Annotated in this window: 393 protein-coding genes, 3 tRNA genes, 1 other RNA gene and 16 pseudogenes (2 of these 413 cut by a window edge); 229 read left to right on the top strand and 184 right to left on the bottom strand. The window is 62.1% G+C overall.

All coding sequences use genetic code 11. From position 1 onward, the window contains the following. The 3 genes from AC4LFW_RS20255 to ilvD form a co-directional block, all read left to right on the top strand. On the top strand, window positions 1-74 hold the 3' portion of the coding sequence (locus AC4LFW_RS20255) for a chemotaxis protein CheD (protein WP_491821516.1). It extends 457 nt beyond the left edge of the window; only the last 74 of its 531 coding nucleotides appear in the window; the start codon falls outside the window, past its left edge; it ends in the stop codon at window positions 72-74. Then, window positions 61-1,128: a protein-glutamate methylesterase/protein-glutamine glutaminase gene (locus AC4LFW_RS20250; RefSeq protein ID WP_491821514.1), complete on the top strand. Its 1,068-nt coding sequence runs from the start codon at window positions 61-63 to the stop codon at window positions 1,126-1,128. Before AC4LFW_RS20255 ends, AC4LFW_RS20250 begins: the two co-directional genes overlap by 14 nt. 299 nt (window positions 1,129-1,427) lie before the next feature. Continuing rightward, window positions 1,428-3,266 (top strand): dihydroxy-acid dehydratase, encoded by a 1,839-nt coding sequence (ilvD, locus tag AC4LFW_RS20245; RefSeq protein WP_491821512.1) that lies wholly within the window; start codon window positions 1,428-1,430, stop codon window positions 3,264-3,266. Window positions 3,267-3,366: 100 nt separating this feature from the next. On the opposite strand, the gene AC4LFW_RS20240 is transcribed toward ilvD, so the two are convergent. Next, complete coding sequence (locus AC4LFW_RS20240; protein ID WP_491821510.1) at window positions 3,367-4,497, bottom strand: NAD(P)/FAD-dependent oxidoreductase; 1,131 nt, start codon at window positions 4,495-4,497, stop codon at window positions 3,367-3,369. A 101-nt stretch (window positions 4,498-4,598) separates the two neighbouring features. On the opposite strand from AC4LFW_RS20240, the gene AC4LFW_RS20235 reads away from it, so the two are divergent. Then, window positions 4,599-5,054: a metallophosphoesterase family protein gene (locus tag AC4LFW_RS20235; RefSeq protein WP_491821508.1), complete on the top strand. Its 456-nt coding sequence runs from the start codon at window positions 4,599-4,601 to the stop codon at window positions 5,052-5,054. 4 nt (window positions 5,055-5,058) lie between these two features. On the opposite strand, the gene AC4LFW_RS20230 is transcribed toward AC4LFW_RS20235, so the two are convergent. Both AC4LFW_RS20230 and folA read right to left on the bottom strand, forming a co-directional pair. Further along, window positions 5,059-5,721: a YitT family protein gene (locus AC4LFW_RS20230; RefSeq protein ID WP_491821506.1), complete on the bottom strand. Its 663-nt coding sequence runs from the start codon at window positions 5,719-5,721 to the stop codon at window positions 5,059-5,061. A 90-nt stretch (window positions 5,722-5,811) separates the two neighbouring features. Continuing rightward, window positions 5,812-6,327 (bottom strand): type 3 dihydrofolate reductase, encoded by a 516-nt coding sequence (gene folA / locus AC4LFW_RS20225; protein WP_491821504.1) that lies wholly within the window; start codon window positions 6,325-6,327, stop codon window positions 5,812-5,814. Window positions 6,328-6,480: 153 nt separating this feature from the next. Here folA and AC4LFW_RS20220 point away from each other — a divergent pair, with 153 nt between their 5' ends. Further along, window positions 6,481-7,605 carry a glycerophosphodiester phosphodiesterase gene (locus tag AC4LFW_RS20220; RefSeq protein ID WP_491821502.1) on the top strand — a complete coding sequence of 375 codons (1,125 nt, stop codon included), beginning with the start codon at window positions 6,481-6,483 and terminating at the stop codon, window positions 7,603-7,605. 42 nt (window positions 7,606-7,647) lie between these two features. Here the strand turns inward: AC4LFW_RS20220 and AC4LFW_RS20215 are convergent, their stop codons facing one another. After that, window positions 7,648-7,893 (bottom strand): DUF4282 domain-containing protein, encoded by a 246-nt coding sequence (locus tag AC4LFW_RS20215; RefSeq protein WP_491821500.1) that lies wholly within the window; start codon window positions 7,891-7,893, stop codon window positions 7,648-7,650. A 211-nt stretch (window positions 7,894-8,104) separates the two neighbouring features. On the opposite strand from AC4LFW_RS20215, the gene AC4LFW_RS20210 reads away from it, so the two are divergent. Then, on the top strand, window positions 8,105-9,499 hold the full coding sequence (locus tag AC4LFW_RS20210; protein WP_491821498.1) for a DUF2868 domain-containing protein: 1,395 nt from the start codon (window positions 8,105-8,107) through the stop codon (window positions 9,497-9,499). Between the two features lie 324 nt (window positions 9,500-9,823). Further along, window positions 9,824-11,197 carry a GTPase/DUF3482 domain-containing protein gene (locus AC4LFW_RS20205; protein ID WP_491821496.1) on the top strand — a complete coding sequence of 458 codons (1,374 nt, stop codon included), beginning with the start codon at window positions 9,824-9,826 and terminating at the stop codon, window positions 11,195-11,197. On the opposite strand, the gene AC4LFW_RS20200 is transcribed toward AC4LFW_RS20205, so the two are convergent. Next, window positions 11,194-12,111, bottom strand: a complete 918-nt coding sequence (locus AC4LFW_RS20200) for a DMT family transporter (RefSeq protein WP_491821494.1) — start codon at window positions 12,109-12,111, stop codon at window positions 11,194-11,196. The genes AC4LFW_RS20205 and AC4LFW_RS20200 overlap by 4 nt on opposite strands. Window positions 12,112-12,199: 88 nt before the next feature. Here AC4LFW_RS20200 and AC4LFW_RS20195 point away from each other — a divergent pair, with 88 nt between their 5' ends. After that, window positions 12,200-13,114: a LysR family transcriptional regulator gene (locus tag AC4LFW_RS20195; protein WP_491821492.1), complete on the top strand. Its 915-nt coding sequence runs from the start codon at window positions 12,200-12,202 to the stop codon at window positions 13,112-13,114. A gap of 28 nt (window positions 13,115-13,142) precedes the next feature. Here AC4LFW_RS20195 and phoU read toward each other — a convergent pair whose 3' ends face one another. The 5 genes from phoU to AC4LFW_RS20170 all read right to left on the bottom strand — a co-directional run bounded on the left by phoU (window position 13,143) and on the right by AC4LFW_RS20170 (window position 20,085). After that, a complete protein-coding gene (phoU, locus tag AC4LFW_RS20190; RefSeq protein ID WP_255961467.1) occupies window positions 13,143-13,865 on the bottom strand; it encodes a phosphate signaling complex protein PhoU in 723 nt (240 codons plus the stop codon). Window positions 13,866-13,968: 103 nt separating this feature from the next. Then, window positions 13,969-14,799, bottom strand: coding sequence for a phosphate ABC transporter ATP-binding protein PstB (gene pstB / locus AC4LFW_RS20185; RefSeq protein ID WP_491821489.1), 831 nt, complete (start codon window positions 14,797-14,799; stop codon window positions 13,969-13,971). A 99-nt stretch (window positions 14,800-14,898) separates the two neighbouring features. Then, window positions 14,899-16,569, bottom strand: a complete 1,671-nt coding sequence (gene pstA, locus AC4LFW_RS20180; protein ID WP_491821487.1) for a phosphate ABC transporter permease PstA — start codon at window positions 16,567-16,569, stop codon at window positions 14,899-14,901. Between the two features lie 54 nt (window positions 16,570-16,623). Beyond that, a complete protein-coding gene (locus tag AC4LFW_RS20175; RefSeq protein ID WP_491821485.1) occupies window positions 16,624-18,900 on the bottom strand; it encodes an ABC transporter permease subunit in 2,277 nt (758 codons plus the stop codon). Between the two features lie 213 nt (window positions 18,901-19,113). After that, on the bottom strand, window positions 19,114-20,085 hold the full coding sequence (locus tag AC4LFW_RS20170) for a PstS family phosphate ABC transporter substrate-binding protein (protein ID WP_491821483.1): 972 nt from the start codon (window positions 20,083-20,085) through the stop codon (window positions 19,114-19,116). A 212-nt stretch (window positions 20,086-20,297) separates the two neighbouring features. Between AC4LFW_RS20170 and AC4LFW_RS20165 the strand changes: the two genes are divergently transcribed. Next, a complete protein-coding gene (locus AC4LFW_RS20165; RefSeq protein ID WP_491821481.1) occupies window positions 20,298-20,699 on the top strand; it encodes an acyl-CoA thioesterase in 402 nt (133 codons plus the stop codon). Between the two features lie 31 nt (window positions 20,700-20,730). Here the strand turns inward: AC4LFW_RS20165 and AC4LFW_RS20160 are convergent, their stop codons facing one another. Beyond that, window positions 20,731-21,912: a GGDEF domain-containing protein gene (locus AC4LFW_RS20160; protein ID WP_491821479.1), complete on the bottom strand. Its 1,182-nt coding sequence runs from the start codon at window positions 21,910-21,912 to the stop codon at window positions 20,731-20,733. A gap of 163 nt (window positions 21,913-22,075) precedes the next feature. On the opposite strand from AC4LFW_RS20160, the gene AC4LFW_RS20155 reads away from it, so the two are divergent. Beyond that, the gene (locus AC4LFW_RS20155; protein ID WP_491821477.1) at window positions 22,076-22,984 is read left to right on the top strand and encodes an AEC family transporter; all 909 of its coding nucleotides are present in this window, start codon (window positions 22,076-22,078) and stop codon (window positions 22,982-22,984) included. A 236-nt stretch (window positions 22,985-23,220) separates the two neighbouring features. Here the strand turns inward: AC4LFW_RS20155 and recD are convergent, their stop codons facing one another. From recD to recC, 3 genes are all read right to left on the bottom strand, one after another. After that, window positions 23,221-25,089: an exodeoxyribonuclease V subunit alpha gene (gene recD / locus AC4LFW_RS20150; RefSeq protein ID WP_491822209.1), complete on the bottom strand. Its 1,869-nt coding sequence runs from the start codon at window positions 25,087-25,089 to the stop codon at window positions 23,221-23,223. Window positions 25,090-25,094: 5 nt separating this feature from the next. Further along, entirely contained in the window at window positions 25,095-28,643 is a 3,549-nt protein-coding gene (gene recB, locus AC4LFW_RS20145; protein ID WP_491821475.1) for an exodeoxyribonuclease V subunit beta, read from the bottom strand. Between the two features lie 648 nt (window positions 28,644-29,291). After that, window positions 29,292-32,738: an exodeoxyribonuclease V subunit gamma gene (gene recC / locus AC4LFW_RS20140; protein ID WP_491822207.1), complete on the bottom strand. Its 3,447-nt coding sequence runs from the start codon at window positions 32,736-32,738 to the stop codon at window positions 29,292-29,294. Window positions 32,739-32,959: 221 nt separating this feature from the next. On the opposite strand from recC, the gene AC4LFW_RS20135 reads away from it, so the two are divergent. Both AC4LFW_RS20135 and AC4LFW_RS20130 read left to right on the top strand, forming a co-directional pair. Next, window positions 32,960-33,850, top strand: coding sequence for a cache domain-containing protein (locus AC4LFW_RS20135; protein WP_491821473.1), 891 nt, complete (start codon window positions 32,960-32,962; stop codon window positions 33,848-33,850). A gap of 141 nt (window positions 33,851-33,991) precedes the next feature. After that, the gene (locus AC4LFW_RS20130; RefSeq protein ID WP_491821471.1) at window positions 33,992-35,683 is read left to right on the top strand and encodes a Na/Pi cotransporter family protein; all 1,692 of its coding nucleotides are present in this window, start codon (window positions 33,992-33,994) and stop codon (window positions 35,681-35,683) included. Between the two features lie 87 nt (window positions 35,684-35,770). Here AC4LFW_RS20130 and AC4LFW_RS20125 read toward each other — a convergent pair whose 3' ends face one another. Together AC4LFW_RS20125 and AC4LFW_RS20120 are read right to left on the bottom strand one after the other, a co-directional pair. Further along, window positions 35,771-38,323 carry a TRAP transporter permease gene (locus AC4LFW_RS20125; protein WP_491821469.1) on the bottom strand — a complete coding sequence of 851 codons (2,553 nt, stop codon included), beginning with the start codon at window positions 38,321-38,323 and terminating at the stop codon, window positions 35,771-35,773. 125 nt (window positions 38,324-38,448) lie between these two features. Then, a complete protein-coding gene (locus tag AC4LFW_RS20120) occupies window positions 38,449-39,414 on the bottom strand; it encodes a TAXI family TRAP transporter solute-binding subunit (RefSeq protein WP_491821467.1) in 966 nt (321 codons plus the stop codon). Between the two features lie 509 nt (window positions 39,415-39,923). Between AC4LFW_RS20120 and AC4LFW_RS20115 the strand changes: the two genes are divergently transcribed. Together AC4LFW_RS20115 and AC4LFW_RS20110 are read left to right on the top strand one after the other, a co-directional pair. Beyond that, on the top strand, window positions 39,924-40,091 hold the full coding sequence (locus AC4LFW_RS20115) for a hypothetical protein (RefSeq protein ID WP_491821465.1): 168 nt from the start codon (window positions 39,924-39,926) through the stop codon (window positions 40,089-40,091). A 124-nt stretch (window positions 40,092-40,215) separates the two neighbouring features. Continuing rightward, on the top strand, window positions 40,216-41,802 hold the full coding sequence (locus AC4LFW_RS20110; RefSeq protein WP_491821463.1) for a methyl-accepting chemotaxis protein: 1,587 nt from the start codon (window positions 40,216-40,218) through the stop codon (window positions 41,800-41,802). 50 nt (window positions 41,803-41,852) lie between these two features. On the opposite strand, the gene AC4LFW_RS20105 is transcribed toward AC4LFW_RS20110, so the two are convergent. Both AC4LFW_RS20105 and AC4LFW_RS20100 read right to left on the bottom strand, forming a co-directional pair. Next, entirely contained in the window at window positions 41,853-43,265 is a 1,413-nt protein-coding gene (locus tag AC4LFW_RS20105) for a sensor histidine kinase (protein ID WP_491821461.1), read from the bottom strand. Further along, window positions 43,258-43,929, bottom strand: coding sequence for a response regulator (locus tag AC4LFW_RS20100; RefSeq protein WP_491821459.1), 672 nt, complete (start codon window positions 43,927-43,929; stop codon window positions 43,258-43,260). Before AC4LFW_RS20100 ends, AC4LFW_RS20105 begins: the two co-directional genes overlap by 8 nt. 179 nt (window positions 43,930-44,108) lie before the next feature. Here AC4LFW_RS20100 and AC4LFW_RS20095 point away from each other — a divergent pair, with 179 nt between their 5' ends. From AC4LFW_RS20095 to AC4LFW_RS20075, 5 genes are all read left to right on the top strand, one after another. After that, window positions 44,109-45,371, top strand: coding sequence for an OprD family porin (locus tag AC4LFW_RS20095; protein ID WP_491821457.1), 1,263 nt, complete (start codon window positions 44,109-44,111; stop codon window positions 45,369-45,371). 33 nt (window positions 45,372-45,404) lie between these two features. After that, on the top strand, window positions 45,405-46,379 hold the full coding sequence (locus AC4LFW_RS20090; protein ID WP_491821455.1) for a Bug family tripartite tricarboxylate transporter substrate binding protein: 975 nt from the start codon (window positions 45,405-45,407) through the stop codon (window positions 46,377-46,379). 62 nt (window positions 46,380-46,441) lie between these two features. After that, window positions 46,442-46,885, top strand: a complete 444-nt coding sequence (locus AC4LFW_RS20085; protein ID WP_491821453.1) for a tripartite tricarboxylate transporter TctB family protein — start codon at window positions 46,442-46,444, stop codon at window positions 46,883-46,885. 3 nt (window positions 46,886-46,888) lie between these two features. After that, on the top strand, window positions 46,889-48,403 hold the full coding sequence (locus AC4LFW_RS20080; RefSeq protein ID WP_491821451.1) for a tripartite tricarboxylate transporter permease: 1,515 nt from the start codon (window positions 46,889-46,891) through the stop codon (window positions 48,401-48,403). Window position 48,404: 1 nt separating this feature from the next. Further along, window positions 48,405-49,427 carry an AbrB family transcriptional regulator gene (locus AC4LFW_RS20075; RefSeq protein ID WP_491821449.1) on the top strand — a complete coding sequence of 341 codons (1,023 nt, stop codon included), beginning with the start codon at window positions 48,405-48,407 and terminating at the stop codon, window positions 49,425-49,427. Between the two features lie 54 nt (window positions 49,428-49,481). Here the strand turns inward: AC4LFW_RS20075 and AC4LFW_RS20070 are convergent, their stop codons facing one another. The 4 genes from AC4LFW_RS20070 to AC4LFW_RS20055 form a co-directional block, all read right to left on the bottom strand. Continuing rightward, complete coding sequence (locus AC4LFW_RS20070) at window positions 49,482-50,711, bottom strand: nucleoside recognition domain-containing protein (RefSeq protein ID WP_491821447.1); 1,230 nt, start codon at window positions 50,709-50,711, stop codon at window positions 49,482-49,484. Window positions 50,712-51,157: 446 nt separating this feature from the next. Continuing rightward, a complete protein-coding gene (locus tag AC4LFW_RS20065; RefSeq protein WP_019341907.1) occupies window positions 51,158-51,328 on the bottom strand; it encodes a DUF1328 domain-containing protein in 171 nt (56 codons plus the stop codon). A 73-nt stretch (window positions 51,329-51,401) separates the two neighbouring features. After that, a complete protein-coding gene (locus tag AC4LFW_RS20060; protein WP_491821445.1) occupies window positions 51,402-51,638 on the bottom strand; it encodes a hypothetical protein in 237 nt (78 codons plus the stop codon). 194 nt (window positions 51,639-51,832) lie between these two features. Beyond that, the gene (locus tag AC4LFW_RS20055; RefSeq protein ID WP_491821443.1) at window positions 51,833-52,267 is read right to left on the bottom strand and encodes a ferritin-like domain-containing protein; all 435 of its coding nucleotides are present in this window, start codon (window positions 52,265-52,267) and stop codon (window positions 51,833-51,835) included. Between the two features lie 303 nt (window positions 52,268-52,570). Between AC4LFW_RS20055 and algB the strand changes: the two genes are divergently transcribed. Genes algB through AC4LFW_RS20040 form a run of 3 tightly spaced genes read left to right on the top strand, consistent with a single transcriptional unit; the run spans window position 52,571 to window position 56,142 of the window. Further along, window positions 52,571-53,917: a sigma-54-dependent response regulator transcription factor AlgB gene (gene algB / locus AC4LFW_RS20050; RefSeq protein WP_491821441.1), complete on the top strand. Its 1,347-nt coding sequence runs from the start codon at window positions 52,571-52,573 to the stop codon at window positions 53,915-53,917. Continuing rightward, complete coding sequence (locus AC4LFW_RS20045; protein WP_491821439.1) at window positions 53,914-55,701, top strand: KinB sensor domain-containing domain; 1,788 nt, start codon at window positions 53,914-53,916, stop codon at window positions 55,699-55,701. Before algB ends, AC4LFW_RS20045 begins: the two co-directional genes overlap by 4 nt. Window positions 55,702-55,734: 33 nt before the next feature. Then, complete coding sequence (locus AC4LFW_RS20040) at window positions 55,735-56,142, top strand: DUF1330 domain-containing protein (protein WP_491821437.1); 408 nt, start codon at window positions 55,735-55,737, stop codon at window positions 56,140-56,142. A 9-nt stretch (window positions 56,143-56,151) separates the two neighbouring features. On the opposite strand, the gene AC4LFW_RS20035 is transcribed toward AC4LFW_RS20040, so the two are convergent. The 5 genes from AC4LFW_RS20035 to AC4LFW_RS20015 form a co-directional block, all read right to left on the bottom strand. After that, on the bottom strand, window positions 56,152-56,925 hold the full coding sequence (locus AC4LFW_RS20035; protein WP_491821435.1) for a peptidoglycan recognition protein family protein: 774 nt from the start codon (window positions 56,923-56,925) through the stop codon (window positions 56,152-56,154). 141 nt (window positions 56,926-57,066) lie between these two features. Continuing rightward, window positions 57,067-58,908 carry a GGDEF domain-containing protein gene (locus AC4LFW_RS20030; RefSeq protein WP_491821433.1) on the bottom strand — a complete coding sequence of 614 codons (1,842 nt, stop codon included), beginning with the start codon at window positions 58,906-58,908 and terminating at the stop codon, window positions 57,067-57,069. Continuing rightward, a complete protein-coding gene (locus tag AC4LFW_RS20025) occupies window positions 58,908-59,774 on the bottom strand; it encodes an endonuclease/exonuclease/phosphatase family protein (RefSeq protein WP_491821431.1) in 867 nt (288 codons plus the stop codon). Before AC4LFW_RS20025 ends, AC4LFW_RS20030 begins: the two co-directional genes overlap by 1 nt. A gap of 6 nt (window positions 59,775-59,780) precedes the next feature. After that, window positions 59,781-60,410, bottom strand: coding sequence for a thiol:disulfide interchange protein DsbA/DsbL (locus AC4LFW_RS20020; protein ID WP_491821429.1), 630 nt, complete (start codon window positions 60,408-60,410; stop codon window positions 59,781-59,783). 188 nt (window positions 60,411-60,598) lie between these two features. Continuing rightward, window positions 60,599-61,231 (bottom strand): c-type cytochrome, encoded by a 633-nt coding sequence (locus AC4LFW_RS20015; protein ID WP_491821427.1) that lies wholly within the window; start codon window positions 61,229-61,231, stop codon window positions 60,599-60,601. Window positions 61,232-61,504: 273 nt separating this feature from the next. Between AC4LFW_RS20015 and yihA the strand changes: the two genes are divergently transcribed. After that, a complete protein-coding gene (gene yihA / locus AC4LFW_RS20010) occupies window positions 61,505-62,146 on the top strand; it encodes a ribosome biogenesis GTP-binding protein YihA/YsxC (RefSeq protein ID WP_491821425.1) in 642 nt (213 codons plus the stop codon). Between the two features lie 174 nt (window positions 62,147-62,320). Here yihA and gcvP read toward each other — a convergent pair whose 3' ends face one another. From gcvP to AC4LFW_RS19965, 9 genes are all read right to left on the bottom strand, one after another. After that, a complete protein-coding gene (gcvP, locus tag AC4LFW_RS20005; RefSeq protein WP_491821423.1) occupies window positions 62,321-65,197 on the bottom strand; it encodes an aminomethyl-transferring glycine dehydrogenase in 2,877 nt (958 codons plus the stop codon). 104 nt (window positions 65,198-65,301) lie between these two features. Next, a complete protein-coding gene (gcvH, locus tag AC4LFW_RS20000) occupies window positions 65,302-65,691 on the bottom strand; it encodes a glycine cleavage system protein GcvH (RefSeq protein WP_491821422.1) in 390 nt (129 codons plus the stop codon). Between the two features lie 69 nt (window positions 65,692-65,760). Continuing rightward, window positions 65,761-66,843 carry a glycine cleavage system aminomethyltransferase GcvT gene (gene gcvT / locus AC4LFW_RS19995; protein WP_491821420.1) on the bottom strand — a complete coding sequence of 361 codons (1,083 nt, stop codon included), beginning with the start codon at window positions 66,841-66,843 and terminating at the stop codon, window positions 65,761-65,763. A 150-nt stretch (window positions 66,844-66,993) separates the two neighbouring features. Beyond that, on the bottom strand, window positions 66,994-68,610 hold the full coding sequence (locus AC4LFW_RS19990; RefSeq protein WP_491821418.1) for an ABC transporter permease: 1,617 nt from the start codon (window positions 68,608-68,610) through the stop codon (window positions 66,994-66,996). Between the two features lie 118 nt (window positions 68,611-68,728). Then, entirely contained in the window at window positions 68,729-69,730 is a 1,002-nt protein-coding gene (locus AC4LFW_RS19985; protein ID WP_491821416.1) for an extracellular solute-binding protein, read from the bottom strand. A gap of 99 nt (window positions 69,731-69,829) precedes the next feature. Beyond that, window positions 69,830-71,050 carry a 2-octaprenyl-3-methyl-6-methoxy-1,4-benzoquinol hydroxylase gene (locus tag AC4LFW_RS19980; RefSeq protein ID WP_491821414.1) on the bottom strand — a complete coding sequence of 407 codons (1,221 nt, stop codon included), beginning with the start codon at window positions 71,048-71,050 and terminating at the stop codon, window positions 69,830-69,832. A 136-nt stretch (window positions 71,051-71,186) separates the two neighbouring features. Then, a complete protein-coding gene (gene ubiH / locus AC4LFW_RS19975) occupies window positions 71,187-72,365 on the bottom strand; it encodes a 2-octaprenyl-6-methoxyphenyl hydroxylase (RefSeq protein ID WP_491821412.1) in 1,179 nt (392 codons plus the stop codon). A 3-nt stretch (window positions 72,366-72,368) separates the two neighbouring features. Beyond that, window positions 72,369-73,700, bottom strand: a complete 1,332-nt coding sequence (gene pepP / locus AC4LFW_RS19970; protein WP_491821410.1) for a Xaa-Pro aminopeptidase — start codon at window positions 73,698-73,700, stop codon at window positions 72,369-72,371. 13 nt (window positions 73,701-73,713) lie between these two features. Beyond that, window positions 73,714-74,268, bottom strand: coding sequence for a YecA/YgfB family protein (locus tag AC4LFW_RS19965; protein WP_491821408.1), 555 nt, complete (start codon window positions 74,266-74,268; stop codon window positions 73,714-73,716). Window positions 74,269-74,391: 123 nt separating this feature from the next. On the opposite strand from AC4LFW_RS19965, the gene AC4LFW_RS19960 reads away from it, so the two are divergent. From AC4LFW_RS19960 to AC4LFW_RS19945, 4 genes are all read left to right on the top strand, one after another. Beyond that, window positions 74,392-74,601, top strand: a complete 210-nt coding sequence (locus AC4LFW_RS19960; RefSeq protein ID WP_491821406.1) for a TIGR02449 family protein — start codon at window positions 74,392-74,394, stop codon at window positions 74,599-74,601. After that, complete coding sequence (locus tag AC4LFW_RS19955) at window positions 74,598-74,912, top strand: cell division protein ZapA (protein WP_491821404.1); 315 nt, start codon at window positions 74,598-74,600, stop codon at window positions 74,910-74,912. Before AC4LFW_RS19960 ends, AC4LFW_RS19955 begins: the two co-directional genes overlap by 4 nt. Before the next feature lie 33 nt (window positions 74,913-74,945). Next, window positions 74,946-75,124: non-coding RNA, 6S RNA (ssrS, locus tag AC4LFW_RS19950), on the top strand. 6 nt (window positions 75,125-75,130) lie between these two features. After that, window positions 75,131-75,733 (top strand): 5-formyltetrahydrofolate cyclo-ligase, encoded by a 603-nt coding sequence (locus AC4LFW_RS19945; RefSeq protein ID WP_491821402.1) that lies wholly within the window; start codon window positions 75,131-75,133, stop codon window positions 75,731-75,733. Window positions 75,734-75,782: 49 nt separating this feature from the next. Here the strand turns inward: AC4LFW_RS19945 and AC4LFW_RS19940 are convergent, their stop codons facing one another. Then, complete coding sequence (locus tag AC4LFW_RS19940; RefSeq protein WP_491821400.1) at window positions 75,783-75,932, bottom strand: hypothetical protein; 150 nt, start codon at window positions 75,930-75,932, stop codon at window positions 75,783-75,785. 194 nt (window positions 75,933-76,126) lie between these two features. Here AC4LFW_RS19940 and AC4LFW_RS19935 point away from each other — a divergent pair, with 194 nt between their 5' ends. Beyond that, complete coding sequence (locus AC4LFW_RS19935) at window positions 76,127-76,576, top strand: EVE domain-containing protein (RefSeq protein WP_491821398.1); 450 nt, start codon at window positions 76,127-76,129, stop codon at window positions 76,574-76,576. A gap of 30 nt (window positions 76,577-76,606) precedes the next feature. On the opposite strand, the gene AC4LFW_RS19930 is transcribed toward AC4LFW_RS19935, so the two are convergent. After that, complete coding sequence (locus AC4LFW_RS19930; protein ID WP_491821397.1) at window positions 76,607-77,014, bottom strand: flagellar basal body-associated protein FliL; 408 nt, start codon at window positions 77,012-77,014, stop codon at window positions 76,607-76,609. Window positions 77,015-77,196: 182 nt separating this feature from the next. Here AC4LFW_RS19930 and AC4LFW_RS19925 point away from each other — a divergent pair, with 182 nt between their 5' ends. After that, window positions 77,197-78,174, top strand: a complete 978-nt coding sequence (locus AC4LFW_RS19925; protein ID WP_491821395.1) for an NADPH:quinone oxidoreductase family protein — start codon at window positions 77,197-77,199, stop codon at window positions 78,172-78,174. Window positions 78,175-78,244: 70 nt separating this feature from the next. Here AC4LFW_RS19925 and secB read toward each other — a convergent pair whose 3' ends face one another. From secB to AC4LFW_RS19910, 3 genes are all read right to left on the bottom strand, one after another. Continuing rightward, window positions 78,245-78,739, bottom strand: coding sequence for a protein-export chaperone SecB (gene secB / locus AC4LFW_RS19920; RefSeq protein WP_491821393.1), 495 nt, complete (start codon window positions 78,737-78,739; stop codon window positions 78,245-78,247). Window positions 78,740-78,819: 80 nt separating this feature from the next. Beyond that, on the bottom strand, window positions 78,820-79,074 hold the full coding sequence (gene grxC, locus AC4LFW_RS19915) for a glutaredoxin 3 (RefSeq protein WP_491821391.1): 255 nt from the start codon (window positions 79,072-79,074) through the stop codon (window positions 78,820-78,822). Between the two features lie 2 nt (window positions 79,075-79,076). Further along, a complete protein-coding gene (locus AC4LFW_RS19910) occupies window positions 79,077-79,490 on the bottom strand; it encodes a rhodanese-like domain-containing protein (RefSeq protein ID WP_491821389.1) in 414 nt (137 codons plus the stop codon). 143 nt (window positions 79,491-79,633) lie between these two features. On the opposite strand from AC4LFW_RS19910, the gene gpmI reads away from it, so the two are divergent. The 4 genes from gpmI (at window position 79,634) to AC4LFW_RS19890 (ending at window position 84,798) form a co-directional block, all read left to right on the top strand. Further along, the gene (gpmI, locus tag AC4LFW_RS19905) at window positions 79,634-81,169 is read left to right on the top strand and encodes a 2,3-bisphosphoglycerate-independent phosphoglycerate mutase (RefSeq protein ID WP_491821387.1); all 1,536 of its coding nucleotides are present in this window, start codon (window positions 79,634-79,636) and stop codon (window positions 81,167-81,169) included. A 150-nt stretch (window positions 81,170-81,319) separates the two neighbouring features. Then, the gene (locus tag AC4LFW_RS19900) at window positions 81,320-82,582 is read left to right on the top strand and encodes a murein hydrolase activator EnvC family protein (protein WP_491821385.1); all 1,263 of its coding nucleotides are present in this window, start codon (window positions 81,320-81,322) and stop codon (window positions 82,580-82,582) included. A 41-nt stretch (window positions 82,583-82,623) separates the two neighbouring features. Next, window positions 82,624-83,961 carry a S41 family peptidase gene (locus AC4LFW_RS19895; protein WP_491821383.1) on the top strand — a complete coding sequence of 446 codons (1,338 nt, stop codon included), beginning with the start codon at window positions 82,624-82,626 and terminating at the stop codon, window positions 83,959-83,961. 3 nt (window positions 83,962-83,964) lie between these two features. Then, the gene (locus tag AC4LFW_RS19890) at window positions 83,965-84,798 is read left to right on the top strand and encodes a divergent polysaccharide deacetylase family protein (protein ID WP_491821381.1); all 834 of its coding nucleotides are present in this window, start codon (window positions 83,965-83,967) and stop codon (window positions 84,796-84,798) included. 12 nt (window positions 84,799-84,810) lie between these two features. On the opposite strand, the gene AC4LFW_RS19885 is transcribed toward AC4LFW_RS19890, so the two are convergent. The 6 genes from AC4LFW_RS19885 to hisB all read right to left on the bottom strand — a co-directional run bounded on the left by AC4LFW_RS19885 (window position 84,811) and on the right by hisB (window position 89,150). After that, on the bottom strand, window positions 84,811-85,560 hold the full coding sequence (locus tag AC4LFW_RS19885) for a substrate-binding periplasmic protein (RefSeq protein ID WP_491822205.1): 750 nt from the start codon (window positions 85,558-85,560) through the stop codon (window positions 84,811-84,813). Between the two features lie 464 nt (window positions 85,561-86,024). Then, on the bottom strand, window positions 86,025-86,795 hold the full coding sequence (hisF, locus tag AC4LFW_RS19880; RefSeq protein ID WP_491821379.1) for an imidazole glycerol phosphate synthase subunit HisF: 771 nt from the start codon (window positions 86,793-86,795) through the stop codon (window positions 86,025-86,027). Window positions 86,796-86,882: 87 nt separating this feature from the next. Continuing rightward, the gene (gene hisA, locus AC4LFW_RS19875; protein WP_491821377.1) at window positions 86,883-87,626 is read right to left on the bottom strand and encodes a 1-(5-phosphoribosyl)-5-[(5-phosphoribosylamino)methylideneamino]imidazole-4-carboxamide isomerase; all 744 of its coding nucleotides are present in this window, start codon (window positions 87,624-87,626) and stop codon (window positions 86,883-86,885) included. A gap of 35 nt (window positions 87,627-87,661) precedes the next feature. Next, entirely contained in the window at window positions 87,662-87,919 is a 258-nt protein-coding gene (locus AC4LFW_RS19870) for a DUF2164 domain-containing protein (RefSeq protein WP_491821375.1), read from the bottom strand. Continuing rightward, window positions 87,919-88,557: an imidazole glycerol phosphate synthase subunit HisH gene (gene hisH / locus AC4LFW_RS19865; protein ID WP_491821373.1), complete on the bottom strand. Its 639-nt coding sequence runs from the start codon at window positions 88,555-88,557 to the stop codon at window positions 87,919-87,921. Before hisH ends, AC4LFW_RS19870 begins: the two co-directional genes overlap by 1 nt. Then, window positions 88,557-89,150: an imidazoleglycerol-phosphate dehydratase HisB gene (gene hisB, locus AC4LFW_RS19860; protein ID WP_019341947.1), complete on the bottom strand. Its 594-nt coding sequence runs from the start codon at window positions 89,148-89,150 to the stop codon at window positions 88,557-88,559. The genes hisH and hisB overlap by 1 nt, the downstream gene beginning before the upstream one ends. A gap of 213 nt (window positions 89,151-89,363) precedes the next feature. Between hisB and panM the strand changes: the two genes are divergently transcribed. The 19 genes from panM to AC4LFW_RS19765 all read left to right on the top strand — a co-directional run bounded on the left by panM (window position 89,364) and on the right by AC4LFW_RS19765 (window position 111,417). Continuing rightward, window positions 89,364-89,762: an aspartate 1-decarboxylase autocleavage activator PanM gene (gene panM, locus AC4LFW_RS19855; protein ID WP_491821370.1), complete on the top strand. Its 399-nt coding sequence runs from the start codon at window positions 89,364-89,366 to the stop codon at window positions 89,760-89,762. 141 nt (window positions 89,763-89,903) lie between these two features. Beyond that, entirely contained in the window at window positions 89,904-92,126 is a 2,223-nt protein-coding gene (locus AC4LFW_RS19850; RefSeq protein ID WP_491821368.1) for an AsmA family protein, read from the top strand. Window positions 92,127-92,137: 11 nt separating this feature from the next. Next, entirely contained in the window at window positions 92,138-93,205 is a 1,068-nt protein-coding gene (gene mutY / locus AC4LFW_RS19845) for an A/G-specific adenine glycosylase (protein WP_491822203.1), read from the top strand. Then, window positions 93,202-93,474: an oxidative damage protection protein gene (locus AC4LFW_RS19840; RefSeq protein ID WP_491821366.1), complete on the top strand. Its 273-nt coding sequence runs from the start codon at window positions 93,202-93,204 to the stop codon at window positions 93,472-93,474. Before mutY ends, AC4LFW_RS19840 begins: the two co-directional genes overlap by 4 nt. A gap of 168 nt (window positions 93,475-93,642) precedes the next feature. Beyond that, window positions 93,643-93,718, top strand: a tRNA-Phe gene (locus tag AC4LFW_RS19835). A 341-nt stretch (window positions 93,719-94,059) separates the two neighbouring features. Next, window positions 94,060-94,425: a hypothetical protein gene (locus tag AC4LFW_RS19830; RefSeq protein ID WP_491821364.1), complete on the top strand. Its 366-nt coding sequence runs from the start codon at window positions 94,060-94,062 to the stop codon at window positions 94,423-94,425. Window positions 94,426-94,522: 97 nt separating this feature from the next. Continuing rightward, a complete protein-coding gene (locus AC4LFW_RS19825) occupies window positions 94,523-95,770 on the top strand; it encodes a TolC family protein (RefSeq protein ID WP_491821362.1) in 1,248 nt (415 codons plus the stop codon). Beyond that, the gene (locus AC4LFW_RS19820; protein WP_491821360.1) at window positions 95,767-97,248 is read left to right on the top strand and encodes an efflux RND transporter periplasmic adaptor subunit; all 1,482 of its coding nucleotides are present in this window, start codon (window positions 95,767-95,769) and stop codon (window positions 97,246-97,248) included. Before AC4LFW_RS19825 ends, AC4LFW_RS19820 begins: the two co-directional genes overlap by 4 nt. Then, window positions 97,245-100,415, top strand: coding sequence for an efflux RND transporter permease subunit (locus tag AC4LFW_RS19815; RefSeq protein ID WP_491821358.1), 3,171 nt, complete (start codon window positions 97,245-97,247; stop codon window positions 100,413-100,415). The genes AC4LFW_RS19820 and AC4LFW_RS19815 overlap by 4 nt, the downstream gene beginning before the upstream one ends. Beyond that, window positions 100,412-100,768, top strand: coding sequence for a copper-binding protein (locus AC4LFW_RS19810; protein WP_491821357.1), 357 nt, complete (start codon window positions 100,412-100,414; stop codon window positions 100,766-100,768). The genes AC4LFW_RS19815 and AC4LFW_RS19810 overlap by 4 nt, the downstream gene beginning before the upstream one ends. A 311-nt stretch (window positions 100,769-101,079) precedes the next feature. Next, window positions 101,080-101,358 carry a hypothetical protein gene (locus AC4LFW_RS19805; protein WP_491821355.1) on the top strand — a complete coding sequence of 93 codons (279 nt, stop codon included), beginning with the start codon at window positions 101,080-101,082 and terminating at the stop codon, window positions 101,356-101,358. Window positions 101,359-101,457: 99 nt separating this feature from the next. Further along, window positions 101,458-103,437 carry a sensor domain-containing diguanylate cyclase gene (locus tag AC4LFW_RS19800; RefSeq protein WP_491821353.1) on the top strand — a complete coding sequence of 660 codons (1,980 nt, stop codon included), beginning with the start codon at window positions 101,458-101,460 and terminating at the stop codon, window positions 103,435-103,437. A 301-nt stretch (window positions 103,438-103,738) separates the two neighbouring features. Further along, window positions 103,739-105,799 carry a BCCT family transporter gene (locus AC4LFW_RS19795; RefSeq protein WP_491821351.1) on the top strand — a complete coding sequence of 687 codons (2,061 nt, stop codon included), beginning with the start codon at window positions 103,739-103,741 and terminating at the stop codon, window positions 105,797-105,799. 285 nt (window positions 105,800-106,084) lie between these two features. Next, on the top strand, window positions 106,085-106,858 hold the full coding sequence (locus AC4LFW_RS19790; protein WP_491821349.1) for an ABC transporter ATP-binding protein: 774 nt from the start codon (window positions 106,085-106,087) through the stop codon (window positions 106,856-106,858). Between the two features lie 14 nt (window positions 106,859-106,872). Continuing rightward, complete coding sequence (locus AC4LFW_RS19785) at window positions 106,873-107,628, top strand: ABC transporter substrate-binding protein (RefSeq protein WP_491821347.1); 756 nt, start codon at window positions 106,873-106,875, stop codon at window positions 107,626-107,628. A 60-nt stretch (window positions 107,629-107,688) separates the two neighbouring features. Next, the gene (locus tag AC4LFW_RS19780) at window positions 107,689-108,384 is read left to right on the top strand and encodes an ABC transporter permease (protein WP_491821345.1); all 696 of its coding nucleotides are present in this window, start codon (window positions 107,689-107,691) and stop codon (window positions 108,382-108,384) included. Then, window positions 108,381-109,070 (top strand): ABC transporter permease, encoded by a 690-nt coding sequence (locus AC4LFW_RS19775; RefSeq protein WP_491821343.1) that lies wholly within the window; start codon window positions 108,381-108,383, stop codon window positions 109,068-109,070. Before AC4LFW_RS19780 ends, AC4LFW_RS19775 begins: the two co-directional genes overlap by 4 nt. 154 nt (window positions 109,071-109,224) lie before the next feature. Further along, on the top strand, window positions 109,225-110,121 hold the full coding sequence (locus AC4LFW_RS19770) for a D-hexose-6-phosphate mutarotase (RefSeq protein ID WP_491821341.1): 897 nt from the start codon (window positions 109,225-109,227) through the stop codon (window positions 110,119-110,121). A gap of 216 nt (window positions 110,122-110,337) precedes the next feature. After that, the gene (locus tag AC4LFW_RS19765; protein WP_491821339.1) at window positions 110,338-111,417 is read left to right on the top strand and encodes an FAD-dependent oxidoreductase; all 1,080 of its coding nucleotides are present in this window, start codon (window positions 110,338-110,340) and stop codon (window positions 111,415-111,417) included. 3 nt (window positions 111,418-111,420) lie between these two features. Here the strand turns inward: AC4LFW_RS19765 and AC4LFW_RS19760 are convergent, their stop codons facing one another. The 5 genes from AC4LFW_RS19760 to purE all read right to left on the bottom strand — a co-directional run bounded on the left by AC4LFW_RS19760 (window position 111,421) and on the right by purE (window position 114,619). Then, the gene (locus tag AC4LFW_RS19760) at window positions 111,421-112,092 is read right to left on the bottom strand and encodes a uracil-DNA glycosylase family protein (RefSeq protein WP_491822201.1); all 672 of its coding nucleotides are present in this window, start codon (window positions 112,090-112,092) and stop codon (window positions 111,421-111,423) included. A gap of 15 nt (window positions 112,093-112,107) precedes the next feature. Next, window positions 112,108-112,638, bottom strand: a complete 531-nt coding sequence (locus AC4LFW_RS19755; protein WP_491821337.1) for a DUF3299 domain-containing protein — start codon at window positions 112,636-112,638, stop codon at window positions 112,108-112,110. A gap of 49 nt (window positions 112,639-112,687) precedes the next feature. Beyond that, the gene (locus AC4LFW_RS19750) at window positions 112,688-112,939 is read right to left on the bottom strand and encodes a GlsB/YeaQ/YmgE family stress response membrane protein (RefSeq protein ID WP_491821335.1); all 252 of its coding nucleotides are present in this window, start codon (window positions 112,937-112,939) and stop codon (window positions 112,688-112,690) included. A 103-nt stretch (window positions 112,940-113,042) separates the two neighbouring features. Beyond that, window positions 113,043-114,128, bottom strand: a complete 1,086-nt coding sequence (locus tag AC4LFW_RS19745) for a 5-(carboxyamino)imidazole ribonucleotide synthase (RefSeq protein WP_491821333.1) — start codon at window positions 114,126-114,128, stop codon at window positions 113,043-113,045. Next, window positions 114,125-114,619, bottom strand: coding sequence for a 5-(carboxyamino)imidazole ribonucleotide mutase (gene purE, locus AC4LFW_RS19740; RefSeq protein ID WP_491822199.1), 495 nt, complete (start codon window positions 114,617-114,619; stop codon window positions 114,125-114,127). The genes AC4LFW_RS19745 and purE overlap by 4 nt, the downstream gene beginning before the upstream one ends. A gap of 239 nt (window positions 114,620-114,858) precedes the next feature. Here purE and adhP point away from each other — a divergent pair, with 239 nt between their 5' ends. Beyond that, a complete protein-coding gene (adhP, locus tag AC4LFW_RS19735) occupies window positions 114,859-115,887 on the top strand; it encodes an alcohol dehydrogenase AdhP (RefSeq protein WP_491821331.1) in 1,029 nt (342 codons plus the stop codon). Here the strand turns inward: adhP and AC4LFW_RS19730 are convergent. From AC4LFW_RS19730 to AC4LFW_RS19720, 3 genes are all read right to left on the bottom strand, one after another. Continuing rightward, window positions 115,884-116,999, bottom strand: a complete 1,116-nt coding sequence (locus AC4LFW_RS19730) for an HD domain-containing phosphohydrolase (RefSeq protein WP_491821329.1) — start codon at window positions 116,997-116,999, stop codon at window positions 115,884-115,886. The genes adhP and AC4LFW_RS19730 overlap by 4 nt on opposite strands. Beyond that, on the bottom strand, window positions 116,989-119,898 hold the full coding sequence (locus tag AC4LFW_RS19725; RefSeq protein ID WP_491821327.1) for an ATP-binding protein: 2,910 nt from the start codon (window positions 119,896-119,898) through the stop codon (window positions 116,989-116,991). The genes AC4LFW_RS19730 and AC4LFW_RS19725 overlap by 11 nt, the downstream gene beginning before the upstream one ends. Before the next feature lie 90 nt (window positions 119,899-119,988). After that, window positions 119,989-120,903, bottom strand: a complete 915-nt coding sequence (locus tag AC4LFW_RS19720) for a LysR substrate-binding domain-containing protein (RefSeq protein ID WP_491821325.1) — start codon at window positions 120,901-120,903, stop codon at window positions 119,989-119,991. A gap of 192 nt (window positions 120,904-121,095) precedes the next feature. On the opposite strand from AC4LFW_RS19720, the gene AC4LFW_RS19715 reads away from it, so the two are divergent. Both AC4LFW_RS19715 and AC4LFW_RS19710 read left to right on the top strand, forming a co-directional pair. Further along, window positions 121,096-122,520: an aspartate ammonia-lyase gene (locus tag AC4LFW_RS19715; protein ID WP_491821323.1), complete on the top strand. Its 1,425-nt coding sequence runs from the start codon at window positions 121,096-121,098 to the stop codon at window positions 122,518-122,520. A gap of 166 nt (window positions 122,521-122,686) precedes the next feature. Next, window positions 122,687-123,445, top strand: a complete 759-nt coding sequence (locus AC4LFW_RS19710) for a substrate-binding periplasmic protein (protein WP_491821321.1) — start codon at window positions 122,687-122,689, stop codon at window positions 123,443-123,445. A 98-nt stretch (window positions 123,446-123,543) separates the two neighbouring features. On the opposite strand, the gene AC4LFW_RS19705 is transcribed toward AC4LFW_RS19710, so the two are convergent. Next, window positions 123,544-124,365 carry a helix-turn-helix domain-containing protein gene (locus AC4LFW_RS19705; protein ID WP_491821319.1) on the bottom strand — a complete coding sequence of 274 codons (822 nt, stop codon included), beginning with the start codon at window positions 124,363-124,365 and terminating at the stop codon, window positions 123,544-123,546. 151 nt (window positions 124,366-124,516) lie between these two features. Here AC4LFW_RS19705 and AC4LFW_RS19700 point away from each other — a divergent pair, with 151 nt between their 5' ends. Together AC4LFW_RS19700 and AC4LFW_RS19695 are read left to right on the top strand one after the other, a co-directional pair. Continuing rightward, window positions 124,517-125,962 carry an alanine/glycine:cation symporter family protein gene (locus AC4LFW_RS19700; protein WP_491821317.1) on the top strand — a complete coding sequence of 482 codons (1,446 nt, stop codon included), beginning with the start codon at window positions 124,517-124,519 and terminating at the stop codon, window positions 125,960-125,962. A 59-nt stretch (window positions 125,963-126,021) separates the two neighbouring features. Beyond that, window positions 126,022-127,014: an asparaginase gene (locus AC4LFW_RS19695; RefSeq protein ID WP_491821315.1), complete on the top strand. Its 993-nt coding sequence runs from the start codon at window positions 126,022-126,024 to the stop codon at window positions 127,012-127,014. Between the two features lie 10 nt (window positions 127,015-127,024). Here AC4LFW_RS19695 and AC4LFW_RS19690 read toward each other — a convergent pair whose 3' ends face one another. The 3 genes from AC4LFW_RS19690 to nudE form a co-directional block, all read right to left on the bottom strand. After that, entirely contained in the window at window positions 127,025-129,883 is a 2,859-nt protein-coding gene (locus tag AC4LFW_RS19690) for an ATP-binding protein (RefSeq protein ID WP_491821313.1), read from the bottom strand. 119 nt (window positions 129,884-130,002) lie between these two features. Further along, the gene (gene cysQ, locus AC4LFW_RS19685) at window positions 130,003-130,818 is read right to left on the bottom strand and encodes a 3'(2'),5'-bisphosphate nucleotidase CysQ (RefSeq protein WP_491821311.1); all 816 of its coding nucleotides are present in this window, start codon (window positions 130,816-130,818) and stop codon (window positions 130,003-130,005) included. Next, a complete protein-coding gene (gene nudE, locus AC4LFW_RS19680; protein WP_491821309.1) occupies window positions 130,815-131,381 on the bottom strand; it encodes an ADP compounds hydrolase NudE in 567 nt (188 codons plus the stop codon). The genes cysQ and nudE overlap by 4 nt, the downstream gene beginning before the upstream one ends. Before the next feature lie 121 nt (window positions 131,382-131,502). On the opposite strand from nudE, the gene yrfG reads away from it, so the two are divergent. The 4 genes from yrfG (at window position 131,503) to AC4LFW_RS19660 (ending at window position 136,025) form a co-directional block, all read left to right on the top strand. Then, window positions 131,503-132,183 carry a GMP/IMP nucleotidase gene (gene yrfG / locus AC4LFW_RS19675; RefSeq protein WP_491821307.1) on the top strand — a complete coding sequence of 227 codons (681 nt, stop codon included), beginning with the start codon at window positions 131,503-131,505 and terminating at the stop codon, window positions 132,181-132,183. A gap of 176 nt (window positions 132,184-132,359) precedes the next feature. Further along, on the top strand, window positions 132,360-134,474 hold the full coding sequence (locus tag AC4LFW_RS19670) for a PAS domain-containing protein (RefSeq protein WP_491821305.1): 2,115 nt from the start codon (window positions 132,360-132,362) through the stop codon (window positions 134,472-134,474). Between the two features lie 111 nt (window positions 134,475-134,585). After that, window positions 134,586-135,422: a formate dehydrogenase accessory sulfurtransferase FdhD gene (gene fdhD, locus AC4LFW_RS19665; protein WP_491821303.1), complete on the top strand. Its 837-nt coding sequence runs from the start codon at window positions 134,586-134,588 to the stop codon at window positions 135,420-135,422. A gap of 144 nt (window positions 135,423-135,566) precedes the next feature. Next, on the top strand, window positions 135,567-136,025 hold the full coding sequence (locus tag AC4LFW_RS19660; protein WP_491821301.1) for a YMGG-like glycine zipper-containing protein: 459 nt from the start codon (window positions 135,567-135,569) through the stop codon (window positions 136,023-136,025). Between the two features lie 61 nt (window positions 136,026-136,086). Here the strand turns inward: AC4LFW_RS19660 and AC4LFW_RS19655 are convergent, their stop codons facing one another. The 4 genes from AC4LFW_RS19655 to AC4LFW_RS19640 all read right to left on the bottom strand — a co-directional run bounded on the left by AC4LFW_RS19655 (window position 136,087) and on the right by AC4LFW_RS19640 (window position 140,960). Beyond that, window positions 136,087-136,521, bottom strand: a complete 435-nt coding sequence (locus tag AC4LFW_RS19655; RefSeq protein WP_491821299.1) for an acyl-CoA thioesterase — start codon at window positions 136,519-136,521, stop codon at window positions 136,087-136,089. 23 nt (window positions 136,522-136,544) lie between these two features. Continuing rightward, window positions 136,545-137,708, bottom strand: coding sequence for an iron-containing alcohol dehydrogenase (locus tag AC4LFW_RS19650; protein ID WP_491821297.1), 1,164 nt, complete (start codon window positions 137,706-137,708; stop codon window positions 136,545-136,547). 220 nt (window positions 137,709-137,928) lie between these two features. Further along, window positions 137,929-139,719, bottom strand: a complete 1,791-nt coding sequence (locus AC4LFW_RS19645; protein ID WP_491821295.1) for an acyl-CoA dehydrogenase C-terminal domain-containing protein — start codon at window positions 139,717-139,719, stop codon at window positions 137,929-137,931. Window positions 139,720-139,721: 2 nt separating this feature from the next. Beyond that, entirely contained in the window at window positions 139,722-140,960 is a 1,239-nt protein-coding gene (locus AC4LFW_RS19640; protein WP_491821293.1) for a 3-hydroxyacyl-CoA dehydrogenase, read from the bottom strand. Window positions 140,961-141,061: 101 nt separating this feature from the next. Here AC4LFW_RS19640 and AC4LFW_RS19635 point away from each other — a divergent pair, with 101 nt between their 5' ends. Continuing rightward, window positions 141,062-141,994: a LysR family transcriptional regulator gene (locus AC4LFW_RS19635; protein ID WP_491821291.1), complete on the top strand. Its 933-nt coding sequence runs from the start codon at window positions 141,062-141,064 to the stop codon at window positions 141,992-141,994. Between the two features lie 1,146 nt (window positions 141,995-143,140). Here AC4LFW_RS19635 and AC4LFW_RS19630 read toward each other — a convergent pair. The 7 genes from AC4LFW_RS19630 to AC4LFW_RS19600 form a co-directional block, all read right to left on the bottom strand. Further along, window positions 143,141-144,358, bottom strand: coding sequence for an aldose 1-epimerase family protein (locus AC4LFW_RS19630; protein ID WP_491821289.1), 1,218 nt, complete (start codon window positions 144,356-144,358; stop codon window positions 143,141-143,143). A gap of 133 nt (window positions 144,359-144,491) precedes the next feature. Continuing rightward, the gene (locus AC4LFW_RS19625; RefSeq protein WP_491821287.1) at window positions 144,492-145,055 is read right to left on the bottom strand and encodes a histidine phosphatase family protein; all 564 of its coding nucleotides are present in this window, start codon (window positions 145,053-145,055) and stop codon (window positions 144,492-144,494) included. 146 nt (window positions 145,056-145,201) lie between these two features. After that, entirely contained in the window at window positions 145,202-145,624 is a 423-nt protein-coding gene (locus tag AC4LFW_RS19620) for an HPF/RaiA family ribosome-associated protein (RefSeq protein WP_491821285.1), read from the bottom strand. Window positions 145,625-145,719: 95 nt separating this feature from the next. Beyond that, a complete protein-coding gene (locus tag AC4LFW_RS19615) occupies window positions 145,720-147,048 on the bottom strand; it encodes an NTP/NDP exchange transporter (RefSeq protein ID WP_491822197.1) in 1,329 nt (442 codons plus the stop codon). A gap of 37 nt (window positions 147,049-147,085) precedes the next feature. Beyond that, a complete protein-coding gene (locus tag AC4LFW_RS19610; RefSeq protein WP_491821283.1) occupies window positions 147,086-148,003 on the bottom strand; it encodes an aldo/keto reductase in 918 nt (305 codons plus the stop codon). Window positions 148,004-148,172: 169 nt separating this feature from the next. Next, on the bottom strand, window positions 148,173-149,777 hold the full coding sequence (locus tag AC4LFW_RS19605; protein WP_491821281.1) for a methyl-accepting chemotaxis protein: 1,605 nt from the start codon (window positions 149,775-149,777) through the stop codon (window positions 148,173-148,175). Window positions 149,778-150,129: 352 nt separating this feature from the next. Next, entirely contained in the window at window positions 150,130-152,055 is a 1,926-nt protein-coding gene (locus AC4LFW_RS19600; protein ID WP_491821279.1) for a RecQ family ATP-dependent DNA helicase, read from the bottom strand. Window positions 152,056-152,365: 310 nt separating this feature from the next. Between AC4LFW_RS19600 and AC4LFW_RS19595 the strand changes: the two genes are divergently transcribed. Continuing rightward, window positions 152,366-152,614 (top strand): DUF2790 domain-containing protein, encoded by a 249-nt coding sequence (locus AC4LFW_RS19595; RefSeq protein ID WP_491821277.1) that lies wholly within the window; start codon window positions 152,366-152,368, stop codon window positions 152,612-152,614. 80 nt (window positions 152,615-152,694) lie between these two features. On the opposite strand, the gene AC4LFW_RS19590 is transcribed toward AC4LFW_RS19595, so the two are convergent. From AC4LFW_RS19590 to hslO, 3 genes are all read right to left on the bottom strand, one after another. Further along, window positions 152,695-153,297 carry a nitroreductase family protein gene (locus AC4LFW_RS19590; RefSeq protein ID WP_491821275.1) on the bottom strand — a complete coding sequence of 201 codons (603 nt, stop codon included), beginning with the start codon at window positions 153,295-153,297 and terminating at the stop codon, window positions 152,695-152,697. Window positions 153,298-153,570: 273 nt separating this feature from the next. Further along, entirely contained in the window at window positions 153,571-155,112 is a 1,542-nt protein-coding gene (locus AC4LFW_RS19585; protein ID WP_491821273.1) for a phosphoenolpyruvate carboxykinase, read from the bottom strand. A 156-nt stretch (window positions 155,113-155,268) separates the two neighbouring features. Then, on the bottom strand, window positions 155,269-156,156 hold the full coding sequence (gene hslO / locus AC4LFW_RS19580) for an Hsp33 family molecular chaperone HslO (RefSeq protein ID WP_491821271.1): 888 nt from the start codon (window positions 156,154-156,156) through the stop codon (window positions 155,269-155,271). Between the two features lie 296 nt (window positions 156,157-156,452). Between hslO and AC4LFW_RS19575 the strand changes: the two genes are divergently transcribed. The 16 genes from AC4LFW_RS19575 to AC4LFW_RS19500 are packed head-to-tail and all read left to right on the top strand — an operon-like array spanning window position 156,453 to window position 174,295. Next, a complete protein-coding gene (locus AC4LFW_RS19575) occupies window positions 156,453-157,811 on the top strand; it encodes a UDP-glucose dehydrogenase family protein (RefSeq protein WP_491821269.1) in 1,359 nt (452 codons plus the stop codon). Continuing rightward, on the top strand, window positions 157,808-158,872 hold the full coding sequence (locus AC4LFW_RS19570) for an NAD-dependent epimerase (protein ID WP_491821267.1): 1,065 nt from the start codon (window positions 157,808-157,810) through the stop codon (window positions 158,870-158,872). The genes AC4LFW_RS19575 and AC4LFW_RS19570 overlap by 4 nt, the downstream gene beginning before the upstream one ends. Further along, complete coding sequence (locus tag AC4LFW_RS19565; RefSeq protein WP_491822195.1) at window positions 158,872-159,639, top strand: sugar transferase; 768 nt, start codon at window positions 158,872-158,874, stop codon at window positions 159,637-159,639. The genes AC4LFW_RS19570 and AC4LFW_RS19565 overlap by 1 nt, the downstream gene beginning before the upstream one ends. Next, a complete protein-coding gene (locus AC4LFW_RS19560; RefSeq protein WP_491821265.1) occupies window positions 159,639-160,286 on the top strand; it encodes a CpsD/CapB family tyrosine-protein kinase in 648 nt (215 codons plus the stop codon). Before AC4LFW_RS19565 ends, AC4LFW_RS19560 begins: the two co-directional genes overlap by 1 nt. A gap of 9 nt (window positions 160,287-160,295) precedes the next feature. Continuing rightward, entirely contained in the window at window positions 160,296-161,297 is a 1,002-nt protein-coding gene (locus AC4LFW_RS19555; protein WP_491822193.1) for a polysaccharide biosynthesis/export family protein, read from the top strand. 14 nt (window positions 161,298-161,311) lie between these two features. Further along, window positions 161,312-162,904 carry a GumC family protein gene (locus AC4LFW_RS19550; protein ID WP_491822191.1) on the top strand — a complete coding sequence of 531 codons (1,593 nt, stop codon included), beginning with the start codon at window positions 161,312-161,314 and terminating at the stop codon, window positions 162,902-162,904. Next, window positions 162,877-163,986 (top strand): glycosyltransferase family 4 protein, encoded by a 1,110-nt coding sequence (locus tag AC4LFW_RS19545; RefSeq protein WP_491821263.1) that lies wholly within the window; start codon window positions 162,877-162,879, stop codon window positions 163,984-163,986. The genes AC4LFW_RS19550 and AC4LFW_RS19545 overlap by 28 nt, the downstream gene beginning before the upstream one ends. Beyond that, window positions 163,983-165,356: an O-antigen ligase family protein gene (locus tag AC4LFW_RS19540; protein WP_491821261.1), complete on the top strand. Its 1,374-nt coding sequence runs from the start codon at window positions 163,983-163,985 to the stop codon at window positions 165,354-165,356. The genes AC4LFW_RS19545 and AC4LFW_RS19540 overlap by 4 nt, the downstream gene beginning before the upstream one ends. Continuing rightward, the gene (locus tag AC4LFW_RS19535) at window positions 165,353-166,318 is read left to right on the top strand and encodes a glycosyltransferase family 2 protein (RefSeq protein WP_491821259.1); all 966 of its coding nucleotides are present in this window, start codon (window positions 165,353-165,355) and stop codon (window positions 166,316-166,318) included. The genes AC4LFW_RS19540 and AC4LFW_RS19535 overlap by 4 nt, the downstream gene beginning before the upstream one ends. Further along, window positions 166,311-167,447 (top strand): glycosyltransferase, encoded by a 1,137-nt coding sequence (locus AC4LFW_RS19530; RefSeq protein WP_491821257.1) that lies wholly within the window; start codon window positions 166,311-166,313, stop codon window positions 167,445-167,447. The genes AC4LFW_RS19535 and AC4LFW_RS19530 overlap by 8 nt, the downstream gene beginning before the upstream one ends. Before the next feature lie 3 nt (window positions 167,448-167,450). Beyond that, a complete protein-coding gene (locus AC4LFW_RS19525) occupies window positions 167,451-168,446 on the top strand; it encodes a polysaccharide deacetylase family protein (protein WP_491821255.1) in 996 nt (331 codons plus the stop codon). Continuing rightward, the gene (locus AC4LFW_RS19520; RefSeq protein ID WP_491821253.1) at window positions 168,443-169,753 is read left to right on the top strand and encodes a lipopolysaccharide biosynthesis protein; all 1,311 of its coding nucleotides are present in this window, start codon (window positions 168,443-168,445) and stop codon (window positions 169,751-169,753) included. Before AC4LFW_RS19525 ends, AC4LFW_RS19520 begins: the two co-directional genes overlap by 4 nt. Further along, window positions 169,750-171,675 (top strand): hypothetical protein, encoded by a 1,926-nt coding sequence (locus AC4LFW_RS19515; protein WP_491821251.1) that lies wholly within the window; start codon window positions 169,750-169,752, stop codon window positions 171,673-171,675. The genes AC4LFW_RS19520 and AC4LFW_RS19515 overlap by 4 nt, the downstream gene beginning before the upstream one ends. Next, window positions 171,672-172,376 carry a GNAT family N-acetyltransferase gene (locus tag AC4LFW_RS19510; RefSeq protein WP_491821249.1) on the top strand — a complete coding sequence of 235 codons (705 nt, stop codon included), beginning with the start codon at window positions 171,672-171,674 and terminating at the stop codon, window positions 172,374-172,376. Before AC4LFW_RS19515 ends, AC4LFW_RS19510 begins: the two co-directional genes overlap by 4 nt. Further along, window positions 172,373-173,524: a GNAT family N-acetyltransferase gene (locus tag AC4LFW_RS19505; RefSeq protein ID WP_491821247.1), complete on the top strand. Its 1,152-nt coding sequence runs from the start codon at window positions 172,373-172,375 to the stop codon at window positions 173,522-173,524. Before AC4LFW_RS19510 ends, AC4LFW_RS19505 begins: the two co-directional genes overlap by 4 nt. A 15-nt stretch (window positions 173,525-173,539) precedes the next feature. After that, the gene (locus AC4LFW_RS19500) at window positions 173,540-174,295 is read left to right on the top strand and encodes a carbohydrate deacetylase (RefSeq protein WP_491821245.1); all 756 of its coding nucleotides are present in this window, start codon (window positions 173,540-173,542) and stop codon (window positions 174,293-174,295) included. On the opposite strand, the gene AC4LFW_RS19495 is transcribed toward AC4LFW_RS19500, so the two are convergent. Continuing rightward, a complete protein-coding gene (locus tag AC4LFW_RS19495; protein ID WP_491821243.1) occupies window positions 174,296-174,691 on the bottom strand; it encodes an RNA-binding S4 domain-containing protein in 396 nt (131 codons plus the stop codon). Between the two features lie 100 nt (window positions 174,692-174,791). Here AC4LFW_RS19495 and rimB point away from each other — a divergent pair, with 100 nt between their 5' ends. Both rimB and rimK read left to right on the top strand, forming a co-directional pair. After that, window positions 174,792-175,259, top strand: coding sequence for a retropepsin-like aspartic endopeptidase RimB (rimB, locus tag AC4LFW_RS19490; protein WP_491821241.1), 468 nt, complete (start codon window positions 174,792-174,794; stop codon window positions 175,257-175,259). Continuing rightward, window positions 175,256-176,161 (top strand): 30S ribosomal protein S6--L-glutamate ligase, encoded by a 906-nt coding sequence (rimK, locus tag AC4LFW_RS19485; protein WP_407293592.1) that lies wholly within the window; start codon window positions 175,256-175,258, stop codon window positions 176,159-176,161. The genes rimB and rimK overlap by 4 nt, the downstream gene beginning before the upstream one ends. 103 nt (window positions 176,162-176,264) lie before the next feature. Here rimK and AC4LFW_RS19480 read toward each other — a convergent pair whose 3' ends face one another. Then, the gene (locus AC4LFW_RS19480; protein WP_491821239.1) at window positions 176,265-177,584 is read right to left on the bottom strand and encodes an ATP-binding protein; all 1,320 of its coding nucleotides are present in this window, start codon (window positions 177,582-177,584) and stop codon (window positions 176,265-176,267) included. A gap of 90 nt (window positions 177,585-177,674) precedes the next feature. Continuing rightward, window positions 177,675-178,412, bottom strand: a complete 738-nt coding sequence (gene ompR, locus AC4LFW_RS19475) for an osmolarity response regulator transcription factor OmpR (protein WP_491821237.1) — start codon at window positions 178,410-178,412, stop codon at window positions 177,675-177,677. 229 nt (window positions 178,413-178,641) lie between these two features. Between ompR and AC4LFW_RS19470 the strand changes: the two genes are divergently transcribed. From AC4LFW_RS19470 to gshA, 3 genes are all read left to right on the top strand, one after another. Further along, window positions 178,642-180,963 carry a Tex family protein gene (locus AC4LFW_RS19470; protein ID WP_491821235.1) on the top strand — a complete coding sequence of 774 codons (2,322 nt, stop codon included), beginning with the start codon at window positions 178,642-178,644 and terminating at the stop codon, window positions 180,961-180,963. Window position 180,964: 1 nt separating this feature from the next. Next, window positions 180,965-181,351, top strand: coding sequence for a PaaI family thioesterase (locus AC4LFW_RS19465; protein ID WP_491821233.1), 387 nt, complete (start codon window positions 180,965-180,967; stop codon window positions 181,349-181,351). A 131-nt stretch (window positions 181,352-181,482) separates the two neighbouring features. Beyond that, complete coding sequence (gshA, locus tag AC4LFW_RS19460) at window positions 181,483-183,063, top strand: glutamate--cysteine ligase (RefSeq protein WP_491821231.1); 1,581 nt, start codon at window positions 181,483-181,485, stop codon at window positions 183,061-183,063. Window positions 183,064-183,156: 93 nt separating this feature from the next. Here the strand turns inward: gshA and argA are convergent, their stop codons facing one another. The 4 genes from argA to AC4LFW_RS19440 all read right to left on the bottom strand — a co-directional run bounded on the left by argA (window position 183,157) and on the right by AC4LFW_RS19440 (window position 187,788). After that, window positions 183,157-184,458 carry an amino-acid N-acetyltransferase gene (gene argA / locus AC4LFW_RS19455; protein WP_491821229.1) on the bottom strand — a complete coding sequence of 434 codons (1,302 nt, stop codon included), beginning with the start codon at window positions 184,456-184,458 and terminating at the stop codon, window positions 183,157-183,159. 92 nt (window positions 184,459-184,550) lie between these two features. Further along, window positions 184,551-185,705 (bottom strand): acetylornithine deacetylase, encoded by a 1,155-nt coding sequence (argE, locus tag AC4LFW_RS19450; protein ID WP_491821228.1) that lies wholly within the window; start codon window positions 185,703-185,705, stop codon window positions 184,551-184,553. 99 nt (window positions 185,706-185,804) lie between these two features. Continuing rightward, window positions 185,805-187,070 (bottom strand): inorganic phosphate transporter, encoded by a 1,266-nt coding sequence (locus tag AC4LFW_RS19445; protein ID WP_491821226.1) that lies wholly within the window; start codon window positions 187,068-187,070, stop codon window positions 185,805-185,807. 40 nt (window positions 187,071-187,110) lie between these two features. Continuing rightward, window positions 187,111-187,788 carry a TIGR00153 family protein gene (locus AC4LFW_RS19440; protein ID WP_045423324.1) on the bottom strand — a complete coding sequence of 226 codons (678 nt, stop codon included), beginning with the start codon at window positions 187,786-187,788 and terminating at the stop codon, window positions 187,111-187,113. Between the two features lie 104 nt (window positions 187,789-187,892). Between AC4LFW_RS19440 and AC4LFW_RS19435 the strand changes: the two genes are divergently transcribed. Both AC4LFW_RS19435 and tfpB read left to right on the top strand, forming a co-directional pair. Then, entirely contained in the window at window positions 187,893-189,257 is a 1,365-nt protein-coding gene (locus AC4LFW_RS19435) for a CYTH domain-containing protein (RefSeq protein ID WP_491821224.1), read from the top strand. Between the two features lie 178 nt (window positions 189,258-189,435). After that, the gene (gene tfpB / locus AC4LFW_RS19430; protein WP_491821222.1) at window positions 189,436-191,220 is read left to right on the top strand and encodes a type IV pilus assembly ATPase TfpB; all 1,785 of its coding nucleotides are present in this window, start codon (window positions 189,436-189,438) and stop codon (window positions 191,218-191,220) included. Window positions 191,221-191,365: 145 nt separating this feature from the next. Here tfpB and AC4LFW_RS19425 read toward each other — a convergent pair whose 3' ends face one another. Beyond that, window positions 191,366-192,070, bottom strand: a complete 705-nt coding sequence (locus AC4LFW_RS19425) for a murein L,D-transpeptidase catalytic domain family protein (RefSeq protein ID WP_491821220.1) — start codon at window positions 192,068-192,070, stop codon at window positions 191,366-191,368. A 233-nt stretch (window positions 192,071-192,303) separates the two neighbouring features. Here AC4LFW_RS19425 and AC4LFW_RS19420 point away from each other — a divergent pair. From AC4LFW_RS19420 to AC4LFW_RS19405, 4 genes and pseudogenes are all read left to right on the top strand, one after another. Further along, window positions 192,304-193,960 (top strand): annotated as a pseudogene (locus tag AC4LFW_RS19420) (L,D-transpeptidase family protein). A 208-nt stretch (window positions 193,961-194,168) separates the two neighbouring features. After that, complete coding sequence (locus tag AC4LFW_RS19415; protein ID WP_491821218.1) at window positions 194,169-198,872, top strand: PAS domain S-box protein; 4,704 nt, start codon at window positions 194,169-194,171, stop codon at window positions 198,870-198,872. A 64-nt stretch (window positions 198,873-198,936) separates the two neighbouring features. After that, a complete protein-coding gene (locus AC4LFW_RS19410) occupies window positions 198,937-199,242 on the top strand; it encodes a DUF2388 domain-containing protein (protein WP_491821216.1) in 306 nt (101 codons plus the stop codon). 133 nt (window positions 199,243-199,375) lie between these two features. Then, a complete protein-coding gene (locus tag AC4LFW_RS19405; RefSeq protein WP_491821215.1) occupies window positions 199,376-199,801 on the top strand; it encodes an OsmC family protein in 426 nt (141 codons plus the stop codon). Between the two features lie 68 nt (window positions 199,802-199,869). Here AC4LFW_RS19405 and AC4LFW_RS19400 read toward each other — a convergent pair whose 3' ends face one another. After that, window positions 199,870-200,967: a TRAP transporter substrate-binding protein gene (locus AC4LFW_RS19400; protein ID WP_491821213.1), complete on the bottom strand. Its 1,098-nt coding sequence runs from the start codon at window positions 200,965-200,967 to the stop codon at window positions 199,870-199,872. A 195-nt stretch (window positions 200,968-201,162) separates the two neighbouring features. Between AC4LFW_RS19400 and AC4LFW_RS19395 the strand changes: the two genes are divergently transcribed. From AC4LFW_RS19395 to AC4LFW_RS19330, 14 genes are all read left to right on the top strand, one after another. Then, a complete protein-coding gene (locus AC4LFW_RS19395) occupies window positions 201,163-201,708 on the top strand; it encodes a TRAP transporter small permease subunit (RefSeq protein ID WP_491821212.1) in 546 nt (181 codons plus the stop codon). Beyond that, on the top strand, window positions 201,701-203,077 hold the full coding sequence (locus AC4LFW_RS19390) for a TRAP transporter large permease (protein WP_491821210.1): 1,377 nt from the start codon (window positions 201,701-201,703) through the stop codon (window positions 203,075-203,077). Before AC4LFW_RS19395 ends, AC4LFW_RS19390 begins: the two co-directional genes overlap by 8 nt. A gap of 90 nt (window positions 203,078-203,167) precedes the next feature. After that, on the top strand, window positions 203,168-204,379 hold the full coding sequence (locus tag AC4LFW_RS19385) for a methyltransferase (protein ID WP_491821208.1): 1,212 nt from the start codon (window positions 203,168-203,170) through the stop codon (window positions 204,377-204,379). 87 nt (window positions 204,380-204,466) lie between these two features. After that, window positions 204,467-204,542: transfer RNA gene (locus AC4LFW_RS19380), tRNA-Thr, on the top strand. 204 nt (window positions 204,543-204,746) lie between these two features. Continuing rightward, window positions 204,747-208,211, top strand: a complete 3,465-nt coding sequence (gene hsdR, locus AC4LFW_RS19375) for a type I restriction-modification system endonuclease (RefSeq protein ID WP_491821206.1) — start codon at window positions 204,747-204,749, stop codon at window positions 208,209-208,211. After that, entirely contained in the window at window positions 208,208-209,362 is a 1,155-nt protein-coding gene (locus AC4LFW_RS19370) for an Abi family protein (protein ID WP_491821204.1), read from the top strand. The genes hsdR and AC4LFW_RS19370 overlap by 4 nt, the downstream gene beginning before the upstream one ends. Before the next feature lie 22 nt (window positions 209,363-209,384). After that, window positions 209,385-209,840, top strand: coding sequence for a Fic family protein (locus AC4LFW_RS19365; protein ID WP_491821202.1), 456 nt, complete (start codon window positions 209,385-209,387; stop codon window positions 209,838-209,840). Between the two features lie 65 nt (window positions 209,841-209,905). Beyond that, a complete protein-coding gene (locus tag AC4LFW_RS19360; RefSeq protein ID WP_491821200.1) occupies window positions 209,906-211,525 on the top strand; it encodes a class I SAM-dependent DNA methyltransferase in 1,620 nt (539 codons plus the stop codon). Continuing rightward, a complete protein-coding gene (locus tag AC4LFW_RS19355) occupies window positions 211,522-212,880 on the top strand; it encodes a restriction endonuclease subunit S (RefSeq protein ID WP_491821199.1) in 1,359 nt (452 codons plus the stop codon). The genes AC4LFW_RS19360 and AC4LFW_RS19355 overlap by 4 nt, the downstream gene beginning before the upstream one ends. A gap of 17 nt (window positions 212,881-212,897) precedes the next feature. After that, window positions 212,898-213,146: a hypothetical protein gene (locus AC4LFW_RS19350; protein WP_491821197.1), complete on the top strand. Its 249-nt coding sequence runs from the start codon at window positions 212,898-212,900 to the stop codon at window positions 213,144-213,146. Window positions 213,147-213,173: 27 nt separating this feature from the next. Continuing rightward, complete coding sequence (locus tag AC4LFW_RS19345) at window positions 213,174-214,109, top strand: restriction endonuclease (RefSeq protein ID WP_491821195.1); 936 nt, start codon at window positions 213,174-213,176, stop codon at window positions 214,107-214,109. Between the two features lie 723 nt (window positions 214,110-214,832). Continuing rightward, a complete protein-coding gene (locus tag AC4LFW_RS19340; protein WP_491821194.1) occupies window positions 214,833-216,161 on the top strand; it encodes a flippase in 1,329 nt (442 codons plus the stop codon). Next, window positions 216,158-217,216 carry a nitroreductase family protein gene (locus AC4LFW_RS19335; protein ID WP_491821192.1) on the top strand — a complete coding sequence of 353 codons (1,059 nt, stop codon included), beginning with the start codon at window positions 216,158-216,160 and terminating at the stop codon, window positions 217,214-217,216. Before AC4LFW_RS19340 ends, AC4LFW_RS19335 begins: the two co-directional genes overlap by 4 nt. Window positions 217,217-217,224: 8 nt before the next feature. After that, window positions 217,225-218,397 (top strand): polysaccharide pyruvyl transferase family protein, encoded by a 1,173-nt coding sequence (locus AC4LFW_RS19330; RefSeq protein ID WP_491821190.1) that lies wholly within the window; start codon window positions 217,225-217,227, stop codon window positions 218,395-218,397. Between the two features lie 44 nt (window positions 218,398-218,441). On the opposite strand, the gene AC4LFW_RS19325 is transcribed toward AC4LFW_RS19330, so the two are convergent. From AC4LFW_RS19325 to coxB, 6 genes are read right to left on the bottom strand one after another with little or no spacing between them, the layout of a single operon-like run. Continuing rightward, window positions 218,442-219,050 carry a DedA family protein gene (locus AC4LFW_RS19325; RefSeq protein ID WP_491821188.1) on the bottom strand — a complete coding sequence of 203 codons (609 nt, stop codon included), beginning with the start codon at window positions 219,048-219,050 and terminating at the stop codon, window positions 218,442-218,444. Window positions 219,051-219,053: 3 nt separating this feature from the next. Beyond that, window positions 219,054-220,325, bottom strand: coding sequence for a c-type cytochrome (locus AC4LFW_RS19320; RefSeq protein WP_491821186.1), 1,272 nt, complete (start codon window positions 220,323-220,325; stop codon window positions 219,054-219,056). After that, window positions 220,306-220,935, bottom strand: coding sequence for a cytochrome c oxidase assembly protein (locus tag AC4LFW_RS19315; RefSeq protein ID WP_491821184.1), 630 nt, complete (start codon window positions 220,933-220,935; stop codon window positions 220,306-220,308). Before AC4LFW_RS19315 ends, AC4LFW_RS19320 begins: the two co-directional genes overlap by 20 nt. Beyond that, window positions 220,932-221,357 (bottom strand): hypothetical protein, encoded by a 426-nt coding sequence (locus AC4LFW_RS19310; RefSeq protein WP_491821183.1) that lies wholly within the window; start codon window positions 221,355-221,357, stop codon window positions 220,932-220,934. The genes AC4LFW_RS19315 and AC4LFW_RS19310 overlap by 4 nt, the downstream gene beginning before the upstream one ends. Next, window positions 221,354-223,882 carry a cytochrome c oxidase subunit I gene (ctaD, locus tag AC4LFW_RS19305; protein ID WP_491821181.1) on the bottom strand — a complete coding sequence of 843 codons (2,529 nt, stop codon included), beginning with the start codon at window positions 223,880-223,882 and terminating at the stop codon, window positions 221,354-221,356. The genes AC4LFW_RS19310 and ctaD overlap by 4 nt, the downstream gene beginning before the upstream one ends. Further along, on the bottom strand, window positions 223,879-224,889 hold the full coding sequence (gene coxB / locus AC4LFW_RS19300; protein ID WP_491821179.1) for a cytochrome c oxidase subunit II: 1,011 nt from the start codon (window positions 224,887-224,889) through the stop codon (window positions 223,879-223,881). Before coxB ends, ctaD begins: the two co-directional genes overlap by 4 nt. 146 nt (window positions 224,890-225,035) lie before the next feature. Here coxB and AC4LFW_RS19295 point away from each other — a divergent pair, with 146 nt between their 5' ends. Then, on the top strand, window positions 225,036-225,698 hold the full coding sequence (locus AC4LFW_RS19295; RefSeq protein WP_491821177.1) for a DUF2238 domain-containing protein: 663 nt from the start codon (window positions 225,036-225,038) through the stop codon (window positions 225,696-225,698). Between the two features lie 4 nt (window positions 225,699-225,702). Here AC4LFW_RS19295 and AC4LFW_RS19290 read toward each other — a convergent pair whose 3' ends face one another. Continuing rightward, on the bottom strand, window positions 225,703-226,110 hold the full coding sequence (locus AC4LFW_RS19290; RefSeq protein WP_491821176.1) for a VanZ family protein: 408 nt from the start codon (window positions 226,108-226,110) through the stop codon (window positions 225,703-225,705). 446 nt (window positions 226,111-226,556) lie between these two features. On the opposite strand from AC4LFW_RS19290, the gene AC4LFW_RS19285 reads away from it, so the two are divergent. The 7 genes from AC4LFW_RS19285 (at window position 226,557) to AC4LFW_RS19255 (ending at window position 234,983) form a co-directional block, all read left to right on the top strand. Then, window positions 226,557-227,585, top strand: coding sequence for an MlaE family ABC transporter permease (locus AC4LFW_RS19285; RefSeq protein WP_491822189.1), 1,029 nt, complete (start codon window positions 226,557-226,559; stop codon window positions 227,583-227,585). Next, window positions 227,582-228,370, top strand: a complete 789-nt coding sequence (locus tag AC4LFW_RS19280; RefSeq protein ID WP_491821174.1) for an ABC transporter ATP-binding protein — start codon at window positions 227,582-227,584, stop codon at window positions 228,368-228,370. Before AC4LFW_RS19285 ends, AC4LFW_RS19280 begins: the two co-directional genes overlap by 4 nt. A 1-nt stretch (window position 228,371) precedes the next feature. Beyond that, window positions 228,372-229,310 (top strand): MlaD family protein, encoded by a 939-nt coding sequence (locus AC4LFW_RS19275; RefSeq protein ID WP_491821172.1) that lies wholly within the window; start codon window positions 228,372-228,374, stop codon window positions 229,308-229,310. Further along, window positions 229,307-229,927 carry an ABC-type transport auxiliary lipoprotein family protein gene (locus AC4LFW_RS19270; protein ID WP_491821170.1) on the top strand — a complete coding sequence of 207 codons (621 nt, stop codon included), beginning with the start codon at window positions 229,307-229,309 and terminating at the stop codon, window positions 229,925-229,927. The genes AC4LFW_RS19275 and AC4LFW_RS19270 overlap by 4 nt, the downstream gene beginning before the upstream one ends. A gap of 112 nt (window positions 229,928-230,039) precedes the next feature. After that, on the top strand, window positions 230,040-231,116 hold the full coding sequence (locus tag AC4LFW_RS19265; protein WP_491821169.1) for an HlyD family secretion protein: 1,077 nt from the start codon (window positions 230,040-230,042) through the stop codon (window positions 231,114-231,116). Beyond that, on the top strand, window positions 231,113-233,854 hold the full coding sequence (gene rbbA / locus AC4LFW_RS19260; protein ID WP_491821167.1) for a ribosome-associated ATPase/putative transporter RbbA: 2,742 nt from the start codon (window positions 231,113-231,115) through the stop codon (window positions 233,852-233,854). Before AC4LFW_RS19265 ends, rbbA begins: the two co-directional genes overlap by 4 nt. A gap of 1 nt (window position 233,855) precedes the next feature. Then, the gene (locus AC4LFW_RS19255; RefSeq protein ID WP_491821166.1) at window positions 233,856-234,983 is read left to right on the top strand and encodes an ABC transporter permease; all 1,128 of its coding nucleotides are present in this window, start codon (window positions 233,856-233,858) and stop codon (window positions 234,981-234,983) included. A 22-nt stretch (window positions 234,984-235,005) separates the two neighbouring features. Here AC4LFW_RS19255 and AC4LFW_RS19250 read toward each other — a convergent pair whose 3' ends face one another. Further along, window positions 235,006-235,272, bottom strand: coding sequence for a hypothetical protein (locus AC4LFW_RS19250; RefSeq protein WP_491821165.1), 267 nt, complete (start codon window positions 235,270-235,272; stop codon window positions 235,006-235,008). A gap of 321 nt (window positions 235,273-235,593) precedes the next feature. Between AC4LFW_RS19250 and rfbB the strand changes: the two genes are divergently transcribed. From rfbB to AC4LFW_RS19195, 11 genes are all read left to right on the top strand, one after another. After that, window positions 235,594-236,664, top strand: coding sequence for a dTDP-glucose 4,6-dehydratase (gene rfbB / locus AC4LFW_RS19245; protein ID WP_491821163.1), 1,071 nt, complete (start codon window positions 235,594-235,596; stop codon window positions 236,662-236,664). Beyond that, on the top strand, window positions 236,661-237,533 hold the full coding sequence (gene rfbA, locus AC4LFW_RS19240) for a glucose-1-phosphate thymidylyltransferase RfbA (protein WP_491821162.1): 873 nt from the start codon (window positions 236,661-236,663) through the stop codon (window positions 237,531-237,533). Before rfbB ends, rfbA begins: the two co-directional genes overlap by 4 nt. After that, window positions 237,530-238,075, top strand: a complete 546-nt coding sequence (gene rfbC / locus AC4LFW_RS19235; protein WP_491821160.1) for a dTDP-4-dehydrorhamnose 3,5-epimerase — start codon at window positions 237,530-237,532, stop codon at window positions 238,073-238,075. Before rfbA ends, rfbC begins: the two co-directional genes overlap by 4 nt. Next, complete coding sequence (gene rfbD / locus AC4LFW_RS19230; RefSeq protein WP_491821158.1) at window positions 238,072-238,983, top strand: dTDP-4-dehydrorhamnose reductase; 912 nt, start codon at window positions 238,072-238,074, stop codon at window positions 238,981-238,983. The genes rfbC and rfbD overlap by 4 nt, the downstream gene beginning before the upstream one ends. A 105-nt stretch (window positions 238,984-239,088) precedes the next feature. Further along, the gene (locus AC4LFW_RS19225) at window positions 239,089-240,888 is read left to right on the top strand and encodes a sensor histidine kinase (protein WP_491821157.1); all 1,800 of its coding nucleotides are present in this window, start codon (window positions 239,089-239,091) and stop codon (window positions 240,886-240,888) included. A 1-nt stretch (window position 240,889) separates the two neighbouring features. Then, window positions 240,890-242,281 carry a sigma-54-dependent transcriptional regulator gene (locus AC4LFW_RS19220; RefSeq protein ID WP_491821156.1) on the top strand — a complete coding sequence of 464 codons (1,392 nt, stop codon included), beginning with the start codon at window positions 240,890-240,892 and terminating at the stop codon, window positions 242,279-242,281. Between the two features lie 379 nt (window positions 242,282-242,660). Then, entirely contained in the window at window positions 242,661-243,656 is a 996-nt protein-coding gene (gene dctP / locus AC4LFW_RS19215; RefSeq protein ID WP_491821154.1) for a C4-dicarboxylate TRAP substrate-binding protein DctP, read from the top strand. Window positions 243,657-243,895: 239 nt separating this feature from the next. Continuing rightward, entirely contained in the window at window positions 243,896-244,522 is a 627-nt protein-coding gene (locus AC4LFW_RS19210; protein ID WP_491821152.1) for a TRAP transporter small permease, read from the top strand. Next, on the top strand, window positions 244,522-245,802 hold the full coding sequence (gene dctM, locus AC4LFW_RS19205; RefSeq protein ID WP_491821150.1) for a C4-dicarboxylate TRAP transporter large permease protein DctM: 1,281 nt from the start codon (window positions 244,522-244,524) through the stop codon (window positions 245,800-245,802). The genes AC4LFW_RS19210 and dctM overlap by 1 nt, the downstream gene beginning before the upstream one ends. 263 nt (window positions 245,803-246,065) lie before the next feature. Then, entirely contained in the window at window positions 246,066-246,911 is an 846-nt protein-coding gene (gene yghU / locus AC4LFW_RS19200) for a glutathione-dependent disulfide-bond oxidoreductase (protein WP_491821149.1), read from the top strand. A gap of 396 nt (window positions 246,912-247,307) precedes the next feature. After that, the gene (locus AC4LFW_RS19195; RefSeq protein WP_491821147.1) at window positions 247,308-248,096 is read left to right on the top strand and encodes a hypothetical protein; all 789 of its coding nucleotides are present in this window, start codon (window positions 247,308-247,310) and stop codon (window positions 248,094-248,096) included. Window positions 248,097-248,178: 82 nt separating this feature from the next. On the opposite strand, the gene AC4LFW_RS19190 is transcribed toward AC4LFW_RS19195, so the two are convergent. The 3 genes from AC4LFW_RS19190 to AC4LFW_RS19180 form a co-directional block, all read right to left on the bottom strand. After that, window positions 248,179-248,670 carry a DUF4126 family protein gene (locus AC4LFW_RS19190; protein WP_491821146.1) on the bottom strand — a complete coding sequence of 164 codons (492 nt, stop codon included), beginning with the start codon at window positions 248,668-248,670 and terminating at the stop codon, window positions 248,179-248,181. A gap of 97 nt (window positions 248,671-248,767) precedes the next feature. Beyond that, window positions 248,768-249,451: a potassium channel family protein gene (locus tag AC4LFW_RS19185; RefSeq protein ID WP_491821144.1), complete on the bottom strand. Its 684-nt coding sequence runs from the start codon at window positions 249,449-249,451 to the stop codon at window positions 248,768-248,770. Then, window positions 249,441-250,772, bottom strand: a complete 1,332-nt coding sequence (locus tag AC4LFW_RS19180) for a TrkH family potassium uptake protein (RefSeq protein WP_491821142.1) — start codon at window positions 250,770-250,772, stop codon at window positions 249,441-249,443. Before AC4LFW_RS19180 ends, AC4LFW_RS19185 begins: the two co-directional genes overlap by 11 nt. A 309-nt stretch (window positions 250,773-251,081) precedes the next feature. On the opposite strand from AC4LFW_RS19180, the gene AC4LFW_RS19175 reads away from it, so the two are divergent. Further along, entirely contained in the window at window positions 251,082-252,899 is a 1,818-nt protein-coding gene (locus AC4LFW_RS19175; protein WP_491821140.1) for a bifunctional metallophosphatase/5'-nucleotidase, read from the top strand. A gap of 253 nt (window positions 252,900-253,152) precedes the next feature. Continuing rightward, window positions 253,153-254,304 (top strand): ATP-binding protein, encoded by a 1,152-nt coding sequence (locus AC4LFW_RS19170; RefSeq protein WP_491821138.1) that lies wholly within the window; start codon window positions 253,153-253,155, stop codon window positions 254,302-254,304. A gap of 92 nt (window positions 254,305-254,396) precedes the next feature. On the opposite strand, the gene AC4LFW_RS19165 is transcribed toward AC4LFW_RS19170, so the two are convergent. Then, the gene (locus AC4LFW_RS19165; RefSeq protein WP_491821137.1) at window positions 254,397-255,875 is read right to left on the bottom strand and encodes a YdgA family protein; all 1,479 of its coding nucleotides are present in this window, start codon (window positions 255,873-255,875) and stop codon (window positions 254,397-254,399) included. 734 nt (window positions 255,876-256,609) lie between these two features. Between AC4LFW_RS19165 and AC4LFW_RS19160 the strand changes: the two genes are divergently transcribed. Further along, window positions 256,610-257,134, top strand: coding sequence for an REP-associated tyrosine transposase (locus AC4LFW_RS19160; RefSeq protein ID WP_491821136.1), 525 nt, complete (start codon window positions 256,610-256,612; stop codon window positions 257,132-257,134). 189 nt (window positions 257,135-257,323) lie between these two features. On the opposite strand, the gene AC4LFW_RS19155 is transcribed toward AC4LFW_RS19160, so the two are convergent. From AC4LFW_RS19155 to AC4LFW_RS19140, 4 genes are all read right to left on the bottom strand, one after another. Continuing rightward, entirely contained in the window at window positions 257,324-257,950 is a 627-nt protein-coding gene (locus AC4LFW_RS19155) for a Type 1 glutamine amidotransferase-like domain-containing protein (protein WP_491821134.1), read from the bottom strand. Window positions 257,951-258,004: 54 nt separating this feature from the next. Then, window positions 258,005-258,640, bottom strand: coding sequence for a DUF2268 domain-containing putative Zn-dependent protease (locus AC4LFW_RS19150; protein WP_491821132.1), 636 nt, complete (start codon window positions 258,638-258,640; stop codon window positions 258,005-258,007). Between the two features lie 107 nt (window positions 258,641-258,747). Then, window positions 258,748-259,293: an AAA family ATPase gene (locus tag AC4LFW_RS19145; RefSeq protein WP_491821130.1), complete on the bottom strand. Its 546-nt coding sequence runs from the start codon at window positions 259,291-259,293 to the stop codon at window positions 258,748-258,750. A gap of 25 nt (window positions 259,294-259,318) precedes the next feature. After that, window positions 259,319-261,154 carry an ABC transporter ATP-binding protein gene (locus tag AC4LFW_RS19140; protein WP_491821128.1) on the bottom strand — a complete coding sequence of 612 codons (1,836 nt, stop codon included), beginning with the start codon at window positions 261,152-261,154 and terminating at the stop codon, window positions 259,319-259,321. A 346-nt stretch (window positions 261,155-261,500) separates the two neighbouring features. Here AC4LFW_RS19140 and AC4LFW_RS19135 point away from each other — a divergent pair, with 346 nt between their 5' ends. From AC4LFW_RS19135 to AC4LFW_RS19120, 4 genes are all read left to right on the top strand, one after another. Further along, the gene (locus AC4LFW_RS19135) at window positions 261,501-262,031 is read left to right on the top strand and encodes a TetR/AcrR family transcriptional regulator (RefSeq protein ID WP_491821126.1); all 531 of its coding nucleotides are present in this window, start codon (window positions 261,501-261,503) and stop codon (window positions 262,029-262,031) included. Further along, window positions 262,028-263,185, top strand: coding sequence for an MFS transporter (locus tag AC4LFW_RS19130; protein WP_491821124.1), 1,158 nt, complete (start codon window positions 262,028-262,030; stop codon window positions 263,183-263,185). The genes AC4LFW_RS19135 and AC4LFW_RS19130 overlap by 4 nt, the downstream gene beginning before the upstream one ends. Window positions 263,186-263,809: 624 nt before the next feature. Continuing rightward, window positions 263,810-264,139 (top strand): helix-turn-helix domain-containing protein, encoded by a 330-nt coding sequence (locus AC4LFW_RS19125; protein WP_491821122.1) that lies wholly within the window; start codon window positions 263,810-263,812, stop codon window positions 264,137-264,139. Continuing rightward, entirely contained in the window at window positions 264,139-265,449 is a 1,311-nt protein-coding gene (locus AC4LFW_RS19120; RefSeq protein ID WP_491821121.1) for a HipA domain-containing protein, read from the top strand. The genes AC4LFW_RS19125 and AC4LFW_RS19120 overlap by 1 nt, the downstream gene beginning before the upstream one ends. 951 nt (window positions 265,450-266,400) lie before the next feature. Here the strand turns inward: AC4LFW_RS19120 and AC4LFW_RS19115 are convergent. The 7 genes from AC4LFW_RS19115 to AC4LFW_RS19085 all read right to left on the bottom strand — a co-directional run bounded on the left by AC4LFW_RS19115 (window position 266,401) and on the right by AC4LFW_RS19085 (window position 273,156). Further along, on the bottom strand, window positions 266,401-266,967 hold the full coding sequence (locus AC4LFW_RS19115; protein WP_491821119.1) for a DUF1993 domain-containing protein: 567 nt from the start codon (window positions 266,965-266,967) through the stop codon (window positions 266,401-266,403). A 110-nt stretch (window positions 266,968-267,077) separates the two neighbouring features. Beyond that, on the bottom strand, window positions 267,078-267,461 hold the full coding sequence (locus AC4LFW_RS19110; protein WP_491821117.1) for an ACT domain-containing protein: 384 nt from the start codon (window positions 267,459-267,461) through the stop codon (window positions 267,078-267,080). Window positions 267,462-267,904: 443 nt separating this feature from the next. Continuing rightward, window positions 267,905-268,561, bottom strand: coding sequence for a DUF8453 domain-containing protein (locus AC4LFW_RS19105; RefSeq protein WP_491821116.1), 657 nt, complete (start codon window positions 268,559-268,561; stop codon window positions 267,905-267,907). Between the two features lie 126 nt (window positions 268,562-268,687). Then, the gene (locus tag AC4LFW_RS19100) at window positions 268,688-269,137 is read right to left on the bottom strand and encodes a hypothetical protein (RefSeq protein WP_491821114.1); all 450 of its coding nucleotides are present in this window, start codon (window positions 269,135-269,137) and stop codon (window positions 268,688-268,690) included. Between the two features lie 391 nt (window positions 269,138-269,528). After that, window positions 269,529-270,527, bottom strand: coding sequence for an NAD(P)H-quinone oxidoreductase (locus AC4LFW_RS19095; RefSeq protein ID WP_491821112.1), 999 nt, complete (start codon window positions 270,525-270,527; stop codon window positions 269,529-269,531). Window positions 270,528-270,739: 212 nt separating this feature from the next. Then, on the bottom strand, window positions 270,740-272,785 hold the full coding sequence (locus tag AC4LFW_RS19090) for an ATP-binding protein (RefSeq protein ID WP_491821110.1): 2,046 nt from the start codon (window positions 272,783-272,785) through the stop codon (window positions 270,740-270,742). Between the two features lie 173 nt (window positions 272,786-272,958). Beyond that, on the bottom strand, window positions 272,959-273,156 hold the full coding sequence (locus AC4LFW_RS19085; RefSeq protein ID WP_491821109.1) for a DUF2934 domain-containing protein: 198 nt from the start codon (window positions 273,154-273,156) through the stop codon (window positions 272,959-272,961). Between the two features lie 258 nt (window positions 273,157-273,414). Here AC4LFW_RS19085 and AC4LFW_RS19080 point away from each other — a divergent pair, with 258 nt between their 5' ends. Both AC4LFW_RS19080 and AC4LFW_RS19075 read left to right on the top strand, forming a co-directional pair. Then, the gene (locus AC4LFW_RS19080; RefSeq protein WP_491821107.1) at window positions 273,415-274,779 is read left to right on the top strand and encodes a GGDEF domain-containing protein; all 1,365 of its coding nucleotides are present in this window, start codon (window positions 273,415-273,417) and stop codon (window positions 274,777-274,779) included. 194 nt (window positions 274,780-274,973) lie between these two features. Then, window positions 274,974-276,746, top strand: coding sequence for a sensor domain-containing phosphodiesterase (locus AC4LFW_RS19075; RefSeq protein WP_491821106.1), 1,773 nt, complete (start codon window positions 274,974-274,976; stop codon window positions 276,744-276,746). A 252-nt stretch (window positions 276,747-276,998) separates the two neighbouring features. On the opposite strand, the gene AC4LFW_RS19070 is transcribed toward AC4LFW_RS19075, so the two are convergent. The 6 genes from AC4LFW_RS19070 to pbpG all read right to left on the bottom strand — a co-directional run bounded on the left by AC4LFW_RS19070 (window position 276,999) and on the right by pbpG (window position 284,685). Then, on the bottom strand, window positions 276,999-277,181 hold the full coding sequence (locus AC4LFW_RS19070; RefSeq protein WP_491821104.1) for a hypothetical protein: 183 nt from the start codon (window positions 277,179-277,181) through the stop codon (window positions 276,999-277,001). Between the two features lie 94 nt (window positions 277,182-277,275). Next, entirely contained in the window at window positions 277,276-279,345 is a 2,070-nt protein-coding gene (treS, locus tag AC4LFW_RS19065; RefSeq protein ID WP_491821102.1) for a maltose alpha-D-glucosyltransferase, read from the bottom strand. Between the two features lie 149 nt (window positions 279,346-279,494). Beyond that, the gene (locus tag AC4LFW_RS19060; RefSeq protein ID WP_491821100.1) at window positions 279,495-281,024 is read right to left on the bottom strand and encodes a PepSY domain-containing protein; all 1,530 of its coding nucleotides are present in this window, start codon (window positions 281,022-281,024) and stop codon (window positions 279,495-279,497) included. Window position 281,025: 1 nt separating this feature from the next. Then, window positions 281,026-283,062, bottom strand: coding sequence for a TonB-dependent receptor (locus tag AC4LFW_RS19055; RefSeq protein ID WP_491821098.1), 2,037 nt, complete (start codon window positions 283,060-283,062; stop codon window positions 281,026-281,028). Window positions 283,063-283,184: 122 nt separating this feature from the next. After that, on the bottom strand, window positions 283,185-283,565 hold the full coding sequence (locus tag AC4LFW_RS19050; protein WP_491821096.1) for a DUF2946 domain-containing protein: 381 nt from the start codon (window positions 283,563-283,565) through the stop codon (window positions 283,185-283,187). Window positions 283,566-283,743: 178 nt separating this feature from the next. Then, window positions 283,744-284,685 carry a D-alanyl-D-alanine endopeptidase gene (gene pbpG / locus AC4LFW_RS19045; RefSeq protein ID WP_491821094.1) on the bottom strand — a complete coding sequence of 314 codons (942 nt, stop codon included), beginning with the start codon at window positions 284,683-284,685 and terminating at the stop codon, window positions 283,744-283,746. Between the two features lie 402 nt (window positions 284,686-285,087). Here pbpG and AC4LFW_RS19040 point away from each other — a divergent pair, with 402 nt between their 5' ends. Together AC4LFW_RS19040 and AC4LFW_RS19035 are read left to right on the top strand one after the other, a co-directional pair. Further along, the gene (locus AC4LFW_RS19040) at window positions 285,088-285,399 is read left to right on the top strand and encodes a glycine zipper domain-containing protein (protein ID WP_491821092.1); all 312 of its coding nucleotides are present in this window, start codon (window positions 285,088-285,090) and stop codon (window positions 285,397-285,399) included. Window positions 285,400-285,412: 13 nt separating this feature from the next. Then, window positions 285,413-286,024 (top strand): NAD(P)-dependent oxidoreductase, encoded by a 612-nt coding sequence (locus tag AC4LFW_RS19035; protein WP_491821090.1) that lies wholly within the window; start codon window positions 285,413-285,415, stop codon window positions 286,022-286,024. A gap of 12 nt (window positions 286,025-286,036) precedes the next feature. On the opposite strand, the gene aroE is transcribed toward AC4LFW_RS19035, so the two are convergent. Both aroE and hemF read right to left on the bottom strand, forming a co-directional pair. After that, window positions 286,037-286,852, bottom strand: coding sequence for a shikimate dehydrogenase (gene aroE / locus AC4LFW_RS19030; protein ID WP_491821088.1), 816 nt, complete (start codon window positions 286,850-286,852; stop codon window positions 286,037-286,039). Window positions 286,853-286,922: 70 nt separating this feature from the next. Continuing rightward, window positions 286,923-287,840 (bottom strand): oxygen-dependent coproporphyrinogen oxidase, encoded by a 918-nt coding sequence (gene hemF / locus AC4LFW_RS19025; RefSeq protein ID WP_491821086.1) that lies wholly within the window; start codon window positions 287,838-287,840, stop codon window positions 286,923-286,925. A 154-nt stretch (window positions 287,841-287,994) separates the two neighbouring features. Here hemF and AC4LFW_RS19020 point away from each other — a divergent pair, with 154 nt between their 5' ends. Continuing rightward, window positions 287,995-288,972 carry a quinone oxidoreductase family protein gene (locus AC4LFW_RS19020; RefSeq protein WP_491821084.1) on the top strand — a complete coding sequence of 326 codons (978 nt, stop codon included), beginning with the start codon at window positions 287,995-287,997 and terminating at the stop codon, window positions 288,970-288,972. An 85-nt stretch (window positions 288,973-289,057) separates the two neighbouring features. On the opposite strand, the gene tsaC is transcribed toward AC4LFW_RS19020, so the two are convergent. The 3 genes from tsaC to AC4LFW_RS19005 form a co-directional block, all read right to left on the bottom strand. Beyond that, window positions 289,058-289,615: an L-threonylcarbamoyladenylate synthase type 1 TsaC gene (tsaC, locus tag AC4LFW_RS19015; protein WP_491821082.1), complete on the bottom strand. Its 558-nt coding sequence runs from the start codon at window positions 289,613-289,615 to the stop codon at window positions 289,058-289,060. A 63-nt stretch (window positions 289,616-289,678) separates the two neighbouring features. Then, window positions 289,679-290,770, bottom strand: coding sequence for a DNA-processing protein DprA (gene dprA, locus AC4LFW_RS19010; protein WP_491821080.1), 1,092 nt, complete (start codon window positions 290,768-290,770; stop codon window positions 289,679-289,681). 86 nt (window positions 290,771-290,856) lie between these two features. Further along, window positions 290,857-291,882 carry a LysM peptidoglycan-binding domain-containing protein gene (locus tag AC4LFW_RS19005; protein WP_491821079.1) on the bottom strand — a complete coding sequence of 342 codons (1,026 nt, stop codon included), beginning with the start codon at window positions 291,880-291,882 and terminating at the stop codon, window positions 290,857-290,859. A gap of 148 nt (window positions 291,883-292,030) precedes the next feature. Between AC4LFW_RS19005 and def the strand changes: the two genes are divergently transcribed. From def to AC4LFW_RS18960, 9 genes are all read left to right on the top strand, one after another. After that, a complete protein-coding gene (def, locus tag AC4LFW_RS19000) occupies window positions 292,031-292,537 on the top strand; it encodes a peptide deformylase (RefSeq protein ID WP_102837680.1) in 507 nt (168 codons plus the stop codon). A gap of 184 nt (window positions 292,538-292,721) precedes the next feature. Beyond that, window positions 292,722-293,666, top strand: coding sequence for a methionyl-tRNA formyltransferase (gene fmt, locus AC4LFW_RS18995; RefSeq protein WP_491821076.1), 945 nt, complete (start codon window positions 292,722-292,724; stop codon window positions 293,664-293,666). 5 nt (window positions 293,667-293,671) lie between these two features. Next, entirely contained in the window at window positions 293,672-294,994 is a 1,323-nt protein-coding gene (rsmB, locus tag AC4LFW_RS18990; protein ID WP_491822187.1) for a 16S rRNA (cytosine(967)-C(5))-methyltransferase RsmB, read from the top strand. Between the two features lie 71 nt (window positions 294,995-295,065). Further along, the gene (trkA, locus tag AC4LFW_RS18985) at window positions 295,066-296,439 is read left to right on the top strand and encodes a Trk system potassium transporter TrkA (protein WP_491821075.1); all 1,374 of its coding nucleotides are present in this window, start codon (window positions 295,066-295,068) and stop codon (window positions 296,437-296,439) included. A gap of 330 nt (window positions 296,440-296,769) precedes the next feature. Then, entirely contained in the window at window positions 296,770-297,624 is an 855-nt protein-coding gene (gene ehuB, locus AC4LFW_RS18980) for an ectoine/hydroxyectoine ABC transporter substrate-binding protein EhuB (protein WP_491821074.1), read from the top strand. A gap of 235 nt (window positions 297,625-297,859) precedes the next feature. Further along, window positions 297,860-298,519, top strand: a complete 660-nt coding sequence (ehuC, locus tag AC4LFW_RS18975; protein WP_491821073.1) for an ectoine/hydroxyectoine ABC transporter permease subunit EhuC — start codon at window positions 297,860-297,862, stop codon at window positions 298,517-298,519. Then, window positions 298,516-299,175 carry an ectoine/hydroxyectoine ABC transporter permease subunit EhuD gene (gene ehuD / locus AC4LFW_RS18970; RefSeq protein WP_491821072.1) on the top strand — a complete coding sequence of 220 codons (660 nt, stop codon included), beginning with the start codon at window positions 298,516-298,518 and terminating at the stop codon, window positions 299,173-299,175. The genes ehuC and ehuD overlap by 4 nt, the downstream gene beginning before the upstream one ends. After that, on the top strand, window positions 299,172-300,002 hold the full coding sequence (gene ehuA / locus AC4LFW_RS18965; protein WP_491821071.1) for an ectoine/hydroxyectoine ABC transporter ATP-binding protein EhuA: 831 nt from the start codon (window positions 299,172-299,174) through the stop codon (window positions 300,000-300,002). Before ehuD ends, ehuA begins: the two co-directional genes overlap by 4 nt. A gap of 61 nt (window positions 300,003-300,063) precedes the next feature. After that, complete coding sequence (locus tag AC4LFW_RS18960; protein ID WP_491821070.1) at window positions 300,064-300,381, top strand: tetratricopeptide repeat protein; 318 nt, start codon at window positions 300,064-300,066, stop codon at window positions 300,379-300,381. Between the two features lie 17 nt (window positions 300,382-300,398). On the opposite strand, the gene AC4LFW_RS18955 is transcribed toward AC4LFW_RS18960, so the two are convergent. The 3 genes from AC4LFW_RS18955 to AC4LFW_RS18945 all read right to left on the bottom strand — a co-directional run bounded on the left by AC4LFW_RS18955 (window position 300,399) and on the right by AC4LFW_RS18945 (window position 302,237). After that, window positions 300,399-300,674 carry a PilZ domain-containing protein gene (locus AC4LFW_RS18955; protein ID WP_491821069.1) on the bottom strand — a complete coding sequence of 92 codons (276 nt, stop codon included), beginning with the start codon at window positions 300,672-300,674 and terminating at the stop codon, window positions 300,399-300,401. Between the two features lie 32 nt (window positions 300,675-300,706). Beyond that, on the bottom strand, window positions 300,707-301,594 hold the full coding sequence (locus AC4LFW_RS18950; protein ID WP_491821068.1) for a lysophospholipid acyltransferase: 888 nt from the start codon (window positions 301,592-301,594) through the stop codon (window positions 300,707-300,709). 82 nt (window positions 301,595-301,676) lie between these two features. After that, window positions 301,677-302,237, bottom strand: a complete 561-nt coding sequence (locus tag AC4LFW_RS18945; protein WP_491821067.1) for a DNA-3-methyladenine glycosylase I — start codon at window positions 302,235-302,237, stop codon at window positions 301,677-301,679. A 129-nt stretch (window positions 302,238-302,366) separates the two neighbouring features. Between AC4LFW_RS18945 and glyQ the strand changes: the two genes are divergently transcribed. Genes glyQ through AC4LFW_RS18925 form a run of 4 tightly spaced genes read left to right on the top strand, consistent with a single transcriptional unit; the run spans window position 302,367 to window position 306,646 of the window. Next, window positions 302,367-303,314, top strand: coding sequence for a glycine--tRNA ligase subunit alpha (gene glyQ / locus AC4LFW_RS18940; protein ID WP_491821066.1), 948 nt, complete (start codon window positions 302,367-302,369; stop codon window positions 303,312-303,314). Beyond that, window positions 303,311-305,365 carry a glycine--tRNA ligase subunit beta gene (gene glyS / locus AC4LFW_RS18935; protein WP_491821065.1) on the top strand — a complete coding sequence of 685 codons (2,055 nt, stop codon included), beginning with the start codon at window positions 303,311-303,313 and terminating at the stop codon, window positions 305,363-305,365. The genes glyQ and glyS overlap by 4 nt, the downstream gene beginning before the upstream one ends. A gap of 4 nt (window positions 305,366-305,369) precedes the next feature. Next, window positions 305,370-305,912, top strand: a complete 543-nt coding sequence (gene gmhB / locus AC4LFW_RS18930; RefSeq protein WP_491821064.1) for a D-glycero-beta-D-manno-heptose 1,7-bisphosphate 7-phosphatase — start codon at window positions 305,370-305,372, stop codon at window positions 305,910-305,912. Further along, entirely contained in the window at window positions 305,909-306,646 is a 738-nt protein-coding gene (locus AC4LFW_RS18925) for a lysophospholipid acyltransferase family protein (protein ID WP_491821062.1), read from the top strand. The genes gmhB and AC4LFW_RS18925 overlap by 4 nt, the downstream gene beginning before the upstream one ends. Window positions 306,647-306,714: 68 nt before the next feature. Here AC4LFW_RS18925 and ahpF read toward each other — a convergent pair whose 3' ends face one another. The 5 genes from ahpF to dnaA form a co-directional block, all read right to left on the bottom strand. Next, a complete protein-coding gene (gene ahpF, locus AC4LFW_RS18920) occupies window positions 306,715-308,280 on the bottom strand; it encodes an alkyl hydroperoxide reductase subunit F (RefSeq protein ID WP_491821060.1) in 1,566 nt (521 codons plus the stop codon). A 308-nt stretch (window positions 308,281-308,588) separates the two neighbouring features. Further along, entirely contained in the window at window positions 308,589-311,003 is a 2,415-nt protein-coding gene (gene gyrB / locus AC4LFW_RS18915; RefSeq protein WP_491821059.1) for a DNA topoisomerase (ATP-hydrolyzing) subunit B, read from the bottom strand. Continuing rightward, window positions 311,000-312,112: a DNA replication/repair protein RecF gene (gene recF, locus AC4LFW_RS18910; RefSeq protein ID WP_491821057.1), complete on the bottom strand. Its 1,113-nt coding sequence runs from the start codon at window positions 312,110-312,112 to the stop codon at window positions 311,000-311,002. The genes gyrB and recF overlap by 4 nt, the downstream gene beginning before the upstream one ends. A gap of 10 nt (window positions 312,113-312,122) precedes the next feature. Continuing rightward, window positions 312,123-313,226 (bottom strand): DNA polymerase III subunit beta, encoded by a 1,104-nt coding sequence (gene dnaN, locus AC4LFW_RS18905; protein WP_491821055.1) that lies wholly within the window; start codon window positions 313,224-313,226, stop codon window positions 312,123-312,125. Between the two features lie 40 nt (window positions 313,227-313,266). Continuing rightward, entirely contained in the window at window positions 313,267-314,715 is a 1,449-nt protein-coding gene (gene dnaA, locus AC4LFW_RS18900) for a chromosomal replication initiator protein DnaA (RefSeq protein ID WP_491821053.1), read from the bottom strand. A gap of 510 nt (window positions 314,716-315,225) precedes the next feature. Between dnaA and rpmH the strand changes: the two genes are divergently transcribed. The 37 genes and pseudogenes from rpmH to AC4LFW_RS18715 all read left to right on the top strand — a co-directional run bounded on the left by rpmH (window position 315,226) and on the right by AC4LFW_RS18715 (window position 354,872). After that, window positions 315,226-315,360, top strand: coding sequence for a 50S ribosomal protein L34 (gene rpmH, locus AC4LFW_RS18895; RefSeq protein WP_019340723.1), 135 nt, complete (start codon window positions 315,226-315,228; stop codon window positions 315,358-315,360). A gap of 17 nt (window positions 315,361-315,377) precedes the next feature. Next, window positions 315,378-315,773 (top strand): ribonuclease P protein component, encoded by a 396-nt coding sequence (gene rnpA / locus AC4LFW_RS18890; RefSeq protein ID WP_491821050.1) that lies wholly within the window; start codon window positions 315,378-315,380, stop codon window positions 315,771-315,773. Next, entirely contained in the window at window positions 315,766-316,011 is a 246-nt protein-coding gene (yidD, locus tag AC4LFW_RS18885; RefSeq protein ID WP_491821048.1) for a membrane protein insertion efficiency factor YidD, read from the top strand. Before rnpA ends, yidD begins: the two co-directional genes overlap by 8 nt. Window positions 316,012-316,013: 2 nt before the next feature. After that, a complete protein-coding gene (gene yidC / locus AC4LFW_RS18880; protein ID WP_491821046.1) occupies window positions 316,014-317,690 on the top strand; it encodes a membrane protein insertase YidC in 1,677 nt (558 codons plus the stop codon). A 65-nt stretch (window positions 317,691-317,755) separates the two neighbouring features. Next, window positions 317,756-319,123 (top strand): tRNA uridine-5-carboxymethylaminomethyl(34) synthesis GTPase MnmE, encoded by a 1,368-nt coding sequence (gene mnmE, locus AC4LFW_RS18875; RefSeq protein WP_491821044.1) that lies wholly within the window; start codon window positions 317,756-317,758, stop codon window positions 319,121-319,123. 629 nt (window positions 319,124-319,752) lie between these two features. Next, window positions 319,753-321,645 (top strand): tRNA uridine-5-carboxymethylaminomethyl(34) synthesis enzyme MnmG, encoded by a 1,893-nt coding sequence (mnmG, locus tag AC4LFW_RS18870; protein ID WP_491821042.1) that lies wholly within the window; start codon window positions 319,753-319,755, stop codon window positions 321,643-321,645. Beyond that, window positions 321,645-322,292, top strand: coding sequence for a 16S rRNA (guanine(527)-N(7))-methyltransferase RsmG (rsmG, locus tag AC4LFW_RS18865; RefSeq protein ID WP_491821040.1), 648 nt, complete (start codon window positions 321,645-321,647; stop codon window positions 322,290-322,292). Before mnmG ends, rsmG begins: the two co-directional genes overlap by 1 nt. Before the next feature lie 19 nt (window positions 322,293-322,311). After that, window positions 322,312-323,100 carry a ParA family protein gene (locus AC4LFW_RS18860; protein ID WP_491821038.1) on the top strand — a complete coding sequence of 263 codons (789 nt, stop codon included), beginning with the start codon at window positions 322,312-322,314 and terminating at the stop codon, window positions 323,098-323,100. Between the two features lie 9 nt (window positions 323,101-323,109). Further along, window positions 323,110-323,982 carry a ParB/RepB/Spo0J family partition protein gene (locus AC4LFW_RS18855; protein ID WP_491821036.1) on the top strand — a complete coding sequence of 291 codons (873 nt, stop codon included), beginning with the start codon at window positions 323,110-323,112 and terminating at the stop codon, window positions 323,980-323,982. 134 nt (window positions 323,983-324,116) lie between these two features. After that, window positions 324,117-324,515 (top strand): F0F1 ATP synthase subunit I, encoded by a 399-nt coding sequence (locus AC4LFW_RS18850; RefSeq protein ID WP_491821034.1) that lies wholly within the window; start codon window positions 324,117-324,119, stop codon window positions 324,513-324,515. 14 nt (window positions 324,516-324,529) lie between these two features. Then, window positions 324,530-325,402, top strand: coding sequence for a F0F1 ATP synthase subunit A (atpB, locus tag AC4LFW_RS18845; RefSeq protein ID WP_491821032.1), 873 nt, complete (start codon window positions 324,530-324,532; stop codon window positions 325,400-325,402). Window positions 325,403-325,470: 68 nt separating this feature from the next. Next, window positions 325,471-325,698, top strand: a complete 228-nt coding sequence (gene atpE / locus AC4LFW_RS18840) for a F0F1 ATP synthase subunit C (protein ID WP_019340921.1) — start codon at window positions 325,471-325,473, stop codon at window positions 325,696-325,698. Between the two features lie 93 nt (window positions 325,699-325,791). Further along, window positions 325,792-326,262 (top strand): F0F1 ATP synthase subunit B, encoded by a 471-nt coding sequence (locus AC4LFW_RS18835; protein ID WP_491821030.1) that lies wholly within the window; start codon window positions 325,792-325,794, stop codon window positions 326,260-326,262. 12 nt (window positions 326,263-326,274) lie between these two features. Then, window positions 326,275-326,811, top strand: a complete 537-nt coding sequence (locus AC4LFW_RS18830; protein ID WP_491821028.1) for a F0F1 ATP synthase subunit delta — start codon at window positions 326,275-326,277, stop codon at window positions 326,809-326,811. A 15-nt stretch (window positions 326,812-326,826) separates the two neighbouring features. After that, complete coding sequence (gene atpA / locus AC4LFW_RS18825; RefSeq protein WP_491821026.1) at window positions 326,827-328,371, top strand: F0F1 ATP synthase subunit alpha; 1,545 nt, start codon at window positions 326,827-326,829, stop codon at window positions 328,369-328,371. A 50-nt stretch (window positions 328,372-328,421) separates the two neighbouring features. Further along, window positions 328,422-329,285, top strand: a complete 864-nt coding sequence (gene atpG, locus AC4LFW_RS18820) for a F0F1 ATP synthase subunit gamma (RefSeq protein ID WP_491821024.1) — start codon at window positions 328,422-328,424, stop codon at window positions 329,283-329,285. A 30-nt stretch (window positions 329,286-329,315) separates the two neighbouring features. Next, window positions 329,316-330,692, top strand: a complete 1,377-nt coding sequence (atpD, locus tag AC4LFW_RS18815; RefSeq protein ID WP_102837646.1) for a F0F1 ATP synthase subunit beta — start codon at window positions 329,316-329,318, stop codon at window positions 330,690-330,692. A gap of 80 nt (window positions 330,693-330,772) precedes the next feature. After that, the gene (locus tag AC4LFW_RS18810) at window positions 330,773-331,201 is read left to right on the top strand and encodes a F0F1 ATP synthase subunit epsilon (RefSeq protein ID WP_491821023.1); all 429 of its coding nucleotides are present in this window, start codon (window positions 330,773-330,775) and stop codon (window positions 331,199-331,201) included. 114 nt (window positions 331,202-331,315) lie between these two features. Continuing rightward, window positions 331,316-332,680: a bifunctional UDP-N-acetylglucosamine diphosphorylase/glucosamine-1-phosphate N-acetyltransferase GlmU gene (gene glmU, locus AC4LFW_RS18805; RefSeq protein WP_491821021.1), complete on the top strand. Its 1,365-nt coding sequence runs from the start codon at window positions 331,316-331,318 to the stop codon at window positions 332,678-332,680. A gap of 197 nt (window positions 332,681-332,877) precedes the next feature. Next, window positions 332,878-333,651 (top strand): DeoR/GlpR family DNA-binding transcription regulator, encoded by a 774-nt coding sequence (locus AC4LFW_RS18800; protein ID WP_491821019.1) that lies wholly within the window; start codon window positions 332,878-332,880, stop codon window positions 333,649-333,651. An 11-nt stretch (window positions 333,652-333,662) separates the two neighbouring features. Continuing rightward, a complete protein-coding gene (gene glmS / locus AC4LFW_RS18795) occupies window positions 333,663-335,513 on the top strand; it encodes a glutamine--fructose-6-phosphate transaminase (isomerizing) (RefSeq protein ID WP_491821017.1) in 1,851 nt (616 codons plus the stop codon). A 281-nt stretch (window positions 335,514-335,794) separates the two neighbouring features. Next, window positions 335,795-336,649 (top strand): TnsA endonuclease N-terminal domain-containing protein, encoded by an 855-nt coding sequence (locus AC4LFW_RS18790; RefSeq protein ID WP_036997997.1) that lies wholly within the window; start codon window positions 335,795-335,797, stop codon window positions 336,647-336,649. Beyond that, window positions 336,646-338,814, top strand: a complete 2,169-nt coding sequence (locus tag AC4LFW_RS18785) for a TnsB C-terminal domain-containing protein (protein ID WP_003290891.1) — start codon at window positions 336,646-336,648, stop codon at window positions 338,812-338,814. Before AC4LFW_RS18790 ends, AC4LFW_RS18785 begins: the two co-directional genes overlap by 4 nt. After that, entirely contained in the window at window positions 338,811-340,271 is a 1,461-nt protein-coding gene (locus AC4LFW_RS18780) for an AAA family ATPase (protein WP_003118400.1), read from the top strand. Before AC4LFW_RS18785 ends, AC4LFW_RS18780 begins: the two co-directional genes overlap by 4 nt. Before the next feature lie 15 nt (window positions 340,272-340,286). Beyond that, the gene (locus AC4LFW_RS18775; RefSeq protein ID WP_023121734.1) at window positions 340,287-341,951 is read left to right on the top strand and encodes a TnsD family Tn7-like transposition protein; all 1,665 of its coding nucleotides are present in this window, start codon (window positions 340,287-340,289) and stop codon (window positions 341,949-341,951) included. Window positions 341,952-342,245: 294 nt separating this feature from the next. Next, a complete protein-coding gene (locus AC4LFW_RS18770; RefSeq protein ID WP_023121733.1) occupies window positions 342,246-343,940 on the top strand; it encodes a TniQ family protein in 1,695 nt (564 codons plus the stop codon). Between the two features lie 458 nt (window positions 343,941-344,398). Continuing rightward, window positions 344,399-344,512: pseudogene (locus tag AC4LFW_RS18765) on the top strand (GlxA family transcriptional regulator); the annotation flags it as partial. 119 nt (window positions 344,513-344,631) lie between these two features. Further along, window positions 344,632-346,224, top strand: a complete 1,593-nt coding sequence (locus AC4LFW_RS18760; RefSeq protein ID WP_031668848.1) for a sigma-54 interaction domain-containing protein — start codon at window positions 344,632-344,634, stop codon at window positions 346,222-346,224. Window positions 346,225-346,437: 213 nt separating this feature from the next. Further along, on the top strand, window positions 346,438-346,986 hold the full coding sequence (locus AC4LFW_RS18755) for an OsmC family protein (RefSeq protein WP_023082837.1): 549 nt from the start codon (window positions 346,438-346,440) through the stop codon (window positions 346,984-346,986). Between the two features lie 22 nt (window positions 346,987-347,008). Then, window positions 347,009-348,148, top strand: a complete 1,140-nt coding sequence (locus tag AC4LFW_RS18750; protein ID WP_023082836.1) for an acyl-CoA dehydrogenase family protein — start codon at window positions 347,009-347,011, stop codon at window positions 348,146-348,148. Next, window positions 348,145-349,482 carry an FAD-dependent oxidoreductase gene (locus AC4LFW_RS18745; protein ID WP_023082835.1) on the top strand — a complete coding sequence of 446 codons (1,338 nt, stop codon included), beginning with the start codon at window positions 348,145-348,147 and terminating at the stop codon, window positions 349,480-349,482. Before AC4LFW_RS18750 ends, AC4LFW_RS18745 begins: the two co-directional genes overlap by 4 nt. Before the next feature lie 27 nt (window positions 349,483-349,509). Continuing rightward, on the top strand, window positions 349,510-350,916 hold the full coding sequence (locus AC4LFW_RS18740) for an ABC transporter substrate-binding protein (RefSeq protein ID WP_042924922.1): 1,407 nt from the start codon (window positions 349,510-349,512) through the stop codon (window positions 350,914-350,916). Further along, window positions 350,913-351,764 carry a nitrate ABC transporter permease gene (ntrB, locus tag AC4LFW_RS18735; RefSeq protein WP_004350202.1) on the top strand — a complete coding sequence of 284 codons (852 nt, stop codon included), beginning with the start codon at window positions 350,913-350,915 and terminating at the stop codon, window positions 351,762-351,764. Before AC4LFW_RS18740 ends, ntrB begins: the two co-directional genes overlap by 4 nt. Next, on the top strand, window positions 351,754-352,659 hold the full coding sequence (locus tag AC4LFW_RS18730; RefSeq protein ID WP_023082833.1) for an ABC transporter ATP-binding protein: 906 nt from the start codon (window positions 351,754-351,756) through the stop codon (window positions 352,657-352,659). Before ntrB ends, AC4LFW_RS18730 begins: the two co-directional genes overlap by 11 nt. 25 nt (window positions 352,660-352,684) lie before the next feature. Continuing rightward, window positions 352,685-353,134, top strand: a complete 450-nt coding sequence (cynS, locus tag AC4LFW_RS18725) for a cyanase (RefSeq protein ID WP_004350204.1) — start codon at window positions 352,685-352,687, stop codon at window positions 353,132-353,134. Between the two features lie 107 nt (window positions 353,135-353,241). Beyond that, window positions 353,242-354,063: a sulfite exporter TauE/SafE family protein gene (locus AC4LFW_RS18720; protein WP_023082831.1), complete on the top strand. Its 822-nt coding sequence runs from the start codon at window positions 353,242-353,244 to the stop codon at window positions 354,061-354,063. An 8-nt stretch (window positions 354,064-354,071) separates the two neighbouring features. Further along, a complete protein-coding gene (locus tag AC4LFW_RS18715; protein WP_249121686.1) occupies window positions 354,072-354,872 on the top strand; it encodes an MBL fold metallo-hydrolase in 801 nt (266 codons plus the stop codon). Between the two features lie 231 nt (window positions 354,873-355,103). On the opposite strand, the pseudogene AC4LFW_RS18710 reads toward AC4LFW_RS18715, so the two are convergent. The 5 genes and pseudogenes from AC4LFW_RS18710 to AC4LFW_RS18690 form a co-directional block, all read right to left on the bottom strand. Further along, window positions 355,104-355,610: pseudogene (locus tag AC4LFW_RS18710) on the bottom strand (nitroreductase family protein); the annotation flags it as partial. Further along, window positions 355,607-355,690 (bottom strand): annotated as a pseudogene (locus tag AC4LFW_RS18705) (integrase); the annotation flags it as partial. The pseudogenes AC4LFW_RS18705 and AC4LFW_RS18710, both read right to left, overlap by 4 nt. A gap of 18 nt (window positions 355,691-355,708) precedes the next feature. After that, window positions 355,709-356,859, bottom strand: a protein-coding gene (locus tag AC4LFW_RS18700) for an IS3 family transposase (protein WP_491821012.1) whose coding sequence is annotated in 2 segments (ribosomal slippage) — window positions 355,709-356,622 and window positions 356,622-356,859 — 1,152 coding nt in all. Because the reading frame shifts where the segments join, the coding sequence is not laid out codon by codon here. 62 nt (window positions 356,860-356,921) lie between these two features. Next, window positions 356,922-357,111: pseudogene (locus AC4LFW_RS18695) on the bottom strand (integrase); the annotation flags it as partial. 284 nt (window positions 357,112-357,395) lie between these two features. Next, on the bottom strand, window positions 357,396-358,616 hold the full coding sequence (locus tag AC4LFW_RS18690) for a hypothetical protein (RefSeq protein WP_491821011.1): 1,221 nt from the start codon (window positions 358,614-358,616) through the stop codon (window positions 357,396-357,398). Window positions 358,617-358,884: 268 nt separating this feature from the next. On the opposite strand from AC4LFW_RS18690, the gene AC4LFW_RS18685 reads away from it, so the two are divergent. Then, window positions 358,885-359,865, top strand: a complete 981-nt coding sequence (locus tag AC4LFW_RS18685; protein ID WP_248492605.1) for an IS5 family transposase — start codon at window positions 358,885-358,887, stop codon at window positions 359,863-359,865. Between the two features lie 136 nt (window positions 359,866-360,001). Here the strand turns inward: AC4LFW_RS18685 and AC4LFW_RS18680 are convergent, their stop codons facing one another. Together AC4LFW_RS18680 and AC4LFW_RS18675 are read right to left on the bottom strand one after the other, a co-directional pair. Then, window positions 360,002-360,139 (bottom strand): hypothetical protein, encoded by a 138-nt coding sequence (locus AC4LFW_RS18680; RefSeq protein ID WP_491821009.1) that lies wholly within the window; start codon window positions 360,137-360,139, stop codon window positions 360,002-360,004. Between the two features lie 26 nt (window positions 360,140-360,165). Next, window positions 360,166-360,645: a hypothetical protein gene (locus AC4LFW_RS18675; RefSeq protein WP_491821007.1), complete on the bottom strand. Its 480-nt coding sequence runs from the start codon at window positions 360,643-360,645 to the stop codon at window positions 360,166-360,168. A gap of 161 nt (window positions 360,646-360,806) precedes the next feature. On the opposite strand from AC4LFW_RS18675, the pseudogene AC4LFW_RS18670 reads away from it, so the two are divergent. From AC4LFW_RS18670 to AC4LFW_RS18660, 3 pseudogenes are all read left to right on the top strand, one after another. Further along, window positions 360,807-361,010 (top strand): annotated as a pseudogene (locus AC4LFW_RS18670) (integrase); the annotation flags it as partial. After that, window positions 361,009-361,443, top strand: a pseudogene (gene istB / locus AC4LFW_RS18665) (IS21-like element ISPst3 family helper ATPase IstB); the annotation flags it as partial. The pseudogenes AC4LFW_RS18670 and istB, both read left to right, overlap by 2 nt. A gap of 177 nt (window positions 361,444-361,620) precedes the next feature. Then, window positions 361,621-363,389, top strand: a pseudogene (locus tag AC4LFW_RS18660) (LTA synthase family protein); the annotation flags it as partial. A gap of 129 nt (window positions 363,390-363,518) precedes the next feature. Here AC4LFW_RS18660 and AC4LFW_RS18655 read toward each other — a convergent pair. Together AC4LFW_RS18655 and AC4LFW_RS18650 are read right to left on the bottom strand one after the other, a co-directional pair. Then, window positions 363,519-364,250, bottom strand: a pseudogene (locus AC4LFW_RS18655) (AMP-binding protein); the annotation flags it as partial. After that, the gene (locus AC4LFW_RS18650; RefSeq protein WP_125863943.1) at window positions 364,234-364,923 is read right to left on the bottom strand and encodes a thermostable hemolysin; all 690 of its coding nucleotides are present in this window, start codon (window positions 364,921-364,923) and stop codon (window positions 364,234-364,236) included. The gene AC4LFW_RS18650 and the pseudogene AC4LFW_RS18655, both read right to left, overlap by 17 nt. A gap of 192 nt (window positions 364,924-365,115) precedes the next feature. Between AC4LFW_RS18650 and AC4LFW_RS18645 the strand changes: the two genes are divergently transcribed. From AC4LFW_RS18645 to AC4LFW_RS18620, 6 genes are all read left to right on the top strand, one after another. Next, the gene (locus tag AC4LFW_RS18645; RefSeq protein WP_003302056.1) at window positions 365,116-365,799 is read left to right on the top strand and encodes a response regulator transcription factor; all 684 of its coding nucleotides are present in this window, start codon (window positions 365,116-365,118) and stop codon (window positions 365,797-365,799) included. Continuing rightward, window positions 365,789-367,066, top strand: a complete 1,278-nt coding sequence (locus AC4LFW_RS18640) for a sensor histidine kinase (RefSeq protein WP_313507455.1) — start codon at window positions 365,789-365,791, stop codon at window positions 367,064-367,066. The genes AC4LFW_RS18645 and AC4LFW_RS18640 overlap by 11 nt, the downstream gene beginning before the upstream one ends. Before the next feature lie 81 nt (window positions 367,067-367,147). Then, window positions 367,148-367,825, top strand: coding sequence for a class I SAM-dependent methyltransferase (locus AC4LFW_RS18635; RefSeq protein WP_014821490.1), 678 nt, complete (start codon window positions 367,148-367,150; stop codon window positions 367,823-367,825). A 2-nt stretch (window positions 367,826-367,827) separates the two neighbouring features. Then, window positions 367,828-368,547 (top strand): lipopolysaccharide kinase InaA family protein, encoded by a 720-nt coding sequence (locus AC4LFW_RS18630; protein WP_041754586.1) that lies wholly within the window; start codon window positions 367,828-367,830, stop codon window positions 368,545-368,547. Next, window positions 368,537-368,965 (top strand): diacylglycerol kinase, encoded by a 429-nt coding sequence (locus AC4LFW_RS18625; protein WP_014821488.1) that lies wholly within the window; start codon window positions 368,537-368,539, stop codon window positions 368,963-368,965. Before AC4LFW_RS18630 ends, AC4LFW_RS18625 begins: the two co-directional genes overlap by 11 nt. A gap of 10 nt (window positions 368,966-368,975) precedes the next feature. Then, window positions 368,976-371,126: an LTA synthase family protein gene (locus tag AC4LFW_RS18620; RefSeq protein WP_103455114.1), complete on the top strand. Its 2,151-nt coding sequence runs from the start codon at window positions 368,976-368,978 to the stop codon at window positions 371,124-371,126. Between the two features lie 13 nt (window positions 371,127-371,139). Here the strand turns inward: AC4LFW_RS18620 and AC4LFW_RS18615 are convergent, their stop codons facing one another. The 6 genes from AC4LFW_RS18615 to AC4LFW_RS18590 form a co-directional block, all read right to left on the bottom strand. After that, window positions 371,140-371,622, bottom strand: coding sequence for a hypothetical protein (locus tag AC4LFW_RS18615; RefSeq protein WP_034064863.1), 483 nt, complete (start codon window positions 371,620-371,622; stop codon window positions 371,140-371,142). 92 nt (window positions 371,623-371,714) lie between these two features. Next, on the bottom strand, window positions 371,715-372,179 hold the full coding sequence (locus tag AC4LFW_RS18610; protein WP_064481056.1) for a periplasmic heavy metal sensor: 465 nt from the start codon (window positions 372,177-372,179) through the stop codon (window positions 371,715-371,717). After that, window positions 372,176-372,604, bottom strand: coding sequence for an anti-sigma factor family protein (locus AC4LFW_RS18605; RefSeq protein WP_125863946.1), 429 nt, complete (start codon window positions 372,602-372,604; stop codon window positions 372,176-372,178). The genes AC4LFW_RS18610 and AC4LFW_RS18605 overlap by 4 nt, the downstream gene beginning before the upstream one ends. Continuing rightward, window positions 372,597-373,157 carry an RNA polymerase sigma factor gene (locus AC4LFW_RS18600; RefSeq protein WP_103455116.1) on the bottom strand — a complete coding sequence of 187 codons (561 nt, stop codon included), beginning with the start codon at window positions 373,155-373,157 and terminating at the stop codon, window positions 372,597-372,599. The genes AC4LFW_RS18605 and AC4LFW_RS18600 overlap by 8 nt, the downstream gene beginning before the upstream one ends. Before the next feature lie 149 nt (window positions 373,158-373,306). Continuing rightward, the gene (locus AC4LFW_RS18595; protein ID WP_103455117.1) at window positions 373,307-373,831 is read right to left on the bottom strand and encodes a diheme cytochrome c; all 525 of its coding nucleotides are present in this window, start codon (window positions 373,829-373,831) and stop codon (window positions 373,307-373,309) included. 10 nt (window positions 373,832-373,841) lie between these two features. Next, entirely contained in the window at window positions 373,842-374,249 is a 408-nt protein-coding gene (locus AC4LFW_RS18590) for a DUF1924 domain-containing protein (RefSeq protein WP_103455118.1), read from the bottom strand. A 140-nt stretch (window positions 374,250-374,389) separates the two neighbouring features. Here AC4LFW_RS18590 and AC4LFW_RS18585 point away from each other — a divergent pair, with 140 nt between their 5' ends. Next, a complete protein-coding gene (locus AC4LFW_RS18585; protein ID WP_003118424.1) occupies window positions 374,390-375,985 on the top strand; it encodes a 2Fe-2S iron-sulfur cluster-binding protein in 1,596 nt (531 codons plus the stop codon). Window positions 375,986-376,129: 144 nt separating this feature from the next. Next, window positions 376,130-376,363, top strand: coding sequence for a hypothetical protein (locus AC4LFW_RS18580; protein WP_031655603.1), 234 nt, complete (start codon window positions 376,130-376,132; stop codon window positions 376,361-376,363). On the opposite strand, the gene AC4LFW_RS18575 is transcribed toward AC4LFW_RS18580, so the two are convergent. The 7 genes and pseudogenes from AC4LFW_RS18575 to phnC all read right to left on the bottom strand — a co-directional run bounded on the left by AC4LFW_RS18575 (window position 376,356) and on the right by phnC (window position 381,630). Further along, complete coding sequence (locus AC4LFW_RS18575; protein ID WP_230357762.1) at window positions 376,356-376,715, bottom strand: MBL fold metallo-hydrolase; 360 nt, start codon at window positions 376,713-376,715, stop codon at window positions 376,356-376,358. The two genes, AC4LFW_RS18580 and AC4LFW_RS18575, sit on opposite strands and share 8 nt — an antisense overlap. 96 nt (window positions 376,716-376,811) lie before the next feature. Then, window positions 376,812-377,117 (bottom strand): annotated as a pseudogene (locus tag AC4LFW_RS18570) (IS5/IS1182 family transposase); the annotation flags it as partial. Window positions 377,118-377,224: 107 nt separating this feature from the next. Continuing rightward, a complete protein-coding gene (locus AC4LFW_RS18565; protein WP_003118428.1) occupies window positions 377,225-378,094 on the bottom strand; it encodes a LysR family transcriptional regulator in 870 nt (289 codons plus the stop codon). After that, window positions 378,088-379,098: a phosphonate dehydrogenase PtxD gene (gene ptxD / locus AC4LFW_RS18560; RefSeq protein ID WP_003118429.1), complete on the bottom strand. Its 1,011-nt coding sequence runs from the start codon at window positions 379,096-379,098 to the stop codon at window positions 378,088-378,090. Before ptxD ends, AC4LFW_RS18565 begins: the two co-directional genes overlap by 7 nt. 8 nt (window positions 379,099-379,106) lie before the next feature. Beyond that, on the bottom strand, window positions 379,107-379,934 hold the full coding sequence (gene phnE, locus AC4LFW_RS18555) for a phosphonate ABC transporter, permease protein PhnE (RefSeq protein ID WP_010466252.1): 828 nt from the start codon (window positions 379,932-379,934) through the stop codon (window positions 379,107-379,109). A gap of 8 nt (window positions 379,935-379,942) precedes the next feature. Continuing rightward, window positions 379,943-380,806, bottom strand: coding sequence for a phosphate/phosphite/phosphonate ABC transporter substrate-binding protein (phnD, locus tag AC4LFW_RS18550; RefSeq protein ID WP_010466255.1), 864 nt, complete (start codon window positions 380,804-380,806; stop codon window positions 379,943-379,945). Further along, the gene (gene phnC, locus AC4LFW_RS18545; protein ID WP_003118432.1) at window positions 380,803-381,630 is read right to left on the bottom strand and encodes a phosphonate ABC transporter ATP-binding protein; all 828 of its coding nucleotides are present in this window, start codon (window positions 381,628-381,630) and stop codon (window positions 380,803-380,805) included. The genes phnD and phnC overlap by 4 nt, the downstream gene beginning before the upstream one ends. Window positions 381,631-381,902: 272 nt before the next feature. Between phnC and AC4LFW_RS18540 the strand changes: the two are divergent. After that, a pseudogene (locus AC4LFW_RS18540) lies at window positions 381,903-382,241 on the top strand (tyrosine-type recombinase/integrase); the annotation flags it as partial. A 148-nt stretch (window positions 382,242-382,389) separates the two neighbouring features. Continuing rightward, on the top strand, window positions 382,390-385,275 hold the full coding sequence (locus AC4LFW_RS18535) for an AAA family ATPase (RefSeq protein ID WP_491821000.1): 2,886 nt from the start codon (window positions 382,390-382,392) through the stop codon (window positions 385,273-385,275). Window positions 385,276-385,337: 62 nt separating this feature from the next. Here AC4LFW_RS18535 and AC4LFW_RS18530 read toward each other — a convergent pair. Beyond that, window positions 385,338-385,643, bottom strand: a pseudogene (locus AC4LFW_RS18530) (tyrosine-type recombinase/integrase); the annotation flags it as partial. Here AC4LFW_RS18530 and tcmP point away from each other — a divergent pair. Both tcmP and AC4LFW_RS18520 read left to right on the top strand, forming a co-directional pair. Continuing rightward, window positions 385,641-386,444 (top strand): annotated as a pseudogene (tcmP, locus tag AC4LFW_RS18525) (three-Cys-motif partner protein TcmP); the annotation flags it as partial. The pseudogenes AC4LFW_RS18530 and tcmP overlap by 3 nt on opposite strands. A gap of 57 nt (window positions 386,445-386,501) precedes the next feature. Further along, window positions 386,502-387,134, top strand: a complete 633-nt coding sequence (locus AC4LFW_RS18520) for an HAD family hydrolase (RefSeq protein WP_003292660.1) — start codon at window positions 386,502-386,504, stop codon at window positions 387,132-387,134. 86 nt (window positions 387,135-387,220) lie between these two features. Here the strand turns inward: AC4LFW_RS18520 and AC4LFW_RS18515 are convergent, their stop codons facing one another. Then, complete coding sequence (locus tag AC4LFW_RS18515) at window positions 387,221-388,111, bottom strand: cation efflux transmembrane domain-containing protein (RefSeq protein ID WP_003292661.1); 891 nt, start codon at window positions 388,109-388,111, stop codon at window positions 387,221-387,223. A gap of 92 nt (window positions 388,112-388,203) precedes the next feature. On the opposite strand from AC4LFW_RS18515, the gene cadR reads away from it, so the two are divergent. Then, a complete protein-coding gene (gene cadR / locus AC4LFW_RS18510) occupies window positions 388,204-388,608 on the top strand; it encodes a Cd(II)/Pb(II)-responsive transcriptional regulator (protein ID WP_003292662.1) in 405 nt (134 codons plus the stop codon). A 122-nt stretch (window positions 388,609-388,730) separates the two neighbouring features. Here cadR and AC4LFW_RS18505 read toward each other — a convergent pair whose 3' ends face one another. The 3 genes from AC4LFW_RS18505 to AC4LFW_RS18495 all read right to left on the bottom strand — a co-directional run bounded on the left by AC4LFW_RS18505 (window position 388,731) and on the right by AC4LFW_RS18495 (window position 392,415). Then, on the bottom strand, window positions 388,731-390,104 hold the full coding sequence (locus AC4LFW_RS18505) for a heavy metal sensor histidine kinase (protein WP_491820997.1): 1,374 nt from the start codon (window positions 390,102-390,104) through the stop codon (window positions 388,731-388,733). Continuing rightward, the gene (locus AC4LFW_RS18500) at window positions 390,101-390,775 is read right to left on the bottom strand and encodes a heavy metal response regulator transcription factor (protein WP_008569962.1); all 675 of its coding nucleotides are present in this window, start codon (window positions 390,773-390,775) and stop codon (window positions 390,101-390,103) included. Before AC4LFW_RS18500 ends, AC4LFW_RS18505 begins: the two co-directional genes overlap by 4 nt. A gap of 320 nt (window positions 390,776-391,095) precedes the next feature. Next, window positions 391,096-392,415: an OprD family porin gene (locus AC4LFW_RS18495; protein ID WP_064481000.1), complete on the bottom strand. Its 1,320-nt coding sequence runs from the start codon at window positions 392,413-392,415 to the stop codon at window positions 391,096-391,098. A gap of 830 nt (window positions 392,416-393,245) precedes the next feature. Here AC4LFW_RS18495 and AC4LFW_RS18490 point away from each other — a divergent pair. The 4 genes and pseudogenes from AC4LFW_RS18490 to AC4LFW_RS18475 all read left to right on the top strand — a co-directional run. Beyond that, entirely contained in the window at window positions 393,246-394,553 is a 1,308-nt protein-coding gene (locus AC4LFW_RS18490; RefSeq protein WP_042925539.1) for a TolC family protein, read from the top strand. Between the two features lie 9 nt (window positions 394,554-394,562). Then, the gene (locus AC4LFW_RS18485; protein WP_491820994.1) at window positions 394,563-395,909 is read left to right on the top strand and encodes an efflux RND transporter periplasmic adaptor subunit; all 1,347 of its coding nucleotides are present in this window, start codon (window positions 394,563-394,565) and stop codon (window positions 395,907-395,909) included. 17 nt (window positions 395,910-395,926) lie between these two features. Further along, window positions 395,927-399,097, top strand: coding sequence for an efflux RND transporter permease subunit (locus tag AC4LFW_RS18480; protein ID WP_491820992.1), 3,171 nt, complete (start codon window positions 395,927-395,929; stop codon window positions 399,095-399,097). Window positions 399,098-399,366: 269 nt separating this feature from the next. Beyond that, window positions 399,367-399,530, top strand: a pseudogene (locus AC4LFW_RS18475) (IS3 family transposase); the annotation flags it as partial. A 210-nt stretch (window positions 399,531-399,740) separates the two neighbouring features. Here the strand turns inward: AC4LFW_RS18475 and AC4LFW_RS18470 are convergent. Then, window positions 399,741-400,070, bottom strand: a complete 330-nt coding sequence (locus tag AC4LFW_RS18470; protein ID WP_023444715.1) for a hypothetical protein — start codon at window positions 400,068-400,070, stop codon at window positions 399,741-399,743. A gap of 377 nt (window positions 400,071-400,447) precedes the next feature. On the opposite strand from AC4LFW_RS18470, the gene AC4LFW_RS18465 reads away from it, so the two are divergent. Next, window positions 400,448-401,368, top strand: a complete 921-nt coding sequence (locus tag AC4LFW_RS18465) for a cation diffusion facilitator family transporter (protein WP_008569956.1) — start codon at window positions 400,448-400,450, stop codon at window positions 401,366-401,368. A gap of 214 nt (window positions 401,369-401,582) precedes the next feature. On the opposite strand, the gene AC4LFW_RS18460 is transcribed toward AC4LFW_RS18465, so the two are convergent. Genes AC4LFW_RS18460 through AC4LFW_RS18450 form a run of 3 tightly spaced genes read right to left on the bottom strand, consistent with a single transcriptional unit; the run spans window position 401,583 to window position 403,160 of the window. Continuing rightward, window positions 401,583-402,044 carry a methyltransferase family protein gene (locus AC4LFW_RS18460; protein ID WP_003292672.1) on the bottom strand — a complete coding sequence of 154 codons (462 nt, stop codon included), beginning with the start codon at window positions 402,042-402,044 and terminating at the stop codon, window positions 401,583-401,585. A 4-nt stretch (window positions 402,045-402,048) separates the two neighbouring features. Continuing rightward, window positions 402,049-402,729, bottom strand: a complete 681-nt coding sequence (locus AC4LFW_RS18455; protein WP_008569955.1) for a DsbA family protein — start codon at window positions 402,727-402,729, stop codon at window positions 402,049-402,051. Continuing rightward, window positions 402,726-403,160: a disulfide bond formation protein B gene (locus AC4LFW_RS18450; RefSeq protein WP_003292674.1), complete on the bottom strand. Its 435-nt coding sequence runs from the start codon at window positions 403,158-403,160 to the stop codon at window positions 402,726-402,728. Before AC4LFW_RS18450 ends, AC4LFW_RS18455 begins: the two co-directional genes overlap by 4 nt. Window positions 403,161-403,369: 209 nt before the next feature. Between AC4LFW_RS18450 and AC4LFW_RS18445 the strand changes: the two genes are divergently transcribed. Beyond that, window positions 403,370-404,329 (top strand): arsenic resistance protein, encoded by a 960-nt coding sequence (locus AC4LFW_RS18445; protein WP_003292675.1) that lies wholly within the window; start codon window positions 403,370-403,372, stop codon window positions 404,327-404,329. Between the two features lie 25 nt (window positions 404,330-404,354). Here AC4LFW_RS18445 and tnpC read toward each other — a convergent pair whose 3' ends face one another. Further along, window positions 404,355-404,717 (bottom strand): Tn3 family transposase post-transcriptional regulator TnpC, encoded by a 363-nt coding sequence (gene tnpC, locus AC4LFW_RS18440; RefSeq protein ID WP_003292676.1) that lies wholly within the window; start codon window positions 404,715-404,717, stop codon window positions 404,355-404,357. Further along, the gene (locus AC4LFW_RS18435) at window positions 404,714-404,890 is read right to left on the bottom strand and encodes a hypothetical protein (RefSeq protein WP_003292677.1); all 177 of its coding nucleotides are present in this window, start codon (window positions 404,888-404,890) and stop codon (window positions 404,714-404,716) included. The genes tnpC and AC4LFW_RS18435 overlap by 4 nt, the downstream gene beginning before the upstream one ends. Before the next feature lie 63 nt (window positions 404,891-404,953). On the opposite strand from AC4LFW_RS18435, the gene AC4LFW_RS18430 reads away from it, so the two are divergent. Together AC4LFW_RS18430 and AC4LFW_RS18425 are read left to right on the top strand one after the other, a co-directional pair. Then, complete coding sequence (locus AC4LFW_RS18430) at window positions 404,954-405,202, top strand: hypothetical protein (RefSeq protein ID WP_101153433.1); 249 nt, start codon at window positions 404,954-404,956, stop codon at window positions 405,200-405,202. A gap of 349 nt (window positions 405,203-405,551) precedes the next feature. After that, entirely contained in the window at window positions 405,552-407,264 is a 1,713-nt protein-coding gene (locus AC4LFW_RS18425; protein ID WP_064481052.1) for a hypothetical protein, read from the top strand. 174 nt (window positions 407,265-407,438) lie between these two features. Here the strand turns inward: AC4LFW_RS18425 and AC4LFW_RS18420 are convergent, their stop codons facing one another. The 5 genes from AC4LFW_RS18420 to AC4LFW_RS18400 form a co-directional block, all read right to left on the bottom strand. Then, a complete protein-coding gene (locus AC4LFW_RS18420; protein WP_003118436.1) occupies window positions 407,439-408,242 on the bottom strand; it encodes an inositol monophosphatase family protein in 804 nt (267 codons plus the stop codon). Between the two features lie 477 nt (window positions 408,243-408,719). Continuing rightward, a complete protein-coding gene (locus AC4LFW_RS18415; protein ID WP_491820986.1) occupies window positions 408,720-409,262 on the bottom strand; it encodes a biliverdin-producing heme oxygenase in 543 nt (180 codons plus the stop codon). Beyond that, on the bottom strand, window positions 409,262-411,664 hold the full coding sequence (locus AC4LFW_RS18410; protein WP_491820984.1) for a hybrid sensor histidine kinase/response regulator: 2,403 nt from the start codon (window positions 411,662-411,664) through the stop codon (window positions 409,262-409,264). Before AC4LFW_RS18410 ends, AC4LFW_RS18415 begins: the two co-directional genes overlap by 1 nt. A gap of 61 nt (window positions 411,665-411,725) precedes the next feature. Then, window positions 411,726-412,211: a response regulator gene (locus tag AC4LFW_RS18405; RefSeq protein WP_491820982.1), complete on the bottom strand. Its 486-nt coding sequence runs from the start codon at window positions 412,209-412,211 to the stop codon at window positions 411,726-411,728. 13 nt (window positions 412,212-412,224) lie between these two features. Next, window positions 412,225-414,459: an ATP-binding protein gene (locus AC4LFW_RS18400; RefSeq protein ID WP_491822184.1), complete on the bottom strand. Its 2,235-nt coding sequence runs from the start codon at window positions 414,457-414,459 to the stop codon at window positions 412,225-412,227. A gap of 249 nt (window positions 414,460-414,708) precedes the next feature. Here AC4LFW_RS18400 and AC4LFW_RS18395 point away from each other — a divergent pair, with 249 nt between their 5' ends. Continuing rightward, entirely contained in the window at window positions 414,709-415,116 is a 408-nt protein-coding gene (locus AC4LFW_RS18395; RefSeq protein WP_491820980.1) for an SMI1/KNR4 family protein, read from the top strand. Window positions 415,117-415,171: 55 nt separating this feature from the next. Further along, window positions 415,172-415,546, top strand: coding sequence for a DUF3301 domain-containing protein (locus AC4LFW_RS18390; RefSeq protein ID WP_491820978.1), 375 nt, complete (start codon window positions 415,172-415,174; stop codon window positions 415,544-415,546). Window positions 415,547-415,560: 14 nt separating this feature from the next. Here the strand turns inward: AC4LFW_RS18390 and AC4LFW_RS18385 are convergent, their stop codons facing one another. Beyond that, window positions 415,561-416,523 carry a CobW family GTP-binding protein gene (locus tag AC4LFW_RS18385; protein WP_491820976.1) on the bottom strand — a complete coding sequence of 321 codons (963 nt, stop codon included), beginning with the start codon at window positions 416,521-416,523 and terminating at the stop codon, window positions 415,561-415,563. Between the two features lie 90 nt (window positions 416,524-416,613). On the opposite strand from AC4LFW_RS18385, the gene AC4LFW_RS18380 reads away from it, so the two are divergent. After that, the gene (locus AC4LFW_RS18380) at window positions 416,614-416,970 is read left to right on the top strand and encodes an NADH:ubiquinone oxidoreductase (RefSeq protein WP_491820974.1); all 357 of its coding nucleotides are present in this window, start codon (window positions 416,614-416,616) and stop codon (window positions 416,968-416,970) included. 46 nt (window positions 416,971-417,016) lie between these two features. Here the strand turns inward: AC4LFW_RS18380 and AC4LFW_RS18375 are convergent, their stop codons facing one another. Further along, window positions 417,017-417,541, bottom strand: coding sequence for a DUF3617 domain-containing protein (locus AC4LFW_RS18375; RefSeq protein WP_491820972.1), 525 nt, complete (start codon window positions 417,539-417,541; stop codon window positions 417,017-417,019). A 147-nt stretch (window positions 417,542-417,688) separates the two neighbouring features. Here AC4LFW_RS18375 and AC4LFW_RS18370 point away from each other — a divergent pair, with 147 nt between their 5' ends. The 4 genes from AC4LFW_RS18370 (at window position 417,689) to AC4LFW_RS18355 (ending at window position 423,002) form a co-directional block, all read left to right on the top strand. After that, window positions 417,689-418,204, top strand: coding sequence for a sigma-70 family RNA polymerase sigma factor (locus AC4LFW_RS18370; protein WP_491820970.1), 516 nt, complete (start codon window positions 417,689-417,691; stop codon window positions 418,202-418,204). Between the two features lie 3 nt (window positions 418,205-418,207). Beyond that, on the top strand, window positions 418,208-419,152 hold the full coding sequence (locus tag AC4LFW_RS18365; protein ID WP_491822182.1) for a FecR domain-containing protein: 945 nt from the start codon (window positions 418,208-418,210) through the stop codon (window positions 419,150-419,152). Window positions 419,153-419,258: 106 nt separating this feature from the next. Then, window positions 419,259-421,748: a TonB-dependent siderophore receptor gene (locus AC4LFW_RS18360; RefSeq protein WP_491820968.1), complete on the top strand. Its 2,490-nt coding sequence runs from the start codon at window positions 419,259-419,261 to the stop codon at window positions 421,746-421,748. A gap of 69 nt (window positions 421,749-421,817) precedes the next feature. Then, window positions 421,818-423,002, top strand: a complete 1,185-nt coding sequence (locus AC4LFW_RS18355) for a PepSY-associated TM helix domain-containing protein (RefSeq protein WP_491820966.1) — start codon at window positions 421,818-421,820, stop codon at window positions 423,000-423,002. A 166-nt stretch (window positions 423,003-423,168) separates the two neighbouring features. On the opposite strand, the gene AC4LFW_RS18350 is transcribed toward AC4LFW_RS18355, so the two are convergent. From AC4LFW_RS18350 to AC4LFW_RS18340, 3 genes are all read right to left on the bottom strand, one after another. Continuing rightward, on the bottom strand, window positions 423,169-423,570 hold the full coding sequence (locus tag AC4LFW_RS18350) for a DUF1850 domain-containing protein (RefSeq protein ID WP_491820964.1): 402 nt from the start codon (window positions 423,568-423,570) through the stop codon (window positions 423,169-423,171). Then, complete coding sequence (locus AC4LFW_RS18345) at window positions 423,567-425,600, bottom strand: TRAP transporter permease (RefSeq protein WP_491820962.1); 2,034 nt, start codon at window positions 425,598-425,600, stop codon at window positions 423,567-423,569. The genes AC4LFW_RS18350 and AC4LFW_RS18345 overlap by 4 nt, the downstream gene beginning before the upstream one ends. A gap of 172 nt (window positions 425,601-425,772) precedes the next feature. After that, window positions 425,773-426,726 carry a TAXI family TRAP transporter solute-binding subunit gene (locus tag AC4LFW_RS18340; RefSeq protein WP_491820960.1) on the bottom strand — a complete coding sequence of 318 codons (954 nt, stop codon included), beginning with the start codon at window positions 426,724-426,726 and terminating at the stop codon, window positions 425,773-425,775. Between the two features lie 382 nt (window positions 426,727-427,108). On the opposite strand from AC4LFW_RS18340, the gene AC4LFW_RS18335 reads away from it, so the two are divergent. Together AC4LFW_RS18335 and AC4LFW_RS18330 are read left to right on the top strand one after the other, a co-directional pair. Further along, entirely contained in the window at window positions 427,109-427,537 is a 429-nt protein-coding gene (locus AC4LFW_RS18335) for a DNA methylase (RefSeq protein ID WP_491820958.1), read from the top strand. A 79-nt stretch (window positions 427,538-427,616) separates the two neighbouring features. Continuing rightward, on the top strand, window positions 427,617-427,859 hold the full coding sequence (locus tag AC4LFW_RS18330; protein WP_491820956.1) for a hypothetical protein: 243 nt from the start codon (window positions 427,617-427,619) through the stop codon (window positions 427,857-427,859). Between the two features lie 4 nt (window positions 427,860-427,863). On the opposite strand, the gene phnN is transcribed toward AC4LFW_RS18330, so the two are convergent. Then, window positions 427,864-428,403 carry a phosphonate metabolism protein/1,5-bisphosphokinase (PRPP-forming) PhnN gene (gene phnN / locus AC4LFW_RS18325; RefSeq protein WP_491820954.1) on the bottom strand — a complete coding sequence of 180 codons (540 nt, stop codon included), beginning with the start codon at window positions 428,401-428,403 and terminating at the stop codon, window positions 427,864-427,866. 111 nt (window positions 428,404-428,514) lie between these two features. On the opposite strand from phnN, the gene AC4LFW_RS18320 reads away from it, so the two are divergent. Then, window positions 428,515-428,952 (top strand): YqaA family protein, encoded by a 438-nt coding sequence (locus AC4LFW_RS18320; protein WP_491820953.1) that lies wholly within the window; start codon window positions 428,515-428,517, stop codon window positions 428,950-428,952. A gap of 133 nt (window positions 428,953-429,085) precedes the next feature. Here the strand turns inward: AC4LFW_RS18320 and AC4LFW_RS18315 are convergent. Further along, window positions 429,086-429,208: pseudogene (locus tag AC4LFW_RS18315) on the bottom strand (LysR family transcriptional regulator); the annotation flags it as partial. Window positions 429,209-429,471: 263 nt separating this feature from the next. Between AC4LFW_RS18315 and AC4LFW_RS18310 the strand changes: the two are divergent. Continuing rightward, window positions 429,472-429,657 carry a hypothetical protein gene (locus tag AC4LFW_RS18310; protein WP_491820952.1) on the top strand — a complete coding sequence of 62 codons (186 nt, stop codon included), beginning with the start codon at window positions 429,472-429,474 and terminating at the stop codon, window positions 429,655-429,657. Window positions 429,658-430,192: 535 nt separating this feature from the next. Here AC4LFW_RS18310 and AC4LFW_RS18305 read toward each other — a convergent pair. Then, window positions 430,193-430,269 (bottom strand) — tRNA-Arg (locus tag AC4LFW_RS18305). Window positions 430,270-430,597: 328 nt separating this feature from the next. Here AC4LFW_RS18305 and gabD point away from each other — a divergent pair. From gabD to AC4LFW_RS18280, 5 genes are all read left to right on the top strand, one after another. Next, entirely contained in the window at window positions 430,598-432,046 is a 1,449-nt protein-coding gene (gabD, locus tag AC4LFW_RS18300; protein ID WP_491820950.1) for an NADP-dependent succinate-semialdehyde dehydrogenase, read from the top strand. 205 nt (window positions 432,047-432,251) lie between these two features. Next, complete coding sequence (locus AC4LFW_RS18295; RefSeq protein WP_491820949.1) at window positions 432,252-433,451, top strand: HDOD domain-containing protein; 1,200 nt, start codon at window positions 432,252-432,254, stop codon at window positions 433,449-433,451. A gap of 183 nt (window positions 433,452-433,634) precedes the next feature. Then, on the top strand, window positions 433,635-435,740 hold the full coding sequence (locus tag AC4LFW_RS18290; RefSeq protein WP_491820948.1) for a 3-hydroxyacyl-CoA dehydrogenase NAD-binding domain-containing protein: 2,106 nt from the start codon (window positions 433,635-433,637) through the stop codon (window positions 435,738-435,740). 43 nt (window positions 435,741-435,783) lie between these two features. After that, complete coding sequence (locus AC4LFW_RS18285) at window positions 435,784-436,980, top strand: acyl-CoA dehydrogenase family protein (protein ID WP_491820946.1); 1,197 nt, start codon at window positions 435,784-435,786, stop codon at window positions 436,978-436,980. A gap of 12 nt (window positions 436,981-436,992) precedes the next feature. Beyond that, entirely contained in the window at window positions 436,993-438,135 is a 1,143-nt protein-coding gene (locus AC4LFW_RS18280) for an acyl-CoA dehydrogenase family protein (RefSeq protein ID WP_491820944.1), read from the top strand. A 97-nt stretch (window positions 438,136-438,232) separates the two neighbouring features. On the opposite strand, the gene AC4LFW_RS18275 is transcribed toward AC4LFW_RS18280, so the two are convergent. The 5 genes from AC4LFW_RS18275 to AC4LFW_RS18255 form a co-directional block, all read right to left on the bottom strand. Then, entirely contained in the window at window positions 438,233-439,246 is a 1,014-nt protein-coding gene (locus AC4LFW_RS18275) for a hypothetical protein (protein WP_491820942.1), read from the bottom strand. Next, the gene (locus AC4LFW_RS18270; protein ID WP_491820941.1) at window positions 439,243-441,147 is read right to left on the bottom strand and encodes a hypothetical protein; all 1,905 of its coding nucleotides are present in this window, start codon (window positions 441,145-441,147) and stop codon (window positions 439,243-439,245) included. The genes AC4LFW_RS18275 and AC4LFW_RS18270 overlap by 4 nt, the downstream gene beginning before the upstream one ends. After that, window positions 441,147-442,028, bottom strand: a complete 882-nt coding sequence (locus AC4LFW_RS18265; RefSeq protein WP_491820940.1) for an SH3 domain-containing protein — start codon at window positions 442,026-442,028, stop codon at window positions 441,147-441,149. The genes AC4LFW_RS18270 and AC4LFW_RS18265 overlap by 1 nt, the downstream gene beginning before the upstream one ends. Window positions 442,029-442,354: 326 nt before the next feature. Continuing rightward, a complete protein-coding gene (locus tag AC4LFW_RS18260) occupies window positions 442,355-443,698 on the bottom strand; it encodes a spinster family MFS transporter (RefSeq protein WP_491820938.1) in 1,344 nt (447 codons plus the stop codon). Window positions 443,699-443,893: 195 nt separating this feature from the next. After that, entirely contained in the window at window positions 443,894-444,682 is a 789-nt protein-coding gene (locus AC4LFW_RS18255) for an IclR family transcriptional regulator (RefSeq protein ID WP_491820937.1), read from the bottom strand. A gap of 505 nt (window positions 444,683-445,187) precedes the next feature. On the opposite strand from AC4LFW_RS18255, the gene rpmB reads away from it, so the two are divergent. Next, window positions 445,188-445,424 (top strand): 50S ribosomal protein L28, encoded by a 237-nt coding sequence (gene rpmB / locus AC4LFW_RS18250; protein WP_019339373.1) that lies wholly within the window; start codon window positions 445,188-445,190, stop codon window positions 445,422-445,424. Window positions 445,425-445,435: 11 nt separating this feature from the next. Continuing rightward, the gene (gene rpmG, locus AC4LFW_RS18245; RefSeq protein WP_491820934.1) at window positions 445,436-445,591 is read left to right on the top strand and encodes a 50S ribosomal protein L33; all 156 of its coding nucleotides are present in this window, start codon (window positions 445,436-445,438) and stop codon (window positions 445,589-445,591) included. A 110-nt stretch (window positions 445,592-445,701) separates the two neighbouring features. Here rpmG and aptA read toward each other — a convergent pair whose 3' ends face one another. After that, window positions 445,702-447,021: an omega-aminotransferase AptA gene (gene aptA, locus AC4LFW_RS18240; RefSeq protein ID WP_491820933.1), complete on the bottom strand. Its 1,320-nt coding sequence runs from the start codon at window positions 447,019-447,021 to the stop codon at window positions 445,702-445,704. A 202-nt stretch (window positions 447,022-447,223) separates the two neighbouring features. On the opposite strand from aptA, the gene AC4LFW_RS18235 reads away from it, so the two are divergent. Next, a complete protein-coding gene (locus AC4LFW_RS18235) occupies window positions 447,224-448,717 on the top strand; it encodes an aldehyde dehydrogenase (protein WP_491820932.1) in 1,494 nt (497 codons plus the stop codon). A 199-nt stretch (window positions 448,718-448,916) separates the two neighbouring features. Here AC4LFW_RS18235 and AC4LFW_RS18230 read toward each other — a convergent pair whose 3' ends face one another. The 8 genes and pseudogenes from AC4LFW_RS18230 to AC4LFW_RS18195 all read right to left on the bottom strand — a co-directional run. Continuing rightward, window positions 448,917-450,317 (bottom strand): glycosyltransferase family 2 protein, encoded by a 1,401-nt coding sequence (locus AC4LFW_RS18230; RefSeq protein ID WP_491820931.1) that lies wholly within the window; start codon window positions 450,315-450,317, stop codon window positions 448,917-448,919. Next, window positions 450,314-451,432 (bottom strand): HEAT repeat domain-containing protein, encoded by a 1,119-nt coding sequence (locus AC4LFW_RS18225; protein WP_491820929.1) that lies wholly within the window; start codon window positions 451,430-451,432, stop codon window positions 450,314-450,316. Before AC4LFW_RS18225 ends, AC4LFW_RS18230 begins: the two co-directional genes overlap by 4 nt. Then, the gene (locus tag AC4LFW_RS18220) at window positions 451,422-452,558 is read right to left on the bottom strand and encodes a YaiO family outer membrane beta-barrel protein (protein ID WP_491820928.1); all 1,137 of its coding nucleotides are present in this window, start codon (window positions 452,556-452,558) and stop codon (window positions 451,422-451,424) included. The genes AC4LFW_RS18225 and AC4LFW_RS18220 overlap by 11 nt, the downstream gene beginning before the upstream one ends. Beyond that, the gene (locus AC4LFW_RS18215) at window positions 452,555-452,944 is read right to left on the bottom strand and encodes a response regulator transcription factor (protein WP_491820927.1); all 390 of its coding nucleotides are present in this window, start codon (window positions 452,942-452,944) and stop codon (window positions 452,555-452,557) included. The genes AC4LFW_RS18220 and AC4LFW_RS18215 overlap by 4 nt, the downstream gene beginning before the upstream one ends. Next, window positions 452,941-455,832: a CHASE3 domain-containing protein gene (locus AC4LFW_RS18210; protein WP_491820926.1), complete on the bottom strand. Its 2,892-nt coding sequence runs from the start codon at window positions 455,830-455,832 to the stop codon at window positions 452,941-452,943. Before AC4LFW_RS18210 ends, AC4LFW_RS18215 begins: the two co-directional genes overlap by 4 nt. Window positions 455,833-456,002: 170 nt before the next feature. After that, window positions 456,003-457,643: a diguanylate cyclase gene (locus AC4LFW_RS18205; RefSeq protein ID WP_491820925.1), complete on the bottom strand. Its 1,641-nt coding sequence runs from the start codon at window positions 457,641-457,643 to the stop codon at window positions 456,003-456,005. Next, window positions 457,636-458,023 (bottom strand): annotated as a pseudogene (locus tag AC4LFW_RS18200) (response regulator). Before AC4LFW_RS18200 ends, AC4LFW_RS18205 begins: the two are co-directional and overlap by 8 nt. Continuing rightward, window positions 458,020-458,146 carry the end of a PAS domain S-box protein gene (locus tag AC4LFW_RS18195; RefSeq protein ID WP_491820923.1) on the bottom strand. Its footprint extends 2,270 nt past the window's final position, so only the last 127 of its 2,397 coding nucleotides appear in the window; its start codon lies off the right edge, out of view; the stop codon is at window positions 458,020-458,022. The pseudogene AC4LFW_RS18200 and the gene AC4LFW_RS18195 overlap by 4 nt, the downstream one beginning before the upstream one ends.

Genomic DNA, 458,146 nt, shown 5'->3' with positions numbered 1-458,146 from the left:
TGGCCGTACGGCAGCTTTTACCCGCGCAATCGCCAGGGACGGCCTCTGGAGCCCGCACCAATGAAAAGCATTAAAGTCATGGTCATCGACGATTCGGCGGTGGTCCGCCAGGTGCTCGCCGGTACCCTGGCCGCCGATCCGGCGATAGAGGTAATCGCCACCGCACCGGACCCGCTGTTCGCACGGGAAAAGATGAGCCGGCAATGGCCCGATGTGATCGTGCTCGACGTGGAAATGCCGCGCATGGACGGCATCACCTTTCTCAAGCAACTGATGGCCGAGCGGCCGACTCCGGTGGTGATCTGCTCGACACTGACTGAAAAGGGTGCCGCGACCACCATGCAGGCGCTGGCGGCCGGCGCGGTAAGCATCATCACCAAGCCGCAGCTGAACCTGCGCCAGTTCCTGCTCGATGCCAGCGACGATCTGATCCATGCGGTCAAGGCCGCCGCGCGCGCCAACCTGCGGCGCATCGTAACCCCGCCACCGCCGGCACCGCGGCAGAACGCCGACGCCATCCTGCCCACCAGCCAGGCGATGGCCCGCACCACCGAAAGCCTGGTGGCCATCGGCACCTCAACCGGCGGCACCCAGGCGCTGGAATATGTGCTCACCGCACTGCCACGGGTCTGCCCGGGCCTGGTGATCGTCCAGCACATGCCGGAGCGCTTCACCGCCGCCTTCGCTGAGCGGCTGAACAAACTCTGTCAGATCGAAGTGCGCGAAGCCTGCAACGGCGACCGGGTCATGCCCGGACTGGCGCTGATCGCACCGGGTGGCCGCCATATGCTGATCAAGCGCAGCGGCGCGCAGTATCGGGTGGAGATCGTCGACGGGCCGCCGGTCAGTCGTCACCGCCCTTCGGTCGACGTCCTGTTCCGTTCGGTCGCGGGTTCGGCCGGGGCCAATGCCGTCGGCATCATCATGACCGGCATGGGTGACGATGGCGCTCGTGGCCTGAAGGAAATGCGCGAAGCGGGGGCGCACACCTTCGGCCAGAACGAGGCCAGTTGCGTGGTCTATGGCATGCCCAAGGAAGCCTTCAAGCTTGGCGCGGTGGAACGGGAAATCCCCTTGCAGCAGATTCCTGCGGCCATCCTGCAGCCAGTTGCTGCACTGCGCGGTTGAGCGGACCGGAACCAGAGGCGCATGGTGGCCAGGCTGAAGCGAGCAGAAGTAGACGGCTAACCTGTAGAACAGCGGAGCGCAGACGCCGACCACCAGCCTTTCAAGGCGTCGCGACCGCGCGTAGAATCGGGCCCATTCCTCGCCATCACCCACCGGCGGGCCAATGAGCCCAGGCCGCCCGAGCGATACCCCGCCTCGATCCGGCCCCTCCGCACGCACGGTCACCTGCCGTTGCACGCGGCACAGGTGACGCTCACCATAAGCACTATTCGAACCGCTGATTAGCCGCAGGAACCGTCATGCCCGATTACCGCTCGAAAACCTCCACGCACGGCCGCAACATGGCCGGTGCCCGCGCGCTGTGGCGTGCCACCGGCATGAAGGACGAAGACTTCAAGAAGCCGATCATCGCCATCGCCAACTCCTTTACCCAGTTCGTGCCCGGCCACGTGCACCTTAAGGACCTGGGCCAGCTGGTCGCCCGTGAGATCGAAAAGCACGGCGGCGTGGCCAAGGAATTCAACACCATCGCAGTCGACGACGGCATCGCCATGGGCCACGACGGCATGCTCTATTCGCTGCCAAGCCGCGAGATCATCGCCGATTCGGTCGAGTACATGGTCAATGCCCACTGTGCCGATGCCATCGTCTGCATCTCCAACTGCGACAAGATCACCCCCGGCATGCTCATGGCCGCGCTGCGCCTGAACATCCCGGTGGTGTTCGTCTCCGGCGGGCCGATGGAAGCGGGCAAGACCAAGCTGGCCAGCCACGGCCTGGACCTGGTCGATGCCATGGTCATCGCCGCCGATGAAAGCGCCTCCGACGAGAAGGTCGCCGAATACGAGCGCAGCGCCTGCCCGACCTGTGGCAGCTGCTCCGGCATGTTCACCGCCAACTCCATGAACTGCCTGGCCGAGGCCCTCGGGCTCGCCCTGCCCGGCAATGGCTCGACCCTGGCCACCCACAGCGATCGCGAGCAGCTGTTCCTGCGCGCCGGCCGCACCGTCGTCGAGCTGTGCCAGCGTTATTACGGCGAGGGCGACGAATCGGTACTGCCGCGCAATATCGCCAGCCGCCGCGCGTTCGAGAACGCCATGACCCTGGATATCGCCATGGGTGGCTCGACCAATACCATCCTGCACCTCCTGGCCGCAGCTCAGGAAGCCGAGGTCGATTTCGACCTGCGCGCCATCGACGCCCTGTCGCGCAAGGTACCGCAGCTGTGCAAGGTCGCGCCGAACATCCAGAAGTACCACATGGAGGACGTGCACCGTGCCGGCGGCATCTTCTCCATCCTCGGTGAACTGGCCCGCGGCGGCCTGCTGCACACTGACGTGCCCACCGTGCACAGCCGCAGCATGGAAGAAGCCATCGCCAAGTGGGACATCACCCAGACCGGGGACGAGGCGGTGCACACCTTCTTCAAGGCAGGCCCCGCCGGTATCCCGACGCAGACGGCGTTCAGCCAGTCGACCCGCTGGGACAGCCTGGACCTGGACCGCGAGAACGGCTGCATCCGCAGCGTCGAGCACGCCTACTCGCAGGAAGGCGGCCTCGCCGTGCTCTACGGCAACATCGCCCTCGATGGCTGCGTGGTGAAAACCGCGGGCGTGGACGAATCCATCCATGTCTTCGAAGGCACGGCGAAGATCTTCGAGAGCCAGGACAGCGCCGTGAAGGGCATCCTCAATGACGAGGTGAAGGCCGGCGACATCGTCATCATCCGTTACGAAGGCCCGAAGGGCGGCCCGGGCATGCAGGAAATGCTCTACCCGACCTCTTACCTGAAGTCCAAGGGCCTGGGCAAGGATTGCGCCCTGCTCACCGATGGCCGCTTCTCCGGCGGCACCTCGGGCCTGTCCATCGGCCATGCCTCGCCGGAAGCGGCTGCGGGCGGCGCCATTGGCCTGGTGCAGGACGGCGACAAGGTGCTGATCGACATCCCCAACCGCAGCATCCAGCTGCAGGTCAGCGATGAAGAGCTGTCCCACCGTCGCATCGAGCAGGACAAGAAGGGCTGGAAGCCGGCCGCCCCGCGTGCGCGCAAGGTGACCACCGCCCTCAAGGCCTACGCCCTGCTCGCCACCAGCGCCGACAAGGGCGCGGTACGCAACAAGGCGATGCTGGACGACTGATCGTCAGGATTCATCGCTGCACTAAGCCCGACCTTTGCGTCGGGCTTTTTCATTACAGCGTCGACGGGTTGTGCCGACCGGCTCCGAGTGCTTCCAGCGGTCAGCCTGCCGAGGGGAGCGGCTGGTCCCACTCCGCCGCCAGAGCCCGCACATGCGCACCAATTGCCAGCGCCGCCGTCAGCCCTGGCGATTCGATGCCGAACAGGTTCACCAGCCCCCTGATACCGTGTTGCTGCGGCCCATCGATACGAAAGTCCGCAGCCGGCTCACCGGGCCCGCTGATTTTCGGCCGGATGCCGGTGTAGGCCGGCTGCAAGGCTCCATCCGGCAGGCCTGGCCAGTAGCGCCGGATCGCCGCGTAGAAGCCATCGGCGCGCCGCTCGTCCAAGCTGTAATCCAGATCTTCGACCCACTCCACATCCGGGCCGAAACGCGCCTGTCCGCCGAGATCCAGCGTCAGATGCACGCCCAGCCCGCCCGGCTCAGGCAATGGATAGACCAGATGGCGGAAAGGCGTCGCGGTTGCCAGGCTGAAATAGCTGCCTTTGGCGAAATAGCGCGGCGGCACCGATTCGGCGGCCAGCCCGGCCGTGTGCGCGGCGATGGCTGGCGCGGCATGTCCGGCACAGTTGATGACGCTGACGGCAAGCAGCGTCATCGGCGCGTCGCCACCGACGTCGACGCGCAACCCCGCACCGGTCACCGCCATAGCCGTGACCGGTGCATGCAGCGCCAGCAGCGCACCCGCTGCTTCGGCATCGCCCTGCAGCGCCAGCATCAATGCGTGACTATCGACGATCCCGGTGCTGGGCGACAGCAGGCCAGCCACGGCGCTGAGCTGCGGCTCCAGCGTTTTCACCTCGTCGCCATCAAGCCGGCGCAAGTCGTCGACGCCATTGGCCAGGGCATGAGCCTGTAGCGCGTCGAGCCCCGCCAATTGGGATTCATCGGTGGCGACGATCAGCTTGCCGCAGCGCCGGTACGGCACGCCGTGGCTTTCGCAGAACGCGTAGAGCGCATCTCGCCCGGCTACGCACAGCTGTGCTTTCAGCGATCCTTGCGGATAGTAGATGCCGGCATGAATGACCTCGCTGTTGCGCGAGCTGGTGCCCGTGCCAATGGCCGCTTCGGCTTCCAGTATCAGGACGTCCCGTCCGGCCTGAGCCAGTGCACGCGCGACCGCCAACCCCACCACACCGGCACCGATGACCACGCAGTCGACCTGTTCCATTCCCGTTCTCCTCGTAAGGCGAACGCCAGACTGCCCCAAGATCGAACCACCGCCAAGTCCCGCTTGCCCAACCCTCAGACAGGTATAAAACGGGAGCCACCATGCGCATCGGCGTCATTTCAGACACTCACGGCCTGCTGCGCCCTGAAGCGCTCAAGGCGCTGGAAGGCTGCGAGCGCATCATCCACGCCGGTGATATCGGCAAACCCGAGGTGCTGGACAGGCTGCGCGAGCTGGCGCCGCTCGATGTGATCCGGGGCAATGTCGACAGCGGTGACTGGGCGGCGGCGGTTCCGGAGCACCTCGATCTGCAAGTCGGCGGGCTGCGCATCCATGTCACCCATGACGTCAAGACGATGGTGATCGACCCGGTCGCCGAGCAGGTCGACGTGGTGATCGCCGGGCATTCGCACCAGCCCAAGATCGAAGAGGTCAACGGCGTGCTCTACCTCAATCCAGGCAGCGCCGGCCGCCGCCGCTTCACGTTGCCCATCAGCCTGGCCTTGCTGGATATCGAGGACGGCCAGCCGCGCGCGCAGCTGGTGACGCTGGGTTGATCGCTTAGCTCACGCCCATGTAACGATCACTGCGGTGATTGATCGCCAGCACCAGGTTCAGCGCCACGGCGCCCAGCACCGAGAGCGCAACCTTATCCAGCGGCACGATGAACACCGCTGCCAGCACGATCAGCGCATCGATGCCCATCTGGAAGGTCCCGGCGCGCAGGCCGAAGCGCTCCTGCAGGAACAGCGCGAGGATGTTCACCCCACCGAGGCTGGCGCGGTGACGAAACAGCATCAGCAGCCCGACGCCCATGGCGAACCCACCGAACAGCGCCGCGTAATAGATGTTCAGCTCGGCAAAGCGAATCCAGCTTGGCGTCAGCTCGGCCATCAGCGAAACCAGAGCCACCGCGATCACGGTGCGCAGCGTGAAACTCCAGCCCATGCGCCAGATGGCCAGCAGGTAGAACGGGATATTGAGGGCGAAGAACACCAGCCCGAAGGGCCAGCCGGCAAGGTACTTGAGCAGAAATGCCAGGCCTACCGTGCCGCCGGTCAAGAGCCCGGCATGGCTATAGAACGCGATACCCAACGCCACCATCGCAGTACCAAGGAGCAACGCAAGGGCATCCTCCCAGAGCGGATGGCGGATGAATATCGGGGCAATGGTCTCCGCCTGCTCAGCGTCGCATTGCACTGGGCTCGGCTTGTCGTTCTGCATGGAAGTGTCTCGTGTGGAGCGGACGGAAAGCATAAGCACTGACGCCAGGTCAGGACTTGGCGTCAGTCAAGGAAGCGCAGGGTAGCGGACTTAGCGGCGCTGCCAGGTCTCGAAGCGGTAAGCCGGCGCCTCACCCTCGGCTGGATGTGCCTTGCTATCGACACGCTGCCATTCGGCTTCGTCATAGGCGGGGAAGAAGGCGTCACCTTCGGGAGCCGCATCGATTCGGGTGAGGTAGAGGCGCTGAGCCTGCCCCAATGCCTGGGCGTAGAGTTGCGCACCGCCGATCAACATCAGCTCGTCGACGCCCTGCTCGCGCGCCCATTGCTCGGCGCGCACCAGTGCGGCGTCCAGTGAGGTAAAGGTTTCGGCACCTTCTAGCTGCAGACCCTGCTGACGGCTGACCACCAGGTTCAACCGGCCCGGCAACGGGCGGCCAAGCGAATCCCAGGTCTTGCGCCCCATGATGATCGGCTTGCCAAGGGTCATGGCCTTGAAGTGCTTGAGGTCGGCCGGCAGATGCCAGGGCATCTTGTTGTCCAGCCCGATGACGCGGTTGTCCGCCAGGGCCGCGATCATCGCAAGGGGAAGTGAGGTCTGATTCATGGCGGCGAGCATAACAGAGCGTCCCGCAGGCAGTCAGCGCCGTCAGATACACGTCAACATCACCGAACGGTCATCTCTGCTTTACCAAAGCGTCAAGCTGCCGTCATTGTGAGCGATCAGGCTTACCGCTCCCCTTCCATGGAGATGCCCAAGATGGCCCGCCACAGCCGCCCTGCCCTGCGCCACCTGTTGACAGCCTGCAGTCTGCTGCTGCCAATCGCCGCATTTGCCGCCACGCCCGACGCCTCGGTCGCCGCCAAGAACGGCCGCGACGAGCCCCATCCGCTGGTCATTGCCCACCGCGGCGCCAGTGGCTACGTGCCCGAGCACACCCTTGCCTCTTACGCGCTGGCCATCCTGCAGGGCGCCGACTATGTCGAACCGGATCTGGTGATGACCCGCGACGGCGAGCTGGTCGCCCGTCACGACAACGAGCTGGGGTTGACCACCGATGTGTCGCAGCACCCGGAATTCGCCGACCGCAAGCGCACGCAAATGGTCGACGGGGTAGAGCTCACCGGCTGGTTCAGCGAGGACTTTACGCTGGCCGAGCTGAAAACCCTGCGCGCCATCGAGCGCATCCCATCGATCCGTCCCGGTAACGCACGGCTCGACGGCAGCCTGGAAATCCCGACGCTGCAAGAGATCATCGACCTGGTGAAAACCATGCAGCTGAGCGAGCGCCGCCGCATCGGTCTTTACCCGGAAACCAAGCACCCGACCCACTTCCAACAGCTCGGCCTGGCGATGGAAAAGCCGCTGGTCAGTACCCTCCATCGCAACGGCTACGCCGGCCGCAGCGCGCCGGTCTACATCCAGTCGTTCGAAGTCGAGAACCTGAAAACCCTGAGCCGTATGACCCAGCTGCGCCTGGTGCAGTTGTTCAGCAGCGGTCAGCCCTACGATCAGCAGGTACGCGGCAGCAAACTGACCTACGCGCAGATGGCGACCGCAGAAGGCCTTAAAGCCATCTCGCGTTATGCCGCAGGCGTTGGCCCGGAAAAGAGCTACATCATCCCGCGGGACGCCAACGGCAACCTCGGCCAGCCCACCAGCTTCGTGCCGGACGCCCATGCGGCGGGCCTGAAGGTGCACCCATACACCTTCCGCGCCGAGAACGTGTTCCTTCCGACCAACCTGCGCAAAGGCGACTCCCCAGCCGAGCGCGGCGATATCGAAGCTGACATACAGGCCTTCCTCGACGCTGGCATCGACGGGCTGTTCATCGATCAGCCGGATATCGCGGTGAAGGTGCGCGAGAACAACAACCAAATCTAGACTGATGCCAGCAAAGGCGGCACGGATGCCGCCCCTGAGAGATCACTGACGGTTGGCAATCTTCTGCAGGTTTTCGTTGATCTTGAACAGCACGATCAGCAGCTCGCACCAGACCCGGGTTCCAATCAGGCCGAACAGCAGGATGCCGAGGCCAGACCAGAAGCCGCCGCCGTATCCGCTGAACATCGTGCCGATGGCGCCGATGACCACGCTGATCAATCCAAGCCAGTAGATGAAGATAATGATCTTCGGCGTCAGCATGGAGTCGAAGAAAAAGACGTCTTTCATTGCAAAGTCCTTTTGAGGATGCACAAGGTCGGCGGGGATACGCTGCTGGGCGAATCAACCTATCCTTGGCGATGTTGATGCGGCGAACCGCGAGACGATCAGATGATCGGGCGCGGATGCTAGCAGACTCGGCTCATTGCGCCGGTGATGCGATGCCCCTTCTGGCCGGCAACGGTTATCCTCAGGACCGAGCCCCTCTACGAGAAACCGTGTGCCCGCCCCTTCTCCCTCCTCACCGAATCCCCTCGAACGCCTCTGGCTGACTGAAGCCGTGCGCCTGCGTGAAGAACATGCCGGGCCGCTGGACGACGCCGAGGCCAACCGGCAAGCCCGTGCGCAAGGTGGGGCACTGCCAGACCTGATCGAGCACCGCGCCCTGTGGCTGGCTCGTCGTGACGGCCTGATCGATGCGCTGAGTCATTGGCGGCAGGGCGCACGGCTGGCCGGGTTCGCACTGACTCTGCTGGCGATTTTTACCGGGGCCGGACTGGCGGCAGCGGCGCTGGGAGACGGCGTACGGCCGGTCAATGTGTTCTGGGCACTGGGCAGCCTGCTCGGGCTGAATCTGCTGACGCTGCTGGGGTGGTTGCTGGGCTTTCTCTTCGCGGGCGACGCTGGCGGTGCATTGGGCCGGTTGTGGCTCTGGCTCAGCGAAAAGCTGGCCCGCGACGCCCGCGCCGTGCAGTTGGCACCAGCGTTATTGGCGGTGCTGGAGCAGCGACGCCTCGGGCGCTGGCTCTTGGGGCTCGGCGTGCACGGCTTATGGCTGGTGGCGATGGGCAGCGCCCTGGTGACGCTGCTCGCGCTGCTCGCCACGCGGCGCTACGGCTTCGTCTGGGAAACCACCATCCTTGGCGAAGGCACATTCGTAGGTCTGACGCAGGCGCTCGGCATGCTGCCGTCGCTGCTGGGTTTCAGCGTGCCGGACATCGAGCAGATCCGCGCCAGCGGTGATCTGGCCAACGGTGTAGAAAGCGCCCGTCAAAGCTGGGCGGGCTGGCTGGTTGGCGTGGTGCTGATCTACGGTCTGCTGCCACGCCTGCTGCTGGCATTGCTCTGCCTGTGGCGCTGGCGTCGTGGACGGGCACAGCTGCGGCTCGATCTGCAATTACCGGCCTACCGGCTGCTGCGTGAGCGCCTTCAGCCGCCTAGCGAGCACCTTGGCATCACTGACGCCGCGCCGACACAGTTGCATGCACCAAATGCCGGGGCGCAGCTGGACGGTAGCGAGGGTGCGGTGCTGGTCGGCATCGAGCTGGACCTGAGCCAACCGTGGCCGCCAAAGCTGCCAAAGGCCGTCGCTGATGCGGGCGTGCTGGATGACCGCGAGCAGCGCCGGCGATTGCTCGAACAGCTGACCCGCTTTCCACCGCAACGCCTGGCCATCGCCTGCGATCCGCGTCGCTCCCCGGATCGCGGCACCCTGGCTTTGATCGGCGAGCTGAGCCGTTGCGCGGCCCAGAGCCGTGTCTGGTTGCTGCAACCGCCCGCTGGCGAAGCGCTGGACAGCCATCGCCTGCAGGATTGGCATCTGGCGCTGGATGGCCTCGGTTTACCCTATTCGGGCAGCGCACCCCTGACCTGGCTGGAGAGCGGCGATGGTTAAGCACCCGGGCAACAGGCTCCAGACCGTGAGTTGCACGGGAATCATCCGTAGGGTGGATGGCGCTCTTTTCTTCCACCGAAATGGCGGCCTGCCCGAAGGTGGATGGGTAAAGCGCCATCCACCCTACTCGACCGGAGCGACCCCTGCAGAGCAAACCCGCACCCCCATCGCAGGGCGGGTGAAACTCGCTGACCGGCAGCTTTCGCTAGACAGTCCTTGCGAGGAGCACCCGCCCCACTGCCTTGCAAACCATCACGCGGGTTGCAACCGCAGGGTGGCGGAAAACCAGACGAGACTCATCAAAACGCCCGGAGGAGGACGCCCATGAGCGCACCTCTGAAACTGGCCCTGGTCGGCCACACCAACGTCGGCAAGACCTCGCTGCTGCGCACCCTGACCCGCGACGTCAGCTTTGGCGAGGTCTCGCATCGGCCGAGCACTACCCGCCACGTAGAAGGTGCGCGGCTGTCCGTCGACGGCGAACCGCTGCTGGAGCTCTATGACACGCCCGGTCTGGAGGACGCCATCGCCCTGCTCGATCATCTCGAGCGGATCGAACGCCCCGGCGAGCGCCTCGACGGGCCGGCTCGCACCGCCCGCTTTCTTGATGGCAGCGAGGCACGTCAGCGCTTCGAGCAGGAGGCCAAGGTGCTGCGTCAGCTGCTGGCGAGCGATGCCGGCCTCTACGTAATCGATGCGCGCGAGCCGGTATTGGCCAAGTACAAGGACGAATTGGCGGTGCTGGCCGGCTGCGGCAAGCCGCTGCTGCCGGTGCTCAACTTTGTCGCGCAAACCGGCCACCGCGAAGAACAGTGGCGCGAAGCATTGGCGCGCCTGGGCTTGCACGCGCTGGTGCGCTTCGACAGCGTGGCCCCGCCGATCGATGGCGAGCGCCGACTCTATGAAAGCCTGGCGCTGCTACTGGAACAGTCGCGACCCAAACTGCAGCGATTGATCGACGACCATGAAGCCCAGGCCATGGCGCGGCTGGTGGAAGGCAACCGGCTGATTGCCGAACTGCTGGTCGACGTCGCCGCCTGCCGCCGCAGCGTTGCGGCGCAGCCCGACCTTGAGCGCGGCGCCATCCGAGAGCTGCACGACGCCGTGCGGTCCCGCGAGCAACGCTGCGTCGAGTCCATGCTGCGGCTGTACGGCTTCCGGCCACAGGATGCAGCTGCAGCCGACTTGCCATTGCTCGATGGTCGCTGGGGTGATGACCTGTTCAATCCGGAAACGCTCAAGGAGCTGGGCGTGAAGATCGGCGGTGGGATGGCCGCCGGGGCGGCCGCAGGTGCCGGGGTCGACCTGATGGTCGGCGGCATCACCATGGGGGCGGCGGCACTGCTCGGGGCTATTGCCGGTGGTGGTGCGCAGACCGCCAGACACTATGGCAACCGGCTGCTGGGCAAGCTCAAGGGCCAGCGCGAACTGACCGTCGACGACGCCGTGCTGCGCCTGCTCGCGCTGCGCCAGCGGCAATTGCTGATCGCCCTTGCCGCCCGTGGCCACGCCGCGATGGAGGCGATCCGCCTGGATGCGCCGGACGACAAGGCCTGGCGCGAAGGCAAGCTGCCCGAAGCGCTGCATCGATGCCGCGCCCATCCCGAATGGTCCTCGCTCAACCCCGGCGCACGGCTGGAACAGTCCGAACGGCAGCAGCAATTGGCGGAGCTGGTCCAGAGCCTGCAGCGAAGCTAGGCGCCCGCCACAGCGGCTTCGCCAGGCATCGCCGGCTTGGGTCGCGTAGAGCGCAACGCGCAAAACGTGGCGGCAACAATCAGCAGCCCGCCGATCCAGCCCTGCAGGCCCAACCGCTCTTCGAGCCAAAGCCCGGCAACGATGGCGCCGAACAGGGGCTCGGACCCCATCAGCAGCGAGACGCGCGTCGCGCTTGTGCGGCCTAGCGCCAGGTTCTGGACGTAGAGCGCAAACAGCGTGGCGAACCCCACCAGATAAAGTGCCGCAGCCCAGAACGCCGGGCTTTGCGGCAACGCTGGCAAGCCACCCGGTAATGACAGGCCCAGCACCAGACAACCTGAGGCCACCACCCCGCTCTGTACGGCGGTCAGCGCCAGCGGCGGAATTTCAAGATCGGCGGTCAGGCGGCGCGTCAGGCAGACCAGCACGGCGCGCAGCACTGCAGCTGCAAGCATCAGCCCATCACCTACATTAAGCGATATCGCCACGCCTCCGGTCAGCAACCAGACGCCAGCCAGCGACAACCCGCAGGCGACAAACAAAAGACTGCTCGGGCGCTGGCGCAGCATCGCCCATTCCACGAAGGGCGTGAACACCACGCATAGACTGATGAGAAAAGCGGCGTTGCTGGCCGTAGTGAGCATGAGGCCCCAGGTCTCACACACAAAGATGCCCAACATCACCAGGCCCAGCGGTAGACCCGGACGAACCGCTCGCAGCCCGTCCCCGCGCAGCTGCGGCAGTAGCACAATGAAGGTCAGCCCGAAGCGAACCGCCAGAAATCCCAGCACCGGATAGAACCACAGCGCCTGCTTGGCCACTGCATAACTGCTGCCCCAAATGATCGCCACCATCAGCAGCATGGCATCGGCCAGCCAGAGATTGCGTCGTGCTACGCCTTGCCAAGCTTTCATGCTGAACGGCCTCTGATCTGCAAATGCCGATTGTCCTTTGATGCGCTGGAATTGATAATCCAGCGAAAAGACAAAGTACTTGTTCAGCATGAGAACGAATGAAAAGACTTCGCTGCTAACCGGTATGGCGGTTTTTGCTCGCGTGGTTGAGACAGGAAGCTTCTCCGCGGCGGCCCGTCAGCTGGGCATGACCGCCTCGGCGGTGAGTCGTCAGGTAGCGCGCCTGGAGCATGAGTTATCCCTACGACTGATGGAACGCACCACGCGGCAACTGCGGCTCAACGAAGCCGGCAGCGAGTTTTACGTCCACTGCCGCACGATGCTGGACGCCGCCGACCAGGCACTGGCCATCGGAGAACGCTTGATGAGCAGCCCGCGCGGACTGGTCCGCCTGAGCGTTCCCAAGGCCTACGGCAAATTCGTCATCAGCCCATTGATGCCAGGCTTTCTACGCCGCTACGCCGATGTAGATGTGCAACTGCATATCAGCGACCAGAGCCCGGACCTGATCGAGGACGGCTTTGACCTGCTGATCAAAGTGACCGATCAGCCACCCGAAGGCCTCGCCGGCAAACCACTCGGGCCGGTGCGTCAGTTGCTATGCGCCAGCCCGGCCTACTTGGAACAGCAAGGCACGCCGCAGCATCCGCAGGAATTGCTCCGACACAGTTGCGTTTATCTGGGTGAGCACGCGGGCGACAACCGCTGGCATTTCAGCGATGGCGAACGGCAGGAAGTGGTAACGGTGCGCGGCCGCTATGTCTGCAACCACAGCGAAGCGAGGCTGGAAGCTGCGCTGGCTGATATTGGAATCACCGTGTTGCCGCATTTCACAGCAGCGCAGGCATTGGCGGATGGGCACTTACGCGAGGTGCTGCAACAGTGGCGCTACACCGGCTCGTATCAAGGCGCGGCCTGGCTGCTGTGGCGGCAGAACCAGCACCTGCCGCCCAAACAGCGGGTTCTGATCGATTACCTCAGTGAGGCGCTGGGTTCGCGCTGACCAGTCCACTGAGCAGGACCTCGACAATTCAGTCGCGCTTGGCCACTTCCTCGGCCATGCGCTTGAGGCCCAGGTGACGGACGTCAGTACCGCGTACCAGGTAGATCACCATTTCGGCGATGTTGCGCGCGTGGTCGCCGATACGCTCCAGCGAACGCAATACCCAGATCACGCTGAGCACGCGGGAGATCGAGCGAGGGTCTTCCATCATGTAGGTGACCAGCTCGCGCAGGGCGGTCTTGTATTCGCGGTCGACGGTCTTGTCGTACTGCGCCACCGACAACGCCAGATCGGCATCGAAGCGGGCAAAGGCATCCAGGGACTCCTGCACCATGCGGCGAACCTGGTCGCCGATATGGCGCACTTCGACATAGCCGCGCGGCGACTCGCCGTCTTCGCACAGTTCGATGGCGCGGCGGGCAATCTTGGTCGCCTCGTCACCGATACGCTCCAGGTCGATGACCGACTTGGAGATGCTGATGATCAGGCGCAGGTCGGACGCCGCTGGCTGGCGCCGCGCAAGAATGCGGATGCACTCTTCGTCGATGTCGCGCTCCATGTGGTTGATCTGGTCATCCACGTCACGCACCTGCTGCGCCAGCCCAGAATCGGCTTCGATCAGCGCGGTGACCGCATCGTTGACCTGCTTCTCCACCAGGCCACCCATGGCCAGGAGGTGGCTGCGCACCTCTTCCAGCTCGGCGTTGAACTGCTGGGAAATGTGTTGGGTGTGGCTGTCTTTGCTGATCATCAAAAGCTCCTGAAAGCCGCTGAAGGCTGAAGGCTGAAGGCTGGACGAGGTGCTTGTACGTCAAGCGTCCAGCCTCCAGCGCTCTTCTCGTCTTTTTTGCTTATTAACCGTAGCGCCCCGTGATGTAGTCTTCGGTCTGCTTCTTGTCGGGGTTGGTGAACAGCGTATCGGTATCGCCGTACTCGATCAGCTTGCCCATGTACATGAAGGCGGTGTAATCGGACACCCGCGCGGCCTGCTGCATGTTGTGGGTGACGATGACGATGGTGTACTTGGCCTTGAGCTCGTAGATCAGCTCTTCGACTTTCAGCGAGGAGATCGGGTCGAGGGCCGAGCTGGGCTCGTCGAGCAGCAGTACTTCGGGCTGCACCGCGATGGTCCGGGCGATGACCAGACGCTGCTGCTGGCCGCCGGAAAGACCGAGGGCCGATTCGTGCAGGCGATCCTTGACTTCGTCCCACAGGGCGGCGCCCTTGAGTGCCCATTCGACGGTCTCGTCCAGTACGCGCTTCTGCTTGATGCCCTGGATGCGCAGCCCGTAGACGACGTTCTCGTAGATGCTCTTGGGAAACGGGTTGGGCTTCTGGAACACCATGCCGACACGACGGCGCAGGTCGGCGACGTCTTCGCCCTTGCGGTAAATGTTGTTGCCGTCGAGGTTGATGGCGCCTTCGATGCGGCAGCCGTCGACCAGGTCGTTCATGCGGTTGAAGCAGCGCAGCAGCGTCGACTTGCCGCAACCGGACGGCCCGATGAAGGCAGTCACCCGCTGACGCGGAATGTTCATGCTGACGTTGTACAACGCCTGCTTCTCGCCGTAATACAGGCTCAGGTCGGGCACTTCGATGGCCACGGCTTCGTTGGCCAGATCCAGCGCGCGCTTGTCACGACCCAGCGCCGAGATGTCGATGGAATGCGTCTTTGCTTGTGACATGGGTGTCTCCGTAGTCGCTGGAGGCCAGAGGCTTGAGGCTGGACGCGGTCGGTGCCGTATGTTCGTCCAGCGTCTGGCCTCCAGCGCTTTTATCGGCAGTTAATGGTCAAGCGCTTTGTATTTTTCGCGCAGGTGGTTACGAATCACGACGGCACTGAGGTTCAGAACCGCGATCACCAGCACCAGCAGCAACGCAGTGGCGTAGACCAGCGGCCGTGCGGCCTCGACATTGGGGCTCTGGAAGCCGACGTCATAGATATGAAAGCCCAGGTGCATGATCTTCTGATCGAGGTGCAGATAGGGGTAGTTGCCGTTGAGCGGCAGGCTAGGCGCGAGCTTGACCACACCCACCAGCATCAGCGGTGCGACTTCACCGGCGGCACGGGCCACCGCCAGAATCAGGCCGGTCATCATCGCCGGGCTGGCCATCGGCAGTACCACTTTCCATAGCGTCTCGGACTTGGTCGCACCCAGGGCCAGCGAGCCTTCACGAAGAATTCGCGGGATGCGCGCCAGGCCTTCTTCGGTGGCAACGATCACCACCGGCAGCGTCAGGATCGCCAGAGTGAGCGATGCCCACATCAGGCCCGGCGTACCGAATACCGGCGCCGGTGCCGCTTCCGGATAGAAGATCCGGTCGAGCGAGCCACCCAGGACGTAGACGAAGAAGCCCAGGCCGAACACGCCGTAGACGATCGAAGGCACGCCGGCAAGGTTGTTCACCGCGATGCGGATGATGCGGGTCAGCACGCCCTGCTTGGCATACTCGCGCAGGTAGACCGCCGCGATCACGCCGAACGGGGTAACGATGACGGCCATGATGATGGTCATCAGCACGGTGCCGAAGATCGCCGGGAAGATACCGCCTTCGGTGTTGGCCTCACGCGGCTCGTCGCTGACGAATTCCCAGACCTTGGCGAAGTAGAAGCCCATCTTGTCCAGCGTCGACATGGCGTTGGGGCGGTAGGCGCGGACGACCTTGCCGAGGGAGATCACCTTTTCCTGGCCGTCCATGGTGCGCATGGTAATGCTGTCGCGGTTGAAGCCCTGATAGAGCGCTACCAGCTCGCTTTCCAGGGCTTTGTATTCGCTGTCCCACTGGGCACGTTCGGCATCAAGCTCGGCCTGGGCGGCCGCATCGAGCTGATCGTCCAGTTCCAGCTTGCGGGTCTTCAGACGCAGCCGCTCGAGCCCATAGTTGATGCGGCCGATATCGACCTGCTCCAGCTTCGCAATCTGTTCGTGCAGTTCATTTATGCGGTCGATCCGCTGTTGCAGCTCGTTCCAGGCCGCGTCTCCCTCGGCAACCAGCTGACCCGCTTCCTTGACGTTCAGCAGTTCGCCATAGAAGTTGCCCCACTCGCGGCGCTCCAGGGCAACCAGATCGGCCGGCTTGCGCATGTTACTCAGCCACTCGCCGACCACCCAGGAGAAGTCCGCACCGTAGACTTCGCGGTTGCCGACCTTGAGGAGTTCACGTGTCATGAACTCGCCGCCCTCGACGTCCACTGGCAAGCCACTGGCCGCCAGACGCGCGCGCGGCACCTCTTCGGCCTGCACCACTTCACCGGCCATTACCCGGGGCTCGGCACCAGGGATCTGGTAATCGGCGACGATGACGTCGTCCGGCCAGAAATGCTCCAGGCCCCGCACGGCGATCACCGCCAGCAGGCCAAGGGTCATGATCACGGCGATGGACACGGCGCCAGCGTTCATCCAGACCCAGGGAGTGCCGCTCTTGATCCAGGTGTTCAGCGAATCCTTTTTCACGGATCGATACCTTTGCAGAAATCTTGTCGCAGTCGTCGCCGGCTGCGTTCTTTGTTACAGGCTGGCGTACTTGCGACGCAGACGCTGGCGGATCAGCTCGGCCAGTGTGTTCATCACAAAGGTGAACATCAGCAGCACCATCGCGGCGAGGAACAGCACGCGGTAATGGGTACTGCCCACCTCAGATTCGGGCATTTCCACCGCCACGTTGGCCGCCAGGGTGCGCATGCCTTCGAAGATGTTGGCTTCCATGATCGGCGTATTGCCGGTGGCCATCAGCACGATCATGGTTTCGCCCACGGCGCGGCCCATGCCGATCATCAGCGCGGAGAAGATGCCCGGGCTGGCGGTCAGCAGCACTACGCGGGTCAGCGTCTGCCAGGGCGTCGCACCGAGGGCCAGGGAGCCCAGGGTCAGGCTGCGCGGCACACTGAACACCGCATCCTCGGCAATCGAGTAGATCGTCGGGATCACCGCGAAGCCCATGGCCAGACCGATCACCAGGGCGTTGCGCTGGTCGAAGGGGATACCCATCTCGTTGGACAACCACAGGCGCATGTCGCCGCCGAAGAACCAGTTCTCGAGGTAACCACTCACGGCCAGCGATCCCCAGCCCACAACCAGGATCACCGGGATTAGCAGCACGGCTTCCCAGCCATCCGGCACGCTCAGGCGGATGTTCTCCGGCAGTCGGCTCCAGCACCAGGCTGCCAGCAGGATGCCCAGCGGCATCAGTAACAGCAGGCTGAAGATGCCGGGCAGGTGGTTTTCCAGATATGGCGCGAGGAACAGACCGGCGAAGAAGCCGAGGATGACCGTTGGCAGCGCCTCCATCAGCTCGATCACTGGCTTGACCTTGCGGCGCAGCGCCGGGGCCATGAAATAGGCGGTGTAGAAGGCTGCACAGATGGCCAGCGGCGCGGCCAGCAGCATCGCGTAGAAGGCCGCCTTGAGGGTACCGAACGCCAGCGGCGAAAGGCTCAGCTTGGGCTCGAAATCACCGGTGGCCGACGTCGACTGCCAGACGTAGTCCGGCTCCGGATAACTCTCGTACCAGACCTTGCCCCACAGCGCATCCCAGGAAATCTCCGGGTGCGGGTTGTCGATCACGAAGCGCTGCAGCCCGTTGCCGGACTCCACCAGCAAACGTGTCGCGCGAGGCGACATGGCGGCGATCGCCGCACCCTCGGCGACCTGCTCGGTGAGCAGCGTGCGATGGGCGGTGCTGTGAAAAATGCCCAGGGTCCCGTCGTTGTCCAGGGCGAGAAAGCCCTTGCGACGCTCTTCGGGAAGGATCTGGGTGATCGGCTGGTCGTCCAGTTGAAAGTTGCGCACATTCTTCAATTCGGACTGGCCGTCATTGCTGCGCACCATGAACCACTGACTGATGCCCCCGGTCGAATCGCCGACCATCAGCGAGATACCGCCCAACAGCGAAGCCACCGTGGTGATCTCGCCTTTGCCACTGAGCAGCTTGTAGCGACCGTTGAGTTGCTTGCGGCGAAGATCGAACACATCGACGCTGGCGCGTCCGCTCACGGCGAACAGCCACATGTGACGCGGATCGATGCGCAGCGCCTTGATCGGCTCGGAGAGCTGCGGCAGATCCATGCGCTCCTCTTCGAGGCTTTTCTCACCGGTCATCAGGTTTTCGGTAGCGGTAATCTTCAGGGCCTGGACAGCTCCGTCGGTTGCACCTGCGACCATCAGGGTGTCGCCGTTCAGGCTGACCGCTGCGTGGGCAATCGGCCGGCCCTGCGGGTCGAGCTGCAGCGGCTCCTGACCGAATGGGTAATCCAGTTGCGGAGTAATGGTCTTCTCGCCGCCTGGATAGCTGACCTTGTAGTTGTGCTCGACCACCAGCACCTGGCCGTTGTCCAGGCCCAGCACGATCCGCCGGTTGCCGGGCACGTCCTGCCCGATCGAGACGATGCGGCTGCCGGCCGGAATCGGCAGCTCGAGGGTGCGCAGGGATTCACCGGTCCGCAGCGTGAAGAAACGCACCATTCCATCGGCGCCCAGGCGCATCGCGACCTGGTTCTGTTCTTCCATCGCCAGCAACAGCGGCTCGCCCGCATCGGCCAGCCATGCCGGCTGCTGGACGTCCCGCGCGTCGAGCTCGGCGCCCTGGAACATGGGCGCAACGACCTGGGCAAGGTAGAAAAAGATCAGGCAGATCGCGCCCAGTACGGCGAGCCCGCCAATGGAGACGTACCAGCGCGCCAGGTTGTCTTTCAGCGCACGGATGCGGCGCTTGCGTTGCAGAGCCGGGGTATTGAAGTCCAGCCGTTGCACATCGGAATTCGCGCTCATGGTCTCGATATCGTTCATGCGAAGGTTCCTGGCCACTCAGGCCGCTAAAACTGCTGCGCCGCTCTGGCGCGAGTCGTTTCCAGGCTTGGTGGCCGGTCGGGCGCCTAATTTAATGCAGCTGTGTGACAGAAAAATTACAGCAAGGTGACGCGACGACGCCCACCAGCGCGCATGGCGTGGCGGGCGTCTGTCTCAGGCTAGCCGCGAGCGCGGCAGGCCTGGCGTCAGGTCTTAGTTCTGCAGACCCAGATCATTCAGCGTCTTGTCGACGACTTTCTTCGGCAGCGGGATGTAGCCATCCTTGACGACCACTTCCTGACCCTGCTTCGACAGCACAAGCTTCAGGAACTCGGCGTCGATCGGGCTCAGCGGCTTGTTTGGCGCCTTGTTGACGTAGACGTAGAAGAAGCGAGCCAGCGGGAACTTGCCAGCCAGTGCGTTCTCTTCGTTGGCTTCAAAGGCTTCGCCGCCCTTGGACAGGGGCACGGCGCGAACGCTGGAAGTCTTGTAGCCGATACCCGAGTAGCCAATGGCGTTCAGGGTGCTGGAGATCGACTGCACCACCGAGGCCGAACCCGGCTGCTCGTTCACGTTAGGCTTGAAGTCGCCCTTGCACAGCGCTTCTTCCTTGAAGTAGCCGTAGGTTCCGGATACCGAGTTGCGACCGAACAGCTGGATTGGCTTGCTTGCCCATTCGCCGGTCAGACCAACGTCACCCCAGGTCTTGATGTCCTGCTCGCCACCGCACAGGCGGGTGCTGGAGAAGATGGCGTCGACCTGCTCGATGTCCAGGCTCTTGATCGGGTTGTCCTTGTGGACGAACACGGCCAGGGCGTCGATGGCGACCGGTACGGCAGTCGGCTTGTAGCCGTACTTCTCTTCGAAGGCTTGGATTTCGTTGTCCTTCATCGGACGGCTCATCGGGCCGAGGTTGGCAGTGCCTTCGGTCAGCGCTGGCGGTGCAGTGGAGGAGCCAGCGGCCTGAATCTGGATGTTGACGTTCGGGTAGGCACGCTTGAAGTCTTCAGCCCACAGGGTCATCAGGTTGGCCAGGGAGTCGGAACCGACGCTGGACAGGTTGCCGGATACGCCGGAGGTCTTCTCATAGGTCGGCAGTGCTGGATCAACCGCGGCCACTGCGTTGGCAGCGCCTACACCAGCGGCAACGAAGGTCAAGGCCGCCATCAAACGATTCAGTTTCATTCCATGCTCCTAGCAGGGTGTTCAGTGTTTGGAACGGGGGCCATTGTCTGCAGGCCGTGTGAACACTCTATGAATGGAATGTGACAATCTGGTGACGGCATTGAACTTTCGGTCACCTCTGTCGCTGCCGCCTCCTACAGCCGCTATACTCGCCCGGCCCGCACTACCGCGGGCCTTTCGCGCCAGAACAACAAACGCGCCGCGAGTCGACGATGAAAGAATACGAACAGGAAGATCCGATCCCCCAGGGCGACCTGGCCTTGCAACTGACCGCTCTGCCCCGTGAAACCAATGGTTTCGGCGATATCTACGGAGGCTGGCTGGTCTCGCAAATGGATCTGGCCGGAACCGCCATGGCCAGCCGCGTCGCTGCCGGGCGCGTGGCCACGGTCTCCATCGACCGCATGGCTTTCATGGTGCCGGTGGCAGTTGGCGCGCAGCTGTCTTTCTACACCCAGACGCTGGATGTCGGTCGTAGCTCGATCCGCATGCTGGTGGAAGTCTGGAGCGATGACCCGCTGTCCAGCGAATGGCGCAAGGTCACCGAGGCGGTATTTGTCTTCGTCGCCATCGACGGCAGCGGGCGCACCCGCCCGGTCACCCCCCGCCGCTGATCGAACGATCCGGCGGCCCGGCGGCCTGGCGTCAGCCCATCACGTAGCGATTCTTGCCGGCCTGCTTGGCCTGGTACAGCGCCGCATCGGCGGCCTGGTAGAGCTGCTCGGCACTCTGGCCAGGCTGCCACAGCGCAATCCCGACACTGGTGGTCACCAAAGCGCCCTGCACCGGCGCAGGATGCGGCACGGCCCGCTCGGCCAATGCGCAGAGAATCTGTCCGGCGATGGCCTGCGCCGACCTGGCATCACAGTCGAGCAACAGCAAGGCAAACTCCTCTCCCCCCACCCGTGCCGCCAGATCCATCGGCCGCCTCGAAAACCGCCCGAGCAGCTCTCCGAATATCCGGATCAGCGCATCACCGGCCGGATGACCAAGGCTGTCGTTGTAAGCCTTGAAGTTGTCCAGATCGAGCAGTAGCAGCGCCACCGGCTGACGATCGCGGCGTGCCTGCAACAGCGTCCTCGTCAGCGCGGTGTCGAAGCTGCGGCGGTTGGCCAGCCCGGTCAATGAGTCGTGCTGCGCCACCCAGCCAAGCAGCTGGCGCACCAGGAACTGCTCACGCTGGGAATATTCGTGGATGTAGCGGCTCACTGCGCCAATGAACAGCAGCAACAGGTAGTAGCTGACGGAAATCCAGTGCACCTGCATGTCGTCTGAAGGCAGTACCACGGCGGCAATGAGGATATCGAAAAGAACGATGGCAACCGCGCTGGCCAGTGCGCGCCAGAAGGTGATACCAAGAAAGAAGAACGAGCAAACGATCAGCAATCCCGCGCCATAGCGAAACGCCAGCTCCGGCTGGACGAGCTCGTAGTGAATGTCGATGCGCGACGCGACCACGCCCACCAGTACTAGCAACAGGGGAAACAGGCGGTTGGCGATCAGCCGGACCCGTTTGTGGAAGATCGTCATGAAAAGGATCGCGATGCCGGGGACCATCTGCAGCAGGCGCAACAAGGTCAGCTCCCTCAGCCAGCCCGGGTCCGAGTGGGCGAACAGCTTTCGCTCGACATACAGGTAACCGCCGACCACCAGCAACAGCAGACAGGCACCAAGCACCTGAGCCAGACGCGCCTGATAATCCAGATAGCGGCGAAACTCGCGTTCCAGCTCAGGCGCAAAGAGCAGATGACGGAAGCCTCCGAGCAGCTGCCTGCCGTAGGGCGTATCCCGAAAATCTTCGGCAGACTGGAGTTCAAGGGTTTGCATCGACGCGGCTCGTAAACTGGCGTGACGATGATATCACTTAGACATCACACCGGTTGATTTCCCGATGAACGCGTGGCAGTGCGTGCTCCGCTGAAAGCCTGCCAGGTTGCGGCGCCCCGCGGCAGGCGCCACTATCTATCAACCTACGCTGATGGATGTATCCGTGACCGCCCTTCTGCTTGCTCTCTGGCCTCTCTTCGCCCTGATCATTGCCGGATATTTCCTGCGCCTGCGGGAATTCCCAAGCGAAGCCTTCTGGCCCGGTGCCGAGCGGATCAACTACTTCGTCCTCTTCCCAGCGCTATTGTTCAGCAGCCTCGCAACCGCACCGCTGGACAACCCAGCCCTGCCTCGTCTGGCCGCGGCGGTCATGCTGGGTCTAGGCGCGGCCTGGCTTGTTCTGCTGGCCATGAAACGAGTGCGAGGTTGGCCGGCTGCACGTTTCGGCGCGTTTGCCCAGGGCGGGCTGCGCTTCAATACATACCTTGGGCTGGCCGCAGTGGGCAGCCTGTTCGGCAAGGAGGGTCTGGCGCTGGCGGCCTTGATGCTGGCGCTCATGGTGCCCACGGTGAACGTGATGTCGGTCTGGGCGCTAACGGCCGAGCGCGGCGTCAGCCTACGTGGCTTACTGCTGCCAATCGCCAGGAATCCTTTGATCCTCGCCTGCCTGGCCGGCGCACTCGTTAACTTCTCCGGACTGGGATTGCCCGGTGGTACCGATCGGCTGCTCAGCCTGCTCGCAGCGGCGAGCCTGCCCTTGGGCTTGCTGTGTGTCGGTGCCGCATTGAAACCACGTGAGCTCGGCGGTGAAATTCCCGCGCTCGGCTGGAACAGCGCCCTGCGCCTGCTGGCGGTTCCGCTGCTCGCCTACGGCGTTGCCCGCCTGCTGCACTTGCCAGCGATGGAATCAACCATCATCGTGCTGTTCTTCGCCCTGCCCACCGCTCCCACCGCCTATGTGCTGACCCGCCAGCTCGGCGGCGACAGCCACCTCATGGCCGGCATCATCACCCTGCAGACACTGCTCGCCGCCGCCAGCCTGCCGCTGATACTGATGCTGCTAAACGGCTGAAGCCGTCGCACGGCTGCGACAAACCACACAGCCTTGCCCAGCCCCGAGTCGGCGTTAGCGCCATGCTGATCGGGCAAACGCGCATCCAGGGCGATGCCGCGTCGATCGCTAAGCAAAACGGCGAAGCCCGCCGGGTAAGCCCGGCGACAAAGGCGGCGAGCTCGGTCGGCCACGATGCAGGCGCCGTCTTGGCACGCATCAGATCAGCAGGTGTAGAACAATCCTGGGTTGTCCTGCTAGAACAGACTGAGCTGATCCCCCGGCGGCTCCGCTATTGGCCGTGGCACCGACGAATCGTGGGCGGTCGCGGCCCCGCCGGCCGGTTTCGGCGCTACGCTCAGTTGCTCGGCCAGCCCGGCCGCCCGTTCGGCACGGGTGTTTACCGCCTCGGCCAGGCGCGCCGGCAACGCCCAGATCTCGACCTTGCGCTTGGCGCGGGTGATGCCGGTGTAGAACAGCGATCGAGTCAGCAGCGGGCTGGGCTGATCGGGCAACGCCAGCAGCACTTCGGCGAATTCCGAGCCCTGGCTCTTGTGCACCGTCATGGCAAAGGCGCTGTCGTGGCTCGGCAGCCGTGCCGGCGCGAAGCCGCGGTAACCGTCGTCACCCTCGAAGAACACCCGCAGGCCCTGCTCGGTTTTCAGGCACAGGCCGATATCGCCGTTGAACAGGCCCAGCGCGTAGTCGTTCTGCCGGACCATCACCGCGCGGCCGGGATACCAGCGCTCGCGGGCCGGCACGCCGAGGCGGCGTCTAAAGCGTGCTTCCAGCGCCTCGTTGATGCCAGTGACGCCAAAGACGCCTTCGCGTTGGGCGGTCAGTGCGCGGAAGCCGTTGAAGGCTTCGAACGCAGCGGATGGATCGGCGTGCCGCGCAGCCTGCAGATAAGGTGCGTAGCCCTGTTCCAGTCGCTCGATCAGCGTCGTAGGGCTGGGTGCTGCGTTCCAGGCCAGATCCGAGCGACCTTCCCGCAGGAGCGTGACCGTGCCCCTGGCATCGCCTCCATTGATCCGCCGCGCCAGCTCCCCGATGCCGCTGTCGCCGGCAAAGCGGTGGCTGTGGGTGAGCAGCACCACGGCATCGCCCAGGCGCGATCTTGGGGTGTCCACCGCTACGTTTTGCCAGGTGATGCGTTGCAGATCGGCCGCCGCCTGGCTATCGAAGCCACGCCCTTCACAGAGTTCGGCAAATACCGCGCCGGCCTCCACGGCAGCCAGCTGATCCTTGTCGCCGAGCAGGATCAGGCGCGCCTTTGGCGGCAACGCGGCGACCAGCTTGGCCATCAGCGCCAGGTCGACCATGGACGCCTCGTCCACCACCAGCACGTCCAAGGCCAGTGGATGGGTTGCATCATGGCGTACCTTGGGGCTATCACCGCGGCTGCCGAGCAGGCGATGCAGGGTGCGCGCCTCGTCCGGTAGCGCTTCTTTAACCGCATCGCTGACCGGCAACTCTGTCTTGGCGTTGCGGATTGCCTCGGCCATGCGCGCCGCGGCTTTGCCGGTGGGTGCCGCGAGGCCAATGGCCAGGCGCTCGCCGCCGGGCTGTTCCAGCAGCGCTGCGAGTAAACGGACAACGGTAGTGGTCTTGCCGGTACCGGGACCACCGGAAATCACCGCCAGGCGCCGGCGTACCGCCTGGGCGGCGGCCAGGCGTTGCCAGTCGGGGCTTTGCTGGTTGAAGGCGAACAGCCGCGCCAGACTGTTGGCGAGCCGCGCTTCGTCCACCTCGGGCGCATCGCCGGCACGGGCCAGCAGCTGTTCGGCCAGCTGCTGCTCGTAGGCTTGGTAACGGGCCAGGTAGAGCCGGTTGCCGACCAGGGTCAGCGGCGCGTAGTCGCCTGGCGCACCGACCAGCGAGGAGGCTTCGAGCTGAGCGCGCCAGACGGACAGAGCCGGCACGCTGAGATCGACCTCGGGCCAGGGCCGCCTGCCGGCCTGTCGCTCCAGCGGCAGACAGACATCGCCGGCCGACAGCGCCTCGCAGCACAGCGCCGCCGCGACCAGAACCGGCTCGGACACATCTGGCTCGAGCCGTTGCAGGCTGGCCATGAAAGCACGCTCCAGCGGGCCGAAGGGTAGCTTTGCGAGCTCCACTAGATCCATGTGCATCACCGTCCCTCCTCGAACAGTCGATCCAGCGCATCGAGCAGCGCATCGTCCGGCCGCGCGAAGTAGACGCCGGCCTCAGGCATGCCACGCAGGAACAGGTAGAAGGCGCCACCCAGGTGCTCGTCGCGAAAATCCACCAGGCGCTGACGCAGGAAGCGGCGCAGCGCCACCAGGTAGATCAGGTATTGCAGGTAGTAGTGCTCGCCCGCCAGCGCCTGCAGCAGCCGCTCGCCGCCGTAGTAGCTGGCATCCGGGCCGAGCCAGTTGGATTTGTAGTCGGCGATGTACCAGCGGCCGTCGTGCTCGAAGGTCAGGTCGATGAATCCCTTCAGAAAGCCCTTGAGGCTGTCGAATTCCAGCCGCGCTGCCGCCTCGCGCAGGGGCGCGGCGAGACCGTTGGCCGGGTCGGTTAACAAACCGCGCAGGCGCGTTACATCCAGGTCCCGCACAGGAAAGGTGAAGCCCAGTTCCGGCAGGCGTCTGGCCGATTGCAACGCAGCGAGGGTCAGGCCGGCGCCATCCATATCTGTGTCGAGCACCTTTTGCAGATGCGCCGTAGCGATGTCCTTCCACTCCAGCGGCAAGCCATAGGCCTGCAATGCCGGCTCGACCAGCTCTGGCAAGGCATCTTTGCCACGCGCCCAGTCCTCGAGAATGGCATGCAGGCAGGTACCGGCCCGAGCACCGCGTGGGAAGGCGAAGAAGCCGCTGCCCGGCTCGCCGGCATCGGGCATCGCCAGGGCGTCGCGGTCCGGCGCTTCCATGTGCATGCCGGCGGCCAGCCCGGAGAAGCTGCCGATGCGCCAGGCGCTGTAGAGGCTGCGGTTGAGCTGCGCCAGCTGCTCGGGCGGCGCTGCGCGGCTGCTGCCCTGGGTGCTGGCCTCACGCGACTCGAGCGGCAGGCAGGCCATGCGCCCGTCGCTCGCGGCGACCAGCCGCTCGATGGCCAGACGCAGGCTACCGCCGTTAAGGTCGCTCAGATGATTGCCCAGTTCGCTCAACGGCTTCTCACCCGGCAGCTCACGACCGTGCAGCAGCCAGGCGAGGGCGCTGCTGTGCAGACCTTCGTCGGCGAGTGTGCCGTCCTTCTTTGGCTTGCACAGGCACACCGGCCCCCAGTGCAGCCAGAGCCGGTCGCGCGCACGGGTCAGGGCGACATAGGCCAGGCGCAGCTGTTCGGCGAACGCTTCCTGGCGCGCGCGCTCAAGGTTTGCTTCGAGGTTGTCACTCCCCAGGTCCAGCAGCGGCTGGCCATCGGCATCGTGGCAACGGGCGCTGTCGGGATTCTTGCCGAGCAGCTTGCCGTCCCAAAGAAACGGGCAGAACACCAGCGGGTATTCCAGCCCCTTGCTGGTGTGGATGGTGACGATCTGCACGCGCTCGGCATCGCTTTCCAGACGCAGCAGGGCTTCCTCACCAGCGCCTTCGCTGCCGCGCTGCAGGTTGAACCAGGCGAGCAGCGGTTCCAGCCCCGGCCGCAGCAGGCTTTCGGCCTGCAGCAATTCGCCCAGGTGTAGGAGGTTGGTCAGCCGCCGCTCACCATCCACTCGCGCCAGCAGGCGTTCGGCCACCGCCTGTTCGTCGAGCCAGGCACGAAACACACGCATGAAGCCCTGCTGCTGCCAGAGCTGGTGATAGCGCTCGGCGGCCTCGCGCTCGGCGTCCCACTGCTGCTGGTCGTCCTGACAACGCGCCAGATCGGCAGCACTGCGCCCCAACAGGCGCGTGGCCAGCGCATAGCGCAGCAAGCCCTCACGGCCGGGCTCGGCGTAGGCGGCCAGCACGGCGGCCAGCTCGGTGGCTTCCTCGCTGCGCCAGACGCTATCGCGACCGCGCCGCACGCTGGGCACGCCGCGCGCGGATAATTCATCGGCAATCATCCCGGCCTGACGATGGTTAGCCACCAGCACGGCGATATCGCCCCCTTTCAAAGGGGTGAACACGCCGTTCTGGTCGAAACCGGCGCGGCCCTCGGCGGCACCGGCCAGTTGCAGCGCGATGCGCCGTGCGGTGTCGCTCGCTGCCAGCTGCGCGGCCTCGCCCTTGCCCAGCGGATCATCGCCCAGCCAGACCAACGACAGCGGCGCAGCGTTGTCCTCCTCCACGAGGCGAAGGCTGGCGCGCGGTTTGTCGGCTGCGCCCACTGGCGGATAACGCAGGTCCCGCTGAGCGAAGGGCTGCGGATGGTCGAACAATTGATTCAGCGCGGCGATCAGCTCGGGCGTGGAACGGTAGTTGGTGGGCAGGTTGAAGGGCTCGCGATCGGCCTGCTGCTTGGCCGTCATATAGGTTGCCAGGTCAGCGCCGCGGAAGGCGTAGATCGCCTGCTTGGGATCGCCGACGAAGCACAGCGAGGCATCACGACCCTTGGCATAAATGCGGTCGAAGATGGCGTACTGGATCGGGTCGGTGTCCTGGAACTCGTCGATCAGCGCCAGCGGATAGGTGGCGCGCAGCGAGGCCGCCAGGTCCTCACCGACCGGCCCCTGCAGCGCCTGATCCAGACGATTGAGCAGGTCATCGAACGCCAGCAGGCGCTGCGCTGCCTTGCGTTCGGGCAGCTCGCGGTTGAGCCGCTCCAGCAGCGCGACCTGCAGGGCAATCAGCCGCTGCTCGCCGGCCGGCAGCGCCTCGGCAACCCGGTCGGCGAGCGCGTCCAGCGCATGGGCCAGTTCGCAGACGGGCGCGTCATGTCCCTTCTTGCAGGCCTTGGTCAGGGCGCGTACACCAAACTTCGCGGCGCCGTCGGGTAAATCGAACATAACCGCCGGGTCGGCGAAGTAGGCGTCCAGTTCGGCCTGCCAGGGCGCGAACTTGATGCTCTTGTGGGTGCTCTGGCTGAGCCCGCCATGGGCCAGCAGCTCGGCGACCCAGGCGGGGCCCGCTTGCTTCCACAAATCAGCGGCGCGCTGCCAGGCGGCCTCGACCGGGCGCAGATCGGCCGCAACCGGTGCACCCTGCGGCTCGACCCGCAGATAGGGCTTGCCCAGATGACTGCGCAGCCGTTGGCGCAACCACACCGGCGTGATTCGACTTTTGGCGAGAAAGCGCGCCCAGGCCGGGTCGGCGTCGGCCAGCTCGCTGCGCCAGGCGTCGGCGAGCAGCGCGTCGATGATCTCGCGGTCATCGGCGGTCAGCTCGCTGTCGAAATCACCGCCGGCCTCGAAAGCCGCGTCCTGCAGGGCGCGCTGGCAGAAGCCGTGGATGGTGAAGATCGCCGCCTCGTCGAAACCATGTACCGCCAGCAACAGGCGGCGGCGCGAGGCTTCGTCCGGGTAGCGGGCATGCAGGCGATTGAGGAAGCCATCATCGCTCGGCGTGCCGTCATAGACAGCCAAGAGATCGGCCAGCCGCGCGCGAATGCGCTCGCGCAGCTCGGCGGTGGCCGCGGTGGTGTAGGTGACCACGAGGATCTGCCCCACTGACAGCTGCCGCTCCAGCAACAAGCGGGCATAGAGAGCAGTGAGCGTCCAGGTCTTGCCGGTGCCGGCGCTGGCCTCGATCAGCGAGCGGCCGTCGAAGGGCGAGTCGAGAAGGTCGAGTTTCATGGCTTGATCCTCCGAGCCAAAGCCGACTTTGCAGTGCTGGCCGCACCCTCGGGTTGCGCCCCGCTGGGCGCCTTACTTTTCTTTGCCCGCGCAAAGAAAAGTAAGCAAAAGAAAGCGCGCCCCAACATCCAGGTCTGGCCGCTGCGCGGCCAGACTTCCCTCGCTCCGGCGCTGCTCCGGGGGCACGTCATGACGGGGCGTCCCTGCCCCGTCATTCCTCGCTCGGCATCCATGCCTCGCGTCCCCCTACACAACGCCTGCGCTCGGCCTCCTGAAGGGGATTCATGCGGGGCCTGACAGTGCGTGCCGGTGATGCCAACACCGGAGACACGGATGTCGAAATAAGCTGGCGCCGCGGACCGGGGCCCCTCAGGAGGCCGAGTGGAATCGCTGCGCAGGCGGTCGAGCGGCATGGATGCCGCGAGAGCAGCGATGGGCCAGGGATGGCCCTTCGCTGCGTGCCGCCGGAGCAGGGATGGAGCGAGGGAACCCCGGCGCAGCCGGGGCCGGATGCGGGGTGTGCTTTCTCTTTGGTTACTTTCTCTTTGCACCGGGCGACGATCCGCAAGCAAAGAGAAAGTGACTCGCCCGTCAGGGGCGAAACCTTGACCGTCGAACAGGCACGACACCAAGTGCAGGCACAATGCTTCAAACGTCATCGCTCTGCTCCTCTCCATCCGCCAACGCATCCAGCCCCGGGCCGATCAGCTGTTCGGCCAGGGTTTCGAAACGCTCGTCCAGCGGATCTCGGTCACGAAAGGCGAGCCTGTTCCAGGGGTCTTCGGTCTCGGCGGCAATGGGGCTGAACTCGGCGCCGAGCCAGGCTTCGCGGGCGCGCTTGCGGGCGCAGTCCAGCGGCTCGCTGCCGCGGCTCGGCTTGCGGTAGCCGCGGGCGAACGCCTGGCTGCTGCGCGGCAACAGCGGCAGCGGCTCGCGGATCGCGCTGCGGTAGGCCACCAGCCAGGGCTCCAGCAGCTCGGCGGCATTGGTCAGCGGCGCCAGCTGCCAGTCACCGGCCGGCGACAGCATCAGACTGTGGCGTTCGATGCCGGGCGTGGCGGACAGGTTGAGCAGCAGATGACGCAGCCAGAACGGCGGCAGGTCCCATTCGCCAAGTTTGCCGAGCTTCCAGCCGAACAGTCCGGCCGGGGTGACGCCGTCAAGCCAGCCATGCACGCGCACGCCGGCCAGGGTGACATCCACCGGCAGCGGTTCGGGCACCGCGTCCGGGCGCCGCTCGAACAGCCGCGGCGCGAAGGCACGCACCGGCCCGCGCAGCTTGCCCCACAGTGCCTGGCCCAGTTCGCCGGTGGGCAGCCAACCCGCTGCACAGGCCATGCGGCGCTCGTCCTCGTCACTCCAGCCCTGCTCCATCGCTTGCAGCGACAGGCGCCGCAGGCCGTTCCAGGCCGGCATTTCCAGATCGAAGGGCTCATCGCTGGCGAGCGATTCCTGGTCGTAGGCCAGGCGCAGGCCAAGGCGCTGTTCGAGCAAAAAGCGCGCCGGATGGCGGAAACACTGCAACAGCTGCAACGGCTCGATGGTCAGCCAGGCCTCATCCGGCTCGGCGAGCAGGCTGGCGAAGGGTTGCGCCTGCGCCTGTGGTGGCTCGGCCAGGCGCTGGGCGGCGCGGAACCAGGGCAGCGAATAGCCGGCACAGGGCGCCTCGCCGAAATTACGCGGAGAGAACGGCTGCAGCGGATGCGCGATAAGGATCTTTTCGCTGGCCTTCGGTGCTTTCGGTTGCGAGGCATTGGTGCTGGCAGGCTCACGGCAGATCGCGGTCATATCGACGGCCTCGAGCACCTCGCTGAGCAACACCGAGGGCGGCAGCACGGCGTTGTCGCGCGGGTCGCGGCCGACATAGGACAGGTACAGCGCCTGGCGCGCCGAGAGCAGCGTCTCCAGCAGCAGGTAGCGGTCGTCGAGGCGCCGCGCCCGGTCGCCACGGCGCGGATGCCGGCCGATCAAATCGAAGCCCGACGGCGGCGTGCGCCGCGGGAAGGCGCCATCGTCCAGGCCGAGCAGACAGACCACGCGGAACGGCAGGCTGCGCATCGGCACCATGGTGCAGAAGGTCACCGCACCGGTGAGAAAGCCCGAGGCGCCGCCGCCCTGCTGCAACGCGGCGCTGAGCTGCTGGTGCACCAGTTCCAGCTCGATGGGCCGGGTGAGGTCGGCGGCCTGGGCCTGATCGCGCAGCGCCGCGCAGGCCTGGGACAGGAGCAGCAAGGTGTCGCCGGCTTCGCGCTCGTCGAATAGGGTGTCGATCAGGACCTGCAGGTCATCCGCCCACTCGGCCAAAGGGCGCGGGCGGGCCAGTTGATCGGCCAGGCTGCCGAGCCGTTCGACGAAGTCCACCAACCGCCCAAGCAGCTGCCCGCGCGCGCCTTCCAGCGCATCCAGCGGCCAGTGCTCGCCCAGCAACGGCGCGTTGTATCCGGCCAGTTGCGGCGGTGCGGCGAAGCCCAGCAGCAGGCGGTCCAGTCCCTGGCGCCAGGTGAAGGCTGATTCATCGGGCAAGCCCAGGCGAACACGCTGGCTGCCGTCACGCCCCCAGCGCACGCCGGCTTCGCGCAGCCAGTCGCGCAGCAGCGGCAGGTCCTCGCTTTCGATCCCGGCGCGACGGGCGATGGCCGGCTGTTCCAGCCAGGCGAGGATTTCCTCGGCGGCGAAACGGCTCTGCGCCAGCATCAGCAATTCAAGGAAGGCCTCGATCAGCGGCACCTCGGCGCGCAGGCTGCGGTCGGCGAGGCTGTACGGAATCCGCGGGCTGCCCTCGCGCGGGGCGAACACCGCTTCGATAAAGGGCGCGTAGCGCTCGATGTCCGGCGTCAGCACCACCACTTGATCCGGGCTCAGCGAGGGATTGCCGGCGAATCGCGCCAGCAGCTGGTCGTGAAGAATCTCCACCTCGCGCAGCGGCGAGTGGGCGATATGCACTTCCAGCGAGCGGTCGTCCTCGGCCAGGGTGATGCGCTCCTCTGGCTGGCGGGTGCGCAGGCGCAGGATGTCGTTCTGCAAGGCGTGCAGCAGGCTGTCGTCGTGCAGGTCTTCGTCTTCGGAATACAGGCCGAATTCCTGACTGCCTTCGCTGGCGGTCAGGCTGAACAGCGAGTCGAAAAAGTCGCGACCCTGCTTACCGAGACTCGCCAGCAGCGGATGGCCGACATCCAGATACCAGTCATCGGCGCCGGACGGCTGGGGAGCTACTGCGCTCGAGGAGGCTTCGTTAAAACCCAGCTCGGGATGCTCATGTACGGCCTGTACACTCCGCTCCCTCGCCGGGTTTTGCCTCGCCTGCTCTTCGCTCGCGACGCTCCCCAGCCGCCCGGAAGAAGGAAGCTGCCGTGCCAGCTCGCGGATATCGCGAATCTCGCCCCAGGCCTCGCGGCTCGGGTTGAGTGCGCAGACGACTACATCGATATGCCGCGCCAGGCCGTCGAGCACGCGCAGGTGGTGCGGCGGCAGGCTGCTGATGCCGAACACCAAGAGGCGCTCGGGCAGATTGGGTAGTGGCTCGTCACTGTAGAGCCGCTGCAGGAGGTCGCCGAGTAGCCGGGCGCGGTGCGGGTGACCGTCCTTGGTCAGCTCGCGCCAGAGCAGCGCCTGCCAGGCTTCGTCCGGGCCGAGATCGAGGGTTTCGCCACGCTCCCAGGCCGCCAGCCAGTCGTCGCGATAGAGGAGGTACTGGTCGAAGACGTCTGCGATCTTCGCCGCCAGTGACAGCCGACGGCGCTCGTCGCCCCCGTCCAGGTACTGCGCCAGGCGCGGCGCGAGCTCGAGATTGGCCGGCTCGCATAGCCAGCCGTACAGCCGCCAGGTCAGGGTGGTCGGGGAGAAGGCCGATTGCTCCGGCAGGCTGCCCAGCACGGCGCGGCTCAGGTCCCAGACGAACTTGGCCGGCAGCTGCATCTCCAGCTGCATGGCGATGCCCTGCTTGCGCGCCAGTTCGAGAGTCAGCCAGCGGCCCATGCCCTGGCTCGGCACCACCACCAGCGCCGGGGCAAAGGGGTCGCTGAGTGGCTGGGCAAGCAGGCGCGTGGCCAGTTCGCCAAGGGTTTCGAGGTCAGGGGCGTGGTAGAGGCTGAGCATGAGGGCGGCTTCGACTGGATCAGCGGCCAAGGGTAGCAAGTTCCGGCCGGGCAGCGGGCAGAGTCGCGGATAGCCGTGCGGCGTTTTTTCCTACTCCTTTCGCAGGAACTCAACGGTTCTTGTGATCAATATCAATTCCCCCACCGGCCATAGGATATTCCATGACAGGCAGTCCCATGCACCTCTGCAGCCTGTCGCCTGCCTCAGGCTAGGAGCAACCGATGAAATTGAACAACCGCAACCTGCTGGTCCTTTCGTTAGGTGCGGCGCTATGTGCCTGCCCGCTGGCATATGCCGCCACCGATGGCGCCCAGGCCAAAGGCTCGGTCGAGCGCAGCCATGCGCGCCAGGCCAGCGCCCTGCTCGATCGCGCCGCCGCACATCTTCAGAAAAACGGGCCGGAGCAGGCCCTGGCAGCTTTCAACGATCCCAATGGCGGTTTCGTGGATGGCCAGCACTATGTGTTCGTTCTGGATACGGACGGCACCATGCTTGCGAGCAACGGTGCGTCGCGCGCGCTGGTCGGGCTCAACGTGATGGACCTCAAGGATGCCGCCGGCAAGCCCTTCATCCGCCAGATCGTCGAGGGTGCCAGCAGCGCTGACAGCGGCCAGGTGGACTACCACTGGCTGAACCCGGCCGACAACAAGGTCGAGAACAAGACCAGCCTGTACCGCAAGGTGGGCGATAAGATCCTGGCGGTGGGCTACTACATACCACGCTCGTCCGCCGAGCACGCGCAAAAGATGCTCGATGAAGCCGTGGCGCTGATGAAGCGGTCGGGTGGCGAAACCGCATTCAAGGCCTTCAACGACCCCCAGGGCGGCTTCGTGATGAATGACGAGTATGTGTTCGTTATCGGCCTGGAGGACGGCCAGTACCGCGCCAGCGGCGCTTCTCCAAACCTGGTGGGTGTCGATGTTCGCGAAATCACCGATGCCGCCGGTACGCCGCTGTTCAAGCAGATGATCGAACTGGCCAAGAACAAGGACAGCGGAACCGTCGACTATGTCTGGCGCAATCCGGCGACCAATGCGGTGGAGAAAAAGCACTCACTGATCCGTCGGGTCGACGACGTGCTGCTAGGCGTGGGCTACTACTCGCCCAACTGATGCAAGCGCAGCGGTTCATGACAATTTCGTGAACGGGCGGTTGCCGACCATGGTCAACCGGATATAACCCATAGCTGACCTCTCGCCTTTGGGAAGACTGGCTGTGCCTGTTGATCATCCTGTCGCCGGAGACCCTGCCCGATGTTGACGCTGTTGCATCTGCTGTCCTCCATCGCGCTGCTGGTCTGGGGTACGCATATCGTGCGTACCGGGATCATGCGGGTCTACGGCTCGCACCTGCGCAGGTTGCTCGGCCACAGCATGGCCAACGCGCCCATGGCCTTCACGGCTGGAATCGGCGTCACCGCGCTGGTGCAGAGCAGCAACGCCACGGCCCTACTGGCCATCTCGTTCGTGGCTCAGGGCTTGATGGCGCTGCCGACCGCCCTGGCGATCATGCTTGGCGCGGACGTCGGCACTGCATTGATGGCCCGCGTGCTGACCCTGGACCTGTCATGGCTGTCCCCGCTGTTCACTCTGGTCGGGGTCAGCCTGTTCCTCTCGCGCAAACAGACCCGTGCCGGTCAGCTCGGTCGCGTGCTGATCGGCCTTGGCCTGATCATTCTGGCGCTGCAGCTGATTGTTGCCGCTGCCGAACCCATCACCGAAGCGCGCGGCATGCGTGTGCTGTTCTCCTCTCTGGCCGGCGATACCCTGCTGGCCGTGGTAGTCGGCGCGCTGTTCGCGGTGCTGTCGTATTCCAGCCTCGCCGCCGTTCTGCTCACCGCAACGCTGGCCAGTGCCGGGCTGATCAGCCTGCCGGTGGCGCTGGGTGTAGTCATAGGTGCGAACCTCGGGAGCGGTGTGCTGGCCTGGCTCAATGCGACGCCACAGCCGGTGCCGGCCCGTCGAGTAGCGCTGGGCAATCTGCTGTACAAGCTCGCCGGCCTTGTAGTGCTGCCGTTCCTGCCGATGACGGTGGAATGGATGGCAACGCTCGGCTTCAGTGCGCAAACCCAGGTCATCGCCTTCCACCTGGCGTACAACTCGCTACGTTGCCTGGTGCTACTGCCAACGGTCGGCCTGATGGCCAGGCTCTGCGAGCGGGTACTGACGGAGCGGCCTCTGGATAACGGCATTGCGCAGCCGCGCCATCTCGACCCCACTGCGCTGGACACCCCCTCGCTGGCCCTGGCCAACGCCACACGCGAGACGCTGCGCATCGGCGATCTGGTGGAAACCATGCTGGCACACCTGCTCGAAGCCCTGCGTGAAGACCGTCCGGAGCCAGGCGAGGACATCCGCCGCCTGGACGACGATGTCGACGCGCTCTACAGCGGCGTCAAGCTCTACCTGGCGCGGATGCCACGCGAGGACCTGGCCGAACAGGAAAGCCGGCGCTGGGCCGAAATCATCGAATTGGCAATCAACCTGGAGCAGGCCGGCGACATCATTGAGCACATGCTGGGCAAGGTGCAGAACCTCAAAATTTCCAAGCGGCGCTCGTTTTCCGACAGTGGGCTGGACGAGCTTGGTCAGCTGCACAGCCTCCTCAGCGCCAACCTGAGCCTGGGCCTGTCGGTGTTTCTCTCCGGTGATTCCCACAGTGCGCGCCAGCTGCTGCAGCAGAAGCGTCAGTTCCGCAAGCGTGAGCGCGAACTGGCCCACGCCCATGTCCATCGGCTGCACCAGCAGGTGGTGGAAAGCATCGAGACCAGCGCCGCCCATCTGGAGCTGATTGCAGACATGAAGCGGCTCAACTCGTTGTTCTGCAGCGCGGCGTATCCGGCATTGGAGGGTTCCGGCAGCGGAAAGCCGCGCGTCTCGGGCGAAAGCCAGGCAGTGCGTGAAACGCGGGTCGAGCAGCAGCTGCCGCCGGGCAAGCCGGCCTGATCCACACGAGCCTGATGGCCGGTGCGGGCAAGAAAAACCCCGGCGATGCAGAGCATGGCCGGGGTTGAAGTCAGCGTCGAGAACGGATCAGTCCCGCTGCCGACGCCGCTGCATCCACACCACCAGTCCGAACAGCAACATAGCGGGCAGCCACATCCACTCCTTGGCCCAGCGGTCGGTGGGTGCGCGCACCGCCAGAATCTCCTGATCGAACTGCAATCCGAGCTCGGCGGCAGGGCTGCCGAAGGTCACGCTGTCGATCAGCACCTTGCCGTCTTCCTCATAGGTCATCACGCCCAGCTTCTCCAGCTTTTCCTCGCCGGTCTCGCCGTTCGGGATGGCGATCAGCAGGCTGAACTCACGCATGTCACCCACGGCGTCTTCACCCCGGATGCGCAGGCGCAGCTGACTGTCTTCCTCAACTGCATCCAGCGCCTGGACCAACTGCGTAGGCGGAATGTCACGGTAGGGGTCATGCACGATGTCCATCCAGAAGCCCGGACGGAACAGCGTGAAGGCGATCAACAGCAGCAGCACGTTTTCGTACCAGCGGCTGCGCACCAGGAAGTAGCCCTGGGTACCGGCTGCGAAGATCAGCATGGCCAGTGTCGCGATGACGAAGATCACCATTCCGTGCCAGAACGACACATCGATCAGCAACAGGTCGGTGTTGAAGATGAACAGGAATGGCAGCGCGGCAGTACGCAGGCTGTAGTAGAAGGCCACCACACCCGTCTTGATCGGGTCACCCTTGGACACGGCAGCCGCGGCGAATGAGGCCAGCCCCACCGGCGGCGTCACGTCAGCCATGATGCCGAAGTAGAAGACGAACAGGTGCACCGCGATCAGCGGCACGATCAACCCGCTCTGCGCCCCCAGGGCCACCACAACCGGCGCCAGCAGGCTCGATACCACGATGTAGTTGGCGGTGGTGGGAAGCCCCATGCCGAGGATCAGACTGAGGAAAGCCGTGAGCAGCAGCATCAGCAGCAAATTGCCCATGGACAGCAGCTCGACCAGATCGGCCAGCACCAGGCCAACCCCGGTTTGCGATACCGCGCCCACAATGATTCCGGCCGCCGCCGTGGCGATGCCGATACCGATCATGTTGCGCGCGCCGGCAATCAGGCCTTCGCGCAAGTCGATCACGCCATCCATGAAGCTGCCGTGCTGGTGGGCGCCGTCACGACGCATCCAGCTCAGCAGTGGACGCTGGGTCAACAGGATGATGACCAGCATCACCGAGCCCCAGAAGGCAGACAATCCGGGAGACAGGCGTTCGACCATCAGGCACCAGACCAGCACCACCACCGGCAGCAGGAAATGCAGCCCGGAGAGCAATACAGGGCGGGTCTGGGGAAGTTTTTCCAGCGGCGCGTCGGGGTCTTCGGCCGGCAGCGGCGGGTTGCTTGCGGCGATCTTCAACAGCCCCAGGTAGACCACCGTCAACAGTGCCCCAACCACCCATATCGCCGCATCACCCAGGGCAGGCTTGAGCCAGCCCAGTCCGTAGTAGACCGTCAGAGACAGACCGGAAATCAGCGCGGCACCAAAGGCAAAGCCGATCAGCCGCTGCATCCACGGCTTGGCCACGTTGGCCCGCGGCAATGCTGTGAGGCCGAGCTTGAGCGACTCCAGATGAACGATGTAGACCAGCGCGATATAGGAGATCAGCGCCGGCAGAAAGGCGTGTTTGATGACTTCCACATAGGGAATGCCGACATATTCCACCATCAGGAAGGCCGCCGCGCCCATGACGGGCGGCATGATCTGGCCGTTGACCGAGGAGGCGACTTCAACCGCACCGGCCTTTTCGGCAGTGAACCCTGTGCGCTTCATCATCGGGATGGTGAAGGTACCGGTGGTGACGACGTTGGCGATGGACGAGCCGGAGATCAGGCCGGTCATCCCGGAGGCGACCACCGCAGCCTTGGCCGGGCCGCCACGGAAATGGCCGAGCATGCTGAAGGCCAGCTGAATGAAATAGTGACCGGCACCGGCGCGTTCGAGCAGCGCACCGAATAGCACGAACAGAAATACGAAACTGGTGGAGACACCCAGAGCGATACCAAACACGCCCTCGGTGGTGATCCACTGGTGGTTGGCCAGTGCGGTGAAACTCACGCCACGGTGAGCCAGCAGGCCCGGCATATAGGGACCGGCCAGGCTGTAGCCCAGAAATACCAGCGCAATCACGGCGAGAGCCGGGCCAAGCGCACGGCGGGTGGCTTCGAGCAGCAGTGGAATACCGATGCAGGCCGTCACCAGGTCCAGGGTGGTGAGATTGCCCGGCCTCTGTGCCAGCTGCTCATAGGCGATGAACAGGTAGCCTGCGCTCGCGGCAGCAATCAAACCGAGCGCGATGTCCATCAGCGGCACCCGATCACGCGGGGAGCGCTTGAAGGCCGGGTAGACCAGGAAAGCCAGGAGCAAGGCGAACGCCAGGTGGATCGAACGCGCCTCGGTGTTGTTAAACACACCGACGCGCAGCATGAAGGGCAACGGCGAGGCGATCCACAGCTGGAACAGTGACCAGAGCAGTGCCAGCCCGGCGATCAGCTTGGCCATCGAACCGGCAGGCGTGCGCGCACCGACGTCCTTGGCGATCAGCTCTTCAGTGGAAAGTTGGTTGTCTTGCATGGAATGAGGCCTGTTTTTTCAGGGAACGGAAACCGCGAAAACCCGCGGCACAGGGCACGCGGGTTTTCAGGCGAAAGCCGCGGACGGATAACCGTCCACAACGATGCAGCGAGCCGTGAGGACCGTTACATCCAGCCCCGTTCCTTGTAGTAACGCACGGCACCTTCGTGCAACGGCGCAGACAGACCGACCTTGATCATGTCTTCGGGCTTCAGGTCCTTGAACGCAGGGTGCAGTCGCTGGAAACGTTCGATGTTCTCGAACACCGACTTGACCAGCTTGTAGACCACTTCGTCGTCGACCTTGGAGGTGGTAGAGAGCACCGCCTTGCCGCCGATGGACTGGGTGGCGCTGTCGTTGCCCTTGTACATGCCACCCGGGATTTCAGCCTTGGTGTAGTAGCTCTTCTCGGACAGCAGCTTGTCGATTTCCGGGCCGGTGATTGGAACCAGAACGGCGTCGACGGTGGTGGTGGCTTCCTGAATCGCGCCATTGGGATGACCGACGAAGTAGGTCATGGCATCGATATTGTTGTCGCCCAGGGCGCTGGCCTGCTCGGCCGGCTTCAGTTCGGCTGCGAGCGCGAAGGCCGACTTGTCCCAGCCCTTCTCGTTCATGATTTCTTCGAGGGTATCGCGCTGACCGGAACCGGGGTTGCCGATATTGACGCGCTTGCCTTTGAGATCATCCAGGCTCTTGATGTTGGCGTCGCGGCGCGCCAGCACGGTGAAGACCTCGCTCTGCAGCGAGAAGACGGCACGGATGTCGTCCATGGCGCCTTCATTCTTGAACGGCTCCAGGCCTTCCATCGCCTTGTACTGGTGGTCCGACTGCATGATGCCGAAGTTGAATTCGCCGCTGCGCAGGCCGTTGACGTTCGCCACGCCGCCGCCACTGGCTGGCGCGTTGCACTTCAGGTCCTCGGCGTTACGGTTGACGAAGCGGCAGATCGACTGGCCGGCGACGTAATAAACGCCGGTCTGGCCACCGGTGCCGATGGTGACGAATTGTTCCTGCGCCTGAGCCACAGCGCTCAGACCGCTTCCCGCCAACGCGGCGGAAAATATCCATGCCAAGGATTTGCCTTTCATGGATTCACTCCTTATTGGTTGTTTTGGAATTGCCCCGCAGGCCTCGTGAGCCGGGCGGGAAGTCTGGAGTCTAGCAGGGTGACGGCAAATGCGAACTTTGCCCGGTCGTCATTAGCAGCATCTGCCATCCGTATCGCCACCGCGCCCAACCGCGGCAGGCATCGCTATGGACCCGCAGCATGGCAAGCGGTTCGCCTGGTGACCGATGGGTCAGATCCGGAAATGGTCCGCCCTCATGACGCCTGAGCGGCTAAATCGCACGGATCGGCCAGGATGATTGGGCAGCCAAAGAGCAGGGTTGTTCTGTCCAGCAGACGAAGGCAAAATGCCATCGTTTCGCTTTGGCGAGAACAGCTTTACCGCTCAGGACGCAAGGGCCTGATAGCTAAGGCGCCCCTGATGAGCATCCATTGAGGATGGCTCGTCACGGGCGCCTTTTTTATCGCCTGCGTTTTCTATAGAACCGCCCGGTCATGGAAAGACCCATGAACAGATAAGACAGAACAACAATGCTCACCGAAGACAGACTGCGCACTGCCCTTGAGGACACCATTGACGTGCTGGAGCGGACCCGTCGCTCGTTCAAATCACGGGAACTGGGGCAGTTGCGCCGGCACCTGATCGAGCTACTGGAGCAACTCGACGTCACCGAGCCCGGCGAGCGGGAGAACGACTGATCTGCACCTGTGCGTCGTCAAGCAACATGCTGACTCATAACGAAATGCCGCCGGCCCTCAAGATCGCCGAAGCGGCATCGCCACTGCCTCGCGTTACCGATCCCCAACATGGAAGACCTGCCACATGCGAGCGAATCTACCCGTCACTGGTAACGAGGTTGCGGTCAGCGAAACCGCCAACATCCTGTCGACAACCGACCTCAACGGTGACATCACCTATGCCAACCGTGACTTCATCGACATTGCCGGCTTCAGCGAGGCCGAACTGATTGGCGAGCATCACAACGTCGTCCGCCATCCGGACATGCCACCGGCGGCGTTTGCCGACCTGTGGGAAAAGCTGCGCTCAGGCCGCTCCTGGATGGGGCTGGTGAAGAACCGCTGCAAGAACGGTGATCACTATTGGGTCAGTGCCTATGCCACGCCGGTCAGCCGTGACGGAAGGGTTGTGGAATACCAGTCGGTGCGGGTGAAGCCCCGCGCCGAACAGATACAGGCGGCCGAAGCCCTTTACCACGAGCTGCGCCAGGGCGCTGTGCCAAGAGCGCTGCGCCGCCGGCCGCTGGGCACGCGCAGCAGGGTCAGCCTGAATGCGGCGCTCGGCGCCCTGGTTGCAGGCGCGCTGGGTGCCTGGCTTGGCGACGCACCGACAGCGGTGGCGATACTCGAACCCCTGCTCGGGGCGGTGGGCGCTGGTGCCTTGGCGGCCATACCCGTGGCCGCGCTGAAAAACATCGTGGGGGAAGCCCGACGGGTCGGAGAAAATCCGCTCAGCCAGCTGGTGTATACCGGCCGTAACGACGAGCTGGGGGAGATTGCCTTCTCCATGAAGATGCTGGAAGCCGAAGCAGGCGCGATGGTCGGTCGCATCGCCGACTCGAGCCAGCGCTTGAGCCTCCATGCGCAGGAGCTGTCCGGCGCCATGCAGAGCAGCACCCTCAGCGCCTCCAACCAGCAGCAGGATACCGATCAGGTCGCAACGGCGATCCAGCAGATGGTCGCCAGCATCCAGGAAGTCGCGGTGAGCGCACAGCGCACCGCAGACGTCGCGGCCCGGGCCGACGTAGAGGCCGAAAGCGGGCAGCAGATCGTCGGCCTGACGGGCCCCAGCATCACCCGCCTGGCCGCCGACATCCAGCAGGCCACCAACGTGATCCTGGACGTGGAAACCCGCAGCCAGGAAATCAGCCGGGTCCTCGACGTGATCACTGGAATCGCAGAGCAGACCAACCTGCTGGCTCTCAACGCAGCCATCGAGGCTGCGAGGGCCGGCGATCAGGGCCGTGGTTTCGCCGTCGTTGCCGATGAGGTCCGCGGGCTGGCGTCACGCACGTCGGTCGCTACCGCCGAAATCCACACCATGATCACCACGTTGCAGGCCGGCTCGCAGCAAGCGGTAGAGGCCATGCAGCGGAGTCGCGAACAGGCGCAGCACAGCGTCAGCCGCGCAGCTGAAGCCGAACAATCCCTGCAGGCCATACACAGCCGGGTCAATGAAATCAGCGAAATGAGCGCGCGCATTGCCGTTGCCGTGGAGCAGCAAAGCGCCGCCAGCGAGGAAATCAGCCGAAACATCGCCAGCATTCGCAGCGGCGCTGAAAACAACCTGACGATCGGCCTGCAGAGCCAGCAAAGCGCAAAGGACGTGGCCGTGCTTGCCGATAGCATGCAGGCGCAGGTTCAGCAGTTCTGGTCCCGGCGACGGTCCTGAGCCGCCGAAGGGCGCTCGAATAACCGCAGGTCAGTGCGAATCGAGCGCCATCAGCCGGACGCCTGGCTCGGTTCGAAGCGAACCCGCACGCAGAGTCCGCCAAGTGCGCCCTGGTCGAGCTCGATGGTGGCCCGATGGGCGCGACATATCTCGCCGACGATCGCCAGGCCAAGCCCCGCTCCCCGCCCTTGCGGCCGCACCCGGTAGAAGCGTGCAAACACCTTGTCGCGCTCGGCCTCAGGGATCCCCGGCCCGTCGTCCTCCACCTCCAGCACGGCCTCCTGGGACACTCGCAGCACCACGTTGCCGCCATCCGGCGTGTGGGCCAGAGCATTGTCCAGCAGATTGCTCAGCAGTTCGCTAAGCAGGGTCGGTTCGCCATCGATCCATACCGGCTCGTCCGCCTCCAGCGCCAGCGCAACGCCCCGTTGGTGGGCCAGCGCAGCCATCGCCAGGCCCAGCTCCCGGGCCAGCTGGCTCAGATCCAGGCGTTGGGCCCCGCCTTCAGCGATCGACTGGGCACCCGTCTCGATACGTGCCAGCGACAGGAGCTGGTTGGCCAGGTGGATCACCCGATCGGTATGCGCACCGGCCTCTTCAAGCGTCTCCCGCCAACGTTGCGGCTGTTGTTCACGTTGGCCCAGTTCGATACGCGCCTTGAGGGCCGCCAACGGGGTACGCAGCTCATGGGCAGCGTCGGCAATGAACTGGGCCTGGCGCTCGAACTGCCCGCGCAACCGCTCGGTGAAATGGTTGAGCGCCACCACCAGCGGCTTGAGTTCGCGCTGCACCGCTACCAACGGCAGGGCGCGCAGATCGTCCGGCTGCCGCAGCTCGACCGCCTCGCTGAGCTTGCCCAGCGGACGCAGCGCCGCACTGACCGCCAGCCACACCAGAACCAGCGCCGCAACGGCCAGCACACCGACGCGCCACAGGGTGTCAATCAGCAGGCTGCGGGCCATGCGCTCACGGGCGCCCAGCGTTTCGGCGACACGGATCTCGGCGATACCGGTGAGCTCCGGCTCACTCACCGGTTGCAGCAGGCTGACCAGCCGCACGCCCTCGCCGCGAAACTCGCCGTCATAGAAGCGTGCCAGGGCCGGATAGTCATCGGTGCGACGCACAGCCGCCCCCGGAGCCGGCAGCGCTTCGTAGCCACTGACCAGGCGGCCATGGGTGTCGAGCACCTGATAGTAGATGCGCCCGGCGCTGTCGTAGGCAAAGGTGTCCAGGGCCACGTATGGCACGTTGGCACGCAATTGCCCGTCGTTGGCGACCAGCCCGTCGGCGATCGCACGGGCGGAGGCCAGCAGGGTGCGGTCGTAGGCGGTATCCGCGGCTGCACGGCCGTTCCAGTAAGCACTCCAGCCACTGAACACCATCAGCAAGGTCAGCAATACCGCGAGCCTGCGCAACAGCCCACCGCGCAGGCTCCCCGCACGCGGCTGCGGCAGGTCAGCCATCGGCCGCCTCCAGCAGATAGCCCAGGCCTCGGAAGGTGACGATGCGCACCGTGCTGCCCTCGAGCTTCTTGCGCAGGCGATGGATGTAGATCTCGATAGCATCAGCGCTGGCGTCTTCGTCCAGGCCGAACACCTGTGCCGCCAGCTGATCCTTGCTCATGACCCGTCCGGGCCGGGTGATCAGCGCTTCGAGCACCGACTGCTCGCGCGACGTCAGGCTGAGCGCCTGTCCGCCGAGGGTGAAGCGCCGCGCGTCGAGATCGTAGACCAGCGGTCCGCAGCGCTGCTGGCGCTCGCCGGCGGCCACGCTGCGCCGCAGCAGCGCCTTGACGCGGGCCTCCAGCTCGGTGAGCTCGAAGGGCTTGGCCAGATAATCGTCGGCGCCAAGGTTGAGTCCATGCACCCGATCGCTCACTTCTCCCCGGGCGGTCAGGATCAGCACCGGCAGGGTCTTGCCACGTTCGCGCAGGCGCGACAGCACCTGAAAGCCGTCGAGTCGGGGCAGGCCGACGTCGAGAATCGCCAACGCATAGTCCTCGGTCGACAGCGCCAGGTCAGCTGCCACGCCATCGTTGAGCAGGTCCACGGTCCAGCCAGCGGCACGCAACGCCTGCGCCACGCTTTCAGCCAGCTGGGGATGGTCCTCGACCAGGAGAATCCGCATTGCCTGTCCTCTGCCACACACGGAACGGGGCGCCAGTGTAGCGACAAGGTAAGCCGCATGCTGCTTTCAACCCCTGAAAGCCTGGCGAAAGTTTCGACGCCTAGGATCGCGTTCAGGTGGCTCGATCCACCCGAAACGGCACACCGCCGTTACAACAAAAACAATAGTGGAGATTCAGGATGCTGACTGCCGTCAGAAACAACCCCGCACAGGCTCGTCTTGCCCTCGCCATTGCAGCTGCCTCGTTGGCGCCCCTGGCCCAGGCCGATTTCATCGAAGACAGCCGCGCAACCCTGCAAACACAGAACATCTACCTCAATCGCGATTTCCGCGAAGGCACTGGCCAGTCCAAGCGTGAAGAATGGTCCCAGGGCTTTCTGCTCGACATCGAATCGGGTTTCACCGAAGGCACAGTGGGCTTTGGGCTCGACGCCATGGGGATGCTCGGCATCAAGCTCGATTCGGGCGGTGGCCGCACCGGCACCGATCTGCTGCCGGTGCGCGACGATGGCAGCACGCCGGATGAATTCAGCCGCCTCGGCCTGACGGCAAAAGCCAAGTTCGCCGAAACCGAGCTGCGCTATGGCAGCCACATCCCGGAAACCCCGGTGGTCAAGGCCAGCGACAGCCGCACCCTGCCCCAGGTCTTCGAGGGCACCATGTTGATCTCCCAGGACGTGACCGGCCTGACCCTGACCGGCGGGCGCCTGGACAAGGTCATCGACCGTGCCTCGACCAATTCGCAGGAACTGCAGATCAACAACAAGAACGGCCGTTTCGACAGCGCCGCCGAAGCCGACCATCTGACCTTCGCCGGCGCCCGCTACGACTTCAGCGACAAGCTCATCGGCACCTACTACGCCGCCGAACTGGACGACATCTACCGCCAGCACTTCTTCAACCTGCAAGCCGTGCAGCCGCTGGGCGAGGATTCGGCGCTGACTGCCGACTTGCGCCTGATGGTCAGTGACGACACCGGCGCGGCCAATGCCGGCAAGATCGACAACCAGGCCTGGAACGGCATGCTGGGTTACAGCCTCGGCGGTCACAAGCTCAGCCTCGCCTATCAGCAGATGAACGGCGACACCGGCTACGCCTACATCGATGGCGGCGATCCCTACCTGGTCAACTTCGTCCAGATCAATGACTTCGCCAACAAGGACGAGCGCTCCTGGCAGGCCCGTTACGACTACAACTTCGCCTCGATCGGCGTCCCTGGCCTGACCTTCCTGACTCGCTACATCTCCGGTGATAACGCCGAGTACAGCGGCGGCAGCAACGGCAGCGAGTGGGAGCGCGACATCGAACTCAAGTACGTGGTGCAGACCGGCCCATTGAAAAATGTCGCCGTGCGTATGCGCAACGCCATGTTCCGTTCCGATTTCGCCCGTGACGCCGACGAAAACCGACTGATCGTCAGCTACAGCCTGCCGATCTGGTAAAGCCATCCACAATAAGAATCAAAGGAGACCTAGATGAAAACTGCAATCCGCCGCATCGCCCTGCTCTCGTCCTGCCTGGTCCTGTCCAGCCAGTTGTTCGCCGAACCCAAGCGCCCCGAATGCATCGCCCCGGCCAAACCCGGCGGCGGCTTCGACCTGACCTGCAAGCTGGCCCAGAGCGGCCTGAAGGACGAAGGCCTGCTCGAGGCGCCAATGCGCGTCACTTACATGCCAGGTGGAGTCGGCGCAGTGGCGTACAACGCCGTGATCGCCCAGCGCGCCGCCGATCCTGCGACCATCACGGCGTTCTCCAGTGGTTCGCTGCTGAACCTGGCACAGGGCAAGTTTGGCCGTTACGACGAAACCGACGTGCGCTGGCTCGCCGGCATCGGCACTGACTACGGCGCCATTTCGGTACGTGCCGATGCGCCTTACCAGAACCTGGATGAGCTGATCGCGGCGGTTAAGAAAGACCCCAGCAGCGTCGTGTTCGGCGCCGGCGCTACCATTGGTGGCCAGGACTGGATGCAGACCGCACTGATCGCCCGTGCCGCGGGTGTGGATCCGAAGAAGCTGCGCTATGTTGCCTTCGAAGGCGGCGGTGAGACCCTCACGGCCATGCTCGGCGGCCATGTCCAGGTGACCAGCAGTGGCCTTGGCGAAGTCGCCCCGCAGCTCGAAGCCGGCAAGATTCGTGTTCTCGCCGTGCTGTCCGATGATCGTCTCCCGGGCAAGCTTTCGAACATCCCGACCGCCAAGGAACAGGGCTACGACATCAGCTGGCCGGTGATCCGCGGTTTCTACATGGGCCCGGAAGTCAGCGATGAAGATTTCAACTGGTGGAAGACCCAGTTCGACACCCTGCTGGCCGACGAAGACTTCGCCAAGTTGCGCGAGCAACGTGACCTGTTCCCGCTGTCGATGACCGGTGATGAACTCAAGGCCTTCGTCAACAAGCAGGTCGCTGACTACAAGGAACTCGCCGGCGAGTTCGGCCTGGTCAAGTAACACCCCGCCAGTAGCGGCTGCCAGAGGGCAGCCGCTACCCGCTCCTCCCGAGGTAACCCACCATGTACGTTCGTGTCTTTGCCGCGGCCTGGCTGCTCGCCTGCGCCGGACTCGCGCTGCTCGCCTGGGGTTTCGAGGCGCCCTTCGCCTACGACCCGGTCGGCCCGCGCGCCTACCCGCTACTGCTGCTGTTCCTGATGGCCTGCGGCGCGCTCTGGCTGCTCTGCAAACCTCACGGCGACCCGACGCCGCCGTTCGACTGGGCGATGGCGCGCCGAGCCGCACTGTGTGTACTGGTACTGCTGGCGTACGCATTGCTGTTCGAAATACTCGGTTTCGTCATCACCACGGCACTGGCTGCCTTTGCCCTGGGCCTGCTGTTCAACGGACGCCTGTTGCCCTGCCTGATCAGTGGCGTACTGATGGGCGTGCTGCTCTACGGCCTGTTCGACCTGTCGCTTGACGTGCCGCTGCCGCTCGGCGTGCTGCGCTTGCTGGAGAGCTGAAAAATGGAAACCTTTACTTTCTTGATGCAGGGCTTCGACGTCGCCACGCGACCGACCAACCTGCTGGTGGCGCTGTTCGGCGCCTTTGTCGGCACCATCGTCGGCCTGCTGCCGGGGCTCGGGCCGATCAACGGAGTGGCACTGCTGCTGCCGCTGGCCTTCGCGCTGGGCCTGCCGCCCGAAACGGCGCTGATCCTGCTGGCCGCGGTGTACCTGGGTTGTGAATATGGCGGACGCATTTCAGCGATCCTGCTCAACGTGCCTGGCGATGCCGCCGCGGTGATGACCACCATCGACGGTTACCCGCTGGCGCGCCAGGGCAAGGCAGGCATCGCCCTGTCGCTGTCGGCCGTCAGCTCGTTCATGGGCAGCATTATCGCCACCTGTGGCGTCGTGCTGTTCGCACCTCTGCTGGCCAAGTGGGCGGTGGCCTTCGGTCCGGCGGAATACTTCGTGCTGATGATCTTCGCCATCGCCTGTCTCGGCGGCATGGTCGGCGACAAACCGGTGAAAACCCTGATGGCTGCCTTGATCGGCCTGGGTCTGGCAACGGTTGGCGTGGATTCGACGACCGGCGTCTACCGCTTCACCTTTGGCAGCGTCAGCCTGTCGGACGGGATCCAGTTCGTCATCGTCGTGATCGGCTTCTTCAGCGTCAGCGAAGTCCTGCTGATGCTGGAAAAGACCCACAGCGGCCAAAAGGCGGTCAAGGCCAGCGGACGCCTGCTGTTCAACTTCAAGGAGTTCTGCTTCACCTTCTGGACCATGGTGCGCAGCGCCCTGGCCGGCTTTGTCATCGGCACCCTGCCCGGTGCCGGCGCGACCATCGCCAGCGCCATGACCTACATGAGCGAAAAGCGCATGGCCGGCGATAGCGGCAAGTTCGGTGACGGCGACCTGCGCGGTCTGGCCGCGCCGGAAGCTGCCAACAACGCCTCCGCCTGTGGCTCGCTGATTCCGATGCTGACCCTCGGTGTACCGGGCTCGGGCACTACCGCGGTGATGATCGGCGCACTGACGCTGTACAACATCACCCCCGGCCCACTGCTGTTCGAACAGCAGCCCGACGTGGTGTGGGGCCTGATCGCCTCGCTGTTCATCGGCAACGTCATTCTGCTGGTGATGAACATCCCGCTGGTCGGCCTGTTCTCCAAGATGCTCAGCGTGCCCAACTGGGTGCTGGTACCGGCGATTACGGCCATCAGCCTGGTAGGGGTCTACTCGGTGCACAGCACCACGTTCGACCTGGTCCTGATGGTCGGTCTCGGGGTGTTCGGCTACCTGTTGCGCAAGCTGGAATTCCCCTTGTCGTCGCTGATCCTCGGCTTCGTTCTTGGCGAAATGATGGAAGACAACCTGCGTCGCGCGCTGTCCATCTCCGCTGGCGATCTCGGCATCCTCTGGGGCAGCCCGATCACTCTCGTGCTCTGGGCCATGGCTGCACTGATGCTGGCCATGCCGGGCCTGCGCTGGTGGCGCCAGCGCCGTCGCGCCAAGCTGGACGAGGCTCACGCCTGATATGCCACGCCAGCTGCCGGGATGGTGGGCGACGCCGCTGGTCGGCGCCCTCGGTGGTTGGCTGGCAAGCCTGGCCAGCTGGCCGCTGCCATGGATGGTCGGTTCGCTGCTGGCGGTCATTGCGGTTCGCTGCAGCGGCTGGCTGGTCAGGGAAGTTCCTCACGGCAGGCAGGCCGGGCAATGGCTGATCGCAAGCGCCATTGGCCTGCACTTCACCAGCGAAGTCATGCAGCAGGTGCTCGATCACTTCGGCGTCATTCTTGCCGGTGCGCTGGGCACCCTGCTCTTGAGCCTGATCGGCATCTTCATTCTCCTGCGCAGCGGTACGGACCGCGCCACGGCGTTCTTCTCCAGCATGCCGGGCGGTGCCAGCGAGATGGTCAACCTGGCCGGCCGGCATGACGCACAACCGGCCTTGGTCGCCGCGGCCCACAGCATGCGTCTGCTGCTGGTGGTGCTGGTCATTCCCGCCTTCTTTACCTGGAGCCTGCCTCCGGTCGATGCCCCGCCACCGGCGCCGGTGAGCTGGCCTTGGCTCGCGGTACTGTTGCCGGCGGGCGGGCTGCTGGCGCTGCTCTGGAAGCGGCTCGACCAACCCAACCCGTGGATGCTGGGGCCGCTGACGGTATGTGCCGTTGCGAGCGCCGCGTTCGACCTGCATCTGGGTATGCCCGAGGGCGTCGGTCAGTTCGGCCAGTGGCTGATTGGCTGCTCGCTGGGCTGTCATTTCGATCGGCCGTTCTTTCGCAAGGCTCCGCGGTTCATGCTGCGCATTCTGCTGTTCACGCTGCTGGCGATGCTCGCGGCGGCGGGTATGGCAGAAGCGCTCGGGTGGATGGCCACGCTAAACCAGACGTCGCTGATGCTGGGCATGATGCCGGGCGGCATCACCGAGCTTTGCCTGACAGCCGAGGCGCTCCAACTGTCGGTCGCGCTGGTCACCGCACTGCAGGTGCTGCGATTGTTTCTGGTGATGTTTCTTGCCGAGCCGCTATTCCGGTTCTGGCAGCGCGCCAGCCGTTGACCCGGCCCGTCAGCGGGCTCTTTTCGCCGATGGATCTGCGCGCTCTGCGCCGCTTCAGCCGAAGAACCAGTAGCACACCAGGATTGCCGCGGTGATCCCGGCGAAGTCTGCTGCCAGGGCGCAACCGACCGCATGCCGCGCCCGCTGGATACCCACTGCCCCGAAATAGACGGCCAACACATAGAAGGTGGTTTCGGTACTGCCTTGCACGGTCGCAGCGACCAGCGCGGCAAAGCTGTCCACGCCCTGGCTCTGCATCGTCTCGATGAGCATGGCGCGCGCGGCACTGCCCGAAAACGGCTTGACCAACGCGGTGGGCAGCGCATCGACGAAGCGGGTGTCCCAGCCCAGCGCGTCCACCAGCCAACGGATCCCGTCGAGCCCGAAATCCAGCGCGCCGGACGCGCGGAACACACCAATCGCACAGAGCATGGCGATCAGATAGGGCAGCAGGCTCTTGGCTACGTCGAAACCTTCCTGCGCGCCTTCGACAAAGCTCTCGTAGACCGGCACCTTGCGCAGCGCACCAACGATCAGGAAGGCGATGATCAGGCCGAACAGGGTCAGGTTGCCGAGCAATGACGACAAAGACGACAGCGCAGTCGCCGAAAGCCCAGCCAACAGCGCCATGAAGCCGCCAAGCAGCAGCGCGCCGGGAACAAGATAGGCCAGCACCACCGGATCCCAGATGCGCAGCCGTTGCACCAGCGCGACCGCCAACAGGCCCGCCAGGGACGACGCGGTGGTGGCCAGCAGTATCGGGAGGAATACCAAGGTCGGGTCTTCAGCGCCTTGCTGCACCCGATACATGAAGATCGACACCGGCAGCAGCGTCAGCGACGAGGTGTTGAGGACCAGAAACAGGATCTGCGCATTGCTGGCCACCGTCTTGCTGGGGTTGAGTTCCTGAAGGGCGCGCATGGCACGCAGGCCGATGGGCGTGGCGGCGTTGTCCAGGCCAAGACCGTTGGCAGCAAAATTCAGGGTGATCAGCCCCAGTGCCGGGTGACCAGCCGGCACCTCAGGCATCAGCCGGCGAAACAGTGGCCCGAGCAGGCGCGCCAGCAGTTCGATCAGGCCGGCTTTTTCGGCGATGCGCAAGAAGCCGAGCCAGAGCGTCAGTGTGCCGAACAGGACGATCATGATTTCCACAGCCAGCTTGGCCATGGCGAACAGGCTTTCGACCAGTGCGGCGAATACCGCCGGATCGTCGCCCAACAGCCAGCGCCAGAGCGCGGCGACCGCGGCGATGAGAAAAAAGCCCAGCCAGAGCCCGTTGAGCATGTCGTTCCCCTGCAGATGATTGGCCGCGATGATAGCCGTGTGCAGAGGTCCCGGCCATGCGCGCCGGTGTCGGTCATGCAAGCACTGCGGGCAACAGGGGGAGGCTGGAATTGAAATGTCGGAAAACGGAGTGCAGCAGCCAGGCCAGCGGACCGGCGTTTTTCACGCTATTTGCGCAATCAAAGGTGGCAGGTGCCACCTTTGGTCGCCATCACCGAACCTGGTCCCTTTACGGGAGGTACTCGCTGTACCCCTAGGTCGCTCCGAAAAAACAGAGCGTCCCGACCCCCTGGTTCTCCCGCTTCGCGGGCTGCCGGATGAGCCTAGGTTCTCGTCCCGGTCTGTTCAGGCCCTCGCGCTGTGGCAAGGACTTTCAACATCCTGGCGTTAAGCCGCTTTTGTCAGGTTACTGCAGCCGCCCTTGCGGGCGGCGTTGTTGCTTCAGCTTAAGCGCGTGGACCGCGGCCACGGCCAAAGATCAGCGACGCTACAAACAACACAAGGAATACTACAAACAGGATCTTGGCGATGCCTGTTGCAGTGCCTGCGATTCCACCGAAGCCCAGTACAGCAGCGATGATGGCGATGATCAGAAATGTAATAGCCCAGCTCAGCATGGTGAAACTCCTCTCTCGTTCAGGAACATCGTTCAACGCAACCACCTTTCGGTGATGGCTGGTGGATCAACCGTTAGAAAACCCAGCGCTGCTCCGACCGTACCTGGGTGTAATCCCTGGTTTTCGGTGCCGGTCCGGTCTGCACGATCCCTACTGGTTGAGCGTCATACATGTGGATTCGTTCCGCTGAGGCCTTGGGCGTCTGGCTGAGCGGCTGCGACATCGGATGCTCGGCGCCTGCCAGTACCACCACGACCGCAGCGGTAAGGAAACCTTTGCTGACCAGCGAGAAACGCGCTTCACGGTTCATTCTCAACTCCTTCTAAGCATGCGGGCAGTCTGTCTTACCAGGTATATTGCAGACCTCATGCCAGCCTTGGTTAAAGAATTTTTCCTTTACTTTCAATAACTTGAGACATCTATTCAAGGTGTCTCCAGTTTAAATTGCACGATGCCTGCAGAATGCACCATGCGTTTTGCACGGCGGACTAATCCCGCACTCAATCAGCGGTCATCACGGTGGTTCAACTTGTGGATTCGTTCATGACAGGCGCGGATCTTCGGCAGCTCGATTGCCAGCAGCGCTTTGACGTCAGGCTCGGCCGTCTTCAGCGCGTCTTCAAACGATTGCAGGATGCGCTCCTCGGCCTGGTCGAGCTGGTCGATATAGACGGCCTCGGCGTGGCCCAGCCGGGCCTTGGTGTCGGTATAGACTTCACGCAGCTTGCCAGCGGTAGTGCCCCCCTGCGCCGGCTGTGCCTGGTTCGCTGCGACTTTTACCGATAGCGCCTGGATGATGTGGGTCTTGGCTTGCGCCATGTCGCGAAACAGATGCTGCAGTTCGACATCACCGACCGCCTCCATGGCGTGTTGGTAAAAATGCTGCCCGTCTCGGGTGATCTCGATCAGCTCATTGAGTTGGGTCATGTTCTGTTGCATACGGCCTCCGGTAAGAACCAAAGCGCGCAGACCAGATCAGCGCGCACGAGACCTCATTCGCCGCAAGCCGCGTGCCAGCACAGTCGAAGGCGCTTCGCTTTTGATTTCAATGACTTAACATCCCGTTTCGCTTGCAGAATACTTGCAGGCTGCAGGAAAGCCGCATCTACACCGTGCAACTTGCAACACATTCCGTAGACTAACGCAGGCGTCAAAGCACCCTGGCATGCCCGGGGCGCGTCGAACAGATCATTTCCACCCCGATTCGCCAGGTAAAGCCGCCTTTGCCTGATTGGAGCTTTCATGGACCAAACAACCGACACCGGTGCCCGTATCCTCTTGGTAGACGACGAGGCTGCGATCCTGCGGACCTTCCGCTACTGCCTGGAGGATCGCGGCTACACGGTGGTAACCGCAGCCAGCGCATCACAAGCCGAAGCGATCCTGCAGCGACAGGTGTTTGATCTGTGCTTCCTTGACCTGCGCCTGGGTGAGGACAACGGCCTGGACGTGCTGCAGCAAATGCGTGTCCTGGCGCCATGGATGCGGGTGGTCATCGTTACGGCGCACTCGGCCGTCGACACGGCAGTAGACGCCATGCAGGCCGGGGCCGCGGACTATCTGGTCAAGCCCTGCAGCCCGGAACAACTTCGCCTGTCGGCAGCCAAGCAGCTGGAAGTCCGCCAGATGGCGGCGCGGCTGGAAGCGCTGGAAGGCGAAGTCCAGAAGCGCAGCGATGCGCTGGGCTCGTACAGCCCGGCGATGATGGGCGTGCTGGAGACTGCGCGACAGGTCGCCGATACCGATGCAAACATCCTTATCCTCGGCGAATCCGGCACAGGGAAAGGCGAACTCGCCCGCGCCATTCACAACTGGAGCCGCCGGGCGAAGAAGGCGTTCATCACCATCAATTGCCCTTCGCTGTCGGCAGACCTGATGGAGAGCGAGCTGTTTGGTCACAATCGCGGCGCTTTCACCGGTGCCACCGAAAGCACCCTGGGACGGGTCAACCAGGCTGACGGCGGCACCCTGTTTCTCGACGAAATCGGCGATTTCCCCCTTGCCTTGCAGCCAAAACTCCTGCGATTCATTCAGGACAAGGAATACGAGCGCGTCGGCGACCCGGTTACCCGACGCGCCGATGTGCGCATCCTTGCAGCGACCAACCTCAACCTCGAAGAAATGGTCCGTGAGGGCAAGTTTCGTGAAGACCTGCTCTATCGCCTGAACGTCATCACCCTGAATCTGCCGCCGATGCGCGAACGTCCGGAAGATGTGGTCAAGCTTGCCGAGCGCTTCCTGGCCTTCTTCGTCAAGAGCTACGGCCGACCTGCCCGTGGCTTCAGCGACAACGCCATCGCCGCGCTGAGGGCCTACCGCTGGCCGGGCAACGTGCGCGAACTGCGCAACGTGGTCGAGCGCGCCAGCATTATCTGCCCGCAGGAGATGATCGAGGTCAGCCATCTCGGCCTCGCCGACCAGGGCGTCAGCAATGCGCCACGGATCGGTGAAGCGCTCAGCCTCGAGGCGCTGGAGAAGGCACATATCGCAGGCGTTCTGAGCACCAGCGACACGCTTGAACAGGCCGCTCGAGTCCTCGGCATCGATGCGTCGACGCTCTACCGGAAACGCAAGCAATACGGCCTATGAAACTCCAGATGAAGCTGCGGACCCGGCTGTTCCTTGGGTTCTCCGCACTGATGACGGTGGCCCTGCTCGGGCTGTTACTGGCGCTGGTCAGCGTCGTGCAGATGGCCAAGAGCCAGGAAAACCTGATCCGCGACAACTTCGGCGTTATCGAGGTCAGCCAGCAGCTGCGCCAGGCCCTGGGCAACCAGCTGTTGTTGCTGGTTCGCGAAGACCGCGACGCCGCTGCGCTTGACGAGTCGCGGGAGAAATTCCAGACAGCCCTGGCCCGTGGCCTCGCCGAAGCCACCGAGGAGCAGGACCGCCAGGCCTATCTGGCTATCGGGGACGCCTTTGCCCGCTTTGCCAGCCTGCTGGATCAGCCGTCCAGCGAGAACGCGATATTGCTGGAGGGCAACCCGCTCAGCCAGGCATTCAACCAGGTGCGTGAGCTGATGGTGGCGATGCAGCAAGACGCCTATACCGAGATTCGCGATACGGAAATTCGCAGTCGTGAGCGGGCGCAGCTGCTGGCAGGCCTGCTGGGGTTGACGGGAATCGCGGTCCTGCTGATCGGTTTCGTCACTGCACACAGCTTTGCTCGTCGCTTCGGTGATCCCATCGAGCAGCTCTCCAGCGTGGCCGACCAGATTGGCCGTGGCGATTTCAATATCACCCTGCCCTCGTCACCGATTGCAGAAATATCGTCGTTGATCCGCCGCTTCGGCCTGATGTCGCAGGCCCTGCACCAGTTCAAGCAGACCAACGTGGAAGCACTGGTAAACGGTCAGCAACGTCTGCAGGCGCTGCTCGACAGCATCGATGATGGGCTCCTTATCATTGACCGCCAGGGCCGCCTGGAGCACGCCAACCCCGTCGCGCAGCGGCAGCTGGCCTGGGAAAGCGAACACCTGGGCTCAACGCTCAGCCAGGCCCTGGGTTATCCGGAGCTGGACGAGGCTGCCAGGCAAGTGCTGGACGACAAACCCTTGTCCGGGCCACCGGAAGACCTGGTCATCGAGGCAGATGGTGAGCGCCGCCTGCTGTCCTGGCGCATGAGTCCGGTGAACCACCATGACGGCCGTATCAGCGGTGCGGTGATGGTGCTGCATGATGTGACCGACCAGCGCACCTTCGAGCGGGTTCGCAACGAGTTCGTCCTGCGCGCATCGCACGAACTGCGCACCCCTGTCACCGGCATGCAGATGGCGTTCAGCCTGCTGCGCGAGCGAACCCACTATGCGGAAAACAGCCGCGAGGCGGATCTGTTCATTACCGTGCATGAGGAAATGCAACGCCTGGTTACCCTGATCAACGACCTGCTGAATTTCTCCCGTTACCAGAGCGGTCAGCAGAAGCTGGAGCGAGAGCCCTGCGACGCAGCCGAGCTGCTCGAGGACGCGCGCCAGCGTTTTCAACCCGCCGCCGAGCAGAACCACATCTCGATCAAGCTGGAGCTGCAGTCGCCACTGCCAAGCCTGTTGCTGGACCGACAGCAGATGGAGCGAGTCCTCGACAACCTCCTGAGCAATGCCCTGCGCCATACGCCCGATGGCGGCGAGATTCGCCTCCTGGCGCGGCATCATGGCGAGCGGGTTATCCTCAGCGTCGAAGACAATGGCGAAGGCATCCCCTACAGCCAACAGGCGCGTATCTTCGAGCCCTTCGTCCAGATCGGCCGCCGCCGCGGCGGCGCCGGACTGGGGCTTGCCTTATGCAAGGAAATCGCCCAGCTGCATGGAGGTCGTATCGGCGTGCATTCGCGGATCGGCCACGGCACCATCTTCTATATCGCCCTGCCCGTCTGAGCCTGGCAGGGCAGGAAAATAGAAGGAGCAGCCATGCCCAGCCTCAACCCCAACCAGGACCAGCTCAAGCGCTTCGCCGAACAGATGCCCGCCGGTGAACCAGTCCTCATGCTCAACCTGCTGCGTTTCAATGATGAAGCCACCTACCCACCGGACAGCGGGCAGCAGCCGTGCTCCGGCAGGCAAGCCTACGGGCGCTATAGCCGCACCGCCATTCAGAAGGTCCGTGCGGCCGGCGGCGAGGTGCAGATCATGGCTGACGCTCGGGTTGCGTTGATCGCACCGGAACAGGAGCACTGGGACCAGGTGCTTCTGGTGCGCTATCCCTCCCCAGAAGCCTTCCTGACGATGCTGGCGGACCCCGAGTATCGCGCCGCCACGATCCACCGCACTGCGGCGCTTGCCGACTCACGGCTGATCGGTTGCAATCCAGCCGCCTGACGCGCCGCCTCAGTCGGCTGCGTTCAGCACGGCCAGCATGGCCGCAGTTTCGGCATCCGGCTCGCCGTCGAAGCGCGCCGGACGGTACTTCATCTGAAAGGCGGCAATGACGTTTCGGGTTTCGGGGTCAAGGTAGCCATGCTCCGGGACCCTGTATCCCTGCGCCGCCAACTGTGCCTGAAACCAGGCAACATCCGGCAGCGCCGCGGCGAACAAACTGCGCTGCCGAGCTACCGCCCGAGCCTCCGGCCAGGGCACCAGCCCGGCATCGGCCAGGCGCTTCCAGGGAAACAGCGGACCGGGATCCACCTTGCGCTGCGGCGCGATGTCGCTGTGGCCGATGATGGCCCCGGGCTTCAGCCCGTGGCGCTGCATGATGTCCTTGAGCAGCACGATCAGGGCATCGATCTGCTCATCCGAGAAAGGATACCAGAGCCGCCCTTCGGCGCTGTCGACATACCCACCGTTGACCAGCTCGATGCCGATGGAGCTGGAGTTGAGCCAGGTCCGGCCGTTCCACTGGCTCTCACCGGCATGCCAGGCTCGCTGGCTTTCGTCCACCAGACGGTAGATGGTCGCGGGCGATTCGCCGATCAGGTAATGGCTGCTGACCCCATCTCCCTTGAGTATTTCCAGTGAGCGCTCGAGGTCGCTGGAGGTGTAATGCAGGACGATGAACTGCGCCCTGCTGTCATAGCCAATCGACTGCTGGCTGGTATCGATCCGTGGCCCGCTGGCACAGCCCGCCAGCATGGCGATTGCGATCAGGATCAAGGCTTTCATTGGCACCTCTGGTCGACAGCGAAATGACGCAGGTGGCCGCCTGTTGATGCGTCACCGGTTGCGCAACGCCTCGCGGCAAGGCGCTGGACAAAATAGCCGGAAAGTATAGCGAGACGCGGCCGGCGCTCCCAGATCGCTTGGTCAGCCCATCTCGATGCAGTTGCGCCCCGACTCCTTGGCTCGATAGAGCGCCCGGTCGGCCCGCTCGAATACCTGTCCGGCGCTGTCGTTCGGGGCAAAGCTGGCAATCCCGGCCGACAACGTGACCTGAATCCGAGCGCCCTTGAAATGGAAAGGGCAGCTCTCCACCCCAGCTCGCAAGGTATCGAGCAGCTGCCGACCGGCCTCGATGGGGGTCTCGGGCAGCAGCAAGGCAAATTCTTCACCTCCGAACCGGGCGATGAAGTCGGTTTTGCGAAGTCGCTTGCGTAGCTCGTTGGCGATGATTTTCAACACCCGATCACCGGCAAGATGCCCGAAACTGTCATTGATTCGCTTGAAATGGTCGACATCGAGCACGGCCAGAGACAGCTGCCCTCCGTAGCGCTGCTGGCGCGCCACTTCAAGCTCCAGCCGTTCGTTCCAGGCAGCCCGGTTGGGCAGGGTAGTAAGCGGATCATGCAGGGCTATGCGACGCTGTTCTTCAAGGTGATCGCGCATCCCGGAGGCGGCCTGCTCAAGGCTTGCGACCCGCTCGACGAGGGTACCGAGGCGCTCGCTCAACTGCTGCTCATGCTCGCTGCGCTGCCTCTGGTAGGCGTCGACAGTGTCGAGCAACCCGTCCAGACGTGCCTGGACCGCCTGCTTCAGGCTCGGCAGATCCTTGGCTTCAAGCATACTGTTCTGCAGCCCGCCGACCTGCTGGCGCAACTCCTCATCCAGCGACTGTGCGGTTTCCTTGCTCTGCGCCTGACCATCTCGGGCGGCACTGAGGCTTTCCTGCATGGAGGCCAGGCGTTCGTTGAGCAGCTTGAGATAGCTTTCGAACTCGCGCTGGCCCTGATCGGCCATGGCCACCAACAGCTGGGCCAGATCGTCCAGCACCGGCACCAGCTCATACCAGTTCAGGCCTTGCTGAATCCGCTCACGCAGCGCCTGCGCCTCCCCCTGCTGGTGCTCAGGCAACTGAAGGTCGTCAAGCAGGCCGAACAGTGTCGACTCCACACGCTCGGCAATGGCGCTGTAGGCCTGCTCTGGAGACGATGGCAACTGGTAGGGGTCAGCCGTCTCGACCTCCTTGGCTGTATCCGGGTCCGCTGCAGGCGCTTCCTCCGCTTCATGCACCGCCACGGGAGCATTCACGACTGCTTTGTCTTCCAGCTGCGCCAAGCCGGACGCATGGTCAGAGGGCTCCGCCTGCCCTGCCGGGTCGCATCGATCCTCGGTTGGCTGCAAGGAGGGCGATTCACCCATGGCCCGCTGCGACTCAGCTCCGGCACCGGCGACAGCATCGGCAGAGCGCTCACGCTGCCCGAACAGGCGGCCCAGCAGACCCACCGAAGGCGCAGTGCTCTTGGCCTGCGCTGCCAGTGCCTGATGCTGCAGCTCGCCCAGCTGGCTCAACAGGCCTGGCAGTTCGCGCGACTGCGCGGCACGCTCATCGAGCTGGCGTGAAAAGGCCTTCAACGGCTTGCGGATTTCGACCGGTAGCGGCAGATCGAGCAGCTGCGAGGTCAGCCGATCAAGCGCTTCGGTCAGACGCCTGAGCCGTTCCTGCTTGCCGCGCTCCGTATCCAGAACTGCACGTTCGAGCCGGGGCACCAGAGCGCTCAGCCGATCATCCTGTACCTCGTCACGCAACACGTCGCGCAATTCGCGCATGCACTGCTCTACCGCAGGATCAGCGCCATCCACGGCAAAGCTGCTGCGAACCAGGCTCCGACGCAGCAGATCCAGTCGTGTGCTCCAGCGGCCCTCAAGCTTTTCATGCTGCTCGAGGGCGTGGAGGTATTTCTCTTTCCAGCGTTGCGCGTCGTCACTCATCAGGTCCCATCCGTTGGTACAGGCAAGGCATCTCCATGCAGCGCATCGGGCAGACGGATCTCCACGGCTACCGGAAGATGATCCGAGGGCGCCTGAGCCAGGATGTCGACACGCTCCAGCGTCAGGCTGGGGCTCAGCAATATGTGGTCCAGGCAACGCTGCGGGCGCCAGCTGGGAAAGGTCGCCTCGATCTGTGGCGCCTGCAAACCGAGATCACGCAGGGGTGAATGCTCCAGCAGATCGCTGGCATGGGTATTCATGTCGCCCATCAGGATCTGGTGACGGTAGCCACCGATCAGGTCTCGAATGTAAGCCAGCTGACGAGTTCGCGCACCGCCACCCAACGCCAGGTGCATCACCACCACGACCAGGGCGTCTTCGCCTTCGCCAAATCGCAACAGAATCGCACCACGTCCGGACGGACCCGGCAACGGATGATCCTCCAGCCCCTGCGGCTCCAACCGGCTCAGCACGCCGTTGCTATGCTGGGCAAAGCGCCCCAGGTTCCGGTTGAGCTGCTGGTACCAGTAGGGAAATGCGCCGAGCTGCGCAAGATGCTCGACCTGATTGACGTAGCCCGAGCGCATGCTGCCGCCGTCCGCTTCCTGCAGCGCCACCAGATCGTAGTTGGCAAGCAGGTCGCCGATGCGCTGGAGATTTCGCGCGCGGCCGGTATGCGGCAACAGATGCTGCCAGCTGCGCGTCAGGTAATGGTGGTAGCGCTCGGTGCTGATGCCGACCTGGATGTTAAAACTCAACAGGCGCAGCCGACCGTTGCAGGGCAGGCCGCTGGCGTCCAGACAAAGTGGATTGACTCTTGCCTGACCGGGGCCAGCCAGGCGTGGCGAACTCCAGCGGCGCAACATGGCCGGTTACCGGGCTGCGCGTTCTTTTTCGATCAGAAAGTCAGCCACCTTCAGTGCCCGCTCCGGGCCACCTGCCGAGCCGATATCGAAACGATACTTGCCGTTGACGATCATGACCGGCACGCCCGAGATCTGATAAGCCATCGCCAGCTTCTTCGCCTGCTCGGCACGGCTCTTCACACCGAACGAATTATAGGCCTTGAGGAAGGCTTGCTTGTCGACGCCCTGCCCTGCCAGGAATTCAGCCATCTTTTCCGGCGTATCGAGCTTGTTGCCGTCCCGATGGTAGGCATTGAACACCGCATCGTGGACCTTCTGCTCGACACCCATGGACTCCAGCGCGAGGAACATCTGACCGTGCGCATTCCATGCACCCCCGAACATTGCGGGGATGCGCTTGAAATCGACGTCATGTGGAAGCTGCTCGATCCAGGGGTTGATGATCGGCTCGAACTGGTAGCAATGCGGGCAGCCATACCAGAACAGCTCCACCACTTCGATCTTGCCCGGCTCGGCAACCGGCACCGGGTTCTTCAGCTCAACGTATTCCTTTCCAGCCTGGAACTCCGCCGCATTGGCTGGCAGGCCGAAGAGACTGGTGGCTACGAGAAGGGCACTGAGAACGAGTTTACGCATGGTGACTCCCTTGGTAATGAATGGCTGACCGACAGCGTCACAGGCTGCAGCAAATCAGTCAGGCTCGCCAGCGATTTGCGCCGCTTTTCAATATCTTGACAATGTTTATAGCGAGGCCATAAACGAAAAAAGGGCGTTCAGGCACATGTCCTGAACGCCCTCTCATGCAGGCTGATCCGCCTTTGCGATCAGTGCAGGCCCTGGATGTAGCTCGACAGCGCCTGGATTTCCTTGTTGCTCAGCTTGGAAGCGATGGTACGCATGATCGCTGTATCGCCATCATTGGTACGATCCCCTTCACGGAAGTCAGTCAGCTGCTTGGCGGTATAAGCCGAGTGCTGGCCGCCCAGCCGCGGGAATCGAGCCAGATTGTTACCGACGCCGTTCGGCGAATGGCAACCGGAACATGCCGGCATGCCTACATCCAGCTTTCCGCCACGGAACAGCTGCTCGCCCTGCTGAACCAGTGCAGGATCAGCCATGCCGATGGTCATTTTCTGGCTTGCAAAATAGGCGGCCATGTCCTGAAGATCCTGCTCGCTGTAGGGCTCCAGGATACCGGTCATCTCAAGCACCTTGCGTCCGACGCCCGGCTCTGCGGTGGGGCTGCTGCCCGCCTTGATATCCTGCAGCTGCTTGAACAGATAGTTCTCACCCTGACCCGCCAGTTTCGGGAAGTTCGGTGCGGCGCTGTTGCCGTCAGGGCCATGGCAGGCACCACAGACGGCAACCTTCTCCTGGCCGGCCTCGGCATTCCCAGCCGCGTGGGCCATACCGGTGATGCCAAGGGTCAACAGCAGACTCACGAGTACTTTGTTCATCAGCTCATCCAACTACGGCTAAGGGTTAAAAAGGAATCTTATTCGGCAGGCCGGCCGCTGGCGCCCCGGCCATGCTCGTTATGGTCGCATGTGTTATCGATCCGCAACAGGCGGGGTAATCCTCATCTTCCGCTTCCTAAGGAAGCCAATATTGCTGTTGCAAACCACGGTCGTTTCAGACCAAAGCGCACACAAAATCTGCGGCATTATATACTGGCGCTACTGAAACGGAAATGAACCATTGCCGCACCCTGCGCACCTACCGGAAAGCCCATGCCCCCGAAAAACCCGATCCTCGGCCTCTGCCAGCAAGCCACCTTCATGACCAGCGCCGCCAAGGTCGACCAATGTCCGGCAGACGAGGGCCTGGAAGTCGCATTTGCCGGCCGGTCCAATGCAGGCAAGTCCAGTGCACTGAACACCCTGACCCACGCAAGCCTCGCCCGCACGTCGAAGACACCCGGACGCACCCAGCTGCTCAACTTCTTCAGCCTCGACGAACATCACCGCCTCGTCGATCTTCCCGGCTATGGCTACGCCAAGGTACCGATCCCGCTGAAGCAGCACTGGCAACGCCATCTGGAAGCCTACCTGAGCAGCCGTGAAAGCCTGGCTGGCGTCTTTCTGATGATGGACATCCGCCACCCGCTCACCGAATTCGACCGGATGATGCTCGACTGGTCCAACGCCAGCGAGATGCCGCTGCATATCCTGCTGACAAAGTCCGACAAGCTTGCATTCGGCGCGGCGAAGAATGCCCTGCTGGCAATCGGACGGGATGTCCGTAAGGGCTGGGGCGACGGCGTCAGCATGCAGCTCTTCTCCGCACCGAAGCGTCAGGGCGTGGAGGAGGCCCAGCTGGTGCTGGCGCAGTTGCTCGGAATGCTGGACGAGGACGCGCAAGAGCAGATCTGAAACCCAGCAACCCCGGGAGTGGGTCACGCTTCACCGATACACCTGGCAATGCGGAGGTGGATGCAACAACAGCATCCACCCACGTCAGCCTCGTGCGTCAAGCTTCAAGCTTCAAGCTTCAAGCTCAGGCCCTACATTGCTTATGCGCCGTCACCCTGACCTGAAGCTTGCCGCTCAACTCCGATAATCCTCGACCGGCACACAGGCACAGAACAGGTTCCGGTCACCAAAAACGTTATCGACTCGATTGACCGCCGGCCAGTACTTGTGTGCCTGGGTATGTGCGCTTGGCGTCACCCCTTCGGCGATGCTGTATGGGCGATCCCACAGATGGGTAACATCTGCCAGGGTGTGGGGCGCGCGCACCAGCGGGTTGTCCTCGGCAGGCCAACCTCCGTTTTCAACCTTGGCGATCTCCGCGCGGATGCTCAACATCGCCTCGACGAACCGGTCCAGCTCCGCTTTGGACTCGCTCTCGGTCGGCTCGACCATCAGCGTGCCGGGTACCGGAAAGGACATGGTCGGCGCATGGAAGCCGTAATCGATTAGGCGTTTGGCGACGTCCTCCTCGGAAATCCCGGTCTTGGCCTTGAGTGGCCGCAGATCAATGATGCACTCATGAGCCACTCGTCCGTTGCGGCCGCTATAGAGGACGGGAAAAGCCTCACCGAGGCGCATCGCCAGGTAGTTCGCACTCAGGATGGCGACCTCCGTGGCGTCGCGTAGCTGCGGCCCCATCATTGCGATGTACATCCAGCTGATCGGCAGGATGCTGGCGCTACCCCAGGGCGCTGCGCTGACCGCACCGTTCTCGGGGTTCGGGCCCTGCAACTCGATTACCGGATGGTTGGAAACGAAAGGCAGCAGGTGCGCCTTGATGCCGATCGGCCCCATGCCCGGGCCGCCACCGCCGTGGGGAATGCAGAAGGTCTTGTGCAGGTTCATGTGCGAGACGTCCGCACCGATATCTGCCGGTCGCGCCAGACCCACCTGGGCGTTCAGGTTGGCACCGTCCATGTACACCTGGCCACCCTGGGCATGAATCGCTTCGCAGATCTCGCGAATGCCTTCCTCGTACACGCCATGGGTGGAGGGGTAGGTAATCATCAGGCAGGAAAGCCGATCACCGGCTTCGGCAGCCTTGCGCTTGAGGTCCTCCAGGTCGACGTTACCTGCCTTGTCACACTCGACGATCACGACGCGCATGCTGACCATCTGCGCCGAGGCCGGATTGGTACCGTGGGCCGAGGATGGAATCAGGCAGATATCCCGCTGACCTTCGCCGCGGCTCTCATGGTACTTGCGGATGGCGACCAGGCCGGCGTATTCGCCCTGCGCGCCGGAGTTGGGTTGCATGGAGATCGCATCGAAACCGGTGATCGCACAGAGCCACGCTTCCAGCTCGTCGATCATCAGTTTGTAGCCCTGGGCCTGCTCCTGGGGCGCGAAGGGGTGCAGATTGGCAAATTCCGGCCAGGTGATGGGAATCATCTCACTCGTGGCGTTGAGCTTCATGGTGCAGGAACCGAGCGGGATCATCGCCTGGTTCAGAGCCAGGTCCTTGTTCTCCAGCTGCTTGAGGTAGCGCAGCATCTCGGTTTCGCTGTGATGAGTATTGAACACCGGATGGGTCAGGTATTCGCTGCTGCGCTGCAGCTCGGCGGGGATGCCGCTGGGAATCTCGCCGGCATCCAGGTCTGCGACCTTGAGTCCGTGATCCGCTCCGAGGAATACCGCCAGCAATTGGTTCACGGTCTGCTCGGTGCAGGTTTCGTCGAGGCTGACGCCCAGCTTGCCGCGGCCAAGGATGCGCAGATTGATCCGCGCCGCACCTGCACTTTCCAGGATCGCAGTCTGCGCGCCGCCTACTTCCAAGGTCAGCGTATCGAAGAAATGCCTGTTGACGCGCCTGATGCCGTGCCGCTCCAGCGCGCTGGCCAGGATCGATGTGAGCCGATGGGTACGCTGGGCAATGCGCTTGAGCCCTTCAGGCCCGTGATAGACGGCATAGCAGCTGGCGATATTTGCCAGCAGCACCTGTGCCGTGCAGATGTTGGAGTTGGCCTTCTCGCGACGGATATGCTGCTCGCGGGTCTGCAGCGCCATGCGCAGCGCAGTGTTGCCGCGGGCGTCCTTGGATACACCGATGATCCGGCCCGGCATGGCGCGCTTGAAGGCATCACGGGTGGCGAAGTAGGCCGCGTGCGGGCCACCGTAGCCCATGGGCACGCCAAAGCGCTGAGTCGAGCCAAGCACCACGTCGGCACCGAGTTCACCCGGCGGCGTCAGCAGCAGCAGGCTGAGCAGGTCGGCAGCCACACAAGCCAGCGCCTGCCGGGCGTGCAGCGCATCGATAGCCGGACGCAGATCGCGGATCTCACCATGGGTGTCGGGGTACTGCAGCAGCGCACCGAACACGTCCTGTTCGCTGATATCGTCCAGTGCGCCGATGACCAGCTCGAAACCAAAGGCTTCGGCGCGCGTTTTCAACACCGAAAGGGTTTGCGGATGGCAGTTTTCGTCGGCGAAGAAGGCGTTGCTTTTGCTCTTGGCCATACGCCGCGCCAGCGTCATCGCTTCGGCCGCTGCCGTCGCCTCGTCGAGCAGCGATGCGTTGGCCAGATCGAGTCCGGTGAGGTCGATGGTCAGCTGCTGGAAGTTGAGCAGCGCCTCCAGACGTCCCTGCGCAATTTCCGGCTGATAGGGCGTATAGGCGGTGTACCAACCCGGGTTCTCCAGCACGTTGCGCAGGATCACAGGTGGCGTGACGGTGCCGTGATAGCCCATGCCGATCAGGCTGGTCCAGAGCTGGTTCTGCTCGGCGTAGCTGCGCAGCCGTGTCAGTGCGTCCTGTTCGTCCAGCGCCGCCGGCAGTTGCAGCTCTCCCTCGAGCCGGATCGCCGGCGGCACGGTCTGCCGGACCAGCTCGTCACGACTGGCCAGGCCAAGCGCATCCAGCATGGCCTGCTGTTCAGCCGCATCAGGGCCGAGATGGCGACGCAGAAAGGCGTCAGGTTGCTGGAGCTGGGAAAGGCGCGGCACTTGGGACATCACTGCTTCTCTCGAAAAAAGGAAAACCCCGGGACAGGATTCTGCGAAAACGGATTCACCAGGTTTTCACAAGCCCAGCATCGCGGGGTTTTGGGAAGGAACGCTTAGGCTTCGGCGTCACAGGAGGCTTTGTAGCCATCCGCGTCGAGCAGCTTGTCCAATTCCGCGACATCGCTCGGCTGCAGCCGGAAGAACCAGCTGCCATAAGGCTCGCTGTTGACCGCCTCGGGGGAATCGCTGAGCTGCTCGTTGATTGCAATCACTTCGCCTGCAATCGGGGCATAGATGTCCGAAGCTGCCTTTACCGACTCCACCACGCCAGCCTGCTGGCCTGCTGCGAGCTGCTGGCCGACGTGCGGCAGTTCGACATAGACCACATCGCCCAGTGCTTCCTGGGCATGATCGGAGATCCCTACGCTGACACTGCCGTCCTCTTCCAGACGGGCCCACTCGTGGCTGGCGGCGTAACGCAGATCGCTGGGGATATTGCTCATTCGTTGATCCTCAAACTGTCGATGGACTGGGCCGGCTGCTCAGTGGCCCATGAAAGCGCTGGGCCGAATTTATACCAGTACCTTGCCGTGACGCACGAATGTCGGTTTCACCACACGCACGGGATACCACTTGCCGCGAATCTCCACTTCCGCCCGGTCGCCGGTCCCTGCGGGGACGCGCGCCAGGGCAATGGACTTTCCAAGGGTAGGCGAAAAACTGCCGCTGGTGATTTCACCTTCGCCCGCACCGTTTACCCTCACCACCTGGTGGGCACGCAACACGCCACGCTCCTCCAGCACAAGTCCGACAAGCTTCTGTCGATCGGCCAGGGCGCGTTCCGCCTCCAGCGCGGCGCGGCCGATGAAGTCGCGCTCACATGGTTCCCAGGCTACGGTCCAGCCCATGTTGGCCTGCAACGGGGAGACCTCTTCGGTCATGTCCTGGCCGTAGAGGTTGAGCCCGGCTTCGAGGCGCAGGGTGTCGCGCGCACCCAGCCCGATCGGCGCGATACCCGCACCCACCAGCTCACTGAGAAAGTCCGGTGCCTGCTCGGCCGGCAGAATGATTTCCAGGCCATCTTCACCGGTGTAGCCGGTGCGACCAATGAACCAGTCACCGGCCGCCTGACCATTGAATGGCTTGAGCTCCTGAATCAGCGCAGCGCGCGGCTGGCTGACCAGCTCAGCCGTCCTGGATCGCGCATTAGGCCCCTGGATTGCCAGCATCGCCAGCTCAGGCCGCTCGGTCACCTCGACGGCGAAGCCTTCAGCGTGCGCACGCATCCAGGCCAGGTCCTTGTCGCGCGTGCTTGCATTGACAACCAGGCGATAGCCCAGGTCGGTCAGATAGACGATAAGGTCATCGACGACCCCGCCGCGCTCGTTGAGCATGGCGCTATACAAGGCTTTGCCGACCTGGCCCAGACGGCCGACGTCATTGGCCAGCAGCCTTTGCAGATAGAGCTTGGCATCGTTACCCGCCACGTCGACGACGGTCATGTGGGAGACGTCGAACACTCCACAGTCACGCCGCACCTGATGATGCTCCTCGACCTGGGAGCCGTAGTGCAACGGCATGTCCCAGCCGCCGAAATCGACCATCTTGGCGCCAAGTGCGAGGTGCTGATCATAGAGGGGAGTACGCTGACCCATGGATGTCTCCTTCCGGGCAGGTCGCCGAAGCGGCGGTAGAACAGCTTGTTAGAGCCGGGCAGCGGGGCCCGACGTATTTTGAGTGGCGCGCATTGTAGCCCCAAGGGCGAAACAGGTCACGGTGAGGCGATGGCTGTTTTGCTCATACCTTCAGCCAACCCGACGCGCCGAGCGCCGGATCAGCAGGATCACCGGCAGCAGGCCGACCAGCACCAGGGTCAGCGCAGGCAGGGCCGCCCGCGCCCATTCCCCCTCGCTGGTCATCTCGAAGATACGCACTGACAGCGTGTCCCAGCCAAACGGCCGCAACAGCAGCGTGGCCGGCATCTCCTTGAGCACATCGACGAACACCAGCAACGCGGCGCTCAGTGTGCCCGGCAGCAGCAGCGGCAGGTACACCCGGAAAAACAGGGCGGCTCCGCCGACACCAAGACTCCGTGAGGCCTGGGGCAGAGAGGGCCGAATCCGCGCCAATGCGCTTTCCAGCGGCCCGAACGCGACCGCCATGAAGCGAATCAGATAGGCCAGCAGCAAGGCGCCAAGGCTGCCCAGCAAAACCGGCTTGCCTGCTCCACCCAGCCAACCGGAAAGCGGAATGACCAGCTCGCGGTCCAGGTAGCTGAAGGCAAGCATGATCGACACGGCAAGCACGGATCCAGGCAAGGCGTAACCCAGGTTGGCCAGCCCCACCGCCGCCCGGACCGGGCGTACCGGCGCCTGGCGCCGGGCGAACGCCAGCATTAGCGCCACCGCAACGGTGATGGCGGCGGCCAGCCCGCCCAGATACAGCGTATGCACGATCAACCCGGCATAGCGATCGTCAAGGTCGAAGCGACCACGCTGCCAGAGCCAGACCAGCAATTGCAGGACCGGGACGACGAAAGCGCAGAGAAACACCAGTCCACACCAGGCACAGGCGGCAAACGCCTTGAAACCGCGCAGGCGATACAGCGCAGCCGACCTGGCTCGGTCGTTGGCCGGCCGCGCCGCACCGCGCGCGCGGCGTTCGCCATAGAGCACCAGCACGACCGCGAGCAGGAGCAGGCTGGCCAGCTGAGTGGCTGTGGTCAGGCTGAAGAAGCCATACCAGGTCTTGTAGATGGCCGTGGTAAAGGTATCGAAATTGAACACTGCGACGGCGCCGAAGTCGGCCAGCGTCTCCATCATCGCCAAGGCCAGCCCGGCCCCGATGGCCGGTCTCGCCATTGGCAGGGCCACGCTCCAGAACGCCTTCCAGGGCGACTGCCCCAACACGCGGGCCGCCTCCATCAAACCCTTGCCCTGGGCAATGAAAGCCGAGCGCGCCAGGAGATAGACATAGGGGTAGAACACCAGCACCAGCACGGCAATTACGCCGCCTGTGGAGCGGACCCTGGGAAATCGTATGCCGCTGCCGAACCATTCTCGCGCAAGGGTCTGTACCGGGCCGGAAAAGTCCAGCAGGCCGATGAAGACAAAGGCCAGGACGTAGGCGGGAATGGCGAACGGCAGCATCAGGGCCCAGTCCAGCCAGCGGCGGCCGGGAAACTCGCACAGGGAGGTCAGCCAGGCGAGGCTGACACCCAGCAGCACCACCCCTATCCCGACGCCAATGATCAGCGTCAGGGTATTGGCCAGCAACCGTGGCATCTGGGTCTCCCAGAGATGGGACCAGATGCTGGTGTCGATATCGCTCCAGCTGAACAGCAGCACGCTCAACGGCAGCAAGACCAGGCCGGCGATCAGAAAAGTGATGGGGTACCAGCGGCGCTCGACAGGGTGGGACACGCATGCCTCGAAAGCAGAAAAGACGACGCCCCCAGCAAGCCGGGGGCGTCGAGTATAACGGTACAGCAGGCTGCAAGCGTCGGGCTTGTGCCAGAAGCCTATGACTTGCTGCCGAGCCTCAGTTCCAGCCAGCGCGATCCATCAGCCTGATGGCCTCGGCCTGTCGCTTGCCGGCCACTTCCACCGGAATGGTGTCAGCCTTGAACTCGCCCCAGGCTGCGACCTCAGGCGAAGGCTTCACATCAGGATTGGCCGGGAATTCCATGTTGACGTCGGCAAAGATGCTCTGTGCCTCAGGGGTGGTCATCCACTCGACCAGCTTGCGTGCGGCCTCGGGATGCGGCGCATGCCGGGTCAGGCCGATACCCGACAGGTTGACGTGAACGCCACGCCCCTCCTGATTCGGCCAGAACAGTTTGGCTTTCAGATCCGGATTCTGCGCATGCAGGCGGCCGAAGTAGTAGGTGTTGACGATACCTGCATCGCACAGACCGGCGTCTACGGCCTGAATCAGGGCCGTGTCGTCAGCGAAGACATCAGTGGCAAGGTTGTCGACCCAGCCTTTGATGATCTCTTCGGTTTTTTCCGCGCCATGGGTTTCGATAAGGGTAGCGGTAAGCGACTGGTTGTAGACCTTCTTGCTGGTACGCAGGCAAAGCCGCCCTTCCCAGTTCTCGTCGGCCAGAGCTTCGTAGGTGCTCAGCTCGTCTTGCTGCACACGCTCGGTCGAGTAGACGATGGTTCGTGCCCGCAGCGACAGGCCTGTCCAGGCGTCGGCGGAAGAGCGGTACTGTGCGGGAATGTTGTCTTTCACAACCTGGGAGTTCAGCGGCTGGAGGATACCCATCTGCTCGGCCTGCCAGAGGTTGCCGCCATCGACCGTCAGAAACAGGTCCGCTGGCGTGTTTTCGCCCTCTGCCTTGATGCGCGCCATCAGCGGCGCTTCCTTGTCGGTGATGAACTTGATGCCGACGCCGGTCTTGGCGGTGTAGGCGTCAAACACCGGCTTGATCAGTTCATCGATCCGCGAGGAATAGACCACCACTTCGTCGGCAGCCTGCACGACGCCCGATAGCGTGGTCAGGGCCAGGGCGGCGAGTAAACCTTTGCTTGCCTGCATGGATCAGCCTCTTGTAGATGAGCGAAAGGGTTCAAATAGTAGTGAATCCTATTTGCTTTCTCAATGCGGCATGTGGTGCAAGGCATTACAAGTGTCGACCTATATACGAGCCAGCTCGGGCAGATCGCCAGTCAGCCCAAGTGCCTGCCGGACGAACAATGCTTTGGCTTCAGGCAGTGCCTGGACGCCCCGGAGACCAGCGTTGCGCAGCCAGCGCAGCGGCAGGTGGTCGGCCTGGAACAACCGCTCGAAGCCTTCCATGGCCGCCATCATGGCGAGGTTGCGCGGCATCCGCCGCCGCTCGTAACGAGCCAGGACGCGCTGATCACGGAGCTCGGCGCCGCGAGCGTGCGCTGCAAGCAGCACTTCAGCCAGAACCGCCACATCCAGCAAGCCGAGGTTGACCCCCTGCCCAGCCAGCGGATGGATGGTATGGGCCGCATCGCCAACCAGGGCGAGCCCGGGCTGCACATAGCGTTTGGCATGGCGCTGGCGCAAGGGAATGCACAGGCGTGGGTCAGCTTGCAGCACCTCGCCCAGGCGATACTCGAAGGCGCGCCCAAGTGACCGGCAGAACGCCACATCGCCGAGACCCATCAGACGCTGGGCCTCGCTCTCGGTGACCGACCAGACAATCGAACACCAGTGCTCGTCACCGGCACGCTGCAACGGCAGGAACGCAAGCGGGCCATCGTCCGTGAACCGCTGCCAGGCCGTGCGCTGATGCGTCTCGGCGCAACGCACGCTGGTCACGATGGCGTGATGCAGATAATCCCACTCGCGGGTTTCGCAGCCGGCCAGACGGCGTACGACCGAATTGGCACCATCGGCCGCGACCAGCAGCGGCGTGCTGAGCTGCCGCCCGTCTGCCAGCGTCAGCTGCCAACAGGCGCCGTCCCGATGCACCTGTTCCAGACGGGAATTGGCGATCAGCTCGACTGAACCGCTGGCCTGCAGAGTCTCGAGCAGGGCGTCCTGAACGACACGATTCTCGACGATGTGGCCGAGCACATCGGCATGCACCGATGCCGCCGAAAAATGAATCTGCCCGGTGCCGGAGCCATCCCACACATGCATGTCGGTATAGGGACTGGCACGCCGCTCGACGATGCCCGACCAGGCGCCGACCCGCTGGAGGATGCGCTGGCTGGCCGCCGATAGCGCACTGACTCGAGGCTCGAACGCATCTTCGGTGGAGAATGGCTGCGCGTGCAGCGGGCCGGCGTCGATCAGCTTGATCTTCAACCCCGACGCCTGCAGTGCCAGGGCCAGCGTGCTTCCAACCATCCCGGCACCAACGATGATGAGGTCTGCTTGCATCATTTCTCTCCTGAGGGGCGAGCCGACGGCCTGCGGCGTACGTAGAGGGTCTTGCAAAGCCGGGCGATGAGCATGCCCTGCGCATCACACAGCTCGGCGTGCAGCTTGGGCAGGTATTTGCTTTGCACGCGTGAACTCACAGTTCGCGCACACCCAACCCCATGGCCTGGCGCGCAAACCAGCCCTTGGCCGGTGGCAGCAGGTCCAGCGCCACCAATCCGATGTTGCGACCGGCAATGGCCAACCGCCCCGAGTCGCCGAACAACTGCGTCAGCTGATCGGAAAAGCCGACGGTCAATCGTTGATCCGCACGCTGGCGATTGTGGTAGCCCTGCAGCACGGCCAGATCACCGAGTGGCGCAGAGCTGGCCAGCAAGACTGCAGCAAGCGCATCGGTGTCACGCAGCGAAAGGTTGTAGCCCTGACCGGCAATCGGATGCAGGCTGTGTGCCGCGTTGCCGAGCACGACCAGCCCCGAGCGCACCTGCTCCTCGGCCTCGATCAGCATCAGGGGGTAAAGGTGACGTACACCAACCTGCCGGAACCCGCCCAGACGGAAGCCAAACGCCTGCTGCAACTCCTCGATGAAATGCTGGCCACTCAACGCAGCCAGCCGCGCCGCGTCCGCCTGCGGACGTGTCCAGACAAGGGCGCAGCGGTTGTCCTGCAACGGCAGCAGCGCCATGGGGCCGTCATCGGTAAATCGTTCGAAGGCCCGACCGCCATGGGCCTTACCAGGCGTCACGTTGGCAATCAATGCAGACTGCCCGTAGGGAGAGCGGCGAATATCGATGCCCAGCCCCTCGCGCAGGGCCGACCGCCCGCCGTCCGCCAATACCGCCAGTTCGCAATCGAGCTGGGCACCACCGGCCAGTGTCAGCTGATAACCGCCCGCCACGGGCTGCATGCATTCGACCTCAGCAGGGCAGTGCCGCACCACCACGTCGTCATCCAGCGCCTGCCAGAGGCAATGGCCAATCCACGCATTCTCCACAACATAACCAAGGGCCGGCACCCGCTCACCGCGGGCGCTCATGCGTGCGGCACCAGGGCGACCGCGGTCCGACACATGGATATCGGCGATCGGCTCGGCACGTTTGGCGATCTGCTCCCAGACCCCGAGGCGCTGATAGATCAGGCGGGTGCCGTGGGACAACGCGGTGGAGCGTGCATCGTAGCTGGGCTGATAGTGGTGCCCGGGCTCGAACGGCTCGATCAACAGGATCGTCCAACCTCGTGCCTTGGCCCCCTTCTGCAAGGCCAGCGCCAGGCTCGCCCCGACCAGGCCGCCACCGATGATGGCCAGCGTCGCCATGCTTCAGGCCACCTCGCGACTGGCAGCCATCAGGGCTTCGATCTCATCGGCGGCCTTGGGCACGCCGCCGGTCAGGATCTCGCAGCCAGTCCTGGTCACCACTACGTCATCCTCGATGCGCACGCCGATCCCACGCCACTTCTTCGCCACCTCGGCATTGTCGGCAGCGATGTAGATGCCAGGCTCCACGGTCATCGCCATGCCCGGCTCGAGCACTCGCCATTCGCCGCCGACCTTGTAGTCGCCAACATCATGAACATCCATGCCCAGCCAGTGGCCGGCCCGGTGCATATAGAAGGGCTTGTAGGCTTCGGCGGCAATCAGCTCGTCGACCTCGCCCTTGAGCAAGCCTAGATTTACCAGGCCTGCGGTGATGACGCGCACCGTTGCCTCATGCGCCTCGTTCCAGTGCCGGCCTGGAGCAATGTGCTTGAAGGCCTCTTCATTGGCGGCCAGTACCAGCTCGTAGATAGCCCTCTGCTCCGCTGAGAAGCGCCCGCTGACCGGGAAGGTGCGCGTGATATCGCTGGCATAGCAATCGATTTCGCAACCGGCGTCGATCAGTACCAGGTCGCCGTCCTTGAGCGGTGCATCGTTTTCGCGGTAATGCAGGATGCAGGCATTCTTGCCCGCCGCGACGATGGAGCCGTAAGCCGGCATCTTCGCCCCGCCCTTGCGGAACTCGTAATCGAGCTCGGCTTCGAGGTGGTACTCATACAGCCCAGCGCGGCTGGCCTGCATGGCTCGGATATGCGCACGCGCCGAAATCTCCGCCGCATGCCTCATGACCTTCACTTCATTTGCTGACTTGTACAGCCGCAGGTCATGCAGTAGATGATCGAGGGCCACGAACTCGTTTGGTGGCTGGGCACCCTGGCGGGCCTTGGAGCGGATCGTATTGATCCATTCCATCAGGCGATGATCGAACTCCTGGTTGCTGCCGATGGCGTAGTACACGCGCGACCGCCCTTCGATCAGCCCCGGCAGGATGTCATCGATGTCACCGATCGGAAACGCATCATCCGCACCGTACTCGCTCACGGCGCCATCCTGCCCGGCACGCAAGCCGTCCCACAGCTCGCGCGCCGGGTCGCGCTCACGGCAGAACAGGACGTACTCGCCATGCTCGCGTCCCGGGATCAGCGCAATCACGGCCTCCGGCTCGGGAAAACCGGACAGGTACTGAAAATCGCTGTCCTGGCGGTAGATGTGCTCCACGTCCCGATTGCGGATGTACATCGGCGCCGCCGGCAGGATCGCAATGCTGTTGGGCTCCATCTCCGCCATCAGCGCCTTGCGACGACGAGCGTATTCCGTTCTGGGGATGCGGGTCATGGGCAGGCGGTCCTCAATGCAGGGAAGGCTTGGCGGTCGGCGGCAGCGGCTTGGCACATTCGCTGAAGAGCAGCAGTGGCGCCACGCGCAGGTATTCCATGACCTCCATGTAGTCGGTTTCGCCGTCCTCGGATTCTTCCAGCGAATCCTGCACCTGGGCGATGGCCGCCATGTCCTGCAGCACTTCCATGGCCTCGGCGCTTAACGCTCGATCCCCGGCGACCAGACCGAAGCCCGTGAGAAAGCTTTGACACCATTGGCCCAAGGCCAGGGCGCGCTCGGTCAGCGACGCCTCATCGGAAGGCAGCAACAGGACGATGGCGATGTCATCGCCACCGAGCTCGCCCTTGACCATTTCCTGAAGGCCTACGAGTGCCTGGCGGACCGGAGCTTCGGGCTCGCCGCCAAGCACCTCGGCTGCATCGGCAATCCAGGCTTCGACCTCGAAACCGGCTCCGGCGCAGCTGCGTCCGAGCAGCAGGCCGTGCAGTTCGGCTGGGGTGACGGGTTGGGCGCTGCTGGCCAGTAACGTGGCAAAAGCCGCATAAGGAGAGTTCTGAGTGGGCATTGGCTGCTAGGCGCACAGTGGCGCTAATGTCTAGAATGAAGGCCTCGTATCCTAGCATCGGCGTACGAGCCAAGACCATCGAAGCCGGCCCACCCAAGCCACTCGCCATCTATCAGGAAGCCAATGGAAGACGCCGATCTGCAATTGCTGACCAGCAAGCTAGAACTGTTGATACAGCGCATCGAGCAGCTCAAGGCCCAGAATCGCCTGCTATTGCATGGCGAGCAGGCATGGCGCGAAGAACGCGCTCATCTGATCGAGAAGAACGAAATGGCACGCGTGAAGGTCGAAGCGATGATTTCGCGCCTGAAAGCCCTGGAGCAGGACTCATGACCCAGCCGAACACCGTTACCGTGCATATCATGGACAAGGAATATTGCATTTCCTGCCCGCCCGAGGAGCGCCGCAACCTGGAAGGCGCCGCGAATTATCTGGACCGCAAGATGCGGGAGATCCGCAGCAGCGGAAAGGTCATCGGAGCCGATCGCGTCGCCGTGATGGCGGCGCTCAACATCACCCATGAACTGCTGCACAAGCATGACCGCCTGGATGCCGAGGCCAACAGCGCCCGCGAGCACGTACGGACTCTGCTCGAGCGGGTCGACAGCGCGCTCGCCGCCGATCCAAACCCGACTGGCAACTGATGAACGGTAAGCAGATTGCGTTATAATCCCGCCCACTCCCTGGCATGTTCGCCAGTCGGCGATGACCCTCTCCCGATAAGCAACACCATGGAGGCTACACGTAGTGCCGGTGTGCATGTCCGCCTGACGGAAAGCCTTAAGGTACTCTGTAGTCGCCACCTTGAACTCTCGGGTTCAAGGGCCTACGCGGGCAGCGGCATGCTGGGGAGCCTCATTTCATGCTCGTAGCCGAAGGCCTCTCACGCCCGGCGCTACGGCGCCAGCTTCGTCAGGCACGTCGCCTGCTCTCTCCCTCACAGCAACGGCTGGCGGCCCGAAAGCTCTATCGCCAGCTTTCTCAGCACCCGGTATTTCGCCGGGCAAAAGACATCGCCCTTTACTTGCCCAACGATGGCGAAATAGATCCGCGCCCGCTACTGCTGGCTGCGCAACGCCGCGGCAAGCGTACCTATCTGCCGGTTCTGAAGGCATGGCCAAGGACACGCATGGTATTCCAGCGGCTCATGCCGAACGAATCACTGAGGCCCAACCGCTTTGGCATCGCCGAGCCGGTCTACCGGCCGTCACGGCAGCGAAAGGTCTGGACGCTGGATCTGGTGTTGATGCCGCTGGTGGGCTTTGACGAGAGCGGCGGGCGCCTGGGAATGGGCGGCGGCTTCTATGATCGCAGCCTGGCGTACCGCAGCAGGCGCAAAAATGGTCACAAACCGACACTTCTAGGGCTGGCCCATGAGTGCCAGAAGGTCGACAAGCTTCCCCTGGAACGCTGGGATGTAAGCTTGCACGCCACGGTGACGGATCTGCGATGGTATGAGAATTGAGGCGGGAGGACGCGGAAGTGACGCTGCCGCTTCCATGCGGCACACTCGATCAGCGCTGAAGCTGCTGAGAGTGACTGATCGGGACCATCGAGGACGGATCCCCTGACTGCTCCCAGAGGCCCTGTGTGTAGCCGGTGGTGACTACGCCGAGACCAAAGACCAACACCAATATCCAAAGAATATCTGGCTTACGTTTCATGATGTTTCGCCTCCCCCTGCCAGGCGAATGATTTACTTCGAGCCAGTATCGTTTTCGTTTTTCAGACTCGACAATGCCAACCTCAAGCGCGGCATTCTCCGCTATGACTCGGCCCTCCGCAAACTGGCGTTGCGACCGGTTGTCGGGGAATTTCGCTTGAGAACCCTCCAAGCAAATCAAGACGAGCAAACACCATGCCGTACTGGCTGATGAAGTCCGAACCCGATGAGTTTTCGATTCAGAACCTACAGGATCTGGGCCATGGTCGTTGGGACGGGGTGCGCAATTATCAGGCGCGCAATTTCCTGCGGGCCATGGTCGAGGGCGACTTGTTTTTCTTTTACCACTCCAGTTGCGCGACGCCGGGCATCGCCGGCATCGGCAGGATCACGCGCAGCGCCTACCCGGACCCGACCGCGCTTGATCCAACGAGTCCGTATTACGATGCAAAGGCAGACGAAGCGAGCAATCCATGGAGCGCGGTCGAAGTCGGTTTTGTCGAGCGCTTTGAAGCGACGCTGACCCTCGCGCAACTGAGGGCCCAGCCAGCCCTGGGGCAGATGTCACTGGTGAAAAAAGGCAGTCGGCTGTCGGTCATGCCGGTCACCGAGGTGGAGTGGCAGGCCGTTCTCGCCCTGCGCTGAAACAGCCCGGGCCACCGATGCCGCCTCAGGTCATTGAATGATCAGGTTATTGAACAGCAGATCATCGACCAGCGGCTTGCCTTCCTCCTGGACCAGCACCGCCTGTACCTGCTTGAGCGCTTCCTGACGCAACGCTTCCTTGGCCTCGACAGAGCCGAGACTCGCATCGGTCTGCTGGGAGAACAGCATGACCAACTGATTGCGAATCAGCGGCTCATGATGCTTGACCTTGGCTTCTGCCTCGCTGCCGGTCACGCGTAGCGCCACATCGGCCTTGTAGTATTTGAGTTTGCCGTCGGACCCGTAGTTGCCTACCAGAGCCGGCACCAGGCCGTAATAGATGGTCTTGGTGGCGGCCTCCTCTGCGGGCGCAGGGGAATTGGCGAGGGCAGGGAGGGCCAGGCCAAGGGCCAGGCAGAAAAAAAGGATGCGCTTCACGGGACTGCTCCGAGGATTTCAGACGCCAGCATACCCAGAGCCAGGAGCAGACCCAAGCCCGACCTTATGTGCTGTCATCAGAGCCGACCATGCTCGTTGCGCCAGCAGGGCAGCCTTCTAGACTGAACGACAAACCGGGCGAGAGCCCGACTCCTTCCGGTCACGAAAACAAAGGAATCTCGATGAAAGCTGTTCTGTGCAAAGAGTTCGGCCCAGCCGAACGACTCGTCGTCGAAGAATGCGAAAGCCCGCAAATCAAGAAGGGCGAGGTGCTGCTCGATGTACATGCAGCCGGTGTCAACTTCCCGGACACCCTGATCATCGAAGGGAAATATCAATTCAAGCCACCGTTTCCGTTTTCCCCCGGCGGCGAGGCAGCGGGCGTCGTCGCAGCGGTTGGCGAGAAGATTACCCATCTGAAGGTTGGTGATCGGGTCATGGGGCTTACCGGCTGGGGCAGTTTCGCCGAGCAGGTCGCGGTACCAGGGCACAATGTCCTGCCAGTGCCACCCGAAATGGACTTCGATACGGCCGCAGCATTCAGCATGACCTATGGCACCTCGATGCATGCCCTGACGCAACGTGCCCAGCTGCAACCGGGAGAAACGCTGCTGGTGCTGGGCGCCTCAGGCGGCGTCGGTCTTGCAGCTGTCGAAATCGGCAAGGCCATGGGCGCCAAGGTGATCGCCGCTGCCTCGACAGCCGAGAAGCTTGAAGTAGCCAAGCAAGCGGGAGCGGATGAGCTGATCAACTACAGCGAAACCAGTCTCAGGGAGCGACTGAAGGATCTCACCGGCGGCCAGGGTGTTGACGTGATCTACGACCCGGTCGGTGGAAAGCTCTTCGAAGAAGCGTTTCGCAGCATCGCCTGGAATGGCAGGATGCTGGTCGTTGGTTTTGCGGCGGGAGACATCCCTTCCCTCCCGGCTAACCTTCCGTTGCTAAAAGGCGCCTCGCTTGTAGGTGTGTTCTGGGGCGCCTTTGCCCAACGCCAGCCCCACGACAACGCTGCCAACTTCAAACAGCTGTTCGCCTGGTACGCAGAGGGCAAATTGAAACCGCTGGTCTCGCAGACTTTCGCACTCGAGCAGGCGGCCCAGGCGATCGCCACCCTGGGGCAGCGCAAGGCGGTGGGAAAATTGGTCGTAAAGGTACGCTAGCGCAAAGCTCGAGGTGGACGTCATCTACTGGCATCCACCTCGAGCTTTGCTCAGGAGAAACGGGACACTGTCAGTGCGCAGTGGCCGGCGCGGCGCCATTCTGCTGCATGCGCGCCATCTCCTGCGCATAAAGCGCATCGAAATTCACCGGAGCCAGCATCAGCGCAGGGAAAGAGCCACGGGTCACCAGGCTGTCCAGCGCCTCGCGGGCATACGGGAAAAGGATGTTCGGGCAGAAGGCGCCAAGGGTGTGGCTCATGGCCTGCGCTTCGAGGCCCTTGATCAGAAAGATCCCGGCCTGCTGGACCTCAGCGATGAAAGCGACTTCTTCACCGGTCTTTACCGTCACCGACAGCGTGAGAACAACCTCGTGGAAATCACCTTCGAGGGATTTTTGCTTGGTGTTCAGGTCCAGCGCAACGCTGGGATTCCATTCCTGGCGGAAGATCTCCGGGCTCTTCGGCGCTTCGAAAGAAAGGTCGCGGACGTAGATCCGCTGCAGGGAAAACTGTGCGCCCTGCTCTTCCTGACCCGCGGCGGCGCCGTTGTTTGCTTGTTCAGTCATGTAAAGCCTTCCTGTGCATATCGTGTTTGTGTCGTCCCGTCCGCCAGTTCAGCTGACCGCGTCCGGGCGCTTCTATCGGATCAGGCCTTCAGCATCGCATCCAGTCGACCCGCCCGTTCCAGCGCGTGCAGCTCGTCGCAACCGCCGACATGTTCGTCACCGATCCATATCTGCGGCACCGAGGTTCGCCCGGCCTTGGCGGCCATCTCTGAACGCAACGCAGGCTTTCCGTCGACCGGAATCTCCTCGTACTTGACGCCTTTACGATCGAGCAGGCTCTTGGCGCGGATACAGAACGGGCACCAGGCGGTGGTATAGATGACGACGTTGGGCATAGTTATTTGACCACTGGCAGATTCTCGCCGCGCCAGCTGGAAATCCCTCCGGCTAGCTTGGCGGCAGTGAAGCCCGCCTTTTGCAACTCACGGCAGGCCGTTCCGGCGTGCTGGCCCATGGCATCGACCACAACGATGGTCTTGCCCTTGTGCTTTTCCAGCTCGCCCAGTCGGCTGACCAGCTTCTCGTAGGGAATGTTCAATGAGTCGACGATGTGACCGGCGTCGAACTCCTTCTTCGCGCGCACGTCCAACACCACGCCTTCGTCGCGGTTGACCAGTCCGGTCAGTTCGCGATTGCTCAGGCTCTTTCCGCCCTTGCGCGCCTCGGTAACGGCGAGAAGAACCAGCAGCAGCAGAAAGATGCTGACCAGAACATAGTGGTTAGAGACAAATTCAATCAGGTTAGCGACCATCAAAAGGGTACCCGGGGGATAAACTGCGGGCCAGTATACACAGCCCCCCCACCAGGCTGAACCCTGCGAATCGTGACGCCCAACGGGCCAACAATTAGACTGGCCGCCTTTTTTTCGCGACCCTTGTGCAAGGAGCCATACACATGCCCGCCGCGCCCAAACCCCTGGTACTGATTATCCTCGACGGCTTCGGACACAGTGAAAGTCCCGAATTCAATGCCATCCATGCTGCCAACAAGCCGGTATACGACCGGTTGCTGGCCAGCCAGCCGCACGGACTGATCTCTGGTAGCGGGATGGATGTGGGTCTGCCGGACGGGCAGATGGGCAATTCCGAAGTCGGCCATATGAATCTGGGTGCCGGCCGGGTGGTGTACCAGGACTTCACGCGGGTCACCAAGTCCATCCGGGACGGCGACTTCTTCGAGAATCCGAATATCTGCGCAGCAGTCGACAAGGCCGTCGCAGCCGGCAAGGCCGTGCATATCCTCGGTTTGCTGTCCGACGGAGGCGTTCACAGCCACCAGGACCACCTGGTGGCCATGGCTGAACTGGCCGTCAGGCGCGGCGCGGAGAAGATCTACCTGCACGCCTTCCTTGATGGCCGCGATACCCCGCCAAAAAGCGCCCAGCATTCCATCGAACTGATGCAGGCCACCTTTACCCGCCTGGGCAAGGGCCGCGTCGCCAGCCTGATCGGCCGCTACTTCGCCATGGACCGCGACAACCGCTGGGACCGAGTCGAGCAGGCCTACAGCCTGATCGTCGATGGCAAGGCTGAGCATCACGCCGACTATGCAGTAGATGGTCTGATCGCCGCTTACGAGCGCGGCGAGAGCGACGAGTTCGTCAAGGCCACCACCGTTGGCGAGCCGGTACGTGTCGAGGACGGCGACGCCGTGGTGTTCATGAACTTCCGCGCCGACCGAGCCCGCGAGCTGACTCGCTGTTTCGTCGAGCCTGGCTTCAGCGAGTTCCAGCGCGCCCGTGTTCCACAGCTGGCTGGCTTCGTGATGCTGACGCAATACGCCGCAAGCATTCCCGCTCCAAGTGCATTTGCCCCCGAAGCGCTGACGAACGTGCTGGGCGAGTACCTGGCCAACAATGGCAAGACCCAGTTGCGCATTGCCGAAACGGAAAAGTACGCCCACGTTACCTTCTTCTTTTCCGGCGGTCGCGAAGAGCCCTTCGAAGGCGAAGAACGAATCCTGATTCCGTCTCCACAGGTAGCGACCTATGACATGCAGCCGGAGATGAGTGCACCCGAAGTAACTGATCGGATCGTGGATGCCATCGAGCACCAGCGCTACGACGTGATCATCGTGAACTACGCCAACGGCGACATGGTCGGTCATACCGGTGTGTTCGATGCTGCGGTCAAGGCCGTGGAATGCCTGGACAAATGCGTCGGCCGTATCGTCGAAGCACTGGACAAGGTTGGCGGCGAAGCACTGATCACGGCCGACCACGGCAATGTCGAGCAGATGGAAGATGTCATGACGGGCCAGGCGCACACCGCGCATACCTGCGAGCCGGTGCCGTTCATCTATGTCGGCAAGCGCGCCCTGAGGATCCGCGAAGGTGGCGTACTCGCCGATGTGGCGCCAACCATGCTGACCCTGCTGGGCATGCCGGTACCGGGGGAGATGACCGGACGCTCGATTGTCGAACTGAGCTGATCGCTGAAGCTGGAAGCTGGAAGCTGGAAGCTGGAAGCTGGAAGCTGGAAGCTGGAAGCCAGGCTGTCGGTCCAAGCTCTGGCCTTCAAGCTTCCAGCCGCTTTTTTAGGCATACTACGGCGGTCGTTGAACTCTCGGTTACGCCTTTCCATGCCCCGTATATTTCTCTTTCTCGCACTGTTGTTCCTGCTTGGCCCAGCCATGGCGGATGAACGCGCCGATGCTCGCAAGCAGATCGAAGCGGCCCGCAAGGATGTTGCAGAGCTACAGAAACTGCTCAAACAGATCGAGCAGGAGAAAAGCAGCGTCCAGAAGCAGCTGCAGACCACTGAAAGCGAGATGGGCGAACTGGAAAAGCAGGTCGATTCGCTGCAGCAGGAAATAGATCGCAGCGAGGCCGAGCTCGACCGTCTCAATGACGAAAAAACCACGCTTGAAGGTGCGCGTCTCGAGCAACAGCGGCTGATCGGTATTCAGGCGCGTGCCGCCTATCAGAGCGGTCGCCAAGAGTATCTCAAGCTGTTGCTCAACCAGCAGAATCCGGAGAAGTTCAGCCGCACGCTCACCTATTACGACTACCTAAGCAAGGCTCGTTTCGAGCAAGTTGAAGACTTCAATGAAACACTCAGCCAGCTCGCCAATGTCGAGGCTGGCATCCAGGCGCAGCAGGCAGAACTGGCTGAGCAACAGGAAGGACTTCAGCAGCGTCGCGCTCAACTGGCCGATGTTCGCAAGGAAAGGCAACTGGCGTTGGCCAAGCTCGACAAGGATCTGTCCAGCCGCGATCAGAAGCTGAAGGCCCGGCAGCAGGAGCAGGCTCAATTGGAGCGCGTGCTCAAGACCATCGAGGAAACCCTTGCACGTCAGGCTCGCGAAGCTGAGCAGCAGCGCCAGCGCGAACTGGCGCTGGCCCGTGAAGAGCAGGCACGCCAGCAGCAGGCCGACCGCAGTTCTTCGTCGCCGGCAACCGGGCCCGTGGTTTCAAGCGCTGGGGGCAACTTCGGAGGCCCTTTCGCCAAGGCCAAGGGCAAGCTGCCGTGGCCGGTCGACGGAAGATTGGTTGCACGCTATGGCACTCCGCGTGGCGGCGATGCTCGAACCAAGTGGGACGGTGTGCTGATCGGTGCCAGTGTCGGCAGCCAGGTTCGAGCCGTCCACGGTGGTCGCGTGGTATTTGCCGACTGGTTGCGGGGCGCCGGACTGCTGGTCATCCTCGACCATGGCAATGGTTATCTGAGCCTTTACGGCCACAACCAGAGTCTGTTGCGTGATGCAGGGGATATCGTCAAGGCGGGCGACCCAATCGCCACCGTAGGAACCAGCGGCGGGCAGGAAGCTGCTGCGCTGTATTTCGCCATTCGCCAACAGGGTCGCCCGACCGACCCTGCACAATGGTGCCGTGCGCAGGGATAGCCCGAATCGGCTTAGCGCGCCCCTAACAACTGGAGTCAGACATGCCGCACCTGTGCCGTTTCGCCCAACCTTCCACGCTTGCCCTGGCCGTCATGCTAGGGCTCTACGGTAGTGCCTGGGCCCAGCAGCCACCGGCGGAGATGGCGCCCGCAACTATGGAGCTGCAGGCACCTTCCAGCAAGGCCCCGTTGCCACTGGACGAGCTTCGCACCTTTGTCGAGGTGCTCGATCGGATCAAGGCGGCCTATGTCGAGCCTGTAGACGACAAGACCCTGCTGGAAAATGCCATCAAGGGCATGCTGAGCAATCTCGATCCGCATTCGGCCTACTTGGAGCCCGAGGCGTTCGCCGAGCTGCAGGAAAGCACCAGCGGCGAATTCGGCGGCCTCGGTATCGAGGTCGGGATCGAAGATGGCTTTATCAAGGTGGTCTCTCCTATCGACGATACCCCCGCCTCGAAAGCCGGTATCGAGGCGGGCGACCTGATCGTCAAGATCGACGGCAAGCCAACCAAGGGCATGTCGATGATCGAAGCGGTGGGCATGATGCGCGGCAAGCCTGGCAGCAATATTTCCCTGTCGCTGGTGCGTGAAGGCGGCAAGCCATTCACGGTCGAGCTATCCCGTGCCGTCATCAAGGTCAACAGCGTCAAGAGCCAGATGCTGGAGCCTGGGTATGGCTATCTGCGAGTGACTCAATTCCAGATAAATACCGGAGAAGAGGTCGGCAAGGCACTTGCTCGCCTGCGAAAGGAAAATGGCGGGAAGCTCAACGGTCTGGTGCTGGATCTGCGCAACAACCCTGGGGGCGTCTTGCAGGCTGCCGTAGAGGTGTCCGACCATTTCCTCAAGGACGGTCTGATCGTCTATACCGAAGGCCGCATCGCCAATTCCGAGCTTCGCTTCAATGCCGACCTAGCCGACGCAAGCGAGGGCGTTCCGCTGGTCGTACTGATCAACGGCGGTAGCGCCTCGGCATCGGAAATCGTCGCGGGCGCCTTGCAGGATCACAAGCGCGGTGTCGTCATGGGAACCGACAGCTTTGGCAAGGGCTCGGTGCAGACGGTACTGCCGTTGAACAACGACCGCGCGCTCAAACTCACCACCGCGTTGTATTACACGCCCAACGGCCGCTCCATCCAGGCCCAGGGCATCGTGCCCGATATCGAAGTGACGCGCGCCAAACTGACCCGTGAACAGACCGCTGAGGGCATCCGGGAGGCGGATCTCGCCGGCCATCTGGGCAACGGCAATGGCGGACCGGAGCGCCCCACCAATGCCCAGGCCGCAAAGGCCTCACCAAGACCACAGGATGATGACTATCAGCTTGGTCAGGCACTGAACCTTCTCAAGGGGCTGAATCTCACTCGCGGACAATAAGCGGTGCGCCTGGCTGCACTGTTGCTGCTGGCCGGCCTCGCTTCGCAGCTCTTTGCCGCCTCGCCCGCTCGTGCACCAGGTGGCGAGGCAAGCGACCCAAGCCCCACAGAGCAGGGCCATGAACTGGCCGCAGCGTCGAGCATGCCCAAGCTGGCGCTGGTGATCGATGATCTGGGGGCAAATCCCGCCAGGGATAACCGTGCTCTCGCCCTGCCCGGCCCTGTAGCCCTTGCCATCCTGCCGGATACGCGCCACGCCCCCTCATTGGCCCAGCGGGCATACGAGGCTGGCAAGACAGTACTGCTGCATCTACCCATGGCACCAGCTATAGGGCCCTACAGCTGGCATCAGGGGCTCAGTCCGGAGCAGCTTCAACAACGCCTGGATAACGCACTGCGGAGGGTTCCACACGCCCTCGGCGTGAACAATCACATGGGCAGCCAGATGACCGACCAGAAGCAACCCATGCTGTCGCTGATGACCGAGCTACAGGCGCGTCACCTGTTCTTTCTCGATAGCCGCACCAACCCTCACACGGTGGCCGCTGCGGCTGCTCAGCAGGTCCAGCTGGCGAGCCTGTCGAGGGACGTCTTTCTCGATGATGATCCTGCACCCGCTGCGGTCGCCGATCAGTTCCGGGCCGCCATGAAGCTGGCCCGGAAACAGGGCTCGGTGGTCATCATCGGCCACCCGCACGCCAGCACGCTGGCGCTTCTGGAGCGAGAGCTACCGCGGCTGCGCGTCATGGGCATCGACTGGATCGGCATGGAACAGATGATCGCCCTACGGGGCAACCGAGCGATGGCCGCCCATGGTTCGCTCGGCATTTACCGCTGAATATCTACAACGCTAGAGATAACGCCGCAGGATGGCATCGATCGCGCCATCTTCCCGCATCTCGTTGAGGGCTTTCTGCAGCCTGCTGACCACCTCGTCCGGCGTGTCCTTGTTGAGCGCCAGGAACAACTGTGCATCGTTGAAGCGCAGCACCGTGGTCAGCCCGGTCACGCCTTCCTGCTTCGCCAGATAGAGACCGACCGGGTCGGTGGTCGCCCATAGGTCGATCTGCCCCTTCATCAGTTTGCTGATGTTTTCCTTGTCGCGAAGCGAATTGAGGGGCTCGAACCCCTTGCTCTCAAGATGCTGACTGACCGCGTCGTTCTTGTAGGCGCCGACCCGGTATTGCCGTGCCTGATCGAGCGAACTCAGCCGCAGCGGGCTGTCGGGCGGAGCGAGAAGCACCCAGCCGGTACTGGCTAGAGGTCCGACCCACTTGAACAAGGGTTCGCGCTCAGGCGTGTAGGTTGTGGAAAACAATCCCTGATCGGGATGCTCCAGGACCTGCTTGTAGATTCGTTCCCAGGGGAAGCGCAACGTCAGGCTGTAATTGATGCCGGCCCGCCGGAACATTTCGCGGACAATCTCCGCGTTGATGCCACTGATATTTTGATCAGCCGCATAATTCTTGCCATCCGCCGCCATATTGAACGGCGGGAAGTTTTCCGTCAGCAGGACTATTTCATAGTCATCCGGCAGTGCAGCCTTCGCCGAAACGGTCACGAACATCATCAGCGCCGCCGCTAGGATACGTCTCATCAGCTTCCCCCAATCCACAATTACACCAAGACGCAAACCACCTGGCCCGGTCCGTAGCGCCTGGCAGTTGCACTTCTGCTACTTGTAGCAAGTTGTGAACCAGACGCACCGTGTAATCAAAGCAAATGAGAAGTACCTCACAGAAAAAATAGCAAATAGCCACCACTCACCCCTGAACCGCCCCAATGCAGATGAACCTTGCAAGCTGGCCTCGATCACCGGGCTGAACGGTGGGCGCAACGCCCCGGAACGGGGCAGCGAAGTGGGCCTACAGCCATCATGCGTCAAGCATGTCCGACTGAACGGGGAATGGAGGGTGCCGACTCGGTCACTCGCCCAGCGCGACCTGAGCCTGGCTACGGTTTCGTAGGGCATGTCCCGTTGGCCTGAAAATGGCCGGTCGGGCTCGCCTATGGCCCCAACGCTGGATCAAGGGCGCTATGTTTCGGAAGCGGTTCGGCCCTGGCTCAGCGCATCACGATGCCGCAGCTGGCCATGTAGGCCTTGGCTTCGGGCACGGTGTATTCGCCGAAGTGAAAGATGCTAGCAGCCAGCACCGCATCGGCCTTGCCCTCGAGAATGCCATCAGCCAGGTGCTGCAGGTTGCCTACGCCACCGGAGGCTATCACCGGAATGCGGACGGCTTCGCTGATGGCCCGCGTGACCCCGAGGTCATAGCCACTCTTGACGCCATCCTGGTCCATGCTGGTCAGGAGGATTTCGCCGGCGCCCAAAGCTTCCATCTTCTGCGCCCAGAGCACAGCGTCCAGCCCGGTAGGCTTGCGCCCGCCATGGGTGAAAATCTCCCAGCGTGGGGTTTCGCCAGGCAGGGAGACCCGCTTGGCATCGATGGCGACGACGATGCACTGCGAGCCGAAACGCTCGGCAGCCTCACCGACAAATTCAGGCGTGAACACCGCAGCCGTATTGATCGATACCTTGTCGGCGCCCGCATTGAGCAGATTGCGAATGTCCTGAACCGAGCGCACACCGCCGCCCACGGTCAGCGGGATGAACACCTGGCTGGCCATGCGCTCGACGGTGTGCAGCGTGGTATCGCGGTTGTCGACGCTGGCGGTGATGTCGAGAAAGGTGATCTCGTCAGCGCCCTGCTCATCGTAGCGCCGGGCGATTTCCACCGGATCGCCGGCATCACGGATGTTTTCGAACTGGACGCCTTTGACCACACGGCCGTTGTCCACGTCGAGGCAGGGAATGATGCGTTTGGCAAGGGCCATGCTTTTCTCCGAAAAGAGCCTGAAGCTATAAGCCTGAAGCTGGAAGCAGCTCAACTGCTTGGCTTCCAGCTTTCAGCTCATCGCTTGTTACTCGTCTTTGAATTTCAGATCGCAGAGCGCCTGGGCTTCAGCGACATCGAGCGTGCCTTCGTAGATCGCCCGACCGGTGATGGCGCCGACGATCCCACGGGTATTCGTATCGAGCAGCTTCTGGATATCACCGATGTTGTGGATACCACCCGAGGCGATTACAGGGATGCGGCTGGCATTGGCCAGGGCCACCGTGGCCTCGATGTTGCAGCCCTGCATCATGCCGTCCTTGGCGATGTCGGTGTAGACGATCGCCGAGACGCCGTCGGCCTCGAAGCGGCGTGCCAGATCCACAGCCTGTACGCTCGACACCTCGGCCCAGCCGTCGGTGGCGACAAAGCCATCCTTCGCATCCAGACCGACGATCACCTTGCCCGGAAAGGCGCGGCAGGCTTCGCCGACGAATTCCGGCTGCTTGACCGCCTTGGTACCGATGATCACGTAGCTGACGCCAGCACGAACGTAGTGCTCGATGGTCTCCAGCGAACGGATGCCGCCACCGATCTGGATCGGCAAATCCGGGTAGCGCTTGGCGATGGCCGTGACCACCTCGCCATTGACCGGCTGCCCTTCGAAGGCGCCGTTGAGATCCACCAGATGCAGACGGCGGCAACCGGCCTCGACCCATTTGGCGGCCATGGCGACAGGGTCATCGGAGAACACCGTGGCGTCGTCCATCAGCCCCTGACGCAGACGCACACAGGCGCCGTCCTTGAGATCGATTGCGGGAATAATCAGCATGGCTTGAACCTGTCTAAATCGGGAGGTGGATAAGGTCAGCTCTTTTCGAGCGCCCACAAGTCGCTCTCGATGCTCTCGAACCTTTCTTTCAGGTGCGTCTGCACGTCGAAGATCGCCTTGTTGTAGTACAGCGAAGCAATTTCACGGGCGAACAGATCAAGCACTTCCTGCGCCTCGAAGGAGCCCAGCTCAAGCTCGAAGCGATCTTCAAGAAAGCGCTTGATGATCTGTTGCGCGGCCTGCTCCTGAGCAGGATCCAGTGTCAGGACCGGAGGCTTCTTGGCCCGGCTCATTACCAGCGACCATCCCAGGCGGCGAAATTCTGCAGCAGCTGTAATCCATGGGTGTGGCTCTTCTCGGGGTGGAACTGCACCGCGAAGCGCGACCCATCGGCCAGCGCGGCGGCGAAGTCCGTACCGTAATGGCCGCGGCCGACCACCTGCCGAGGATTGCCGGCCTCGATGTAATAGCTGTGCACGAAATAGAAGCGGGCATCGGCGGGGATGTTGTGCCACAGCGGATGGCTGACGGCCTGCTCCACATGGTTCCAACCCATGTGCGGCACCTTCAGGCGCTCGCCATCTTCTTCCAGATCCTTGCCAAAGAAGCGCACCTGGCCGGGAAACAGGCCGATGCAATCGACACCACCATTCTCCTCGCTACGCTCCATCAGCGCCTGCATGCCGACGCACACACCAAGGAACGGACGATCGACGCTCACTTCCCGCACCAGCTCGTCGAAGCCCAGGCGGCGGATCTCGGCCATGCAATCGCGGATCGCGCCGACGCCGGGAAACACCACGCGGTCGGCTTCACGGATGACCTGCGCATCGCTGGTAATCAGCACGCGGCCAGCGCCGACGTGCTCCAGCGCCTTGGCGACCGAGTGCAGGTTGCCCATGCCGTAATCGATGACTGCAACCGTCTGCATTACAGGCAACCCTTGGTCGAGGGCATCTGGCCGGCCATGCGCTCATCCAGCGTCACCGCCATGCGCAGCGCGCGGCCGAAGGCCTTGAACACGGTTTCGATCTGGTGATGGGTGTTGTGCCCGCGCAGATTGTCGATATGCAGGGTCACCAGCGCGTGATTGACGAAGCCCTGGAAGAATTCCTGGAACAGATCGACATCGAAGCCGCCGACGGTGGCGCGGGTGTAAGGGACATGCATCTGCAGACCCGGACGCCCGGAAAAATCGATGACCACACGCGACAGCGCCTCGTCCAGCGGCACGTAGGAATGCCCGTAGCGGGTCATGCCTTTCTTGTCGCCGACAGCCTTCGCAAAGGCCTGGCCGAGTGTGATGCCGACGTCTTCCACAGTGTGGTGATCATCGATATGCAGATCACCCTGACACTCGATGTCCAGATCGATCAAGCCGTGGCGGGCGATCTGGTCGAGCATGTGCTCGAGGAACGGCACGCCGATGGCGAAGCGGCTCTTGCCGGTGCCGTCCAGGTTGATGGTGGCCTTTACCTGGGTTTCCAGGGTGTTGCGCTCTACGCAAGCCGTACGCTCGGACATCCACAGCTCCGCTGATCGTGGGGCGAAAAAGAGCGCCATTATAGGCCAAACCCACCATTGCGGATACGCGCCGAGGGCCGCTGGGCGTCCGCAGGCACAGCCAGGCTGCATGCCCTGAGCGAACGGCAGCCTGCAAGCGACGCCAGACTGTCGTGCGATTGCCGTATAGCAGGGTTATGCTTGCCGGCATCACCGACAACGCAGCAGGTCCGCATGCCCGTCTATGTCGAATGCCTCACCGAGCCCAGCCAGCAGGACCTTGTCGACCTGGCGAAGATCTTCGCCGACGCGCCGGAATGGTTGCTGGCACCTCACGCTACCGCCGACGCCCTGATCCATCACGCACTGACCCAGGGCACCCTTGTCGCCGGTCGGTTCAACGACAGGCTGCTGGGTGCCGGCGTGTTGCAAAGAGGCAGCACGAACTGGCAGCTGTCGCACCTGTGCGTGCGCAAGATCACCCGCCGCCGCGGTGTGGGCAAGCGCATCCTTGAAGAAAGCCAGCGTCTGGCGGCCGAAGCCGGCCAGCAACTGCACCTGGCCGCACCAAAAGGGCACCTCGAGGCTCAGGCCCTGGCGGCAAGAACCCAGCTGCCGCTGGATCTGTTCTAGGCTGCCTTCAGGCGAATCCGCGTGCCCCCCGCACCGGAACCCCAGGCCCGGGCACCACTCCAACACGAGCCGCGACGCCAGCCATAGCCCGCGGCGCTATACTCGCCTGCTTTAAGAACGCCAAACACAAAGGACTTGTCCATGAAAGCGCTCGGCAAAATCCTGGGCCTGGTAATCCTCGGGTTGCTGCTGCTCATCGTCGCGCTGGGTTTCGCCCTGACCCAGTTTTTCGACCCCAACGATTACAAGGATGAAATCCGCGAACTGGCCCGCAACAAGGCCGGCCTCGAGTTGGACATAAGGGGCGACATCGGCTGGAGCCTCTTCCCCTGGCTTGGCCTGGAACTGCACGACACCACCCTGGCCAGTGTTCAGTCGCCCGAGCAGCCCTTCGCCGACCTGCGCATGCTGGGCCTGTCGGTACGGGTGATGCCGCTGCTGAGCCGCGAGGTGCAGATGAGCGACATCACGCTCAATGGTCTGAACCTGACGCTGTCCCGCGATGAAAACGGCAAGGGCAACTGGGAAGGCGTCGGCCAGCCACCCGCCAGCGAGCGACCTGGCGAGACGGCCGAGCCCCCGCAGACCGAAGCCCGTGCAGCCGAGCAGCAGGCCGAGCGATCCGGCCGCCAGCTACGCCTCGATATCGACAGCCTGACTGTCAGCGATGCCCGGGTGACCTACCATGACGCCCAGAGCGGGCAGCAGTTCAGCGCCGAAGGCATCGAGCTGAGCACCGGCGCCATTCGTGAGGCCTCGCCAATTCCGATCAAGCTGAACGCATTTTTCGGCACCAACAAACCGGTGATGCGCGCACGGGCCGAACTGCAGGGCTCACTGCGCTTCGACACCCAGCTGCAACGCTACCAACTCGAAGACATGCGCCTGAGCGGTGAGGCCTCCGGCGAGCCGCTGCAAGGCAAGACCCTCAATTTCAGCGCCCAGGGCCAGCTGCTGGCCGACCTTGCGGCCGAGATCGCGGAATGGTCCAGCCTCAAGTTCACCGCCAATCAGTTGCGCGGGCTTGGCGAGCTGAAAGCGCGCGACCTTGAAGGTCAGCCAAAGATCAGCGGCATGCTCTCGATTGCCGAGTTCAATCTGCGCGAATTTCTTGAGGGCGTTGGCCAGCCCTTACCGACCATGGCGGACGCGACCGCACTGAGCAAAGCCGAACTGGTTACCCGCCTCGCCGCTACCCAGACCAGCCTGATGCTCGAAGAGCTGAACCTCAAAGTCGACGAAAGCACCCTCACCGGCCAGATCGGCATCAGCGACTTCTCCAAGAAGGCCCTGCAGGCCGACCTCAAAGGAGACAGACTCGACCTGGATCGCTACCTACCGCCACCGGACAGGGACGACTCGGCCGCAGCAGCGCGCCAGAGCGAGGTGAGTGTCACCGAAGCAGCCGTGATAGGCAGCGGTACTACACCTCTGCCCGGCAAGCCGACCCAGGAAGCCTGGAGCGATGAAAAGATCCTGCCAATCGAAACCCTGCACAGTCTCGACACGCGCATCAGCCTGACCATCGCGAGCCTCACCGCGAAGAAGCTGCCGCTCGACGACTTCAGTCTCAAGGCGCGAAGCGCAGGCGGCTTGCTGACCTTGGAGGAAATGCGCGGCAGCCTCTACAACGGCCGCGTGGAGACCACGGCAAGCCTAGATGTTCGCCCAGCGATACCGCTCATCACCTCGCAACAACGGCTGGTTCATGTGCCCGTCGAGCGATTGCTTGAAAGCCAGGGCGAGAAAATTGTCATCAAGGGCCTGTTGAATCTTGACGGTGACTTGCGCACCCAGGGCAACAGCCAGAAGGCCTGGATCGACAACCTAAACGGCAAGATAGGCTTCATCATCGACAACGGAATCCTGGTCGACGCGAATCTCGAGCAGCAGCTTTGCCGCGCCATTTCCACACTCAACCGCAAACCATTGACCAGCGAACCACGAAGCCAGGACACACCCTTCCGCACCCTCAAGGGTAACCTGACCCTGCGCAACGGCCTGGCCAGCAACCCGGACCTGAAAGCCAGCATCCCGGGGCTGACCATCAACGGCAACGGCGATATCGACCTGCGGGTCCTGGGCATGGACTACCGTATCGGCATCCTTATCGAGGGTGACAAGGGCGCCATGCCGGACCCTGCCTGCGAGGTCAATGATCGCTATGTCGGTATCGAATGGCCGTTGCGCTGCCGGGGCCCGCTGGAGCTTGGCGCCAAGGCCTGCCGCTTCGACAACGACGCTCTCGGCAAGGTTGCCGCACGCCTGGCTGGCGAAAAGCTCACCGAAAAGCTGGAGGAAAAGCTCGGCGACAAAGTCAGCCCGGACCTGAAGGATGCGCTGAAGGGCCTGTTCAATCGATGATTGCCGAACCCATGAGCCCCGAGCAGTTCGGCACCGCCGTGCTGGACTGGTACGACCTTCACGGCCGCAAGGATCTACCCTGGCAGAAGGGCATCACGCCTTATAGGGTCTGGGTTTCTGAAATCATGTTGCAGCAGACCCAAGTCAGCACCGTGCTCGGCTATTTCGATCGCTTCATGGAAGCCCTGCCAACGGTCAGAGACCTGGCCAGCGCTCATGAAGACGAGGTATTGCACCTATGGACCGGCCTGGGCTACTACAGCCGCGCCCGCAATCTGCACAAAGCCGCCAGATTGGTCGTCTCCGAGCACAACGGCGAGTTTCCTCGGGACGTCGAACAGCTAGCCGAATTGCCCGGCATCGGTCGCTCGACCGCCGGCGCGATCGCCAGCCTGAGCATGGGCCTGCGCGCGCCAATCCTCGACGGAAACGTCAAGCGAGTGCTGGCGCGCTATCTGGCGCAGCAGGGTTACCCCGGCGAGCCCAAGGTTGCCAGACAACTCTGGGAGGCCGCCGAGCGCTTCACTCCAGAGCAGCGCGTCAACCACTACACCCAGGCGATGATGGATCTTGGCGCCACGCTTTGCACACGCAGCAAGCCGACCTGCCTGCTTTGCCCGCTTCGAACGGGCTGCCGCGCCCACCTGCTGGGTCGCGAAACCGAGTTCCCGGTACCCAAGCCCCGAAAGGTGCTGCCACACAAGCGTACCCTGATGCCCATGCTGGCCAACCCCGACGGCGCCATCCTGCTCTACCGTCGACCGTCAACCGGTCTCTGGGGCGGGCTCTGGAGCCTGCCGGAGCTGGAAGACCTCCCAGCCCTTGACGCACTGGCTGAGCGTCATGGCCTGCGAATGGAAGAGCGCCGGGAACTGCCCGGGCTGACCCATACCTTCAGTCACTTCCAGCTCGCCATCGAACCATGGCTCATCCGGGTTCAGACCCCACCCGGTGCCGTGGCCGAGGCCGACTGGCTCTGGTATAACCTTGCCACCCCGCCGCGACTGGGGCTCGCCGCCCCGGTGAAGACGCTGCTCAAGCGCGCCGCCGCCGAATTGAACGCAGGAGAGTTGTCATGACCCGCACCGTGAACTGCCGCAAGTACAAAGAAGAACTGCCTGGCCTGGACCGCCCGCCGTATCCGGGCGTCAAAGGCGAAGACATCTACAACAACGTATCCAAGAAAGCCTGGGACGACTGGCAGAAACACCAGACCATGCTGATTAACGAACGCCGCCTGAACATGATGAACGCCGAGGACCGCAAGTTCCTGCAAACCGAGATGGACAAGTTTCTCTCCGGCGAAGAGTACGCTCAGGCCGAAGGCTACGTACCGCCAAGTGAGTGAGCCGGTTAGCCGGCGCTAGCACGGCACAGATCGCCGCCTGCCCGGCTGGTGCCGCGTCACCGCAGCGGTCACCCGCCTGCATCGCGAAGCTAAATGCCCGTTCTAGCTAAATATTTTCAAGGCCACGCTTGACAGGTAAATGCCAAATCCGTCTAATAGCGCCCCGTTGCCCAGGTAGCTCAGTCGGTAGAGCAGGGGATTGAAAATCCCCGTGTCGGCGGTTCGATTCCGTCCCTGGGCACCACCTTTCGTTTTCAGGTGGTGTCAGCACCACCCGAAAGCCCACAAGAAGCCCGCCTAGTGCGGGTTTTTTGTTGTCTGCACTTCCCCTACCCGTCCCTTGTAGGCGCGAGCGTTGGGCACTCCAGGGTTATGGCCGACTTGATCAGTCCTACCTCTGCTCAATCTGCTTTCACACCAGCCGGGACAGTTATCGTATTAAAGGTCGCTTTCCACATGGGATGGCTGGTAGCCAGACCAGCGCCTGATAGATCGATGCAAAGCGAATCTAACTTTCCTAATGTTTTGGCGCCAGCGGTCTGGCGGCGGTTGCCATGCCTTCCCTCCCTCGCTAGACTCGACCGCATGCACGTCACCGTCCGTCTTGTTCTCTTGCTGCTCAGCTTGACGCTTCCCATCAACGGGATGGCGCACATGCTGATGCCTGCCGGCGAGCACAGGATGATGCAGAGCGGTGACGCTCCGATATCAATGTCCATGCATGCAGAAGATGCCGGCATGGGTGCTGATGATGAATGCTTTGAGCATGACAAGACCGGCAAGAGCACGGGTGTGTGCAAGTCCGGTCAGGAATGCAAGACCAGCAGTCTGCTCCAGTTCTCCCTTGGCAAGGCTCCGTTGCTGCCGGCCGGCCAGCAGGTTTCCGCTCATCCCAGCGATATCGCTCCCTCCCTGATTCCGGATGCCGTCTGGCACCCACCCCGCGCCTGATTCCAAGCCCGACCTGAACCCCGATCGGCGTCCCTGACGCATGACACGGGCCCTGCGCGCCTGACGGCCCGCACTGGAACGACATTGGAATCGAGACATGACATCCCTATGCCCTTGGGCGCGCCGTGTGCCGGCTGCCCTGTTGCTGGGTGCGCTGGCCTTTCCTGGCCCGGCCGTTGCCCTGACTCTGGAACAGACCCTGGCGCTGGCCGAACGCGAAGCGCCGGCGCTGGCAGCACAAGCTGCGAACCTTGAGGCCGCCCGTAGCGCGGCCATTCCGGCAGGTGAGCTGCCCGATCCACGGCTGAGCCTCGGCTTGCGCAATGTGCCCATCGAGGGCGAGTCGCGCCTGCGCCTCGGCGACGAAGCCATGACCATGCAGACCATCGGCCTGATGCAGGAGGTGCCCAACCGTGCCAAGCGCCAGGCCCGTGTCGATGTGGCCGAAGCCGACCTGGCGCTCGCCGAGGTTCAGCAACGCATCGCCCGGCTGGCTGTTCGTCGTCAGGCTGCAGAAGCCTGGATCGCCACGCTCTCGGTCGAGCGCAAGCTGGCCCTGTTCAAGGAGCTCTACCGCGAAAACCGGCTGTTCGCCCGCGCCGTCGAAGCGCGCATCGCAGGTGGTGGCGGTAGTGCGGCGGACAGCGTATTGCCCCGGCAGGAAGCCGCCTTGCTGGCCGAACAGGAAGACAACCTGCTACGCAGCCAGACAGTAGCCCGTGCGGCGCTGCGTCGATGGGTTGGTGAAGCCGCCAGGCAGCCATTGTCAGGCGACTGGCCACGCTGGCAGGACGATGCCTCGCACTACCAGTACCACCTCCAGCACCATCCTGAGCTGATGGCCTTCGATCCGCTCACTCGCCAGGCCGAAGCGAAGGTGCGCGAGGCTAGCGCAGACAAGCGTCCGGACTGGAACTGGGGAGTGGAATACGGTCGCCGGGAATCGTTGGGCGACATGGTCAGCCTCAACTTCAGTTTCGACCTGCCGCTGTTTGCCGGGTCCCGCCAGGACCCCCGGATTGCTGCCGAGCGGGCCCGCCTTGGCCGCATCGAAGCCGAGCGTGAAGCCGCGCTGCGCATGCATACCGAGGAGCTGGACGGCCGACTGGCCGAGCTGGAACAGCTGGAGCGGACCCTTACGCGACTGGACGACACCCTGCTGCCTCTGGCCGAAGAAAAGGTTCGCCTGGCCATGGCCGATTACCAGGGCGGGCGCGGCGAGCTGATGTCCCTGGTCAAGGCACGACAGGCACTGCTTGAAACCCGCCTTCGCCGCATCGATGTGGCCCGTGACCGCGCACTCGCCAACGCCCGCCTGCATTTCGCCTTTGGAGATACGCCATGACCCCGCTTCGCCTCAAGCAACTGGCGCTGGCCATCAGCCTGCCGGTGCTCTTTACCGTCACTGACATTATCGGCCTGACACTGCTGCCCGCCCACGCCCAGGCCCAGCCCGACGAGAACGGCCGCGCAGTGCTGTACTGGTACGACCCGATGTACCCCCAGCAACACTTCGACAAGCCCGGCAAGTCACCCTTCATGGACATGGATCTGGTGCCGCGTTACGCCCAGGAGGGCGCCGACGCCGCCAGCATCAGCATCGACCCGGGGATTGCCCAGAATTTGGGCATGCGCATCGTGACCGCTAGCCGCGAGCCAATCGGACGGTCGCTGGAAGTGGTCGGCGCGCTGGCCTTCAATGCCCGGGACGTCGCCCTGGTTCAGGCCCGTAGCGGCGGCTTCGTGGAGCGGGTATACGACCATGCGCCGGAAGACGTGATCGAACGTGGCGCGCCGCTGGCAGACCTGCTGGTACCCGAATGGGGCGCTGCCCAGGCTGAATACCTGGCGCTGCGTAACCTGGACGAGCCGCAGCTGCACGCCGCTGCTCGCCAGCGTCTGCGCCTGGCCGGCATGCCTGCTGAGTTCATCGCGCAACTCGAGCGCACCGGCAAGGCGCAGGCGGTCTGGACCGTGACCAGCCCGTTGGGCGGTGTACTGCAATCGCTCGATGTGCGTGAAGGCATGACCCTCTCGGCCGGCGCTCCCCTGGCGCGAGTCAACGGGCTGGACAGCGTCTGGCTGGAAGTCGCCGTGCCGGAGGCCGAAGCGGCAGGCTTGAACCAGGGCCAGGCCGTCCAGGCAGAATTGCCGGCGTTCCCCGGAGAGACGCTGCAAGGGCAGATCCAGGCCGTACTGCCACGGGCCGACCTTGATAGCCGTACCGTGCGGGTGCGGGTCGAGCTGCCCAATCCGCAGCACCGCCTGCGCCCCGGCATGACTGCCCGGGTCACGCTCGAACGTGACGCGCGCACCGCACTGGTAATCCCGTCCGAGGCCGTGATCCGCACGGGCAAACGCGCACTGGTGATGCTCGCCGAGGACAACGGCCGCTATCGGCCGGTAGAGATTCGCACCGGCCGCGAAAGCGGAGACAGCACCGAGGTGCTCGACGGGCTGCAGGAGGGCCAGCAGGTGGTCGCTTCCGGCCAGTTCCTGCTCGACTCGGAAGCCAGCCTGCGCGGCATCACCGCTCGCGGGCTGGAGCAGCCGGCCAAGGCAAAGACGCCCGCACTGCATGAAGCGGAAGGCACCATCGTCGAGATCGACGGCGACATGGTCAACCTCTCCCACGGCCCCTTCAAGACCCTTGGCATGCCGGGCATGACCATGCCATTTCCCGTCAGCGACCTGGCGTTGCTTGAAGGCTTCAAAGCCGGCGACCGGGTCCGCGTGGGAGTGAGCCAAAGCGACGAAGGATTGTTCATCGAGCGTATCGAGAAGCTGGACGCGCATGCCGGGCATGGAGGGCACCAGCCATGATCGCCGCTCTCATTCGCTGGTCCGTCGCCAATCGCCTGCTGGTGCTGCTGGGCACACTGTTCGCAGTGGCCTGGGGTGTCTGGTCAGTGAAGAACAGCCCCATCGATGCCCTGCCGGATTTGTCCGACGTGCAGGTGATCATCCGCACGCCCTACCCGGGCCAGGCGCCGCAAATCGTCGAGAACCAGGTCACTTACCCGCTGGCCACCACCATGCTCTCGGTGCCCGGCGCCAAGACCGTGCGCGGCTATTCGTTCTTTGGTGACAGCTACGTCTATGTGCTGTTCGAGGACGGAACCGATCTCTACTGGGCCCGCTCGCGGGTGCTGGAGTACCTCAGCCAGGTACAGAGCCGCCTGCCTGAGGGCGCGGCTCCGAGCCTCGGGCCGGACGCCACCGGAGTGGGCTGGATCTACCAGTACGCGCTGGTGGATCGCAGCGGCAGCCATGATCTGGCCCAGCTGCGTTCTCTGCAGGACTGGTTTTTGCGCTACGAGCTGAAGACGCTGCCGAACGTCGCCGAAGTAGCGCCCATCGGCGGCATGGTCAAGCAGTATCAGGTGGTCCTGGACCCGGTGCGCATGGCCAGCCGTGGCATCACCCAGCAACAGGTAGCCCAGGCCATCGATGGCGCCAACCAGGAAACCGGCGGCAGCGTGCTGGCACTGGCGGAAAGCGAGTTCATGGTGCGCGCCTCGGGCTATCTCCAATCACTGAAGGACTTCCGACAGATCCCCCTGAAGCTGGACGCCAGCGGTACCCCAGTGACCCTGGGTGACGTCGCGACGATCCAGCTTGGCCCGGAAATGCGCCGGGGCATCGCCGAACTCGACGGCGAGGGCGAGGTAGTCGGTGGTGTGGTGATCCTGCGCAGCGGCAAGAACGCACGCGAAACCATCAGCGCCGTGCAGGCGCGCCTGGACGAGCTGCAGAAGAGCCTGCCCGAGGGCGTGGAAATCGTCACCACCTACGACCGCAGCAGGCTGATTGACCGTGCAGTGGAGAACCTCGCCCACAAACTGATCGAGGAGTTCATCGTCGTGGCGCTCGTCTGCGCCCTGTTTCTCTGGCACCTGCGCTCGTCCCTGGTGGCCATCGTCTCGCTGCCGGTGGGGATATTGATCGCCTTCATCATCATGCAAAAGCAGGGCGTGAACGCCAACATCATGTCCCTCGGCGGCATCGCGATTGCCATCGGGGCCATGGTGGACGCCGCCGTGGTGATGATCGAGAACGCCCACAAGCACATCGAGCACTGGCGCGAGCGGAACCCGGGCAAGGAGCTCAAGGGCGCCACCCACTGGAAGGTGATCACCGACGCCGCGGTAGAGGTCGGCCCGGCGCTGTTCTTCAGCCTGCTGATCATTACCCTGTCGTTCATTCCGGTGTTCACGCTCGAGGCACAGGAAGGCAGGCTGTTCGGCCCGCTGGCCTTCACCAAGACCTACGCCATGGCTGCCGCCGCGGGGCTGTCGGTGACCCTGGTACCGGTGCTGATGGGCTTCTGGATCCGTGGAAAGATTCCGGACGAGGCCAGGAATCCGCTCAACCGCGGCCTGATCCGCGTCTATCGTCCGGCGCTGGAGGCCGTGCTGCGCTGGCCCAAGACCACCCTGGCCGTGGCCGTGCTGGTATTTCTCACCGGGCTTTATCCGGTAACGCGTCTGGGCGGGGAATTCCTGCCGCCGCTGGACGAGGGTGATCTTCTGTACATGCCCACTGCCCTGCCCGGCCTATCGGCGCAGAAGGCCTCGGAGCTGCTGCAGCAGACCGACCGGTTGATCAAGTCGGTGCCAGAGGTCGAGCGGGTATTCGGCAAGGCGGGACGCGCCGACAGTGCCACCGATCCGGCGCCATTGGTGATGTTCGAGACCACCATCCAGTTCAAGCCCAAGGATCAGTGGCGGGAGGGCATGACACCGGAGAAGCTGGTCGAGGAACTGGACCGAGCCGTGCAGGTACCGGGCTTGGCAAACCTGTGGATTCCTCCGATCCGCAACCGCATCGACATGCTTGCCACCGGCATCAAGAGCCCGATCGGAGTCAAGGTGGCCGGCAGCGACCTGGCGCAGATCGATGCCGCAACCGCCCAGGTCGAACGCATCGCCAAGGACGTCTCCGGGGTCGCCTCGGCCCTCGCCGAGCGCATGACTGGCGGCCGTTATATCGATGTGGACATCGACCGCACCGCCGCCGCGCGCTACGGGCTCAACATCGCCGAGGTGCAGGCCATCGTCGCCGGCGCCATTGGCGGTGCGAAGGTCGGCGAGACGGTGGAAGGCCTGGCCCGCTACCCGATCAACCTGCGCTACGGACGTGAATGGCGCGACTCGCTCGCCGACCTGCGACAGCTGCCGATCTACACACCGCAAGGTAGCCAGATCACCCTCGGCACGGTCGCCCAGATCAAGGTGACGGACGGCCCGCCGATGCTCAAAAGCGAGAACGCCCGCCTCTCCGGCTGGGTCTACATCGATGTGCGCGGACGCGATATCGCCTCGGTGGTCGCTGACCTGCGCACTGCCATCGATGGGCAACTGACCCTCGCACCCGGCATGAGCCTCAGCTACTCGGGCCAGTTCGAGTTCATGGAGCGGGCTAATCAGCGCCTCACCCTGGTGGTGCCGGCGACGCTGCTGATCATCTTCGTGCTGCTCTACCTGACCTTTGGGCGCCTCTCCGAGGCGGCACTGATCATGGCCACCCTGCCCTTTGCATTAACCGGCGGGGTCTGGTTCCTGTATCTGCTCGGCTACAACCTGTCCGTGGCCACAGGCGTCGGTTTCATTGCGCTGGCGGGGGTAGCGGCCGAGTTCGGCGTGATCATGCTGCTCTATCTGCGAAATGCCTGGAGCGAGCAGCAGGCTGCCGGTCACTCAGGCGAGCCGGCGCTGCGCAATGCCATCCGTATCGGTGCGGTGCAGCGGGTCCGGCCGAAGGCGATGACCGTGGCCGTCATCATCGCCGGTCTGCTGCCCATTCTCTGGGGCAGCGGCACCGGCAGCGAAATCATGAGCCGCATCGCCGCGCCCATGGTCGGCGGCATGATCACCGCGCCGCTGTTGTCCCTGTTCGTCCTGCCGGCCGCCTATCTGCTGATGCGTCGCAGGCAATCCGAAACCATCCCAAACACCGAAAGCCAAACCCAAACTGGAGTCACCCAATGAAAACCCTAACCAGCGCCCTTGTCTTCCTCGCCCTGACCCCCGCTGCCTATGCGACAGACATGCCCATGGAAGGCATGCAGGGAGAGCACAAGAACATGGGCAACATGCCCATGGAGCAGCAAAAGGCAGCCCAGACAGCTACTGCCACCGGCACCGTGAAAAAGGTCGACCAGGACAAGGGCAGCATCACCATCGCGCACGACCCGGTGCCCCAGCTGCAATGGTCGGCCATGGTCATGCCGTTCAAGGCCTCGGCCGAGCAGATGAACAGCGTCAAGGTCGGTGATGAAGTCGAGTTCAGCTTTACCTCCAGCGGCATGAAGGCAGAGCTGGAGACCATCACCAGGCGCTGAGCACAAGGCAGCGCAGCGGGGCACGGCCAGGCAGCTGATGGCCGTGCCCCCGCAACTTCAGAGGATTCGCGAACATCTGGCCCTCTTGGCGGCGAGCGCAGGTGTCCGCGAGCCTGGCGTAGCGGCTGAGGGGCCTTTTCATTCTGCTGGAAGGCAGTTTCATCTGCGGCGCGATGAGCCAGGACACGCCAGTGTTCGACACCGCTCGAAAGATGGCGCACTGCTGGATCCAGCAGCAGGAACGGCAGGAGCAGAGCGCATGACGACAGGTCTTTTGGCAGCGATCGCCGCTACTTTTTCCTGGTCGGCTGGTGATGGCAGCCCTGGGCATAGGCCTGGTCAACCTGAGCGTGTTCGATTCGAGCAGCGCGATAGGCGCGCGTCCGGCAGGTTCGGTAATGTTGGAACTGCTCGCCTCGTTGCTGGCAGTCGGGTTCTGGACCGGTTTTGGCCTGTTGAATGAAACTGCCCTGGCGCAACGCCCACGCATGTCCTCCATGCTGTGGTCTGCCATGCTGATCTTCAGTTGCAGCATCGAGAGTCGCGACGAACCAGCGCATCGAGCCCAAGCAGGGTGGAGAACTGCCTGACTGCGCCGCTGCTCATCGACCGCATGGGGCTGAAAGGACAATTGGCGGCAACCGGCTGCAGTGATACTGTTTTGACACCACCGTCTTTTGGCAGCACCAATGCCTTACCTGGCCCGCCTCGGCAGATTCATAGCCAACCCGATGACCATCATGCTCACTGCGGGCGCATTGGTCGTGCTGATGTGGCTGGTGCTTTCCCTGGAGGAAGCTCGCAATCGCGAACTGATTCGCCACGACACTGAAAAGGCGGCAGCCAACCTGACGCGCGCCTTCGAAGAGCATGTGGTGCGGACCTTCCGGGACATGGATATCGCGTTGAAGCTGCTGCGCGAGGAGTGGACCAGGGATCGAGAAGGTTTCGATACACAGGTACGGGTCATTCAGAACGCTTTTGAAAGCGGCCTGGTCGTACAGATCGGATTTATCGACGCCCAGGGCATTCTCCGGTACTCGAACCTGGACCCCGATGCGAAACCGCTCGACCTGAGCGATCGGGAACATTTTCTGGCCCATCGAGATGCAACCGACGACCGCCTGCATATCAGCAAACCGGTACTCGGACGGGTTTCCGGGCGCTACAGCATCCAGATGACCCGCGCCGTCAGGACCGGCGGCGTATTTAGGGGCGTCATGGTCATATCGCTGAGCCCGGACTACTTCGCCCGGTTCTTCGGCTCGGTCGACATCGGGCGCAATGGGTCGATCCTGCTGGTTGGCGCCGATGGCGTGGTGCGCGCACGGGGAAGCGATCGCAAACTCGACGACACGGCGTTCGGCATGGTGCTGCCGGACAACATGCCGTTTCTCCAGCCTGCTGCGGCGCCACATGGCAGTTACGAGGCTACCAGCCTGATCGATGGGCGCGACAAGCTCTTCACCTATCGCCACGTCCAAGGTTTCCCCGCCACGGTGCTGATCGCCATGGACAACGCCACCCTCTATGCGCCGCACGAGACTCGCTGGTTCCGCTACCGGATCTGGGCCGGCCTGCTCACGTTGCTGCTGCTGAGCGGCGGGGGCTTGTTGGCAAGGGCACAGCAGCTGCAACAGCGATCCAGAGCCGAGCTGCTGCTGTTGAACGAAAGCCTGCGGGGGCTGAGTGCGATCGCCGCCCAGCCGCTGGCAACCGAGAAGAAGCTCGAAGCGGTCATGGCGCTTGGCTGCCGTCAGCTGGCGGTTGAATATGCCGTATTCGCTCACCTGGTCGACGGGCAATGGTCACCCCAGCTGTGTGTCGCCGCCGACGGCCAAGTCCTGGACGGAGCCGATGGGGAACTTGCACGCGTGTTTTCATCGCTGCTTGCCAGCCAGGTGGACGATGCGGCAATCGAGGGTTCGGACAGCTCAGGCCATACGATAGCCACACCGCAGGGTGAAAAGCGGATAGCGGCTTTTGCCAGTGTTCCGGTGTTCGTTGCAGGCCAGATGCACGGTGCGCTCAGCTTCATCTCCCTGGCAGAACCCCACCGGTTTGGCTCCATGAACCTGGAATTTGCCCGCCTGATCGGTCGCTGGGTGAGCAGTGAGCTCACCGAAGAGCGGGCCAGCCGCGAGCTTCAGCGTCTGGCCACATCGGACGCACTGACTGGGGCCAAGAGCCGAGGCTACTTCATGACGGCTTTCGATGCCGAACTGAGCAACGCAAGGCGCTACCGGCAACCCCTGTCCCTGCTACTGATCGATCTGGACCATTTCAAGCGCATCAATGATCACTTCGGTCACCCGGCGGGTGACGCCACGCTGCGCAACCTAGCGACCCTCTGCCAGGAAACGCTGCGTACCGGCGATATCTTCGCCCGGATGGGAGGGGAAGAGTTTGCTGCGCTGCTCCCCAGAGCCAGTGAAGCTGACGCAATGGAGGTTGCCGAGCGGCTTCGCACCGCCATTGCCGGCATGGCCGTATGGTCTGGCGGCGTCGAGATCAGGGTGACCATCAGTATCGGCGTAGGACAGCTGGAAGACGACGACGACTTCGACGCACTTTACAACCGGGTCGACACGGCGCTCTACGCAGCCAAAGCTGCAGGCCGCAACCGTGTCGTGGCCGCCGCGCATCAAGCGGCCCTCGCGGCGGGTTGATCTGACCGCCCGTATTGCTGCGTTCCGGCCCAGCGCTGGCCGGACAGCCCTCCCAAGCAAGCACTCGTCCCAAACGTACAGCCAGGCGCCCAGACAGGCGCGAATCGGATGTGCATCCCGTCTCGCTTGCCCATTGCTGCTGCTCGACAGCCGTTTGGGTGCCAGCGCATAGATTTTTCCCTAATCGATACCTTTTCGTGAGCAATCCAGGGCAGATGACCGTCTACCCTGTCTATAGCGATTTCCCTTCGGGAGCCATAGCGCGTTTTCCGTCCCACTCAACCAGAGACCAGAACGACATATGGAAGCAGAAAAGAAGCTACCCAAGGCCATCATCCTTTTTCCCGTGTTCATTCCCGCCGTGGTTGTCACGCTGCTCCTGGTAATAGGCACCATGAGCAACCCAGAGCTCGCCGGCGACGTATTCAGCTCGACCCTGGCGTTCATCACCACCAACTTCGGTTGGTTCTACATGCTCTCGGTGGCCTTCTTTCTGGTGTTTATCGTCGGTATTGCGATGACGCCCTGGGGCAGCATCAAGCTGGGACCGGACCACGCTGAACCGCAATACAGCTTCCCGGCCTGGTTCGCCATGCTGTTCTCTGCCGGCTATGGCATCGCGCTGCTGTTCTTCGGCGTAGCCGAGCCGGTGCTGCACTACGCCTCGCCGCCAGCGGGTGCGGCAGAAACGGTCGACGCAGCCAAGCAGGCGATGCAGATCGCCTTCTTTCACTGGGGCTTCCACATCTGGGCAATCTACGGGCTGACCGGACTGGTGCTGGCGTATTTTTCCTTTCGCCATGGCTTGCCGCTGTCCATGCGCTCGGCGCTCTATCCCATCATAGGTGAACGCATCTACGGGCCGATTGGCCATGTGGTGGACGTGTTCGCCATTCTCGGCACGCTGTTCGGCATCGCCACCACGCTTGGCCTGTCGGTCACCCAGATCAACGCGGGGATCAATTACCTCTGGCCCTCGATACCGATCAGCATCAACGTGCAGATCATCGCCATCGTCATCATCACCGGCCTGGCGATCTGCTCGGTGGTGGCAGGCCTGGACAAAGGGGTGAAGAACCTATCGTTGCTGAACATGATCCTGGCGATCGGCCTGATGCTGTTCGTGTTTCTGGTCGGCCCCACCATCTTCATCCTCGAAACCTTCCTGCAAAACACCGGCAGCTACCTGAACAACATCATCGAGCGAACCTTCAACCTGCAGGCCTATACACGCAGCGACTGGATCGGCAACTGGACGCTGTTCATCTTTGGCTGGACCATCGCCTGGTCGCCCTTCGTCGGGCTGTTCATCGCTAAGATCAGCCGTGGCCGGACCATTCGCCAGTTCGTCTTTGGCGTGATGTTCGTGCCCACCATCTTCACCTTTCTCTGGTTCTCGGTGTTTGGAGATACTGCTCTGCACCTGATCATGGTCGAAGGCTATACCTCGCTGATCTCCGATGTGCAGGCCGATAACGCCATCGCGCTGTTCAAGCTGTTCGAGCTGTTGCCGATGACCTCCATCGCCTCGTTCCTGGCCGTGGTACTGATCATCACCTTCTTCGTCACCTCCTCGGACTCCGGCTCGCTGGTGATCGACTCCCTGGCGGCTGGCGGTGCGCTCCATACCCCAGTGTGGCAGCGGGTATTCTGGGCCAGCATCGAAGGTGTGGTCGCGTCCGCGTTGCTGCTGGCCGGTGGGCTCAGTGCACTGCAAACCATGACCATCGCCAGCGCCTTGCCTTTCGCAATCATCATGATGATCGCCGCGCTGGGCATGTGGCGCGCGCTGGTCATCGAAGGGCACCATGAAACCAGTCTGCAGAGCCACATGCAGGGCAGCCGGCTGGCAAGCAACGCCGGCCCTGGGCTGTGGAAAAAGCGCCTGGCCGGCATGGTCAGCTTCCCCAGCCGGGAAGAGGTCGACGGCTTCATGGGCAGCACTGTGCTCAAGGCCATGCGCCGCGTTCAGCGTGAGCTCAGTGGCCAGGAGTGGAGCGCCGAGGTTCACACCGATGAAGCCCATTCGCGGCTCTATCTTGAAGTGAAGAAAGACGATCAGGTCGACTTCATCTACGAGATCCGTGCGGTCGGCTACGCCATGCCGGCGTTCGCGCTCTCCGAAGGACCGGAGGCGGACGAACAGTATTTCCGCGCCGAGGTCTTCCTGCGCCGCGGGGGGCAACACTACGACATCTATGGCTATGACCAGGCGGATATCATCAGCGACATACTCGATCAGTTCGAGAAGTACTTGCACTTCCTGCATATCTCGCCGGGCAGCCTGCCGTGGAACATGGCAGAGCACGACGAAATGCTGTCCGACGATCCCGAGCTACCAAAGTCCGACCCCTCGCCTTAGCGGTGGCGCCAACTTCAGGCCGGGCCAGACAAGCGCCCGGCTGGCCCTTGTGACATGAACCCATCGTTGCGCGCCAGAACCGCCGATTTCATCTATATAGATAGAGGTGCCGATCGCCCGACCAGGCGTGACCGGCCGGTCACGGCGCCAGGCGCCGCGTCGCGCTTGGCGCATGCCCCCACCCATGCTAGGTTTGCGCCTCGCCAGGATGGCGAGCAGTTGGCCGGAGTGCACTTTACATAGAAACGGAGCGGGAACAGCCCTGTTCCGAGAAGAGGAAGCTCAATGGCCGAGGCCATACCTGCACTGGAAATCCGCAACCTGCACAAGCGCTACGGCGATTTGGAAGTTCTCAAAGGCATCTCGCTGACCGCTCGCGATGGTGACGTGATTTCCATCCTCGGCTCTTCTGGTTCCGGAAAATCCACTTTTTTGCGTTGCATCAACCTGCTGGAAAACCCCAACGAGGGCGAAATCATCGTGGCCGGCGAGCAGCTGCGGCTCAAGCGCGCCAAAGACGGTGATCTGGTCGCGGCAGATGCCAAGCAGATCAACCTGATGCGCAGCAAGCTCGGTTTCGTGTTCCAGAACTTCAATCTCTGGCCGCACATGAGCGTGCTCGACAACATCATAGAGGCGCCTCGTCGCGTGCTGGGCCAGAGCAAGGCAGAGGCCATCGAGACGGCCGAGGCACTGCTGGCCAAGGTCGGGATCGCCGACAAACGCCACGTGTATCCAAACCAGCTATCCGGCGGCCAGCAGCAACGCGCGGCCATCGCAAGAACCCTGGCAATGCAGCCCAAGGTCATTCTGTTCGACGAGCCGACCTCGGCGCTCGACCCGGAAATGGTACAAGAAGTGCTTGCAGTGATCCGGTCGCTTGCCGACGAGGGTCGTACCATGCTGCTCGTCACTCATGAAATGAACTTCGCCAAGCAGGTTTCCAGTGAGGTGGTCTTTCTCCACCAGGGCCTGGTCGAAGAGCAGGGAACGCCGGAGCAGGTGTTCGACAATCCCCAATCGGCACGCTGTAAACAGTTCATGTCCAGCCATCGCTAATGGAGCAACACCTCATGAAAAGCTATAAGAAGATTCTGCTGACCGCCGCCGCCACCCTCATGCTCGGCGCCAACGCCTTTGCCGCCGACAAGCTGCGCATCGGCACCGAGGGTGCCTACCCACCCTTCAACCTGATCGACTCCAGCGGCCAGGTGGTCGGCTTCGACCTCGACATCGCTCACGCCCTGTGCGCCAAGATGGAAGTGGAATGCGAAGTGGTGACTTCCGACTGGGACGGCATCATTCCCGCCCTGAACGCCGGCAAGTTCGACTTCCTCGCCGCCTCCATGTCGGTCACCGAAGAGCGCAAGAACGCCGTCGATTTCACCAATCCGTACTACACCAACAAACTGCAGTTCGTGGCGCCGAAATCGGTTGATTTCAAGACCGACGAAAGCTATCTGGAAGGCAAGACCATCGGCGCCCAGCGGGCTACCATCGCCGGCACCTGGCTCGAAGACAACATGGACGACGTGGTCGACATCAAGCTCTACGACACCCAGGAAAATGCCTACCTTGACCTGGCCTCGGGCCGCGTCGACGGCATCCTCGCCGATTCCTTCGTGCAATGGGAATGGCTCAAGAGCGATGCCGGCAAGGACTTCGAATTCAAGGGCGAGCCGGTGTTCGACAACGACAAGATCGCCATCGCGGTGCGCAAGGGCAACGACGAGCTGCGCGAGAAGCTGAACAAGGCGCTGGCTGAAATCCGAGCCGATGGCACCTACGCGAAGATCAACGCCAAGTATTTCCCTTTCGATATCTACTGATCCGTCTGAATCAAAGCCCGGCCGCCATCTGGTAGGTCGGGCTTTGGTGTTTGAGCCCATATGATTCCCGACCTTCATGGATTCGGTCCGGCGTTGATCGCCGGAACCTGGATGACCATTCAGCTGGCCCTTGCATCCCTGGCCCTTGGCCTGGTGCTCGGCTTGCTGGGCGCGCTTGCCAAGACTTCTCCATTCGCCGCCCTGCGCTGGGTGGGCGGTACCTATTCGACCATCGTTCGCGGCGTGCCCGAGCTGCTGTGGGTATTGCTGATCTATTTCGGCACCATCGGCCTGGTACGCGGCATCGGCGAGATCTTCGGCATCGAGAATCTCGCCCTCAGCCCCTTCGCCGCCGGCACCATCGCCCTCGGCCTGTGCTTTGGCGCCTACGCCACCGAAGTGTTCCGTGGTGCGCTGCTGGCCATTCCCAAGGGTCACCGCGAGGCGGGACTGGCGTTGGGATTGGGTAAGCGGCGCATTTTCCTGCGCTTGATCCTGCCGCAGATGTGGCGTTTGGCCCTGCCCGGCCTGGGCAACCTGTTCATGATCCTGATGAAGGACACCGCACTGGTCTCGGTCATCGGTCTCGAAGAAATCATGCGCACCTCGCAGATCGCCGTGACAGCCAGCAAGGAGCCCTTCACCTTTTTCGTCGTCGCCGCCTTTATCTACCTGGGCCTGACCGTAATCGCGATGACCGGCATGTACTTTCTCGAAAAACGCGCCGGTCGCGGCTTTACCAGGAGCGCGGCATGAGCTGGGAACTGTTCATCAAGTGGCTGCCCGACTTTCTCGAGGGCGCCTGGCTGACGCTGCAACTGGTTGGCGTCTCGGTGGTGGCCGGCCTGATCCTTGCGCTGCCGCTGGGCATCGCACGGTCCTCGCGCCTGCTTGCAGTGCGCGCGCTGCCCTATGGCTACATCTTCTTCTTCCGTGGTACGCCGCTGCTGGTGCAACTGTTCCTCGTCTACTACGGCATGGCCCAGTTCGAGGTGGTTCGCGAGAGCTGGATGTGGCCCTTCCTGCGCGATCCCTACTGGTGCGCGATCATCACCATGACCTTGCACACCGCCGCCTATATCGCCGAAATCCTGCGCGGTGCGATCCAGAACGTGCCGGCCGGTGAAGTCGAGGCCGCACGTGCGCTGGGCATGTCTCGCTACCAGGCCCTGCGCCATATCATCCTGCCGCGCGCTACCCGCATCGGCCTGCCCGCCTACAGCAACGAAGTGATCCTGATGCTCAAGGCCAGCGCCCTGGCGAGCACCATCACGCTTCTGGAACTGACCGGTATGGCGCGCAAGATCGCCGCCCGCACGTACCAGCACGAGGAAATGTTCCTGACTGCCGGTCTGATCTACCTGGTCATCGCCTTTGTGCTGATGCAGGGCTTCAAGCTGCTGGAGCGCTGGCTGCGCGTGGATGCCTGCCAGGGGCGCTGAGCCTGCAGGCCGATTCGCCTGAGCCCGCGGCCTCGTGCCGCCGGCCGCTCGGCACCAGGCCCGACATGCCTCCGCTCTCACCCGGGCCGTCTGTGGAATCCCTGAGCCGCAGCAGGGTCTGAACACACCATTCCCACCGCCAACGAGACAGCCCATGCCCGTCGACATTCAGCGCATCGAAAAGGACCAACTCACCTGCTGGCGCCTTCGCCACGGAGACGCCGAAGTGATCGTCGCCGAGCAAGGCGCGCAGGTGCTCAGCTACCGGCAGGGCGATGCGGCGCCGATCATCTGGCTCAGCGAGGAGGCCGCCTTTGAACAGGGACAGGCGGTGCGCGGCGGCATTCCGGTGTGCTGGCCCTGGTTTGGCGATCTGGCACGCAATCCCGATCCGGTGAGAGCAACCTACCAAGGCCGCGAGCCCGCCCCTGCTCACGGGCTGGTACGCACTCTTGACTGGACGCTGGAGCGCAGCGACAGCGATGCCGGGCGTGGCACCCTGGTGTTCGCCTGCAGTCAGGACCGCGGCCTGCCCGGCTGGCCCCATGCCGTCGATCTCAGGCTCGGGATTCATCTGGATGCAGCCGGCCTGCACCTGGAACTGACCAGCCACAACCACGGCGACGCGGCAGTCACGCTGTCCCAGGCATTGCACAGCTACTTCGCCATCAGCGATATCCACCAGGTATCGGTCGAGGGACTGGATGGTCGTCCCTATATCGAGACCCTGGAGGACTGGCAGCAACGCCAGCAAAGCGGCGATCTGGGCTTTTCCGGCGAAACCGACCGGATCTACCTTGATCTGCCGGCGCGCCTGGCTCTACGCGACCCGGGCTTCAAGCGGCGGATCATCCTCGACACGGCAGGCTCACGCTCGGCCGTGCTGTGGAATCCGTGGATCGCCAAGGCGCAGCGGCTTTCGCAATTCCGCGACGATGCCTGGCAGCGCATGCTCTGCATAGAGTCGGCCAATGTCATGACCGACATGGTCCGCCTCGCGCCGGGAGCAAGCCATACGCTGGGCCTGACCATCAGCGCGGAGCCGCTGTAACCGATCTGGCAGATGCAACGACGAGGGCAGGCCAGGCAAGCGTAACGGAGGTTTGAGCCTATACTGCCTAGGACATCAGCGCCGCTGGACTCGGCGCTGCTTACCGGCCCGTCGCAACGCCTGGAGGTCATCCCGTCATGGAAGCCAAGCAGCCAGATCCCGACCTGAACTCACCCCCTCACGACTCACCTCGCATCAGTCCAAGGCTGATGCGCCGTGAACACTGACTTCGATCTGCTACTGGCCGGTGCCGGCCACAGCCACCTCGGCGTCCTGCGACACTGGGCGCGCCGCGATCGTCCCATGGGCAGGATCGGTTTGGTGTCGGCCGAACCCCATGCCTGGTATTCCGGCATGATGCCTGGCCTCGTCGCCGAGCATTACCAGACACGCGAATGCCGCGTGTCCCTGCCAGCGCTGTGCGCCGCGGCTGATATCGAATTCGTCCAGGGCACCATCGTGGCTTTGCAGCCGGAAACGCCTGAGCTGTTGCTCGCCACCGGCGTGACCCTGCGCAGCACCTGGCTATCGCTCAACCTTGGCTCCCTGCCCTGGCTGCCGGACCAGACCGATGACGGCATGGAGCTCTTGCCAGTCAAGCCCTTCGCTGACTTCATCCGGCGCTGGCAACAGTGGGAAGAGGCACCGGAGCCGGTCGCCATCCTGGGCGGCGGCGCTGCCGGGGTGGAGCTGGCGCTGGCCATGGCCGGCCGCTTACCGGCTGTCAGCCTCTTCACTGCAGGCGATCTGCTTGCCACGCATCCGCCCCGCCTGCGCCGGCTGGCTGTGCGACATCTTCAACGCGCCGGCGTGTCACTCCATGAGCACACGTCGGTCCAGGCCGTGCAGGGCAACAGGCTGATAGGCAATGGCCAGGCATGCTGGCGCGGTCGTCGCCTGGTAGTGGCAACCGGACCCAGCCCGCTGGGATGGCTGCGTGAATCCGGCTTGCGGCTCGATGGCAGTGGCTTCATCGAGGTCTCCCCTGCACTGCAGAGCCGCTCGCATCCGCATGTCTTTGCCTGCGGAGACTGCGCAAGCCTTCCGGGAGCACTACGCAACGGCGTGCATGCCGTGCGCGAAGCGCGCGTGCTGGCGACCAACCTGGGGCAGGTCTCCATCGGCCAGCCGCTGCGGCACTATCATCCGCAGGCGCACAGCCTGGCCCTGCTCGCCGATGGACATGGAGGTGCTTTGCTGAGCTGGGCGCGGCTTGCCACCGAAGGGCACCTGCTCGGGCGCTGGAAGGACCACCTCGATCGGCGCTTCGTACGCCAGCACAGCGCAGAGGGCTGATGCTCAGTCCAGTAACTGCTGCACCCGTGCTTCCAGCAGTTCAGGGAAGCGTTTGAACCAGGCCATATTGCGTGGCGACGGATGCGGCAGCGGGTGCAGGCGAAACCTGCGCGCACTGCCCTGCTCGGCCGTGAGCTCGATGTCGCAGTGAGCCGAGAAGCGATCGTCGCGCTGCCAATAGGCTTCGAGGCGCTGACGAACCTCACGGGGCAGCCCCAGACCAAACCAGAGAAACGCCTCACGCCCGAGCGTGATGATGTCTCGGCCTTGCCAGTTGTCGATGAGCACCTGACGCATCAGCGGATGGAAGCGACGCTTGACCGCCATCGACCAGGCGCGATTACCCAGCGGTTTGTAGGGCACCGTGTTGATCCAGAAGAAGCCCTCCCCGACGGTGAGACTGGCCTCGAAGTCAGGCATATCCTCGCCACGCAGGTGCCGGTAAAGCACACGGCGCACCAGTTGCCCGCCGCTGCCAATGAAAGGCGCCCCATGGCGAACCTCCTCACGACCCGGATCCCGGCCAAAGAACGCGACGGGCGCATCGGCTGGGCCTAGTCCAATGATCGGTTCCAGGGGGTCCTTGTCGAACGCGCGGTACGCCGCGACATCGATGTCTTCGGTCCGCGCGGCCAGCTCGCGAAAGGCTTTGCGCAATGACGGCTCGAGAAGCATCGGCCCGGCCATCAGCTAGAGATCGCTTTCTTGCACCAACGTGACCGCAGAGGCAGTGGCGGCATAGGCAGCATCGGCCAGGTCATTGCTCACCGGCTCGATGTGCAGCGTGCCATCGACCCAGAGCGGCGCATAGATATCGTCCAGCATGATCCCCGCCGGGTAGCGGACCATCACGATCTGGTTGGGCGGCGGTGGCGGAACGTGGATGCAGGCGCCCGGATAAGGCACCAGAAAAAATTCGGTGCTGCGGCCCTGATTGTCGGTTTCCAGCGGAACCGGGTAACCCCCCAGACGGATCTGCTTGCCGTCCAGTTGAGCAACGGTCTTGGCCGAATACATGACGGCAGGCAGACCGGCGCCCTGCTTGAGCGCACCTTGATCGCTGAACCCGTCAGTTTCCGGAGAGTCGTGTTCGATTTCGGGCATGTCTTCCAACGCCTGACGATCCTCGGGGGGCATCAGTTCAAGCCAGTCGAGTTCGGGCGGCGCGGCGTTGGCCAGGAAAACACAAGAGAGCAGAAGGGAAAAAATGAGCGGGCGCATGACAACCAATCGATGGAGAGCGGGGCCACAGGGCGTGGCCCCGGACAGATCAGTGTTTACGGCCTGTCACCATGCCATAGATCACCAGCAGGATGATCGCACCGACCACCGCTCCGATAAAGCCTGCACCCTCTCCAGCCTGGTAAAGACCGAGCGCCTGACCGCCATAAGTAGCCAGTAACGAACCGCCGATACCCAGCAGGATGGTCATGATCCAGCCCATGCTGTCGTTGCCGGGCTTCAGGAAGCGTGCGATGAGGCCCACGATAAGGCCGATGATGATTGTTCCGATGATGCCCATATGGCGATCTCCTCAGGTCCGAAAATATGCGTTACGTACTCTCGGACATGAGGCGCGCCAGCCAGTTCGGCGGTGAATATGCCGAGCCAGACGGCCGGAAGGGTCAATCGCGGCTGATCAACGACTCGACCGCGGTGATCTGCCGGTCCAGCGTGGCGCGATCAGGGCAGCGCAGGGTGGCGTGGCCGACCTTGCGCCCAGCCTTGAATGCCTTGCCGTAGTGGTGTACGTGGCAATCCTCGACGGCGATGACTTTCGCCACGTCCGGGACCCTGCCGATAAAGTTGAGCATGGCGCTCTCGCCCAGTTTCGCCGTGGAGCCCAGCGGCAGGCCGGCAATCGCACGCAGGTGGTTCTCGAACTGGCTGCACTCGGCGCCCTCGATGGTCCAGTGTCCCGAGTTGTGGACTCGCGGCGCGATCTCGTTGGCCTTGAGGCCGCCATCGACTTCGAAGAACTCGAAAGCCAGTACGCCGACATAATCGAGCTGAGCCAGCACGCGTCCGGCATAGTCCTCGGCCAGTGATTGCAGGGGATGACCACTGCTGGCGACCGACAACCGCAAGATCCCGTCTTCGTGGGTGTTGTGCACCAGCGGATAGAAGCAGGTCTCGCCATCACGTCCGCGCACCGCTATCAAGGACACTTCGCCCGTGAAGGGCACGAAGCCCTCCAGGATGCAGGGCACGCTACCCAGTTCGGCGAAGGCGCTGGTGACATCGGCAGGCTTGCGCAGGACCTTCTGACCCTTGCCGTCATAGCCAAGGGTGCGGGTCTTGAGCACGGCCGGCAGGCCGATGCTGGCCGCGGCGGCGTCGAGGTCTTGCTGCGACTGGATATCGGCGAATGCCGGAGTGGGAATGCCAAGATCCTTGAACATCGACTTCTCGAACCACCGGTCGCGGGCGATACGCAGCGCTTCAGCGCTGGGATACACCGGCACGAATTGCGAGAGAAAGGCAACCGTCTCGGCCGGCACGCTCTCGAATTCAAAGGTCACCAGATCCACTTCATCAGCCAGCTGACGCAAGTGATCGCGGTCGTTGTAGTCGGCACACAGGTGTTCACCCAACGCAGAGGCGCAGGCATCCGGGGCCGGATCGAGAAAAGCGAAGTTCATGCCCAGCGGGGTACCCGCCAGGGCGAGCATACGGCCCAGCTGGCCACCACCGATCACGCCGATTTTCATTGCGCGTCCCTCGGGTCCGGGTTGTCGAGTACGGTCTGGGTCTGCTCGTCGCGGAATTTCTTCAGCGCGGCATGATATTCGGGGAATTCGTGACCCAGGATGCTGGCCGACAGCAGCGCTGCGTTGATCGCGCCCGCCTTGCCGATGGCCAGGGTCGCCACCGGCACACCGGCCGGCATCTGCACGATGGACAGCAGCGAGTCCACGCCCGAAAGCATCGAGGACTGAACCGGCACGCCAAGCACCGGCAGGTGGGTCTTCGCCGCGCACATTCCGGGCAGGTGAGCCGCGCCGCCGGCGCCGGCAATGATCACCCGCAGGCCCCGCGATTCGGCCTGCTCGGCGTACTGGAAGAGCAAATCGGGTGTGCGGTGCGCGGACACCACGGTGACTTCATGCGGAATGCCGAGCTTTTCCAGCATCTCTGCGGTGTGGCTCAGGGTGGACCAGTCGGACTTGGAGCCCATGATCACGCCTACCAGTGCGGTCATCGTCGTGCCTCTCTTCGGCGCCTGCTGGCGCATCAGGAACAACGGCCGCGCTGAAACAACGCGGCCGTGCAGGTACATGGCCGGAGGTCCGACCGAAGGCCGCGCAGTATATCGCAAGCCCAGACCTGCCGGCACCCGAGACCACAGGTCTGGCAACGTTGTAAATCACCGCTAGACTTGCCCAGCATCAATGACTGCCTGGAGCGGGGAGAGACACTGCCGGCTCCGACACACAGGAGATGCCCATGACCCAGACCATGAAAGCCGCGGTGGCGCATGCATACGGCGAGCCGCTACGTATCGAGGAAGTAAAGGTTCCCCTGCCCGGCCCAGGCCAGATCCTGGTGAAGATCGAGGCCTGCGGCGTTTGCCATACCGATCTGCACGCAGTCGAGGGCGACTGGCCTGTGCAGCCGCCGCTGCCGTTCATCCCCGGACATGAAGGCGTCGGCTACGTCGCAGCAGTAGGCAATGGCGTCAGCCGGGTGAAGGAAGGCGATCGCGTCGGCGTGCCCTGGCTGTACAGCGCCTGCGGTTGCTGCGAGCACTGCCTGACCGGCTGGGAAACACTCTGCGCTGCACAGCAGAACACCGGCTATTCAGTGAACGGAGGATATGCCGAGTACGTCCTGGCTGATCCCAACTACGTCGGCATCCTGCCCAAAGAGGTCGCCTTCGACGAAATCGCCCCGATCCTCTGCGCGGGCGTAACAGTCTACAAGGGCCTAAAGGTGACCAACGCCCGTCCTGGCCAGTGGGTGGTCATCTCTGGAGTCGGCGGGCTGGGTCACGTGGCCGTGCAGTACGCCAGGGCCATGGGCCTGCATGTGGCCGCGGTAGACGTCGACGACGCCAAGCTGGAACTGGCCCGCAAGCTCGGCGCCAGCCTCACGGTCAATGCGCGCAACGAAGACCCGGTCGAGGTGATCCAGCGGGATATCGGCGGGGCGCACGGCGTCCTGGTGACCGCGGTGTCCAACAGCGCCTTCGGCCAGGCCATCGGCATGGCGCGGCGGCACGGCACCGTGGCACTGGTCGGCCTGCCGCCGGGTGACTTCCCCACGCCGATCTTTGATGTGGTTCTCAAGGCTATCAGCATCACCGGTTCCATCGTCGGCACCCGTGCGGACCTGCAGGAAGCACTGGACTTCGCGGCCGAGGGGCTGGTCAAGGCCACCATTCATCGCGGCAAACTGGACGACATCAACCAGATCTTCGACCAGATGCGCGCCGGCACGATCGAGGGCCGGATCGTCCTGACCGGCTAGCAGTCTGACTGATCGGATCCCTGGCCGGTGACCGATGCGGTCGAGCCGGCCAGGACCGGATCCGTCAGCCCCTCGCGCAGCGCTTCGATCTCGTCGTACAGCGATTCGAGCACTTCGACCAGCGTTGGGTCGAAGTGCTTGCCTGACTGCTCCCGAATATGAGCCCTGGCGCGCTCAACCGGCCAGGCTTCCTTGTAGGGGCGTTTCGAGCGCAGCGCGTCATAGACGTCGCACAGGGTGACGATACGCGCCGACAGGGGAATCGCCACACCATGCAGCCCGTTGGGATAGCCTTCACCATCCCAGCGCTCATGGTGGTTGAGCGCCACCTCCGCGGCCAGGTCAAGCAGGGGCGAACGGGTCTCGTCCCGCAGGATGTCATGGCCTATCCGCGAATGCCGGTTCATCAGTTCGCGCTCAGCGGGCGTCAGCGGCCCCGGTTTGAGCAGGATGCTGTCCGGAATACCGATCTTGCCGACATCGTGCATCGGTGCGGCCAGGCGCAGCAGCTCCGCCCAGCGTGGATCGCAGCCAATAGCGTTGGCCATGAGCGCGGCCGTCTCGCCGATCCGCAGGATATGGTTGCCTGTCTCGTTGTCCTTGTATTCGGCGGCGCGTGAGAGCCCCCGGATGACGGCGTGAAAACTGTCTTCCAGCTCCCGGGTCCGCTCCTTGACCATCCGCTCCAGATCATCACGCTCGCGTGCCAGGGCCTGGCTGGCCAGGCTCAGTTGCAGCGTGTTGCGGACACGGAGCAGCAGTTCGGGCAGGTCGAGCGGCTTGCTCAGGTAGTCGTTGGCGCCCATATCCAGGCCGCGGCGGCGATTATCGGCATCGTTCATGGCAGTCACGATAATGACCGGCCGGCAGCAGCGATCGCGCTGTTGCAGCTGGCGCAGTATCTCGAAGCCGTTTGGCGCGGGCATGTGGAGATCGAGCAGCAACAGGTCCCATGGGTTGCTCTGCAACCACTGCAGCGCCGCCGCCGAGTCGGTAAAGGCTTCCACCTGCCGCGCACCAAACGCCTTGAGGCTCGTCTGGATCAGGCGAAGGTTCGCCGGCTGGTCGTCCACCGCAACGATACGGGCAAAGCGAAGGGCATCAGGAAGCATGGGGTTTACCTTCGTTCAAGATATCGGCGACCAGCTGGCGCAGCTCGTCAACGTCTATCGGTTTGAGCATCAGCGCCTGATAGTCCAGCCCAGTCAGCCGCTCGGCATCATCATAGACGGCAGCGCTCAGTACCACGACAGGCAGATCACGGGTCTGGCTGTGTTGCCTGAGCTGCTTGAGCAGCTCTTCACCGCTCAGGCCAGGCAGGTTCAGATCCAGCAGCAGCAACTCGGGCGGACTGGCGAGGATGCGATCCAGCGCTGCCCGCCCATTCTGCTCGATGGCGACCTCGGCTATGGGCTCGAGTGCCTTGCGCACCAGAAACTGGCTGGCCGGGTTGTCCTCGACATAGAGCACCCTCGTGTTCACGTGCGGGGCTCTGGTGACGACCGGCTTGGTCGGGGCCGCCACCGGCAGGGCGAGCGTCGCGTCAAGCAGTGGCAGCTCGATCCAGAAGCTGCTGCCGATGCCCTCCTCGCTGTGAAGGCCCATCACGCCGTTCTGGTGGGCAGCGAATTCCTTGCAGAGCGCCAGGCCGATGCCGGTGCCCAGGATGGCGGTATTTTCGCGCCCCAGGCGCTGGAAGGGTTCGAACACCTGGGCCTGTTTATCCGCCGGAATGCCGATCCCGGTGTCCTCTACGATGAGCCGGACATGGCTGGCCGCCACCTGGTAGGTCAGGGTGACGTCACCCCCCTCCTTGTTGTACTTCATGGCGTTGGAAAGCAGGTTGAGGATCACCTGGCGCAAGCGGCGCCGGTCCGCGGCGACCTGCAGCGACTCGTCTGGCAGATCGAGGTTCAGACGCAGATGGCGCTGGCGGACCTCGGCACCCACCATGTCTGCGCACTCCTGCAGCAAATCACGGACCTGCAGCGGCTTCAGCGTCTGCTGGCGGCCGTCTGCCTGGACATTGGACCAGTCCAGGATGTCCTCGACCAGATGACTCAGGTGCTGGCTGGCCAGCAGGATCTCATCGAGGTATTCGATGTCGTTGCTGGCCGCCTCGCTCTCGTCCCGCTCGAGCTTCATCAGCTGGGCGAAGCCAAGGATCGCGTTCAAGGGCGTGCGCAGCTCGTGGCTCATGCTGGAGATGAAGCGCGTCTTGGCCTCGCTCGCTGCCTGGGCCTGGAGGGAAGACGCACGCAAGTCGGCCTCGACGCGCTTGAGCGCATCGATGTCCACATGAGTGCCTGCCATGACGCGCACCATGCCGGTGTCGGGGTCTCGCTCCAGCACCTTGCCACGGCTGAGCAGCCAGACATAGCGGCCGTTGGCATCGGCGAAGCGAAACTCGACGGAGTAATCCTGTGCCCCCGCTGCCACACGCTCCAGTGCGGTCTGGATGGCGGCGCGATCGCCCGGATGCACGCGATCGACGAACGCCGCTTCCTGCATGGTGGTGGGCATGCCGAAGCGCTTGGAGAAGCGCCCGCGCACCTGGATGGTCCTGTCTTCACTGCGCTCCCAGATACTTTCGGTTGCGCTTTCCAGCACCAGCTGAAGACGCGACTGGGCACGCTCGCGATCACCCTCGCTGCGCTCGAGCTGTTCACCGATCGCTGCGGTATGGCTGGCCATCTCGTCCAGTTCACGGATGCGTGAATCGGTAGGCTGCGGCCTCCAGCGGCCGGCACCGATCTCGGTCATCATCCGGGAGATCCCGGCGATCGGGGTGAGCAGGCGCTGGCTCAACTGGCGCGCGCGGCGCCACATGAAGCCGAAGAACACGAGGTAGAACACCACCAGCCCGACGATCAGCCAGTAACCCAGGGTGCGGTATTCACTGGCCAGCTCGTTGGTCTTCTCGAATACGGCCTCTTCGTCGACCACTGTAAGCAGGCGCCAGCCGGTCTGTTCGATGGTCGTCCAGGCCACCAGTTGGGAACGCCCGCCAAGAAACACCGTCTGCACGCCATCAGGCGCGTCGCTGATGGCTTGCGCCAGCTGCTTCGTCGCCTCGCGCCGGGCAAGGTTGAAATCCTCGGGTTTCAGGGTTTCCCGGCGAATCGCCTCCTCATAGGAATGGGTGGTCAACTCGTTCAGGCCGAAGTCGTCTTCGCCACGCGAGGGCAACGCCATGATGGTCATGTCGTTGCTCACCAGCACGGCATAGCCATTCCAAGGCACCTGCAGCTCGCCGATATGATCGAGAATGCCGCCGACCGTCACGTCGAGGCCGGCGACGCCTTCGAGGAAATCGCCACGGTAGACCGGAGCGATGGCCGACATCATCCAGCCATGCCCGGCCGGATCGAGGTACACATCGGTCCATACGACCTTGCGTTCGGGATTATGGGTGGCGTCGGCAAGGTAGTAGAAGTTGTAGTCCGGTATGACCATGTCGTGCGGGTACTGGTCGGGCGTCAGGAACCAAGGGTAGATGTGGTTGAGGCTGTCGTGGCTGTTGAAGTACACGCTGGCGACCAGAGGGTTGGCTTTCTGCAACCCCTGCATGAACGAATCCAGCTTTGTAAGCCGTGCGACCTTGTCGAGATCCTGCTGCTCCGGGGAGGTGACATTGGAATAGAAAACCGCCGCGCCACCCTTGTCTTCGGGCGTGTAACGCACCCCATCCTCGGTCAGGGCCAGAGGCACTGGAGCCACGCCCGCAGCTTCCGCCAGGGTTTGTTCTGTCATATCGCGATAGAAGTCAGTCAATGCCCCTACATGACGGAGCTGCTCGTCCACCACCCGCGCCTCCTGCCCGGCCGACGCCTGCAGATCATGTAGCGCGGTCTCGCGCAGATAGTTGATCTGTGCGTCGCGCACGGCCTGGTTGCTCAGCAGGTAGACGGCGATAAGCCCGGCCTCCACCAAGACGAGGGGAATCAGGGCACTTCGAACGAAAGCGCGCCATATCCAGCGGCGCAGACCAATGCGAGGGGTTGGGGGCACGACAGCTCCGATAGGCGCGATAATAGCGATGGGATAGTGGCTCCATGATATCACCGCATCTTCAGGGATCGCCCGCATCCGACCAATGGCTCAGCCGATCTCACGCCCGCCTGCTCCGCCTTCGAGCCTGCGCCAGAGCAAGCGCACAGGCGCCTTGCGTACCAACGCGCAGCGGTACAGGCGAATCTCCAGCGGCACACGCCAGTGCTCGCCACCACAGACCACCAGTTCGCCACGCTCCAGTTCGGCGGTCACGCTCAGCCGCGGCACCCAGGCCAGCCCGAGGCGCTGCATGGCCATGCTTTTCAGGCTGTCGGCCATGGCGGTCTCATACACCGTCGAGGAGCGCAGACCGCGCTGGCGCAGCAGCAGGTTGACCGAACGTCCCAGCGAGGCACCGGCGCTGTAGGCCAGCAGCGGGACGCTCTGACCGCTGTCCGGGTCGAACAAGGGCTCGCCCGCAGCATCGACCGCACACACCGGCACGATCTCGGTGCGCCCGAGCGACAGCGAGGGGAACAGCTCCGGGTCCATCTGCAGCGCGGCATCCGGGTCGTAGTAGGCAAGGATCAGGTCGCAGGTGCCCTCGCGCAACGAATGCACCGCCTCGCCGACATTGGTTGCCACCAGCCGGCTGTTGACCGGTACGCCGTCCTGGCGCAGCCGGGCCAGCCATTCGGGGAAGAAGCCCAGGGCCAGCGAATGCGCAGCGGCGATTTGCAGCACCTCGCCACGCTGACCTTCGAGGTTGTGCAGGTAATGCACCACTTCGCCAAGCTGGTCGATCATGTTGCGTGCCGTGACCAGGAACAGCTGGCCCGCCTCGGTCAGCTCGATCGGCGTCCTGGTGCGGTTCACCAAGGTCAGACCGAGGCAGTTCTCCAGGCTGCGGATACGCCGGCTGAACGCAGGCTGGGTGACGAAGCGCCGCTCTGCCGCTTGGGAAAAGCTGCGCGTCGCCGCCAGGGCGACCAGATCTTCCAGCCACTTGGTTTCGATGTTCACGACTGTCTCCTGGCGAACGGGGAGGGACTGCAGGACTCCTGCAATAACGCCTACAACCGAAGCGGCGTCACATCCCCTTCATGCCGATTGTGCATGACCCAGCGCTTAACGGCATTGGCCGTGAAATGGGCTAGAGCCCTATGGTAGCGGCCTTCGCGGCCAATGCCGCTTTTCTCTCGGATGAGAACTCTCATGTCCTCTGCTGCATCCTTCCGCCTCGAAAAAGATCTGCTTGGCTCTCTTGAAGTCCCCGCCGACGCCTACTACGGCATCCAGACCCTGCGCGCCGTGCGCAACTTTCACCTCTCCGGCGTGCCGCTTTCGCACTTCCCCAAGCTGGTCGTGGCGCTGGCGATGGTCAAGCAGGCGGCGGCGGACGCCAACCGTGAACTGGGGCATCTCAGCGATGCCAAGCACACCGCGATCAGCCAGGCCTGCGCGCACCTGATTCGCGGCGAGCATCACGAGCAGTTCGTCGTCGACATGATCCAGGGCGGCGCCGGCACATCGACCAACATGAATGCCAACGAAGTCATCGCCAACCTGGCGCTGGAGTTTATGGGTCATACCAAGGGCGAATACCGCTACTTGCACCCGAACAACGACGTGAACATGGCGCAGTCGACCAACGACGCCTACCCCACCGCCATCCGCCTCGGCCTGCTACTGGGGCACGACACCTTGCTGGCCAGCCTCGACAGCCTGGTGCAGGCGTTCGCAAGCAAGTCCGGCGAATTCGCGCACATCCTGAAGATGGGCCGCACCCAGCTGCAGGACGCGGTGCCGATGACCCTCGGTCAGGAATTCCGCGCCTTCGCCACCACCCTCGGCGAGGACCTGGAGCACCTGCGCCTGATCGCGCCGCAGCTCCTGGTCGAGGTCAACCTCGGTGGCACCGCGATCGGCACCGGCATCAATGCCGATCCCAACTACCAGGCCCTGGCCGTGCAGCGCCTGGCGACCATCAGCGGCCACCCGCTCAAGCCCGCGGCCGACCTGATCGAAGCCACCTCCGACATGGGCGCCTTCGTCACCTTCTCCAGCATGCTCAAGCGCCTGGCGGTGAAGCTGTCGAAGATCTGCAACGACCTGCGCCTGCTCTCCAGCGGCCCGCGCACCGGCATCAACGAGATCAACCTGCCGCCGCGTCAGCCGGGTAGCTCGATCATGCCGGGCAAGGTCAACCCGGTGATTCCCGAAGCGGTCAACCAGGTCGCCTTCGAAGTGATCGGCAACGACCTGGCGCTGACCATGGCCGCCGAGGCCGGCCAGCTGCAGCTCAACGTCATGGAGCCACTGATCGCCTTCAAGCTGTTCGACTCGATCCGCCTGCTGCAGCGCGCCATGGATATGCTGCGTGAGCATTGCATCGTCGGCATCACCGCCAACGAGGACCACTGCCGGCGCCTGATGGAAAACTCCATCGGTCTGATCACCGCGCTCAACCCCTATATCGGCTACGAAAACGCCACCCGCATCGCCGGCCAGGCGCTGCTCAGCGGCCGCGGTGTGCTGGAACTGGTGCGTGAAGAACAGCTGCTGGACGACGCGACGCTCGACGACATCCTGCGACCGGAAAACATGATCGCCCCGCGGCTTGTCCCGCTGAAGGCATAACGCTGCAGCACGGCCTGCGACGCGGGAGCCTCCCGGTGTCCGCAGTGAATATGCCAAAGCGCCGCCTTCGGACGAGGCGGCGCCCGGCTTACCCGCCAAAGCGTGATGCGGCACAAGCCGTCATTTTTCGCCCTTGCGTAGACTCCGCCGATTTCCCGGAGGCCCCATGCGCAAACTACTCGCCATCACCCTGTTGTTCAGCACAATCGCCGGCGCGCCCCTTGCGCATGCGGAGCTTCCGCAAGGCTACGAAGTGGTCCTGCAGACCGAGAATTTTCCGCCTTTCAACATGGCCGACGGCGGCAAGAACTTCGCCAAGGAAGAGCACATCCAGGGCATCAGCGCGGTAACCGTCCGGGAGATGTTCAAGCGCGCCGGCATCGCCTACTCCATGACGCTGCGCTTTCCCTGGGACCGCATCTACCAGGCGACTCTGGACCTCCCCGATCACGGCCTCTTCTCCACCTCGATGACCGATGCGCGCCGCCCGCTGTTCAAGTGGGTCGGCCCTATCGCCCAGTACGAAAGCGTCCTGCTTTCGGCGCCCGGCTCGAACCTCAAGCTGACCAGCCTGGAGCAGGCGAAGGACTACACCATCGGTGCCTACAAGAGCAGCGCGGTGAGCCAACGCATCGAAGCGCAGGGCCTGACGCCGGTCAACTCGCTGCGTGACCAGGAAAACCTGCAGAAGCTGCTCAGCGGCAAGATTGATCTCTGGGCCACCTCCGACCCGGTCTGGCGCTATTACGCTAAGCAGGAGGGTGTCAGCGGCCTCAACACCGTACTGGTGTTCAATTCCGCCCCGCTGTACCTGGCGTTGAACAAGGACACCCCGGACGAAGTCGCCACCCGCCTGCAGACGGCGTTGGACGAGATGAAAACCGAAGGCTACGGCACCTGCGCCAAGCACCCGGAACTCTGCTGAACCCGATCGATAGCCAGCGGTGCGCAATGCGCCGTTGGCCTTGTGCAAATGACCACGTCACGCACGCTTGACCTGCTCGGCCAGGATGCCAGTCGTCGCTACTCGATCTCGAACAACCCATCTCGCAGCGACACCGCAGCCAACCGCTCACGGATCTCCGGGTCGACTCTCGGGTCATCGAGCCCATAGAGCATGACCTGGCGATAGGCATTGACGCGATTGATTTCCCTGCCCAGATACTCCCAGACCACGCGGGTGCAGGCCGGAGTGCGGCGATCCCCACTGGAGACGCCAGTCTTGAGGCCGTTAAGCCGGGTGATACGGCTCTTGAAGCTTGGGATCAGGATGGTCTGGCTCATCTCGTTACCAGTCAGGGACTCGTAGTCGATGAGAAACAGCCGGTCCTGCAGATAGAACGCCGCGCCCAGGTAGCGGCAGCGCACCACGCCGTCCTCGGCCTTGGGGTTGTCGGCACGCGACTGCTCCTGGCGCTCCTGGCGCTCGAAGACATAACTGCCTCGATCCTCGCGCAGGTGCACCAGCGACAACAGGATCTGTCCCGGCACGGACATGCAATTGGCGTATTCGAAGTAGTAGCCGCAGTAACGCGACAGGCTGTTGGCGTTGTCGCGCATGGGCTGGAACAGCTCAAGCAGCGGATCGCTGGCGGCGATGCGTTCCTGATCATGGCTGCGCATGCCGATCAGCTGGGTGAACTGGTCGCCCGGCAGGCCGAGTTCGTAGGCTTCGACGCCGAAGAAGTCGCAAATGCGCTTGAGGTTGTGAGCGGTGGGGCGGCTCTGGCCATTGAGGTATTTGTTGAACTGCGCCCGGTTGATGGAGAGCTTGCGACAGACTTCGGCGATCGAGCGGTAGTGGCTACAGAGCAGCTTGAGATTGGCGCCGAGGTGGTCTTGCATGATCCCTTCCAGTGATGCGAGCGGCGCGATTCTAGCATCAACTCGCGCCAATTCGCCGCGACCTGCGCAATTGCATGACCCCTGCGTCTGGCCAACCATTCCCCGGCTGCGATTTTTCATTCGTCAAAACAACAAGAGAGACCCTTCCGTCATGCTCGATCTCCTTAACGATCTCATCTGGAGCAAGCTGCTCATCGTGATGCTGATAGGCCTCGGCCTGTTCTTCACCATTGCCTCGCGCTTCGTCCAGTTCCGCTACTTCGGCAGCATGTTTCAGATCTTCGGCGAGGCATTCAAACGCCAGCCGGGCCAACTCAGTTCATTCCAGGCGCTGATGCTCAGCGTCGCCGGTCGCGTCGGCGCCGGCAACATCGCTGGCGTCTCGGTCGCCATCATGCTCGGTGGACCCGGAGCGATTTTCTGGATGTGGATCGTCGCACTGGTCGGCATGGCCACCAGCTACTTCGAGTGCTCGCTGGCGCAGCTGTACAAGCGCCGTGAAGCCGACGGCGGCTATCGTGGCGGCCCGGCGTTCTACATTCAGCATGGCCTGGGCCAGCGCTGGCTGGGCATCGTGGTTTCGCTGCTGCTGCTGGTGACCTTCGGCTTCGGCTTCAACGCCGTGCAGTCCTATACCGTCGCCAGCTCGATGAACGACACCTTTGGCGTGCCGACCCATATCAGCGGCATCGTGCTGATGGTGGTGATCGGCCTGATCATCTTTGGCGGCATCAAGCGCATCGCCAAGTTCGCCGACGTGCTGGTGCCGATCATGGCCTTCTCCTACATCGCCATGGCGATCTTCGTCATTGGCAGCAACGCGGGCGACATTCCTGAAGCGTTCGGCACCATCTTCCGCAGCGCCTTCGGTCTCGAGCCGGCGTTCGCAGGCGGTATCGGTGCGGCCATCATCATGGGCGTCAAGCGCGGCCTGTTCTCCAACGAGGCCGGCCTGGGCAGCGCGCCGAACGTCGCGGCGGTGGCCGAGGTCAAGCACCCGGTGGCGCAGGGCATCGTGCAGTCGCTGAGCGTGTTCATCGACACCATCGTGCTGTGCAGCTGCACCGCGCTGATCATCATCCTCTCCGGCGTGTTCGAGCCGGGCAGCGAGATGGCCGGCGTTGTGCTGACCCAGACCGCTGTTGCCGCCGTCGTCGGCGAGTGGGGGCGGGTGTTCATCAGCGTCGCCCTGCTGCTGTTCGTGTTCACCACGCTGATCTACAACTACTACCTCGGCGAGAACGCACTGGGCTTCTTTACCGGCAAGCGCTGGCCGGTTCTGGTCTATCGGGTCATGGTCATCGGCCTGGTGATGTGGGGCTCGATTCAGGACCTGGGGACGGTGTTCGGCTTTGCCGATGTCACCATGGGTCTGCTGGCGATCTGCAACCTGATCGCCCTGGCACTGCTGTTCAAGGTAGGCCTGCGCCTGATGCGCGATTACGATAGCCAGCGTGAGGCGGGCGTCGAATCGCCAGTGCTCGATCCGAAGAACTTCGCCGATCTGGATCTGGACCCAAGCGTCTGGCCAGCCACCGGTGCTGCTGAAACGCCGGCCAGGCACGCGACCGTAACGGGCCAGGCACCTCAGCGCTAAGCCTGTCCGCGTCTTTTGAACAGGGGCCGCTGGCCCCTGTTTTCATATAGGAGACCCCTATGCCGGCTTCCACCAACACCCTGGTGCTTTACACCGGTGGCACCATCGGCATGCAGCAGAGCGCCGAGGGCCTGATGCCCGCTTCCGGCTTCGCCAGCCGGCTGCGCGAACAGCAGGACGAACAGCCCGAGCTCTCCGTGCCGGACTGGCAGTTTCGCGAACTGTTGCCCCCTATCGACAGCGCCAACATGAACCAGACCCACTGGCTGGCGATGGTCGAGGCCATTCGGGCCGGGGTCGAGCAGGATGGCTGTGACGCCGTGCTGGTCCTGCATGGCACCGATACCCTCGCCTATAGCGCTGCCGCCCTGAGCTTCCTGCTGCTGGGCCTCCAGGTGCCAGTGGTGCTGACCGGCGCGATGTTGCCGGCCGGCGCGCCCGGCAGCGACGCCTGGAGCAACCTGTTTGGCGCCCTGCAACGGCTGCATGCCGGCGTCGAACCAGGCGTACACCTGTACTTTGCCGGCAAGCTGATGCATGGCGCGCGGGCCAGCAAGCTCGGTACCGCCAGCCTCGATGCGTTCGGCACACAGCCACGGCTGCGTCAGGGCCAGCGTGCAGCGAGCCTGCCCGTCGCGCTCGACTATCGCAGATCGCGACATCCGGTCAGCCTGGCAGTACTGCCGCTGTATCCCGGCATCCAGGCGACCGGGGTGCAGGCACTGCTGTCAGGTGGCGTGCAGGGCGCGGTGCTCGAATGCTATGGCAGCGGGACGGGCCCGGCGGACGATGCCGAACTGCTCGAGGCGCTGCGCGATGCCCACCGTCGCGGTGTCGTACTGACGGCGATCAGCCAGTGTCCGCAGGGTCACGTCGACTTTGGCATCTACGCCGCCGGGAGCAAGCTGGCTGCCAGCGGCCTGGTGTCAGGCGGGGGGATGACTCGCGAAGCAGCGCTGGGCAAGCTGTTCGCGCTGCTCGGTGCTGGGCTGTCACAAACAGAGGTGGAGCACTGGTTCGCGCTCGATCTCTGCGGTGAGCGCACCGACTGAGCGGCTGCATTCAGCCGGGGATCAGCTCCAGCGCGCGCAGGCAGCCTCGCACCTGCCTGCGCAGCTCGTCGAGGTCCAGCGGCTTGCCCAGCCAGCCCTGGCAGTCGAACCCGACCACGCCGTCGCCCGCACTGAGCACGATGACCGGCAGCTCCCGGGTGGCGGGCGCCTGGCGCAGCAGCTGAACGAGCTCCTTGCCCTCCAGCTCCGGCAGGTTCAGGTCCAGCAACAGCAGATCGGGCACATCCGTCAGCAGATGCTCCAGTGCCAGCCGGCCATTGCCGATGACGACCACATCCGCCATGTCCGCCAATGCCTTGCGCACCAGCGTCTGGCTGGCCGGATCGTCCTCGACATAGACGATGTTCGGTCGCTCGCGAACCGCCACCGGCAGTTGCGCCTCGGCAGGCGACAGTGCAATCCAGAAGCAACTGCCCACGCCGACTTCGCTCTTCACGCCGATGCTGCCACCCATCAACTTGGCGTATTCCAGACAGAGCGACAGCCCGATGCCGGCGCCCTGAATGGTCGAACTTTCGCGCCCCAAGCGCTGGAACGGCTCGAACATCTTTGCCTGCAATGCCTCATCGACGCCCAGCCCGGTGTCTTCGACCACCAGCCTCAGCTGGCCGGCCACCTTTTCAACCCTCAGCATGATCCGCCCGGCCGGCTTGTTGTACTTGATTGCGTTGGACAGCAGGTTGAGCAACACCTGACGCAGGCGCCGCGGCTCGGCAAGTACCCTGACCGGCGCGTCCGGCACGGCCAGTTCGAGCTCGAGCCCGTGGCGCCGGATATCGAGCGCCACCAGTTCGGCGCACTCACGCATCAGTTCGGTCACCTCGACAGGCTCAAGCGTAAGCCGCGGCCGCTCGCCCTGCAGGCTGGACCAGTCGAGGATGTCGGCCAGCAGCTGGTTCAGATGCCGGCTGGCCAGCAGGATCTCGTCGAGATAGTCCGCGGCTTCCGGGTCCGTATCGGGTGAACAGTCCATGCGCATCAACTGGGCAAAGCCGAGAATCGCGTTGAGGGGCGTACGCAGCTCGTGGCTGATGCTGGAAATGAGATGGGTCTTGGCTTCGTTGGCCGCTTGCGCCTGCTGGATGGCCTGCCGCAGGTCGTCCTCGACCCGCTTGATGGCATCGATGTCCACGTGGGTGCCGGCCACCAGCATGGCCGCGCCGGTCTGCGGGTCACGCTCCAGCACACGCCCGCGGCTGAGTAGCCAGTGGTACTGGCCCAGGGCATCGGCAAAGCGGTATTCGCTTTCATAACGCAGCGCCTGCCCCTCGTGCATGCGCGCCAGTTCAGCGCGTACCTGGGCGACATCGAGCGGATGGATACGCTGCAGGAACTGAGCCTCGCTCAGGCGTGACGAGGGCAGCCCGAACCGGCCCGGCAGCCGCCCACGCAACTGCAGCACACCGCTGCGCATGTCATTTTCCCAGAGGCTTTCGGTGGCGCTTTCGAGCACCAGTTCGAGGCGGTTCTGTGCCTGCGAACGCTGCGTTTCACTGAGTTCCAGCTGACCACCGATGGCCCGGGTGTGCTGCGCCAGGTCGTGGAGTTCACGAATGTCCGACGCCACCGGTTGCGGTCGCCACTGGCCCTGCCCGATCTGGCCCATCATTTGCGAAATGCGGGCGATGGGGGTCAGCAGCGATTCGCTGAGCCGGCGCGCGCGCAACCACATGTAGCCGAAGAACAGCAGGTAGAACAGGACCAGTCCGGCGATCAGGAGGTAACCGATCCGGCGGAAATGGCTGGCCAGGTCATTGGTCTGGCTAAAGATCGCCGCCTCGTCGACGACGGCCAGCAGGTGCCAGCCGGACGGCTCCACCGTGGCCCAGGCGACCAGCTGCTGCCGCCCCCCCAGCATCATCAGCTGCACTCCATCGCGCTGCGTGGCGATGGCGCTCGCCAGGTCGCGGGTTTCAGGCGAACGGCCGAGGCGGAAATCTTCCGGCTTGAACGTCTCCTGACGAATCGCTTCGCTGTAGGAATGTTCGGTCAGCTCATCGAGGCCGAACTGCCGCTCGCCCGCTTCGGGCAGTGCCATGATGTTGAGGTCGCGGCTGACGAGCATCGCATAGCCGCCCCACGGCACGCGCAGGCTGGAAATCTGGCGCAGGATGCCGCTGACGGTGATGTCGATGCCGCTGACGCCTTCGAGAAAATCACCGCGGTAGACCGGCGCCACGGCAGACATCATCCAGCCATGCCCGGCCGGGTCCAGATAGACATCGGTCCAGACCACCTTGCGCGCCGGGTTGTGGCTGGCGTCGGCCAGGTAATAGAAGTTGTAGCTGGGGATGTCCATGTCCGGCGGGTACTGCTGCGCCGTGTCAAACCAGGGGTAGATGTGGTTGTAGCTGTCCCAGCTGTTGAAATAGAGGCTGGCGATCAGCGGGTTGCTGATGTACAGCTCCTTCATCAGCGGATCCAGCCGGCCCAGGCGCGCCGCCTTGGTCAGGTCATGCAGCTGCGGCGCAGTTGCGGCGGAATAGAAGCCCGCCGAGCCGCCAAGGTCGCGGGGCGTGGAGCGCACGCCATCGCCATTGAGTGTCAGCGCGGCTGGCGCCACGGGCGTTTCGTCACGCAGGGTGCGGCCAGTGAAGTTGCGCAGCAGCAGCGTGGTGCTGGCGACCTGTTGCAGCTGCTCCCCGACGACACGCGCCTCCTGTCCCACCGCCGCCTGCAGTTCGGCCAGCGCGGTCTGACGCAAATGGTCGATCTGCGCATCTCGAATGGCATTGTTGGTCAGCAGGTAGGCGGCGATCAGCACCGCTTCCACCAGCACCAGCGGGATCAGCGCGCTCTGGACAAAGGCGCGCCAGATCCATTGACGTATCCCGGTTTTCGATGACACAGGCTGCTCCCGCGATCCGGCTCATGGCTGTGGCACCTGACTGTAGCACCGTCAGGGCAGGCGCGAGCCTGACGGCGATCAGTCTCCAGCCAAGGCATGGCCCGAACGGAGGCCAGAACTCAGCGGTTCGCCAGCTCGATCAGCGCCTCGCGCCATTCGACCCCTCGCGGCAACGCCAGGAAGGAGGGGTTGAGGTAGGTCTCGCGGGCTTCATAGGTCAGGGGCATGCCAGCCGTATCCAGCAGCTCGCCCCCAGCGCCTTCGAGCACGCCCTGGGCAGCCGCGGTATCCCATTGGGAAGTCGGTGCCAGCCGTGGATAGCAGTCGGCGGCGCCCTCGGCAAGCAGGCACAGCTTCAACGAACTGCCCACATTGGCCAGCACCAGCTCGCCGAAGCGCTGGCCCAGGCCTTCGAGCAACCGTTCCTGCGCCGGGCTGGAATGACGCCGGCTGGCGACTACGGTGAAGCCGTCGACCGGCGTTTCCCGGACACTCAGCGGCTGAGCGGCGCCATCGGCCTCGGCACGCCAGGCCCCGAAGCCCGCCCCGCCGTAATAGCAGCGACCATTGGCCGGAATCCCGACCACACCGAACACCACTTGTCCATGCTCGATCAGCGCGACGTTGACGGTGAACTCTTCGCTGCCACTGATGAACTCCTTGGTCCCGTCCAGCGGATCGACCAGCCACCAGCGCGTCCAGCCGGCACGCTGGGCCAGACTCAGGTCGCAATCCTCCTCCGACAGTACGGGGATGTCGGCATCTAGGGCGCGCAGCCCATCGGCGAGCAGGTGATGGGCGGCCATGTCGGCTGCGGTGACCGGCGAGGCGTCGGCCTTTTCCTGCACCTGCACATCGTTGCGCCAGTGCGGCAGGATGACCTTGCCGGCTGCGCGAACCAGATCGATCACCGGCGCCAGATAGGGATGGCTCACTTGACGAATTCTCCCCGTTGAGCGAGCAGGTCACGCGCCAGGTACAACGCAGCGAGAGCGCGCCCTTCGCTGAACTGCGGATGCTGGACCAGGCTCGACAGTTCGCGCAGATCGACCCGATCAACGCGCATCGGCTCCGGCTCGTCGCCCGGCAGCTGCTCGGGATACAGATCACGCGCAAGCACCACCTGGATCTTCTGGCTCATGTAGCCGGGCGAAAGGGACAGCTCGGTGAGCAGCTCCAGGTTGCGCGCCCCGAAGCCGGCTTCCTCCTTCAGCTCACGGTTGGCCGCGTCGAGCACATCCTCCCCCGGCTCGATCAGCCCCTTGGGCAGGGACAGCTCGTAGGTCTCGGTGCCACCGCAGTATTCCTCGACCAGCAATGCACGGCCGTCAGCCTCCAGCGCGACGATCATCACCGCGCCGTAGCCGGACCCCTTGCCGACCAGCCGTTCATAGGTACGCTCCACTCCGTTGGAAAATCGCAGCTGCATTTCCTCGACACGGAACAGACGGCTACTGGCGACGATCTCGCGGGCGAGTACTGTAGGTTTCTGGCGCATGGGAAGTTCCTTGAAACGCGAGCGGCAATCATAACCCGGCTTTTTGCCTGGACCGTGAACGCTTTGCATCGAACCGACGGCTGTCGCACCATTGGCCCATCGCCGAATGGAAGAGCCCGCCATGATCACTTCGCTGCCCTGGTCCGAGATCGACACCGTCCTGCTGGACATGGACGGCACCCTGCTCGACCTGCATTTCGATAACCATTTCTGGCTCGAGCTGCTGCCCCGGCGCTATGCCCAGCTGCATGGCATCAGCCCGGCCATGGCCGAGCTGGAACTGGCCCCGCTGTTCAATGAACATGCGGGCAAGCTCAACTGGTATTGCCTGGATTACTGGACGCGCGAGCTGAAGCTGCCGATCCGCGAGATGAAGCGCGAGATAGCCGACCTGATCGCCCTGCGACCGGCAGCCGACGAGTTTCTTGCCGCCCTGCGCCAGGCCGGCAAGCGCGTGGTGCTGATCACCAACGCCCACCCCGACTCCCTGTCGCTGAAGCTTGAACGCGTCGAGCTGGCGCCCTGGTTCGACCGGCTGATCAGCTCCCACGATTACGGTTTCCCCAAGGAACAGGCCCAGTTCTGGTACGCGCTGCAGACAGACCTCGGCTTCGATCCGTCGTCGGCGCTGTTCATTGATGACAGCCTGCCCGTGCTGCGCAGTGCCCGCGCCTATGGCATCGCTCACCTGCTGGCCATCAGCGAACCGGATAGCCGACGGGGCAGGAAAGACACGGAAGAATTCACCCCCGTCGACAATTACCTGGAGCTTATTCGCAGCCTTCAAGGCTTCTCTTCCTGAACCCTGGACCTTCCCGCCAGCCTGACGCTTACTTCGAACGCGCTCGTCCTGTTAGAGTCGGCCGGCAATTATTACAACAAGGGCGACGCCGCTGGCGGTGCCACCAGGGTAACTGAATGCCGCTCAAGCGCGCCGTCAATGCAGACCGCATCCGACGCGCCCAAAATGGATGATTTATGGCTGTAGACCCGGGATTCTGGCCATCTGACCGCAGCGAAGTGGGCTTGCTCATCCGCCACCACGACTGGAGCGCCACGGCGCTGGGTCCCATCGAAACCTGGCCCGCGGCCCTGCATGTGTTGCTTGACACCTTGCTCGATGCGCCGCTGCCAATGTGCATCCTCTGGGGCAACGCCGGCCTGCAGCTGTACAACGATGCCCACGCCGCGCTGATCGGCATCCAGCATCCGCAGGCGCTTGGAACGCCGCTGCACGAAACCTGGCGCGAGGCATGGCCGGCACTGTTCAGCGCCTATGCAAACCAACGTCCCGACCAGGCCTGCCTGCTCCGCAATCAGCATCTGCCGCACCCAAGCCGGCGCGAAACGGCAGGAACCTGGCTGGATCTGTCGCTGAGCCCCATTCGCGACGGCGATAATGTCGTGGGCCGGCTGCTTTGCCTGCGCCCCAGCGAAGAGGAGGCGCTGCGACGGCGGGGACAGGAGTTGTCGATGGTCACGGATGCGCTGCCAGTGCTCATCGGATACGTCGATAACGAGCTGCACTACCGCTACAACAATCGTCACTACGAGGAGTGGTTTGGCCATTCGCCTGCCTGGCTGTATGGCAAATCCCTCAGGGAGGTCGTCGGCGAGCGCGCCTTCAAGGCACGCGAGAAGGAGCTGGCCAGGACGCTGGCTGGCGAAACAGTGGTATTCGAAGCCTACATGCCGCATAAGGATGGCCGTTCTCGCCAGGCACTGATGCATTACCTCCCCCGTCGCAACGACCAGGGTGAGGTTCAGGGTTTTTTTGTACTCGCCCAAGACGTCACCGAACGCTGGCAGGCCGAACAGGCGCTGCGTGAGCTCAACGAAACCCTCGAAAGCCGGATCAAGGAACGCACCACCGCACTGGCGGAGGTATACGAGCGGCTACTTGCGGAAATGGCCAGCCGCGAGCAGGCCCAGGAAGCGCTGCGTCAGGCTCAGAAGATGGAAGCGGTCGGACAGCTCACCGGCGGCATCGCCCATGACTTCAATAACATGCTCACCGGCATCATCGGCGGCCTCGATCTGATCCAGCGCTACAACCAGTCCGGCCGTCACGGCGAAACCCAACGCTTCATCGATGCCGCTGTCACCTCGGCCAACCGCGCCGCCGCCCTCACCCATCGGCTGCTGGCCTTTGCCAGGCGCCAGCCGCTGAATCTCAAGCGTGTCGACCTGAACGAGCTGGTGGAATCGATGCACGACCTGATCGCCCGCACACTGGGCAACCACATACTGGTCGATGCGCTGTTGCAACCTGACCTTTGGCCGGCCAGCAGCGACGAAAACCAGCTGGAAAGCGCCCTGCTCAACCTGGTGATCAACGCACGCGACGCCATGCCCGACGGCGGCAGCCTGTATATCGCTACCGCCAACGTCGAGCTGCAGCAAGGCGAAGTCGGTGAGCTGGCGGCGGGACGCTACGTCACCCTCAGTGTCATCGACAGCGGCTGCGGGATGACGTCCAGGGTGCTGGCATCAGCCTTCGAGCCCTTTTTCACGACCAAGCCCATCGGCCAGGGCACCGGCCTCGGTCTGTCCATGATCTACGGCTTCGCTCGGCAGGCAGGCGGTCACGTCCAACTGCGCAGCGAGCCCGGCACCGGCACTGAAGTCATCCTCTATCTGCCGGCACACCATACGCTGGCGCCGTCGTCAGTGACGACAGCAACCACACTGGGAGTCGAACAGACTCCCGCTGTCCTCGAGGGCAAGGTGGTGCTGGTAGTGGAGGATGATCCCGCCGTACGCCTGCTGGTGCTGGACGTGCTGGGCATGCTCGGCTGTCGCTCGCTGGAGGCAGCCGAGGCCAACGCGGCGGTACGCATCCTGAAAACTGCCGAGCGCATCGACCTGCTGATTTCCGATGTCGGCCTGCCGGGCATGAACGGCAGGCAACTGGCAGACATCGGTCGCGAGCTGCGCCCAGGGCTGCCGGTACTGTTCATAACCGGCTACGCTGAGCAGGCCATCAGCAGTGGCTTTCTTGATGCCGGCATGGACATGATCAGCAAGCCGTTCGCCATTGACCTGCTGGCTGCGCGCGTACGCGGCATGCTCAAGGGAATGTCACAGGACTAAAGGTTGTCGTATCCATGACAGCTGCATGTCGCAAGCGGCATTGAAAAACTGCCTGGCGCCGCGCACAGTCGATCAGCACGCATCCGTATGCCAACCTGCCGAGCCCGCCCAATGTCCCCCCCACGACACCTTTCCCTTCCCCCGGAACCCGGCGCCACCACCGGTGCCAGCGCGCGCTACGAGTTCCACGCCTTCGGCGCGCCGCGACCGGAGCCGGTGGAGCTGGCAGAGGAATGTGCGCTGGCGGTGGCCTACAACGGCCTGAACCAGGCTGTGATGATGGTATCGCCTGCCGATCTGGAGGATTTCGTCGTCGGCTTCAGCCTGGGCGCCGGCATCGTCGAACACGCCAATGACATCTATGACATCCACCTCAGCGGCACTGGCAATGGTCGCCATGCCGAGGTCGAGATCGCCAGTCGCGCCTTCTGGAAGCTCAAGGAACAGCGTCGCCAGCTGCCAGGCAATGCCAGTTGCGGGCTGTGCGGCGTCGAAGCACTGGAGCAGGCGCTGCCGCAGCTGCCGGCGTTGCCCGTGGCGCCGCTGCCGCCCATGCATTGGCTGGACGATCTGCGTCAGCGCATCGCCGAGTTTCAACCCCTCGCGCAGCGGTGCGGAGCCGTGCATGCCGCGCTGTTCATCGATGCACAGGGGCAGATCCGCCTGGGCCGCGAGGACATCGGCCGGCACAACGCCTTGGACAAGCTGATCGGCGCATTAAGCCGTAGCGGGCAGAACGTCGCCGGCGGCGTCGCGGTGGTCACCAGCCGCTGCAGTCTGGAACTGATCCACAAGGTCCAGCGCGCCGGCATTCCGACACTGGTCAGCTTCTCTTCGCCGACCGGCCTGGCAGCCCAGTGGGCGCAGCGACACAACCTCAACCTGATCCATATTCCCCATCGTAGCCCGCCGCGGGTGTTTAGCCCGGTGGCTGGTGAAGCGAGTTAAGACCGCTTCGCTTGTTACAGGTTCCGCCTGAAAATCAAAGACTTACGAAAAGCGAAACGCATCACACCTTTCATCGGTGAGCGCTTGCCGAAGACAGTCCTTGGGCGTGAGGATCGCGGCGCCATCCACTGGAGAGGTTCCACCATGAAGTATTCCTCGATTCTGCTGTTGTCCGCGGGCCTGCTCAGCGGCACCGCCTTTGCCGGAAGCAACACCGAAGCCGCTGTTGGCGGCGCCCTGGGCGGTGCGCTCGGGTCGGTGGTCGGCGAACACCTGGGTGGTTCGACCGGCGCCACCATCGGCGCGGGCGTCGGTGGTGCGGCGGGCGGCATGGTGGGTGCGGACAAGCGTAGCCGTACCGAAGCGGCCATCGGCGGCGGTCTTGGCGCAGCCGGCGGCAACGTGATTGGCCAGCGCGTCGGCGGCAGCACGGGCGGCCTGATTGGCGCAGCGGTGGGCGGTGGCGCCGGTGGCGCGATCGGCAATGCCTACGGCGACGATGACGACCGGAGCGAGCGTCGCTACCGTGATGATCGCCGCTACTACGGCCACCCCGGCAAAGCCAAGGGGCACTGGAAGCACAAGCACAAGCATCACGACTGACGTCTCGTTACCGCGGGCCATGTCCTGTGGCCCGCAACGCCTCCCGCCCACGCTCTTCAGCTTAGCTCGCCAACCCTTCCAGGGCCGCGCGCAACCGGCCCGGAATCGGTGTCGGCCGATTGGTCGCCCGCTCGACGAACACGTGTACGAAACGGCCGGCGGCGCTGGCCTCGTCCTCGCCGCGCTTGAAGACCGCTAGCTCGTACTGCACCGAACTGTTACCCAGCCGACCGACCCGCAGGCCGACCTCGATCTGATCGGGAAAGGCGATCGAGGCGAAGTAGTCGCAGCTGGAGCTGACCACGAAACCGACCACCTCGCCGTTGTGGATGTCCAGCCCGCCGCGTTCGATCAGGTAGGCATTCACCGCACTATCGAAATAGCTGTAGTAGACGACGTTGTTGACGTGACCGTAGAGGTCGTTGTCGTGCCAGCGGGTGGTGATCGGCTGGAAGTGGCGGTAGTCGGCGCGTCGGTGCTCGGGTTGGTCTGCCATGCGAGGTTCCTTGTCGATACGGATCAGTAGGCGGCGCGGTAGATGGCCAGCGCATCGGCCTCGCTGACCTCACGCGGATTGTTGACCAGCAGCCGCTGCTGCAGCATCGCCTCCTTGGCCAGCTGCGGCAGCATCTCTTCCGGCACGCCGGCGTCGCGCAGGCGGGTCGGCAGGCCGACGCGGGCGCTCATCTGCTCGAACTCCTCGATCAGCTGCTCGGCGTAGGTGGAAGGATCATCCGTGCGCAGGCGCTCGCCGAGAATGATCGGCGCCAGTTCGCCGTAGTGCGTGGCCGCCGCGCTGACGTTGAAGCGCAATACCTGCGGCAACACCAGGGCGTTGGACAGCCCATGGGGGATATGGAAGTTGCCGCCCAGCGGATAGGCCAGCGCGTGCACGGCGGCGACCGGCGCGTTGGCGAACGCCTGGCCGGCCAGGCAGGCGCCCAGCAGCATGGCCTGGCGTGCCTCGCGGTTGCTGCCGTTGTGCACCGCCTCGTTCAGATTGGCCGCCAAGAGGCGCAGCGCCTCGCGGGCCAACAGGTCGGACATGGGGTTCTTCTTCAGCGCGCTGGTGTAGGCCTCGATGGCATGCACCATGGCGTCGATGCCTGTCGCTGCGGTCACTGCCGGTGGCAGGCCGAGGGTGAGGTCGGCGTCGAGCAACGCCAGGTCCGGCAGCAGCAGGGGCGAGACCACACCCATCTTGGTCGTCTCACCGGTGGTGATGATGGCGATCTGCGTGACTTCCGAGCCGGTGCCGGCGGTGGTCGGCACCTGGATCAGCGGCAGGCGCTGGCCCTTGGCGTTGCCGACTCCATAGATGTCATGCAGCGATTGCGCGCAATCAGGATGGGCCAACAGCGCAACCAGCTTGGCCACGTCCATGGAGCTGCCGCCGCCAAAGCCGATGATGAGGTCGGCCTTGAGCGATTTGGCCTGCTCCACAGCAGCCGTGACGATGTGCTCCGGCGGATCGGCGACGACCTGATCGTAGACGGCAACCTGCAGCCCTTCGGTTTCGAAGCCCGGCAAGACCTCATTGAGCAGGCCGAAACGGGTGATGCCCGGGTCGGTCACCACCAGCACCGAGCGCGCTCCACGTTCCTTGCAGAGGCTGGCCAGCCGGCGCGACGAGCCGGGCTCGCAGATCAATTGAGCGGTTGTGGCAAAGCTGAACGGATGCATGCTGCCTCCTGATTGTTTTGATGCGGCGTTGAGAGAGCAGCAATTCAAAAGCCCCCTCACCCCAAGCCCTCTCCCGGAGGGAGAGGGGGTAGTTCTGTGTAGTAGCCCAACACCGCGCGGCCTACCGTCATTCGATCAACGCCCTCTCTTTTCGGGAAGAGGGCTGGGCCGCCCGGCGTAGGGGCGAGGGGCAGCGGGTTAGCTTGATCGCCACTTCTCGTTAAAACGCAAAATCCGCCTCCGGCAACGCCATCAGGCAATCCGCGCCACCCTGAATCGCTTCACGATGTGCACTCGCCCGCGGTAACACACGGCGCAGATAGAAATCCGCACTGGCCAGCTTGGCCTGATAGAACGCCTCCTCGCCAGCGCCCTGCTCCAGCGCATCCTGCGAACGCGCCGCGGCCTGCAGCCAGAGGCCGGCCAACAAGACATAGGCCGAGTACTGCAGGAAATCCACCGACACCGCGCCGATCTCCTGGGGATCGCGACCGGTGGCGGCGATGATCTCGGCCGTCAGCTCGCGCCATTCGCCGATGCGTGCCTGCACCCTGCTGGCCAGTTCGTGCAGCGCCGGGCGATCGATCTGCCGGTCGCAAATCTCGCTGAATTCCGCCTGCAGCGCCGACAGTTCCGCGCCGCCGTCACCGAGCAGCTTGCGACGGATGTAATCCAGCGCCTGAATGCCGTTGGTGCCCTCGTAGAGTTGGGTAATGCGGCTGTCGCGCATCAGCTGTTCCATGCCCCATTCGCGGATATAGCCGTGGCCGCCGTAGATCTGCACGCCGAGGCTCGCCACCTCCTGGCCCATGTCGGTGAAGAACGCCTTGACGATGGGGATCAGCAGCGCTGCACGCTTGCTCGCCGCCTTGCGATAGCTCGGCTCCGGATGGCCATGCTCGAGGTCCAGCTGGCGGGCGCAGTAGGCCGCCAGCATGCGGCTGCCTTCGACCAGCGTCTTTTGCGTCAGCAGCATGCGGCGCACGTCGGGGTGCACGATAATCGGGTCGGCGACCTTGTCCGGATGCTGCGCGCCTGCCAGCCCACGAGACTGCAAGCGCTCACGGGCATAGGCCAGCGAGCCCTGATAGGCCTGTTCGGCAATGCCAAGTCCCTGCAAGCCGACCTGGAAGCGCGCGTCGTTCATCATGGTGAACATGCACGCCAGGCCCTGGTTGGGCTCGCCGACGATCCAGCCGGTGGCGCCGTCGAAGTTCATCACGCAGGTCGCCGCACCCTTGATGCCCATCTTGTGCTCGATGGCACCGCAGGACAGCGCATTGCGCGCCCCCGGCGTGCCGTCGGCATTGGCGATGAACTTGGGCACCAGCAGCAGGCTGATGCCCTTCACCCCGGCCGGCGCATCCGGCAGCCGCGCCAGCACCAGATGCACGATATTCTCGCTCATGTCGTGCTCGCCGCCGGAGATGAAGATCTTGCTGCCACTGATCTTGTAGCTGCCGTCCGCCTGCGGCTCGGCGCGGGTGCGCAGCAGGGCGAGATCGGTGCCCGCCTGCGGCTCGGTCAGGCACATGGTGCCGCTCCAGCGGCCGCTGACCAGCTTCTCCAGATAGGCATTCTTCAGTTCATCGCTGCCGTGCTTGTACAGCGCCAACACCGCGCCTTCGGTCAGGCCGGAATAGATGCGAAAGGACAGCGACGCGCCCATCAGCATCTCGTGGAAATTGCAGGCCACCAGCTGTGGGAAGCCCTGGCCGCCGTACTCGGTCGGTCCGGTCATGCTCGCCCAGCCGTTGTCGACGTACTGCTTGTATGCCTCGACGAAGCCCTGCGGCGTGCGCACTTCGCCGTTCTCCAGGGTCACGCCTTCCTCATCGCTGTTGCGATTGAGCGGCGCGACCTCGCCGCCGGTGTAGCGCGCAGCTTCTTCCAGCACACCGTCGATCAGCTCGCGGTCCAGGCCGTTGCCGAGCAATTCGCAATGGCCGGTGGCGTCGAACAGTTCGTGCAGCACGAAGCGCATGTCACGCAGGGGAGCCTTGTATTCCATGCTCATGCCTCCTTCTTGTAGTCGGCAAAACGCCCGCCAAGAGTGGCCAGGCTGTCGATCAGTTCGGCCGGCTGCCAGTGCTCGCCGTGGCGCTCGGCCAGCGCGTTGAGGCGCTCACGAATGGCCGGCAGACCCTGACGGTCGGCCCAGGTCATCGGCCCGCCGACTTCGGCCGGGAAGCCGTAACCGTAGAGGTAGACGGTGTCGATATCGGCGCTGGACTCGGCCATGCCTTCCTCGAGAATTTTGGCGCCCTCATTGACCAGCGCCAGCAGGCAGCGCTCGAGAATCTCCTCCGGACCGATCTCGCGGCGCTCATAGCCGAGGCGCTCGGACTCGCGCTGCACCAGGGCGTCCACTTCCGGATCGTGCTCGGCCTGGCGGCTGCCTTCGGCGTAGCGGTAGTAGCCCATGCGCGACTTCTGGCCGAAGCGGCCCAGTTCGCAGAGACGGTTATCCACCTGCACCTCGGCCTCGTCCTGACCCTTTCCGGCCAGCTCGCGGGCGCGCCATTCCAGGTCGATGCCCACCACGTCATACATGCGGAACGGGCCCATGGCGAAGCCGAAGCCTTGCAGCGCGGCGTCCACCTGATGGGGATAGGCACCTTCGAGCAGCATCATCCGCGCCTCGCGCACGTAGGTGGCGAGCATGCGGTTGCCGATGAAGCCCGGGCAGTTGCCGGCGATCACGCTCACTTTGCCCATGCGCTTGCCGAGTTCGGTGGAGGCCTCAAGCACCGCTTTACAAGTCTTCGCGCCGCGGACGATTTCCAGCAGCTTCATGATGTGCGCAGGGCTGAAGAAGTGCAGGCCTACCACCTGCTCCGGGCGCCCGGTGACAGCGGCGATGGCATCGATATCCAGCGCCGAGGTGTTGCTGGCGAGGATGCCGGCCGCCTTCACGATGCCGTCCAGCTCGCGGAAGATCTTCTGCTTGAGTTCGAGGTTCTCGTAGACCGCCTCGATCACCAGGTCTACGTCGGCCAGCGCCGGGTAATCCGCCGCCTTGGCGATGCGGGCCCGGCGCGCCGCCGCTTCGGCCTTGTCGATCCGCCCCTGACGCACATTGTGTGCGTAGGTGTCGGCCACCACGCCCAGTGCCTGCTCGAGCATCTCGGGATTGTTGTCCAGCCACAGCACCTGCACACCGGCATTGGCCAGGCTCATGACGATGCCGCGGCCCATGGTGCCCGCGCCGATCACGGCGGCGGTCTGGATATCGAAGCGGGGTTGGCTCATGTGAACGGTCCTCGTCGCAGGCTGGAAAAAGTGGAGACCAACCATAGACGAAGACGCTACTATTTTTGAAATTTAGTCTTGTGATGTTTCGGATTCACCAAGTGAATATCTACAACTTCGACCTCAACCTGCTTCGCGTGCTCGACGCCCTGCTGCGTGAGCGCAACGTCTCGCGTGCCGCCGAGCGCCTGTCCCTCAGCCAGCCGGCGGTGAGCAATGCCCTGAGTCGCCTGCGCGAACTGCTCGACGACCCGCTGCTGGTGCGTGCCGGCCGAGCCATGCAGCCGACGCCGCGGGCACTGAGCCTGGAGGCACCGATCCGCGATGCGCTGCAACAGATCGAGCACACGCTCAACGCCGGCGACTTCTTCGACCCGGCCACCAGCCGCCAGCGCTTCGTCATCGCCGTCACCGATTACGTCGAGCTGATCTGCATGCCCAGACTGATGGCGCACCTGGCGCAAGTCGCGCCAGGCATCCAGCTGGCCATCGAACACCTCACCCCGAGCCTGCCAGCCGAAGCGCTGGATAATGGCGAGCTTGATCTGGTGCTCGGTCGTTTCGTCGAAGTGCCGACGCGGTTTCACACCCGCCGCTGGGCCAGCGAGACCTTGCAGGTTGCGCTACGCCAGAGCCATCCGCTGGCTGACGAGGCGCTCGACCTGGACCGCTTTCTGCGCTTACGCCACCTCTGGGTGCATGGCGGGCAGACGCGCGGAATGGTCGATCAATGGTTGGAGGAACACGGATTGAGCCGGGATGTTGTGTATACCACCCCGAACTACCTTCAAGCTGCGCATATTGTCGCCAGCAGCGACCTGGCTGCCGTGCTGCCAACGCAGCTGGCGCGCTATTTTGCCGAGCTGATGCCGCTGCGGTTGTTCGAGCTGCCGTTCGATCTCGGCAGTTTCAGGCTGGATATCGTCAGCGTCGCCCAGCGCGAGCGAGATGCCGCGCTGCAGTGGCTGATCGAGCAGATCGTCGCGGTCGCAGGCAACGCAGGGGCGGGCTTGCCACACCCGAAAAAGACTTAGCGCTGGCGAATTTCCCTGGGCATCTGCTCGACTGGTCATCCCCAGAACTCCCGGGCAGGCGCCAGCTTCTGCGAGGGCTGCTCAGCCTCGCATGAGGTCTTCAGCATCGCGACTGCGTGGCATGAAGAGGCTGTTCCAAGCGCAAGGGGCTGACTGGTGCTGATCGTGCAGGCAACAAAAAACCCGCCGAAGCGGGTTTTCTATGACCATTCCGAATCCTTTCGGTTGCCGTCCTGGCGATGGTCGATCCTCCTTGATCCTGAGCGCGTCCTGCGCTTCAGATGTGGGTGTAGATTAAGCTTCCAAGCGCGTTGACTAAATGGCTGATCACTGCGATCCGTGTAAGCCTTTCGCTATAGGCGAAACAAGCGAGGCGTTTCGCTGTCGCTTTGCGGCCTAAGATCATCCTCTCGCCGAAGCGGTTCGATGCCGGTCTGTCCGGGTTTTCCGTTGGCAGTGCAGACGAGTCGATCATGTGATTCGGCATTCATCGTAGAAGCAGAATAACCTGCCAGAGTCGACAGCCATATGGATGGGCGGCGCGAGGGTGTGTAAGCCGGAGCCCAGGCTCCGCGTTCAAATCAGCCGCCCCGACCCAAGTGAGCATCCCGCCGCATGCCCCGCCAGCCGTAGCGCTCGCGGCTGCTCTGGCATGCAGGGCATACCGATCAGCAACAGCAGGCCAGGCCGAGAGCGGCCTGATCGGCGATCAGCGACTGAACCGGCATTGGAGCCGAGGCATCCTCTTTCGGCGATACAGGTTACGGCAGACCCACTGGCCGATGATCTCTAGCGGGTCCGGCTGATGGCCTGAGCAGAAAGCAAAAAACCCGCCGAGGCGGGTTTTTTCTGACCTTATCGAAATCCCTTCGAGTGCCATCCTGGCGGTGGTCGATCTTCCTGATCCTGAGCGCGTCCTGCGCTTCAGAGTGGGTGTAGATTAATTACCTGCCGGCATGAGCAGAAGCGGAGATTGCCGCTGGGTTTTGTAAGCCTTTGGCTATAGCGGCATGAAGCCTGCCCTCGATGCATGTGAGCGGTCCTGCCCATCAGGATGTCGGGTCGTCGCTTACAACCCTTTGCTACAGCGGCCTGTAGCGGATCTCGGGCCGCTGATCGCATGGGCATAGCGCTCCCCGATGCGTATTAGTTCTCTTGGTCCAGATCGACCAGCGGCTCTTGTCTCACTTCGGTCTCCCGCCCGCCCTGGATCGCCTCGATACGCTTACCTGCATCGGCAACTGCCGTCTTGCTTGTCAGCAGCTCGTAGCGCACATGAAAGTGCTTCTGCTCCCCCGGCTCGATCGTGGGTACCAGACCCAGCGGGCGCTGGTAGGAACGGTTATAGGAATAACTGGTGCCCGGTTCCAGGCCGGTGACATAGCCCTGCTTTTTGGTGTCGGTGTTTTTCCACAGTGAGAACACCGGCAACTCGTCAGTGTTGAAACCAACGGTAACGCCCAGCTCGGCATCACGGTTATGCAGCATGGCCAGCGTTTCGCCGTTGACATCAGCGTAAGGGACGACGTTGTAGACGGTTTCGTCGTAACCGGGGGTTGGCCCGCGGTAGGTCTGCCAGTCATCCAACTCGGTGCCGGCCTTGGCATTGAACGGCGACACCTGCTTGACCGGCGCAACGAAGCGAGCACCCTCTTCCAGCAAGGGAGTACCGAAATTGGTGTGATACAGCGCCTGGTACTCCCGGGCATAGTCGCCCTGGTTGGTCAGGGTGTCATGCAAGGAGAAGCCGCTGCGGCCAGGCTCGGTAGTCAATTCGGTCATGATCGAGAAGTCGACCTTCTTGAAGGCTTTCTCTTTCAACTCGCCGCGCAGACGGATGGCATAGGGCGGCTTCTCATCTATCTGCAGAACCACCCGCGATGCAGGAATGTTGGCTGCGCGACCATGCAGGGTAAGCAACTCGCCATTGTCTTCGCCAGGGTGGCCGACCCACTCGTAACCACAGCGCGTCACCAGTTCATTGAAACCTTCCAGCCAGCCCAGCCCACCGCGTCCGTTGAGTTCGATAAAGGCAGGGTTGACCACCTCGTCCACCGGCGAGTCCCAGCCCAGACGGACGTTGCCGGCAACCGCTTCGAGGACGTTCATGCCGCGATCGGGAATCACCGTGATCTTCATCGTGCCGTTATCGATCTCGATCAGGCTGACACCCTCCTGACGCCCCCCGTGCAAGGTGCGCATGCTGACCGTGAACGGGCTAGCTGCCTTGATTCCAAGTTCTTCGCTGGTTATGCGCCAGTTTTCTGCGGGCTTGTCAGGATCAATCAATACCTGCTCCCAGGCCATGGCGGGAGCGGCCAGGCAGGACAAGCCTATACAGCAGAGAAGAGACGTACGGGTCATACCGAATTTCCTTTTGTGGTTTATCGATCGCCCCATCACGTTAGCTGAAACGTTTCAGCTTGCAAGCCGACGCAGGGCGGTCCCGCGCATTTGGGCCTGTGTCGGGCGTGTTTGCGCTTTGGGGGCGGTCAGGTCAGTGGGATTTATGGTATCGGCTGGGATGCCAGTATCCGGACAGAAGCGGCAGCGCCGGCCCATGCCAGCCGCGTTGACGCAGTTGGGAGGCGATCAGCGCGTTCATGATCTTGTGCCCCATCAACAGCACGCTGCCGTGAATCTCAGCTAGCCGGATGAGCTCTTGCGCCGCAGCACCGGCCCTCTTTCTCGACTCACCGACGGGTTCGGTGTGCTGGGAAAAGCCGAGAAACCACGCCGTGCGAAACGTCATGCGCCATACACGCGACGGCAACAACGGAAAGCGCCAATCTGGATAAGGCAGGTGAGCCTCGGCAAACAGAGGGTTTGGCTCGACCGAGCATTCACAGTGCAGGTGCATGCGTGACTCCACGCAACGCATCAGCGAACTGCAAACCACCATGCCTACGCTGTCGGCCAGCCGCCTCAGGGATTCGGGTCGCTCCCAGGCGACGACATTGGCGGCGTTATACCGCTCGACCCAGGTTTTCATGCCAGCCGGGGTGCTCCAGGACGCGGCGCCGTGATCGGGCCGCCCGTGCCGCACCAGAATGATCTGCATGAAGAGTATTTACCGAGTGGAAAAAGACAGAGGTTAGAAACGAACCGGTCGCTGCGGGTTCCGGCAGCTAGAAAAAGATGGCGAACCAAGCCCCGGACACTACCGGACCGGCAGCGGAGCCCCGGTAAAGTACCGGGGCGCTGGCGTTACTTGTCGAGCTCGTCCTGCTTCTCGAGAAATTCCTCCTCGAGCATGGCGTCCTTTACCGCTTGGGGCTGCTCATCAAGCAGCGGGTCATTGAGCTCACCACCCGACATTACCTTGGTGTCCAGCTTGCCCATCAGGTGTTCAAGGGCATGTCGCATCTTTTCCGCAGCGCCATCCACGGCCAGCTGCAACGACTCGGCCTTGTGGGTCACCGACACGGCCTGGTGGCCCTTGGGGCGTGCTTCGATCTGGCAACGCTTGTCGTCCGCGCCGGCTTTATGTGCGTTCTCGTCGCTGACGTGAACCTCGATACGGGTGAGGAAATCGTCGAAACGTTCCAGCCGCTCCTCTACAGTCGAGCCGACCCATTCATGCAGCTCGACACTGCCGGGGATTTGATGGCTGTTGACTTGAACATGCATACGGCTACTCCTGAATGATGACGTACTAGAGGTTCGAGGCGCCGAAGTCGCCGAGGTTCAGCGGCTTCGTTAGCCAGCGTGCCCGGGCGTCCCGGCTAGCTGCGCAACTGTTCGCGCGGCACCCCCCTGGCAGCGTTGCCTGCCTGGGCTGTCTGGCCGCGATCAGCACGCCCACCCAGATACCAACCCACAGCACCCCAGACGGCAGCGCAGATCGCGCCGACGAGGCCTATCAGCCAGGCGCCCTGACCAAGGGTGTCGAGCAGCGCCTTGGCCCAGCCACTCAGCGCATCGCCGCCGCGATAGACGACGGTGTCGATGAAATTCTTCGCTTTGTACTTGCTCTCGGCATCCAGCGGCGCGAAGAGCATTTCCCGGCCCGGGCGGACAAAGGCGTATTCACCGATACGGCGCACGATCATCACGGCGGCCAGCACGGCGAAGGTGGGCGCCAGCGCCAGGCCGACGAAGCCCAGACAGACCAGCGCCGGCACTGCAGCGAGCAGCACCCGTACGCCCAGCCGCTGAGCGATACGTCCGGTAATGAACAATTGCGACAGCAGCGCACCGGCCTGCACCACGAAATCGATGGCACCGAACACCCGCACCTGCTCGGCGCGGTCCGGAAACAGCCCGGCCACCAGTCGTGCCTGCTCGAAGTAGAGAAATGTGCTGGCGGTGGTCAGCAGCAGAACGAAGACGGCGATACCCAACAGGTAACCGGAGCGCAGCACCCGTGTCAGTCCGCTGAACGGATTGCCGGCGACCGGCCGCCGCGGGCTTTCCGCATGCTCGGCACCCGGTCGACCAGCACCCCGAACTTCGCGCCAAGCCATCAGGTAATGCTTGATTGCCACCGCAGCCGCCAGCAGCAGCGCGGCCAGCAGCATCAGGCCGAACTGCCCGAGCAGGCCCACCAGCAAGGCGCTCAGCGCCGGCCCAACCAGCCCGCCAACACTGGCGCCGGCGGCAATGAAGGCGAACAGGCGACGGGCCTGAGGCGCATCGAACACGTCGGCCATCAGGCTCCAGGCCACCGAGACCACGAACAGGTTGTAGACCGATATCCATACATAGAACACCCGTGCCAGCCAGACGCTGTCGCGCAGCATGAAGAACAGGCCGGCGAGCAACAGCAGGCTCAGGCAGAAGAAGCCGTACACCCAGTCGATGTAATGAATGCGGGCCACCCTTGAGTTGAGCCAGGCAAACAGGGGCACCGCCACCAGCATGGCAACGAAGGTCGCGGTGAACAGCCACTGCAGGTTGTCGACGCCACCCTGGATGCCCATGGACTCGCGAATCGGGCGCAGCATGAAGTAGCCGGCGAACAGGCAGAAAAACAGGCCGAAGCCGGCCAGCGCCGCGCGCAGTTCGCCGGGGCGGGCGTTGATCGTAGCTGCTGCGCGCGCAGCAAGCGGCATCATCAATCAGCCTCCATTGAAGGGGCCCCAACGGCACTCATTGAAAGGCTTCGACGATCATTTCTCGCTGGCGCGCATCCGGCAGCCGGCCCTGCCCGGCCATGATGTTGTCAGCCATATAGCGCGGATTGGAGGTGGCCGGTATCACCGTGGTCACCGCCGGCTCGGCAAGGATGAACTTGAGCAGCAGCTGTGCCCAGGAACTGGCATCGATATCCGCCGCCCAGCTCGGCAGTGGCTTGCCCTTGACCCGCGAGAGCAGGTTGCCGCGGGTAAAAGGCCGGTTGATCAGCGTGGCGATGCCGTTGTCGGCGCAATACGGCAGCAGCCGCTTTTCGGCGTTGCGCTCGCCCACCGAATAGTTGAACTGGACGAAGTCGACCGGCTCCCGCCTGAGCACCTGAAGCAGCCGGTCATGCGCCGATTCGACGTAGTGCGTCACACCGATATAGCGGACACGCCCCTCCTCCTTGAGCTCGCGCAGCAGGCCGAGCTGGGTGCTGGTGTCCTGCAGGTTGTGCACCTGGATCAGGTCGAGGGTGTCAGTCTGCAGCGCTTTGAAGCTCGCTTCGATCTGCGCCAGGCCGCGCTCGCGGCCAGTGGCCGATACCTTGGTAGCGAGGAAAACCCTTTCGCGCGCCTTGCCGCGCTGGACCAGCTCACCCACCACGCGGTCGGCGTTGCCATAGCTCGGTGCCGTGTCGATCACCCGAGCCCCGCCGTCGACAAGGACCCGCAAAACCTCGAGCAACGCCTGCATCTCGCTGTCATCCAGGCGGATGTCATGCGTTCGCGAGGTGCCCAGGCCGATCACGGGAAGCAGTTCCCCTGATGACGGAATCCTGCGCATTCGCAACGGCTCGGCCGCCCGGACAAGTGACGGCCATACGCTGCCAAGTGCAGCGATGGCGGCAAGCAGGGCGGAGCGATGGAGCAGTTGGCGGCGAGTCTGCATGAACGGGTCTCCGGGCGGTCGGCCATGTCGACACCTGAGTATGGTCGACACAGCCCGACTTACCGGCCAACTCGGCAACCAGAGCTTTTCCGATTGTGTCAGCGCTGCCGAGGGTCAGCGGCACAGACCCGCCGCCCGAGCCTCCATCAAAGGCCCTGCACGAACATGTTCAGACGCGGAAGCGCCCAACCAGCCCTGCCAGGTTCTGGGACAACTGGGACAGCTGTCGACTTGCCTGCATGCTCTCTGCCGAATTGGCTGCCGCATCGTTGGACAGGTCCCGGATGTCGGTGATGTTGCGTGCGATTTCCTCGGTAACGCTGCTTTGCTCTTCACAGGCCGTGGCGATCTGGGCCGCCATCTCGTTGATGCGTTGCACGGACTGCATGGTCTCGGCCAGCACCTGATCGACACCCGCGGCGCGCTCGACGCTGTCACGCGCCTTGCCGCTCCCGGCGTGCATTGCCTGCACGGCCTTGGCAACACCACTCTGCAGGCGCTCGATGCGCAGCTGGATGTCCTTGGTCGAATCCTGGGTGCGGGCTGCCAGGGCACGCACTTCATCGGCCACCACGGCGAAACCCCGTCCCTGCTCGCCCGCTCGCGCCGCCTCGATGGCTGCGTTGAGCGCCAGCAGGTTGGTCTGCTCGGCAATGCCCCGAATCACTTCAAGCACCGCGCCAATGCTGGCGGTCTCCTCGGCCAACGCCTCGATGGTCTGCGAGCTGCCCTCCACTTCCTGCGCCAACTGGCGAATCGACTCGATGGTGCTGCCGACCACCTCAGCGCCCCGGCGCGACTGGCGCTCGGCATCATGGGCCGCATCCGAGGCGCTCTGTGCATTGAGCGCAACTTCATTGTCTGCAGCGCTCATCTCGGTCGCCGCCGTACTGACCTGATCGACCGCGGCGTGCTCGCTGGTGATCAGCTGGTCATTGGTTGCCGCCAGCCCCGCCATGCTTCGGGCGGCGGCGTCGACTTCACCGGTCACCCGACCCACTTCGGCGATCAGCGGCTGCAGCTTGTCGAGGAAACGGTTGAAGGCATCGCCCAGCTGGCCCAACTCGTCAGCCGACTGCACCTCCAGGCGGGCCCGCAGGTCGCCGTCTCCCTCGGCGATCTGCTGCAGGCGATAGAGCAGGCGGCGCATCGGTCGCAGCACCATCAGCGGCAGGCCTAGCACCAGCAGCGCGCCCTGTTGACGGGCGGTTGCCGACCCTTCGGCGATGGCTGCCTGGCCTTCGGCGTTGGCAGCCTGCTCCTCGAGTTCACCGAGCTTGTCGATGGCATCACGCATGGCATCGAAACGCGCTTCGCTGTCTCCAAAACTCAGCGCGCTGGCCGCCTGTGGATCGAGGTCGATCTGATCGATCACCCGCTGGGACACCTCCGACCACTGCCGGAAGCCGCTGTTGAACTGCTCGACCAGCGCCAGTGCCTCGGCACCCGGCTGCATGGCCGCGTACTTTTGCACCCGGTCATAGGCCTGCTTGAGGTTTTCCGCATGACTGGCCTTCAGCGCCTGCACGTACTCACCGGCATCACTGTCAAGCAGGCTGCGCTCGGCAACGAAAGCCTGGTAGAGGTCCCGGTCGGCATTGACCAACAGGCCAATGGCGGGAAGGTGCCGTGTTGCCAACCGCTCCCCCGAATCGGCGACACGCTCGATGCCACGCATGCCTACGACGCCCATCAGCACCAGCAACAGGGCCAGCGCCGCAATGGGCAGGGTGATTTTCCAGCGGAATCCGAGATCGGTGAACAGGCGGGGCATGAGAGTGCTCCTGGCAGATATGACGCTGTTATCGGCAGCTATGTCCGCGGCATGAAGTCATTTGGTCGGTACCCATCCAACCGGTGATCGCTTAAGCGCATCGAACCAGACCCATCGCGACTCGAACTGGTGCGATGTCATTAAGACATGGTTACAGCTGCTTAAGGATGAGCACCAAGGTCGGATGGAAATCTTCTACGGAGCGGCTGCTGACTGTTACGGCCGGGCTACGTGCCTTCATCTGAGACTCAACCCGACCTCAATCGCCGGGTTCGTCTCGCCGCATCTGGATCTGACTCGGGTGGAGCGCAGTTGCCCGGCCTGACCGCGCGCTGAGGCTCTTTGCCGATGGCTAGCGCGTCAGCTGCGCGCGAACCTCGGCGTAGGGATAGGCCTCCAGCGAAGCGAAGCCGGGGAGCTGGCGGGCCTTGAGCTTGGTGAACACCGGCACGCTGATGCCACACAGAAAGCGCGTCATGCACTCGGCGCTCGGCGCCCCGCCCTTGAGCTGCGTGTAGCGCTGGCTGAACTCGGCGCAGCGGGCGGCCAGGTCGATCTCGCCCAGCGGCACCAGTGCCGGCGGTTCCGGCAGTCTGGCGACCTGTCCGCGGCAGACCGAGCAATGCCCGCAGTGCTGCGGCGCCTGGCGGTCACCGAAGTAGGCCGCCAGCCGCTGACTCAAGCATTCGGCGGACTCGAACAGCGCCAGCATATTGTCGATGCGGGTGATTTCGCTGGCTTCGTGCCCCTTGAAATAGGCATGCAGCTCGCCACTCAGTGCTTCGGCGTCGAAGCGCTGATCGAGCAGCGCGTAGACCTCGGTCATCTGCTTGCTCTCCAGCTCGATCCAGCCCTTTTCCTGAAAGTACTCCAGCGCCTTAACCACCCGGGCGCGGTCGGCACCGTGCTGCCCATGGAGCGCGTCGAAATCCAGCGTGCACCAGGTCCGCGCCCGCGCCGAGCTGTGCACGATGGCTTCGACGAACCGTCGCCGCTCGCCTTCGAACTTCGCCACCAGCGCCTCGGGTTCGAGCAAGTACTTGAAGCGGTATTCGGCGAAGTAGGCAAAACGCGGTGCGATGATGCCGCGCAGCTCCAGCTGCACCAGCAGGGTTTTCAGCGGCAGCTGGCGGATGTTGCTCTGGTCCGACAGCTGGTTGAGCATCAGCTCCCACTGCCCGCCGGCGCCAGCCTGCAGCAGTTCGTCCAACACGCAGCGGATGCCCTCGCGTTCCGGCGTATCGCCGTAGACGAAGTTCTGCAACACGCTGAGGCTGTCGCGATTGGCCAGCACCAGGCAGTCCGATGGCTTGCCATCGCGGCCGGCACGGCCGATCTCCTGGCTGTAGTTCTCCACCGACTTGGGCAGGTCGTAGTGCACCACGTTGCGGATGTCCGACTTGTCGATGCCCATGCCAAAGGCGATGGTGGCGACGATGCAGTTCAGCTCGCCGGCCATGAAGCGCCGCTGGATCGCCTCACGCAGCTCGTGCGCCATGCCCGCGTGGTAGGCGCTGGCCGGGAAGCCGCGCTGCGCCAGGTGCTCGGCGACCTGCTCGGCGGTCTTCTGTTGGGTGACGTAGACGATGGTGGGCTGGCCGCTCTTGTCGCCCAGCCATTCCACCAGCCGGCGCTGCTTGCCCAAGCCGCTGACCGGCTCCACCAGCAGGTTGAGGTTGGGCCGGTAGAAGCCGGTGGTCACCACGTCATCCTCGGCAATCGCGAATTTGGCCTGCATATCGGCAATGACCGGTGGGGTGGCCGTGGCGGTCAGCAGCAGCACCTGGGGGATGTTGAATTGACGCTGGTAGTCGGGAAGCTTGAGATAATCCGGGCGGAAGTTGTGGCCCCATTCGGAGATGCAGTGTGCCTCGTCTACCACCAGCAGGGAGATCGGTACCTGGCTGATGAAATTGCGGAAACGCTCGTTCTTCAGCCGCTCCACCGAGATCATCAGGATCTTAAGCTCGCCGGACTTGGCGCGCGCCATGGTCTCGCCGGCCTGCTCACGGCTCTGCGCCGAGTCGATGCTCCCGGCAGCGATACCGTGCCGATGCAGAAAGGCCAGTTGATCCTGCATCAGCGCCAGCAACGGCGAGACCACCAGTGTCAGATGCGGCAGTAGCAGCGCCGGCAGCTGGTAGCACAGCGACTTGCCCGATCCGGTGGGGAAGATTGCCGCCGCCGAGCGCCCGGCCACCACGGCGCGGATGGCCTGCTCCTGACCGGGACGGAAGCCGTCATAGCCGAACGTCTGCTTGAGGGTCTGTTCGATCATGCTGAGTCACTCCTTTGACTGGAGGCCGGAGGGTAGCAAAAGGAGGGAGACGGTACTGCAAAGCGTCCGGCAAGTCCTGTCAGCTATCTGAAAGTTCGCGCGGGCCGAGAAAAAGCCACAGGGCAGACTGCAAACGAAGCGGCCAAACATTTCGCTCAATGGGAAGGATTGGATTCTGCAATTACCGTTAGCAGGCTATCTACTTCTACGATTGCAGGGCTCCTGAAAACAAGCATAAGCGCCGCCGGATCAGGTGATTCGCGACGCGAACAGGAACGGAACCTACTAATCAGAATCAGGAATTCCTGCCATGCGCGTTACCCTTGCAACTACTGCCTTGCTACTTTCTGCCGCGTCGCTTGCTCATGCCAACAGCGGCGAACCCGAGCCATACACCTACGGAAGCCGACTCGATATCGCCTCGGTGGTATCCATCAAGATCGAGCCGACGCCTTATTGCGAAGTGACAGACGCCGTCATGACCTATCGGGATTCTTCGGGAGAGCTGCACCAGCTCACCTACCGTACGCTTGCTGACAGCTGCAAGAATCAGAACTGAATAGCCCCAGTGCAATCGCCGATCTGTCTTCAGACAGACCGGCACGCTTCGTCAATTGCGCTAGAGCTTGCCGGGAACGGTCAGAACCGATCGCGGATGACCACTTCGTCGTACGGCAGCTTACCGATGCGCGGCTTGGGGTCGGCAGCTCGCTTGCCCACCGCGACCATCAGGGCAATGACATGGTTGTCGGGCAGGTTGATCAGCTTGGCCACGGCGTCGAAATCGAAGCCATCCATCGGGCAGGAGTCCAGGCCCTTGCCCCGGGCGGCGAGCATCAGCGTCTGCGCCATCAGCCCACAGCTGCGCATGGCCTCATCACGCTGCACCTGCGGCTTGTCGCGGTAGTAGTTGTCGATGGCGCCGGCCATGTAGTCCTGCACCTCGGCCGGTGCGCCTTCCCAGACGCGGCGGACGTTCTTTTCCCAGCTGTCGACCTGGGCACAGACCACCACCAGCATGGAGGCATCGGTCATTTGCGCCTGGTTCCAGCCCACCTCGCGGATCTGCGCACGCAGTTCCGGGTCGCTCACTTCGACGAAGCGCACATGCTGCAGGTTGAAGGCTGAAGGCGCGAGCAGAGCCAGCTGCAACAACTCGTCCTTCTCTTCGCGGCTGAGCTGAAAGCTGGCGTCGTAGGCCTTCACGGCACGGCGGGTCTGGATGGCTTCTTCGATCTGCATGGTGTGGCTCCATAGGGGTGTAAAGGTGGTCGCTATGCTATGCGTGGCCTTCCATCGAATCCATCCGCCTTGGCTGATCGAATCTATCGTGTGGCCCGATCGGTACCGGCACAGCGTCCGCAGATGCCGGTACCGTGGCCGATGGCTGCGATGCGACCTAGGTCAGCTTTGGCGCACAAGGCGATTCTGCCAGCAGGCAACGCCCGTCTCGCCTAGGGTCAGCGCCCACGAAAAAGCCGCCCGAAGGCGGCTTCCTATAGCTTGCGCTGAAGCTTACAGCTGCGGGCCGGCAGCCTTGATGGCGTCGGAGACGTCGAACTTCTTGAAGTTCTCGATGAACTTGTTCGCCAGTTCCTTGGCCGCTTCGTCGTAGGCGTTGCCGTCGGACCAGGTGTTGCGCGGGTTGAGCAGCTGAGTGTCGACACCGGCGACAGCCTTCGGCACGTCCAGGTTGATGATTGGCAGGTGCTCGGTCTCCGCACCGATCAGCGCGCCACTCTGGATCGCAGCGATCACCGCACGGGTGGTCGGGATGTTGAAGCGCTTGCCGACGCCGTAGCCACCGCCGGTCCAGCCGGTGTTGACCAGATAGACCTTGGAGCCGAACGCCTGGATGCGCTTGATCAGCAGCTCGGCATAGACGCCAGCCGGCCGCGGGAAGAAGGGCGCGCCGAAGCAGGTGGAGAAGGTGGACTTGATACCGCTGCCCGAGCCCATTTCGGTGGAACCGACCAGCGCGGTGTAGCCGGAGAGGAAGTGATAGGCGGCCTGCTCTTCGTTGAGGATCGACACCGGAGGCAGAACACCGGTCAGGTCGCAGGTCAGGAAGATCACCGCGTTAGGCTCGCCGCCCAGGTTCTTCTCCGAACGCTTCTCGACGTACTCCAGCGGATACGCCGCGCGGCTGTTCTGGGTCAGGCTGTCATCGCTGTAGTCGGCAACACGCTCGTCATCGAGCACGACGTTTTCCAGCACGGTGCCGAACTGGATGGCTTTCCAGATTACCGGCTCGTTCTTCTCGGAGAGGTCGATGCACTTGGCGTAGCAGCCGCCTTCGATGTTGAACACCACGCCGGTGCCCCAGCCGTGCTCGTCATCACCGATCAGGTGGCGTGACTCGTCGGCGGACAGGGTGGTCTTGCCGGTGCCGGACAGGCCGAAGAACAGGGTCACGTCGCCATCGTCGCCAATGTTTGCCGCGCAGTGCATCGGCAGCACGTCCGCTTCCGGCAACAGATAGTTCTGCACCGAGAACATGGCCTTCTTCATCTCGCCGGCGTAGCGCATGCCGGCGATCAGCACTTTCTTCTGGGCGAAGTTGATAATCACGCAACCATCGGAGTTGGTGCCATCGCGCTCGGGAACGCACTCGAAATTGGCAACGTTGAGAACCTGCCATTCGTCCTTGCCGGCTGGGTTGTACTGCTCGGGATTGATGAACAGCTGGCGACCAAAGAGGTTCTGCCAGGCTGTCGCGGTGGTCATCTTGACCGGCAGGTAGTGACCTTCGGACGAGCCTACGTGCACGTGGGCAACGAAATGGTCCTGAGCCTTGTTGAACGCCTCGACGCGCTCCCAGAGGGCGTCGAACTTGTCGGCCGGGAACGGACGGTTGATCGGTCCCCAGGCAATGGAGCTGTGGGTGCTGGGCTCTTCTACGATAAAGCGATCAGCTGGCGAACGTCCGGTCCGATGGCCGGTTTTCACGACGAGCGCGCCATTGGCGGCCAATTCACCTTCACCGCGCTTGATGGCTTCTTCAACCAGTTGGGCGGTGCTGATATCGATGTACACGGCGTTAGTGGCTTGCGTCATGAGTTCCCCGTCGGCCCTGGGCCGATTCCTCCATGCTGTTGTAGCCCACCTTGCAGTGGACTACACCGAAAAAAAGTGCGCGCGATTATGACAGAAATGACGCTGCGCTGGGTATGAGGCCGTGATGGCGAAAAGGTTCCTACGTCCGGAGACCCTTTAATGACGCGTGCCTGAGGGGCTCTGTGTTCCCGCACCCGCAAACAGCTGGGCGATGTCGGCTGCATCGAAACGGTAGCTGTGGTTGCAGAACTGGCAATCGATAGAGATGGCTCCGCCCTGCTCCTCGACGAGTTGCTCGGCATCCTGCTGGCCAAGGCTGATGACTGCATTGGCCGAGCGTTCACGCGAGCAACTGCAACGAAAGACGATCGGACGGGGATCGAACAGTCGAACCTGTTCTTCGTGATAGAGACGGTGCAGGATGGTCTGGGTATCGAGCCCCAGCAACTCTTCGGTCGACAGGGTATCGGCCAGGGTGCGCAGATGCTGCCAGCTGGCTTCACGCTCTTCGCCATCACGGATACGATCGGCCGGCAGTTGTTGCAGCAGCATGCCACAGGCACGACGGCCGTCGGCGGCGAGCCAGAAGCGCGTTGGCAGCTGCTCGGACGACGCAAAATAATTCGACAGGCTGTCCGCCAGGGTCACGCCATCCAGCGCAACGATGCCCTGATAACGCTGCCCATTGGCCGGGTCGATGGTCATGGCCATCACACCCTCGGGCATCAGCTCGGCCAGGGTCGCACCAGGTGTCAGCTGCGCTTCGTCGTAGCGAGCAATGCCGCGCATCTCGCGCTCGCTCGAACATTCGACCATCAACAAGGGTACGGCACCCGACGAGCGCGCCTGCAACACCATCAACCCGTCGAACTTCAGGGTGCCAACGAGCAATGCCGCTGCCGCAAGCAGTTCGCCCAGCAACTGGGCCACCTGCTCCGGATAGCTGTGCTTGGCCAGCACCTCGGCATAGCTGCGTTCAAGCCCGACCCACTCACCGCGCACGTCGGTCTCATCGAAAAGAAAGCGTTGGGTGAAATCGGACATGCCAAGCTCGCATCTAGATCAGAATGAGGCCGCATTCTAGCAACTTCATAGATCTCTACGGATAAAACGGGACTTTTCGCTGTGACATGCGCGTTGCTTGTGGAGATCCATTGGGGACACCCCTAATAACGCAACGATGGCGCCACCGGATCTGGCAGTCATGAAACATCACTTACGTCAACAAAAAGGCGTCATGGTATCGCCAACAAACGCCGGCTCGACTGGGAAAATCAATCTAAAAGGCTCATTGCCATTGATATCATATTGATATCGGATTCGATAATCCAAGGTGCATCATGGAAGTTAGCGTCTTTGGTACAGGTTATGTAGGGCTGGTTCAAGCTGCCATCCTGGCGGACGTAGGGCATCAGGTCATGTGCGTTGATGTCGATGAGCAAAAGGTTGCGCAGTTGCAACGCGCCATCCCAACGATTCACGAACCAGGCTTGGCTGCTGTGCTCGAGGAAAACATCAAGGCAGGACGCTTGCGTTTTTCCACCCAGGCCCAATTGGCCGTCATCCACGCCCGGATAATCTTCATAGCGGTGGGCACACCGCCGAACGAGGATGGCTCTGCGGACCTGCGCCATGTAATGAGCGTCGCCCGCCAAGTCGCATGCATGATGGAGCAAGATCGCACTCTGGTGATCAAGTCGACGGTTCCGGTAGGGACCGCTGACACCGTTCGGGCAGAGGTCCGTGCAATTCTCGATACGCGCGGCAAGACCGAACTGAGCGCATTCATCGTCTCGAATCCCGAATTCCTGAAGGAAGGCAGCGCGGTTGCCGACTGCAGCCGGCCGGATCGCATCATCATCGGAAGCCAGGACGCGCAGGCTCAACAGCAGATGGCGGAACTGTATGCTCCGTTCAACCGCAATCACGAACGCACGCTGTACATGGACAATCGCAGCGCGGAGCTGGTCAAGTACGCCGCCAACGCCATGCTTGCCACCCGTATCAGTTTCATGAACGAGCTGGCCAACCTAGCGGAAAGCTTGGGCGCAGACATCGAAGCGGTACGCAAGGGGATCGGCTCGGACCCAAGAATTGGCTATCACTTCATTTACCCAGGTTGCGGTTTCGGTGGCTCATGCTTTCCAAAAGACCTCAAAGCCTTGATCCATACCGCGGAAGAAAACGGCTTGGAGCCCCGCCTGCTCCAGACCGTTACGAGGATCAACGACGACCAGCGGCAGGTCCTGCTGCGCAAACTCAAGGCTCAACTTCCCGGCGGCCTGGCCGATAAGGCTATTGCCGTGTGGGGACTGGCATTCAAACCAAACACCGACGATATGCGAGAAGCGCCGAGCCGATATCTTATCGAAGCCCTCTGGGCAGAGGGAGCCCGTGTACGGGCCTTCGATCCGGAGGCCATGACCGAGTGTCGCCGCATCTACGGCTACAGGGATGACCTTGAATTGTGCGCGACCCGCGACGACACATTGCAAGATGCCGACGCTCTGGTGATTTGTACCGAGTGGAAGGCTTTCCGGGTAGTCGATTTCGAAGCACTGGGAAAGAAGCTTCGCGCACGCCTGGTTATTGATGGCCGTAATCTGTTCAATCCGCAGCAGTTGGCGAATGCCGGACTGCACTATTTCGGCATCGGTTTACCTTACATCCGCCCCACGAGCGCATCGGTCCCGGCATGAAAACGTTAGTCACTGGAGCGGCCGGATTCATTGGCGCTCATACCACACTGCGCCTGTTGCAAGAAGGCCATGAGGTTATCGGGGTGGATAACTTCAATGACTACTACAACCCGCAGCTCAAGGAAGATCGGGTACGCTGGGTACGAGAAACGGCAGGCGATTTCCTTCTGTGCCGTATCAACCTGGAAGACGACCGCAAGCTTGAACAGCTATTCGCGAAGCATCGTCCAGAGGCGGTCATCCATCTCGCAGCACAGGCGGGCGTGCGCTATTCGCTGGACAATCCCCGCGCCTATCTCGATAGCAATTTCGCCGGGTTCCTGAATCTCCTTGAGGCCTGTCGCCGTCATCCTGTGAAACACCTGATCTTCGCGTCCTCCAGCTCTGTGTACGGAGCCAACCACCGCACGCCTTATTCCGAACAGCACAATACGGATCATCCCCTGTCGCTGTATGCCGCCAGCAAGAAGGCCAATGAGGTCATGGCCCATAGCTACAGTCACTTGTTCGGCATTCCAGCGACCGGGCTTCGCTTCTTCACGGTCTATGGCCCCTGGGGCCGTCCGGACATGTCACCCATGCTGTTCGCCAACGCCATCAGCTACGGGCAGCCATTGAAGCTGTTCAACCACGGTGAGCACCAGCGGGACTTCACCTACATTGATGACATCGTCGAAAGCCTGGTTCGCCTGTTGCCGCAACCTCCCAGCATCGATCAGAACTGGAACCCCGAGGAACCGAACCCCTCGACCAGCATGGCTCCCTGGCGCCTGTATAACATCGGCGGTAACCGTCCTGTTCATCTGCGCATCTATGTCGACACGCTGGCGCGTCTGCTCGGTAGACCGGCCGAGCTGCAATTGCTGCCCTTGCAGCCCGGTGATGTGATTAATACCTGCGCAGACGCCAGTGCATTGGAAGAGGCGATCGGCTTCACGCCGCTTACCTGTCTTGAGGATGGCCTGGCACGATTCGTCGCATGGTTCCGTGACTATTACTTATTTCCGGTCAGCGTTCCGGTAGCCGACAGCTGCTCCGTACCCAACGGAGAAGTCGCATGATGACAGATACGCCTATCGAGCAAAGGGCACCGGAGCGCAGCGTCGAGAAGCCCCGTCGAGGACACGAGAAACGCCGCAACCCAGCCTTGCGCAGCCAGATCGATGCGGCCGTCCTGCTTCAGCACCGAGGTTGGCTGACAGGCCGCCCCGGAGGGACGCCGTGGAGCCTTTCGCGAACCAAGCGCATAACCGAAGCCCTGTCCGCGGCTTCGATGCTTGTTCTGCTATCGCCGTTGCTACTTACCATTGCGCTCATCATCAAAATTACCAGTCCGGGCCCCGTTTTTTTCATCCAGGAGCGTACGGGCTTTCGCGGTCGCCGCTTCGGCATGTTCAAGTTCCGTACCATGGTGGTGAACGCCGAAGAGTTGAAGGAGAGCCTGCGCCACCTGAACAAACACGGCGCCGACTCGGTGGATTTCAAGATTGACCGCGATCCACGGGTGACCACCATTGGAAAATGGCTACGGCGCTCCAGCCTCGACGAACTACCCAATCTGTTTAACGTAGTACGTGGAGAAATGCGCCTGGTTGGGCCACGGCCAACTTCGTTCGACGCGCATCGCTATCACAGCCATCACCTCGTGCGGCTGAGCATCTATCCCGGCATCACCGGCCTTTGGCAGATATCCGGCCGCAGTGATATCGATTTCGATGATCGTGTCGCTCTTGATCTAGCCTATATCACCCGTCAAAGCCCCTGGCTGGACTTGAGGATCCTGTTGAAAACCCCTTTCAAGGTCGTCAGCGGCCATGGAGCAAGCTAATGGACGGCTCACTTCCGACCATACGTCTGGATGTTGCCACCCCCAGCGAGATCAACCTCGCCTCCACCGTTCTCGATCAGGAACGGCAGGTCTTGCTGATGACCGCTGCAAACAACGGCTGCGGCGTGACGACCAGCGCCATCACGATGGTCCAGCAGCTGGCGGCAGCCTGCAGCGGAAAGGTGGTGCTGATTGATGCGAGCCTGTCCTCTGCCAGCATAACCCGTCAGCTGGGGCTGGAAGACCAGCCAGGTTTCTTGGACCTGGCCGCTGCCGACAGCGCCTCATCGCTGGATGCTTGCTTGCTCGAGCTTCCCAGCCACCCGTTCCACCTGCTTCCGCTGGGTCAACGGAGGAATGGCAGCCGAGGATTGTCGACAGAGCAGCTAAGGCAACTCCTCTCGCAACTCAGCGATCGCTACCGCTTCGTAGTGATCGATGGGGAAGCCGTCTACACCGGCGGCGATACGCTGACCATCGGCTCGCTTGTCGACGGAGTGATACTGGTGGTACGGGCAGAAGAAACGCGCTGGGAAGTCGCCCAAGCTGCTGCCCAGCGCCTCTCGCAGGCGGGGGCCAAGTTGATGGGAAGCGTGCTTAACGCGCGCAAGTACTACATGCCCAAATGGGTCTATGACCAACTCTGAGCCGTCATGATGAATCTCAAACCGATACCTCTGATGCTGGCTCTGGTCGGCTGTGCCAGCCCGGCAGTACAGCATATGCCCGCAGGGATCATCACGGCTGCACCCTCCGACGCGCTGCGCACGGAGGTATTCACGATCGAGAAGACCCTACGCCCGCAGGACGTGCTGGACGTCATCTTCTATATCGACCACACAAGCCCTCAAGCCTACCGCATCCAGGCAGGGGACCAGGTGGAGATCAACTTCCTCACCGCACCGGAGCTCAGCGGTACTAAGTTGGTCATGCCCGACGGCACCATCGAGCTGCCTTATGTCGGCACGATGGCGCTGGCCGGCCTGACGGCCCTGCAAGCGCAGGGCAAGGTCATCGATGGGTATCGAAAGATACTCAAGCGGCCGGTTGTCTCCCTGTCGATACCGCGTCCGCTCACCGCTGAAGAAAACCTGCGCCTGACGCTCAACCATCCCGCGACCGGCCTCAGCCGGGAAATTACCGTCGGCTCCGACGGTCGCGCCATGTTTCCGCTCATCGGAGCGGTAGCGTTGCAAGGCATGACACTTGCCCAACTCAATACCACGCTCAACGAGCGCTACGCCGCCCATGCAGCCAATGTCCAAGTGGACGCGCTGCTCAAGAGCACAACAGCGAACGAGATTTTCGTACTCGGTGAGGTGACCCAGCCAGGCGTCTACCCGATCCGTCGGCCTGTCTCGGTGCTCGAGGCGCTTACTCTAGCGCACGGCGCCAGTCCGCTGGCCCGCCTGGATTCGGTGGTGATCATGCGCCGCAAGGGCGACCAGATGGAAGCGCGTCTGTACGACGTCAGCAATGCGCTAAACGCCTCGGCCGATATCTTCGCCTACCTGCAACCGGACGATTTGCTTTATGTCCCGAAGACCAAGCTGGGGCGCGCCGGAGAAATCAGCAGACAGGTCGCTGATGTCCTGTTGTTCAATGGAATCGGCTTCGGCTTTTCTTACCGGGTCGACAAGAAGGATGACGACAATTGAACAATCTGCACGTCGTGCCTCCGAACGAAAACTACCTGCATGAATTCCTACGGATCTTCTTTGCCAACCGCCAGTTGATCAAGCGGGTATTTCTGGTCTTTGCCGTCATCACACTATTGTTGCCGTTGCTGCTCAAGCAGACCTTCGACATCACCGCCGAGGTCTTGGTGCAGTCCAAGAAGCTGCCCCAGAGCGACGCTAACACAGCGCTCAGCCAGGAGACGGACAAATTCCTGCCGCCGTCACTCGCCGACATGGAAACGGAAAGCAACATTCTTCGCTCGCCCTCGCTGATGCGCGAAACCGTTCGCCAACTCTATGAGGAAGGTGTCTACCGCCCTAGCAAAGGCATCGTTAATAGCCTGGTGACGGAGCCGCTGCGCACCTATGTCGCCAATCCGCTGCGCGAGCATGTCATCAATCCGCTGCGCAGCGCGGTAGGGCTTGAAATCGACCCGGTGCGCGACGGCACTGTCGATGCCCTGACCGAACAGGCCAGCGCCGCGCTCACGGTGGAAACCCTGCCCGGGTCCAACGTCATCTCCGTGAGCTACAGCTTCGCCGATCCCGAACTCGGCACGCGACTGGTTACCCGTCTTCTGGAAAATTACCTCAAGAGCCGCCAGAACCTGCAATCCAATGACCTCCCCGAGTCCTTTTTCGAACAGAAAAAGAGCCAGTACCAGGTTCGCATCGGAGAGCTGGAGGAACGTCGCAGAGCTCTGCTCGAAAGCATCGGCGCGTCGGACCCCAAGGAAGAAATCACCTTTCGCCTGAATGCGATCAACACGGAAGAACAGGCGCTGAATCTGTACCGTGACCGCCTCCTGGAGAACCGGCGCTGGCTCGATTACCTCACTACCAATCTCGCCTCAGCCCGCAAGGCCAGCGTTAATGAAGGGACCTTCCCGTTCACCTTCACCCATACGGTCGATAACGCTGCTTATGAAGACCGCGAAATCAAGCAACTCGGCGAAAAACTGATCGATCAGGTCAGCAGCTACGGCAATGCAACCGCCTCGTTTCAGGAAGATAGCCTGCCGGTAAAACAACAACGTGAGCGGATCGGCCGCACGCGCGATCAGTTCCTCAAGGTCGTGGAGAACCGGATACTCGAGCGCAAGAGTGAACTCACCACATTGCAGCAGGTGATTGGGCAGAAAACCACGCGCATAGATGAATACAAGGCTCGCGTAGGCGTCTTGCAGAACGTGCAGGCACAGCTTCGCCTGTTCGATACGGAAATCGATGCCCTCCACAAGGCGTTCTTCACCTATACCCAGCGCTATGAAGAGAGCCGGTCCCAGGGCTTGCTCGACGGCAGCGCCTCCAATGCCCGGGTGCTCAGCTGGCCCTACGAGCCCACGGAACCGGCCTTTCCCAAACCTATGCTGATCGTGCCGCTCGGCCTGTTGACCGGGCTCATGCTTGCCGTAGCGCTTGGTTACCTGCGTGAGTTCTTCGACCATCGTTTCAAACATCCGGCGCAGCTTACGGAGCATCTCGGTTTACCGGTGTTGCTCGTAATCAACGAGAAAGAGGCTGCGCAACCTCCGAAACCAAAGGCCTGGAGCTGGCCATGGGTCTGGTACTGGATACGCAAGTGAAAAAAATGATGCGGCCAGCGACCCTGCCGGTCATTCATCTGATCAGCAGCGGCGGCTTCTACGGGGCGGAACGCATGCTGCTGGATCATTGTCTGGGAACGCCGGGACAGCACCAGGTGATGTTTCTGGATGCTCCCTCGGCATTGATCGAACGCTTCCGCCAGGCAGGTGTGGACAGCCTCGCCTGCCAGGGCCTGGCCGCGCTGTTGCGACATGTGCGCCAACGGCGCGCCGAGCGGCCCTTGATCAATGCGCACAACTTCAAGGGCATGCTGTTCGGCTGGGTCGCCGCCTCGCTGTTCAACCTGCCCTTGGTCATCACGCAGCACGGATTTACGCCGCGTAGCCGCAAGCAGCGGCTCTACACCCGTGTGAGCCTGCAGCTGTGCCGTTTTCCGCAGGTGCGCCAGGTCGTCTGCGTGGCAGACAGCATTGAGCGCATCCACTGCGCGGCGGGGGTTCGCCCGGAGAAGCTTGAGGTGATCCCCAACGGGCTCCCGGAAGCGGCACCGGTTATGGCTGCCGCGTCAGGCAGCGGCCCGCTGATCGGCTACGTCGGTCGCCTGAGCAGCGAAAAGGGCCCCGACCTCTTCCTCGACACCGTGATCCCCCTGCTGCAGCGTCACCCGGACTGGCATGCCGTGCTCCTTGGAGAGGGCGACGAGCGTGACACGCTCCAAACCCGCATAAACTCGGCCGGATTGACGGCGCGCATACCATTGCCGGGCTACCAGCAGGACATGCGGGCATGGCTAGGGCGTTTATCGGCATTGGTCATTAGCTCCCGCACCGAGGGAACCCCCATGATTCTGCTGGAGGCCCTGCAGGCCGGCACACCGGTGGCCGCATTCGCGGTTGGTGGCGTACCGGACATGATCAGGCACGAGCATGACGGCTTGCTGGCGGCACCGGGCGACTGCGCTTCGCTCGCCACGCAGATCGAACGCCTGGTCTGTGACGCCGGCCTCGCCAGCCGCCTCACCACGCAGGGGAGATTGACGCAACTCGGTCGCTATCACCTTCCCGTCCTCGCTGAACGTTGGGGACAGCTTTATCAGCGCGCCAGAGGCCTTGCCGGATGATCGCAGCCACCGCCATGGGTGCCTTGCTGGCACTGCTCTGCCTGGGACTTTTGGCCAGCCCGTGGCCGTTCCTCGCGCCATTCGTGGTCATTGGCCTGGCTGGGCTGGCCGCGCTCTATCGCCGGCCGGCCTGGGGGTTACTGGGCATCGCCGCCCTGGTGCCGTTCGAAGGCTTGTTCAAGGGCACTGAATTTACCGGGGCAAAGCTGCTGGGCGTGTCGATGATCGGAATCCTCGCCGTGCAACTGCTGCTGAGGCAGTTGCCTGAGGCGCGCCTGCGCAACAACCTTTGGCGACCCCTCGTGCTGTTCATGCTCGCTTACCTGATCAGCCTGATGTTCAGTGAACGCCTCGGCCTGTCTCTGGGACACCTGCGCGAGCTGGCCGTGGGGCTGGCACTGTTCTTCATTACCGTACTGGTTGCTGCGGAGCTGGACGTGAAAATGCTGTTCAGGCTGGTGTCGCTAAGCGTTGCCGCGACCTGTGCGCTGGCGCTGGTGTCGGCCAAGCATCAGGTTGGCGGTCGCGCCATCGGCCTGCTCGAAGATGCCAACTATTTCGCCCTGCTGATCGCCTTTGCCGCGCCGATGTCCGCCTGGCTCGCACTGCGCGCACGCCACCTGCTGACCAGACTGGGCTGGCTGGCGGTCACACTTCTGCTGCTGGCGGGAATGACCAAGACCGACTCCCGCTCCGGTCTGGTGGTACTGATCGGTTGCTTGCTGATCGGGCTCTGGCATCACCGCGCCGAGCTGCGTCAAATCCGTTCGCGCCACCTGGGGTTCGTCCTGCTTGGGACGGCGATCGTAGCACCGCTGGGCCTGATGTCGCTGCCTGCCGATTACGTGGCACGCATCAAATCGCTTGTCGAACTCAAATCCGGCATCAATGCCCATCAGGACGCCTCCCTCGGTCGCCGCGCCTCATACCTGGTGGTCGGCAGTCGCATGATCCGCGACAACCCCCTGGTCGGCAGCGGCCCTGGCACCTTTCCGGTTCACTACGCCGCGACCGGCTTCGCCAAGGCTTTTTCCGAGGAAGCGGGCACCTCCGACCTTTACCGGCGCGCACACAATACCTATCTGGAGCTTTTCAGCGAAATCGGCATTCCCGGCGGATTGCTGTTCATCGCTTTAGTCCTGCTCGGCCTGCGCAACTTCGAGCGAGCAAGACAGGCTTCGCAAGCCTGCAATGATGGCGAACGAGCCGATCTGGCCACCCACCTGGCGTTGAGCTTTCTGGCCATGGCGTTGTTCCTGATGTTCCTCAGTGCACCCAACCACAAGTACCTGTGGATCATGCTGGGCCTGTCCGGCTATTTGCGGCTCGATGCCGAATCGCGACTCCCACGCTTCAGGCAGATGACATGAATGGAGTCAGCATCGTCATCCCCATGTTCGATGAGGCCCGGCACATCAGCCGGACGCTGCGCGCGGCTAGCGCCGCAGCCGAGGCGGCCGGAATGGCCTGTGAACTCATTGTTGTCGACAACGGCTCGCGCGACACAGGCCCCGCGCTCGCCGAGGCGGCCGGTGCTCGCGTCTTGCACCACCCGGGGCTTCATATCGGCGCGCTGCGCAACCGCGGCGCGGCGGCGGCGACCTACGACAACCTGGCCTTCATTGACGCAGACATCGAAGTACCGCTCGATTGGCTGCAACAGTGGACCATGCGTATTGACAGCAAGGATGCCGACGTGCTTTCGCTGGCCTGTGACACCCCTGCTCAGGCCCCATGGTATGCCCGCGCCTGGCAGCGTCGGAGCCTGCCCGGACGCGCCGAGCTTCGTCCAAGCTGGCTACCCAGTGCCAACCTTTGCCTGAGCCGAGCCACGTTCGACGCCGCTGGCGGCTTCAATGAGGAGTTGCGTACCGGGGAAGACAAGGATCTTGGGCTGCGCTTGCAGCGCCAGGGTGCGCGCCAGCTATTGCTCAAATCGCCAACGGTGTTGCACTGGGGCTACGAAGGCTGCTGGCGCGAATGGTTCGGCAAGGAGCTTTGGCGTCAAGGCAGCCACCTGCAACTGATGCGCAACGAGAAACATGACCGATGGCGCTTGCTACGCTTTCCTCTGCTCGCCCTTGCCAATGGGCTGTTGTCACTGGTCGCCTTGACCGCCGTCATCGCAGGCCTGTTTCCGCTAGCGCTGGTCAGTGCCTCGCTCAGCATGCTGCCCCCTTTCCTGCTTAGCCTGCGCCAAAGCGTTCGTCAGTACGACCTTTCGCTGTCGCTTCACCTGTGCGTGCTGCATTGGTTACGCCTCCATCTGGCCGGCGGCGCATTCCTGCTTAGCTTGTTCAACTGGACCGCCAGGAGGCCTGCCCGTGGCTGATTATGTGTTCTGGCTCTGCCTGTTGCTTCCGGCCTATGCCTATCTGGGCTACCCGCTTACGCTGGCGATGGTCGCCGCTTTCATCCCGGACAAGCCGACACCACGAGGCACGCCGCTGTCGGTCAGTGTGATCATTGCCGCCCACAACGAAGGCGCGCACATCGAGCGCAAATTACGCACACTGCTGGCCCAGGACTATCAGGCAGCCAGTCTGCAGATCGTCGTTGCCAGCGATGGCTCGACCGATGACACCGTTGCCCAAGCTCAGGCGATGATGGACCCGCGGGTCCTCGTGCTGGATCTGCCGCGCAGCGGCAAGGCGGCCGCACTGAATGCCGCGGTGGCACAAGCCGATGCAGACGTGCTGGTATTCACCGACGCGGACAATCAGTGGAACGAGCATACGCTTGGGCGCTTGCTGGCACCGTTGGCGGACCCCGACGTAGGGTGTGTCGGCGGACACATGGTCATTCCCGATCCAGGCCACGCACTCAGCTTCGGCGACAGCCTGTACCGGCACTACGAGGCCTGGCTGCGCGGTGCCGAAAACCGCACCGGCTGCATGGTTTCGACCGATGGCGCGTTGCTCGCGCTACGCCGGGAACTGTTCCAGCCCGTGCCAGCGCAGGTCAACGACGACTTCTTCCTTAGCACCTGTGCGCCCGTGGCCGGCAAGCGTATCGTTTACGCCGCCGATGCAGTGGTGCTGGATCATGGCGTGGACGAGCCTGGGAAGCAGTTTCGCCGACGCTTGCGCGTCACCGTGGGGGGTCTGCAGAGCCTTGCCTGCCGACATACGTTGATGAATCCGCTGCGGCACGGTTTCTATTCCGTGGCGCTCATCAGTCACAAGCTGATTCGTCGTCTGGCGCCCGTGCTGCTCGTTCCCCTGCTGCTCAGCAGCATCTGGCTCGCGGGAAGCGGACCGTTCTACCAGTCCTTTCTGATCGCCCAGCTCCTTGGGTACCTCATTGGCCTACTGGGCTTGCTGGACATGCGTGGGATCCTGCCCAAGCCATTCCGGCTGGCGGCATTCCTCCTCGTGACGCTGGCAGGAATGTGCGGTGGCCTCTGGCAATTTCTGCGAGGACACAGTTATGAGCAATGGAATCCACAGCAGAATCGCTAACCCATGACCCCGTCTCAAGCGCTCAAGGCCTCCATCGGCTGGTTTCACTTCAACAGTCCTGGAGGACGGCGCCAGCGCCGTGACGCGCGCCTGATCCTGATGCTGCACCGCGTGCTGGCCGATGACCGCGCCGCCGCATTGCCTCATCGTTCCGAGCTGTGTATTGGCCAGTTGGCGTTCGCGCAGCTGCTCGCATGGCTGCAGCAGCACTTTGACTGTGTCCCGCTGGAGGGTTTGCTGGACGCGCCCAGCGACGGGCGTTGCCGGGTTGCGCTGACTTTCGACGATGGCTGGCGGGATAACGCCGAGGTCGCGTTCCCGCTGCTCGTGCGGAACCGCGTGCCCGCCAGCATTTTCCTTTCGACCGACTACATCGGGAGCTCGCAGGGATTCTGGTGGGAAAACATCGGTGAAACCCTCTGGAGCCGGCGCGGCACAACCGCCCGAAGCCTGCTCGAGGAAGGGCTCGCAGCTTGCGGCGCGGCGCCCTTGCCGGCCGGCTTCGACGCCCTGCCCGAGCGAAGCCGCAGCAACGCCTTGGCGCTGTACCTGCAATCGCTGAAAGCCCTGCCGGCCGCAACTCTGCAGGCGTTGGCCGACACTTGCTTACAGGGGGCACCGCAAGCGATGGATTGGCGGCAGGTAGAGGAACTGGAACGCTCTGGGTGGGTGCGCTTCGGCCCACATGGCGCCCGACACGGGATCCTCACGCACATGGACGATACGACCCTGGCCGACGACCTCAAGCGCAGCCATGACGTTTTGGCGGCTCATTGTCGAGTGCCGCTGCCCATCTATTGCTACCCCAACGGCAACCACGACAGTCGGGTTCGCCAGGCAGTGATGCAGCTCGGCTATCGCCGGGCCCTCAGCACCCGCCCAGGCCCCCATCGTGACGGTGATGAGCCTTTGGCGCTGGCTCGCATCGGCGTCAGCCACTCGATGGCTCGTCACCCGGGTCTGTTTGCCTGGCGGCTGATGCGGAGCCTGGCGCAATGAGCAGCAAGACGTTCTGGCATCACCTTCTGCTTAGCATCGGCACCCGCCTGGCAATGATCGGCTTGCGGCTGCTACGCAACGTACTGCTGGCCAGGATCCTCGGGCCTTCCGAGCGAGGCCTGTTCGCTCTGCTGAGCGCATTGCCAGAGCTCTTGGCGGCCGTTTCCATCGGGGGGTTGAATACCGCATTAGGCTTTCAGGCAGCCCAGCAGCGCTCCATGGCCCTGTTGCTCACCCAGCTGGTGGTGTTTGGCTGCCTGGCGGCCGGACTGCTGACCTTATGCGGCGTGCTGCTGGTCGATCGGTTTGGCGCCGATATTGAAACCGCGCGTCAGCTGGGCCCGCTGATCTGGATTTTGCTGCTCGCCGTGCCACTGACAATCCTCAAGAGCGGTCTGTTGACGCTACACAACGGTGATGGCCGAGTCGTATCTTTTAATGCGCTCCGATTGCTCGAATCGCTGGCTCCCCTGGCGCTGTTCCTGGCCCTGTTCTGGATGTGGCAGAGCAACGCGCTTCAGGCCGCGGTCATCAGCTGGCTGCTGGGCATGGGTCTGGTGGCGGTCGCGGGATGGTGCTGGTTGGGACGCTTTCATCAGCTGCGGCTGCGCTGGGATGCTCGCAGACACCGGGAGTTGTTGCGCTACAGCGGCAAGAGCCATCCCGATGTCCTGTTTCAACAGGTACTACTGCGCTCTGACTACCTGCTTATCGGTGCATTTATCGACAGCGAGGCGTTGGGCTATTACGCAATGGCCACAGCGGCCGCCGAGTTGCTGCTGATCGTACCGGAAGCGGTCACCACGCCGCTGATGAAGCGCCTGCTCCGGCAGGGCGAAGGTATCAAGCAGCTCACGTCCTTCGCGCTACGCATCACAGCCACGGTGATGTTTGCAGCCTGCACAAGCATGGCGCTACTGGGTGAATGGCTAATCGTTGGCCTGTTCGGTAAGAGCTACGCTCCTGCTTATCCCGCCTTGCTCGCCTTGCTGCCAGGTCTGTTTGGCCTTTGCTATGCCAGCATTCTGCGCCTGGACCTGCTCGGCAAGAACCGTCCTGGCAGCGTGTCCCTGATGATGGGCGCGGGAGCGGCACTCAACGTCGTGCTAAACCTTTTGCTTATTCCGCCGATGGGCATCGTAGGCGCCGGTTTGGCGTCCTCTGCAGCCTACCTGATGGTCAGTCTGGCAATGCTGATGTTTTATTGCCGGCTCAGCCAGGTGTCGCTGGCACATACGTTGTTTATCCTTCCAAGCGACCTGGCGCGGCTGCGCCCGCTTTTGAAGGGCAGAGATATCACGCCGTGAAACGAATCCTCATGCTTCTCGCAGCCTTGATGGCGGAGTCTGCCACCGCTGCCGACCTGAACTGGCAGGCGCTACGCGATGGCACGCTCTTTCTCTACCCGCGCGACACCCAAGCGTTGAAGATCAGCTGGGCGCCAGCCTGGCAGGCGCAAGCCAACCCCGAGCGCATTTACCTGCTTGATGGACGCGGCCGGTTGCAGGCCGATCGAGCCATTGCGGCCAGCGAAACCCAGGGACAACAGCAATGGACGCTGTCGAAGGCTGCCAGCCCGTATCGCCTGGAGATTCCGGGCTACAGCTTTCGCGACTACAAGATCAGCCATGCCGACTCCGTCGCCGCCATGCTTGAGCCAGTCAAGCTGCATTTCAGCGCTGACGTCGGTCCGGGTGTGGTGCTGTATTTCATGACCCGTGCGGGCGAGCGTGTCGTGCTGGCTGGCAAATACCACGGCGGTGTGCAGGCATTGCGAGCAAAACGGCTAACGGATGGGCAACAAATCAGGCTGAACCTGAATGCCCACGACATCTATTCACGCTTCGATCAGGTCCCTCTGCCGGTGTCGGACCAGAACCAGGTCTGGCAATTAACACTGGAGGGCAGCGGCAAAGCCGCATTCTGGCTGGACGGAACCGCCAACCTGTTCGCGCAGCGACCTGAGCATCTGCAGCCGCTCCGCTGGGCTCAGGGCGAAGTCCGCCTCAAGCTGCACGATGTCGCCCTGGGCCCCACCCCCTCGGTCGGCATCGCGCTGCCCTATGCGGCGCCGCCACAGTTAGCCTACGCAGCGCTGGACTCGCTCAAACCCCAGTCAGGCGGATACTACAGTTTCGTCAACGTCCTGGCCGAACAACCCGAGCGTGAGCGTGCCTTCCGTCAGACGTATCAACAGCGCTTCGGCGTCAATCACAGCGTCACGCTGCTGGCCCGCAGCGGACGCCAAGCGGTGCTGGAAGCCGATACGGTCACCCTCACGGGGCTGGCCATCTGGCTAGAGGACAGCCGTGCGCTCGGCGGCGGCTTGCATTATGTCTCGGTAGCCGACGAGCCCAACCTCAATTATCCCGATTTCGACAGTTACGAACGCTACTTTGCCGCCGTCAGCCAGCAAATTCGCGAGGATACCAAGGCCCGCGCCGCCGGCGTGCGCGTCGCCATGCCGGCCAGTTCGCGGTTGATCAACGGACCGACACGAGACAACGCCGACCAGCGACGGGGGGCGGACTGGGCCGAGCGAATGCTGGCGCGGCACGGTAAATACATCGACGCCCTGGCCTGGCATGAATGGATGGTGCGAGACCTGCTCGCGACGCGCAGCTATCGAGACACGGTGCTCGCTGCCGCGAAGCTGGTCGGCCTGGATGAGCAGGCTCGCCCCAGCAAGGCATTGCTGCTGGACCAGACCAATATTTCCAGCGGCTCTAGCTTGAGCCCCTATGAGCAGGACACTCATTTCTCCTCGCTATGGTGGGCATCGGTCGTCATCAACGCCTCGCAGGACGGCCTGTTGGACATGATCAACTACTTCCAGGCCGCCGATGAACCGGACTATCCGAAGGGCATGCTGCGCGATGACGGTCGCGGCGGCTATGCTCTCAAACCGGTGGGCCTGGCCCAGGCGTTTATCGCCCGGCACTGGGGCAACCGCGTCATGAAGATGGATAACAGCGCATTCGAGGTCGATGCCCTGGCGCTGGACGCGTCCGCCGAGGGCGTCACGCTGCAGCGCGTACTGGGGGTGAACAAAACGCCTCGGGAACAAACCGTGCGCGTCGAGCCCGTCGCCTGCGCCAGCAAAGTAAGCTTGACGCTGTTCGGTCAGGACAGCACCGAACGCGTGGGCAGCTGGCGCTGCGAACAGAACGCCGTCAGCTTCACCCTGCCGGGAGAAACCTTGTTCTCCGTGGACTGGTCGCACCCATGACGGAATCACGCTCGCTGCTCGATAAAATCAAGCGTAGAGGCTGGCTTGGCAGCGCCCGCCTGCTGTGGGAGCGCTATGTCTACCGTCACGAGGAGTTGATCTGGATGGAACGTGCGCTGGATTTGCCGGCACCACGCTTTCCCCGCCAGAGCCCGTGGCGAAAGGAACGCATCACCAACGCGCTGCTGCCGGCGTTCGACCGTTACTTCTCGCTATACAAGCCAGGCCTGCCGGCGCTCATCCAGTCCGACAGCCTCGGCGAGGCCTTTCTTGACGCCGAGGGACAGGTCATCGGAATGGCCTGGTTTCGCCGCAGCGATTACTACGATGACCAGACCTACCATTGCTGGCTGCGCCTGCCGCCCGGACGCATCTATCAGTTTGCCGGCGAAGTGGCTCCACCCTACCGGGGCTCGGGCATGGCCGTGCTTCTACAACGCGAGCCGTGGAAAGCCTTTCGGGATGAAGGCTTCAGCCATACGAGGGCGGTCGTCAACACGAACAACACGCCGGCGTTGCAGATGCACGTCAAGCTGGGCTTCGAGGAAGTCGGCGAGAGCATTCACCTCTACCGCCTGTTCAACTGCCTGAACTTTCATCGGTATTCGCGTTACAACGGCAAGCGTTTCAACCACTTGCGCAAATCACGACAAAGCACTCAAACCAGGCAACCCACCGCAGCGGAGCCCCTCAGCGAATGACCGAACGCCTGGAATGGCTAACGAGCCTGAGTTCTCCAACGTTTCCTGCCGAGGCCTACGAGAGGCTCTGCAATCGTCTGGAACAGCGCACGCCGTTCAACCACCTGGGCTGGCTGCGCGCGTCCGAGCAGGCCCTGACTGCCGACTGCAGCCTACAGGTGCTGCTGCTCTGGCAGAGCGACCATCTGGTCGGTTGCCTGCCGCTGATCCTCTGCCCGCTGCGCGTGCTCGGCATGAATATAAAGGAGGTCAGGCACCTGGGCCATCCGCTGAGCGACCGCGTCGGGCTGATGCTGGAGGCCGAAGCCGCCGCCCTGCTGGAACCGGCGTTGCGGGCTATTCGCAAGCGCATGCCCCATGCGCGACTGCAGCTCAACGAGATTGCCGTACACCCTAGCCATCGCAGCGTGCTGGCGCGCTGGGCAGATCTCAGCTGGCAATCGGAGGCGCGTATCAGCTGCCGCGCCCCAGAGCATCGGCTGAGCGAGGATGATCGCCAGGAAGTCACCGGTGACACCCGCTACAAGCTGCGACGTGCACGCAAACGTGCCGACGCTTGCGGCGCTGTGGTGGAGCGTCTGGCGCCGGATGCAACCAGCATACTTCCCTGTCTCGAACAGCTAGCGGCGGTCGAGGACGCCAGCTGGAAAGGTGAGGATGGGGTTGGCATCTTCAGCGCCGGGCGGAATCGGGACTGGATTATCAAGGGCCTCGCCGCCCTGGCTGCCGAAGGCCGCGTACGGGTGGTGCAGCTGACCCTCGAGGGCCGCTGCATCAGCTACCGTCTCGGCTTGCTCGACCAAGGCCGTCTGTACGACTACAACCTTGCCTTCCTGCCGGAATTTGCCTCCCTGGGCAGCGGCCGGCTGTTGCTGGATGAATGGTTTCGCTGGGGCCTGGACGAGGGTTGGGAATACATCGATGCCTCCCGGGTCAGCCTGCGCCAGTCCAGCCATCAGTTACACGAACGCATGACCGGCCAGGTCGAGCATCTGCGCTGGAGCTTCTACTCGCGCCGACCGGGCGGCATTCTGCTGGGGCTTTCCTACCGGCTATGGCTGCATGTGAAACCGAGGCTGCTGGCCTGGCGTGAACGACGCACCGCCAGGGCCGCCGCGCGCGGAGCTGTCGAGCGCCCCTCCTGCTGACTACCGAGAACTGGTATGCCCTCCAGAGTGATCATCAACGCCGACGATTTCGGCCTGTCGAGCGACAACAACCAGGTCATTGTCGCCGCGTTCCGCCAAGCCCTGATCAGCTCGGCGACGCTAATGGCCAATACCCCGGCATTTGTCGAGGCCTGCCAGCAGGTTCATGCCGAGGGCCTGCACGGGCGCGTGGGCTTGCATGTCAACCTGACTCATGGTCGACCCTTGACCCAACCGATCGCCGCGCATCGCGCATTCTGTTCATCGGCGGGCGAATTCGATCTGAACCTTTCCCGTCACAGTGTTTCGCTGTCGCGAGACGTGCGCGACGCGGTACGTCAGGAAATCCAGGCCCAGTGGCAGCGCTGTCTGGACCATGACGTCCGGCCTAGCCATGTGGATTCTCACCAGCACGTGCACAACCTGTGGCCGGTCGGCGAAGAGCTGGCTCGCTTTGCCGCAGAGCAAGGCGTCCCGCTGCGCCCGGCACGCAATCTGGGGGCCAACATCAGCTTGCCCAAAGGTCTGTTCAAGAGGCTGCTCAATCGCCACCTGCGGCGGCTAGCCGGGCAAACCGCCGATTTTGCCTGCACGCCCCATGACCTGATCACCTGCAGCATACCCGTGCTGGGGACCCTGGAAGTCGTCGTGCATCCGACCCAACTGGCGGAAGGCTTCGGTGACGAGTACCTGGCGGCCGGCGTGCGCCTGGATGAGTTACTGGAACGCCGCCTGGCGAACGTCCAGCGTATTGCCTACAGCGAGCTCTGATCACCCCGCGTCCGAACGAAAGCGCTGCAAGGCACGACGCTGCTTCTTGCTCGGTTTGCCGTCGGTTTCCACACCGAGGCTGCCGGCCTTGCGCATGGCAGCTGCATGTTCGCGGCGTGCCAGGCTTTCGGCGGTCTCTTCATATAGCAGTTGAGCCTCTGGCGCGCCCTTGCGCACGGCCGACAGCGCCCGTATCACCACGGTGCGCTCATCGAAACCGGCCCGAATCGCCAGTTCTTCGCCAAGTTTGGGTTCCTTGCTCGGCTTGCAACGCTCGCCCTTGCAGTGCACCTTGCCACCCTCGATGGCGGCCTTTGCCAGGGCGCGTGTCTTGAAGAAGCGCGCCGCCCATAGCCACTTGTCCAGACGGACTTTGCCGTCATCTTTCTCGCTCATCGTTCAACTCTGCCTGGCGTCTCGTTGTCATTAGGTTGGAACTAGGATGCGGTTGTCATGCAGCCTGTCTAGAATGCGCGGAAATCTACTGGATACGCTTTTGAACAGCCCCGACCCCCAGACAATCATCGGTTTGCGCGAATGGATCGCCCTGCCCGAACTCGGCGTGGTCGGCCTGCGCGCGAAGATCGATACCGGTGCAAGCACGTCAGCCCTACATGCGACCGATATCAGCGAATTCAAGCGCAATGGCGAACGCTGGGTCCGCTTTACCGCGCATCTGGGTACGCTGGTACAGCGCCGGCATCGCTGCGAAGCGCCGCTGGTGGCACGCAAGATCATCAAGAGCTCCAACGGCCATTCCCAGACCCGCTACGTGGTGCGCACCCTGCTGGCGCTAGGGGACCACCTGTGGCCCGTGGAATTCACCCTTACCTGTCGCAAGACCATGCGCTATCGCCTGCTGCTGGGGTCAAAAGCCCTGATGGACGGCAAATGGCTGGTCGACCCTGCGCGCACCTACGTGCAGGAAAAACCCCAGACCCTTACTTCTCCCGGTGCCCCATGAAAATCGCCGTGCTGTCGCGCAACCCACGCCTGTATTCGACCCGCCGTCTGGTTGAGGCCGGCCAGCAACGTGGCCATGAGGTGGTCGTCATCGACACCCTGCGCGCGTACATGAACATCGCCAGCCACAAACCGCAGATCCATTACCGCGGCCGCCCGCTGGAAGGCTTCGACGCGGTGATCCCGCGGATCGGCGCCTCGGTCACCTTCTATGGTTGCGCCGTGCTGCGTCAGTTCGAAATGCAGGGGGTGTTCCCGCTCAACGAATCGGTGGCCATCGCTCGCTCGCGGGACAAGCTGCGCTCGCTGCAATTGCTGGCGCGCCGTGGAATCGGCCTGCCGGTGACCGGCTTCGCCCACTCGCCGGACGATATCGCCGACCTGATCCAGATGGTCGGCGGCGCGCCACTGGTGATCAAGGTGCTCGAAGGCACCCAGGGCATCGGCGTGGTCATGTGCGAGACGGCGACTGCGGCCGAATCGGTGATCGAAGCCTTCATGGGGCTAAAGCAGGACATCATGGTGCAGGAGTACATCAAGGAAGCCGGCGGCGCCGACATCCGCTGCTTCGTTGTCGGCGACAAGGTGATCGCCGCGATGAAGCGTCAGGCCAAGCCCGGCGAGTTCCGCTCCAACCTGCATCGCGGCGGCACCGCCAGCCTGATCAAGATCACACCGGAAGAGCGCATGACCGCCATCCGCGCCGCCAAGGTGATGGGCCTCAGTGTCGCCGGCGTCGACATCCTGCGCTCCAACCACGGCCCGCTGGTAATGGAGGTGAACTCCTCCCCAGGCCTGGCCGGCATCGAAGACACCACCGGCAAGGATGTGGCCGGGCTGATCATCCAGTACCTGGAAAAAAACGCCGGCCCCCACCTGACGCGGACCAGGGGCAAAGGCTAAGCAGCGCTGGAAGCTGGAAGCTGGAAGCTGGAAGCTGGAAGACAAGAATCTCAGCAATCCGAAACCAGCCTTCTAGCTTCCAGCTCTAGACTTCAAGCTTTCTTCACGCTTTTATCGCATCTCTCGGCAGAAGCAGGCCCAGCGGCAGGCTCACCCGGGCCTCTAGACCGCCACCTTCGCGGTTGCGAAGTTCGACCACGCCGCCATGCTGCGACGCGATCCGCTTGACGATCGCCAGCCCCAGGCCAGCCCCCTGCCCACCGCGCGCGCGGTCGCCGCGGATGAAGGGATTGAAGATCTCACCCAACTCGTCAGGATCGATACCAGTGCCCCGGTCAAGCACGCTGAGCACAACGTAAGGCGCGTTGCTGTCGCCGGAAACATGCGCCGCGACTTCGACGCCGTGACCACCGTAGCGCAGTGCGTTTTCGATCAGGTTGACCAGCAGCCGTTTGATCGATACCCGACGCAGCGCCAGCTTCGGCATCGGCTCGACGCACAGGCGCACGCTCTCGCCGTACTGGTTGTAGGGCGCCACCACCTCGCGCACCAGATCGCCCAGGTCGATGCTCTCCACCGGCTCGTCGCTGCCATCACGAACGAAGGCGAGAAACTGATCAAGGATGGCATTCATGTCCTCGATATCACGGACCATGTCTTCGGTCAGCTCGGCATCGCTGGACATCAATTCCAGCGACAGTCTCAGGCGCGTCAGGGGCGTGCGCAGGTCGTGGGAAACCCCGGCTAGCATGAGTTCGCGCTCGCGCCCGGCCTGTTCGACGTCTTCGGCCATCTGGTTGAAGGCGCGATACACCTCGGTCATCTCGCTTGGCGTGTCGCTGATCGGCAGCCGCACGCTGCGCCCCTTGCCGATCTGCCGCGCGGCGTAAACCAGTCGCTTGAGCGGCAGGTTGAGCTGGCTGACGAAGATCCACGCCGCCGCCGTCGACAGCAAGCCGATCCCGAGAAACCAGCCGAGCACGCTCCAGATCCGCTGACCCCGCAACGGGTAGGCATACAGCGGCACCTGCAGCCAGTCCGGACCGAGGCTCGGTGCGCGTACCCAGATCGCCGTATCAGGCTGGATGCGCACCCGCACATCGGTCTCGACGCCCAGCTCGGCCTGCATCTGGCGCTGGAAGATTTCCGTGTAAGGCCAGTGATACTCGCTCGGCGGCACGTCTACGGTCGAGACCCGCTGCAAGCCCGCTGCACGGGCAATACGCTCGCGATTCTCCTCGTCAGCCGCCCAATAGGCGCGCAGGGTCAACGCCGCGCCATGGCTGTACTGGCGGTCGACCATCACGTCCTCGTTCATCATCAGGTACACCAGCATCAGCACCTTGGAGAACAGCACGACGATCAGCACCATCCAAAGCGTGCGGGCGAAGAAGCTTTGCGGGAACCAGAGGGGAGTTTTCATAATAAAAGCCGACAAGGACGCCAGAGGCTTGAGGCTGGACGGAAAAGCGCCATCGTTCAGCCTCAGGCCTCCAGCGCTTCAATCGGCTTTTCAGCCCTTGTTGCCATCCGGCACGAAGACATAGCCCACGCCCCAGACCGTCTGGATATAGCGCGGCTTGGACGGGTCTGGCTCGATAAGACGGCGCAGGCGCGAGATCTGCACGTCGATGGAGCGCTCCAGGGCATCCCATTCGCGACCGCGGGCCAGATTCATCAGCTTGTCGCGGGTCAGCGGCTCGCGTGCATGCTGCACGAGCGCCTTGAGCACGGCGAACTCACCGGTGGTGAGCATGTGTACCTGGTCGCCCTTCTTCAGCTCGCGGGTGCCGAGGAAAAGCTCGTAGTCGCCAAAGGTCACCGTCTCGTCTTCGCTGCCCGGCGCTCCAGGCACCTGCGGCACCTGCCGACGCAGTACCGCGCGGATTCGCGCCAAGAGCTCGCGCGGATTGAAGGGCTTGGCCAGATAATCATCGGCCCCCTGCTCAAGCCCGTGAATGCGGCTGGCCTCGTCACCCTTGGCCGTCAGCATGATGATGGGGATCTGATTGCCGCTGGTACGCAGCCGGTTGCAGGCGGACAGACCATCCTCGCCAGGCATCATCAGGTCCAGCACCACCAGATGGAACAATTCGCGGCTGAGCAGGCGATCCATCTGCTCGGCACTCTCCACGGTCCGCACGCGATAGCCCTGCTCATCAAGAAACCGCTCGAGCAGACGCCGCAAACGGGCGTCATCGTCAACAATCAGAATCTTTTCGCCTTCGCTGGCAGGTGCGGTGCTGCTCATGAGAACTCCCGGAATGATCGACGGCGCATTATGCGCGCAGTGAAGTAAAGGCAACTGACAGCCATTGTTAGCAGATTTTGCGGTGCCAAGCCGAGGGCCGAAAGAATGAGCCGGTGCGACAGGCTTGGGTTTTTCGTCCGGCTTGCGGTCTCAAATGCTCTGCTGCCCTTATAATCGCGCCCTTTCGCGCAGGCACGCCCTGCATGGTTTGACTGACCCAGGTAGGTTCATGGACAGCATCAACTCCCGCCTCGCCGCAGAACTGGGCGTGCGCCCGCAACAGGTTGCCGCCACCGTGGCGCTGCTCGACGAGGGCTCCACCGTGCCCTTCATCGCCCGCTATCGCAAGGAAGTCACCGGCAGCCTCGATGACACCCAGCTGCGCCTGCTCGAAGAGCGGCTGCGTTACCTGCGCGAGCTGGACGACCGCCGCGTGTCGATCCTCGCCAGCATCGAGGAACAGGGCAAGCTGACCCCCGAGCTCAAGCGCGAGATCGATCTCGCCGACACCAAGACCCGCCTCGAAGACCTCTACCTTCCCTATAAGCAGAAGCGCCGCACCAAGGGCCAGATTGCCCTGGAAGCCGGACTTGGCGCGCTGGCCGACGCGATCTTCGCCGATCCCGAGCTGAATCCCGAAAGCGAGGCCGCGCGCTTTGTCGATCCCGAAAAAGGCTTTGCTGACGTCAAAGCGGTACTCGAAGGCGCCAAGTACATCCTCATGGAGCGCTTCGCCGAGGATGCCAACCTGCTGGCCAAGCTGCGCGACTTCCTCACCCACAACGCCACCCTCAGCGCGCGCGTAGTCCCCGGCAAGGAGAACGACGGCGCCAAGTTCAGCGATTATTTCGAGCACGACGAGCCCCTCAAGAGCGCGCCGTCGCACCGCGCATTGGCTATTTTCCGCGGCCGCAACGAAGGCGTACTCAGTGTCAGCCTGAAGGTAGGCGATGAGGCGCCAGGCACCATGCACCCGGGCGAAGTGATGATTGGCGAGCGTTTCGGCATCGCCAATCGCGGCCGCGCCGCCGACAAGTGGCTCGGCGAAGTGGTGCGCTGGACCTGGAAGGTCAAGCTCTACACCCACCTGGAGACCGACCTGCTCGGCGAATTGCGCGACAAGGCCGAGGACGACGCCATTGGCGTCTTTGCGCGCAACATGCACGACCTGCTGCTATCCGCACCTGCCGGCCCGCGCGCCACGCTGGGCCTGGACCCGGGGCTGCGCACCGGCTGCAAGATAGCCGTGGTCGATGCCACCGGCAAGCTGCTCGACACCGCCACCGTCTACCCGCACGCCCCGCGCAATGACTGGGACGGCACCCTGGCCGTGTTGGCCAAGCTTTGCGCCAAGCATGCTGTCGATCTGATCGCCATCGGCAACGGCACCGCCAGCCGTGAAAGCGACCGGCTGGCCGCCGACCTGATCAAGCAGGTGCCGGGCCTCAAGCTGACGAAGGTGATGGTCTCCGAAGCCGGTGCTTCGGTGTATTCGGCCTCGGAACTTGCGGCCAAGGAATTCCCGGACCTGGACGTCTCGATCCGCGGCGCCGTGTCCATCGCCCGTCGCCTGCAGGACCCGCTGGCCGAGCTGGTGAAGATCGAGCCCAAGGCCATCGGCGTGGGCCAGTACCAGCACGACGTGTCCCAGCTCAAGCTGGCGCGCTCGCTGGATGCGGTGGTGGAGGACTGCGTGAACGCCGTCGGTGTCGACGTCAACACCGCCTCGGTGGCACTGCTGGCGCGGATTTCCGGCTTGAATACCACGCTGGCACAGAACATCGTCGCCTATCGTGATGCCAATGGTGCGTTCAAAACGCGCAACGAGCTGAAGAAAGTGCCGCGCCTGGGCGACAAGACCTTCGAGCAGGCCGCCGGCTTCCTGCGCGTCATGAACGGTGACAACCCGCTGGATGCCTCGGCCGTGCACCCGGAGACCTACCCGCTGGTCAAGCGCATCGCCCAGGACACCGGCCGCGACATCCGCACGCTGATCGGCGACTCGGCTTTCCTCAAGCGGCTCGATCCCAAGCAGTTCACCGATGAAAGCTTCGGCCTTGTCACCGTCAGCGACATTCTTCAGGAACTGGAAAAGCCGGGCCGCGACCCGCGCCCAGAGTTCAAGACGGCCGAGTTCCAGGAAGGCGTCGAGAAGCTCAGCGACTTGACACCCGGCATGGTGCTCGAAGGCGTAGTGACCAACGTGACCAATTTCGGTGCCTTCGTCGATATCGGCGTGCATCAGGATGGCCTGGTGCACATCTCCGCGCTGTCGGAGAAGTTCGTCAAGGACCCGTACGAAGTGGTCAAGGCCGGCGACATCGTCAAGGTCAAGGTCATGGAAGTGGACATCCCGCGCCAGCGCGTCGGGCTGTCCATGCGCATGAGCGACACCCCTGGCGAAAAGGCGGAGGGCATGCGCGGCGGTGCCAACAGCCGTGGCGGCCAAGCGCGCGGCGAGCGCAAGGCGGCCAAACCGGAAGCCAAGCCGGCGCCGGTCAACAATGCCATGGCTGCGCTGTTCGCCAACGCAAAGAATCTGAGGAAATAAGGTGCGCGAAGACGAATCCGTGGGAAGCAGCAGCGCCTTCGGGCGCCTGCTGGGGCTGGAGATTGTCCAGGTCGCAAATGGAGAAGCGCTGCTGCGCCTGGCCATGCATGATGGCTTGCGCAATCTGCATGGCAAGCTGCACGGCGGCGCACTGTTCTCACTGATCGACACCGCCATGGGCCAGGCCAGCCACAGCCTCAATGGCGGCGAGCCGAACAGCGTCACGCTGGAATGCAAGGTCAACTACATTCGCCCGGTGACCGAAGGCGAGCTGACCTGCCGCGCCTGGGTGGTGCACGGCGGTCGTCGGACCCAGGTGCTCGAAGCCGAGGTCCATCAGGGCGAGAAGCTGGTGGCCAAGGCACAGGCGACCTTCTCGGTCATCTGAGTCATCGGGCCGCAGCTGAGGGTACATTGGAAACGCCCTGCAAGGGTGCGCGGTCCAACGCTGACGGCCTCTTGTAGAGCGTGCGATCCACCCCCATATTGTGCCGACTGACGCGTGAAGGAATTCCCCAATTGAGCGATCTTCTCTCCCACCGCCTGGCGTTGCTGGCCGAGCACCCAAACCTGTCGCTGCTCTCGCAATGCCTGCACGGGATAGAGCGCGAATGCCTGCGCGTCGGCACCGATGGCCAGCTGGCGCTCACGCCTCATCCGCGGGCGCTGGGGTCGGCGCTGACTCACCCGAAGATCACCACCGACTATTCCGAAGCGCTGCTGGAGTTCATCACCGGCACTGAGGCCGATCCGGCCAGGACGCTGGCCGAGCTAGACGCCATACACCGCTATACCTACAGCCGGCTGGACGGAGAATTTCTCTGGAGCCCGTCGATGCCGGGACACCTGCCGGACGAGACGCAGATTCCCATCGCCGAATACGGCAGCTCCAACATCGGCCGGCTGAAATACGTCTACCGGCAAGGCCTGGCGCTTCGCTATGGCAAGACCATGCAATGCATCGCCGGGATTCATTACAACTTCTCGCTGCCCGAGGCGCTGTGGTCGGTGCTGCAGGCCGACGAAGGCGATGATCGCTCGCAGCAGGATTACCAGTCCTGGCGCTATATCGCACTGATCCGCAACTTCCGTCGCTACAGCTGGCTGCTGATGTATCTGTTCGGCGCCTCGCCGGCACTGGATGCCAGCTTCATGCGCGGCCGTGCACATCAGCTCGAGCAGCTCGACGAAGACACCCTGTATTTGCCCTACGCCACCAGTCTGCGCATGAGCGACCTGGGCTACCAGAGCAATGCCCAGGCGGGCCTGACACCCTGCTACGACGACCTGCCCAGCTACACCAGCAGCCTGCACAAGGCGGTCTCGACGCCCTACCCCGACTACGCGGCGCTAGGCACCAAGGACGCGGACGGCAACTGGCAGCAGCTCAACACCAACATCCTGCAGATCGAAAACGAGTACTACTCGAACATCCGCCCCAAGCGCGTGACAGGCACTGGCGAGCGCCCCTTGCACGCATTGCGCGCACGCGGCATCCAGTACATCGAAGTGCGTTGCCTGGACATCAACCCCTTCCTGCCGTTGGGGATCGACATCACCGAAGCGCGTTTTCTCGATGCGTTCCTGCTGTTCTGCACCCTGCAGCAGAGCCCTTGCCTGGTCGATGGCGAATGCCGGGCCAGCAACGACAACTTCCTCAAGGTGGTAAAAGAAGGCCGCAGACCCGGGCTGCAACTGCAACGCCGCGGTGAGGCTGTCAGCCTGCAGCAATGGGCGAGCGAGCTGATCACCGCGATAGGCCAGGTTGCCGCGCTGCTGGATCGCAGCCATGGAAGCGAAGAACATGCGCGCGCCGTGGCCGAACAACAGGCAAAGGTTGCCGACAGCAGCCTGACGCCTTCGGCCCGCGTACTCGAGGAGTTGCAGCGTAACGGTGAGAGCTTCAGCCAGTTCGCGCTGCGTCAGACCCGCCGACACGCCGAAGACTTCCGTAGCCGTGCCCTGTCCGACACCGACGTGGCCTGGTTCGACGAAGCGACGCGCAGCTCGCTAGCGCAACAAGCGGAGATGGAAGCTGCCGACACCGAGGACTTCGACAGCTTTGTCGAGGAATATCAGCGGAGTTTGACGCAGCTGTAGTTGGAAGCCTGAAGCAGCCAGGCGGTGTTGATCTCTTCAGCGGTTGCCATGTGCAACCGCTTTTCCGTTCAGCCTCCAGCGCTGTTATCGGCTCTACAGCTGCTTCTCGAATATCTTCGAATTGCGCTGGAAGTTGTAGAGCGAAGCCCGCGCAGCTGGCAGACGCTCGACACCGCTAGGCTCGAAGCCGCGCTCGCGGAACCAGTGCGCGGTGCGGGTGGTGAGCACGAACAGGGTTTTCAGGCCCAGCTTGCGCGCTCGCGCTTCGATCCGTTCCAGCAGCTGATCGCCGCGACCGCCATGGCGATATTCGGGATTCACTGCCAGGCAGGCCAGTTCTCCCGCATCGGAATCGGCGATCGGGTAGAGCGCCGCGCAGGCAATGATCAGGCCGTCACGCTCGACGATGGTGAATTGCTCGACCTCCCGCTCCAGCACCTCTCGCGAACGCCGCACCAGAATGCCCTGCTCTTCCAGCGGTGTGATCAGATCGATCAGCCCGCCAACGTCCTCGATGGTCGCCTCGCGCAATTGCTCGAACTGCTCCTGAGTCACCAGGGTGCCGTCGCCGCCATCGCGGGTGAACAGCTCGTTGAGCAGCGAGCCATCCTCGGCGTAGCTGATCACATGGCTGCGGCGCACGCCGCCCTTGCAGGCCTGGGCCGCGGCATCCAGCAGCTCGGCCTGGTAGGTACCGACGAGGCGCTCCAGATAGGCTGGGATCTGCGGCGGCCGTAGCTCGCGCACCAGCTTGCCGGTCTCGTCACGCAGGCCGCGCTCGGCACCGTAGAGCACCAGCTTGTCGGCCTGCAGATCGATGGCGGCGCGAGTGGCAATATCTTCACAGGCGATGTTGAAAATCTCGCCTGTAGGGGAATAACCCAGTGGCGAGAGCAGCACGATGGTGCGCTCGTCCAGCAGTCGGCCGATGCCCTTGCGATCGACCCGCCGCACTTCGCCGGTGTGCTGATAATCGACCCCATCGTGCACACCGATGGGCCGTGCGGTGATGAAATTGCCGCTGGCCACCCGCAGTCGCGCGCCCTGCATCGGCGAAGCAGCCATGTCCATGGACAGCCGCGCCTCGAGGGCGATGCGCATATGACCGACCGCATCGATCACACATTCCAGGGTGGCCGAGTCGGTGATGCGCAGGTCGCGATGGAAGCGCGGCTGGATGCCACGTGCGGCCAGCCGTTCCTCGATCTGCGGACGCGAGCCAAACGCCAGCACCAGGCGTACGCCGAGGCTGTGCAGCAACACCAGGTCGTGGACGATGTTGGCGAAGTTGGGATGTTCCAGACCATCGCCGGGCAGCATGACCACGAAGGTGCGGTCACGGTGCGAGTTGATATAGGGCGATGAATCGCGAAGCCAGGTAACGTAGTTGTGCATGCGGAAGCCTTAGGTGACAGCTTGTCTGGTCCGGAAGCCGGGGCGTATATGGATGCAGGGAGCAGGCCGCGATCGGGTCGCCAGACCTGCTCCTATCCTCGGCCTGGTTGCAGGCAATAGTGTTCGATCATTCCACGCAACAGTTTCACGGTAGGTTCGATCCGGTCCAGATCCAGGTACTCGTCCGGTTGGTGGGCACAGGCGATGTCGCCCGGGCCGAGCACCAGCGTCTCGCAGCCAAGCTGCTGAAGATAAGGCGCTTCGGTGGCGAAGGCCACTGCCTCGGCGGCATGCCCGGTGAGCCGCTCGGCCAGTTTGACCAGCTCGGCATCGGCGCCCTGATCGAAGGCCGGGACGCTGGGAAACAGCGGCGCCAGGTCGATCTTCACCCGATGCTTTTCCGCAACCGGCCGCAGGCGCCCGGCAATCCTGTCGCGCAGCTGAGCCGGGTCCATTCCCGGCAACGGACGCAGGTCGTACTCCAGCGAACACTGGCCGCAGATCCGATTGGGATTGTCGCCGCCATGGATGCAGCCGAGGTTGAGCGTCGGTTGCGGCACGTCGAACAAGGGGTTGTTGTACTGACTCTGCCACTCGCGGCGCAACCTGATCAGTTCACCCATGACGTCATGCATTGCCTCCAGCGCACTATGGCCGTAGGCGGGGTTGGAAGAGTGCCCGCTCTGTCCGTGAATCTCGATGCCTTCCATCATGATGCCCTTGTGCAAACGCACCGGGCGCAGCCCCGTAGGCTCGCCGATCACCGCTGCTCGCCCCAGCGGCCGCCCGGCGTCGGCCAGCGCACGGGCACCGGACATCGAACTCTCTTCATCGCAGGTCGCCAGAATCAGCAGTGGCTGGCGGAACGGCTGATCGAGCAATGGCAGTACTGCTTCGATGATCAGCGCGAAGAAGCCCTTCATGTCGCAGCTGCCGAGGCCGTACCAGCGGTCATCGGCTTCGCGCAGTTGTAGCGGCTCGGCCGTCCACAGATCGGCATCATAGGGCACGGTATCGCTGTGCCCGGCCAGCACCAGGCCGCCCGGCCCGCTGCCGAGGCTTGCCAGCAGATTGAACTTGCCTGGGGTGACTTCCTGCACTTCGCAGCTGAAACCAAGATCGCCCAGCCAGCCCGCAAGCAGGTCAATGACCGGGCGGTTGGTCTGATCCCAATGGGCCTGGGTACAGCTCACCGACGGCGCGGCGATCAGCGCGGCGAACTGGTCTTTGAGCGAGGGGATGGGCACCGACGACCTCCTTGGAGACAAAGACGAAGGCGCCCAGTGAAACATGAAACGCGTTGCCGCAGCGCCCCCGAGGGGAAAAAGCAGCAGCAACGAGTCCGATCAGACGAAGATTGCCCGGAGAATCGTGAAGAACACGATCGACAGAAACGCGCCCGCCGGCAGGGTAATCAGCCATGACATGAAGATCGAGCCCACCACGCCAAGGTTCAGCGCACCGATACCGCGGGCAATGCCGATACCCAGCACCGCGCCGACCAGCGTATGGGTAGTCGACACCGGCAGGCCGATAGCCGAGGCGCCGACCACCGTGGTCGCGGTCGCCAGCTCGGCGGCAAAGCCGCGGCTGGGGGTCAGTTCGGTGATTTCCTTGCCGATGGTGGCGATCACCTTGTAGCCGTAGGTGGCCAGGCCGATGACGATGCCCACCGCGCCCAGCAGCAGCACCCAGCCCGGTACCGCCGACTTGGCGGCGATCGCGCCGGCACCCTCCGACTGGATGACCCCGACCACCGCAGCCAGCGGACCCACCGCGTTGGCGACATCGTTGGCGCCGTGTGCAAAGGCCATAGAGCAGGCGGTGAAGATCATCAGAACGGCGAAGACCTTTTCCACGCTGGCGTAGTGAAAGTCCCGGTCCGCTTCCTCATCGACCTTGATACGAGACAGCAGCGCGATACCGACCAGCATCACCAGCACGCCGATGGCGAGCGCCAGAAGGATGCCCTGGCCACCCGTCAGCGACAGGCCGACATGCTTGAGGCCCTTGGTCACGGTCATCAGCGCAACCATGAAGCCGGTCAGAAACATATACAGCGGCACGAAGCGCTTGGCGTTTCGAAAGGGGTCTTCAGTGTTGATGATCAGCTTCTGCACCGTCATGAACAGGCCGAAGGCGACGATGCCCGACAGCATTGGCGTCACCACCCAGCTCGCGACGATGGGGCCGATGGCGTCCCAGTGCACCGCATCGGTGGATACACCCACCGCGGCAAAGCCGATCACCGCACCGATGATCGAGTGCGTCGTGGAAACCGGCCAGCCCTTCATGGTGGCGATCATCAGCCAGGTGCCAGCGGCCAGCAGGGCAGACATCATGCCCAGCACCATCAGGTCGGGTGAGATGATCTCGGCATCGACGATCCCATTCTTGATGGTTTCGGTAACCTCGCCACCCGCCAGGTAGGCACCGCAGAATTCGAAGATCATGGCGACAATGATCGCCTGCTTGATGGTCAGCGCCCTGGAGCCCACCGAGGTGCCCATGGCGTTGGCTACATCGTTTGCGCCCACGCCCCAGGCCATGAAGAAACCAAAGGCGCAGGCAAGCACCAGGAGTACGAAGCCGTATTCCGCAATGAAGGACATAAAAAAATTACCTGTTGAAGCCAGAAAGGATGCTGGCGCTTCAGCGCGCCAGCAGTTGTTCCAGACGGTTGCCGACGCGCTCGGCGCGGTCAGCTACATCACCGATCCATTCGATGATCTTGTAGAGGAACATCACGTCGACTGGAGGCAATTCCTTTTCCAGCTTGAACAGCGCACGGCGCACCGTGATCTGCATACGGTCGGTTTCACGCTCGATTTCCTCGAGCTCCTCGACCATTTTCTCCACCAGGGTGGCTTCACGGCCTGCGAAGCCGGTTTCCAGCAACGAGTCCAGCTCCTTCAGCGCCTTGAGGGCCTGGCAGCTGGCATCGACACTGCGCTGCACGAAGGCCAGCATTTCCGGCTGCAAGGCAGGCGGAATGGTCATGCAACGGCCCAGCATCAGTCCGGCGATGTCCTTGGCGCGATTGGCGATTTTGTCCTGTACACTCAGCAGCTCCAGCAGATCCGAGCGCGGAACCGGCAGAAACAGGCTTTTGGGCAGGTGCTGACGAACGCTCTTCTTGAGCTTGTCGGCCTCGTTTTCCAGTCGGGCCATCTCTTTCTGGATCTGTTCGACCCGCTCCCAGTCTTCTGCCGTGATGGCCTGAAACAGCGGCACCAGGTTGGCGGCACACTCGTGAGACTTGGCCATGTGCTGTTGCATCGGACCGATGGGCGAGCGTCCGAACAGGCTGACGAAAGGATTGATTGGCATAGGGAACACCCCGGCTTCAGAAGGCGGCAAGTATACGGATGACCTCAAAGGGCCGCTACCAAGTGACGTAGGTCACACTCAAACATAGGCATCATCTGGGCACCATGCAGAAAGAAACCGAAATCAAACTGCGCGTCAGTCGCGAAACCATGGCGGCCCTGCGCGAGCATCCGCTGCTGAAAAAGCGCAACAAGAGCGGCTGGCAGCGGCACGAACTGTTCAACCAGTATTTCGACACGCCCGTGCGCGATCTGGCTCGCGCAAAAGTCGCGTTGCGCCTGCGCCGCGATGGCGATCAGTTCATCCAGACGCTCAAAAGCCGCGGGCAGAGCGTGGCCGGGCTGTCCGAGCGCAACGAGTGGGACTGGTACCTGGACAAGGCCAGGCTGGATCTGAAAAAGCTCGCCGACGATTGCTGGCCGGCAAGCCTGGCCGAGCTGGACAAGAAGACCCTGAAGCCGATCTTCACCACCGATTTCGTTCGTGAAAAGGCGGAGATTGCCTGGGGCCGCGGCAAGGCCAAGGTGGTCATCGAAGCGGCCCTGGACCTGGGCAAGGTGGTGGCAGGCAAGCAGGCCGAGGAAATCTGCGAGCTGGAACTGGAGCTGCGCCAGGGCGAACCCGAAGCCCTGCTGGAGCTGGCCGCCGAGCTGGCCGGCGATCTGGCGCTGATGCCCTGCGACATCAGCAAGGCCGAGCGCGGCTACCGGCTGCATGACGCCGATAGCTACTCGCTGAGCCTGCCGGCGCCTGCGATCGAGGCGACCATGCCGCTGGATGACGCCTTTGCCGCGCTGGGCTGGCAACTGCTGGGCAACAGCCAGCGCCTGGCCGAACAGTACCGCTTCAACGGCCACTGGAAACTGCTCGGCGACTGGCTGCAGCAACTGGTCGAGCTGCGCGCCCTGCTGGGCAGTCTTGGCCAGGCCGCGCCGCGCGCCACCAGCCGTGAACTGCGCGGATGGCTCGACGCGCTCATCCAGGACTGGCGTCCACGAGTCGAGGCTGGCCGCGATGACGAAAGCGTGCGCCAGGCGGCGCCCGAGCAGTTTGCCGCCGAGCTGGACGAACCACGTTGGGGCCTGTTTTCTCTGAAAGCCTCGCTCTGGCTGCTGCGGCGCGGCTGGACAGTCGATCGCAACAACCGCGGCAACCGCCAGGGCGCCGCCGAGCTGGGCAACTGGCTGCCACGCCAGCTGGGCGAAGAAGCCGAAGCACTCCAACTGTTGCGTTATCAACAACAGCCTGAAGACCTCGCCGAGCAGCGCCCACGCATGGAGCGGTTACTCGTCTGGCTGCATCTGGCACGCAGCACCCTGGACCTGCCGGAAGCCGATCGCCTCTACGGAGAACTGGCCAAGCTGTACGAATTGGCCGGGCTGCCGCTGGATGACGAGCTGCTCGATGCTCGCGTGGAGCAGGCCCGCCTGGTCTGGACGCTCAAACCCTGGAAGCAGCTGCTCAAGTAGGCAGCAGCGCCTACGTCGGGTGGGTCGCGCTTCACCGATCCACCTCGGCGTCTCGGGGATGCCGACCGGGAGACCTTCCTCCGGCGGAGCAATCGCGCAAACTTGGACCGTCCAGGCAGACAGCGCGACGATTAATCGGCAAGCTTGGCCTTCGCTACAACCATGACCGAAGGGCCCCATGTCCGTGTTGAACTCGCCCACCCAGGACCGTTTTCTCGACCTCAATGAACTGCTGCGCGACCTGGTCGCCCAAGGGCGGTTATTGCAGGAAAGCGCCGAGCAATGCATGGCCCTGCGGCGCAGCTCGGCAAACAGCCAGCAGCACCCCCTGGAATTTCTTGCCGCGCAGCAGCTCGACGATCTGCAGCGCCCCGGCAAAAAGCTCGACCTGGAAACGCTGACCGTCTGGCTCGCTGAGCAGGCCGGTCAGCCGTACCTGCGCATCGACCCGCTGAAGATCGATGTCGCAGCCATCACCCCGTTGATGTCCTATGCCTTCGCCCAGCGCCACAGCATCCTCGCCGTGGCGGTGGACGCCAGCGCCGTGACCATCGCCAGCAGCCAGCCGTTCGTGAAGAGCTGGGAAGCCAACCTCACCCACGTACTCAAGCGGCCCATCAAGCGTGTAGTCGTCAACCCGGTCGACCTGCAGCGTTTTACCGTGGAGTTCTACCGGCTGGCCAAATCGGTCAGTGGCGCTACCGCCAATGATCAGAAGATCAGCGGCACCGGCAACTTCGAGCAGCTGCTCAATCTCGGTGCCAGCGACCAGGAACCGGACGCCAACGACGCCCATGTGGTGAACATCGTCGACTGGCTGTTCCAGTACGCCTTCCAGCAGCGTGCCAGCGACATCCATATCGAGCCCCGGCGCGAGCAGGGCACCGTGCGCTTTCGTATCGACGGCGTGCTGCATAACGTCTACCAGTTCCCGCCACAGGTGGCGATGGCTGTGGTCAGCCGGCTCAAGTCACTCGGGCGCATGAATGTCGCGGAAAAGCGCAAGCCGCAGGATGGTCGGGTCAAGACTAAGACCCCGGATGGCGGTGAGGTCGAGCTGCGCCTGTCTACCCTGCCCACCGCCTTTGGCGAAAAGATGGTGATGCGGATCTTCGATCCTGAAGTTTTGCTCAAGGGCTTCGATCAGCTGGGCTTTTCCGCCGAAGACCTGCGCCGCTGGCAGAGCATGACCGGCCAGCCCAACGGCATCATCCTGGTCACAGGCCCCACAGGGTCGGGCAAGACCACCACGCTGTACACGACGCTCAAGCAGCTGGCGACGCCCGAAGTAAACGTCTGCACCATCGAGGACCCGATCGAGATGATCGAGGGTGCCTTCAACCAGATGCAGGTGCAGCACAACATCGACCTCACCTTTGCCAGCGGCGTGCGCGCGTTGATGCGCCAGGACCCGGACATCATCATGGTCGGCGAGATCCGCGACCTGAAAACCGCCGAGATGGCGATCCAGGCGGCGCTGACCGGGCACCTGGTGCTCTCCACCCTGCACACCAACGACGCGCCGAGCGCCATCACCCGGCTACTGGAACTGGGCGTGCCGCATTACCTGCTCAGGGCCACGCTGCTCGGCGTCATGGCCCAGCGCCTGGTGCGCACGCTGTGCCCGCATTGCAAGGCGCCGGTTCAGCTGGACGCCGAGGACTGGCAGGCGCTGACCAAACCCTGGAACGCACCGCTGCCCGGCAACGCCCATCGTGCGGTGGGCTGTATCGAATGCCGCGACACCGGCTATCGCGGCCGTGCCGGCGTCTACGAGATCATGCTGCTCAACGATGCGATCAAGCCATTGATCACCGCCGACACCGATCTCACTCCCCTGCGCCGCCAGGCTTTCAAGGACGGCATGCACAGCCTGCGCCTGTCCGGCGCGCAGAAAATCGCCGCAGGGCTGACGACGCTGGAGGAAGTGCTACGGGTAACGCCGCAGAGTGAGCAGAAGTAGCTGGAAGCTGGAAGCTGGAAGCTGGAAGCTGGAAGCTGGAAGCTGGAAGCTGGAAGCTGGATCAGCGTGCGGGCTGGCGCCGAAACACCTTCAAGCTCTTTCGGTTTTTACTTCAAGCTTTCAGCTTCAGGCTTCAAGCTGCTTCTCAGCCCTGCCTCGCCGCCAGTATCCCGGCGACCCGCGCAGGCTCGCAGTTGAGATAAGCCGACGACTGCAGCCATTGCTGATCCGGGTACCAGGAAAACATGAACTGACCGCCCTTGAGGCTATCGACCACCATGCGTGCCACTTCCGGGCGCACCGCGGGGCAGCCCTGGCTGCGGCCGATGCGGCCCTGGGTCGCGATCCAGGCGGGGTTCACATAGTCGGCCGGGTGGATGACGATGGCCCGCTCGCGCGCCAGATCATTCACGCCAGGCTCGAGCCCGTCCATACGCAGCGAGTAGCCATGCTTGCCGCTGTAGCTCTCGGCGGTGCGAAACAGGCCGAGGCTCGACTGATGGCTGCCAACCACATTGGAAAAGCGTGTCGCCAGGTTCTCGCCCGACCCGTTGCCATGGGCGACGAAATCCTCGAGCAACAATCGGCCACGTGTCAGGTCGAAGATCCACAGTCGCCGCTGGGATGAAGGCAGGGAAAAGTCGATCACCGCCAGGCGCTGAGCGGGCGCCGCGCCATTGTTCACGGCGCACTGCATGGCTGCTACGGCATGGGTCAGCACCACGGGATCGAGCGCCGGGGCCACGCGGGACAGGCTGTCCACCACCGGTTGATAGGCAGGGGCCGCCAGCAGCGGCATCGACAAGAGCAAGCCGGCTGCAAGGCAGAGGCGTCGAAGCGAATGCATCATGTTTTGGGTTAACCTCGACGGCGCCTGTGCCGAATATCCCTTCGGCCAACGCTCCTGCTCGCTACCAGGCCCATGGTTTCACTGTAGCGAAATTGAATCAGACGGGACCTGAAACGCTCCCACATCGTCTGATGGATCATGTTCTAGCGGCCTGAAAGGGCCTGGTTTTCCCAGACGCCGAGGCCAATCAGCGCCGGAGTCTAGCAGTCGGCGGGACAGCCGGGAGTGAAGCGTTGTACAAAAAACATGCATTTCGTCTTGTCGGTATCCTGCTGTTGGCCCCCTTGCTGGCAGCGGCCGAGCCTGCAAACGCGCCGCAGGCACCCATCCAAGGCGTTCTGCAGAACCTCGACGGCGTCTGTGGTAAGCCTCTTGGCGACCTCGATGCAGGCGCTCTGCAAAGGCTATCGGCGTTCTATCAAGGCCAGCAGTACCAGCCCGTATGGACGACCTATCCGCAGATCGACACGCTGCTCGCGCAACTCGAAGCGCTGGCCGACGATGGCCTGAACCCCGCGACCTATCAGACCGAGGCCATTCGTCGGGCCATGCACACCGCCTCCGCCGCGCCGCTGCACCGCGAATGCAGCGACATTCTTGCCAGCCACGCCTATCTCTCGGCTTTACATCACCTGGCCCGGGGCCGGCTGCCTCAGGATCGTGTCGAGCCCGTCTGGCGCGGCCCGGACGCAGCGGGAGAGCAGCAGGCGGATGCCCGTCTGCTGGCGATCGCCAGCGATGGACTGAGCCAGATCGAGCATGCCTTCAACAAGGCGCGCCCCCCGATGGAGCAGTACCACAACCTGCGCAAAGCCTATTCGCGCCTGCGCAGCCAACCCCTCCCGCAGTGGCAGCTGATTCCACCGGGCAAAACCCTGCGTCCGGGCATGCTGGATCCCCGCGTGCCGCTGCTGCGCCGGCGCCTGAGCGAGCAGGGTTACCTGCTGGACGCGGAGGTGCCGCCGGGCAGGGATGAGTGGCGCTATGACCAAGCGCTGGAAGACGCGCTCAAGGTGTTCCAGCGGCAGCATTCACTCGAAGACGATGGCATTCTGGGTGCGGGCACCCTCAGCGAACTGAACGCTACGCCAGCCGAACGGCGGGATAGGCTGCGCGTGAATCTCGAGCGCTTTCGCTGGCTCTCGCGCGACATCGAGCCGCGTTCGCTGCTGGTGGATATCGCCGGTGGGCGGGTGATCTTCTTTCGTGACAACAGTCCCCAATGGGAAGCGCGCGTCCAGGTGGGTCGGGACACCCGGCAGACCCCGTCGATCAGGTCCACGGTCAGCCGGATTACCCTCAATCCGACCTGGACGGTGCCGCCCACCATCCTGCGAGAGGACAAGCTGCCGCAGATTCGTGAGAGCCTGGACTACCTCGCCGAGCATGGAATGCAGGTGCTCGACTACCAGGGACGGGTGCTTGATCCAACCACGGTGGACTGGAGCAATCCTGGCAGGATCCTGCTCCGCCAGGCGGCCGGCCCCGGCAATCCACTTGGCCGGGTGGTCATCCGTTTCGCCAACCCCTATTCGATCTACCTGCACGACACGCCGAGCCAGGGTCTGTTCGCACGCTCGCAACGGGCCTTCAGCTCAGGCTGTGTGAGGGTCGAGTCGGTGATGCAGACTGGTCGACCTGCTACTGACCGAGCCTGAGCGCGAGAGGGTCGCCAGCCTGCTCGAAAGCGGCCAGACCCACGAATACCGCCTGGCCAAGCCGACGCCGGTACTGCTGGCGTACTGGACCGCCGAGGCCGACAGCAGCGGAACACCCCGTTACCGACCGGACGTCTATCACCGCGACGGTGCGCTGCTGCGAGCGCTGCAGGCCGCCGACCGCCAGCCCGCCCCTGACACCTTGCAGCCCGACAGGCCATCGCAGCCCTAGCGGGCAGGCTGAGAACCAGCGCTCATGACCAGACCGGCGGCTCTGGCAGAGTGCCCGTAGACCGATGTTTACTTGCCTCGGGTCCTGACCCAGGTATCTTGGGCAGCCACAGTCTGCAGGAAGCTCATCATCCCGCCCATGCAGGTGCCCTGACCTCCAGAGCCTGGGAACCAAGATCTTTGCCGCCACGGATAGCTGAGCAGACGTTTTGAAAGAAGAAAAAAAACCCGTCGATACCTGGAACGAAGCCGACCGGCTGGCGGCGCTGGCCGCATACGGCATTCTCGACACCCCGCCTGAAGCCGCCTTCGACGATCTGGTCATGCTTGCCGCCGAGCTGTGCGCCAGTCCCAGCGCCGCCATCATGTTCATCGACAAGGACCGCCAGTGGGTCAAGGCCTCGGTCAATGTCGACGCGGGCAATCGACCGCGTGACGAAGCGCTCTGTGCCCGCGCAATCACCTGTACCGACCCGCTGGTCATCGAGAACCTTGCCGAGGAGCCACTGGTCCCGGGCGCGAATGGCTTCTACGCCGCCGCGGTATTGCGGACGGCCGAGGGCCTGCCACTCGGCACGCTTTGCGTCATGGACAGCCAGCCACGACAACTGTCACAGCGGCAAAAGGCGCACCTGCAGGCACTGGCCCGCCAGGTAATGGCTTTGCTCGAACTGCGCCGCAGCCGCGAGCACAACGAACGCAACCGGTTGATCATCGACAGCGCGGTGGACTACGCGATCATCACCACGGATGCCCAGGGCACGGTCAGCAGCTGGAATCAGGGCGCCGAACGCATCCTTGGCTGGCAGCCGCACGAGGTCATCGGTAGCCACGTCTCGCGGCTGTTTGTCGATGAAGACCTGGCCCGCGGGGTACCGGACAAGGAAATGGCTGCCGCCGCCCGAGACGGCTCGGCCATCAACGAACGCTGGCATCGACGCAAGGACGGCAGCTGTTTCTGGGCCAGCGGCGTGCAAATGTTGCTCAAGGATGACCGCGGTCAAAAGCTCGGCTTCGTGCAGATTCTGCGCGACCTCACCGAGCGGTTGCATGAACAGGCAGCCATTCGCGAGGCCGAGGAGCGCTACCGTGCGCTGGTGGACCTGAGTCCGCAGGTCATCTGGCAATGCGACGCCCAGGGTGAACTGATCTTTTGTAACCGCTACTGGTGCGAATTCACCGGCCTGAGCACCGCAGCCTCCGCTGGTATGGGCTGGCTGAACGCCGTGGCGCCAGATCACCGCGACGCCGTGATGCTGCAGTGGCGCGGTGCGCTCAAATCCGGTCAGGCCGGTAATTTCGAAGTTCCGCTGCTGGCAGCCGATGGCAGCGCCCGCTGGTTTCAGGGCAGCGGCGCTCCGGTCTATGACTGTGACTGCCGCCTGCTGCACTGGGTGCTGGTGGCGCAGGACATTCATGAGCGCCGTCTCGCCGAGATCGAACGGCTGGAGAGCGAAGCATTTACCCGCAGCTTGCTGGATGCCGCCAGCGAGGGCTTCTACTCCATCGACAGCAATGGCCTGGTCACGCTCTGCAACGAGGCGTTCGTCAGACTGCTCGGCTTTGCCGGCAAGGACGAGGTGCTGGGCCGACAGCTGCATCAGGTGATTCACCACAGCCATCCCGATGGCACGCCGTACCCGCTCGAAGACTGCCCCATCCAGCGTGCCGCCTGTACCGGCGAGCCGGCGCACGTTGAATACGAGCTGTTCTTCCGTCAGGACGGCAGCAGCCTGCCGGTCGAGTACCGGGTCGCGCCGCTGTATCGCGACGGGGCCCTGCAGGGTGCCATCTGCACCATTACCGATATCACCGAGCGTGCCCGTGGTGAAGCCCAGCAAAAGTACCTGCTGGAGCTCAGCGACCACCTGCAGGATGCCGGCGACCGGATCGAGCTGGAGGATGTCATGGCCGAGCAGCTGGCACCCTTGCTCGGTGCCGAATGCATCGCCTGCGGCAGCCTGGACAGGCACGGTAACCTGGTAATCGAACACCAGTGGCCGGGCAGCAACAGCCCCGACCGACGGGGCCCCCACCCGCTGGGTTGCTGCGCTCAGCCGCTGCAACTGCGCCTGGATCAGGGTCTGATCGTGCCATTCGAAGACCTGCTCGACGAGGCCGGGTGCCGCGGAGACTGCGCGTTGCTATACAGCCAGCTCGATTGCCGCAGCCTGCTGCTGGCGCCGCTGCTGGAGAGAACCAACGGGTGCGCCTTTCTGTTGTTCGCCAGCCGGCAGGCACGCATCTGGAGCCAGACGGATATATCGCTGGTGCGCGAAACCATCGAGCGCATCCGGGCGGCATCCGACCGTGCCCAGGCACGCCAGGCGCTGCTCGATGCCGAACAGCGGATCAGCCTGGCCAACGAGATCGCCTCGATCGGCATCTGGGAATACGACGTCCAGCGCAACAGGCTGCATTGGGATGCACAACTCAAGGCGCTAGCAGGTCTTGCGCCGGACGAACCGGCGCTGAGCGTGGAGGCGTTTCTCGCCCGTGTCCATGCAGACGACCGCCACGGCCTGATCGAAACGTTCGGCCAGGCGCTGGAAGGGCACGGCGGGGGCGAGCTCAATCTGGACTATCGGGTCTATGACGAAGCCACCGAGCAGTTCCGCTGGCTCACCAACCGCGGCCGCCGCCTGCTCGATGGCGACGGCAAGGTGCGGCTGCTGGGCACCGCCCGGGACATCACCGACGAACGCAACGCAGCCCTGAAGCTGCTGCGGATGAATGCCCTGCTCGAAGAACAGATCCAGGAGCGCCAGCTGGCCGAACAACGGCAGTCGGTGCTGATGGAACTGGGCGATCTGCTGCGGGGCCAGCCAGACAGCCTGACCATCGTCACTGCCGCTGTGCGGGCCCTCGGGACAACCCTGAACGTGACCCGTGCGGCGTTTCTCTCCGTCGACCCCGGCGGCCAGTACGCCACCGTCGAGCGTTACTGGAGCGACGGCGCGCTGGGTGAATACAGCGAACGCATGTGTTTCGCCGAGTACGGCGACTTCATATACGACCTGCAGAACGATGAGCTGGTCGTAGTCGAAGACGTGCTGCACGACACCCGTACCGCCGCGCAGGCCTCCAGCCTTCGGCTGCGTCGGATCCAGAGCCTGGTCTGCGTCCCGCTGCACGAACAAGGCCGCCTCAGCGCTGCACTGATCCTGCTGCAGGACCACCCGCGGCAATGGGCCGAGGAGGACATCTCCTTTATCCGCGAAGTGGCCGATCGTGCCTGGACAGCTGATGAGCGCATGCGCGCCGAACAGGCGCTGCGTGCCAGCGAAGAGCAGTTCCGCACCCTGGCCGACAACATGAGCCAATTCGCCTGGATGGCCGACCCCTCGGGACGTATCTACTGGTACAACAAGCGCTGGTATGACTACACCGGCACCACGCTCGAAGCGATGCGCGCGCTGGGCTGGCGCTCGGTGCATCATCCGGATCACCACGAGCGCGTCAGCGCGTCGATGAAGCGCGCCGTGGCCATAGGCTCGATCTGGGAGGAAACCTTCCCGCTGCGTGGCAAGGATGGCCAGTACCGATGGTTCCTGTCACGCGCCTTGCCGATCCGGGACGACTTCGGTCAGGTGACTCACTGGTTCGGTACCAATACCGATATCACCGCACAGGTGGCAGCCGAGGAAGCGCTGCGAGAGCTCAACGAAAACCTGGAGCGCCGCGTCGCCGAACGTACCCGCGAGCTTGCCGAGATCAACCATCTGCTGCACCTGGAGATGGGCGAGCGCGAACGTGCCGAGGAGACGCTGCGTCACGCGCAGAAGATGGAAGCCATCGGCCAGCTCACCGGCGGATTGGCGCACGACTTCAACAACATGCTGACAGGCGTGCTCGGCGCGCTGGACCTGATCCAGCGCCGGGTCGCCAATGGTCAGGTCAACGAACTCGGCCGCTATGTCGATGCAGCCACCACCTCGGCCAACCGTGCCGCGGCCCTCACCCATCGCCTGCTGGCATTCGCACGCAGACAGTCGCTGGATGCCACGCCGGTGGACGTCAACCTGCTGGTGCAGTCGATGGAGGACATGCTGCGCCGCACCATGGCCGAGCACATCAGCTTCGAGACCCGCCTGCAAAGCGACCCCTGGCTGGCCTATACCGACGCCCACCAGCTCGAAAATGCCTTGCTCAACCTGGTGATCAATGCCCGTGACGCCATGCCCGACGGCGGTCAGCTGACGATTCAGACCGGCTGCGTGCAGATCAGGTCATCGCAGCCCGACAGCCCGGAGCCCGGTGATTACGTCACCCTCAGTGTCGCCGACAACGGCTCAGGCATGCCCGCTGAAGTGGTAGCCAAGGCGTTCGATCCCTTCTTCACCACCAAACCCATCGGCCAGGGTACCGGGCTCGGGCTGTCGATGGTCTACGGGTTCGTCAAGCAGACAGGCGGCCACGTGCACATCGACAGCACACCTGGCCAGGGCACGCTGATCACCCTCTTCCTTCCGCGCAACCAGACACAGCCGGACCAGCAAAGCGGCCAGGAACCCGACACCCTGACCATGCAGGGCGCGCAGACAGACGAAACCGTACTGGTGGTCGAGGACGAGGCCGCCGTGCGCATGCTGGTGGTCGAGGTGCTCGAAGAGCTGGGCTATCGGGTGTTCGAGGCGGTTGATGGAAGCAGCGCGCTGCCGTATCTGCAGAGCGACCAGCGCATCGACCTGCTGCTGACCGACTTTGGCCTGCCCGGCATCAATGGCAGGCAGCTCGCCGAAATCGCGCGCCAGCACCGACCGGACCTGCAGGTGCTGTTCATCACCGGCTACGCGCCGAATGCCGAGGTGCGAGGCGATTTCCTCGCCCCCGGCATGGATATGCTGGCCAAACCGTTCAGCATCGACATGCTCGGCACCAAGGTCCGCCAACTGATCGAGCGCAGCGGCTGAGGCCAGAGGAACTCTGCTGACCGCTGCGTACTCTCTAACAGTGGACCCAGCGGAGGCATTGATCATGCGCAAGACCATCCTGGCAGCAGCGGCATTGAGCTGCATTCCCTTCGGCGCGGCGATGGCGGACAACGGCTTTGTCCGTCAGGTGCTGTCCTCCGGTGCGACAACCGCATCGACCTACATGACCTTTCGCGACGACAAGCGGGTGACCGCCGCCCGCGAGGACGCCAGCAGCTTTGTCGCCAGCGGTGGCGACATCCGAGGCCCCTACCTTGAAGCGATGCTGGCCGAAGTGCGCCGCGACCAGCCACGGCTGGAGGCCAGCGACATGGAACTGGCAAGCGCCATCCTGGCGGCTGGCCAGTAGCCGGCGGTTGCGATGACCAGGCCAATCATGCACAAACAGGCTAACCCGACCTGAGCGGCTGCAAGCCAGGTCGGCTCGGCTATCGAGCGACGGCCTACCGCCGCTGCCCTAATCCAAGCGTTATGGAGAGACCATGAAGAAAACTGCATCCGCCGTCTGGCAAGGTGACCTGAAAAGCGGCAAAGGCTCCATCAGCACCGAAAGCGGCGCGCTGAAGGACAATCCGTACGGCTTCAATACTCGCTTCGAAGGCGCCCCAGGCACCAACCCCGAAGAACTGATCGGCGCGGCACATGCCGGCTGCTTCTCGATGGCCCTGTCGATGATGCTCGGCCAGGCCGGGCTTACCGCGGAGCGGATCGAGACGTCCGCGGAGGTTACGCTGGACAAGGACGACAAGGGTTTCACCATCACCGCCATTGCCCTGACGCTCAAGGCAAAGGTGCCCGGCACCGACAACGACCAGTTCCAGCAGATTGCCAACCAGGCGAAGGAAGGTTGCCCTGTGTCACGCGTGCTCAACGCGAAGATCAGCCTGAGCGCAACGCTGGAGAGCTGATTGCTGTAGCCAGAACGGAAAACGCCGCCCAAGCAGGGCGGCGTTTTCGTGTCGGCAGCCTGAACTCGTCAGCCGCGGATGTTGTAGATGTCCTTTTCGTTCAGCTCTGCATATTCATATAGCCGCTTCAGGTAGGCACTCTGTTGGTCCCAGACCTTTTTCGCCACCGGATCGGCAGCGGCAGAGGCATCGACCACTTCGGCAGCGACCTCCTTGAGACGGGCCAGCACCTCGTCAGGCAGGCGGCGGACCTCGACGCCCTGCTCGCGAAGCTGCTCGAGGGCTTCCATGTTCTTTGCGTTGTAGTCGTCGAGCATGTCCCCGTTGACGGCACGCGCCGCGGCACGAACGATGGCCTTGAGGTCGTCCGGCAGGGTTTCCCAGGCCTTGAGGTTGACGTCCAGCTCGAAGGTGACGTTCGGCTCCTGCCAACCCGGCGTGTAGTAGTACTTGGAAGCCTTGTGCAGGCCCAGGGCCAGGTCGTTGTAAGGTCCGATCCACTCGGTGGCATCGATGGCGCCGGTCTGCAGCGCAGTGAAAATCTCACCGGCCGGCATGTTCACCACGGTCCCGCCCATCTTGGTCAGCACTTCGCCGCCCAGGCCCGGGGTGCGCATCTTCAGGCCCTGGAAATCCTCGACCGAATTGATTTCCTTGTTGAACCAGCCAGCAGTCTGTACGCCGGTGGCGCCGCAGGCCATCGGCAGTACGCCGTAAGGCTTGTAGACCTCTTCCCAGAGTTCCATGCCGCCGCCGCGATGGAGCCAGGCGTTCATTTCCTGGGCATTCGGGCCGAACGGCAGTGCGCAGAAGAACTGAGCGGCAGGAACCTTACCTTTCCAGTAGTAGGGCGCGCCATGGCCCATTTCAGCAGTCCCGCGCGAGACGGCATCGAAGACTTCGAGTGGCGGTACCAGTTCGCCAGCGGCGTATACCTTGACGGTCAGACGACCGTTACTCATCTCGTTGACCCGCTTGGCGAAGTTTTCCGCACCGACGCCTACGCCGGGGAAATTCTTCGGCCAGGAGGTGACCATCTTCCAGTTGAATGTCTCGGTGCTTGCGGTGCCTTCGGATTTGGCGGTTTCGGCTTCCTTGTTGCAACCAGCCAGTGCGGTTGCGGCCAGGCCAACGCCAGCGGCGGCCAGAATTTGACGACGTTTCATGGGTAACTCCTTGTTGTTGTAATGGCTGAACCTCGGAAAAAACCTGTTCAGGTCGCTCTAGCTATCATATGGCTATACATCGCTCAAGCATTGCAACTACGTATGGCCACTACGTACGTAGTACTGCCGGTTGCGACAGCATCCGGCGCACGCCTAGAATCGCGGGCTGTCTGGCCATAACAATAAGGATCTGCCATGCCTAACCACGCCCCTCCTCTGCTCGGTTTTGCCAAGCTGATCGACGCCCTCAACGCCCGATTCGGACAGGCCTGCGCCTGGCTGACCCTGTTTCTGGTGCTCGGCACGTCAGTGGTGGTAGTCCTGCGTTATGGCTTCGGCATCGGCGCAACCGCACTGCAGGAAGCCGTACTCTACGCACACGCACTGGTGTTCATGGGTGCAGCCGCCTGGGTACTGCAACGCAACGGCCATGTTCGCGTCGACATTTTCTATCAGCGTTTCTCGCCCCGCTATCAGGCCTTGGTGGAAGTGCTCGGTACCCTTCTGTTCCTTTTGCCCGTCTGCCTGTTCCTTGGCTGGGCCAGCTGGGATTACGTCAGCAACTCCTGGGCGACGCTGGAAGGCTCCAGCGAATCGGGTGGCCTGAAGTTCGTTTACCTGCAAAAGAGCATCATCCTGGTGCTGGTGGTCTGCCTCGCCCTGCAAGGGCTCTCCGAGATCATCAAAGCCGGCTATGCCATCGCCGGTCGCCTGCCGGAGCCGGAGGTGAAGCATGGCTGAGTTGATGGCGATTCTGCTGTTCATCAGCATCTGTGCGGCCCTGATGGCCGGTTACCCCGTGGCCTTCACCCTGGGCGGCGTCTCGCTGCTTTTTGCCGGTATCGGCATCCTCACCGGAACCTTCGATGGCGGCTACCTGAGCGCCCTGCCGAACCGGCTGTTCGGCATCATGAACAACCAGACGATGCTGGCGGTGCCGCTGTTCGTGTTCATGGGTGTGATGCTGGAAAAGAGCCGGGTCGCCGAGGACCTGCTCGAATCCATGTCCCGCCTGTTCGGGACTCTGCGCGGCGGACTGGCGATCTCCGTCTGCGTCGTGGGCGCGCTGCTCGCGGCCAGCACCGGTATCGTGGGCGCTACGGTCGTGACCATGGGCCTGCTGGCGTTGCCGACGATGCTTCGCCGCGGCTATGACCCGGCCATTTCCACCGGAACCCTGGCCGCCACCGGCACCCTGGGCCAGATCATCCCGCCGTCGATCGTGCTGGTCCTGCTTGGTGATGTCATGTCCAGCGCCTACCAGCAGGCGCAGCTGAAGATGGGCATCTTCTCGCCGAAGACCGTCTCGGTTGGCGACTTGTTCGTCGGTGCCCTCCTGCCGGGCCTGCTGCTGGTCGGCATGTACATCCTCTACATCATCGCGGTAGCCATCTTCCAACCGAAGAAACTGCCAGCGCTGCCACAGGAAGAGCTGGGCCCGATCGAGTGGGGCAAGCTGATCAATGCGCTGGTGCCGCCACTGCTGCTGATCAGCGCCGTGCTGGGCTCGATTCTCGCCGGTTATGCGACACCAACCGAGGCCGCGGCCCTGGGTGCGCTGGGTGCGATGCTCCTGGCCTTCTATAAGGGCAAGCTGAATTTCGGCCAGCTGCGCGACGTCGCTTATGGCACCACCGAAATCAGCGCCATGGTCTTCCTGATCCTCATTGGCGCCTCACTGTTCTCCCTGGTGTTCCGCGGCTTCGGCGGCGAAGTGCTGATCGAGGACGTGTTTGCCCAACTGCCAGGTGGCGTGCTGGGCGCGTTCTTCGTGGTCATGCTGGTGATCTTCCTGCTTGGCTTCATCTTGGACTTTATCGAGATCACCTTCGTGGTGGTGCCGATCGTCGGCCCGGTGTTGCTGGCCATGGGGCTAGATCCCGTCTGGCTTGGCGTGATGATCGCGCTGAACCTGCAGACCTCCTTTCTCACACCTCCCTTCGGCTTCGCGCTGTTCTACTTGCGTGGAGTCACGCCGAAATCAGTACCCACGAGTACCATCTACAAAGGCGTTGTGCCGTTCATCCTGATCCAGATCGCCCTGCTGGTGATCGCCTACCAGTTCCCTGGCCTGGTCACCTGGCTACCTGAACAGGTCTACGGCAAATAACCCAGCAGACGCCCGTTTCCGACGGGCGTCTCGCTTTCTGGTCGATGCTTCAGGCGCGATCATAGATCCACCCGCCAACCGCAGCTCCTGATGCCCGACCCCACTCTCAGCCAAGCCCACCTTGTAGACCGCTTCGAGCAGCTCGACGCGTTCCTCTTGCCCTATCAGGCGCTATGGCGGCCGCGCCCATTCATGCATCTGCGCTTGCCGTGGGAAGCGGACCATCCCGAGTTGGCCGGATGGCTGCGCAGTCGTTCCCTAGAGGATGCCGAGGACGTCCACAACGCCCCTCACAGGTTGTCGGCGCCTGCCCCGTTCAGCAGGATCGCCGAGCGAGCCAAGGCGCTGAGCGCTGTGCCCAGCCTGCCCCAGCGCGAGTCCGACGCCATGCGTCAGCCAGAGGATGTGCCCGGGCGCAAATGGCAACAGATCCGGGCGTTCGAGGCAGCGCTCGGCTTTGAAAAACGCCCCCGGCACTGGCTGGACTGGTGTTCGGGAAAAGGTCACCTGGGACGCCAGATGGTTTCGAGAGGCGGCAGCCTGACCTGCCTGGAGCGGGACCCCGCGCTGGTTGCCAGTGGCGCCGAACTGAGCAGGCGCATGGGCATCGCGGCGAACCATCAACAGCAGGATGTGATGGCCGTAGGCGCGGCGGAACAACTTGGTCCCAAGCAGACACCCGTAGCCCTGCATGCCTGTGGCGATCTGCACGTGCGGCTGCTGCAGCTGGGCATCGAGCGCGGATGTCGACAGCTGGCTCTCGCGCCCTGCTGCTATAACCGCATCAGCACCGACCACTACCAACCGCTATCGAGCCGGGCACAAAGGTCCGAGCTTCGGTTGTCACGCGACGATCTCGGCTTGCCACTCAGCGAAACGGTTACCGCCGGCGCCCGCGAACGCCGCCAGCGCGACCAGTCAATGGCCTGGCGCCTGGGCTTCGACCTCTTGCAGCGCGACCTGCGCTCCGAGGATAGCTATCTCTCCACTCCATCGCTGCCCACCGCCTGGCTCAAAAAGGATTTCGAGCAGTACTGCCGCGACCTCGCCAGCCTCAAAGGCCTGCCCGCCCCCGGCCATCAGGATTGGACAACCCTCGAAGGCCGCGGCTGGCAGCGCCTGGCCGAGGTGCGCAACCTGGAGCTTGTACGCGCCCTGTTTCGCCGCCCTCTGGAGATCTGGCTGCTGCTGGACCGTGCATTGCTGCTTGCCGAGAACGGTTATGCAATCCGCCTGGGCACCTTTTGCCCCCTCGAACTGACCCCACGCAACCTGCTGCTGATTGCCGAACAAGACGATTGAACGCCCCTCACGCGAAAGTCATGCAAGTAACTGCCAACAAACAGTTTACTCGCCGCGAGCAATAGCTATAATGGCGCCCATCTTTTAGCCGGTATAGCTCAGCTGGTAGAGCAACTGACTTGTAATCAGTAGGTCCCGAGTTCGACTCTTGGTGCCGGCACCATACACAGAAAGGCCCGCAGCGATGCGGGCCTTTTTCGTTTCCAGGGCGGCTGCACCTGGTCGATAAGACAGCCCTCGCCACTCCCCGCTTTTCTCTTGAGCCGATTTCAGGCTCCATGATTACCTTCGGCGCTCTTCGTCTGGCATCATCGTCCAAATCAGGCCCAATCCGGGATTGCCGAGGGACGATTTTCAAGGGATGGACATGGCCGAAAGCAGTAACTTCGACTTTCTCAAGGAACACGACCCGGTCTTCCTCCAGCTCGCCAGCACGGCCGAGCGGGCATTCGCCAGCGACCCCAACACCACGCTGATCAAGTTGCGTCAGCTCGGCGAGGCACTTGCGCAGGATCTGGCGGCGCGGGCCGGTATCGAGCTGGTCGCCACCATCTCGCAGTCAGACCTGCTGTACCGACTGAGCCGCGAGATCCAGCTCGACGGAAACATCCGCAACCTGTTCCACACGCTGCGCATCGAGGGCAACAAGGCCACTCACCAGTTCCGCACTCAGCATCGCGAAGCTCTGGATGGGCTGAAGGTCGCCCGGGAACTGTGTATCTGGTACCACAAGGCACTCGGTAAGGCCGGCAGCAATTTCAAAGCCGGCCCTTTCGTCATCCCCAGCGACCCCAGCGCCCCGCTACGCGACCTGCAAAGCCAGATCGAACAGCTCAAAGCCCAGCTCAGCGAATCCAGTCAGCAATTGGAGAGTAACCAGCAGCTGGCTGAACTGCTCAAGCGTGAAGCCGAGGAATACGCTGTTCTTGCCAGTCAGATGGATGCCGAATCTCGCAGCCATAAGCAACTGGCTGCCAAGCACGAAGCCGCACTCAACAAACTGCGCAGCGAACACGAACAGAGCCTCAAGACGCTTCAGCGACAACTGGCCACCCAGCCGCAGGCCGCCCAGCAGGTCACCCACAAGACTCAGCAGGCCACCAGCCACTTCGACCTGAACGAAGACCTCACCCGCATCCTCATCGACCAGCAGTTGAACGACGCCGGCTGGGAAGCCGACTCGCTCGATCTTACCTATGGCAAGGGGGCGCGCCCGGAGAAAGGTAAGAACAAAGCCATTGCCGAGTGGCCGACGAGCAAGCCGAAAGAAAACGCCGACTACTTGCTGTTCGCCGGTCTCACCCCGGTTGCCATCGTTGAAGCCAAACGCAAGCGCATCAACATTGCCGACCGCATCCCCCAGGCCGAGCGCTATTCGCGGCAGCTGATCATCGCCGGCGACCTGCAGCCGGCCGGTCCAGGCGCTGGCTGGGCGGACGGCCAGGGCGGCCACTTCAAGGTCCCGTTCGCCTTCGCTTGCAATGGCCGCCCGTACATCAAGCAGCTCGCCGAACAGTCCGGCACCTGGTTCAGAGACCTGCGCAGCCCGGCCAACCTGCGCCGTCCGCTGCAGGACTTCCACACGCCTGACGGTCTGCGCGACCTGCTCAAACGCAGCCGCGAGGAGGCCGAAGCGAAACTCCAGCAAGAAGGCTTCGCCTACCTCAAGCTGCGCGACTATCAGGAAAATGCCATTCGCGCCGTCGAGCAGGCGCTCGCCGACAACCGCCGCCAATGCCTGCTGGCCATGGCCACCGGCACTGGCAAGACGCGCACCATCATCGGCCTGATGTACCGCCTGCTGAAGGCCGAACGCTTCCGCCGTATCCTCTTTCTGGTCGACCGCAGCGCCCTGGGTCAGCAGGCTATCGAGGCGTTCAACGAAGCGACGCTCGAGCAGAACCATACGCTCGCGCAGATCTATGACATCAAGGAGCTGGGCGACATGGCTGCCGAGGCCGAAACGCGCGTTCAGGTCGCCACTGTGCAGGCCATGGTCCGGCGCATCTTCCAGTCGGACAACCCGCCGCCCATAGACGCCTTCGACTGCATCATCGTCGACGAAGCCCACCGCGGTTACACCCTCGACCAGGAGATGACCGAAGGCGAGCTGGCGGTACGCGACTTCAGCCAGTACCTCTCGCAGTACCGCCGCGTGCTTGATTACTTCGACGCCTGCCGCATCGGCCTCACCGCTACGCCGGCCAAGCACACCAGCGAAGTGTTCGGCGCGCCGATCTTCACCTACAGCTATCGCGAAGCGGTGGCCGACGACTGGCTGATCGACCACGAACCGCCGATCCGCTACCAGACCCTACTCAGCCAGAACGGCATTCACTTCGCCAAGGGCGAGAGCGTTAGCATCATCGATACTGCCACTGGCGAGGTGGACGTGGCGGAACTGGAGGACGAGCTTGATTTCGAGATCGAGTCCTTCAACCGCCGCGTGATCACCCCCGGTTTCGACAAGGTCATTTGCGAGCAGCTGGCCCAGGAACTGGACCCTTCAGGCGATGAGAAAGCGATGATCTTCTGCGTCAACCAGGCCCACGCCGAGCGCGTGAAGAACCTGCTCGACGAAGCCTTCAAAGACGTTCACGGCGATGACTACAACCAGGCCGCCGTGCAGATCATCACCGGGCAGAGCGACAAGGTCGAACAGCTGATCCGTCAGTACAAGAACGAGCGCTACCCGAGCATCGCCATCACCGTCGACCTGCTCACCACCGGCATCGATGTGCCACGCATCTGCCACCTGGTGTTCATGCGCCGGGTACGCTCGCGCATCCTCTATGAACAGATGAAGGGCCGCGCCACGCGTCGCTGCGACGAGATCGGCAAGACCGTGTTCCGGATTTACGACCCGGTCGACCTGTACGCCAGCCTCGAACCCGTGGACACCATGAAGCCGCTGGTGAAAGACCCGAGCATCAGCCTGGAACAGCTGGTCAGCGAGCTGACCAATCCCGCCAGCCTCGACGCGCCCGGCAGCCAGCCCGACAGCAGTCATGCCCATGATGTGCTCGACCAGCTCAGCCAGCGGGTGATGCGCATCCTGCGCAAGGCCAGCCACAAGGCCGAGAGCAAACCGACCCTCAAGAGCAAACTCGCCGAATTGGAAGACGCCTGGGGCGTGGCGCCGGACAAACTGCACCAGCACCTGCACGGGCTCGGCCCGCAGCAGGCCGCGCAGTTCATCCGTCAGCACAGCCAGCTGCTCGACCAGCTCGCCACCGTCAATGCCCTGCTCGGCTCGGAAAACTACCCGGTGATCTCCACCCACACGGACGAGCTGATGGTCCGCGAGCAGAACTACGGCGCCAACCAGAAGCCCGCCGACTATTTGGAAAGCTTCAACGATTTCATCCGGAACCAGCTCAACCAGTCGGTGGCCCTCGGTGTGGTGGTCAATCGCCCGCAGGACCTGACCCGAGAGCAGTTGCGCGAGGTGCGCCTGCTGCTCGATGGGAATGGATATAGCGAAGTGAATCTGCAAAGCGCATGGCGCAACCAGACCAACCAGGAGATCGCCGCCAGCATCGTCGGCTTCATCCGCCGCGCCGCCCTCGGCGAAGCCCTGCTGCCATTCGAGCAACGCGTCGCCAAGGCCATGGAGAAGATTTACACCCTGCAGCAATGGACGCCAGTCCAGCGCAAGTGGCTGGAGCGCCTGGCCAAGCAACTCGTGCATGAGGTGGTGATCGACGAAAAGCAGATCGGCGAGGCGTTCCGGAACGACGGCGGCAGCACCCGGTTGGACAAGATGCTTGGCGGGCACCTCGCTGTGGTTCTGGAAGAAATCAACGGCCACCTATGGACGCAAGCAAGTTGAAACCGGTAATCACCTTCAAACCCCGGCTCTTGCAAAAAACCACCGTAGTGAATAGGCTTGTGCGCAATACACCCGCCATGCCTATGACCGCCTCGGCAGTTACGCACAAATTGAGCGGGTTTTTTTATGCCTGTAGGTTTTGTCGCATGAGAACCTTCGACAAACCCGCTATTGACATTGGCGAGCAGATCGCCTTGCTCAAAGCACGCGGCCTGCAGATCCAGGACGAAGCGCGCGCCCGGCATTTTCTGGAAGCGGTCAGCTTCTTTCGTTTGACGCCGTATATGCGCCCCTTTCAGCTCGCCGACGATCCACAGCATGGCTTTCGTTCCGACGTGGGTTTCCGCAGCCTGACTCGCCTTTACGACTTTGACCGCCGCCTGCGGCTGCTGGTGATGGATGCCGTAGAGCGGGTAGAGGTGGCGGCTCGCGCAGTGATCAGCAACCACATGGGGCCCAGCCGTGGTGTTCATTGGTATCTGGATGCCCGAGTTTTTAAACGCCAGTACAACCATGAACGCCTGCTCAATACCGTCCGCGATAAACAAGAGCGCGCATTACGGGACTATGCACGCGAGTGTCAGAACATCGACCGGCTTCCGGACGATGAGCGTAAGGCGCACCTTAAGCGACAGCGCGCCTATGAGAGCTATGCGCGCCACTATCCGCTGACCTACTGTGAGCCGGAACTCATGCCAGGCTGGGCCATGGTGGAAGAGCTAACGCTCGGGGACCTGTCCCATCTATACGCGGGCTTGGCACACGATGCCGACCGCAAAGCCATCGCGCGGCGTTTGAATTTAGTAGCGCCGCTGCTGGAGTCGTGGCTGCACACCCTGACCACTATCCGAAACATCTGCGCCCACCACGCTCGCCTATGGAACCGCGAATTAGGTATCAGGCCCAAGCTGCCGGAAAAGCCCAGGTTCGTATGGCCCGAGCACCTGAAGGTAGGCACGCACAAGCGCATGTACCCGGTGCTATCCATTCTGAACCACATGATGCGCCAGACGAGCCCGCACACCAGTTGGGACCAGCGCCTGCATGAGCTCCTAAACGAGTTCCACGAGATCGATCTCCTTGCCATGGGTTTTCCGCGGCGCTGGCAAGACGACCCCTTCTGGCAAGCACCTCAGTGCGCCGCCCACTGAGTACTGTTTGAAGCGAGTCCCCATGGCCAACCGAACGGATGCTGTTCTCGTCCCTGATGTTTTGCGCGACGACCGGGAGGGCAACCAGTTCAGGGTGGTGATTCAGCGGCCTCAGGAAAGCGGGACTGCTTCGGGACCAGGTAGGGACCAAGTCGGGACCAAGTCGGGGCCAAGTCGGGACCAGGTCGGGGCCAAGTCCAGACCCGCCTCGGAACAGGTCGACGCCCCTCCCCGCTTGAAGCAGGAGCAACTAGCGCTATTGCGCAGGATGACCGGCGAGCACGCCACCCCCGAGCTGATGGCGTTCACCGGGCGCAGTAACCGCAGCAAGTTCCGCCAACAGGTACTGGCTCCGCTGCTGGCGCTTGGCCTGGTCGAGACGACCATTCCGGACAAGCCCACCAGCAGCAAGCAACGCTACCGCCTGACCGCCGCCGGCCGCGCGCTACAGGCTGAACAGGACGCCGCCCAAGACTGAACAGGCACAACACACCGATGCGTCGAATAACCCGGCGCCTCTAACACTTTCGCCACAGGTACCCCATGACCAATTCCGATATCGTCCAGAAGCTCTGGAACCTCTGCGACGTCCTGCGCGACGACGGCATCAATTACAGCGACTACGTCACCGAGCTGGTGCTGCTGCTGTTCATCAAAATGGAATACGAGCAGGTCCAGAACAACGACAGCTTCGGCCACAAGCTGCCCGAAGGCGCACGCTGGCCGGACCTGGCCTACAAGTCCGGAACCAATCTGCTCGATCACTACAAGCGCATGCTGCTGGACCTCGGCAATAACCCGGACCCGCTGATCGCCGCCATCTATGCCGATGCGCAGACGCGCCTGAAGGAGCCGCGCCACCTCGAGCAACTGATCAAGAGCCTCGACGGCATCGACTGGTTCAGCGCCCGCGAGGATGGCCTTGGCGATCTCTACGAAGGCCTGCTGGAGAAGAACGCCAGCGAGACCAAATCCGGTGCCGGCCAGTACTTCACCCCGCGCCCGCTGATCGACAGCATCATCCGCTGCATCAAGCCGCAGCCGGGCGAGACCATTCAGGACCCGGCCGCCGGCACCGCAGGCTTTCTCATCGCCGCCGACGCCTACATCAAGCAGCACACCGATGACCTCTACGACCTCGACGACAAGGCCCGCCGCTTCCAGCGCACCGAGGCCTACGTGGGTGTCGAGCTGGTGTCTGGCACACGCCGGCTGGCGCTGATGAACTGCCTGCTGCACGGCATGGAAGGCGACGCCGAGGGCGTCGTGCACCTCGGCAACGCCCTCGGCCAGACCGGCGCGGGGCTGCCGAAGGTGGACATCATCCTCTCCAACCCGCCATTCGGCACCGCCAAGGGCGGCGGCGGGCCGACCCGCGACGACCTCACCTACCGCACCGGCAACAAACAGCTGGCCTTTCTGCAGCATATTTACCGCGGCCTCAAGCCCGGCGGGCGCGCCGCCGTGGTGCTGCCGGACAACGTCTTGTTCGAGGCCGGCGTCGGCACCGAGGTGCGCCGCGACCTGATGGACAAGTGCAACCTGCACACCATCCTGCGCCTGCCCACCGGCATCTTCTACGCCCAGGGAGTGAAGACCAACGTGCTGTTCTTCCAGAAAGGCACGGCCGACAACCCACGCCAGGAAGAGCGCTGCACCAGCCGCGTATGGATCTATGACCTGCGCAGCAACATGCCCAGCTTCGGCAAGCGCACCCCCTTCGGCCCCACCCACCTCAAGCCATTCGAGGACGCCTATGGCGAGGACCCGAACGGCGGGAGCCCGCGCGCCGAGAACGTCGAGGGTGCCGCACAGGGAAGTGCCAATGTCGCGGGAGGCAGGACGCCGGGAGCGACCCTTGGCGAGGCCAGCCGCTTCCGCTGCTTTACCCGTGAGCAGATCCGCGAACGCGGCGACTCGCTGGATATCAGCTGGCTCAAGGACGATAGCAGCCTCGACGCCGCCGACCTTCCCGCCCCGGAAGTGCTGGCCGGCGAAGCCATGGCCGAACTGACCGAGGCGCTGCATGAGCTGGAAGCGCTGATGCAGGCATTGGGCGCGGGGGATGAAGTGGTGGCACAGAAGCAGTTGATGGCAGAGGTGATGGGGTTTGAGCAGCCGGAAGCTCGAAGCGAGAAGCTGGAAGTGGGGGAGCGGGGATGATTGGGTTGCCGGATGGCTGGGCTGTTTGCAGCTTAGCCGACATAGGCCATATCGTTACAGGTAAAACCCCAAGTACAAAGAAGGCTAACTTCTACGGTGGAAGTATTTCCTTCATCAAACCGGGCGATCTCGACCATTCAGGTCCAGTACGCACGACAGAAACTTTTCTGACGGATGCCGGCGCTGCAGAAGTCCCTAGTCTGCCGCCGCAAAGCATCGTAGTGACCTGTATCGGAAACTTGGGGAAAGTTGGTCTAACCACAACGACATCAGCCACAAATCAGCAAATCAACGCTTTGATTCCCGACAATGGCATCGACCCGGCCTACGTATTTCATTATTCCAAGACATTGAGACCATGGCTCGAAGCGCAGTCTTCTGCCACAACGATCTCCATCGTAAATAAAAGCATTTTTTCTAAAGCGCCTGTTCCGCTGCCCCCAGCAGCCGAACAAACCCGCATCGCAGCCAAGCTCGATGAACTGCTGGCCCAGGTCGATACCCTGAAAGCCCGCATCGACGGCATCCCCGCGCTGCTCAAGCGCTTCCGCCAATCAGTCCTCGCCGCCGCCGTTTCGGGGCGGTTGACGGAGGAGTGGCGAAAGCAAAACCTCAGCCAGACCGACTTGCATACCTCGGACGCGAACACCTCCACCGGCTTTGCGTGGCCCGAAGTTAGCCTTGGGGACGTCGCACAGGACTTTTCGTATGGAAGCTCAGCCAAGTCAAAACCAAGCGGCGATACTCCAGTACTTCGCATGGGAAATATCCAAGGTGGCCGACTTGATTGGGGCGACTTGGTTTTTTCTACCGATCAACAAGAAATCAAAAAATACGCACTACATCCAGGCGACGTGTTGTTCAACCGAACAAATAGTCCTGAGCTAGTAGGCAAGACCGCTATTTACAAAGGCGAGAGGCAAGCAATTTATGCGGGCTACCTAATCCGAGTAAGGTGCTCGGAGCAACTCAATGCTGACTTCTTGAATTACTGCCTGAACAGCCCTCAGGGAAGACACTACTGCTGGCAGGTGAAGACCGATGGTGTCAGCCAGTCGAACATCAACGCTAAGAAACTAGCCGCCTTCCGCTTTGGATTGCCCTCGATTGAAGAACAAACCGAAATAGTCCGCCGCGTCGAGCAACTCTTCGCATTCGCCGAGCAGCTCGAAGCCCGCGTCAAAGCCGCTCAGGCGCGCATCGACCGGCTGACTCAAAGCATCCTCGCCAAGGCCTTCAGAGGCGAGCTGGTCCCACAAGACCCCAACGACGAACCGGCCAGCCTGTTGCTCGAACGCATCAAAGCCCAACGCACCGCCACGCCAAAGACCAAACGTGGACGGAGAAGTGCCTGATGCATATGCATATGCATATGCATATACATACCGATCTTGTGATTCCGCTCCGTGCGGCCAAGGCCTTGCTCGCCCCATCCCTGGGGCTCGGCCTTCGGCCCGCCCTGCGGGCGTCCAAAATCGTTCCCGACGATTTTGTCCGCGGCGAACTGGTGCCGCAGGACCCGAACGACGAGCCGGCCAGCGTATTGCTGGAGCGGATCAAGGCCCAACGCGCCGCCGCGCCCAAGGCCAGGCGCGGTCGCCGGGCCGCTACGCCGAGCTAAGCCCTTTCATCTGGAAGAGAACGAACCATGTCCGTGCCGACCTATGACCAGTTCATCGAGCCCATCCTGCGTTTTCTCGCCGCCCACCCGGAGGGCGCCACGGCGGGTGAAGCGCACGAAGCGGCCGCCCAGGCACTCGGCCTGAGCGAGGCGCAGCGGCAGGAAACCACCACCAGCGGCCAGGCGACCTACAAGAACCGCTCGGGTTGGGCGCATGACCGGCTCAAGCGCGCCGGCTATTCCAGTAGCGCCAAGCATGGCTACTGGAAACTGACGGGCGACGGCCTTGCCTTCGCCCAGGCGAACCCGACCCCACTGAGCCCCGCACAGGTCGAGCATCTGGCGTTGAATTTCATGAGCGTGAAGCTGAAGCCAGCGCCGGATGCCGCCTCCCTGGATGAGGGCAATGACACGCCGGCGCCGATCGCCCAGGCCGACCTCGCCACCAGCAGCCCGCAGGAGCGCCTGAACCAGGCCATCCTCGAGCTGCGCACCAGCGTCGCCGGTGATCTGCTGGATAGTCTGCTGCAGGCCAGCCCGACGCGCTTCGAGCATATCGTGCTCGATGTGCTGCATAGCCTGGGCTACGGCGCCAACCGCCAGGCGCTGCAGCAGGTGGGCGGCAGCGGTGACGGCGGTATCGACGGGGTGATCTCGCTCGATGCGCTGGGGCTGGAGAAGGTCTACGTGCAGGCCAAGCGCTGGCAGAGCACGGTCGGCCGCCCCGAACTGCAGGCCTTCTACGGCGCTCTGGCCGGACAGAAAGCCAGGCGCGGCGTGTTCATCACCACCTCCGGCTTCACGGCCCAGGCGATCGACTTTGCACGCTCGGTCGAAGGCCAGGTGCTGGTCGACGGCAAGCGTCTGGTCAACCTGATGCTCGATCATGAGGTTGGCGTCAGCTCGCAGCTTTACAAGGTGCCCAGGCTCGACAGCGACTACTTCGACGAATCCCTCGGCTGAACCGGTGAGCCAGGGTCACAATCGTGCGGTGGCGGGCTAGACAACGCCAATTCTGCTCGAAGGCAAGCTGCATGCATTCGCAGCTTTCAAGGCCAAAAGGTTTCGAGAGCGGCCTCGGGCAGACGCAAAAAAGCCCCGCATCAGACGATGCGGGGCTTTTCTGTGTAGGGCTGTGTCCTGTCCATTCGGCCGCTTCCAGCGGCAAATCCTTACGCCCATCCAGGCGCTTGCGACATCCTTCGCTTCAGCCACAACCGACAACCCTAGAGTCGTGGGCTGCGCCGTGCTAGGCGATTCGTGACGCATCAGCGTGGGTCACCAACCGGCCAGCAGCGGCAGCAGGGTTAAGAGCGGGCGTGATGGCAAAAGTTCAACTTTTAGAATGAAAAGGCCACCAGATTAATCATAAAAAATTGGCCCTATGACTTCTCTGCTGCGGTCCGGCCTGTGCCGCAGGTCGCCTCGGTTCGCTTCTGCCCTCCCCAACGCCACTTCGTTACACCTCGCCTCCGCTGCCGGAACACCAGGCGCCATGCGGGCTGGCCCGGCATGGCCAGTGGCCTTGCCGGGGTCGGGTAACAGCCCTGATACATTTTCATGGCCAAGGGCATCGGAACATGAGGTGGTGAACGCGGTCAGCTGTGCGTCGCCACACTCCAGCGCAACAGACTAGGCAATGACTGCCACCACGGAGCCAGCCGCCTACAGGAGCCAGGCCACTCGATGTCAGCGATCACGACCCTTTTCAACAAGCTCAAGCTCTACCTCTTCAACGCCTCCTGGATGATGGCCGAACGCCTGCTGAACATCGGCGTGGGCTTTCTCACGGCTGTGTTGCTGGCGCGCTACCTGGGGCCCGAGCAGTTCGGCATTCTTGCCTACGCAATCTCCATGACGGCGATCTTTGCCTCGGCCGGGCACATGGGGCTGGCGGGGCTGGTGGTGCGCGAGGTGGTCAAGCAGCCGGAGAAGGTGCCGGAAACCCTGGGCACGACGTTCATGCTGAAACTGAGCGGCATGGCCCTGGGTTATGGCCTGATCCTGCTCTACACCCTGCTGTTCGAGGAAACCGGCAGCACCGAATTCTGGATGCTGTTGATCGTGGCGTCGGCGATCTTCTTCCAGACTTTCGATGTGGTGGAGTACTGGTTCCAGTCGCAGGTACAGGCGAAATACCCGGCCATCGCCAAATCGACATCCCTGCTGATCGCAGCCGGCATCAAGTTGCTGCTGGTCTTCAGCGGTGCGGGCGTGGTGGCCTTCGCCTTTGCCCATACGGCGCAGTTCATGCTCGCCGCGCTGATCCTGGCGATCCTCTACAAGGGCACCACGGCAACCTCGCTGACAACCTGGAAAGCCAGCCTGGCCAAGGCCAAGGAGCTGCTGAGCCAGGGCTGGATCATCTACCTCGGTTCGATCTTCGCGGTGATCTACATGAAGATCGACCAGGTGATGCTCAAGTGGATGGTGGGCGCGGAGGAGGTAGGCGTCTATGCCGTGGCTGCGCAGCTGTCCGAGGCCTGGTATTTCCTGCCGACCGCGATCGTCGCTTCGTTCTTTCCCAAGCTGATCAAGCTGCATGCCGCGGACCCGGCATTGTTCAACCGGCGCTTCCAGCAGCTGTTTGACGTGTTGTTCATGCTCGCCATCGTCGTGGCGGTGCTGGTGTCACTCGTCGCCGGCCCTCTCATTGCGCTGCTGTTCGGCGCCGAGTACCAGAACTCCGCCTCGATCCTGACCATCCATATCTGGGCGGGCGTGTTCATTTTCATGCGCGCGCTGTTCAGTCGCTGGATCCTCATCGAGGGTGCGCTGATGTTTTCACTGATTACCCAGGGCCTTGGCGCGCTGGCCAACATCGGTCTGAACGCGCTGCTGATTCCCCACTACGGCGGCGAAGGCGCAGCCATGGCCACCCTGATTTCCTACGCCGTGGCGTCCTATGCCGCGTTGCTGGTGCACGCCAAGACCCGGCCGGTGTTCTACATGATGACCAAATCCTTTTTCAGTCCGTTTCGCTATGCATTCAGTGCCGTAGGAGCCCTCCGATGAGCCTAAAGTCCCTTGTTCGAATCTTGCCCGAGCCGGTCAAGGATCAGCTCAAGGCTGCCCGGGACAACACTCGCCTGGGCCTGGTCCGGCTGTTTTCCAGCAACGGCTTTCTGGCTTCGCTGTACTACTGCCTGGTCAGCCGTGAATTCGATCGCGAGCACCGTGCGGTGTTGCTGGGCCGCCTGCGGTTCGCCCGCCTGATGCAGGGCAAGGGCGAGAACGATGCCTTTCTGCGGCGCAACGTGCACCGCCTCGAGAAAGGCCTGATCATGCGCCCGCGGCGCAGCACCTTTGCCGAGGACTACATCGGCCCGACCGTGCGCTGCTTCGCCGATGCGACCCATGCCGGCGTCGAGACCGGCCAGCAACGCTGGGCCCATGACGTGCTCAGCGACTATTTTTCCGCCGTCCAGAGCTCCCCGCGGATCGACTCGGCGCGGCGCGAATTCACCAGCGCCCAGCGCGACGAGGAAGCCAGCCGCTGCGTACCCTATCCGCACAGCGAATTGCCGGCGTGCCCGGTCAGCTATGACCAGCTCATGGTGCTGTTCCGCCGCCGCCGTTCGGTGCGCTGGTATCAGGACAAGCCGGTCAGCAACGAGCTGATCGAGCAGGCCGTGCGTGCCGCCACGCTCGCCCCTTCGGCGTGCAACCGCCAGCCGTTCCGCTTCTATGTCAGCAACGATCCGGCCAAAGCCGCCGACATCGCGCAGTGCGCCGGCGGTACCGGCGGCTTCCATGACAACCTGCCTTGCGTGATCGCGGTGGTGGGCGACCTCGGCGCCTACCCCGAAGCGCGCGACCGGCATGTCATCTATATCGACGGCTCGCTGGCGGCCATGCAACTGATGCTGGCCTTCGAGAGCCTTGGGCTGTCCACCTGCCCGATCAACTGGCCGGACATCGAAGCGGCGGAACGCCAGCTGGCGAAGAAACTGAAACTGGCCTACCACGAGCGCACCGTGATGCTGCTGGCGGTGGGCTATGCCGATCCAACGGGAGGGATTCCTTATTCGGACAAGAAGACCGAGCACGACTTGATCGTATTCAACTGAGGTAAGCGATGATTATCGAGATCAGAAAGGCCGGATTCGTCAATAAAGGCGCCGAGCTGATGTTGCATGCAGCACTGCAGAAGCTGAAAACCCGGTATCCGGACGCTACCTTCGTCATGGCTCCAACCACCGAGAAATCGGATCACCCGTTCCGCAAGCTGGTGCAGCTGGGCTTCTACCCAAAGGCGTCCCTGTGGCGCTACGGCATCCAGTGGGGCAACCTGGCCAACTTTGCGCCGCGGCCGCTGCGCGAGATGTATGGCGTAGTACTGGATAAGGAAGTGGATGTGGTGATCGACGCCGCCGGCTTCGCCTACAGCGATCAATGGGGCGATGAGCCGAGCATCGAGCTCGCGCAATCGGCCAGGACCTGGAAGAAGAACGGCACCCGCGTGATTCTCCTGCCGCAGGCCCTGGGCCCCTTTACCACCGACAAGATCCAGGCGGCGATGAAGACCGTCGTCGAGAACGTCGACCTGATCTTCCCGCGCGAGCGCGTATCGTACGAGTACCTGACCCGGCTGGCCGGCGAGCAGAGCAAGATCAAGCAGGCACCGGATTTTACCAACCTGATCAGCGGCGTGGTCCCAGCGGACTTCGATGTGGAGCAGAACCGCTTCTGCATCGTCCCCAACTGCCGGATGCTGGACAAGACCGATCAGCAGACACGCGATGCGTATTTGCCCTTCCTGACTACCTGTACCCGTTATCTACTGGAAAAAGGCGCCAAGCCGTTCGTGCTGGTGCACGAAGGCAAAGGTGACCTGGCGCTCGCCGAAAAGCTGTCGGCAGCAGTGGGCGGCATTCCTATCGTTCGCGAAAGTGGCCCGCTTGAAATCAAGGGCATCCTCGGCGCCTGCAGCGGCACCCTCGGCAGTCGCTTCCATGGGCTGGTCAGTGCGCTGTCCCAGGGTGTGCCGGCACTTGCCACGGGCTGGAGCCACAAGTACCAGATGCTGTTCGAGGATTACGGTTTTCCGGAGGGTCTGGTGCAGGTCACAGGCGACGAAGCGGAGATCAAGCGCAAGCTCGACCTGGTGACTGACGAAAGCGCACGAATCGCAGCGCTGATCCAGGCCAGAACCGCTGAGCTCAAGCAGCAATCCGAGCAGATGTGGCAGCAGGTTTTCGATGTCATCGACCAGTGCCAGCGCGGCCGCAGCTCGGCCGGCGCAGCCTGATGAATATCGGCGTTACCGCGATACGGTGACGCCTTCCATTCTGGTCAGCGGTTCCGTCCGGCGAAGCGCTGCCGGATCAGCCGGTACAGGTAGTAGAGCACCATCAGCACCACCACCCCGGTGGATATCGGGTCCATGTACTGCGAGACCTTTTCGTACTGCGACTCCAGCAGATACCCGGCCAGCGCCAACAGCGCGGTCCAGATCAGCGAACCGAGCGTCGAATAGAGTAGGAACAGGGGCATCGACATCCCGGCGATGCCTGCCGGCACCGAGATCAGGGTGCGCACGGCCGGAATCAGGCGACCAAAGAACACCGCGGCCTTGCCGTGTCGGCCAAACCAGTCGCTGGCCTTGTCGACGTCCTCTGGCGAGAGGGTCAGCCAGTGCCCCCAGCGTTCGGCCAGATGCTTCATGCGTTTCTGCCCAAGCTTGGCGCCGGCGTAGTACCAGGGCAGCGCGCCAACCACCGACCCGGCGGTCCCCACCAGAATGACGGCAATGAAGTTGAGATCACCGCGCGCCGCGACGAAACCGGCCAGCGGCATGATCAGCTCCGACGGAATCGGCGGAAAGATGTTTTCCAGCAGCATCAGCAGGAATACCCCGACGTAGCCCAATGACGAAACGATTTCCACGATCTTGTCGAACATCGGTTACCTCTGCTGTTGAGTTGAAGAATCCCGCGCCGAAGGTTCGGCGAGGGTTGGCGCAGACTTGTCGAGTGCCGGCGCTGCCGCAGCCGGCAGCGATGCGTAGTAATCGGCCAGCGCCTGCATCTGCTCCGGCGTGAGCCGCTGCGCGGCGCTGTGCATGATATGCGCGTACTCGCTGCCTCCACGCTTGCCCGCCGTAAACAGCTCAAGCTGCAATTTCAGGTAGCGGGCATATTGCCCCGCAATGTTCGGGTACATGGGATTGCGCGGGCTGTCCTTTGGCCCATGGCAATGTATGCAGGACGGGATGCCGCGTTCACGCACACCGCGTTCGGCCAGCGACAGGCCCTGGGCCAGGATGTCCGGCGTCGGCTCTGGAGCGTCTATGTGACTGACTGGCGGCAGATCGGCGTAATGCTGCGCCAGCGCTTCAAGCACCGCCGGCTCCAGACCTGCGGCGATCGGCTGCATGATGCCGCTATGCCGCTCGCCCCTTGCGTAGGCCTGCAGCGCACCAAGCAAATATGCCTCGCTCTGCCCGGCCAATCGGGGGAACGCACCCTCGCCCCGACCGCCGCCGTCTTCGGCATGACAGCGGTTGCAGTTGGCCAACACCGGACCGAGCGGGTCCTGCAGCGGCCGCAGATGATCGGGCGTGACGGGTTTGGCGATCTCTTCGCTGCGACCGCCCAGCGCAAGCTGTCTGTAGCGCTCGGGCGACATGCCTGGCATCGCCTGGAGGAACGCTACCAGGGCCCAGACCTCATCGTCCCTTTGCTGCGCGGGCCAGGCCGGCATGGCGGTGAACTTGACGCCGTTCTTCACGATCCAGAACAGCTCCTGAGGCTCCCAGCGTTCGATGCGCGGCGGCAGATAGGGTGGCTCGGGCGTCATCTGCTGGACGATCAAGGACCGCTGCTCCCCCGGCCCGCCATGACAGGCCAGGCAGCCGGTGTGATAGTGCCCGGCCCCCTTGAGCACCAGCGCCGGATCGTCCAGCGGCGGCACCTTCACGCCCATCGACTGAGTGCTGACTGCGCGACGCATGGCGTAGTGCAACAGCCAGCCGGTCGTCTTCCAATGGCCCGAACTGGCCCCTATCGAGACCAGCCCCAGCGAAACCAGCACGAACGCGCCCGTGCCCGCGAGCGCCGCCATCAGCGCGATACCCGCCACAACGCGCTTCCATGAGCCGCCGGTCAGCCAGCGCAGCCAGCGCCGCAACGGCGCCCAGCATCGCAGCAGCATTCGCTTAGCTGACTGAAACGGCATGGCGCTTGTCCTGTAGAAGACCGAACAGCAGGTACAGACCGCCGATCAGGTAGGCGCTGCCGCCAAAGGCCAGCATGATCACGCCACCCATCTGCTGATCCTCCAGCGGGCTCATGCCCGACAGCACCGAGCCGGTGTGCTCGAACAGCGGGCGACTGGACATGGCCAGCAGGACGCCGAGCAGCGTCATGTGCATCGAGGTCAACAACAAACCGGCGATGCCGGCCAGCGCGCGCCGATGCCGCACGCCGCCAAACGCCGCAAGCCATACCAGCAGGCCAACGAACAGATAACTGCCCTGCTCCAGCAGTTCGGCCGATTGAGACGTGCGCGCCGCATGGTGCAGCGCCGGCATGTGCCAGGCCCAGACCACGAACAGCTCGATCACCGAGGCCAGGATCGGCGAGAACAGGAACGGGATGCGGTTGGAGAAGTCCAGCCGACCTCCGGCCAGCCCGATCGCCAGCAACGGCGCCGCTACCGCCACCACCATCACGTGCATCAGCATATGGCCGACGAACAGCCGATCGGCTATGTCCGGCAACGGCCCGAGCCAGACCGCTGCCAGCGTGGCCAGGCCGAGCATCAGTGACAGCGGTCGCCAGATCATGCGCAGCTCCGGATGAAGACCACGCACAGCGCCACGTAGATCGTTGCGACAAAGCTCAGACCGCTGAGCAGCAGGGTAGAGAAGCCAAGGAAGCGGTGGCGATCAGCCGGAGTGTCGAAATCGTGTGGCGCCGTGGCGTGGCCAAACGAGTGCTTGCGCCAACCACGCCAGCCGGTCAGCGCGATGCCAGCCAGTGCGATCAGCGTCAGCACGCCGATGGCCAGGCGGATATCGCCCAGCTCACCGCCGCGCCCCGCCACCTTGGCGCACCACACCGACACCGCCAGGTACGACAGCAGGAAATGCACCGCCCAGATGGTCGGGCTGAAGGTGATCAGCCAAAGGGTGTCGCGCTCCTGCGGTGGCGCTTCAGGGGCCTGCTGGCCGCGATTGCGTTGCTGTTCGCTCAGCTTTTCAGTCATAACACCTCCGGAAAGCCGGCGATGACCGCGACAGTCACGCCTGCGGTGATGAGCATGAAATGCCAGAACAGCGCGACGTTACGGATATCGATGTCGTGTACCGCGGTCATCCGGCCGGCGGCGCGGCGCGCCAGGCAGTAGAGCTGCATGATCAGGCCGATGGATAGGTGTATCAGGCACCAGAGAACAAGCACCCACACCGTGGCGGGATAGACGTTGCTGGTGGGGTCGAGGCCACTGAAGTGCGGTCCGGCCCACATGGAGTAGCCGCCCGCCAGGGTGCAGACCGCCGCCAGCCCCAGCGAGCCGTAGAAGCCCGCCGCCTGATCACGAACGTTGCAGTGCCGCGCCAGCAGCGTCAGCGCCCAGGAGGCGGCGATCAATCCCAGTCCCAGTACCGGCCAGAACACACCGGGGCCGGCGGCATCGGCGGGCGGGAAATTCTCGTGCACCGTCCAGAAAAAGAAGTACCCGAACACCAGGCTGCCGAAGGCGCTCATGTCACCGATCATGGTGATGAAGGTGGCCCACCAGCCCACCGACTTGGCGCCCGACGCATAGAGCGGCACCGTCACGTCCAGGCCGATATCTTTTTTCGGCTTCTCCGGGATCACCGCCGTGCCGGTCCACAGCCAGATGAGGATGGTGATCAGCGCGAGGCCGCCACTGACCAGCGCCGCGACGTACCAGCTATAGGTCGCGAAAATGAACAGGCCGCCGGTGAATATCGCTGCCCACATGCTGAGGAACGTCGGGCCTGGCACGCGCAAGCACTGGATCGGCTCGGCATCGATGATGCTGCTGATCAGGGTTTCGCGCTTGCCCTCTTCCGCATCGGGCAGATAGAAACGCCCGGCATCCACGTCGCGCATCAGGTCTGGCTGATCCCAGAGCGGGTAGCGGCTCTTGATGATCGGTATCGAGCGCGAGCCCCAGGGCATGCCAGGCATTTCCGCGAGCCATTCGAGCGTCCCGGCGTTCCAGGGGTTGCGCTTGCTGTAGGGCTCCTTGCCCTTGGGCCGCATGACGTCCCAGACCAGCACCGCGACGCCAGCGGCGAGAATGAAGGCGCCCACCGTGGAGACCATGTTGAGCACATCGAAGCCCATGCCCGGCGCATAGGTGTAGACCCGCCGTGGCATGCCCAGCAGGCCGGTGAAGTGCATGGGCAGGAAGGCGATGTTGAAGCCGATGAACATCAGCCAGAAGGCGATCCGCCCGAGCCGGTCCGACAGCGTCTTGCTGCGTGCCAGCGGGAAGAAGTAGTACAGGCCGGCGATGACCGGGAACAGCATGCCGCCGATCAGCACGTAGTGCAGGTGGGCAACGATGAAGTAGGTGTCGTGTGCCTGGAAGTCGAACGGCGCCAACGCCACCATCACGCCGGTCAGCCCGCCAAGCACGAAGATCGCCAGCGCACCGGCAACGAACAGCATCGGCACCGATTTGACGAAGCGCCCCGCCAATGCGGTCGCGAGGAAGCAAAAGATCTGCACCCCGGTGGGGATCGCCACCGCTTCGGACGCGGCCGAGAAGAAGGCCAGCGAGATGCCCGGCATCCCGGTGGTGAACATGTGGTGGACCCACAGCCCGAAACTGATAAAGCCGGTGCCGACCGCTGCCAGCACGATGAAGCTGTAGCCAACGATGGGCCGCCCCGCGGCGGTGGGCACGATAGTCGCCACCAGCGCCACGGCGGGCAGGAAGATGATGTAGACCTCGGGGTGGCCGAAAATCCAGAACAGGTGTTGCCACAGTAGCGGGTCGCCGCCGCGGGTGTGGTCGAAGAACGGCCAGTCGAAGGCGCGCTCCAGTTCGAATAGGAGGTCGCCGGCGATCAGCGGTGGAAACGCGAACAGGATCATTCCGGCCACGACCAGGATGTACCAGGAATACAGCGGAATCAGGTTGATGCGCATACCCGGCGGCCGCGTTTTCAGCACGCCGACGATCAGCTCCACCGCCGCCGCGATCGAGGACACTTCGATGAACGACAACCCGAGCAGCCAGATATCCGCGCCAAGGCCGTCCTGATAAGTGGTGGTGAGCGGCGGATACATGAACCAGCCGCCCTGCGGCGCGACGCCGAAAAATATCGAGCCACAGACGAACACGCCGCCGATGATGAAACACCAGAAGCCATAGGCGGACAGCCGCGGGAACGGCAGGTCTCGTGCGCCCAGCATTTGCGGCAGGATCAGGATCGAAAAGGCCTCGAAGATCGGCACGCCGAAGAGAAACATCATCACCGAGCCGTGCAAGGTGAAGACCTGGTTGTAGGTTTCGGCAGACAGCAAATCGTTGTCTGGCACCGCCAGCTGCGCGCGGATCAGCATCGCCAGCACGCCGGCAAACAGGAAGAACAGGAAGGACACGCCGGTGTACCAGAGGCCGACCTCGGTGTTGTTTACCGCAGACCAGTAGCGCCAGCCCGTGGGGGTCTTCCAGGCCGCCGCCAGGCGTTCGGCCTGGGCCTTGGCGCGGGCTTCTTCCTGCGGGTCGCGGTACTCGATCGGCTCGCTCATTCGAGGCCCTTCAGGTAATGCGCCATGGCGCCCAGCTGCGCCTCGGGCAGCATGCCGAAGGCGGGCATTTTCACATCCGGTTTGATTGCGCTGCTGTGGCCGATCCAGCGCCGGAAGGCGTCAACATCGGCTGGCAGGGTGCCGGCTGCCAGGGTCAGGCGACTGCCCACGTGGGTCAGGTCGGGCCCGACCGTGCCGTCGGCCTCGGTGCCACGCACCTGATGACAGGCACCGCAGCCATTGGCGAGAAAGGCCTGCTGGCCCGCCTGCTGCAATGCTGTAGCCGGCGGTTGTGCTGGTTCGGCCTGTTCGGCTAGCCAACGGTCGAAATCGTCTCGCGGCATCACCACCACAGCGAAATTCATCAGCGCATGGGAGGTGCCACAGTATTCGGCACAGGCGCCACGGAAGGTGCCGGTCTCGGTCGGCTCCAGCACCAGTTCGTTAACCCGACCGGGAATCATGTCGACCTTGCCGCCCAGCGAAGGAATCCAGAATGAATGAATTACGTCCGGGCTGGTCAGGCTGAAGGCCACGCGTTCGCCCACGGGCAGCCGTATTTCGTTCGCCAGCTCAACGGCTTCGCCCGCATCGGTGCGGTAATGCACTCGCCACCACCATTGTTCGCCTGACACATCGACCCGCAGGGCAACGTTCTCGGCCGAGCGCAACTGCGGCATCAGCATCAGTCCATAAATCAGCAAGCCGGTCAGCACCACCACCGGGAAGAGAATGCCGCCGCCCAGGATCAACCAGCGGGCGCTGCGAATACCGTGCTCTTCGGGATGTGCCTGGGTCGCATACAGGGCGATGCCCATGACCACCAGCCAGATCAGCAGCGCACCGCCAGCCATCCACCAGAACAGCGTGGCGATGCTCTGCGCGCCGACACCGGCCGGGTTCAGGGCCGACTGCTGCCCATCACAGCCCGCCAGCAGCGCGATCAACAGCCACAGACCGACGCCACGCAGCCTGGGGCATGCTCCGGTGAGGTCGCTGGTCTGCATGGGCCGCATAGTCCGCCTCGCTGAGGGTCACGTTTTGTGACACTCCGCAGGCCGGAAAAGTTGGCTGCTGAGGTGAATTCGCAAGCGGCGGACCCTTAGGGCGTTGCGCTTGTCGTAGCACAAAGGAGAACGACTCAGGAGAACCCATGCCCACAGAGAGACGCCACCGACGCTATCTGCTGACCATGGTCGGCTTGTTCCTGTTGATTTGGGGCGCATTGGCGATCGACCCGTTCAACCGCCATGACTGGCTGCTGGAAAACCTCTTGGTACTCGGCCTGGCCGCAGCCCTGTTGCTGGGTCACAGGCACTACCTGCCCTCCCGCAGCGCCGCGACACTGATCTTTCTCTATCTCTGCATTCACCAGCTCGGCGCCCATTACACCTACGCCAACGTGCCCTACAACGAGTGGTGGCAGGCCTTGACCGGTGAGGGCCTGAATGAGCAGCTGGGCTGGGAACGCAATCAGTTCGACCGCCTGGCGCACCTGAGCTATGGGCTGCTACTGGCCTATCCGATCCGCGAAGTGCTGATTCGCCTGGGCCTGCGTCCGGGGTTCTGGAGCCTGATCCTGCCGATAGACATAGTGCTATCGACCTCGGCGATCTACGAGCTGATCGAATGGTTTGGCGCGGAAATGCTGGGCGGAGGCCTCGGACGCACCTTTCTTGCCACCCAGAACGATCGCTGGGACCCGCAGAAGGATATGGCGCTGGCGGCCGGTGGGGCTGTCATTGCCATGATAATCACAACGCTTGTAGCCAGAAGGCGGCATGTACATAGCGATGCGGCTGACGCAGAGCGCTAGCGGCTCAGGGTCTGGCCGGGTCGCTCAAACGCTCAGCCGGGTCAGTCGCCTCGGGAGCGGTGCTCACGCCGATACGCCGCAGATACCACTGATAAGCAATATATGAGCAGACCCAACCAAGCAGCACGCCCAGCGAGTTGGCCAACATATCGCCGAAAGAGGCCTGACGATTGGGCAGCAGGCTCTGGCCCACTTCCACCAACACACCCGCGCTCAGGCTGAGGGCTATCGCCCAGAAGACATGCCACTGCGGAAACGCCAGGCGCAACGAGAACATGAGCGCGGCAAAGCCCAGCATGTGGTGCAGCTTGTCCTGCTGGTCGAACACTTGGGGGACTGGTTCCGGCCGCAGGCCGCTGAAGAGGATGACCGCTAGCACCGCGAGGAACGGCAGGACGCGCAAGTAATTCATAGGCAATCGGTAGCTCTCGCTGAGACTGGAAAGACTTAAGGCAGGGGCCCAATGGTGGGCGTGATGATGACGTCGGCAAAGGCGGCGTAAGATACAGCCCCTCGACGCGGCGCGTACCGAGCATGAACGTCGGCGTGCAGCCTATGGAGGCCCAGAGTGACGGATAGTTCGAGCGGTCCTGTAACAAATTGCACGTTGCTACCCATGCCAGAGCCCTGCCCTAAACGTAACCGCGCGATCGGGGTCCGAACTGTTAGGATCAAGCCCACCTTGTGGAGATCTGGCGTGCGCCGTCTCCACGACCAGTATTACGGGAAACGACTTTGACGCACCCCACCTCGCTGCCAGGCAGTCTGCAGCGGCAACCGACACAGGACGCAGGCGCCGCCACCCTGAAAGTGACCGGCGACTGGACACTGCAGCACTACGCCACGCTGCGCCGTGAAATGGAGCGCGTGCGTCGTCAGGTCACCGATGCAGACCAGGTCTCGCTCGATGCGCTCGGCGTGCTGGACACCGCCGGGGCCGGATTACTGGTGGAACTGCTGGGCCCGGCACGGGTGGCCCGGTTGAACGACTGGGCGCCGCAGCTTCCCGCGGAACGTCAGGCCCTGCTGAAAACCGTTGCCGCCTCGCTGGACAAGCCGGAAGCCGAGCAGGCGCCGGACACCAATGGTTTCGCCGATGTCCTGGCGCACATCGGCCGTACCGTCTCCGGGGTCTGGAACCAGCAGCGCACCCTGCTCGGCTTTATCGGCCTGACCCTGCAGACCCTCTTCACCGTCATGTTCAACCCGCGGCGCTGGCGGGTCACCGCGCTGGTGGCGCATATCGAGCAGACCGGGCTGGACGCGATCCCCATCGTCGCCCTGCTGACCTTTCTGGTGGGCGCGGTGGTGGCCTTTCTCGGCGCCACGGTGCTCGCCGACTTCGGCGCGACCATCTATACGGTCAACCTGGTGGCCTTTTCCTTCCTGCGTGAATTCGGCGTGCTGCTGGCGGCGATCCTGCTGGCCGGGCGCACCGCCAGCGCCTTCGCCGCGCAGATCGGGGCAATGAAGTCCAACGAGGAGATCGACGCCATCCGCACCCTCGGCCTGAGCCCGATCGAACTGCTGGTGCTGCCACGGGTGCTGGCGATGCTGATCACCCTGCCGATCCTGACCTTTATCGGCATTCTCAGCGGCATCGCCGGTGGGCTGGTGGTCTGCTCGCTGGCTCTGGATATCTCGCCAGCCATGTTCTTTACCATCCTGCAGCGCGACATCCCGCTCAATCACTTCCTGGTCGGCGTCGGCAAGGCGCCGGTGTTTGCCTTCCTGATCGCGGTGATCGGCTGCCTGGAAGGCTTCAAGGCCAGCGGCAGTGCGCAGTCGGTCGGCGAGCACACCACCTCCAGCGTGGTGCAGTCGATCTTCATGGTGATTCTGCTCGATGCCGTCGCCGCGCTGTTCTTCATGGAGATGGGCTGGTGAGAACAGACGAACCCGTGATCCAGGTCCAGGGCCTGGTCAACCGCTTCGGCAAACAGGCGGTCCACGTCAATCTCGACCTGGACATCCGCCGTGGCGAAATCCTCGGCGTGGTCGGTGGTTCGGGCACCGGCAAGTCGGTGTTGCTGCGCAGCATCGTCGGCCTGCGTCGGCCGAACGCCGGCAGCGTCAAGGTATTCGGCGAGAACCTGCTGAATCTGTCGGCAACCCGTCGCTCCGAAGTGGAGCGGCGGTTCGGTGTGCTGTTTCAGCGTGGCGCCCTGTTCACCTCGCTCAACCTGCAGGAAAACGTCGCCCTGCCGCTGATCGAACACATCGGCCTCAAGCGTGCCGACGCCGAACACCTGGCAAGGCAGAAGCTGGCGCTGGCCGGGCTGCCCCCTGAGGCGGCCTGCAAGTTTCCCGATGAGCTGTCCGGCGGTATGGTCAAGCGCGCCGCCCTGGCTCGCGCGCTGGCGCTGGACCCGGAGGTGCTGTTTCTCGACGAGCCCACCGCCGGCCTCGACCCCATAGGCGCGGCGGCCTTCGATCAGTTGATCCTGACCCTGCGCGATGCGCTGGGTTTCAGTGTGTTCCTGGTTACCCACGACCTCGACACGCTCTACACCATCTGCGACCGCGTCGCCGTACTGGCGCAGAAACGCGTTCTGGTGGTCGACACCCTGGAAAAGGTCGCGGCCACCGATGACGAATGGATTCGCGAATACTTTCACGGCCCGCGTGGCCGCGCGGCGCACGATGCCGCACTAAAGCTGGAGACTCCCTGAGATGGAAACCCGTGCCCATCACGTATTGATCGGACTGTTCACCGTGGTCGCGGTTGGCTGCGCCCTGCTGTTCGCCCTGTGGCTGGGCAAGTCCAGCATGGACCGCGAGTATGCCTACTACGACATCGGCTTCAGCCAGGCGGTGAGCGGGCTGTCGAGCGGCAGTTCGGTGGAGTACAGCGGCATCAAGGTCGGCGATGTCACCGAACTCTGGCTGGAGCCGGACGACCCGCGCAAGGTCCGCGCGCGCATCCGCGTCTACGGCGGCACACCGATCAAGACCGACACCCAGGCGCGCCTGGCCCTGGCCAACATCACCGGCAGCATGGTCATCCAGCTGCACGGTGGCACGCCGGAAGCGCCGCGGCTGGAAGGTGACCGTGATGACCCGCCGCTGATCGTGGCCGACCCGTCCTCGCTCAGCGCGCTGCTGGAAAACGGCGAAGACCTGATGAGCAATATCAACAACCTGCTGCTCAGCGCCAACCAGATCTTTTCCGAGGAAAACACCACGCGCCTGAGCCGGACCCTGGAACATCTGGAGCAGGCGACAAGCGTGCTCTCTGCACAACGTGGCGACCTGTCGCAGACGCTGCAACAGTTCAACCAGCTCAGCCAGCAGGCCAATACGGTCATGGGCGAGCTCTCGAGCCTGGCACGCAACGCCAACGGCCTGCTCGATGATCAGGGTCGCAGCGTGCTGGACAGCGCGACGCAGGCGATGAGCGCGCTGGACCGCACCACCTCGCGCCTGGACACTCTCCTGGAAGAAAACCAGGGCGCGCTGAACAACGGCATGCAGGGCTTCAACGAGCTCGGCCCGGCCATCAACGAACTGCGCAGTACCCTCGGGGCGTTGCGCCGCGTCACCCAGCGCCTGGAAGACAACCCCAGCGGTTTCTTGCTCGGCCGCGACAAATTGCAGGAGTTCAATCCATGAGCCTTCACCGTTCCCTGCCGCGCCTCGCCCTGTTCGGGCTGCTCACCGCCGTCGCGGCCTGTTCGATCCTGCCGGAATCGGAGAATCTGCGGATCTTTCTGCTGCCGGTTACATCCACGCCGCAGCAGGCCAGCGAGCCTGCCACGCAGCAGGCACTGCGCATCAACACGCCGCAGGCCAACCGCGTCCTTGCCGGCCAGCGCATCGCTGTGGTGCCGCAGGGCAACCAGATCAGTGCCTACGGCGGTGCGCGCTGGAGCGACGCTGCGCCGGTGCTGCTGCGCGATCGGCTGATCGAGGCCTTCCAGCGCGACGGCCGCATGCCTTCGGTGAGCAATGAAGACGTCAACCTCTATGCCGACCTCAGCCTGCACAGCGATCTGCGCGCCTTCCAGGCCGTCTATGTCGACGGCAAACCGGAAGTGGTCGTGACCCTCGATGCGCGACTGGTCGATCGGCACAACCAGCGCACCCTCGCCAACCGCCGTTTCGAAGTGCGGCAGCCGAGCACCGGCACCGACGTCGAACGCGTCGTCGAGGCGTTCGGCCAGGCCGGCGACCGGCTCAGCGCCGACGTACTGCAATGGACCCTCGAACACGCCCGCACGCTCGACTGAGCCCACGCGGCGCCCGACGGGCCGGCTAATCGTCGCCGGCTTGATCTGAGTGAGCGCATTGTCAGCCAAACAGTTCTAGGATGGCTTCGACTCTCCTCATCCGGAGCGATACATGAACCTGGCTCTCTCGCGCACTGCGCTCAAAACCCTGGCGATCGTCGGTGTCGCCGCCGTGATCGCCCTGCTGGTCTGGAGCGAGCTACGGCCCCAGGGGCTGGGCGATGCCTTCGCCAGCGGCAACGGCCGCATCGAGGCCACCGAAATCGACGTCGCCACCAAGAGCCCGGGGCGGGTGCTGGAGATCACCGTCGATGAAGGCGACTTCGTCCAGCCGGGCCAGGTGCTGGCGCGCATGGACACCGAGGTGCTGGAGGCCCAGCTGAACCAGGCGCGAGCGCAAGTCCGCCAGGCCGAAAACGCCATCCTCACCGCACAGGCCATGGTGGCCCAGCGGGAAAGCGAGAAGGCCACTGCCGAGGCATTGGTGGTCCAGCGCCGCGCTGAACTGACGGCGGCGCAGAAACGCTACCAGCGCACCGAAACCCTGGTCGCGCGCAACGCCATGGCGCGACAGCAGCTCGATGACGATCTCGCCAGCATGCAAAGCCTGCAGGCGGCGCTGGCCGCAGCGCGTGCGCAAGTCTTATCGACCGAGGCCGGCATCGCCGCGGCCAAATCGCAGGTGGTCGAGGCGGAGTCCGCGGTCGAGGCCGCACGGGCGAGCGTCACACGGCTGCAGGCGGACATCCGCGACAGCGAGCTGAAGACCGACCGCGCGGCCCGCGTGCAGTACCGCGTGGCGCAACCGGGCGAGGTGCTCGGCGCCGGCGGCAAGCTGCTCAATCTGGTGGACCTGACCGACGTCTACATGACCTTCTTCCTGCCCGAACGTCAGGCCGGTCGCGTGGCGATCGGCGCCGAGGTCCGCCTGGTGATCGACGCCGCACCGCAGTACGTGATCCCCGCCAAGGTCAGTTATGTGGCCAGCGTGGCGCAATTCACGCCGAAGACCGTTGAAACCGAAAGCGAGCGCGAGAAGCTGATGTTCCGGGTCAAGGCGCGGATCGATCCCGAGTTGCTGAGAAAGCACATGGAGCAGGTCAAGACCGGCCTGCCGGGCGTCGCCTACCTCAAGCTGGACGCGGACGCCGAATGGCCGGCGCACCTGCAGATCAATGTCGGCAGATGAACCAGTCCCCTGCCCCGGTCGCCGAGATCAGCGGCGTAAGCCTGCAGTACGGCAAGACCCGCGCGCTGGATGACCTCAGCCTGAGCCTGCCGGCACGCTGCATGGTTGGCCTGATCGGTCCGGACGGCGTCGGCAAGTCCAGCCTGCTGGCGCTGATCGCCGGTGCGCGCAAGCTGCAGCAGGGCCATGTGCAGGTGCTCGACGGCGACATGGGCGATGCCGGCCACCGCCGCGCGGTCTGCCCGCGCATCGCCTACATGCCCCAGGGCCTGGGCAAGAACCTCTACCCGACGCTGACGGTGTTCGAGAACCTCGAGTTCTTTGGCCGGCTGTTCGGCCAGGACGCCGCCGAGCGGCGCTGGCGCATCGCCGAGCTGACCCGCAGCACGGGCCTGGCGCCCTTCGTCGAGCGCCCGGCGGGCAAGCTCTCCGGCGGCATGAAGCAGAAGCTCGGCCTCTGCTGCGCGCTGATCCACGACCCCGACCTGTTGATCCTCGACGAGCCCACCACCGGCGTCGACCCGCTGTCGCGTGCGCAGTTCTGGGAGCTGATCGAGCGCATCCGCAGCGAGCGCCCGCAGATGAGCGTGCTGGTGGCCACCGCCTACATGGACGAGGCGCAGCGCTTCGACCATCTGGTGGCGATGGACGCCGGCCAGGTGCTGGCCACCGGCACGCCGGCCGAACTCCTGGCGCGCACCGGCAGCGACTCCCTGGAGCAGGCCTTCATCCGCCTGCTGCCGGAAGCCAAGCGCAGCGGGCACCGCGAGCTGATCATCCCGCCGCAGCCGGCGAGCGACAGCATCGCCATCGAGGCCCACGGGCTGACCATGCGCTTCGGCGATTTCGTCGCCGTGGACCGGGTCAATTTCCGCATCGCCCGCGGCGAGATCTTTGGTTTCCTCGGCTCCAACGGCTGCGGCAAGACCACCACCATGAAGATGCTCACCGGCCTGCTGCCCGCCAGCGAGGGCGAGGCGCTGCTGTTCGGCAAGCCGGTGGACCCGCACGACATGCAGACCCGCCAGCGCGTCGGCTACATGTCCCAGGCCTTCTCGCTGTACAGCGAGCTGAGCGTGCGACAGAACCTCGACCTGCACGCGCGGCTGTTCCACCTGCCGGCAGAGCGGCGCGACGCGCGGGTGCAGGAGATGCTCGAACGCTTCGACCTCACCGGCGACGCCGAGAGCCTGCCCAGCAGCCTGCCGCTGGGCGTGCGCCAGCGCCTGTCGCTGGCGGTGGCGGTGATCCACAACCCGGAGATCCTGATCCTCGACGAACCCACCTCCGGGGTCGACCCGGTCGCCCGTGACGGCTTCTGGGAACTCCTGGTGCAGCTGTCGCGCGAGGACGGCGTGACCATCTTCATCTCCACCCACTTCATGAACGAGGCGCTGCGCTGCGACCGCATCTCGCTGATGCACGCCGGGCGAGTGCTCGACAGCGACACGCCGCAGGCGCTGATGGCCAAGCGCGGGCTGCCGACGCTGGAACAGACCTTTATCGCCTACCTGGAGGAAGCCGCCGCCGCACAGGCGGGCGAGCAGCCGGCAACGCCGCCCGCCGCACCGAGCAAGCCCACCCAGGCCACAGGCAATAACGGACGCCAGGCCCGCTTCAGCCTGCGCCGTCTGCTCAGCTACACCCGCCGCGAAGCCATGGAGCTGCGCCGCGACCCGATCCGCGCGACGCTGGCAATGCTCGGCAGCGTGCTGCTGATGTTCATCATGGGTTACGGGGTCAGCTTCGACGTGGAGAACCTGACCTACGCCGTGCTCGACCGTGACCAGACCACCACCAGCCAGCACTACCTGCTGAACATGGCCGGCTCGCGCTACTTCATCGAGAAGGCGCCGCTGGCCAACCATGCCGAGCTGGACCAGCGCATGCGCAGCAACGACATCAGCCTGGCCGTGGAGATTCCGCCGAACTTCGGCCGCGACCTCAAGCGCGGCGCGGTGCCCCAGGTCGCGTTCTGGATCGATGGCGCCATGCCGATGCGCGCCGACACCATCAAGGGCTATGTGCAGGGCATCCACCTCAACTACCTGCAGCAGCTGGCCCGCGAGGCCGGTGTCGAAGGGCAGCTGGCACCGGCCGATGTCGCCATCCGCTACCGCTACAACCCTGACGTGCAGAGCCTGCCGGCCATGGCGCCGGCGATGATCCCGCTGCTGCTGATGATGATCCCGGCGATGCTCACCGCCCTCGGCGTGGTGCGCGAAAAGGAACTGGGCTCGATCACCAACTTCTACGTCACCCCGACCACCCGCCTGGAATTCCTGCTCGGCAAGCAGCTGCCCTATATCGCGCTGGGCATGTTCAACTTCGCCACCCTGGTGCTGCTGACGGTGTTCGTCTTCGGCATTCCAGTCAAGGGCAGCGTCCTCACCCTCTGCCTCGGCGCGCTGCTCTACGTCACCTGCGCCACCGGCCTGGGGCTGCTGATGTCAGCGATCCTCAACAGCCAGATCGCGGCGATCTTCGGCACCACCATCGTCACCCTGCTGCCGGCGATCCAGTTCTCCGGACTGATCCACCCGGTCTCGGCGATGGAGGGCGCCGGCGCCTTCATCGGCAAGCTCTACCCGACCAGCCACTTCCTGATCATCAGCCGCGGGGTATTCTCCAAGGCGCTCGGGCTGGCCGAGCTGTATCCCTATTTCATTCCCATGCTGCTGGCCATTCCGCTGCTGACCCTGCTCAGCGTCGCCGGCCTGCGCAAGCAGGAGAAATGACATGGGCGGCCTGCGACGCAAGCTCGGCAACATCTTCCAGCTCGGCCTCAAGGAGCTGCGCAGCCTTTACCGCGACCCGGCGATGCTGGTGCTGATCATCTATTCGTTCACCGTGGCGATCTACGAAGGCGCCACGGCAATTCCCGAGGCGCCGCACCGCGCCAGCATCGCAGTGGTCGACGAGGACCGCTCGCAGGCGTCGCTGCGCATCATCAACGCCTTTCAGCTGCCCTACTTCATCGAGCCGAAGGCCATCAGCCATCAGGAGATGGACAGCGGCATGGACGACGGCCTCTACACCTTCACCCTGAACATCCCGCCGCGCTTCCAGCAGGACCTGCTCGCCGGCCGCCAGCCGACCATTCAGCTCAACGTCGATGCCACCCAGGTCAGCCAGGCCTTCACCGGCGCCGGGCACATCCAGCAGATCATCGCCAGCGAGACCGCCGAGTTCGTTCGCCGCTACCGCAGCGAAGACGCGCTGCCGGTCGAAGCGGTGGTGCGCACCGCGTTCAACCCCAACCTCAGCCGTGCCTGGTTCGGCGCGGTGAACGAGGTGATCAACCAGATCACCATGCTGGCGATCATCCTCACCGGTGCGGCGCTGATCCGCGAGCGCGAGCACGGCACCATCGAGCACCTCCTGGTGATGCCGGTGACGCCGTTCGAGATCATGGTCGGCAAGGTCTGGGCGATGGGTCTGGTGGTGCTGGCGGCAGCGGCGTTCGCCCTGCGCTTCGTCGTCGAGGGCTGGCTGGACATCCCGATCCAGGGCTCGCTGTGGCTGTTCGCCGGCGGCGCGGCGCTGCACCTGTTCGCCGCCACCTCCATGGGCATCTTCTTCGGCACGGTGGCGCGCTCCATGCCGCAGCTGGGCCTGCTGGTGATCCTCACGCTGATCCCGCTGCAGATCCTCTCCGGCGGCGTGACGCCGCGCGAGAGCATGCCGGAGCCCGTGCAGAACATCATGCTGGTGGCGCCGACAACGCATTTCGTCGAACTGGCGCAGGCGATCCTGTTCCGCAGCGCCGACGTGGCCATCGTCTGGCCGCAGCTGCTGGCGCTGGCGGTGATCGGCGCGGTGTTCTTCGTCGGTGCGCTGTCGCGGCTGCGCAAGTCGCTGCACTAGCGTTGACCGCCAGCTCGGGACCTTACCCTCCCGAGGTTTTCCACGTCTCGCCAGCCCCCATGCTGGACAGATCGGTTTCGCCAGGCGTGCCTGACAGCTGCGGCGGCAGGCCCGCAGCTGACTGGATCAGCGCCACACGTGACAGCATGCGGCGGCTGGCGATGCGCACAGCCGGATCCTGGCTGGCCAGCATTTCGAGCGAAAAGCTGGTCAGGGCTTCGCTCAGTTGCGCCAGACTGCGTGAGGTCAGGCTCAGCAACTCGGCAAGTTGCGCGTCGTTTGGATGCATTCCATTGCCACCAAGCAATTGATATCAAAGAGATATTACTGCAGTTTTATCCCTTGTCGACGCTGCCCCTTTGGTCGAATCGTCAGTTCATCGACACAGGCCAAGCGATTCACCGTGCTGGCGCACGAGTCAAGGCACAAGGGTGCCGACGCGCATCCTCGCTCCGTTCGGCCGGTATGCCCGCTGAAAAACGCGACCGGCAGATCAACACCGTCTCGATGGCTCTGGCCCGGACGGGAATTTTTGTATTTTCGGCAGGTCTATCCTGCCGACATGCCAAGAGCCTGTAGCTCTAGTAGCGCGCCAAGGAAGCCTATCATCATGCGCATTCTCGTTACCGGCGGAGCCGGATTCATCGGCTCTGCTCTGATCCGTCATCTCATCCACGACACCGAGCACAGCGTCCTCAATCTGGACAAGCTGACCTATGCCGGCAACCTCGAGTCGCTGGCCGAGGTCGATGGCAGTGATCGTTATCAATTCATCCAGGCCGACATTGCCGATCGCGAGCGTGTAGGCGAAGCGCTATTGGAATTCCAGCCGGACGCCATCATGCATCTGGCCGCCGAATCCCATGTCGACCGCTCCATCGACGGGCCGGCTGAATTCATCCAGACCAACATCGTCGGTACATACCAGCTGCTCGAAGCGACCCGTGCCTATTGGCAGTCGCTGCCAGCCGAGCGCCGCGAGGCCTTCCGCTTCCATCATATTTCCACCGATGAGGTGTACGGCGACCTGCACGGCGTCGACGATCTGTTCACCGAAACCACGCCCTACGCGCCGAGCTCGCCGTATTCGGCCAGCAAGGCGTCGTCCGATCATCTGGTCCGCGCCTGGCAGCGCACCTACGGCCTGCCGGTGCTGATCACCAACTGCTCGAACAACTACGGGCCCTATCACTTCCCCGAGAAGCTGATCCCGCTGGTGATCCTCAACGCCTTGGATGGCAAGCCGCTGCCGGTCTACGGCAATGGCGCCCAGGTACGCGACTGGCTGTTCGTCGAGGACCATGCGCGTGCGCTGTTCAAGGTGGTCAGCGAAGGCGAGGTGGGCGAGACCTACAACATCGGCGGGCACAACGAGCAGAAGAACATCGACGTGGTACGCGGCATCTGCACCCTGCTCGAAGAGCTGGCCCCCGAGAAGCCCGAGGGCGTCGAGCGTTTCGAAGACCTGATCACCTTCGTCAAGGACCGCCCGGGGCATGACCTGCGCTACGCCATCGACGCCAGCAAGATCGAGCGCGAACTCGGCTGGGTCCCGCAGGAGACCTTCGAGACCGGCCTGCGCAAGACCGTGCAGTGGTACCTGAACAATCTGGAATGGTGCCGTCGCGTCCAGGACGGCAGCTATCAACGTGAGCGCCTTGGCGCGCTGGAGAACGCATGAAAGGAATCATCCTCGCCGGAGGCTCCGGCACCCGTCTGCACCCCATCACCCTTGGCGTATCCAAGCAGCTGCTGCCGATCTACGACAAGCCGATGGCCTACTACCCGATCTCGGTGCTGATGCTCGCCGGCATCCGCGACATATTGCTGATCTCCACCCCTCAGGATTTGCCGCAGTACAAGAACCTGCTGGGTGACGGCAGCCAGTTCGGCGTCAGCTTCAGCTACGCCGAGCAGCCATCGCCGGACGGTCTGGCCCAGGCATTCCTGATCGGCGAAGACTTCATCGGCGACGATTCGGTGTGCCTGATCCTCGGCGACAACATCTTCCATGGCCAGCATTTCACCGAGAAGCTGCAGCGCGCATCCCGTCAGGAAAAAGGCGCGACGGTGTTCGGCTACTGGGTCAAGGACCCGGAGCGCTTCGGCGTGATCGACTTCGACGAGGACGGCAAGGCGCTGTCCATCGAGGAGAAGCCAAAGAAACCGAAGTCCAGCTACGCGGTGACCGGCCTGTACTTCTACGACAACGACGTGGTCGAGATCGCCAAGTCGATCAAGCCATCGCCGCGTGGCGAACTCGAAATCACCGACGTCAACAATGCCTATCTCGAACGCGGCGATCTGAATGTCGAGCGCTTCGGCCGCGGCTTCGCCTGGCTGGACACCGGCACCCACGACAGCCTGCTGGAAGCCTCTCAGTACGTGCAGACCATCGAGCACCGCCAGGGCCTGAAAGTCGCCTGCCTGGAAGAGATTGCCTACCAGCACAAGTGGATCGACCGCGAGCAGCTGCTGCGTCGCGCCGACGCTCTGGGCAAGACCGGCTACGGTCAGTACCTGTTCAAGCTGGCCGGTGAAGACGCATGAAGGTCGTCGCCACCGATATCCCCGACGTGCTGATCATCGAACCCAAGGTCTTCGGCGACGAGCGCGGTTTCTTCTATGAGAGCTTCAACGCTGCCGCTTTCGAAGCGGCAACGGGGCTCAAGCGCAGCTTCGTGCAGGACAACCATTCCAAATCCCAGCGCGGCGTGCTGCGCGGGCTGCATTATCAGATCCAGCAGCCCCAGGGAAAGCTGGTGCGTGTGGTAGCCGGAGAAGTGTTCGACGTAGCCGTCGATCTGCGTCGCAGCTCGCCGACGTTCGGGCGCTGGGTCGGCTGCCATCTGAGCGCGCAAAACCAGCGTCAGCTGTGGATTCCCGAAGGCTTTGCGCATGGCTTCGTGGTGCTCAGCGAGAGCGCCGAGTTCCTCTACAAGACCACCGATTACTACGCGCCGGCCCACGAGCGCTCGCTGCTCTGGAATGATCCGCAGATCGGCATCGACTGGCCCTTCGAGGAACCGCCCCAGCTGTCGCAGAAGGACATCGACGGCAAGGTGCTCAGCGAAGCGGAGCTGTTTGCGTGAAGATCCTCATCACCGGCAGCACGGGACAGCTGTCCCAGGAGCTGCAACGGGCACTCGCCGGTGATGGAAAGGTTCTCGCCCTGGGTCATCACTCGCTGGACCTGGCACAGCCGGGCCAGATCCGCCAGCAGGTACGCCTGCTACGTCCCGACCTGATCATCAACGCCGCGGCCTACACCGCGGTGGACGCTGCACAGAGCAAGCGTGAGCAGGCCTATGCGGTAAACGCCATCGGACCTGGGGTGCTGGCCGAAGAAGCGGCACGCCTGGGAATACCGCTGGTGCACTACTCCACTGACTACGTGTTCTCAGGTGTCAAGCCGACGCCGTATCTGGAAGAGGATCGGCCCGCTCCGCTGAGTGTCTATGGCGCAAGCAAGCTGGCCGGTGAAGAAGCCATCCAGGCGGTGGGCGGGCAACATCTCATCCTGCGCACCAGCTGGGTCTATTCGAAGCACGGGCGCAACTTCCTGCTGACCATGCAGCGCTTGCTGCAGGAGCGCGACACGCTTTCAGTGGTCGATGACGAGATCGGCTCACCCACCTGGGCCGGCACCATTGCCTCGGTTACCGCCGAGCTGGTGCGCAAGTGGCGAAACGGCGAGGGCAGTGCCAGCGGGCTTTACCACCTGACAGCCAGTGGTGAAACGTCCTGGTATGGGTTCGCCTGCAGCATCGCCGATGATCTCCGCCAGCAGGGCCGGTTACGGGCCAGACTCACCCCCATTCACTCGAAGGACTACCCCACCGCCGCCCAGCGTCCACTTAACTCGCGGCTGGACTGCACGCGGCTGCAGCGCGACTGGGGCGTGGGGCTGCCGGACTGGCAGACCGCCCTGCAGCAGTGCCTTGGCGAACAATCCGCTGACCCGGTTCAGCAGGACCTGAAGGCTGCGCAAGGCGTCTGACAGGCGCATCGTCAGAGCCGGATGACCAGTCGCATGACACGCGCTTCTGCAGCTCCAGCGAGGCCATGAACGTGCATAATGTGCCCGAACCACAGGCGCACCTGCATGACCTCACCCGTATCTCCCCGGCGCCCACGCTGGCGCAACCTGGCCCTGCTGGCCCTGCTGCTCGCGCCGCTGCTGTGGCCATTGCAACAGCTGGCCGAGCGTTACTACAGCAACGAGCTGATCGAGCAGAACCGCCAGACCCTCGATCTCTACGTGGCCAACCTGCTCGGCTCGCTGCGCCGCTATGAGGTACTGCCCCGCATCCTTGGCGACCTGCCGACCTTGCGCACCGCGTTGCGCGAGGGAGACAACCCGGCCACCAAGGACCAGGCCAATCGGCTGCTCGATCAGCTGCGCAAGGAAACCGGCGCGGACGTCATCTACCTGATGGCGCCGGATGGCACCACGCTGGCCGCCTCGAACTGGAATGAAGAAGACAGCTTCGTCGGGCGCAATTTCGCCTTCCGACCCTATTTCCGCGAAGCCATGGCCGGCAAGCTTGGCCGGTTCTTCGGCTTGGGCACCACTTCCGGCAAACGTGGCTACTATTTTGGCGCCGCTGTGCGCGATGGCGATGAGCTGCTTGGCGTGCTGGTGGTCAAGGTCGATCTGGACCACACCGAAACGCTCTGGGGCAGCACCCCTGAGCAGCTGATGGTGACCGACAGCTTTGGCGTGGTCATCCTTACCTCCAGACCGGACTGGCGCTTCCATGCCAGCCGAGCCCTGGATCATGAGGAACGCGAGCAGATCGCCTCCGAACGACCCTATCCGACCCTCGAGCCGAGGGACCTCACCCTCGACATCGATGCCTGGCTGATCCAGAGCCGCGAACTCAAGGAAACCGGCTGGACCGTTCGCATCCTTGCCCCCATCAGCCTGGTCGAGCGGCCCGTACAAACCGTCGTGGCGATAGGTGCGGCGACCCTGGCCACCCTGCTCCTGCTCATCGGCCTGCTGATGCAGCGTCGCCGCCATTATCTGGAACGCATCGCATTGGATGCCAAGGCCCGCCAGCAGCTGGAGCTGCGTGTGCAGCAGCGAACCCAGGATCTTGAGGCACTGAACAGCCGGCTCAAGCAGGAGGTCCTGGAGCGCGAGCAGGCGCAGCAGGAGCTGGTCCGCGCCCAGGATGAGCTGCTCCAGGCCGGCAAGCTCTCGGCGCTGGGCACCATGTCCGCCAGCATCAGCCATGAACTCAATCAGCCGCTCGGGGCGATTCGCAGCTATGCGGACAATGCGGGCGTGCTGCTCGATCAGCAGCGCAGCGAAGAGGCCCGCGACAATCTACGGCTGATCAGCGAGCTGACGGCGCGCATGGCTTCGATCATTGCCCATTTGCGCGCCTTTGCCCGCCGCGACCGTCATGCACCCGAACGGGTCGCGCTGCAGCCGGCGCTCGATGATGCCCTTGCGTTGCTGGCCAAGCGGCGCCAGGCCATGGGCGTGGAGCTGATTCGCGACCTGCCGGATGCAACGCTATGGGTACAGGCCGGCGAAACGCGGCTGCGGCAGATCATCTCCAATCTCCTGGCCAACGCCCTCGATGCGCTGGTGGAGCGGCCTCCGGTGCGGCGCATCTGGCTACGTGCCGAACGCCAGGGCGACGGCGTGCTGTTGACCCTGCGCGACAACGGCCCGGGCTTTTCCGGCGAGGCGCTGCAACGCGCCCGCGAACCCTTCTTCACCACCAAGACCAGCGCCCAGGGGCTGGGCCTCGGCCTGGCCATCTGCGATACCCTGGCACGCGCCCTGGACGGCGAACTGACCCTGACCAACCATCCAGACGGCGGCGCCCAGATCAGCCTTCATCTGCATTCGGCCGACCCCGGCGTCGTCTTTCCAAGCGAGGACTAGCATGACCCATACGATCGACCCGCATGTCCAGGTCGTCCTGGTCGACGATGATCCGCACTTGCGCAAGGCGCTAAGCCAGACGCTCGACCTCGCCGGCCTCAAGGTGCTGGGTCTCGGTGATGCGCGGGGACTGGCCGGCTTGCTCCCGGCAGACTGGCCCGGCGTGGTGGTCAGCGATATCCGCATGCCGGGCATCGACGGCCTGGAGCTGCAACAGCAGCTGCACAGGCTCGACAGCGAGTTGCCGGTGCTGCTGATCACCGGCCACGGCGACATCCAGCTGGCGGTGCAGGCGATGCGCGCCGGCGCCTACGACTTTCTGGAAAAGCCCTTTCCCAGCGATGCGCTGCTCGACAGCGTGCGGCGGGCGCTCGCCCTGCGCCAGCTGGTGCTGGACAACCGCAGCCTGCGCCTGGCGCTGGCCGACCGGCAGCAGCTGTCGACCCGCCTGCTTGGCCAGTCGCCGGCCATGCAGCGCCTGCGCGACCAGATCGGCGCACTGGCCGGCACCCAGGCGGACGTCCTCATCCTTGGCGAAACCGGCGCCGGCAAGGAAGTCGTCGCCCGTGCCTTGCACGACCTGTCGAGCCGTCGCAGCGGGCCGTTCGTCGCGATCAATGCCGGGGCGCTGGCCGAGTCGGTGGTCGAAAGCGAACTGTTCGGACATGAGGCCGGCGCCTTTACCGGCGCCCAGAAGCGCCGCATCGGCAAGTTCGAGTTTGCCAACGGCGGCACCCTGTTCCTCGATGAAATCGAAAGCATGAGCCTGGATGTGCAGGTAAAGCTGCTGCGCATGCTCCAGGAGCGTGTGGTAGAGCGCCTGGGTGGCAACCAGACGATACCGCTCGACATTCGGGTCATTGCCGCGACCAAGGAAGACTTGCGCCAGGCCGCGGACCAGGGGCGCTTTCGTGCCGACCTCTACTACCGCCTGAACGTTGCGCCCCTGCGCATCCCGCCTCTGCGCGAGCGTAGCGAGGACCTGCTGTTTCTCTTCCAGCATTTCTCCGAAACGGCTGCCAACCGTCACGGGCTGACGATCCGGGAGCTGCGACCGGACCAGCGCGCCCAGCTGCTACGCCACACCTGGCCAGGCAACGTACGCGAGCTGCAGAACACCGCCGAACGCTTCGCCCTGGGCCTGGATCTGGGCCTCGACGACCCCGGCCGCCCGGCCGAAAGCACCCCCGGCGTCGCGGGCAAAGGCCTGGGCGAACAGGTAGACGGCTTCGAACGTGCCTTGATCGCCGCCGAGCTGGCGCGCCCGCACGGTTCGTTGCGCAGCGTGGCCGAAGCCCTGGGCCTGCCCCGCAAAACGCTCCACGACAAGCTGCGCAAGCACGGCCTGGTGTTTACCGATGCTGGCGGATTCTCGCCCGATGAAGGCGAATAGCTGGCGATTTTCCGCCAGCTCTCACGTGCGGAAGCCGTATCGTCCATTTCGGTCTGCGCTGACACCGTTGCGACACATCTTTCCGGCCTCATGGCGGACGACGGGACGAGGATCATCGACCGGGACGGAACCTGCAGCCTAGACGGTCCGGCTGAGAATCATTCATCAGTATTTCGCCCGTATAGGAGTAAACTCGCGCGCTACGAGTTGCAGGCTCGTGCATCTGGCACAGCACTTGCTCTCGCTAACCCCATGAACCGGCCAATCGAGCCTAAGGCGCTGCGAATCCTTCAATGCCGCCTAGACTTGCCTTGCTGGTTACAGCCGAGCTTACTGCCCCGACGCAGTGGCTCACTTCACAACAAGAGGAAACACAACAATGTTCAAGCTGACTGCCACGGCGCTCGCCTGTGCTCTGTCCCTCGGTATCGCAAGCCTGGCCCAGGCCGCCGATCCGATCCTGATCAAGTTCTCCCACGTGGTTGCCGAGAACACCCCGAAAGGTCAGGGTGCCGTCCTGTTCAAGAAGCTCGTCGAAGAGCGTCTGCCCGGCAAGGTTGAAGTTCAGGTTTACCCGAACTCTTCCCTGTTCGGTGATGGCAAGGAAATGGAAGCACTGCTGCTGGGTGACGTACAGCTGATCGCGCCGTCGCTGGCCAAGTTCGAGCATTACTCCAAGGGCGTTCAGGTATTCGACCTGCCGTTCCTGTTCGACAACATCCAGGCGGTTGACCGCTTCCAGCAGAGCGATGCCGGCCAGAAGCTGCTGAGCTCGATGGAAGACAAGAACATCACCGGCCTGGCCTACTGGCACAACGGCATGAAGCAGCTGTCCGCCAACAAGGAACTGCGTGAGCCGAAAGATGCCCGCGGTCTGAAGTTCCGCGTACAGGCATCTGCCGTACTGGACGAGCAGTTCAAGGCCCTGCGCGCCAACCCGCGCAAGATGAGCTTCGCCGAGGTCTACCAGGGCCTGCAGACCGGCGTGGTCAACGGTGCCGAGAACCCCTACTCGAACATCTACTCGCAGAAGATGCATGAAGTGCAGAAGCACATCACCGAGTCCGACCATGGTCTGCTCGACTACATGCTGATCACCAACACCAAGTTCTGGGAAGGTCTGCCAGAAGACGTGCGTTCCGAGCTGAACGAGATCATCGACGAGGTCACCGTCGAGGTGAACAAGCAGGCCGATGACCTGAACCAGAAAGCCAAGCAGGACATCCTGGCTGCCGGTACCACCGAAATCCTGGTGCTGACTCCGGAAGAGCGTGCCAAGTGGCGCGAAGCGATGAAGCCGGTTTGGAGCAAGTTCGAGAACGACATCGGTGCTGACCTGATCAAGGCCGCTGAAGAAGCCAACAAGGCCCAGTAAGCCTTGCGAGAGGGCGGTCACAAGCCGCCCTCTCCGTTCCGACCAAGCGACACCGGCAATACCGACAGCTCAGTGAAAAGACAACCCAGCCAGGCGATACCTGCGGCGCGGTGATCCCGGGCCAGACGCCTCGAGAACAAGAGTTTTTCATTGCTCTGTCATCCCGGTCACCCGACCGGCCCATGGCGCACGTTCTGTACGCCCATCGAAACAATGCATTTCATCGGGAGATGTCATCCATGAACGCCCTCTGGCGCGTCTGGGACCACTTCGAAGAAGCGTTTATCGCCTTCCTGCTGGCCGCCATGACCTTGGTGACCTTCGTTTATGTGGTCCTGAACAACCTCTACACCGTTTTCTACAGCCTCGGCGATCGCTTTGAGGGTGCCAGCGATCTGTTCTTCGCCATGGGTGACTTCACCATTGGCCTGGCTCAATCGATGACCTGGAGTACGGCACTGACCAAGGCGCTGTTCGCCTGGCTGATCTTTTCCGGCCTGGCCTACGGTGTCCGCACCGCCGGGCACATCGGCATCGACGCACTGGTCAAGCTCGCTTCGCGCAATGTCCAGCGCTATATCGGCATCGTCGCCTGCCTGTTCTGCCTCGGCTATGCAGGCCTGCTGGCCTTCGCCAGCTTCAACTGGATCTCGGCCCTGTTCACCGCGAACATCGGTGCAGAAGATCTCGGTCATTTCGGCATCAAGCAATGGCACATCGGCATGATCGTGCCGATCGGATTCGCCATGGTCTTTATCCGTTTCGCCGAAATCTTCGTGCGCATCCTGCGTAACGAGCAAACCGGCCTGGGCCTGGCAGACGAAGCCGCCGAAGCCGCGAAACTGGGCGCAGAGGAGCCGAAGTAATGACGATCCTGTTCCTCTTTGTCGCGCTCTTCGCGCTGATGTTCATCGGCGTGCCGGTGGCCGTTTCCCTTGGCCTGGCCGGTTCGCTGACCATCCTGCTGTTCAGCCCGGATTCGGTCACCTCGCTGGCGATCAAGCTGTTCGAGACGTCCGAGCACTACACCCTGCTGGCGATTCCGTTCTTCCTGCTGGCCGGCGCATTCATGACCACCGGTGGCGTCGCCAAACGACTCATCGACTTCGCCAACGCCAGCGTCGGCCACATCCGCGGTGGCCTGGCCATTGCGGCGGTGCTGGCCTGCATGCTGTTCGCCGCCCTGTCCGGTTCTTCGCCGGCGACGGTAGCCGCGGTCGGCTCGATCGCGATTGCCGGCATGGTGCGCTCCGGTTATCCGCAGGCGTTCGGCGCCGGCATCGTCTGTAACGCCGGTACGCTGGGCATCCTGATCCCGCCGTCGATCGTCATGGTGGTCTACGCCGCCGCCACCGAAACCTCCGTGGGCAAGCTGTTCATGGCCGGTGTCGTGCCGGGGCTGCTGCTGGGCCTGGGCCTGATGGTCGCGATCTACATCATCGCGGTGAAGAAGAACCTGCCGGCACTGCCGCGAGCCACCTTCCGCGAGTGGCTGTCCGCCGCACGCAAGGCGGCCTGGGGCCTGCTGCTGATGGTGATCATCCTTGGCGGTATCTACTCAGGCATGTTCACGCCGACCGAAGCGGCGGCCGTCGCGGCAGTGTATTCGGCGTTCGTCGCGCTGTTCGTCTACAAGGACCTGACCCTGCGTGATTGCCCGAAGGTGCTGCTGGAGTCGGGCAAGCTGTCGATCATGCTGATGTTCATCATCGCCAACGCGATGCTCTTTGCGCATGTGCTGACGACCGAGCAGATCCCGCAACAGATCACTGCCATGGTGCTCGAGGCCGGCCTGCAGCCCTGGATGTTCCTGCTGGTGGTAAACATCGTGCTGCTGGTGGCTGGTGCCTTCATGGAGCCGTCCGCCATCATCCTGATCCTGGCGCCGATCCTGTTCCCGATCGCCATCGAGCTGGGCATCGATCCGATCCACCTGGGCATCATCATGGTGGTGAACATGGAGATCGGCCTGATCACGCCGCCTGTGGGGCTGAACCTGTTCGTCGCCTCGGCGGTGACCGGCATGCCGGTGACTCAGGTGATCCGTGCCGTGATGCCGTGGCTCGCATTGCTGCTGAGCTTCCTGATGATCATCACGTACGTGCCGTCTATCTCGTTGGCGCTGCCAAATCTGCTCGGCATGTAAGTGATCGCCAGATAAACCGCTTCCCTTAGCCCGGCCTCGCCGGGCTTTTTTTGTCTACAGCAAAGCCAACTCCTGCAGCTAGCCCTCACGCGGTATGTTCACGAGCCCATCGGACGCAATCGTCGACTTGTCGCTGTCGTACATGACAGGCTTCATGACGGAGCCGGCAGATGCCCGCTGGAAAGGCTACGGCCAGAAGCGCGCACCGCAATCCCGGCCACGCATCGTCTGGAATTCCGCCATTTCAACCTTGAGGAACTGCCATGAGTGACACCACCTCCTACGTACCGCCGAAAGTCTGGACACACGACGCGCCGTCTGGCGGCAAGTTTGCCAGCATCAACGCACCGACCGCCGGCGCGAGGGAAGAGAAGGCGTTGCCGGTGGGCAAGCACCCGTTGCAGCTCTACTCGCTGGCGACACCCAACGGCGTAAAGGTCTCGATCATGCTCGAAGAGCTGCTTGCGCTCGGCCACAGCGGCGCCGAATACGATGCCTGGCTGATCAAGATCGGCGATGGCGACCAGTTCGGCAGCGGCTTCGTCGCGATCAATCCGAACTCCAAGATTCCAGCACTGGCCGACCACAGCGTCGAAGGCGAACCGCTGAGGGTGTTCGAGTCAGGCTCGATCCTGGTGTACCTGGCGGAAAAATTCGGCGCCTTCCTGCCGACCGAAACCCGCGCACGGACCGAAACCCTGAACTGGTTGTTCTGGCAAATGGGCTCGGCGCCTTTCCTTGGAGGCGGCTTTGGGCATTTCTATGCCTACGCGCCGGAAAAGTACGAATATCCGATCAACCGCTACGCCATGGAGGTCAAGCGCCAGCTCGACGTGCTGGATCGCCAGCTGGCCGAAAATCGTTACGTCGCGGGCGATGAATACACCATCGCCGACATGGCCATCTGGCCTTGGTACGGCGTCCTGGCCCGCGGCGAGCTGTACAGCGCTGCCGAATTCCTCTCGGTGCAGGATTACAAACACGTGCAGCGCTGGGCCGCGGAAGTGGCCGAGCGGCCAGGTGTGATCCGCGGGCGCAAGGTCAACCGCACCTGGGGCGACGAGTCCGAACAAGCGCCGGAACGCCACGACGCGTCGGATCTGGACTGACACACGAGGCCGGTCGGGCAAACTGACCGGCCTTTGGAAGCCATCAGCGAAGCCTTACACCGCAGCCGCGCTTTCTGACTACGCGATACTGCGAATGCCCCTGTGTTCTGCCGTCTTCGGCAGCGCTTCCAGCGCGTCATCCAGCGCTTCCCCCCTCAACCAACTGTCCATCTCGCCTCGACCTGCCATCGCCAGCGAACGCCAGGTTGGCCGAGTTTTCGACCGCCAATCTGAACTATGGCGGTACGTCCCAACCCAATATCAATGAGCGTTGCTCTTGCTGCAGCCGATCGTGCAGCACGCTGCTGCCGTGGTACCCGCACCCTTGCGTGTCGTGCGGGACCGACAACGCAGCGCTCGCCCAACCCAGTTGTTCAACACAACGCGAGGTGAACCATGAAACACACACTAGTAGCGGCGTTCGCGACGCCGACCGATGCCAACCGTACCGTGGGCGACCTGATGTCACGGGGCATCGGCAAAGAGCAAATTCACTCCGTAGGTGCCGACAGCGCGAACATTCATGCCTACGACGAACCCTACTCCACCAGCGACAACACCGTGGACCGCCCGCACCACGACTCGAAGATCGCGAACTTCTTCAACTCTCTGTTCGGTCACGAGCCGCACGAAGACCACAAGCACCATGCCAAGGCCTACCCTGAAGCGGTGCGCCGCGGTTCGTTGGTGATCGCCGTTGATGTTAACGATGACGACCAGCTGGCGAAGGCGCGCGACGCACTGGAGTACAACGGTGCGCTCAATATCAACGACAACGGTGCCGGTGCGGGCTCGACCCCTGGCCATTCCGGAGCAACCAGCCCCTATGCCGGCGCAACCGGCGGTGACAGTCACCTGGACAAGCATTTCGTTGGGTCCGCCAGCCATGCAGGCCATTCGGCTGATACCCATCGCGATACAACCGCCCCGGTTACCGGGACAACCAGTACAGCGGCAACAGACCGTACCGCTGAAACCCATACAGACTCAGGCGATACCGGCCGCTACGATGTGGGCACGGCGGCCAAACGGGCCGGCACCGACTACCCGGAAAACACCGGCACCGCATCCCCGACCGGTGGCGGCTTTGCCAGCGAGACAGTCGGCACTCGCCACGCGACGGAAAGCCTGGCCCCCACCCATGCGGGCACCTGCACAGACCGGATCTGCGTGATCAAGCGGTAAAACGCCGACCGCTGTGCGATCACGGGCCGCGCCATGCGGCCCGTGTGTTATCAACCGGCTTTAGCGAGCCGCCCACCTTCCCTTAGCGCTTGTCCAGCGCGCACCGCAGCCCAACGGTACCGACTGCCAGCGCCACGCAATCTTCCGTCAGCCCCAACGCGGCATTGACATACGGCTCGGCCTGATAGGGTTTGCGCAAGGCTAGCCCAACCTTCGACGCGACCAGCGCGGCCGTTGCGCCGACCAATGCTGGAAGCCAAATCGGCTGTCGCCGTGCGCTGGCCAGCGCCGCAGCGGTCACGCCACCTGATACCGCGCGAAACATCATTGATGGAAGGATGGTCCGATCCGGCGCGAAGGGCATCTTGTCGCCCAGCAGCTCGCCCGCCGCCATGGGTATCAGAAACTGCTGCGCGCGGTGTGATGCCAGGGTACGCGCCGGTTCATCCGCCTGGTCGATATCGTCACGCGCGGCCAGCGCCCGGCTGGTCATGGTGGGCCCCAGCGTGCTGCGCATGCCAGTTACCAGACCAAGCGCCAGGGCGCCCCATAAAAGATTGCTCGAAATAGTCATGCTCAGTCTCCCGGTTGCTCTAATGTGCGACCGGTGCCGGGCTCGTACGGTTCATCTGCAGCTCCGAGTGGTCAGCTGGCCTGCCGGCGCCACACCGCTAGCCTTTCGCCGCCGCAAACTTCTCCACCAGCCTGGTTTCACCCGCCACGATAAGGATGTCGCCCGGATGGATCAGGGTTTCCGGCTTGGCGTAGATGAAGTCTTCATGGGCCCTCTTTACCCCGACGATGGTGACCCCGTAGCGCCGATGCACGCCGGAATCGGCCAGGGTCTTGTCATGGATGCCGCGCGGCGCGCTGGTGGAGGCAATGGCGAAGCCGTCGTCGAACTCGATGAACTCGAACATCTTGCCGGTAACCAGGTGTGCCACGCGTTCGCCCATGGAGGTCTCCGGGTATACGACGTGATGGGCGCCGGTGCGCTCGAGGATCAACCCGTGGCGCTTGCTCAGGGCCTTGGCCCAGATGTCCGGCACGCCCAGCTCCTGCAGGGCGAGCACGGTCAATACGCTGGCCTCGAGATCGGTACCTATGCTGACCACCACATGGCGGAACTGGTCGACCCCCAGCTGACGCAACGCGCGGACGTCGGTGGAGTCGGCCTGGGCCACGTGTGTCAGCACGTCGACCCACTGCTGCACGTTCGCGCTGTTGCTGTCGATGCCCAGCACTTCGTGCCCCATGGACGTAAGCGAGTCGGCGACGGCCGAACCGAATCGCCCCAGGCCGATGACCGCAACGCTGTCGTTCTCGAATCTCTTGCCGAACAGGTTATCCAACAATGGGGCGCTCCTCCGGGTAGCGGTAGTGTTTGGTCACGCTGCGCAGCGCAAGGGCCGTGGCCAGGGTGATGGTGCCGACCCGGCCGATGAACATCAGCGCGATGATCACCAGCTGGCCGGACGGTGGCAGATCCGCCGTGATGCCGGTGGACAGACCGACCGTGGCGAATGCGGAAATGACTTCGAACAGCACCACGCCCAGTTCCAGCCGCGTCACGCTGAGCAGGATCATGGTGCCGATGGCCACCGTGAGCGAGCCGAGGAACAGCACGGTCAGCGCCTGCCGCTGCGTCGCATAGGAGATGCGGCGGCGAAAGGCCACGGTATCGGCGTTGCCGCGGATCTCCGCCCAGATAAAGAAGAACAGCAGAAAGAAGGTCGTCACCTTGATCCCGCCGGCGGTGCCCGCGCTGCCGCCGCCGACGAACATCAGGAAGTAATGCACAGCCAGCGTCTGCGCCTCGAACTGGCCGACGTCCAGGCTGTTGAACCCCGCCGTGCGCGCCACTGCCGAGCTGAACAGCGCAGACAGCAGCTTGTCGCCGAGGCTCATGCCGGCAAGCGTCTCCGGGTTGCTCCACTCGTAGAACAGGATCGCCACCATGCCGCCGAACAGCAGCACCGCCGAACCCCAGAGCGTGATGCGCGTATGGATGGTCCAGGGCTTGCCGCGCTGGTCGCGGCGGAACTCGTAGAGCACGGGGAAACCCAGGCCGCCGATGATCACCGCCAGCATGATCGGCACCAGCACCACCGGGTCCGTGGCAAAACTCATCAGGCTGTCGGAATAGGTCGAGAAGCCGGCGTTGTTGAACGCCGATACCGCATGAAAAAGCCCGTCCCAGAGTGCCTTCGACCAGGTCAGGTCATAGCTCAGGCGAAAATGCAGGGTGAGGATCGCCGTCACGACCAGCTCGACGCTCAAGGTAACCAGCAGGATCAACCGCAACACGCCAGCGACGTCCCCGAGCCCGAGCGAGCGAGTCTCCTGCTGCGCGACCAGACGGCTGCTCAGCTGCAGGCGCCGCTTGACCATCAGGCCGAGCAGCGTCGCACCACTCATGATGCCCAGACCACCGATCTGGAACAGCAGCAGGATTACACACTGACCAAAAAACGACCAATACACAGCCGTGTCCTGCACGATCAGCCCCGTCACACAGACCGCCGACACGGCGGTGAACAGCGCCGTCAGCAGCGGTGCCTGACCAGGCCCGGCCGTCGCCACAGGCAGCGACAGCAACGCTGTGCCCAGCAAGGTCGCGATGAGAAAGGCGAGCGGGATGAGACGTGCCGGTCGGCTGGCAGCATTGCGTAGCAAGGGCAGCACCTAAAACGATTGCGAGGCCGAACGCTCGGCCATCGTGGGTGTATGGATTCTGGGTTCGCCGAGCAATAGCGAGCCCGGTAACGAGGCCGACACGATAGCAAAAGCGCATCGAAACGGCGCGGTCCGGCACGCTTGCTCGGCATTCCAAGCTGCCAGCGCCGGTCGCTGTCGCCTGCCGTCAATGTGCTGGCGATGGACAGGCCACAGGTCGCCTCTCGTCAAAACGCCAACTGTCGGTCATCAACCTGCCACGGGCGCTTTCTAGTTTCGGTCCGACCCCACCGCACCGAGGAAAGGACAATGCACAAACGCGCACTGGATCTGCTGTTCGCGGCGAGCCTGATCGGCCTCTCCGCCCCCGCACTGGCTCAGGCTCAGGCACTGCCCGGGCACGGCTCCATCGAACGGGATTATCGCGAGCAGCAGTTGGAAGGCCTGAACGCCAGGCAGCGTGCCAGTGAGCGTCGCAGCTGGCGCGCGCCCGACTGGCGGGTCGAGCCGGTGGTCTCGGTCAACCTGCTCAGCATCAACGACTTTCACGGCCAACTGTCGCCGCGCACCGTCGCCGGCCGGCCTGCCGGTGGCGCGGCGGTGCTCGCGTCCTACCTGAAATCGGCCAGCGGCGAATACACGCTGATCGTGCATGACGGGGACCAGGTCGGCGCCTCGCCACCCAACTCCGCCCTGTTGCGTGACGAACCCTCGATCAGCTTCTTCAACCTGCTGGCCAACCCGCATTGCCGGCCGTTCAGCCGCCAGCTGGACATGCCGCGCAATGCGCAGCCCTTCGCCCAGCAACGCTGCAACCTGATCGGCACGCTCGGCAACCACGAGTTCGATAACGGCAGGACGGAGCTGCTGCGCCAGCTTACCGGCGGCAACCATGCCAACGGGCCTTTCCTCGAAGACCAATGGAAGGGCGCGCGTTATCCCACGGTGTCGAGCAACGTCATCGATCGGTCCACCGGCGAACCTCTGCTGCCGCCCTACTCCATCTACAACGCCGGCGGCGTGCGCATCGGCGTGATCGGCGCCGTGCTCAAGGAAACCCCTTCCATCGTCTCGCCTTCAGGCGTCGCCGGGCTGCGTTTCGTCGACGAGGCGGACGCCATCAACCAGTCCGTGGCCGAGCTGCGCCGACACGGTGTACGCGCCATTGTCGTCGCGCTGCACCAGGGTGGCCGGCAGACCAGCTATGACGGCCCGACCAACCCAGAAGCCGACACCGTCACCGGCCCGGTAGTCGACATCATCGAGCGCCTCGACGACGAAGTGGATGTGGTCATTTCCGGTCACTCCCATGGCTTTACCAACGCGCTGGTGCCCAATGCCAATGGCAAGCCGATCCTCGTGACCCAGGCCTTCTCGGCCGGCACCGCCTATGCCGACATCCAGCTCCAGGTCAGCCGCCGCAGCCGCGACATCGTGGAAAAGTCCGCTGCGGTGATGACCACCTGGGCCGACCAGGGCGCCGGGCTCACGCCGGACCCGCAGGTCGCCGCGCTGGTGGCGCAGGCCGACGCTCGGGTCGAACCTCTGGTCGCGCGCGTGGTGGGGCTTGCACAAAATGGGCTCACCCGCACTGAAACACCGGCGGGTGAATCGGCCCTGGGTAACCTGATTGCCGATGCCCAACGCGTGGCCACCGATGCGCAAATCAGCTTCATGAATCCGGGCGGCATTCGCGCGGATCTGGACAGCGGTGAAGTGACCTGGGGCGAGCTGTTCGCCATCCAGCCATTCGCCAACGATCTGGTTTCCATGGATCTGACCGGCGCGCAGATCAAAACCCTGCTCGAACAGCAGTGGCTCGGCCAGAGCTATGCGCGCCTGCTCAAGCCTTCCGGCATCCGCTACAGCTGGTCCGCCAGCCGCCCCGTGGGCACCCGCGTGATCGAAATGCGCGATGCCAGCGGCGCGCCCATCAACCCGGCGGCGACCTACCGCGTGACGGTCAACTCCTTCCTCGCCGGCGGCGGCGACAACTTCACCGTGCTCACCGAAGGCCAGAACCGCGTCGTCGGCCCGGTGGACCTGGATGCGCTGGTCGACTACATCGAGTTGCTCCCACAGCCATTCAGCGGAAGCCTCGAGGGACGGATCGAGCGGGTGAACTGATTGAACTAGCGGTGACCAAAGGGGACAGATATTCCACTGTCCCCTTTTTTCTGTCCCCATTTTGCTCGTAGCGGCACCGTCACCCGCAGCGAAGCGGTCCAAGAGCACCACGCCCAGGCTGGCGAGTGCACACGGGAACCCTTCACCTGCGTCACTTATTCGCTTTGGTCACTGCGTAACAAGCTGGGATGCGAGAAGCCTCTCGGTTATCGATTTACGTTGTGCGGCGTCCACCTTGTTGCGGAGCAGCCCCATGCGTCTTGCCGATTTCATCCTCGATAACCTCGAGCCCATTCTCCAGTCGTGGGAAGACTTCGCCAAAACCATCCCTAGCACCTCTCCACAAATGGATGTTGACGCCCTGCGCGACCATGCCGAGCAGATGCTAAGGACGATCGCCGAGGACCTTCGCACCCGTCAGTCGACGACCGAGCAGATTGATAAATCCGTCGGTAAGGCAAACAAGGGCGACGGCAAAACGGCGGCGGAAACCCACGCCATCCTGCGCCATGACGCGGGCTTCAGCATCAACGAAATGGTCTCTGAGTACCGTGCTCTGCGCTCCAGCGTGCTGCGTAAGTGGTTGCAGGAAATAAAGAGTGGCACGGACTTCGAGGTCGAGGATATGACGCGCTTCAACGAGGCCATCGACCAGGCGCTTGCCGAATCCGTTACCAGCTACTCACGGACGGTGACCAGCACGCGCAATGTCTTTCTAGGCATTCTCGGACACGATCTACGCACCCCCTTGGGCGCAATACAGCTCGGTGCCGAAGTCTTGCTTCTGGCCGACAATTTGAGCGCCAAGCCCACGATGCTCGCCTCGCGGATTTACACCAGTGCCAAACGAGCCAACAAGATTGTCACCGACTTGCTCGATTTCACTCGCTCACAGAGCGGATCGGGCATCCCGGTGCACCAGATCGAGGTCAACCTGGCGGAGGTGTGCGAAGGCATGGTGGAGGAAGTGCGGGCCTACAACCCAGAACGCCAGATTTTCTATGACACCAGTGGAAACCTGATTGGCTTGTTCGACGCACCGCGCATGGAACAGGTGTTCTCCAACATGATCAGCAATGCGGTCCACCATGGCAGCAAGACTGCAGACATTAGGGTAGGTATGCATGTCGAGCAGGCGCATGCGGTGTTCACAGTGCATAACCAGGGCGAACCCATCGCCAAGGATGCAATCGCAGACATCTTCAATCCTATGAGCCGTCATTCTCAGTACGCTGCAGGTGAACACGGCCCGCACTCAGGGCTGGGCCTGGGGCTTTTTATCGCCAGCGAGATCGTAGCGGCACACAAGGGAACTATCGTCGTCGAATCAAGCGCCGAGCTAGGCACTACTTTTACCGTGAGGCTGCCGCTGGCTGCGCACGCATCAAGACGCGCGACTGACTGAGCGACTAGCACGGCGAGAACTCAGATCGTAGTGCGCAATCAGCGCACGAAAAAGGCGACCTAAGGGTCGCCTTTTTTATGCGTGACCGGTGCTTACTGGCCGAGCAGGCCGGCGCCCAGTACCGAACCGAAGGCAAAGCCGATGAATTCCTGAACGGTCATATCTTGGCCGTTCAAGGTCACCTTGTTGTCGGCGTAATGCAGCGAGCTGACCAGGCGTTCGCCTTGCAGCTGGAACCAGCCCGCACCGAGTGCCATACCGCTGAACAACTCGGTCGTCAGGTCTGCCTGCTGCTGCAACGCAGCCGGGTCGGCGCTGTACTGCGGTTCGCGCTGAGCGATCAGGCTGGCAACGTCGCGAACCAGGCCTTTATCGATACCGGCTTCGGCTTTGAGCGACGCCAGCATGCTGACGATCATCGCATCGGGGGTAAAGGCTTCCGCGCTCGGGCCCTGCAGGTCGGCCACCACGGACAGACGGGCCGCACCGTTAGCGGTCTCGAAGCCGAACTCGTCGAGCGCCACGGTGGGCTTGTGCTCCAGCAATTGCAGGGCGAGCGCCTGCAGCTCCTGCTGCTGAACGTCGGTGATGTTGTCGAGTGCCTCCTGCGGGGTGGCCGCGCTGTCGAGGATCTGCTTGTAACTTTCCACCAGCGCCTTGAGGCTGCCTTCATCCAGGTTGCGCAGGCTGAGGGCGAGCGTCAGGTTGCGGATGGACTGACCGTTGGCCCCCACCTCGCCGACGCGGTAAGCGATCGACTGGTCGAAGCCGTCGCTGCTTCGACTCGACGCTTCTTCAATGGAGGCGTTCTTGATGACCACGGCGGGATTGTCGTCGGTCTGGATTTCCATGCGTTCAAGCGTGATGGCCGAGGGGCCTTGGCCGAACCCGTTGACGTAGTCGTGCTTGTCGACGGTCATGCCGATCCCGCTTAGCTTGACCCGCACCGGCTTGCCATCGTCACGGCGTTGCAGGTTCATGTCGATTTCCGGCAGCTGACCTTCCAGGCGCACGGTAGTGGTTTCGTCGGCCACTTCGAAGCTCACGGTGCCGGCCGCAACGCGAACCGTGCCGTCTTCGTGTTCAAGATTGAGGGGGGCCGAGCGCAGCGCGCCTTGTTGACTGCCGTAATAGCCGAAGGCGACATCGCCGACCAGCGGGTTTTCACCGGCGGCGGCCTCGAACAGCGCTTCAGTCTGCGCTGACCGCTCGAGGCGGAAATGGCTCTGGGCGGCAACCGGCATCAACTGTCCGCGGGTCAGACGCGACACCGGAAAGGGGCCGTGCTCGATGCGGTCTTGCAGCAGCACTGTGAATTGCCGGGGCTCGCCGTCACTGTCCTGGGCCTCGATGTCGACCTGATAGCGGGCGTTACTGGACAGCAGGCCGCTTTCGAAACTGAGCATTTTGATGGCAACCTCGGCTCCGGCCCCAACGCTCATCTCGCGCAGCTGGATATTGGCCTGCTCGACCGCATCGCGGGCAGTCGATTCAGCCTGGGTGCTGGTGTAAAGGGTAGCGGCGCCGACGAGAGCCAGCGGCACGGCAACGACAAGTACGAGTTTTTTCATGGAAACATCCTGTGCGGCGGCTGGGCAGACGTCCTGTCAGCCGGTGGTTGGCAAGCGGCGGCACTCTAGCAGCGCGCCTGTACAGGCTCCAGCCCGCCATGCTGCGGGAGCGACAGGGTGAGAACGCGGCGACAGATCATGATGCCCTCACCACTGATACACCCCATAGCGCCGTAGGGTGGGCTTCAGCCCACCGTTCCCGGTTACCCATGCTGTGCCGTAGGGTTGGCCCTCAGGGCGCGGTTCAGTTACCAATTGGTGGGCTAAAGCCCACCCTACAATTCGACTACTCCGTTACGTAAAGCTGATGCCGCAAACCCACGCCCGTAGGGTGGGCTTCAGCCCACCGTTGCCCGGTAACCATGCTGCGCTGTAGGGTTGGTCGTCAGGGCTCGCCCGCTTACCAATCGGTGGGCTAAAGCCCACCCTACAATTCGACTACTCCGTTACGTAAAGCTGATGCCGCAAACCCACGACCGTAGGGTGGGCTTCAGCCCACCATTGCCCGATAAGCATGCTGCGCTGTAGGGTCGGTCGTCAGGGCGCAGTTCAGCTACCAATTGGTGGGCTAAAGCCCACCCTACGATTAGATCCAATCCGTTACGTAAGCCGATGCCGGAAACCCCACGCCCGTAGGGTGGGCTTCAGCCCACCGTCGACCGGCATGCATCTTTACTCAATCGCCAGAAGCGCAACGGCGTCGACGTACATCTCGTGAAGGCAAGGAGGCCTCCATGTCCAACTACCGTCGCAGTCTGGTGCCTGGCGGCACGTGGTTTTTTACCGTGACCCTCGCCGACCGCCAATCTAGCTTGCTAATTGAACAGGTCACACTGCTCCGACATGCCTATCGCCTAACTCAGCACTCCCGTCCTTTCCAAACCCTCGCCATCTGCATCCTGCCGGATCACCTACACGCTATCTGGACACTCCCGAACGACGACGCCGATTTTGCCGTTCGCTGGAGCCTGCTCAAGAGCACCTTCTCTCGACAACTTCCGGCCGTGCCTCGCAACGCGAGCCAAATCCGTAAGCGAGAGAAAGGCATCTGGCAGCGACGCTACTGGGAACATCAAATTCGGAACGAAACGGATTTGCAGCGACACGTTGATTACATCCACTACAACCCGGTCAAGCACGGGCTGGTAGAACAGGTCGCGGACTGGCCCTATTCGAGTTTCAACCGGTACGTGGAGAAAGGTCTGTTAGCACAGGACTGGGCGGGTAACGCAGGGCTCAGCGGCTCGTTCGGTGAGTAGGTATCAGCCAAACCTTGGCATGCTTGGAACGCCACACGCCCACTTACGGCAGCTACATGGCCATCAGATCGCGGCGTCGACTAGCTAGTGCACCATGGCCCACACGACAAATAAATCGCCCCGCACCGCTGCCCGTTCGAACCGGGCATACGAACCCGGCCAACAGGGATCATCGCGCAGCCCCGTTACTCAGAGGGGCTTCGCGCTCGTCTGGATATCGACCTCATCGCCCGCGATGGCGATCGCCTGATTATTGCTGAACGGGCGAAGGTCCAGGGTATCGCGGTACTCGATCAATACCTGCTCGACTGCTTCCCTGAACGGCGGGTTTCCGTAATGCGGCAGCGGGTAGAAATCGATCAACGCAAGCGACGCAAACGAGTCGAGATCGGGCGCGGCGCTGGGGTCATCCAGCCTCTGCAGGTACTCGATACTGGGCGCGAGCACGGCGGAACCGGCGGACTCGCCGATGTAGCACTTGCCTGCCCTGACCTGCTCGGCGATCAGCTTGCCCGCGCCGGTGCGCTTCAGCTCCTGCAGCAGAAAGAACGTGTTGCCGCCTGCCACATAGATGAATTCGTTACGTTCGAGCTTATCGACGATGTCTTCCCGGCTGGCGGTCGATACTTCCAGTTCGTCAATCACCAGGCCTGCTTCAGCGAGTGCCTGCTTGGCCGCGATCAGGTACGCATTCACTTCCTCGGCAAGGCTAGCCGTAGGAATCAGCGTAACCGTCTTGCCCTTGCACTTTCCGTTGGTGAAGGTGGCAAACAGGTCCGCAACATCGGCAAATGAAGAGGTCAGGAAAATATTCATGCCTTTACTCCGTCAAACTTTTTGAAAGGATTTGTCAGGCCGTTTTTCTTCAAATTAGAGCAAGCCTTGAAACAGCTGAGAGTCAGCCTCTACAAGTTTGGATGCTGTCATTTCGGGGTGCATTGATAAGTATCGAGCGACGAGTTGGTAGCCGAGTGAATATCCCAGCCATCGTGGGAGACAACCCAAGCCGAAGAACCATGCAGCATGGTCGTAGTCCGGTCTATCCCAGTCTTGTCCTGCCTTAGCTAGGTACGGTTGCGTCACCGAGTGACTTAAACGCTCCCAGGGTTCGGGTTCGCCACCACAGACCTCCCGAGCAAAAAAACCGGCGAGCCCTTCCGAAACAAGGGCCTGGCCTAACGTGACGCCATAACCTGGCCCATCCCAGCGGGCCACATGATGAAGCTCATGGGCGAACATACGCTCAAGAGACGCCTCGTTATTAGCTTTGAAAACTGAGTTCTCTGGGTCGACTGAGATAAATATCAGACCCGGCTCGGGTGCGTACCCCAAGTGGCCCTTTTCAGGGATGACATGCGTACTTGCCTTTACGACGACATCAACAGGCCGCAGCGGCAGAAGAGCGCTCGACTTGATGTAAGTCTCCGCTAGACAGCTTTGGACCCAATGGAGGACATCAGTGAGCGCTCCGCGAGCGTCGAGAAAATGGATATTCAATTCAGACATGCGAACAAAATACCGCATTAACCGTTCTGCTTAGCTCCTGACACTGGATGAACATCTCTACAGAGCCCATAGCTACGGCCATTTGAAGAAACGGCACGTACGCGCCACTAACCAAATACCGCCCGCCCATCACCGATCCACCAAAGCCGGACCTGAGCAATCGCCTGCTGCTCGCGGCTGACCCAGTCCCCAGCGATCTCCACGAATGGCTGACGGTGGCGCTCGAGCCAGCTGCGGCAGGCCTCATGGAAACCCCAACGTTGTGCAACCTCGGGTTGGCAGCGCTGGCCGTCGGCGTGCCACTCGGCGCCTTCGGGCGACAGCAGCAGATGGTGGTCGTAACGCCGCGCGAGCAGCTCGTCTTCCAGCCACGCCGGGCAGCTGCCAAACAGCGTCTGGCTCCAGATCATGTTGCTCAGCAGATGGGTATCGAGGATCAGCAGCTCAGGCGCCCGACCCCGCGCAGCTTCTTCCCAGGCCAGTTGACCACGAGCAATGGCCGGGATGTCGTCCAGGCAGGTATCGCGCTTTTCCCGGTCGATGAAGTGGCGCACATATTCACCCACCACCACACCGCCGAAGCGCTGCTGCAACCGTGCGGCGAGCCAGCTCTTGCCGGTGGATTCGGCTCCCGTGAGCACCAACACTTTCATTGCCCGTTCACCCTCGCGCGCGCCATCAATCGACACCCACGAAGCCACCGGTCTGGTGCTGCCACAGGCGCGCATAGAGGCCGCCGCGCTCGATCAGTTCGGCGTGAGTACCGGTCTCTATCACCTGGCCTTCGTCGATCACCACCAGGCGATCCATCCGCGCGATGGTCGAGAGCCGGTGGGCGATGGCGATCACCGTCTTGCCTTCCATCAGGGTATCCAGGCTCTCCTGAATCGCCGCCTCGACCTCCGAATCCAGCGCCGAGGTGGCTTCGTCCAGCACCAGGATCGGCGCGTCCTTGAGCAGCACGCGGGCAATGGCGATGCGCTGGCGCTGGCCGCCGGAGAGCTTCACGCCCCGCTCGCCGACCTTGGCCTCGAAGCCGTGCCCGCCCTGGCTGTCGTCCAGGGTGGCGATAAAGCCATCGGCACGCGCCTTGCGCGCTGCCTCCCAGAGCTCTTCATCGGTGGCATCGGGCCTGCCGTAGCGCAGGTTGTCGCGGATCGAGCGGTGCAGCAACGAGGTGTCCTGCGTGACCATGCCGATGTTGGCGCGCAGGCTTTCCTGGCTGACCTCGGCGATGTTCTGCCCGTCGATGAGGATGCGCCCGCTTTCCAGGTCATAGAGGCGCAGCAGGAGGTTGACCAGGGTCGATTTGCCAGCACCGGACGGCCCCACCAGGCCGATTTTCTCCCCGGGACGGATATCGATGCTCAGCCCGCTGATCACGCCGCCCTGCTTGCCGTAGTGGAAATGCACGTCCTCGAAACGCACGCCGCCCTGCTCCACCTTCAGTGGCTTGGCGCCTTCGCGGTCGAGCACCTGGCGCGGCTGGACGATGGTCTGCATGCCGTCCTGCACGGTGCCGACGTTTTCGAAAATGCCGTTGACCACCCACATGATCCACTCGGACATATTGTTGATACGGATCACCAGGCCCAGCGCTAGGGCGATCGCGCCGGTGCTGATCAGCGCCTCGCTCCACAGCCACAGCGCCAGCGCACCGGTGCCGACGATCAGCAAACCGTTCATGCAGGTGATCAGGAAATCCAGGCTGGTGATGATGCGCGACTGCAGGCGGAACTTGCCGAGCAGCTCCTGCATGGCCTCGCGAGCGTAGCCTTCTTCTTCCCTGGAGTGCGCGAACAGCTTGAGCGTGGCGACGTTGCTGTAACCGTCCACCACCCGGCCCATGACTTTCGAACGCGCCGCGGAAGCGGCCGCTGAGCGGGCCCGGATGCGCGGCACGAAGTACCAGAGCGCGGCGCTGTAACCGATGATCCACAGCACCAGCGGCACGATCAGACGCAGATCGGCAGCGGCGAACAGGTACAGCGCACTGCCGGCGTAGACCACCACATGCCAGAGCGCATCGATTACCTGCATGGCCGAATCACGCAGCGACGGGCCCGTCTGCATCACGCGCTGGGCGATGCGCCCGGCAAAGTCGTTCTGGAAGAAATTCAGGCTCTGCTTGAGCACATAACGGTGGTTTTGCCAGCGGACCAGATTGGTCAGCCCCGGGTTGATCGCCTGATGGGTCAGCAGGTTGTGCAGGCCGGACATGATCGGCCGGATGACCAGCGCCACCAGCGCCATCCACAGCAGCTCGTTGCGGTGCTCGCTGAAAAAGGTCTGGGCATCGGCGGTGGACTGCGCCAGGTCGATCAAGCGGCCCAGAAAGCTGAACAGCGCCACCTCGATCACCGCGACCACGAAGCCGACCACCAGCAAGGCAATCATCGGCGGCCATACCTGCTTCAGGTAATGTGCATAGAAGCGCAGCATCCCGGCCGGCGGCGCGACATTCGGGCTGGGTTTGAAGACATCGATGAGGTTTTCGAAACGGCGGAACAGCATGAGGAGGTCTGCTTTGTGGCGAGGTGGGCGGGCGACATTTCCCAAACACCGCTCGGGCGCGGCATGTCGGTTGGACGCCCCGAGCCCGCGAGCGTTTCGCCAACCACATCCGCTACTCGTCGATTCGCATGGGTGGGCAAGCGCAGCGTTGTCCGCCCTACGCCACTCCACGTCCATTGCCGACACCGCGCATTGCGTGAGGTGAAAAGCGGCGAAGCCTTTTCCGCGCGTCATGTCCTGGCTACCTAGCTAGCTGTAGATACCTCGAAGCGCCAAACGGATCACACATAGGGTTGACGTGTAAAACGATCGCTTTACACTCAAGCCCATGGATAAACGAACTGAAATGATCGCGGGCGCAGTCCGCATCTTCGAGGCAGAGGGTTTCCGGGGTATCGGTATCGATCGCGTGATCGCGCCGTCCGGGGTTTCCACCCGCACGCTCTACAAGCACTTCGGCTCCCGCGACGGTCTTGTCATTGCCGTGCTAGAGGCACGGCACCGTGCGTTCATGGACCTGCTTGAAGTGGACCCCGAGGATGCCGATCCCGTCGGCGTGCTGTTCGATACGCTTGCGACCTGGATGCAGACCCACGGTTCGCGTGGCTGCATGTTGCTCAGGGCACGCAGCGAATATGCGTCGGCGTGCGAGGCGATCGTCTCGCTCGTGCACCAGCAAAAGGACGAATTTCGCGCCGAGGTCGCCCGCCGCGTCCGGCTTGCCCTTGGTCAGGACGATGTGCAGCTCGCCACTCAAGTCTGGCTACTCTTCGAAGGCGCCACTGCGGCGGCCAGCGTGGCGAGCGCTTCGGTCATCGACGATGCCAAGGGTGCCGCGCTGGCGCTTCTCGCCCATGCCAGCGAGCGTCTTTCGTGAAACGCAGACTCAATCTGGTCGCCGCTGCGTTCGCGCTGACGGCCCTTACCTACGGCCTGGCACGCTTCGCCTATGGCTTGCTGCTACCGCAGATCCGCGTGGACCTCTCCCTGGATGTAACCGCCGCCGGCTGGATCGGCGGCAGCGCCTTTATGGCGTACTGCCTGGGCATCGTTTTTACATTCCTGGCAAACGGCAGGCTCGGCCCCCGTACCATCGCGGTGCTGGCAGGTCTTGCCGCAACCTGCGGCATGGCTCTGGTTGCCATCTCCAGTTCGGGATGGACGCTGGGCTTGGGCATCGCGCTGGCCGGTTTGAGCACCGGGCTGACATCGCCACCGCTCGCCTCAGCGGTTGCCAGGCAGTTCAGCCATGACGACCGGCCCAAGGCGAACGGGACGATCAACGCGGGAACGGCCGCCGGGATCGTGTTTTCCGGCCTGGCAGCGCTGCTGGCCGCCGGCGCCTGGCGCGAGCTTTACACCCTGTTCGCCTTCATTGGCGCGGGCGTGTCGGTTTGGCTGTGGTTCGCCATGCCTGCTGGCGCGGACCATGATGGAGGCAAAGGGTTTTCCCTCGTGATCCTGAAGCGGCCGGGCCTACTTGCGCTTTGTGTGAGTGCGTTTCTGATGGGCCTTTCCAGCACTGCAATCTGGACCTTCGGCGCGGACATCCTGCGCGAGGAGTTCAGCTTCACTGACGCCCTTATCGCCTGGGCCTGGATTGCGTTGGGCGCGGCGGGTATCAGCGGCTCACTGACTGGCCTGCTGACCAACCGCTTCGGCACCCGGCGAGTTCAGGGCCTGGCCCTGTCCGGAATGGCGGTCGGGACGGCTGGCCTGCTGGCGGCGTACTTCTCGCCCGCTTTTGGGTTTGCGGCCATGAGCCTGTTCGGCGCGGCTTATATCGCCTCGAGCGGCACCTACCTGATCCAGGGCATCGACCTGCTGCCTGACCGTCCTGATCTCGGCCTCGGTATTCCCTTTCTGGTCCTTGCACTCGGCCAAAGCGTCGGCACGCCGCTGTTCGGGGCTGTCCTCAACCTGACAGGAGCGACCTTTGCGCTGACGGCCTTTGCGGCGGTTGCGTGTATCGCCAGCATCCGTCCGCTCAATAAGGCCGTCGGCGACATAAGGCAGCAACCCGCTCGATAAGCAGGACGCGCTCGATATCCTTCGCTGCGCTCAGTGCCAGGTCGTGGCGCTACGGGCCAAGCGACGCTGCCAATCACCACCATCGGAGCGTTTGCAGGCTTCTTCGCTGTCGAAGCGCACCGGTGCGACAGGCATCGGTAAGGCAGCGGGACAGTTGCCGCTCGATGCGGGCCTGGTCGCGTTTGCTGAGGAGCATCCTGTTGTCCTGTAAAAGGGGCCGGAAAGGCGCCACACACAAGGGCGGCCGCTGGAATTACGCCCCAAAAAGCTAATCCGTGCCTGGCGCGCCGGTTGTGACCAGCCGGCGGCCGCCCTCGCCTGATCGATTCAACGCCACGGGCATCATTGCATGACGTGCCTCGCCTGCCGCATTCACGCAGGCCCAAATCGCGTTCGATCAGGTATACCGCAATATCCAACCAACCCCGCCACCCTTCATAACCGATGCCCTCGTTCGAATCCTCACGTCTGTGCGGATAATTAGCGCGCCCAGTTGAGCTAGATAGAAATCCGCACGACCATGCGGAATAATTGAAAAGCCTCGCCTTGCCAACTATTATCCGCACGATCATGTGGATCTCTTCCACTATTCATTGGCGAGTCTGCGAGGCGATAGGGGCATCCATGAAGATCGATATCACATCCGCCGAGCAGGTGGGTGCGCTCATTCGGGCGAGCCGCAAGGCCATGCACATCCGGCAGGACGACGCGGCGGGCATCATCGGCGTGTCCGAAAACTTCCTCGGAAAGGTGGAGCGCGGCGGGGAAACCGTGCAATGGGGCAAGCTGTTCCGGGTCCTGCAGGAGCTGGGTCTGAACGTGAGCATCGAAGTGCCCGAGCCCTTCGCTGACGCCATCTCCAAGCGGCTGGCAGACACGCAGAACAAGGCGCGGGCCGACCAGAACAAATCGGCCGCTCCCAACAGTGATACACCCAGGCAGAAGGCAAACTGATGGAACGGTCGCTCCATGTCTGGATCAACCAGGCGTCCCTGGGCATCCTGCGCGAGCGCAACGGGCTCTGGGCCTTTCGCTATGACGAGCGCTGGCTGGCCGATCCCTTGGCGCATCCCTTGTGCCCGCTACTGCCATTGCAGGCCGAAGAGCATTTCGACGGCTCTACCACCCGCCCGGTGCAGTGGTATTTCGATAACCTGCTGCCTGAAGAAGGTCAGCGACAGCTGATGGCAAAGGCCGCAGGCGCAGCGATTGAGGATGCCTTCGCGCTGCTGCAGCATTTTGGCGCGGAATCGGCAGGCTCCCTCACGCTGCTGCCACCCGGGCAAGCGCCGTCGCCTGGGAGCACTCAGTTGCTGCCCGATGCCGAACTGTCGACGCGTATATTGGCAATGCCGAAGATTCCTCTGGCCGAGCGCGCCGCCAAAAAGATGTCCCTCGCGGGCGCTCAACACAAGGTGGCCATCGTCTACCGAGATGGCCAGCTACTTGAGCCCACTGGCAGCGAGCCCTCGACCCACATACTCAAGCCCGATCACCCAGACGATGCCTGGCCGCACACCGTGATCAACGAGTGGTTCGTGATGAGGCTGGCTGAGCGGGTTGGCTTGCCTGTACCCCGCGTGCACCGCTTGTATGTACCGCAGCCTGTCTACCTCATCGAGCGCTTCGACCGCATGGAACGGGAGCATCGCTGGAGCCGCCTTCACTGTATCGACGCCTGCCAGCTGGACGGCCTATCCCGGGAATTCAAGTACAGCGCCGGCAGCATCGAGCGCATTGCAGCACTGGCCAACCGGTGCCGACCGGCAGCACTGGCCAGGCTGCGTCTGTTCCAATGGCTGATCTTCAACGTCCTGGTCGGCAATGAGGACGCCCACCTGAAAAACCTCAGCTTTCTGATGTCCGCCAGAGGCGTACACCTGTCGCCCTTCTACGACCTGCTGTGCACGGCGGTCTACGGCACCCGGGCATGCGACCGCGATCAATGGCCGGAGCAAGCCTTCCTGGCCTGGCCAATCCAAGGCACACAGCGCCTGACCGTAATCACCGCGCCACTGCTCGTCACCGCAGGCGAAGCCATGGGCATCAAGCCAACCACCGCCCGCGACACCCTCCGCAAACTGGTAGACAAGGTGCGCATGGAAGCACCGAAGCTGTTGAATGAAGTGATGCGCCAGAACGAAGAAATTCTGCAGCAGCGTCCAGAGCTCGGCGCCACGCTGGCTGGGGAGGTAAGGCTGTTAAGGAGCATCAATGCCATCGTCATAAGCGAAATGACGGCGCAGCTGGACAGGGATCTATGACACCTACACGCGGGCGGGGGTTGGCGGTGATGCAGTTTACCCAGCGCCCGTCGGTTGCGAGTGATGGTTGGATTTGATCTGGAGTAACCAGCAGAGACAGGTTTATACCCTTTAGCCCTACGCCTCGTTACTGCCGGTTTGTAGGGCTTCAGTCCACCACCCATCCAAGGCATCCTCCCGGCGAGCTCGGACCTGGCATGCATGTCTTGATCGAGGCATTGCGATTAACGGATCGCCGCGTGGACAAAAGAAGCGTTGTCCACCCTACTTCACTCGTTACCAACACCGATCCGCCATACCGCGATCGAAGAAGACGACGCCATTTACGACCTGACGCAGCCAAACGTAAGTTGGATTAGCCGAAGGCGTAATCCGACGTTCGAGGTGGTAACGCGGTTGTGTTGTTGGCGCGATGGTATAGCCGTTTCGCGGCTAACGACGGAAGCGCCTTCGGCGATTCCATCCTACGGAGAACATTTGCCATACCGCGATGACGATTCGGTAGCGTTAGTCACCGCGTCGCAATCATCGCCCAGCCCGTAGGTTGGATTAGCCGAAGGCGTAATCCGACATCCGGGAGGGTTGGTGCGGTTGCGGCGCAGGGTCAATGGATGCAACCGTTCGCGGTAAACGACGGAAGCGCCTTCGGCGATTCCATCCTACGGAGAAAATCCGCCATACCGCGATCCACGCGTGGACAAGCGAAGCGTTGTCCACCCTACGCCACTAACCCTTCGGAATGGTTTCCGGACGCACATAGCCAACGTAGGTTGGATTAGCCGAAGGCGTAATCCGACGTTCGAGGTGGTAACGCGGTTGTGTTGTTGGCGCGATGGTATAGCCGTTTCGCGGCTAACGACGGAAGCGCCTCCGGCGATTCCATCCTACGGAGAAAATCCGCCATACCGCGATTCACGCGTGGACAAGCGAAGCGTTGTCCACCCTACGCCACTAACCCTTCGGAATGGTTTCCGGACGCACATATGGCAGCATGTGCGCCACATAATCCGCCTTGCCGAGATTGATCCCTTCTTTACGCAATATCGAATAAGCAGTCATGACGTGGAAATAGAACTGGCCCAGCGTCCAGTCACGGGCGTATTGGTCTGCGGTCAGATCCAGGACCATCCCGTTTGGAAGTTCATGGGCGATGGGCTTATTCCCATCTGCATCGAGCGCATCGGCTGCGAGGCCGTCGAGCAACGCGACCGTCTCATCGATCCGCGCATGAGCATCAGCGAGCGATCCGGGGCTTTTGACAGCCTGACGTCCCTCGTTCAGTAGCTCGTTGATAGCAGGCGGGAACGCCTCTCCTCTCAGACGGCACACGGCTTCTCGCGCCTGCACACAGGCAAAGCGAACCTGAGTCGACAGCGGATACATGTCGGGCGCCAAACGTGCGGATAACAGTGCTTGCGCCTCTGCTTCCGGTAGCTGGGCCTGCGCCTTCTTTAGCCAGCCTGAGAGGGTTTTGAGCATTTGGGTATAAGTTGGGACGAGCAGTGTCGTTAGCTGCATGGGTTCACACCTTGTGGGATTGAGAGGCCACGTCGAAGAAAGTGACAGGGCGTTATGAAGCTAACCGACAGAAAGGTAAATAACCGTTCGCTTTTCCCTACTGCGAGTGATCAGCCCAAGAGGCGGTGACCCGCTTCTTTCAGAACCTGCACGGCGTTTTCGAGATTCATCGACTTGACCAAGATGTAATCGGTATCGAACGTGCTCACCGCAAAAATGCCGATAGCGGCAGCCGCGAGGGGGTCAAGGAAGGAGGCCAGAACACCCGTCTGATCAAAGGCGAACGGACCTTGCACCTTGATCGCGCGCCAACCGCTGTCCACTCGGGCTAAACCAGTTGCGACACCGTCAGTGCAGACAATCGAAAGCTCATCATCCGTCCGGGTGATCGACATAAAGCCTGGCGATGCCAAAACCTCGTTCGGCAGGTCAGCATCCCGCTCCAACTGTGCAATCACGAAGCTCTGGGGGAGTACAGAAAAGGAGTGGTTCATGTCATGTCACCTTGTGGGTAAGCGAGCGGGCCGCGACGGTACGACATGAGGACCCGGCAAATAACGGCAAGAGAATTATCGGCCCTTTTACCAAGGCGTCACCATCAGGCAGCAGCGCGTGGACAAGCAAAGCGTTGTCCACCCTACGCCACCACCCTCGCCTGCTCCGCCGGGCCTCGGCATCACGTAGGGTGAAAAACGGCGGAGCCTTTTCCACGCGTTCCGTCCAGGCTACCTCGCTACGATCAGCGTCGGGATAAACCACATGCTTGATCGCAAGTCTTCCCAATATTTGCGCAGTAGATTCATACGACATCCGCGGCCGAACGTTTGGTTAAGGGGCTGGCTTTAGCCCGTCCCAGTGAGCGAAGCGAACGGTTTGAACCATTTGTTAGCGCGCAGGTTCAATGCTCACCTACAAAGAAGTTCTACAATTCTCGGGACTAAATTTGTTCAGTGTTTCCTTTGGCTTTCCGAACCACTGCGCATTCCAACGTATTAGCCTCAAGCACATTTGCTAGATTTTTTATATCTTGATTGGCTTTATAAACACTCTTGCTTACGCAATCTATTGAGTCAACGATTTTGAGCAAGTAAGGCTTGCTTACAAAGCCAGGTAAATTAGCATAAGGCTTAACATCTAAAAGAAAGTCTTCACAATTAATCTTAGATCTTTCTAAATTTGTCCATTCAAGTTGAGCGCTGAACGGCGGTAGCGGTTCATTTATGTCGGTGCCTTTTTGTTTAAATAGTTGGTAGCCGACAGCAAATAGTATAGATATTTTCTCGCCTTGAGGTATAAGAGTGATTGGCCCTCTTTTTGCATTGCAATCAAGAATTAAATCATATTTGGAAAAGCTTGTGGATTCTCCTTTGAATTGGAAATACACATCTCGTGCTGGCCCAGTTCCTACATTCGCGATAGCAATATTTAACCCTCCCGTACCATCTGGATGAGGCTCAAAGTATGCAACTAACTGTGGTTCACAGCCAGCCATCCGTAATAACCGATTTTCACGCCAAAGCAGTACTGTAAGAATTGCGATTGCTACAGTAGAAAAACCACTTAGGACCGTTGCGATACTGCTAAGAAGATCCATAAAATATTGCTTCCTTCCATTGATTTACTGCATTACTGCTCTGAGCGCTAACGCCGTAGTTAAAGGGCCGAAAACGCGTAGCTTTTGAGGTTGCAGTGAGTAAAGCGAACGGTTTTGAACGCTTTGTTAGCCATATTTTAACCGCAATTCATCCATCTCTTTTTTTATTTGCACTTTGAATCGCTTCGTAATATCAAGAACCTTATCCATCTCTGCTGTACTATATGTTGGCATCCTTGGGTCACCCCGCCCCATACAAAGGCATTCATCTATTAATTTTTGCAGTTCTTTGCTCAATAAATGCTGGTTCTGAATGAACGACTTGTAATTTTCGTCGTCTGCGAAAAATGTCGGAAGCGTGCAATCACTAGAGAAAACTACGGTATACAAAGGTCCATATAGTTTTGATAGCTTCGTATGGATGATTTCTTTCCGTTCTCTCCTAGATTCCCTTATCTCATGTAGCACTATGTCTTTCAAAAGAATTGTGAGTATTGCAACAATAGAGCCAATCAGAGCTGGCACAGCTACTTTTCCAGCTTCACTACTTGTAAATTGAATAAAGCTTTCCCACATATTTCATATCTCGTTCTAGATGGCTGACTTTTGGTTAAGGGGCCGGCTTTAGCTGGTCCCAGTGATCAACGCGAACGATTTGACCCATTTGTTATGGCATTTACGAATTTATTTCTTCACACACAATCGTGCCATCTTCCCGTAAGTTTGGCGGATATACTTCAATTTCCCCATCTTTGGGAGCTATATGTTTGTGTTGTTCTTTTACAAAGACGCCGAACGGGCGTGGTGTATAACATTCTTCTACGCCTACCCGAACAGCTCTAGCATAGGCGCTACAACGTTATCGGCACCCGTCCGGAATGTTACACACCATGAGTTTTCAGCTGGATGCGCACCACCTGTTCAAAACACAGCAAGGGCCGGTAGTTACCGGCCCAGTCCCTCGTGTCTACTGCCCAACCTCCAACATGATCTTCCCGATGTGCTTGCTGCTTTCCATCAGCCGGTGCGCTTCGGCGGCGTCTGCAAGGGGGAAGGTGGCGTGGATGACGGGGTGGCAGAGGCCCTGGTCGAGCAGGGGCCAGACCTTGTCCTGCAGCGCCTTGGCGATATCGGCTTTTTCCGCGCGGCTGCGGGGGCGCAGGGTGGAGCCGGTGAAGGTCAGGCGCTTGCGCATGATGGGCATGGTGTCGAGTTCGACGCGGCTGCCCTTGAGGAAGGCGATCTGCACCAGGCGGCCTTCCACGGCGAGGGATTTGAGGTTGCGCGGGATGTAGTCGCCGCCAACCATGTCGAGGATGACGTTGACGCCGTTGCCGTCGGTGGCCTGCTTGAGCACCTCGACGAAATCTTCTTCGTGGTAGTTGATCACCCGGTCCGCGCCGGCGCGGCGGCAGGCATCGGCTTTTTCGCTGCTGCCGACCGTCGTGTACACGGTGGCGCCGAATTGCTTGGCGAGCTGGATGGCGGTCAGGCCGATGCCGCTGGAGCCGCCGTGCACCAGCAAGGCTTCGCCGGGTTGCAGGGCACCGCGCTCGAACACATTGCTCCAGACGGTGAAGTAGGTTTCCGGCAGCGCCGCGGCTTCCAGCAAGGACAGCCCGGCAGGCACTGGCAGGCAGTGTTCGGCCGGGGCCACGCAATATTCGGCGTAGCCACCGCCAGGGGTGAGGGCGCACACCTGATCGCCGACGTTCCAGCCGCTGACTTCAGCGCCAAGGGCGACGATCTCGCCGGAGATCTCCAGGCCGAGCAGCGGCGAGGCGTCGGGTGGAGGCGGGTAGCTGCCGGAGCGCTGGAATACGTCCGGGCGGTTGATGCCGGCGTAGGCCACGCGGACCAGCACGTCCTGCGGACCGGGCTCGGGCATCGGGCCTTCGGCCATTCGCAGGCATTCGGGGCCGCCGCCGGGGCGGTGATCGATATGACGCATGGTTTCGGCACTCATAGCTGTTGTTCCTTTCGTTAGGGGCTGATAGCCGCGTAGAGGAGACGGGTTCGGGGTTACACGGTAGTGCGGGTGAGAGGCGCAGCCAACCCTGATGGATGAGGATGGATCGATGCGCCCTGCTGAAAGACGCTGCTGAAACGCCCGGCATGGCCCGCCACCGTGCTGACAACATCCGATGCCTGGCTAGCCGTGGGACGCAGCTAAGGGGCTCAGCTGATGTGGGTGCCGAGCATTTCGCCGACCTTGTTGGCAAAGGCATCGATGGCAAAGGGCTTGGTGATCACGCCCATGTTGGGGCCGAGAACGTCATTGGCCGCGAAGCTTTCGGCGTAGCCGGTGGCGAACAGGACCTTCAGGCCGGGGCGCTGCTGGCGGACTATTTCCGCCATCTGGCGGCCGTTCATGCCGGGCAGGCCGACGTCGGAGATCAGCAGGTCGATGCGCTGGGTGCTCTCGGTGATGGTCAGCGCTTCGGTGGCTTCGCTGGCTTCAAGGGTCGCGTAACCCAGGTCATTGAGCACTTCGACCACCAGCGAGCGGACCACGGGTTCGTCCTCAACCACAAGGATGGTTTCACCCGTGCCCTGGTGAAGCCCTTCGGGCTCACGCTGCGTCGGCGTCATCTCGCCCTGGTAGGCGGGCAAGTAGAGATTGACGTTGGTGCCGACACCGGGCTCGGATTCGATATGGATGTAGCCCTTGGCCTGCTTGATATAGCCGTAGACCATCGAAAGTCCGAGCCCGGTACCCTGGCCGATGGGCTTGGTGGTGAAGAAGGGCTCGAATGCCCGCTCGATGACATCCGGGGCCATGCCGGTGCCTGTGTCGCTGACGCGCAGGAGGACGTATTCGCCTTCGCTCAGGCCACGCCGCTGTGGGTCAGGCTTGCTGCTCTGCCGAAAGCCGGAAGTCGACAGGGTGATGCGCCCGCCGTGGGGCATTGCATCGCGGGCGTTGATCACGAGGTTGATCAGCGCGCTCTCGAGCTGGTTCACATCCATGCAGGCGGGCGGCAGGCCGGCACTGAGCTCGGTCTGGACCCGGATGTTTTCGCCGGTGGTGCGGTGCAGCAGGTCTTCCAGCGACGCCACAAGGGCGTTGACGTCCACAGGCTTGAGGTGGAGGGTCTGCCGGCGGGAGAAGGCCAGCAGCCGTTGCGTCAGCGCCGCGGCGCGCTGGGCGGAGGTGACGGCGGCGTTGATGTAGCGTTCGACATCCTCTACCTGACCCCGGCGGTTGCGCCGCTGCATGAGGTCAAGGCTACCGATGATGCCGGTGAGCAGGTTGTTGAAATCGTGGGCGATGCCGCCGGTGAGCTGGCCAACCGCCTCCATCTTCTGCGCCTGGCGCAGGGCTTCTTCGGCCCGGCTGCGCTCGGCAACCTCGGCGGCTACACGCGCTTCGAGGGTTTCGTTGAGCTGGCGCAGCCGCTGTTCACTGACGCGCAGCGCTTGCTCGGCGTGCTTGCGTGCGCTGATATCGGTGCAGGCACCGGCGATATAGGAGAGATTGCCGCTGGCGTCGCGAAAGGCGCTGGCCTTGCAGGCCAGCCATTGCTCCGGTCCGGGGCGTGCCAGGCGAAACTCCACGGTGAAATCCTGCCCATCGCCGTAGTTGGCAAAGGCCTCAAGGACGCGTTTCCGGTCGTCAGGGTGGACCTGCTCGATGAACCGCTCAAGGGTGTCGAGCTTCTGCCCCAGGGCAAGCCCGAAGATCCGATCCAGGGCATTGTCGAAGTAAAGGTTGCCTTCGGGGTACCAGTTGAAGGTGCCGGTACCGGAGGCCAGCAGGGCGGCGCGGTAGCGTTCTTCCGAGCGGGCGACGGAAGTTCCATCCTGGCTCAGCACCTGCTCGGTGACGTCCTCGGTCTGATGGATGATGCAGGTCACTTCGCCGCGCTCGTCCAGCACCGGCACGTTGAGTGGCTTCCAGTAGCGCACCTCGAAACCGCCCCCCTCGGCAGCCGGTCGCGGGATGTCGTACTTGGTGATGGCCATGCAGTCGGGCGAACGGGTACGAAGCACGCGCTCCAGCGAAGCTCGCAGCGCACCAGCACCGAAGGCTGACCGTGCATCCGGGTTGTTGCCGAACACCTCGAAAATCGATCGACCGATGCAGTCTTCCCGACGGGCATTGGTAGCCCGCAGCCGCGCATCGCTGGCTGCCAGCATGATGAAATCCGGATCGGCAGAAAGGATTAGGTTGAGGTTGGGCAGGGCTTCGAAGATCGCCTTGATGTCGAGTGGTCGGTTCATGGGACTGCCTGGTGAGTGAGGTGCTGAACATAAGGCATCGCTGCCTCAAAAAAACTGCAGTGGCGTGCGCACCTGATGGTCACCGTCCAACGCCCGCGCTACCGCATCGAATTTGGCCACTGTGATGCACGGCCCTGCCAGCGCATCACAGCGTTTGTGGGTATGCGGCTCGGTCAGCGATCGCTCTCAGGTTTCGGCATGGGAATGGCTACGCTGCTTTCCACGCTGCCTGCCGTAGCGTCGCCTTCCTTGTAGAAAGGCTCCATCTCGTCCCGTGCCTGCGCCCAGTGCTCGCCGTCCTGCCCTTCGGGCCGGCCATTGGCCTCCCAGATTTCATAGGCTCGATCGCGTATACGTTGCTCATCGCTCATGTGCGTTGCCCTCGTCGCAGCTGTACCAAGACGGCCAATAGCGCGCCTCGGCTCGGTTCGGTGCTTTCGCACCCGGTATTCAGCAGAGGCAGGGAAGCGGTGGATGGTTCCGGCCTGGAAAGCCTGAGCCGACGAATGCCGGGTGGATGGGCGGCCGGAGCTCAGATGCATGCTGGTGCAACGGAATAGACAAGCAACAGCTGGCCGATGATCATCCGTGAGAGCGGTCCAGGCAAAGTGTTCGCGGACCGCAGCATAATGCCATCGCCTTCGTCGATACAGCCCAGGCCTGCCTGTGGCGCGGCTGTTGCCCATTACAGCGCCAGGCGGTCAAATGGCCGACCTTTCGTCACTCCGCCTGATGAAGGCAAGCCGCAGGCCGACATCCTGCCTGTGCACACGCCACCTGAACGCAGCGCCATGCTCCTGACCGATCCCATCACCCTGCTTTGCATCATCATTCCGTTCGGGCTGATGACGATGATGTTGCTGTGCCTGTCCTACGTGGGCATGGAAAAGGGCCATTCGTCGTTGCACTGGTGGATCACTGGTGACCTGTTGCTGGCGGCCTACCGTTCGATCTGGCTACTGCAACCCGAGGTGCTGCCGGTGCTGCCGCCCTGGCTCGGCCTGTTCACCCCGGACGCGGCCTTCCTGGGCACCACGGGCCTGCTGCTTTTCGCCATCGGCGGCCATACCCTGGCGCTGAGCCATCTCACCGACGGTGCTCGCGGCCGCGCCAGGCATCTGCAGCTTTTCCTGCTGTTGCCGGCCAGCTATCTGCTCGGCGCCTGGCTGTTGCTGGACAACGCTTACCTGGTGCCCTGGTTTCTGCTGTTTGCGCTCATGGCGATCGCCATGCAGTTCAGCGTTACGCTCAGCCTGTCGCCAAGCTACCGAGGCGCCTGGGGCCTGTTGGCCGGACAGGCCGTGCTGCTGGTGTTCCACGGCGGGTCGTTGATCGAGCTGCTGCGCGAACCCATGCCACCGCTGGCCTTCGATGGGCCGGATCTGCCAGATCTGGCCGCCATGCTGATGGATGTCATGGTGTCGTTTCTCTTTACCCTGAGCTATGCCCTGATGTTGCAGGAGAGGCTGCGCCTGCATGTGCAGCGGCTGAGCATCACCGACACCCTGACCGGTGCGCTGAACCGCCGTGGCGCGCTGCCCATCCTGACCCGCTCGTGGGCCGAGGCCACGACGCAGCAGAGTTCGATGGCCGTGGCGATGATCGACCTGGATAACTTCAAGCGGATCAATGACGAGCACGGCCATGCCGTGGGCGACGCGGCCCTGCAATGCTTTGCCAATTCCGTGGGGCTGCTCAAGCGCCGCTCCGACGTACTGGTGCGCTGGGGTGGCGAGGAATTTCTTCTGCTGATGCCAGAGACCGACGTGCAGCAAGCGGCAAGCTTTCTGGCCCGCCTGCGCGAATCGCTCAAGCTGCAGCCGCTGACGCCGGCGCTGCCCCTGCACATCGAGTTCAGCGCCGGCTTGGCCGACGCCGCCATGCTGAGCACCGACACCCCCTTCGACTCCCTGTTGCGAGGCATCGACAAGGCACTCTATCGGGCCAAGCGTTTGCGGGACCGGGTCGAGGTGGTGGAACCGGCCGATCTTTGATCTATCGCACCGGATGGCTATCATTACGCCATCACACCCTGTCGTCGGCGCTCAGGTGAAGAATCGCGCGCGCCAGCCGATACCCACGATGACAACTGCCGCAAGGCGACGGCGTTATCGACCTCGGTACCGCACAACAATTTCGATGGCCGTCATCGGCTCGGCTTAACCGCATTTTCCAGGCAGTAGATCATATGGCTGGCGCTCCCATCCCCTCCAATGAAGCGCAGCGGCAGTTGCGCGTGACGCAGCTCTGCCGGCTGGACTCGACGCCAGACGATGTGTTCGAGCAGATCGTGGCCATGGCGGCAGAGTACTTCAACGCACCGATCGCGCTGATTTCCATCGTCGACGAGCAACGCCAGTGGTTTACCGCGCGGGTTGGCCTGACGGCGCAGGAAACGCCCCGCCAGGATTCGTTCTGCGCCTATGCCATCCTCGCCAACGAGCCCTTCCAGGTGCTCGATGCGTTACAGGACCCGCGGTTTTGCGACAACCCGCTGGTCACTGGCGAGCCGGGCATCCGCTTCTATGCCGGCATGCCGTTGATCACCCCGGAAGGGCTGGGGCTGGGCAGCCTGTGCGTGATCGACACCAAGCCCCGAGAGGCGCTGTGCAGCCAGGAACTGTCGATGCTCAACCACCTGGCCAAGCTGACCATGGCGCGCATCCTGTCGTTGCGGCGATCGACCTTTATCGACCCACCCACCGGCCTGTTCAATCGCGCGCGGCTCGAAGACGACGTGGCAATGGTGGCGATGGACGCGCGGGGCATGGTTCTGGTGGTGGATGTCATAGCCCCCTCGCGCCTGAACGACATCGTCAGGGTGCTGGGCTACGGGTTCTCCCAGGCCCTGATGCTGTGCATGAAGCAAACCCTGCAGGCGCAGCTTCCCGAGGGCTGCTGCCTGTATCGCATCAGCCCGACTCGTTTCGCCTTTCTGCTCCCCGATGCGCCGCAAACGGAGCTAACCCAGCTGTATGACCGGATCATCGCGGCGTTCGATTCGCCGGTGCAGTGCGACACCATTCCGGTGAAGACCCAGGTGGGGGTCGGCGTGCTGCCGTTGCAGGCCGGGCTGCTGGAACAGGACTGGCTGCGGCTGGCGATCAGCTCGGCTGATGATGCCCGCGGCCGGGGCATCGGCTGGTCCGCCTACGATCCCCACCTCGACGCCGCCCAGCAGCGGTCATTCACCTTGCTCAGCGGCCTCTCCGAGGCGCTACGGACGGGTGAGCAGCTGCGACTGGTCTACCAGCCGCGCATCAGCCTGGTGGATGGTCGCTGCACCTCGGTGGAGGCGCTGTTGCGCTGGACCCATCCTACGCTCGGCCCCATTGGACCGGCCGAGTTCATCCCCCTGGCAGAAAAGACGGCGCTGATTCGCGAGCTGAGCCTCTGGGTAGCCGAGCAGGCTATCGAGCAGTCAGCGATCTGGCAGCAGCAGGGCGCCGGCTTCAAGGTAGCCATCAACGTATCGGCCTCGGACCTGGACGGCGCCTTTTTCGCCGACCAGATCACCGCCCTGCTGGACAGATACCGGCTGGACCCGCGGAGCCTGGAAGTGGAATTCACCGAAAGTGCGCTGATGCGCAACCCCGGCGAAGTGAGCCAGCAACTGCAGCGCCTTCGCTTGCTGGGAATCGAGGTTGCGATCGATGACTTCGGCACCGGTTACAGCAACTGGACCTACCTGCGCGACCTGCCCGCCACCACGGTCAAGCTCGACCAGTCGTTTATCCACAACCTGAGCGATGACGAGAAAGACCGGCGCCTGGTGCGTACCATCATCGACCTGGCCAAGCGTCTCGAACTGAGAGTGGTGGCCGAGGGCATCGAAACCCAGGCGGTGCGTGACCTGGTAGCGTTATGGGGCTGCGATGAAGGCCAGGGCTACCACATCGCCCGACCGATGGAGAGCGATGCACTTGCAGGTTGGGTCGCAGCCAACGCGCGGACGCTCTGAGCCGCAACAACAGCAGCACGGTGAAGAACGCGTCTCACCCATCCCTGTTAGCAGGTCGTCGGCACGAAACCCCGCTGCAACCGCTCGTCCAACTGACACAGGCGTTTGCCGCGATGCGGCGCCCCGGACGAGACGAATACCTGCTGACCCATCACCCAGCCCCGGTTGCTCATGGCGACCGGCAGATCTGGTGTGAAAGACGCAGCGGCTCGTCCAGCAACCCCAACCTTCGATGATTCAGGCGCGGCGGCTTCAGCTGTCGGTGTCTCGCTGGTCCTCGCTGGCGCGAACGGCTGTTTTAGCGGCTTCGACGTCGTCGAGCAGGTATTGCACCTGTCCGTTGTCATCAGTGACACGAAACACGACGTCAACGCCGGGGCCGCGTAGATGCTCGGGGATGTCGCTGCCCTGGAGTCTGGTCACGGTCACAGGCATGGCGGTCTCCGTCTGGCGAAAGGGTGTGAGTCGGGGTCAGCCCCGGCGAACGCTGGCAACCCGGCTCAACGGCGCGGGTTGCCGCAAGGTTGAGTCAGAGCACCGTGGACGCCGCGCTGACCACGCGCAGGGCGAGGCCTTCGTAGGGGTCGAGGTTGAAGGTCATCTCGCCGTTTTCGGTGAGGTCACCCTCGATGCTCTCGTGGATGATGTCGACCACCGGGCCGGGCGCGATACCGGGTAGCACGACCGTTTCGCTGATGGTCTCGGCACTGAAGTTCAGCGCGGTGATCTGCACGCCCTTGCCGGCTGGCAACTCATGAACCATGACCAGCAACCCCGGCGCCTGCACGTCCGGAATCAGGATCTGCTTGCTCGCCGCGATATCGTAGGCGCGGCGCACGCTGAGGATGCGCTTGAGCTGGCAGGCGAACGAGCCGGTGTTCTTCAGCTGCTCGACCAGGCTGCCGTAGAGCGAGCGCGCCTTGGGCAGGCCTTCGCTGGAGGTTTCCACCTCGGGTGCGATATCGGCCAGGTCGTAGCCGCCGCGGTGCAGCCAGCGGGTGTCGCCTTCGGTCATCAGGTGCTCGACCTGTTCGGCTTCCAGCGGCAGTGCACCGACCAGATCCCAGCCGGACAGCGCGAATACGCCGGGCTGCATGGCGTTGAACATCACTAGCAGGATATGCAGGCGCTGGATCTGCTCGATATCGGCGGCGCTGATGGTGTTGAGGTCACGAATGCCCAGCGCCGCCGTGATCACGCTGACGGTGGTGCAGGACACGCCGTTGGTGACGAACTTGAGGTTGTAGGGGGCGTGCTCGCCAGTCAGGCGTTCGTACATCTCCTCGCGGATGTGCTCGCGCAGGATGCCGCCCGACAGCGTCTGGCCGTGGTAGTGATAATGGTCGTAGGCATGCAACGTCCAGAAGTGCACCAGCTCCAGGGTCAGCTCGTCGTGGTTCTGCATCGCGTGGATCAGTGAGGCCGGGTCGATGCCGAAGGCGTGCACCTCGCGCAGCATCAGCCGCAGGAATTCGGTATCGCCGGTGACCAGCGCGTGGTGATAGGCCGGACGGGTGATGAAGTCGTAGGACAGGTCGGCACCGCCGTGGGACATCGAAGCGATGTCGTCGATGGTCAGGTTCAGCTCCTGGAAGCTGAAGCCGCCGGCCTTGCGGATGGCTCCCGCGATCAGCTGGTTGCCGGTCACAGAAAGCGGATGGCTCTCGGACCAGGCGGTGCCTTCGGCGCGGCGCTCGACGCCGAGGAAGCCGTTGGCATCCAGGCGCAAGACGCGTGCACCGGAGACGTCGATGGCATGCAGCGCATCGCCGATGATCAGCTGCTGGGCGGCGAAGGTCGGGTCCAGCCAGTTGAGCGACGGCTGGCCTTCCTTGAAGTAGTGCAGGTAGACCCAGCGCCGGCGCTTGCCATCGACGCCGGTCACGATGCCGGTCACGCTCCAGTCGGTGTCCTTGATGCCCGGCTCGAAGAAGATCACCCGTTGCAGCTGGCCGACGATGTAGTGCTTTTCCTTGAGCTGATCGACCACGGGCGGCGGCAGGTTGATCGCGTCGCGACCCTTGGGCACGTCCGGCAGCAGGGGCCAGTCCTCCTCGTTGATCTCCACCATATGGTAGAGCCCGGGGTAATCGCCGTAGGCCATCTCAGCCAGGCGGAAGTCCGCGCCCTTGCCGGTGTGCGCCGGAACGATGTCATCGATGACGATGGCGTTGTGCGCGGCAGCCATGCGGCTGAGTTGCTGCATCTCCTGCTCGGTACCGAGGTTGGGGTCGATATCGAAACTGATGCGGTCGAAGTTGCCATCGATGGTCGGCGTGTACTCGCGCCCACGCAGGCCGCCGGAGCGCTTCATCGGGCCGTTGTGGATGCCCTGCACGCCAAGCTCGGACAAGGCGCTCCAAAGCCGATCATCGCCCAGCGCCTGCAGCACCGAACCGCCTTCGGGGGTGATGATGGCAGCGGGGTAGGCGGTGAACCACACAGAGGAAATGGCGCTGGCATCTCGCGGCCGCGCCTGGGCGTAGGGGCGCTGCCAGAGCCGCGCCTGGCCGGCATAGAGACGGGCCCGGTCACGGGCGGCTTTAAGCATGGACTGGCTTTCCAGCCACTCGACGTAGGTGTTGTCTGGTGTGCTCATAACGATGTCTGGTTCCCGGTGCGCTGAGGGGAAAGGTAGTCGTTTGAGTCGAGTGCACCGGCATCGTTGCATCGGATATGCGGCAAGAAGCCAGAGGTCCGGCTGGCAGGCACGTACCAGCCGTGCAGGCCAGCAGGACGGCGAGCAAGCTAGGGCGAGCGCGAAGGTGCGCATCCCTGTGTCTCAGCCCCGCGCAGCGGTACCCGCCGCGGCTTGCGCCGCAGACGCCGCCAGCCCAGCAGCACACCACTGACGCCGATCAGCAGCGCCCCCGCACTGAAGGCCAGCATCAGACCGTCGCGCAACAGGCCATGGTGCAGCAAGGGCGGCCAGTCCCAGCTGTGCAACAGCTTGAACAGCAGGCGTACGGCACGGCGTCGCCCATCGAGCTGTTCGATCACCGCGCCGCTGTAGGGATCGAGGTGCAACCAGGTGGCAGCCGGGTCATCGAAACGCACACGCAACAGCGGCAGACGCCGCGGCAGGTGGCTGTAGAGGCTGGGTTCGGCGCGGGCGTAATAGTAGAAGTCCTCGGCCTCCAGCCAATCCAGCGAGAGCTGTCGCGCCGGCCAGGCGTCCCGGACGCGCTGTTCCAGCTTCAGTCGATCGAGGTGCGGCTGCCCCGGCGCCTCGCCAACCGCTGGCAGGACGCGGCTCTCGCCAGCGGCATCGACCCCGGTCAGATAGGCCTCGCCACCCAGCATCCGCCACTGCAGCTCCACCGGCTCGATGCCGGCGCGGCGAAGACGTCGGATGTTCCCCGTCAAATCTTGTCCGAGCTCGTCGGCCCGCAACGGCGCGCCCTGCAACAGGCCCGCGTCGATCTTGGAACGACTCTGGAACACGCCCCAGGGCTCCATGGACAGCGCGCCGCTGACCAGCCACACCAGCAAGACCCCACCGATCGCCAGGCCACCGACATGGTGCAGGCGACCGGCGCCGGACGGGTAGGGCGAGCGCGAGCCGTTGCGGTAGGGCTTCTCGAAACGCCAGCGCAACAGCCCGATGATCATGCCCAGCAGTGCCAGCACCGCCGCCAGCAAGGCGCCGTAGACCAGCGCCACGGACCAGGCTGCCTTGTGCATCAGTTCCCGCAGCGGATAGAGCCAGTGCAGCCAGGCGCCGATCAGATTCCAGCAGCGCTCGTGGCCCGTGGCGTCACGCACCACCACGCCGTTGTGGCTGGAAATGTAGAGCAGCCGATCTTCGGCATCGGCAGTCTGGACGCGATACAGCGGCCGCTCCCGGTTCAGCGCGCTGTTGCGGGTCCAGGCGTCTTCGTCGATCAGCTCCGGGGGCTGCACAGCGGCATCCCCTGCGAATTGCCGAGCGCTGGCCATGGCTTCGAGCGGGCCGATTCGTTCGATGCGCCGGCCGTTGCGGGCATCGACGGCCACCAGCGGGCCCTCGCCATAATCAAGCAGGTAGCGCGGCGAGCCTCCGGCTCCGGTCAGCTTCAGGCTGACCGGAGCCTTGCCCTCGTCACCCCCTTGCAGCGCGACGGCAGGGGACACACAGCAGTGCGCATCCAGCGGCGCCAGCCGAGCCAAGTGCTCGGCCGGGGTCAGCTTGGGATAGCCGACAAACAGCATGACCATGCCGCTGAGTATCCAGAGCACGACAAAGACCCCGAGGCCGATCCCGAGCCAGCGGTGAACCAGGTACAGGTAGCGTTTCATCCTAGAACTCCAGCGTCACGCCGGCATACAGCGCCCGTCCGTCACCCGGCGCATGCAGGCTTTGCGCGCCGTCGTACCAGACGTATTCGTAGTAGCGGTCGGTAAGGTTCTTCAGCTGCAGGTCGAGCGTCACCTGTTCGGTGAGCCCATAGCTGGCGCCAAGGTTGAACAGGACATAACCGCCGTAGGTGCCCTGGTTGTTCTCCCGCTCCAGGTAGTAGCTGGTCTGCCCGTTCAGCCAGCCGCTGAGCTCCAGCTCCTGTGTGGCCTGGTAGGTGGCGCCGGCCGCGTACAGACGGTGCGGCACGTGATCGATCTCGTTGCCCTTGCTGGTCGGCAGGCTCGGGTCTGGCTCCTCGATTTCGGAAAACTGCCAGGAATGGCTCAACCACAGGCTCAGCCCGTCGCGGGGATAGAGGTTGAGCTGGGCATCGTAGCCCCAGCGGCGCGTCTGGCCGAGGTTTTCCGATTCACCGCTGGGGTCGTTCAACCGGCGCCGCACCTCGTCGGAGGCCACCTGCTCCCAGTAGGCGATCCGGCCGTCGATCCAGTGTGCCGGGCTGAACTTGATGCCCGTCTCCCAGCCGTCATTGATGGAGGGGGCCAGGTCGGCTGTGCGCGGTGGCACCTTGTAGGCTGCCGCACCAGTGCCGATCTGGAAGGTGCGGCCCCAGTTGCCGTAGAAGCTGAGCGCCTCGATGGGGGTATAGACCAGGCTGATCTTCGGTTGCTCGATGTTGCCGTAGCGGTTGATCGCGTACTCGTTGCCGGTCAGTTCGTCGGTGAACTCGCCCTCGATTCGATCGACGCGGTAGGCCGGGATGACCTTCAGCGACTCGACCGGCTGGATCACGGCCTGCACGTAGGCACCGTAGCTGTTGTAGTCGAAGCGCTGGTCACGGGTCTGGACGACCGGGTCGCGCTCGACCGTGGTGTAGCGCTCGCTTCGGTTGCGCTGCTGCTCGGTGTCCACGCCGCCTTCGAGCGCCAGGTCGTGCAGCCAGGACACGCCTGGCCGGTAGGTCAGTGAGCTGCGGGCGCCGTAGTGCCGCTCCTCGGTAAGACGTCGCTGCTGGGGTTGCGTCCGGGAGAAGCGCACCCAGCGGTCATCGTCCAGGGTGTTGAGCCAGACCTTGCTGGCCCAGGACAGCGCCGTCGTCAGCTCGCTGTCCAGATGCAGCCCCAACTGGTTCATGCGCCGTTCGCCCATGTCGCTCGAGGACAGTGCATAGGACTGGCGAGGCGACTGCCGGGCGTCTTCACGCGACAGGTAACCGGACTCATCGGCCTCGGCCTCGTAATGCCGGGCAGTCAGGCCGAGTCGCCAGTTGGCCGTGTCCGGGGTGTAGAACCACTTGCCCGACAGGCTAGTGCGCTCGGCCCCGGCGTGGTCGCGATAACCGTCGCTGCGTTGCCCGCCAATGAAGTAGTTCTGCGTCCAGTTGGCGCTTTCGATGCCCTTGGCCAGCTGCAGCTCCTGGGTGTCGTAGCTGCCGTAACGCAGCCGGGCCTTGCCGTAATCGCCGCCAGTGCGGGAAGCAACCGTGACGTTGCCGGCAATGTTGTACAAGCCGTAGCGCGGGTCGTTGGTGCCACGCACCACCTCGATGCCCTCGATTTCAAGCGGGAACAGCATGTCCAGATAGGGCATGTTGCCGTCATTGCTGTTGCTCGGCAGGCCGTCGATCAGCAATTTCACGGCGTTGACCTCGCCTTCGCCGTTGAAGCCGCGGAACGACAGCTTGCCTGAAGTGGTGCCCTGCCCGAACTCGGTCAGCATGACCCCCGGGGCGCGGCGGAACAGCTCCCAGCTGTAGAGCACCGGTTGCTGCTCGAGGATCTCCGAGCCAAGCAGATCAACCGAAGTGATGACGCTGCTGGCCTGCAGCGATCCGCCAGTTTCGGCGGTAACCGTGGAAGCCCCCAGGGACAATGCGGAGGCTGACGTGTCGGCGCAGGAGAGCGGGGCATGGGCGAGCAGGCTGGCCGCGACCAGCAGCTGCGGCAACGTTGGGCGCTGCGAAAAGAGAAGGGACATCTCGCATGAATCCTTGTGCAGAACGAGGCGGGCTGGCAAACAGCCGGCCACAGGCGCGGCCGCGCACTGACTTCGGCGCGGCGACGGTCTAGGTCGAACAGCGAGGGGACGCCAGGCTGGCGTCAGGCGAGAGGGGATGCGCGGGGATTGAGGGCCGGCCACTGCTGCCGCGGCGATGGCAGGGTGGACGGCAGGTCGGGCAACGGGCCGGACTTGCGAACCAGCCGATCCGCAAGGCGCGGCGGATCGAAGGGCAGCGCCGCAAGCCCGCTGAAGCCAGCGCAACAACATTGCAGCATGCCGGCATGGCCGGCCTTGTCATGTTCGCCATGGCTCGTGGGCGCAGGTTCGGCATGGGCATGCCCGGCCTGCAGATGAACGTTGTGATCGGCGCCCGTATGCACCCGCTCGCCATCGACCGGCAAACCCGCCGACACCATGGTCAGCAGGTGCGTCAGCAGGGCCAGGGTGGCCAGCCAGGCGGGGAAACAGCGTCGTGGCATTGAGGGTTCCGAACAGGCGCCGAAGAAGATGCCGGAGATGATAGGCATCATCATTTCACGACGGAATTGCCCGTGCTCAAGAAAACCCGATAACCCAGACGCTACGAGACATTGCCGGCCGACGCCGCGCCAGACAAAGCCCCAGGCACGCCGCATCGGCACGCCATGGGTCTGCCGATCAGCGCGTGCCGATCACGGTTGCCGCGTCACCCGGCTGACCGGCCAGCTGCCGCTGCGCCATCTTCTGCTGCTTGTAGGCCAGCGCGGCAGGCGCCACGGGTGTCACCTTGCCGGTTTCCATCCACTTCTTCAGGCGGCTGGCGTCGGCCATGTGGGTGTACTTGCCAAAGGCGTCGAGCACCACGAAAGCCACCGGTCGGTTGTTCATCACGGTGCGCATGACCAGACAATGGCCGGCGGCGTTGGTAAAGCCGGTCTTGGTCAGCTGGATGCTCCAGTCGGGTTTGCGTACCAGCGCATTGGTGTTGCGGAAACCCAGGGTGTAGTCGGGCTTGTGGAACGCCACGGTCTTTTCCCCGGTGGTGCTGAACTGCTCGATCAGCGGATAGGCCTGGCTGGCCTTGAGCAGCTTGACCAGATCATTGGCGCTGGAGACGTTTCGCTCGGACAGGCCAGTGGGCTCGACGTAGCGGGTATGGCTCATGCCCAGCGCCCTGGCCTTGGCGTTCATCGCCTTGATGAATGCGCCATAGCCACCCGGGTAGTGGTGCGCCAGGCTTGCCGCGGCGCGATTCTCGGACGACATCAGGGTCAGCAGGAGCATTTCCCGACGGCTGACTTCGCTGCCGATGCGCACCCGGGAATACACGCCCTGCATCTCCTGCGCTTCGCGGATAGTCACCGGCAAGCGTTCATCGAGGGGCAGCTTGGCGTCCAGCACGACCATTGCTGTCATCAGCTTGGTCACCGATGCGATGGGTACGACCACATCGGGATTGCTGGAGTAGAGCACCTCGTTGGTTTTGAGGTCGATCAGCAGCGCACTGCCCGAGGCAAGCTCCTGCTGCGCAGGCGCCTTGACGGCAGCCAGGGACAGGGGAGACGACACAACGCTGCTGCAGGCGAGCAACAGACCGAGAATGGATTGACGAAGCTTCAAGAGGGACACCGATGAATTGGCAGTGAAAGAAGACGCGCCGAGGCAGACGGACGCGGCGCGCATTATACGGAAAAGCCGGCCATAAGCAGGGCCGCAAACCCTTATATTTCAGCCGTTCCAAGCAGGTTGTCCGATGGCGAGGGGCTTGCCGCTTCGCTCGCTCAGGACAACCGCCACGGCTTTGAAGCCTAGACCAGAATGTCGGCTGCCGCTGCGTCTGCTTTGCGACTCGCTGCCGATCTTCCTTTATCGGCGGCGTGACGATTCGCCGCAATCTGGCCGACCGACGGAACCCGCCCGCTGCAGACGGGTCCGCTGCTAGACCTGATGCTTCGAGCGCAACCGAGCGCACCTTCACCGCTCCGCACAGTCCAAACGATACATTCCAAAGGGGAGAACGCTATGTCCCGCTTCAGCCGCAAGCCCACCACACGCGACGAAATCGAAAGTGAAATCCAGGACCTGATGGCCGCGCTAGATGAACTCAAGCGGGACGCAACGCGTGAATCGCGCCACCGCTTCAACTCGTTGCGCTCGCGTGCAGAGTCGCTGTGGAACGACGCCGATCTGGATACCCATCGTCGTGACCTGTCCAAGCGTGGTCGCGAGGCCAGCCGCATGGCCAAGGAGTGTGCCCGTGAGCATCCGTTGAGCACCGTGGCCCTGGCCGCCGGCGCCGTCGCGTTGATCGGCTATCTGGTTACGCGTCGCTGATCGGGCCGCCGACATGCTCAACGCAGAAACCCCCCGGCTCAAGTTCGCCCTGTACGGGGGTCATTCCAGCCTTGGCAACGCGCTGCTGTGCGAGTTGCTGAGCCGTCAGCATGAAGCGGTAGCTCTGGTGGACGATCTCAACTCGATGACCGTCCGCCCAGGGCTGCGGGCCAAGACGGGTGATCTTTTCGATGCCATCAGCGTGTCGCAAAGCGTAGCTGGCATGGATGCGGTGATGTGCCTGTTCGACAGCCCGTCACTGGCCACGGCCTCTGGTGAGGCAGCCGAAGGGCAACGGCACGACCTTTATCAGGCGATCGATGCCCTGTTGTCCGGCTTGCCGAAAGTCGGCGTCGAGCGGCTGGTCCTGGTCGCCGACTTCCATGCGTCAAGCGAGAACCCTGATGTCGCCGCCGCGCTACAGCGCGTGGCGGTTCACCCGTTGCGGTGGACCCTGGTGGATGCCGAGGCCAGCGGCGATGATCTGTCGATCGAGGATTTCAGCGTAATCGAGGACCTCGACCCGGACGACCGCCGTGTGCAGCTTCGGCGCATCGCAGCCGGCATCATTGACGAGCTGGAGAGCCCGCAGCACATTCACCAGCAGATCCACTTCCGTTTCTGATCGAGCTGCGGCTCACAGGAGCTGACGCCGCAGCTCCTCCAGCACGGCTGCCGATTCCGGCCGTACGCCTCGCCAGAGCTCGAACGCCGCGGCTGCCTGTTCGACCAGCATCCCCAATCCGTCACGTGTCCGCGCCTCGCGATCCGCTGCCCATTGGCAGAAGGCCGTGGGTCCGGCGGCATACATCATGTCGTAGCAGAGGGTGACGCCCGGCTGGATCAGACCATCGCCCAGCGGCGGCAATTCACCGCCGAGGCTTGCGGAGGTTCCGTTGATGATCACATCGAACGGGCCTTGCAACCGCTCGAACGCGCTCGCGCTGACCGGCACCAGCTCAGCGAATTCGCCTGCAAGCTGTTCTGCCTTGGCCAGGGTGCGGTTGGCGATGACCAGGGCTGCAGGGCGTTGCGCCAGCAGCGGTTCGAGTACACCGCGCACCGCCCCTCCGGCCCCCAGCAGCAGGATTCGTTTACGCTCCAGCGTAACACCTGCATTGTCCAGCAGGTCGCGGACCAGACCGATGCCATCGGTGTTATCGCCCAGCAGGCTGCCGTCCTCGAGTTTTTTCAGGGTGTTCACAGCGCCGGCACGCCGGGCGCGGTCGCTCAGCTGATCGGCCAGGCGGAAGGCCTGTTCCTTGAACGGCACCGTGACATTGGCGCCCGACCCCGATTCGAAAAAGCTGCGGGCAAAACCGGGAAAATCATCCAGAGGCGCCAGCAGGGGCTCGTAGCTGAGCGTCTGCCCGGTCTGCTCGGCAAACAGACGGTGGATCTGGGGCGATTTGCTGTGGCCGATGGGGTTGCCGAAGACGCCGTAGCGGTCCATAGAATGCCTGCGCTGAGAGCCGAAAGCCCGAAGCTTGCCGCTTTTTGCGTCCAGCTTCCAGCTTCCAGCCTCAGGCTTCAGGCTTCAGCCAGTCCCGGTCCTGCAGGAAGTATTCGGTCAACCGCGCTTCCGCCGAGCCGGGCTCGGGATGCTTGTCGTAACCCCAGCGCACCAGTGGCGGCAGGGACATCAGGATCGATTCCGTGCGGCCCCCGGACTGCAGGCCGAACAGCGTGCCGCGATCATAGACCAGGTTGTATTCGACGTAGCGCCCGCGGCGCAGCTCCTGGAACGCGCGTTCGCGCTCGCCGAAGGGCATCGCCTTGCGCCGCTGCACGATGGGTAGATAGGCCTCGATATAGGCATCGCCCACCGCGCGCATGAAGGCGAAGCTGGTATCGAAGTCCCACTCGTTCAGGTCGTCGAAGAACAGCCCGCCAACCCCGCGTGGCTCGTTGCGGTGCTTGATGTGGAAGTAGCGGTCGCACCATTCCTTGTAGCGGGGATAGACATCGGCACCGAAGGGCGCACAGGCGTCACGGGCCACGCGGTGCCAGTGCACGCAATCTTCCTCATTGCCGTAGAAGGGCGTCAGGTCGAAGCCGCCACCGAACCACCACACCGGCTCCTCACCTTCCTTTTCGGCAATGAAAAACCGCACGTTGGCGTGGGAGGTCGGGACGTAGGGATTTTCCGGGTGGATAACCAGTGACACCCCAAGCGCCTCGAAGCCACGACCAGCCAGCTCGGGCCGGTGGGCGCTGGCCGAAGGCGGCAGGCCGGTCCCGTGAACATGGGAGAAGTTCACCCCGCCCTTTTCGATCAGCGCACCGTTTTCGATGACCCGGGTTCGTCCACCGCCACCTGCGGGACGGGTCCAGGCATCCTCGACGAAGCGGGCGCCACCATCTTCGGCCTCCAGGACGGCGCAGATACGATCCTGCAGGTCGAGCAGGTAGGCTTTGACGGCTTCGGTACGCTCGTTCACTTACATTCACCCTGGCAAGTGGGCGCACAGCCGCAGGACACGGGCCGAAGCAGCTGTGCTGAAACAGAAAGGCCGGCAAGCATATCACCCGACCGATTGACGGACGCGTCCGGGAAGCGTTGGATAGGCTCCTTTGTAATTGCCAGGAGTCGACATGTCGCAGCGCATCCAGTTCAGCCAGCATGGTGGTCCCGAAGTCCTCGAACAGGTCGACGTCCCGGTCGCCGAGCCTGGAGCCGGTGAGGTCCGCGTGCGCAACCATGCGATCGGCCTGAACTTCATCGACACCTATTTTCGCAGTGGGCTCTATGCACCGCCGAGCCTGCCGTCAGGTCTTGGCACGGAAGGCGCGGGCGTGGTCGAGGCGCTGGGCGAGGGCGTCGATGAATTCGCGGTGGGTGATCGCGTCGCTTATGCGACTGGCCCGCTGGGTTCCTACGGCCAACACCACACCCTGCCGGCCCGGCACCTGGTGAAGCTTCCCGAAACCATAGGCTTCGAGCAGGCGGCAGCGATCATGCTCAAGGGACTGACCACGCAATATCTGCTGCGCCAGACCCATGAGCTGAAGGCAGGCGAAACCATCCTGTTCCATGCTGCCGCGGGCGGGGTGGGCTCGATAGCCTGCCAATGGGCCAAGGCCATCGGGGCCAAACTGATCGGCGTGGTTGGCTCGGCGGAAAAGGCTGAGCGCGCCAAGTCACTGGGCGCCTGGGCGACTATCGATCGCACTCAGGAGGACATTGTCCAGCGGGTACTGGAGCTGACCGACGGCCAGAAGTGTCCGGTGGTCTACGACTCGGTGGGCAAGAGCAGCTGGGACGTCTCGCTCGATTGTGTCGCGCCGCGTGGCTTACTGGTCAGCTTCGGCAATGCCTCCGGCGCGGTCACTGGCGTCAATCTTGGCGTGCTGGCGCAAAAGGGTTCGCTGTATGTGACCCGCCCGGTGCTGGCCGGCTATGCCGACACGGCCGAGCGCTTGCGAGCCATGGCCGCCGAGCTGTTCGAGATGATCGCCAGCGGCAAGATCAAGGTCGAGGTTGGTCAGTGCTATTCACTGGCCGAAGCCGCCGAGGCACAGCGCCAACTGGCAGCGGGCAAGACCACCGGCTCTACCGTTCTGCTGCCATAGGCTGGAGGCTGGAGGCTGGAGGTGGAGAGGGTCCTGCATAGTGTCGGGCAGGGCAGCTCCATACAGGTCCCGGCCCAGCATCAGGCTAACTGGCTCTCAATACTTCGCCGTTGCGTATATCGCGGATGGTGCTGGGATTACGTCGTCCGCCCAGGCTACCGCCCAGCACCGCATCCAGTTCGTCCGGGAAGTATTGCTCGACCCGCAGGCGCGAGCGCGCCGAAGGCCGGCCGGCCGGGTTGGCAGAGGTGGAGATCAGCGGGCCGGTCAGGGCGCAGAGCCTGGCCACCAGCGGGTGATCGGTGACACGCAGCGCCACGCTGTCATGTTTGCCGGTGATCCAGTCCGGCAAACGGTCACGGTGCGGGACCAGCCAGGTATTCGGCCCCGGCCAGGTGCCGCTCAGGCGGTCCAGCCAGCGCTCGGGCAGATCCTCCAGCAGGAAGTCGAACTGTTCGATGCAATCAGCCACCAGGATCAGCCCTTTTTCCACAGGCCGCTCCTTCAGGGCGAGCAGGCGATGCACCGCATCACTGTCCCAGGGATCGCAGCCCAAGCCCCAGACCGCTTCGGTTGGATAGGCAATGACCCCGCCACGCCTGACCACCCGGGCTGCCTGCTGCACACGCCAATTACCGACCATTGCGACCTCCGCTGAGACTGTTCGGCGCAGTGTACCCAAGCCCTGGCTGCCGTCCAGCTGCACTCAGCCCTGACAGGCGACCCAGACGCCGTTTTCGCAGGCGACCAGCCCTTCTATCTCCAACTCGGTCAGCTCGGCCAGTATTTCGGACAGCGCCAGACCTGCTGCACCGGCCAGCGCTTCGCTACTCATGGGCGCTGCATGCAGGTGAGCCAGCAGGGGATGAGTCTGCCCGGATCGCTGCGAATCCTGTCTGGCCGGTACCTGCTGCCAGCCGCGCAGGGCTTGCAGGACATCCTCGACAGACTCCACCAGTGCAGCACCCTGGCGGATCAGCTGATGGCAGCCACGGGCACCGGGGTGATGGATGGAGCCGGGGATCGCGTAGACCTCCCGTCCCTGCTCCGCGGCCAGGCGCGCGGTGATGAGCGACCCGCTGGACGGACTGGCCTCGACCACCAGTACACCAAGAGATAGGCCGCTGATGATGCGATTACGCCGGGGGAAATTGGCCGCCTGGGGCGGACAATCCAGCGGCAGTTCGGACACCAGCGCACCACCCGCTTCGACGATGCGCGCTGCGAGCCCCAGGTGTCGCCGAGGATACAGACACTGCAGGCCCGTACCGAGCACGGCAATCGTCTTGCCGCCAACGTCAAGTGCGCCCTGGTGCGCCGCACCGTCGATACCCAGCGCCAGGCCACTGGTGACAACGAAGCCACCCCCGGCCAAACTCCGCGCAAACGCCGTCGCGTTGTCCAGCCCGGGCCGTGAGGCGCGTCGACTGCCAACCATGGCCAGCTGTGGCCGCTCGAGCAGCGCGGGATCACCCTCGATGAACAGCAGAGGCGGTGCATCCGGCAGTTCTTCCAGCAATCCGGGATAAGCGGGATCGTCCCACATCAGCACGTGGTGCCCCGGCTCCTCTAGCCAGGCCAGGCTAGCCGCGGCGCGCTCCCGTATCTCCGGGCTGCGCCTGGCGTCGGCGCAGCCGGCCGGCAGACCGAGGGAGCGCCAGGCCGACGCCGGAGCACTGAGCGCCGAAGACGCTTCAGGGAAAGCAGTGAGCAGTTTGTGCAAGCGCCGCGGACCCAGTTCCGGCAACAGGTGCAGGCGCAGGCGGGCTTCCAGTTCTGCAGGGGAAATGGCAGGCATGGGTAAACATTCCTTGTCTCGTCGCACCGCATCCATGCGGTGGCAGTCAGCATGAAAAAGCCCCGCATCGGCGGGGCTCGGGTAACTCAAGGGTTACGGATCTTGTCCATGACGGCGAGTGAGCGCGTGGCCTGCAACACCAGGCCATAGCTCAGCTTGTCGTAGGTACGGAAGACCATCAGCAGGCCCGAACGCTCGTCAGGGATCTTCACGTTTTCGCCAGTCACCCGGTCGCGAACGGTTTCACCGGTCTTGTAGACGGCCAGTACGTTGCCCACTTCCAGACCATCACGGGCGCCCTTGTTCAAGGTCACGACATCGAACTGGCCGATCTGGGTCACGCCACGGGGCACGTCGAGAATCAACCCGTTGATGTCCTTCTCAGGTTCGCTGGGCATGAAAGTCGAGTTCACCGCGCGTTCCTCGCTGGGGAACATCCGATCGCCGATACGTGCTTCCTGAGTGACGCGGGTCAGCATCATGGTCGCGATGTCGCCTTCCATCTCGAGGATTTCGGCAGTACCGACGTCGTCGGCGTTGATACCGAGGAATTCACCGGTTTCGGGATCCTGATAGGTCTTGCCCTGACGGAAGATACCGTAGACGTCGATGCCGTCCTCGAACTCGCCCCGACCGTAGATGCGATCGCCGGAACCGCTGATCACGCGCTCGGCGTTGCCAGCAACGATGTAGGGCGCGGCCTCGAACTCGGCCGCGCTGTCGACAATGCGGTTGCTCAGCAGGAAGCTGTTGATGGCTTCCAGCGGGATGGTACTGATGGCTTCTGCCATGGGTGTGGTGCGAACGGTCGGCGACAGCTTGATGGTGCCGCGCGACGCGCCACGGTTGAGCATGAGGCGCGGCTGGCCATCGATATAGACCAGGCTCAGGCTGTCACCGGGGTAGATCAGATGCGGGTTTTCCACCTGCGGGTTGGCGTGCCACAGCTCAGGCCACTTCCAGGGCTCGCTGAGGAAACGACCGGAAATGTCCCAGAGTGTGTCGCCTTTCACTACGGTGTATTGCTCAGGATGGCCATCCTTCAGCTCCACAGCGGCCTGCGCCATGCCGCCAACCGCCACCAGCAGCAGGGCGAGTAGTGATTTCCTCATGTGGTGAATCCCTTTATGATGTGCCTTCACGTAAAGCGCCCTAGCGCCGCATAAACCCTTGTGGAAAGCGGCGTTAAGCCGTTTACAAGCTGCTCGGCATCTTAGCAGCGGCTTTTGACTTTATTCCATAAGTGCATCACAAACGCATATGGCAATCCTGAACATCCTTGAATTTCCCGATCCGCGCCTGCGCACCATCGCCAAACCGGTGGACGTGGTCGACGACGGCATTCGTCAGTTGATCGACGACATGTTCGAGACCATGTACGACGCGCCGGGCATTGGCCTGGCCGCGACGCAGGTCAACGTGCACAAGCGGGTGGTTGTGATGGACCTGTCCGAGGACAAGACCGATCCGCGCGTGTTCATCAACCCCGAGTTCGAGTTCCTCACCGACGAGATGGAGCAGTACCAGGAAGGATGCCTGTCGGTGCCCGGCTTCTACGAGAACGTCGACCGCCCGCAGAAGGTGAAGATCAAGGCGCTCGACCGCGATGGTCAGCCCTACGAACTGATCGCAGAAGGCCTGCTTGCCGTGTGCATCCAGCACGAATGCGATCACCTCAACGGCAAGCTGTTCGTCGACTATCTATCCAATCTCAAGCGCGACCGGATCAAGAAGAAGCTGGAAAAACTTCACCGTCAGCAGGCTTGATCTACCACTCCAAAGGCTTGCAGCGCAGGCTGCTTGAAAACGTAGCGAGCGAAGGGCAGGCAAGGCAAAAACAGGCGAAAAAGCGCAGTTTACGAGTTGTAAATGAGCCTTTCGAGGCTGTTTTTAACGCAGCATGACCGAGCGCAGTAGTTTTCATGCAGCCTGCAGCAAGCCTTTTTTATCGATGAGTCTTCCTATGCGCATCGTCTTTGCCGGCACGCCGGAATTCGCCGCTCAGCATCTACAAGCCCTGCTCGACGTCAAGCGTCAGGTGGTAGCGGTGTATACGCAGCCGGATCGTCCTGCAGGCCGTGGCCAGAAACTGATGCCCAGCCCCGTCAAGCAGCTGGCGCTGCAGCATGACATTCCGGTGTATCAACCGCAGACCCTCCGCGACCCGGCTGCCCAGGCGGAGCTCGATGGTTTGCAGGCTGACCTGATGGTGGTGGTCGCCTACGGTTTAATCCTGCCGCAGGCCGTGCTGGACATGCCGCGCCTGGGCTGTATCAACAGCCACGCCTCGTTGCTGCCGCGCTGGCGTGGCGCAGCGCCGATCCAGCGGGCCATCGAAGCGGGCGATGGCGAGTCCGGTGTGACGGTCATGCAAATGGAAGCGGGGCTCGATACCGGGCCGATGCTGCTCAAGGTCAGCACGCCGATCACCGGAGACGATACCGGGGGGACCCTGCATGACCGCCTGGCCGATCTCGGCTCGCATGCCTTGGTCGAGGCTGTATCGGCGCTGGAGGCCGGCACGCTGAAAGGCGAAATCCAGGACGACAGCCTGGCTACCTATGCCCACAAGCTGAACAAGGACGAAGCACGCCTCGACTGGCAGCGACCTGCGGTAGAGCTTGAGCGGCTGGTGCGGGCATTCAATCCCTGGCCGATATGCCAGGGCAGCCTCGACGGCGTCCCAGTTAAAATACACGCCGCGCGTTTTTCCACAGGGCAGGGCGGTGCGCCGGGCCAAATCATCGAGGCAGGCAAGGACGGCCTGACGGTTGCCTGTGGCGAGGGTTCGCTGACGCTCACCCGTCTGCAACTCCCCGGCGGCAAGGCGCTTGGCGTCGCGGACGTGATCAACAGCCGCCGCGAACAATTCGCCGTCGGCAAGGTATTCGAATAATGTCGATGAACCCGCGTCTCGCCGCGGCCCGCGCCTTGGCCGTGGTGCTGTCGGGCAAGGCCTCGCTGAACAGCAGCCTGCCTGATGTACTCGCCAAGGTGGAGGCTCGCGATCGCGGCCTGACCCAGGAACTGGCATTTGGCACCGCCCGCTGGCAGCCGCGTCTGTCCGGCCTTGCCGAGCGCTTGTTGCAGAAGCCATTCAAGGCAGCGGATCGTGACGTCGAAGCCTTGCTGCTGGTTGGCCTGTACCAGCTGTTCCATACCCGGATCCCGCCGCATGCGGCCATTGGTGAAACCGTAGGCTGCGCGGAAAAGCTGAAGAAACCCTGGGCGAAAGGTTTGCTCAACGCGGTGCTGCGCAACGCCCAGCGTGACGGCGAAGCGCTGTTCGCCGAGCTCGAACGCGATCCGGTGATTCGCTTTGCCCACCCGCGCTGGCTGCAGAAGTCGCTGAAGACTCATTGGCCGGAACAGTGGGAAGCCATCTGCACGGCGAACAACCTGCATCCGCCGATGATGCTGCGGGTCAATCATCGCCAGGTCGAGCGCGACACCTATCTCGCGGAACTGCAGGACGCCGGCGTCGAAGCCTTTCCCTGCAGCCACAGCAGAGATGGCATTCGACTCGCCTCGGCCTGTGACGTCACTCAGCTGCCGGGCTTTGCCGAGGGTCGCGTCAGCGTGCAGGACGAAGCGGCGCAGCTGGCCGCTGGCCTGCTGGATCTGGCGCCCGGCCAACGCGTGCTGGATGCCTGCTGCGCCCCGGGCGGCAAGACCTGCCACATCCTCGAACGCGAGCCTGCCCTGGCTGAAGTCGTCGCCCTGGACCTGGAACCGAAACGCTTGCAGCGTGTGCAGGAAAACCTCAACCGCTTGCAGCTCGAGGCCAGGCTGGTGGCTGCCGATGCGCGAGCCACCGACGTCTGGTGGGACGGCCAACCCTTCCAGCGGATCCTGCTCGACGCACCGTGCTCGGCCACCGGTGTGATCCGCCGCCACCCGGACATCAAGCTGGCACGCCAGGCCGACGACATCGCGCCGCTGGCGACGCTGCAGGGCGAGATGCTCGACGCGCTGTGGCCGACCCTGGCGGTGGGCGGAATCCTGCTGTATGCCACCTGTTCCGTGTTGCCCACCGAAAACCGCGAGGTGATCGAAGCCTTCCTCGCACGCACGCCGGGCGCACGTGAACTGGACCTACCCCGGGGTTTCGGCGTCGAACAGCCGCATGGACGCCAGCTGCTGCCTCAGGACAATGGCCAAGATGGCTTTTATTACGCCAAATTGATAAAAATCGCGGCCCAACCCAATGGCCGACCTTCTTAAGGTGAGCCGGACGCCAGCGTCTCGACAACCCATGCTGCGGCGGTCATAGCCCGCCTTTCAGGAGCGATCGCGTGAAGATCATCATTCTCGGCGCAGGGCAGGTGGGCGGTACGCTTGCCGAAAATCTCGCCAGCGAAGCCAACGACATCACGGTGGTCGACACCGACGCCGATCGCCTGCGCGATCTGGGCGATCGGCTGGACATCCGCACCGTGGTTGGCCGCGGTTCGTTCCCCACGGTGCTGCGCCAGGCGGGTGCGGATGACGCCGACATGCTGGTCGCGGTGACCAACAGCGACGAAACCAACATGGTCGCGTGCCAGGTCGCCTATACCCTGTTCCACACGCCGACCAAGATCGCCCGGGTTCGTGAATCGGTTTACCTGACCCGCTCCGGTCTGTTCAGCAACGAGGCGATTCCGGTCGACGTGCTGATCAGCCCCGAGCAAGTGGTGACCAACTACATCAAGCGCCTGATCGAACACCCCGGCTCGCTGCAGGTGATCGACTTCGCCGGTGGCAAGGCGCAGCTGGTCGCAGTGCGGGCCTACTACGGTGGACCGCTGGTGGGCCAGGAGCTGCGCCAGATCCGCAAGCACATGCCCAACGTCGATACGCGCGTCGCGGCTATCTTCCGCCGCAACCAGGCGATCCTGCCGCAAGGCGATACGGTTATCGAAGCGGATGACGAGGTGTTCTTCATCGCGGCGCGCGGCCATATCCGTGCGGTGATGAGCGAGATGCGGCGGCTGGATGACAACTACAAGCGCATCGTCATCGCGGGCGGCGGCCACATCGGCGAGCGCCTGGCCGAAGCCATCGAGAGCCGCTACCAGGTCAAGATCATCGAGATGAACCCGGCACGCTGCCGCTACCTCTCCGACACGCTGGACAGCGCCATCATCCTGCAGGGCAGCGCCTCGGATCGCGACCTGCTGGTGGAGGAGAACATCAACGATGCGGATGTCTTCCTGGCACTGACCAACGACGACGAGGCCAACATCATGTCGTCGCTGCTGGCCAAGCGCCTCGGCGCACGCAAGGTGATGTGCATCATCAACAACCCGGCCTATGTCGATCTGGTCCAGGGCGGCGAGATCGATATCGCCATCAGCCCGCAGCTGGCCACCATCGGCACCCTGCTCACCCACGTGCGCCGCGGGGATATCGTTAGCGCCCACTCCTTGCGCCGTGGTGCAGCCGAGGCGATCGAGGTCATTGCGCACGGCGATCCGCGTTCGAGCAAGGTGGTTGGCCGAGCCATCGGCAAGATCGCATTGCCAGCCGGAACTACCATCGGTGCGATCATCCGCGACGAAGAAGTGCTGATTGCCCACGACAACACCGTGATCGAGTCCGGCGACCACGTCATCCTGTTTCTTGTGGACAAGCGCCATATCCGGGATGTCGAGCGGCTATTCCAGGCTGGCCTCACCTTTTTCTGATCGCCCGCCTTGCGGCTCTCTGGCGCCCTGCCAGCCTCCAGCAGGGCGCGTTTCGAGCCGGCGAATGAGACTGCGATCGATCGCTTCCGAATCGAAACCATTCGCCTCAAATGGGCTCTAGATTTCCGTTAGACGCTCAGCTTTTGTATGCTCGGAAACGGCACCAGACGGCGACCACCAGCAAAACGCTGCGAATAGCCGGCGGTGATGGCCAGAAAAACAACCGAGGCACCATCATCGCGAGACATGTCTGACTGCGTTACCCCTGGCCATAGCCTCCTAGCGCTAATGATCCGCGTTGCGGATTTCAAAGGAAACAGGAGAGACACCATGAGGAACTTCAGCATCTCACCCATCGCCCGGCTACTGATCGGTTGCACCGCCATGGCGAGCGTAACGGTCAGCAGCCTGACCCAGGCCGATACCCTGGACGACATCAAAAGCAGCAGCAGCGTCCGCATCGGATATGCCAACGAAACACCCTTCGCTTACACCGCCACTGATGGCAGCGTCACCGGCGAGTCTCCTGAAATCGTCGAAAAGATCTTTCAGCAAATGGGCATCAAGACCATCAAGCCCGTCCTCACCGAGTGGGGTTCGCTAATTCCCGGCCTGCGCGCCAGCCGCTTCGACCTTATCGCCGCAGGCATGTACATCACACCTGAACGCTGCAAGCAGGTGCTGTTCACCGATCCGCACTACCAGTTGCAGGACACCCTCCTGGTCAAGGCCGGCAACCCCAAGCAACTACGCAGCTACGAAGACATTGCCAAGGATGAATCGGCAAAACTGGCCATCATGTCCGGCACCGTCAATCTCAATTACGCCCGTAAGGCCGGCATCAAGGATTCGCAGATCGTCCAGGTGCCTGACACGACATCTCAGCTGCAGGCCGTCCGTACAGGCCGCGCCGATGCGGCAGTCGGCACTCAGCTGACCATGAGGGGCCTGGCCGAAAAGGCCGGCGATCAGGTCGAAGCCACATCCGACTTCAAGGACGATCCGGCCAACACCGGCTACGGCGCCCTGGCGTTCCGCCCGCAGGACAAAGCGTTGCGTGATGCAGTCAACGCCGAGCTGAAGAAGTGGCTGGGCAGCGAGGAGCACCTGAAGACCGTCGAGCCCTTTGGCTTCGATCGTTCCAACATCACTGACAAGACTGCCGAGGAGCTCTGCAGCGCTTGATTGGAGACGGCGCGGAACGGCTTGATCGCACCGCGCCACCCGCCATGACCCGTTCTGTTCTCGCTTCCAGCCCCCGGAGCCAACGTTGCAACGCGACGGGCCGGGCGATGGGTGGCGTGCCCACCGTCTGTCAGATCCTGCCGCTGACATCTATCCCGCCTTCATGCGTGAAGGTTCTCACCGCCAGACTGCAATTGCAGCTCCGATGCCCTGGGAACCAACCGGAAACATCACAATGAACGAACTTCTTCCCCTCATGCTGCAAGGCGCCTGGGTGACCGTACAGGTCACTTTCTTCGGTTCCCTGCTGGCGATCGCCGCCGCCCTGATTGCCGCGTTCGGGCGGATATCACCCATCGCCCCCCTGCGCTGGCTGGCCATCGTCTATATCGAGCTGTTTCGCGGCAGCTCGCTGCTGGTCCAGCTGTTCTGGCTATACTTTGTACTGCCGATGCCACCGTTCAACATCGCCATGAGTGCATTTCAGGTGGCGGTGATCGGTCTCGGGCTGAATATCGGTGCCTATGGCGCGGAAGTGTTGCGCGGCGCCATCCGCTCGGTCCATGAAGGGCAGTACGAGGCCTGCCAGGCGCTGAACATGACGGCCTGGCAGCGTTTGCGCCGGGTGATCCTGCCCCAGGCGCTGCTGGCCGCCATCCCGCCGGGCACGAACCTGCTCATCGAGTTGCTGAAGAACACTTCGCTGGTATCGCTGATCACCCTGTCCGACCTGGCCTTTCGCGCCCGCCAGTTGGACCAGGCGACGCTGATGACCATGGAGATCTTTGGCCTGGCGCTGGTGATGTATTTCGTCCTCGCACAGATCATCAACTTCGGCATGCGAACCCTCGAACGCCGGCTCGCCCGCGGACGGATGCGGGGAGGGCTGTCATGAATTTCTTCGACTGGCAATTCGCCTGGGACATCCTGCCGAGGCTGCTGGATGCCTCGCTGAAGACCATCGGCATCACCATCGCGGGCTTCGCCATCGCCATCGTGCTCGGGCTGTTCCTGGCCGTGGGACGTCGCAGCCGGCATCGCTGGCTCTCCTGGCCGATGACCGGGCTCATCGAATTCATCCGCAGCACGCCGCTGCTAATTCAGGTCTATTTCCTGTTCTTCGTCCTGCCCAACTATGGCCTGAACCTCAGTGCCCTGCAGGCCGGCATCCTCGGCATCGCGCTGCATTACGCCTGCTATACCGCCGAGGTGTACCGCGCCGGGCTCGATGCCGTGCCGCGGGCCCAGTGGGAGGCTGTCACTGCGCTGAACATGAAACCCCTCACCGCCTATCGCAAGGTGATCCTGCCGCAGGCCCTGCGGCCGATCCTGCCGGCACTGGGCAACTACCTGATCTCGATGCTCAAGGACACTCCGGTGCTGTCCGCCATCACCGTGGTGGAAATCATGCAGCGGGCCAAGAACATCGGCTCAGAGCATTTCCGCTACCTGGAGCCGATCACCATGGTCGGCCTGTTCTTTCTCATTCTCAGTCTTGGCCTCGCCTGGTTCGTGCGCCGTCTGGAAAACCGTATGGAGCTAGCCCGATGAACCTGTCCATGCCTGCCGACAATCCCAACCCAGCGACCGATACCGGTGAAGCGGACCTGATGGTGCAGTTCCGTGACGTCAGCAAACACTACGGAGAGTTGACGGTGCTCAACCACCTGGATCTGGACGTTCGCAACGGCGAGAAGGTTGCGATCATCGGTCCCAGCGGTTCGGGCAAATCGACCCTGCTGCGGGCGCTGATGACGCTGGAGCAGATCGACGAGGGAGTAATCATGGTCGATGGGGAGCCGCTGACGCACATGCCTGGCAGTCACGGCGAACTGGTCCGCGCCAACGCCCGCCACTTGCGTCATGTTCGCGGCAAGGTGGGCATGGTGTTCCAGAGTTTCAACCTGTTCCCGCACATGAGCACACGCCAGAACGTGATGGAAGCCCCGGTGCAGGTGCTGGGCCTGTCCAAGGCCGAGGCGCGTGACCGTGCCGAGGAACTGCTGGTCATGGTTGGCCTGGAAGACAAGCTCGATCATTACCCTTCGCAGCTTTCCGGCGGTCAGCAGCAGCGGGTGGCGATAGCCCGTGCCATGGCCATGCGGCCGAAGGTCATGCTGTTCGACGAAGTAACCTCGGCGCTCGACCCGGAGCTGTGCGGCGAAGTGCTCAACGTGATTCGCCGGCTTGGGGACGCCCACAATCTGACCATGCTGATGGTGACTCACCAAATGGGCTTCGCACGGGAATTCGCCGACCGCGTATGCTTCTTCAACGAAGGCCGTATCCATGAACAGGGGACGCCAGAGGCGCTGTTCGACAACCCGCAGAGAACGCGTACCCAGGAATTTCTCAGCGCAGTGACACAAGCCCATTAAAGGCAATCTGAACGCCGGGCCGGTCGGCCAGACCTCCGGCTTCACTGAAAGAGGAAACTAAATGCTGGAATCGCTGGAAAAGATGCTGGCCAAGGGCATGGACAACGCCATGCTGCGCTTCGGTCTCGGCAAAGGCTATCTGGACGCCGGTGATGCCGCCGCTGCAGCAGTGCATCTGCAGCGCTGCGTCGAACAGGACCCGACGTATTCGGCCGCCTGGAAGCTCCTTGGCAAGGCATTGCAGGCGACAGGCAATCCGGACGGGGCGCGTCAGGCCTGGAACCAGGGGCTGATCGCCGCACAGACACGCGGCGACAAGCAGGCCGAAAAGGAAATGACCGTATTTCTGCGCAAACTGGACAAGGCCCGTCAGCCGTAGGAAACGAGGCGACGCAGCTACTCGTCCTCCAGAACGAAACGCAGACCGGCACCCTCGACATCGACACGCATCACTTCCATTTCAAGCACGGGCGCTGCGATTGGCAGATCCTGCACCTGGCCGCTGACGACCGTTCCGGGCTGCAGCTCTGTCAGTTGTGGATGCTTGACGTAGACGCCGCTGTCGGAGAGATCGCGAGTCTGCCCCAAGACCTCGCCAAAGGAGTCATGGCTGATACGGATGCGGCACTTCATGGGCGCGCGCGGATGCAATCGCTGGTTCGGGTTTGCCATAACGTTCCCTGTCCCTGTCGTTTTTGGGTGTGCTAGTACCAGCGAGGTTCGCCGGCCGGACGCTTCTTGAAACGCTTCATCGTCCACATGTACTGGCTTGGCCAGGTTCGGACGTACCGTTCGATCACGCTGCTCATGGCGGCGACCGCGACCTCGACATCTTCGTCATACATGGCGGACGGGGCAGCCTCGAGGATCACTTTGTAGCCTGAACCATCCTCCAGGCGCAACGCATGGAGGAACACGCCGACCGCCTTTCCACCGGTGAGCATGCCTGGCACGAACTTGCTCGTCAGCGCCTGGGTACCGAGGAAGGGCACGAACACGCCGGCACCCTCACTGGGTTCGGGGTCGGCCGGGATCCCAACGGCACCACCACGACGCACCTCCTTGATCACGCTAATGATGCCTTCGCGGGTCGAGGGCGCCACCTTGTTGCCCAGCTGAACACGCTGTCGCTGCAGGAGATCGTTAACCGCCTTGAGCTTTGGCGGACGGTAGAAAATGATCGGCTTGCACTGGGCACAATAGAAGTGGTTGAGCACTTCCCAGTTGCCCAGGTGGCTGGTGATGCCGACCACGCCCTTGCCCGATGCCAGGGCCTGCGCCAGGACCTCAAGGCCCTCGACTTCCTTGACCAGCCGCAGCGTCTTGTCCGCGGGCCAGATCCAGGCGCAGGCGCTTTCGGTAAAGGTCTTGCCGATCTGCTGCAGGCTCCGGCCCAGCAGTTCATCCCGTGCGGCAGCGTCCAGTTCGGGGAAACATTTGCCCAGGTTGGTCCGGGCAACCTCGCGCGAACGGTTGGGCAGTTTGTACATCAGCCAGCCGATCAGCGCCCCGAGCCCCTGCACGGCTCGCCAGGGCAGCATGGCGAACAGACGCAGGAAGCCGACGATCAGCGCACCCTTGAACGTGTCCAAGCCTCTCTCCCGAAAATCAAAGCGGGTAGTGTAACTGCTTCCGCCGACGGACTCCCGCCAGCTAGAAGAGGGAAGGGCGCTGTCATCGCCCGGTCAGCGCAAGGGCAACATAGCGCTCGCAATCGGTGGTGTGGTCCATGACCAATCCGCACGCCTGCATGAAGGCATAACAGATGGTGGGTCCGACAAAGCTGAAACCCGCCTTTTTCAACGCGCGGCTCATGGCTTCGGCTTCCGCGGTCACGGCCGGTACCTGACTGCTCGACTCGAAATGGTTGATCTTTGGCTCTCCACCGACGAACGACCACAACCAGGCAGATGGGTCTTCGAGTTCAAGCCAGCGCTGGGCGTTGCGCCGTGCAGCCTCAAGCTTGCGGCGGTTGCGAATGATGCCGGGGTCGAGCATGCGTTCGTCGATTTCGGCATCGCTCATGCGTGCCAGACGCTGCGGGTCGAAACCGAAGAGCACCTCACGGTAACATTCGCGTTTGCGCAGTACCGTGATCCATGACAGCCCTGCCTGGGCACCCTCGAGGATCAGAAACTCGAACAGTACCTGCGCGTCACGCGTCGGCACGCCCCATTCGACGTCGTGGTATTTGATGTAGAGCGGGTCATCGCTGCACCAGGCACAACGTGGCATCTATGGGTAATCCTTGATCGGGCCGAAACGGCTTTGAAAGCCCCACCGGAAAGCCGGGGCCGGCGCCGGGCGGGACCTGTAATCGGGTATACTCCGGGGCTTTCTGTCGAAGCCAGCACAGGTGAAATTTTGACCCAGCCTACGCCTGCCGCGCGCACCTTCCAAGACCTGATCCTCGCCCTGCAAAGCTATTGGGCGGAGCAGGGTTGCGTGGTTCTGCAACCCTATGACATGGAAGTGGGCGCCGGTACATTCCACACTGCAACGTTTCTGCGTTCCATCGGACCGGAAACCTGGAACGCCGCCTACGTTCAGCCTTCACGTCGTCCGGCCGATGGTCGGTATGGCGAGAACCCCAACCGCCTGCAGCACTACTACCAGTTCCAGGTAGTACTCAAGCCCAACCCGGAGAATTTCCAGGAGCTGTACCTCGGCTCGCTCAAGGCCATCGGCATCGACCCCCTGGTGCACGATATCCGCTTCGTCGAGGACAACTGGGAGTCGCCGACACTGGGCGCATGGGGACTGGGCTGGGAGATCTGGCTCAACGGCATGGAAGTCACCCAGTTCACCTACTTCCAGCAGGTCGGTGGCATCGAGTGCTATCCGGTCACCGGCGAAATCACCTATGGCCTGGAACGGCTGGCCATGTACCTGCAGGGCGTCGATTCGGTCTACGACCTGATCTGGACCGACGGCCCCTTCGGTACCGTCACCTATGGCGATGTGTTCCATCAGAACGAGGTAGAGCAATCGACCTACAACTTCGAGCACGCCAACGTCGACAAGCTGTTCGAGCTGTTCGATTTCTACGAGGCGGAGGCCAACCGTCTGATCAAACTCGAACTGCCGCTGCCGACTTACGAAATGGTGCTCAAGGCGTCACATACCTTCAACTTGCTGGATGCGCGCCGGGCCATCTCGGTTACCGCACGGCAACAGTACATCCTGCGTGTCCGCGCACTGGCCCGCGATGTCGCGCAGAGCTACCTGCAGGCCCGCGCCCGACTCGGCTTCCCCATGGCCACCCCTGACCTGCGCGACGAAGTATTGGCCAAGCTGGAGGCAGCAGAATGAGTGCAATGGATTTCCTGGTCGAACTTGGCACCGAAGAGCTCCCACCCAAGGCGCTCGGCAAATTGTCCGAAGCGTTTCGCACGGGTATCGAAAAGGGCCTGAAGGAAGCCGGGCTACTACATGCCCGGGTTCAGGCCTTCGCTGCACCGCGCAGACTGGCCGTTCTGGTTGAGCGGCTGGAGACCGAACAGCCAGACCGCAGCATCAACCTCGACGGCCCACCGCTTCAGGCAGCCTTCGATGCCGAAGGTGAGCCGACCCAGGCAGCGCTGGGCTTCGCCCGCAAATGTGGGGTAGATCTGGCAGAGATCGACCGCAGCGGCCCCAAGCTCAGATACAGCCGGACCATCCCCGGCGAACAGACAGCCACCCTGTTGCCGGGAATCGTCGAGAGCTCGCTGAACGACCTGCCGATTCCCAAGCGCATGCGCTGGGCCGCACGTAAGGAAGAGTTCGTGCGCCCGACTCAGTGGCTGGTCATGCTGTTTGGCGACCAGGTCATCGACTGCAGCATCCTTGCCCAGCAGGCCGGTCGTGAGTCGCGCGGTCATCGCTTCCATCATCCATCCCCGGTGCGTATCTCCAAGCCCACCAGCTATCTGGATGACTTGCGTGCCGTCCATGTAATCGCCGACTTCGCCGAGCGTCGCGAGCTGATCGCCAAGCGTGTCGAGCAGCTCGCCAGCGAACAGAATGGCAGCGCCATCGTACCGCCTGCCCTGCTGGACGAGGTGACTGCACTGGTCGAATGGCCGGTTCCGCTGGTGTGCTCCTTCGAGGAGCGCTTCCTCGAAGTCCCTCAGGAAGCTTTGATCACCACCATGCAGGACAACCAGAAGTATTTCTGTCTGCTGGATGCCAACGGCAAACTCCTGCCACGCTTCATTACCGTCGCCAATATCGAATCCAAGGACCCGTCGCAGATCGTCTCGGGCAATGAAAAAGTGGTACGGCCGCGACTGACGGATGCCGAATTCTTCTTCAAGCAGGACAAGAAGCAGTCGCTGGAAAGCTTTAACGAGCGGTTGAAGAATGTCGTATTCCAGGCTCAGCTGGGTACCGTCTACGACAAGGCTATGCGGGTTTCGAGACTGGCAGCCTTCATTGCCGAACGCACCGAGGGCAACCCGCAATGGGCGGCCCGTGCCGGTCTGTTGAGCAAGTGCGACCTGGCCACCGAAATGGTCGGTGAATTCCCCGAGATGCAGGGCATCGCTGGCTATTACTACGCATTGAACGACGGCGAGCCAACCGACGTCGCCTTGGCGCTGAACGAGCAGTACATGCCACGTGGTGCCGGAGCCGAACTGCCGGACACTCAAACCGGTTCCATCCTGGCGGTGGCGGACAAGCTCGACACACTGGTCGGTATCTTCGGTATCGGCATGCTGCCCACCGGCAGCAAGGACCCTTATGCGTTGCGTCGTGCCGCGCTTGGCATCCTGCGCATCCTGATCGAGAAACAACTCGACCTGGATCTGGTGCAGGCGGTCAATTTCGCGATTGGCCAGTTCGGAACCCAGATCGAGCCGGCCGGCCTGTCCAGCCAGGTGCTGGAGTTCATCTTCGATCGTCTACGCGCTCGCTACGAAGACGAAGGCATCGAGGTTGCCTCCTACCTGGCTGTGCGTGCCGTCCAGCCAGGTTCGGCGCTGGATTTCGATCAGCGGGTGCAGGCGGTGCAGGCTTTCCGCAACCTGCCGGAAGCCGCTGCGCTGGCTGCGGCCAACAAGCGTGTATCGAACCTGTTGAGCAAGTTCGAAGCGAAGTTGCCGCCAACGGTCGAACCACGTTATTTCGACAACGCCACCGAGTTCTCGCTGCATTCGGCGTTGCAGCAGGCCGAACAGGCCGTGCAGCCGTTGGCCGCTTCGCGTCAGTATCGTGAGGCGCTGGAGCGTCTGGCTCATTTGCGCGGTCCGGTGGATGCTTTCTTCGAGGCGGTACTGGTCAATGCCGAAGATGCTTCGGTGCGTGCCAACCGCTATGCCTTGCTTGCCCGGTTGAGAGGACTGTTCCTTGGCGTTGCCGATATTTCCGCACTTGGCTAAGCCGGTGAAACTCATCGTGTTGGACCGCGACGGCGTGATCAACGAAGACTCCGATGCCTTCGTGAAGAGCGCTGGCGAGTGGATTCCGATACCGGGTTCGCTGGACGCAATTGCCCGTCTGTTCAAGGCCGGCTGGACGGTAGCAGTCGCTACCAACCAGTCCGGCTTGGCGCGCGGGCTGTTCGACAAGGCTGCCCTGGACGACATGCACTTCAAGATGCAGCAACTGGTAATGGAAGAGGGCGGTCGCATCGATCTGATCGTACATTGCCCGCATGGCCCTGACGACGGATGCGATTGCCGCAAGCCGCTGCCGGGGCTCTTTCACAAGGTCGCTGAACATTTCCATCTGGCAGACCTCAAGGGCGTGCCGGTGGTGGGTGATAGTCTGCGCGACCTGCAGGCGGGCGTCTCCCTGGGGGGAGATCCCTATCTGGTCAGGACGGGCAAGGGCATACGCACGCTGGAGGGGACACTACCAGCCGGAACCGAGGTTTTTGACAGTCTGGCAGCGCTGACTGATCACCTTCTCGGAGGGGCACGATGAACGCCTTGCTCCCCCTGAGGATCACGCTGTTCTACCTGCTCCTGGCGTTGACAGCCTTTGCCTGGTGCCTCGTCAGCCTGGTATGCGCCCCTTTCATGTCGTTTCGTACGCGCTACCGGTTCGTCGTCCAGACCTGGTGCCGCAGTGCCGTATGGCTGGCCAAGTCTGTCATCGGCCTGCGTTATGAGGTCACCGGCCAGGAGAACATTCCCGAGAGGCCGTGCGTGATCCTGTCCAAGCATCAGAGTACCTGGGAGACCTTTTTTCTCTCGGCGTACTTCGAGCCCTTGACCCAGGTGCTCAAACGGGAGCTTTTGTACGTGCCGTTCTTTGGCTGGGCCATCATGCTGCTCAAGCCCATCGCCATCGATCGGGAAAACCCCAAGGCGGCGTTGCGCCAGGTGGCCAAGCAAGGCCAGGAGCGGCTTGATCAGGGTGCCTGGGTGCTGATCTTCCCCGAGGGAACCCGGGTACCTGTGGGCGAAACTGGCAAGTTCTCCCGCAGTGGTGCTGCGCTGGCAGTGAACGCTGACCTTCCGGTTCTACCTATCGCACACAATGCAGGAAGCTTCTGGCCCAAGGCGGGGTGGGGCAAGCGGCCTGGCACCATCAGTGTGGTCATTGGTCCGGCTATGCGGGCCGAGAGTGAAGGTCCGCGCGCCGTGGCGGAACTCAACCAGCGCGCTGAGGACTGGATCAACACTCAGGTCAGGCAGTTGGAAACCAGCGTCTGACCAGCTGAAAGAAGCACAAAGAAGGGGAGCAGACCTGATCTGCTCCCCTTCTTTTTTGCATACCCGCTTTAGCTTTCGACGGAGCTGCGGATCAGGTGGTCGAAGGCGCTCAGCGAGGCCTTGGCGCCTTCCCCAATGGCAATGACGATCTGCTTGTACGGCACCGTCGTGACGTCACCGGCAGCGAAGATGCCCGGCAGGGAGGTCTCGCCGCGCGCGTCGACGATGATCTCGCCGCGTGAGGTCAGCTCTACCGTGCCCTTCAGCCAGTCGGAGTTCGGCAGCAGGCCGATCTGAACGAAGATGCCTTCCAGCTCCAGCTCGTGGAACTCGCTGGAGTTGCGGTCCTTGTAGGTCAGGCCGGTGACTTTCTGGCCATCACCCAGGACTTCACTGGTCAGGGCACTGGTGATCACGGTGACGTTCGGCAGGCTGTGGAGCTTCTTCTGCAGTACGGCATCGGCACGCAGCTGGCTGTCGAATTCAAGCAGCGTGACCTGGGCGACGATACCGGCCAGGTCGATGGCCGCTTCGACACCCGAGTTGCCGCCACCGATAACCGCCACGCGCTTGCCCTTGAACAGCGGACCGTCGCAGTGCGGGCAGTAGGCAACGCCACGGCCGCGGTATTCCTGCTCGCCGGGTACGTTCATTTCCCTCCAGCGCGCGCCGGTCGCGAGAATCAGCGTCTTGGCCTTCAGCGAGCCGCCATTCTCCAGCTTGATCTCATGCAGGCCGCCTGCGCTCGTCGCTGGGATCAACTGAGCCGCGCGCTGCAGGTTCATGATGTCGACTTCGTACTCGCGCACGTGATTTTCCAGCGCACGGGCCAGTTTCGGGCCTTCGGTCTCGTTGACCGAGATGAAGTTCTCGATGGCCATGGTGTCCAGCACCTGACCCCCGAAGCGCTCTGCCGCGACGCCGGTACGGATGCCCTTGCGCGCCGCATAGATCGCCGCAGCCGCGCCGGCCGGGCCGCCGCCGACCACGAGCACGTCGAAGGCATCCTTGGCGCTGAGCTTCTCGGCATCACGCGCCGAGGCGCCGGTATCAAGCTTGGCGAGGATCTCCTCTTCGCCCATGCGGCCCTGGCCGAACAGCTCGCCATTGAGGTAGATGCTCGGCACGGACATGACCTGCCGTACCGTGACCTCTTCCTGGAACAGCGCACCGTCGATGGCGACGTGGCGGATGTTCGGGTTGAGCACCGCCATCAGGTTCAGCGCCTGGACCACGTCCGGGCAGTTCTGACAGGACAGCGAGAAATAGGTCTCGAAGTTGTATTCGCCATCAAGGTTCTTGATCTGTTCAATGACCTCCGGTGCGGTCTTCGATGGATGGCCGCCAACCTGCAGCAGGGCCAGGACCAGCGAGGTGAATTCGTGGCCCATCGGGATACCGGCGAAACGCAGGCTGATGTCACCGCCGATGCGGTTGAGTGCGAACGATGGCTTGCGAACGTCGTTGCCATCGGTGCGCAGGGTGATCTTGTCGCTCAGGCTGGTGATCTCTTCCAGCAGGGCGAGCATTTCCTGGGACTTGGCGCCGTCACCGAGGGACGCCACGATCTCGAACGGCTGGGTGACCTTTTCCAGGTAGGTTTTCAGTTGCGCTTTGAGATTGGTGTCGAGCATTGGATACCCCGTAGTTGGTAAGGCTCCATCGAAGGAACCGGAAGCCGAGAAGTCTTGATGAAAGAAAGCTTACGGGCTGAAGGGGCTTAGCGAAAATTGAATATCCGTTCCATAGCCATGCAGGAAAGCTATCGCCCTGCTCGGTGTTCCACGTGGAACAACAACCCGTCAGGTTGATTTGCTGTCAGGTAGGGCAAACAGAATCCTCGACTCGACAGGCCTAGAGGTCGGAACAACCCTTCAAAAAAAAGCCCCGGCATAAAGCCAGGGCAGTTTGATTCAACAGAGCTGCAGAGAAACCGCGCGCCTTAGAAGTCCAGATTGGATACCGCCAACGCGTTGGACTCGATAAAGTCTCTCCGGGGTTCTACAGCGTCGCCCATCAGGGTGTTGAAGATCTGATCGGCGCCAATCGCGTCCTCGATAGTGACCTTGAGCATTCGTCGAACCGCCGGGTCCATGGTGGTTTCCCAAAGCTGGTCAGGGTTCATCTCACCGAGCCCCTTATACCGCTGGACGCTGTGACGTCGGGTTCCCTCGGCCATCAGCCAATCCAGAGCCTGCTTGAAGGTCGTGACTGGCTTCTTGCGCTCACCGCGCTGGACATAGGCACCTTCTTCGAGAAGGCTATTCAACTTGTCGCCCAGTACCGTTACGGTCTTGTAATCATTGCTGCCGAAGAAATCCCGATTGAATGTGATGTAACTGGCGAGTCCGTGGGACACGATCTCGACTTCCGGTAGCCATAGATTGCGCTCCTTGTCTTCACGCAGGCTCGCCTTGTAGGCCAATCCGGAGCGTTCAACTCCTTTGAGCAAGGCTGCGTATGGTTCCAGCCAGGCCTGCATGGCCGCATGGTCGCCCAGTTGCTCGACAGTGACCCGAGGCAGATAGATGAAGTGCTCGGTCAGTTCCTGTGGATACAGGCGCGACAATCGCTGCAAGGTCTTCATCACGGTTCTGTAGTCGTTAACCAGTCGCTCTAGCGCTTCACCCGACAGGCCAGGTGCATGTTCGTTGACGTGCAGGCTGGCATCCTCAAGTGCCGACTGAGTGAGATACTCATCCATCGCCTCGTCATCCTTGATGTACTGCTCCTGCTTACCGCGCTTTACCTTATAAAGCGGAGGCTGTGCGATATAGACGTAACCGCGCTCAATCAGCTCTGGCAACTGGCGGAAGAAGAACGTAAGAAGCAAGGTCCGGATATGCGAACCGTCAACGTCCGCATCGGTCATGATGATGATGTTGTGATAGCGCAGTTTGTCGATGTTGTACTCTTCACGGCCAATACCGCAACCGAGCGCAGTGATAAGCGTGCCGACTTCCTGTGAGGAAATCATCTTGTCGAAGCGAGCCTTCTCGACGTTCAGGATCTTGCCCTTGAGCGGCAGGATGGCTTGAGTCCTGCGGTTTCGTCCCTGCTTCGCAGACCCACCCGCAGAGTCACCCTCCACAATGTAAAGTTCGGAGAGAGCAGGGTCTTTCTCCTGGCAGTCAGCAAGTTTCCCGGGAAGCCCGGCAATGTCCAACGCGCCCTTGCGACGGGTCATTTCCCGCGCTTTACGGGCAGCTTCGCGGGCTCTAGCGGCATCGATCATCTTGCCGACAACAGCCTTGGCCTCGTTGGGATGCTCAAGCAGAAAATCAGCGAAGTGTTTGCCCATCTCCTGTTCAACCGCAGTTTTCACTTCGGACGAAACAAGCTTGTCCTTGGTCTGCGAACTGAACTTTGGGTCCGGCACCTTGACTGAAATGATTGCAGTGAGGCCTTCGCGGGCGTCATCCCCAGTAGTCGCAACCTTGTGCTTCTTCGCCAGGCCTTCCTGCTCGATATAGTTATTCAGGTTTCGGGTCAAAGCCGAGCGAAAGCCCGCCAGGTGCGTACCGCCGTCACGCTGGGGAATGTTGTTGGTGAAGCACAACAGATTCTCGTTGAAACTATCGTTCCACTGCAGAGCGACCTCGACGCCTACACCATCGTCCCGCTGGACGTTGAAATGGAACACCTCGTTAACGGCTGTCTTGTTGGTATTCAAATACGCGACGAACGCACTGAGTCCACCTTCGTATTTGAATAGTTCTTCCTTTGCGTTGCGCTCGTCACGCAACACGATACCCACACCTGAATTCAGGAACGACAGCTCGCGCAGACGCTTGGCGAGAATGTCCCAACTGAAGTGGATGTTCTGGAAGGTTTCGGCCGACGGCTTGAAATGGATCTCAGTGCCTGAATCAGTGGTTTCGCCGATGGGAGCCAGTGGCGCCTGAGGTACGCCATGGCGATAAGTCTGCTCCCAGACCCTGCCTTCGCGGCGGATCGTGAGTATCAGTTCCTCTGACAAGGCGTTAACAACCGACACACCAACCCCGTGCAGGCCGCCTGAGACCTTGTACGAGTTGTCATCGAACTTACCGCCTGCGTGCAGAACGGTCATGATGACCTCCGCCGCGGACACCCCTTCCTCGTGGATGTCTACCGGTATGCCACGGCCATTGTCTCGGACGCTGATGGATTCATCCAGATGAATCGTAATGCTGATATCGCTGCAATGCCCGGCCAAGGCTTCGTCGATGGAGTTATCGACCACCTCGAACACCATGTGGTGTAGCCCGGTGCCGTCGTCGGTGTCGCCAATGTACATGCCGGGGCGCTTACGTACCGCATCGAGGCCTTTCAGTACCTTGATACTAGACGAGTCGTACGTGTGGTTTTCACTCATGCCTTCACTCCCGAGGGGCCGTGGACCTGGGCTATCGCTCCATGTTCCACGTGAAACATTGAGACCGGCGTGTCGTCACGCCAGCCTGCTTTCAACATGTTCGAATCAACACAGGTGATGAATACCTGGCAATTCAATTGCTCCAACAACCGACAAAGTGCCAGTCGGTGATGGTCATCCAGCTCCGACGGAAGATCGTCAACCAGATAAATACACTGTCCGCGCTTGGCTTCACTAACCAGATGCCCTTGTGCGATACGCAACGCGCAGACAACTAACTTCTGTTGCCCGCGTGACAGGACTTCGGCGGCATTGTGTCCTGCAATGCGTAAACGAAGATCAGCTCTCTGGGGGCCGGCCTGGGTGTGGCCCATGGCTCGATCCCGTTCGATCGTAGCGGCCAACACATCTGCTAATTCACGTTCCTTGTCCCACCCACGGTAATAGCTCAATTGGAAACCATCGATACCCAGAAGCGATGCCAGGGTGTGCTCGAAGACGGGTTTTAGCTGCAGAATATAGTCGCGCCGGTAGCGGTCGATATCGTCGCTGGCAAGCGTCAATTCGCGGCTCCAAGCCGCTTGCGAAGCGGCGTCCAGTGTACCATGGCGCAGCCAGGAGTTCCGTTGCCTGAGCGCCTGTTGTAGCCGCTGCCAGGCGCTCAAAAAGCGCCGTTCCACGTGGAACACGCCCCAATCAAGAAACTGTCTTCGCAGTTTAGGTGCGCCTTCAAGCAACCGGAAACTGTCAGGATTGATCAGCTGCAAGGGAAGCGCATCCGCCAGTTGCGCAGTGCTCTTCACGCTCTGCCCGTCGATGCGGATCCTGACATCCCCTGAACGATCACGAGCAATGCCAAGCGCACTGGTTTGCCTATCTTCGAGCACTACCTGGCCAAAGACGGTGCAGCTGGCAAGATCATGGGTGATAACTGGGTTAAGGCGCGTGCTGCGAAAGGACCGGGCCATCCCCAAGAGATGAATGGCTTCGAGAAGGCTTGTTTTTCCGCTGCCGTTATCGCCGGAGAGGATGTTGATGCGGGGGGAGGGGGTCAACGTCACCGGTTGCAAATTGCGCACCCCGGTGACGGAAATGCGACTCAGGGACATTCAGTAGAGATTACAAACGCATCGGCATGACAACGTAAGCCGAATCGTCATTATCAAATTCCTGCACCAGCGCACTGCTGTTAGCGTCCGACAGAATCAATCGAACCTGGTCTGTGGTCATTACGCCCAACACGTCGAGCAGATAGCTGACATTGAAACCAATCTCCAGCGGGCCACCTGAATACTCGACCGCAACTTCTTCTTCTGCCTCTTCCTGCTCAGGGTTGTTAGCCTGGATTTTCAACAGGCCGCTTTCCAACTGGAGGCGAATGCCACGGTACTTTTCGTTGGAAAGAATAGCCGTACGACTGAAGGCTTCACGCAGCGTTTGGCGCTCGCCGACAACCAGCTTGTCGCCGCCACGAGGCAGGACCCGCTCATAGTCCGGAAACTTGCCATCAACCAGTTTCGAGGTGAAGGTAAACTCGCCAGTGGTGGCGCGTATGTGATGCTGACCCAGTACGATGCTCACATCGCCGTCCTGATCGGTAAGCAGGCGCGCCAACTCGAGAATACCCTTACGTGGCACTATCACCTGATGACGGTCCGGCTGGTCGATACCGGCCTGCATGGAGCACATCGCCAGGCGGTGCCCATCGGTGGCCACGGCGCGCAACATACCACTGGATACTTCGATGAGCATGCCATTCAAATAGTAGCGGACGTCCTGCTGCGCCATGGCAAAACTGCTGCGCTCGATCAGGCGGCGCATCTTGCCCTGATTGACGCTGAAGCTCAGCGACCCCGGGCCTTCTTCGACCGTAGGGAAATCATTGGCAGGCAAGGTGGACAGGGAAAACCGACTGCGGCCGGCCTTGATCACGACCTTCTGGTCATCGAGACGAATGCTGATCAAGGCGTCTGGCTGCAGGCTCTTGCAGATATCCATCAGCTTGCGTGCAGGCACGGTGATTTCGCCAGGCTCACACGCGTCCTCAAGCGTTACACGTCCGACCAGCTCGACCTCAAGATCAGTACCTGTCAAGGAAAGCTGGTTGTCCAGGACAACCAGCAACACGTTGGACAGCACTGGTAAGGTCTGCCGCCGTTCGACAACGCCGGCGACCAGCTGCAGAGGTTTCAACAGGGCTTCGCGCTGAATAGTGAAATGCATGGTCTGGTCCCTTGCCTATTAATTGGCCGCAATCGTTTCTTCAGGTAGTCAATGTGCGCAGCAGGTTTTTGTAGTCCTCGCGGATATCGGCGTCCAACTCGCGAAGCTCGGCAATTTTACGACAGGCATGAAGCACTGTCGTGTGGTCCCGCCCGCCAAACGCATCGCCGATTTCCGGCAAGCTATGGTTGGTCAATTCCTTGGAAAGCGCCATCGCCACCTGACGTGGCCTGGCCACAGATCGCGACCGCCGTTTTGACAGCAAATCGGAAATCTTGATCTTGTAATACTCGGCCACGGTCCGCTGGATATTGTCGACACTGACCAACTTATCCTGGAGTGCCAGCAGATCCTTCAAGGACTCGCGAATCAACTCGATGGTGATGTCGCGCCCCATGAAGTGAGCATGGGCAATCACACGCTTGAGCGCGCCTTCAAGCTCACGAACATTGGAGCGTATCCGTTGCGCAATGAAGAAGGCCGCGTCATGGGGAAGATCGACGTTGGCTTGATCGGCTTTCTTCATCAGGATCGCCACACGCGTTTCCAGCTCGGGCGGCTCGACGGCTACGGTGAGTCCCCAGCCGAACCGGGACTTCAAGCGCTCCTCCAGGCCATCGATTTCCTTGGGATACCGATCACTGGTGAGAATCACCTGCTGTCCGCCCTCAAGCAAGGCATTGAAAGTATGGAAGAACTCTTCCTGCGAACGCTCCTTCTTGGCAAAGAACTGGATATCGTCAATCAGCAGGGCATCTACGGAACGGTAGAAACGCTTGAATTCATTGATAGCGTTCAGCTGCAAGGCCTTGACCATGTCTGCGACGAATCGCTCCGAATGGAGGTACACGACCTTGGCATTGGGGTTTTTCTTCAATAAATGGTTACCCACCGCATGCATGAGGTGAGTCTTTCCGAGACCGACGCCCCCGTAAAGAAATAGCGGGTTGTAACCATGCTTGGGGTTGTCAGCCACCTGCCATGCCGCGGCGCGGGCAAGCTGGTTCGATTTGCCTTCGACAAAATTTTCAAAGGTAAAGGTGCGATTGAGGTAACTCGTGTGCTTGAGCCCCCCCTCGACCTGGACAGTACGCTCTGTGCGGGCTGGCGCTGGAGCCGGGGCAGGTTCGGGTGCAACAGGGGCCACCGGTGTCGAAGCCGTCTCGGATACCGGACGGGACTGTGGCATCGCCTGCTGTTGGCTGCGCGCCAGGGAAGCGGAAGGCAGTGCCGCAGCGGCAGTGCGTTTGCTCCCTATCAACAGTGACAGCGCGGGAGCGGGCCCGGTCGACCGCTCGGAGAGCAATTCCAGCAACCGTGACAAGTATTTTTCATTTACCCAATCGAGGACGAACCTGTTGGGTGCATAGACACGCAGCTCGTCACCGTCGGCTTCGACCTGAAGCGGGCGGATCCAGGTGTTGAATTGCTGGGCGGGCAGTTCGTCTCGCAAGAGGTCAATGCACTGCTGCCAAAGTTCCACCGACACGGAATCTCCTAGACGCTGTCGAGCTGCAAACGGGCGCCATTGTATCCCTTGGAAGTGCGGTTATCCACAGCGGATAGCCAGCCTCCAAGGAAAGATTCGCATTGGCTGCCACCTATAATCACCGGGCTTAACCCTGAGCCCTGTGGATAACAGACATTCAGCTATGCGGATAAGGCTGTCAATAAACCGGTCCAATCTTGCGCTGTGGATAACTTATCGATTTGTGCACAGGCTATCAGCCGGTTAACCACGGCAGCCACACCGCTTTCCCAGAGACTTCAGGAACAGTGAAACGCATCAACGGCGAGGCCTACAGGAGCTTATCCACAAGATCGCTTGCCACCATCTATAAGCGTTACTTTAAGAAGAGCTTTATCTTTCTTCTATATTTCTATTTGCTCATTCATAGAAGCTGGTTGGAAATTGACCTGGCGTCGCGGCTTCTCTACAATCGCCGGTCTCTTAAAAGGGGGCCATTCCGGCCCGCAATGGATCACCAGGTACCGCACCATGAAACGTACTTTCCAACCCAGCACCCTCAAGCGCGCTCGCACCCACGGTTTTCGTGCCCGTATGGCTACCAAGAACGGCCGCGCCGTCCTGTCGCGCCGTCGTGCCAAAGGTCGTAAGCGCCTGGCAGTCTGAATACGTCGGAACAGGTAGTGAGTCGAGACTTCGGTCGGGAAAAGCGACTGCTGACCCCGAGCCAGTTCAAGGCAGTCTTCGACTCCCCTTCCGGAAAGTTTCCCGGCAGGAACGTCCTGCTCCTGGTGCGCGAAAATGAATTGCCACATCCCCGCATCGGATTGGTGATTGGCAAGAAGAGCGTCAAGCTTTCGGTAGAACGCAACCGTATCAAGCGACAATTGCGTGAAACCTTTCGTCTGCACCAGGCGGAACTGACGGGGTGGGACATCGTGGTTATCGCACGCAAGGGATTGGCTGACCTGGATAATCCCGAATTGGCAAAACAGTTCGCCAAACTCTGGAGACGGCTGTCTCGTACGCCTATCCAACCCGGTAACCGTCAGGAACCGAGCAACGCAGCCCATGCGTAATCTGGCGCTGATTCCGATTCGACTCTATCGCTATGCCATCAGCCCAATGATGGCCAGTCATTGTCGTTTCTATCCCAGTTGCTCCTGCTACGCACAAGAAGCCATCGAAAATCATGGCTTGCTGCGAGGTGGCTGGCTGAGTCTGCGTAGACTTGGCCGTTGCCATCCATGGAATCCGGGCGGCTATGATCCCGTGCCTTCCAACACCCCCACCAATTCATCTTCGATGACCGAGTAACCATGGATATCAAACGCTCGATCCTGCTTGTCGCCCTGGCAGTCGTTGCCTACCTGATGGTATTGCAGTGGAACCAGGACTACGGACAGGCTGCCATCCCCGACGAAACACGCCTGGAGCAATCTTCGGCTGCCCAGATTCCCGATACGCCAGCAACCGTGAACAACACGAATGGCGCAGCAGCCGACATTCCCGCGGTCGAAGGAGCCCAAGCCAGTGCATTGCCTGAAGAACAGGCGAGTTCGCGGCTGATCAGGGTCCGTACCGACGTTCTGGATCTTGCCATCGACCCCAGAGGTGGGGATGTGGTCGACCTGCGCCTGCCACAGTTTCCGCGTCGGCAGGATCGTCCGGACGTTCCATTCCAGCTGTTCGAGCGCAGCGGTGAGCGGACCTATGAAGCGCAAAGCGGACTGATCGGCGACGGCCCGGACAAGGCAAGCGGCCGGCCTCTGTACAGCAGCGAGCAGCAGCAATATCAGCTGGCCGAAGGCCAGGACCAGCTGGTAGTCGACCTGAAACACAGCGAAGGCGGGGTCATTTACACCAAGCGTTTCATCTTCCAGCGCGGCGACTATGACCTTGGCGTGCGTTACCTGATAGACAATCAGAGCGAAGAGCCCTGGACTGGACACATGTTCGGCCAGCTGAAACGTGATGACAGCAAGGACCCGTCTTCGAGCACTGCAACCGGAACAGCTACCTATCTGGGTGCTGCGCTCTGGACCAAGGACGAGCCCTATACCAAGGTGTCCATGGGTGACATGGACGATAAGAGCCTCAAGAAAACCGTAGAGGGGGGCTGGATTGCCTGGCTGCAGCACTACTTTGTCACAGCCTGGATTCCACAGCCCGACCAGACCAACCAGGTGCAAACTCGCAAGGACAGCCAGGGCAACTACATCATTGGCTTCACCGGACCTGCTGTGACCGTTGCGCCAGGTAGCCAGGGCGAGACGTCCGCCACGCTATACGCCGGCCCGAAAAGCCAGGATCAGCTGGAAGAACTTTCTCCCGGCCTGCGCCTGACCGTTGATTACGGCATTCTCTGGTTCATTGCCCAGCCTATCTTCTGGCTGCTTCAGAACATTCATGCACTATTGGGCAACTGGGGTTGGTCGATCATTGCGTTGACCGTCATCATCAAACTGGCGTTCTTCCCGCTGTCAGCGGCCAGCTATAAATCCATGGCACGCATGCGGGCCGTCTCGCCCAAGATGCAGGCGCTCAAGGAACAGTTCGGCGATGACCGCCAGAAAATGTCCCAGGCAATGATGGAGTTGTACAAGAAGGAAAAGATCAATCCGCTAGGTGGGTGCCTTCCCATCCTGGTACAGATGCCGGTCTTCCTAGCGCTCTACTGGGTATTGCTGGAAAGCGTTGAGATGCGCCAGGCGCCTTGGATGTTCTGGATCACCGACCTGTCGATCAAGGATCCGTTCTTTATCCTGCCGATCATCATGGGCTTGACCATGTTCATTCAGCAGCAATTGAACCCTACGCCTCCGGACCCGATGCAAGCGAAGGTGATGAAGCTGTTGCCGATCATCTTTACCTTCTTCTTCCTCTGGTTCCCGGCAGGTCTGGTGCTGTACTGGGTGGTCAACAACTGCTTGTCGATCGCGCAGCAGTGGTACATTACCCGCAAGATCACGGCACAGACCGCAAACGCGACCTGATCCGTAGACGTAAACAGAACGCCCCTTGATTGGGGCGTTTTGCATTCACTCCAGGGAGAAAATGGATGAGCCAAGACCGCGAAACCATTGCTGCCGTCGCAACCGCACCGGGTAGGGGCGGGATAGGTGTGGTACGGGTATCAGGGCCCCGAGCCAAGGCTGTCGCCATCACACTCAGCGGTCGGGAGCCGACCCCTCGTCATGCTCACTATGGGCCCTTTCATGCCGATGACGGTGAAGTCATCGACGAAGGTCTGCTGCTGTTTTTCCCCGGGCCGCATTCGTTCACTGGTGAAGATGTACTGGAGTTCCAGGGGCACGGTGGCCCTGTTGTCATGGACATGCTGTTGCAGCGCTGCGTGGCGCTGGGCGTCCGCCTTGCTCGGCCGGGAGAGTTCAGCGAACGGGCGTTTCTCAACGACAAGCTGGATCTGGCACAGGCAGAAGCGATCGCTGACCTGATCGAGGCCAGTTCCACGCAGGCGGCGCGCAATGCAGTGCGTTCGTTGCAGGGAGATTTCTCTCGTCGCGTCCATCAGCTCACCGAGAGCCTGGTCCAGCTAAGGATCTATGTCGAAGCGGCCATCGACTTCCCGGAGGAAGAGATCGATTTCCTGGCGGATGGACGGATCCTTGCTCTGTTGCAAGATCTTCGCGCAGAGTTATCCACAGTTCTGCATCAAGCCGCACAAGGCGCACTTTTGCGCGATGGAATGACAGTGGTTATCGCCGGCCGCCCCAACGCTGGCAAATCCAGCTTACTCAATGCACTGGCCGGCAGGGAGGCAGCTATTGTCACCGATGTCGCCGGCACAACCCGCGACGTGCTGCGTGAGCATATCCAGATTGACGGCATGCCATTGCACATCATCGACACCGCCGGATTGAGGGACACCAAGGACCCGGTTGAACGAATCGGTGTTGAGCGCGCAATCAAGGCGATCGAGGACGCCGATCGTATCCTGCTGGTCATCGATGCCAGCGCGGCGAACGATGAGCCCCAAGACTCCAAGTGGCCGGAACTGCTGTCCAGCAGACCAGACCCGGCGAAGACCACCATTGTGCGCAACAAGGCCGACATCACCGGCGAAAGGGCCGCTCTGACGGTCGACGCCGATGGTCACTCCATCATCAGCCTGTCGGCTCGTTCAGGAGATGGCCTCGATCTGCTTCGGGATCATCTGAAACATTGCATGGGTTATGACCAGACCGCCGAAAGCAGCTTCAGCGCCCGTCGCAGGCATCTGGACGCCTTGCGTCAGGCCTCCCTACATCTGGACCACGGCCATGCTCAGCTGACCCTGGCAGGGGCGGGGGAGCTCCTTGCCGAGGATCTCAGGCAAACCCAGCAAGCACTGGGGGAAATAACCGGCGCATTCAGTTCCGACGACTTGCTGGGCCGCATCTTTTCCAGCTTCTGCATCGGCAAATAGCCCGACCACCTCACCTCGCCAAGGCGAGGTCTGCAGCAACGACGGTGAGGTAGGCGCGGCGTTTAGCCAGGCGTCGCGCCGTCCCTTCTGCTTCATTTCTGCTTTTCATTCAAATCAATGTGACGCGCAAGTGCTCGCATGCTTGCGCCTGTGACCTGGCCCATTGGGAATACTGGCGACACCGCTGTGATCAACTCGCACAGGAAGCATCAGGTCGAAGGTGACAGGCAAAAAACCATTCAGGAGCTCTGTGGAAAACAGCACATGAGACCAGTAGATAACAGGTAGAAAACAGGCGGCGCATATCGGCCTGTGGATAAATCTACTTTTCATACACAGGCTACACACGGCTACCACACCGCTTGTGAGCGGGAATGACACAGTCTTTCTTTCCGCTGTACATCACGTCAGACTTGCCTTTCAGAGTTTTATCCACAGAAACCTGCTGCTCATTTATAAACATAACAACAAGCTTTAAATCATTTCTTTCTTTTTATTTAAGTTGGTCATCTGCCGCAGCGTAGCGCCCCGTCATTGGTCATTTTTTGTGCAGAGCACTTCTTTCAAAGCCAACGAAACCCTATACTGGCGTGCTTTCCAGACCCTTCTCATCAAGCACGAGGTACGTGGTGGACTTCCCTTCCCGTTTTGAGGTCATCGTTATCGGCGGTGGCCATGCCGGTACCGAAGCTGCGTTGGCGGCTGCTCGAATGGGCGTGAAGACGCTTCTTCTGTCGCACAATGTCGAAACGCTGGGCCAGATGAGCTGTAACCCGGCCATTGGCGGCATCGGTAAAAGTCATCTGGTCAAGGAAATCGATGCCCTCGGCGGTCTCATGGCAACGGCGACCGACCAGAGTGGTATCCAGTTTCGCGTGCTCAACAGCCGCAAAGGGCCGGCTGTGCGGGCGACTCGCGCACAAGCCGATCGGATCCTGTACAAGGCTGCCGTTCGCCATGTTCTGGAAAACCAGCCAAATCTGTGGATATTCCAGCAGGCTGCGGATGACCTGATCGTGGAAGCCGATCAGGTTAGAGGCGTCGTGACTCAGATGGGGCTGCGCTTTCTTGCCGACGCTGTTGTGCTTACCACCGGCACCTTTCTCGGCGGACTTATCCACATCGGAATGCAAAACTATTCAGGCGGTAGGGCGGGTGACCCACCTTCGGTTGCCTTGGCTAGCCGCCTGCGTGAACTGCCGATGCGCGTTGGGCGCCTGAAGACAGGTACGCCGCCGCGCATCGATGGACGGAGCGTGGATTTTTCGGTGATGACCGAGCAGCCTGGCGATACGCCGATTCCAACCATGTCGTTTCTGGGCAGCGCAGCACAGCACCCAAGGCAGGTGAGCTGCTGGATCACGCACACCAATGCGCGCACCCATGAAATCATCGCGGCCAATCTGGACCGGTCGCCGATGTATTCCGGTCTCATCGAAGGTGTCGGCCCGCGTTATTGCCCGTCGATCGAAGACAAGATCCACCGATTCGCCGACAAGGACAGTCATCAGGTGTTCATCGAGCCCGAAGGCTTGACCACCCACGAGCTGTACCCGAACGGAATATCCACCTCATTGCCCTTCGACGTGCAGCTGCAGTTGGTGCAGAGCATCCGCGGCATGGAAAACGCTCATATCGTGCGGCCTGGCTATGCCATCGAGTATGACTACTTCGACCCGCGCGATCTGAAGTACAGCCTGGAAACCAAGGCCATCGCAGGGCTGTTCTTTGCTGGCCAGATCAATGGCACTACCGGTTACGAAGAAGCGGGCGCCCAGGGCTTGCTGGCCGGTGCCAATGCGGCACTGCGCGCCAAGGGCCTGGACAGCTGGTGTCCACGTCGAGACGAAGCGTATCTGGGCGTACTCGTTGACGATCTGATTACCCTGGGTACCCAGGAGCCTTATCGCATGTTCACTTCTCGCGCCGAGTACCGGCTGATCCTCCGCGAGGACAATGCCGATCTGCGTTTGACCGAGAAAGGCCGGGAACTGGGGCTTGTGGACGTTATTCGCTGGGCTGCCTTCGAGCGCAAGCGAGAAAGCATTGTTCAGGAAGAGCAGCGCCTGAAAAACACCTGGGTTCGTCCTGGAACGGCCCAGGGTGACCTGATTGCAGAACGTTTCGGTACGCCTCTGACCCACGAGTACAACCTGCTCAACCTGCTGGCGCGTCCCGAAATCGACTATCGCCGGCTGGTGGAAATCGTTGGTGCCGGGGTAGAGGATGCGCAGGTAGCCGAACAGGTTGAAATCAAGACCAAATACGCTGGATACATCGATAGGCAGCAAGACGAGATTCTTCGTCTGCGTGCCAGCGAAAGTATCGAATTGCCGGTCGACCTGGATTATTCGAGCATTTCAGGTCTCTCCAAGGAGATCCAGCACAAGCTTTCCGGCACCCGTCCAGAGACGCTCGGTCAGGCCTCGCGAATTCCGGGGGTCACGCCCGCAGCCGTATCGCTGCTCATGATCCATCTGAAAAAGCGCAGCGCAGGACAAAAGCTGGAGCAGAGCGCCTGATGGAAACAATACTGGCCAGCCATGCCGACGAGCTGAGACGGGGAGCGATGCAGCTCGGGCTCAACCTGAGCGAGGCTCAGCAACAGCATTTGCTGGGCTACCTGACCTTGCTGAACAAGTGGAACAAGGCTTACAACCTGACGGCCGTGCGTGATCCGGCGGAAATGGTCTCTCGACATCTGCTCGATAGCCTGAGCCTCGTCGAGCAGGCGCAGCAGGGCGGGGCACGCTGGCTGGATGTCGGCAGCGGCGGTGGGATGCCGGGTATTCCGCTGGCCATCATGTTTCCTGATCGCCGTTTCACCCTGCTGGACTCGAACGGCAAGAAGACCCGTTTCCTTACCCAGGTAAAACTTGAGCTCAAGCTCGCCAACGTCGAGGTTGTGCACAGCCGTGTTGAGCAGTTCATTCCCGAACAACCCTTTACGGACATAACCTCGCGTGCATTCAGTTCGCTGGAAGACTTTTGTAGCTGGACACGGCACCTTGGAGACATCGATACGCGCTGGCTCGCCATGAAGGGCGTGCAGCCGGACGACGAGCTACAGGCGTTGCCTGGCGATTTCCAGCTGGATCAATGCATGGTTCTGAAAGTACCCGGTTGCCAAGGGCAACGTCATCTGCTGATACTGCGCCGCATTTCATGACCCCGGACAGACACTGACCATGGCTAAAGTATTTGCCATCGCCAACCAGAAGGGCGGTGTCGCCAAAACGACCACCTGTATCAACCTTGCCGCGTCGCTTGTTGCTACCCGTCGTCGTGTACTGCTGATCGACCTTGATCCCCAGGGCAACGCTACCACCGGTAGCGGTGTGGATAAGTTATCGCTGGAATATTCGATTTACGACGTTTTGATCGGCGAGTGCAGTCTGGTCGATGCCATGCAGTTTTCCGAACATGGTGGCTACCAGCTGTTACCGGCCAACCGCGACCTGACTGCAGCTGAAGTCGCCTTGCTCAATCTACCGGCCAAGGAAAACCGCCTGCGTGAAGCGCTTGCACCGGTACGCGAGAATTACGACTACATTCTCATCGACTGTCCTCCTTCGCTGTCGATGTTGACGATCAACGCGCTGACGGCCGCCGATGGCGTGATCATTCCGATGCAGTGTGAGTACTACGCGCTCGAGGGTCTCACCGATCTGGTCAATTCGATCCAGCGCATCGGTCAGGCATTGAACCCGTCGCTGAAAATCGAAGGACTGTTGCGCACCATGTACGACCCGCGCAGCAGCCTGACCAACGATGTCACCGAGCAATTGAAGGCGCACTTTGGCGACAAGGTCTACGACACCGTGATACCACGTAACGTGCGCCTGGCTGAGGCGCCGAGCCATGGCATGCCGGCATTGGTGTATGACAAGCAATCCAAGGGCGCCTTGGCCTATTTGGCGCTGGCGGGCGAGCTATCGCGCCGTCAACGCAGAACCGCCCGCCGCGCAACCGCATAAGGAATCTTCATGGCGACCAAAAAACGAGGCCTGGGACGCGGACTGGATGCGCTGCTCGGTGGCGCCAACGTGACGACGGTACAAGAGCCTGCCGTTCAGCTCGATGAGCGAGAGCTGCAACAGTTGCCGCTCGATATCATTCAGCGGGGGAAATACCAGCCACGTCGCGATATTGACCCGGTGACGCTTGAAGAGCTGGCCAACTCCATCCGTACTCAGGGTGTCATGCAGCCTATCGTGGTGCGTCCGATCGGCGCGGGCCGCTACGAGATAATCGCGGGCGAGCGCCGTTGGCGTGCAAGCCAGCAGGCAGGCCTGGAAAAGATACCGGCGCTGGTCCGTGAGGTTACCGACGAAGCGGCCATTGCGATGGCGCTCATCGAAAACATACAGCGTGAAGACCTCAACCCGATCGAAGAAGCGGTCGCTTTGCAACGGCTACAGCAGGAATTCCAGCTGACGCAGCAACAGGTGGCTGATGCCGTGGGCAAGTCTCGCGTGACCATCAGCAATCTGTTGCGGCTCATAGCGCTGCCAGACGAGATCAAGACGCTGCTGTCCCATGGCGATCTGGAAATGGGACATGCCCGGGCATTGCTGGGATTGCCGGCTGAAGAGCAGGTAGAAGGTGCGCGGCATGTTGTCGCACGCGGGCTGACCGTCCGTCAGACCGAAGCCCTTGTCCGACAGTTGTTGAACAAGAAAGAAGAGCCGAAAAACGCGTCAAAGGGCGATCCGGACATCCTTCGGTTGGAGCAGCGATTAGCTGAGCGGCTGGGCTCTCCTGTGCAGATCAAGCACGGTGATAAGGGCAAGGGACAGCTGGTGATTCGTTATAGCTCGCTCGATGAACTTCAGGGTGTGCTCGCACACATTCGCTGATACAAAATAAATGTAGTGGCGGTCGGAAATTACTACCTGAAGGTTGAACGCAGGGTGTGCTGCTCCTATACTCGCGGCGCTTTTTTGACTGCGGTCATCGAACGACGCCGACCTCGAAAGGCGATGGAAGTAAGGTGAATATTCGGAATAAAACACCCCTCCATCAGCTCCCGGTTGCGCGCGTTCTGGTTATTCAAGCCACGGTTGCGTTGGCCGCGGCTGTAGCATGTGGGCTGCTGTTCGGCTTGGTTGCGGGCTACTCCGTATTGCTGGGGGGCCTGATCGCGTTATTGGCGAATGTGTATTTCGCCTTCAAGGCGTTTCGCTATTTTGGCGCGCGTTCGGCCAAGGCAATTGTTCAGTCCCTTTGGGCTGGCGAGATGGGTAAACAGATTCTGGCAGCAGCGCTGTTTGCGCTGGTGTTCGTAGGAGTGAAACCGCTGCAACCGGCCGCATTGTTCGCCGGTTACCTGCTGGTTCTGGGCGCGGGAGCGAGCGCCCTCCTGCTGATGAAAAATAATCCGAAGCATTGAGCACTGAGGCTTTTATGGCGAGTACCCCGGCGGAATATATCCAGCATCACCTGCAGAATCTGACGTACGGAAAATTGCCTGAAGGCTACGTTCGCGCTGATGGCTCGGTGATCGATCAGGCAACCTGGACGATCGCTCAAACGGGCGCCGAGGCACGCGACATGGGTTTCATGGCGTTCCATATCGACACGCTCGGTTGGTCCGTGCTGATGGGCCTGATTTTCATCCTGATCTTCCGCATGGCTGCAAAAGGCGCTACCGCCGGTACTCCGGGCCGCCTGCAAAATTTCGTCGAGATGTGCGTGGAGTTCGTCGAAGGCGTGGTCAAGGACACCTTCCATGGCCGTAATGCACTGATCGCCCCGCTGGCACTGACCATCTTCGTCTGGGTGTTCCTGATGAACAGCCTGAAGTGGATCCCGGTCGATTACATTCCCGGCCTGGCCCATGCAATGGGCGTCCCCTACTTCAAGATCGTGCCGACAGCGGATCCGAACGGCACCTTTGGCCTGTCGCTCGGCGTGTTCATTCTGATTTTGTTCTACAGCTTCAAAGTCAAGGGTTTCGGTGGCTTTACCAAGGAACTGGCATTCACGCCGTTCAATCACTGGTCCCTGATCCCGTTCAACCTGTTCCTTGAAATCCTCGGTCTGCTGACCAAGCCGCTGAGCCTCGCTCTGCGTCTGTTCGGCAACATGTATGCCGGTGAGGTGGTGTTCATCCTCATCGCGCTGCTGCCGTTCTACGTGCAGTGGACCCTGAACGTACCCTGGGCGATTTTCCATATCCTGGTTATCCCGCTGCAGGCGTTCATCTTCATGGTTCTGACCGTGGTGTACCTGAGTTCAGCGCATGAAGATCACAGTCATGCCGAACTCACGCCGTAACAGCTGAACCGGTTCATCAGTTTCGTTTTACCCAAGAAAACCTTAACCCTTAGCTTCAGGAGCTTTACATGGAACTCGTCTACATCGCCGCCTCCATCATGATCGGTCTGGGTGCCCTGGGCACTGGTATCGGCTTCGCCCTGCTGGGCGGCAAGCTGCTGGAATCCACCGCTCGTCAACCCGAGCTGGCTCCTCAGCTGCAAACCAAGACCTTCCTGATGGCTGGTCTGCTCGACGCCGTACCGATGATCGGTGTTGGTATCGCGATGTACCTCATCTTCGTTGTCGCTGCCTAAGACTTTTCCGGTTCCTGATGGGGTTCGCCTGGCGAGCCCCGTTGCCGTGGAATTGACAACCGCGTCGAACGAGATAGCACGAGGTATATCGCTGTGAACATTAACTTGACGCTGTTCGGTCAAACGTTCGCCTTCGCTATTTTCGTCTGGTTTTGCATGAAGTACGTATGGCCGCCTATTACCAAGGCCATGCAGGAACGCCAGAAGAAAATCGCAGAAGGACTGGACGCCGCAGGCCGTGCGCAGCAAGACCTAAAACTGGCTCAGGAAAAGGTTTCAAACACCCTCCGCGAGACCAAGGGGCAAGCTGCCCAGATCATCGAGCAGGCTAACAAGCAGGCCAATGCAATCGTTGAGGAAGCCAAGCAACAGGCGCGCGTCGAAGGCGAGCGGCTGGTAGCGAGCGCCCGAGCCGAAATCGAGCAGGAAGTGAATAGTGCCAAGGAGCAACTGCGTAACCAGGTAGCCATGTTGGCCATCATGGGTGCGGAGAAGATCCTGGAGTCCCAGGTGGACGCCAAGGCGCACAACGATCTGGTCGAAAAACTGGCCTCCCAACTCTAAGCGAGGCAAGCGATGATCAATACCCAGACGCTTGCTCGGCCATACGCAAAGGCCGCTTTCGAGTTTGCCAGCACGGCTGGTCGGATCGAAGCCTGGTCGGGCATGTTGAGCCTGGCTGCGGTCGCCGTTGAAGTTCCCCAAGTTGCCGAACTACTGAAAAACCCAAGCCTGACCAGCGAAAGCAAGGTTCGGTCGCTGGTTCAACTGTTCGGTAGCGAAATCGATGAAGCCTTCCGAAACTTCGTCTCCACCCTGGGCGATAACGATCGCCTGGACGTGTTGCCGACCATTCGGGAGCTCTTCGAGGACCTCAAGGCTGAGGCCGAAAAGACACTCGACGTTGAAGTGCAGACAGCCTTCGAGCTAACCCCTGCGCAACTCCAAACCTTGGCTGCCGCCTTGTCGAAGCGGCTAGATCGTACCGTCAACCCCCAGCAGGTCGTGAACCCTGCGCTGATCGGCGGCGTTGTTATCCGCGCCGGCGATGTGGTTGTCGACGGGTCGGTCCGCGGCAAACTGAGCCAGTTGGCCGAATCGTTGAAATCCTGATTTGAGGGTCGTGGCATGCAGCAACTGAATCCTTCCGAGATAAGTGAAATCATAAAGCAGCGTATCGGTAGTTCCGATGTGACTGCTCAAGCGCGTAACGAAGGCACCGTCGTCAGCGTTTCCGACGGTATCGTGCGCATCTATGGCCTGGCTGACGTGATGTACGGGGAGATGATCGAGTTCCCTGATGGCGTCTATGGCATGGCCCTGAACCTGGAGCAGGACTCCGTGGGTGCCGTGGTTCTGGGTGCCTACCAGAGCCTGACCGAAGGCATGCGGGCCAAGTGCACCGGCCGCGTCCTTGAAGTGCCGGTAGGTCCGGAACTGCTGGGCCGTGTCGTTGACGCACTGGGCAATCCGGTGGACGGCAAGGGACCGGTCAACGCGCAGGCAACTGACGCGGTTGAAAAGGTAGCCCCTGGTGTGATCTGGCGTAAGTCGGTCGACCAGCCAGTGCAGACCGGTTACAAGTCAGTCGATGCCATGATTCCGGTTGGCCGTGGGCAGCGCGAGCTGATCATTGGCGACCGCCAGATCGGCAAGACCGCGCTGGCCATCGACGCGATCATCAACCAGCGCAACAGTGGCATCAAGTGCGTCTACGTGGCGATCGGCCAGAAGCAGTCGACCATTGCCAACGTGGTGCGCAAGCTCGAGCAGCACGGCGCCCTGGCCAACACCATCATCGTTGCTGCTTCGGCTTCCGAATCGGCTGCGCTGCAGTTCCTCGCGCCGTACGCCGGCTGCACCATGGGTGAATACTTCCGCGATCGCGGTGAAGACGCACTGATCGTGTATGACGATCTGTCCAAGCAGGCCGTGGCCTACCGCCAGATTTCCCTGCTGCTGCGTCGTCCGCCGGGACGTGAAGCCTACCCGGGCGACGTGTTCTATCTCCACAGCCGTCTGCTCGAGCGTGCATCGCGCGTCTCCGAAGAGTACGTCGAGAAGTTCACCAATGGCGCCGTGACGGGCAAGACCGGTTCGCTGACCGCTCTGCCGATCATCGAAACCCAGGCCGGTGACGTTTCTGCGTTCGTTCCGACCAACGTGATTTCCATCACCGACGGTCAGATCTTCCTCGAGTCGTCGATGTTCAACGCAGGCATCCGCCCGGCCGTCAACGCCGGTATTTCGGTATCCCGTGTTGGTGGCGCCGCGCAGACCAAGATCATCAAGAAGCTGTCCGGCGGTATTCGTACCGCACTGGCTCAGTACCGTGAACTGGCGGCGTTTGCCCAGTTCGCCTCTGACCTGGACGAGGCGACCCGCAAGCAGCTCGAGCATGGTCAGCGTGTCACCGAGCTGATGAAGCAGAAGCAGTACGCGCCGATGTCCATCGCCGAGATGGCGGTGTCCCTGTATGCAGCCGAGCGTGGCTTCCTGCAGGACATCGAGGTTGCCAAGGTGGGTGCCTTCGAACAGGCGTTGATCGCCTATTTCCGCCATGAGCATTCCGCTCTGCTGGACAAGATCAACGTGAAGGGCGACTTCAACGACGAAATCGACGCAGGCATCAAGGCCGGTATCGAGTCGTTCAAGGCCACCCAATCCTGGTAAGCCGCAGCGGGAGTCGAAAGGCTCCCGCCTGCTAACCCGATAGGTGTCAAATGGCAGGCGCAAAAGAGATTCGCAGCAAGATTGCGAGCATCAAAAGCACGCAGAAGATCACCAGCGCCATGGAAAAGGTGGCGGTCAGCAAGATGCGCAAGGCACAGATGCGCATGGCTGCCAGCCGTCCCTATGCGGAGCGGATCCAGCAGGTAATCGGTCATCTGGCCAATACCAACCCGGAATACCGTCATCCGTTCATGGTCGAGCGTCCGGTCAAGCGTGTCGGTTATATCGTCGTGTCGTCCGATCGTGGCTTGTGCGGTGGCTTGAACACCAACCTGTTCAAGGCATTGATCAAGAACATGAAGGAATGGCATGACAGCAAGGTCGAGGCCGACCTCTGTGTGATCGGCAACAAGGGTGCGAGCTTCTTCCGCAGCTTTGGCGGCAATGTGGTCGCGGCAGTCAACGGGCTTGGCGAAGAGCCGTCGATCAATGATCTGATCGGCAGCGTCAAGGTCATGCTGGATGCCTTCGATCAGGGCCGTCTGGACCGTCTCTACCTAGTGTCGAACAAGTTCATCAACACCATGACGCAGAAGCCGACCGTAGCGCAGCTGCTGCCGTTGGCCGCAAGTGACGATCAGACCGCGCCGAAAGGTCAGTGGGATTACCTGTACGAACCCGACGCTCGCCTGTTGCTCGATGCGTTGCTGGTTCGCTATGTCGAGTCCCAGGTCTACCAGGCGGTGGTCGAGAACGGAGCAGCCGAACAGGCCGCCCGGATGATCGCCATGAAGAACGCAACCGACAATGCCGGTGAGCTGATCAGCGACCTGCAACTGGTCTACAACAAGGCCCGTCAGGCTGCGATCACGCAGGAAATTTCGGAAATCGTCGGCGGCGCTGCCGCGGTTTAAGAACGGTTCAAATATTCAGAGGAACCAAACATGAGTAGCGGACGTATCGTTCAAATCATCGGCGCCGTTATCGACGTGGAGTTTCCGCGCGATCTGGTACCGAACATCTATGACGCGCTGAAGGTCACCGGCGCTGAAACTACCCTGGAAGTCCAGCAGCAGCTGGGCGACGGCATCGTCCGTACCATCGCCATGGGTTCGACCGAAGGCCTCAAGCGTGGCCTGGACGTCAGCAACACAGGCGCGGCCATCTCCGTACCGGTGGGCACAGCCACACTGGGCCGGATCATGGACGTTCTGGGCAACCCCATCGACGAAGCCGGTCCCATCGGCGAAGAAGAGCGCTGGGGCATCCATCGCGCGGCGCCGAGCTATGCCGAACAGGCTGGCGGCAACGAGCTGCTGGAAACCGGCATCAAGGTTATCGACCTGGTCTGCCCATTCGCCAAAGGCGGTAAGGTCGGTCTGTTCGGTGGTGCCGGTGTGGGCAAGACCGTAAACATGATGGAACTGATCCGTAACATCGCGATGGAGCACAGCGGTTACTCCGTGTTCGCCGGTGTGGGTGAGCGTACTCGTGAAGGTAACGACTTCTATCACGAGATGAAGGACTCCAACGTTCTGGACAAGGTCGCCCTGGTCTACGGCCAGATGAACGAGCCTCCAGGAAACCGCCTGCGCGTCGCACTGACTGGCCTGACCATGGCCGAGAAGTTCCGCGACGAGGGCAAGGACGTTCTGCTGTTCGTCGACAACATCTACCGCTACACCCTGGCCGGTACCGAAGTGTCCGCGCTGCTGGGTCGTATGCCGTCCGCGGTGGGCTATCAGCCGACTCTGGCCGAGGAAATGGGCGTTCTGCAGGAGCGCATCACCTCCACCAAGAGCGGTTCGATCACCTCCGTTCAGGCCGTATACGTCCCTGCGGACGACTTGACTGACCCGTCGCCTGCGACCACTTTCGCCCACCTGGACGCTACCGTGGTTCTGTCGCGTGACATCGCCTCCCTGGGTATCTACCCGGCGGTCGATCCGCTCGATTCCACGTCGCGTCAGCTGGATGCGAACGTGATTGGCCAGGAGCACTACGACACCGCTCGCGGCGTCCAGTATGTGCTGCAGCGTTACAAGGAACTGAAGGACATCATTGCGATTCTCGGTATGGATGAACTGTCCGAAGCCGACAAGCAGCTGGTATCCCGTGCTCGTAAGATCCAGCGCTTCCTGTCCCAGCCGTTCTTCGTGGCCGAAGTCTTCACCGGTTCGCCAGGCAAGTACGTTTCGCTGAAAGAAACCATCCGTGGCTTCGCCGGCATTCTCAACGGTGACTACGATCACCTGCCGGAGCAGGCGTTCTACATGGTTGGCGGCATCGACGAAGCCATCGAGAAAGCCAAGAAACTGTAACTGGCGCGCCCGCTTGCGGGCGCCAATAAGCCCGGCTTGCGGCGATAGCCAAAGGTCGGGCTGATTACCGAGGCATAAGTATGGCTATGACAGTCCACTGTGACATCGTCAGTGCGGAAGAAGAGCTGTTCTCGGGGCTGGTAGAGATGGTTATCGCTCACGGTCACCTGGGTGACCTGGGCATTCTGCCGGGCCACGCTCCTTTGCTGACTGATCTCAAGCCCGGTCCGGTGCGTGTGATCAAGCAAGGTGGTGAGGAAGATATCTTCTACATCTCCGGCGGCTTCATCGAAGTCCAGCCGAACATGGTGAAGGTGCTTGCCGATACGGCTACTCGCGCCAAGGATCTTGACCAAGCTGCCGCTCAGGCTGCAGTCAAGGCGGCCGAGAAAGCGCTTCATGAAAAGGGTGCGGATTTCGACTACGGTTCGGCATCTGCCCGTCTGGCCGAGGCTGCAGCCCAGCTGCGGACCATCGAGCAGCTGCGCAAGAAGTACGGGCGCGGCTGACCGGCTTGCTTCATCGCACGCGAGTAAAAGGGTAGCCTTGGCTACCCTTTTTCTTTTTTGCAGATTTCTTGAATCTCCGTGTCGACCCCTTGGGTCAGAGGACCAGACTCAATCATGTCTCTTGATATCGTCATTCTCGCTGCCGGGCGGGGCACGCGCATGCGCTCCGCGCTGCCCAAGGTGCTTCATCCGGTGGCAGGCAAGTCCATGCTCGAACATGTCATCGATACCGCGCGTGCACTTAAGCCAACAGCCATCCACGTGGTGATCGGTCATGGTGCCGAGCTGGTCCGCGAGCGTTTGGCAGCAGATGACGTCAATTTTGTGGTTCAGGCCGAGCAACTGGGTACCGGCCATGCATTGGCGCAGGCCTTGCCGGCCCTGACGGCTGAGCGAGTGCTCATTCTCTACGGAGATGTACCGCTGATCGAGGCGAACACCCTGCAGCGACTGCTCGAGCAGGTTGGCCCCACGCAGCTGGCGTTGCTGACGGTAGAACTCGCCGATCCAACCGGCTACGGGCGCATCCTGCGCGACGGGAGCGGTGTGGTTCAGGCCATCATCGAGCACAAGGATGCGTCAGCCGAGCAGCGACTCATCGCAGAAGGCAATACCGGCATTCTGGCAGTACCTGGTGCGCGGATCGGCGATTGGCTGGGCAGGCTGTCGAACAGCAATGCCCAGGGCGAGTATTACCTGACCGATGTGATCGCCATGGCCGTGGCCGACGGTCTGAAGGTCGCGACCGAGCAACCGCTGCATGCCATGGAGGTGCAGGGCGCCAACGATAGAATCCAGCTGGCTGAACTGGAGCGGCACTTTCAACAGCGGGCTGCTCGTCGGTTGATGGCCCAGGGCGTGACGCTGCGTGACCCTGCGCGTTTCGACTTGCGCGGTGACGTCACCGTTGGTCGTGATGTGCTGATCGACGTGAACGTCATCCTCGAAGGCACCGTGGTCATCGAGGATGACGTCGAGATCGGCCCGAACTGCGTAATTCGCAATAGCACGCTGCGCCGCGGTGCGGTGGTCAAGGCCAACTGCCATCTGGACGGCGCCGAGCTGGGTGAGGGCGCCGATTGCGGGCCGTTTGCTCGTCTGCGCCCTGGTGCGGTCCTGGGCGACAAGGCCCATGTCGGTAATTTCGTGGAAGTAAAGAACGCACGGCTGGGGGTTGCCGCCAAGGCAGGCCACCTGTCTTATCTGGGCGACGCAGACATTGGCGCAAGAACCAATATCGGTGCCGGCACCATCACCTGTAACTACGACGGCGCCAACAAGTCCCGAACCGTGATGGGTGAAGACGTGTTCATTGGCTCCAACAGTTCATTGGTAGCGCCGGTCACTCTGGGGGATGGTGCTACCACGGGTGCCGGCTCGACCATCACCCGCGACGTGCCTGCACACACGCTGGCGCTCGGTCGTGCTCGCCAGACCGAGATCGATGGTTGGCAGAGGCCGGTGAAAAAGGAGTCGTAAGCCTGAAGCCTGAAGCCTGAAGCCTGAAGAAAAGCTTGGCGGCTACTGACACGCCGCCCAAACTCTTCCAGCTTCCAGCTTCCAGCTTCCAGCTTCCAGCTTCCAGCTTCCAGCTTCCAGCTTCCAGCTTCCAGCTTGCGCACTCTGGCTGCTTATGTTTTGATTCGATCCACTAAATTTCGAATCGAAATATATCGATGTCAAAGCGCAACACACCACAACGCCGTCATGCGGTCCTTGCGCTGCTCGCCGAGCAGGGCGAGGTCAGTGTCGACGATCTGGCCCGGCGCTTCGAAACATCGGAGGTCACGATTCGCAAGGATCTGGCCGCGCTGGAAAAGAACGGGCTGCTCCTGCGTCGCTACGGCGGCGCGGTGTGCCTGCCTCAGGAATTCATCGCAGACACGGTACAAACGGTATCTCCCGCAAAACAGGCCATCGCACGGGCGGCGGTCGGCTGCATCCGTGAGCACGCCCGTATCATCATCGACAGCGGCACCACCACCGCCGCGATGATCCCCCAGCTGGGCCACAAGCATGGCCTGCTCGTCATGACCAATTCGCTGAGTGTGGCCAATGCGCTGCGTGATCTGGAGCACGAGCCGACGCTGCTGATGACGGGCGGCACCTGGGATCCTCACTCGGAATCCTTCCAGGGTCAGGTCGCGGAGCAGGTACTGCGTTCCTATGACTTCGATCAGCTCTTCATCGGGGCCGACGGCATCGACCTACAGCGCGGGACGACGACCTTCAACGAATTGCTCGGGCTGTCACGGGTCATGGCTGATGTGGCTCGGGAGGTCATCGTGCTTGCGGAGTCGGACAAGATCGGCCGCCGCATACCCAACCTGGAACTGCCCTGGGCCAGCATCCATACCCTTATCACGGACGAGCGTCTCAGCCCCGAGGCCCGTTCAAGCATCCAGGCCCGTGGCATCAAGCTGATCTGCGCGGCCATCGAATCCTTTTAGGAGAACTGACCATGTGTGGCATTGTTGGCGCCGTCGCCGAACGCAACATCACCCCGATTCTGCTCGAAGGCCTCAAGCGTCTCGAATACCGCGGCTATGACAGCGCTGGTGTCGCCGTGCTGGATGCCGACGGCATGCTGAATCGCCTGCGACGCTCCGGCAAGGTCGCCGAGCTGGAGCAGGCGCAACAGCAGCAAGCCTTGACCGGACGTCTCGGCATCGCCCACACCCGTTGGGCGACTCATGGTGCACCCTGCGAACGTAACGCCCATCCACATTTTTCCGGCAATGATCTGGCAGTGGTCCACAACGGCATCATCGAGAACCACGAAGCGTTGCGCCACAAGCTCAAGGACATGGGCTATGTGTTCAAGTCCGACACCGATACGGAAGTCATCGTCCACCTGCTGCACCACAAGCTGAATGAATCCGGCGATCTCACCGTTGCGCTGAAATCAGCGGTCAAGGAACTTCATGGTGCCTACGGCCTTGCCGTGGTCAGTGCCAGCCAGCCGGATCGTCTGCTGGCTGCGCGCAGCGGCAGTCCGTTGGTGATCGGGCTGGGCATGGGGGAGAACTTCCTCGCCTCGGACCAGCTGGCGTTGCGTCAGGTCACCGACCGCTTCATGTACCTGGAAGAAGGCGATATCGCCGAGATCCGCCGCGACAGCGTGCAGATCTGGAATGTCGACGGTGAAGCGGTACAGCGTGAAAGCGTGCAGTACCACGAAGGCGCCGAAGCTGCGGACAAGGGCGAGTACCGCCACTTCATGCTCAAGGAGATCCATGAGCAGCCCAAGGTCGTGCAACGTACCCTGGAAGGTCGGCTCGGTGATCATCAGGTTCTGGTCCAGGCGTTTGGCCCGCAGGCAGCCGAGCTGTTCGCCAAGGTGCGCAACGTGCAGATCGTCGCCTGTGGCACCAGTTACCACGCGGGCATGGTCGCCCGTTACTGGCTGGAGGAGCTGGCTGGCATCCCGTGCCAGGTTGAGGTTGCCAGCGAGTTCCGTTACCGCAAGGTGGTGGTGCAGCCCGACACCCTGTTCGTGACCATTTCCCAGTCCGGCGAAACCGCTGATTCCCTCGCCGCGCTGCGCAACGCCAAATCACGCAGCGAGGGGGAAGGTCGTTACCTGGCCAGTCTGGCTATCTGCAACGTCGGAATCAGCTCGCTGGTGCGCGAGTCCGACCTTACCTTGCTGACCCAGGCGGGGCCGGAGATCGGTGTGGCCTCGACCAAGGCCTTTACGACCCAACTGGTCGGTCTGCTACTGCTGACTCTGTCGCTGGGCCAGGTGTGCGGCACGCTGGCTCCTGCATTGGAAGCTGAGCTGGTGGACGAACTGCGCCGCCTGCCGACGCGTCTGGGCGAGGCACTGGCGATGGATAGCACGGTGGAAAAGATTTCCGAACACTTTGCCGAGAAGCACCACACCCTGTTTCTCGGACGTGGCGCGCAATATCCGGTGGCGATGGAGGGCGCACTCAAGCTCAAGGAAATTTCCTACATCCATGCCGAGGCCTATCCTGCCGGTGAGCTCAAGCACGGCCCGCTGGCGCTGGTCGACGCCGACATGCCGGTGGTCACGGTGGCGCCGAACAACGAGCTACTGGAAAAGCTCAAGTCCAACCTGCAGGAAGTGCGGGCTCGCGGCGGCGAGTTGATCGTCTTTGCCGACCGGGAGGCCGGTATCGAAAACGGTGAGGGCACCTTTATCGTCAGCATGCCGCATATCCACGATGTACTCGCGCCGATCCTCTACACGGTCCCCTTGCAGCTACTGTCCTATTACGTCGCCGTGCTGCGTGGCACCGACGTAGACCAGCCGCGCAACCTGGCGAAGTCGGTTACCGTGGAGTAACCGCTACCCAGCTATGGGAGAAGATGGCTTCACGGAATAAAGATTGACACAAAATAATAAAGTCTGACACAAGCTATTATAGTTTGACACTAACCGTAAGCCCCTGTATCTAAAAGGGTTTTCTGTTTTTATGCTAGGCCGTTCGTCAGGAGCCGCTGCCTTAATTTTCAGCAGGAGTATTCTGGAAAGCCCTACGACATGGCAGCTTGTTAGCTCATGTTTTCCTATAACTACTCTCTTGCCGAACGAGGGGAGCGGTCCGGACGGACTTAGGAGGGCGGGTGCGAGGTCGTAGGTTTGCTTCAAATCAGGATATCGAACGGCACATCGCCAATGGGTTTGGAGCTGGCGCCGGAGCTGAGTATGTGCCTTGGTTACGTGTTCAGGATGTCCCTTCGATGGGGCGTTCCTGGAAAATCCAAGGTGTTAAGATTGATCGAATTCATCACCTCTTATCCGACCTTGAACGGGCGTACTTTTTACTCTGTGAGTTTTCAGAGGACGTTGTAGATATCCGCGAGCAGTATCCCCTACTGCCGGTGGAGAGCACCCAGGCGATCGCCAGGGCTATCGGTGTACGGTATCCAAAATACAAAACGACCTCTGTTCCTATGGTAATGACCACTGACTTTTTGCTGTCTGTAAAGCAGCCAAATGGAGACGTAAAGTCCGTTGCCAGGACGATCAAATACGCGAAAGACCTTCAAGGAAAAGGCTGTGCTCGCACGTTAGAAAAACTCGAAGTCGAGAGACGGTTCTGGGTGAGCCAAGGTGTAGACTGGAGCATCGTAACGGAGGAGTTGTTTACGCCCGATTTGATCCTGAATCTCGTATTTCTTCGCAAATTTGCCAAATTGCCTCGTGCCTTGATGGATGTCCCGCTGCATTTGCAATTCATCGAGATACTTGAATCAATAAAGGGTTGCCCTTGGTCAACGTCGGAGAGCTTGCGCAAGATTGGACACCGATTATCCATACCGTATACCGATGCTCGCGACATTTTCTTTAATTTGATCTGGCGGAAAACTATTAGGATTGAATTAAGTGGTGCGCCGTTACAGCTCAAGTCACCTTTGCCAGACTTCAGTGTTTTTTATCCCACTGAAATATCCACACTGAGCGAGAAGTCGTCATGAAAATTTCAGTTAATGACGTCTTTGAGCCTGTCACGGAACTCTCCTTGCTCTCTACTATGGCGAGAGCAATTCACCTCGACGAGAAGCACGACGCACTGATTGTTATGGATCTAACGGATCCTCCTAGGAAGCCGTATTCGATTGGTCTTGAGGAATTCAGGGTGTCATTGGTATCAGGCGATACAAAGCCTGTGGTGATGGCAGTGCCAGAATTTCTACTGGTTTTGGAAGAAGATCTCGACGAGCGCGCGAGGCGTGATAGAGACCAAAAATGGGCTCTGATTGCGCCACTTTTGGACCCGGCCTATCCAGGGCAAATATTTGTTCATGGCGAGATGGGCCGATTGGTAAGTGATCGCGCCGCTGAGGCGGGTGTGCAGCGTAAAACGCTATATCGTTTGTTGTATCGATACTGGTTTTACGGGCAAGTAAGAAATGCGCTTCTTAACAACTATTCTGCTGTAGGTGTTGGGAGTCGTAATTACTCCGCTGATAAGCCGCCGGGACGAAAGCCAAGGTTTCAAGGGGTGTTAGTGTCGCCTGCCAAATTACTAAGCGATATCGACAAGAAGTGTATCCGAGTTTGTTACGCGCTTTACGTAAAGAACAAGAAGTCGACGATTGATAGCGCGTACAACAAAATGCTCAATAAATATTATTCGGAGAAGCGGCTTTCTAAAAATCCCGAAAACGAGGTCGTATTGCTTCCTCAATCTGAAATTCCGACGTTTAACCAGTTTAATTATTGGGGAAAGCAGTTCTTTGATGATACCGAGACTGATCGTGGACGCATGGGGTTGACGAAGTGGCTGAAGGATTGCCGTCCATTATCCGGTACCGTCCGCGACTGGCTTAGAGGTCCTTGTCATCAATTCGAGATCGACGCGACCATCGCTGACATTTACTTGGTCAACAGCTACTCCCGACGAATGCTTATCGGTCGCCCCGTGGTGTACATCGTAGTCGACAGTTTCTCAGGGATGATCGTTGGCCTTTATGTAGGCCTTGAGGGGCCTAGCTGGAACGGAGCTCGACAGGCGCTGTTCAACGCGTTCACCTCCAAGGTGGAGTTCTGCGCGCAAAACGGTGTTGATATCACTCCTGAGGATTGGGACTGTCGTCATCTGCCACATCAAATCTACGCCGATAGAGGTGAAATGTTGGGGGCTGCTGCTGAGGGGCTCGCGTCTGGCCTGGGTATCGATATGGGGACGGCCCCGCCATACCGACCGGATTGGAAACCGATGGTCGAGAGCCGCTTCGGCATCCTGAACGACTTAACCGGTATTAGGTGGCTCCCCGGCGGAGTAGCAGCCCGAGAGAAGGAACGCGGTGAGCGTGATTATCGGCTCGACGCGACGCTGAATTTGAAGGAGTTCACCCAAGTCCTCATCGAGTGCATTCTTCACTACAACCGTTTCCACCGACAGCCGGATCGTCTTACCCAGGCGATGATGAACGATGGCGTGGAGCCCACTCCGATGGGGATTTGGCGGTGGGCGTTAGAGAACGACCTTATCCAGCCTAACAAGCGACCTGACGAGCTGATTTATCTCAATCTGCTGCCTCGGGAAAGGGCCACCGTCCAAAAAGGTGGCGTGTTGTTTCGCGGCATGCATTATCTCTGCGAGATGGCTATCGAAAAAAACTGGTTCGCAAAAGCGCGTCGCAATGGCGTCTGGGCGATTGATTGCTGGTTTGATCCGAACTCTGCGGCGCACATCTGGATCCAGGACGAGAACAAGGAGTTCCTGCGTTGCGACCTGCGGAGGTCGGATGCGAAGTATGCGGATTATCGCTCGGACGAGATCTACGACCTCTTGGAGGCCTACAGGCAAGTGCCGCCAGCTCACAAACGAGCTGAACGGGAAAGCCAAGTTGGCTTGGTCGATAAAGTTGAGCAAATTGTCGGCAATGCAATGGCCGAGAAAAAGCTTGAACCCGCAGCCGGCTCTAAGGCTGAAGCAGTGGCTAATATCCGCGAGAATCGTACGGAAGAGCGGTTATTGGAGCGAGAGCAAGCGACTGTACCTGACGGTATACGTGCGGATCCCGTTCAACCTGATGCTCAGAGCCCTTCCATTGTCAGAGAGTCGTACGCTGGGCCGCGCACCGCGCAGGTTATCGATTTACTCAAAAGAGTTCGCCCGGGGCAGCCCAAATGAGAGGTGCTAAAGCTCTTGCGAGCTATACGAAGCAGGCCATCACTGAGTACGCGGGAAACCCTCTGATCGAAGCGCTGCCACCAATTCTTGACGAAGCGGCGGCTGCCGAGCTGATATCAAATTTTCCCCAGCCGGTAGCACCTGAGGAGCTAGAGCTCGACGGGGCAATGCGGATTCACTGTATTGATCGCTTGAGGACGGTTGTGCAGCCGTTTCTGCTGCACCTAGAGCTAGAGTCCCTGTTATCTCTGCTGATCCGTCGTGGATATGTTGGCCGTAATCCAACTAGCGCCTCCACAGTCAGGCACCTGCATTCTTTGTCAGGGGCTCAGCGCTATCACGATGCTTTCAAATCAACAGCTGACACTTTCAGCGTTGTGGGACTGAGTGGTATTGGGAAGTCCACCGCACTGCATGCCATTTTAAGCTTGTACCCTCAGACGATCCGACATGAGCGTTATGAGGGTCAGCAATTCGTCCACACCCAGATCACCTGGCTCAAGCTTGATTGTCCACGAGATGGCTCGTTGGCTGGATTTTGTCAGCAGTTCTTCCACGCGGTTGGCCAGGCACTCGGCGATCAGGACTACCACAAGCGCCACCGGCATCGAAATATCAACGATGCGCTTCAGCAGATGGAACAGGTAGCCAGCACGTTTTTTATCGGCGCCTTGCTCATTGATGAGCTGCAGAACCTTCACCTGGCCAAGACCGGGGGTAAGGAAAGCATGCTGAATTTCTTCCTTCACCTGGTGAACAATATCGGTATCCCGGTCGTGTTCATCGGGACGAATTCGATGGTCAGTCTGTTCTCGGACGTAATGCGTGTCGCCAGGCGCAGTTGCGGTGGGGGGATGATCGAGTTCAAGCGCTTCGAGAAGGAGGATGACGAGTGGCGTTTTCTGGTCGAGAACCTTTGGAGCTATCAGTGGTGCAAGCAGGCGGCTGAACTGACTCCTGAGATTTTTGACGCGCTGTACGAGCACACCCAGGGTGTGACTGACTTCCTGGTTAAGTTATTGGTGCTGAGCCAGCGCTATGCAATTCAGAGTGGCTCCGAGTGTCTGACTGCCGAGACGATCGTCAAAGTAAGCAATTCCAAGATGCAAATACTCAGGCCAGCGCTATCGGCTCTGCGTAGTCGCGACCCTAGTCGCATGCGCAAGTTCGACGACCTGCTTCCCATAGAGGAGCAGTTGATGGAAATGATGGCGTTCAACGGACTTGGGCGAGCAGACCGTCTCGCTTTGCTTCGAGGCGTAACTCCAGCTGCACGGGCAAATACTGCGTTACCGGAAGCTACTGTGAGCAAACCTAATGCGCCTTCAGCAGTTGCCGTGGAGGCTTCTGAAGCGAAGGTGTTCAGCGAGCATCCCGACACCCTTGCAGAACTGAAGTCAGCTGGCTGGATAACCAGGGATCTCTTCGAGTTCTCGCCGGCCTACCGCCGATTATGATTCGAGGGTCGTGTAATGGAGCTGAAATTCCATTTCTTCCCTGCTGCGTTCCCCGACGAGACGCTTCACAGTGTCCTATCCCGCTATGCCCGGCTTTGTGGCGGGCATAGCCGAAAAGCCGCTTTCGCTGGCGATAGGGCTGCAATCTCATACACACAGAACGTAGCGTTTCCCTGTCGATTGGGTGACTTAGCCGAGTCACTTCCACCTGCCACGGATCTCTCGGTATCCAAAATAATTACATGCCATACCGTTCTGCCCTATTACGCGCCCTTTCTCACCGACGATCAGGTGCGGCATGCTCGTACCTCAATGGCCGGGGCCGGCAAGTGGCTGATGCTGAAATTAGGAGTCAACGCCAGTCGGATCGAGGTCGCTTCGAGAGTACGATTCTGTCCTGCTTGCCTCAATGAGGATATCGTTCGGGTTGGCGCAGCGTACTGGCACCGTGTTCACCAGCTTCCCGGTGTATTGGTATGTCCCCACCACGGCCATTCGCTCAAGGTGGTGGATCCCAGTTGGTATAGCCGCAACTCATGGCAGCTCCACCTGCCTGACGAAGACGATGTACAAGCTCATTCATATCAGGTCGATGCTGATCTGGAGGCTTATCCAGTGCTGCGTCAAATAGCGCTCCGATCAATGCAATTGCTTGCGCTAGACCTCAAACCTCTTTCACCCACTGCAGTGCGCTCTTGCCTTGTTCAAAGAGCTGTAGAGTTAGGCCTGACCCATGGCGCATCGCACCGGCTGGATCTATGCCGTTTGGCCGCACATATGGCCGGCGTTTTCAACGCTCTGCCTGCAGCTTGGGAATACTCGATTCTAGGAGAGTCACCCGCAGATCTACCCGCGACTTGGGTCACCAAGCTGCTACGGAGGCCAAGGCATACGCACCACCCACTCAAATACATTGTGCTGGCCACCGCCCTTGGGGTTGATCTGGCTCATCTCCAGTGCAGCGACAAACCATCAACGCCAGCTGTTAAGCGATCATCGCCAACTGGTGTCGGCTACCCAAAAGCGAAACTTTCTAAGGCCCTGCTAGAGGGGCTAGAAGGCTTACCTGCTGCTGTTTGGGAGCTAGCACTTGCAGGGTGCGAGGCTCGGCAGATCGCCTCTGTGCTTGGAGTCTCCCAAGTGTATGTGTATCGAACCATTCGTGCCGTCGATGGCGGCTCGCAGGTCTGGAAAGACGCAAGATTTCAAAGCAAGCGCCTCAGGCGCCGAGCAACTTTCGAGGTTGAATATCGGGGCCTGCAAGCTCACCAATGCAAAGATTACATGTGGCTGTATCGCCATGATCGAAACTGGCTCTCAGGCTGCATCGCCAAACATGCAGGTGCTCATACAAGCCGCGCTGATAACACCGATACATTCGCTACTCTCGACGCGAATCTTGCTGAACAGATCAGGTGCTGTGCGCAGCGCCTTCGAGCAGGATCGGGAAAGCCTATTTTGATCTCTCGCGCTAGGATAGGGCGAGAGCTGCATGTCCTTTCACGCCTTGAGAAACAACTCTCCAAGCTACCCCTTTGCGCCAGAGCACTGGAGCAGACGTGCGAGTCTATTGAGGAGTTTCACGTTCGTCGCCTGCAATGGGCCAAGGAGAAGCTGGCAGACGAGCAGCGAAGCGTAACCCGGTCAGCATTGTATCGGACTGCTTGCATCAGACCGTAGTCACGTGCACCACTGCGCGGCACTGTTTCACTTTTCTTCGTACATATTTTTAAGAAAGTGTGAGCCTTCGTAAGACCCTCATTAGGGTGTGGCTCATGATATTGCTGGTGCAAACCTGAGTTAACTGCTTTTCGCAAAAAAGTGTGAGAGTGCAAAATTGGTGTGGCTCCTGTTCGCCATATTTTCGTGTGCTTTTAATATACTTACTCTGTAAAACCTTATGTTATGTGTTAAAAATACGCCGCGTCGCAGAATGCGTGTACTTCCAAACATTATCTCGTTAGTTAATTATCGATGTCTGATCTGCTATTTTTCCCCATGTCCATGCCGGACGAGATGTTGCATTCTCGTATCACGCGCTACCACTTCCTTTCAGGTAACAGGACTGCAGCTGAAACCTTCCAAGACCTGTTTGGCTCGGCACCCTTCAGCGTAGGGCTCCTGCCAAAGCAGATTGAAGTGCTTGCTGCCAGACTACCTGGTGATCCAGAAAGCAATCTCGACGAGCTGATCTGTACCAATACGATGTTTCCAGCTTACAGGCCCTTTCTAGGGGTCAGCCAAGGGGTGGAGAATGCCCCAGCAGGCTCCAGTTTATTTGGGGTGGCTCGTATTCCCCGCCGAGAGGGTGCGGTCCACGGGAAGGCTAAGCTCTGCTCCACCTGTGTGCAGCAGGATCTGCTTGAAACGGGGTACGCATACTGGCATCGCTCACACCATTTGCCTGGTGTGTCAGTCTGCTGGCGTCATGGTGAGCCGCTGATTCACGCGTGCCCCAAATGCTCTCACCCGTTCTTCCGTAAGCTTCGGCTACTTCCAAATCCGACTGATCCGTGTGTATGCGGCTGGAGCGCTCTCGATCCTGCGACAGTTAGGCAGGGCACTGTGCTGGAAAAGAATTTTGCGCAGTTCGCCTACGAAGTACTGCAGCGTAAGTTTCCGCTAATGAGTTGTGAAACGTTAGGTGCAAGTTATGTACGACAATGCAGAAAGCGAGGTTTCGTACACGGAAACCTTGTTGGTACTGCGAAACTATTTGACAGTATCCGCACGAAATATGGAGATGAAGCCCTGTCTCGAATGGACAAAGCTTATGAAGCAGGTAAACACGATCAATGGATACGGTTTAGATTTTACAATGGCCAGATGGATATGCCCCTCGCCCGGCATATGATCATTGCGCAGCATTTATTTGGGAGCGCGGATGACTTTGAGTCCGCCTTGCAGAAAGAACTCATTCTTCAGCACGCGGCAGGTGCAAAATTACGTTTAAAGTTGGAAAAGCCTCAGCTTGGTAGGAAGGCGCAGCATCGTCAGAAAATAGACACGATCTTGGCTGTACGAGCGAATGTCGATTTGGGGTATCTCTGGGATAACGCTTACCAAGCCACCCGCTGGCTTACGGAGCACGACAACGCATGGTTGATGGAGAAGCTCAGTACGCCAAAGCACGTACCTGAAGTAGTCGAGGAGGTTAGCGATCCCCGAGACAGCGCGTTTGCTGCCGTTCTTCTAGCGGGTGCTGAGGATCTTTATCGAATTTCCAAAGGACAGAAGCGGGTTAATCTCAGTAATCTGCAGAAACTCCTACCCGTGCGTTTACCTCCCTGCCCAAAATTACGTAAACGTAGATTCCCCTTGGCTTCTCAGCAGGCTGAACTCCTCATGGAGTCTGTTTGGCACTTTCGATTGAGAAGGCTAATTTGTGCTCTTGCCGATATGAAGAGGCTAAAACTTCCGATGAACACTGGAAGCCTGGGTCTGGTTTCCAGCGTGTCGAACACTATTTTTCAAACCCTCGTCAGTTTTTTTGAGTGGGACTTGGAGGAGTTTTTAAGAAACGGCGTGGACTCAGAAAACCTGCTTAAGTCCACTGGTGTACCAAGGGATTGGCAGGGACCTCCTGACTTCAACCGGGTTCTGGGAGGTACTGCATACTATCGGAATAAGGCTGTAGCTGGGCAACTGGAAAAAAGCAGCGGTGAGTGAGGGGCCTGTGGCGCTGCCCCTGTTTCGGTTCAAAGTGACCTGCTCTATTACCCACCCGCTCGGCACACTATCGAATGGCTGGTATTCGGCCGCCGCACACCGGTGAGGTTGAATAGGCCTGCCAGCCCCCGTAGGTGCACCATTAGAGCAAGGAATTTTCCAGCTTCGCAATGAAGGGGCTAGAACTCTCTAGAGTGGGCATTATAGGCTTTTATAGTCAATTATAGAGTGATTATAGAATCCGTTCTGGGCGCCTGATTTACGCTGCCCGCTTCCGGCCAGAAGCGGGCGTTCACGAAGCTCAATTTGTGGTTCACAGGCGTCTACGAAACTAGGAGAGGTTCAAGCCCGTTGATCGGATACGACGAGTTCATGCTTTTATCGCCGCGCCTGTAGTCGCTCGCGAACCGCAGCCTGCTGTCCTGTCACCGCCTGAATTTGAAAAGCGCTGGCAGACCATCGCCCGTGAAACGGGCTTCCGCGACCGGCGCCATCTACGCGAAGCCTTCGTCCGCGGCTTCGGTGTGCCGCCTCAGGCCGTCAGGCGAGATGTACGGAGTATGCCGGCTTGACCCGGCAAACCCAGTCAAACGCCGGTATCTGCAGCTAGCGGGAAAGTCGTTAGCTGGGCCCGCAAATTGCTTCGAATGCCCACTGACACTTCGCTTATGTCAGACAAGGTAAGGCCATCATGAACAGTAGTGATAAAGAATCGGAGAGTTCACCCGCCTTCTGGCGGACTCAAGAGATGTTGCTGCTACAGCAGGTAACCGCACTGGCCGGGCGGGACTTTTCTCCCGAGACCGTAATGAGGGAGATGCTTCACCTACTGTCCGAACTGTTGGGGTTGAACCGCGGGCGAATCGTGTTGCTCGACGAATCGGGCCAATCGAGCCGAATCCGCTATGCCTACGGACTGACCGCAGACGAAGTCAGCCGCGGGCGTTACGCACCAGACGAAGGTGTAACCGGACGAGTACTGGCTCGAGGTCAGTTGATCATCGTTCAGGACATCGATAACGATCCGCTGTTTCTCGGCCGCATGGTCGCGCGTAACAACCTCCCTTCCGGGCCGGTTTCCTATATCGCATTACCGATCCAGATCGGCCAGCGCACCATCGGCGTACTGGCCTGCCATCGCATCCGCAGCCGAGCACGCCCATTGGCAGATGACCTCACCATCCTGAGAATCCTGGCGACGTTTGCCGGGCAGATCCTCCATCTGGAAGAACACCTTAGGGAAAAAACCGAGGCGCTCGAACAACGCAACGCCCTACTGGCCCGGGCACTGGAGACCCGCTCCAGCCGCTACGGGATTATCGGCAGCGCGCCCCAGCTGCTGCGCGCGCTCTCAGAACTGGAGCGCGTTGCGAATACCACCGCAAGCGTGTTGCTGCTCGGCGAGTCCGGAACCGGCAAGGAGCTGTTCGCGCGTGCATTGCACCTGTCCAGCCCCAGACGGGACAAGCCGTTTATCCGCGTGAATTGCGCAGCCATTCCCGATTCGCTATTTGAGTCGGAGTTGTTCGGCTACGAGCGAGGCGCCTTCACCGGGGCGCAAACGGCGCGTGCCGGCTGGTTCGAGCAGGCAGATGGCGGCACCATTTTCCTCGATGAGATTGGCGAGCTTCCGCTGGCCATGCAGACCAAGCTGCTACGTACGCTGCAGGAGGGCACCATCACCCGCCTCGGGGCCAAGCGCGAGCTGCACATCGACGTCCGGCTGGTGGCAGCCACTAACCGTGAACTGGAGACCGAAGTCGCCGCCGGCAACTTCCGCCAGGACTTGTACTACCGGCTAAACGTCATCCCGATACGCCTGCCCTCGCTGGCTGAGCGCCGGTCTGACATCCCCGTGCTGGTGCTGCACTTCCTCAACCGGATCAACCAGGCCAACCAGCGAAACGTCAGCCTAAGTGCCGAGGCGATTAAGCGCCTGCAGCGGCATGCGTGGCCGGGCAACATTCGCGAGCTGTCCAATGTCATTGAGCGAATGGTGCTGCTAGCCGACCACGCCCTGTTGAGCGCAGCGGACGTCGACCGCTACCTGCCACGGGAGAACGAGCAAGCTGCGCCGACACCTCCCCTGGCCACGTCACCGCCCAGCCTCCCTGCCTATATTGAGGACATCCGACCTTACGTCTCGGTGACCTCCCATACTGCCGATGCGCTGCGCCAGGCGCTGGACCGCTGTGGCGGAAACAAGACGCGCGCCGCTCAGCTGCTGGGCATGACCGCGCGCCAGTTCCACTACCGCTGGCAGAAATTGGTAGCCATTCGCTGAAGCCGAACACAATGTCGACAATGTCAACATTGTGTTCGACTCTACTCCGGTTCAGCGAAGGAAAAAATCAGACCAAAACCAAATTAGCACCCCGTAACAGGCTGAAATGTAAAGATATTTTTAAAATCTTCGACAGCTGGCATGGCAGTTGCGATATCCCATTCAGCCAGGACTGACATCGCGTTGGTACTGATGAACTGAATGGAGAGCACCATGAACGCACCTGCACCTACCACCGTTAAAACCTACCTGCGACCGATCGATCGAGACGGCCTGATGGCCTTCGCCGAGAAGGGCCGCAACAACCCGGCCAGCCGCGGCACTAACAAGGTCCGCACGGTCATGCAGGGCATGTACCGCAGCCTCAGCTATGTCGGTGACCACGAGGCCGTTGTGGTCGACGAGCCTCTGCACCTGTTCGGTGAAGACACGGCGCCCGCTCCGGGCGAGATCGTGCTCTCCGGGCTGGGTGGCTGTCTTGCCGTAGGAATTACAGCAGTGGCCACCTGGAAGCAGGTCAAGCTGAGCAAGCTGGAAATCTTCCTGGAAGCCGACATTGGCAACCCAGCGGCGTGGGGTGCCGGCGGTGCACCGATGCAACCGGAGCAAATGGGCTTCCAAGAGATTCGCGTAAAGGTCTTGGTGGAGGGCGATGCCACTCGCGAAGAGCTCGACGAGATCGTCAAGCACGCCAACTTCTACTCGCCCGTGGCCAATAGCATGCGCAATCCCATTCCGTTCAGCATCGCGCTGGCCGACTGAGCAACGCATCGAGGAGGTCGCCATGAACAGTGTCGCCGCGCCCGTTGCTGAGCTGACACCCAGCGTAAACGACAAAACCATGCTCCAGCGGGTATCCGAGATAGCCAGCGGGCCTCTCGCCGAGGCCGCCAACCGTATCGACCGGGAGGGTTACTACCCGTTGGACATCATGGCGCGCCTCGCCGAGGTGGGCGCGTTCGGCGCGCATCTGGACCGGCGCGGGGCCGACTTTGGGCTAGCGCTAGCAGCTAACAGCGAGATCGCCCGCAGTTGTGGGTCCACCGGCTTTCTCGCCTGGTGCCATAACGTCTGCGGCCTGTACATGGAGCAATCGGCGAACCCGGCTCTGCTGGCGCGCTTGAACGACCACGTCGAAGGTCGTAGCTTCGGCGGTACCGCACTGTCCAACCCGATGAAGGCCATGGCCGGCATCGAGCCGATGCTGCTGCGCGCACAGCGGGTGCCAGGCGGCTATCGGGTGAGCGGTTCACTGCCCTGGGTCAGCCACATCGCCCCCGGGCAATACTGCGGTGCGATCGCGGGTGTCGATCGCGCCGACGGTACTCGTTCCCACGAGATCATGTTTCTGCTCGATCTCGACGAGCGGGTCGACCTCAGGCATTGCCCCGCATTTTCCGGCATGGAAGGCACCAGCACCTGGGGCATCCGCCTGACTGATCACTTCATCGGCGAAGACCAGCTCATCGCCGACCCCGCCGGCCCTTTCGTCAACCGCGTCCGCGCCGCCTTCATCCTCCTGCAGGTCGGAATGGCGACCGGCCTGGTGCAGGCCAGCCTGGACGCGATGAACGAGGTCGAGCCGGTACTGGGGCACGTCAACCAGTTCCTTCATGACCGTCCCGACGTGCTCCAAGCCGAATTTGCCGAGCTCAATTCACGGGTCGCCGCGCTGGTGCGCACCCCTTACGAAACCGATAAGGACTTCATGCTCGACGTGCTCGATGCGCGCGTACAAGGCGCCGAGCTGGCCCTGCGTGCGACCCAGTCGGCCCTGCTTCACCAAGGCGCGCGCGGTTACCTGATGAGTGCCGGACCACAACGACGCATCCGCGAGGCGCAATTCGTGGCGATCGTTACCCCGGCGATCAAGCACCTGCGCTACCAGATGAACCGCCTGATGCAGGAGGCCCAGCCAGCATGAGTGCAATCACCCAAGCCTGGCGGCAGTTCATTTGCCGCGCCTGTGGCCTGATCTATGACGAAGCGCTCGGTGATCCGGACAGCGGGCTGGCGCCCGGCACCCGCTTCGAGGACATTCCGGATGACTGGGAATGCCCGCTTTGCGGCGTGACCAAGCTGGATTTCGAACCCTACGTGATGCGCGAGGCGCCAGCTGCCGTGGCGATGCCGGTCGGGCCTCGCGAGACAGGCATCGTGGTGGTCGGTGGCGGACTGGCCGGCTGGTCTGTCATCGAAGCCATCCGCGCCATCGATCAGAGCACCCCCATCACGCTGGTCAGCGGTTGCAAGGGCGACCTTTATCACAAGCCCGAACTGTCCGTTGCGCTCAGCCGCGGTCAGTCGGCCGACAAGCTGGTGCGCGAGCGCGCCGCCGAGGCCGCTGCTCGGCTTGGCGTGCGCCTTTTGCCGGAAACCTTCGCCGTAGGCCTATCCCCACGGCTCCGTCAACTGCGCACCACACGCGGCAACCTGAGCTACACCCGGCTGGTTCTCGCTCAGGGTGCCCGCCCCGCACTGCCCGTTGCGCTGCCGGCCGAGCTCTGCTGGCGCGTCAACCACCTGCACGGCTGGGCCGGCCTGCAGGCGCGGCTGGCCGAGCGCAGCCCCCAGGACGTGGCGGTTATCGGTGCCGGGATGATCGGCTGTGAGATCGCCGAGGACCTGGCGCGAGCGGGTCACCGGGTCACGCTGATGGATCGTCAGTCTTTACCACTGGCGAACCTGTTGCCCGAGCCGGCGGCCCGCCGTCTGAACGCCGCGCAACGCCAGTTGGGCATCGAGCTGCTCGGCGACGTCGAAATCGCCTCGCTGACCTCGCTCGCCGACGGCCGCAAGCGCCTGCTGACTCGCTGTGGCCAGCGCCGTGACGTGGATCAGGTGATCGCCGCTACCGGCCTGGCCACCGAACCCCGCCTGGCGCGCCTGGCCGGTCTGGACTTCGCACGCGGCATCAGCGTCGACCCCGCCACGCTGCAGACCAGCGACCCGGACATCTATGCCCTGGGCGATTGCATCAGTCTTGGCGGTATGCCCTGCCGCTTCATCGAACCCATCGCCCGTCAGGCGCGAGCCATCGCCGCCCATATCGCCGGCATGCCGGGCGCGCTCTATCGCCACAGCGATCCCGTCATCAGGCTGAAGACCGCCTCCTTGCCGATCGCCCTGCACGGCATGCCTCATGCAGACGGGCATTGGCATGTCGTCCAGGAAACCGATGGCTTTCTGCTCATGGAACAACGAACCAACGGCACGACTACGTCAACGCTGCGGGTTGGCCGCGCCGACGCCGCGTGACTGCAGACCAAACTGGAGGGTACAGACATGAGCGACAATAACTTCTTCCGCCCCTATTCGGAGCATGCCACGCTGACCGGTTGTGCCTGCGGAAAGCACGAAAGCCCCGAAGCGCATGATCGCGCTGCGGAACAGGCGCGACTGGCACGCTCGCGCGACCGGGAAATGCTGTCGCAGGACTTCGTCGAGGCCGCGGCGGTGCGCGCGCTCTTCCCTAACGACGTGACGCGCCGGCGCTTTCTCCAGGCGGTCGGTGTCGGCACGGCAATGGCCGCCATCTCCAGCGTGCTGCCGCTGACGTCACTGCAGGCGATGGCCGATGAACGCGGGCCGCTGGAAAAGACCAATCTGAAGATCGGCTTCATCCCCATCAACTGCGCCACGCCGCTAATCATGGCTGACCCGCTCGGGCTGTATCAGGAGCAGGGCCTGTCGGCAAGCCTGCAGAAGACCGCCGGCTGGGCACTGGTGCGCGACAACATGCTCAACGGCGAGCTGGACGCATCACACATGCTCGCCCCCATGCCGTTGGCGATCAGCATGGGCCTGGGCTCGAATCCGCAACCGATGCGGGTCGCCACCATCCAGAACATCAACGGCCAGGCCATCGTTCTGGCGCTCAAGCACAAGGAAAACCGCGACCCGAAGAACTGGAAAGGCTTCAAGTTCGCCATTCCCTTCGAATATTCGATGCACAACTTCCTGCTGCGCTATTACCTCGCCGAGCACGGGCTGGACCCGGACCGCGACGTGCAGCTGCGGGTAACGCCGCCGGCCGAGATGATCGCCAACCTGCGGGCCGGCAACATCGACGGTTTCTTCGGCCCCGAGCCGTTCAACCAGCGCGCCGTGTATGACCAGGTCGGCTTCATCCATGTGCTGTCGAAGGACCTTTGGGATGGCCATCCCTGCTGCTCCTTCGGTGTATCCGAAGCCTTCATCAAGGAAAACCCCAATACGTTCGCCGCGCTCTACCGCGCCATTCTCAACGCCGCCGCCATGGCTCAGGACAAGGCCCAGCTGCCGACCATCGCCAAGGCGATCTCGACGCCGAATTATCTCAACCAGCCGGAGACGGTGATCCTCCAGGCGCTTTCCGGGCGTTATGCCGATGGCCTGGGCCAGGTACAGAACGAACCGCAACGCTCAGGCTTCGACCCCATGCCCTGGTACTCCATGGCCACCTGGATGCTGACCCAGATGAAGCGCTGGGGTTACGTGAAGACGGATGTTGATTACAGCGCGCTGGCCGAGCAAGTGTTTTTGCTCACCGACGCACGCCGGCAGATGGCTGCGCTGGGCATGGCCGAAGCCGAGGCTCAGCTGGCCAGTGGCTACAAGCCGTTCGAGGTGATGGGCAGGCCATACGATCCGACCGCCCCGGACGACTACCTGGCCGGCTTCGACATTCCACGCATGAGGACCCGACCATGAACAATCATCTTCGCCTGAAGGCGGCGTTGGTCTCGGTATTGTTACTGGCCGCACTGTTGCTGGTCTGGCAGACCGCCACCCATACCCCCGCCCAGCAGACCGACGTGAGCGCGGCAGACGCCGAATACGCCGCGCTCATGGGACAAACGGCCGAGGCGCCGAAGAAGGACGGCTTCCCCACGCCGGCGCAGTTCTTCGAACTGGCTGGCCAGCAGCTAAGCGAACCCTTCTACGACCGCGGCCCGAACGACAAGGGCATCGGTATCCAGCTTGCGCATTCGCTCGGGCGCGTCGCGCTCGGCTATCTGATCGCACTGGCCGTAGCAATTCCACTCGGCTTCGTGATCGGCATGTCGCCGCTCCTGTACCAGGCACTTAACCCCTTCATTCAGGTGCTCAAGCCCATCTCGCCGCTGGCCTGGATGCCGATTGCGCTCTACACCATCCGCGACTCATCGGTCTCGGCAGTGTTCGTGATCTTCATCTGCTCGATTTGGCCGATGCTGATCAACACCGCATTCGGTGTAGCCGGGGTGCGCAAGGACTGGCTGAACGTCGCACGCACGCTGGAGGTATCGCCGCTGCGCAAGGCCTTCTGCGTGATCCTGCCGGCCGCGGCTCCAACCATCATCACCGGCATGCGCATCTCCATGGGTATCGCCTGGCTGGTCATCGTCGCGGCCGAGATGCTCATAGGCGGCACCGGTATCGGCTACTTCGTCTGGAACGAGTGGAACAACCTTTCGCTGGCCAACGTGATCTTCGCGGTACTGATGATCGGTGTCATCGGCATGCTGCTCGATCTCCTTTTCGCACAACTGCAAAAGAAGGTGACCTATGTCGACTAAAGCATTCCTCAAGGTCGAAGGGCTGAGCAAGCGTTATCAGCCAAGCCAGCCTCCCGTATTCGAGAACATCAACTTCAGCCTGGAACAAGGCGAGTTCGTCTGCGTGATCGGCCACTCCGGTTGCGGCAAGAGCACCATTCTCAATGTGCTTGCCGGCCTGGAGGAGCCAAGCAGCGGTGGCGTCGTCATGGCCGGCAAGGAAATCGCCGGTCCGAGTCTGGACCGTGGTGTGGTGTTCCAGGGGCATGCGCTGATGCCCTGGCTGACGGTCGAGCAGAACATCGCCTTCGCCGTGAAGTCCCGACACCCGTCCTGGTCGCGCCAGCAGATTGCCGAGCACGGTGCACGCTTTATCGAGATGGTCGGCCTGACCGGCGCTGCGCAAAAGAAACCGGCGGAGCTGTCCGGCGGCATGAAACAACGCGTCGGCATCGCCCGGGCCTTTGCCGTCGAGCCGAAGATGCTGCTGATGGACGAGCCATTCGGCGCACTCGATGCGCTGACCCGCGGGGTGATCCAGGACGAACTCGTGAAGATCTGCGCGGCGACCCGGCAGACCGTGTTCATGATCACCCACGATGTCGACGAGGCCATCCTCCTTGCCGACAAAGTGATGTTGATGAGCAACGGGCCCAACGCGCGGATCGCCGAGATCGTCATCAACACGCTGCCGCGCGAGCGAACCCGCGAGACCATTCATCACGACCCGCAGTTCTACCGAATCCGCAACCACCTCGTGGACTTCCTGGTGCGTCGCTCCAAGACCATCCAGCAAGGTGGCGAAGGCGTGCTCGGCGACCAGCCGCTGATCGTCCGCCCGGGCCTCGATGATACCGACCCACCACCGCCAGACCCGCGAACGCAGCAACCGCTGCGCCGCATCCACGCTGTTTGACTCCACCTACTGTAGGAACCGATCGATGATTACCGACCGCGCACAAGTTACCGAGATGATCATCTCCGCCAAGGTCACCAAGGGCATCAAATGGAGCCAGGCCGCCGAGGCCATTGGCAAGAGCAAGGAATGGACAACCGCCGGCCTGCTCGGGCAGATGGCCTTCGACAAGTCCCAGGCCGAAACGCTTGGCAAGCTGTTCGGCCTCACCGACGAGGCCGTGGCCTGGCTGCAGATCGTGCCGTACAAGGGCTCGCTGCCTACCGCCGTGCCGACCGACCCGCTGATCTACCGCTGGTACGAGATCGTCAATGTCTATGGCGGCACCATCAAGGAGCTGATCCACGAGGAATTTGGCGACGGCATCATGAGCGCCATCGATTTCTCCATGGATATCCAGCGCCAGCCGGACCCGAAAGGCGATCGCGTGAACGTGGTGCTGTCGGGCAAGTTCTTGCCCTACAAGAGCTACTGACCGCGCGGCCTTCCGACCCCTCGAACTTCTGTATGCAGGTTCAGCGCGCCGCGGCCATCGGCTGCGGCGACGAACCGACGTTCATCCTTGCCCAGCGGAGAACCCGTATGGATCCACTGTTGCTTGGCGGCGTCGCCGGCGTGCTGGTTGGCCTGAGCATGGGGCTGACCGGGGCGGGCGGCGGTGTACTGGCGGTTCCGGCACTGACGATGGTGCTGGGACTGGACTTGCACCAGGCCGTACCGCTTGGCCTGCTGGCGATCGGTAGCGCCGCACTGCTGGGCAGTCTCGATGGCTTGCGCCACGGTTTGGTGCGCTACCGGGCCGCGCTGTTCATGGCGGCGATCGGTGTGCTCACCGCATCGCTCGGTACCCGCCTCGCCCATAGGCTGCCGACCGACGCGGTGATGCTGCTGTTCTGCCTCGTACTGATCGTCATCGCCGTGCGGCAGTGGTCGCAGGGCATGACGCCGATCGCATCCGGCATCGCTGACGCTGCCCTGTTCAAGCCGTGCCGGCTGGCCCCGGACAACTGGCGCTTCTGCTGGACGCCCCGTTGCTTCATGCATTTTGGCGCGATTGGCGCCTCGGCCGGATTGCTCACCGGGCTGCTCGGGGTGGGCGGTGGATTCGTCATCGTTCCGTTCATGCGCCGCTACTGCGAGCTCGGCATGCAAGGGGTGGTGGCCACCTCGCTTGCGGTCATCGCGCTGGTTTCGCTGTTCAGTGTCGGACAGGCGTTGCATGCCGGGATCGTCGTGCCCCCGGCAGGTTGGCTGTTCATCGGCGCGTGCGCGCTCGGCATGGCAGCCGGGCGGCTGATGGCGGCGCAGTTCAGGGCGCGCACCCTTCAGCTCGGTTTCGCCGCGCTTGCCGCTGGCGTAGCCCTGGCGCTGGGCGCGCGCAGCCTTACCCACCTGCTTGCTTGAGAATCCTAATGACTCTGGATATCCGCTCGTTCTTCGATCCGGTCACCTCGACCTTCACCCATGTAGTTCATGCGCCAGGCCAGGCGCAATGCGCCGTAGTCGATGCAGTGCTGGGTTATGACCCGGTCACCCGCCTGACCGATACGCACATGGCTGATGAGGTGAAAGCCTATATTCAGGCCAGGGGGCTGCAGCTCCAGTGGTTACTGGAGACCCATGTCCATGCCGATCACCTGTCGGCCGCCAGCTACCTGCGCGCCGAACTTGGCGGGCGTATCGGCATCAGCGGCCGGGTCATGAAGGTACGCTGCACGCTCGTCGATCGGTACGGCCCGTTCCAGCAGAGGCCATACGACCACTTGTTTGCCACGGACGAAATGTTTTACATCGGTCCGCTGCGGACGCAGGCGCTTGCCGTGCCGGGGCACACGCCCGCCGATATCGCCTACCTGGTGAATAATGAGGTCGTGTTCGTTGGCGACACGCTTTTTCCACCGGACGTCGGCACAGCGCGTTGCGACTTCCCAGGGGGCAGTGCCAAGACACTGTATCGCTCCATCCAGCGTCTGCTGAGTTTGCCCGCGCATGTTCAGATGATGATGTGCCACGACTACCCGCCTCGCGACCGCGCGCCCATTGTCGAGTGCACCGTTGCTGAACAGCGCTCGACAAATATTCATGCGCGAAGTGGCATTTCAGAGGCCGAGTTTATCGAGATGCGTACCCAGCGCGACCGGACACTTCCAGCCCCACGCCTTTTGGGGCCATCCATGCGTGCGAATCTAGGGGGCTTGCAAACTGATCGTTGAGAAGCGGATAGGATCAGGCCGCTTCGCCTCAAGTTGCCAAGCGAGTAGCCGCCCCGCTACGGAAAAGCATGTGCGCCCGGACGGGTCTACTACGTGACCGCAATCAACAGCGCTGTTGAGAGCCCCCGGCGGAATAAGGCCCGGACTTGCTGTCGTTTGCATCCTACGGGCCAAAACAACTTCGTCGATATCAGCGATGCACGCCCATCTGCCAGACATACCCTCCTGCCATCAGCGAAACATGAATATTCGCTCAGCCGGCAAGCGCGACTTTCCAGGACCGTCTCCGTTGTCACGACTGCGATAGCCCAACGCGACCAAGAGCACGCCGGTCAGCCCATGTTGTGGCAATTGAAAGGCTGCATCGACCGAGGCCTGATCGAAATGCTCCATGGGTACGGCGTCAATGCCCAGCGCCGCCGCGCGGGAGATCAGAGAGCCAAGAGCGAGATAGACGTGCTTCTCCATCCAATGAGCCAGATCCTTGCGCTCATAACGGTGCAGGTTGATTCGACGTGCACGGGCGTGATGCTGAGCGATCTGAGCGCTGTCGTCTGAAAAGCGCCCCTCCGCAGCCTCCTGCGCCAGTAAAGCCTGGAGGTGCGAGTCACTCATGTCGGAAAGTCTGCAGAGCAATATGAAATGAGAGGCATCGAGCAGTTCGAGCTTTCTATTGGCATCGACCTGTTTGGCTGCATTTGCAAGCTGCGCTTTGGTTACCGCGCTTTCGGCAACTGAACTGGGCGATGAGTTTTCTGCTGCATTACGATGGCTCGCGATGACAAGTGCTCGCCATGAGCAACGTCGCGCACACGGAGTGAATCGCCCCAGCTTTCCTAGACACTCTCCAAGCTCTGGAAATAGCGCTTTTCAAACTCCACTGGCGATAGCTGCATAGCGCTGCTGTGCCGGCGCTTGGGGTTATAGAACATCTCGATGTAATCGAACACATCACTGCGGGCTTCTTCGCGGGTTCCGTAGGTTTTCCGTCGGATGCGTTCCCGCTTCAGCAACTGGAAAAAGCTTTCCGCGACCGCGTTGTCGTGACAGTTACCGCGTCGACTCATGCTGCTGATCAGGTTGTTGGCCTTGAGGAAACTCTGCCAGTCCGAGCTGCTGAACTGGCTGCCCTGGTCGGAATGGATCATCACTTCCTGCTTGGGCTTGCGCCGCCACACCGCCATCAGCAACGCATCGATGGCCAGATCGCTGCACATCCGAGGCTTCATCGACCAGCCGATCACTTGGCGAGAAAACAGATCCAGCACCACCGCCAAGTACAACCAGCCCTCATACGTGCGGATGTAAGTGATGTCGGTGACCCAGACCTTGTTCGGTTCACTGACATTGAACTGCCGCTCCAGACGGTTGGGCGAGGCCACCGGCGGCTTGCCACCGTAGTACCCGGGGCGCCGGCGATAACCGGTCTGCGAGCGCAGCCCCTCTCTCCTCATCAGGCGAGCCACACGGTGCCGGCCACAGGACTCGCCCAGCTCACGCAGGTCGTCGTGGATCTTGCGGTAGCCGTAGACCCCGCCGCTTTCCAACCAGACATGCTTGATCAATCCGAGCAGACGCTGATCTTCCTTGGCACGCGCGGATTTCGGCTCGGCCAGCCAGGCGTAGTAACCGCTGGGATGTACCTGGAGGGTCTGGCAGAGACGCCGTACCGGGTACTCCACCGACAGTTTGCTGATAACGGCGTACTTCAGCCGGACTCCTTGGCAAAGTACGCGGCGGCCTTTTTTAGGATGTCTCGCTCTTCGGTCACCCGCTTGAGTTCCGCGCGCAAGCGACGCAGCTCAGCCTGCTGATCATCTACCTGCTGCCGCTGTATTTGGGGTTTGCTGTAGCGCTTTACCCAGGCGTACAGGCTGTGCGCGGACACGCCTAGACGCTCTGCTACATCAGCAACGCGCAAGCCGCGTTCAGTGATGTGCTTGACCGCTTCAATCTTGAATTCTTCGGGGTAACGCTGGTTGCTCATGGCACCTCCTGCTGGGTCTCATTATGAGGCTTGGAGGTGTCTACGAAACTAGGGGCGATTCAGAGCTTGGTTAAATCGCAGGCTCGCAGTTTGCTGTCGATGGCTAAATCGAAGAGTGCCAGATCTCGGGTTCTCTCGGCGATTTACAGTCTCACTCGGATCGCCCAGATATCTCTCAGGCAGCGGTGCCTTCTGTCCGACTAATTTTCCTTTGTTCCAGGGCTGATGGCTGTACGTAGCAATGATGTTCATGGAAGTGTCCTCCGCATACGGGAGGACAAGGATGGTTAGCTCGGGCAAGGGACGCTAACCGGCCAGAAGCGGTCATTCTGTGTCTAGTAAAACCAGGGCGATTGAAGATTACTAGAAAAGGGCCGCATCAGCGGCCCTTGTTGTTTGTGGATTAGACATGAATGCGATGAACAGAAAGAGATTTGGAGCATCAACGCTTTCTCTCTACGGCGCTCAAACACTCATGCAATTCATTTTTTCTTGGATGAAATACTACTCGGCCTATTTAGCGAAGAGCTCAAGCGCTAACCAGCAGGCTTTTCAATAGATTTGGAGCCAACAACAGCCTTATCACTCTCGATTTTATTTTTCACAGTCACTAGACGCGCTTCATTTAGACTAAGAGCAGATGCCACTTCGGCATACTTATCCCAAGTTATTGGCTCCCCCTTAACCTTGCCATTCAAAGCAAAATGATCACGGTACCTGCCAATTAGGCTTTCACGGCCACTGGCATCCATATATCTCTTGGGGGTCAATCTAATTTGCACAGATTTTGCATCTTGCCAAGATGTGGTTTCCAAAAAGTTATTCGTAATACCCTCTTCCCCGCTTACGGAAAATTTCACCTTGCGAGTTTCTCCGGGTTTAAGTCCTTTGACCGATTCAATGCTCGTGAATTTATCAGTCTTGAACGCGCGACCTTGACCATTCAGGAAAATGTCGGCAGAGAAAAACATCCCGTCGACCGTCATTTTTGACGTATTCTTGACTTCGGCTGAAAAGACTATTTTTTTGTCGAAAAATTTGGTTTCCACCATGCCGGTATTAATAAAAACTGGCTGCATCGACATGTATTCGTTTGTTAATAACACGCTTCTACCGCTGGCAATCGCCTTCTCAGTTTCGGCAACGACTGGATAGAGCTCTTTGAGCTGCGCGTTGAGTTCAGAAATGGTTTTTTCCAGGCGCACCAGTTCTGCCTCGTTTCTTATCAAGCGGGCGCTAGCATACGTATATGCTTGATACTCGGCATAAGAATCAAATCCCTTTTTCTTTGCGATTTCTCTCTCGTAAGTATCCTTGATAAGTCCATATACATTCGTCGCGATGTAATTAAATGTATCTGCGTAAGAATATTGGCTTCTGGTGGATTCAGCGCCACCAGAAACTGTTTGATTCTCATATTTTATGTCTTGGAATGCCGTGTGCTCTGAAACGCTGGTGTGAACGACGACTTTAGCCTCACAGGAACGAGACTGCGCGTTCTTGTCTGCAGCGAGTGTTACGATTTCGGCAAGTTCTATATTCGTAATGTAATCCATTGCCCCTTCAGGCATTTCCTTTTGGATTCTCGCCTTAAAGTCTTTGATTATTCTTTCTTTCGTAACTGACGAATCACATTCCACTTCACTATCGAAGCATCCGGCCAGGCTCAACGCGATGCTCAGGAAGACTACTTTCTTTACGTGCTTTATTACCATTACACAACCATCCAATTGCATATATAGATGAAATATCAGCATCCACACTGGTTCCTGCCAAGAGCAATAGCCCTTATCTATCCCTTGAGCCAGCAGAGATAATGAATAGCACTTAATGAGCGCCTAATCCGGAGCCACAAAATATAGATGCTCCCCCTTATTGAGTACCGACTTAGGAACTGAATTTCTCGCGCCCGGATTATAAATGTAAAACCAGTCCGGGAGAGTTTCGGAAAGGCGCTCTAGGGAAACTCTGAAAAAGACTTTCTGATTTGGCAAAATACCGCGACCCCACCCACCGAGTTTCCCGATGAAGCAGATGACCTTCGCCGACGCCGAGTACGCTGGCAAGCGCAAGCAAACCCGCAAGGAGTTGTTCCTGATCGAGATGGATCGGGTGGTGCCGTGGAAGGGCTTGATTGCTTTGATCGAGCCACATTATCCGAAGGGTGAAGGTGGCCGTCCGGCCTACCCGTTGATGGCGATGCTGCGTGTGCATCTGCTGCAGAACTGGTTCGGCTACAGCGATCCAGCGATGGAGGAAGCGCTGTACGAAACCACGATCCTGCGCCAGTTTGCCGGGCTGAACCTGGAGCGCATTCCCGACGAAACCACCATCCTCAACTTCCGCCGCCTGCTGGAGAAACACGAACTGGCTGCCGGTATCCTGGCCGTCATCAATGGCTATCTCGGTGACCGCGGTCTGTCGCTGCGTCAGGGCACTATCGTCGATGCTACGTTGATCCATGCACCCAGTTCGACCAAGAACAAGGACGGCAAGCGCGACCCGGAGATGCACCAGGCCAAGAAGGGTAACCAGTACTACTTCGGCATGAAGGCCCACATCGGTGTGGATGACGAGTCGGGGCTGGTGCATAGCGTGGTTGGCACGGCGGCCAACGTGGCGGATGTCACCCAGGTCGACAAACTGCTGCATGGCGTGGAGAACGTCGTCTGCGCCGATGCCGGTTACACCGGGGTCGAAAAGCGCTCAGAACATGCGGGCCGCGAAGTGATCTGGCAGGTCGCGGCGCGTCGCAGCACATACAGAAAACTCGGCAAGAACAGCCCGCTCTACAAAGCCAAGCGCAAGATCGAAAAGGCCAAGGCGCAGGTGCGGGCCAAGGTCGAGCACCCATTCCGGGTGATCAAGCGCCAGTTCGGTTACGTGAAGGTACGCTTCCGCGGCCTGGCCAAGAACACCGCGCAGCTGATGACACTGTTCGCGCTGTCGAACCTGTGGATGGCGCGCCGACATTTGCTGACGAATGCAGGAGAGGTGCGTCTGTAATGCGGGAAATGGCCGGCGCGAGGTGCTCGCGCCGGCTATAAATCCGGAAAGAGGGGGATGATTTGATCGTTTTTTGATCGATTGCCCGCTTTCAAAATCGGCAAGGGCTGAAGTTGACGCGAAATACCCGGCTACTTCAGACCTTCCCTAGCTCTTCAAGTTGCTTATAGCTATTCAAGCGACCAAAACCAAGTACCAGCGGGCCGTAGACCTCACCATTGCGCTGCATAAAAACAGGGGCAGGCTCTTTTTCAGGCGTTACACCAGCCACCATGTCAACTAGCTGGGTAAAGGAACCGGTTAACCGTTTTCGCCATATGGCTCATCCAGAATGTATTGAAGCTTCCTCGATGCGATAGCGGCCTTTTCTTCCGGTGACTTATCAGAAATTTCCGCCCACGCCTGATTGACGGCCTTTTCAGCTACCGCAACCGCCTCTTTTCCTCCGGAGGGAGCCAAGTCGGCAGGAACCCACGCCGCAATTTGGTAGTGGCTGCTAGCGGACGCTGGAGCGAAACCAGATAGGAGGATCATGGACGGATCTAAAGTTACGGCGGACATGACCAGCTGCCCGTTACGGTAACCATTAGGGTCAGCCCCGGAAGCTTTTGCGTTTGTCTCAAACTCCTCGCGGCTTTCATCCGTTGCGGAGAGGTTTAGATTCTCAGCAAACTGAAGTGCTCTAGAAGGTTCTCCAGTACGGGGAACTAGCCCACAACCTGCCAAGGTGATAGCAAGAGCAAAAACCGCGCCTTTCCCTAACACACTCAACCGTTCCATTGCTCTGTAAAATGAGCACTGATTCTAACTGATGGCACCTGGCCACTCCAAGTTGAGTGCGCAGACTTGGCGCTAGCGGAGGTCTCCTTCTGGCCGGTTAGCGACCACTGCTCTGGCTAGCCATGCTTGCCCTCCCACATGTGGAGGACTTGCCATGAAACATCATTGCTACCTGTAGCCGTCAGCCCTGGAACAAAGGTAAGTTGGTCGGGCAGAAAACCCCACTCCGACTGAGAGATATCTGGGCCATCCGAGTAAGGCTTCAAATTGCAGAAAGATCCCGGGATCTGGCTCTCTTCGATCTGGCCATCGACAGCAAGCTTCGAGCCTGCGACTTAACCAAACTCCGTGTGTGCGACGTTGCTCAGTAAGCGCGTGCGCTTCTACTCCACGGTCGATCTGGTCAATCTGCTGGAGCGCGAAAAACACGACGGCAAAGCCGGGCGGATCGCCCAGGCACTGCTGCGCATGGATCTGGTCATCCTCGACGAACTGGGTTATCTGCCGTTCAGCCAGGCTGGCGGTGCGTTGCTGTTTCACCTGCTGTCCAAGCTGTACGAACACACCAGCGTGGTGATCACCACCAACCTGAGCTTCGCCGAATGGTCGAGCGTGTTCGGCGACGCCAAGATGACCACCGCCCTGCTGGATCGGCTGACCCACCACTGCCACATCGTCGAAACCGGTAACGAGTCCTATCGCCTGCAACACAGTAGCTTGGCGGCCCAGGCCAAGATCAAATCACGGGAGCGAAAGCGTAAGGGCGGCCAAGAACCGGAGGACGATGAGCCGTTCTGATTTCATGGCGACGACGGCCTGCTACATGGCTGCGTGTGGCAGGTCTTAAACAACTGAACTGGGCTAGCGAAGGAGTGGGGGCAACAGCAGCTGCGCTGGTAGACTTATCCACAGTTGCTGGTAACAAAATCAGCAATCCGCCCTGGGTCAAATTTCAATCGGCAGGGTGGGTCAATTTTCCATCAGCGCCAACACCAGTACCTGCAGGAAGACCCGGCGACGGTGCTGAGCATGCTCTGGCACGGCTTCCCGGTGCTGCGGCTGCTGGCCGCCTGGCTCGCGGCGAGCGCCGCGCTGTTCGCGCTGTTCGGCTGGCTGGAGCGCCGCACCCGCGCCGCTCCGGTGAGCCTGGCGAGCGCGCCGGCCCGCCGCGGCGCGAGCTGGCCGGCGCGGTTCGCGGTGTTCGGCGTGTTGCTGGTGGTCAGCGTGGTGGCCGCGCGCGGCACGCTGCGTCAGGGCCCGCCGCTGCGCTGGGGCGATGCCTTCACCACCGCCTCGACCTTCGCCAACCACCTCGGGCAGAACGCCACGCTGTCGCTCTACGATGCGGCGCGCAACCGCTTCTCGAGCCATCGCGACAACAGCTGGAAGGCGACACTGCCGGTTGCGGATGCGCAGGCGATCGCCCGCGAGCTGCTGCTGACCGCCAACGACCGGCTGGTGGATGCCGAGCTGGCGCCGGTGCGCCGTGACTTCCTGCCGCCGGCCGACGGCCAGCTGGCGGTGCGCAACGTGGTGGTGATCCTCATGGAGAGCTTCGCCGGCCGCTACGTCGGCGCGCTCGGCAGTGCCGACGGCATCACGCCGAACTTCGACCGCCTGGCCGGCGAGGGGCTGCTGTTCGAGCGCTTCTTCGCCAACGGCACCCACACGCATCAGGGCATGTTCGCCAGCATGGCCTGCTTTCCCAACCTGCCGGGCTTCGAGTACCTGATGCAGACGCCCGAAGGCGGCCATCGCTTCTCCGGCCTGCCGCAGCTGCTCGGTGCGCGGGCGTTCGACGACGTTTACGTCTACAACGGCGATTTCGCCTGGGACAACCAGGCGGGGTTCTTCGGCAATCAGGGCATGAAGCGCTTCGTCGGCCGCAACGACTATGTGAATCCGGTGGTTTCCGACCCGACCTGGGGCGTTTCCGATCAGGACATGTTCGCCCGTGCCGCCGAGGAGCTGGGCAAGCTGGATAACGGCGCGCCGTTCTATGCATTGCTGCAGACGCTGTCCAACCACACGCCCTACGCGCTGCCGGACCCGCTGCCGGTGGCCGCGGTGCAGGGCCACGGCGCGCTGGATGCGCACCTGACGGCGATGCGCTATGCGGATTGGGCGCTGGGGCAGTTCTTCGAGCGGGTACGCCACGAACCCTGGTTCAAGCAGACGCTGTTCGTGGTGGTCGGTGACCACGGGTTCGGCGCGCCGGAGGAAGTCACCGAGATGGACCTGCTGCGCTTCCACGTACCGCTGCTGCTGATCGCCCCGGCATCACCGAGCGTTTCGGCAGCCGTCGCGAGGTGGTCGGTACGCAGGTGGATGTGGTGCCGACCATCATGGGCCGCCTCGGTGGCGAGGTGCGTCACCAATGCTGGGGCCGCGACCTGCTCAGCCTGGCGGCGGGCGATCCGGGGTTCGGCATCGTCAAGCCGTCGGGCAGCGATCAGACCGTGGCGCTGATCCGTGGTGATCGGGTGCTGGTGCAGCCCAAGGAACAGCCGGCGCGGCTGTATCGCTATCGCCTGGGCCGCGCGCCTGCGGGCGAGCGGATCGCCGCGGCCGAGGATCAGCCGCAGCTGCTGCGCCAGCTGCACGCCTATCTGCAGACCGCCACCGCCAGCCTGCTGGCCAACACCAGTGGCGATCGCAGCGGCGAGGGCGAGTCGGACGCGGTGACCGCCGGGGTGCCGCTTGCGGTGAAAGCGGTCACGCCGGCGCGACCGGGCAAGGGCTGAGCGGCGGCGATCAGTGTTCCAGCGGCTTGAAGCCGTCGTCGGCGAAGTAGGTGGCGTAGTCGCCCAGCGCGCCGACCACGGTCACTGCGCCGTCGCGCTGGTCAGCCGGGGCGCCGCTCATGGCGTCGGCGCCAGCAGCAGCTGCGGCAGCAGGATCAGGCTGTGTGGCTGGCTTGCCTGCAGCGTGGCAAGCAGGCGTGCCAGCTCGAAGCCCGCCGCGCCGCTGAAGCCGATTTCGGCCAGCGGGCGCAGCTCGACCCGCGCACCGGCCAGCAGCGGCGCATAGAGCCCGGCAATGTTTTCCAGCAGGGTTGCCAGCGGCAGTACGCAGAGGTGCTGGCGCACATCACACGGCAGGCTGGCCTGCCACAGGCTCTCGGCCACCGCCAGCTGCGCTTCGGCATCCAGACACACGCCCTTGGGCTGGCCGGTAGTGCCGGAGGTATAGGTGATCTTCAGCGTGCCGGGCGGCACTGGCGTGACGGTGTCCGGCTGGCGCAACAGCAGGCCGGCTTCGCCTGGCTGGAAGCCGCAGCGCTCGCTGAGCGGGCTGACGGCGCCGATCAGGCAGTCAATGCCGGCGTGCTGCAGCACGTGCTCCTGCTGCGCCGCGGAAAAGAATGCCGGCAGCGGCACGCAGACCAAACCGGCGCGCAGCAGGGCCAGGTCCCACAGCGCCCACTCCAGACCGTTGTCCAGCGTCAGGGCGACGCGCTGCACGCCGAGCCGTTGCAGATGGCTGGCGCGCGCGGCCACCTCATGGCGCAGTTCGGCGTAGCTCAGTTGGTGCGGCCCTTCGCTCAGCGCGATGCCGGCGTGCTGGTCGAGCGTCGTCCAGAAGCGTTCAGCTGCAGGCTGCATGGGGCGCCTCCGTGGTGTCGAACAGCGGCTGATAGCCGAGCCGCGCATAGAGGCCGAGCTGCAGCAGGCGCTGGTGGCCGGGCAGGATCTCGCCGGCCATCAGCTGTGGCCGGCAGGCGTAGTAGCTGCCCCAGTCGGCCAGCTCCTCGCCCATGCGCGCCGGGTCGGCCAGGCCCAGCGGCAGCGGATCGAGCGCCAGGCGCTGGAAGCTGTTAAGCAGTGCCGGCGTGCCGGTGAACACCACCCAGCGAAAGCCCTGAGCGACCAGCAGATCGGTCAGCGCGACGATCAGCAGGCGCGCCGAGGCATTGCCGAAGGCGGCGAGATTGCCAACCTCGACGATCTCCTCGCGCGGCACCGTACGCCCATGGCGCTGGCTCACGGCCTGCTCGATGGGCTCGTCCAGATAACGCTCGAGAAACAGCGGTCGACGCTGGGCGCTGCGCAGACCGACCGCGCCATGCACCTCGCCATTGTCGCCATGCAGGCCGAGCAGGCAGGGCATGAAATGACGCACCCGCGCCTGATAGTGCTCGGCGAAACGCTGGCGGATGAAGTCTTCCAGCGCTGTGCGCCGCCCGCCTGCATCGGCCTGCGCCAGTTGCAGGCAGAGCGAAGGCTCGCGGCCAATGCGTGCCAGTACATCGGTGTGATCGACCCAGGGCAGTTCCATCGGGGAACCTCGGTTAGAAGCCTGGGCCGGATTGTTGGGGCGCAAACTTAAGGCAGTCTTAAGCCGCATGGGGCTAAATGCGGGGCTGGCTAGGCGACGTTTTTTTCACATCGTCTCGGCTATGTTCTGCGCCGCGCGCAGGCGTAATAAGCAGCGTCTGCCGTTCCGAAACTTCTAGCGAGTACCCCAGCGATGCGCATCCTGGTCATCGAAGACAACCGTGACATTCTCGCCAACGTGCTGGACTACCTCGAGCTCAAGGGCTACGTGGTCGACTGCGCGCAGGATGGCCTCAGCGGTCTGCACCTGGCCGCCACCCAGGACTACGACCTGATCGTGCTGGACCTGATGCTGCCGGGCATCGACGGGCTGCAGGTGTGCAAGCGCCTGCGCGATGATGCCGGGCGCGATACGCCGATCATCATGCTCACCGCCCGCGATGCGCTGCCTGACCGCATCAAGGGGCTGCAGGCCGGTGCCGACGACTATCTGATCAAGCCCTTCGCGCTGTCCGAGCTGGTTGCCCGTATCGAGGCGATCCTGCGTCGCTGCCAGGGATCGCGTCGCCGGCAGCTGCAGGTGGCCGATCTCTGCTACGACCTGGACACCCTGGAAGCCAGTCGTGGTGGCCAGCCGATTCGCCTCAACCCTATCGGCCACAAGCTGCTGGCGATCCTCATGCAGCGCAGCCCGGCGGTGGTGCGCCGCGAAGCGCTGGAAGATGCCGTCTGGGGTGATCACGTGCCGGACAGCGATGCGTTGCGCAGCCATATCCACCAGTTGCGCCAGGTGCTCGACAAGCCGTTCGCCAAGCCGTTGCTGCATACCGTGCACGGCCTTGGCTTCCGCCTGGCGGAGGACTGCGATGCTCGCTAAGCAGCCGCTGGCGCGGCGGATCGTCATCGCCTTCACGCTGATGACGCTGGTGGTGAGCGGTGCGTTCGCCCTCGGCATCGTCGGCGTCGTGCACTTCATCGAGGAGCAGCTGGTCACCGAGGAGCTGAGTCGCCACCTGGACATCGTGCTCAACGAGGACCTGCCAAAGGGACGGACACCGCAGCTGGATACCAGCACCCACTTCTTCGCCTCGCATCTGCCCGAGCACCCGATGCCAAAGGCGTTTGCCGGGCTCGGTGAGGGGTTCACCGAGCTGGTTCGCGGTGACGATGCCTACTACGTCTATGTGCGCAATGTCGGTGCTGACCGCTACGTGCTGGTGCAGGAGCAGCACGAGTTCGAGGCCCGTGAGGATGCGCTGTTCAACGTTGTGCTGGCCGGCTTTCTGCTCAGCGTGCTCGGCGCCTGGGCGCTGGGGCGGCTGATGGCCAACCGGGTGTTGGCACCGGTCAGCCGCCTGGCCAACCAGGTGCGCCACCGCGACCAGCTGCATCCGCTGGCGCCGCCGCTGGCCCTGCAGTATCCCGATGACGAGGTCGGCCATCTGGCCGCGGCGTTCGACAGCACCCTCGGCCAGCTGCGCCAGACCCTGGAGCGCGAGCGGCTGTTCACCGCCGATGTCAGCCACGAACTACGCACCCCGTTGATGGTGGTGCTCGGCGCCTGCGAGCTGCTCGAGCAGCAGGCCGAGCTGTCGCCAGCCGCGCAGCGACCGCTGGCACGCATCCAGCGCGCCGCGCGGGAAATGCACGAGCTGGTGGAAACCTTCCTGATGCTGGCGCGGGCGCGTCCGCAACAGACGTCCTTGGCCGGCGACGCCAGCTTGCGGAGCGTGGCGACCGAGCAGAGCGAGCGCTGGGCACCGTTGCTGGCGGAGAAGGGCCTGGCCTTCGAGCTGCTGGAGGAGGGCGAGGACCGCGGCGTCTACAACCACACCCTGCTCGGCACGGTGATGTCCAACCTGCTGCGCAACGCACTGCATTACACCGACCGCGGCACGGTGCGGCTGGTCCTCGACGAAGGTGGCTTTCGCGTCGAGGACAGCGGCGTGGGCATTCCCCTGGCGGAGCAGGAGCGCATGTTCCAGCCGTTCGTGCGGGGTGCCGAGGGGCGCGGCGAAGGGCTGGGGCTGGGGTTGTCGCTGGTCAAGCGGATCTGCGCGCACCAGGGCTGGCAGGTAGGTGTGGTGCCGCGGCAACCGCAGGGCAGCTGCTTTCAGGTGCGCTTTCATGACGGCGCTGTTTGACGTTTTTTTCACATCCCGTTGACGGGCCCTTGATGTCTGGCTGGTTAGTTTGGCGTTCCGTTTCCAACCGGAATGCCCGCCATGACGACATCGAGCCCTATCGAACTGGAGTTCTCGCGCAAGTACGATCGCCAGCACGCCTACGAATACCTGCACAAGCATCAGGATGGCCTGGCCCGGCGGCTGTCGCACTGGCGTGACGAGCAGATGGCGCGCCGCGCACTGAAGATCGCCGGCGATCCTGATCTGGTGCTGGACCTGCCGTGCGGCGCCGGGCGCTTCTGGCCGCTGCTGGCCGAGCACCCAAGCCGGATGATCTTTGCCGCCGACAACTCGGCCGACATGCTGGCGATCGCCGAAGCCTCGCAGTCGCGGGAAATCCTCTATCGGGTCGAGAGCTTCCAGACCTCCGCCTTCGCCATCGACATGGGTGACAACGCGGTAGACAACATCTTCTGCATGCGCCTACTGCACCACATCGCCGACCCGGCGCACCGGCTGGCGATGCTGCGTGAGTTCCACCGCGTCACCCGTGACACGCTGATCGTCTCGCTGTGGGTCGATGGCAACTACAAGGCCTGGAAGCGCAAGCGCCTGGAGCGTCGCCGGCCGGCGAAGGACAACCAGAACCGCTTCGTCGTCGCGCGCTCGGTGATCGAGGCGGAGTTCGCCGAGGCCGGCTTCGACATCCTCGACCGTAATGACTTCCTCCCGGGCTACGCCATGTGGCGGGTCTATGTGCTGCGCAAGCGGGGTTGAGCATGAGCCGACCACTCGTATTGCCGGCCCGAGAAGCGCGTACCAGCACCTTCCAGCGCTGGTGGAACATCCGGGGTGAATGGGTCGAGGAGCCCAATCAGCGGCGCGCCGGCGAAAGCGGCGTGCAACGGATACGGATGCGCGATCCGCAACAACCGCTGCTGTACTGCAAACGGCAGATCGGCCACCTGTATCGCTCATTGCTGCATCCTTTTGGCAGGCCCACGGTCCTGCGCGAACTGCAGGCGCTGCAGGCCTTCGGCTGGCTAAGCGTGCGGGTGCCGGAACTGATCTACTGCGGCACGCGACAACAGGCCGGGCAGTGGCAGGCGCTGCTGGTGACGGCGGAGCTGGAAGGGTTTGTCAGCCTGGAGGACTGGTATCAACAGGAGCTGGGCGAGCGCTTCGGTCCGGCGGTACAGGAGCGCATGCTGACAGCGGTCGGAATTAGCCTCGGTCGCATCCACCAGGCGCGCTGGCAGCACGGCTGCTGCTATCCCAAGCACATCTTCATCAAGGTTCACGGCGAAGGTGACGCGGCCAGCGTCGAGGTCGCCCTGCTCGATCTGGAAAAGAGCCGCCGCCGGCTACGTCGTAGCGCCGCGGCACGGCATGACCTGCGCCAGCTCAAGCGTCATCGCCAGGCCATGCCGGAACAGGACTGGCAACGATTGCTGGCCGCCCACCGCACCTTCAGCGAGTTGCGCTGCGATGTCATCTGAGCCGACCAGCGTGGTTGCCGATGGTGCGGCTGGCGTTGACGTGCCGGCGGACGGCGCGGCCCTGAAAGGGCGCAGCGGTCTGACGCGGCTCTGGTATGCCGCCGGCTACTCCGCCGCCGGCCTCAAGGCCGCCTATCGGGGCGAGGCGGCGTTTCGCCAGTTGGTGCTGCTGAACCTGCTGCTGATTCCGCTGGCCTTCCTGCTCGACGTCAGCCGCGTCGAGCGCGCCGTGCTGATTGCCGTGGTGTTTCTCGGCCTGATCGTCGAACTGCTCAACTCGGCCATCGAGGCGACGGTCGACCGCATCTCTTTCGAACTGCATCCGCTCGCCAAACAGGCCAAGGACATGGGCAGCGCCGCGCAATTGCTGGCGCTGTGCCTGATCGGTCTGGTCTGGGCGGTGATTCTCATCCCCTGAAGGACGTACCATGCTTTCCTCTTTGCGACGCTCTGCTCGAGAGCGCCCGGCGTCCGGCTTCAATGGCCTGGCCGCCCACCTGCGCTTCACGTTCGCCTGTGCGCTGGCCCTGCTGGCGCTGTTCGCGCTGTTGCGGCTGGGCTTGCTGCTGTTCAACCGCGAGCTGATCGGCAGTACACCGCTGGCCAGCTTCGTCGAGGCGTTCGGCAACGGCCTGCGCTTCGACCTGCGGCTGACGGTGTACATCCTGCTGCCACTGCTGCTCGGGGTGCTGAGCATGCGAGTGATGGCCGCCCGGGGCCTGCTGCGGCTGTGGTTGAGTGTGTGTGCCAGCCTGACGATCCTGCTCGGGCTGATCGAGCTGAACTTCTATCGCGAGTTTCACCAGCGCCTCAATAGCCTGGTGTTCCAGTACCTGCAGGAAGACCCGGCCACCGTGCTGAGCATGCTCTGGCATGGCTTCCCGGTACTGCAACTGCTGGCGAGCTGGGGTGTGGCGAGCGCGGCGATGTACGCGCTGTTCGGCTGGCTGGAGCGGCTGACCCGTGGCGCGCCGGCTGTGCGCGAGGCCGGCGCACGCCGCCGTGGCTCGACCTGGTATACCCGCACGGCGGTGTTCACGCTGCTGGTGCTGGTCAGTGTGGTGGCCGCGCGCGGCACGCTGCGCCAGGGACCGCCGCTGCGCTGGGGCGATGCCTTTACCACCGAGTCGATGTTCGCCAATCACCTCGGCCTGAACGCGACACTCTCGCTGTATGACGCCGCGAAGCACCGCTTCTCCAGTCATCGCGACAACAGTTGGAAGGCGACGCTGCCGGCCGAGCAGGCGCAGGCGATCACCCGCGAGCTGCTACTGACCGGCAACGACCGGCTGGTGGATGCCGAGCTGGCGCCGGTGCGCCGTGACTTCCAGCCGCCGGCGGACGGCCAGCTGGCGGTGCGCAACGTGGTGGTGATCCTCATGGAGAGCTTCGCCGGCCGCTATGTCGGCGCGCTTGGCAGTGCCGACGGCATCACGCCGAACTTCGACCGCCTGGTCGGCGAGGGGCTGTTGTTCGAGCGTTTCTTCGCCAACGGCACCCACACCCACCAGGGCATGTTCGCCAGCATGGCCTGCTTTCCCAACCTGCCCGGCTTCGAGTACCTGATGCAGACGCCAGAAGGCGGCCATCGCTTCTCCGGACTGCCGCAGCTGCTCGGTGCGCGGGCGTTCGACGACGTCTACGTCTACAACGGCGATTTCGCCTGGGACAACCAGGCGGGGTTCTTCGGCAACCAGGGCATGAAGCGCTTCGTTGGCCGCAACGACTATGTGAATCCGGTGGTTTCCGACCCGACCTGGGGTGTTTCCGACCAGGACATGTTCACCCGCGCCGCCGAGGAGCTGGGCAAGCTGGATAACGGCGCGCCGTTCTATGCGCTGCTGCAGACGCTGTCCAACCACACGCCGTATGCGCTACCCGAGCAGTTGCCGGTCGCTGCTGTCGAGGGGCATGGCGCGCTGGACCAGCATCTGACGGCGATGCGTTATTCGGACTGGGCGCTGGGGCAGTTCTTCGACAAGGTGCGTAACCAGCCCTGGTTCAAGCAGACCTTGTTCGTCGTGGTCGGCGACCACGGGTTCGGCGCGCCGGAGGAAGTCACCGAGATGGATCTGCTGCGCTTCCACGTGCCGCTGCTGCTGATCGCCCCGGGCGTCACCGAGCGTTTCGGCAGCCGTCGCGAGGTGGTCGGTACGCAGGTGGACGTGGTGCCGACCATCATGGGCCGCCTCGGTGGAGAGGTGCGTCATCAATGCTGGGGCCGCGATTTGCTCAGCCTGCCGGCGGACGATCCGGGTTTCGGCATCGTCAAGCCGTCGGGCAGCGACCAGACCGTGGCGCTGATCCGCGGTGATCGGGTGCTGGTACAGCCCAAGGAGCAGCCGGCGCGGCTGTATCGCTATCGCCTGGGCGGTGAACCGGCTGGCGAGCGGATCGCCGCTGCCGAGGATCAGCCGCAGCTGCTGCGCCAGCTGCACGCCTACCTGCAGACCGCCACCGCCAGCCTGCTGGCCAACACCAGCGGAGATCGCAGCGGCGAGGGCGAGTCGGAAGCGGTGGCCGCCGAGGTGCCGCTCGCGGTGAAAGCGGCCCCGCCGGCACGGCCGGACAAGGGTTGAGCGCGGCGGTCGATCAGTGTTCCAGCGGCTTGAAGCTGTCGTCGGCGAAGTAAGTGGCGTAGTCGCCCAGCGCGCCGACCACCGTCACCGCGCCGTCGCGCTGACCGGCCGGGGCGCCGCTCATGGCGTCGGCACCGGCGATTAGCTGGGCGATGATCAGGTGCAGCTGCGCGTCGGCCTCGGCGCTCAGCTTGCAGTTCTCCACCATGTAGGCGACCTGGCCGCGCACCGTCTCGGCCAGTTCGCCGTAGCGGGCGGCGGGCAGACGGTCTTCGTGGATCGCCGGCAGCGCCTGGCGCATATCGTTGTTGATGGTGCCCATTGCCTGGCGCAGCGGCGCGTCGGTGGCCCAGCGCTTGCCGGCATCGAGTTGCAGCGCCGGCGCGCCTTCGCCGTGGCCGTGGTCATGGCTGGTGGCGGCGAGGCTGGTGCCGGCGTGGCCGAGGGTGCCGGCGAGGATGATGGCGAGGGCGAGAGCGTGGGGTTTGCGGATCATCGATAGAACTCCATTGAGCGAGCCGGCGAAGTGCGGCTCCTGATGTTCTAACGCAGGCGCGACGGTTTTGTTCCATCGCGCCGTGCAATCCGTCATTTGCGGTGCAATTGCTCGATGCTGTCGGCGCCGAACGACTGCTGCGTGAGCACCTGGGCGAGCCGCGCGCGCTGCTGCGGTTCGAGGATCTCGCGCTCCTGCAGCAGCTGGTCGATGAGTAGGCGCTGCTGTTCGTTCTGCAGTTCGGCGATCTTCGCCTGCTCGGCGTCGATTACCGCGCGGTCTACCTGTTCAGCGAAGATCGCCTCGATCAGCCGGTTGCGGTGTTCGCCGAGGCTGGCGTTGGAGGCGCGCAGGTAGGCCAGGAACGGCGCCTCGGCATCGTGCCAGCGCTGCAGCTGGCTGGCGCTCAGTTGCAGCTCGCGCGACAGCTCGGTCGGTGCGCCAGAGGGCATCGGCAGGCCATCGCGACTGAGTTTCTGCCAGCCGAGGCCAGCGAGCACGCCGACGTTGACCAGCACGGACAGGACCAGGGCGTTGCGCAGGGTGGTGTTGCTCATTTCAGGTTTACCTTCAGGTAGCAGAATTCGGGGCGCGCGCAGAGCGCGCCAGGTGGGGTGCTGCCGAGGACGGCGAGCAGGTCGTGGCGGGGTGAGCTGCCCGGCGGCTGGCCGGGCAGGGCATAGCCGAGCAGCAGGCCGAGCAGGACCGACGCCGCGGCGCCGATACCCTGCGCCCAGTGCCGGGCCCACCAGCTGCGCACGGGCGGCGGCGCGAAGGGCCGCTGCAGACGCGCCTGCAACTCGGCCGGCAACTCCGGGCAGGCCAGCGCACGCAAGCCCTGGCCGAGCCCGTCGAGTTCGGCCAGGGTGGCGCGACACTGCGGACAACCCGCCAGGTGGGCGGCGGCGTGGCGCTGTGCGGCGGCGTCGAGTTCGTTGTCGAGGTAGGCGGACAGGATCGCCATGTCCAGATGCTCAGTCATCGAGGGTGCCTCCGTTGGCCTGGCGATAGCCGTGCAGCAGCGCCTCGCGGGCGCGTGCCAGGCGCGACTTGACGGTGCCGGCGGCGAGCTGCAGCGTGGCGGCCAGTTCGTCGTAGGCCAGCCCCTCCACCTCGCGCAGCAGCAGGATCTCGCGCTGTTCGTGGGGCAGGCGGGCTAGCAAGCGTTCCAGCAATGCCAGATCGCGCCCGGTCTGCAGCCGGCTCAGCGGCGATGGCGCCGGATCGACCGGCTCGGCCAGTTCCTCCGGCGCCACGTCGACGTGGCGTTGCCGCTGGCGCAGCGCATCCAGCGCGGCATTGCGTGCGATCTGCAGCAACCAGGTCTGCAAGCGTGCTTCCGGGCGCCACCTGGGCAGCGCCTGGAAGGCGCGGATGAACGTTTCCTGAGTCAGGTCCGCGGCCTCGTCGGCGCTGCCGAGCAGGCGGCGGAGGAAGTGGAAGACCCGCGCCTGATGGACGCGCACCAGCGTGCCGAACGCCTGGCGATCACCACGCGCGGCCTGCTGGATGAGGTCCTGTTCGCTGTCGTTCATTAAGCGCTCGTCTGGGCTGACCGCGCAGGGCGCCGCTAAAACCTGCTGCGTTGCCAACGCCTCAGTTTTTGCAGTGCCCATGCGCTGCCGTCCGGGTTGCCGCAGGGATATAACGCAACGGTTGGCAAAATGTTCCGGCTATTTTTGTCTCAGCGCGGAATCTTCACCCGGTCCTCGTCGAAGTCGCCTTTTTCTGCGTCGCGATGGCAGGCCACGCAGTTGAAGCGGCCGCCGACCGACTCGCGGGCGAACTTGGCTTCGCTGACCTCGTCGTGTTTGTGCTCGAACCAGCGCGTCTGGCTGATGCGTGGCGGCTCGCCGGCGGTGGGTGACGGCTCCACCGGCAGGCGGTTGACGGCCGAGGCGCGGACCAGGAAGTCGAGGATTTCCTTTTCCTGCACCGGGTCCAGCGACGCGTTGCTGCCGTAGTGATCGCCCAGGGTGCGCATCTGCTCGCGCCAGGCATCTGCAGGCATCAGGCCAGGAGAATAGAGCATGTGGCAGGCCGCGCATTCTTCCTTCCACACCAGCGGTGCATCGCTCGGTACCGACAGGCGCTTGGGCCGCTTGTAGCCCTTGCGCTCGTGATGGTCGTCGTCATCGGCGAAGCTGAGGCCGGCCAATACCAGGGTCAGGCCCAGCCCGGCGACGGCAGCGAGGGGTGCAATCTTCATGGCGGGCTCCTTACTTGATGCTGTCGATCCAGCTGATGAAGTCACCCTTTTCCTGCGCGGTGCATTCACGGGCGTAGACGTCGTCGCAGTTGCGGCGGAACCATTTCTCGACCTTCTTCAGGTCGGTGAAGCGCTCGGGGTTGGCTGCCGGCGCCAGCGGATCGACCTTGCGGTGCGCCGGCGTCTTGCCGGGCTGACGCGGGTCGGCGGTGTGGCAGGTGGTGCAGCTCATGGTCTTGCCGTTGCGCTGCTCCTCGGCGAAGTACAGTGCCTTGCCGCGCTCGGCGGAGAAGCTGGTGAAGTTCGGATTCTCCTGACGCGCCTGTGCGGCGTAGCCGGCCAGCAGCGGGTGTTCGGTTTTGGCCAGGGCCGGCAGGCTCAGGCAGCAGGACAGGAGGATGATCCAGCGGGCTTTCATGGTGCGCTCTCCGGTTGGGAATGAGCGCAGCCTAGGCGCGCTACCTTACGCCAAGCTGAAGCGCAGCGGTCGGTGCCGTTCAGTTTCGTTTCAGCTCGCAGGAATACAAAGGCGGCATCCATTCAAAGAGGATCGCCGTCGTGGCTGCTTTCAATCGTTTCCGTCTGTTCCACTGGCTGCTGGCCGGTTTCTTTCTTGGCGCCTACCTCAGCGGTGACGACGCCGAGACGCTGCATATCTGGTTGGGCTATGGCCTGGTGGCGCTGTTGATGTGGCGCCTGCTGATCGTGCCGCTGCGCCTGCGCGGCTTCCCGCAGTTGCTGCCGCCGAAGGGCCAGCGGAGCAAGCCCGGCCTGTCGAGCGTCGGCAAGTGGCTGACGGTCGGCGCGCTGGGCAGTTTCGCCATTGCCAGCGTGGTCGGCCTGGGTATGGTCGACAACGGCGATGTGCTGGCCGCCCTGCCGGGCGTGGGGCCGGATGTCTTCGGCGCTGCCAGCGACATCGATTTCATCGGCTGGATGGGCGATGCCGAGGAGGTGCACGAGTTCTTCGCCAATCTGGGGCTGTGGCTGATCGGCCTGCATGTCGGCTATGTGCTGCTGTTCCGCCGCAAGTCGGTATGGCCGATGCTGCGCGGCGTGCCCAAGGCGGGGCCGGCTTCGACTGCACCTTCGGCTTCGACGTCGACACCGGCAACGACGTCGGTCGCGACCGCGTTCGCATCGGCGCCAGCGCCTGCCGCCGGGGAGTTCACCCGTCTGCGCATCGTCTCACGCCAGGCCGAAACCGCCGACAGCTGCTCGTTCACCCTGCAGGTGCCGGCCGCCCAGCGCGCACGCTTTGCCGCGCAGCCGGGGCAGTTCCTCACGCTGAAGGTGCCCGCTGCCGAGCCGGCGCTGCTGCGCTGCTACTCGCTGTCGCAGCGACCGCAGGCGGATGGCGCGCTGCGCATCACCATCAAGCGGGTGCCCGGCGGCCGCGCGTCGAACTGGCTGCTGGACAACCTGCAGGCCGGCGATTGCATCGAGGCGCTGCCGCCGGCCGGCGTGTTCGTGCCGCGCAACCTGGATGACGATCTGCTGCTGCTCGGCGCCGGCAGCGGTATCACGCCGCTGATGGCGATCCTGCAGGCGGCGCTGGTCGAGGGCAGCGGGCAGGTACGGCTGTTCTATGCCAGCCGCGATGCCGCCTCGCTGATCTTTGCCGAGGAGCTGGCCGAGTGGTCTGCGCGTTACCCCGATCGCCTGCAGCTGCGCATCTGGCTCGATGCCGAGCAGGGTGTGCCGAGCGGCCCGGCGATTGCCACGAAGATCGCTGACTGGTCAGCCGCCGACGCCTTCATCTGCGGGCCGCAACCGTTCATGGATGCCGCGGGTGCCGCGCTGGGCGAGCGGGGTGTGGATGCGGCGCGTATCCATCTGGAACGCTTTGCCGCCGCAGCGCCGACGGCCGCACCGGGCGGGCGCCGCAGCCGCCTGCGGGTCGCGCTCGACGGTCGCCGTCACGAGCTGGACGTGCCGCGCGGCGAGGTGCTGCTGGAGGCCATGGAACAGGCTGGCCTGCAACCGCCGAGCGCGTGCCGCTCGGGTGTCTGCGCCGCCTGCAAGTGCCGGGTGGTGGAGGGCAGCGTGAGCATGCGCAGCAACCAGGTGCTGAGCGAAAGCGAGGTGCGTCAGGGCTGGGCGCTGGCCTGCCAAGCCGAACCGCGCAGCGCCGAACTGCAAGTCGAATACTGACGTGTGGGAAAGGCCGCTGGCCGTTTTCCACCCTGCGCATCGGGTGATCGACGGGGCGTAGGGTGGATAACGGCGCAGCCTTATCCGGCAGTACCTGTGCCTCTGGCCGGTGGAAAAAGCGATTGGCCATTTGCCGAGGGTGGAGTGGCGACGGTCACCGATGGATTTGCCGCAGGCCGAGCCGGCGCCGTGGCAGGGGTAGATCTCGATGCGTTCGCCGAGCGGCAGGTAGCGGGTGAACAGCGTGGCGTAGAGCTGCGCTGCCAGCTGCTTGGTGCTGTCCTCGCCGAGCAGGTCGGGGCGGCCGACGTCGAGGTTGAACAGCGTATCGCCGGTGAACAGCGCGAAGGGCGCTTCGCCCTGCTGGCTGTCACGTAGCAGCAGCGAGATGTGCTCGGGGGTGTGGCCTGGCGAGTGCAGCACTTCCAGGCTGACCTGACCCAGTTCCAGCACCTCGCCGTCGTCCACCTGACGCAGCCCGAAGGCGTAGTCCGCCGATGATCTCGGCGCCGCAGCGTTCGGCCAGCGCCTGGGCGCCGGAAACGAAGTCGGCGTGGATGTGCGTCTCGATGGCATAGGCGATGCGCAGGCCCTTGTCGCGCGCCAGGTCGAGGTAGACCTCGACGTCGCGCCGCGGATCGATCACCGCGGCGACGGCGGCCTTGCTGTCGCCCACCAGATAGGAAATCTGCGCCAGACCTTCGGTGTAGATCGACTCGAATACCAGCATGCGTGTGCCTCCGTAATCCGTGAGGGTTACGGATGTGAGCGCCGGTTGGCCGCCGGCGTTCAATCGCAGCGGGTCACTTGCGGACCAGCAGCACCCCGTGGTTTCGTCGGGGATGCGCTCCAGGTTCAGCCCGGCAAACTGGCGCAGGATCGTGGTTTCGTACAGCGCTTCCTCCATCGCTGGATCGCTGTAGCCGAACCAGTTCTGCAGCAGATGCACACGCAGCATCGCCATCAACGGGTAGGCCGGACGGCCACCTTCACCCTTCGGATAATGTGGCTCGATCAAAGCAATCAAGCCCTTCCACGGCACCACCCGATCCATCTCGATCAGGAACAACTCCTTGCGGGTTTGCTTGCGCTTGCCAGCGTACTCGGCGTCGGCGAAGGTCATCTGCTTCATCGGGAAACTCGGTGGGTGGGGTCGCGGTATTTTGCCAAATCAGAAAGTCTTTTTCAGAGTTTCCCTAGGCTGACAAGCCAAGCGCTGGATCGCAACCATCCATCACCTTATCCAGCTAGATCCGCCTCCTCCAATAAGTGCCGCACAAATCCCGGCGGGTGCAGATTTCCGGGAGGTTTGCGCCAGATCAGTTGGAGACGCTTTTCAAGCCCCGGGATGGGAAGAGCTACCAGCGCGCCACTGCGAACTTCGTCTTGTACTGCGGAAGCCATCACCAACGACACGCCGAGTCCCGCCCTCACTGCTTGTTTGACTGCCTCGGTGCTGCCTAGCTGCATACCGCTGCGAGGCACGCCCAGTTCGCCAAAGTATTCGGTCAGAAGCCGTCCGGTACCGCTACCCGGTTCACCTCCCAGCATCGGCAGGTCCACCAGACGATCACGTTCTATGCACCCTGCTTCAGCCAGCGCATGGTCGGGGCTGACGATAAGCACCAGCGGCTCGACCCGCCAGAGGCGGTATTCGAAGTCGGGGTGAGGTAGCCACCATTCCATGATCGCGGCGTCGAGCTGGCCCGCCAGTAGCTGGTCGGCCACATCCGGGTTGGCGGCGATGCGCAGATCCACCTCGCCCCTCTCATTTGCGGTCGTCAGATAGTTGCGCACGAATGGCTGGAGAAGGTAGGTGCCGATGTTGGAGCTGGCCCCGACGCGCTCACGATTGCCATGCAGGGCTTCTAGCGCCCGGGCGTGCATGTCGAGCAAGGCGGTCGCATGCGGCATGAAGGCCAGCGCCCGTGTGGTAGGCTGGCAGCCGCTACGACTGCGCTGCACCAGCGTTACGCCGACCTGCTCTTCAAGCTTCTGCAAGTGCTGCGACACCGTCGGCTGGGCCAGCCCCAACGCCCTCGCCGCGCTCTGAAAACTGCCTGTTTGAACGATCGCTACCAGGCTCTTCAGCCAGACCGGATTCAACATGCGGCAGGCTCGGCCTTGGGCAGACGGTTCGCAGCGTTGATTGGGCGCGCACCTGCCAATACCTGGATGATGTTCTGCGCTGCACAACGTTCAATCTCCAGGCGCACCGCGCGCACTGCCGACCCTATGTGCGGAGTGAACAGCGTATTCGGATGCGCGAGCAGCGCAGGATCGATCAGCCGCGGCCGGTCCGCGCGAGCCCAGTCTTCCATTTCGAATACATCCGCCGCATACCCGCCGAGCTGGCCTCGCTCAAGCGCCGCGAGCACGGCGGCTTCATCCACTACCGAACCACGACAGGGGTTTACAAGCAGAGCGCCCGGCCGTACGAGGGCAAGCAGCTCGGCGTTGACCAGATGCTGGGTATCGGCATTCAAGGGAAGCGCCAGCAGGATGAAGTCCGAGCTGGCGAAGAGTTCGCTGCACGCCACCTGGCGCAGGCCGAGCCGTTGCTCGGTTTGTGTATCCAGAGCCTTCGCCTCGTGGTACTGCAGGGTCGCGCCCCATCCCTGCAAGCGATCAGCCATGGCCAGTCCGATGGCGCCCATGCCAAGGATGCCGACCGTAGCGTTATCCAGCCCCGTGCCGTAGAACTGTGGTTGCCAGCCCTGGAACTCGCCAGAGCGGACGAACGCATCTGCTGCCCGCAGATGCCGCCCCAGCCCCACCGCCAGTCCGATCGCCAGCTCGGCAGTCGGGACCGTCAACAGATCAGGCACGAAGGTCAGCCAGACCCCGCGGGCAGTACAGGCGTCCACATCGAAATTGTCGAAGCCCTTGAGCGCGCAGCCGACTACACGCAGCTCAGGGCAGGCTTGAAGAAAGTCTGCATCGACCCGATCGGGCATGAACGCCATCATCGCCTGAGCATCGCGACAGCGGCGCAGAATTTCCTCGCGCGTCAGCGTGCTGTCGGTCTGGTTGGTCATCAGCTCGCAATGTGGCGCCAGCAGTTGCAGGATCTCATCGTGTACTCGGTGAGTTATAACGAGTTTCGGCAGCATGGTTTGTCCTATTTGAAACGTTTGCGCAGCACGCCACTGAAGGCGTCTACTAGCGTGACCATGGCCAGGATGACCAGCAGGATTGCTGCAACCTCCTGGTACTGCATGATGCGCAGCGAGCCCATGAGTTCGAAGCCGATACCGCCGGCGCCAACCATGCCCATCACGGTGGAGGCGCGAAAGTTGTATTCCCAGCGGTAGATCGCCACGTCGGCGAACTGCGGCGTCACCTGTGGCAAAACCGCGTGCAGCAGCACTTGCATCGGCGTAGCCCCCGCCGCCCGAGCGGCTTCCACCGGCGCTTCGTCGACGTGCTCGATGGCCTCGGCGAAGAACTTGCCGACCATGCCGACCGAATGCAGACCCAGGGCAAGCACGCCCGGCAAGGCGCCGAACCCTACGGCTGCAACGAAGATGATGCCCATGATCAGCTCCGGCACCGACCGCAGGGCATTGAGCAGCACCCGGGCAACACCGAACACAAGGGGGTGCGGCGCCGTATTGCGCGCTGCAACGAAGGCCACCACCAGCGAGAACACCACTGCGATGGCCGTACCGGCGATGCTCATCGCCAAGGTGTCGATCAAGGGGCGAATCCAGCTTCGATAGCCCGAAAAGTCTGGCGGCATGGCCTCGCCTGCCAGGGTCGCGATGGAGGGCAGCCCGTTCAGCAGCGTGGTGGCATCGAGCAGCCCCACGTACCAGCAGGCCAACAGCACCACTCCGAATACAATCGCCACCTGCCCCAGCTGGCGCCACCAACCGAGGCCGAAGCCTCGAAGGATGTGCTCGCGTTGCTCTGCAGGCAGCGCCTGCACGTCGTAATGAGTAGACATATCGGTGCTCACATCGTGGCGAAGTCGAGGCCGAGCAGCGATCCCATGTTGCGGATCACATCGTAGTCGGCGTCGGTGATTGGCGCGAAGGCCTCGGCCTTGAAGTTGCGCAGCACTTCGGGATCGTCGATACCGACGAATACATCCCGCACCTTGGTTTTCAGCTCGGGGCTCAGGTTCGAGCGCATCGCCCAGGGGTACTGGGGGTATTCGCCGCTGTAACCAAGTACTTTCACCTTGCTCGGATCGATTAGGCCACGTTCGGCTACATGATTGAAAATTACCTCCGACAGCCCACCCGCATCGGCGTTGCCGTTCGCCACGTTGACGGCAACGGCGTCATGCGTGCCCACAAAATGTTGTTCGTAGTCCTGCCCACCCGTCAAATCGGCCGTCTCAAGAAGCACGGTTTTGGGAATCAAATGGCTGGACGTCGATGCCCGGTCACCATAGGCCATCTTCTTGCCCTTAAGGTCGGCATACTCATTCACGCCTGACGCCACATTGGCGATAATCACCGAGCGATAGGTCGGCTTGCCGTCGATGACCATGGCAGCGAAGGGCTCGATGTCGCTTTTGCTTTTGGCCATGACGTAGGACAGCGGACCGAAATACGCCAGGTCGATACGGCCAAAGCGCATCGCCTCAATCATCGAGGAATAGTCGGTGGTTACGATCAGCTGCACCTTCTTGTCCAGATGCTCTTCCAGATAATCCTTCAGCGGCTGGTTACGCTTGATCAGCTCGGAGGCGTTTTCGTCCGGCAGCAGGGCAACCTTTAGCACATCCGGATCGGCATCGGCCGCTAGGGCGGACAAACTTGAAACAGCGGACAGCAAGCAAGTCAATAAGAGCGCGGATAAGCGTTTCATCGGGACATCTCCAGTGAAGGTTCGAGCATGACAGGTGGTTCAGCCGGAGCATTCGCTGGCTGAGTCGTAGAGCGGCCTGCATAGATGCGCTCAAGCTGCGCATCGGTGAGTTCCGAGGGCGCGGCATCGAAAACGATCTGAGAATCGGCCAGCCCGACGACGCGATCGGCGAAGCGGCGGGCATATTCGAGTTGATGCAGCGAAACGATGGCGGTGATGCCGTCTTCCTTGCAGATGTCGCGCAGCAATCCGAGAACACGGACCGAAGTGGCCGGGTCGAGACTGGCTACCGGCTCATCGGCCAGAATGATCGCCGGCTGTTGCGCTAGCGCACGCGCGATGCCTACCCGCTGCTGCTGGCCACCGGACAGTTTGTCCACCCGGCTTAGCGCCTTGTCTGCCAGACCGACCCGAGCGAGGCAACTGAGCGCAATCTCCTGATCGGCACGCGGCAGAGGAAACAGCGAGCGGAGCGTGTTGTGAAAGGCCAGCCGACCGGTAAGCACATTAGCCAGTGCGCTTTGACGTTCGATTAGCTGGTGGTGCTGAAAGATCATGGCGGTACGCCGACGATGCTGACGCAAGGCCGAGCCGCTGCCGAGCTCACCGAGTTCGCTGGTGACACTGCCGCCAGTGGGCGTGACGAGTCGATTGAGACTACGGAGCAAGGTCGACTTGCCTGCGCCCGAGAGACCAAGCAGCACGGTGAACTCACCACGCCGAAATGCAATCGAGGTATCGCGTAGGGCTGTCACGCCGCCTGGATAGACGACGCTCAACCGGTCGACCCGCAGCACGGCGTCCTGTATCGGATGGGGCGTCATTTGATCACCTTTCGCAATATTGCTGGCCGCACAATTGCGGTTCGCGATGCAAAGGGTAGAAATTCCTTGTTAACGCACTGCTTCTAAAGGATGACATTTCGATGAATACTTCGAATCTGCCGTAGCGGGGCGGCAAGCGAAGCCGTGGAAGAACGGGCGCAACGTAGCGTCTTTCTTCACGCGGGATACAGGAGGCTTTGATTGATACTGCTGCGGATTCGCTACAGTAACGTTGGGCCAGAACGTAATGCCATCCAAGCAAGAGAGCGCACACTAGGGAAACACGGTCTGCTCTCGCCGCCTGGATACATCAAGCACAGCTCCGGAGCCAGGACTGCCTTTTCCCGAGCAGGCTGCATACATCAGACCATCTATCCACTCGTCAATACGCTCGTATCGTCAAAGGCTGGGTAAAAGCCATTGGCCTAGATCCTGCCATATATGGCACACACACGATGAGACGTACGAAGGCATCGCTGATCTATCGCAGGACGAAGAACCTACGGGCGATTCAAATTCTGCTCGGCCATACGAAGCTTGAGAGCACCGTCCGATATCTTGGGATTGAGGTCGATGACGCTCTGGAAATGGCGGAGCAGACCGAGGTCTGACCATATATTGCGACGGTCGAAGTCAGACCGTCGCTAACCGGCCAAAAGCGGCCGGTAGGACTGCTGAGCTAGTTACTGCAGGTGTCTGCCTGATAGCGAAATGCCCCCGCTCCGGTTAGGCTGAAGATACTTCAGGGAGGGCAGGCGAATGAGCCAGTATCTATTGAGCTTTGCCAGAAGCCACTTGAGTGGCAAATCGGATGGCTACCTGGCCCTTCTCTGGTGCATGGCCAAGGCGAGCCAGGATCGCGGACGCTATTCAGACCACATCAAGTCCTATCTCGCGTCGAACGCTGACCAACTACTGAACACTAATTTTCAGCGTATCGGTGCGCTGTTTAAAAGGGGGCTGGAGTCTAGGCCAGAACTGGACTGGGTGGCGCCTTCAGGCCTCAGCCCATTGCAGGATTTGCAAGTTAAAAACTTCAGGGGCTTCGGCGAGTTGTCTGCGGATGACAGGGGATGCTTTCTGCGTTTTAGCAAAATGAAGAACATCTTCTACGCACCTAATGGTGGCGGGAAGTCTTCGCTTTGCGAGGCGATTGAGTACGGTACGACCGGGCATATCAAAGAAGCAGATCGCCGGAAAACGAAGGTGAAGGCCTATATTGCGAGGGGCAGTGCAAAGCCGACGCTGTCGTTGGTGGGCCGGGACAGAAAAGCCGTGACCAAGAGTCTAGCTTGGTCAGCTTGCTTCATTGATCGCAACCGTCTGCAAGAGTTTTCATTGCTCGGCTCTAAGGATACAGGGAGCGCTGAAAGCGATGTAGTGGCCAGCCTCTTCGGCCTTGAAGAGTTCCAAGAGGTCATCGGGCGGTTCGTGAGACCGGAGAGCTTCAATCTCACCCAGTACTTGAAGCCAGACCAGGCCGAAGCGTTGACCCAGGTTGAATTAGACCGAAAAGACCTCCTTGCCGAGCGCCAGGATCACTTCAACCGCATAAATGAGATCAATAACCAAGTATGCGAGGCGCTCGATCTGCAGTCGGATCAGCAATCCGCTGTTCGAATTAGATTTTTGCGGCTGAAGAGCGATATCGAGATCAAGATCCGCAAGGCGGAGCAACTAAAACTTGCAGAAGCTCCGGTCGTCGATTCTTTCGTTCGAATTGAGCGCGCAGCACGTGCCGCTCGCTACCTCCTTGCCCGAAAGTCGATGATCGAGGCTTTGTTTTTAAAAAGTGCCAAGGATGTTAACTACGAAGCCGTTTACTTAGCCATTCAAGACCTAGGCCAAGTGGAAGAAAATGACACTTGTCCAGCATGCTCTACTCCGTTGCAACTCGTCGTGGAGAACCCATTTGAAAAGGCAAAACGCGAGCTTCAGGCCTTAAGCCGGCTGGAGCGTTTAAGAGCCGCTGACCAGCGCAATGACGAGAAGATTCTTCAAGTCGTTAGAGCGGTGGCTGCTGGGCTTGCGGGAGTCGAAAAGAACACCCGGTTGGATATCCCTTGTCGTCTTCATCTAGACGACCTCAAAAGCGAACTGGCCAACCTCCAGACATCCGCCGACCGAGGAGCGTGTGCGGCATCCGTGCTAAGTCACTTTGTCTCGCTTGTTAGAGATGAGGCAGCCGAGATCGAGACCTACCTAAAGGCTTGTAAACAGAAGGACGAAGTGTTCGCGCAAGCTTCGGAGGAGATCTCCCGCCTGGGTAGATCGGCCGAGTTACTCCAGCAGAAGCAAGATGCAATCAAAGATCTGTTTGGCGCCAAAAATACCTGTAGAAAACTGATTGAGAATGCAGGCGAAAAAATCGCGTGCCTCATTGATCGACGAAATAGTTTAAAACGTGATGATGCCGATACGGCCCGGTTCAATACCCTCATTCGTCAGTTACAGGATGAGTACGGCAACCTCTATCAAGATCTGCTGGGGTACAAACTGCACCTTGAGAAGGCACGTATTACTGGGATCGAGACGAAAGCGGCTGAGTACTACAAAGCCATCAACGATCATGACGATGAGCATGAGCGTATTGATGCTATCCGCTTCGAGAAGATCAACGACAGCTATCGAATCAAGATCAACGCTACGAACGGCACAGTGCAGGACGCTTTCTCGGTGTTGAGCGAAGGGCACCTTCGTGTGCTCGGCCTTTCGCTTCTGCTGGCAATGGCAGAGAAGAATAAGCTCCCACTGATTGTCTTCGATGACGTCGTGAACGCGATCGATAGCGATCACCGGTCGAACATCATCGATCTGTTTTTCTCTGACCGTTACCTTCGGCGTACTCAGATGGTCGTGACAACACATGATCGTCTGTTCTGGGAGCGCTTCTGCATCATCGCTGATCGGCACCCTCAAGCCGATCAGCATACAAGTTGCGTTTTGAGTTATACGAACAAAGGCATCGTGGCGGTCGACCACTCCGGTGGGTTTCAAGGCAAGGTGCACGATGCATTGCGCGTTTATGACGTGAGGCAGGCATTGATCTATTGCCGGATTTGGTTCGAGTCAATCGTGATCGAGTACTGCTTGGAAAATGCCGTGTCTATCACTGCTCAGTTCGGTAAGTCTCAGCTGAAGAAGAATGTATATCTGCAGGTCAGTTTGGAGAGAACCTTCTCACTGATCGAGCCGGTGCTCGCTTACGATCCTGCCCATTTCAATCTGATCAAAAATGATCTGGTGAACTGGGCCGGCCAGAACCAGGAACACCACGCATTTGATGAGGGAAGTTTGAACTTCGTACATTCAAAAACTAGCAAGGAAGTGGTCAGAATCTACGATGCGATTCGCTTACTTGAATGCCAGCTTTTTCCTCTCAAGAAGGACATTGCATGTAAAGCATTGCTGGTTGAAGTGAACGATAAGATCGATCAGTGGGTAGCGAAGCTTGCCAAGCTTGCTCAGGCCCCAGAGGGGGTGCAAAAGGACGCTGAGGCGCGCCTGAGACTCTTGCGCAGGCGGGCAGATGAGCTGACTCAGGAGCTAGCTTACATCGCCGTCTGCCTTGCCGAGATGGCCAAACTGAATCTGCCAAACGGCCAGATGCAGCCGGACGATGAGCTTTTGGAAGAGGAAGGGTAGGAAGCAGCCGTCCGCTTTTGGCCGGTTAGCGACGGCCTGGCTTCGACCGTCGCTATGCATGGTCAAACCTCGGTCTGTTCCGCCATCTCTAGGGCATCATCGACCTCAATCCCCAGATATCGAACGGTGCTCTCCAGCTTCGTATGGCCGAGCAACAGTTGAACTGCCCGCAGGTTCTTCGTCCTGCGATAGATCAGCGATGCCTTCGTACGTCTTATTGTGTGAATGCCATACAGGGCTGGATCAGGGCCAATGGCTTTCACCCAACCTTTGACGATACGAGCGTATTGACGAGTGGATAGATGGTCTGAGATATGCAGCCGGCTCGGAAAAAGGCAATCCTCGCTGCGGGGCTGGGCATGATGTATGGCGATGTGCCGTTCCCTAAGATCAAATGGATTTTCCAGAATCTCAACAAAGCCGAGGTCCTGCTGACCTTCAATGTCGATTTTTTGGTTACGTATCTAGCCGACCGCCAAGCGAACCGGAAAGCCATTGCAAATATCGGCTTGGATCAGCATGTGCCATGGGACATGCTTAAACAGCTGAAGGCGCATCAGCCACGGAGCTGGCAATACCTGATCCAGCGCTATCTGTCCGAGGGGATCAAGCAGGAAAGCGGTGCCCAGTACATGACCGTCTTCTTCATTCGTCCGGCCGGCAGCAACCCGATGGCCTATTGGTTTATCCATCTGGCGAACAACTACCGCGCTAACGATGTGATGAAGAAGATCCACTGGAAATACGGCAACAACTTTTCCCATATGCTGTCGCCTTCCAGCTTTTTCAGCTACGACGCCAATCGGGATATCGCCGTGACAGGTCAGCACGATTTGCTGTTGGATGAGCATTATTTCGACGATGCTACCAATGACCGCATCCGAGGAGAACTTTCGGAGCTCTTGCCCAAACAGGTCTACGAGGTAGAACGGCAACCTTTTTTGGGCCTGATGAGCGGATTGACCAACTACACCATGGCTGACGAGCTTCGCGTAAAGCAGGCACTCGACATTGCTGTCGCGACCGGTGATCTGCTGGCGGTCGACAAGAACGGCAAAACAAGGCGTCGAAAAGGCACAAGCATCAAGTCGACAGATATCCTGATAGCGCCCCCGCAAAGACCCATCTTCTTCGTGCCACCTCTGAAGAAATCCAGTTCAGAAAACTGAGAGGGGCGGCATCGCTCTTCGGGTGGGCGGTTCGCCTCCAACGGTAGAGGTACCGGCATGATACAAGCAGTAGTTTTCGATGTGTTTGGCACGCTTCTCCAGATAGGTGAGCGCCGCCATCCTTTCCGCCAACTGATGCAGAACCTGCGGCTTCAGGGCAAAACACCAAGGCCGGATGACGCACGGACTCTGATGACTCGAAATCTGGGCTTGGCTGGAGCTGCCGATTATTTCGGTGCGCAGTTGAGCAACTCTGAGTTAGCTAGCCTTGAAAGCGACCTTTTCACCGAGCTGGCCAGCGTTCGCCTTTTCGATGATGCGTTGGAGTCGCTAAATCAGCTAAAGGACGCCGGCCTGAATCTCGCGTTGTGCTCCAATCTCGCAGCCCCATATGCGATTCCGGCCAAACTGTTACTGCCGTCGTTCGATGTTTACGGATGGAGCTTTGAGGTTGGGACAATAAAGCCTGAGCCCGCAATCTATCGTCAGATGATCGAACAGCTTGGCTGCGAAGCCTCCGCTATCGCAATGATCGGTGACACGTTGCAAGCCGATATGCTTGGTCCAATTGGGCAAGGCATGCGGGGCTACCACCTACAGCGTGAAGGAAAAGCCGATCAGTGCGGCTTCGTCTCGCTGATGGACTTTGCAGCCCACGTTCTGCAATACCCACCATCCGCCAACGGCTAAAGCGGCGTCGCCAGTTTTAGCTGACGCCGCTAGACCCGGATGGCTTACAGGCATGAAGACACCCTTTTTCTGTAACGGGAGCTCCTTCAACCCTTGAGCGCCAGAATACGCCGAGCGCCGTTGAGAACGATGAATCCCACGACGGTACCGATAATCAGGTCTGGGTAGTTGGACCCAGTCCAAGCGACGAGCGCTCCGGCGACTATGACGCCCATGTTGATGACCACATCATTGGCGGAGAATATCCAGCTCGCTTTCATGTGAGCACCACCTTCCCGGTGTTTGGAAATCAGCAGCAAACAACCCGTGTTGGCGAGCAATGCCAGGAACGCGACGGCCATCATTATCAGCGACTCGGGCTCGCTGCCGAATATAAAGCGTCTGATCACCTCTACGAGCACGCCGAGGGCCAAAATCAGCTGGAGCACACCAGCAAGGTGTGCAGCACGCACCTGCAGATTGACGCTGCGCCCAACCGCATAAAGGGCCAGGCCGTACACTGCCGCGTCAGCGAACATGTCGAGCGAATCGGCAATCAGACCCGCGGACCTGGCAATCAGGCCAGCAGTCATCTCTACCACGAACATGAAGGCGTTGATGCCTAACAGTAAACGTAGGGAGCGGGATTCCTGTGTAGAGTTCGCCGGATTCTCGGCGGCTTTGATCATCTCAGGGTCTGCCGCGACAGTTTTCTGAAGAGTGGCGCCTAGCCCTAACGTCGCCAGCTTTTTGGTTATGGGCTCAACGGCACTGTCATGCATGACATCTAACCGACGGTCCGACAGATCAAAAGTCAGCTTCCGAACTCCGTCCAAACCATTCAGCGCCAAGCGGATCATTCGCTCTTCTGATGGACAATCCATCTTGGGCACGGCGTAAACACTGACCCATTGCCCCGTCGTATCGGAAGGGTTTTGCATATCGGCATCAGCGGCTGGTGTCGCATCGCAGCCGCAGGGACCATCGGACTTGCTCATGATACGGCTCCACTTGAAATCGAAGATGGGATCATTAAAAGCCTTATAGCTACTATAAGGTCAATAACGCAGAGCCGATGAGGATTCACACGATGCGCATTGGTCAGTTAGCAAGGCTAATAGGGATTGATACACAGACGATCCGCTTCTATGAGCAGCAGGGCTTGTTGCCACCGCCTGATCGCCAGGCGAACGGCTATCGTGTCTACACCGAGAAGCATGGCGAGCGGCTAGCTTTCATCCGGCGCTGCCGAATCTTGAATCTGTCACTTCCAGAGATTCACGCACTCCAAAGCTACCAGGATGACCCTCGCCAGCCTTGTACGGCCGTCAATGCCTTACTCGATGATCACATTTCTCAAGTCAGATCCCAGATAACCGCTCTGCAATCACTCGAACGACAACTCGTTTCACTGCGGGCTAATTGCAACGATGGGCGGGAAGTTGAGGCTTGCGGCATTCTCGCCGGAATTAGCGAGGACGCATGCATTAAATGAACGGCGTTGGGGCTTGCGGGCCTGGTTACCCGGCCAACGCGCATGCCCTCGAAATGGTTGTTTGTCCCTGTGGTTTTTGCCCCTTCGTAGTGATGGCTGTCTCCGTGCGGTATCACTTTGAGTCAGGCCTGCCGAGGAAACGTGAGTTCAAACGTGGTCCGACCGTCTTTGCTGGCGACGGCCACGTGGCCTTTGTGGAGGTTCATCACTGAGCGGACAATCGCTAGCCCCAATCCTGCCCCGCGAGGTTGTATGCCGTTAACGCGGTAAAAGCGGTCGAACAGATGTGGGAGATGATCCGATTCGATAGTCGCGCCATGATTGGTGACAGCCAGCGAGACGATGTCTACGTCCTCCTGAAGGATCTTAAGTTCGACCGTACTGCCAGTATTTGAATGCCGCAGCGCGTTGGATAGCAGGTTGGAAATGGCCCGCTGGACCATAAGTCGATTTCCCAAAATCATGGCATCGCCCGTTACTGTCGTAGCGACTCCCGCTTCTTCGGCAAGGACTTCGAAGTATTCACATACGCGCCTCGCCTCGCTTCCTAAAGATAATTGTTCGAGCTTCAGTGCTGGGCTGGCGTGGCTGGCCTGGGCGAGAAACAGCATGTCTGACACGATTCGATCCATGCGTTCGAGTTCTTCAACCGACGACTCGATCACCTCCCGATAATGCTCCTTGCTTCGCTCACGCACCAAAGTCACCTGCGCCTTGCCTATCAGGTTGTTCAGCGGAGTTTTTAACTCATGAGCCACATCGTCCGAGAATTGTGACAGTTGCTGAACGCCGTCATCGAGTCGATGAAGCATTACGTTGAGGCTGTGCGCCAATGCCTGGAGCTCTTGCGGAAGCCGATCGGTGCGGATTCGAGGTGATAGATCCTGTGTAGATACCTTAGTCGCCAAGGCCCGGAACTTGCGAAGCGGCCGCAAGCCATTTTGGGCGATTAGCCATCCAGCCAATCCGATCAATATCAGTAGCATCGGCACGGTCACTAAGGCCGAGCGCAGGAATGCAGCCACCAGCCGTTGATCGGCACTGCGATCTTGCGAAAGTAAAAGCGTCATTGGAGCCAGTCCCGGGACTTGGATTTGCTTGCGCCCGGTTAGCATCTGCACGCCATCTTTCGTTGTCCAGCCAAGATAGTCGCCGTCCCTGCTCACGAGATCCAGCTGCTGCGGCGCATTGGCGAATCGGCCGATACTGAAAATGGGTGATTTCGCTGTATCGCCGATGACCGTAATCGAAAGGTTGTCATGGCCGAGTACGGTATCGCTCAATGCGTGTTGCCAGGAGCGGCCCATACGGGCTTTGGTGTCTTCGAGGAGTCCATGATCGATCTGAGAGAGCTTGGCCGTCACTTCCTCCTGGGCGCGCAGTTCCAGTTGGCGCACCAGTACCCAGTAGCTCAGTGCAATCAGCAGCGCGACCAAAGCGGCGCCGGTCAGTGTGATTTGAAGCGCGAGACGCGATGCGAGGCTGAGTGGCTTCAAGGCCGCGCCTCCAGCACGTAGCCCACACCCCGGATGGTGTGTATCAGGCGATCGCCGAAGGGTTCGTCCACTTTCATCCGCAGGCGACGAATCGCAACATCCACCACATTGGTATCGCAGTCGAAATTGATGTCCCACACCATGGCAGTTATTTCCGTACGCGTGAGGACTTCGCCAGTCCGGCGCATGAGCAGATGCAATAACGCAAATTCTTTGCTGGTGAGGTCGATACGCTGACCGCTCCGGTAAGCCCTATGCCGGGCCGGGTCCAGTTCGAGGTCGGCTACACGCAGGTTGCTCGGAAGTGTGACTGCCTCGCCTCGCCGCAACAGTGTCCGGATACGGGCAAGCAGCTCGGGGAACTGGAACGGCTTGACCAGATAGTCGTCGGCGCCCGATTCCAAGCCGCGGACTTTTTGCTCTAAGCGGCCATTGGCAGTCAGCATGATGACGCGTGTCTGCTTACGCCGCCTGATGAGTTCGAGAACCTCCCACCCATCCATGGTTGGCAGATTCACATCTAGCAGCACGATGTCATAGTCGTTCTGCAGTGCCAGGTGAAACCCATCGAGGCCATCACTTACGCAATCGACCAAGTAACCACATTCGATAAGACCCTGCTGCAAGTATTCCGCAGCTTTGATCTCGTCTTCGACAACCAGGATGCGCATGTTTTGAGGTAACTCGGCAAGGAGGTGCGCGGTAAGCGGAACCAAAAAAATCCATGTAGTAACTAGGTCAAGACGAAAGCGGCTTGGCTCTAGCGTGAAAGGCAGAGGCGAAAAGATCTGCCCAGGGAAGCGGGAAGCACTTTAACGCGGTAAAAGCCCTGTGAGGGCTATCTTGCGAATTTGTAATCTACCGGTCATTTGGTTGACCCGCAGCGCGAGCGGGTGCACCAAACGAAAAAAGGCGCCCTGATGGGCGCCTGAAACACATCTTCAAACCAAGGGAGCAAAACTAAAGAAGATGTGGTGTTGCTCATGGTGTTTCACAAGATCGAGAGCGGGTACTCGGCTATGAATCGGACCTCATCGAGGTCGGACTCGAAAGCAGTCGCCCGCGTGGTAGCCTGGCGCACCCGCAGAGACAAATCCTTGAGAGAGCCAGTCTGTACAACGTAGCGGGCTTCGACGTCGCGTTCCCAGCGGTTCTGTCCCGTCAGCGGCGCACCGTTATCGTCTTGGCGCATGTACACCTCGTTCGCATTGCTGTAATCGGCGCCCCAACCGCGGGCGTAGCGGGTCATGAAAGTAAGCCCGGGTATGCCGTATTCCGCCATGTTCAGGTCGTAGCGCAGCATCCAGGACTGCTCTTTAGGTGAGTTGAAATCACTGTACTGGATGGAATTGTTCAGGTAGATCGAGTCCGCCTGGCGCAAGTAGTCAAAGTCGTTGTTACCGTTGTTTCGCTGATACGACGCCGTGACAGTGTGCGCGCCGAAGGCGACACCCAGGCTTGAGCTCCAGATGTTGTTGTCGAACTCGCCCAGTAATTCGCGGCCTTCGTCGGTTGCCTTGTAGTAGTTGAAACTGCCCAGCAACGCGACGACATCGGAAAGCGGATAGGTGGCCGATAGACCGAAGTAATGTTGGTTCCAGGCATCCTTGAGGCGGCTGGTATACAGGCTAAAACTGAGATTTTCGTTTACGCTATAGTCACCGCCTGCGTAGCCGAGCCAAGGGGCGTCGACGGCACCGCCATAAAACGTGACGAAGTCATCGTTCGTGTTGCTGGTATTGGGCTGGCTCATCGCGTGTAGGCGCCCGGCCGCAAGCGTAAGACTGTCCAGCGAGTTGTTCACAACGGTGAACCCCTTGAAAGACTCCGGCAGCAGCCGTGCGTCACCAAAGTGCACGACGGGAGTAGTGGGGAACACATCACCAGCTTTAATCTCGGTGTCCAAGAACCGTGCTTTCACGGCCCCTCCCACTCGAGAAAAGTCATCCTCGGCATCGCCGGCGCTATTGTAGGGGAGAAGATCGACGCTTCCGCCAGCACCGGAACGTCCTGATCCAGAATCGAGCTTGAGACCGAGCATGGCGAAGGCGTCGACACCGACCCCCACCGAGCCTTGAGTATATCCGGACTCGAAGAAGGCCATTAATCCGTGCGCCCACTCCTCAGAGTAGCCATTGCCGGTCGCACTCTCACCGTCGCGAAAATCTCGATTGAAATAATAGTTGCGATTTATCAGCGATAGCGTGCTGCCTTCGATGAAGCCCTCCGCTGTTTCCGATTGGGCAAAGACCGGGGCGCTGCCCAATGCCAGTGAAAGGGCTGTTAGTGAAAAAACGGCCATTTTGCTCATGATGATGCTCCTGGTGTACGGCAGGTCAGTGCTCAAATGACGCCTTTCGCTTTTTTTTAGCGCTTAGGCAAGTTCTTCCCTGCAGATGACCGCAGGATTAGCGGCAAATTACTATTTTGTTATCTGAGAGGCAAGCAATCGCGCATATCCTCGATTACAGATTTGTAATGTTGCGGTCACGCGGTCGTTATCCACTCTTCTTTAAAGTCAGCCCCATGGCCATCAGTTATCTCCCCGGCTTGGCGAGGCTGATAAAAACGCTTTCGTGTATTGTGTCCTAAACCCAGGACGAATCACTGTCGCAGTAGCGGCGCTGTGTTCCGCGTCTTGGCGGGGGTAGCTCTATGATTGGATTCGACATCTAAACCAGGAAGTCATCGTTTTGCCTTGGATGAGAAAAATAGTTCTGCTGTTGTTGCTAGCCCTGTTCCCATTGCAATCATCATGGGCAGTTGTTAGCACGAGCTGCAGACATGAGGATGGTTCGGCAGCAAATCATCTTGGACATCACGAACATTCGCACGAGTCTCTGGGTGCTGACGAGGAAGGATCGTCAAAAGCCGCAAAAAAAATCAGTCTGGATGGAGACTGTGTCTTTCATGGCGACCATATCAAGCCGCTTATAAGGAAAGGGATTTCTCCTGGTTCGGTATTATCAATAAGCTTGAAACCGTTTTCTTCTGCTAGCTACGCATCGGCTGAAGCCGGGCGTCCTGAAAAACCTAATTGGCGCATCGGTGCAAAGCCGGTGAGACGCCAGATTAACCAGTAGGACGCCATTTATCTGTATCTGACGTCTCACCGAACCTTCCCTTTTCTAGGAGATTTCGGTGCGAAAAGTTCTTTTACCGCTGGGGTTGACGATGTTGTCGTGCAACCTCGCCTCTGCGCAGCCTTTAGAGTTGCCGACCTTCACACAGACCTTACCTGTCAGTGTGTCAAATACCTTCCCCGTTGAGTCTGTCGACTCCATAAGCTTTGTACGCGCCTTGGAACTCGCTAGCTCTGCAAGCCCTGAACTGGCTGCTGCAAGACGTGAGCTGGCTGCTTCTCGCGCATTGATTAGCCAAGCAGGAGCACGTCCGAATCCAATATTGTCCGCTAGCCAGGAGGGAATCCGGGGCGATGCCCCGGAGACCACGCTTGAACTGAGCCAAGAAATAGAGCTGGGTGGTAAACGTTCGGCTCGTATTGAGGCAGCGCAACGCGCCATGGACGTAGCGGCCGCCGACCTACAGGACGCCCAAGCTCGACTGAGGGGGGCAGTGATGGGTGCATACTACGATGTGCTTACTGCTCAAGAACGGCTGGACCTCGCTCAGGCTGCTTCAAAGCTTGCGAAGCAAGCTGTGAACGTTGCCAATCGACGTGTGAGGGCCGGCATGGTCTCTCCCGTAGAGGAAACCCGGGCGCGGGTTGCGGCTACTGGAGTGCAAGTAGAGCTTGCCCAGGCCACAGCTGAACTCGAAGCTGCGCGCACTCGGCTGGCGGCCAACTGGGGAAATCCACAGCCACGCTTTGAGCGAGTAAAAGAGCCGGTAGAGGCAGTGCCTCCTCTTCCCGAGCTAGCTGAGCTTTATAGCCGTTTGAACGATTCCGCCCAACTAACCCGCGCGCGTCGGGAGGCTGAAAGACGTCGGGCTGCGTTGGAGCTGGAAAGGACGAATCGCTTTTCTAACGTGACGGTTAGCGTAGGTGCCCAACGCTCAGATGAATATAACGGCACGCTGGGACTGGTGAGTATCTCGATGCCCCTGCCGTTGTTTGATCGAAACCAAGGCAACATCGGAGCAGCACAGGAACGGGCCTACCAGGCGCAGGACGAGCTTAACGCCGTCCATATACGCCTGAAAAGCGAACTTTCCCAAGCGCACATGCGGCTGCGCACTGCTCGGCAGCAGTTTGAACTGTTGCGCAACGACATGCTCCCCAGTGCCCAGAGCGCTTATGAAGCTGCCAGCAAGGGGTTTGAACTTGGAAAATTCACGTTCCTTGACGTACTGGATGCTCAACGCTCGCTTTTCCAAGCCCGCTCTCAGTATCTGTCTGCGCTCTCACAAGCTAACCAGGCGGCGGCGGAAATCGCGCGAATCGTCGGCGATGGGTCGGCCGTTATCCCCTCGGCCACTCAGCCATAAGGAATCCATATGAAAAGTAAATCGAACACATCTTCCTTGGCTGTTCACAAGAAGCAGATTTTTTGGATCGTCGTCATATTAAGCGTGGCACTTATGCTTGGCGGATTGCTTCTTCGCAGTAGTCCAGCTGTGCCCGATGCGGGCGACGCACATAGCGAGCATGGTGACGCATCGGAGCAGGAGGATGAAGGGCATTCGGATGAGGATGCTGAAGCCGAAGGAGATCATGGACATGATGAAGGAGGCGCCGATAGCGATCACGAGGTCGGTGCGGCAGAGAAAGATGAGCATGAAGATGAGCCCGAGGGAGCGGAGCATACTGAAACAGCAGAGGTAGAACTCTCAGAGACACAAATCCTAGCCGCCGGCATCTCACTGGCAACTGCTCAGCCCGCAAAGATAAAAAGCGCAATTGAGCTGCCTGGCGAAATTACATTCAACCAAGACCGCACAGCGCAAGTTGTGCCTCGTCTCTCAGGTGTCGTTGAAGCGGTCAAAGTCGATTTGGGCGAACAGGTGAAACAGGGGCAAGTACTTGCTGTGATCGCGAGTACAGACCTGTCGGAACGTAGAAGCGAGTTCTACGCGGCGCAAAAACGTCTTGCATTGGCTCAAAAAACCTATCGACGCGAAAAGGAGCTATGGGAAGAGCGTATTTCTGCGGAACAGGATTATTTACAGGCACAACAGGCTTTACGGGAAGCAGAGCTGACTGTTGCGAATGCAAACGCACAGCTACAAGCGCTTGGCAGTGATGCTGGCAAGCCAGACGCATTGAGCCGCTACGAACTCAGGGCGCCGTTCGATGGGATGATCGTTGAGAAGGACATCACGCTCGGTGAGTCAGTCAATACCGATGACCAGATATTCATCATTTCCGATCTCTCCACCGTGTGGGCAGATATCAGCGTTCCTGCCAATGCACTCAGCGCGGTACGAGTAGGCAGCAATGCCGTTATCGAGGCCACAGCATTCGAGTCCAGTGCCAATGGAACCGTTTCTTATGTCGGCTCACTTGTTGGTCAGCAAAGCCGCGCCGCTACCGCCCGGGTCACACTTCCCAACCCTGAAGGGGTTTGGCGCCCCGGCCTGTTCGTCAAAGTGCAGGTAGGCGCTGGCGAAGCATCCGTGCCAGTCGCAGTAAGTCCTGATGCGATCCACACATTGGAAGAAAAGCCGGTGGTGTTTGTACGGACCGACCATGGCTTTGCTGCTCAGCCAATCGTGAGTGGCCGCAGCGATAGTGACGCGGTCGAAATCAAGGAAGGCCTCCAGCCCGGAGCGCGCTATGCCTTGGATAACAGCTTCATCATCAAGTCCGAGCTTGGCAAAGCCAGCGCCTCGCATGCTCACTGATACGGAGTTATAGAATCGTGTTCGAACGTATCATTCGTTTTTCTATCGAGCATCGCTGGTTGGTTATGCTAGCCGTGCTTGGCATGGCAGCGTTAGGAGCTTACAGCTACCAAAAGCTGCCTATCGATGCTGTCCCGGATATCACCAACGTACAGGTGCAAATCAACACTGCGGCGCCAGGTTATTCCCCGCTGGAAGTGGAGCAGCGTATTACCTACCCGCTCGAGACGGTAATGGCTGGGCTGCCCAAGCTCGAGCAGACCCGTTCCTTGTCTCGATATGGACTTTCTCAGATCACAGTTATTTTTGAGGAAGGCACTGACATCTATTTTGCCCGCCAACTTGTGAACGAGCGCCTGGGAGGGGCCAAAGATCAGCTCCCAGATGGCGTCACTCCAACACTTGGCCCTATTTCCACTGGGCTTGGCGAAATCTATTTTTGGACGGTTGAAGCTGAGGAAGGTGCCACCAAATCGGACGGTACGCCGTATACCCCTGCTGACTTGCGTGAGATTCAAGATTGGATCATCAAACCGCAAGTCCGAAATGTACCTGGTGTTACTGAGATCAATACGATCGGAGGATATGCAAAGGAATATCAGATCGCCCCCAATCCAGACACTTTGCGGTCGTTTGGACTGACATTACAAGATCTGATCGAAGCGGTTGAGCAAAACAATAACAATCTAGGTGCCGGATATATTGAAAAACGCGGCGAGCAGTATCTTGTTCGTGCTCCAGGACAAATGCAATCAGTAGAGGACATCCGCAATACCCTTATTAGCAACGTTGACGGTACCCCAGTACGTATCCGCGACGTTGCGACGGTAGAGGTTGGAAAGGAGCTCCGTACTGGCGCAGCCACCGAGAATGGCCGCGAAGTGGTTCTAGGTACGGCTTTCATGCTTATCGGTGAAAATAGCCGGGTAGTTTCTAGGGCTGTCGATGACAAGATGAAAGAGATAAACCTTTCGCTTCCAGAGGGCGTAAAGGCGATTACTGTCTACGATCGAACTGTACTCGTAGACAAAGCTATATCCACCGTTAAGAAGAACCTCACTGAGGGTGCCATTCTTGTTGTGGTTATACTTTTTCTCTTCTTGGGCAATATCCGTGCGGCGATCCTAACCGCACTTGTTATACCGCTGGCGATGCTCTTTACGTTCACCGGCATGGTAGCCAACGAGGTCAGCGCCAACCTGATGAGCTTAGGCGCATTGGATTTCGGCATCATTATCGATGGTGCCGTGGTGATTGTTGAGAACTGCGTGCGTCGACTTGCTCACGCTCAGTCCCATCACGGGCGGGCATTAACGCTGTCCGAACGGCTTCATGAAGTGTTCGCTGCGGCAAAGGAAGTGCGTCGGCCTCTACTCTATGGGCAGCTGATCATTATGATCGTATATCTGCCGATATTCGCCCTTACAGGGGTAGAAGGTAAGATGTTCACGCCCATGGCGTTTACCGTAGTGACAGCGCTATTCGGGGCGATGATTCTCTCGGTGACGTTCGTCCCGGCAGCCGTTGCGCTCTTTATCGGCAAGCGTGTTACAGAGAAGGAAAACTTTCTAATCCGCAATGCTAAACGGGCCTACGCACCTGCATTCGATGCGGTGATGTCCAACAAGCCAGTAGTGCTCACCTTTGCCGTTGTTGCAGTTGTACTTTCCGGCCTCGTAGGGGCACGTATGGGCAGTGAATTCGTGCCTAGCCTCAACGAGGGGGACTTCGCTATCCAAGCCCTTCGTGTACCGGCTACCAGCCTTAGTCAGTCTGTCGAGATGCAGCAGCAGCTGGAGCGAAAGCTCATGGATGAGTTTCCGGAGATCGAGCGGATTTTTGCGCGCACAGGCACTGCGGAGGTGGCATCCGATGCCATGCCTCCAAACATCTCTGACGGGTACGTCATGCTGAAGCCACAAGAGCAGTGGCCGGATCCAGGCAAGTCGCGCGACGAACTCTTAAGCGAGGTCCAAGCATCCGCCGCTGAGTTACCGGGCAATAACTACGAGTTTTCCCAGCCTATTCAGCTGCGTTTCAACGAGTTGATTTCCGGTGTTCGTGCCGCTGTAGCCGTGAAAATCTATGGTGATGACATGGAGGTTCTTAACAGCACGGCGGCGGAAGTGTCCGAGGTGCTAGGACAAGTACCAGGCGCCTCCGAGGTTACGGTCGAGCAAACGACTGGCCTTCCTATGCTCACGATTGATATCGATCGCGATCAAATCGCACGATACGGCCTGAGTTTAGATACTGTACAGCAAGCGGTTGCAGTAGCCATCGGGGGCCGAGAGGCAGGCACCTTGTTTCAAGGAGACCGGCGTTTCGATATCGTAGTTCGTTTACCGGACGAGATACGCAGCGATCTCGCCGCAATTGAGAGGCTCCCAATTGCCCTTCCAAGGGAATTAAACAGCGCCATAAGTTATATCCCCCTCGGCGAGGTGGCCACTCTGGATTTGGCCCCCGGTCCGAATCAGATCAGTAGAGAGGAAGGGAAACGGCGAATTGTCGTTAGTGCAAACGTCCGTGGTCGGGACATTGGATCATTCGTATCTGAGGCAGAACAGAAAATCCAGGCTCAGGTAGATATCCCGGCAGGTTATTGGATCGATTGGGGCGGTACCTTTGAGCAGCTTGAATCGGCAACGAAGCGGCTGCAGATTGTCGTCCCCGTGGCGCTGCTCCTGGTCTTCATTCTGCTTTTCATGATGTTCAACAATGTCAAAGACGGCTTGTTGGTCTTTACCGGGATTCCATTTGCGCTCACGGGAGGCATTGTTGCGCTGTGGCTCAGAGATATCCCATTGTCCATTTCAGCAGGTGTTGGCTTTATTGCTCTGTCAGGCGTCGCAGTTCTAAATGGCCTGGTAATGATCTCCTTCATCCGTAGCCTACGGGAGCAAGGTTTGCCTCTGGACACCGCGATCCGCGAGGGCGCTCTTACCCGGCTACGCCCGGTATTGATGACGGCCCTAGTGGCTTCACTCGGGTTCGTTCCAATGGCCTTGAATGTGGGTACCGGTGCAGAGGTGCAGCGCCCCCTTGCGACGGTGGTAATCGGGGGGATTCTCTCCTCAACGGTGCTAACGCTATTAGTTTTGCCGTTGCTCTACCAGATGGCTCATCGGCGCGAAGACGAATTGGAGGAGCAAGAAATTGCGCTAGCCGCTGACAGAACTAGCTAGAAAATCGAGTGGCGGCACACAACGCCCCGTTCTTGCTAGCTAGCGAGAACGGGGCGTGTTGGTTTCGGAGTGCTAAGATTCAGCTGCGGCGCAGCGGGCAGCAAAGCCTTTATAGCGTAGGTCTAATGCATCTAAGCGGTGAATAGAAAGGGTGCTCAGCGCTTAGTGCGTATGACTCCGCGCTACATACGCCTCCTCGGCTGATGGCTTTCACCCACGGTGAGCTGACGAAAAAAGATTATGCAAGCAGCGGCTGAGCTGCCCCGGGCGGCAGCACGGGCGATAGCTACGAAAACGCCCTGGCTGGACCGATCAGCGGGCTTTACAAGGCCGAGCTGACACCTTCAATCATGGACGAACCGCGAGGCCGTTGAGAGGGCGACCCTGACATGGATGCGTTGTACGCCACCAGCGTCTGTTCAGCCCAATCGGATATGCTCTTGCGAACGCTAATAACAAACAGATCAGGCGATAGCGGCCTGACTTAACGAAACGGCCTATAAAGGCCAGGGCGATTCGCTGGTAGCGATTTTGCGTGCAAGTGATGGACACAAAAAAGCGCCCCGAAGGGCGCTTAGAGTACAACTGCTACCAACGGAGATTGGAAGCTGCCGGAGGCGAATATCGTTCAGATATGAAGCGGTTAGTCAGCTTTGGTTTCTTTCTTGCTTTCCGTATTGTTCTGATCTTGGCGGGTATCCTTAATCTGTAATTCGTCTATTTTTCGTTTGGCGGATTCGGTTCCGTGAATTCGTTTTTGATCTGCTCGGAATTTTTCATTAAATTTAATTGAGCGGTCGTAACCATCTTCTGCATAAGACAATGCGGAGCCGCAGATTACCAAACCAACAACAATAGCTTTCAACAGATTCATAGGGCAGTCCTCGCTAAATTCAAAGGTGGCTTGCTGAGCTTTCTCGCTGAGCCCTGCAGGTTCGAATGAATTTTGCGTGATTGAAGTTAACAGCAGCATGAGCCAAGCATTACATTATTGAAATGTAATGCTTCCATTGCGCGGTGACATGAGCGCCTTGCTTCGTCATGTCAGCACCGAGGCGCACCAATCTGCAAGGGCCTATCCTACGAAAAGAATGATTGGAAGATTACAATTTTGTCATCTTCGGATTGACGCCGCATCATCTATCATTAGCGAGCAACGTCGTTTAACGTTTGAGAGGGATCGGCCAGTTATCGGCAAGTTTCAGACGATAATGCACGAACTCGCTTGAGAGTGGTCGCATTTCTGTCAGTGTGGTTTGGAAGGCCAGATGGTATTGGTGCTAGTATTATCTATTACTTTTTTGGGCTCCCTATCCTTGTCTTATGTTATTTAAGGACGGTTAAAAACCAATGGCTCACGAACATAACCATAACACCGAAGCCATAGGCGATAAGCGTTTAATCGCTGCCATTGGCGTTAATACTGTGCTAACTCTGGCACAAGTTGTTGGAGGAATACTTTCTGGCAGTTTATCGCTCATAGCTGACGCGCTACATAACTTGAGCGATGCCGCATCACTGGTTATTGCGCTCATCGCACGTAAAATCGGTCGCAAACCGCCAGATGCTTTTAAAACCTTCGGCTACCGACGCAGTGAAACCATAGCGGCTTTGATTAACTTGGTCACGCTGATTATCGTTGGTCTCTACCTCATCTACGAAGCTATAGGTCGGTTTTTTGCCCCACAGCCCATTGAAGGATGGACAGTGGTCGTGGTGGCGGGAATAGCCTTGATTGTAGATGTCGTCACGGCCTTGCTCACCTACACAATGTCTAAGAATAGCATGAATATAAAGGCGGCATTCTTGCACAATGTGTCGGATGCGCTGGCCTCCGTCGGTGTTATTATTGCCGGAACATTAATCCTTCTGTATGACTGGTATTGGACAGATACTGTACTGACGCTGATGATTGCTGGTTACGTGCTATGGCAGGGCTTTAGCATGCTACCTAAAACCATTCACTTGTTAATGGAGGGCGCACCAGAAGGAGTTTCCATCACTGATATAATCAATGTCATGGAGCAAGTGGACGACGTTGTGAGTGTTCACCACGTACATGTCTGGGAAATTGCCGAACATTCAACTGCATTGGAAGCTCACGTTGTCATCAAGAAGGCTAGCCTGCCCGAAATTGAACGAGTGAAGACTGATTTAAAACGTGTACTTCATGAGCGATTCAAAGTCAGCCACTCGACACTTGAAATGGAGCTAGACGGCAGTGTTTGTATCGACACCAGGCAGGCCGACAGTCATCGCAGCGAAGCATAAGCCTGCTTTGCGCTCACCGCTGTTGCTAGACAGTTATCTCGATATCAACGGAGTGAACTTGCGACATCACTCGTTGGCGCTATGTCTTCGACCAGAGACATGCTAGCGGCATGTGGCCAAAGCAGCTCGTCACGAGGAGATCAGGCTAGGTCGTGGCACCTTCGGCAGGCTGCCGCGACGAGCAAGCCCCGCCAGTCGCTACCGCCGCGGACGCTCAGAGCCAGCGGCGGACTCGTGCACGGTAGCGGGCAAATGATTCGCCGAACAATGTTTCCAGCGCCCACTCTTCGGCTGGGATCTGGAAACGGTTCATGTACAGCACGAAAGCAACTACGCCAAGCAGGGTTAGAGGCGAGGCCAAGACCAGCGCCCAAGCCGCCAGGATAATGGCAAAGCCTAAGTACATGGGGTTGCGGCTGTACCGGTAGATGCCAGCCTCCACTAATGCAGAAGCCTGCTGCGGCTGCAATGGATTAACCGTAGTACGCGCGCGGCGAAACGACAGGACGCCGGCGAGGCACACGCCGAGCCCCAGGAGCAGTATTGGCAAAGCGAAGGTCAGGCGCGCGGTCCATGCCAGTTCGAAACCCGGCAATTTGGTTCCCGACAAACCCATCAGCACAGCGATCAGGCCGGCCACGAGCAGCGGTGGCACGCGGTTTTCCAGCGCGCTCATAGTGTCATTCTCGTGCCTTGGCCACTTCGCTGTTCACCAACTGGCGCAGCGGCTCCGGGCCAAACTCGCTGAGCGCACGACCATTGACAAAAAAAGTCGGCGTGCCACGAACCCCAACGGCTTTAACGTCCTGCATGTCCGTTTCCAGCACGGCGTTGACGCCAGGCGTATGCATGTCCTGGCGGGCCTGTTCCAAGTTCAAACCGACGCGCTCTGCAGCAGCCCATGCCTGCGTTACCTTGGGGTCGTCGTGCCAACCGGGTTGGGCTTCCAGCACAGCCCCCAACACTTGTTCATGGAGATTTTGCTTACGCGCCGCCTCCAGCATTCGCGCCACCTCTTCGGAGCCTTGATGGAACAGTACATAGCGCAGCACCAAACGCACGTCTTCCGGGTTCTCGGCGAGGATCTGCTTCACATAGGGGTGGAAGGCGCGGCATGCCTCGCAGGAAGGGTCAAAGAATTCGACGATGGTCACTGGCGCTTGCGCCGGGCCGAACACTGGTGAGTGGAAGCGAACCAACTGGCCGCCGTTCTGTTTGGGTTGTGTCGCGGTCTCTTGGGCTGTCGAACCGGGAGCCTGGGCCTGTTGAGGCGATTGCGAGGGGGAATAGAAGAATGCGGCGGCAGCAAAGACGGCCAGGATCACGACACTGACGATCAGGACCACGGAACGGCGATTCATGGGGTGGTTCTCCGACGGATGATTATGAGCAGGATGGCGATAAGGATAAAAGCGAACAAGGCGAGTGCCGGCAGGGGCACCACGCCGAAGAGGGTCATTCCGGCGCCTGAGCAGGATGGACCAGTGGCCGTGCAGGGCTGGATCGGCTGTGGAATCAGCCCTGCATAGAGCAGCGTGTGAACAAATGCCAGTGCCGCACCGATAGCGGTCAGCGGCAGGGCATAGTGCCAGACGGTGAAATCCGAGCGGTAGCAGGCGATGGCCAGGATCACCGCCAGCGGAAACATGAAGGCACGCTGGAACCAGCACAACACGCAGGGTGCCTGGCCCATCACCTCACCAATGAACAGCGCGGACAGGGTCGATACCAGTGCGACCAGCCAGGTTAGCAGCAGCAGGTTCCAGGGCATGCCTGAAGGTTGAGGATTCATTGCGGTTAACTCCTGGCGATGGCGAGCACTTGCCTCAGACCCGCCATCCAGTTATTTCGAAACATCATGCATCCTCTTATCGGCAGGACTTGTTAGGACCGTTGCGGACTTCGCCCAACGGCAAAGCGAAAAGCAACCAGCCTCAACGCTGGGTTAAATCCGATGCCAGTGGGAGAATGTCGCCCTTGCGCAACAAGGGAAGATATCAGATGTCGCGGGACTGGCTGGAAGAACACCAGATAGCATTTTATTTCGCGGCGGTGGTGGCCGCTGCCATTGCAGGCCTGAGCTCTGCGCAATTCACCGGACTGACGGCCATGGCCATCACACCGGCGATTGCCGTGCTGATGTATGCCATGTTTCTGCAGATTCCTTTTTTGGAGCTGCGAGAAGCTTTTGCCAACCGCCGCTTCGTCGGTGCCTTGTTGCTGGCCAACTTCCTATTGGTGCCATTGATGGTGTGGCTGGTGACGTGGCCGCTCTCATCGAACAAGGCCTTGTTGGTCGGCGCGCTGCTTGTCCTGCTGACGCCTTGTATCGATTACGTGGTGGTCTTCACCCACCTGGGCAAAGGGGACTCTCGTCTGGTGCTCGCGGCGACGCCATTGCTGCTGTTGCTCCAGCTTCTGCTGCTGCCCCTCTACTTGCGGCTAATCCTTGGCCCCGAAGCCGGCACAGTGATCGAGCTGTGGCCCTTCGCAGAAGCCTTCCTGTTACTGATCGTCCTACCCTTGGTAGCGGCTGTGCTCACCGAATTTGGCGGACGCCGATCTCTGCTGCTTCGCGCATGGAGCGCAGGTTGGGCCTGGCTGCCAGTGCCTGCAATGGCCCTGGTTCTAATCGTGGTGGTGGGTTCGCAGATCGCGGCTGTCGTGTACCAACTCGACATCCTGGCGCCGTTGCTTCCGGTATACGGAGCGTTTCTACTACTCGCTCCGGCCCTCGGCGTACTCAGCTCCCGGCTATTTGGCTTGGAGGCTTCTGCCGCACGGGCAGTGGCCTTTAGCTCAGGCACTCGCAACTCGCTTGTAGTGCTTCCCCTGGCCCTAGCGCTCCCGGAGTCCATTCGCGCGCTGGCCGCGGCGGCTGTGATTACTCAGACACTCGTAGAACTGATTGGTGAATTGATCTACTTACGGGCGATTCCAGCCATGGTCAGAAACAGTTGAGCCTCGTCGAAATCGGCGAGAGCGCTCATGCCTCGTGCTGTGGAGCAAGATTGATCAGCGGCGCAATGATGAGCTGAGCGGAGCGCGCCCAAGAAACCAGTGCCTCAAGATCCATCTGTAGAGATTGGGCTTCTGTCCAGATACAAGCACTCTCGGCAGGCACCGTAAGAGCGATGCCCTCAACTATCGTCAGAGCCATCGCATGCAATCTCAGTAGCTCGTCGCGAATGGAGGTGATTCCACCCAGTTCCACCAAACAGACGTCCAAGCGATCAACCAGCCGGAGCAGTTGAGAGGTGTCGAAGCTGTCGCGCAGGTTTTCCAACGCCACGGCGTCCACTTCGCCGTACGGTGTAAGGCGGAAGGATGCGGGAGGAATGTTGATCATGGCGTTTTCTCGGTATCTAGCTGGCTAGGTCTGATCACCCGCAGCGAGCCGGCAGCTTGTTGGAACACCGAGTCCTTGATCCAGGGCTCCGGTGGCCGGTTTAGCTTGAGGTTGAATTCGCCGAAGCGCTTGAGGTTGCTGGTCAGGTAGAGTGGTTGGGCCCCCTTCAGCATACATAGCGGAACTGGTGTAGACGACTAGCCCTGAGCTAGGCCTTGGGCTTTCAAGCAGCTCCAATGATCGGCACTGAAGTGCTAGGGAGCGGATTACTTCTAAAATTCTGGCTAACACGCTCACACTTAAAAACGCTTCTGGATATGCTGGAAAAAGGCAAGCCAAGCAGGCGAAAAATTGACACTAACTACTTTCAATACAATGGTTATTTCTTGGGATATAACTCTTCTAAAGATAATGCCGGTAAATACGGATTTGAAGAAAGCCCTGCTGAAATCAAGCAAAAAGTGAAAGAGCTTTTACTAATCTAGCTCGGTCGAACAAACTAGGTCTATTGCTCGTTGAGTGATCGTCTCTGAGCATTTTAACTGCTGCCGTTGCTGGCAGCCATGAGTCAAAAATTGCACTCAACGACAGGCAGCTTTTGGCCGATTGCAGCCGGTCGTGAAGCGCAGAAAACGGGTACTAGCGGTCGCTCATGTCACCCTCACACAGCAGCATGTGACAAGGCCTGTCGACTGTGCATGGGCCTATTGGCTTCAGAGAGTAGAGCGTTGCCGTGGTTAGCCAAGGTACCTTGCGAACCTTTATGGGATTGACCTGTACAGCGCCGGAGCGGAGATTAGGCTCTACCGAACCAATGGTAGTGCGAGAGGGAAGATGCGCCGATTTGAAGCCAAGGATCTAATAGCGCTCGCGACCGCGCCAATGAATCCAGATGATCATTGGTACGTGGATGCTGAACAAGCCTCGCAGTACCTGGTCACGAATGCGCATGCTGATGAGACCGTCATCTATGCATCCGCTCCCGCGGTACTGATCGTCGGAGCTCTAGTACCAACCGTTAACGTCACACCGGTTGACGGAGACGCGCTTCAGAATACGTCGCTTTGCACTGATGCAGCTTGGAAGATTCAAAAGTCTTGGAGCGCAGCTGAAGGTTACCGCGTATACCTAGAGCCACCATTTCCGAATGACCGGGTATCAGCCCTCTCTGGCGGCGAGACGCTCGTCACAAGGCGATATTTTTCGGGAGTGCACAAAGGCCCGGCTCCAATTGAAGTCAGCCAGAAACTCGTCCACTGCCTAGACATTCACTATATCCCCGAGCGGAATGCCTACTGTCGCCTAGACGGCAATGGGGATATCGAGGATGTGATACGGATTATGACGCTTCCAATTGATGAGCAGTTGGAAGGTAGAGAAGTCGTAACGATTCTTCGCAAAGATCTGGACATCTACATGGCAGTCGCGGATCTAGCGCTGGTTATCAAGTTTGACTTCACGCGGACCGTTCGCGGTAGCTTCAGCGGCTGGAATGACCTAAGCCGCTACCATCGCGATGGGGAGGATCTTTTTTACCATGGCGGTTCAGCCGCTCGTGCCAGCTTTATGCACGGCGCTATGGTTGTGCGCTCACAAACAACCCTGGCTGAACAGGAAGAGGCGTGGTGCAGGGATTTTGAAGGTGACCCTGACCGGGAATATGCAGTTTTCAAAATTTACGACCGCAAAAATGATCGCAATGTCGAGACGTCCGCTAGCCCGCTTCATATCGTCAGCTACTTCGAGCAAAGCGACCTGCCGTGGCAGATATCTCCCGCATTCTTTAGGCCCGAGGTTCTCCAGCGCTTCAAGGCGGACCCAGAAAAATACACGCTCGAAGACCGAAGCATCTCCTGCCGCGGAGCTTGGCACATCAAGTCGTACGACATAAATGAGGCAGGTCAAGTCCACGTTTACATCGGCGACCTCGCCAAGCTTCCTATTGCAGAGCAAAACTACTGGAAGGCATTCAACGAATGGCCGAAGTCATCCATCTCGGCACGAGCCCATCGGACGGATATAGAGGGGCAGTGGTGCACGACCTACGACCCCTTAACTTCTTTAAGAAATAAGGTGAGAGCGCTGGATAAGGCTAGCCCGGAATGGTGGAACCGGAGAGGCGATGCACTGATGGATAGCGTACTGGCCCCGGCTACCGACTCCCCGAAAGAATGGGGAGATGAAATCTTGGCGCTCGACCAATTGCTGGTGGAGGGCTTTCTAGATAAACCTCTGCGAAAGATCGCCCAAGAAAAAGGGCGAGAAGTAGAGTCTGTGTGGCGCTCGCTGAAGCTTCTTCATGAAATTCTGCTTGGAAGCACTCTGAGTGAGGAGGCTGCCAAACAACTTCTGGCTCCTATGAAAAAGCTCCATGAGCTTCGCAATGAGATCCGCGGGCACGCGACCCATGAGAAAAAAGAGGTCGCAATTCGCGAGGCCCGTGCTACCCACGGTAATTTTCGAGCTCATTTTTTCCATATTGCAGAAGGCTGCGACCAGGCTCTCATTGGCGTGCTAAAAGCACTCGAGTTCGAAACGGAAGATTAGAAAACTCGGCTGATTGGTCTGTACGCTCCTCTCGGCGCGTAGGGCGCTAAGAGCTGTTGGTTCCCGGCTCTTCGCATGACGGCGCTCGCAAGGGGCGCCTTCTCGAATATAGTCGCGCTTGGCAAACGATTTCCTGCTTTCAACACCGGTTGAGTGCGAGTTTTCAGCTCATTATTAGCGAAACAGGCGCTTCCAGTCCCTAGTGACAAGCTCTTGACATGCTTGAGGTGCTCCGCCGAAGCAGCGCAAGGAAACCTCCTTCATTCGCTCTTCAGATTCATAGGTGATCGGCCCGCCATCTTGATCAATGAGCACGCCGCCTGCGCCGATCAGTAGTGCGTGACCTCCTACCACATCATGAGCTGACACAGGTACAAGAGACGTACCCACGACAGCATCACCAGCTGCGGCACGAGCGAGGCGATAGGCGATGCTGGGCATTGAAATGAACTCTGCCGGGGCACAAAGCTCTGCGTTGAGCTCAGGTTTGCTTGTTGCGGCAGTGCTTACCAGTACCACGCTGTTGGACGTCAACCTCAGTTGATCAAGCAGAGCATGTACTGTTTGCCTATTGCGAATGATTGCTGGCAGTCCTTCTGCCCAGGAGATGCAATCCTCACCACCATCCGGTGCGATGGGGGCGTAGACCACCCCTAGAACAGGGATTGCATTGTGAAGTAGGCCGACAGAGATGGCTGACCCTGCACGGTGTTGTAGGAAGTCCGCTGTTCCATCGTTCGGATCGACTACCCAACAGTACTCGTGACCTGTCATGTGCGTCCCAGTTTCCTCACCCCAGAAATCACAATGCAGGAGTTCGAGCAGATCTAGACGTAGCTGAGCCTCAATCTCGGAGTCGATAGCTGCTTTGTCCCCGTGGCCTCGGGGGCCGCCGATACGGTGCCACTCTGAAGACAGCAGTTTTCCGGCGGAAAGAACCCTCTCAACGACAGGGCCGAGCAAGTCCACGACGTTCATATGGACCTCCTGCATTAATCGGTTAGCCCTTAAAGATTAATCGCTTCTGCCCGAAATGCTTCTTGGCAGAAGGGGTAGATCGAGAGCGGCGACTGTGGCGGATGGAGCCTGGGAGGATGAGATGAGGCTTCTAGCGCGAAAGCTCAGCCAGCACAGAGACCGGCCTAGGCACAGATTCTTGGGTAGCCAGGGGCTCAACTACGGATGGTCAAATATTTTTGTCAATCTATGTTGTTCCAGGATTGGGGCTTCGTTCGATGTGGCAGTGGCCTTGTGTCAGACTATGTTGTCGAGGCTGGCACCTAAGGCCTCGGTTTTCCTCAGTGTTTTCAAGGGTGCTTGTGTCAATCTATGTTGTTGCCAACCAGAAGAAGAGGAAAAGGTAGTGTGGAACGATAGAAGAATCGCTAGCTGAACGAAGCTGTCGCAGCAGCAAGGGGAGACGGCGTGCTCCCCATGCTGCGGAAAAGCGGCGGATCAGGGGCGGTGTGCTTGTGCCGCTGCGAGAAATCGTTCGAAGGTGTCATTGGCGCCGGCCAGCATTTGCGACCAGTCGGCGACAGCCTCCTGCTGTTCGAGTCGTTCCAGAAAGCTCGGCCAAAGGGGAGTGGTGCTGCGATGGCTCAGATAACGTAGTGGCGCGTAAGGGTTGGCGTCCGCTACGCGGCGGGCCAGCACCCGACCGCCGAGCCGCGATCCTTCGATCACATAGGCGACGCCCCAGCATGCACTTGGAGAGAGTGGCGCCAGGATGGGCGGAGCCACCGGCGCCAAAGCGCCGATCTCGGCAAGATCCTCAAGCAGGGCTTGACGTCTGCTTCGTTGCGGCCAGTCTTCAAGCATCGCTTCGATACCGGACTGTTCCAGTGCAATCTCGAGTGGAAGCAGCACCTCGGCGTGGGCCAGAAGAAAGGCGCGATAGCCGTCTGGCTGCCCCAGTTGAAAAGCCGAAAAGGCGGTGTCGACCCGTGCGTGCTGAGGCGCAGTAGTGGCGCGTAAATGGCTGCGCAAGGTCGTCATCAGGCGAGCGTGCTCTCTTTCAGGACCATGCTCAGCTTCCGCGCCAGATGCTCCTCCCGGAAGGGCTTCTGAATGACCGTCGAGCTGCCCATCCCCAGTTCGCCAAGCTCGGCATAGCCGGTGACGAAGACCACGGGAAGCTTTGGATAGCGTGACAGCACCGCACGAGCAAGCTCGCCTCCGTTCATGCCGGGCATGGCGAAATCCGCCAGCACCAGATCGACCTCGGTCCCTTCTTCGAGCATCTGCAGGGCCATGCGACCGCTCTCGGCCTGTATGACTGCGTAACCCAGATTGCTCAGCATCTGCGCGGTCACTTCGCGTACCGCGTGGTCGTCATCGACTAGCAGAACGCTGTGTGACGCATCGTCGATAGGGGCGTCGTAATCATGCTCGGGCACACCCAGGGCATGCTTGGGTGCGGTTACTCGAGGTAGATAGACCATCACCGTGGTGCCCACGCCCAGCTCGGTCTCGATCCGCGCACCACCACCGGACTGTTTGGCGAAGCCGAATACCTGGGCAAGGCCGAGCCCGGAGCCCTTGCCGACCTCCTTGGTGGTGAAGAAAGGCTCGAAGGCTTTCTGCAGCACCTCGGCGGTCATGCCAGAGCCGGTGTCCTTGACCGACAGCACCACGTACTCACCCGGCCCCGGCTCCTCGGCCCGCTCCGCGGGTGCGGTGATCACGGCGTTTTCCGTGCGCAACGTCAGACAGCCACCGGTGCCCATGGCGTCGCGCGCATTGATGGCAAGGTTGAGGATGATCATCTCGATCTGGGTAGGATCGACCAGTGCGTGCCACAGCCTGGCGCAGGTATCGGTCTCGATGGTGACCGAGCCTCCCAGGGTGCTGTGCAGCAGGCTCAACAGGCCGACCAGTGTGTCGTTGAGGTCGACGGCCTTCGGGGCGAGCTGCTGGCGACGGGCAAAGGCCAGCAGCTGACTGGTGAGCGTAGCGCCGCGCTCGCCGGATTCCTGGATGTACTGCAGACGGCTGAGCGACTTGGCCAGCGGCGCGCCTCTTTCCAGATCGTTCTTGAGAAAGCTGGTGCTGGTGAGGATCACCGTCAGCAGGTTGTTGAAGTCGTGTGCGACGCCAGCGGTGAGCTGGCCGACCGCCTCGAGGCGTTGCATCTGCTGCAGTGTGGCCTCGATACGTTCCCGCTCCTTGATCTGTTCGGTCAGTTCCCGGTTGGCGGCGGCGAGCTTGTCTACAGCGGCGATTTCACTGGTGATGTCGCGTGCTGCGGCATACATCATTCCGGCCTCGGGCACCGCCGTCCAGGACAGCCAACGGTAGCTGCCGTCGCGGTGCTGCATGCGGTTGACGAAGCGGTCGGTCACGTTACCGCAGCGGATGCGTTCGGTTTCCGCATGGGTCGCGCTGAGGTCATCGGCATGGACCAGCGACCACAACGGCGTGTCCAGCAATTGCTGGCGCGGCCAGCCCAGCACCTCTTCCCAGGCGGGATTGAGCGCAACCACGGTGGTATCGAAGCGCACGACAGCCAACAGGTCGCGCGACAGTTCCCAGGTGCGGTCGCGCTCCCGGGTACGCTCTTGCACGCGCTCGCCCAATGTCTCGTTCATGCGCTTGAGCGCTTCGGTCGCCAGTTTCTGTTCGGTGACATCCATCACCACACCGATGAATCGCTTGCACAGGCCATTCTCGAAAAACGCCTGGCCGCGGGTTTCGAACCAGCGAATCTGGCCACAGTCGAGCATGATTCGATAATCGGTGGTGTATTCCCTGTCGCCGTTCTCGGTGCTGATGGCCCCCCAGACATGCTCACGCAGGCGCTGCAGGTCGTCTGGATGGCACAGTGATTCGAATACCCGGATATCAACTGGTGCATCATCCGGCAACCCGAACATGGCCCGGCAGCGGCGATCGAGAATCATCGTGCCGTTTTGCGGCTCATAGTCCCACATGCCGAGTCCGGCTGCGTCTATCGCAAGCCGCGCGCGCACCTCGACTTCACGCAGCGCTTGCTCGGCGCGCAGTCGGCCGCGCCGCTCGTCCACTTCGCTGAGCGCGCGCTCGACGGCCTTGGGCAGAAAACTGAGGTTTTGCTTGAGCACATAGTCAACGGCGCCGGACCGCATCATGTTCACGGCATGCTCTTCGCCGAACACGCCGGAAAGAAAGATGAAGGGTGTCTCCGGTGCGAGTTGCCGTGCTTCCTGCAGCACCTGGCTGCCGGAATAGCCGGGCAGGATGAAGTCCGAAAGAATCAGATCGAAGCATCGACGCTGCAAGGCCTCGACAACGCCAGACTGGTCATAGACCACTTCGCAATCGACGATATAACCGCTCTTTTCGAGCGTGACGAGCGCCAGCTCAGCGTCGTGCGGACTGTCTTCTACAAACAGGACGCTGATAGGTGTTGTCGCTGGCATAACCATCCTGTCGAGGATTCCGCACTACTGGAAAGACCTTCGTTCAAGCTGCGCAAGACGCTCAGCTCGAACCTTCATCGCCCTTGCGATCCCGAAGTTGCCGCTGCAAGCGCAGCGATCCAGGTGGGGGTTCGTTCAGGACGGCCCAGAAAATGCCCAGATCGGATATGGCTGCGACGAAATCGCGAAATTCGACCGGCTTTACCACGTAAGCGTTCACTCCGAGCTCATAGGCTTTGACCAGGTCAGGTTCTTCACGAGAGGAAGTAAGCATCACCACGGGAATGCTGCGCAGTTCCGGTGTGTCGCGTACCGTCTTCAAAACCTCCAGACCGTCGACCTTGGGCAGCTTGAGGTCCAGTAGCAGCACGGCTGGGTTGCCATCGGCGCGGCCTGCATGGTCACCGCGGCGCAACAGGTAATCCAGTGCCTCGGCGCCATCGCGCATGACAATCACATCGTTGGCCAGCTGGCTGCGCTCGAGCGCCACCAGCGTCAGCTCGAGCTCATGAGGATTGTCCTCTATCAGCAGAATCGGCTTGAGCATTTAGGTTCCTGTGCTAAATGGGTGATGCATAGGTGAGTCTGGGCAAGGAAAAGAAAAAGGTCGCGCCCTGGTTTATTTCGCCATTGGCCCAGACCTGGCCATCATGGCGCTCGATGATACGGCGCACGCTGGCCAGACCGATCCCGGTGCCTTCGAATTCTTCCATGCGATGCAGACGCTGGAAAACCCCGAACAGCTTGTTGGCGTATTGCATATTGAAGCCAACACCATTGTCACGCACATAAACGATGATCTCTTCGGAGCGCTCTTCGGCACCGATCTCGATAATGGCGTGCTCACGTTTTCGGCTGTACTTGATGGCATTGGAGACCAGATTGCGCAATGCCATGTGAATGAATGCCGCGTCGGCGACCACGATCGGCAGAGGATGAACCTGCCACTCTATGTTGCGACCTTCGCAGTCTGGTGCCATCTCCTGGCGTATGGATTCGACCAGCGCCGAGAGGTTTACGTCGGACAAGCGCAGTGCGGCGCGACCCATTTGCGAAAAGCTCAGCAGGTTGTCCACCAACGTTCCGGCAAACCGCGCCGCATCACCGATGTTGTCCAGAAAGCGCAGACCACGCTCGCTCAGTTTGCTGCCTTCGAGTTCGCCCAACAGCTCGGCGTAACCGGCAATGTGCCGCAGCGGGGCGCGAAGGTCATGGGAAACGCTGTAGGAAAAGGATTCCAGTTCCTTGTTGCTCTCACGCAGCTCTCCGGCCAGCTGGGCCATTTCCTCGGCCTTGCGCAGCACGATGCCCAGCACAGCCGTGCGAAGCTCCAATGCGCCTTCCAGCTCAACCTGCTTCCAGGGCTGCGCAAAGCCGCGGACCGTCTCCTTCCAGCTTTCGAAGCTGTTGCGTGGCGAAAGTCCCCCATTGCTGTCGATCCGTTTCTCCGGCTGCCCGGCCCAGTTCACCGTCTTGACCTGCTCTCGTCGGAACCAGACCAGATAGTGCGGGTGCAAGCGGGAAATGGAGATGGCCAGTATGCCGGCGCAATGCTCCGCCAGCTCCGGAATGGCCGGGATGTCGCGACTCACGCAATCGGTGCTGAACACCAGTTGCTCGCGCTGTTGTGAAAGCCAGTGGCTCAGGCGTACCAGCAGGGGGGCGGGTGGTGTCTCGCCCACCGGCTCGGATTGTTCACCGGATACGATGGCGCAGCCGACAGCCCCGGCGAAATCCAGCACGACCTTGGGCATGCCTTTGAAGCCCTCGAGCACGCTGTCGTGGTCCGCCATGGACGAGAGCAGTTCTACGATCTGCTGGCGCAGCTCTAGCTTGCGCTGGGCCAGCGCAGCGGCTTCCTTGGCCTCGATCTGCAAAGAGAGGATGCGACCCAGCAGCTCGCAGGCGGTGCGGGTCTGATAGTTGACCGCACGCGGCGTGGCATTGTGGCAGGAGATCAAGCCCCACAAGCGGCCCTGGATGACGATGGAAACCGACATGGACGCCAGCGTGCCCATGTTGCGCATGTACTGCAGGTGCACGGGCGAGACGCTGCGCAGGGAGGCAAAGCTCAGGTCCAGCGGTTCTCCGGTTACCGGGTTGAGCGCTGGTAGAACGGGCGAGGGCTGGTAGTTGGCATCCTGAATGACGCGAACCAGGTTGTTGCAATAGAGCTGGCGGGCCTGAGGCGGGATATCCGAAGCGGGAAAGCACAGGCCCAGGTAGCGGGGATAGCCTTCATCGGCCTCCTCGGCGAGCACCAGTCCGTTGCCCTGGTCGTCGAAACGGTAGGCCTTGACCCTGCCGAACCCCGTGATGCGCTTGACCTCCCGAACGGCCAGCTGGCAGATGTACTGGAGATCCTGCGCTTCCTGCAGCTGAACGACAAAGGTGCGCATCAGCGGGTAGAGCTTGTCGTACGCAGCGCCGGAACTGCCGGACGACTCGAACTCGACGATCAACTGGCCTTTGTAGCGGTGGGCCAGCAGGGCCAGCGGGGGGTGGTCGCTGCGGCCCGGCAGGGTGATGCTGATGTCCTGCAGGTGGAACGGATTGTGATCATCTTCAGCCAAGGCTGCCAGACCCTCAGCGAAGCCGCAGTCGCCAATCAGCCTGGTCAGCGGCTGACCGAGAAGGGCCTGGGGCTCCACACCGAGCCATTGGCGGACATTCTCACTGGCCTGGACGATAGTCAGTTGTGGCTCGCTGAGCACCAGCAGGAAGCCATGCGGCTGGATGCTCCCCGGGATGTGAATCGGCTCATCACCACACTGGGCAATCGCCTTGGCGAGCATGTCTTGATGTCTGATGGATGCCACAATTTCTCCTGTCGAGCCCAGGTGGTGGGCTGTTGGCGACGAGCTGGGACCCATTGGGATGGCTACTAACGGCGTGAGACCGTCTGGCGAACCTGCTGTTGTCTGCGCGGCATACAGGTTCGCCTTTTTTTCGAGCGGTCAGTACTTTAGCGCGACTGGTACTGGCTAGCCAATGCGCGGGCTTGTATAAACGGCGCATCTTGAGACCGTCGAAGGGGGACTGTCATGGAAGAAGTGATCGAACAGCTGCGGGAACTGAATGAGCCGGTACCGGTACCGCTCGAGCTGCCGGATGATGACCGGCTGGTCGAAGTCGAAGAGGAATTGCTGATCAATCTGCCGTTCGGCTTGCGGGAGTTTCTTCTTACCGTCAGCGACGTTGTCTACGGTCGTCTGGAGCCGGTGACGGCAGTCGATCCACAGTCGCACACCTATCTTCCCGAAGTGGCCGCGAATGCCTGGGATGCGGGTGTGGAGCGGGACCTGCTGCCAATCTGCCAGGACGGGCCCGACTTTTATGTAGTCGATCTCGAGGGTGAGGTCATGCTTTTCGACGGCAGCGAGCACGAAATGACCGATGAGAGCTGGGAGTCGGTCTGGCACTGGGTTCGCGACGTTTGGCTGGAGAGTTGATGAACGTATCGGCCACCATGTCCTGGCCGTGCGCTGCCAGCCGGCTGCTGCACCCATGGTGACGCTCGGCAACCTGTTCGTCTTTCTCTTGCTGCTCTCTGCTGGCGCCTGGCTGTGGCACTCCCACGGCATTCGCGAAAGGGCGCTTGTCGCGGTGCGGCAGCATTGCAAGAAGATGGATGTCGAACTGCTCGATGGGAACGTAGCCTTTCGCCGTCTCGGGCTGATTCGTGATTCCCGCGGCCAGCGACGTTTTGCGCGGGTCTATGGTTTCGAGTTCACGGTGACAGGCGAGCAGCGCCACCAGGGCAGCATCCTGATGTTCGGTGCACGTCCAGGTCCCATCGAAATGGATGCGCATCCATGTCCCTCCCGCCCGGATTCCGGTCGGGTGATACAGATGGACGACTGGCGGCGGCGTGGCGACTAGCCCTGGATCGACCGTTATACGCGGCAGTCGGCTATCGCCTCGTTCAAGCGTCTTTCATCTTGCGGTTCGCCAAAGATCAGCTCGAGTCGCGAGTCCCTGCGCCATTCGCTGCAGGCAAAGACCAGCGGAGCTCCCTTGAGGGCATTGGCCGACTGCCAGCCATCCATGCCTTGCATGACCAGCTTGGCGCGCTGCCATGCCAGGTCGTTCAGCCAGCGCTTGAGCTGTTGCAGGTCGAACCGTTGGCTTGGATGCCAGCGCCAACCAATGCTCCAGCCATCGGCGCTGCCCCCGCTCTGGCAGATCGGCTGTTTCGGATCCGGCCAGACACTGCCGAGGGCTGGCGCTGCAGCGGGCAGTGACGGCTCCCGATTGGCTGGCCCCGGTCGCTGATCGATGCCAGGCAACAAGCCGATCGGCAGCTGGCCTTGTTCCGTCCAGCACTGAGCGATGGGCGGCAGCCGATTCTTTAATGTCAGCCGTTCGGCCTGATTCAGCCCGTCGCTCTTGTTTATCACCAGCAGACCGCAGCCTTGCATTGCCTGCTGCTGGCTCGCGGCTAGCGATTCGCCGCGCAACAGCGCCGGCCCATCGAGGACGGCCACGCATGGCTGCAGCGCAAGCACCTCGTGCCAGGGTGGAGACGAGAGCTGTTCAAGCAGTTCGGCGGGATGGCCCAGGCCGGAAGGCTCGATGAGCAGGCGGTCCGGCCTCGCCTTGCGCAACAAGCGGCCCAGGCCGATCTGGAACGGCACGCCGTTCACGCAACATAGGCAACCGCCGGCCACTTCTGCCAGGCTGACGCCCGCATCGTCAGTTGTGAGCAGTGCCGCATCGAGGCCGATCTGCCCGAATTCGTTGACCAGGATGGCCCAGCGCTCGCTGGCAGGTTTCTGCATCAGCAGGGCGCGAATCAGACTGGTCTTGCCTGCGCCTAGCGTGCCAATGATCAGGTGTGTCGGGATATAGGAGAGCATGGCGCTATGGTGCGCATTCCGGCTATGGGATGAAAGCGCTTTGCGTGGCTGCGTGCTAGAGTCGCCGCGGTCGATCGGGAGGGGTTGGTGATGCGTTCGCTGTTCATGTTGTTGGTCGGGGTGGGACTCGCCGGTGAGGCGCTTGCTGAAGGCTGCATCGTACATAGCCAGGACGATCGGATCGAGGTCAAGGTCTGCCAGCAGAACCGCAGCATTCCTGACGAGTTGTTTCGCACCGGATTTTGCCAGCCGGACCTGAAGAACCAGAATGTTGAGGTCACTTTCGTCGAAGAATGTCCTAGCGGGGCGTTTGGCATATGTCGCAATGCTCAGGTGTCCAACATGCCGTATCGCCAGGACATCCACTATTACGGTGTGGCCAGCGATGCGCGCTTTCTGCAGCCCAGCTGCGAGCAAACCAGCGCAGGCGAGTGGGACACCGAGTAGTAGCTCAACGCTTCAGCGACAGGTTCCACGTGGAACTCTTCAGCTGCTAGCGTTGCGGTTTGAGGCTGCCGCAGTCTTCGCCCACCCAGCGTCCACGCGAAAGCATGCGGCTGCTGCCTTGCTGCTCTCCAACGGTGTATTCGGTCTCGATCGTACTCGCAACTTCGCGCTCGCTGATCAACCGGGTCTCTCCCTGACCCTTCGCATCGGGGCATTCGAAGCGAAACCTCCACAGGTTCTCCGTCTGCTCGAGTACCTCCTGAGTACAACCTGGCTCGTCCTGAAAGGGCAGTTCACGGGATTGAACCTGGGCTTCGCTCAGGCATAGCCGAACGCCACCCGAGCCCAGCTCGACGCCTTGCTCCGCCAGCATCGCCTCCATCATTTTGCGTTGTTCCGGTGGTAGCGCCTTCATCTGTTCGAGCATCTCAGCCATGCCCGGCATCTGCATGCCATCCACTTCGAGCCTGTCACTGGTGAATTCCCAAAGCCCCGGCAATAACTGTGTCGCCTGAGCGGGCAGCGCAACGGCCAGCAGGGTTGCAGCTGTGAGTGTGGCAAGGGATGTCATGGCTGTCTCCGATGATGGGCCTATCGGGAGCCTAGTCCAGCTTCGTTAAAAGCCCAATGCAGGCTGTCTCGTTGCAAGCGAAGCATCTGGCATTGAGTTGATGAGAAGCGTTAGCATTACCATCTTCACGATGATGGGCGACCCTTCATGGCAGCTGACGGTCTGGTTCGGCAACAGGTGGTGCACCGACTCTATGTCGATCATCAGGGCTGGCTGAACGGCTGGTTGCGGCGCCAGCTCGGCTGCAGCCAGAGAGCGGCGGACCTCGCTCAGGACACCTTCGTGCGAGTGCTGAGCAAGGATCAGGGACTGGACTCGATCCGTGAACCGCGGGCGTATCTGCACATCATCGCCCGTGGCCTGCTGATCAACCATTGGCGTCGGCGGCAAATCGAGCAGGCGTACCTGGAAGCCATCGCGCTGCAACCGGAGGCGCTGGCACCTTCGCCTGAATCCCAGGCGCTGGTGGTCGAAACGCTGATGCAGGTTGACGCCATGCTGGCTCGACTTCCGGAAAAGGTGCGGCGTGCATTTCTCCTGTCTCAACTGCACGGCATGACCTACGCCGCCATCGCGATTGAACTGGGCGTGTCCGAACGGATGGTCAAGAAGTACATGGCGCAGGCCATGCTGCACTGCCTGACCCTGATCGAGGACGACTAGGTGATGGATTACCGGGTGCTGCAGGCCGCCGCGCAGTGGTTCGCTGTGCTGCGGTCAGACAGCGTCAGCGAGGACGACCGCGAGGCCTGGCGGCGCTGGCTCAGCGATCCTGAGCACGCGCGGGCGTGGCAACGCGTCGAGCAGATCAGCGGACGCTTCGAGCCGCTCGCTCGCGACCCCTTTGGCGCCAAGGCGAGCAGCTTGATGCAGCGCCGCCAGCCAACGCGACGGCAGGCGCTGAAAACCCTGTCCGTCGTTATCGGTGGTGGTGTTCTGGCCCTGGCGGGTGGCGCCATGCCCTGGCGCAGCTGGACGGCCGATCAACGCACAGCAGTGGGCGAGGTGCGCGATTGGCCATTGCCGGAGGGTTCGCACCTGTGGCTGAACACCGACAGCGCGGTGGATGTCGCGCTCGATGCGCAGGTGCGCCAACTGTCGCTCTACCGCGGCGAGCTGCTGGTGCAGGTGAGCCATGAACGGCGTCCGTTGTTGTTGCGGACCGCCGAAGGCAGCGTGAAGACCCATGACACGGCCCGTTTTTCAGTGCGGCAGCGCGACGGTCGCACACAGCTCAGCGTGTTCGACGGCACCGTTGAGGTTCGACCCCAAGACGGCCGACCGCGTACGGCCGTGCAGGGCCAGCAGGTGAGCTTCGATAGACGCCACGCCGAGCCCGGGCGCCCGGTTCAGATGGGGCGCCAGGCCTGGGTTCGTGGCGTGCTGTTGGCCGATAACCTGCGGCTGGATGAATTCCTGGCCGAACTGAGCCGCTACCGCCAGGGCTATCTGGGCTGTGATTCCCGCATCGCTGGCCTGCGCGTGGTAGGCGCTTATCCGCTGGCGGATACCGAACGTGTCCTGGAGGTGCTGGCGAGCACGCTGTCGCTGCGCGTCAACCGGCACCTGCCGTGGTGGGTCAGCCTTGAGCCCGCGCAATCCGAGGCCTGACGAATACCCGTTGAAAATAAAATCGAGCTGGCGGTTCCCTTTTGGGAGGAGGCGCTGGGCATAACCGCAACGATCACGAATTTGCTCACGCAAAAAAGGATGAATCATGTGCGTCACTGCCTCTCCCGTTCGCCGTTCCAATCCGCTGTCCCTGGCCATTCGCGCCGCCATGCTCTGCATGCCATTAGCCACCATTGCCGTCGCGCCGATGGCGCTGGCGCAATCGGCACAGCAGCAAGCTGTACGCAGCTATGACATTCCGGCCGGTTCACTTTCCTCCGCCCTGAGTCGCTTCGCCGGTGAGGCCGGGGTGATGCTGTCGGTCGATGGCCGCCTGCTCGGCAACCGCCAGTCGAGCGGCCTGAGAGGCCAATACGGCGTTGAGGAAGGATTCGATGCGTTGCTGCGCGGCAGCGGGCTGCAGGCCCTTCGTGACGAGCGCGGGACCTATTCGCTGGTGCCGGAGCCGTCTGGCGAACAGGCCGAAGCCGTCGAGCTGAAGCCCATGGTGGTGGAGGGCTTCGCGCTGGGCAATGCGCTGGGGGAGATGGAAGGCTACAACGCCACACACAGCAGCGTGGCAACCAAGACGAGCATGCCGCTAGTGGAGACCTCGCAGACCGTCTCGGTGGTGACCCGTCAACAGATCGAAGATCAGGGTTCGCGCTCCATTGCGCAGGCCGTTCGCTACACGCCGGGGCTGATGAGCACGCCCTACGGCGCCACGACCCGCTACGACTATGTCGCCATGCGCGGCATCACCGACGGCTCGGTGGATAACCTCTACCTCGACGGGCAGAAGCTGCTCGGTGACAGTGGCACCTACAGCAGCCTGCAGGTCGACCCGTATTTCGTCGAGCGTATCGACATTCTCAAGGGCCCGTCCTCGGTGCTCTATGGCCGCAGCCTGCCTGGCGGCCTGGTGGCGATGACCAGCAAGAAGCCGCAATACGAGGCGAGCCGACAGATAAGGCTGTCCTACGGCAGCGAGGACAACAAGCAGGCCGCGTTCGACTTCACCGGGCCGCTGGACGACGAGCGCATCGCCTATCGGCTGGTCGGCGTCGCGAAGGATGCCGATAACCAGGTCGATGGCATCGAAGAGAAGCGCTACGCGGTCATGCCTTCGCTGAGCATCGACTTCACCGAGGACACCCGCTTGACGCTCCAGGCCATGCTCCAGCATGACCCGGAGAGCGGCTATCACGGCGGCCTGCCGGCTGACGGCAGCGTAACCTCGCACAACGGCCAGCGCATCTCACGCAGCTTCTTCGAAGGCGATGAGGATCATGAAAAGTTCGAGCGCGACCAGCAGATGATCGGCTATCAGCTGGAACACCGTTTCAACGATACGCTGTCGGCGCGGCAGAACTTCCAGTATCTCGATTCAACGGTCGAGTCCGGCCAGGTCTACCAGTACGGCTACGCCACGCAGGACGAACTGGTGCGCTACTACACCGGTGCCGATGAGGTACTGCATGCCTGGACGCTGGATAACCAGCTGCAGTTCCTCTTCGATACCGGTGCGCTGAGCCATACCCTGGTCACCGGGCTGGACTATCAGCGGCGCAAGGCCAAAGTCGATTACAGCGCGGCCACCGGCATCGGCACGATCAACCCCTACACCGGCGTCGCCAACCCGAGCAGCCTGGCCTTCTATCACCAGTACGACGAACTACGGGAGCTGGAGCAGACCGGCTTTTATGTCCAGGACCTGATCAGCCTGGGCAACTGGCGCTTCTCGCTGGGCGCGCGGCAGGACTGGGTCGATGTGTCCTTCGACCAGACCGAATCGCTCTACGGCGACCAGTCCGATCAATCGAAACTCGAGCAGTTCACCGGCCGCGTCGGCGTGCTCTACGCCTTCGACAATGGCCTGTCGCCCTACGCAAGCTATTCGGAATCCTTCAACCCTAACGCCACGGGTGCCTACAACTACGATTCGGGCACTGGTGCCTATGACATCACGCTGCTCGAACCGACCGAAGGGGAGCAATTCGAGGTCGGCGTTAAATACCAGCCGCTGGGCACCGACGATCTCTACACCATTTCCTACTTCGACCTGAAACAGTCGAACCTGGCGAACAAGGATTCCAACGAGAACTTCTATCGCGCCGTAGGCGAACTCACCTCCAAGGGCGTGGAGCTGGAGGCGCGCCTGCGTCCGCAGGACAACCTCAACCTGATCGCCAGCTACTCCTACATGGATGTGGAGTATTCCAAGGACTTCACCGGTGCTGCCGGCGTCAACAACCGCGGCAATACGCCTAACGCGGTGGCGCGCAACATGGCGTCGCTGTGGTCCGACTACACCTTCGAGCAGGGTGTAATCGCCGGGTTGCAGATTGGCGGTGGCGTACGCTACTTCGGCAAGAGCTGGGCGGACGCGGAAAATACGCTACGTATCCCGTCCTACACACTGTACGACGCCATGCTCGGCTACGACTTGTCGCGTGTCGGGCTGAACGGCCTGAGCGCACAGCTGAACCTGAACAACCTGACGGATGAAAAATACGTCGCCGCCTGCAACAGCCTCAACCAGTGCTACTACGGCGAATCCCGCAACGTCATGGCGACGCTGACCTACGACTTCTAAGAATCGGGCAGAAGCCGCTGGCCTGTATGGGCCGGCGGCTTTGTGCTTTCTACAAGACGGACGAAGACCATGCGCTTGATCCTCGTACTGCTGCACCGCTACATCGGCCTGGCTACCGCGCTATTCCTCTTTCTCGCAGGCATCACCGGCAGCGTGCTGGCCTTCCATCATGAACTGGATGAATGGCTGAACCCCGAGTTCTACCACACCGCCAGCCAGGGCCCGGTGCTGGGGCCCGGGGAGCTGGTCGAGCGGGTCGAGCAGGCCAACCCGCGCATGCAGGTCTGGTACATGGAGTTTCCGGACGAGCCAGGACACGCGGCGTTGATGGCGCTGGTACCACGCAATGATCCTGCAACCGGCAAGCCCTATGAACTGCAGCCGGTCGTGCACTATCTCGATGCGGTGACTGGCGATCCGGTCGGCACCCGGCATTGGGGCGAGTGCTGTTTTTCCCGGCAGAACCTGGTGCCTTTTCTGCTGGAGTTTCACTACAACCTGACGCTGCCGGGCAACTGGGGCATATGGCTGATGGGCATCGTGGCGATCTTCTGGACGCTCGACTGCCTGGTCTCCCTGCTGTTGACCTTCCCACGCGGGCGGCCGTTCTTCGGCAAGTGGTGGACGGCCTGGAAGATCAAGCGCCAGCGGCTCAACCACGATGTGCATCGTGCGGGCGGCCTGTGGCTGTGGTTGCTGCTCACGCCGGTCGCCATCAGCAGCATCGCCATGAACCTGCCCGAACAGGTGTTCAAACCGGTGGTGTCGTTGGTATCAAGGGTTGAACCGAGCGTCTACGAGGCACGCGGCAGGTTGCCAGAGGCGGAGCTGGGCACCACCGGGTACGACTTCCACCGTGCTTACGACTACGCCATGCAGCACGCCGCCGACCTTGGCCTGAGCGAGCCGATTGGTGAGCTCTACTACAGCTTCGAATACAACTTCTATGGCGCTGGCTTCGGTGATTACGACAGCAACCAGGGCAATGCCTGGCTGTTTTTCCATGGCAGCGATGGCACGCAATTGCTGGGGCAGGAGATACCGGGGCAGGGCACCTTGGGTGAGCAGTTCCACCTGCTGCAACCGGCGATCCATGGCGGGCGGATCCTCGGCCTGCCGGGGCGCATTCTTATCGCGCTGCTGGGCGTGGCGATTGCCGTGCTGTCGGTGACCGGCGTGGTGATCTGGTGGCGCAAGTTGCGCGCCAGGCAGCTCGCGGCAAGCAAGCGCAGAGCAACGTTGCAGGCGATCTGATACCGCCGTAGGCGATGAGCCAACGTAGGGTGGATCACGCTTCACCGATCCACCAGGCGGTGTGTGCATCCCAAACGCGGCAAGGGCTAGAACGTAGGGCGGATCACGCTCCACCGATCCGCCGGGCGATCTATGCGCCCCTAACGCGGCAAAGCCTCACCCAGCATCAGGAGGAGCCCACCGCCTGCGCGGCGCAGCTCCAGAGTTCCAGCGCGGGCTGGTCCGCTTTTGGCGGGCCGAGCCATTCGCTCAAGGCGTGGCAGCGCTGGTCGAAACACAATTGGTAATCCCCTGCTTCGGGGGTTCGCCCCACTCGCAGCGGTTGCAACGGCGGCATCTGGCGCCTGTAGTGCCAGGCCCCGTCACGCAGTTCGGCGTCATCCGGGATTTCCATCCCGGCACCTGAACCCCTGACCCGCGCTTCGCCGAGCAGCAGCCCGTCCGGCGTCACGCGGTAATCCTCTTCCCAGCGGATCTTTTCAATGGTGTGGTTCCAGGCCAGGGTGAAGTCGGCTGTGGGCACCTCTGCCCACACCACCCCGGCCAAGCCCAGACAGAGTCCGATCACGCCAGTACCGGCCCGGCCCGGCGGGCACGCACGATGTGCTGAGCCAGCAGCAGGATGCCGATGCCAAAGCCGATCTCGTCGGTAATCGGCATGGCCATGATCAGCGTCGCACCCGCGGCGAAGCCCAGCACCCGCTCCCACCAGGCCAGCGGTCGCTGCAGGTAGCCGATGGTGGCGATGCCCCATAGACCAATGGCAAAGCTTGCCTTCAGCACCATGTAGGCGGTCATCCACAGGCTGTCGCCCTGCATCATCAGCGACGGGTTGTAGACCGCCATGAACGGCACCACGAAGCCGGCGATGGCGATGCGCACTGCCCACATGCTGATCTTCAGCCCGGTTTCCTTGGCGATCGGCGCCGCTGCGAAGCAGGCCAGCGCCACCGGCGGCGTCAGGTCAGCCAGGATGCCGAAATAGAACACGAACATGTGCGAGACCAGCAGCGGCACGCCAAGGTCCAGCAGGGCCGGTGCGGCGATGGAGCTGGTGATGATGTAGTTGGGGATGGTCGGGATACCCATGCCCAGCACCAAACAAGTGGCCATGGTCAGCAGCAGCGACAGGAAGAGATTGTCCTCACCAACAGCCAGGATGTAACCAGCAAAGGTCGAGGCGACACCCGTCAGCGAGACCACGCCGATGATCACGCCGACCAGTGCACAGGCGATACCCACCGGAACCGCGTGTCGTGCACCTTCCACCAGCGCGTGCAGGCACACCACCAGGGTGTCGCGCCCGCCCTTGATGAACCAGCAGATCGCTACCAGCACCGCGATGACAGCGAAGATCACCCCGATGCCGAGCTGGAAGAACCCGGCGCAGAGCACGCCCAGGGCGATCCAGAAGGCCATGCGCAAGCCGAATGACGACACCTTCAGGATGATTGCCGAGCCGAGGATGACGATGGCCGTCAGCGCCAGGCCGACCATGCCGGAGAACAGCGGTGTGCGTCCGGAAAACAGCAGGTACACCAGCACACCCAGCGGAATCAGCAGGTACCAGCGCTGCTTGACCGCCGCCATGGCGCTCGGGCATTCCTCTTTCGGCAGGCCCTTGAGGTTGGCGCGCTTGGCTTCCAGATGAACCATCCAGAACACCGAGCCGAAATACAGCAGGGCCGGGATCAGCGCGGCCTTGGCGACTTCGATGAAGGGCACGTTGATGGTCTCGGCCATGATGAAGGCCACGGCGCCCATCACCGGCGGCATCATCTGGCTGCCCATGGAAGACGTTGCTTCCACACCGCCGGCAAAGGCGGCCTTGTAGCCGAAGCGCTTCATCAGCGGAATGGTGAACTGGCCGGTGGTCACCACGTTGGCGACACCGGAACCGGTGATGGTGCCCATCAGCGCGGAGGACACCACCGAGACCTTGGCCGGTCCACCCAGCTTGTGGCCGAACAGGCCCATGGCGAAGTCGGTGAACAGCTTGATCATCCCGGCCTGTTCGAGAAAGGCACCGAAGAGGATGAACAGGAAGATATAGGTCGCCGAGACGTAGGTCGGTGTGCCGTAGAGCCCTTCGGTGCCAAACGCCAGCTGGTTGACCATCTGATCGATGGCGTAGCCGCGGTGGGCGAGATCGCCCGGCAGGTACTGGCCGAGCAGGCCGTAGGCAAGGAACATGGCGCAGATGATCGGCAGGGCGATGCCCATGACCCGGCGAGCGGCCTCGAATACCAGGGCGATCAACAGGACGCCGACGGCGAAGTCGAGGGTCGTCAGGTCACCTGAGCGCTGGATCAGGTCTGCTTCGAAATACCACTGGTAGAACGCAGTCCCCATGCCCGCCAGGGCCAACACCCAGGCCAGCGGCTGCCAGGGGCGGCCTTTGCCGGCGGCGGGAAAATACAGGTAGACGACCATCAGCAGAAAGCCGACATGCCCGGCTCGCAGTACCTGGCTCGATACCGGGTGAAACGCCGCCATGACGATCTGGTAGATGGAAAACAGCAGGGCCACATAAAACAATGCTTTTGGCCAATCGGCTGCGCTACCGGCCAGGCCTTCCTCTTGTTGTAGTTCGCTCATGAATCGCCTCGAGCTGATAAAGCATGGTCGCGTAGAGCCGCTAACAAAACCTGCCGTGCTTCCACGCTGGTTTTACTAGCGCCTCTTCAGATTTGGATTCGGCGAGCCGCGGGCGTCAGGACTGGCGTCCGCGGATCAGATCGGGCAGCACCAAGGCTGCCCAATGGCGTACTCAGAGTACGCCGGCTTCCTTGTAGTAACGCTCGGCACCCGGATGCAGCGGGATCGGCAGCGCCTTGGTGGCGTTTTCCAGCTTGATGTCCTTGGCGGCGGAATGCGCGTTGCCCAGCTGGTCGAGGTTCTCGAACAGCAGCTTGGTCATCTGGTAGGCAATGTCGTCCGGTACGCCCTCATGGGTCACCAGGATGTTGGTGATGGCGACGGTGGGAACGTCCGCTTCCTGGCCGTCATAGGTACCCGCCGGGATCTTGGCCGCCTGGTAGGCGTCGTTGCCGATCTTGGCGACCACATCTTGCGGGATTTCCACGTAGTTCAGCGGCATGGTGGACGCCAGGTCGCGAATGGCGGCCATACCCAGGCCGGCCGACTGCAGGGTGGCATCCAGCTGACGGTTCTTGATCAGCTCGACGGACTCGGCAAACGGAAGGTATTCCACCTTGCCCATGTCTTCGTAGCTCAGGCCGGCCGCCTTGAGGATGGCGCGGGCGTTGAGTTCGGTCCCGGATTTCGGCGCGCCGACGGAGATCGACTTGCCCTTGAGGTCAGCCAAGGTCTTGATGCCGGACTCCTGGCTGGCGACGATCTGGATGTAGTTCGGGTAGCTGCCGCCGATGGCGCGCAGTTTCTTCAGGGGTGCCTTGAAGCCGGCTTCCTCGACGCCATTCCAGCCGTCAGCGACAGAGTCACCGAGGGCAAAGCCCAGCTCGCCGCGACCGGATTGCAGCAGATTGAGGTTTTCGACCGAGGCTTTGGTTGCCTGCACGGAGGTTTTCGCGCCGTCGATGCCTTTGCTGTACAGCTGGGAGATGCCCACCCCGATTGGGTAGTACACCCCGCTGGTGCCGCCCGTGAGGATGTTGATGAAGGTCGGGGCAGCCACTGCGGCGGTGCTGGCGGTGAAGGCCGCTGCGGCAGCGAGCAGGCTGAAGCGTTTGGTCAATCTCATGGTGTATCTCCGTTTCGTTGTTATTGGTTTTGCAGAACTGACGATAGACGATCAGCTACAGCGCCAGGGGCTGCATTCAACGACAGGAAAAGGAGAGACGGCGTCGGACGTGCTTTCACAGAGTGAAGCAGGAGCGCTGTGCGGCTTTTCTTGTCGTTGGTCGTCGCATCGGGCAGTTAAGACATAGCACGAGCTGTGCCATAACGGCGAAGGCTCTGTTTCGGCGGGTCAGGGCCACCTCATAGACGCCGTTGGCAAGATTTCGCTCATGGGTGAAGCAACGATAGGCGGAATTCTGCCTATTGCAGCGCAAAGGCCGATGCGAACCCTGATCTGCCGCTGGCGTCGCAACAGAGGAATCCACCGCGAGCGAGACACAGCAATGGCCAGTGAAATCAGCGCGAAAGAACTCGGGATCGATATCAGTCAGGGAGAAGGCGAGCTGTTCAAATGGTTCATCGCCAGCTTCCTGTTCGGCAAGCGCATCCAGCAGGACATCGCCGCCGACGCCTACCGAGTCATCGTCGAAATGCACAAGCGCGACACGCCGAGAAAGCTGGGCAACTGCAGCTGGCAAGAGCTGGTGGACATGCTTGGGGAGGGTCACTACGTGCGCTATGACGAATCGACCGCCGAGCGCCTGCTCAAGCTCTGCGACAAGCTCAATAACGAATACGGCGGCAAGCTCGGCAACATTCGCGAGAGGAGCAAGGACCGCAAGGAGCTGGAAAAAAGGCTGGGCGAGTTCGAAGGGATCGGGCCGAAAACGGTGGAGATCTTTATGCGCGAGGCGGAAAAGGTCTGGTCCTAGCCGCCGCTGCGACAAACCGTGTTTGCGCTGCATGCCGATCCGGCTAAAGTGGCGCCAGCCCTCTATCGAAGTCCGACCCATGCGCGCCGTTCTCATTGCGTTCAGCCTGTTCCTGCCGCTGCTGGCGTACGCCGCCCCGGCGCCGTATTACCAGTGGCAAAGCAAGGCCGATGGCACCGTGATCTGTCGACAGACCTCGCCGGGGCATGGCTGGGAGCTGCTCAACGGCCAGCCTTTCCGGGACCTGAACTGCAGCATGCCCGCCACTCGTATCGACCGGCCCAACGCGGTACCAGGCTTTCACCCGCAGCCAGCGCGCTGATGGGTTAACGATCGATGAGCCGCAGCAGCTTGCTCACTGACTCGTGGAGATCGCCTGAGTTGTCCAGCAGAAAGAGTTCATCCAGCGAATCCTCGAAACGCGCGTTGCGCGCCAGGCGGGCTTCGATCTGCTCCGGCGTCTCGCGGTTGCGCTTAAGCAGCCGTTGGCGCAGCACCTCGGGGCGCACGCTGAGCAACACCGCCAGCAGGTCGGGATAGCGCTGGCGCGCCTGCTCAAGATAGCCCCGCGAACCGTTGACCAGCACATCCTCACCGGCGGCCAGCCACTGGTCGATCTGGATTGGTATCCCGTATGCGAGTTCGTTGGCGCGCCAGCTCATGGCAAAGCCACCGTCGCGCTCCAAACGATCGAACTCGTCATGACTGACCGCTTCGGCAGATTCGCCCACGGCTTCGGCCGAGCGCGTGATGACTCGCCGTGCGATACGTACGCCGCGCTCGGCCAGGGCTTCGCGTGCCGCATCGAGCACGCTGTCCTTGCCGGAACCGGAAGGGCCGATGAGGTAGATCAACCTGCCTTTCATCAAAATCCTCTGTTACCTTGCCAGGCGTGACGCCAAGGCTGCAGCCTGCCAGATTTTCATCATGCCTTCTCGTTATGTCGCATCGGCGATGCCTGAGCCCACGATTCCATGATGTTCGACCTGACTGCCTACCTCGGCCTGTTCGGCGCGGCCTTCGCCGCCGCTACGCTGGTACCCGCTCAATCCGAGGCCGTTCTGGTCGGACTGTTGCTGCATGGCGGCTATTCGATGACAGGTCTGCTGGCGGTCGCCACGCTGGGCAATGTGCTGGGCTCATTGATCAACTGGCTGTTGGGCCGATCGATCGAACGCCTGCGCAACAAACGTTGGTTCCCCGTCAGCGCGCAGCAGCTGGAACGGGCCCAGCGCAGCTATCACCGCTTCGGTCGCTGGTCGCTGCTGCTGAGCTGGGTACCAATCATCGGCGACCCGCTGACAGTAGTCGCTGGTACGCTGCGTGAACCGCTGTGGAGCTTCCTCTTGTTGGTAACCCTGGCCAAGGGCGGCCGCTACGTGCTGCTCGCCAGCGTGACGCTCGGTTGGCTCTGAGCCCATCCAGAGCCATCGTTAACCCTCAGCGTAACGAAACGCCTCTGCGCTTGATTGATGACCTTTCGGTCACGTCCCTACTGTGCGCTCCACAAGCGGAAAACCTGTGGACGCGTTCAGCGACGGCATCTTCGGCACGATGCACGCTGACGTTGCTGGTATTCAGCTCGGCGGCCGCCTTGCTCAGGTTTCCGCTGCGCATGAAGGCCAGGAACACCTCGAGCTTTTTCAGTTTGAATTCTTCGTCGATCTGCATGGCGCACTCGAGCAGTGGCAGTTATTCGGCCTAGCCTATCGCGCCAAGATGCCCTTGGCCTACGTGCATCCTGCAATGGTCGCTATTTGGTTACAGTGCAACTTGCAAGCCTTGCCAATATCCAGTATTTACCTAACCGATTGATATGTAAGGTGTTTTGCTTAACGGTGTCCTGTGGCACGGTCAATGCTCGCTACTCGCTGCCAAGTGGCGATAAAAACATAATGGACTTGCTGCAAAGCGATCCGGCGAGAGGTCTGCACATGGGCAACAAGCTGAACGGAACATCCCAGATATGGGCTGATGGCTATTCATTCATGGAAGTAACCGAGACGCTATTGGCCGCGCTGGGAATCCGTACGGATGACCAGCAAGCGCCAGAACAGCAATCCAGGCAAACCGAGACTTTCACGGCGGCGAGTGACGATATGCCCGAACGCTACCGTTAGGGTACTCAGAGCTGCTTCAGGACCGGCCTCTTGTCAGCGGTCGGCTTGATTGGCTGGTAGGTGCAGCGCCTGATCTTGGTAAAAGCTGGGCTCATCAAACGCTGAAACTCCCAGCCGAGCTGGGCCTGCATGATGCGCAGGTTGTCAGATAGCGCATCCAATGCGTGTTGGGCATGGCATCCCAGCAACATCCCGTCACTCAAAAACCTTCGTCTCCCCGCGAATCCTTCCTACATCGGCGGGAGGGAGGCCGAACACCCGCACATCACCCGCTCGGGTATTCGGTACCGGTTTCGCCAAGGCGATTGCTGGCACGACAATCATGGATTTGTTGGGGAGGCCGGCAATGCTATGGCTGCAGGCGTCTCGAAGGCTGAAATCGTGTGGCTCGGCTGGCTATCGCCGTGAATGCTGAGCACTGTTCAACCGGGCCCGCTACCGTTGAGGGTGGCAAACTTCTGGCAAAAAAAGACGTTCAGGACTAGGAGAGGTTTCTGTCAGGAGCGCTAACCCCTTGAGAACCAAGGGGAAGAGATGGCGCATCCGGCGGGATTCGAACCCACGACCCCTGCCTTCGGAGGGCAGTACTCTATCCAGCTGAGCTACGGATGCGTTGCGGGGCGCAATCATACGCATGTCCTTCGCGGTCGTCCATGGCGCTTCGGCGGCTGCGGGTCGGATTGCCGGATGGCTGCGGGGCCCTGACGTCATGTCATCAGGCTGAGCTATGGTGCGTTAATTTTTCCGAACGCTGTATTGCCTGTTATCGGGATTTGGTCCTAGCATGCGTTCGAGATTTCAAACGCCTGAGCTTGCAGCCGGAACCCTCGGGTCTGGGTTCGTTCTGACCTGGAACGGCGTTCCGCTGCCAATCGCCCCGTATCGGCCTGATGGCCTTGGTCCAAATTCCCGGCACCGCGCCGGCTCGTAGGAGACTGCCATGCAACTCAAAGACACCACGCTGTTCCGCCAGCAGGCCTATATAGACGGCGCCTGGCAGGACGCGGATGACGGCCAGACCATCAAGGTCAACAACCCGGCCAGCAACGAAATCCTCGGTACCGTGCCGAAGATGGGCGCTGCCGAGACGCGGCGCGCTATCGAAGCTGCCGAGCGCGCATTGCCGGCCTGGCGGGACCTGACCGCCAAGGAACGTTCACAGAAGCTGCGCCGCTGGTTCGAGCTGATGATGGAGAACCAGGACGACCTGGGTCGCCTGATGACCTTGGAGCAGGGCAAGCCGCTGGCCGAATCCAAGGGCGAGATCGCCTATGCCGCCTCCTTTATCGAGTGGTTTGCCGAGGAAGCCAAGCGCGTCTATGGCGACACCATCCCGGGCCACCAGAAAGACAAGCGCATCATCGTCATCAAGCAGCCGATTGGCGTGACCGCGGCCATCACGCCGTGGAATTTCCCGGCGGCGATGATCACCCGCAAGGCTGGCCCGGCGCTCGCTGCTGGCTGCACCATGGTGCTCAAGCCGGCCAGCCAGACGCCGTTCTCCGCGTTGGCCCTGGCCGAACTGGCCGAACACGCCGGCATTCCGAAAGGCGTGTTCAGCGTCATCACCGGTTCGGCTGGCGATATCGGTGACGAGCTGACCGCCAACCCGACCGTACGCAAGCTCAGCTTTACCGGCTCCACCGAAGTGGGCGCCAAGCTGATGGCTCAGTGCGCGCCGGGGATCAAGAAGATCTCGCTGGAGCTGGGGGGGAACGCGCCGTTTCTGGTGTTCGATGACGCCGACCTCGACGAGGCGGTAAAGGGCGCCATGCAGTCCAAGTACCGTAACGCCGGGCAGACCTGCGTCTGCGTCAACCGCATCTACGTGCAGGACGGCGTGTACGACGAGTTCGCCAGGAAATTCCAGGCGGCGGTTGAAAAGCTCAAGGTGGGGAACGGTCTGGATGAGGGCGTCGACATCGGACCGTTGATCGATGACCGCGCGGCAACCAAGGTGCGTGAGCACATCGAGGATGCGGTGGCTAACGGCGCCCAGGTGCTCACTGGCGGCAAGGCGCACCAGATGGGCGGTAGTTATTTCGAGCCGACGCTGATGGTCAATGTGCCGCACAACGCCAAGGTCGCCAAGGAGGAAACCTTCGGCCCGCTGGCGCCGCTGTTCCGCTTCAAGGACGAGGCCGAGGGCATCGCCCTGGCCAACGACACCGAGTTCGGCCTGGCGGCCTACTTCTACGCCCGCGACCTGGGCCGCGTGTTCCGCGTCGCCGAGGCCATCGAGTCGGGAATGATCGGCATCAATACCGGCATGATTTCCACAGAGGTGGCGCCGTTTGGCGGTGTGAAGTCCTCCGGCCTGGGCCGAGAGGGCTCCAAGTACGGCATCGAGGATTATCTGGAGATCAAGTACCTCTGCCTGGGGCTGTAGAGTCGCAGTGGATCGGTGCTCGCGATCGTCCTGATCGACTGAACCCATGGGGAGGCGTGGCAACGCCAGGCCATCCCTCTCTTCCTCCAGGTGCGGCCCCGGCTCAGGTGCAAGCGAGCCGAGGGCCTTTTGTCGCACCCCGGTCTCGCGCAATGACCCATTGCTAGACTGCGCGCCAACATTTCAAAAACCGGATCGGCTCGCTGTGCCTCGCTCGAAGTCTCCTTTAGCGCTTGTTGTCCATGCCGACCCAGCCAGCCGCACACTGATCGAAGCCCAGGTTCTGGCAACGTGGCCCAAGGCGCGGCTCAAGGTGTGCCAGGACGGGACTGCAGCGTTGGAATGGAGCCATATCCAGGCACCTGACGTAGTCATCGCTGCCGCGCAGATCGGCAACATGACCGGTCTCGAGCTGTTTAGGGCGCTGCGCGCGCGGCCGCCTGCTGCGCGCGCCAATTGCGTGCTGGTGGATGCTGATGCCGACGCCGCGAGCGTGCGGGCTGCGGTTCCGCTTGGCCTGCTTGCCTACCTCACCCGGCCGCTTTCGGCCGAGTTGCTGGGAAAGCGGCTATTGGCGGCCTCTGCGACCGTCTCGAGTGGTGTGCCGGTCAGCCCCAACGAAGACCTCGAAACCTACCTTGAGCGTGTGCGCAATGACAACAGCGGCGCGCCGTTGCTGAGCGATGTGCAGGCCGCGGTGGGCCAGAGCCTGAAAGCCGGTAACCTGGACCTTGCCGAGCTAGAAGCCATGTTCGCGTGCGAGCCCCAGATTACGGCGCGCCTGATAAGTGAGGCCAACAGCGCGGCTCACTATCAGGGGACGCCGTGCCAAAGCGTAGCCCAGGCCCTTTCGCGACTCGGAATCCGGCGGGTCCTGAACTTGGTGGTCTCGATTGCGCTTCAGCGCAACGCACGACTTGCCGATCCCCGTCTGGCCAGTCGTGCGTTGGAAGTGACCGAGCAGGCTCGGCGTGCAGCAGAGCTGGCCCTGTGGTTCGCTCGGCGCCTGCGGTTGGATGGTGAAAGCTGCTATACCGCTGGCCTGCTGCAGAACATCGGCGAGCTTGCGCTGCTTCGTGCCCTGCAAGGGTGGATCGACCGCGCAGAGGGTCTCGACGAGCCAGCCATCGACCGGGTCATGGCAACGCGGGCCGCTGGGTTCGGCTCGGCGCTTCGCGCTCACTGGCGACTACCGCTCGGGCTTCGGCAATTGATAGCTGCGTACTATGGCCAGGGTGCAGGAGTCTTTTCCCAGGAGGCGCTGATTCTGGACCTTACCCACCGCCTGGTCGATCTGCCAGCAGGCACGCCGCCTTCAAGCCTCGCAGACGAACGGACAGTGCGCATGCTGGGGATCGACCCACAGCTGCTCGACGAGGCGCCGTTGCGCTTTGCCGCCCGCTGAGTCGTACCGCCAGCGCTTCAGGTTTTACGCGGTATTTGGCGCATTGATCGTCATTCACACGGCGGATGCGCAACGCCTATTCTGGCAAACACTCGACAGGCAGAAATGAGTTACTTATTCTGCACTGCGAAACATGATTCCGTGAAATAACAAATCCAATCAGCATTTCACAGCGGAGGCCTCATGACGGACGTCGTACGGCTCGAAGTTCAGGGCGACATCGCTCTGATCACGGTCAACAATCCCCCGGTCAACGCCCTCGGCCAAGCGGTGCGTGAGGGTCTGCTGCAGGCCTTTCAGCAGGCCGAAGCGGACCAGCAGGTCCGCGCCGTGGCGCTGGTGTGCGAGGGCAGTACCTTTATTGCCGGCGCTGACATCAAGGAGTTCGGCAAGCCGCCGCAGGCGCCGAGCCTGCCGGAGGTGATCGAGGTCATCGAGGGCTGCAACAAGCCAAGCGTAGCGGTGATTCATGGCACCGCCCTGGGTGGCGGGCTTGAGGTCGCGCTGGGCTGCCATTACCGCATCGCTCGCAAGGACGCCAAGGTCGGTCTGCCGGAAGTGAAGCTGGGCCTGCTGCCCGGTGCTGGGGGCACCCAGCGCTTGCCGCGTCTGGCAGGGGTTGAGAAGGCGCTGGACATGATTGTCAGTGGCTCACCCATCGGTGCGGCGGAGGCGGTCGAGCACCACATCGTTGATGAGCTGTTCGAGGGTGATCTGGTCGACGCCGGCCTTGCCTACGCACGCCGTATGCTGGCGGAGGGCCGCGGCCCGCGTCGTAGCGGTGAGCAGACTCGCGGTCTGGAAGGCGCCGACAACGAGGCGCTGATCCGCGCCAAGCATGCCGAAGTCGCCAAGCGCATGCCGGGGCTGTTCTCGCCGCTACGCTGCATCGCGGCGGTCGAGGCGGCGACCCAGTTGCCGCTCGCCGAAGGCCTCAAGCGCGAGCGTGAGTTGTTCACCGAGTGCCTGAATTCGCCGCAGCGCGGCGCGCTGATCCATTCATTCTTCGCCGAGCGTCAGGCGGGCAAGATCAATGACCTGCCGGCTGATGTGAAACCACGTGCGATCAATTCCGCCGCGGTGATCGGCGGCGGCACCATGGGTGTCGGCATCGCCTTGAGCTTCGCCAATGCCGGAGTGCCGGTGAAGCTGCTGGAAATCAACGACGAGGCACTGCAACGCGGCCTGCAGCGCGCGCGTGACACCTATGCGGCGAGCGTCAAGCGCGGCAGCCTGACCGAGGAGGCGATGGAGCAGCGCCTCGCGCTGATCGCTGGCGTCACCGACTACGGCGCCCTGGCCGATGCCGACGTGGTGGTCGAGGCCGTGTTCGAAGAGATGGGCGTCAAGCAGCAGGTCTTCGAGCAACTGGATGCGGTGTGCAAGCCGGGTGCGATCCTCGCCTCCAACACCTCGTCGCTGGACCTGAACGCCATCGCCGCCTTCACCAAACGCCCCGAGGATGTGGTCGGCCTGCACTTCTTCAGCCCGGCCAATGTCATGCGTTTGCTGGAAGTGGTGCGTGGTGAGCGGACCAGCGATGAAGTGCTCGCCACCGCCATGGCGATCGGCAAGCAGCTGAAGAAGGTCTCGGTGGTGGTCGGCGTCTGCGACGGCTTCGTCGGCAACCGCATGGTCTTCCAGTACGGCCGCGAGGCGGAATTCCTGTTGGAAGAGGGCGCCACGCCGCAGCAGGTCGACGGGGCGCTGCGCAACTTCGGCATGGCCATGGGGCCGTTCGCCATGCGCGACCTGTCCGGCCTCGACATCGGCCAGGCGATCCGCAAGCGTCAACGCGCGACGCTGCCAGCGCATCTGGATTTCCCCACCGTCTCCGACAAGCTCTGTGCCGCTGGCATGCTCGGGCAAAAGACCGGTGCCGGCTACTATCGGTACGAGCCCGGCAATCGCACGCCGCTGGAGAACCCGGAACTCGCGCCTATGCTGAAAGCAGCCTCGCAGGAAAAGGGCATCGAGCGCCGCGAGCTGGACGAGCAGTACATCATCGAGCGGACCATTTATGCGCTGGTCAACGAGGGCGCGAAGATCCTCGAGGAAGGCATCGCCCAGCGTTCCAGCGATATCGACGTGATCTACCTCAACGGCTACGGCTTCCCGGCGTTCCGTGGCGGGCCGATGTTCTATGCCGACAGCGTCGGCCTGGACACCGTGCTCGCCCGAGTCAAGGAGCTGCACGCACGGTGCGGCGACTGGTGGAAGCCGGCGCCGCTGCTCGAAAAACTGGCCGCAGAAGGCCGTACCTTCACCGAATGGCAGGCCGGGCAGTGAGCACCGCCCGCCTCCACGCTGATCGGACATCGAGGATTCATCCATGAACGTCAACTACACAGCCGAAGAGCTCGCCTTCCGTGATGAAGTGCGCGCCTTCCTGACAAACGAGCTGCCGGCGGACATTGCCGCCAAGGTCAAGCTCGGCAAGCACATGTCCAAGCAGGATCACGAGCGCTGGCAGCAGATTCTGGTCAAGCGCGGCTGGTACGCGCCGGGCTGGCCGGTTGAACTGGGCGGCACCACCTGGGGGCCGGTCGAAAAACACATCTTCGACGAGGAGTGCGCCCAGTTCGGTGCGCCGCGCACCGTTCCCTTTGGCGTCAACATGGTCGCGCCGGTGATCATCAAGTTCGGCACCCAGCAGCAGAAGGACCACTACCTGCCGCGCATCCTGTCCGGGGAGCACTGGTGGTGCCAGGGCTATTCCGAGCCGGGCGCCGGCTCCGACCTGGCCAGCCTGAAGACCCGCGCCGTGCGTGACGGCGACTATTACGTGGTCAACGGCCAGAAGACCTGGACCACCCTCGGCCAGCACGCCAACATGATCTTCTGCCTGGTGCGCACCGACCCCGAAGCCCAGCAGCAGCGCGGCATCAGCTTCCTGCTGATCGACATGAAGAGCCCCGGTATCAGCGTGCGGCCGATCATCACCCTGGACGGCGACCACGAGGTCAACGAAGTCTTCTTCGACAACGTTCGCGTGCCGGTGGAAAACCTCGTCGGCGAGGAAAATCAGGGCTGGACCTGTGCCAAGTACCTGTTGACCCACGAGCGCACGGGCCTGGCCGGCATCGGTGCCTCCAAGGCGGCGCTGGCGCATCTCAAGCGCATCGCCATGAAGGAAGTATGCGACGGCAAGCCGATGCTCGAAGACCCGCTGTTCCGCGCTCAGGTCGCGGAAGTCGAGATGCAGCTCATGGCCATCGAGATGAGCACCCTGCGCATCCTCGCTGCGGCGAAGGAGGGTGGCGTACCCGGTGCCGAGTCCTCGATCCTCAAGGTCAAGGGCACCGAGATCCGCCAGGCCATCACCCACCTGCTGCGCAAGGTCATCGGTCCTTACGCGCTGCCGTTCCTGGAAGAGGAGCTGCAGCTGGACTATGACGGCGAGCTCTTGCATGCCGACTACAGCGCGGCGCTGGCCGGCGACTACTTCAACATGCGCAAGCTGTCGATCTTCGGCGGCTCCAACGAAATCCAGAAGAACATCGTCTCGAAGATGATTCTCGAGCTGTAAGGGGGCACCGCAATGGACTTCAAACTGACTGAAGAGCAGCAAATGCTGCAAGACACCGCGGCGCGTCTGGTGCGCGACGCCTACCCGTTCGAGCAGCGCGAGAAGTTCAGCGAGTCCGAGCTGGGCTTTTCCGCCGAATTCTGGTCGCAGCTGGGCGAGCTGGGTCTGACTGCCGTGCCGTTCTCCGAGGACATCGGCGGCTTTGGTGGTAGCGGCGTGGAAACCATGCTGGTGATGACCGAACTGGGTCGCGGCCTGACGCTGGAGCCCTACCTGCAATCGGTGATTTTCGGCGGCGGACTGCTCAATCAACTGGGCAGCGATGCGCAGAAACAGGACCTGCTGCCGCAAGTCGCCGCCGGGTCGCTGCAACTGGCGGTGGCGTTAGACGAGCCGCAGAGCCATTACAACCTCAACGACGTGCAGACCAAGGCAGAGGCAGCGGACGGTGGCTATCGTCTGAACGGCCGTAAAGCCGTGGTGATCGGCGGGCATAGTGCCGGACAGATCATCGTCTCTGCCCGCAGCTCAGGCGACAGCCGTGATGAGACTGGCATCAGCCTTTATTTGGTCGACCCGAACGCTCAGGGCGTCAGCCGCCGAGTCTACCCAACCGTCGATGGGCGCAAGGGCTGCGACCTGTTCCTCGACAACGTGCAGGTGGGTTCCGATGCCGTGCTTGGCGAAATCGGCAACGCGCTCCCGGCGCTGCGCTACCAGCAGGGCCGCGCCATCGCCGCGCAGTGCGCCGATGCCCTCGGCAGCATGGACGAGGCCTGCAAGCTGACCCTCGACTACCTGAAGACGCGCAAGCAGTTCGGCGTGCCGATCGGCAAGTTCCAGGTCCTGCAGCACCGCATGGTGGACATGCAGACCGAGCTGGAACAGGCCACCAGCATGGCGATCCTCGCCGCGACCTTTGCCGATGGCGAAGACAACGACGACCGTCGTCGCATCATCGCGGCCGCCAAGTACATCTGCGCCCGCGCCGCGCGCAAGGTGGCCGAGGAAGCCATCCAGCTGCACGGTGGCATCGGCATGACCTGGGAATACAACCTCGCCCATCACGCCAAGCGCCTGGTAATGATCGCCCACCAGTTCGGTGACGACGACCACCACCTGAAGGCCTATGCGAAGCTGATGCAGGTGGCGTGATCGCCGGCGAAGAGCGTTTGGCGGTTGCGCAGGCTCTTAGCAGCGAAACAGAGCGGCCGGGCGTTTGCCCGGCCGCTCTGTTTCCGCTATCGAACCATCAAAGGCTGTCGAGCTGGGGGTCCAGCCGATCCAGCAGGCGCTCGCGGCGGCGTTCATCTTGCAGGTCGGTCAGGTCCGTCAGCAGCACACGCTTTTCGGGTTCGACGGTCAGCTGTATGCCGTTGACTTCACCCAGCATCAGCTCGCTCATCAGTTCGCAGGCATCCCGGAAACCGCCGGGAAGCGCCTTCACCTCCCGGTCGCAGTTTCCCTTGGCTTCGGCAACCACCTTCTCGTAGTACGCCTTGCGCTGGTGCTCGGCGCTGCCCGCGGAAGGGTCGAGAGGCGTGTTGTAGCGCTGATAGAGGGCAATGCTGCGGGCGGCCAGGCCCCGGTCCTGCAGGCTGAGCATGGTGCGCTCAAGTTCGGCCCGCTCGACGCTCGAGGTCAGCTCGCCCAGCGGGCCAGCGAAGCCGAACGGGCTGGCGTTTCCGCCCAGATCCTCTGCCAGGCGCCGCAGGGTGCGGTTCAGGTCACGCAGGTTGCTCAGCCGGTAGCTGAGGCGTGAATCGAACAGCTCGGGCATGCCAACGAACAGGTCGGTTTCAAGTGTGCCAGCGTCATCGTCTATGTCGACGAACAGCTCGAGATCGAACGGCTTGAGCTCGGTCAGGCCGCTACTCACCGCCGGAGCGAAGCCGCGTAGCAGCCCGAACCCGCCGGTGAGCGAGTTCAATGCACTCAGCGCGGAACTGTCGGTCTGCACGCCTTCGAAATGCAGGCGAATGCGGGTCTGCTCGTCGCTGATATCGCGATCACTGATCACCAGCTGTTCGGCGCGCAAGTCCGGCTGGTTCTTTCCAAACTCGGCGCGCAGGCCGCTGATGGTCACGCGTCCGCCCAAGGGGCTGGATGACACCGAGTCCCAGCTGAGTTGCTCATCGAGACCATGATCGTAGACCCAGTCCTCCAGCAGCGCATTCGCCTGGCTGCTGCTGTAGGCGCTCAGGCCAAAATAACCGCCGGCCAGCACGACCACCGCGGCGCCGATCATCAGGGGTAGGCGGTTCATTGGTCATCTCCTTGCTGCGTTGCGTGCTCCGGCCGTGCCTGCGCGATGCGCTGCCTGGCCAGTTCCGGCGTCCATTGTGTGTCGCCGATCTGGTGGCGAACCAAGCTGAGGGGGTCGAGCAGGTCGGCACAGCCGTCTTCGCTGCACGGCTGAACCGAATCAGCAGTCACTCGCGTCAGCGGCAGGCCTTGTTCGTCCTTCTGCGATCCATCCAGACGGGCCTTGCCTTTGACCAGATACCAGCCGTCTTCGAGTTCCGGCTGGCTTGCCCCGCTCTCCAGCACCGCGGCGTAGGGGTAGTCGATAGCCCAGTCGCTGCCCGCCTCACCGTCGAGATGGACGATCTGGCTGTAGGCCTGTTCGTTGCCGCGCATCATCGAGGCGTAGCTGCCTCCGCCAAAGGGCGTGTAGCTGGCATCGGTCAGGAGGCGACGGTAGAGGGTCTCCGGTTTGCGCACCTCTTCACGGAACTGGTCGTACAACTGCAGTTGCTGCTCGGCCTGGCGAGCCGCCAGTTCACGCTCCAGTTGCGCCTTGCGCTTGCGCTCCAGCTCGGCCTGCCGCTGACGTTCGGCTTCCTTGCGCTCGAAGACAAACAGGTGGTTCTGCGCGCGGGCGGGGTTGTACTCCCATTGCTTGGTCCGGTAATGGCGGTTGAGGCCGATTTCGTACAGCCAGTAGTCCCGGTCGCGCTCCTGCATGCCTTTGACCAGATCGCGTACGCCGTAGAAATGGATGCCACGCAGCGAGGGCGCGCTTTGCGTCAGGTAGGCGGTGGCCAGATCGATGGTCAGACGAATGCTGTCCAGGTCGCGGAACAGGTCCCGGTTTTCGGTAAGGGCGACCAGGGACGCGCTGCCGCCGTTCCAGTAGCTGCCATAGCTGTAATGGTCGAGGCGTATCAGATAGTGCACCTTGCTGGCCGGCTCGCTGTGCAGCAGCAGGTACAGGTTACGGCCCTGGTCCAGGCCGACGACGGGTAGCTGCGGCACGTCGCCCCGGATTTCCAGGCCATGCAGGAAGCTGCCGTTGAAGTCGTGGACCTGCACCCCGTCACGGCGGACGAGAACCAGGGTTCCCTCGCCCTGCGCGTAGCCGTCCGGAGCGCAGGTTGCACCCTTTGACTGCGCGGTGACATTGTCTATGCCGTCCGCCGGCGTGAAACCAAGACGAAAGCGACAACCGTTCTGGTCGCTGATCTCGGTCAGGAAGCCGGCCTTGGCCAAGACCTCCTGCGGCGGAGCGGGTTGCCAGCCGGCAACGCTGAACGGTTTGGCCTGGGCGGTGGGGGCCTCTGCCGGCTCTTCGGTGCTTGCCTGGGCAGGCCCGGGCTCGGGTGTGGCTGCAGCGACAGGTGGCTCTGCCGGTTGCTTCAGGGCCGGTGCATCGGCGCCCGGAGCAGCTTCATCCTCGGGTTGCGGTGCGTCCGCGATCTCGGCTGAACGGGACGCGACCTCCGGTTGATTCGCGGCCGGCGGGGCCTCGCTTCCAGGGGCTGGCGATGCTGACGGTGAGGGAGCGTCGCTCGTCGTGTTCTTCGCAACTGCCGGTTGGGCCGGACGGGCAGCCCAGCCTGTGGCCTGGCTGGCGGCGCCGTTAAGGGCGTCTGCGCCTGTCGGGCCCGAGGCCGTCCAGGTGAGCTGGGTTGCCGCCGGGCACTGGCTGCCCATCAATCCGCCGAGCTTGGGAAGCAGCCGATCGATCGCAGCCTTATCGACCGCGCCGGAAAACACGAAGCGCAGCTTGAGGTCATCGCTGCACCAGGGTTGGCTGTCCGGGTGATCGACGAACACCTCGACATTTTCCGCTTTGGAATACGCGAGTCGGTGGCTTGCGGCTTGTACCGACAGGGTAGCCGCCAGCAGTGGAAGGGTCAGCAGGGCGCTGGTGCGTGGTGTCATCAGATCAGCTCCCACGCACCGTCAGCCGCCTGGCAGGCCTTGGCGGTCTGCTGCTCGCTGGAGCCTTTTGCGGTCACGTCATAGTTGATCGTGCGGCAGGTGGTCTGGGCGGTCATGGCCTGCTCGACTGGCGCTGCATCCAGATCGATGACGTCCAGATCGATACCCTTGTTTGCAGCGCTGGCCAGGTCCAGGCTGTCCAGGTCGGTTGCGGTATCGGTACTGGCGGTTGCCTGCGCGGGCTGCGCCTCCACCTGCGCCACCAGCGGTGCGTAGACGTAGCCGATGGTTACGCCTCGTCGACCCACCATGATCCAGTCATTGTCAGTGCGGCCAATGGCGGTAAAGGTCGTGCCGGTAGGCAGCCCCGCGACTTTCTCGGCTTTCAGGTCTGGCGCGTTGCGCACGTTGGCTGATTTCAGTGCCCGGTAGGGCTGGTTGATCAGCGTCATGTTCGCCACCGGCTGGACCTTGGGGGTGCGCTTGACCGCAACCTGGCGCTCCACGGTTTCCGTCTTGACCGGCGTGATGGTGGCCCTGGCATCGCTGTGGGTCGAGGACCATTGGGTGGCCTGGCCATCCTGCGCGTGCTGCAAGGCCTGCTGGGTTTGCTCCGCCAAGGCTTCACGGTCGCGCGCGTCGAGGTTCGCGCCGATGGTCTTGCCCAGGTAGCCGCCGGCCAGTGCACCGGCGATCATCGCAGCGGTGCGCCCGCTGCCACCGCCAATCTGGCTGCCGACAAGGATCCCTGCCGCTGTGCCCACCAGCGTGCCGATGTTCTCCTTGTTGGCCCATTCCTGGTCCGCCATGTTGGCGCAGCCGGAGCTGAGTGCGATTGCGCTGCCAAGCAGCAGGGTGCTGGTTTTCCTGACGAAGCCCATAGAGCAGTCCTCTTTCGTATGGCCGGCTGACGAGCGGACTGATGCGACGGCAGGTGCCATGCCGAAGAGCTGCCGTTCAATCCATGAAGTGGCGGGCAATTACACACAATTCCCACCAGCACCACAAACTAAAAAGGCTCTAGGATAAGGGTTTCAAGGCTTAGGGTGATCTTGCGCAAGGATTAATCCAGGCCTTGCGCAAGGTGATGTCCTCCAGTTGCGAGCGGTCTCGCACCAAACTGCAGCGAAACGCTCCGCTTGTTACGGGAACTGTTGCAAGCCGACCCGATTAATACCCGGACCGGGCGAGCCGACTCGAAGGGGCATCAGACGGACGCTGCTGCGGCACCCTGTGGCTGCCATTCCTGCAACCGATCCAGGCTTGCGCGGTAGTGCTTGAGGCCGAGGCTGAGCAGCAGGATCGCTCCGGCCAGGGCAATGCCAGTGACGATCAGCAGCGAGTAGCGCAGGGCGTTGTCGTCGCCGAAGACGAAATCGGTGCCCAGCGCCACGGCGGTCGGGCCGATGCCCAGGCCGACCATGGTGATGACGAACAGGTACACCGCCGAGGCCTGGCCGCGCATGGAGTTGGGCATGATTTCCTGGATCGCCGCCGGGCCGACGCCAAAGGGCATGGCAATGGTGAACACGTGGAAGGCAATCAGGGTCAGCGCCAGCTCGCCGCTGCCGGCCAGGTAGGCGAAGTTCAAAGGCAGTGTCAGCGCTGCGGAGATGATGCCTACGCGTAACGGTGCGTCGCGGTAGCCGCGCCGGTGCAGCAGGTCGGAGAGCCGTCCGCCGGCAATGATGCCCAGCGAGCCGGCCACGGCCACCACCGAGCCGTAGAGTACGCCCACGTCACTCGCCGCCCAGCCGTAGGTGCGGATGAAGAACGTGGGAATCCACGCCGAGCTGCCGTAGGCGGCAAACGCCAGGCAGGCGAAGCCGAAGTTGTGGCAGAGCACCGTGCGGCGATTCTGGCGGATATAGCCGGCCACTTCGGCGAGCGGCACATCGACGCCGGCGCCGACCCCTTTGCGCGACGGCTCGCGGATCAGCAACAGCACCGCGGTAAAAATCACCCCTACGGCGCCCAGCACAAGAAAGATCAGCTGCCACGGACGCACCAGGCCGAGCACCGGCAAGGCGACATCGCCCTGCGCCGAAGCGAACCTGACCACCAGCCCGCCGAGCAGGAAGGCCAGGCCCGAGCCGATGTAGATGCCCATCGAATAGACGCTCATGGCAGTCCCGCGCAGCCTGGGCGGGAAGCTGTCGGCAATCAATGAATAGGCCGAGGGTGACAGCGCGGCCTCACCCACACCGACGCCGATGCGGAACACGAGGAACTGCCAGAAGGTACGCGCGGTGCCGCACAACGCGGTCATCAGGCTCCACACCAGCACGCCGATGGCGATGATGCCGCGGCGGCTCTTGCGGTCGGCCAGGCGCCCGATCGGCACGCCGCAGATGGTGTAGAACACGGCAAACGAAAAGCCCATCAGCAGGCTCATGTGGGTGTCGGTGATGTCCAGATCGCGGCGGATCGGCGCCACCAGCAGGTTGAGAATCTGCCTGTCGACGAAGGACAGCACGTAGGCGAGCATCAGGATCGCCACTGTCATCCAGGCGCGGGTGCTCGAGGGGTAGCCGTTATTGTTGTTGTGCATGGCAAGCTCCGATGGGCGAGGGCGTGTACGCCTTCCTCACTGTTGTCGGAGATCAGCCATCCGGCAAGGTCCATAACCAGCACATATGGTTCGAAATACGACGGCCATGTTTCGCACTGCGGAATATGGAAATCGTTTGCGCTGGCGGTCGGTTGTCAATGGCGACGGGCCGCCCGCACTTCGCGGCCTTGCCTTTCAGACACCCAGGCTTTCGATGTCGCGCGCAAGCATTTCCAGCTGATGGGCCAGCGAACCCCTGAGGGTTTCCTCGCTCAGCTGGAACGACGGTGCGCCGCAGGTCAGCGCCATGATGCTGCCATCGGCCAGGTGCAGCGGTACGCCGGCAGCCTTGACGTTGCGGTCCCAGTCACCGAGCGACAGGCAGAAGCCGTGCTGGCGAAATTCCTCGAAGGATTCCTCCAGCGAGCGCTTCATGGCCGGCCACTGGTCGCCGTACTTGGTTTCCAGAGCCGCCATCAGGTGCCCGCGCTCCTTTTCCGGCGTGGCGGCGAGAAACGCCCGGCCAGCCGAAGTAGTGGCCAGCGGCAGGCGAACACCGGCATCCATGCGCAGCGTCGAGACTTCGGCCGGGCGGCAGTTTTCCACATAGATCATCGACAGCCGGTCTCGGCACGTCAGGCCTACCGTGGTGTTGGTGCGACGAGCGAACTCATCCATATATGGCTTGGCGAGCTGCCGTACGCGTAGGTTGGAGACGTAGGCATAGCCGAGCGCGAGCACGCCGGAGTCGAGCTGGTATTTCTCCAGTTGCTGGGAATAACTGAGGTAACCGAGCTTGGTCAGGGTGTAGGTCATGCGGGAAACCGTAGGCTTGGGCAGCCCGGTGATCCGCGCGATGTCCTGGTTGCCCATCACCACCGAGCCGTGGGTAAAGGCACGCAGAACTTCCAGCCCGCGGGACAGGGCCTCGACGAACTTGCGGTCCTTGGGGTTCTCGGTATCGTTTTCTTCGATGTCGCTCATTGGTGGTGTCGGTCTGTCTGGGTAGTGGGCCGCGGGCGCGAACGATAGCAGATTGCCTGGACGGTGTTGCGGCCTGCGCAACCTACGCTGGGCAATCAGGGATGCAGCGATGGATCGCATGGTATCGAAAACGACCCGCAATTTCGCACAGTAAAACCATAACCGCCATTATCGTGGCCCGCTCGATTTCCCTGGGTACCGGGCGTCAGGCGTTCTTCTTTATATATGCAGCAACGCGACGAACGGCGCCCGGTGCCGGGCCGCTCGGAAACGCTCGTGCCACGGCTGATCGGAGCAGGTTCTCTGGCGGGGAAAAGTCAATCCGTGCTTGTTCCGGAGGGGGCCTTCTGATATAAAGCAGCGCTCTTTTCTAGGGGCCCGGTTTCTTCGCTTGCCGCGTAGCCGGTAAGACCCCAACGAAACGTGGCGCTGAGCGCCAAATGACTAGTGAATTCAAGCGGCCAACCCATGCCGGGTTGGGCATGTGGTTTTAGAGGGCTGAGGCATGTCGAGAGTCTGTCAAGTTACCGGTAAGGGTCCGGTAACCGGGAACAACATTTCCCACGCGAACAACAAAACCCGTCGTCGTTTTCTGCCGAACCTGCAGCATCACCGCTTCTGGGTCGAGTCCGAGAACCGCTTCGTACGTCTGCGCCTGACCGCCAAGGGCATGCGCGTCATCGACAAGCGCGGCATCGACGCCGTTCTGGCTGAACTCCGCGCTCGCGGCGAAAAGGTTTAAGGAGAACTATCATGCGTGACCTGATCCGTTTGGTGTCCAGCGCCGGTACCGGCCACTTCTACACCACCGACAAGAACAAGCGCACCACCCCCGACAAGATCGAAATCAAGAAGTACGATCCTGTTGCCCGCAAGCACGTGATGTACAAGGAAGCCAAGATCAAGTAATTGGTCGGCCCTTGAAGAAAGAACCCGCCACTGGCGGGTTTTTTCGTTTCTGGCGTCCGGCTTGCGTTGGGCGGTCCGTCATGGCGTGCCGCCCGTGGCTGGTGGATCGCTCAGGCCGCCTTGCGAATGGCATCGGCGAGGCGTTCGATCATCGCATCGATATGCCCGCGTTCAACGATCAGAGCCGGCGACAGGGCGATGGTGTCGCCGCTGGCGCGGGCCAGCAGGCCATCCTCGAAGCATTGCCGGAAGACCTCGTAGCCGCGCTTGCCGACGCCATCGGCATGGGCGGTGAACTGGATACCGGCGACCAGGCCGACGGTACGGATATCGATGACGTTCGGCAGTCCCTGCAGACTGAACAGGGCATCCTGCCAGTAGCCTTCGAGATCGATGGCTTTCTGGAACAGGTTCTCGCGCAGGTAGATCTCCTGGGTCGCCAGCGCGGCGGCGCAGGCCACCGGGTGGCCGGAATAGGTGTAGCCATGGAAAAACTCGATGGTGCTTTCCGGCCCCTGCATGAAGGCGTCATGAATGCTGTCGTTGACCAGCACCGCGCCCATGGGGATCGCGCCGTTGGTCAGCCCCTTGGCGCAGGTGAGGATGTCCGGCGTGACGCCCCAGCGCTGAGCGGCGAAGGCTTCGCCGACGCGGCCGAAGCCGGTGATCACCTCATCGAAGATCAGCAGGATGCCGTGCCTGGAAGTGATCTCGCGCAAGCGCTGCAGGTAGCCCACGGGCGGCAGGATGACACCGGCCGAGCCGGACATGGGTTCGACGATCACCGCGGCGATATTCTCCGCGCCATGCAGTGTGACCAGTCGCTCCAGTTCGTCGGCCCGCTCCGCGCCATGCTCCGGCAGGCCGCGGCTGAAGGCGTTGCGCTGCAGGTCGAGTGTGTGCGGCAGGTGGTCGACGCCCGGTAGCAGCGCGCCGAACGCCTTGCGGTTGTTGGCCATGCCGCCGACCGAGATGCCGCCGAAGCCGACGCCGTGATAGGCGAGTTCGCGACCGATCAGACGGGTGCGGCTGCCCTGGCCGATCGCCTTCTGGTAGGCCAGGGCGATCTTCAACGCGGTATCGGCCGATTCCGAGCCCGAGTTGGTAAAGAACACCCGGTTGAGCCCGGCTGGGCTGATCCTCGCGAGCCGCTCGGCGAGTTCGAACGGCAATGGATGGCCCATCTGGAAGGTCGGTGCGAAATCCATCTCGGCGATCTGCCGGCTCACTGCTTCGGTGATCTCGCGGCGCCCGTGACCGGCGTTGCAGCACCAGAGCCCGGCGGTACCATCGATCACCTGGCGGCCGTCGGTGTCTGTGTAGTACATGCCCTCGGCGCGCTCCAGCAGACGCGGACTGGCCCTGAACTGCCGGTTGGCGGTAAAGGGCATCCAGAAGTGTTCGGCAGATGTGGCGGGATCGTGGGCCATGGCTAGCTCCGGCAGGGCGACGGTATTGGCGGCTATGCTGTAGCGCGACTCCAGGGCGCGCACAGCGTTTGCGGCGAGTCTATGTTTAATAAAACGAACAAAACAAGGCGGAAATCCGTGCCAGCGTAAAAAATATTGATAGCCCAGGTGCCCCTGGTTTAGGGTGCCTTTCTGATTATTCGACCGATATCGAGGACGCCCCATGACCACCCTGACCCTTGCCGATTGGCAACAGCGTGCCCGCGACCTGCGCATCGAAGGACGCGCTTTTATCCAGGGCGAATACACCGCGTCCAGTGCCGGCGCCAGCTTCGAGTGCATCAGCCCGGTCGATGGGCGGGTGCTGGCGCAAGTGGCCAGCTGTGACGAGGCAGACGCCGATCGCGCGGTGATCAGCGCACGCATGGCTTTCGAGTCCGGCGTCTGGTCGCGCATGGCTCCGGCCAAGCGCAAGGCGACCATGATCCGTTTCGCCAACCTTATCCAGGCCAACGCCGAAGAGCTGGCGTTGCTTGAAACCCTGGACATGGGCAAGCCGATCAGCGACTCGCTGAACGTCGACATTCCCGGTTCGGCCAATGCGCTGCGCTGGTCCGGAGAGGCGATCGACAAGATCTACGACGAGGTCGCAGCCACCCCGCATGATCAACTTGGCCTGGTGACCCGCGAGCCAGTTGGTGTAGTGGCGGCCATCGTCCCCTGGAACTTCCCGTTGATGATGGCCTGCTGGAAGCTGGGCCCGGCGCTGGCGACCGGCAACTCGGTGGTACTCAAGCCTTCGGAAAAATCGCCGCTCACCGCCATTCGCGTCGCGCAGCTGGCCATCGAGGCAGGTATTCCCCCGGGCGTGCTCAATGTGCTGCCGGGCTACGGTCACAGCGTGGGCAAGGCCCTGGCGCTGCACATGGATGTCGATACGCTGGTGTTCACCGGCTCCACCCGCGTCGCCAAACAGCTGATGATCTATGCCGGCGAATCGAACATGAAGCGCGTCTGGCTGGAAGCCGGCGGCAAAAGTCCGAACATCGTCTTTGCCGATGCCCCGGACTTGCAGGCCGCTGCCGAGGCGGCGGCCAGCGCCATCGCCTTCAACCAGGGCGAAGTCTGCACTGCCGGCTCGCGGCTGCTGGTGGAGAGTTCGGTCAAGGCGCGCTTCCTGCCAATGGTGGTCGAGGCGCTCAAGGGCTGGAAACCGGGCAACCCGCTGGACCCGGCGACCAACGTCGGCGCCCTCGTCGATACCCAGCAGCTCGACACCGTGCTCGGCTACATCGAGGCCGGCCGCAACGATGGCGCCCAGGTGCTGATCGGCGGCCAGCGCACCTTGCAGGACACCGGCGGGCTCTACGTCGAGCCGACCATTTTCGACGGTGTCAGCAATGCCATGAAAATCGCCCGGGAGGAGATTTTCGGCCCGGTACTGTCGGTAATCACCTTCGACTCGGCGGCCGAAGCCGTGGCCATTGCCAACGACACCCCGTACGGCCTTGCCGCGGCAGTGTGGACGTCGGACATTTCCAAGGCCCACCTGACGGCCAAGGCACTGCGGGCCGGCAGCGTCTGGGTCAACCAGTACGACGGCGGCGACATGACCGCGCCCTTCGGCGGCTTCAAGCAGTCCGGTAACGGTCGCGACAAGTCGTTGCATGCCTTCGATAAATACACCGAGCTGAAGGCGACCTGGATAAAGCTGTAGAAAGCAGCTGGAAGCGGGAGGCTAGAAGCTGGAAGCAGAGCGGGGCGGATTGGTGAAGCGTGACCCACTCTCGATGCTTCAAGCTTCAAGCTTCAAGCTTCAAGCTCCTAAGTTGAATGTCGCCTTTTACATCCATCTGGGACTTTATGGTGGATCGGTGAAGCGTGATCCACCAACATGCTTCCAGCTTCCAGCTGCCCTACTGCCCCCACCGCCCGCTGCGGCGCATCGTGCCCCAGTGATGCTTGCGCCGTGAAAACCACTGCCACAGTCCGCGGCAGCGCCAGAGGGTGTTCAGCTGGCGGTAGCCAAAGTTTTCCAGTACGGCCATGAGAAACAGTCGCAGCATGTCGCGCCGACGTTCATAGACGCGGAATGACAGGGTCTCGAGCAGCAAACCGTTGACCGACAACAGGATACCCATGCCAATGGCGACCAGCAGGAAAGTCGCCAGCGCGGCGTAGGACACCGCCCCCAGGACGAACCCTCCGAGCATGAAGCCGTAGCCGAGCAGTTCGATCAGCGGCCCCAGCCATTCGAACAGTGCCATGAACGGCCAGGCCAGCCAGCCCGGCGTGCCGCCGCGCAGGCTGAAGGCGAGGCGGGCGTGACGGCTCAGGCTCTCCGCCAATCCGCGCTGCCAGCGGCTGCGCTGGCGACCGAGGGTGGCCAGGTCTTCCGGGCCTTCGGTCCAGCAGATGGGGTCGGGCAGGTAGCGGATGCGGTAGGGGATACGCTTTTCCCGGTGATAGCGGTGCAGCCGCACGACCAGCTCCATGTCCTCGCCGACGGTGTCGGTGCGATAGCCGCCAATGTCCATGACCCGCTCCTTGTCGAACAGGCCGAAGGCGCCGGAAATAATCAGGACCGCGTTCATCGGTGACCAGCCAAGACGGCCAAACAGGAAGGCCCGCAGGTACTCGACAATCTGCAAGCGCGCCAGCCAGTTGCTTGGTAGCCCGGCGCGGACCAGGAAGCCACCACGCACCTCCGAGCCATTGGCAATGCGCACGGTGCCGCCGGCAGCAACGGTACGCTCGTCTTCAAGAAACGGCTGAACCACCCGCAACAGGCTGTCGCGCTGGAGGATGGAGTCGGCGTCGACGCCGCAGAACAGACCATGACGTGCGGCGTTGATGCCGGCGTTGAGGGCGTCGGCCTTGCCACCGTTGGCCTTGTCGATGACCCGCAGGTTGGCGTAGCGCCGCGAGCGGTAGATGGCCCGGACAGCTTGATGCGCCACGGCCTGCCGCAGTGGCTCGGGGTGCAGTACCAGCTCGAACTCCTCGATCAGCACGGCCAGGGTGCTGTCCGTCGAACCGTCGTTGATCACCACCACTTCGAATTCGGGGTACTGCAGCTGCAACATCGAGCGTACCGAGGTGCGGATGGTGGCTTCTTCATTGAAAGCGGGCATCAGCACCGACACCGGCGGCTCCACACCGATATAGGGCGCCATCTCCCCGATCTCGGCGCGCTGGCGGATGTACCCCAGCAGGTTGACCATGGACAGCGCATTGAGCAGCAGGTACATGCCGTTGAGCAGCAGGAAGTAGAGGATGAAGCCCAGTTGCAGCCCCCACAGCCAGTCGATGCTCACCGCCTGACCTCCGCCACCGCACGACGCAGCGCGTCCTGGCCGTAACGGTCGTCCACCTGCAACCCCTGCAAGCGTTCGGCTGTAACGCCGGGCAGAGTGGCCAGGCTGTCCGCGGCGGCTTGCCGGACCCACCAGCTGCGATCAGCAAGCAGCGGCAGGAACACCTCGCTGTCACTCTCACGCGCCTGATTGTGCAGGGCCTGCAGCGCCGCCAGCCGGACATCGGCATGCTCGTGCTGCATGGCGCGCAGCAGCCGGCTACGGTCGCGCGGGTCGCCCAGCTCGCACAGGCAGCGCAGCGCGACCTGCAGCAGTTCGGGTGCGGCGTCTTCCTCGAGCCGAGCCCGTGCCCAGGGCGCCGCGTATCGGGGCTCGCCATGTACCAGCAGGGCGACCAGCCGCTTGCGCTTCGGGTCTTCAGAGCCGGCTAGCGCAATCAGCAGGGGCTGGGTCACGGCCTGCTTGCCGGCTTGCTGGCAAAGGCTGGCAAGGCGCGGCAACGCCCAGTCCGGCCGGGCCACGGCGGCCGGCATGATGATCTGCATCGCCCGGGATGGGTCAATGGCGATCAGGGTTTGCGCGGCAGCGAGCGAGACAACCGCGTTGCGGTTCATCAGTAACGGCTGCACCGCGTCCCAGTGAGCCGGATCGGCCAGATGGCGCAGGCAGGTCAGCCCGATCAGCTTGCCGCGGACCCGGCCGCGCAGCAGGTGCAGTGCCTGACGATCCATGCCGAGGGCAACGAGGGCACGGTTCATTCGTTCCCGAGCCGAGCCGCGTAGCTGCAGCTGGGTGCGGTTCCATTGCAGCAGAAACCATAGCTGGCGGTTGCGAGGCAGGCCGGGCAGGGGACCGGGCAGCTCCTCACCCAGGCTGCAAAGGGCAAAGAACGGCCGCCAGTAAGCGTTGAACTGCCGCCGCCGCAAGGCACGGCGCCGAGCCACTTCGCCCAGCAGCATTACCTGCACCATCACCAGCAGGGTCAGGCCGCCTAGCCCCAGGGCGGCATACAGCGCCAGCTGCAGCATGCTGTCTTCCGGCCAGATGACCAGCCATGCCTGGCGTGCCGCCTCACAGAGCCAGGCCGGGCAGGCGAAATCCCCGTCAGAAGGCATGTCGCAGACCGAGCTGCAGCCAGCGCCTGGTGTAGTAATCGCCCTGGCGGTGATGCCCCATTTCCCAGGTCAGGGCCCAACGGCTGTCGAGCCAGTGGCGTCCCTGTAGGCTGATGGCGCGTACGTCACTGGTGATCAGCTGTTGCTGTTCGACCGCTTCTTCTCTGCCGACGGTCAGGCGCAGCCCTGCATGGCTGAGACCTGAGTAGTAGTAATCCAGCGCCAGGTCATGGCCGATCGGCGTGCCCGCGTTGGCGACGTCGGTGATGTTCAAGGTGTAACCCGCGCGCCAGGAGTTCCAGTAGCGCTCGGCGCCGAGGGCCAGCCGATCGACCCGGGTGGTTTCGTAGTCGGTGCGACGAAGGCTGACGGCGCCGAGAAAACCCGCCGGCAGGCTGCGCTGAAGACGAAGATCGGCGTGCCACCGGGGCAGGAAGTAGGGTGAAGGCTGGTAACCCACTTCGGGTTGCAGGGTCCAGTGCCGGTCCAGCGCGATCACCGCACCGGCCTCGGCGCCCTGGTCCCATTCGCCGAATCGCTGCTCACGAAGCAGCGCGCCGTACCAGCCAGCACCGTCCGGCTGTGTCGAGGTGTAATCCAGGCGCTGGCTGCGCCAGTTGTCGAAGCCGTTGTCCAGCCAGTCCTGGCGGGCCGAAAGCTCTAGCTCATGACGGCGTTGGGCCGGGGCCGCATCGTTGGATGGGGTTGCAGCTACCGGGGAAGTCAGCGCGGCGCGGGCCTGCTGCATCACCTGCTGCACCTCGGCGTAGTCCGGCGCAAGTTCCGCGGCGCGCTCAAGCGAGACGAGCGCCGCTTGCGGCCGCCCGGCCCAGAGCAATGCCTGCCCTTGACCGAGCAGATAATCGGCGTTGTTGGGTTCACCTTGCAGCAACTGCTCGTACAGCGGCAGAGCCCGCTCGGGAGCACCTTGCCAGGCCCGGACCCGCGCCAGCAGAAATCGCGCTTCGCTGTCGTCGGGCTGGCGGTTCAGATGGGTTTCGAGGGTCGCCTCGGCGGCATCCAGTTGCCGGGCCTCGACCTGTCGCTGCGCGGTGGCGACATCGGCACCTGCCAGTGACGGCAGCAAACAGAGCGGCAGCACCACTGCCAGGACCAGCCGGCTCATCGCGGCCTCCTCAGCAGGCGCCGAATGCGCGCCAGCAGTTCCTCCGGCTGGAAGGGCTTGGTCACGTAGTCATCGGCGCCCAGCTCCAATGCCCGAACGATGTCGACTTCACGAGCCTTGGCGGTGAGCATCAGCACCGGCACGCTTTGCCAGCCGGGCTGGGCGCGCAGCCGCTCGATCAGCTCCAGGCCATCATGGTACGGCAGCATGATGTCCATCAGCGCCAGATCCGGGGGCAGGGTGCCCGCCAGTTTCTCCAGCGCCTGGCGGCCATCGGCGGCATGGTCAACGGTGAAGCCGTGGCGCTCAAGCAGGTAGCGGATGAGAAAGGCGATGTCTTCTTCGTCCTCCACCATCAGGATGCGCTGGCTAGCGGTATCGCTCATGGGTTGGCCTCGTCCAGGTCTTCGGTCTGGCCTGCGGGCCAGTGTTGCAGCTGCTGCTGGATCAGCGCGGCCAGCTGATGGCCGTCGTGGCGTGACTTGACCAGCTGGCGCAGGGCCAGGCGGCTGTCATGCACCGGCGAGTCCAGCGCGGAAAAGATGATGACCGGTGGCGGCGGTAGGGCCTGTGCCAGTTGGTCGAACAGCTCGCTGCCGTCTCCGTCGGGCAGCATCAGGTCGATGATCGCCAGGTCGTAGCGATGCTCGTCGATCAGGCGGCGCGCCTCGCCCAGGGTCGCGGCACCCTGCAGGTCGATTTCCAGCGAGGTCACCAACCGTGCCAGCAACATGCGCAGGTCCTCGTCATCCTCGACGTGCAGGATTCTCGGACGTGAACCGGTGGTGGCGAGGCAGGCGCGCACGACCTCCATGACGCGGTCGAGATCAACGGGCTTGTGCAGCCAGTCGACCACTCCCACTGCCCCACCGCGCAGCGCCCCGTCGTCGTTGTCGCGGCGCTGGGGCTGCAGGCTGACGATCAGCACTGGCAGGTGCCGGTAGCCTGCCTGGCTGCGCAGGCTCTGCAGGAAGGAAATGCTGTCCTCGTCATTCAATGCCGGGCTGAGCGTCAGAGCCTGGACGCTGAATTCGGCCAGCAGCTCCCGGGCCTGGACAGCGGTGTCGGCAATCAGGGTGGCGTATCCCTGCTGCTGCAGCGCGATGGCAAGCTGTTCGGCCGCCTGCACATCGGGTTCGAGCAGGAGGATTCGCGCCGGTGGCTGGCGCTCGTCGGCGGCCGGTTGCAGTGAGGTTGCGCCCGGCGGAGTGCCTGGCTGTGCCTGTGTCTGTGCCTGTGTTTGGGCCGGCGCCAGGGGCAGCCGTATCCAGAAGCGCGTGCCCTGTCCTTCCTGCGAATCGAAACCTATCCGACCCTGCATCTGCTGCACCAGCGTGCGGGTGATGGCCAGTCCCAGCCCTGTTCCGCCGCGCTTGCGCGCATCGGATGCGTCCGCCTGAGCGAAACGCTCGAATATGCGCGAGCGGAAATCCTCCGGGATGCCCTGGCCCTGGTCCTGCACGCCGATCTCCAGGGTCTGGCCATCGTCCCGCAGATCAATGCTGACCACACCGCCTGCCGGCGAATGCTTGATTGCGTTGGACAGCAGGTTGGCCATCACCTGGGCAAAGCGATCCGGGTCGAGGTTCGCTTCAGCTACCGGGCCGTTTGCAGTGGCGAACGACAGGCTGACGCCGTATTCGTCCGCGTACGGCCTGAGATCTTCCAGGGCCTGTCCGACCAGGCCCTGCACATCGCAACGGCTGAAGTGAAAGGGTAAGCGTCCGGCTTCGAGCTTTTCGATATCGAGTATGTCGTTGATCAGCCGCACCAGGCGTTCGCTGTTCTTGTGGGCGATGTCCAGCAATGGCCTGGCGCTGGAACCGATCTCACCGGCGATGCCACCCACCAGCATGCCCAGCGCGCCACGAATGGCGGTCAGGGGTGTGCGCAGCTCGTGGCTCACGGTGGAGATGAATTCGGTCTTCATCTGTTCCATGCGCCGGCGGAGTGAAATATCGACCGCAACGGTGACCACATGGCAGGCTCCGTTGGACATGGTCAAGGGGCGCTTGACCACCTGCAGCCACCGTTCCTGGCCCATGGCGTCGGTGAGGCCGACCTCGGTGATGCGCAGCTCGCCGCTGCCGCCAAGCAGCTCGGCTTCGCCCTGCAGCAGCGGCAGCAGCAGCGGGGCACCAGGGATCGCCTCGACGCGGCGGCCTTCAATGGCGTCCGCCTGGCTGTTCAGCAGTGCGGCAAAGGCGTTGTTGCACAACAGGAAGCGACCCTGTTCGTCACGAACGAATATCAGGTTTTCATCGGTATCCACGACCCGCCGGAGGAACACTTTCTGATCCTCGAGGGTGTCGCGGCTGCGCTGCAGCTCGGTGATTTCGCGCGCAATGGCCAGATAGTCGCCGAGTCCGGTCGGCGCCAGGCGGACCTCATAGGTACGCTGCCGGTCCATCTCGCACCAGGTCGAGCGGCGCAGCTGCAGCGAATGTTCCTCTTGCTGCAGCAAGTCCGCCAGCAGTGGCTCGATCGAGTCGAGCGCAGGCCCGCGGTTGTCGTTCGCCCTGGACAGGGCCGTCACCCTTTGCTGGCGGTCGATGGCGTAGAGATTGTCGGGAATGGCCTGCAGCAGCGCACCGAGCCGCGCCTCACCGGCCTGGGCCTTGGTGGCCAGTGCCTGGCGAATCCGCAGGTTGCGGCGAATCGCCCAGATGGCTGCGAGAAACAGCGTCGCCACCATCAGGCTGCCTGCCAGGCCCAGCCGGCGGCTGCGGTCGATGGTCTCGGCAACGGCGCGGTTGGCGGCGGCGAGCCCTTGGCGCTCGTGCTGCTCGACCGAGCCCAGCAGCGCCCGAAGTCGGTCCATGATCTGCTTGCCGCCCGCTTGTCTCAGATGCTCGACCGCCCCCTGCAAGCCCGTGTCTCGACGCGCCTGGATGTTCTTCGCGGCGATCGCCAGACGCAGCGCGATGTGCGTGTCGAGCTGGTCGAACCAGCGTCGGTCAGGGTATTGCCGATCCTGCACCAGCCCCTGCAGGCCCTTGCGGTGGGCTTCGAGTTGCCTGCGACCCTGCTCATAGGGTTCCAGATAGCTCGGCTCGCCGGTCAGGACGAAACCTCGGGAGCCGGTTTCGATGTCCTGCAACGACGACAACATGGACTGGATGGCGGTAATGATCTCCAGGCTGTGGCTGACCGAGCGGTTGGCCGCCAACACCGCCTCCTGGGTGCGCTTGCCCTGCCAGCCGAGTGCGACCAACAGGATGAATGCAGACACAAAGGCGAGCGAATGCCAACTTACGGCGGGTTTTGCAGGCAAACCGGAACTCCTTCAGCCGGCTGAATGACACTGGCAGCGATGCAGGCTCAGGCTCTTGTCGCCCTGAACTGCAGGCCAGAGACCTGCAGCTTTGCTCGCCGGGCTTGATGCAGTGTAGTTGGAGTCGAAGATGACGCAGCGGTTCGCCTGGGGTTTGTCCGACAAAGCGCTCAGCGCGGCGCAGCGATCCGGACCTGGTTGCGACCGTTGTGCTTGGCGACGTAGAGGGCCTGGTCAGCCTGCTCGAGCAGCATGCCGGGGGCGGTATGACCGTCGGTCTCGCTGATCCCGGCACTGAGGGAGACGCTGAAGCTGCGTGCCCCGGCATTGAAGCTGAGGGCGGCGAAGCGCAGTCGAATTTCGTCGAAGACCTGCCTGGCCTGCTCGGCGGTGCAGTTGGGCAATACCGCGACGAATTCCTCACCGCCGTAGCGACCCAGGCTGTCGACGCGGCGCAAGCGCTGGCGCAGCAGGTTGGCCAGCGAGCGAATCACGTTGTCACCAGCGGCGTGGCCATACCGGTCGTTGACCTGCTTGAAATGGTCGAGGTCGAGCATGACCACGCTGGCTGGCTGGCCGGTGCGCTGCGCCCGCTGCACTTCAAGCGCCACCTGCTCCTTGATGTCGGCATGCTTGAGCAGGCCGGTAAGGCTGTCGCGGGCCAGTGCCATGCTCAGCGAGCGGGCGCGCTTGGCATGAGAGAACACCGCCGCTATCAGCGCGTTGTCACTGATCGGTTTGGTGATGAAATCGTCGCCGGCCTTGAGCAGGGCGGCCATCTGCCGGTTGATGTCGGTCTCGGCCGACAGGTAGATGATGGTTACCCGCAGCCACTCGCTGTTCAACCGGATCATCTGCGCCAGCTCCGGCCCGGAACAGCCTGGCATGTTGACGTCCAGCAGCAGTACTTCGGGGTTGAAGCTGTGCATCGTCTCGAACAGCTCGCACGGATCGTTCAGGGTCTGCACCAGCATCTGCGAGTTGCGCAGCACCAGGCTGTAACGCGCGGCGAGGTCGGCATCATCGTCGACGATGAGGATCCGGTATGGCTCGCTGAGCTGCAGGTTGAGGCATTGCTCAAGGCTGTTTTCCAGCCCGGTAATGTCCACGGGCCGGGTGAAATAGCCCTGGGCGCCGGCGCGTACGGCAGCCAGCTGGCTGTCGAAGTCCAGATGCTGGCTGATCACCAGCAGCGGCAGTGGCGTCTCCAGTCTCTGCTGCAGTTCGCTCACCCCCTGCAGTTCGCCAGTGTGCTGGCTGACGATCAAGGCGTCCGGCAGCTGGCCATCCAGGGCCGTCTGCAGCAGGGGAATGCTGGGGAACAGCAGCACTTCGTAACCAAAGTTGCTGAGTGTCTGGCACATCTCCCGGCCGGCCTGCGGATCGCTTTCGAGCAGGTACACCCGGCAATCGGCTGGTCGCTGTTCCTGGCTATCGGCCAGCTGGGCCTGCTCCGGCGGCTGGACGCCACCCAGCGCCCCGTCTGTCCACTGGCTGATGGCCTGAGCGAGTTCATCAAGCGCCTTGCCGCTGGGTTTGGTTGCGTCCAGCCAGCGGTCGGCCCGCCGTTCCAGCAGTCGCGATTGCTGACCGAGCGCGGTGAAGCCAAAGGTGCCAGCGCTGCCGGCGAGCCGGTGCAGGCGCTCGCGGAGCTCGATCATCCGTTGACGACGCTGTTCACCTGTCCGGCTCCTCGGCAGCTGTTCGGCGAGCGCAGCCAGCGCCGGCAGTTCCTCCTGGAGGCGCTCGGCAAATCGTTCGGTCAACGCATGCAGTTGGCTTTGCAGCTCGGCGCCGCTGCCATCAATCATAGGTGGTATCCCATATCTCGCTCAGTTGTGCGGCCAGTTGCAGCGGGTCGAAGGGCTTGTGCAGCAGCCTGCGTACTCCCAGCTGGCGCAATGCAGCAAGATCGTCCGGTGGCTGTTGACCGGTCAACAGCCACCACGGGTGTCTGTTGCAGGTCCACCAGGCCTGACAACTGGCGCAGCAGCTCGAGGCCATCCATCTGCGGCAGCATGATGTCCAGAAGTATCATGTCGGGAGCAAAGGCCTGCACCTCTGCCAGCGCCTGTTGCCCCGAGGAGCAGCTCAGTACCTCGAAACCACCGAGCTTCTCCAGAGCCACGCGCGTCACGACCTGGATCGAGGGAACATCCTCGACGTGCAGTATGCGCTTGAGAGGGCTCATGGTGGCGACTCACGGGCAGGCTGGCAAGGCAGTTCGAACCAGAAGCAGGCGCCTGCACCTGGCGTCGAGTCGAAACCGATCGTGCCGTCCATATGTTCCATAAGCTCCTTGCTGATCGCCAGG

Source organism: Stutzerimonas sp. C6.4V (assembly GCF_058536345.1).
This window is presented reverse-complemented; position numbering and strand designations above follow the sequence as displayed.

What these genes read in the sequence shown, in the direction of transcription:
- AC4LFW_RS19830 (WP_491821364.1), top strand. Translation starts at nt 94,060, where the DNA reads ATGCACGTCACCGTCCGTCTTGTTCTCTTGCTGCTCAGCTTGACGCTT.
- AC4LFW_RS20125 (WP_491821469.1), bottom strand. Translation starts at nt 38,323, where the DNA reads ATGCAAGACAACCAACTTTCCACTGAAGAGCTGATCGCCAAGGACGTC.
- atpB (WP_491821032.1), top strand. Translation starts at nt 324,530, where the DNA reads ATGGCGAGTACCCCGGCGGAATATATCCAGCATCACCTGCAGAATCTG.
- secB (WP_491821393.1), bottom strand. Translation starts at nt 78,739, where the DNA reads ATGACTGAACAAGCAAACAACGGCGCCGCCGCGGGTCAGGAAGAGCAG.
- AC4LFW_RS18955 (WP_491821069.1), bottom strand. Translation starts at nt 300,674, where the DNA reads ATGGCAAACCCGAACCAGCGATTGCATCCGCGCGCGCCCATGAAGTGC.
- AC4LFW_RS18485 (WP_491820994.1), top strand. Translation starts at nt 394,563, where the DNA reads ATGAAAAGTAAATCGAACACATCTTCCTTGGCTGTTCACAAGAAGCAG.
- AC4LFW_RS18960 (WP_491821070.1), top strand. Translation starts at nt 300,064, where the DNA reads ATGCTGGAATCGCTGGAAAAGATGCTGGCCAAGGGCATGGACAACGCC.
- AC4LFW_RS19670 (WP_491821305.1), top strand. Translation starts at nt 132,360, where the DNA reads ATGGCTGTAGACCCGGGATTCTGGCCATCTGACCGCAGCGAAGTGGGC.
- AC4LFW_RS20105 (WP_491821461.1), bottom strand. Translation starts at nt 43,265, where the DNA reads ATGGCTGACCTGCCGCAGCCGCGTGCGGGGAGCCTGCGCGGTGGGCTG.
- algB (WP_491821441.1), top strand. Translation starts at nt 52,571, where the DNA reads ATGGACCAAACAACCGACACCGGTGCCCGTATCCTCTTGGTAGACGAC.
- AC4LFW_RS18785 (WP_003290891.1), top strand. Translation starts at nt 336,646, where the DNA reads ATGAAAATTTCAGTTAATGACGTCTTTGAGCCTGTCACGGAACTCTCC.
- AC4LFW_RS19655 (WP_491821299.1), bottom strand. Translation starts at nt 136,521, where the DNA reads ATGGCAGACCAACCCGAGCACCGACGCGCCGACTACCGCCACTTCCAG.
- AC4LFW_RS20060 (WP_491821445.1), bottom strand. Translation starts at nt 51,638, where the DNA reads ATGAACCGTGAAGCGCGTTTCTCGCTGGTCAGCAAAGGTTTCCTTACC.
- AC4LFW_RS18285 (WP_491820946.1), top strand. Translation starts at nt 435,784, where the DNA reads ATGAACGTCAACTACACAGCCGAAGAGCTCGCCTTCCGTGATGAAGTG.
- AC4LFW_RS19495 (WP_491821243.1), bottom strand. Translation starts at nt 174,691, where the DNA reads ATGAGCGAGAAAGATGACGGCAAAGTCCGTCTGGACAAGTGGCTATGG.
- AC4LFW_RS18495 (WP_064481000.1), bottom strand. Translation starts at nt 392,415, where the DNA reads ATGAGCAAAATGGCCGTTTTTTCACTAACAGCCCTTTCACTGGCATTG.
- AC4LFW_RS19250 (WP_491821165.1), bottom strand. Translation starts at nt 235,272, where the DNA reads ATGCATCCAAACGACGCGCAACTTGCCGAGTTGCTGAGCCTGACCTCA.
- ctaD (WP_491821181.1), bottom strand. Translation starts at nt 223,882, where the DNA reads ATGAGCGAGCCGATCGAGTACCGCGACCCGCAGGAAGAAGCCCGCGCC.
- AC4LFW_RS19325 (WP_491821188.1), bottom strand. Translation starts at nt 219,050, where the DNA reads ATGTTCGACAAGATCGTGGAAATCGTTTCGTCATTGGGCTACGTCGGG.
- dprA (WP_491821080.1), bottom strand. Translation starts at nt 290,770, where the DNA reads ATGCCTGCCATTTCCCCTGCAGAACTGGAAGCCCGCCTGCGCCTGCAC.
- AC4LFW_RS19940 (WP_491821400.1), bottom strand. Translation starts at nt 75,932, where the DNA reads ATGAAACGTAAGCCAGATATTCTTTGGATATTGGTGTTGGTCTTTGGT.
- AC4LFW_RS19035 (WP_491821090.1), top strand. Translation starts at nt 285,413, where the DNA reads ATGCTCAACGCAGAAACCCCCCGGCTCAAGTTCGCCCTGTACGGGGGT.
- AC4LFW_RS19095 (WP_491821112.1), bottom strand. Translation starts at nt 270,527, where the DNA reads ATGAGTGCCGAAACCATGCGTCATATCGATCACCGCCCCGGCGGCGGC.
- AC4LFW_RS20130 (WP_491821471.1), top strand. Translation starts at nt 33,992, where the DNA reads ATGTTGACGCTGTTGCATCTGCTGTCCTCCATCGCGCTGCTGGTCTGG.
- AC4LFW_RS18455 (WP_008569955.1), bottom strand. Translation starts at nt 402,729, where the DNA reads ATGAATCGCCGTTCCGTGGTCCTGATCGTCAGTGTCGTGATCCTGGCC.
- AC4LFW_RS19505 (WP_491821247.1), top strand. Translation starts at nt 172,373, where the DNA reads ATGACCGAACGCCTGGAATGGCTAACGAGCCTGAGTTCTCCAACGTTT.
- AC4LFW_RS18340 (WP_491820960.1), bottom strand. Translation starts at nt 426,726, where the DNA reads ATGAGATTGACCAAACGCTTCAGCCTGCTCGCTGCCGCAGCGGCCTTC.
- AC4LFW_RS19630 (WP_491821289.1), bottom strand. Translation starts at nt 144,358, where the DNA reads ATGACCCGTACGTCTCTTCTCTGCTGTATAGGCTTGTCCTGCCTGGCC.
- AC4LFW_RS18565 (WP_003118428.1), bottom strand. Translation starts at nt 378,094, where the DNA reads ATGTTGAATCCGGTCTGGCTGAAGAGCCTGGTAGCGATCGTTCAAACA.
- AC4LFW_RS19650 (WP_491821297.1), bottom strand. Translation starts at nt 137,708, where the DNA reads ATGCATCCGTTCAGCTTTGCCACAACCGCTCAATTGATCTGCGAGCCC.
- AC4LFW_RS19160 (WP_491821136.1), top strand. Translation starts at nt 256,610, where the DNA reads ATGTCCAACTACCGTCGCAGTCTGGTGCCTGGCGGCACGTGGTTTTTT.
- AC4LFW_RS19660 (WP_491821301.1), top strand. Translation starts at nt 135,567, where the DNA reads ATGAAGTATTCCTCGATTCTGCTGTTGTCCGCGGGCCTGCTCAGCGGC.
- AC4LFW_RS19220 (WP_491821156.1), top strand. Translation starts at nt 240,890, where the DNA reads ATGACCCATACGATCGACCCGCATGTCCAGGTCGTCCTGGTCGACGAT.
- yghU (WP_491821149.1), top strand. Translation starts at nt 246,066, where the DNA reads ATGAGTGACACCACCTCCTACGTACCGCCGAAAGTCTGGACACACGAC.
- phnD (WP_010466255.1), bottom strand. Translation starts at nt 380,806, where the DNA reads ATGAAACGCTTATCCGCGCTCTTATTGACTTGCTTGCTGTCCGCTGTT.
- AC4LFW_RS19350 (WP_491821197.1), top strand. Translation starts at nt 212,898, where the DNA reads ATGCATATACATACCGATCTTGTGATTCCGCTCCGTGCGGCCAAGGCC.
- rpmH (WP_019340723.1), top strand. Translation starts at nt 315,226, where the DNA reads ATGAAACGTACTTTCCAACCCAGCACCCTCAAGCGCGCTCGCACCCAC.
- AC4LFW_RS19285 (WP_491822189.1), top strand. Translation starts at nt 226,557, where the DNA reads ATGGAGCGCGTGCGTCGTCAGGTCACCGATGCAGACCAGGTCTCGCTC.
- AC4LFW_RS20205 (WP_491821496.1), top strand. Translation starts at nt 9,824, where the DNA reads ATGAGCGCACCTCTGAAACTGGCCCTGGTCGGCCACACCAACGTCGGC.
- gcvP (WP_491821423.1), bottom strand. Translation starts at nt 65,197, where the DNA reads ATGTCCCAAGTGCCGCGCCTTTCCCAGCTCCAGCAACCTGACGCCTTT.
- AC4LFW_RS20160 (WP_491821479.1), bottom strand. Translation starts at nt 21,912, where the DNA reads ATGCAAACCCTTGAACTCCAGTCTGCCGAAGATTTTCGGGATACGCCC.
- ntrB (WP_004350202.1), top strand. Translation starts at nt 350,913, where the DNA reads ATGAACAATCATCTTCGCCTGAAGGCGGCGTTGGTCTCGGTATTGTTA.
- AC4LFW_RS19785 (WP_491821347.1), top strand. Translation starts at nt 106,873, where the DNA reads ATGAAAAGCTATAAGAAGATTCTGCTGACCGCCGCCGCCACCCTCATG.
- AC4LFW_RS19310 (WP_491821183.1), bottom strand. Translation starts at nt 221,357, where the DNA reads ATGACTGAAAAGCTGAGCGAACAGCAACGCAATCGCGGCCAGCAGGCC.
- AC4LFW_RS19575 (WP_491821269.1), top strand. Translation starts at nt 156,453, where the DNA reads ATGGAAGTTAGCGTCTTTGGTACAGGTTATGTAGGGCTGGTTCAAGCT.
- AC4LFW_RS18615 (WP_034064863.1), bottom strand. Translation starts at nt 371,622, where the DNA reads ATGATCCGCAAACCCCACGCTCTCGCCCTCGCCATCATCCTCGCCGGC.
- AC4LFW_RS19100 (WP_491821114.1), bottom strand. Translation starts at nt 269,137, where the DNA reads ATGTGGGAAAGCTTTATTCAATTTACAAGTAGTGAAGCTGGAAAAGTA.
- tnpC (WP_003292676.1), bottom strand. Translation starts at nt 404,717, where the DNA reads ATGATCAACATTCCTCCCGCATCCTTCCGCCTTACACCGTACGGCGAA.
- AC4LFW_RS19615 (WP_491822197.1), bottom strand. Translation starts at nt 147,048, where the DNA reads ATGCCGCTTGCTGCGCGCGCAGCAGCTACGATCAACGCCCGCCCCGGC.
- AC4LFW_RS19945 (WP_491821402.1), top strand. Translation starts at nt 75,131, where the DNA reads ATGCTCGTAGCCGAAGGCCTCTCACGCCCGGCGCTACGGCGCCAGCTT.
- AC4LFW_RS19525 (WP_491821255.1), top strand. Translation starts at nt 167,451, where the DNA reads ATGACCCCGTCTCAAGCGCTCAAGGCCTCCATCGGCTGGTTTCACTTC.
- AC4LFW_RS19195 (WP_491821147.1), top strand. Translation starts at nt 247,308, where the DNA reads ATGAAACACACACTAGTAGCGGCGTTCGCGACGCCGACCGATGCCAAC.
- AC4LFW_RS19435 (WP_491821224.1), top strand. Translation starts at nt 187,893, where the DNA reads ATGCAGAAAGAAACCGAAATCAAACTGCGCGTCAGTCGCGAAACCATG.
- AC4LFW_RS20165 (WP_491821481.1), top strand. Translation starts at nt 20,298, where the DNA reads ATGAAAGAATACGAACAGGAAGATCCGATCCCCCAGGGCGACCTGGCC.
- phnN (WP_491820954.1), bottom strand. Translation starts at nt 428,403, where the DNA reads ATGAAAGGCAGGTTGATCTACCTCATCGGCCCTTCCGGTTCCGGCAAG.
- AC4LFW_RS18265 (WP_491820940.1), bottom strand. Translation starts at nt 442,028, where the DNA reads ATGGGCTTCGTCAGGAAAACCAGCACCCTGCTGCTTGGCAGCGCAATC.
- ompR (WP_491821237.1), bottom strand. Translation starts at nt 178,412, where the DNA reads ATGAGCAGCACCGCACCTGCCAGCGAAGGCGAAAAGATTCTGATTGTT.
- AC4LFW_RS19540 (WP_491821261.1), top strand. Translation starts at nt 163,983, where the DNA reads ATGATCGCAGCCACCGCCATGGGTGCCTTGCTGGCACTGCTCTGCCTG.
- AC4LFW_RS18640 (WP_313507455.1), top strand. Translation starts at nt 365,789, where the DNA reads ATGCTCGCTAAGCAGCCGCTGGCGCGGCGGATCGTCATCGCCTTCACG.
- AC4LFW_RS19295 (WP_491821177.1), top strand. Translation starts at nt 225,036, where the DNA reads ATGCCCACAGAGAGACGCCACCGACGCTATCTGCTGACCATGGTCGGC.
- AC4LFW_RS19105 (WP_491821116.1), bottom strand. Translation starts at nt 268,561, where the DNA reads ATGGATCTTCTTAGCAGTATCGCAACGGTCCTAAGTGGTTTTTCTACT.
- AC4LFW_RS19170 (WP_491821138.1), top strand. Translation starts at nt 253,153, where the DNA reads ATGCGTCTTGCCGATTTCATCCTCGATAACCTCGAGCCCATTCTCCAG.
- AC4LFW_RS20025 (WP_491821431.1), bottom strand. Translation starts at nt 59,774, where the DNA reads ATGTTGCGCCGCTGGAGTTCGCCACGCCTGGCTGGCCCCGGTCAGGCA.
- AC4LFW_RS18740 (WP_042924922.1), top strand. Translation starts at nt 349,510, where the DNA reads ATGAGCGACAATAACTTCTTCCGCCCCTATTCGGAGCATGCCACGCTG.
- AC4LFW_RS18370 (WP_491820970.1), top strand. Translation starts at nt 417,689, where the DNA reads ATGGCAGCTGACGGTCTGGTTCGGCAACAGGTGGTGCACCGACTCTAT.
- grxC (WP_491821391.1), bottom strand. Translation starts at nt 79,074, where the DNA reads ATGCCCAACGTCGTCATCTATACCACCGCCTGGTGCCCGTTCTGTATC.
- glyS (WP_491821065.1), top strand. Translation starts at nt 303,311, where the DNA reads ATGAGTGCAATGGATTTCCTGGTCGAACTTGGCACCGAAGAGCTCCCA.
- AC4LFW_RS18290 (WP_491820948.1), top strand. Translation starts at nt 433,635, where the DNA reads ATGACGGACGTCGTACGGCTCGAAGTTCAGGGCGACATCGCTCTGATC.
- AC4LFW_RS19960 (WP_491821406.1), top strand. Translation starts at nt 74,392, where the DNA reads ATGGAAGACGCCGATCTGCAATTGCTGACCAGCAAGCTAGAACTGTTG.
- AC4LFW_RS20070 (WP_491821447.1), bottom strand. Translation starts at nt 50,711, where the DNA reads ATGCTCAACGGGCTCTGGCTGGGCTTTTTTCTCATCGCCGCGGTCGCC.
- AC4LFW_RS19760 (WP_491822201.1), bottom strand. Translation starts at nt 112,092, where the DNA reads ATGCTTCTCGAGCCGTCATTGCGCAAAGCCTTTCGCGAGCTGGCCGCG.
- AC4LFW_RS19595 (WP_491821277.1), top strand. Translation starts at nt 152,366, where the DNA reads ATGCGCGTTACCCTTGCAACTACTGCCTTGCTACTTTCTGCCGCGTCG.
- AC4LFW_RS18755 (WP_023082837.1), top strand. Translation starts at nt 346,438, where the DNA reads ATGAACGCACCTGCACCTACCACCGTTAAAACCTACCTGCGACCGATC.
- AC4LFW_RS19825 (WP_491821362.1), top strand. Translation starts at nt 94,523, where the DNA reads ATGACATCCCTATGCCCTTGGGCGCGCCGTGTGCCGGCTGCCCTGTTG.
- gyrB (WP_491821059.1), bottom strand. Translation starts at nt 311,003, where the DNA reads ATGAGTGAAAACCACACGTACGACTCGTCTAGTATCAAGGTACTGAAA.
- AC4LFW_RS18680 (WP_491821009.1), bottom strand. Translation starts at nt 360,139, where the DNA reads ATGGTGGCTGGTGTAACGCCTGAAAAAGAGCCTGCCCCTGTTTTTATG.
- AC4LFW_RS19510 (WP_491821249.1), top strand. Translation starts at nt 171,672, where the DNA reads ATGACGGAATCACGCTCGCTGCTCGATAAAATCAAGCGTAGAGGCTGG.
- AC4LFW_RS18400 (WP_491822184.1), bottom strand. Translation starts at nt 414,459, where the DNA reads ATGCTCGCCAAGGCGATTGCCCAGTGTGGTGATGAGCCGATTCACATC.
- AC4LFW_RS19840 (WP_491821366.1), top strand. Translation starts at nt 93,202, where the DNA reads ATGACCCGCACCGTGAACTGCCGCAAGTACAAAGAAGAACTGCCTGGC.
- AC4LFW_RS19165 (WP_491821137.1), bottom strand. Translation starts at nt 255,875, where the DNA reads ATGAAAAAACTCGTACTTGTCGTTGCCGTGCCGCTGGCTCTCGTCGGC.
- AC4LFW_RS18595 (WP_103455117.1), bottom strand. Translation starts at nt 373,831, where the DNA reads ATGAAGATTGCACCCCTCGCTGCCGTCGCCGGGCTGGGCCTGACCCTG.
- AC4LFW_RS20195 (WP_491821492.1), top strand. Translation starts at nt 12,200, where the DNA reads ATGAGAACGAATGAAAAGACTTCGCTGCTAACCGGTATGGCGGTTTTT.
- AC4LFW_RS20215 (WP_491821500.1), bottom strand. Translation starts at nt 7,893, where the DNA reads ATGAAAGACGTCTTTTTCTTCGACTCCATGCTGACGCCGAAGATCATT.
- AC4LFW_RS18800 (WP_491821019.1), top strand. Translation starts at nt 332,878, where the DNA reads ATGTCAAAGCGCAACACACCACAACGCCGTCATGCGGTCCTTGCGCTG.
- AC4LFW_RS19770 (WP_491821341.1), top strand. Translation starts at nt 109,225, where the DNA reads ATGCCCGTCGACATTCAGCGCATCGAAAAGGACCAACTCACCTGCTGG.
- AC4LFW_RS19815 (WP_491821358.1), top strand. Translation starts at nt 97,245, where the DNA reads ATGATCGCCGCTCTCATTCGCTGGTCCGTCGCCAATCGCCTGCTGGTG.
- AC4LFW_RS19190 (WP_491821146.1), bottom strand. Translation starts at nt 248,670, where the DNA reads ATGACTATTTCGAGCAATCTTTTATGGGGCGCCCTGGCGCTTGGTCTG.
- ehuB (WP_491821074.1), top strand. Translation starts at nt 296,770, where the DNA reads ATGAGGAACTTCAGCATCTCACCCATCGCCCGGCTACTGATCGGTTGC.
- AC4LFW_RS19050 (WP_491821096.1), bottom strand. Translation starts at nt 283,565, where the DNA reads ATGCCACGACGCTGTTTCCCCGCCTGGCTGGCCACCCTGGCCCTGCTG.
- yihA (WP_491821425.1), top strand. Translation starts at nt 61,505, where the DNA reads ATGCCCCCGAAAAACCCGATCCTCGGCCTCTGCCAGCAAGCCACCTTC.
- dnaN (WP_491821055.1), bottom strand. Translation starts at nt 313,226, where the DNA reads ATGCATTTCACTATTCAGCGCGAAGCCCTGTTGAAACCTCTGCAGCTG.
- hslO (WP_491821271.1), bottom strand. Translation starts at nt 156,156, where the DNA reads ATGTCCGATTTCACCCAACGCTTTCTTTTCGATGAGACCGACGTGCGC.
- folA (WP_491821504.1), bottom strand. Translation starts at nt 6,327, where the DNA reads ATGAATCAGACCTCACTTCCCCTTGCGATGATCGCGGCCCTGGCGGAC.
- AC4LFW_RS18390 (WP_491820978.1), top strand. Translation starts at nt 415,172, where the DNA reads ATGGTGACGCTCGGCAACCTGTTCGTCTTTCTCTTGCTGCTCTCTGCT.
- AC4LFW_RS18385 (WP_491820976.1), bottom strand. Translation starts at nt 416,523, where the DNA reads ATGCTCTCCTATATCCCGACACACCTGATCATTGGCACGCTAGGCGCA.
- AC4LFW_RS19395 (WP_491821212.1), top strand. Translation starts at nt 201,163, where the DNA reads ATGCCTAACCACGCCCCTCCTCTGCTCGGTTTTGCCAAGCTGATCGAC.
- AC4LFW_RS20015 (WP_491821427.1), bottom strand. Translation starts at nt 61,231, where the DNA reads ATGAACAAAGTACTCGTGAGTCTGCTGTTGACCCTTGGCATCACCGGT.
- AC4LFW_RS18420 (WP_003118436.1), bottom strand. Translation starts at nt 408,242, where the DNA reads ATGAACGTCGTGGACTTGCTCGGCCCTGTCGTTGAGAGGGTTCTTTCC.
- AC4LFW_RS19585 (WP_491821273.1), bottom strand. Translation starts at nt 155,112, where the DNA reads ATGACGCAAGCCACTAACGCCGTGTACATCGATATCAGCACCGCCCAA.
- mutY (WP_491822203.1), top strand. Translation starts at nt 92,138, where the DNA reads ATGAGCCCCGAGCAGTTCGGCACCGCCGTGCTGGACTGGTACGACCTT.
- AC4LFW_RS19745 (WP_491821333.1), bottom strand. Translation starts at nt 114,128, where the DNA reads ATGAAAATCGGCGTGATCGGTGGTGGCCAGCTGGGCCGTATGCTCGCC.
- AC4LFW_RS19110 (WP_491821117.1), bottom strand. Translation starts at nt 267,461, where the DNA reads ATGAACCACTCCTTTTCTGTACTCCCCCAGAGCTTCGTGATTGCACAG.
- AC4LFW_RS19605 (WP_491821281.1), bottom strand. Translation starts at nt 149,777, where the DNA reads ATGCCCCGCCTGTTCACCGATCTCGGATTCCGCTGGAAAATCACCCTG.
- AC4LFW_RS18360 (WP_491820968.1), top strand. Translation starts at nt 419,259, where the DNA reads ATGTGCGTCACTGCCTCTCCCGTTCGCCGTTCCAATCCGCTGTCCCTG.
- fdhD (WP_491821303.1), top strand. Translation starts at nt 134,586, where the DNA reads ATGTCCCCCCCACGACACCTTTCCCTTCCCCCGGAACCCGGCGCCACC.
- gpmI (WP_491821387.1), top strand. Translation starts at nt 79,634, where the DNA reads ATGCCCGCCGCGCCCAAACCCCTGGTACTGATTATCCTCGACGGCTTC.
- AC4LFW_RS19560 (WP_491821265.1), top strand. Translation starts at nt 159,639, where the DNA reads ATGGACGGCTCACTTCCGACCATACGTCTGGATGTTGCCACCCCCAGC.
- rimK (WP_407293592.1), top strand. Translation starts at nt 175,256, where the DNA reads ATGAAAATCGCCGTGCTGTCGCGCAACCCACGCCTGTATTCGACCCGC.
- AC4LFW_RS20200 (WP_491821494.1), bottom strand. Translation starts at nt 12,111, where the DNA reads ATGAAAGCTTGGCAAGGCGTAGCACGACGCAATCTCTGGCTGGCCGAT.
- AC4LFW_RS19140 (WP_491821128.1), bottom strand. Translation starts at nt 261,154, where the DNA reads ATGCTGTTCCGCCGTTTCGAAAACCTCATCGATGTCTTCAAACCCAGC.
- AC4LFW_RS19055 (WP_491821098.1), bottom strand. Translation starts at nt 283,062, where the DNA reads ATGTCCCTTCTCTTTTCGCAGCGCCCAACGTTGCCGCAGCTGCTGGTC.
- AC4LFW_RS19980 (WP_491821414.1), bottom strand. Translation starts at nt 71,050, where the DNA reads ATGCAAGCAGACCTCATCATCGTTGGTGCCGGGATGGTTGGAAGCACG.
- recB (WP_491821475.1), bottom strand. Translation starts at nt 28,643, where the DNA reads ATGAAACTCGACCTTCTCGACTCGCCCTTCGACGGCCGCTCGCTGATC.
- AC4LFW_RS19060 (WP_491821100.1), bottom strand. Translation starts at nt 281,024, where the DNA reads ATGAAACGCTACCTGTACCTGGTTCACCGCTGGCTCGGGATCGGCCTC.
- AC4LFW_RS19440 (WP_045423324.1), bottom strand. Translation starts at nt 187,788, where the DNA reads ATGCCAATCAATCCTTTCGTCAGCCTGTTCGGACGCTCGCCCATCGGT.
- AC4LFW_RS19385 (WP_491821208.1), top strand. Translation starts at nt 203,168, where the DNA reads ATGCCCGACCCCACTCTCAGCCAAGCCCACCTTGTAGACCGCTTCGAG.
- AC4LFW_RS18605 (WP_125863946.1), bottom strand. Translation starts at nt 372,604, where the DNA reads ATGACTGAGCATCTGGACATGGCGATCCTGTCCGCCTACCTCGACAAC.
- AC4LFW_RS20250 (WP_491821514.1), top strand. Translation starts at nt 61, where the DNA reads ATGAAAAGCATTAAAGTCATGGTCATCGACGATTCGGCGGTGGTCCGC.
- AC4LFW_RS18310 (WP_491820952.1), top strand. Translation starts at nt 429,472, where the DNA reads ATGGGCAACAAGCTGAACGGAACATCCCAGATATGGGCTGATGGCTAT.
- AC4LFW_RS20055 (WP_491821443.1), bottom strand. Translation starts at nt 52,267, where the DNA reads ATGCAACAGAACATGACCCAACTCAATGAGCTGATCGAGATCACCCGA.
- AC4LFW_RS18730 (WP_023082833.1), top strand. Translation starts at nt 351,754, where the DNA reads ATGTCGACTAAAGCATTCCTCAAGGTCGAAGGGCTGAGCAAGCGTTAT.
- tsaC (WP_491821082.1), bottom strand. Translation starts at nt 289,615, where the DNA reads ATGGTCGGTAATTGGCGTGTGCAGCAGGCAGCCCGGGTGGTCAGGCGT.
- AC4LFW_RS19265 (WP_491821169.1), top strand. Translation starts at nt 230,040, where the DNA reads ATGAACCTGGCTCTCTCGCGCACTGCGCTCAAAACCCTGGCGATCGTC.
- AC4LFW_RS18830 (WP_491821028.1), top strand. Translation starts at nt 326,275, where the DNA reads ATGATCAATACCCAGACGCTTGCTCGGCCATACGCAAAGGCCGCTTTC.
- AC4LFW_RS18460 (WP_003292672.1), bottom strand. Translation starts at nt 402,044, where the DNA reads ATGAGCGCGCTGGAAAACCGCGTGCCACCGCTGCTCGTGGCCGGCCTG.
- atpE (WP_019340921.1), top strand. Translation starts at nt 325,471, where the DNA reads ATGGAACTCGTCTACATCGCCGCCTCCATCATGATCGGTCTGGGTGCC.
- gcvH (WP_491821422.1), bottom strand. Translation starts at nt 65,691, where the DNA reads ATGAGCAATATCCCCAGCGATCTGCGTTACGCCGCCAGCCACGAGTGG.
- AC4LFW_RS18425 (WP_064481052.1), top strand. Translation starts at nt 405,552, where the DNA reads ATGCGCCGATTTGAAGCCAAGGATCTAATAGCGCTCGCGACCGCGCCA.
- AC4LFW_RS20235 (WP_491821508.1), top strand. Translation starts at nt 4,599, where the DNA reads ATGCGCATCGGCGTCATTTCAGACACTCACGGCCTGCTGCGCCCTGAA.
- atpA (WP_491821026.1), top strand. Translation starts at nt 326,827, where the DNA reads ATGCAGCAACTGAATCCTTCCGAGATAAGTGAAATCATAAAGCAGCGT.
- AC4LFW_RS18610 (WP_064481056.1), bottom strand. Translation starts at nt 372,179, where the DNA reads ATGAGCAACACCACCCTGCGCAACGCCCTGGTCCTGTCCGTGCTGGTC.
- AC4LFW_RS20110 (WP_491821463.1), top strand. Translation starts at nt 40,216, where the DNA reads ATGCGAGCGAATCTACCCGTCACTGGTAACGAGGTTGCGGTCAGCGAA.
- AC4LFW_RS19255 (WP_491821166.1), top strand. Translation starts at nt 233,856, where the DNA reads ATGGGCGGCCTGCGACGCAAGCTCGGCAACATCTTCCAGCTCGGCCTC.
- AC4LFW_RS18275 (WP_491820942.1), bottom strand. Translation starts at nt 439,246, where the DNA reads ATGAACCGCCTACCCCTGATGATCGGCGCCGCGGTGGTCGTGCTGGCC.
- AC4LFW_RS18410 (WP_491820984.1), bottom strand. Translation starts at nt 411,664, where the DNA reads ATGCCAGCGACAACACCTATCAGCGTCCTGTTTGTAGAAGACAGTCCG.
- AC4LFW_RS19275 (WP_491821172.1), top strand. Translation starts at nt 228,372, where the DNA reads ATGGAAACCCGTGCCCATCACGTATTGATCGGACTGTTCACCGTGGTC.
- AC4LFW_RS18575 (WP_230357762.1), bottom strand. Translation starts at nt 376,715, where the DNA reads ATGCTGGTATTCGAGTCGATCTACACCGAAGGTCTGGCGCAGATTTCC.
- AC4LFW_RS19155 (WP_491821134.1), bottom strand. Translation starts at nt 257,950, where the DNA reads ATGAATATTTTCCTGACCTCTTCATTTGCCGATGTTGCGGACCTGTTT.
- AC4LFW_RS19850 (WP_491821368.1), top strand. Translation starts at nt 89,904, where the DNA reads ATGAAAGCGCTCGGCAAAATCCTGGGCCTGGTAATCCTCGGGTTGCTG.
- AC4LFW_RS19710 (WP_491821321.1), top strand. Translation starts at nt 122,687, where the DNA reads ATGCGCAAACTACTCGCCATCACCCTGTTGTTCAGCACAATCGCCGGC.
- pepP (WP_491821410.1), bottom strand. Translation starts at nt 73,700, where the DNA reads ATGACCCGCATCCCCAGAACGGAATACGCTCGTCGTCGCAAGGCGCTG.
- AC4LFW_RS20230 (WP_491821506.1), bottom strand. Translation starts at nt 5,721, where the DNA reads ATGCAGAACGACAAGCCGAGCCCAGTGCAATGCGACGCTGAGCAGGCG.
- cadR (WP_003292662.1), top strand. Translation starts at nt 388,204, where the DNA reads ATGCGCATTGGTCAGTTAGCAAGGCTAATAGGGATTGATACACAGACG.
- AC4LFW_RS18630 (WP_041754586.1), top strand. Translation starts at nt 367,828, where the DNA reads ATGAGCCGACCACTCGTATTGCCGGCCCGAGAAGCGCGTACCAGCACC.
- AC4LFW_RS18465 (WP_008569956.1), top strand. Translation starts at nt 400,448, where the DNA reads ATGGCTCACGAACATAACCATAACACCGAAGCCATAGGCGATAAGCGT.
- AC4LFW_RS18770 (WP_023121733.1), top strand. Translation starts at nt 342,246, where the DNA reads ATGTCTGATCTGCTATTTTTCCCCATGTCCATGCCGGACGAGATGTTG.
- AC4LFW_RS19895 (WP_491821383.1), top strand. Translation starts at nt 82,624, where the DNA reads ATGCCGCACCTGTGCCGTTTCGCCCAACCTTCCACGCTTGCCCTGGCC.
- AC4LFW_RS18600 (WP_103455116.1), bottom strand. Translation starts at nt 373,157, where the DNA reads ATGAACGACAGCGAACAGGACCTCATCCAGCAGGCCGCGCGTGGTGAT.
- rsmG (WP_491821040.1), top strand. Translation starts at nt 321,645, where the DNA reads ATGGAAACAATACTGGCCAGCCATGCCGACGAGCTGAGACGGGGAGCG.
- AC4LFW_RS18320 (WP_491820953.1), top strand. Translation starts at nt 428,515, where the DNA reads ATGTTCGACCTGACTGCCTACCTCGGCCTGTTCGGCGCGGCCTTCGCC.
- AC4LFW_RS19640 (WP_491821293.1), bottom strand. Translation starts at nt 140,960, where the DNA reads ATGAGCCAACCCCGCTTCGATATCCAGACCGCCGCCGTGATCGGCGCG.
- AC4LFW_RS18500 (WP_008569962.1), bottom strand. Translation starts at nt 390,775, where the DNA reads ATGCGCATCCTGGTTGTCGAAGACGAGATCAAAGCTGCGGAATACTTG.
- AC4LFW_RS19730 (WP_491821329.1), bottom strand. Translation starts at nt 116,999, where the DNA reads ATGCTTCCTGATGCCCTTCGCTTTGCCCGTATCGTTGCGGTGGACGAC.
- AC4LFW_RS19965 (WP_491821408.1), bottom strand. Translation starts at nt 74,268, where the DNA reads ATGCCCACTCAGAACTCTCCTTATGCGGCTTTTGCCACGTTACTGGCC.
- AC4LFW_RS18675 (WP_491821007.1), bottom strand. Translation starts at nt 360,645, where the DNA reads ATGGAACGGTTGAGTGTGTTAGGGAAAGGCGCGGTTTTTGCTCTTGCT.
- AC4LFW_RS18260 (WP_491820938.1), bottom strand. Translation starts at nt 443,698, where the DNA reads ATGCACAACAACAATAACGGCTACCCCTCGAGCACCCGCGCCTGGATG.
- yrfG (WP_491821307.1), top strand. Translation starts at nt 131,503, where the DNA reads ATGATCACTTCGCTGCCCTGGTCCGAGATCGACACCGTCCTGCTGGAC.
- AC4LFW_RS19695 (WP_491821315.1), top strand. Translation starts at nt 126,022, where the DNA reads ATGCCGGCTTCCACCAACACCCTGGTGCTTTACACCGGTGGCACCATC.
- treS (WP_491821102.1), bottom strand. Translation starts at nt 279,345, where the DNA reads ATGAGCACACCAGACAACACCTACGTCGAGTGGCTGGAAAGCCAGTCC.
- AC4LFW_RS18945 (WP_491821067.1), bottom strand. Translation starts at nt 302,237, where the DNA reads ATGCCACGTTGTGCCTGGTGCAGCGATGACCCGCTCTACATCAAATAC.
- hisB (WP_019341947.1), bottom strand. Translation starts at nt 89,150, where the DNA reads ATGTCCGAGCGTACGGCTTGCGTAGAGCGCAACACCCTGGAAACCCAG.
- fmt (WP_491821076.1), top strand. Translation starts at nt 292,722, where the DNA reads ATGAGTCTTCCTATGCGCATCGTCTTTGCCGGCACGCCGGAATTCGCC.
- argA (WP_491821229.1), bottom strand. Translation starts at nt 184,458, where the DNA reads ATGCACAACTACGTTACCTGGCTTCGCGATTCATCGCCCTATATCAAC.
- AC4LFW_RS19175 (WP_491821140.1), top strand. Translation starts at nt 251,082, where the DNA reads ATGCACAAACGCGCACTGGATCTGCTGTTCGCGGCGAGCCTGATCGGC.
- AC4LFW_RS18715 (WP_249121686.1), top strand. Translation starts at nt 354,072, where the DNA reads ATGACTCTGGATATCCGCTCGTTCTTCGATCCGGTCACCTCGACCTTC.
- AC4LFW_RS18435 (WP_003292677.1), bottom strand. Translation starts at nt 404,890, where the DNA reads ATGCTGAAGGGGGCCCAACCACTCTACCTGACCAGCAACCTCAAGCGC.
- AC4LFW_RS20120 (WP_491821467.1), bottom strand. Translation starts at nt 39,414, where the DNA reads ATGAAAGGCAAATCCTTGGCATGGATATTTTCCGCCGCGTTGGCGGGA.
- AC4LFW_RS18520 (WP_003292660.1), top strand. Translation starts at nt 386,502, where the DNA reads ATGATACAAGCAGTAGTTTTCGATGTGTTTGGCACGCTTCTCCAGATA.
- AC4LFW_RS19900 (WP_491821385.1), top strand. Translation starts at nt 81,320, where the DNA reads ATGCCCCGTATATTTCTCTTTCTCGCACTGTTGTTCCTGCTTGGCCCA.
- AC4LFW_RS19565 (WP_491822195.1), top strand. Translation starts at nt 158,872, where the DNA reads ATGACAGATACGCCTATCGAGCAAAGGGCACCGGAGCGCAGCGTCGAG.
- AC4LFW_RS19145 (WP_491821130.1), bottom strand. Translation starts at nt 259,293, where the DNA reads ATGAAAGTGTTGGTGCTCACGGGAGCCGAATCCACCGGCAAGAGCTGG.
- AC4LFW_RS18620 (WP_103455114.1), top strand. Translation starts at nt 368,976, where the DNA reads ATGCTTTCCTCTTTGCGACGCTCTGCTCGAGAGCGCCCGGCGTCCGGC.
- AC4LFW_RS19795 (WP_491821351.1), top strand. Translation starts at nt 103,739, where the DNA reads ATGGAAGCAGAAAAGAAGCTACCCAAGGCCATCATCCTTTTTCCCGTG.
- AC4LFW_RS18625 (WP_014821488.1), top strand. Translation starts at nt 368,537, where the DNA reads ATGTCATCTGAGCCGACCAGCGTGGTTGCCGATGGTGCGGCTGGCGTT.
- rbbA (WP_491821167.1), top strand. Translation starts at nt 231,113, where the DNA reads ATGAACCAGTCCCCTGCCCCGGTCGCCGAGATCAGCGGCGTAAGCCTG.
- hisF (WP_491821379.1), bottom strand. Translation starts at nt 86,795, where the DNA reads ATGGCCCTTGCCAAACGCATCATTCCCTGCCTCGACGTGGACAACGGC.
- AC4LFW_RS20020 (WP_491821429.1), bottom strand. Translation starts at nt 60,410, where the DNA reads ATGCGTAAACTCGTTCTCAGTGCCCTTCTCGTAGCCACCAGTCTCTTC.
- AC4LFW_RS18855 (WP_491821036.1), top strand. Translation starts at nt 323,110, where the DNA reads ATGGCGACCAAAAAACGAGGCCTGGGACGCGGACTGGATGCGCTGCTC.
- AC4LFW_RS18690 (WP_491821011.1), bottom strand. Translation starts at nt 358,616, where the DNA reads ATGCTGATATTTCATCTATATATGCAATTGGATGGTTGTGTAATGGTA.
- AC4LFW_RS19080 (WP_491821107.1), top strand. Translation starts at nt 273,415, where the DNA reads ATGCCATCGCCTTCGTCGATACAGCCCAGGCCTGCCTGTGGCGCGGCT.
- AC4LFW_RS19425 (WP_491821220.1), bottom strand. Translation starts at nt 192,070, where the DNA reads ATGATGCATTCGCTTCGACGCCTCTGCCTTGCAGCCGGCTTGCTCTTG.
- AC4LFW_RS19780 (WP_491821345.1), top strand. Translation starts at nt 107,689, where the DNA reads ATGATTCCCGACCTTCATGGATTCGGTCCGGCGTTGATCGCCGGAACC.
- AC4LFW_RS19075 (WP_491821106.1), top strand. Translation starts at nt 274,974, where the DNA reads ATGGCTGGCGCTCCCATCCCCTCCAATGAAGCGCAGCGGCAGTTGCGC.
- AC4LFW_RS19535 (WP_491821259.1), top strand. Translation starts at nt 165,353, where the DNA reads ATGAATGGAGTCAGCATCGTCATCCCCATGTTCGATGAGGCCCGGCAC.
- AC4LFW_RS19315 (WP_491821184.1), bottom strand. Translation starts at nt 220,935, where the DNA reads ATGATCTGGCGACCGCTGTCACTGATGCTCGGCCTGGCCACGCTGGCA.
- purE (WP_491822199.1), bottom strand. Translation starts at nt 114,619, where the DNA reads ATGACCGCACTGGTAGGCGTGATCATGGGCTCCAAGTCCGACTGGTCC.
- phoU (WP_255961467.1), bottom strand. Translation starts at nt 13,865, where the DNA reads ATGATCAGCAAAGACAGCCACACCCAACACATTTCCCAGCAGTTCAAC.
- yidC (WP_491821046.1), top strand. Translation starts at nt 316,014, where the DNA reads ATGGATATCAAACGCTCGATCCTGCTTGTCGCCCTGGCAGTCGTTGCC.
- AC4LFW_RS19090 (WP_491821110.1), bottom strand. Translation starts at nt 272,785, where the DNA reads ATGAACCGACCACTCGACATCAAGGCGATCTTCGAAGCCCTGCCCAAC.
- AC4LFW_RS19125 (WP_491821122.1), top strand. Translation starts at nt 263,810, where the DNA reads ATGAAGATCGATATCACATCCGCCGAGCAGGTGGGTGCGCTCATTCGG.
- AC4LFW_RS19290 (WP_491821176.1), bottom strand. Translation starts at nt 226,110, where the DNA reads ATGAATTACTTGCGCGTCCTGCCGTTCCTCGCGGTGCTAGCGGTCATC.
- AC4LFW_RS20080 (WP_491821451.1), top strand. Translation starts at nt 46,889, where the DNA reads ATGGAAACCTTTACTTTCTTGATGCAGGGCTTCGACGTCGCCACGCGA.
- tfpB (WP_491821222.1), top strand. Translation starts at nt 189,436, where the DNA reads ATGTCCGTGTTGAACTCGCCCACCCAGGACCGTTTTCTCGACCTCAAT.
- AC4LFW_RS19750 (WP_491821335.1), bottom strand. Translation starts at nt 112,939, where the DNA reads ATGGGCATCATCGGAACAATCATCATCGGCCTTATCGTGGGCCTCATC.
- AC4LFW_RS19480 (WP_491821239.1), bottom strand. Translation starts at nt 177,584, where the DNA reads ATGAAAACTCCCCTCTGGTTCCCGCAAAGCTTCTTCGCCCGCACGCTT.
- AC4LFW_RS18345 (WP_491820962.1), bottom strand. Translation starts at nt 425,600, where the DNA reads ATGAGCGAACTACAACAAGAGGAAGGCCTGGCCGGTAGCGCAGCCGAT.
- AC4LFW_RS19040 (WP_491821092.1), top strand. Translation starts at nt 285,088, where the DNA reads ATGTCCCGCTTCAGCCGCAAGCCCACCACACGCGACGAAATCGAAAGT.
- phnC (WP_003118432.1), bottom strand. Translation starts at nt 381,630, where the DNA reads ATGACGCCCCATCCGATACAGGACGCCGTGCTGCGGGTCGACCGGTTG.
- AC4LFW_RS19335 (WP_491821192.1), top strand. Translation starts at nt 216,158, where the DNA reads ATGAGCCTAAAGTCCCTTGTTCGAATCTTGCCCGAGCCGGTCAAGGAT.
- AC4LFW_RS18685 (WP_248492605.1), top strand. Translation starts at nt 358,885, where the DNA reads ATGAAGCAGATGACCTTCGCCGACGCCGAGTACGCTGGCAAGCGCAAG.
- AC4LFW_RS19520 (WP_491821253.1), top strand. Translation starts at nt 168,443, where the DNA reads ATGAGCAGCAAGACGTTCTGGCATCACCTTCTGCTTAGCATCGGCACC.
- AC4LFW_RS19210 (WP_491821152.1), top strand. Translation starts at nt 243,896, where the DNA reads ATGAACGCCCTCTGGCGCGTCTGGGACCACTTCGAAGAAGCGTTTATC.
- AC4LFW_RS20065 (WP_019341907.1), bottom strand. Translation starts at nt 51,328, where the DNA reads ATGCTGAGCTGGGCTATTACATTTCTGATCATCGCCATCATCGCTGCT.
- AC4LFW_RS19625 (WP_491821287.1), bottom strand. Translation starts at nt 145,055, where the DNA reads ATGCAGATCATTCTGGTGCGGCACGGGCGGCCCGATCACGGCGCCGCG.
- AC4LFW_RS20100 (WP_491821459.1), bottom strand. Translation starts at nt 43,929, where the DNA reads ATGCGGATTCTCCTGGTCGAGGACCATCCCCAGCTGGCTGAAAGCGTG.
- atpD (WP_102837646.1), top strand. Translation starts at nt 329,316, where the DNA reads ATGAGTAGCGGACGTATCGTTCAAATCATCGGCGCCGTTATCGACGTG.
- AC4LFW_RS18330 (WP_491820956.1), top strand. Translation starts at nt 427,617, where the DNA reads ATGCGCGCCGTTCTCATTGCGTTCAGCCTGTTCCTGCCGCTGCTGGCG.
- AC4LFW_RS18810 (WP_491821023.1), top strand. Translation starts at nt 330,773, where the DNA reads ATGGCTATGACAGTCCACTGTGACATCGTCAGTGCGGAAGAAGAGCTG.
- ubiH (WP_491821412.1), bottom strand. Translation starts at nt 72,365, where the DNA reads ATGGCGACGCTGGCCATCATCGGTGGCGGCCTGGTCGGGGCGAGCCTG.
- AC4LFW_RS20175 (WP_491821485.1), bottom strand. Translation starts at nt 18,900, where the DNA reads ATGAACGATATCGAGACCATGAGCGCGAATTCCGATGTGCAACGGCTG.
- AC4LFW_RS18720 (WP_023082831.1), top strand. Translation starts at nt 353,242, where the DNA reads ATGGATCCACTGTTGCTTGGCGGCGTCGCCGGCGTGCTGGTTGGCCTG.
- ahpF (WP_491821060.1), bottom strand. Translation starts at nt 308,280, where the DNA reads ATGCTCGACACCAATCTCAAAGCGCAACTGAAAACCTACCTGGAAAAG.
- AC4LFW_RS19705 (WP_491821319.1), bottom strand. Translation starts at nt 124,365, where the DNA reads ATGCAAGACCACCTCGGCGCCAATCTCAAGCTGCTCTGTAGCCACTAC.
- AC4LFW_RS19555 (WP_491822193.1), top strand. Translation starts at nt 160,296, where the DNA reads ATGAATCTCAAACCGATACCTCTGATGCTGGCTCTGGTCGGCTGTGCC.
- AC4LFW_RS20115 (WP_491821465.1), top strand. Translation starts at nt 39,924, where the DNA reads ATGCTCACCGAAGACAGACTGCGCACTGCCCTTGAGGACACCATTGAC.
- AC4LFW_RS19985 (WP_491821416.1), bottom strand. Translation starts at nt 69,730, where the DNA reads ATGCAGGCAAGCAAAGGTTTACTCGCCGCCCTGGCCCTGACCACGCTA.
- phnE (WP_010466252.1), bottom strand. Translation starts at nt 379,934, where the DNA reads ATGTCTACTCATTACGACGTGCAGGCGCTGCCTGCAGAGCAACGCGAG.
- AC4LFW_RS18355 (WP_491820966.1), top strand. Translation starts at nt 421,818, where the DNA reads ATGCGCTTGATCCTCGTACTGCTGCACCGCTACATCGGCCTGGCTACC.
- AC4LFW_RS18270 (WP_491820941.1), bottom strand. Translation starts at nt 441,147, where the DNA reads ATGACACCACGCACCAGCGCCCTGCTGACCCTTCCACTGCTGGCGGCT.
- AC4LFW_RS19330 (WP_491821190.1), top strand. Translation starts at nt 217,225, where the DNA reads ATGATTATCGAGATCAGAAAGGCCGGATTCGTCAATAAAGGCGCCGAG.
- AC4LFW_RS18925 (WP_491821062.1), top strand. Translation starts at nt 305,909, where the DNA reads ATGAACGCCTTGCTCCCCCTGAGGATCACGCTGTTCTACCTGCTCCTG.
- AC4LFW_RS19820 (WP_491821360.1), top strand. Translation starts at nt 95,767, where the DNA reads ATGACCCCGCTTCGCCTCAAGCAACTGGCGCTGGCCATCAGCCTGCCG.
- AC4LFW_RS18255 (WP_491820937.1), bottom strand. Translation starts at nt 444,682, where the DNA reads ATGAGCGACATCGAAGAAAACGATACCGAGAACCCCAAGGACCGCAAG.
- AC4LFW_RS18745 (WP_023082835.1), top strand. Translation starts at nt 348,145, where the DNA reads ATGAGTGCAATCACCCAAGCCTGGCGGCAGTTCATTTGCCGCGCCTGT.
- AC4LFW_RS19955 (WP_491821404.1), top strand. Translation starts at nt 74,598, where the DNA reads ATGACCCAGCCGAACACCGTTACCGTGCATATCATGGACAAGGAATAT.
- AC4LFW_RS19135 (WP_491821126.1), top strand. Translation starts at nt 261,501, where the DNA reads ATGATCGCGGGCGCAGTCCGCATCTTCGAGGCAGAGGGTTTCCGGGGT.
- gcvT (WP_491821420.1), bottom strand. Translation starts at nt 66,843, where the DNA reads ATGGGTCAGCGTACTCCCCTCTATGATCAGCACCTCGCACTTGGCGCC.
- glmU (WP_491821021.1), top strand. Translation starts at nt 331,316, where the DNA reads ATGTCTCTTGATATCGTCATTCTCGCTGCCGGGCGGGGCACGCGCATG.
- AC4LFW_RS19345 (WP_491821195.1), top strand. Translation starts at nt 213,174, where the DNA reads ATGTCCGTGCCGACCTATGACCAGTTCATCGAGCCCATCCTGCGTTTT.
- AC4LFW_RS19910 (WP_491821389.1), bottom strand. Translation starts at nt 79,490, where the DNA reads ATGGTCGCTAACCTGATTGAATTTGTCTCTAACCACTATGTTCTGGTC.
- pstB (WP_491821489.1), bottom strand. Translation starts at nt 14,799, where the DNA reads ATGTCACAAGCAAAGACGCATTCCATCGACATCTCGGCGCTGGGTCGT.
- AC4LFW_RS19545 (WP_491821263.1), top strand. Translation starts at nt 162,877, where the DNA reads ATGGGTCTGGTACTGGATACGCAAGTGAAAAAAATGATGCGGCCAGCG.
- AC4LFW_RS20075 (WP_491821449.1), top strand. Translation starts at nt 48,405, where the DNA reads ATGCCACGCCAGCTGCCGGGATGGTGGGCGACGCCGCTGGTCGGCGCC.
- adhP (WP_491821331.1), top strand. Translation starts at nt 114,859, where the DNA reads ATGCCCATGACCCAGACCATGAAAGCCGCGGTGGCGCATGCATACGGC.
- AC4LFW_RS19870 (WP_491821375.1), bottom strand. Translation starts at nt 87,919, where the DNA reads ATGAGCCGGGCCAAGAAGCCTCCGGTCCTGACACTGGATCCTGCTCAG.
- nudE (WP_491821309.1), bottom strand. Translation starts at nt 131,381, where the DNA reads ATGCGCCAGAAACCTACAGTACTCGCCCGCGAGATCGTCGCCAGTAGC.
- hisH (WP_491821373.1), bottom strand. Translation starts at nt 88,557, where the DNA reads ATGCAGACGGTTGCAGTCATCGATTACGGCATGGGCAACCTGCACTCG.
- AC4LFW_RS19115 (WP_491821119.1), bottom strand. Translation starts at nt 266,967, where the DNA reads ATGCAGCTAACGACACTGCTCGTCCCAACTTATACCCAAATGCTCAAA.
- rpmG (WP_491820934.1), top strand. Translation starts at nt 445,436, where the DNA reads ATGCGTGACCTGATCCGTTTGGTGTCCAGCGCCGGTACCGGCCACTTC.
- ilvD (WP_491821512.1), top strand. Translation starts at nt 1,428, where the DNA reads ATGCCCGATTACCGCTCGAAAACCTCCACGCACGGCCGCAACATGGCC.
- AC4LFW_RS20170 (WP_491821483.1), bottom strand. Translation starts at nt 20,085, where the DNA reads ATGAAACTGAATCGTTTGATGGCGGCCTTGACCTTCGTTGCCGCTGGT.
- AC4LFW_RS18280 (WP_491820944.1), top strand. Translation starts at nt 436,993, where the DNA reads ATGGACTTCAAACTGACTGAAGAGCAGCAAATGCTGCAAGACACCGCG.
- AC4LFW_RS19355 (WP_491821199.1), top strand. Translation starts at nt 211,522, where the DNA reads ATGATTGGGTTGCCGGATGGCTGGGCTGTTTGCAGCTTAGCCGACATA.
- AC4LFW_RS20220 (WP_491821502.1), top strand. Translation starts at nt 6,481, where the DNA reads ATGGCCCGCCACAGCCGCCCTGCCCTGCGCCACCTGTTGACAGCCTGC.
- AC4LFW_RS19005 (WP_491821079.1), bottom strand. Translation starts at nt 291,882, where the DNA reads ATGAGGAAATCACTACTCGCCCTGCTGCTGGTGGCGGTTGGCGGCATG.
- AC4LFW_RS19070 (WP_491821104.1), bottom strand. Translation starts at nt 277,181, where the DNA reads ATGCCTGTGACCGTGACCAGACTCCAGGGCAGCGACATCCCCGAGCAT.
- rsmB (WP_491822187.1), top strand. Translation starts at nt 293,672, where the DNA reads ATGAACCCGCGTCTCGCCGCGGCCCGCGCCTTGGCCGTGGTGCTGTCG.
- glmS (WP_491821017.1), top strand. Translation starts at nt 333,663, where the DNA reads ATGTGTGGCATTGTTGGCGCCGTCGCCGAACGCAACATCACCCCGATT.
- AC4LFW_RS19470 (WP_491821235.1), top strand. Translation starts at nt 178,642, where the DNA reads ATGGACAGCATCAACTCCCGCCTCGCCGCAGAACTGGGCGTGCGCCCG.
- AC4LFW_RS18395 (WP_491820980.1), top strand. Translation starts at nt 414,709, where the DNA reads ATGGAAGAAGTGATCGAACAGCTGCGGGAACTGAATGAGCCGGTACCG.
- AC4LFW_RS19020 (WP_491821084.1), top strand. Translation starts at nt 287,995, where the DNA reads ATGTCGCAGCGCATCCAGTTCAGCCAGCATGGTGGTCCCGAAGTCCTC.
- AC4LFW_RS19570 (WP_491821267.1), top strand. Translation starts at nt 157,808, where the DNA reads ATGAAAACGTTAGTCACTGGAGCGGCCGGATTCATTGGCGCTCATACC.
- AC4LFW_RS18375 (WP_491820972.1), bottom strand. Translation starts at nt 417,541, where the DNA reads ATGACATCCCTTGCCACACTCACAGCTGCAACCCTGCTGGCCGTTGCG.
- AC4LFW_RS19645 (WP_491821295.1), bottom strand. Translation starts at nt 139,719, where the DNA reads ATGGAATACAAGGCTCCCCTGCGTGACATGCGCTTCGTGCTGCACGAA.
- AC4LFW_RS19775 (WP_491821343.1), top strand. Translation starts at nt 108,381, where the DNA reads ATGAGCTGGGAACTGTTCATCAAGTGGCTGCCCGACTTTCTCGAGGGC.
- AC4LFW_RS18780 (WP_003118400.1), top strand. Translation starts at nt 338,811, where the DNA reads ATGAGAGGTGCTAAAGCTCTTGCGAGCTATACGAAGCAGGCCATCACT.
- AC4LFW_RS19590 (WP_491821275.1), bottom strand. Translation starts at nt 153,297, where the DNA reads ATGCAGATCGAAGAAGCCATCCAGACCCGCCGTGCCGTGAAGGCCTAC.
- AC4LFW_RS20240 (WP_491821510.1), bottom strand. Translation starts at nt 4,497, where the DNA reads ATGGAACAGGTCGACTGCGTGGTCATCGGTGCCGGTGTGGTGGGGTTG.
- aptA (WP_491820933.1), bottom strand. Translation starts at nt 447,021, where the DNA reads ATGGCCCACGATCCCGCCACATCTGCCGAACACTTCTGGATGCCCTTT.
- AC4LFW_RS19360 (WP_491821200.1), top strand. Translation starts at nt 209,906, where the DNA reads ATGACCAATTCCGATATCGTCCAGAAGCTCTGGAACCTCTGCGACGTC.
- def (WP_102837680.1), top strand. Translation starts at nt 292,031, where the DNA reads ATGGCAATCCTGAACATCCTTGAATTTCCCGATCCGCGCCTGCGCACC.
- AC4LFW_RS18650 (WP_125863943.1), bottom strand. Translation starts at nt 364,923, where the DNA reads ATGGAACTGCCCTGGGTCGATCACACCGATGTACTGGCACGCATTGGC.
- AC4LFW_RS19600 (WP_491821279.1), bottom strand. Translation starts at nt 152,055, where the DNA reads ATGATCGAACAGACCCTCAAGCAGACGTTCGGCTATGACGGCTTCCGT.
- AC4LFW_RS19365 (WP_491821202.1), top strand. Translation starts at nt 209,385, where the DNA reads ATGGCCAACCGAACGGATGCTGTTCTCGTCCCTGATGTTTTGCGCGAC.
- recD (WP_491822209.1), bottom strand. Translation starts at nt 25,089, where the DNA reads ATGGATCTAGTGGAGCTCGCAAAGCTACCCTTCGGCCCGCTGGAGCGT.
- AC4LFW_RS18380 (WP_491820974.1), top strand. Translation starts at nt 416,614, where the DNA reads ATGCGTTCGCTGTTCATGTTGTTGGTCGGGGTGGGACTCGCCGGTGAG.
- rfbB (WP_491821163.1), top strand. Translation starts at nt 235,594, where the DNA reads ATGCGCATTCTCGTTACCGGCGGAGCCGGATTCATCGGCTCTGCTCTG.
- dctP (WP_491821154.1), top strand. Translation starts at nt 242,661, where the DNA reads ATGTTCAAGCTGACTGCCACGGCGCTCGCCTGTGCTCTGTCCCTCGGT.
- AC4LFW_RS18415 (WP_491820986.1), bottom strand. Translation starts at nt 409,262, where the DNA reads ATGACGACCTTGCGCAGCCATTTACGCGCCACTACTGCGCCTCAGCAC.
- ehuA (WP_491821071.1), top strand. Translation starts at nt 299,172, where the DNA reads ATGAACCTGTCCATGCCTGCCGACAATCCCAACCCAGCGACCGATACC.
- recF (WP_491821057.1), bottom strand. Translation starts at nt 312,112, where the DNA reads ATGTCCCTGAGTCGCATTTCCGTCACCGGGGTGCGCAATTTGCAACCG.
- rpmB (WP_019339373.1), top strand. Translation starts at nt 445,188, where the DNA reads ATGTCGAGAGTCTGTCAAGTTACCGGTAAGGGTCCGGTAACCGGGAAC.
- AC4LFW_RS18430 (WP_101153433.1), top strand. Translation starts at nt 404,954, where the DNA reads ATGATCGGCACTGAAGTGCTAGGGAGCGGATTACTTCTAAAATTCTGG.
- gabD (WP_491820950.1), top strand. Translation starts at nt 430,598, where the DNA reads ATGCAACTCAAAGACACCACGCTGTTCCGCCAGCAGGCCTATATAGAC.
- rfbA (WP_491821162.1), top strand. Translation starts at nt 236,661, where the DNA reads ATGAAAGGAATCATCCTCGCCGGAGGCTCCGGCACCCGTCTGCACCCC.
- yidD (WP_491821048.1), top strand. Translation starts at nt 315,766, where the DNA reads ATGCGTAATCTGGCGCTGATTCCGATTCGACTCTATCGCTATGCCATC.
- cynS (WP_004350204.1), top strand. Translation starts at nt 352,685, where the DNA reads ATGATTACCGACCGCGCACAAGTTACCGAGATGATCATCTCCGCCAAG.
- AC4LFW_RS18450 (WP_003292674.1), bottom strand. Translation starts at nt 403,160, where the DNA reads ATGAATCCTCAACCTTCAGGCATGCCCTGGAACCTGCTGCTGCTAACC.
- AC4LFW_RS18515 (WP_003292661.1), bottom strand. Translation starts at nt 388,111, where the DNA reads ATGAGCAAGTCCGATGGTCCCTGCGGCTGCGATGCGACACCAGCCGCT.
- AC4LFW_RS19935 (WP_491821398.1), top strand. Translation starts at nt 76,127, where the DNA reads ATGCCGTACTGGCTGATGAAGTCCGAACCCGATGAGTTTTCGATTCAG.
- coxB (WP_491821179.1), bottom strand. Translation starts at nt 224,889, where the DNA reads ATGCAGACCAGCGACCTCACCGGAGCATGCCCCAGGCTGCGTGGCGTC.
- AC4LFW_RS19755 (WP_491821337.1), bottom strand. Translation starts at nt 112,638, where the DNA reads ATGCGCCCGCTCATTTTTTCCCTTCTGCTCTCTTGTGTTTTCCTGGCC.
- recC (WP_491822207.1), bottom strand. Translation starts at nt 32,738, where the DNA reads ATGCTCAGCCTCTACCACGCCCCTGACCTCGAAACCCTTGGCGAACTG.
- AC4LFW_RS19405 (WP_491821215.1), top strand. Translation starts at nt 199,376, where the DNA reads ATGAAGAAAACTGCATCCGCCGTCTGGCAAGGTGACCTGAAAAGCGGC.
- AC4LFW_RS19790 (WP_491821349.1), top strand. Translation starts at nt 106,085, where the DNA reads ATGGCCGAGGCCATACCTGCACTGGAAATCCGCAACCTGCACAAGCGC.
- AC4LFW_RS19715 (WP_491821323.1), top strand. Translation starts at nt 121,096, where the DNA reads ATGTCCTCTGCTGCATCCTTCCGCCTCGAAAAAGATCTGCTTGGCTCT.
- AC4LFW_RS18215 (WP_491820927.1), bottom strand. Translation starts at nt 452,944, where the DNA reads ATGAGCGATACCGCTAGCCAGCGCATCCTGATGGTGGAGGACGAAGAA.
- AC4LFW_RS19800 (WP_491821353.1), top strand. Translation starts at nt 101,458, where the DNA reads ATGCCTTACCTGGCCCGCCTCGGCAGATTCATAGCCAACCCGATGACC.
- rfbC (WP_491821160.1), top strand. Translation starts at nt 237,530, where the DNA reads ATGAAGGTCGTCGCCACCGATATCCCCGACGTGCTGATCATCGAACCC.
- AC4LFW_RS19500 (WP_491821245.1), top strand. Translation starts at nt 173,540, where the DNA reads ATGCCCTCCAGAGTGATCATCAACGCCGACGATTTCGGCCTGTCGAGC.
- AC4LFW_RS18220 (WP_491820928.1), bottom strand. Translation starts at nt 452,558, where the DNA reads ATGAGCCGGCTGGTCCTGGCAGTGGTGCTGCCGCTCTGTTTGCTGCCG.
- AC4LFW_RS18235 (WP_491820932.1), top strand. Translation starts at nt 447,224, where the DNA reads ATGACCACCCTGACCCTTGCCGATTGGCAACAGCGTGCCCGCGACCTG.
- AC4LFW_RS19390 (WP_491821210.1), top strand. Translation starts at nt 201,701, where the DNA reads ATGGCTGAGTTGATGGCGATTCTGCTGTTCATCAGCATCTGTGCGGCC.
- AC4LFW_RS19700 (WP_491821317.1), top strand. Translation starts at nt 124,517, where the DNA reads ATGCTCGATCTCCTTAACGATCTCATCTGGAGCAAGCTGCTCATCGTG.
- ptxD (WP_003118429.1), bottom strand. Translation starts at nt 379,098, where the DNA reads ATGCTGCCGAAACTCGTTATAACTCACCGAGTACACGATGAGATCCTG.
- AC4LFW_RS18760 (WP_031668848.1), top strand. Translation starts at nt 344,632, where the DNA reads ATGAACAGTAGTGATAAAGAATCGGAGAGTTCACCCGCCTTCTGGCGG.
- ehuD (WP_491821072.1), top strand. Translation starts at nt 298,516, where the DNA reads ATGAATTTCTTCGACTGGCAATTCGCCTGGGACATCCTGCCGAGGCTG.
- AC4LFW_RS19410 (WP_491821216.1), top strand. Translation starts at nt 198,937, where the DNA reads ATGCGCAAGACCATCCTGGCAGCAGCGGCATTGAGCTGCATTCCCTTC.
- AC4LFW_RS19120 (WP_491821121.1), top strand. Translation starts at nt 264,139, where the DNA reads ATGGAACGGTCGCTCCATGTCTGGATCAACCAGGCGTCCCTGGGCATC.
- AC4LFW_RS19445 (WP_491821226.1), bottom strand. Translation starts at nt 187,070, where the DNA reads ATGTCCTTCATTGCGGAATACGGCTTCGTACTCCTGGTGCTTGCCTGC.
- AC4LFW_RS18470 (WP_023444715.1), bottom strand. Translation starts at nt 400,070, where the DNA reads ATGCTGCTGTTAACTTCAATCACGCAAAATTCATTCGAACCTGCAGGG.
- AC4LFW_RS20045 (WP_491821439.1), top strand. Translation starts at nt 53,914, where the DNA reads ATGAAACTCCAGATGAAGCTGCGGACCCGGCTGTTCCTTGGGTTCTCC.
- AC4LFW_RS18750 (WP_023082836.1), top strand. Translation starts at nt 347,009, where the DNA reads ATGAACAGTGTCGCCGCGCCCGTTGCTGAGCTGACACCCAGCGTAAAC.
- AC4LFW_RS19270 (WP_491821170.1), top strand. Translation starts at nt 229,307, where the DNA reads ATGAGCCTTCACCGTTCCCTGCCGCGCCTCGCCCTGTTCGGGCTGCTC.
- mnmE (WP_491821044.1), top strand. Translation starts at nt 317,756, where the DNA reads ATGAGCCAAGACCGCGAAACCATTGCTGCCGTCGCAACCGCACCGGGT.
- AC4LFW_RS20040 (WP_491821437.1), top strand. Translation starts at nt 55,735, where the DNA reads ATGCCCAGCCTCAACCCCAACCAGGACCAGCTCAAGCGCTTCGCCGAA.
- AC4LFW_RS18775 (WP_023121734.1), top strand. Translation starts at nt 340,287, where the DNA reads ATGGAGCTGAAATTCCATTTCTTCCCTGCTGCGTTCCCCGACGAGACG.
- AC4LFW_RS19925 (WP_491821395.1), top strand. Translation starts at nt 77,197, where the DNA reads ATGAAAGCTGTTCTGTGCAAAGAGTTCGGCCCAGCCGAACGACTCGTC.
- AC4LFW_RS18645 (WP_003302056.1), top strand. Translation starts at nt 365,116, where the DNA reads ATGCGCATCCTGGTCATCGAAGACAACCGTGACATTCTCGCCAACGTG.
- hisA (WP_491821377.1), bottom strand. Translation starts at nt 87,626, where the DNA reads ATGCTGATTATTCCCGCAATCGATCTCAAGGACGGCGCCTGTGTGCGT.
- AC4LFW_RS20035 (WP_491821435.1), bottom strand. Translation starts at nt 56,925, where the DNA reads ATGAAAGCCTTGATCCTGATCGCAATCGCCATGCTGGCGGGCTGTGCC.
- aroE (WP_491821088.1), bottom strand. Translation starts at nt 286,852, where the DNA reads ATGGACCGCTACGGCGTCTTCGGCAACCCCATCGGCCACAGCAAATCG.
- AC4LFW_RS20085 (WP_491821453.1), top strand. Translation starts at nt 46,442, where the DNA reads ATGTACGTTCGTGTCTTTGCCGCGGCCTGGCTGCTCGCCTGCGCCGGA.
- atpG (WP_491821024.1), top strand. Translation starts at nt 328,422, where the DNA reads ATGGCAGGCGCAAAAGAGATTCGCAGCAAGATTGCGAGCATCAAAAGC.
- hsdR (WP_491821206.1), top strand. Translation starts at nt 204,747, where the DNA reads ATGGCCGAAAGCAGTAACTTCGACTTTCTCAAGGAACACGACCCGGTC.
- AC4LFW_RS20030 (WP_491821433.1), bottom strand. Translation starts at nt 58,908, where the DNA reads ATGAGTGACGACGCGCAACGCTGGAAAGAGAAATACCTCCACGCCCTC.
- AC4LFW_RS18590 (WP_103455118.1), bottom strand. Translation starts at nt 374,249, where the DNA reads ATGAAAGCCCGCTGGATCATCCTCCTGTCCTGCTGCCTGAGCCTGCCG.
- AC4LFW_RS19400 (WP_491821213.1), bottom strand. Translation starts at nt 200,967, where the DNA reads ATGAAACGTCGTCAAATTCTGGCCGCCGCTGGCGTTGGCCTGGCCGCA.
- AC4LFW_RS19225 (WP_491821157.1), top strand. Translation starts at nt 239,089, where the DNA reads ATGACCTCACCCGTATCTCCCCGGCGCCCACGCTGGCGCAACCTGGCC.
- AC4LFW_RS19150 (WP_491821132.1), bottom strand. Translation starts at nt 258,640, where the DNA reads ATGTCTGAATTGAATATCCATTTTCTCGACGCTCGCGGAGCGCTCACT.
- AC4LFW_RS19085 (WP_491821109.1), bottom strand. Translation starts at nt 273,156, where the DNA reads ATGAGCGATGAGCAACGTATACGCGATCGAGCCTATGAAATCTGGGAG.
- AC4LFW_RS18860 (WP_491821038.1), top strand. Translation starts at nt 322,312, where the DNA reads ATGGCTAAAGTATTTGCCATCGCCAACCAGAAGGGCGGTGTCGCCAAA.
- AC4LFW_RS18535 (WP_491821000.1), top strand. Translation starts at nt 382,390, where the DNA reads ATGAGCCAGTATCTATTGAGCTTTGCCAGAAGCCACTTGAGTGGCAAA.
- AC4LFW_RS18225 (WP_491820929.1), bottom strand. Translation starts at nt 451,432, where the DNA reads ATGCCTTCTGACGGGGATTTCGCCTGCCCGGCCTGGCTCTGTGAGGCG.
- AC4LFW_RS19810 (WP_491821357.1), top strand. Translation starts at nt 100,412, where the DNA reads ATGAAAACCCTAACCAGCGCCCTTGTCTTCCTCGCCCTGACCCCCGCT.
- dctM (WP_491821150.1), top strand. Translation starts at nt 244,522, where the DNA reads ATGACGATCCTGTTCCTCTTTGTCGCGCTCTTCGCGCTGATGTTCATC.
- AC4LFW_RS18205 (WP_491820925.1), bottom strand. Translation starts at nt 457,643, where the DNA reads ATGATTGATGGCAGCGGCGCCGAGCTGCAAAGCCAACTGCATGCGTTG.
- AC4LFW_RS19320 (WP_491821186.1), bottom strand. Translation starts at nt 220,325, where the DNA reads ATGCCGTTTCAGTCAGCTAAGCGAATGCTGCTGCGATGCTGGGCGCCG.
- AC4LFW_RS20095 (WP_491821457.1), top strand. Translation starts at nt 44,109, where the DNA reads ATGCTGACTGCCGTCAGAAACAACCCCGCACAGGCTCGTCTTGCCCTC.
- AC4LFW_RS19620 (WP_491821285.1), bottom strand. Translation starts at nt 145,624, where the DNA reads ATGCATGTTCAAGTCAACAGCCATCAAATCCCCGGCAGTGTCGAGCTG.
- AC4LFW_RS19340 (WP_491821194.1), top strand. Translation starts at nt 214,833, where the DNA reads ATGTCAGCGATCACGACCCTTTTCAACAAGCTCAAGCTCTACCTCTTC.
- panM (WP_491821370.1), top strand. Translation starts at nt 89,364, where the DNA reads ATGCCCGTCTATGTCGAATGCCTCACCGAGCCCAGCCAGCAGGACCTT.
- AC4LFW_RS19610 (WP_491821283.1), bottom strand. Translation starts at nt 148,003, where the DNA reads ATGCAGACTCGCCGCCAACTGCTCCATCGCTCCGCCCTGCTTGCCGCC.
- AC4LFW_RS18635 (WP_014821490.1), top strand. Translation starts at nt 367,148, where the DNA reads ATGACGACATCGAGCCCTATCGAACTGGAGTTCTCGCGCAAGTACGAT.
- ehuC (WP_491821073.1), top strand. Translation starts at nt 297,860, where the DNA reads ATGAACGAACTTCTTCCCCTCATGCTGCAAGGCGCCTGGGTGACCGTA.
- AC4LFW_RS20135 (WP_491821473.1), top strand. Translation starts at nt 32,960, where the DNA reads ATGAAATTGAACAACCGCAACCTGCTGGTCCTTTCGTTAGGTGCGGCG.
- AC4LFW_RS18445 (WP_003292675.1), top strand. Translation starts at nt 403,370, where the DNA reads ATGTCGCGGGACTGGCTGGAAGAACACCAGATAGCATTTTATTTCGCG.
- AC4LFW_RS18365 (WP_491822182.1), top strand. Translation starts at nt 418,208, where the DNA reads ATGGATTACCGGGTGCTGCAGGCCGCCGCGCAGTGGTTCGCTGTGCTG.
- AC4LFW_RS18405 (WP_491820982.1), bottom strand. Translation starts at nt 412,211, where the DNA reads ATGCTCAAGCCGATTCTGCTGATAGAGGACAATCCTCATGAGCTCGAG.
- AC4LFW_RS20090 (WP_491821455.1), top strand. Translation starts at nt 45,405, where the DNA reads ATGAAAACTGCAATCCGCCGCATCGCCCTGCTCTCGTCCTGCCTGGTC.
- AC4LFW_RS18335 (WP_491820958.1), top strand. Translation starts at nt 427,109, where the DNA reads ATGGCCAGTGAAATCAGCGCGAAAGAACTCGGGATCGATATCAGTCAG.